This window comes from Sphingorhabdus sp. EL138 (assembly GCF_900258045.1).
In the GTDB taxonomy this organism is placed as follows: domain Bacteria; phylum Pseudomonadota; class Alphaproteobacteria; order Sphingomonadales; family Sphingomonadaceae; genus Parasphingorhabdus.
The window spans coordinates 1-461373 of record NZ_OGVD01000003.1 but is presented as its reverse complement, the minus strand read 5'-3'; the positions used below and the strand labels follow the sequence as shown (position 1 = coordinate 461373).

The 461373-nt window shown below is 52.9% G+C and carries 402 protein-coding genes, 7 tRNA genes and 1 pseudogene (1 of these 410 only partly in view); 208 read left to right on the top strand and 202 right to left on the bottom strand.

Annotated elements, in window-relative coordinates; translation table 11 throughout:
• Window positions 1–561 carry the 5' portion of an efflux RND transporter periplasmic adaptor subunit gene (locus DK507_RS08315; protein WP_109355903.1) on the bottom strand. It extends 552 nt beyond the left edge of the window, so only the first 561 of its 1113 coding nucleotides appear in the window; its start codon is at window positions 559–561; the stop codon falls past the left edge of the window.
• A gap of 276 nt (window positions 562–837) precedes the next feature.
• Between DK507_RS08315 and DK507_RS08310 the strand changes: the two genes are divergently transcribed.
• Complete coding sequence (locus DK507_RS08310; RefSeq protein ID WP_216822363.1) at window positions 838–1698, top strand: aminoglycoside phosphotransferase family protein; 861 nt, start codon at window positions 838–840, stop codon at window positions 1696–1698.
• 424 nt (window positions 1699–2122) lie between these two features.
• On the opposite strand, the gene DK507_RS08305 is transcribed toward DK507_RS08310, so the two are convergent.
• Window positions 2123–2542 (bottom strand): MucR family transcriptional regulator, encoded by a 420-nt coding sequence (locus DK507_RS08305; RefSeq protein WP_109355901.1) that lies wholly within the window; start codon window positions 2540–2542, stop codon window positions 2123–2125.
• 223 nt (window positions 2543–2765) lie between these two features.
• Window positions 2766–4145, bottom strand: coding sequence for an MATE family efflux transporter (locus DK507_RS08300; protein WP_109355900.1), 1380 nt, complete (start codon window positions 4143–4145; stop codon window positions 2766–2768).
• 176 nt (window positions 4146–4321) lie between these two features.
• Here DK507_RS08300 and DK507_RS08295 point away from each other — a divergent pair, with 176 nt between their 5' ends.
• The 8 genes from DK507_RS08295 (at window position 4322) to DK507_RS08260 (ending at window position 12760) form a co-directional block, all read left to right on the top strand.
• On the top strand, window positions 4322–5212 hold the full coding sequence (locus tag DK507_RS08295) for an acyl-CoA thioesterase II (RefSeq protein WP_109355899.1): 891 nt from the start codon (window positions 4322–4324) through the stop codon (window positions 5210–5212).
• 359 nt (window positions 5213–5571) lie between these two features.
• A complete protein-coding gene (locus DK507_RS08290) occupies window positions 5572–6153 on the top strand; it encodes a hypothetical protein (protein WP_162558971.1) in 582 nt (193 codons plus the stop codon).
• A gap of 60 nt (window positions 6154–6213) precedes the next feature.
• A complete protein-coding gene (locus DK507_RS08285; protein ID WP_367889553.1) occupies window positions 6214–6792 on the top strand; it encodes a TIGR00730 family Rossman fold protein in 579 nt (192 codons plus the stop codon).
• A gap of 77 nt (window positions 6793–6869) precedes the next feature.
• Entirely contained in the window at window positions 6870–8330 is a 1461-nt protein-coding gene (locus tag DK507_RS08280; protein WP_109355897.1) for a 4-hydroxyphenylacetate 3-hydroxylase family protein, read from the top strand.
• Entirely contained in the window at window positions 8323–8712 is a 390-nt protein-coding gene (locus DK507_RS18225) for an NUDIX domain-containing protein (protein ID WP_109355896.1), read from the top strand. Before DK507_RS08280 ends, DK507_RS18225 begins: the two co-directional genes overlap by 8 nt.
• Complete coding sequence (locus tag DK507_RS08270; RefSeq protein ID WP_109355895.1) at window positions 8713–9903, top strand: Xaa-Pro peptidase family protein; 1191 nt, start codon at window positions 8713–8715, stop codon at window positions 9901–9903.
• A gap of 27 nt (window positions 9904–9930) precedes the next feature.
• Window positions 9931–10956, top strand: a complete 1026-nt coding sequence (locus DK507_RS08265) for a pyridoxal-phosphate dependent enzyme (RefSeq protein ID WP_109355894.1) — start codon at window positions 9931–9933, stop codon at window positions 10954–10956.
• A gap of 4 nt (window positions 10957–10960) precedes the next feature.
• Complete coding sequence (locus tag DK507_RS08260; protein WP_162558970.1) at window positions 10961–12760, top strand: non-ribosomal peptide synthetase; 1800 nt, start codon at window positions 10961–10963, stop codon at window positions 12758–12760.
• 52 nt (window positions 12761–12812) lie between these two features.
• On the opposite strand, the gene DK507_RS08255 is transcribed toward DK507_RS08260, so the two are convergent.
• Window positions 12813–13856, bottom strand: a complete 1044-nt coding sequence (locus DK507_RS08255; protein ID WP_109355892.1) for a quinone-dependent dihydroorotate dehydrogenase — start codon at window positions 13854–13856, stop codon at window positions 12813–12815.
• A 333-nt stretch (window positions 13857–14189) separates the two neighbouring features.
• Between DK507_RS08255 and DK507_RS08250 the strand changes: the two genes are divergently transcribed.
• The 11 genes from DK507_RS08250 (at window position 14190) to DK507_RS08200 (ending at window position 23886) form a co-directional block, all read left to right on the top strand.
• Window positions 14190–14465, top strand: a complete 276-nt coding sequence (locus DK507_RS08250) for an acyl carrier protein (RefSeq protein ID WP_109355891.1) — start codon at window positions 14190–14192, stop codon at window positions 14463–14465.
• A 15-nt stretch (window positions 14466–14480) separates the two neighbouring features.
• Entirely contained in the window at window positions 14481–14972 is a 492-nt protein-coding gene (locus DK507_RS08245) for a 3-hydroxyacyl-ACP dehydratase FabZ family protein (protein ID WP_109355890.1), read from the top strand.
• Complete coding sequence (locus tag DK507_RS08240; protein WP_109355889.1) at window positions 14965–16041, top strand: beta-ketoacyl synthase N-terminal-like domain-containing protein; 1077 nt, start codon at window positions 14965–14967, stop codon at window positions 16039–16041. The genes DK507_RS08245 and DK507_RS08240 overlap by 8 nt, the downstream gene beginning before the upstream one ends.
• On the top strand, window positions 16034–17293 hold the full coding sequence (locus tag DK507_RS08235) for a beta-ketoacyl synthase N-terminal-like domain-containing protein (RefSeq protein ID WP_109355888.1): 1260 nt from the start codon (window positions 16034–16036) through the stop codon (window positions 17291–17293). Before DK507_RS08240 ends, DK507_RS08235 begins: the two co-directional genes overlap by 8 nt.
• Complete coding sequence (locus DK507_RS08230) at window positions 17290–18039, top strand: SDR family NAD(P)-dependent oxidoreductase (RefSeq protein ID WP_162558969.1); 750 nt, start codon at window positions 17290–17292, stop codon at window positions 18037–18039. The genes DK507_RS08235 and DK507_RS08230 overlap by 4 nt, the downstream gene beginning before the upstream one ends.
• A 100-nt stretch (window positions 18040–18139) precedes the next feature.
• Window positions 18140–18877 (top strand): 4'-phosphopantetheinyl transferase superfamily protein, encoded by a 738-nt coding sequence (locus tag DK507_RS08225; protein ID WP_109355886.1) that lies wholly within the window; start codon window positions 18140–18142, stop codon window positions 18875–18877.
• A 2-nt stretch (window positions 18878–18879) separates the two neighbouring features.
• A complete protein-coding gene (locus tag DK507_RS08220; protein ID WP_162558968.1) occupies window positions 18880–19674 on the top strand; it encodes an SDR family oxidoreductase in 795 nt (264 codons plus the stop codon).
• A 32-nt stretch (window positions 19675–19706) separates the two neighbouring features.
• The gene (locus DK507_RS08215) at window positions 19707–20468 is read left to right on the top strand and encodes an enoyl-CoA hydratase/isomerase family protein (RefSeq protein WP_109355884.1); all 762 of its coding nucleotides are present in this window, start codon (window positions 19707–19709) and stop codon (window positions 20466–20468) included.
• A 10-nt stretch (window positions 20469–20478) separates the two neighbouring features.
• Window positions 20479–20961 carry a hypothetical protein gene (locus tag DK507_RS08210; protein WP_162558967.1) on the top strand — a complete coding sequence of 161 codons (483 nt, stop codon included), beginning with the start codon at window positions 20479–20481 and terminating at the stop codon, window positions 20959–20961.
• A gap of 206 nt (window positions 20962–21167) precedes the next feature.
• Window positions 21168–22055 carry a hypothetical protein gene (locus DK507_RS08205; protein ID WP_162558966.1) on the top strand — a complete coding sequence of 296 codons (888 nt, stop codon included), beginning with the start codon at window positions 21168–21170 and terminating at the stop codon, window positions 22053–22055.
• Window positions 22056–22155: 100 nt separating this feature from the next.
• Window positions 22156–23886, top strand: coding sequence for a hypothetical protein (locus tag DK507_RS08200; RefSeq protein ID WP_162558965.1), 1731 nt, complete (start codon window positions 22156–22158; stop codon window positions 23884–23886).
• Here the strand turns inward: DK507_RS08200 and DK507_RS08195 are convergent.
• The 4 genes from DK507_RS08195 to DK507_RS08180 are packed head-to-tail and all read right to left on the bottom strand — an operon-like array spanning window position 23873 to window position 28170.
• Complete coding sequence (locus DK507_RS08195) at window positions 23873–24871, bottom strand: TniQ family protein (RefSeq protein ID WP_109355880.1); 999 nt, start codon at window positions 24869–24871, stop codon at window positions 23873–23875. The two genes, DK507_RS08200 and DK507_RS08195, sit on opposite strands and share 14 nt — an antisense overlap.
• Window positions 24871–25776, bottom strand: a complete 906-nt coding sequence (locus DK507_RS08190; RefSeq protein WP_109355879.1) for a TniB family NTP-binding protein — start codon at window positions 25774–25776, stop codon at window positions 24871–24873. Before DK507_RS08190 ends, DK507_RS08195 begins: the two co-directional genes overlap by 1 nt.
• Window positions 25773–27494 carry a Mu transposase C-terminal domain-containing protein gene (locus tag DK507_RS08185; RefSeq protein ID WP_109355878.1) on the bottom strand — a complete coding sequence of 574 codons (1722 nt, stop codon included), beginning with the start codon at window positions 27492–27494 and terminating at the stop codon, window positions 25773–25775. Before DK507_RS08185 ends, DK507_RS08190 begins: the two co-directional genes overlap by 4 nt.
• A complete protein-coding gene (locus DK507_RS08180) occupies window positions 27463–28170 on the bottom strand; it encodes a TnsA endonuclease N-terminal domain-containing protein (protein WP_162558964.1) in 708 nt (235 codons plus the stop codon). The genes DK507_RS08185 and DK507_RS08180 overlap by 32 nt, the downstream gene beginning before the upstream one ends.
• Before the next feature lie 113 nt (window positions 28171–28283).
• Between DK507_RS08180 and DK507_RS08175 the strand changes: the two are divergent.
• Window positions 28284–28955, top strand: a pseudogene (locus DK507_RS08175) (ATP-binding protein); the annotation flags it as partial.
• A 130-nt stretch (window positions 28956–29085) separates the two neighbouring features.
• On the opposite strand, the gene DK507_RS08170 reads toward DK507_RS08175, so the two are convergent.
• Both DK507_RS08170 and DK507_RS08165 read right to left on the bottom strand, forming a co-directional pair.
• Window positions 29086–29508, bottom strand: a complete 423-nt coding sequence (locus tag DK507_RS08170; protein ID WP_254054305.1) for a polymer-forming cytoskeletal protein — start codon at window positions 29506–29508, stop codon at window positions 29086–29088.
• Window positions 29501–30697, bottom strand: a complete 1197-nt coding sequence (locus DK507_RS08165) for a M23 family metallopeptidase (protein ID WP_109355875.1) — start codon at window positions 30695–30697, stop codon at window positions 29501–29503. Before DK507_RS08165 ends, DK507_RS08170 begins: the two co-directional genes overlap by 8 nt.
• A gap of 256 nt (window positions 30698–30953) precedes the next feature.
• Here DK507_RS08165 and DK507_RS08160 point away from each other — a divergent pair, with 256 nt between their 5' ends.
• The 10 genes from DK507_RS08160 to DK507_RS08115 all read left to right on the top strand — a co-directional run bounded on the left by DK507_RS08160 (window position 30954) and on the right by DK507_RS08115 (window position 38581).
• Entirely contained in the window at window positions 30954–32207 is a 1254-nt protein-coding gene (locus DK507_RS08160; protein WP_109355874.1) for a glutamate-5-semialdehyde dehydrogenase, read from the top strand.
• Window positions 32207–32650 (top strand): hypothetical protein, encoded by a 444-nt coding sequence (locus DK507_RS08155; protein ID WP_109355873.1) that lies wholly within the window; start codon window positions 32207–32209, stop codon window positions 32648–32650. Before DK507_RS08160 ends, DK507_RS08155 begins: the two co-directional genes overlap by 1 nt.
• On the top strand, window positions 32647–33288 hold the full coding sequence (locus tag DK507_RS08150; protein WP_109355872.1) for a nicotinate-nucleotide adenylyltransferase: 642 nt from the start codon (window positions 32647–32649) through the stop codon (window positions 33286–33288). Before DK507_RS08155 ends, DK507_RS08150 begins: the two co-directional genes overlap by 4 nt.
• A gap of 95 nt (window positions 33289–33383) precedes the next feature.
• Window positions 33384–33710 (top strand): ribosome silencing factor, encoded by a 327-nt coding sequence (gene rsfS / locus DK507_RS08145; RefSeq protein WP_109356228.1) that lies wholly within the window; start codon window positions 33384–33386, stop codon window positions 33708–33710.
• Between the two features lie 18 nt (window positions 33711–33728).
• The gene (locus DK507_RS08140) at window positions 33729–34151 is read left to right on the top strand and encodes a 23S rRNA (pseudouridine(1915)-N(3))-methyltransferase RlmH (protein WP_109355871.1); all 423 of its coding nucleotides are present in this window, start codon (window positions 33729–33731) and stop codon (window positions 34149–34151) included.
• A gap of 3 nt (window positions 34152–34154) precedes the next feature.
• Complete coding sequence (locus DK507_RS08135) at window positions 34155–35351, top strand: murein hydrolase activator EnvC (RefSeq protein ID WP_109355870.1); 1197 nt, start codon at window positions 34155–34157, stop codon at window positions 35349–35351.
• A gap of 117 nt (window positions 35352–35468) precedes the next feature.
• Entirely contained in the window at window positions 35469–36833 is a 1365-nt protein-coding gene (locus DK507_RS08130) for a S41 family peptidase (RefSeq protein ID WP_109355869.1), read from the top strand.
• Between the two features lie 10 nt (window positions 36834–36843).
• Entirely contained in the window at window positions 36844–37323 is a 480-nt protein-coding gene (locus DK507_RS08125; protein WP_109355868.1) for a disulfide bond formation protein B, read from the top strand.
• An 11-nt stretch (window positions 37324–37334) separates the two neighbouring features.
• Window positions 37335–37871, top strand: a complete 537-nt coding sequence (locus DK507_RS08120) for a demethoxyubiquinone hydroxylase family protein (protein WP_254054304.1) — start codon at window positions 37335–37337, stop codon at window positions 37869–37871.
• A gap of 53 nt (window positions 37872–37924) precedes the next feature.
• Window positions 37925–38581 (top strand): hypothetical protein, encoded by a 657-nt coding sequence (locus DK507_RS08115; protein WP_216822361.1) that lies wholly within the window; start codon window positions 37925–37927, stop codon window positions 38579–38581.
• Window positions 38582–38589: 8 nt separating this feature from the next.
• On the opposite strand, the gene DK507_RS08110 is transcribed toward DK507_RS08115, so the two are convergent.
• From DK507_RS08110 to DK507_RS08085, 6 genes are all read right to left on the bottom strand, one after another.
• Entirely contained in the window at window positions 38590–39057 is a 468-nt protein-coding gene (locus DK507_RS08110) for a hypothetical protein (RefSeq protein WP_109355867.1), read from the bottom strand.
• 1 nt (window position 39058) lies between these two features.
• Window positions 39059–40828 (bottom strand): DUF885 family protein, encoded by a 1770-nt coding sequence (locus tag DK507_RS08105; protein WP_109355866.1) that lies wholly within the window; start codon window positions 40826–40828, stop codon window positions 39059–39061.
• Window positions 40829–40911: 83 nt separating this feature from the next.
• Window positions 40912–42429: a PH domain-containing protein gene (locus tag DK507_RS08100; RefSeq protein WP_109355865.1), complete on the bottom strand. Its 1518-nt coding sequence runs from the start codon at window positions 42427–42429 to the stop codon at window positions 40912–40914.
• A complete protein-coding gene (locus DK507_RS08095) occupies window positions 42426–42962 on the bottom strand; it encodes a PH domain-containing protein (RefSeq protein WP_254054303.1) in 537 nt (178 codons plus the stop codon). Before DK507_RS08095 ends, DK507_RS08100 begins: the two co-directional genes overlap by 4 nt.
• Before the next feature lie 53 nt (window positions 42963–43015).
• A complete protein-coding gene (locus DK507_RS08090; RefSeq protein WP_109355864.1) occupies window positions 43016–44020 on the bottom strand; it encodes a nitronate monooxygenase family protein in 1005 nt (334 codons plus the stop codon).
• 3 nt (window positions 44021–44023) lie between these two features.
• On the bottom strand, window positions 44024–45292 hold the full coding sequence (locus tag DK507_RS08085; RefSeq protein ID WP_109355863.1) for an aspartate kinase: 1269 nt from the start codon (window positions 45290–45292) through the stop codon (window positions 44024–44026).
• A 72-nt stretch (window positions 45293–45364) separates the two neighbouring features.
• Between DK507_RS08085 and ubiG the strand changes: the two genes are divergently transcribed.
• Both ubiG and DK507_RS08075 read left to right on the top strand, forming a co-directional pair.
• Window positions 45365–46126 (top strand): bifunctional 2-polyprenyl-6-hydroxyphenol methylase/3-demethylubiquinol 3-O-methyltransferase UbiG, encoded by a 762-nt coding sequence (gene ubiG / locus DK507_RS08080; RefSeq protein ID WP_109355862.1) that lies wholly within the window; start codon window positions 45365–45367, stop codon window positions 46124–46126.
• A complete protein-coding gene (locus DK507_RS08075) occupies window positions 46123–46590 on the top strand; it encodes a GNAT family N-acetyltransferase (RefSeq protein ID WP_109355861.1) in 468 nt (155 codons plus the stop codon). The genes ubiG and DK507_RS08075 overlap by 4 nt, the downstream gene beginning before the upstream one ends.
• Here DK507_RS08075 and DK507_RS08070 read toward each other — a convergent pair.
• The 7 genes from DK507_RS08070 to DK507_RS08040 all read right to left on the bottom strand — a co-directional run bounded on the left by DK507_RS08070 (window position 46587) and on the right by DK507_RS08040 (window position 55868).
• Window positions 46587–47258 (bottom strand): glutathione S-transferase family protein, encoded by a 672-nt coding sequence (locus DK507_RS08070; RefSeq protein ID WP_109355860.1) that lies wholly within the window; start codon window positions 47256–47258, stop codon window positions 46587–46589. The two genes, DK507_RS08075 and DK507_RS08070, sit on opposite strands and share 4 nt — an antisense overlap.
• A gap of 100 nt (window positions 47259–47358) precedes the next feature.
• Complete coding sequence (locus tag DK507_RS08065) at window positions 47359–47796, bottom strand: hypothetical protein (RefSeq protein WP_109355859.1); 438 nt, start codon at window positions 47794–47796, stop codon at window positions 47359–47361.
• Between the two features lie 141 nt (window positions 47797–47937).
• Entirely contained in the window at window positions 47938–48273 is a 336-nt protein-coding gene (locus DK507_RS08060) for a VOC family protein (RefSeq protein ID WP_109355858.1), read from the bottom strand.
• A gap of 132 nt (window positions 48274–48405) precedes the next feature.
• Window positions 48406–48930, bottom strand: a complete 525-nt coding sequence (locus DK507_RS08055; RefSeq protein WP_109355857.1) for a GNAT family N-acetyltransferase — start codon at window positions 48928–48930, stop codon at window positions 48406–48408.
• 10 nt (window positions 48931–48940) lie between these two features.
• Window positions 48941–53467 carry a glutamate synthase large subunit gene (gene gltB / locus DK507_RS08050; RefSeq protein ID WP_109355856.1) on the bottom strand — a complete coding sequence of 1509 codons (4527 nt, stop codon included), beginning with the start codon at window positions 53465–53467 and terminating at the stop codon, window positions 48941–48943.
• Between the two features lie 48 nt (window positions 53468–53515).
• Window positions 53516–54403: a DUF2059 domain-containing protein gene (locus DK507_RS08045; RefSeq protein WP_109355855.1), complete on the bottom strand. Its 888-nt coding sequence runs from the start codon at window positions 54401–54403 to the stop codon at window positions 53516–53518.
• Window positions 54404–54440: 37 nt separating this feature from the next.
• Complete coding sequence (locus DK507_RS08040) at window positions 54441–55868, bottom strand: NAD(P)-dependent oxidoreductase (RefSeq protein ID WP_109356225.1); 1428 nt, start codon at window positions 55866–55868, stop codon at window positions 54441–54443.
• A gap of 300 nt (window positions 55869–56168) precedes the next feature.
• On the opposite strand from DK507_RS08040, the gene DK507_RS08035 reads away from it, so the two are divergent.
• Window positions 56169–56963, top strand: coding sequence for an undecaprenyl-diphosphate phosphatase (locus DK507_RS08035; protein ID WP_109355854.1), 795 nt, complete (start codon window positions 56169–56171; stop codon window positions 56961–56963).
• A gap of 10 nt (window positions 56964–56973) precedes the next feature.
• Here the strand turns inward: DK507_RS08035 and DK507_RS08030 are convergent, their stop codons facing one another.
• Window positions 56974–57921, bottom strand: a complete 948-nt coding sequence (locus DK507_RS08030) for a complex I NDUFA9 subunit family protein (RefSeq protein ID WP_109356224.1) — start codon at window positions 57919–57921, stop codon at window positions 56974–56976.
• A gap of 232 nt (window positions 57922–58153) precedes the next feature.
• Between DK507_RS08030 and DK507_RS08025 the strand changes: the two genes are divergently transcribed.
• Window positions 58154–58240, top strand: a tRNA-Leu gene (locus DK507_RS08025).
• A 158-nt stretch (window positions 58241–58398) separates the two neighbouring features.
• Window positions 58399–59634, top strand: coding sequence for an integrase arm-type DNA-binding domain-containing protein (locus DK507_RS08020; protein WP_109355853.1), 1236 nt, complete (start codon window positions 58399–58401; stop codon window positions 59632–59634).
• Window positions 59635–60485: 851 nt separating this feature from the next.
• On the opposite strand, the gene DK507_RS08015 is transcribed toward DK507_RS08020, so the two are convergent.
• The 10 genes from DK507_RS08015 to DK507_RS07975 all read right to left on the bottom strand — a co-directional run bounded on the left by DK507_RS08015 (window position 60486) and on the right by DK507_RS07975 (window position 71003).
• Window positions 60486–61709, bottom strand: a complete 1224-nt coding sequence (locus tag DK507_RS08015) for a PQQ-dependent sugar dehydrogenase (RefSeq protein WP_254054302.1) — start codon at window positions 61707–61709, stop codon at window positions 60486–60488.
• Between the two features lie 320 nt (window positions 61710–62029).
• Complete coding sequence (locus tag DK507_RS08010; RefSeq protein WP_109355852.1) at window positions 62030–62452, bottom strand: hypothetical protein; 423 nt, start codon at window positions 62450–62452, stop codon at window positions 62030–62032.
• Window positions 62453–62469: 17 nt separating this feature from the next.
• Entirely contained in the window at window positions 62470–63219 is a 750-nt protein-coding gene (locus DK507_RS08005) for an outer membrane protein (protein ID WP_109355851.1), read from the bottom strand.
• A gap of 686 nt (window positions 63220–63905) precedes the next feature.
• Window positions 63906–64127 carry a hypothetical protein gene (locus tag DK507_RS08000; RefSeq protein WP_162558963.1) on the bottom strand — a complete coding sequence of 74 codons (222 nt, stop codon included), beginning with the start codon at window positions 64125–64127 and terminating at the stop codon, window positions 63906–63908.
• Window positions 64128–64364: 237 nt separating this feature from the next.
• A complete protein-coding gene (locus tag DK507_RS07995; protein WP_162558962.1) occupies window positions 64365–65537 on the bottom strand; it encodes an ATP-binding protein in 1173 nt (390 codons plus the stop codon).
• 29 nt (window positions 65538–65566) lie between these two features.
• Window positions 65567–66253, bottom strand: coding sequence for a response regulator (locus DK507_RS07990; protein WP_109355848.1), 687 nt, complete (start codon window positions 66251–66253; stop codon window positions 65567–65569).
• 166 nt (window positions 66254–66419) lie between these two features.
• A complete protein-coding gene (locus DK507_RS17845) occupies window positions 66420–66974 on the bottom strand; it encodes a hypothetical protein (RefSeq protein ID WP_162558961.1) in 555 nt (184 codons plus the stop codon).
• A gap of 51 nt (window positions 66975–67025) precedes the next feature.
• On the bottom strand, window positions 67026–69476 hold the full coding sequence (locus DK507_RS07985; RefSeq protein WP_162558960.1) for a TonB-dependent receptor: 2451 nt from the start codon (window positions 69474–69476) through the stop codon (window positions 67026–67028).
• A gap of 10 nt (window positions 69477–69486) precedes the next feature.
• Window positions 69487–70446 (bottom strand): FecR domain-containing protein, encoded by a 960-nt coding sequence (locus DK507_RS07980; RefSeq protein ID WP_109355846.1) that lies wholly within the window; start codon window positions 70444–70446, stop codon window positions 69487–69489.
• A 20-nt stretch (window positions 70447–70466) separates the two neighbouring features.
• On the bottom strand, window positions 70467–71003 hold the full coding sequence (locus DK507_RS07975) for an RNA polymerase sigma factor (RefSeq protein ID WP_301950668.1): 537 nt from the start codon (window positions 71001–71003) through the stop codon (window positions 70467–70469).
• Between the two features lie 200 nt (window positions 71004–71203).
• Between DK507_RS07975 and DK507_RS17840 the strand changes: the two genes are divergently transcribed.
• Both DK507_RS17840 and DK507_RS07970 read left to right on the top strand, forming a co-directional pair.
• A complete protein-coding gene (locus DK507_RS17840) occupies window positions 71204–71494 on the top strand; it encodes a hypothetical protein (protein WP_162558959.1) in 291 nt (96 codons plus the stop codon).
• A 112-nt stretch (window positions 71495–71606) separates the two neighbouring features.
• Complete coding sequence (locus DK507_RS07970; RefSeq protein WP_216822360.1) at window positions 71607–72215, top strand: hypothetical protein; 609 nt, start codon at window positions 71607–71609, stop codon at window positions 72213–72215.
• Window positions 72216–72243: 28 nt separating this feature from the next.
• Here the strand turns inward: DK507_RS07970 and DK507_RS07965 are convergent, their stop codons facing one another.
• The 8 genes from DK507_RS07965 to DK507_RS07925 form a co-directional block, all read right to left on the bottom strand.
• Entirely contained in the window at window positions 72244–72630 is a 387-nt protein-coding gene (locus DK507_RS07965; protein WP_109355844.1) for a hypothetical protein, read from the bottom strand.
• Between the two features lie 49 nt (window positions 72631–72679).
• Complete coding sequence (locus tag DK507_RS07960; protein ID WP_109355843.1) at window positions 72680–73255, bottom strand: PadR family transcriptional regulator; 576 nt, start codon at window positions 73253–73255, stop codon at window positions 72680–72682.
• Window positions 73256–73407: 152 nt separating this feature from the next.
• Complete coding sequence (locus tag DK507_RS07955) at window positions 73408–73554, bottom strand: hypothetical protein (protein ID WP_216822359.1); 147 nt, start codon at window positions 73552–73554, stop codon at window positions 73408–73410.
• 411 nt (window positions 73555–73965) lie between these two features.
• Window positions 73966–74169 (bottom strand): helix-turn-helix domain-containing protein, encoded by a 204-nt coding sequence (locus tag DK507_RS07950; RefSeq protein WP_216822358.1) that lies wholly within the window; start codon window positions 74167–74169, stop codon window positions 73966–73968.
• Window positions 74169–74399 (bottom strand): DUF2274 domain-containing protein, encoded by a 231-nt coding sequence (locus DK507_RS07945; RefSeq protein ID WP_109355842.1) that lies wholly within the window; start codon window positions 74397–74399, stop codon window positions 74169–74171. The genes DK507_RS07950 and DK507_RS07945 overlap by 1 nt, the downstream gene beginning before the upstream one ends.
• A 1-nt stretch (window position 74400) precedes the next feature.
• The gene (locus tag DK507_RS07940) at window positions 74401–75645 is read right to left on the bottom strand and encodes a TrbI/VirB10 family protein (protein ID WP_109355841.1); all 1245 of its coding nucleotides are present in this window, start codon (window positions 75643–75645) and stop codon (window positions 74401–74403) included.
• The gene (gene trbG, locus DK507_RS07935) at window positions 75642–76181 is read right to left on the bottom strand and encodes a P-type conjugative transfer protein TrbG (protein WP_109355840.1); all 540 of its coding nucleotides are present in this window, start codon (window positions 76179–76181) and stop codon (window positions 75642–75644) included. The genes DK507_RS07940 and trbG overlap by 4 nt, the downstream gene beginning before the upstream one ends.
• An 888-nt stretch (window positions 76182–77069) precedes the next feature.
• Window positions 77070–78425, bottom strand: coding sequence for a hypothetical protein (locus DK507_RS07925; protein WP_109355838.1), 1356 nt, complete (start codon window positions 78423–78425; stop codon window positions 77070–77072).
• Between the two features lie 900 nt (window positions 78426–79325).
• Here DK507_RS07925 and DK507_RS07920 point away from each other — a divergent pair.
• From DK507_RS07920 to DK507_RS07880, 9 genes are all read left to right on the top strand, one after another.
• The gene (locus DK507_RS07920) at window positions 79326–93773 is read left to right on the top strand and encodes an Ig-like domain-containing protein (protein WP_109355837.1); all 14448 of its coding nucleotides are present in this window, start codon (window positions 79326–79328) and stop codon (window positions 93771–93773) included.
• Window positions 93774–93794: 21 nt separating this feature from the next.
• Entirely contained in the window at window positions 93795–95282 is a 1488-nt protein-coding gene (locus tag DK507_RS07915) for a TolC family protein (protein WP_254054299.1), read from the top strand.
• 9 nt (window positions 95283–95291) lie between these two features.
• Window positions 95292–96245, top strand: a complete 954-nt coding sequence (locus DK507_RS07910) for an efflux RND transporter periplasmic adaptor subunit (RefSeq protein WP_109355835.1) — start codon at window positions 95292–95294, stop codon at window positions 96243–96245.
• A 129-nt stretch (window positions 96246–96374) separates the two neighbouring features.
• Window positions 96375–97769, top strand: coding sequence for an efflux RND transporter periplasmic adaptor subunit (locus DK507_RS07905; protein ID WP_109355834.1), 1395 nt, complete (start codon window positions 96375–96377; stop codon window positions 97767–97769).
• A complete protein-coding gene (locus tag DK507_RS07900) occupies window positions 97766–99916 on the top strand; it encodes an HlyD family efflux transporter periplasmic adaptor subunit (protein ID WP_109355833.1) in 2151 nt (716 codons plus the stop codon). Before DK507_RS07905 ends, DK507_RS07900 begins: the two co-directional genes overlap by 4 nt.
• A 95-nt stretch (window positions 99917–100011) precedes the next feature.
• Window positions 100012–101547 (top strand): wax ester/triacylglycerol synthase family O-acyltransferase, encoded by a 1536-nt coding sequence (locus DK507_RS07895; RefSeq protein ID WP_109355832.1) that lies wholly within the window; start codon window positions 100012–100014, stop codon window positions 101545–101547.
• Window positions 101548–101662: 115 nt separating this feature from the next.
• Complete coding sequence (locus tag DK507_RS07890; RefSeq protein ID WP_109355831.1) at window positions 101663–102577, top strand: SDR family NAD(P)-dependent oxidoreductase; 915 nt, start codon at window positions 101663–101665, stop codon at window positions 102575–102577.
• A gap of 25 nt (window positions 102578–102602) precedes the next feature.
• Complete coding sequence (locus DK507_RS07885) at window positions 102603–103061, top strand: MaoC family dehydratase (RefSeq protein ID WP_109355830.1); 459 nt, start codon at window positions 102603–102605, stop codon at window positions 103059–103061.
• A 180-nt stretch (window positions 103062–103241) separates the two neighbouring features.
• Window positions 103242–104609: an alkaline phosphatase PhoX gene (locus DK507_RS07880; protein ID WP_216822357.1), complete on the top strand. Its 1368-nt coding sequence runs from the start codon at window positions 103242–103244 to the stop codon at window positions 104607–104609.
• Window positions 104610–104941: 332 nt separating this feature from the next.
• Here the strand turns inward: DK507_RS07880 and DK507_RS07875 are convergent, their stop codons facing one another.
• A complete protein-coding gene (locus DK507_RS07875) occupies window positions 104942–105706 on the bottom strand; it encodes an SDR family NAD(P)-dependent oxidoreductase (protein WP_109355829.1) in 765 nt (254 codons plus the stop codon).
• An 18-nt stretch (window positions 105707–105724) separates the two neighbouring features.
• A complete protein-coding gene (locus DK507_RS07870) occupies window positions 105725–107944 on the bottom strand; it encodes a molybdopterin-dependent oxidoreductase (RefSeq protein WP_109355828.1) in 2220 nt (739 codons plus the stop codon).
• Window positions 107945–108084: 140 nt separating this feature from the next.
• Between DK507_RS07870 and DK507_RS07865 the strand changes: the two genes are divergently transcribed.
• From DK507_RS07865 to DK507_RS07835, 7 genes are all read left to right on the top strand, one after another.
• Window positions 108085–109299, top strand: coding sequence for an acyl-CoA dehydrogenase family protein (locus tag DK507_RS07865; protein ID WP_109355827.1), 1215 nt, complete (start codon window positions 108085–108087; stop codon window positions 109297–109299).
• Between the two features lie 29 nt (window positions 109300–109328).
• A complete protein-coding gene (locus DK507_RS07860; RefSeq protein WP_109355826.1) occupies window positions 109329–110453 on the top strand; it encodes an acyl-CoA dehydrogenase family protein in 1125 nt (374 codons plus the stop codon).
• Window positions 110454–110473: 20 nt separating this feature from the next.
• On the top strand, window positions 110474–111232 hold the full coding sequence (locus tag DK507_RS07855) for a crotonase/enoyl-CoA hydratase family protein (protein WP_109355825.1): 759 nt from the start codon (window positions 110474–110476) through the stop codon (window positions 111230–111232).
• Window positions 111233–111234: 2 nt separating this feature from the next.
• Window positions 111235–111633: a RidA family protein gene (locus tag DK507_RS07850; RefSeq protein ID WP_216822356.1), complete on the top strand. Its 399-nt coding sequence runs from the start codon at window positions 111235–111237 to the stop codon at window positions 111631–111633.
• Window positions 111626–112594 carry an alpha/beta fold hydrolase gene (locus tag DK507_RS07845; RefSeq protein ID WP_109355823.1) on the top strand — a complete coding sequence of 323 codons (969 nt, stop codon included), beginning with the start codon at window positions 111626–111628 and terminating at the stop codon, window positions 112592–112594. The genes DK507_RS07850 and DK507_RS07845 overlap by 8 nt, the downstream gene beginning before the upstream one ends.
• Before the next feature lie 19 nt (window positions 112595–112613).
• Entirely contained in the window at window positions 112614–113561 is a 948-nt protein-coding gene (locus tag DK507_RS07840) for a carbon-nitrogen hydrolase family protein (RefSeq protein ID WP_216822355.1), read from the top strand.
• A gap of 77 nt (window positions 113562–113638) precedes the next feature.
• A complete protein-coding gene (locus tag DK507_RS07835) occupies window positions 113639–114313 on the top strand; it encodes a DUF899 domain-containing protein (RefSeq protein WP_109355821.1) in 675 nt (224 codons plus the stop codon).
• Between the two features lie 24 nt (window positions 114314–114337).
• Here DK507_RS07835 and DK507_RS07830 read toward each other — a convergent pair whose 3' ends face one another.
• The 6 genes from DK507_RS07830 to DK507_RS07805 all read right to left on the bottom strand — a co-directional run bounded on the left by DK507_RS07830 (window position 114338) and on the right by DK507_RS07805 (window position 121153).
• Window positions 114338–115123 carry an SDR family NAD(P)-dependent oxidoreductase gene (locus DK507_RS07830; protein ID WP_109355820.1) on the bottom strand — a complete coding sequence of 262 codons (786 nt, stop codon included), beginning with the start codon at window positions 115121–115123 and terminating at the stop codon, window positions 114338–114340.
• Window positions 115124–115125: 2 nt separating this feature from the next.
• Window positions 115126–116103 (bottom strand): nitronate monooxygenase family protein, encoded by a 978-nt coding sequence (locus tag DK507_RS07825; RefSeq protein WP_109355819.1) that lies wholly within the window; start codon window positions 116101–116103, stop codon window positions 115126–115128.
• Between the two features lie 73 nt (window positions 116104–116176).
• Window positions 116177–117202 (bottom strand): acyl-CoA dehydrogenase family protein, encoded by a 1026-nt coding sequence (locus tag DK507_RS07820; RefSeq protein ID WP_109355818.1) that lies wholly within the window; start codon window positions 117200–117202, stop codon window positions 116177–116179.
• 11 nt (window positions 117203–117213) lie between these two features.
• Complete coding sequence (locus tag DK507_RS07815) at window positions 117214–118368, bottom strand: acyl-CoA dehydrogenase family protein (protein WP_109355817.1); 1155 nt, start codon at window positions 118366–118368, stop codon at window positions 117214–117216.
• A 25-nt stretch (window positions 118369–118393) separates the two neighbouring features.
• The gene (locus DK507_RS07810) at window positions 118394–120340 is read right to left on the bottom strand and encodes an alkyl/aryl-sulfatase (protein ID WP_109355816.1); all 1947 of its coding nucleotides are present in this window, start codon (window positions 120338–120340) and stop codon (window positions 118394–118396) included.
• Between the two features lie 15 nt (window positions 120341–120355).
• The gene (locus tag DK507_RS07805) at window positions 120356–121153 is read right to left on the bottom strand and encodes an enoyl-CoA hydratase-related protein (protein ID WP_109355815.1); all 798 of its coding nucleotides are present in this window, start codon (window positions 121151–121153) and stop codon (window positions 120356–120358) included.
• Between the two features lie 108 nt (window positions 121154–121261).
• On the opposite strand from DK507_RS07805, the gene gspH reads away from it, so the two are divergent.
• Both gspH and gspI read left to right on the top strand, forming a co-directional pair.
• Window positions 121262–121750 (top strand): type II secretion system minor pseudopilin GspH, encoded by a 489-nt coding sequence (gspH, locus tag DK507_RS07800; protein WP_109355814.1) that lies wholly within the window; start codon window positions 121262–121264, stop codon window positions 121748–121750.
• The gene (gspI, locus tag DK507_RS07795) at window positions 121747–122166 is read left to right on the top strand and encodes a type II secretion system minor pseudopilin GspI (protein ID WP_109355813.1); all 420 of its coding nucleotides are present in this window, start codon (window positions 121747–121749) and stop codon (window positions 122164–122166) included. Before gspH ends, gspI begins: the two co-directional genes overlap by 4 nt.
• 2 nt (window positions 122167–122168) lie before the next feature.
• Here gspI and purU read toward each other — a convergent pair whose 3' ends face one another.
• The gene (gene purU, locus DK507_RS07790; protein WP_109355812.1) at window positions 122169–123029 is read right to left on the bottom strand and encodes a formyltetrahydrofolate deformylase; all 861 of its coding nucleotides are present in this window, start codon (window positions 123027–123029) and stop codon (window positions 122169–122171) included.
• A gap of 126 nt (window positions 123030–123155) precedes the next feature.
• Between purU and DK507_RS07785 the strand changes: the two genes are divergently transcribed.
• The 11 genes from DK507_RS07785 to DK507_RS07735 all read left to right on the top strand — a co-directional run bounded on the left by DK507_RS07785 (window position 123156) and on the right by DK507_RS07735 (window position 136494).
• Complete coding sequence (locus tag DK507_RS07785) at window positions 123156–123893, top strand: 6-phosphogluconolactonase (RefSeq protein ID WP_254054298.1); 738 nt, start codon at window positions 123156–123158, stop codon at window positions 123891–123893.
• Window positions 123894–124034: 141 nt separating this feature from the next.
• On the top strand, window positions 124035–125570 hold the full coding sequence (locus DK507_RS07780; protein WP_109355811.1) for an acyl-CoA synthetase: 1536 nt from the start codon (window positions 124035–124037) through the stop codon (window positions 125568–125570).
• Window positions 125571–125582: 12 nt separating this feature from the next.
• Complete coding sequence (locus DK507_RS07775; protein ID WP_109355810.1) at window positions 125583–126875, top strand: cytochrome P450; 1293 nt, start codon at window positions 125583–125585, stop codon at window positions 126873–126875.
• Between the two features lie 114 nt (window positions 126876–126989).
• Window positions 126990–128417, top strand: a complete 1428-nt coding sequence (locus DK507_RS07770; protein WP_109355809.1) for an aldehyde dehydrogenase family protein — start codon at window positions 126990–126992, stop codon at window positions 128415–128417.
• 134 nt (window positions 128418–128551) lie between these two features.
• Window positions 128552–129724: an acetyl-CoA C-acetyltransferase gene (locus DK507_RS07765; RefSeq protein WP_109355808.1), complete on the top strand. Its 1173-nt coding sequence runs from the start codon at window positions 128552–128554 to the stop codon at window positions 129722–129724.
• Window positions 129725–129746: 22 nt separating this feature from the next.
• Window positions 129747–130532: an SDR family NAD(P)-dependent oxidoreductase gene (locus DK507_RS07760; protein WP_109355807.1), complete on the top strand. Its 786-nt coding sequence runs from the start codon at window positions 129747–129749 to the stop codon at window positions 130530–130532.
• Between the two features lie 192 nt (window positions 130533–130724).
• Complete coding sequence (locus tag DK507_RS07755) at window positions 130725–131594, top strand: crotonase/enoyl-CoA hydratase family protein (protein ID WP_109355806.1); 870 nt, start codon at window positions 130725–130727, stop codon at window positions 131592–131594.
• A 51-nt stretch (window positions 131595–131645) separates the two neighbouring features.
• Entirely contained in the window at window positions 131646–132287 is a 642-nt protein-coding gene (locus tag DK507_RS07750; protein ID WP_109355805.1) for a TetR family transcriptional regulator, read from the top strand.
• A 111-nt stretch (window positions 132288–132398) separates the two neighbouring features.
• Window positions 132399–133574, top strand: a complete 1176-nt coding sequence (locus tag DK507_RS07745) for a DUF3667 domain-containing protein (protein WP_109355804.1) — start codon at window positions 132399–132401, stop codon at window positions 133572–133574.
• Between the two features lie 3 nt (window positions 133575–133577).
• A complete protein-coding gene (locus DK507_RS07740; RefSeq protein ID WP_109355803.1) occupies window positions 133578–135215 on the top strand; it encodes an alkaline phosphatase in 1638 nt (545 codons plus the stop codon).
• Between the two features lie 100 nt (window positions 135216–135315).
• Window positions 135316–136494, top strand: a complete 1179-nt coding sequence (locus DK507_RS07735; protein ID WP_109355802.1) for an LL-diaminopimelate aminotransferase — start codon at window positions 135316–135318, stop codon at window positions 136492–136494.
• Between the two features lie 41 nt (window positions 136495–136535).
• Here the strand turns inward: DK507_RS07735 and DK507_RS07730 are convergent, their stop codons facing one another.
• Genes DK507_RS07730 through ftsE form a run of 4 tightly spaced genes read right to left on the bottom strand, consistent with a single transcriptional unit; the run spans window position 136536 to window position 139413 of the window.
• Window positions 136536–137225: a 1-acyl-sn-glycerol-3-phosphate acyltransferase gene (locus DK507_RS07730; RefSeq protein WP_109355801.1), complete on the bottom strand. Its 690-nt coding sequence runs from the start codon at window positions 137223–137225 to the stop codon at window positions 136536–136538.
• Between the two features lie 2 nt (window positions 137226–137227).
• Window positions 137228–137761, bottom strand: a complete 534-nt coding sequence (locus DK507_RS07725) for a YdcF family protein (protein ID WP_109355800.1) — start codon at window positions 137759–137761, stop codon at window positions 137228–137230.
• A gap of 9 nt (window positions 137762–137770) precedes the next feature.
• The gene (locus DK507_RS07720; protein ID WP_109355799.1) at window positions 137771–138691 is read right to left on the bottom strand and encodes an ABC transporter permease; all 921 of its coding nucleotides are present in this window, start codon (window positions 138689–138691) and stop codon (window positions 137771–137773) included.
• A gap of 11 nt (window positions 138692–138702) precedes the next feature.
• Entirely contained in the window at window positions 138703–139413 is a 711-nt protein-coding gene (ftsE, locus tag DK507_RS07715) for a cell division ATP-binding protein FtsE (RefSeq protein ID WP_109355798.1), read from the bottom strand.
• Window positions 139414–139613: 200 nt separating this feature from the next.
• Here ftsE and DK507_RS07710 point away from each other — a divergent pair, with 200 nt between their 5' ends.
• The gene (locus DK507_RS07710) at window positions 139614–140366 is read left to right on the top strand and encodes a zinc-ribbon domain-containing protein (RefSeq protein WP_109355797.1); all 753 of its coding nucleotides are present in this window, start codon (window positions 139614–139616) and stop codon (window positions 140364–140366) included.
• A 20-nt stretch (window positions 140367–140386) separates the two neighbouring features.
• Here DK507_RS07710 and DK507_RS07705 read toward each other — a convergent pair whose 3' ends face one another.
• On the bottom strand, window positions 140387–140659 hold the full coding sequence (locus DK507_RS07705) for a hypothetical protein (RefSeq protein WP_162558958.1): 273 nt from the start codon (window positions 140657–140659) through the stop codon (window positions 140387–140389).
• 251 nt (window positions 140660–140910) lie between these two features.
• Here DK507_RS07705 and DK507_RS07700 point away from each other — a divergent pair.
• Window positions 140911–140999, top strand: a tRNA-Leu gene (locus tag DK507_RS07700).
• Between the two features lie 17 nt (window positions 141000–141016).
• Here DK507_RS07700 and DK507_RS07695 read toward each other — a convergent pair.
• From DK507_RS07695 to DK507_RS07685, 3 genes are read right to left on the bottom strand one after another with little or no spacing between them, the layout of a single operon-like run.
• Window positions 141017–141559, bottom strand: a complete 543-nt coding sequence (locus DK507_RS07695; RefSeq protein WP_109355795.1) for a histidine phosphatase family protein — start codon at window positions 141557–141559, stop codon at window positions 141017–141019.
• Window positions 141556–144342, bottom strand: coding sequence for an ATP-dependent DNA helicase (locus DK507_RS07690; protein ID WP_109355794.1), 2787 nt, complete (start codon window positions 144340–144342; stop codon window positions 141556–141558). The genes DK507_RS07695 and DK507_RS07690 overlap by 4 nt, the downstream gene beginning before the upstream one ends.
• Window positions 144343–144344: 2 nt before the next feature.
• The gene (locus DK507_RS07685; RefSeq protein ID WP_109355793.1) at window positions 144345–144932 is read right to left on the bottom strand and encodes an NnrU family protein; all 588 of its coding nucleotides are present in this window, start codon (window positions 144930–144932) and stop codon (window positions 144345–144347) included.
• A 109-nt stretch (window positions 144933–145041) separates the two neighbouring features.
• Between DK507_RS07685 and DK507_RS07680 the strand changes: the two genes are divergently transcribed.
• The 3 genes from DK507_RS07680 to DK507_RS07670 are packed head-to-tail and all read left to right on the top strand — an operon-like array spanning window position 145042 to window position 147616.
• Window positions 145042–146640 carry a lysine--tRNA ligase gene (locus DK507_RS07680; protein WP_109356218.1) on the top strand — a complete coding sequence of 533 codons (1599 nt, stop codon included), beginning with the start codon at window positions 145042–145044 and terminating at the stop codon, window positions 146638–146640.
• Complete coding sequence (locus tag DK507_RS07675) at window positions 146637–147137, top strand: DUF3291 domain-containing protein (protein WP_109355792.1); 501 nt, start codon at window positions 146637–146639, stop codon at window positions 147135–147137. The genes DK507_RS07680 and DK507_RS07675 overlap by 4 nt, the downstream gene beginning before the upstream one ends.
• Complete coding sequence (locus DK507_RS07670) at window positions 147137–147616, top strand: asparaginase domain-containing protein (RefSeq protein WP_109356217.1); 480 nt, start codon at window positions 147137–147139, stop codon at window positions 147614–147616. Before DK507_RS07675 ends, DK507_RS07670 begins: the two co-directional genes overlap by 1 nt.
• Here the strand turns inward: DK507_RS07670 and DK507_RS07665 are convergent.
• Complete coding sequence (locus DK507_RS07665; RefSeq protein WP_109355791.1) at window positions 147603–148559, bottom strand: YeeE/YedE thiosulfate transporter family protein; 957 nt, start codon at window positions 148557–148559, stop codon at window positions 147603–147605. The two genes, DK507_RS07670 and DK507_RS07665, sit on opposite strands and share 14 nt — an antisense overlap.
• Window positions 148560–149102 (bottom strand): TetR/AcrR family transcriptional regulator, encoded by a 543-nt coding sequence (locus DK507_RS07660; protein WP_109355790.1) that lies wholly within the window; start codon window positions 149100–149102, stop codon window positions 148560–148562. It abuts the gene before it with no gap.
• A gap of 107 nt (window positions 149103–149209) precedes the next feature.
• Between DK507_RS07660 and DK507_RS07655 the strand changes: the two genes are divergently transcribed.
• Both DK507_RS07655 and DK507_RS07650 read left to right on the top strand, forming a co-directional pair.
• Window positions 149210–149830 carry a glutathione S-transferase family protein gene (locus DK507_RS07655; RefSeq protein ID WP_109355789.1) on the top strand — a complete coding sequence of 207 codons (621 nt, stop codon included), beginning with the start codon at window positions 149210–149212 and terminating at the stop codon, window positions 149828–149830.
• Window positions 149831–149844: 14 nt separating this feature from the next.
• Entirely contained in the window at window positions 149845–150525 is a 681-nt protein-coding gene (locus tag DK507_RS07650; protein ID WP_109355788.1) for a cupin domain-containing protein, read from the top strand.
• Here the strand turns inward: DK507_RS07650 and DK507_RS07645 are convergent.
• The 3 genes from DK507_RS07645 to argE form a co-directional block, all read right to left on the bottom strand.
• Entirely contained in the window at window positions 150522–151583 is a 1062-nt protein-coding gene (locus DK507_RS07645; RefSeq protein WP_109355787.1) for a fatty acid desaturase family protein, read from the bottom strand. The genes DK507_RS07650 and DK507_RS07645 overlap by 4 nt on opposite strands.
• A 93-nt stretch (window positions 151584–151676) precedes the next feature.
• The gene (locus tag DK507_RS07640) at window positions 151677–152483 is read right to left on the bottom strand and encodes an SDR family oxidoreductase (protein WP_109355786.1); all 807 of its coding nucleotides are present in this window, start codon (window positions 152481–152483) and stop codon (window positions 151677–151679) included.
• Window positions 152484–152487: 4 nt separating this feature from the next.
• Entirely contained in the window at window positions 152488–153651 is a 1164-nt protein-coding gene (gene argE, locus DK507_RS07635) for an acetylornithine deacetylase (RefSeq protein WP_109355785.1), read from the bottom strand.
• A 202-nt stretch (window positions 153652–153853) separates the two neighbouring features.
• On the opposite strand from argE, the gene DK507_RS07630 reads away from it, so the two are divergent.
• Window positions 153854–154240 carry a GAF domain-containing protein gene (locus DK507_RS07630; RefSeq protein ID WP_162558957.1) on the top strand — a complete coding sequence of 129 codons (387 nt, stop codon included), beginning with the start codon at window positions 153854–153856 and terminating at the stop codon, window positions 154238–154240.
• Window positions 154241–154295: 55 nt separating this feature from the next.
• Here the strand turns inward: DK507_RS07630 and DK507_RS07625 are convergent, their stop codons facing one another.
• Window positions 154296–154589: a hypothetical protein gene (locus DK507_RS07625; protein ID WP_109355783.1), complete on the bottom strand. Its 294-nt coding sequence runs from the start codon at window positions 154587–154589 to the stop codon at window positions 154296–154298.
• 383 nt (window positions 154590–154972) lie between these two features.
• Here DK507_RS07625 and DK507_RS07620 point away from each other — a divergent pair, with 383 nt between their 5' ends.
• Window positions 154973–156136: a nitroreductase family protein gene (locus DK507_RS07620; RefSeq protein WP_109355782.1), complete on the top strand. Its 1164-nt coding sequence runs from the start codon at window positions 154973–154975 to the stop codon at window positions 156134–156136.
• A gap of 8 nt (window positions 156137–156144) precedes the next feature.
• On the top strand, window positions 156145–156618 hold the full coding sequence (locus DK507_RS07615; protein ID WP_162558956.1) for a MarR family winged helix-turn-helix transcriptional regulator: 474 nt from the start codon (window positions 156145–156147) through the stop codon (window positions 156616–156618).
• A gap of 104 nt (window positions 156619–156722) precedes the next feature.
• Here DK507_RS07615 and DK507_RS07610 read toward each other — a convergent pair whose 3' ends face one another.
• The 7 genes from DK507_RS07610 to aroQ form a co-directional block, all read right to left on the bottom strand.
• Entirely contained in the window at window positions 156723–158558 is a 1836-nt protein-coding gene (locus DK507_RS07610; RefSeq protein WP_109355780.1) for a DUF885 family protein, read from the bottom strand.
• Window positions 158559–158705: 147 nt separating this feature from the next.
• Window positions 158706–159425 (bottom strand): 2OG-Fe(II) oxygenase, encoded by a 720-nt coding sequence (locus DK507_RS07605; RefSeq protein WP_109355779.1) that lies wholly within the window; start codon window positions 159423–159425, stop codon window positions 158706–158708.
• 5 nt (window positions 159426–159430) lie between these two features.
• The gene (locus tag DK507_RS07600) at window positions 159431–160744 is read right to left on the bottom strand and encodes an amidohydrolase family protein (RefSeq protein ID WP_109355778.1); all 1314 of its coding nucleotides are present in this window, start codon (window positions 160742–160744) and stop codon (window positions 159431–159433) included.
• A 131-nt stretch (window positions 160745–160875) separates the two neighbouring features.
• Window positions 160876–161928 carry an RcnB family protein gene (locus DK507_RS07595; protein WP_109355777.1) on the bottom strand — a complete coding sequence of 351 codons (1053 nt, stop codon included), beginning with the start codon at window positions 161926–161928 and terminating at the stop codon, window positions 160876–160878.
• A 147-nt stretch (window positions 161929–162075) separates the two neighbouring features.
• Window positions 162076–163428, bottom strand: a complete 1353-nt coding sequence (gene accC / locus DK507_RS07590) for an acetyl-CoA carboxylase biotin carboxylase subunit (RefSeq protein ID WP_109355776.1) — start codon at window positions 163426–163428, stop codon at window positions 162076–162078.
• Between the two features lie 14 nt (window positions 163429–163442).
• Window positions 163443–163931: an acetyl-CoA carboxylase biotin carboxyl carrier protein gene (gene accB / locus DK507_RS07585; protein ID WP_254054297.1), complete on the bottom strand. Its 489-nt coding sequence runs from the start codon at window positions 163929–163931 to the stop codon at window positions 163443–163445.
• 32 nt (window positions 163932–163963) lie between these two features.
• Window positions 163964–164428, bottom strand: a complete 465-nt coding sequence (gene aroQ / locus DK507_RS07580) for a type II 3-dehydroquinate dehydratase (RefSeq protein WP_301950666.1) — start codon at window positions 164426–164428, stop codon at window positions 163964–163966.
• Between the two features lie 97 nt (window positions 164429–164525).
• Here aroQ and thiS point away from each other — a divergent pair, with 97 nt between their 5' ends.
• Both thiS and DK507_RS07570 read left to right on the top strand, forming a co-directional pair.
• The gene (gene thiS / locus DK507_RS07575; RefSeq protein ID WP_109355774.1) at window positions 164526–165539 is read left to right on the top strand and encodes a sulfur carrier protein ThiS; all 1014 of its coding nucleotides are present in this window, start codon (window positions 164526–164528) and stop codon (window positions 165537–165539) included.
• 359 nt (window positions 165540–165898) lie between these two features.
• A complete protein-coding gene (locus DK507_RS07570) occupies window positions 165899–166255 on the top strand; it encodes a UrcA family protein (RefSeq protein ID WP_109355773.1) in 357 nt (118 codons plus the stop codon).
• A gap of 156 nt (window positions 166256–166411) precedes the next feature.
• On the opposite strand, the gene DK507_RS07565 is transcribed toward DK507_RS07570, so the two are convergent.
• Both DK507_RS07565 and DK507_RS07560 read right to left on the bottom strand, forming a co-directional pair.
• A complete protein-coding gene (locus DK507_RS07565; RefSeq protein WP_109355772.1) occupies window positions 166412–167203 on the bottom strand; it encodes a LytTR family DNA-binding domain-containing protein in 792 nt (263 codons plus the stop codon).
• 2 nt (window positions 167204–167205) lie between these two features.
• Window positions 167206–168339 carry a sensor histidine kinase gene (locus DK507_RS07560; RefSeq protein ID WP_109355771.1) on the bottom strand — a complete coding sequence of 378 codons (1134 nt, stop codon included), beginning with the start codon at window positions 168337–168339 and terminating at the stop codon, window positions 167206–167208.
• Window positions 168340–168606: 267 nt separating this feature from the next.
• Here DK507_RS07560 and DK507_RS07555 point away from each other — a divergent pair, with 267 nt between their 5' ends.
• Together DK507_RS07555 and DK507_RS07550 are read left to right on the top strand one after the other, a co-directional pair.
• Complete coding sequence (locus DK507_RS07555; RefSeq protein ID WP_109355770.1) at window positions 168607–169158, top strand: hypothetical protein; 552 nt, start codon at window positions 168607–168609, stop codon at window positions 169156–169158.
• Between the two features lie 166 nt (window positions 169159–169324).
• On the top strand, window positions 169325–170293 hold the full coding sequence (locus tag DK507_RS07550) for a hypothetical protein (RefSeq protein ID WP_109355769.1): 969 nt from the start codon (window positions 169325–169327) through the stop codon (window positions 170291–170293).
• 58 nt (window positions 170294–170351) lie between these two features.
• On the opposite strand, the gene DK507_RS07545 is transcribed toward DK507_RS07550, so the two are convergent.
• The gene (locus DK507_RS07545; protein WP_109355768.1) at window positions 170352–171251 is read right to left on the bottom strand and encodes a metal-dependent hydrolase; all 900 of its coding nucleotides are present in this window, start codon (window positions 171249–171251) and stop codon (window positions 170352–170354) included.
• Window positions 171252–171316: 65 nt separating this feature from the next.
• Here DK507_RS07545 and DK507_RS07540 point away from each other — a divergent pair, with 65 nt between their 5' ends.
• A complete protein-coding gene (locus tag DK507_RS07540; RefSeq protein WP_109355767.1) occupies window positions 171317–171913 on the top strand; it encodes a TetR/AcrR family transcriptional regulator in 597 nt (198 codons plus the stop codon).
• 129 nt (window positions 171914–172042) lie between these two features.
• The gene (locus DK507_RS07535; RefSeq protein WP_109355766.1) at window positions 172043–173170 is read left to right on the top strand and encodes a sigma-54-dependent Fis family transcriptional regulator; all 1128 of its coding nucleotides are present in this window, start codon (window positions 172043–172045) and stop codon (window positions 173168–173170) included.
• Here the strand turns inward: DK507_RS07535 and DK507_RS07530 are convergent.
• Window positions 173153–173575 carry a VOC family protein gene (locus tag DK507_RS07530; RefSeq protein WP_109356215.1) on the bottom strand — a complete coding sequence of 141 codons (423 nt, stop codon included), beginning with the start codon at window positions 173573–173575 and terminating at the stop codon, window positions 173153–173155. The genes DK507_RS07535 and DK507_RS07530 overlap by 18 nt on opposite strands.
• Window positions 173571–174254: a hypothetical protein gene (locus DK507_RS07525; protein WP_109355765.1), complete on the bottom strand. Its 684-nt coding sequence runs from the start codon at window positions 174252–174254 to the stop codon at window positions 173571–173573. Before DK507_RS07525 ends, DK507_RS07530 begins: the two co-directional genes overlap by 5 nt.
• Window positions 174255–174412: 158 nt before the next feature.
• Here DK507_RS07525 and lnt point away from each other — a divergent pair, with 158 nt between their 5' ends.
• The 4 genes from lnt to DK507_RS07505 all read left to right on the top strand — a co-directional run bounded on the left by lnt (window position 174413) and on the right by DK507_RS07505 (window position 179196).
• Window positions 174413–176041 (top strand): apolipoprotein N-acyltransferase, encoded by a 1629-nt coding sequence (gene lnt, locus DK507_RS07520; protein ID WP_109355764.1) that lies wholly within the window; start codon window positions 174413–174415, stop codon window positions 176039–176041.
• A gap of 67 nt (window positions 176042–176108) precedes the next feature.
• Window positions 176109–177320, top strand: a complete 1212-nt coding sequence (metK, locus tag DK507_RS07515) for a methionine adenosyltransferase (RefSeq protein ID WP_109355763.1) — start codon at window positions 176109–176111, stop codon at window positions 177318–177320.
• Window positions 177321–177348: 28 nt separating this feature from the next.
• A complete protein-coding gene (locus DK507_RS07510; protein WP_109355762.1) occupies window positions 177349–178044 on the top strand; it encodes a tRNA (guanosine(46)-N(7))-methyltransferase TrmB in 696 nt (231 codons plus the stop codon).
• 189 nt (window positions 178045–178233) lie between these two features.
• The gene (locus DK507_RS07505; RefSeq protein WP_109355761.1) at window positions 178234–179196 is read left to right on the top strand and encodes a metal-dependent hydrolase; all 963 of its coding nucleotides are present in this window, start codon (window positions 178234–178236) and stop codon (window positions 179194–179196) included.
• A 5-nt stretch (window positions 179197–179201) separates the two neighbouring features.
• Here the strand turns inward: DK507_RS07505 and DK507_RS07500 are convergent, their stop codons facing one another.
• The 3 genes from DK507_RS07500 to rplU all read right to left on the bottom strand — a co-directional run bounded on the left by DK507_RS07500 (window position 179202) and on the right by rplU (window position 180793).
• The gene (locus tag DK507_RS07500; protein ID WP_109355760.1) at window positions 179202–179753 is read right to left on the bottom strand and encodes a GNAT family N-acetyltransferase; all 552 of its coding nucleotides are present in this window, start codon (window positions 179751–179753) and stop codon (window positions 179202–179204) included.
• Window positions 179754–179977: 224 nt separating this feature from the next.
• Complete coding sequence (rpmA, locus tag DK507_RS07495) at window positions 179978–180247, bottom strand: 50S ribosomal protein L27 (protein WP_108811240.1); 270 nt, start codon at window positions 180245–180247, stop codon at window positions 179978–179980.
• A 3-nt stretch (window positions 180248–180250) separates the two neighbouring features.
• A complete protein-coding gene (gene rplU / locus DK507_RS07490) occupies window positions 180251–180793 on the bottom strand; it encodes a 50S ribosomal protein L21 (protein WP_109355759.1) in 543 nt (180 codons plus the stop codon).
• A 92-nt stretch (window positions 180794–180885) separates the two neighbouring features.
• Here rplU and DK507_RS07485 point away from each other — a divergent pair, with 92 nt between their 5' ends.
• Window positions 180886–181554: a hypothetical protein gene (locus tag DK507_RS07485; protein WP_109355758.1), complete on the top strand. Its 669-nt coding sequence runs from the start codon at window positions 180886–180888 to the stop codon at window positions 181552–181554.
• Between the two features lie 5 nt (window positions 181555–181559).
• Here DK507_RS07485 and DK507_RS07480 read toward each other — a convergent pair whose 3' ends face one another.
• The 3 genes from DK507_RS07480 to hemB are packed head-to-tail and all read right to left on the bottom strand — an operon-like array spanning window position 181560 to window position 183665.
• Entirely contained in the window at window positions 181560–182117 is a 558-nt protein-coding gene (locus DK507_RS07480; RefSeq protein WP_109355757.1) for a gamma carbonic anhydrase family protein, read from the bottom strand.
• Complete coding sequence (locus tag DK507_RS07475) at window positions 182114–182671, bottom strand: GNAT family N-acetyltransferase (RefSeq protein ID WP_109355756.1); 558 nt, start codon at window positions 182669–182671, stop codon at window positions 182114–182116. Before DK507_RS07475 ends, DK507_RS07480 begins: the two co-directional genes overlap by 4 nt.
• Window positions 182664–183665 carry a porphobilinogen synthase gene (gene hemB / locus DK507_RS07470; protein ID WP_109355755.1) on the bottom strand — a complete coding sequence of 334 codons (1002 nt, stop codon included), beginning with the start codon at window positions 183663–183665 and terminating at the stop codon, window positions 182664–182666. Before hemB ends, DK507_RS07475 begins: the two co-directional genes overlap by 8 nt.
• Window positions 183666–183833: 168 nt before the next feature.
• Between hemB and DK507_RS07465 the strand changes: the two genes are divergently transcribed.
• On the top strand, window positions 183834–184151 hold the full coding sequence (locus DK507_RS07465) for a hypothetical protein (RefSeq protein ID WP_162558955.1): 318 nt from the start codon (window positions 183834–183836) through the stop codon (window positions 184149–184151).
• A 4-nt stretch (window positions 184152–184155) separates the two neighbouring features.
• Here the strand turns inward: DK507_RS07465 and DK507_RS07460 are convergent, their stop codons facing one another.
• On the bottom strand, window positions 184156–185736 hold the full coding sequence (locus tag DK507_RS07460; protein ID WP_254054296.1) for a M23 family metallopeptidase: 1581 nt from the start codon (window positions 185734–185736) through the stop codon (window positions 184156–184158).
• Window positions 185737–185971: 235 nt separating this feature from the next.
• Here DK507_RS07460 and DK507_RS07455 point away from each other — a divergent pair, with 235 nt between their 5' ends.
• The 10 genes from DK507_RS07455 to DK507_RS07410 all read left to right on the top strand — a co-directional run bounded on the left by DK507_RS07455 (window position 185972) and on the right by DK507_RS07410 (window position 197855).
• On the top strand, window positions 185972–188716 hold the full coding sequence (locus DK507_RS07455) for a helicase-related protein (protein WP_109355752.1): 2745 nt from the start codon (window positions 185972–185974) through the stop codon (window positions 188714–188716).
• Between the two features lie 9 nt (window positions 188717–188725).
• Window positions 188726–189028 (top strand): RNA-binding S4 domain-containing protein, encoded by a 303-nt coding sequence (locus DK507_RS07450; RefSeq protein WP_254054295.1) that lies wholly within the window; start codon window positions 188726–188728, stop codon window positions 189026–189028.
• Window positions 189029–189129: 101 nt separating this feature from the next.
• On the top strand, window positions 189130–189468 hold the full coding sequence (gene fdxA, locus DK507_RS07445) for a ferredoxin FdxA (RefSeq protein WP_109355751.1): 339 nt from the start codon (window positions 189130–189132) through the stop codon (window positions 189466–189468).
• Between the two features lie 452 nt (window positions 189469–189920).
• Complete coding sequence (locus tag DK507_RS07440; protein ID WP_109355750.1) at window positions 189921–190451, top strand: CarD family transcriptional regulator; 531 nt, start codon at window positions 189921–189923, stop codon at window positions 190449–190451.
• Between the two features lie 696 nt (window positions 190452–191147).
• Entirely contained in the window at window positions 191148–191687 is a 540-nt protein-coding gene (locus DK507_RS07435) for a hypothetical protein (RefSeq protein ID WP_109355749.1), read from the top strand.
• Between the two features lie 139 nt (window positions 191688–191826).
• Window positions 191827–192591, top strand: a complete 765-nt coding sequence (locus tag DK507_RS07430; RefSeq protein ID WP_254054294.1) for a hypothetical protein — start codon at window positions 191827–191829, stop codon at window positions 192589–192591.
• Between the two features lie 104 nt (window positions 192592–192695).
• Window positions 192696–193499 (top strand): molecular chaperone, encoded by an 804-nt coding sequence (locus DK507_RS07425; RefSeq protein ID WP_109355747.1) that lies wholly within the window; start codon window positions 192696–192698, stop codon window positions 193497–193499.
• A 104-nt stretch (window positions 193500–193603) separates the two neighbouring features.
• Window positions 193604–196216: a hypothetical protein gene (locus DK507_RS07420; protein WP_254054293.1), complete on the top strand. Its 2613-nt coding sequence runs from the start codon at window positions 193604–193606 to the stop codon at window positions 196214–196216.
• Window positions 196217–196225: 9 nt separating this feature from the next.
• The gene (locus DK507_RS18070) at window positions 196226–197137 is read left to right on the top strand and encodes a hypothetical protein (RefSeq protein ID WP_254054292.1); all 912 of its coding nucleotides are present in this window, start codon (window positions 196226–196228) and stop codon (window positions 197135–197137) included.
• A 304-nt stretch (window positions 197138–197441) separates the two neighbouring features.
• A complete protein-coding gene (locus tag DK507_RS07410) occupies window positions 197442–197855 on the top strand; it encodes a hypothetical protein (protein WP_109355746.1) in 414 nt (137 codons plus the stop codon).
• A 45-nt stretch (window positions 197856–197900) separates the two neighbouring features.
• On the opposite strand, the gene DK507_RS07405 is transcribed toward DK507_RS07410, so the two are convergent.
• The 6 genes from DK507_RS07405 to aroA all read right to left on the bottom strand — a co-directional run bounded on the left by DK507_RS07405 (window position 197901) and on the right by aroA (window position 202861).
• Window positions 197901–197987 (bottom strand) — tRNA-Leu (locus DK507_RS07405).
• A 139-nt stretch (window positions 197988–198126) separates the two neighbouring features.
• A complete protein-coding gene (locus DK507_RS07400) occupies window positions 198127–198408 on the bottom strand; it encodes an integration host factor subunit beta (protein ID WP_109356211.1) in 282 nt (93 codons plus the stop codon).
• Between the two features lie 273 nt (window positions 198409–198681).
• A complete protein-coding gene (rpsA, locus tag DK507_RS07395; protein ID WP_109355745.1) occupies window positions 198682–200385 on the bottom strand; it encodes a 30S ribosomal protein S1 in 1704 nt (567 codons plus the stop codon).
• Between the two features lie 207 nt (window positions 200386–200592).
• Window positions 200593–201237, bottom strand: coding sequence for a d(CMP) kinase (locus DK507_RS07390; RefSeq protein WP_109355744.1), 645 nt, complete (start codon window positions 201235–201237; stop codon window positions 200593–200595).
• Window positions 201234–201494: a hypothetical protein gene (locus tag DK507_RS07385; protein ID WP_109355743.1), complete on the bottom strand. Its 261-nt coding sequence runs from the start codon at window positions 201492–201494 to the stop codon at window positions 201234–201236. The genes DK507_RS07390 and DK507_RS07385 overlap by 4 nt, the downstream gene beginning before the upstream one ends.
• Window positions 201494–202861 carry a 3-phosphoshikimate 1-carboxyvinyltransferase gene (gene aroA / locus DK507_RS07380; protein WP_109355742.1) on the bottom strand — a complete coding sequence of 456 codons (1368 nt, stop codon included), beginning with the start codon at window positions 202859–202861 and terminating at the stop codon, window positions 201494–201496. The genes DK507_RS07385 and aroA overlap by 1 nt, the downstream gene beginning before the upstream one ends.
• 180 nt (window positions 202862–203041) lie before the next feature.
• Here aroA and DK507_RS07375 point away from each other — a divergent pair, with 180 nt between their 5' ends.
• The 5 genes from DK507_RS07375 to DK507_RS07355 all read left to right on the top strand — a co-directional run bounded on the left by DK507_RS07375 (window position 203042) and on the right by DK507_RS07355 (window position 207414).
• Complete coding sequence (locus DK507_RS07375; RefSeq protein WP_109356210.1) at window positions 203042–203368, top strand: TIGR02300 family protein; 327 nt, start codon at window positions 203042–203044, stop codon at window positions 203366–203368.
• 82 nt (window positions 203369–203450) lie between these two features.
• Window positions 203451–203526 (top strand) — tRNA-Ala (locus DK507_RS07370).
• A gap of 123 nt (window positions 203527–203649) precedes the next feature.
• Window positions 203650–204834: an NAD(P)/FAD-dependent oxidoreductase gene (locus DK507_RS07365; RefSeq protein WP_109355741.1), complete on the top strand. Its 1185-nt coding sequence runs from the start codon at window positions 203650–203652 to the stop codon at window positions 204832–204834.
• 100 nt (window positions 204835–204934) lie between these two features.
• Window positions 204935–206938: a DEAD/DEAH box helicase gene (locus DK507_RS07360; RefSeq protein WP_109355740.1), complete on the top strand. Its 2004-nt coding sequence runs from the start codon at window positions 204935–204937 to the stop codon at window positions 206936–206938.
• Window positions 206939–206946: 8 nt separating this feature from the next.
• Entirely contained in the window at window positions 206947–207414 is a 468-nt protein-coding gene (locus tag DK507_RS07355; protein ID WP_174209030.1) for a YaiI/YqxD family protein, read from the top strand.
• Here the strand turns inward: DK507_RS07355 and DK507_RS07350 are convergent.
• Both DK507_RS07350 and DK507_RS07345 read right to left on the bottom strand, forming a co-directional pair.
• Window positions 207411–209408: a proprotein convertase P-domain-containing protein gene (locus DK507_RS07350; protein WP_254054291.1), complete on the bottom strand. Its 1998-nt coding sequence runs from the start codon at window positions 209406–209408 to the stop codon at window positions 207411–207413. The genes DK507_RS07355 and DK507_RS07350 overlap by 4 nt on opposite strands.
• Before the next feature lie 131 nt (window positions 209409–209539).
• Complete coding sequence (locus DK507_RS07345; RefSeq protein ID WP_109355739.1) at window positions 209540–210298, bottom strand: 16S rRNA (uracil(1498)-N(3))-methyltransferase; 759 nt, start codon at window positions 210296–210298, stop codon at window positions 209540–209542.
• A gap of 135 nt (window positions 210299–210433) precedes the next feature.
• Between DK507_RS07345 and ubiA the strand changes: the two genes are divergently transcribed.
• The 4 genes from ubiA (at window position 210434) to DK507_RS07325 (ending at window position 214609) form a co-directional block, all read left to right on the top strand.
• Complete coding sequence (gene ubiA, locus DK507_RS07340; RefSeq protein ID WP_109355738.1) at window positions 210434–211348, top strand: 4-hydroxybenzoate octaprenyltransferase; 915 nt, start codon at window positions 210434–210436, stop codon at window positions 211346–211348.
• Window positions 211349–211452: 104 nt separating this feature from the next.
• Window positions 211453–212472 (top strand): aldo/keto reductase, encoded by a 1020-nt coding sequence (locus DK507_RS07335; protein ID WP_109355737.1) that lies wholly within the window; start codon window positions 211453–211455, stop codon window positions 212470–212472.
• Between the two features lie 33 nt (window positions 212473–212505).
• Window positions 212506–213441: a nitronate monooxygenase family protein gene (locus DK507_RS07330; protein ID WP_109356207.1), complete on the top strand. Its 936-nt coding sequence runs from the start codon at window positions 212506–212508 to the stop codon at window positions 213439–213441.
• A gap of 31 nt (window positions 213442–213472) precedes the next feature.
• Window positions 213473–214609 carry an NADH oxidase gene (locus DK507_RS07325; protein ID WP_109355736.1) on the top strand — a complete coding sequence of 379 codons (1137 nt, stop codon included), beginning with the start codon at window positions 213473–213475 and terminating at the stop codon, window positions 214607–214609.
• A gap of 114 nt (window positions 214610–214723) precedes the next feature.
• Here the strand turns inward: DK507_RS07325 and DK507_RS07320 are convergent, their stop codons facing one another.
• The 3 genes from DK507_RS07320 to DK507_RS07310 all read right to left on the bottom strand — a co-directional run bounded on the left by DK507_RS07320 (window position 214724) and on the right by DK507_RS07310 (window position 216208).
• Window positions 214724–215350, bottom strand: a complete 627-nt coding sequence (locus tag DK507_RS07320; RefSeq protein WP_109355735.1) for a pyridoxamine 5'-phosphate oxidase family protein — start codon at window positions 215348–215350, stop codon at window positions 214724–214726.
• A 79-nt stretch (window positions 215351–215429) separates the two neighbouring features.
• On the bottom strand, window positions 215430–215810 hold the full coding sequence (locus tag DK507_RS07315; RefSeq protein ID WP_109355734.1) for a VOC family protein: 381 nt from the start codon (window positions 215808–215810) through the stop codon (window positions 215430–215432).
• A complete protein-coding gene (locus tag DK507_RS07310; RefSeq protein WP_109355733.1) occupies window positions 215807–216208 on the bottom strand; it encodes a VOC family protein in 402 nt (133 codons plus the stop codon). The genes DK507_RS07315 and DK507_RS07310 overlap by 4 nt, the downstream gene beginning before the upstream one ends.
• A gap of 124 nt (window positions 216209–216332) precedes the next feature.
• Between DK507_RS07310 and soxR the strand changes: the two genes are divergently transcribed.
• The 5 genes from soxR (at window position 216333) to DK507_RS07285 (ending at window position 220764) form a co-directional block, all read left to right on the top strand.
• Window positions 216333–216776, top strand: a complete 444-nt coding sequence (soxR, locus tag DK507_RS07305; protein ID WP_109355732.1) for a redox-sensitive transcriptional activator SoxR — start codon at window positions 216333–216335, stop codon at window positions 216774–216776.
• Between the two features lie 128 nt (window positions 216777–216904).
• Window positions 216905–217912 (top strand): AraC family transcriptional regulator, encoded by a 1008-nt coding sequence (locus DK507_RS07300; RefSeq protein WP_109355731.1) that lies wholly within the window; start codon window positions 216905–216907, stop codon window positions 217910–217912.
• Window positions 217913–218014: 102 nt separating this feature from the next.
• On the top strand, window positions 218015–218860 hold the full coding sequence (locus tag DK507_RS07295) for an NAD(P)H-binding protein (protein ID WP_109355730.1): 846 nt from the start codon (window positions 218015–218017) through the stop codon (window positions 218858–218860).
• A 51-nt stretch (window positions 218861–218911) separates the two neighbouring features.
• Entirely contained in the window at window positions 218912–219415 is a 504-nt protein-coding gene (locus tag DK507_RS07290; protein WP_162558954.1) for a DUF1772 domain-containing protein, read from the top strand.
• A 44-nt stretch (window positions 219416–219459) separates the two neighbouring features.
• Window positions 219460–220764, top strand: coding sequence for a serine hydrolase (locus tag DK507_RS07285; RefSeq protein ID WP_109355728.1), 1305 nt, complete (start codon window positions 219460–219462; stop codon window positions 220762–220764).
• Window positions 220765–220808: 44 nt separating this feature from the next.
• Here DK507_RS07285 and smc read toward each other — a convergent pair whose 3' ends face one another.
• The 4 genes from smc to DK507_RS07265 form a co-directional block, all read right to left on the bottom strand.
• The gene (smc, locus tag DK507_RS07280; protein WP_109355727.1) at window positions 220809–224246 is read right to left on the bottom strand and encodes a chromosome segregation protein SMC; all 3438 of its coding nucleotides are present in this window, start codon (window positions 224244–224246) and stop codon (window positions 220809–220811) included.
• Between the two features lie 70 nt (window positions 224247–224316).
• Entirely contained in the window at window positions 224317–225063 is a 747-nt protein-coding gene (locus DK507_RS07275) for a thioredoxin domain-containing protein (RefSeq protein WP_109355726.1), read from the bottom strand.
• Window positions 225064–225099: 36 nt separating this feature from the next.
• Window positions 225100–225807 carry a thioredoxin domain-containing protein gene (locus tag DK507_RS07270; RefSeq protein ID WP_109355725.1) on the bottom strand — a complete coding sequence of 236 codons (708 nt, stop codon included), beginning with the start codon at window positions 225805–225807 and terminating at the stop codon, window positions 225100–225102.
• A complete protein-coding gene (locus DK507_RS07265; protein WP_109355724.1) occupies window positions 225807–226505 on the bottom strand; it encodes a DUF721 domain-containing protein in 699 nt (232 codons plus the stop codon). Before DK507_RS07265 ends, DK507_RS07270 begins: the two co-directional genes overlap by 1 nt.
• 27 nt (window positions 226506–226532) lie before the next feature.
• On the opposite strand from DK507_RS07265, the gene DK507_RS07260 reads away from it, so the two are divergent.
• From DK507_RS07260 to DK507_RS07240, 6 genes are all read left to right on the top strand, one after another.
• Window positions 226533–227669, top strand: a complete 1137-nt coding sequence (locus tag DK507_RS07260) for an A/G-specific adenine glycosylase (protein ID WP_109355723.1) — start codon at window positions 226533–226535, stop codon at window positions 227667–227669.
• A gap of 2 nt (window positions 227670–227671) precedes the next feature.
• Window positions 227672–229024, top strand: coding sequence for a serine hydrolase (locus DK507_RS07255; RefSeq protein WP_109355722.1), 1353 nt, complete (start codon window positions 227672–227674; stop codon window positions 229022–229024).
• Window positions 229025–229044: 20 nt separating this feature from the next.
• Window positions 229045–229953: an NAD(+) diphosphatase gene (gene nudC / locus DK507_RS07250; RefSeq protein ID WP_109356206.1), complete on the top strand. Its 909-nt coding sequence runs from the start codon at window positions 229045–229047 to the stop codon at window positions 229951–229953.
• A gap of 146 nt (window positions 229954–230099) precedes the next feature.
• Window positions 230100–230798 carry a hypothetical protein gene (locus DK507_RS07245; protein ID WP_109355553.1) on the top strand — a complete coding sequence of 233 codons (699 nt, stop codon included), beginning with the start codon at window positions 230100–230102 and terminating at the stop codon, window positions 230796–230798.
• 89 nt (window positions 230799–230887) lie between these two features.
• Window positions 230888–230989: transfer RNA gene (locus DK507_RS17835), tRNA-OTHER, on the top strand.
• A 116-nt stretch (window positions 230990–231105) separates the two neighbouring features.
• Window positions 231106–231879, top strand: coding sequence for a hypothetical protein (locus DK507_RS07240; protein WP_109355721.1), 774 nt, complete (start codon window positions 231106–231108; stop codon window positions 231877–231879).
• A 274-nt stretch (window positions 231880–232153) separates the two neighbouring features.
• On the opposite strand, the gene surE is transcribed toward DK507_RS07240, so the two are convergent.
• Window positions 232154–232921: a 5'/3'-nucleotidase SurE gene (surE, locus tag DK507_RS07235; RefSeq protein ID WP_109355720.1), complete on the bottom strand. Its 768-nt coding sequence runs from the start codon at window positions 232919–232921 to the stop codon at window positions 232154–232156.
• On the bottom strand, window positions 232921–234204 hold the full coding sequence (gene serS, locus DK507_RS07230; RefSeq protein ID WP_109355719.1) for a serine--tRNA ligase: 1284 nt from the start codon (window positions 234202–234204) through the stop codon (window positions 232921–232923). The genes surE and serS overlap by 1 nt, the downstream gene beginning before the upstream one ends.
• A gap of 133 nt (window positions 234205–234337) precedes the next feature.
• On the opposite strand from serS, the gene DK507_RS17955 reads away from it, so the two are divergent.
• The 5 genes from DK507_RS17955 (at window position 234338) to DK507_RS07205 (ending at window position 238332) form a co-directional block, all read left to right on the top strand.
• On the top strand, window positions 234338–235381 hold the full coding sequence (locus DK507_RS17955; protein ID WP_216822354.1) for a hypothetical protein: 1044 nt from the start codon (window positions 234338–234340) through the stop codon (window positions 235379–235381).
• Between the two features lie 457 nt (window positions 235382–235838).
• A complete protein-coding gene (locus tag DK507_RS17830) occupies window positions 235839–235997 on the top strand; it encodes a hypothetical protein (RefSeq protein WP_162558953.1) in 159 nt (52 codons plus the stop codon).
• 171 nt (window positions 235998–236168) lie between these two features.
• On the top strand, window positions 236169–236579 hold the full coding sequence (gene dksA, locus DK507_RS07215; protein ID WP_254054326.1) for an RNA polymerase-binding protein DksA: 411 nt from the start codon (window positions 236169–236171) through the stop codon (window positions 236577–236579).
• Between the two features lie 221 nt (window positions 236580–236800).
• Window positions 236801–237211: a PilZ domain-containing protein gene (locus DK507_RS07210; RefSeq protein ID WP_109355717.1), complete on the top strand. Its 411-nt coding sequence runs from the start codon at window positions 236801–236803 to the stop codon at window positions 237209–237211.
• Between the two features lie 80 nt (window positions 237212–237291).
• Entirely contained in the window at window positions 237292–238332 is a 1041-nt protein-coding gene (locus DK507_RS07205; protein WP_109355716.1) for a CaiB/BaiF CoA-transferase family protein, read from the top strand.
• Here the strand turns inward: DK507_RS07205 and DK507_RS07200 are convergent.
• From DK507_RS07200 to DK507_RS07190, 3 genes are read right to left on the bottom strand one after another with little or no spacing between them, the layout of a single operon-like run.
• Window positions 238329–239057 carry a LytTR family DNA-binding domain-containing protein gene (locus tag DK507_RS07200; protein WP_162558952.1) on the bottom strand — a complete coding sequence of 243 codons (729 nt, stop codon included), beginning with the start codon at window positions 239055–239057 and terminating at the stop codon, window positions 238329–238331. The two genes, DK507_RS07205 and DK507_RS07200, sit on opposite strands and share 4 nt — an antisense overlap.
• A 12-nt stretch (window positions 239058–239069) precedes the next feature.
• Window positions 239070–240230 carry a sensor histidine kinase gene (locus tag DK507_RS07195; protein WP_109355714.1) on the bottom strand — a complete coding sequence of 387 codons (1161 nt, stop codon included), beginning with the start codon at window positions 240228–240230 and terminating at the stop codon, window positions 239070–239072.
• Window positions 240231–240233: 3 nt separating this feature from the next.
• Window positions 240234–241499, bottom strand: a complete 1266-nt coding sequence (locus tag DK507_RS07190; protein WP_254054290.1) for a DUF2891 domain-containing protein — start codon at window positions 241497–241499, stop codon at window positions 240234–240236.
• Between the two features lie 47 nt (window positions 241500–241546).
• Between DK507_RS07190 and DK507_RS07185 the strand changes: the two genes are divergently transcribed.
• From DK507_RS07185 to DK507_RS07165, 5 genes are all read left to right on the top strand, one after another.
• Entirely contained in the window at window positions 241547–242974 is a 1428-nt protein-coding gene (locus DK507_RS07185; RefSeq protein WP_109355713.1) for an MATE family efflux transporter, read from the top strand.
• A gap of 206 nt (window positions 242975–243180) precedes the next feature.
• Window positions 243181–244572, top strand: coding sequence for a cell wall hydrolase (locus tag DK507_RS07180; RefSeq protein WP_254054289.1), 1392 nt, complete (start codon window positions 243181–243183; stop codon window positions 244570–244572).
• Between the two features lie 120 nt (window positions 244573–244692).
• Window positions 244693–246066 carry a class II 3-deoxy-7-phosphoheptulonate synthase gene (locus DK507_RS07175; RefSeq protein WP_109355712.1) on the top strand — a complete coding sequence of 458 codons (1374 nt, stop codon included), beginning with the start codon at window positions 244693–244695 and terminating at the stop codon, window positions 246064–246066.
• A gap of 3 nt (window positions 246067–246069) precedes the next feature.
• On the top strand, window positions 246070–246303 hold the full coding sequence (locus DK507_RS07170) for a hypothetical protein (protein WP_109355711.1): 234 nt from the start codon (window positions 246070–246072) through the stop codon (window positions 246301–246303).
• Window positions 246304–246403: 100 nt separating this feature from the next.
• Window positions 246404–246952: a DUF4136 domain-containing protein gene (locus tag DK507_RS07165; RefSeq protein WP_162558951.1), complete on the top strand. Its 549-nt coding sequence runs from the start codon at window positions 246404–246406 to the stop codon at window positions 246950–246952.
• A gap of 10 nt (window positions 246953–246962) precedes the next feature.
• On the opposite strand, the gene DK507_RS07160 is transcribed toward DK507_RS07165, so the two are convergent.
• From DK507_RS07160 to DK507_RS07140, 5 genes are all read right to left on the bottom strand, one after another.
• A complete protein-coding gene (locus DK507_RS07160) occupies window positions 246963–249248 on the bottom strand; it encodes a CHASE2 domain-containing protein (protein WP_109355709.1) in 2286 nt (761 codons plus the stop codon).
• A 75-nt stretch (window positions 249249–249323) separates the two neighbouring features.
• The gene (locus DK507_RS07155; protein WP_162558950.1) at window positions 249324–250691 is read right to left on the bottom strand and encodes a FecR domain-containing protein; all 1368 of its coding nucleotides are present in this window, start codon (window positions 250689–250691) and stop codon (window positions 249324–249326) included.
• A gap of 2 nt (window positions 250692–250693) precedes the next feature.
• Window positions 250694–251389 (bottom strand): response regulator transcription factor, encoded by a 696-nt coding sequence (locus tag DK507_RS07150; protein WP_109355707.1) that lies wholly within the window; start codon window positions 251387–251389, stop codon window positions 250694–250696.
• Between the two features lie 280 nt (window positions 251390–251669).
• Window positions 251670–251744: transfer RNA gene (locus DK507_RS07145), tRNA-Gln, on the bottom strand.
• Between the two features lie 92 nt (window positions 251745–251836).
• Entirely contained in the window at window positions 251837–252934 is a 1098-nt protein-coding gene (locus DK507_RS07140) for a branched-chain amino acid aminotransferase (RefSeq protein ID WP_109355706.1), read from the bottom strand.
• Window positions 252935–253026: 92 nt separating this feature from the next.
• Between DK507_RS07140 and DK507_RS07135 the strand changes: the two genes are divergently transcribed.
• On the top strand, window positions 253027–253539 hold the full coding sequence (locus DK507_RS07135; protein ID WP_254054288.1) for a MarR family winged helix-turn-helix transcriptional regulator: 513 nt from the start codon (window positions 253027–253029) through the stop codon (window positions 253537–253539).
• 208 nt (window positions 253540–253747) lie between these two features.
• On the opposite strand, the gene DK507_RS07130 is transcribed toward DK507_RS07135, so the two are convergent.
• From DK507_RS07130 to DK507_RS07115, 4 genes are all read right to left on the bottom strand, one after another.
• Complete coding sequence (locus DK507_RS07130; protein WP_254054287.1) at window positions 253748–254560, bottom strand: pyrroline-5-carboxylate reductase; 813 nt, start codon at window positions 254558–254560, stop codon at window positions 253748–253750.
• Window positions 254561–254570: 10 nt separating this feature from the next.
• Window positions 254571–255077, bottom strand: a complete 507-nt coding sequence (locus DK507_RS07125) for a YbjN domain-containing protein (protein ID WP_109355704.1) — start codon at window positions 255075–255077, stop codon at window positions 254571–254573.
• A gap of 171 nt (window positions 255078–255248) precedes the next feature.
• Entirely contained in the window at window positions 255249–255596 is a 348-nt protein-coding gene (locus DK507_RS07120; protein ID WP_109355703.1) for an accessory factor UbiK family protein, read from the bottom strand.
• 43 nt (window positions 255597–255639) lie between these two features.
• Window positions 255640–256188: a TspO/MBR family protein gene (locus DK507_RS07115; RefSeq protein WP_109355702.1), complete on the bottom strand. Its 549-nt coding sequence runs from the start codon at window positions 256186–256188 to the stop codon at window positions 255640–255642.
• Window positions 256189–256488: 300 nt separating this feature from the next.
• Between DK507_RS07115 and DK507_RS07110 the strand changes: the two genes are divergently transcribed.
• Window positions 256489–258318 carry an ABC transporter transmembrane domain-containing protein gene (locus DK507_RS07110; protein ID WP_109355701.1) on the top strand — a complete coding sequence of 610 codons (1830 nt, stop codon included), beginning with the start codon at window positions 256489–256491 and terminating at the stop codon, window positions 258316–258318.
• A 284-nt stretch (window positions 258319–258602) separates the two neighbouring features.
• Here DK507_RS07110 and DK507_RS07105 read toward each other — a convergent pair whose 3' ends face one another.
• The 4 genes from DK507_RS07105 to DK507_RS07090 all read right to left on the bottom strand — a co-directional run bounded on the left by DK507_RS07105 (window position 258603) and on the right by DK507_RS07090 (window position 261257).
• Window positions 258603–259055: a biopolymer transporter ExbD gene (locus tag DK507_RS07105; RefSeq protein ID WP_109355700.1), complete on the bottom strand. Its 453-nt coding sequence runs from the start codon at window positions 259053–259055 to the stop codon at window positions 258603–258605.
• A gap of 43 nt (window positions 259056–259098) precedes the next feature.
• Window positions 259099–259620, bottom strand: a complete 522-nt coding sequence (locus DK507_RS07100; protein WP_109355699.1) for a biopolymer transporter ExbD — start codon at window positions 259618–259620, stop codon at window positions 259099–259101.
• Window positions 259621–259746: 126 nt separating this feature from the next.
• Window positions 259747–260514, bottom strand: coding sequence for a MotA/TolQ/ExbB proton channel family protein (locus tag DK507_RS07095; protein WP_174209029.1), 768 nt, complete (start codon window positions 260512–260514; stop codon window positions 259747–259749).
• Window positions 260515–260597: 83 nt separating this feature from the next.
• Window positions 260598–261257 (bottom strand): energy transducer TonB, encoded by a 660-nt coding sequence (locus DK507_RS07090; protein WP_109355697.1) that lies wholly within the window; start codon window positions 261255–261257, stop codon window positions 260598–260600.
• A gap of 264 nt (window positions 261258–261521) precedes the next feature.
• Between DK507_RS07090 and DK507_RS07085 the strand changes: the two genes are divergently transcribed.
• Both DK507_RS07085 and DK507_RS07080 read left to right on the top strand, forming a co-directional pair.
• Window positions 261522–262373 carry a hypothetical protein gene (locus DK507_RS07085; protein ID WP_109355696.1) on the top strand — a complete coding sequence of 284 codons (852 nt, stop codon included), beginning with the start codon at window positions 261522–261524 and terminating at the stop codon, window positions 262371–262373.
• Window positions 262374–262511: 138 nt separating this feature from the next.
• Complete coding sequence (locus tag DK507_RS07080; protein WP_109356201.1) at window positions 262512–263810, top strand: homoserine dehydrogenase; 1299 nt, start codon at window positions 262512–262514, stop codon at window positions 263808–263810.
• A gap of 11 nt (window positions 263811–263821) precedes the next feature.
• On the opposite strand, the gene DK507_RS07075 is transcribed toward DK507_RS07080, so the two are convergent.
• Window positions 263822–264313: a hypothetical protein gene (locus tag DK507_RS07075; protein ID WP_109355695.1), complete on the bottom strand. Its 492-nt coding sequence runs from the start codon at window positions 264311–264313 to the stop codon at window positions 263822–263824.
• Window positions 264314–264370: 57 nt separating this feature from the next.
• On the opposite strand from DK507_RS07075, the gene glpX reads away from it, so the two are divergent.
• From glpX to DK507_RS07060, 3 genes are read left to right on the top strand one after another with little or no spacing between them, the layout of a single operon-like run.
• On the top strand, window positions 264371–265342 hold the full coding sequence (glpX, locus tag DK507_RS07070) for a class II fructose-bisphosphatase (protein ID WP_109355694.1): 972 nt from the start codon (window positions 264371–264373) through the stop codon (window positions 265340–265342).
• Window positions 265343–265345: 3 nt separating this feature from the next.
• A complete protein-coding gene (locus DK507_RS07065; protein WP_109355693.1) occupies window positions 265346–266617 on the top strand; it encodes an alpha/beta hydrolase in 1272 nt (423 codons plus the stop codon).
• Window positions 266618–267217, top strand: coding sequence for a uracil-DNA glycosylase family protein (locus DK507_RS07060; RefSeq protein WP_109355692.1), 600 nt, complete (start codon window positions 266618–266620; stop codon window positions 267215–267217). It begins immediately after the preceding gene.
• Here DK507_RS07060 and DK507_RS07055 read toward each other — a convergent pair.
• The gene (locus DK507_RS07055; RefSeq protein WP_109355691.1) at window positions 267201–267692 is read right to left on the bottom strand and encodes an NAD(P)H-dependent oxidoreductase; all 492 of its coding nucleotides are present in this window, start codon (window positions 267690–267692) and stop codon (window positions 267201–267203) included. The two genes, DK507_RS07060 and DK507_RS07055, sit on opposite strands and share 17 nt — an antisense overlap.
• A gap of 65 nt (window positions 267693–267757) precedes the next feature.
• On the opposite strand from DK507_RS07055, the gene recJ reads away from it, so the two are divergent.
• The 3 genes from recJ (at window position 267758) to DK507_RS07035 (ending at window position 271385) form a co-directional block, all read left to right on the top strand.
• On the top strand, window positions 267758–269524 hold the full coding sequence (gene recJ / locus DK507_RS07050; protein WP_109355690.1) for a single-stranded-DNA-specific exonuclease RecJ: 1767 nt from the start codon (window positions 267758–267760) through the stop codon (window positions 269522–269524).
• Window positions 269525–269657: 133 nt separating this feature from the next.
• Window positions 269658–269732: transfer RNA gene (locus DK507_RS07045), tRNA-Glu, on the top strand.
• Window positions 269733–270290: 558 nt separating this feature from the next.
• Window positions 270291–271385: a TIGR03032 family protein gene (locus DK507_RS07035; protein ID WP_109355688.1), complete on the top strand. Its 1095-nt coding sequence runs from the start codon at window positions 270291–270293 to the stop codon at window positions 271383–271385.
• A gap of 53 nt (window positions 271386–271438) precedes the next feature.
• On the opposite strand, the gene DK507_RS07030 is transcribed toward DK507_RS07035, so the two are convergent.
• Window positions 271439–273010 (bottom strand): winged helix-turn-helix domain-containing protein, encoded by a 1572-nt coding sequence (locus DK507_RS07030; protein WP_109355687.1) that lies wholly within the window; start codon window positions 273008–273010, stop codon window positions 271439–271441.
• 215 nt (window positions 273011–273225) lie between these two features.
• Between DK507_RS07030 and DK507_RS07025 the strand changes: the two genes are divergently transcribed.
• Window positions 273226–281229, top strand: a complete 8004-nt coding sequence (locus DK507_RS07025) for a hypothetical protein (protein WP_109355686.1) — start codon at window positions 273226–273228, stop codon at window positions 281227–281229.
• Between the two features lie 932 nt (window positions 281230–282161).
• Here the strand turns inward: DK507_RS07025 and DK507_RS07020 are convergent.
• The 3 genes from DK507_RS07020 to DK507_RS07010 all read right to left on the bottom strand — a co-directional run bounded on the left by DK507_RS07020 (window position 282162) and on the right by DK507_RS07010 (window position 287654).
• The gene (locus DK507_RS07020) at window positions 282162–285104 is read right to left on the bottom strand and encodes a TonB-dependent siderophore receptor (protein WP_254054286.1); all 2943 of its coding nucleotides are present in this window, start codon (window positions 285102–285104) and stop codon (window positions 282162–282164) included.
• Between the two features lie 194 nt (window positions 285105–285298).
• Window positions 285299–286624, bottom strand: a complete 1326-nt coding sequence (locus DK507_RS07015; RefSeq protein WP_109355685.1) for a dipeptidase — start codon at window positions 286622–286624, stop codon at window positions 285299–285301.
• Window positions 286625–286628: 4 nt separating this feature from the next.
• A complete protein-coding gene (locus DK507_RS07010; protein ID WP_109355684.1) occupies window positions 286629–287654 on the bottom strand; it encodes an alpha/beta fold hydrolase in 1026 nt (341 codons plus the stop codon).
• Between the two features lie 137 nt (window positions 287655–287791).
• Here DK507_RS07010 and DK507_RS07005 point away from each other — a divergent pair, with 137 nt between their 5' ends.
• From DK507_RS07005 to DK507_RS06995, 3 genes are all read left to right on the top strand, one after another.
• Window positions 287792–289654: a PQQ-binding-like beta-propeller repeat protein gene (locus DK507_RS07005; protein ID WP_109355683.1), complete on the top strand. Its 1863-nt coding sequence runs from the start codon at window positions 287792–287794 to the stop codon at window positions 289652–289654.
• 11 nt (window positions 289655–289665) lie between these two features.
• Window positions 289666–290766 carry a VOC family protein gene (locus tag DK507_RS07000; RefSeq protein ID WP_109355682.1) on the top strand — a complete coding sequence of 367 codons (1101 nt, stop codon included), beginning with the start codon at window positions 289666–289668 and terminating at the stop codon, window positions 290764–290766.
• A 67-nt stretch (window positions 290767–290833) separates the two neighbouring features.
• Window positions 290834–291469 (top strand): TetR/AcrR family transcriptional regulator, encoded by a 636-nt coding sequence (locus DK507_RS06995; protein WP_109356199.1) that lies wholly within the window; start codon window positions 290834–290836, stop codon window positions 291467–291469.
• Window positions 291470–291502: 33 nt separating this feature from the next.
• On the opposite strand, the gene DK507_RS06990 is transcribed toward DK507_RS06995, so the two are convergent.
• A complete protein-coding gene (locus DK507_RS06990; RefSeq protein WP_162558949.1) occupies window positions 291503–292258 on the bottom strand; it encodes an SDR family NAD(P)-dependent oxidoreductase in 756 nt (251 codons plus the stop codon).
• Window positions 292259–292654: 396 nt separating this feature from the next.
• Between DK507_RS06990 and DK507_RS06985 the strand changes: the two genes are divergently transcribed.
• Complete coding sequence (locus DK507_RS06985) at window positions 292655–293488, top strand: glutathione S-transferase family protein (protein WP_162558948.1); 834 nt, start codon at window positions 292655–292657, stop codon at window positions 293486–293488.
• A 334-nt stretch (window positions 293489–293822) separates the two neighbouring features.
• On the opposite strand, the gene DK507_RS06980 is transcribed toward DK507_RS06985, so the two are convergent.
• The gene (locus tag DK507_RS06980; RefSeq protein WP_162558947.1) at window positions 293823–294998 is read right to left on the bottom strand and encodes a sterol desaturase family protein; all 1176 of its coding nucleotides are present in this window, start codon (window positions 294996–294998) and stop codon (window positions 293823–293825) included.
• 127 nt (window positions 294999–295125) lie between these two features.
• On the opposite strand from DK507_RS06980, the gene DK507_RS06975 reads away from it, so the two are divergent.
• The 4 genes from DK507_RS06975 (at window position 295126) to DK507_RS06960 (ending at window position 299204) form a co-directional block, all read left to right on the top strand.
• Window positions 295126–296202, top strand: coding sequence for an SMP-30/gluconolactonase/LRE family protein (locus tag DK507_RS06975; protein ID WP_109355678.1), 1077 nt, complete (start codon window positions 295126–295128; stop codon window positions 296200–296202).
• A gap of 19 nt (window positions 296203–296221) precedes the next feature.
• A complete protein-coding gene (locus DK507_RS06970) occupies window positions 296222–296863 on the top strand; it encodes a TetR/AcrR family transcriptional regulator (protein ID WP_109355677.1) in 642 nt (213 codons plus the stop codon).
• Window positions 296864–297234: 371 nt separating this feature from the next.
• Complete coding sequence (locus tag DK507_RS06965) at window positions 297235–298212, top strand: phytanoyl-CoA dioxygenase family protein (RefSeq protein ID WP_162558946.1); 978 nt, start codon at window positions 297235–297237, stop codon at window positions 298210–298212.
• A gap of 26 nt (window positions 298213–298238) precedes the next feature.
• Complete coding sequence (locus DK507_RS06960; protein ID WP_109355675.1) at window positions 298239–299204, top strand: aldo/keto reductase; 966 nt, start codon at window positions 298239–298241, stop codon at window positions 299202–299204.
• A 12-nt stretch (window positions 299205–299216) separates the two neighbouring features.
• On the opposite strand, the gene DK507_RS06955 is transcribed toward DK507_RS06960, so the two are convergent.
• Window positions 299217–299570 (bottom strand): nuclear transport factor 2 family protein, encoded by a 354-nt coding sequence (locus DK507_RS06955; RefSeq protein ID WP_109355674.1) that lies wholly within the window; start codon window positions 299568–299570, stop codon window positions 299217–299219.
• Window positions 299571–299758: 188 nt separating this feature from the next.
• Between DK507_RS06955 and DK507_RS06950 the strand changes: the two genes are divergently transcribed.
• The gene (locus DK507_RS06950) at window positions 299759–301249 is read left to right on the top strand and encodes an MFS transporter (RefSeq protein ID WP_109355673.1); all 1491 of its coding nucleotides are present in this window, start codon (window positions 299759–299761) and stop codon (window positions 301247–301249) included.
• Complete coding sequence (locus DK507_RS06945; RefSeq protein WP_109355672.1) at window positions 301246–302247, top strand: NADP-dependent oxidoreductase; 1002 nt, start codon at window positions 301246–301248, stop codon at window positions 302245–302247. The genes DK507_RS06950 and DK507_RS06945 overlap by 4 nt, the downstream gene beginning before the upstream one ends.
• Window positions 302248–302249: 2 nt before the next feature.
• Here DK507_RS06945 and DK507_RS06940 read toward each other — a convergent pair whose 3' ends face one another.
• Both DK507_RS06940 and DK507_RS06935 read right to left on the bottom strand, forming a co-directional pair.
• The gene (locus tag DK507_RS06940; RefSeq protein ID WP_109355671.1) at window positions 302250–303194 is read right to left on the bottom strand and encodes a VOC family protein; all 945 of its coding nucleotides are present in this window, start codon (window positions 303192–303194) and stop codon (window positions 302250–302252) included.
• A gap of 90 nt (window positions 303195–303284) precedes the next feature.
• Complete coding sequence (locus DK507_RS06935; RefSeq protein WP_109355670.1) at window positions 303285–305579, bottom strand: TonB-dependent receptor; 2295 nt, start codon at window positions 305577–305579, stop codon at window positions 303285–303287.
• 240 nt (window positions 305580–305819) lie between these two features.
• On the opposite strand from DK507_RS06935, the gene DK507_RS06930 reads away from it, so the two are divergent.
• On the top strand, window positions 305820–306590 hold the full coding sequence (locus DK507_RS06930; protein WP_109355669.1) for an SDR family NAD(P)-dependent oxidoreductase: 771 nt from the start codon (window positions 305820–305822) through the stop codon (window positions 306588–306590).
• An 18-nt stretch (window positions 306591–306608) separates the two neighbouring features.
• Here DK507_RS06930 and DK507_RS06925 read toward each other — a convergent pair whose 3' ends face one another.
• Entirely contained in the window at window positions 306609–307259 is a 651-nt protein-coding gene (locus tag DK507_RS06925) for a TetR/AcrR family transcriptional regulator (protein ID WP_162558945.1), read from the bottom strand.
• Between the two features lie 121 nt (window positions 307260–307380).
• Complete coding sequence (locus DK507_RS06920) at window positions 307381–308118, bottom strand: Coq4 family protein (protein ID WP_109355667.1); 738 nt, start codon at window positions 308116–308118, stop codon at window positions 307381–307383.
• A 134-nt stretch (window positions 308119–308252) separates the two neighbouring features.
• Between DK507_RS06920 and DK507_RS06915 the strand changes: the two genes are divergently transcribed.
• The 3 genes from DK507_RS06915 to DK507_RS06905 are packed head-to-tail and all read left to right on the top strand — an operon-like array spanning window position 308253 to window position 311493.
• Window positions 308253–309593: a prolyl oligopeptidase family serine peptidase gene (locus DK507_RS06915; RefSeq protein WP_109355666.1), complete on the top strand. Its 1341-nt coding sequence runs from the start codon at window positions 308253–308255 to the stop codon at window positions 309591–309593.
• A gap of 15 nt (window positions 309594–309608) precedes the next feature.
• Entirely contained in the window at window positions 309609–310250 is a 642-nt protein-coding gene (locus DK507_RS06910; RefSeq protein WP_109355665.1) for a glutathione S-transferase family protein, read from the top strand.
• Window positions 310251–310263: 13 nt separating this feature from the next.
• The gene (locus DK507_RS06905; RefSeq protein WP_109355664.1) at window positions 310264–311493 is read left to right on the top strand and encodes an alpha/beta fold hydrolase; all 1230 of its coding nucleotides are present in this window, start codon (window positions 310264–310266) and stop codon (window positions 311491–311493) included.
• Window positions 311494–311518: 25 nt separating this feature from the next.
• Here DK507_RS06905 and DK507_RS06900 read toward each other — a convergent pair whose 3' ends face one another.
• Both DK507_RS06900 and DK507_RS06895 read right to left on the bottom strand, forming a co-directional pair.
• Window positions 311519–312118, bottom strand: a complete 600-nt coding sequence (locus DK507_RS06900) for a TetR/AcrR family transcriptional regulator (RefSeq protein WP_162558944.1) — start codon at window positions 312116–312118, stop codon at window positions 311519–311521.
• Between the two features lie 89 nt (window positions 312119–312207).
• Window positions 312208–313425, bottom strand: coding sequence for an amidohydrolase family protein (locus DK507_RS06895; RefSeq protein ID WP_216822353.1), 1218 nt, complete (start codon window positions 313423–313425; stop codon window positions 312208–312210).
• Between the two features lie 112 nt (window positions 313426–313537).
• Here DK507_RS06895 and DK507_RS17825 point away from each other — a divergent pair, with 112 nt between their 5' ends.
• Both DK507_RS17825 and DK507_RS06890 read left to right on the top strand, forming a co-directional pair.
• Window positions 313538–313681 (top strand): hypothetical protein, encoded by a 144-nt coding sequence (locus DK507_RS17825; protein ID WP_162558943.1) that lies wholly within the window; start codon window positions 313538–313540, stop codon window positions 313679–313681.
• Window positions 313682–313896: 215 nt separating this feature from the next.
• A complete protein-coding gene (locus DK507_RS06890) occupies window positions 313897–314964 on the top strand; it encodes a DUF3089 domain-containing protein (protein WP_109355662.1) in 1068 nt (355 codons plus the stop codon).
• Between the two features lie 437 nt (window positions 314965–315401).
• On the opposite strand, the gene DK507_RS06885 is transcribed toward DK507_RS06890, so the two are convergent.
• From DK507_RS06885 to DK507_RS06875, 3 genes are all read right to left on the bottom strand, one after another.
• Window positions 315402–316199: an alpha/beta hydrolase gene (locus DK507_RS06885; protein WP_162558942.1), complete on the bottom strand. Its 798-nt coding sequence runs from the start codon at window positions 316197–316199 to the stop codon at window positions 315402–315404.
• A gap of 113 nt (window positions 316200–316312) precedes the next feature.
• A complete protein-coding gene (locus DK507_RS06880) occupies window positions 316313–317530 on the bottom strand; it encodes a HAMP domain-containing sensor histidine kinase (protein WP_109355660.1) in 1218 nt (405 codons plus the stop codon).
• Entirely contained in the window at window positions 317523–318203 is a 681-nt protein-coding gene (locus DK507_RS06875; RefSeq protein ID WP_109355659.1) for a response regulator transcription factor, read from the bottom strand. The genes DK507_RS06880 and DK507_RS06875 overlap by 8 nt, the downstream gene beginning before the upstream one ends.
• Window positions 318204–318383: 180 nt before the next feature.
• On the opposite strand from DK507_RS06875, the gene DK507_RS06870 reads away from it, so the two are divergent.
• The 3 genes from DK507_RS06870 (at window position 318384) to DK507_RS06860 (ending at window position 322400) form a co-directional block, all read left to right on the top strand.
• On the top strand, window positions 318384–319043 hold the full coding sequence (locus DK507_RS06870) for an ABC transporter ATP-binding protein (RefSeq protein WP_109355658.1): 660 nt from the start codon (window positions 318384–318386) through the stop codon (window positions 319041–319043).
• Window positions 319040–321520: an ABC transporter permease gene (locus DK507_RS06865; protein WP_109355657.1), complete on the top strand. Its 2481-nt coding sequence runs from the start codon at window positions 319040–319042 to the stop codon at window positions 321518–321520. Before DK507_RS06870 ends, DK507_RS06865 begins: the two co-directional genes overlap by 4 nt.
• A gap of 250 nt (window positions 321521–321770) precedes the next feature.
• Window positions 321771–322400, top strand: a complete 630-nt coding sequence (locus DK507_RS06860; RefSeq protein WP_109355656.1) for a TetR/AcrR family transcriptional regulator — start codon at window positions 321771–321773, stop codon at window positions 322398–322400.
• Window positions 322401–322421: 21 nt separating this feature from the next.
• On the opposite strand, the gene DK507_RS06855 is transcribed toward DK507_RS06860, so the two are convergent.
• On the bottom strand, window positions 322422–323465 hold the full coding sequence (locus DK507_RS06855) for an alpha/beta fold hydrolase (RefSeq protein WP_162558941.1): 1044 nt from the start codon (window positions 323463–323465) through the stop codon (window positions 322422–322424).
• Window positions 323466–323572: 107 nt separating this feature from the next.
• Window positions 323573–325990 carry a TonB-dependent receptor gene (locus tag DK507_RS06850; RefSeq protein WP_162558940.1) on the bottom strand — a complete coding sequence of 806 codons (2418 nt, stop codon included), beginning with the start codon at window positions 325988–325990 and terminating at the stop codon, window positions 323573–323575.
• Window positions 325991–326222: 232 nt separating this feature from the next.
• Between DK507_RS06850 and DK507_RS06845 the strand changes: the two genes are divergently transcribed.
• The 3 genes from DK507_RS06845 to DK507_RS06835 are packed head-to-tail and all read left to right on the top strand — an operon-like array spanning window position 326223 to window position 330552.
• Window positions 326223–327272, top strand: coding sequence for a VOC family protein (locus DK507_RS06845; protein ID WP_109355653.1), 1050 nt, complete (start codon window positions 326223–326225; stop codon window positions 327270–327272).
• Between the two features lie 8 nt (window positions 327273–327280).
• Window positions 327281–328039, top strand: a complete 759-nt coding sequence (locus DK507_RS06840) for an SDR family NAD(P)-dependent oxidoreductase (protein WP_109355652.1) — start codon at window positions 327281–327283, stop codon at window positions 328037–328039.
• Window positions 328040–328083: 44 nt separating this feature from the next.
• Window positions 328084–330552, top strand: coding sequence for a PQQ-binding-like beta-propeller repeat protein (locus DK507_RS06835; protein ID WP_109355651.1), 2469 nt, complete (start codon window positions 328084–328086; stop codon window positions 330550–330552).
• A 61-nt stretch (window positions 330553–330613) separates the two neighbouring features.
• Here the strand turns inward: DK507_RS06835 and DK507_RS06830 are convergent, their stop codons facing one another.
• The 6 genes from DK507_RS06830 to DK507_RS06805 are packed head-to-tail and all read right to left on the bottom strand — an operon-like array spanning window position 330614 to window position 336613.
• On the bottom strand, window positions 330614–332332 hold the full coding sequence (locus tag DK507_RS06830; RefSeq protein WP_254054284.1) for an ABC transporter substrate-binding protein: 1719 nt from the start codon (window positions 332330–332332) through the stop codon (window positions 330614–330616).
• Between the two features lie 56 nt (window positions 332333–332388).
• Complete coding sequence (locus DK507_RS06825; protein ID WP_109355650.1) at window positions 332389–332661, bottom strand: DUF2160 domain-containing protein; 273 nt, start codon at window positions 332659–332661, stop codon at window positions 332389–332391.
• A 28-nt stretch (window positions 332662–332689) separates the two neighbouring features.
• Complete coding sequence (locus DK507_RS06820) at window positions 332690–333496, bottom strand: carbohydrate ABC transporter permease (protein ID WP_174209033.1); 807 nt, start codon at window positions 333494–333496, stop codon at window positions 332690–332692.
• A 41-nt stretch (window positions 333497–333537) separates the two neighbouring features.
• Window positions 333538–334413 (bottom strand): carbohydrate ABC transporter permease, encoded by an 876-nt coding sequence (locus DK507_RS06815; protein ID WP_109355648.1) that lies wholly within the window; start codon window positions 334411–334413, stop codon window positions 333538–333540.
• The gene (locus tag DK507_RS06810) at window positions 334413–335513 is read right to left on the bottom strand and encodes an ABC transporter ATP-binding protein (RefSeq protein ID WP_109355647.1); all 1101 of its coding nucleotides are present in this window, start codon (window positions 335511–335513) and stop codon (window positions 334413–334415) included. Before DK507_RS06810 ends, DK507_RS06815 begins: the two co-directional genes overlap by 1 nt.
• Window positions 335514–335515: 2 nt before the next feature.
• Window positions 335516–336613, bottom strand: a complete 1098-nt coding sequence (locus DK507_RS06805; RefSeq protein WP_109355646.1) for an ABC transporter ATP-binding protein — start codon at window positions 336611–336613, stop codon at window positions 335516–335518.
• Between the two features lie 260 nt (window positions 336614–336873).
• Here DK507_RS06805 and DK507_RS06800 point away from each other — a divergent pair, with 260 nt between their 5' ends.
• Window positions 336874–338064: a sialidase family protein gene (locus DK507_RS06800; RefSeq protein WP_162558939.1), complete on the top strand. Its 1191-nt coding sequence runs from the start codon at window positions 336874–336876 to the stop codon at window positions 338062–338064.
• A gap of 24 nt (window positions 338065–338088) precedes the next feature.
• Window positions 338089–338463: a hypothetical protein gene (locus tag DK507_RS06795; protein WP_109355644.1), complete on the top strand. Its 375-nt coding sequence runs from the start codon at window positions 338089–338091 to the stop codon at window positions 338461–338463.
• Between the two features lie 54 nt (window positions 338464–338517).
• On the opposite strand, the gene DK507_RS06790 is transcribed toward DK507_RS06795, so the two are convergent.
• A complete protein-coding gene (locus DK507_RS06790; protein ID WP_109355643.1) occupies window positions 338518–338913 on the bottom strand; it encodes a helix-turn-helix domain-containing protein in 396 nt (131 codons plus the stop codon).
• Between the two features lie 125 nt (window positions 338914–339038).
• Here DK507_RS06790 and DK507_RS06785 point away from each other — a divergent pair, with 125 nt between their 5' ends.
• The 4 genes from DK507_RS06785 (at window position 339039) to DK507_RS06770 (ending at window position 342574) form a co-directional block, all read left to right on the top strand.
• Window positions 339039–339680 carry a nitroreductase family protein gene (locus tag DK507_RS06785; RefSeq protein ID WP_109355642.1) on the top strand — a complete coding sequence of 214 codons (642 nt, stop codon included), beginning with the start codon at window positions 339039–339041 and terminating at the stop codon, window positions 339678–339680.
• Between the two features lie 72 nt (window positions 339681–339752).
• Complete coding sequence (locus DK507_RS06780; RefSeq protein WP_109355641.1) at window positions 339753–340616, top strand: cytochrome b; 864 nt, start codon at window positions 339753–339755, stop codon at window positions 340614–340616.
• 359 nt (window positions 340617–340975) lie between these two features.
• The gene (locus tag DK507_RS06775) at window positions 340976–341500 is read left to right on the top strand and encodes a class I SAM-dependent methyltransferase (RefSeq protein WP_162558938.1); all 525 of its coding nucleotides are present in this window, start codon (window positions 340976–340978) and stop codon (window positions 341498–341500) included.
• Window positions 341501–341623: 123 nt separating this feature from the next.
• Window positions 341624–342574 (top strand): DUF547 domain-containing protein, encoded by a 951-nt coding sequence (locus tag DK507_RS06770; RefSeq protein WP_109355639.1) that lies wholly within the window; start codon window positions 341624–341626, stop codon window positions 342572–342574.
• On the opposite strand, the gene DK507_RS17950 is transcribed toward DK507_RS06770, so the two are convergent.
• Window positions 342571–344592 carry a glycosyltransferase gene (locus DK507_RS17950; protein WP_216822351.1) on the bottom strand — a complete coding sequence of 674 codons (2022 nt, stop codon included), beginning with the start codon at window positions 344590–344592 and terminating at the stop codon, window positions 342571–342573. The genes DK507_RS06770 and DK507_RS17950 overlap by 4 nt on opposite strands.
• Window positions 344589–344924 carry a hypothetical protein gene (locus tag DK507_RS06760; protein WP_109355638.1) on the bottom strand — a complete coding sequence of 112 codons (336 nt, stop codon included), beginning with the start codon at window positions 344922–344924 and terminating at the stop codon, window positions 344589–344591. Before DK507_RS06760 ends, DK507_RS17950 begins: the two co-directional genes overlap by 4 nt.
• 193 nt (window positions 344925–345117) lie before the next feature.
• Between DK507_RS06760 and DK507_RS06755 the strand changes: the two genes are divergently transcribed.
• A complete protein-coding gene (locus DK507_RS06755) occupies window positions 345118–345702 on the top strand; it encodes a TIGR04282 family arsenosugar biosynthesis glycosyltransferase (RefSeq protein ID WP_109355637.1) in 585 nt (194 codons plus the stop codon).
• Window positions 345687–346427 carry a glycosyltransferase gene (locus tag DK507_RS06750; RefSeq protein WP_254054282.1) on the top strand — a complete coding sequence of 247 codons (741 nt, stop codon included), beginning with the start codon at window positions 345687–345689 and terminating at the stop codon, window positions 346425–346427. Before DK507_RS06755 ends, DK507_RS06750 begins: the two co-directional genes overlap by 16 nt.
• An 8-nt stretch (window positions 346428–346435) precedes the next feature.
• Here DK507_RS06750 and DK507_RS06745 read toward each other — a convergent pair whose 3' ends face one another.
• Window positions 346436–347506 carry an SDR family oxidoreductase gene (locus DK507_RS06745; RefSeq protein ID WP_162558937.1) on the bottom strand — a complete coding sequence of 357 codons (1071 nt, stop codon included), beginning with the start codon at window positions 347504–347506 and terminating at the stop codon, window positions 346436–346438.
• Between the two features lie 4 nt (window positions 347507–347510).
• Complete coding sequence (locus DK507_RS06740; protein WP_109355635.1) at window positions 347511–348566, bottom strand: methyltransferase domain-containing protein; 1056 nt, start codon at window positions 348564–348566, stop codon at window positions 347511–347513.
• 108 nt (window positions 348567–348674) lie between these two features.
• Between DK507_RS06740 and DK507_RS06735 the strand changes: the two genes are divergently transcribed.
• Window positions 348675–349634 (top strand): radical SAM protein, encoded by a 960-nt coding sequence (locus tag DK507_RS06735; protein ID WP_109355634.1) that lies wholly within the window; start codon window positions 348675–348677, stop codon window positions 349632–349634.
• On the opposite strand, the gene DK507_RS06730 is transcribed toward DK507_RS06735, so the two are convergent.
• The 4 genes from DK507_RS06730 to DK507_RS06715 all read right to left on the bottom strand — a co-directional run bounded on the left by DK507_RS06730 (window position 349631) and on the right by DK507_RS06715 (window position 353216).
• Window positions 349631–350500, bottom strand: coding sequence for an S-methyl-5'-thioadenosine phosphorylase (locus DK507_RS06730; protein ID WP_109355633.1), 870 nt, complete (start codon window positions 350498–350500; stop codon window positions 349631–349633). The genes DK507_RS06735 and DK507_RS06730 overlap by 4 nt on opposite strands.
• Window positions 350501–350555: 55 nt before the next feature.
• Window positions 350556–351641 carry an inorganic phosphate transporter gene (locus tag DK507_RS06725; RefSeq protein WP_109355632.1) on the bottom strand — a complete coding sequence of 362 codons (1086 nt, stop codon included), beginning with the start codon at window positions 351639–351641 and terminating at the stop codon, window positions 350556–350558.
• Between the two features lie 69 nt (window positions 351642–351710).
• On the bottom strand, window positions 351711–352259 hold the full coding sequence (locus DK507_RS06720; protein WP_109355631.1) for a rhodanese-like domain-containing protein: 549 nt from the start codon (window positions 352257–352259) through the stop codon (window positions 351711–351713).
• Between the two features lie 9 nt (window positions 352260–352268).
• Entirely contained in the window at window positions 352269–353216 is a 948-nt protein-coding gene (locus DK507_RS06715) for a sterol desaturase family protein (protein ID WP_109355630.1), read from the bottom strand.
• Window positions 353217–353639: 423 nt separating this feature from the next.
• Between DK507_RS06715 and DK507_RS06710 the strand changes: the two genes are divergently transcribed.
• The 9 genes from DK507_RS06710 (at window position 353640) to DK507_RS06670 (ending at window position 366351) form a co-directional block, all read left to right on the top strand.
• Window positions 353640–356756, top strand: a complete 3117-nt coding sequence (locus DK507_RS06710; protein ID WP_216822350.1) for a TonB-dependent receptor — start codon at window positions 353640–353642, stop codon at window positions 356754–356756.
• Window positions 356757–356906: 150 nt separating this feature from the next.
• Window positions 356907–357647, top strand: a complete 741-nt coding sequence (locus DK507_RS06705) for a FadR/GntR family transcriptional regulator (RefSeq protein WP_109355629.1) — start codon at window positions 356907–356909, stop codon at window positions 357645–357647.
• A 98-nt stretch (window positions 357648–357745) separates the two neighbouring features.
• Window positions 357746–359995 carry a polysaccharide lyase 6 family protein gene (locus tag DK507_RS06700; RefSeq protein WP_109355628.1) on the top strand — a complete coding sequence of 750 codons (2250 nt, stop codon included), beginning with the start codon at window positions 357746–357748 and terminating at the stop codon, window positions 359993–359995.
• Window positions 359992–362166: an alginate lyase family protein gene (locus tag DK507_RS06695; protein ID WP_109355627.1), complete on the top strand. Its 2175-nt coding sequence runs from the start codon at window positions 359992–359994 to the stop codon at window positions 362164–362166. The genes DK507_RS06700 and DK507_RS06695 overlap by 4 nt, the downstream gene beginning before the upstream one ends.
• Entirely contained in the window at window positions 362163–362531 is a 369-nt protein-coding gene (locus tag DK507_RS06690) for a cupin domain-containing protein (RefSeq protein ID WP_216822349.1), read from the top strand. The genes DK507_RS06695 and DK507_RS06690 overlap by 4 nt, the downstream gene beginning before the upstream one ends.
• Window positions 362528–363829: an MFS transporter gene (locus DK507_RS06685; protein WP_109355626.1), complete on the top strand. Its 1302-nt coding sequence runs from the start codon at window positions 362528–362530 to the stop codon at window positions 363827–363829. The genes DK507_RS06690 and DK507_RS06685 overlap by 4 nt, the downstream gene beginning before the upstream one ends.
• A 39-nt stretch (window positions 363830–363868) precedes the next feature.
• Window positions 363869–364624 carry an SDR family NAD(P)-dependent oxidoreductase gene (locus tag DK507_RS06680; RefSeq protein ID WP_109355625.1) on the top strand — a complete coding sequence of 252 codons (756 nt, stop codon included), beginning with the start codon at window positions 363869–363871 and terminating at the stop codon, window positions 364622–364624.
• Window positions 364625–364654: 30 nt separating this feature from the next.
• Window positions 364655–365308, top strand: a complete 654-nt coding sequence (locus DK507_RS06675) for a bifunctional 4-hydroxy-2-oxoglutarate aldolase/2-dehydro-3-deoxy-phosphogluconate aldolase (RefSeq protein WP_254054281.1) — start codon at window positions 364655–364657, stop codon at window positions 365306–365308.
• 11 nt (window positions 365309–365319) lie between these two features.
• The gene (locus tag DK507_RS06670) at window positions 365320–366351 is read left to right on the top strand and encodes a sugar kinase (protein WP_109355624.1); all 1032 of its coding nucleotides are present in this window, start codon (window positions 365320–365322) and stop codon (window positions 366349–366351) included.
• Between the two features lie 81 nt (window positions 366352–366432).
• Here DK507_RS06670 and DK507_RS06665 read toward each other — a convergent pair whose 3' ends face one another.
• From DK507_RS06665 to DK507_RS06640, 6 genes are all read right to left on the bottom strand, one after another.
• Complete coding sequence (locus DK507_RS06665; RefSeq protein WP_216822348.1) at window positions 366433–367683, bottom strand: DUF3526 domain-containing protein; 1251 nt, start codon at window positions 367681–367683, stop codon at window positions 366433–366435.
• The gene (locus DK507_RS06660; RefSeq protein WP_109355623.1) at window positions 367683–369119 is read right to left on the bottom strand and encodes a DUF3526 domain-containing protein; all 1437 of its coding nucleotides are present in this window, start codon (window positions 369117–369119) and stop codon (window positions 367683–367685) included. Before DK507_RS06660 ends, DK507_RS06665 begins: the two co-directional genes overlap by 1 nt.
• Window positions 369116–369835, bottom strand: a complete 720-nt coding sequence (locus DK507_RS06655; protein ID WP_109355622.1) for an ABC transporter ATP-binding protein — start codon at window positions 369833–369835, stop codon at window positions 369116–369118. Before DK507_RS06655 ends, DK507_RS06660 begins: the two co-directional genes overlap by 4 nt.
• 87 nt (window positions 369836–369922) lie before the next feature.
• On the bottom strand, window positions 369923–371083 hold the full coding sequence (locus DK507_RS06650) for a DUF1624 domain-containing protein (RefSeq protein WP_109355621.1): 1161 nt from the start codon (window positions 371081–371083) through the stop codon (window positions 369923–369925).
• 39 nt (window positions 371084–371122) lie between these two features.
• Window positions 371123–373315, bottom strand: a complete 2193-nt coding sequence (locus DK507_RS06645; RefSeq protein ID WP_254054280.1) for a TonB-dependent siderophore receptor — start codon at window positions 373313–373315, stop codon at window positions 371123–371125.
• A 25-nt stretch (window positions 373316–373340) separates the two neighbouring features.
• Window positions 373341–373691: a MerC domain-containing protein gene (locus tag DK507_RS06640; RefSeq protein ID WP_162558936.1), complete on the bottom strand. Its 351-nt coding sequence runs from the start codon at window positions 373689–373691 to the stop codon at window positions 373341–373343.
• 481 nt (window positions 373692–374172) lie between these two features.
• Here DK507_RS06640 and DK507_RS06635 point away from each other — a divergent pair, with 481 nt between their 5' ends.
• Window positions 374173–374760, top strand: a complete 588-nt coding sequence (locus DK507_RS06635; RefSeq protein WP_109355619.1) for a polysaccharide biosynthesis/export family protein — start codon at window positions 374173–374175, stop codon at window positions 374758–374760.
• Here the strand turns inward: DK507_RS06635 and DK507_RS06630 are convergent.
• On the bottom strand, window positions 374757–375347 hold the full coding sequence (locus DK507_RS06630; protein ID WP_254054279.1) for a serine O-acetyltransferase: 591 nt from the start codon (window positions 375345–375347) through the stop codon (window positions 374757–374759). The two genes, DK507_RS06635 and DK507_RS06630, sit on opposite strands and share 4 nt — an antisense overlap.
• Before the next feature lie 465 nt (window positions 375348–375812).
• Between DK507_RS06630 and DK507_RS18065 the strand changes: the two genes are divergently transcribed.
• A complete protein-coding gene (locus DK507_RS18065) occupies window positions 375813–377207 on the top strand; it encodes a sugar transferase (protein WP_109355618.1) in 1395 nt (464 codons plus the stop codon).
• Here DK507_RS18065 and DK507_RS06620 read toward each other — a convergent pair.
• Genes DK507_RS06620 through DK507_RS06605 form a run of 4 tightly spaced genes read right to left on the bottom strand, consistent with a single transcriptional unit; the run spans window position 377154 to window position 381575 of the window.
• The gene (locus DK507_RS06620) at window positions 377154–378305 is read right to left on the bottom strand and encodes a glycosyltransferase family 4 protein (RefSeq protein WP_109355617.1); all 1152 of its coding nucleotides are present in this window, start codon (window positions 378303–378305) and stop codon (window positions 377154–377156) included. The two genes, DK507_RS18065 and DK507_RS06620, sit on opposite strands and share 54 nt — an antisense overlap.
• Window positions 378302–379303 carry a polysaccharide pyruvyl transferase family protein gene (locus DK507_RS06615; protein WP_109355616.1) on the bottom strand — a complete coding sequence of 334 codons (1002 nt, stop codon included), beginning with the start codon at window positions 379301–379303 and terminating at the stop codon, window positions 378302–378304. The genes DK507_RS06620 and DK507_RS06615 overlap by 4 nt, the downstream gene beginning before the upstream one ends.
• Window positions 379296–380804: a lipopolysaccharide biosynthesis protein gene (locus DK507_RS06610; RefSeq protein WP_162558935.1), complete on the bottom strand. Its 1509-nt coding sequence runs from the start codon at window positions 380802–380804 to the stop codon at window positions 379296–379298. The genes DK507_RS06615 and DK507_RS06610 overlap by 8 nt, the downstream gene beginning before the upstream one ends.
• 18 nt (window positions 380805–380822) lie before the next feature.
• Complete coding sequence (locus DK507_RS06605) at window positions 380823–381575, bottom strand: glycosyltransferase family 25 protein (RefSeq protein ID WP_162558934.1); 753 nt, start codon at window positions 381573–381575, stop codon at window positions 380823–380825.
• Window positions 381576–381786: 211 nt separating this feature from the next.
• Between DK507_RS06605 and DK507_RS06600 the strand changes: the two genes are divergently transcribed.
• From DK507_RS06600 to DK507_RS06570, 7 genes are all read left to right on the top strand, one after another.
• On the top strand, window positions 381787–382734 hold the full coding sequence (locus tag DK507_RS06600; RefSeq protein ID WP_162558933.1) for a glycosyltransferase family 2 protein: 948 nt from the start codon (window positions 381787–381789) through the stop codon (window positions 382732–382734).
• A 95-nt stretch (window positions 382735–382829) separates the two neighbouring features.
• Complete coding sequence (locus tag DK507_RS06595) at window positions 382830–385019, top strand: AAA family ATPase (RefSeq protein WP_109355612.1); 2190 nt, start codon at window positions 382830–382832, stop codon at window positions 385017–385019.
• A gap of 59 nt (window positions 385020–385078) precedes the next feature.
• A complete protein-coding gene (locus DK507_RS06590; RefSeq protein ID WP_109355611.1) occupies window positions 385079–386422 on the top strand; it encodes an O-antigen ligase in 1344 nt (447 codons plus the stop codon).
• Between the two features lie 39 nt (window positions 386423–386461).
• Window positions 386462–386722 carry a hypothetical protein gene (locus DK507_RS06585; RefSeq protein ID WP_109355610.1) on the top strand — a complete coding sequence of 87 codons (261 nt, stop codon included), beginning with the start codon at window positions 386462–386464 and terminating at the stop codon, window positions 386720–386722.
• Window positions 386723–386839: 117 nt separating this feature from the next.
• Window positions 386840–387979, top strand: a complete 1140-nt coding sequence (locus DK507_RS06580) for a glycosyltransferase (protein ID WP_367889552.1) — start codon at window positions 386840–386842, stop codon at window positions 387977–387979.
• A 56-nt stretch (window positions 387980–388035) separates the two neighbouring features.
• Complete coding sequence (locus DK507_RS06575) at window positions 388036–389388, top strand: outer membrane beta-barrel protein (RefSeq protein WP_109355608.1); 1353 nt, start codon at window positions 388036–388038, stop codon at window positions 389386–389388.
• A gap of 4 nt (window positions 389389–389392) precedes the next feature.
• Window positions 389393–390391 carry a hypothetical protein gene (locus tag DK507_RS06570; RefSeq protein WP_162558932.1) on the top strand — a complete coding sequence of 333 codons (999 nt, stop codon included), beginning with the start codon at window positions 389393–389395 and terminating at the stop codon, window positions 390389–390391.
• Between the two features lie 752 nt (window positions 390392–391143).
• Here DK507_RS06570 and DK507_RS06565 read toward each other — a convergent pair.
• Window positions 391144–391785, bottom strand: a complete 642-nt coding sequence (locus DK507_RS06565) for a TetR/AcrR family transcriptional regulator (protein WP_109355606.1) — start codon at window positions 391783–391785, stop codon at window positions 391144–391146.
• Between the two features lie 89 nt (window positions 391786–391874).
• Between DK507_RS06565 and DK507_RS06560 the strand changes: the two genes are divergently transcribed.
• On the top strand, window positions 391875–392453 hold the full coding sequence (locus DK507_RS06560) for an HXXEE domain-containing protein (RefSeq protein WP_109355605.1): 579 nt from the start codon (window positions 391875–391877) through the stop codon (window positions 392451–392453).
• Window positions 392454–392573: 120 nt separating this feature from the next.
• Here the strand turns inward: DK507_RS06560 and DK507_RS06555 are convergent, their stop codons facing one another.
• Window positions 392574–392954 (bottom strand): DUF5360 family protein, encoded by a 381-nt coding sequence (locus tag DK507_RS06555; RefSeq protein ID WP_216822347.1) that lies wholly within the window; start codon window positions 392952–392954, stop codon window positions 392574–392576.
• 140 nt (window positions 392955–393094) lie between these two features.
• Window positions 393095–393727, bottom strand: coding sequence for a TetR/AcrR family transcriptional regulator (locus DK507_RS06550; protein ID WP_109355603.1), 633 nt, complete (start codon window positions 393725–393727; stop codon window positions 393095–393097).
• Between the two features lie 181 nt (window positions 393728–393908).
• Here DK507_RS06550 and DK507_RS06545 point away from each other — a divergent pair, with 181 nt between their 5' ends.
• The 3 genes from DK507_RS06545 (at window position 393909) to DK507_RS06535 (ending at window position 396613) form a co-directional block, all read left to right on the top strand.
• Window positions 393909–394625, top strand: coding sequence for a 2-hydroxychromene-2-carboxylate isomerase (locus tag DK507_RS06545; RefSeq protein ID WP_109355602.1), 717 nt, complete (start codon window positions 393909–393911; stop codon window positions 394623–394625).
• On the top strand, window positions 394609–395217 hold the full coding sequence (locus DK507_RS06540) for an SDR family NAD(P)-dependent oxidoreductase (protein ID WP_109355601.1): 609 nt from the start codon (window positions 394609–394611) through the stop codon (window positions 395215–395217). The genes DK507_RS06545 and DK507_RS06540 overlap by 17 nt, the downstream gene beginning before the upstream one ends.
• 44 nt (window positions 395218–395261) lie before the next feature.
• Window positions 395262–396613, top strand: a protein-coding gene (locus tag DK507_RS06535; RefSeq protein ID WP_109355600.1) for an IS3 family transposase whose coding sequence is annotated in 2 segments (ribosomal slippage) — window positions 395262–395598 and window positions 395598–396613 — 1353 coding nt in all. Because the reading frame shifts where the segments join, the coding sequence is not laid out codon by codon here.
• Between the two features lie 1027 nt (window positions 396614–397640).
• Here DK507_RS06535 and DK507_RS06525 read toward each other — a convergent pair.
• From DK507_RS06525 to DK507_RS06505, 5 genes are read right to left on the bottom strand one after another with little or no spacing between them, the layout of a single operon-like run.
• Window positions 397641–398711 (bottom strand): PfkB family carbohydrate kinase, encoded by a 1071-nt coding sequence (locus tag DK507_RS06525; RefSeq protein WP_162558930.1) that lies wholly within the window; start codon window positions 398709–398711, stop codon window positions 397641–397643.
• Window positions 398708–399847: a hypothetical protein gene (locus DK507_RS06520; RefSeq protein ID WP_162558929.1), complete on the bottom strand. Its 1140-nt coding sequence runs from the start codon at window positions 399845–399847 to the stop codon at window positions 398708–398710. Before DK507_RS06520 ends, DK507_RS06525 begins: the two co-directional genes overlap by 4 nt.
• Entirely contained in the window at window positions 399837–401735 is a 1899-nt protein-coding gene (locus DK507_RS06515) for a hypothetical protein (RefSeq protein WP_109355597.1), read from the bottom strand. The genes DK507_RS06520 and DK507_RS06515 overlap by 11 nt, the downstream gene beginning before the upstream one ends.
• Entirely contained in the window at window positions 401735–402853 is a 1119-nt protein-coding gene (locus DK507_RS06510; protein WP_109355596.1) for a hypothetical protein, read from the bottom strand. The genes DK507_RS06515 and DK507_RS06510 overlap by 1 nt, the downstream gene beginning before the upstream one ends.
• Window positions 402843–404768: an HAD family hydrolase gene (locus DK507_RS06505; RefSeq protein ID WP_162558928.1), complete on the bottom strand. Its 1926-nt coding sequence runs from the start codon at window positions 404766–404768 to the stop codon at window positions 402843–402845. Before DK507_RS06505 ends, DK507_RS06510 begins: the two co-directional genes overlap by 11 nt.
• A gap of 531 nt (window positions 404769–405299) precedes the next feature.
• On the opposite strand from DK507_RS06505, the gene DK507_RS06495 reads away from it, so the two are divergent.
• A complete protein-coding gene (locus DK507_RS06495; protein ID WP_109355593.1) occupies window positions 405300–405935 on the top strand; it encodes a S24 family peptidase in 636 nt (211 codons plus the stop codon).
• Window positions 405936–405958: 23 nt separating this feature from the next.
• Here the strand turns inward: DK507_RS06495 and mobF are convergent, their stop codons facing one another.
• From mobF to DK507_RS06475, 4 genes are all read right to left on the bottom strand, one after another.
• Complete coding sequence (gene mobF, locus DK507_RS06490; protein ID WP_109355592.1) at window positions 405959–408886, bottom strand: MobF family relaxase; 2928 nt, start codon at window positions 408884–408886, stop codon at window positions 405959–405961.
• 44 nt (window positions 408887–408930) lie between these two features.
• Window positions 408931–411186 (bottom strand): type IV secretion system DNA-binding domain-containing protein, encoded by a 2256-nt coding sequence (locus DK507_RS06485; protein ID WP_109355591.1) that lies wholly within the window; start codon window positions 411184–411186, stop codon window positions 408931–408933.
• The gene (locus tag DK507_RS06480; protein WP_109355590.1) at window positions 411176–411508 is read right to left on the bottom strand and encodes a hypothetical protein; all 333 of its coding nucleotides are present in this window, start codon (window positions 411506–411508) and stop codon (window positions 411176–411178) included. The genes DK507_RS06485 and DK507_RS06480 overlap by 11 nt, the downstream gene beginning before the upstream one ends.
• Before the next feature lie 649 nt (window positions 411509–412157).
• Entirely contained in the window at window positions 412158–412379 is a 222-nt protein-coding gene (locus DK507_RS06475; protein WP_109355589.1) for a hypothetical protein, read from the bottom strand.
• 333 nt (window positions 412380–412712) lie between these two features.
• Between DK507_RS06475 and DK507_RS06470 the strand changes: the two genes are divergently transcribed.
• Window positions 412713–412958 carry a DUF6437 family protein gene (locus DK507_RS06470; RefSeq protein ID WP_109355588.1) on the top strand — a complete coding sequence of 82 codons (246 nt, stop codon included), beginning with the start codon at window positions 412713–412715 and terminating at the stop codon, window positions 412956–412958.
• 85 nt (window positions 412959–413043) lie between these two features.
• On the opposite strand, the gene DK507_RS06465 is transcribed toward DK507_RS06470, so the two are convergent.
• The 3 genes from DK507_RS06465 to DK507_RS06455 all read right to left on the bottom strand — a co-directional run bounded on the left by DK507_RS06465 (window position 413044) and on the right by DK507_RS06455 (window position 416441).
• Complete coding sequence (locus tag DK507_RS06465; RefSeq protein WP_109356187.1) at window positions 413044–413433, bottom strand: single-stranded DNA-binding protein; 390 nt, start codon at window positions 413431–413433, stop codon at window positions 413044–413046.
• Window positions 413434–414025: 592 nt separating this feature from the next.
• A complete protein-coding gene (locus DK507_RS06460) occupies window positions 414026–415165 on the bottom strand; it encodes an Ldh family oxidoreductase (protein WP_109355587.1) in 1140 nt (379 codons plus the stop codon).
• Window positions 415166–415205: 40 nt separating this feature from the next.
• On the bottom strand, window positions 415206–416441 hold the full coding sequence (locus tag DK507_RS06455; protein ID WP_109355586.1) for a Zn-dependent hydrolase: 1236 nt from the start codon (window positions 416439–416441) through the stop codon (window positions 415206–415208).
• A 50-nt stretch (window positions 416442–416491) separates the two neighbouring features.
• Between DK507_RS06455 and DK507_RS06450 the strand changes: the two genes are divergently transcribed.
• Window positions 416492–418933 carry a TonB-dependent receptor gene (locus DK507_RS06450; protein ID WP_162558927.1) on the top strand — a complete coding sequence of 814 codons (2442 nt, stop codon included), beginning with the start codon at window positions 416492–416494 and terminating at the stop codon, window positions 418931–418933.
• A gap of 56 nt (window positions 418934–418989) precedes the next feature.
• On the opposite strand, the gene DK507_RS06445 is transcribed toward DK507_RS06450, so the two are convergent.
• The 5 genes from DK507_RS06445 to DK507_RS06425 are packed head-to-tail and all read right to left on the bottom strand — an operon-like array spanning window position 418990 to window position 424096.
• Window positions 418990–420063: an arginase family protein gene (locus tag DK507_RS06445; protein WP_109355584.1), complete on the bottom strand. Its 1074-nt coding sequence runs from the start codon at window positions 420061–420063 to the stop codon at window positions 418990–418992.
• Between the two features lie 24 nt (window positions 420064–420087).
• Entirely contained in the window at window positions 420088–421407 is a 1320-nt protein-coding gene (locus DK507_RS06440) for a pyridoxal-dependent decarboxylase (protein ID WP_109355583.1), read from the bottom strand.
• A gap of 13 nt (window positions 421408–421420) precedes the next feature.
• Window positions 421421–422818 carry an aminotransferase gene (locus DK507_RS06435; protein ID WP_216822346.1) on the bottom strand — a complete coding sequence of 466 codons (1398 nt, stop codon included), beginning with the start codon at window positions 422816–422818 and terminating at the stop codon, window positions 421421–421423.
• Between the two features lie 4 nt (window positions 422819–422822).
• Entirely contained in the window at window positions 422823–423578 is a 756-nt protein-coding gene (locus DK507_RS06430) for an SDR family NAD(P)-dependent oxidoreductase (protein WP_109355581.1), read from the bottom strand.
• A complete protein-coding gene (locus DK507_RS06425) occupies window positions 423575–424096 on the bottom strand; it encodes an SRPBCC family protein (protein ID WP_109355580.1) in 522 nt (173 codons plus the stop codon). The genes DK507_RS06430 and DK507_RS06425 overlap by 4 nt, the downstream gene beginning before the upstream one ends.
• Before the next feature lie 93 nt (window positions 424097–424189).
• Between DK507_RS06425 and DK507_RS06420 the strand changes: the two genes are divergently transcribed.
• The 3 genes from DK507_RS06420 to DK507_RS06410 are packed head-to-tail and all read left to right on the top strand — an operon-like array spanning window position 424190 to window position 427232.
• The gene (locus DK507_RS06420; protein WP_109355579.1) at window positions 424190–425314 is read left to right on the top strand and encodes an MFS transporter; all 1125 of its coding nucleotides are present in this window, start codon (window positions 424190–424192) and stop codon (window positions 425312–425314) included.
• Window positions 425315–425348: 34 nt separating this feature from the next.
• Entirely contained in the window at window positions 425349–426425 is a 1077-nt protein-coding gene (locus DK507_RS06415) for a zinc-binding dehydrogenase (RefSeq protein ID WP_109355578.1), read from the top strand.
• Window positions 426426–426437: 12 nt separating this feature from the next.
• Window positions 426438–427232, top strand: coding sequence for an SDR family NAD(P)-dependent oxidoreductase (locus DK507_RS06410; protein WP_109355577.1), 795 nt, complete (start codon window positions 426438–426440; stop codon window positions 427230–427232).
• On the opposite strand, the gene DK507_RS06405 is transcribed toward DK507_RS06410, so the two are convergent.
• Window positions 427233–428369 carry an MFS transporter gene (locus DK507_RS06405; RefSeq protein WP_109355576.1) on the bottom strand — a complete coding sequence of 379 codons (1137 nt, stop codon included), beginning with the start codon at window positions 428367–428369 and terminating at the stop codon, window positions 427233–427235.
• Window positions 428362–429030: a TetR/AcrR family transcriptional regulator gene (locus tag DK507_RS06400; RefSeq protein ID WP_109355575.1), complete on the bottom strand. Its 669-nt coding sequence runs from the start codon at window positions 429028–429030 to the stop codon at window positions 428362–428364. Before DK507_RS06400 ends, DK507_RS06405 begins: the two co-directional genes overlap by 8 nt.
• 204 nt (window positions 429031–429234) lie before the next feature.
• Between DK507_RS06400 and gabT the strand changes: the two genes are divergently transcribed.
• Window positions 429235–430518 carry a 4-aminobutyrate--2-oxoglutarate transaminase gene (gabT, locus tag DK507_RS06395; protein ID WP_109355574.1) on the top strand — a complete coding sequence of 428 codons (1284 nt, stop codon included), beginning with the start codon at window positions 429235–429237 and terminating at the stop codon, window positions 430516–430518.
• Here gabT and ald read toward each other — a convergent pair.
• Complete coding sequence (ald, locus tag DK507_RS06390; RefSeq protein WP_109355573.1) at window positions 430515–431606, bottom strand: alanine dehydrogenase; 1092 nt, start codon at window positions 431604–431606, stop codon at window positions 430515–430517. The genes gabT and ald overlap by 4 nt on opposite strands.
• A gap of 106 nt (window positions 431607–431712) precedes the next feature.
• Between ald and DK507_RS06385 the strand changes: the two genes are divergently transcribed.
• Complete coding sequence (locus tag DK507_RS06385; protein ID WP_109355572.1) at window positions 431713–432207, top strand: Lrp/AsnC family transcriptional regulator; 495 nt, start codon at window positions 431713–431715, stop codon at window positions 432205–432207.
• 117 nt (window positions 432208–432324) lie between these two features.
• Here DK507_RS06385 and DK507_RS06380 read toward each other — a convergent pair whose 3' ends face one another.
• From DK507_RS06380 to DK507_RS06365, 4 genes are all read right to left on the bottom strand, one after another.
• Window positions 432325–433287 carry a DUF2493 domain-containing protein gene (locus tag DK507_RS06380; RefSeq protein WP_109355571.1) on the bottom strand — a complete coding sequence of 321 codons (963 nt, stop codon included), beginning with the start codon at window positions 433285–433287 and terminating at the stop codon, window positions 432325–432327.
• 261 nt (window positions 433288–433548) lie between these two features.
• Entirely contained in the window at window positions 433549–434487 is a 939-nt protein-coding gene (locus DK507_RS06375) for an ArdC family protein (RefSeq protein WP_109355570.1), read from the bottom strand.
• A 154-nt stretch (window positions 434488–434641) separates the two neighbouring features.
• On the bottom strand, window positions 434642–436600 hold the full coding sequence (locus DK507_RS06370) for a ParB/RepB/Spo0J family partition protein (RefSeq protein ID WP_109355569.1): 1959 nt from the start codon (window positions 436598–436600) through the stop codon (window positions 434642–434644).
• A 174-nt stretch (window positions 436601–436774) separates the two neighbouring features.
• Entirely contained in the window at window positions 436775–437677 is a 903-nt protein-coding gene (locus DK507_RS06365) for a toprim domain-containing protein (protein ID WP_254054276.1), read from the bottom strand.
• 136 nt (window positions 437678–437813) lie between these two features.
• Between DK507_RS06365 and DK507_RS18055 the strand changes: the two genes are divergently transcribed.
• Window positions 437814–438479, top strand: coding sequence for a lytic transglycosylase domain-containing protein (locus DK507_RS18055; RefSeq protein ID WP_254054275.1), 666 nt, complete (start codon window positions 437814–437816; stop codon window positions 438477–438479).
• An 18-nt stretch (window positions 438480–438497) separates the two neighbouring features.
• Window positions 438498–438707, top strand: a complete 210-nt coding sequence (locus tag DK507_RS18220) for a DUF5818 domain-containing protein (protein WP_109355568.1) — start codon at window positions 438498–438500, stop codon at window positions 438705–438707.
• A 12-nt stretch (window positions 438708–438719) separates the two neighbouring features.
• Here the strand turns inward: DK507_RS18220 and DK507_RS06350 are convergent, their stop codons facing one another.
• The gene (locus DK507_RS06350; protein WP_162558926.1) at window positions 438720–439907 is read right to left on the bottom strand and encodes a site-specific integrase; all 1188 of its coding nucleotides are present in this window, start codon (window positions 439905–439907) and stop codon (window positions 438720–438722) included.
• Window positions 439908–440517: 610 nt separating this feature from the next.
• Here DK507_RS06350 and DK507_RS06345 point away from each other — a divergent pair.
• Window positions 440518–441393, top strand: coding sequence for an OmpA family protein (locus tag DK507_RS06345; protein ID WP_109355566.1), 876 nt, complete (start codon window positions 440518–440520; stop codon window positions 441391–441393).
• Between the two features lie 200 nt (window positions 441394–441593).
• Here DK507_RS06345 and DK507_RS06340 read toward each other — a convergent pair whose 3' ends face one another.
• The 6 genes from DK507_RS06340 to DK507_RS06315 all read right to left on the bottom strand — a co-directional run bounded on the left by DK507_RS06340 (window position 441594) and on the right by DK507_RS06315 (window position 453287).
• Window positions 441594–446165, bottom strand: coding sequence for an autotransporter domain-containing protein (locus tag DK507_RS06340; RefSeq protein WP_109355565.1), 4572 nt, complete (start codon window positions 446163–446165; stop codon window positions 441594–441596).
• A 242-nt stretch (window positions 446166–446407) separates the two neighbouring features.
• Entirely contained in the window at window positions 446408–447322 is a 915-nt protein-coding gene (locus DK507_RS06335) for a LysR substrate-binding domain-containing protein (RefSeq protein ID WP_109355564.1), read from the bottom strand.
• 111 nt (window positions 447323–447433) lie between these two features.
• Window positions 447434–448450 (bottom strand): glucokinase, encoded by a 1017-nt coding sequence (gene glk / locus DK507_RS06330; protein ID WP_109356184.1) that lies wholly within the window; start codon window positions 448448–448450, stop codon window positions 447434–447436.
• A 22-nt stretch (window positions 448451–448472) separates the two neighbouring features.
• Window positions 448473–451313, bottom strand: a complete 2841-nt coding sequence (polA, locus tag DK507_RS06325; RefSeq protein WP_109356183.1) for a DNA polymerase I — start codon at window positions 451311–451313, stop codon at window positions 448473–448475.
• Between the two features lie 79 nt (window positions 451314–451392).
• Window positions 451393–452232 (bottom strand): GGDEF domain-containing protein, encoded by an 840-nt coding sequence (locus DK507_RS06320; RefSeq protein ID WP_109355563.1) that lies wholly within the window; start codon window positions 452230–452232, stop codon window positions 451393–451395.
• Window positions 452233–452405: 173 nt separating this feature from the next.
• Window positions 452406–453287, bottom strand: coding sequence for a LysR family transcriptional regulator (locus DK507_RS06315; RefSeq protein ID WP_162558925.1), 882 nt, complete (start codon window positions 453285–453287; stop codon window positions 452406–452408).
• Window positions 453288–453452: 165 nt separating this feature from the next.
• Between DK507_RS06315 and DK507_RS06310 the strand changes: the two genes are divergently transcribed.
• Window positions 453453–453869, top strand: a complete 417-nt coding sequence (locus DK507_RS06310) for an MAPEG family protein (protein ID WP_109355561.1) — start codon at window positions 453453–453455, stop codon at window positions 453867–453869.
• Window positions 453870–453914: 45 nt separating this feature from the next.
• Window positions 453915–454430, top strand: coding sequence for a DUF1993 domain-containing protein (locus DK507_RS06305; RefSeq protein ID WP_109355560.1), 516 nt, complete (start codon window positions 453915–453917; stop codon window positions 454428–454430).
• 31 nt (window positions 454431–454461) lie between these two features.
• Here DK507_RS06305 and rimO read toward each other — a convergent pair whose 3' ends face one another.
• On the bottom strand, window positions 454462–455829 hold the full coding sequence (gene rimO, locus DK507_RS06300; RefSeq protein WP_109355559.1) for a 30S ribosomal protein S12 methylthiotransferase RimO: 1368 nt from the start codon (window positions 455827–455829) through the stop codon (window positions 454462–454464).
• Window positions 455830–455968: 139 nt separating this feature from the next.
• Between rimO and DK507_RS06295 the strand changes: the two genes are divergently transcribed.
• Window positions 455969–456379 carry a DUF1761 domain-containing protein gene (locus DK507_RS06295; protein WP_109355558.1) on the top strand — a complete coding sequence of 137 codons (411 nt, stop codon included), beginning with the start codon at window positions 455969–455971 and terminating at the stop codon, window positions 456377–456379.
• Between the two features lie 3 nt (window positions 456380–456382).
• Here DK507_RS06295 and DK507_RS06290 read toward each other — a convergent pair whose 3' ends face one another.
• The 4 genes from DK507_RS06290 to DK507_RS06275 all read right to left on the bottom strand — a co-directional run bounded on the left by DK507_RS06290 (window position 456383) and on the right by DK507_RS06275 (window position 460333).
• A complete protein-coding gene (locus DK507_RS06290; RefSeq protein WP_109355557.1) occupies window positions 456383–457279 on the bottom strand; it encodes a phytanoyl-CoA dioxygenase family protein in 897 nt (298 codons plus the stop codon).
• 59 nt (window positions 457280–457338) lie between these two features.
• Complete coding sequence (locus DK507_RS06285; RefSeq protein WP_109355556.1) at window positions 457339–458064, bottom strand: triacylglycerol lipase; 726 nt, start codon at window positions 458062–458064, stop codon at window positions 457339–457341.
• A 75-nt stretch (window positions 458065–458139) separates the two neighbouring features.
• Window positions 458140–459228, bottom strand: coding sequence for a TrkA family potassium uptake protein (locus DK507_RS06280; RefSeq protein WP_109355555.1), 1089 nt, complete (start codon window positions 459226–459228; stop codon window positions 458140–458142).
• Between the two features lie 7 nt (window positions 459229–459235).
• Window positions 459236–460333, bottom strand: coding sequence for a M23 family metallopeptidase (locus DK507_RS06275; protein ID WP_109355554.1), 1098 nt, complete (start codon window positions 460331–460333; stop codon window positions 459236–459238).
• 259 nt (window positions 460334–460592) lie between these two features.
• On the opposite strand from DK507_RS06275, the gene DK507_RS06270 reads away from it, so the two are divergent.
• Window positions 460593–461291, top strand: a complete 699-nt coding sequence (locus tag DK507_RS06270) for a hypothetical protein (RefSeq protein ID WP_109355553.1) — start codon at window positions 460593–460595, stop codon at window positions 461289–461291.
• The last annotated feature ends 82 nt before the right edge of the window (window positions 461292–461373 follow it).

Here is a 461373-nt window from a genome sequence, read left to right as displayed (position 1 = left end):
GATGTCGCTGATCGTGGCAATGGGACTGCCCGACGTTACGACTGTTCCAGGCGATACCGTTCGCAAGCTCAAAACGCCATCAAAGGGCGCACGGATAACGCGATCGGATATACGAGAGCGGATGGCGTTTGCATCAGCTCTGGCACCATCACGCAAAGCAGTCTGCTCGTCCACTGCGGCGTTGGTAGCAAAACCGCGTTTCTGAAGTGAGGTCAGCCGCTCAAGCTGTTTTTCTGCTTCACGCGCCCTTGCTTCTACTGAGCTGAGATCCGCTGATTCTTCACCCCGGGACAATTGCGCGATGATCGCGCCGCGCCGGACAATCGCACCGTCGGTAAAGCCAATCCGCTCGATTCTTTCGGTAACCGGTGAGGTAATTACGGTCTGCTCATTGGCAAATGCCGTGCCGACCGCTTCAATTTCACTGACAAATTCTGCTTGTGTCACGGTACCGCTGACAACCGTAGGCGAGCCGCCTCGCCCGCCGCCATTGCCACCGGCATCACTACAAGCGGTTAATGCGAGCACCAATCCCAGAAGCCATGAGCTGTGAAATGTCATCTGTCGATTACCTTAAAATCAGGAAAGTCGTTTCCAACTTTGTCTATTGGGAGATCAAAATTGTAGAGCATGGCCAAAATCATACCATCAGTAATTGTTTATGATAACAAAATTTGTGCCAAAGAGCATCTATGTTTGATACCCGAGTTATTTAAATTCACTGTCCGCTATGGGCGCAAAAGCGGACGCTTGGTATTGAACGCTTATCTGACAAATATTCCTTTGAATGCAGGTTTCATGTAAAATCGCCGAATGACCGTATGTCCCGATGTTTCTATGCAACTTGTTACCAAACTTGTTGCAGAACAATTTCCACAATGGGCAGGTTTGCCTGTATCGCCGGTCAAATTGAGTGGGTGGGACAATAGAACCTTTCATTTGGGTCGTAATATGACAGTGAGACTGCCAAGCGCCAAAAGATACGCAGAAAAAGTGCATATTGAGCAAGAGTGGTTGCCAAAATTGGCACCCAACTTACCTTTCCCGATTCCAGAGCCGGTCGCTATGGGGCATGCGTCCAAGGACTACCCTTGGAATTGGTCCATTTACCGATGGATAGAGGGCGAGAATGCAGATGTATTGGATCAAAGCGACCTACCGCAATTTGCTGAAGATTGTGCTCGATTTCTTAAAGAACTCCATCAAATCGACACAGCAAGAGGCCCGTTGGCCGGTGCGCATAACTTTTATCGAGGAGGCGCTCTCACAGTTTATAGTGAAGAGACAAACACGGCTATCTCGAAATTGGAGGGCATAATTGAAACTGAAACGGTTACTGCTATTTGGGAGCAAGCTGTAAGCTCTCAATGGGTTGATGAACCTGTGTGGGTTCATGGCGATTTCAGTGTTGGAAACATCATCGTAAGAGATGGGAAGTTAGCTGCCGTTATTGATTTCGGAGGAATGGGGGGCGGAGACCCTGCTTGCGACTTGGTTTTAGCTTGGACCTTTTTAACACGCGAGAGCCGTGCGATATTTAAATCTCGAATGGATATGGATAGCAATACATGGGCCCGTGCCCGTGGATGGGCCTTGTGGAAAGCTCTTATCACACTTGTTTCATTGGAGGGCAAAGATAGTCCAAATGCTAACCAGCAAATGCGGGTAATAGACTCAGTTTTATGCGACAATCTATGACGGTTTCGGAACAAAACAGTAACAATCCCAATGTCCGCTTTCGGATATTGAGGGCGCAAGTTTTTTGATCTCTAACTCACGGAAGTCGATTAATCATGGTTGTCGCCAAAGTTAAGTCCAATTCCAACGTTCAGGTAAGGCCCATCATAAGGTGGTGGGACCATAAATCTCAAAATCATTAAGAAACACTCCAGCGGGCGCGCGTTGTGTTGGAACGAGGGCTCTTCACGCCGCCCCTGCTTCCTTAGTGGCCGCAGCATTTAACGTTGAAAGATCAAAGCTGGTTTACAACTATGTTCATTTGCGATTGCCCTATCGTAGCAATTAAACTGCTCTCAACAAACTAATCGAAATATCACGCGAATTAGCGCTGTCATAGTGAATTGAAAGGATACGCAAGCAACTGAAAAGAATGGTCAAAAATCTAAGCGGCCATCTTTTTCTTCCGTGCTCGTCCCAAACCGTTCCTTTTGGCAAGATCACTTCTTTTTGCGGAGTATTGGGAGCAAACCATCGGATAATCAGAAGGCAATCCCCACTTTTTCTTATACTCTTCAGGAGTTAAGTTATGATGGGTCATAAGATGACGTTTCAACATTTTCATCTTTTCTCCATCCTCCAAGCAAACAATATAACTTGGCTTAACTGAGTCAACAATCGGGACGGCGGGTTCTTCCATTTGTTCCGAGATATCTCGATTTGCCAAGCCAACAAGTGAGCTATGAATTTTTTCAATAAAATTTGGTATGTCGGAAACTGCCATGTTGTTGTTTGCGACATGAGCCGAAACTATGTTCGAGGTCATCGAGATGAACATGTCATCTCGATCAGTATCTTTATTCATTGTCTGGTCCTGTTTTTGCGATTTTCTATCTTGATTTATGCTATATCAAGTTAGCTCAGAGATATACGATAACTCCGCGGCAATCAATTATTCAGAGCATGATTTTACAATCAAGGGCAATTGAAAAGATCAATTCTTGCTCGAATCCTGACAGCACCATTAGAAAATTTCTTAGGTGACGGCGGATTTGATTGCAATCAAAGCGTATGCCTTTTCAAGCCATTCAAGTTGTCTGAGGGTCACTAGATGACCAAAATGGCTTTGATAAAACCGCTGCCATCACAACATAAGATATTGCTATCGCTAATGCGACGATCCAAAACGGTTGAGCTGCTGTTACTGCAATCAATGCCCCCCCTGATGCTACAGCGAGTCGCAATAGGGTTCCTCTCCAAGACCATTTGAGCTTTCCAAGGCCCTGGCTTGCAAAAAATAAAACTGTGCCAATTCCTAGGAAACCGTATGCAGGACCAACAACGGTCAAATACAATGAACCAGCTTCTAGTACGTTTACATCGGAAGAGAATAGTCCAATCCAGAACCAAGGAAAAATGGCCGCTAGAACTCCAATTACACCTGTAGTGATAAATGCTAACATTGCCGAAATCCAAGTGGCGTGAATTGCCCTTTTGAACTGCGAGGCACCAATGTTGACCCCTGCCAACGTAGTTGCTGCTGAGCCTATTCCGAATAGAATTGGCAACAATGCTAAGTCCAATCTCGAACCGGCTCCGTAGCCGGCGAGCACTTGAGGCGCAAAATTTGCTCCAACAATTCCCGTGAGCATAATCGTATTGATGTTCAATATTCCTGTAATTGCGGACGATGGAATGCCTATCGATAGTATTGCTCTAAAATAAGATCCCGAGCCAAACCCAATGACCTGCCAGTTCATTCTGATTCCTAGCTTCCAAACTTCCCAACCAAGATAAATAGATCCAATCGCATAGTAAGAGATCAGAGCCACGATTCCACCAATCAGTCCGATACCGCCAAAAACCGAACCGCCTACAATTAATGTGGGCGTAACGAGCATAACGATTGGTGCACCAAACAGTGCAAAACGAGCCGGCGGTGCCACGCTCCCTATCCCTCTAAGTACAGACGCTAGTCCATTGAATGTCCAAATGAATATCGCACCACAGAAAGCTATATTTGAATAGCGTACAGCTGCATCCAAAACTGAATCACGGGCACCCATTAAATAAAACAAATGTTTGCCGAATGCTAAAAAAACTATTGCGATCAATATTCCAAAAAACAAAGATATAACCGCTCCACTTGAAACTATCTCGCTCAAATGGGTTTTTTTCTTTAATCCAATCGACCTCGCTACTGTCGCTGTTATCCCGGCGCCAATGCCTCCAGATGACATCGTGCTCACAAATAAGAAGAATGGATACACAAGAGATATGGCCGCGAGATAATCGACTCCGAGCCGACCAACATAAGAAAGTTCTACCAGGGACATCGATATCTGCATTAACATTACGAACGTCGTGGGCGCGGATAGGCGAACGATCACCTTCGCTATTGGGCCGCTTAACATCAATTCTCGTTTACTATCTATAACAGAAGCATGGCCCTTAATTTTGTCAGACATATACTAAGCACCTGTTTAATGGTAGAATTTTGCGCTGAATTCAAGATAAAGTGTAGTCAAATTAGTATAAGATGAAAGATATATTGAGAAAAATCAATAGATTGATTAATGAAAGATATAACAGCAATATTTCGTGATCAAGATTTTATATCAAATACAATGTATGCTTGGTTTCAATGTCAATTCTGGAAAACGGAGTAGAATTATCAATGTTTAATAAGCTTTCCGAACCCGTATTAGAAGACAAAGGGGATGGCTTTGCAAAACATACCATAAACTTTGAAAAATCTACCAAAATTATATCTGTCAATGGCGGATATATTGCGGCTGCAATGTTGCGAACTGTGAAGGCGATATGTGATGATACGCCTGCTAATATGTCCATACAGTTCATTAAGAGAGTAGCCGCCGGGGAGGCGAAGATTGAGACTGAGATGGTTCGGATATCATCATCGCAGGTAGCTCTTTTTCAGGTCTCTTTGTTTCAAAAGGGTTTTTTAGCCGCCATTAGTCAAATATGGACGTTCCAAGAGTGTGTTGCCCCAAGTGTGCATACCGGGTCGATGCCAGTGGTTCCACATCCAGATGAAATGCAGTCAATTGAGAGTATAATCGCAAAGCGAATGCCGAAAGCGCCGTTCTGGGAGGCATTTGAGCAAAGACATATTAACTTTCTAGACATGGGTAAGCGCAAAAATCCAACGCCTCGCTCTCTACGATGGATGCGACATAAAGACGGGGTGGGTGAAGACCGCTTCTCAAAGGCATCTGCAGTGTTGCCGATTGTCGATGTTCTCGGGGTGCCAGCTGCTCTCAATGTGTTGGGCCCAACTTCTAATATTGTCAAAGCCTCCACATTGAACCTCAATATCCAATATTTTGATATTTCTTCCATAGATGGTTGGCTCTTGGGTGACGCATATGCGGAATGTATCAACGGTCGTTTGTTGAGTTTTCGAGTGCAAGTGTGGTCAATATCAGGTTCGTTGGTGTGTCAGGGAATAGGTCAGATGTTCACCGGAGGACAAGCAGTGGATCAAACCATCAACGATCAGGTCGAGCAATGATCGATAGGTGCAGGTCAAAGACGTTTATCAGTGGATTGTCATACGAAGTAGGAGAGCCACAGCGTATAGATAGCTTGCGAAACTGTGTGGACAATGATCTTCTGGACATGTTCCGAAAGCAAGGGCTGCGAGATTTTTGCGCAAGCGGAGATTCAGCATCTTCGCTCGCGGCAAGGTCTCTGTCTAAAACAATTGCCTGTAGTAATCGGAGTTGTGGCGACATAGATTTGCTGCTGATTTGCTCAGAAACATTGGATCCGAGAGAGAAGGGAGGAATGGAGCTCTTATCTTATATGGAGGCAGCCGGTTTGGAGGCTGTGCCGACCGTTGCTTTGAGTATGAATTCGTGTGGAAACTTGATGCCAGCATTTAAGTTTGCCCGCAATGCGATTGAAAGCGAGGGCCTGCAGAATATAGCTATAGTTTCAACTGATTGTGCGTATGAAAGAACACGGGTTGCACACATGCAACTTGGAATATTGAGTGACGGAGCTGCCAGTTGTATCGTGTCAGGAGAAAGCGATGAGGCTCAGTTTGAGATATTAGGAGAAGGGCAAGCTACCAATCAAAAAGTCCTTCACCTTACTTGGCCAGATCAAAAAGCGGCAGGTTTGCAGTTCGTAGTGAATGGGGTGAGAAAAGCAGTTGAGAAAGCCTATCACGATGCCATGCTAACTCGCAATGATGTCGATTTTTTATTTTGCCCAAACATTCGCTCAGACTCAAATGAATTCCTATCGCGATTTTTGCGTATCGAACGAAAACGATCTTATCACGAAGGTTTGGCAACATACTCACATGTCTATTCATCAGATTGTTTGATTAATTTGGTGCATAGCAAGTTATGGCGGTCCAAGAACTCCCAAAATGATGGCCAGACGCTGCTGTGTTTAATGATGGGTTCGCATTCTTGGGGCGCAATGATCTTACGCTCTAAGTAATCTTGAGTGCAATATGCAAGGCGCCAAATCTCGGTTGCTGTCACTGCTGTCTAGGGAGGAATGATGATGCGAATTTGTATCTTTTGTGGGTCTGCCATGGGCAATGATGATTTGTATGCTGAAGCTGTTGACAATTTCGTGAAGGAAATTGCAACGATCGGAGGTAGCCTTGTCTATGGCGGCGGTAATGTTGGGTTGATGGGTGTTCTTGCTGATTCGGCATCGCAGTATGGCATAGAGATTTCAGGTGTGATCCCAGAACATCTGAAGTCTGCTGGTCTCTCACATCCTAAGCTTACTGAATTGCATATAGTTCAATCGATGCATGATCGAAAGCAATTGATGTCTGAGCTAAGCGATGCATTTGTTGCGCTTCCGGGAGGAGCGGGAACATTAGAGGAAATAGTAGAGCAGTGGACCTGGGCACAAATTGGATTGCACCAAAAGGCATGCGGTTTTCTGAACGTTTCAAGCTATTTTGACAAACTGTGTGAATTCATCGAGCACATGACAAGAGCTGGATTTGTGTCACGTGAACACACTGACATGCTTGTGTTCGAAGAACGGCCAAATGAGCTGCTATTGAAACTTGCTTTGTCCAACCCGGTAAATCCAAAATGGTCGAAAGAGATAATTTAGAACTCCAAAAAAAGGAAGTTGGATTTATTTCTAGAAAAATATAGACAAAATTCATAAAACTAAATACAAATTGTAGTATGTTAAATCAAATTGAGTCTAAAGATATGGACGTTGAGTCATATTCAAAGAGAATTGATGATAACAGAAAGGTTTATCTTGATGGGGAAATTGTTAAAAATGTAGCCACTGAGCCAGCCTTTTTGGGTGCTGTTAATGTCATCAATTCTTACTACAGACTTCAAGTTGAAAAGCCGGAAACCCACACAACATTAGATAGATCTGGCAACGCTATCGCCGCTAGCCTGTCAATTCCTGAAAGCGTGACTGATCTGCAGTCAAAGCGGCGGCATTACAAAGAAATCGCCGATTTGTCTTTCGGAATGCTTGGGCGTACACCTGATTTTATGAATGCGGCAATTATGTCTTGGGCTGTTCACTCAGAGTTTTTGGGAGATTCTTCGGCCACTTCGTACTCGCAGAACATGAAAGATTACTATCGGCTTTGCTGCGAACGCAATTTGTTCGTTGCTCACGGTGCTATTAATCCCAAAATAGATAGAAATGCTAGTCTTGGTTCGTCCGAGCATCCTTTTTGCGGTGTGAAAGTCATTCATACAAATGAAGAGGGTATAGTGGTTTCTGGCGCGAAAATGATCGTTACACTGGCGCCAATCGCGGATGAAATAATGGTTTTCAATATGCCTGGCTTGAAGCCGGGAGACGAAGACTTTGCTTTGGCATTTGCGCTCCCGATCGCGTCGCCGGGATTGCAGCTTGTTTGTCGGAAGCCACTATCAAGAGGGGGGGAGGCCAGCTTTGACTATCCGCTAGCAAATCTATTTGATGAAATAGACAGTTACATGATTCTGACAAATGTCTTTGTCCCTTGGGAAAGGGTTTTCGTTTTCAAAGATGTTATGAGATCGAATCAATTCTATGATCGTAGTTTCGCTCGTAATCACGCAGGTCATCAAGGGGCGGCCCGTGCCATTTCTAAAGGGGAATTTGTTGCCGGTGTAGCTTCAAAGATTGCCCAAGATCTAGAACTATCGCTATCCCCAAATGTTCAAGAACAGCTAGGAGAAATAGCGTCAGACTTGGAGGCTGCTAAGGCATTGGTTGAGAGAAGTGAAAATCAGTCACAAGCAGACGACTCTGGAACATTTAATCCTGACATTGCGGCGATCCATGCGCTAAGAATCAATTTTCCAAGAATGTATTCACGTGCTTTGGAAAAAATTCGTTCTTTGGCTCCCGGTTCTATGATGGCATTGCCTACAGAAGCAGATTTTAAGGGAAGCAATGGAAATCTTCTGCGAGAAGCTTTGGGTTCCACAAATCTAAATGCGATGGACCGTGTTAAGCTTCTTAATCTTGCTTGGGATTTGGTAGGGGAAGGTTTTGGGCAACGGCAGCTGACCTATGAAATCTATCACGCTGGTGACCCAACCATAATAGCGAGGAGTCAATTTAGGGGCTATGATTGGGAAAAACCCCGACAATCTGTTTCTCTGAGTTTGAGCAATATCGATGATTGAGTGTTCATGCCTAGTTGCTTTGAGTGGTCGGGCGATACTGCTTGTGCGAGTTAGGGATAACAAAAAATGGTATCTGCCCGGTGGAAAGGTCGAGGTTGGAGAGTCTCACCAGCAAGCACTCTGTAGAGAGCTAAGCGAAGAAATCTCGGTTGTTCTAAAAGCGGAAAATTTAGTTCATTTGATAACCGTTGAAGGACCGGCTTATCGTGAAGAGGGCAAAGTACGACTGGTCTGTTATCGGAGTGAGAACGAAATAGATGGCCAACCATCCGGCGAAGTATCAGAATTGGCTTGGCTTGATGGGGGATCGTATCACCTCTTCGCCCCGGCAGTCCAAATATTGTACGACGAGCTTGAAAAGCAGAAAATGTTGGGTGGTTGAATGTATAATTCAGATCGCCTGGTAGCTAAGCTTAAAGAGCATCAACTTGATGCTATTGTTTCTAGCACCAAAGAAAACACATTCTATTTATCTGGTTTCATGCCTGTTGTACGGACATTAAATCCGTACCATGGAATCTGCCTCGTGGTTGTCTTAGCAGACAGTCCGAACGAAATTCACGTGGTGCATTCGCATGGAGAAAGTGATCAGATTCTAGATGCTGATGTCGAGGTTGGAGAATGCGAATTCTATGGAACTTTCTATAGAGAAACAGGTGACGCGAATGATTTCACTTTAGAAGAAAAGACACTGCGCGAAATATCTTGCAAATCTCCGATGGGGCGTACCGCTGTTTTGGCTACTCAGCGCTTGTTTGAGAATCTGGGCCTAGAACAAGCGGCTCTAGGCTTCGACATTGATGGTGTACCTCGTGAATTCTTTGAACAGATAACGGCATGTTTTCCAAACTGCTCTATTGAGAATGGCTCAGAGATTTTGCGAGATATTCGTCGTGTTAAAACTTCCGAGGAAGTGCAGTTAATACAGTTAGCAGCCCAGTCTGCAGAAGAGGCAATACAAGCAGCTGTTTCGTCAATCGGGCCAAATTCTACGGAGGCTGATGTTGCATCCTCTTTCGAGCGAGCGCTCATTAACGAGGGCGCTCGTCCTGCATTGACAATGATAAAGGCCGGAAGGCACGCTGTAGGAGGGCAGCGTCGTCAGAGAAAAGACATATGCATAAAAGACACCGGTCTGATTTGGTTTGATTGTGACACAATACAAAACTATTATTGGGCTGATATAGCTCGAGTATTTGTAATTGGTGATGACCGTATTTATCGTGAAAAATTTGACGCTCTATATGCGGGACAACGCTATGCGATAGAACACATCCGACCTGGAATGACCGGTAATGACATATTCGAATTGACTATGTCATGTGTCCATAGAGCTGGGTTCCCGGAATATCGGCGACACCATGTGGGACATGGTATCGGATTGGAGCCATATGAGCGGCCAATATTGTCACCTGGAAGCAAAGACGTTGTCGAGTGTGGAATGACACTCTCAATCGAGACACCCTATTATGAATATGGATTGGGAGCGCTTCACGTCGAGGACCCCATTCATATTGGTGATGCTGCCAATACTATTCTCACAAAAACGAGCGGGACAATGTCCGTTCTTTAGCAGCATTTCGGATTCAAGGATCAATTTATGTCTAGAGAAATTGTAGACCGGATTAGTGACTGCGTTGGCGTCACACCCATTGTGAAAATTAAGCACGATTTGGTTCCAAATGATAAGCAACTGTTTGCCAAAATAGAATCGTTTAACCCCAACTTTAGTGTGAAAGATCGAACTGCGATTGGATTAGTCCATTCTGCATTGGCAAATGGAGCGCTAAAGAAGAACGGTTTGTTAATCGAATCCACTTCAGGGAATCTTGGTAAATCACTTGCGATGCTCGGAGCGATTTATGGATTCGAAGTTATTGTTGTTGTTGATCCGAAAGTTAGTCCAAAGGTCTTGAATTGGTATCGGGCATTTGGTGCGCAAGTCGATTTGGTAACTGAGCCACATATTGAAGGAGGATTTCAGAAGGCTAGGATCGCTAGAGTTCAGGAATTACTGGAGCTTCATCCGGGAGCTTATTGGCCGAATCAATATGACAATGTTTCCAATAAAGAGTACCACTACTATAAGATGGGCCCCGAAATACTTGAGGACGTTCGTTCCACATCTTCAGACTTAGTTGTGGGTAGTGTAAGCACTGGCGGTCATCTCTCAGGGATAGGAAGTTACATCAAAAGCCATTGTGAAGACGTAGGTGTAGTTGCCGCAGATATCGCAGGTTCCTCAATATTCGGTGGAAAGTTTACCCCTTACCTCATCAACGGTGTTGGATTGAGTTGGCGAAGTCAGAACACTGATTTTTCTGCCTTCGACAATATTGTGGTGGCGTCGGACCAAATGGCTATTTCAGTTTGCAGAGAAATTTCAAAAAGTCATGGCTTTTTGTTGGGAGGGTCGTCTGGGCTGGTTATATTTGCAGCGTTGTCATCGCTCCTTCATTCCGAGCACCGGAGCGCTCTAGCCATACTGCCTGATTCCGGAATAAACTACCTGGATCAGATTTATGATGATGATTGGCTCGATTCAAATGGCATCAGTCTAATGGGGTATGAGCAGCTTTGTGACTCTTTGCGAAGAACGCCTCCTTCGTCCGTGCCTGAGGAATAGCGAGATGGGAGAAGGCGTAGCGAAAACCTCAGTTGCAGAGTATGCCGGCGTCAGCCAAAAAGAGTATGAGGGTATTCTTGATCGTCTTAAGCGGATAGCCCGTGTCACACCGCAAAAGATTGCGATTTGCGACGAATCTGGCAATTCACAAACATATTCTCAACTCATTTCCCGAGTTGTCGACATCGAGAAACAACTGCGGGAAAAGGGTCTAAAGCCTGGGATTCGGGTGGCGTGTATTGTTCCACCAGGCGTGACAGGGGCTACTATTTCAATAAGCATGATGTGTTATCATGAATGTGTTGTTATCGATCCAAAGTTGCCAATATTGGATATCGTTCAACGAATTCAGAAGATGCGTGCTCAAGCTGTAGTGTGGGACCGGGACAAACTAACACAGGTCTATGGCGAGCTTACCAGATTATTGGTTGTTCCCCTTGAAGATATATCTATGGATTGTTCTGCAGAAGATTTTCAGGATTTGGAGTTCGTAACAGACGAAGGACGGCTAGCGCTTATAGTGGGTACTTCTGGCACAACGGCAACACCAAAAATTATTCCACTATCTGAAAAGCGATTGATCCTCGCAACAGAAAATATGCAGAACATCTTTGATCTGACTGCTGATGATATTTGTTTTTGTCCAATGCCGTTATATCATACACATGGTCTCGTTACAGGGCTGCTATCAGCATTATGTTCAGGTGGCAGCATTATGTGTGTAGCCAAGTTTGACCCGAGACAGATGCTTGATTTAGTTGCAGATATTAAGGCGACTTGGGTAACTGCAGCGCCAGCGATTTATCAATCAGTGTTAAAGGTTGCTGCGCAAAATAGCCAAATGCACGCAAAAACAGGATTGAGATTTGTGAGATCGTCTTCTGCAGCGCTTCCAGCGAGTGTTATGAAAACAATCGAAGCATTCTTCAGAGCTCCGGTGATCGAAACCTATGGTATTACAGAGGCTTCCGTGGTGGCATCTAACCCTCTGCCTCCAGCTGATCGCAAAGCCGGGTCAGTTGGCTTCCCCACAAATGTAGATATTAAAATTATGCGTTCGAAATCTGATTCGAAATCAGGTGAAATCTGCCTCAGAGGCCCGATCGTGATAGACGGATATGAATGTAATTCAGCCGCCAACGACGTTTCCTTTTCTGATGGATGGTTTCTCACGGGAGATCTCGGTTATTTTGATCAAAATGGTTATTTATTTCTTATCGGAAGAAAAGGTGATTCAATAAAGCGGGGCGCAAATTTGGTTGCTCTCGCGGACATCGATTCAGCTTTGATTGAGCTAGATGAATTGTCAGATGGTGCTGCTTACAAGGTCGCGCACCAAACTCTAGGTAATGATATACGGGCCGCAGTCGTCGTCACGGCGGGGTGTGAAATTGATGGGCCGGAGATACGATCTAAACTCTTGAAATCACTACCGGCATATAAAGTACCGAGTCATATTGATGTCGTAGATGAGATTCCTCGCTCGGCAACCGGTAAAATACTTAGAGGAATTCTGGCTGAGTTGCTGGCCGCTAACGTTGATGAACGGGCGACACCACCCAGCACAGAAATCCAAAAGGAAATTGCATCTATTTGGGAGGACATGTTGGAGGTGGAGAACGTGGGCCTGGAGGATGACTTTTTTAGTGCTGGTGGAGATTCGTTGAATCTGATTATCTTTTTGGAAACCGTATCAGAACGCTATGGTATCGAGTTGGGGCCTGAGGAATTTTTGGAGACGCCACAGCTTCTTGCGATTGCCGATCTCATTGATTGTTTGCAAAAATCGAAGACTGGGAATTAGCAATACTTACACTTGCTGCGCTTCGAATGCCCGAAGGTCACGAGCTTTAAGTCTATGAATCTACACCCACAGCTTGCATAATGTTTGAAAAGCCATCTTTTTGTAGTATATGAACCAATTCCGTGTTTATGTCGGTCGGCAAACTAGGTCCCTTGTAAATTAGTGCGGTATACAGCTGTACAGCATTTGCTCCGGCACGAATTCGTTCATATACGCTCTGTGCGTCATTGATCCCGCCGCTGCTAATTAATGGCATCGAATTACCAATTTTCTGTCTAAACGTTTTCAGCAAATTGATCGAATGAGTTGAGAGAGGTCGACCTGACAAACCCCCTACTTCAAGTGAATGTCGGCTCAGTAAAGCTTCTGGTCTGTTGATGGTTGTGTTTGCAACAATCAGTCCATCAATCCGACTTTTGACTGTTAGTCTTGCAATATGATCAATCTCTTGTTCTGAAAGATCGGGCGCAATCTTGATGAATATAGGGCCTCTAACCCTATCTCTTGCATCGCTTAGTCTTTCTAACAATTGTTCGAAATTATTTGCAAACTGCAATTCTCGAAGGGCAGGTGTGTTGGGAGAAGAGATGTTTATTACCAGATAGTCTGGGATCAGACCCAGCGTGTCGATAGACTTAATATAGTCGCCGATCCTATCTTCAGAATCTTTGTTAGCACCAATGTTCACTCCCAATATTTGTGCGCCTTTTTGATAACTCGTCAAATTTCGTAACGCAGAGCATATCCCGATATTATTAAAGCCCAGTCGGTTTATGAGGGCTTCATCTTCCTTGAGCCTGAACAAGCGGGGCTTTGGATTCCCAAGCTGCGGTTTTGGAGTTAAAGTTCCCACTTCTACGAATCCGAAACCTATTCGAAACAGGCCTGAGAAAGCGACGGCATTCTTATCGAAGCCGGCCGCCATACCTAAGGGCGAGGGTAAGTTCAGTCCCGCAAGGTTTGTGCGCAAAATAGTATCTGGTGGAGGCGCTTTTTTGACCAATCCATATTTCAACACATTGATTGCAAGATTATGCGCGCTTTCTTGTGGCAAAGAAAATAACAATGGTCTGATCAGCTTGTAAGACGAACTCATATACCCTCAATACCGATTACAATTCATCCGTGATTTGATCTCTGTTTGCAGATTTTAAAAATAGCTCAATTACTTTGTATATTATATTTTTCTAGATTTGTAAGCTTTATCATCATTTTTCCTGTGTTTATCTGAAGGTAAATAAATCAAAACCCATATGATATAATTATAAATCATTTATATGGCAAAAATCATTGACATTGATTGATAAATCTAAGTAAAATGAGAATCATATGAAATGCAGTTTCGATTTGGATTGTTATCACGGCGTTCATCCACATTGATTTTCCATGGTGCGATCTTTCATTTTGATTCAGGAGCAAGAAGGGCAATATGGAAAAAATAGTTTCAGAAGTTCGTGAAATAATATCATCTATTTGCGAGATAGATCAGGAAGATATTGGGTTAGATGTTAATCTCATAGAAGAACTGGAAATAGACAGTATCGATTTTATGGATGTAACTTACGAAATTGATCAAAAATATGGAATAAAGCTACCTGTTGAGGGTTGGATGGAGAAGGTAAACAATCAAGAAGCGAAAATATCTGACTATTTCATAATGAGCAAATTATGCAAAAGTATTGAAGTGCTGATTTCAGAAAAATAGATTGGGATAATTTGATTGAATCTTTCCAAGGTAATCTTGCTGGATGAATTAGTCGATGCTTCTCCGTCGATAGATGCAATGACTTTTCGATCAACTGTTCCCAAGAGTTCTACGATTTTTGAAGGCCATTTTCCTGGCTTCCCTATATTGCCGGGAGTCTTAATGATCGAGGCGATGGCGCAGGCGGCGGGCTTTATATCATTATCTCGATTGCAGGCCGCCAAAATGCCATTTTTGATAGCGGTTGATCACGCTAGATTTCGGAGCTTCTCGAATCCAGGTGATGAGTTGTTGGTTCGCGCCGAACTGTCTCACGAGGGATCTGGGTTTGATGTATTCAGGGGTACCTTGAAGCGCGCGAATGAGTTGTTAGCAAAAACAGAGCTGCGTTTGGCAATCAAGGATTTCCCAAGCGACATGTTGAAGGCTGACATTATCAAGCGACTGGAACGGGTGGGGGTAAAATTCGGTCCTAGCCCAATATCTGGGAGTAACATTCATGAATGAAGATGTAGTGGTAACCGGATATTCTTACCACACGGTGTACGCTAGCGAAGGATCTGGAATCGAGAATACGGATCCTCATTCGATAGATTATTCGGCCCAGATACCAAAGCGTTCAGACTTAAGATCGCAAGGACTGTCGCAACGATTAGCATGTTTTGCTGCTGGTCAAGCACTGGAAATGGCCGGAATTAAGGCGAAGAATGAAATTCTGGCTGATGCTGACGTGATGGTTTCCACACATTTTGGTGAACGAGATGAGCAGATTGATAGCAGAATTTTTGAAGCTTATCATGGTGACTCGGTTGATTACAAGACGCTGATTTCGGAACTGAGTAACCTGAGGCCGAGTCTGTTCTTAGCTCAACTTCAAAACCTATTTGCTGCAAATATTTCGATGGTGTTCGGAGTAACCGGGATGAGTGTGACATTTTTGGGCGAAATTCAAGCAGGAGTCAGTGCAGTCGAAGAGGCTCGCAACCGAATTGTATCGGGACGCAGTTCGGTGGCCTTAGTTGGAGGAATATTCAATGGAGCACGTCCTGATATGCAATCCTACTTTAATCCACCGTCAGGAACTGATTTTGAATCGACGTGTGGCGACAGTTCATTAGATTTGGGCTTTGGTTGCGGTTTCCTTGTATTGGAAAGAGCAAGTTTCGCAAAAGAACGAAAGGCCAAGGAAAAAGCGATTTTGGGAGAAGTTGTCCACAAAAATTCGGAAGAAAACCTCGTTGCTTTAAAACGTATGGGTGGGATTGATTATGTGCTCACTGACGTTGCGAGTTCTAACAAAAAGATATTTGATTTGACTAACGGCGTTTTGAACGAAAATGGACCAAAATATTTTGGAAACTTAGCTCAATCCACAGGCAGTTTGATGGAGGCGTCATTCCCCTTTTCTCTTTGTATAGCTTCAGATGTAATTTCGGGACGTTTGAAGTTTCCAATTACTCAATCGATCGACAGCCCCGCCGGTGGCAAAATCCCCCAACAAATTTGCGTTACGGCGGTTGGAAGCGAGCCCACAATTGCGTCGTGTGTGATCGAGCGAGGGCAACAAAATGTATAGGAAAGAACGTGTAGCGGTAACCGGTTTGGGTTTGATTACATCACTGGGACGCGACAAGGAAGAAAATTGGAGAAAGTTAGTTGAAGGTACTTCCGGAGTGAAGGAAATTGATCGTTTCCCAACCGAAGGAATGCGAACGAGAATTGCTGCTTCGGTAGATTTCTATCCTGAAGACAATAAGATCACGTCGTTTGAAAGAACAAGATTGATACTGAACGATGTCGTCGAAGAAGCTTTGGAGCAAGCAGGTGTTTGCAAAGACGGATCAGAACTAGCTTCCTCTGCTTCAGTATACTTAGCAATCCCTGGTGGAGAGGGCGACCTTAAAGACCGTGCTAACTACAGTCAGCGTGCTTTGGGAAATGACTGCGAAACAGATCTCCAATTGAAGCAAGCGATTCATAATCTTCACCGTGATGGAAGGGGAGCAACTCGATACGCCGAGTTGCAAAAGAAGTATGGTTTCTTGGTGCCGCCAGCGATAGTGAGTACTGCCTGTGCTTCTGGCGCGACGGCGATTCAACTTGGTGCCGATGCAATTAGGCGAGGTAGTACAAAAATTGCAATTGCTGCGGGAGCCGATTCCAGCGTGTATCCTGAGGGACTCATACGGTTTTCTCTTTTATCCGCACTATCAACTAAAAACGATGATCCACTCTATGCCTCTCGGCCTTTTGATCGTGACCGAGATGGTTTTGTGATGGGCGAAGGTGGTGCAGCATTAGTGTTAGAGCAAGAAGCTGCCGCTCGCGAACGTGGCGCATCGATATTGGGTTTTGTAGCCGGATGTGGAGATGCAACAGATAATTTCCATCGGACTCGAAGTAATCCTTCTGGAGAAAGAATAAAGTTATGTATTGAACGCGCACTTGCAGATGCGCGGGTAAAACCTGCGGATATCGGCTACGTCAATGCACACGGTACTAGCACCCCTGAAAATGATAAGATGGAAGCTCTTGGGTTGCGCCTTGTGTTTGGTTCTTCAATTTCCAGTGTTCCAGTTTCCTCGAGCAAATCTATGATTGGGCACACATTGGCCGCAGCGGGTGTAGTGGAAGCGGCAATATCTTTACTAGCTTTAGAGCACCGAACCTGTCCTCCGAGTATCAATATTGAGAACTTCGATGATGATCTGGGGATCAATGTTATTAAAAATTCCAATCACAATGAAAGTATGAATTTTGTTCTGTCGAATTCATTCGGATTCGGGGGGCAGAATGTATCGTTAGTGCTAGAGAGATACCGAAATTGAGCAAGAAAAGAGTCTTGGTAACAGGCGGTTCTGGTGGCATCGGAGCACAGATCGTTCAGCAACTAAGTGAGGCTGGCTACTTGGTTGATTTCACGTATTATCGGAGTAAGGAACAGGCTGAAGCGATTGTCAGCAAGTTAAGATTTGGTGGTGAATTGCAACCATCAATACACCAATGTGATTTGTCAGATCTCGGAGCAGTCGAAACACTTTGTGAACAACTAAGTGAGTTGGAGTATTACGGTTTCGTTCATGCCGCAGGGATTTCTAGCGATGCAATTGTGCCTTCCATTAAATTGGATATCGCTCAACAAACAATGGCAGTGAACTTTTGGGCATATATTCTAATATGTAAGCAACTTATTCGTAAGATGTCGAGAAGCAAAGACGGCCGAATTGTTGCTATTTCGTCCATCGCGGCTCACCGGGGCAATCGCGGTAACGCCGTATATGCGGCTTCTAAGGCAGCGATAGAAGCTTTTAATCGTGCATTCGTGCAAGAATATGCTTCTCGCGGCGTTTCTATAAACACTGTCGCTCCAGGCTTTGTGAACACAAAAATGATTTCTGATCTTAAGGGCCTCGGTGATCAATTATCTAAAGTTGTGCCCGCTAAGCGATCGGCTGAGCCGCCCGAAATTGGAGAGCTGATCGTGTATTTGCTTTCGGAGAAAGCGCAATACATGAATGGTGAAGTGATCAGATTGGATGGCGGACTAAGTTCGTCAATGGGCCTAACCATCTAATGTAGATCGATATGCCTAAACCAACAAAGACCTCTTTAACCGTTACCGCCAGCCAATCAATTACAGAGAAGCATAGTGGTTTCAATTGGGTTGAATTTAAATGACAGTTTGCTCGACTGGAAATAGCTATTGCAAAACTGATGGAACTGTTGTCTTTTTGGCATCGCTCGGGGAAGTCCAAGACAACCTACATCAACGCTGTTGGGCCATTCTGTCAAATAACGAGAAGTCCAAGATTGAGCAGGTAAAGCAGGACGCAAAAAGGGATCAAAAACTATACTCGCGAGCGCTGTTACGTAAGTTGTTAGGGCGGTTCTTAAAACAACATCCATCTGAAGTGGGTATTCATTCCCAATCCGGAAACAAACCAAAATTGGTTGAAGATAATGGCATACATTTCAACGTTAGCCATTCAAAGGAATTGATATTTATTGCAATATCTTCAGCCGACGTTGTCGGCGTGGACGTTGAGAGGGTTTCAAATAGATCTCTAGAAAGACTAGTGCCCAGATTGTTCTCAAACAAAGAGAAATTGGAATTTCTCAACGAAGCAGACAAGCTGGACTTTTTTTATAGATATTGGACGTTAAAAGAATCGATAATTAAGGCTGTCGGGAAAGGCCATCAATTAAAATTAAACGAAATTGATATCGCAAGAATAAGATCTACGGGTTTTTGCTACCAGGAATATGAATGCCAATTTTGGGGAAATAATTGGGAATCGCGGTCATATTGTTTTGGAGACTATCGCTGGTCTATTTCGATGCCTCATGGTTCGATGCCTGCCGTAATTGAGATCGAGCAGAACGAAATATCAAATTTTCTAGGGGAGATATGAACTTGGCTGAACGCGAAGGGTGTGCTCTCATAATCGGAGGTTCAAGAGGGATTGGAGCTGCGGTTGCGTCAAATCTCGATAAATTAGGTTGGCGCGTCGGTTTTACTTTTCACAAACACGCTCGACGTGCCGAGAAATTCCGGAAATCGTTAAGTAAGAATTGTCATGTGTTTCAAGTGGATATCTGCGATTTGAAGTCGATTGATCAATTGGAACAATATGTTGCTACTTCTTTAGGTCAAATAGATGTTCTGGTTTTGTCAGCCAGTGGTGGATTGGAGTGGGATAAATCATCGGACTATGCATTCGAAATCAATGTGAACGCACAGAAGCGCCTTTGCGAAAAGTTTTTGCCGTACTTGGTACAAGATGGACGCATTGTTTTTCTAACCAGCCATGAAGCCCATTTTTACAATCAAATTGAACCTTACGAGCCCTACGCACCGATCGCTATTACTAAGAAAGCCGGTGAAATGGCTTTGCGCCAGCTGCTTCCAAAGTTTGCAGCTTATGGCGTAAAATTAGAAATTGTTAGCGCGGATATCGTCGAAGGCACGGCAACAGCAAAACTGTTAGAGCGCAATGATCCAGCACATATCGCCAAACATCGTGCCCAGATCGGTCAATTACCTGATCCAGAAGACGTCGCAAAGCATATTGTGCAAACGTGCCTCTCCGACGTCGATAACAATGCTAATATTCGAACTACTTATGTTTGGTCCCCGCGCGGTCGTTATGCTGGCTTGGTAAATCCTTGTTCCAGTCCCGACGACGTCACTACAAATGCTACGAATTGAATACATCTTCCCGATAATCGGAGGCAAACAGCATGTCCATTGAATCAAAAGTGATCGATGATATAATTATAATTACCATCCGAGAGCCTGCTACAAAGAACGGTTTAGATCTTGTAACAATTCCGCTTCTGAAGGAAGCCATTGGAGCCGCCTCAACTCGCAAAGATGCCAAGTTCCTAGTCCTTCGAGGAGTGAAGGGTTGGTTCTGTATCGGGGGCTCCGGAGAATTCATGGAGCACACACTCGACCAAAAATTTGCGGAAAGAAAAAGACTGGTTGAGCAAGTCCAGTCAGTCATACTGGAATTGTTGCGTTCCCCTCTTTTAACGGTATCGATTGTTGACGGTCTTGCAGCAGGAGCGGGCGCGGATTTAGCACTGGCTTCCGATTTGGTACTTGTTACAGGAAACACAAGAGTTTCATTGCTTTATGCCCGCCTGGGCTTGGTCCCAGATACCGGTTTCAAATTGTTGGAGTGGCGCTTTGGATCGCGTGCACTCTTGACCTACGCTGAGAGCAAAACACTCGTTTCAGATGATTTGATTCGATACGAATGGGCCGAAATTGTTCAGGATATGGCAGAGGACAAACAATTGAAGAGATATTTGCATCGGCGATTCCGTCATAACTCTAACGCTTATGCATCGGCCAAACAAATTAGAAACTCGAACCAATTTGGAGATATAGATGAACAGCTTTCTCAAGTTGCCCATCGGCAAGCCGAAGCTTTGGGTCGCAAAGAAGTGAGAGATCGTTTGCTGCATTCAGCTTCTGCGCAGCGAGCGGTGAAATGAGTTGTGTATCTTGAGTTCAACTCAAAAAGTCGGACTGGAAGATGTAGCCGTGGGCTCCGAGTTTTCTGCTGGCCCGGAGATACTCGAAAAAGCCGAAGTCGAAGAATTTGCTAAAAAATTTGATGGACAGGATTTTCACAGCAGCGGTATTGGGCCCGCCGCTGCTTTGCTGAAGGGCCATGCTACCAGCGGATGGCATACTGCAGCTTTGACCATGCGGATGGTCTTAAATGGCGGTCTTCCGTTCGATGCAGACATGATCGGTCTGGACACCCACCTGCGATGGCACAAAGCAGCGTACGTAGGTGACGCATTGACTATAAAATGCAGGGTTCTGAGTGTTTCTCAACCCGCGCTATATAAACATGCGGTTTTAGTCAAAGCCAGCTGTAGGACCTATGCGAACGAAAATAGGTTAGTTCAAACTATGAAGGTCAGGGTCTTGTTAGTAGACAAGCAAACAAAAGCGATTGGTGATACTTTTTTTGCGTAATCCAGATTACAGCGAGCGGTATCTCGGCAAGTAGGGCCAAGATACCTTCACCGTCGTTGCTCCCATTTACTGGAATAGTTTGTACTACCCGGCCTCGCCGAGGCATCTTCCCGTAACAGGTTAGATCATCTGGCGACGTTGCATCTATTGGATTGGCAAAGTTCCCGATATGTTCTATCACTTCAAGGATGGGAGATCTAGCATACTTGGCACTCGGAAAGCTGGACGGCAGACTTAAGAACAGTCCGGTGGCAGATATTTGGGCGGTTCGTATGCGATTGCGCGCTATTTCCCAGTCAGCTTCCAATGCAGGTATAGGGGTTGATCTTTTGGAAGTTGAGAATTGGATTGCCGGTGCGGCACTCCCGCCCCGTTACAAGCAGGGGTTGAATGATCCCATTCATATTACGACGATCACCCATTTTGTAATCGCAACATTCAATCTTTCTCGTTGTTCCGTTCATAATGAAGCGTCCTCTATTTGGAATTCCGTATTCAACGCATCTCAAGAAATGAACCATTGGGACGGTGAGGCATATTCGATCTACACGCCAATATGGAGGGCGGTTCGTGAGATTTGTCAGGACCTTTCATTGTCGCCATCAGCTAGCAGCCTGGTTCATGCTAACCTGATGATATTAGATCATCTGGAAGCATCAATTGAGGCCCATATTCTTCAAATGAAAACTACAAATGGGGGCAGGTTGATTCCATCGGTCTGGATAGCTGGGTTGTTTATACCCTATTTGGTCTGGAAATCGGGGTTGACGGATACGTTGATGCCCAATCTGATTGGTTCAGTTCGTTTTTTTGATTTAACAGCTACTGAAATGCAAAATATGCTTATTTCAACCATTGAGAATGAGTCAGCTGATGGTTTGCGCGAACTGGATCAGCTAGAGGCCAACTTTGCAGCGTCCAATCGCATAAGAAAATTCACAAAGCGAAGCCGCTACCAGATAGCAAACAAGTTCATGCTCGCTTTTCCATCTCTTACCCAGCGTCGGTTGGGAAGCGTGCTTGGAACCACGCCGCAAGGAGCAGGATATCTCTGCCGTCAGTTGCAAAACGCGGCGGTGGAACAACGCAATTGAAATAGTTGGGAAGGCAAATTTAGGGATGCCACTGTTCAATTTCACGAGCTTCAAACAACCCGTCAGATTATCTTTTCTCGGCCCGGTCCGGCGTTCACCAATGTTCGATGATCTGATCGAAATCAGCGCAACTTTTTTGCCCACCCTCAATAACCAAAGCACCGTTCATAAGTGGCTTCCGTACAGCGCTATTGGTTTTTATCCGATCGGCACGCTTTTTGATGGGAAAAGCATAACTGTACCTAAAGTCAAAAACGCAAAACGCCTTTTCGAAATGGAATATGTTGAAACTACTGAGTTTGAAGATAACTCATTTTCGGAGGCATATGGACAGGCAATTCCGCACGGTTTGGAGGATTTCGCCAGCTTTCGTCGAAAGACCAGATTGGATGAGGAAGCTGGTAACAATTTCTATCTTACGCCTTACGCCGAACTGAGCAGATTTTATGGTGCTGCAGCCAGTTTGCTCATTGATGGCCTTTCTCGCACCGTCTCGACCGATTCCTATTTTGATGACGTCGTAGATGAAAGCCGCACTGGCTTTGTCGATGATAAAACGTTTCGTGTAGCTCCGCGTTTGGGTTTTGTATCACGGGCTTGCGCGCTACAAATGGCATTGATTATGTCTAATCGTGAGATCGCAAATTTTTGGCGCTTCCAGCGAGCGCATTGGCGAAATGCTCGGAAAGACAATAACATTGTCGATGCAGGAACTTTCAACATAATTGGGGACTTGAATATCGAGGCTGAATTGTCCGACCCTTGGGAGACAAAATTCCCAGAATTGCCAGATGACTCCATTGTCCGACAGGTAACACGGATTATTAGTGATTGTCGTATGCCCAAATTCGAAACATTGATTTTGGAGCTTCCGTTCGATTTAAGTGTTCGAGAATTCGAAGATGCGGAGAATAAGGCCAAGGAAGAAGAAAACCCTAAAGAAAATACCCGATACCATCACGGCGGAGTTATGGAAGTTGTGCGGGGACGCCGTCCGTCGATACGGCCTGTGATATTAGCGGCCGCAAAAACCAGTTTCTTGCGTTCATTTCCAAATTTCAGAGATGTCCGGTTCGAGACAGCCTCAAAAACAGGAATAACATATTTTCCGCAACGAGCCCGGCGAACAATTCATAAAATGATTGACCAAATGTCATTTCTTCCACCGGGAGGTGATGAAAAAATTGCTGGTGTCAGACATGCGGTCAAAGATTTTCGCAATCTTGCGGCATTACAGCCGGTCGTAAGTAGCGCTTATTTCCTCGACTATGGAGAATTTGAAACACCGCAATTGGTCCAGGTAAAAGATGTTGAGCTGAAATTCCCAATCGGCAATTTTTTAACCGCAGGAAAATACCTTCATGACGGGGGTGATCTGGATACATTTAACTCGTCTCTCCGCAGAGGTACGGAAATTCTTACATTCATCGAGCTTCCTGAGAGCTGGGGCTATTGGGCCTGGTTTAAGGATCATGGCCGTGGCCGCCGGATCGCTTTTCTTCCGGTGGCTGTTGAGGACCAAACTGTTTGGACGCTGGAGATTGAAAGAAAAACACCGAAAGAGGCTTATCCAGTTGGTATCGTGATGAATCACAGTCAGTTGGATGATCATGCGTTCTTGTTTTCTTTGTTGAAACGGATTTCCGACCGCAGGCAGGCCATGTATGCTGACGACGATGTAAGGGGGACTTGGCCGAGAGGCAGTTATCAGGATGTTACGATCGACAACATAGTCCACCACCGGACGCGAAACACACCTGGAAATCTAGGCGAAGTGCTTATGGAGCGATCCACCGAGATATGCGAAGGTGTAATTGTCACCGATCTTTAGCATTGGGGTCGATTTGGAGGAAAGCCTTTGTGGGCTGGAAAAATACATAAGGTGCATTTTGGGGCTTCAGGTCTTTCATTGCCCAGGACCAATAAACTTTTGCATCTAAGAATGTTGCAATGAATATCCATGGCCACCCGCGCAGCAAATAGGTTATACCGATCATAACATCATGCACCGACCGCGGGGACAGGGTCTTTGTATCTTTAGTTTTGCTAGTAAATTCGGTAATCCCTTCAATATCGCATCTCGCTTGGAGTATCTTTAGCAAGCGATCTCGCCTGGCCCCTGTTGAGAGCAAAAGCACAAGCCGGTTTATCAGTGCAAAAAACGCTATCGGGTAGGTTCCGTGAAACCCTGGCCAGCAGACCGGATTTCCAGCTAATACACCTTGAAGGTGATGCTGAAATTGGAGCACGTTCGAATTTGCAGGCTCGTGTTTTTGGCCTCTCAAATCAGAACCACAATGATGGCATATCAGAAAATCGCCCCGGTGCGGTGCTACTGGTGCATCACAACGCGGGCAGCTGCTCTTCAATATGACACCGTGGCGTGTGCAAGTCGATACTGGAAGGAGGCGCCATAGAGTTTTGAAATAGGGGATCTGATCTTCGGTTAGACAATGAGAACAATATTGCAGGCCATGCGTTTTGCGCTCCCTATGCCAGACACCAATAGGGCGGACCATTGCGGTAGAGCCATTTGGTACCACGCGAGGCACCAGCGTTCCTTCAAATGCATTTAAAGTGGTTGCTTGTACCTGATTAGTTGGTGTTCCCGTTCGCTTCGCCAGTGTTTCTAGAACAACTTCTGGTGCCAGATGATCAAGATCCCTGTTCCATAGATTCAGGCCGCGCCAATGATCGTCGCAAAACCCATGCAAACTGCGCCCCGTCATGGCTGCGATCCTTATCAGCCATGACGAGAGCAGTTCACCATCCTGCGGTTTGGGATGGATGAGCCAAAGACCGGCTCGAGTTTTCATTACGCTTCGTCCGCCTGAATCCCCAGTTCGCGGCTTGCATGAGCGGCTCTTTTTGAGGGGCGGATCCAGTCCAAGCTATCAATTAGCTTTAAATCGATTTTCTCTTTTCCAGAATTAATGGCTTCAATGGCTGCCATTTCCAAGAATTCCATTATCCAACACAAGGTTCCGTCCGTTTGGAGTAATATTCGCCGAGCAAGGGTATCATTCTCGGCGAGAAAGGATTTTTTCTGCAACTCGAAATGATCTTCCATAGCGCCTAGTAACGACCGGCTCTCATCATTAAACGTCCACTGAGGAAGTGCTAGCGGTTCAAATCGCCGGTTCAATTGCGGCTCACTTAAAATTATGTCGACTGCAGGCGGCATGCCAATACCGACTACCGATAAATTGCAATATTCGCCAATCTCTTTGACCGTATTTTGCAATGCCTCACGGTTGCGCCTCGTTCCTGTGTTTAACTGCTGGAACTCGTCAATGATCAAGATCTTGGTTCCCAGCGCCTTGAGCATCGAGCGGGCAATATGCATGCGTTCGGAATGATTGACATTTGCTTTCCTGCTTTCCCACAAATTTTCGAGAATACGGCCAGCAAATGAACCCACATTCGCGTCTTCAGGCAGCGAGACGTAGACTATTGGTGCAAAGTCGGCATCGCTATCGGGTTGGCTTATTGGAAGGTTGGCCTCCAGAAAATATTTGCCGATCGATGATTTCCCATTTCCCGATACTCCAGCAATCAGAATGTTCTTCCGATTTTCATCATTTGCCACCAACATTCTTTCCATCTTACCGAGATATTTAGCAAAACGTGGATAGTGGATAAATGGGCGATCTTTGATATGAGCAATGCGCTCTTCATTGACGCGGCCGTTTCCCGGCGCCGCTGCCGCGACCCCGCTCATCGTTTTTCCACCTTGAAAATCTGACGCACAAAAGGCTTGGTTTCAATTGGTTCGCTTACAGTCTCGTCTTCGCCCAGCATTTCCTTAGTGACATGTTTGGAATCGAGCTTGCGGGCACTGGCCTTGCGGACCCTTTTCGTTTCTGCTTTTGCGATACCAAGGAGCACTTCTTCTTGACGCATGCGCTCTGCAATCGCTTCGACCGTGCGTTTTGTGCCAGAGTTCTTTACAAGTTCTCGCGCCTTGTTCCATTCCCACAAAGTGTAACCTGAAAGGCCGGGGGTCGTGGCCCGTATCTGATAATATTTGTTATCTTTGGGGTTGAGCCAATATATTTTGGATATGTCATGCGGATTGCGTTTTACAAGATAGCGCTGGCCGAGCGACATATCGAGATGCGGCTGCAGTGAGTCATCGCAATATTCGATGTAATTCCAAACAAAGCCATAGCGTTGCAAAGTACGACGCTCGCCGGGCAAAAAGTCGATAAAGAACTTCTTCGGGTCTGAAACCAGCTCTGGTTCCCCAATGCCTGGTTGCTTGCCATATCCTTCAATGCCGCGGCGCCATTGCTCCATAGGTGAGATACCTAGACCCGCATGAGGGCGCGCATGATATTCTTGAACAAACCATGTCGCTAATACAGCCTCATATTCCCGCAACGTCATTGTTGCGGTTTTTTTGCCATTATGGCGGCCTTTTTTGACGGCGAGCTCGAAATTTCTAGCGGTAGCGCCAGGCAAAAGTTTAGTTTTCTTCATGACCGTACCGATGATGCGCTCAATCTGCCCACCATATTGCGGAGAGCCTTTGGGCCGTTTTTCTGGCCTCGGTATGAGCCACTCATCACAACCAAAGTTGATTGCTTTTGAGGTGAAATCACTGCCGTTGTCAGTGAATATGCGATGTGGTTTGCCGCGAAAGGGCCAGCTACCATTCACGCTGAGCGATGCGAGCCAGTCTTCTTTGGGCAACACCGCCCGGGTGAGGGCATAGGCAACCGTCGTCGCGGAAGGTGCTTCAAAGGTGAGAACGAAAGAAAGTACAGCCCTCGAATATTCGTCCATGACAATAGTAATCCATGGGCGTCCCACTTCCTCTCTGGTTACTGAGTCCAAAAGTTCAATATCACAAAGCGTATGGTCAATTTGCACGCGCTCCAACGGAAATGTACGCTCAGGATTAGTCCCCTTCTTACGGTCAAATTGTTCATATGCGTATTTAGCACCATATTTCATGCGCGCTTTATCTCTTGCCGATAGCGCGTGGTAATGCCTCCTTACCGTAGATTCAGAAGGGGCCTTCAGTCCTTCTTTAAGGCAGGCTCTGACAATATGCTCCCACAAATCCCTTAGTACGGCATTGCTCTTGTGCTTGCGAAAATAGCTTTTCATCACTTTTTCAATGATCTTCAAGACGTCTGGATCTAACCGAGATGTCTTTGCGCCGCCGCTGGATTTGTTCGCAACCAGACTGGAAATCCGTGGATCATTCCGGAATTTTCTCAATTTTCGAAAAAATGTTGGCCGGGAAATTTCTGCACTTTTGCATATGACATCGACCTGCTGGGGTGTCGTACGCCTTGTCAGATAAGGTCTGAGCTGCTTTCCCAGCTCCCGGGCTTTGCGGTAATTTTGTTTTTCAATTTCTTGACGAGTGTCATCAAGCGCAATTGCTGAGCTTGAGTTAGCGAAATATTCTTTTGCCTTGGCTTTCATAGATCTTCGTCTCCGTAGTTAGAGGCGAGCCTATGTCGAACCACAATGTTCGAGCGGCCATTAAGGCCATGATAGTTCCGAACGCGTTGTCACCTTCGGCACGACCTTGCTGGAGCCTCTGGGTTAAGGAGCCCAAGGATGTGCCGGGATGTTTAATTACTTGTTTACGAACGTACTGAACCGTTTTTTGAGGAACTTCGAGGTTGCGATGGGCGTTTATCAGCTGGATGTTCGAGAGACCTTTCTGGGTCATCCAACTATCTGTCGCAACACGGAATTTGCAATTCGGTTGCTCGTTCGCCCAGCGCTGTGCCGCAAAATATCTTGCGCGGTATTCGACAATGGTTTTGCGAAAATCATTCTCAGATTTCACCTCGACCAATAGCCTCTTGTGATTGCCGCGTTCATCAACATAGTCAACCAGATAATCCGGTGTGTATATGCAGAATCTATTCAGCTTGAGGTCGAAGTAGCGGACGTGGAAGGGTTCCCAAACCAGCCCTGAAACTTCCGACGCAAAAATACATATGGAAATGAAGTTTCTTTCCAGTTCAGATTGGAAAATTATTGGTTTATCTGAGAACGGAACGGCCAATTCTCCGCGCACCGCACTTGTTGCAGGCGGCAGTTTTGCACGATTTCTTGGCAAGATGGATATTTTATCAACGAATCTCACCGAGTTCGCCCTTTGCGAAAACAGTCTCGCAGAGTTTGGAGCACAGTATCTCTATGCATGACTATTGAGCCCAAAAAAGAGCCTTGGAGTATCATAGAGTTTGGCGTTTAACAGGCGGCCTGAAAGTGCGTCCTGGCGAGGTCAGCCTCGCTCATTTAGGCGTGTTGTTTCTTGATGAACTGCCGGAATTCCAACGCACCGTGCTGGATTCGCTGCGCCAACCGCTGGAAACCGGAGAGGTGAGCGTAGCGCGGGCGAACGCCCATGTTACTTTTCCAGCACGTGTGCAGATGGTGGCGGCGATGAATCCGTGCCGCTGCGGGCATCTTGGCGATGCGAGCCTTGCCTGTTCACGCGCGCCGAAATGTGCAGCTGATTATCAGGCCAAAGTTTCCGGACCCCTGCTCGACCGAATCGATTTGCACATTGAGGTGGAAGCCTTGTCAGCGGCCGATCTTACGATGCCGGCCCCTGCCGAAGGCTCGGCTGCGGTTGCGGCCAGAGTGACCAAGGCGCGGCGCGTGCAGAGTGAGCGCTATACTGATCTCGATGCTCGGACCAACGCTGAAATTAACGGCGATGCGCTGGAAAAACATGCGACACCGGATGAGGCCGGGCGGCAGTTGCTGGCACAAGCTGCAGAAGCCATGCGGCTATCCGCCCGCAGTTATACCCGGGTCCTTCGCGTGTCCAGGACGATAGCTGATCTGGCGGACGCCAAACAGATCGGGCGGATCCATGTTGCAGAAGCCCTCAGCTATCGTCGGCAAGCACCGGTTAGCTAGACAGTGGTGGCATGCGCGTGACCCGCCGCTTTCCTAAAGGCTGCGCACCAGATTTGATCAAATGCAAAAAGCGCAAAATGGCCGAAAGGACATCATGCGCTTTGCAAAGTTCACAAGAGAAGCTGTTTTCTTAAGCGGCCTTGTCGTCCGAAGTCAGCTCCAATGGTGGCGACTTTTTCGCCATGTCCACGGTTGTCTTGGCAAGGTTTGGCGATTTGGCGCTCTTATGTTTGAATTTGCCGTCGACATGTCCGCCTTGTTCAATGGTGACATTTTCATAAGACACATCACCGCCAATACGAGCGCTGGAGCTGATTACCAGATCGCCGGCTTCAATCGAGCCTTCGACTGAACCAGACAGGCTGGCATTCTGCGCAACAATTGCGCCTTGAATTTTGCTCGATGGGCCTTGGACCAGAGACAGGCATCTGATGTCGCCAATGACCTCGCCGTCAATATGCAAATCGACCTTGGCTTCAATATTGCCGGTAATTACAATGCCGTCGCCGATGATGGAGAAGCTTGATCCGTTGCTTGCACTGCTTCTAGCCACGGCTGGAGCCTGACTTTTCGGCACGCTTCTTTGGTGCGTTGGTTCGCTGTCTTGCGACGGCTTGGATTTTGAGAACATCTGTATTCGCCTCCAGAAATGGTCGGGGGTTCACCGCTTTGCCGTTCAGCCGCACTTCAAAATGAAGATGTGTGCCAGTTGATCGCCCAGTGCTTCCCATAGCCCCCACTTGTAATCCTTGTTTCACTTTTTGACCAGTGGTCACATGAACTTTGGAAAGATGTGCATAGCGCGTCATCAGGCCGTTGCCATGCGTAATTTCCACCGTTTTGCCATAGCCGGATTTCCATCCGGCATAGCTAACCGTGCCTCGTGCCGCAGATAATATCGGCTGGCCATACGGTCCCTTAAAATCAATGCCATTATGCATCGCGCCGCCGCCGGTAAATGGATCGCGGCGATAACCGTAATTGCTTGACATCATGGTAATATCTGCTGGCATCGCCGAAGGTATGGTCAGCAATGTCCGTTCCAGCTGATCCATTCGCAGCAAGGCGTTGTTTAACCGCTCGAGCGTGGGATGCAGTTCTTTTTCGCCATCGGCAAAAAACGGAATCAGCGGACCACCGACTGCTTCATTGGATGTGGCCGAGAGGGTTGCAGGATTAAGCCCAAATTCGCGAATCGCTGCTTCGGCGCGCGCGGTGCGCTTCATGGCGGCACGCGTTAGTTTGTGGGCAAAAGCAATTTGCCGGGCTTCAAGCCGGGCCAGTTCAGCGGCTTCTGGAAAAGCGGCGCTGATTTTCTTGGTATTTTCGGAGAGTTCTTTTTCCGTCTCGGTCAGGCTTTGGCTTTCTGCAGCCGTTTCTTCGCCAATAAATTGCTGGGTTATCTGCTCCATCGCATCCTGCCGCTGGATCAGGTCTTTGGCCACGCCGTCGATCGATTCCTTATATGCGGCAACCCGATTTTCGCTGCTGTTTACAGCGGCTTCTTTTTCCGCCAGCGCCATCCGCTCGCTGGTCACGGTCAGTTGATTGACCGTCATCGCCAAAGTGATCAACAGCCAAAGGCCAATGACTGAGGCTGCGGTTATAGCGACACGTTTTTGGAGCGTCCCTGAAATTGTAAGGAACCGGACCTGTCCGTTTGCGCGCATGAAAAACTCGCGATCGGTAAACAAATGATCCAGCCGGGCCAAAAGCCCTCCCTTGGTTTTGTGATTTTGCATGACCCGAAATTACTCTTACTAATCCCCGATCAGCGGTTAGCAGAGGGTCGTTAACGGGGCGAATCCTCTTCACACGACTCGTGACGAGTCGAAACAGGGATGCGGTGAGCTGCGAAATTAATGTAAAATTAACCGACAGTAATGGGTTTTTTCGATTCGTTTGTGCGATTTGTCACTTTCATGGTGACTTATTTTGACGTCAGATTGATTCTGATTTTTGCTTATCGGAAAGCAATAGCCATGCTAGCAGATGCGGATGAGTGAACATCAGCAACTTATGACCAATATGGGCCAGCGCGCACGTACCGCCTTTGCGGTCCTGTCCGGCGTGGCAAGCGCGCAGAAAGCGCGGGCTTTAACCGCGGCGGCAGCGCAATTACACGCCCATCAATCCGAGATTTTGGCCGCTAATATTCAGGATATGGATAACGGTCGCGCAAACGGTTTGAATGACGCCATGCTCGATCGACTTATGATCAATGAAGAGCGGCTTGACGCCATTGCGTCGGCGGTGGAGGAGGTCGCGGCACTGCCCGATCCTGTCGGAGCAGTTATTGACCGAAATGAGCGGCCCAACGGCCTGATCATGGAGCGGGTGCGGGTGCCGCTTGGCGTCATCGGTATCATCTACGAAAGCCGCCCCAATGTGACGGCAGACGCAGCGGCTTTGGGGCTGCGATCGGGTAATGCCGTCATCCTGCGCGGCGGATCAGAGGCGATTGAAAGCAATCGGGCAATTCACAAGGCAATGGTTGCAGGTTTGGTGGAAGAAGGGTTACCAGAAGATGCCATCCAGCTGGTCCAAACGACCGACCGCGCAGCCGTTGGGGCGATGCTGAAAGCCTCTGGCCTCATTGACATCATCATTCCGCGCGGTGGCAAATCTCTCGTGGCGCGAGTGCAGGAAGAGGCTCGCGTGCCAGTCCTCGCGCACCTCGATGGCATTTGTCACACTTATATCGGCAAGGCGGCCGACCAAGACAAAGCAATTGCCATCGCGGTCAACGCCAAGATGCGTCGCACCGGGGTTTGTGGAGCGATGGAAACATTGCTGATCGATCAGGACTATCCCGCTCCCGGGCCATTGTTAAGAGCGCTGCTTGACGAAGGATGCGAAATACGCGGCGACGATGCGATCATGGAACTTGATCCGCGCACTGTATCTGCGGATGCCCAAGACTGGGATACGGAATATCTGGCACCTATTGTGTCTGCAAGGATGATAGGCGGTGTGGACGAGGCGCTCGCTCATATTGCCGATCATGGTTCGCACCATACCGATGTGGTCGTGACCGAGGACGAAGCGGTGGCCAATCAGTTCATCCAACATGCGGACAGTGCGATCGTGATGTGGAATGCTTCCAGCCAATTTGCCGATGGTGGCGAATTCGGGCTCGGCGCAGAGATCGGCATTTCCACCGGCCGCCTGCATGCCCGCGGCCCCGTCGCACTGGAAGGACTGACGACCTATAAATGGGTCGTACGCGGAACGGGGCAGATACGGCCTTGATGTTTGCGACATTGGACTTCGGACAAAAGCTACTCGTTGTCGGCGGGATATTGAGTCTGATTGCCAGCCTTCTTCACGTTGGCGTAATTATTGGTGGCCCGGATTGGTATCGATTTTTCGGTGCGGGCGAAGACATGGCTCAATTGGCGGAAAGAGGATCGCTTTATCCGGTCCTGATAACCATGGGAATTGCATCGATTATAGCGATTTGGGCTTGGTTTGCATTCGCCGGAGCTGGGCTCGTTTGGAAGCCACCGCTGCTGCGAACCGGTTTGGTTGTCATAAGCGTGGTCTATCTGGCACGCGGCCTAATAATATTCCCTATGGCTTTATTTGTCCCCGAGAAGATCAATAGTTTCGCCGTTTGGAGTTCGCTGATTGTACTGATCTATGGACTTTTCTATGCGGTGGGTACCTGGAAAAGCTGGTCATCCCTGTCATGAAAACCACAGGCCTTCTGGGCGGTTCCTTTAACCCTGCCCATGGTGCGCATCGCTCGATCAGCCTGTTTGCGATGGAGGAACTGGCGCTCGACGAACTATGGTGGTTGGTATCGCCCGGTAATCCGCTGAAAGAAGGTTCCAAAGACATGGCGCCGCTTGGTGCGCGGTTGGCATCGGCCCGAAAAATGGCGAGACGTAGTGCCATTAAGCCAACGGCTATCGAACAGATGCTTGGCACCCGATACACTTATGATACTCTTCGTGCGTTGGTTCACCGCTATCCGAAACGGCAATTTGTGTGGATCATGGGAGCCGACAATTTGGCGCAATTTCACCGCTGGAAAGACTGGCGGAAAATAGCCCGTTTATTGCCGATTGCAGTTATTGCGCGGCCCGGCTATAATGATGATGCTCTTGCGGCACCCGCAATGGCATGGCTCCGGCGCTCCGTCCGGCCCGCGAGCCAGCGTATGAACTGGACTGAATGGAGTACGCCAGCGCTGACATTTTTGCGCTATCGTCCCGACCCTCGCTCGGCCACCGCGATCCGGATGGCCCGGCCCCATTGGCACCGGCAATATGCAAATCACTGCGTTCGCGACGCTGTGACGCGTAGATTGATTTGCCAGACAGATTGATAGGATTTGAATTGACGAAATCAAAAAGCAAAGCACTGAAATCCGCTGATTCCAAAGAAGGAAAAGCCGAATCAGATGCCCTTTATGCTCTCGTGATGAAATCGCTCGACGATGATCAGGCGCAGGATATTGTGACGATCGGACTTGAGGGCAAAAGCAATATTGCCGATCATATGGTGATCGCTGAAGGGCGTTCCACCCGGCAGGTCGCATCAATGGCCCAGAAACTGGTGGAGCGCATCAAGCAAGCTGGCGGAGAGGCACGTATCGAGGGTCTCGCCAATGCTGACTGGGTTTTGATTGATGCGGGTGATGTGATTGTTCACCTCTTCCGCCCCGAAGTGCGCAGTTTCTACAATCTGGAGCGCATGTGGGCGGTGGGTGAAGAAGATGCGCCAGAAGCCGAGGCTGCAGAAGTCTAACCAGGGCGGTTTTCAAACATGAGGCTTCATATCGTCGCTCGCGGAAAAATCGGCCGCAGTCCCGAACAGGAGCTGGTGGAACGTTATGTCAAGCGGATCAATTGGGATGTGAAGCTGAGTGAGTTGCCTGAAAAAGGTGGAAAAACGCCGAAAATAGGCGATCAGACGAAAATCATCGCACTTGATGAAACCGGAGAGAACTGGACCAGCAAGGCCTTTGCAAAGGTTTTGAATGGCTGGCGCGACAACGGGGTGCGCGAGGCGCGCTTCCTTATCGGAGCGGCGGACGGTTTGACTGAAGAAGAGCGCAGCAGCGCCGACCTTTTTTTCTCCTTTGGCAAGGCAACCTGGCCACATCTGATGGCCAGAGCCATGCTGGCCGAGCAGCTGTTTCGGGCGACTGCAATCATCGCCAATCATCCTTATCATCGAGAGGGCTAAGGAGTGCCGCGCTGGCTTTTCCTGCTGCTCGGCCTAGCCGCCATCGGTGCTTTTTTTGCAGGGACTCTGACTGCTCAAACCCCCGGACCGTCACTAGAAGAACAACAGCGATCCCTGGTTTCCGCTCGCGAACAATCGGATAAGGCCCGTCAACGCAGCGATGCTTTGCGCCGTCAGGCGGAGGCGTCAACCAATGAAGCAGACCGGATCGGGATCGAAGCGGCCGCGCTCGCCGCGCGCATACAGGCCGCAGAAGCCGATATCCGTGCGGCACGATCCCGTATTGCGATTGTTGAACGCTTGCAGCAGCGTCAGCGCGCCCGGTTGGCCGAGAAACAAGGGCCGGTGGTACGACTGACCGCCGCACTGCAGATGATGACCCGTAAACCCACCGCACTGGCTTTGGTCGAACCGCGGTCACTCGATGAACTCATCTACATCCGCTCCATCATGTCGACAGTGGTTCCCGAGATCGAACAGCGTACCGCCAATTTGCGCCGCGAAGTGCAGCAGGGCGAAAAGTTGCGAGCGCAGTCTGCCCGGGCAATAGCTTCGCTGAATGAAAGCCAGCAACGCCTGGCACAGCGGCGTAAACAGCTGGCCGGTTTGCAAGCCAATGAACGGATTGAGGCCCGGCAATTTTCGGATGATGCCGGTCTGGAACAGGATCGCGCTCTGGCCTTGGGCGAAGAAGCAAGGGATATACTCGACCTGATGGATCAAATTCGCGAAAGCGGCGCCGTTCGCGAATCGCTGTCCCGGCTGGATGGGCCGCTGTTGCGTCCCAACCAGAATGGCGATGGTCCTGTCCGCAACCGCGCGCGTCCGGCCGACGTTGCAAACGCCTATCGATTGCCGGTTGTTGGCGATATCGTGACGGGTTTGGGTGAAATATCAGATAGTGGTTATCGTTCCCGCGGTCTGACCATAGCGGTAGATCCAGGGGCTCAGATAGTCGCACCCGCGGCGGGGCGGGTCGCTTTTGCCGGGCGCTATCGCGACTACGGGAATATCCTTATCATCGAACATGACGAGAAATGGACCAGCCTGATCACCAATATGGCGACGACCAGTGCAACCGTGGGTGATGAAGTGGTTCAAGGAGCTCCAATTGGCCGATCAGGCCAAAATGACCCCGAAGTGACCGTGGAACTGCGGCGCAATGGGCGTCCGATCGATATTGCCGCTCTTGTGGGATGAAATGGCCAGTAAAATGACGTTCGTCGATGATTAACGTCATAGTTGGTTAAGGTCCTTGGCATTATCGCATTTTCAGGCCTATATTTATGGCATATCAAGACTCACAGGATTTTGACTATGAAAAAGCCCTTTCTGCAAGCAACCGCTCTGGTTCTGACCGTCGCGCTGTTGCCCGCAACCACGTCTGCCATTTCTGCTGTCGATGCGAATACCTATCGCGAGATGGAACAGTTTATGAGCGTGTTTGACCGGGTTCGGACGGATTATGTCGATCAGGTGGACGATGCGGACCTGATAAAAGGGGCGATCAACGGCATGCTCGGCAGCCTTGATCCGCACAGCAGTTTTTTGGATGCGCGTGATTTTGAAAATCTGCGGACGCAGACAGACGGTAATTATGGCGGTCTAGGCCTTTCTGTGACGATGGAAGATGGTGCTGTCAAAGTGATCGCACCGTTCAAGGACACACCAGCGGATAAAGCCGGTGTGAAGGCTGGCGACTATATTACCCACATTAACGGAGCGCTGATCTACGGCGGATCGCTTGATGAAGCGGTTGAGGAGATGCGCGGTAAGCCGGGTTCTCCTATCGAATTGACAATTGTACGCCCCGGCCGGGACAAACCGTTTGACGTTTCCATGAACCGTGCGGTTATTGACCTGAAACCTGTCACTTGGGAAGTCAAAGACAAGGTTGGTGTGATCAGTATCAACAGCTTCTCAAACGACACTGGTGCGGACGTGAAAGCTGCTATTGTCGGTATCGACAAGGCGCTTGGAAAAAAACCATTGGGTTATGTTCTCGACATGCGTTCCAATCCCGGCGGCCTGCTTGATGAAGCAGTCAACGTATCTGACGTGTTCCTGTCGCGCGGAGAAATTGTGTCGCAGCGCGGTCGCGGAAAATCCGACATTGAACGCTATTTTGCAAAAAGTGGTGATGCGGCCAATGGCTTGCCGGTTATCGTCCTGATCGATGCGGGTTCCGCCTCGGCTTCGGAGATTGTTGCCGGCGCCTTGCAGGACCATCATCGCGGTCTGGTCATGGGTGAACGCAGCTTTGGTAAGGGATCGGTGCAGACATTGCTGCCGCTCTCCAATACCTCTGCTCTGCGCCTGACCACGGCGCGCTATTACACGCCGTCTGGTAAATCGGTGCAGGAAGGCGGAATTGAACCGGATATCATGGTCCCGCAATTATCGGATCCTGATTACAAAACCCGTCCGCGTTTCCGTGAGTCCGATTTGCGCAGGCATCTTATCAACGAAGTGAAGCTGGAAGATGACGTGTTGGAAGAAGACGCCAAGGATGATCCCCGTTTCACGCAAACGGCCGAAGAGCTGGAAAAAGAAGGCATTGAAGATTTTCAGCTGCATTATGCTTTACAAACCATTGGTCGTTTGGGGCCAGAAGGTCTGAAAGTAGCTATGAACAAAGCTGCGGCAAAAAAGCCTGCGAAACCGGTAACTGCTAAAAACTAGGAAGCCGGATATGGCCCTTTCCCGTGCAGCCTTATGGCTGTCTTTGATCATCCCGTCATCTTTGCTCGGTGGGGCTTTGATCAGCGAGTATGGCTTTGGCCTTTATCCTTGCGAAATGTGTATGTGGCAGCGTTGGCCGCATCTCGCGGCAATAATTTTTGCAATGGGTGCACTGCTTTTGCGCAAGCAGACGGCTTCCTTGTTGCTCCTGCTTTTGGCCGCTGTGGGTATTTTGACCAGCGGCTTGATTGGTGGTTTCCACGCCGGAGTTGAATATGGCTGGTGGGAAGGGATCACGTCCTGCGCAACCAGCGTCCCAGCTGGCGGTGATATGCTCGATTCGATCATGAACGCGCCGTTGGTGCGCTGTGATGTTGCGCCATGGTCCCTGTTTGGAATTTCTCTGGCCGGATATAATTTCCTCTTGTCTGTTGGCGGCGCGATGCTCATCTTGGTGTTGATGGCAATGGGCCGGAAAGACGGGGCCTGAAAGGACACGCAATGGCTGAGACATTGGGAAAAGCAAAACCGGATATCGCCTCGATGATCCGGGTAAATCAGGCCGGTGAATATGGCGCGGCGCAAATTTACAAGGGCCAGCTTGCCGTAATGGGAGATGACGCGCCGGACAGCAGTGCAATCCACCATATGGCAGAGCAGGAACAGCGGCATCTGGATGCATTTGACCAAATGATTGTTGAACGCAACGTCCGGCCAACCGTGCTGCAACCCTTCTGGAAAGTGGCGGGTTATGCGCTTGGTGCAGGTACTGCTATCATGGGACCGCGCGCCGCTATGGCTTGTACCGCCGCAGTTGAGACGGAAATTGACCTGCATTACCAGGAACAGATGGAGCAGCTGGAATCGGAAAACGATCCGGAATTGCTCAGTAAGATTGCGGAGTTTCGCGAAGAGGAACTGGAGCATAAGCAGACAGCGATTGAGGCGGGCGCGGAAGATACCCCTGGCTATCCCGTACTAAGCGCTGCCATTCGGTTGGGGTGTAAGGTCGCGATCGGGCTTTCAAAACGGTTCTGACTGGATTATTGCCCTTCAGCACGGGTTCATTCAGTCGCTGGCAAAGGATGAATATGACAAAAATAGCTTCATTTTCGGCACCCCTGCTGTTTGCAGGTGTGATGTTGGCACCACCCGCCATGGCGCAGGATGCTGGCGGCGATCGGGTCAATCAACTGGTCATCTATGGTGATGACCCTTGCCCGCAAAGCACCGACGGCGAAATAGTTGTTTGCGCTCGCAAGGATGAATCGGAACGTTACCGGATTCCCGAAACACTTCGCGACAATCCCAATGATGCCAAAAACGAAGCCTGGTCACAGCGTGTACGGGCCTATGAATATGTCGGCAAAGACGGCACGCAAAGCTGTTCGCCTACCGGAGCTGGTGGTTTCACCGGTTGTACGCAGCGGTTGCTGCGTCAGGCCTATGCCGAAAAAGGGCAGGATGACACCGTCAATTGGGGTCGGTTGATCGAAGAGGAGCGTCAGAAGCGGCTGGCCCGGATTGATAGCGAAGCCGAAGCGGTCGAGGAGCGGTTGCGCGAGATTGAAGCACAACGTGAAGCACGTGAAGCCGGAGCCGCCGAAGCGCGCGCGCGGCTTGAAGCACAGGACGCCGCGGCTCTGGAAAAGCAGGAAGCCGGTACTCGAGCGGATAACGATCTGGCTGTACCACCCGGTGCCGATGAAACGCCGCCGCCTGTTCCTGTGGATGACGAAGGCCAATAGGCTGTTTGTTAGTTTTTAGCGGCTAGGCTTTCTAGGGACTTTTCCAAGTCTTCCATAAACTGAGCTTCAATTGGTTTGTCCAGTTTGTCGTTAAAGTTGAATGCGGTCAGGTTCCAGCCCTCTTTTCCTTGATAGAATTTAAGCTCTAAGGACATAGCGTATTTTTCTTGAAAGACGATATAGCTATGCTCGACATACCGGCTTGAAGCATGGCGCGAACCGACCAGCTCCCACCCCTCGACCCGTCCATAGCTGGAGAAAAGCGTGTTGAGGGTATTGATCAAATTGGTCTTTTCGGCAGGTCCCGTTGATATCAAGGGCGCTTTTGCCAAAATGTTTTCCACGACATTGGTTGCATCACCGGCCTTGAGGTCTGCCAATACAGTATTGGCTATGGTATCAGGAGTGGTCTGTGCAAGAGAAGGCGTAGCGATTGCAAGGCTAGCGATCGCCCATGATATGTGAAAAATACTCATCCTATTTCTTCCCTTCGATCCAGCGATTTACCTGGGCCTCCAGCATATCGAGCGGGACAGCGCCCTGGCCGAGGACAACATCATGAAATTCACGCAGATCAAATCTTGCGCCTAAAGTTTCAGTCGCTTTGGTCCGCAGCTCACGAATTTTGAGTTCGCCCATTTTATAGGCCAGCGCCTGTCCGGGCCAGCTGATATAGCGGTTCACTTCTGCCTCGATATTGGCGGTGCTCAGCGCAGTGTTGTCGGTCATGAAATCAATCGCCCGCTGCTTGCTCCAACCCTTTGAGTGTATACCGGTATCGACCACTAACCGCGTGGCGCGCCACATTTCGTAGGATAGCCGGCCCATATCTTTGGCTGGTGTATCATAAAGGCCCATTTCTATACCTAGGCGCTCGGAATAGAGGCCCCAGCCTTCAACAAATGCAGTGAAAAATGCGCCATACTTGCGGAAATCGGGCATGTCGAGTTCCTGCTGCAAGGCAATCTGCATATGATGGCCAGGCACCGCTTCATGAACGCTGAGCGCAGGGATTTCCCAGAATGGCCGCTGGTCCAGCTTGGACGTGTTGACATAGTAGAAACCGGCAATGCCGACATCGGGTGATCCCGGATTATAGTAAGCCGTGGTGGTGCCTTCGGCCGTTTCCGCCGGTATCTCTTTGATGCCGTAGGGCAAACGTGCAAGCTTGCCGATAATTGACGGCATTTTGCCATCGATGAGTTTCGTCACCCGCGCCACTTTTTCCATCAGCTCTTCGGGCGTCTTGGCATAATATTTGGGGTTGGTCCGCAGGTCCTGAATAAAGGCTTCGCGTGTCTCAAAACCGGCCTGTTTGGCAACCTCCACCATTTCGGTCCGGATGCGGGCGACTTCGGACAGGCCGATATTGTGAATCTCGTCGGCCGACTTGTTCGTGGTCGTCATCTGGCGAATGCGAAAATCATAATATTTGTCTCCGCCAGGCTGGGCAGATACGCCGGGCGCCTTTGCGCAATTGGGAGCATATTGGCTATTGTACCAGTTCAAATGCTCGGTCAGCGCAGGATTTATGACGGCGGTAATTGTGTTCGAGGCATCAGCTGCGATCTGGTCGAACGTCGCTTGATCAATTCCATCGGGTTTGGTCCGCTTGAACGGCTCAAAAAAGCGTGATTCTTTCGGATCTTCCTTGATGAGCCCGGAAATGCTGGTCTCATAGCCGACCATCGAGACACATGGCTGGACATAGCCGCCTTGCAGCGCCTGATTGGCAACAGATATCGATTGCCTGTGGACAATCCCGTATTTTTGCAGGCGGCTTACATAAGTTCGATAATCCGCCGCGGTGCGAAATGGCAGGTTGTTCTGCATGCTGGCAAAGCTTTGATGCCAGCCGCTGCGATTGGTGAAATTGATGGTACGTTGGCCATAGGTGCTCGCTTCAACCTGTTCGGCCAGGCTACGCCTGAGGATACCGAAGTTGGTTTTATCATCTTCGGACAGGCTGTTTTGATCGATTTTTTCGAGCCGTGCCAGCCAAGCCTTGGCTTTCTCAACCCGCTTGTCTTCAGCTTCCAAGCTTTGATCGGTAACGCGGCCATCGGAATCTGCAACGCCCAGGGAGGAAGCAAATTCGGGATATTGTCCAAGATTGTAGGTCCAGTAATCGTCGATAATCTGATGCAGTTCTGACGATTTGCTTTGACCATGCTCTTGTGCGCGAACCGGTGTGCTGATGGCCAGCGCGGTGAGAGAAACCAATGTGATGAAATGTGCCCGGCGCATGCTGTTCTCCTGCAAGAAATATCTCTTGCAACTATCGAGGATATTCAGCAGCCCCTGTCAAGCGCCATCATTTCAGATCCATGTCAAATCAGCTTTGTGCGCAACGCCATTGCTGATGTGATGGGAATATCATTGATCCTGAGCGGCGCCATGGGTGATCCGCCCGCAATCCCGACTGTAATGGTGGCAAGGTCAAGCGGATGATCCAGAGGAGACTGACTTATGTCAACTGTCTGGACCTTGCGGATGGGCACTATCGTCAATTTCCGCCGCCACCAGCTGGCGCGGACGAACAGCTGGGCCGGTGTCAGGGCATATTGATGATGCCGCCAGTTCAGAAACATCACAGCGATGACCGGAATAGCCAACAGTATCAGTGCATAAAAGCCGGGATGGATTGTGACACCAAGGCCGACGCTCACGGTCGCCAATATTACTGCCAGAATAAGCGCATCGCGCCACCATAATGCCGGATCGACACGTTGGAAAATAAGGTCGGACGACACATTGGCGATCTTGGTTTCAGCCAATATCGCGTCGACTTCGTCCATCTGCGCGCAGGGGGCAGCGCTATGGTCGCTTTCGCCGCTTCCATCACTTGCAAGCGATTGAAACTTCAGGTGATACCAGCCAAAGCGCTGACGGACCGGACCGGTTCTGAGAATGGCCGTCTGCACCCGGTGGATCGGCATGACCATGTCAGTAAGTGTGAACAGGCCGCGCCGACGCCGGAAACCAGGTTGACCTCGATCCACACGATCCAGACGGAAGCCATATTCACGGATGAACGTACGGATGATGCCGCTGCCCGAGCCAACCGCGATCAGGGAAACAAGCGCGCCAATGGCTCCTGCAACCTGTGCCGAAAAGCTGAGACCATTGACCACATCCTGCTCAGACAATTGTTCCAACCAGTATCTGGGATTGAAAAATTCATCTGGCAAAAGGAAATCGAGATTCTGGGCGATAGCCGCCAAAATCGCAAGCAGCACAAAGGAAAAATTGAAAAGCCCGGCGATAAATATTCTCCGGTTGTCCATGGCAAATACCGGCGCTCTCTCTGCTGTTTCCGGGATGTCAGCTTGGATTTGCTCTGCCGTGTTTTTTGCAACGCCCGATTTATAGTCTCGCACTGTATCTCGCAGCGTTTCGGCATCCGCGAGTGCCAGAGCATCAAGCTTGCCATCCTCACTACCACCGGCGCCAGTCTCCAGCTTCACTGTTGCCAATCCCAATATCCGGCTGACAAGCTTTTGCTCCAGACTCACATCCTGAATACGGTCAAACGGGATGGAGCGATTATTGCGGCTGAGCAGGCCGCTTTTGATCCGGATTTCCTTAGGCCCGACATGATAGGTGAAGCGCGACCAGATCAGCGCATTTATCCCGATTATAAAGGCCAATAGGGCTAGGGCCGCCAGACCGGCATAGACGATATTCTGATCAAAAACGCTGAAATAGAGCACACCCATAGCGATCAGATTTTGCCCGATAGCAGCGACGGATTTCAATATGATGCTGAGCGGGTGCAGGCGGCGGAAGGACGCGCTGTCGTTTGCAACCGACTCTTCGGTTGCTGTGGTCAGGGGCGTGTCATTCATATCATGTCTTGGCGAATATGGCCCTTTATCGTGTCGCGCATAACCTCCGCATCAGGGGTGCTCAGGCCTGGCAGGGTAACAATGCTGTTATACGTGCCTGCCGTGTGCACGATCAGGGTCGACAGCCCAAATGCCCGCTGGAAAGGGCCTTGAGCCACGTCGATATGCTGGATGCGGTTAAACGGCACGATCGTATCTGTCCGCCACATGAAGCCGCGCAAAACCCGCAGCTGTTCGTCACCCATGTTATAGCCCCAGCGGCGATAGATGCGGCCGGGCAGCAGGATAACCAGAAACAGCATGATGGTCGTCACCGGTCCGATGATCATGCCGCCAATGCCTGGCAGTTCGTTACGGATCGCAAATTCGACGACGATTGCGGCCACAATCAATATGGCGGCAAGAACAACAATATTCAGGCGGATCAGAGACTTTTGCGGTGGATGCAGCGGTGTCAGCCCTTGGTTATAGGCGCGGGCCTTATCCTGCTCCATTTCTGCAAGCGGGTCAGGAGAGGTAACAGCTTCGGTCATTCGGCAACTATGCCGAAGCTGTGTTATTTAGGCAAGACGGATAGATTTGTGCTCTAGCGCGCCAGCGCTGCCTCCGCTTCTTTCGTCAGCGTCTTTATTATATCCACCACACTTTCCTCGGCCTTGACCATGCCGACCGACTGCCCTGCCATGACGCTGCCATTTTCGACATCGCCGTCGATCACCGCTTTGCGTAGCGCTCCGGCCCAGAAATGTTCGATCTGCAATTGTGCCTCGCCCATTTCAATTTCGCCAGCATCGAGCAACTTGGCGACTTCAATCTGTTTGCGGGTGAATTCTTCGGTGCCTTTGTTTTTGAGAGCGCGCACAGGAATGACCGGCAGGCGCGGGTCGACCTGAACGCTGGTCACAGCATCGCGGGCATTGCCGCGCATGAAGGCTTTTTTGAAATCGGGATGGGCGATGGATTCATGTGCACAGACGAAACGGGTGCCCAGCTGAACACCGCTAGCGCCCATTTCAAGATAGGCGCCAATCATGTCGCCTGTGCCGATGCCGCCAGCCACAAAAACAGGGACCTGATCAGCAATTTGGGGTAGAATTTCCTGTGCCAGAACCGAAGTGGCAACCGGTCCAATGTGGCCGCCCGCTTCCATGCCTTCGATAACAATGGCGTCAACGCCGGAGCGGATGAATTTCTTTGCCAACGCCATCGCGGGGGCGAAACAGATGACCTTCGCGCCGATTTCCTTGATCGCTTCAAGACTACCCTTGGGCGGAAGACCACCGGCCAGCACGACATGGCTGACGTCATGATTGCCGCAGACTTCTATCAGCTTCATAAGGTCAGGATGCATGGTGATCAGATTGACGCCAAAGGGTTTGCTCGTCCGCTTCCGGGTTTCGGCAATTTCCGTATCGAGCAATTCCGGGGTCATCGCGCCGCAGGCAATGACGCCAAAGCCGCCAGCATTGGAAATGGCGCTGACCAGATTGCGCTCGGACACCCAGCTCATAGCTCCGCACATAATTGCAGTCTCGCTGCCAAGCAGATCGGTGCCGCGTTGCATCAACGCGGAGAGTTTGGATTGAGTCATTGGTTAAGCTGCATCCTCTGCATCCAGGCCATAGGCGGTGTGAAGCACTCTGAGTGCCAGTTCGGTATAGTCTTCTTCTATCAGTACGCTGACCTTGATTTCCGACGTTGTAATCGCCTGGATGTTTACACCGCGGTCTGCGAGCGACTTGAACATCGTCGAAGCGACACCGGCATGGCTTTTCATACCAACGCCGACAACCGATATTTTCGCTACGTTCGTGTCGGAAATTAGCCGGTTATAGCCGATACCTTCCTTGGCTTGCTCCAGCACCTGCATCGTCCGGTCGAGATCGCTCGTAGGCGCGGTGAAGGTCACGTCGGTTTCGCCTTTTTCGCGGCCGACGTTCTGAATGATCATATCGACATTGATCGCAGCCTCGGCGAGCGGCTCAAATATATTCGCCACAGCACCCGGTTTGTCCGGCACGCGGGTCAGGGTGATTTTGGATTCATTCTTGTCATGGGCGATGCCCGTGATCAGTTGGCGCTCCATATCCTGTTTCTCCATTTCGCTTTCGCTGACGATCATTGTCCCGGGCAGATCATCGGCAGTGTAGTTGACGCCTTCCTCGGTAAATGAGGAAAGCACCTGAATTTTGACATTTTCTTTCATCGCAAGACCCACTGATCGCGTCTGCAATACTTTTGCGCCGACACTGGCCAATTCCAGCATTTCCTCAAAAGTCACTGTTTTCAACTTGCGTGCCCGGGTCACAATGCGCGGGTCGGTCGTATAAACGCCGTCGACATCTGTATAGATATCGCAGCGATCCGCTTTGACAGCTGCGGCAATGGCCACGGCACTGGTGTCAGATCCGCCGCGGCCCAATGTAGTGATCCGGCCATCTTTGCTAATACCCTGAAAGCCAGGGATGATAGCTATTTCCCCACTTTTCATGGAGGCGGTCAGGTCATCAGCATCGATGGTTTCGATCCGGGCCTTGCTATGCGACTCGATGGTACGGATCGGCATTTGCCAACCCAGCCAACTGCGTGCTTTCGCGCCTAGGGATTGCAAAGCTATGGCGAGCAGGCCGGATGTGACTTGCTCGCCGCTTGCGACCACCACATCATATTCTGCAGCATCATATAACGAACTGGCTTCGCGGCAGAAATTAACCAGTCTGTCGGTGTCGCCGGCCATAGCCGAGACGACCACCGCGACTTCATGCCCGGCGTCGGATTGTTGTTTCACAATCTGCGCGACCCGGCGGATACGTTCGATCCCCGCCATAGACGTGCCACCAAATTTCATCACTATGCGTGCCATGATGCCTGTTATCTGTCTTTCTATTGAAAAAAGGGTCTGAACGAGACGCGCGGGCTGTGATAAAGAGACGTTATGACAAACGCAAGCATCAGCAACAGCCCGGTTTCAGGCGCAACCAAAAGCACGATAAACGCGCAAGAAGCCGCACATTTTGGCGCCTTGGCGGCCGACTGGTGGGATCCGAACGGGTCATCGGCCATGCTCCACCGGCTCAATCCGGTGCGGCTGGGCTACATCCGGGATGCAGTTAACTTGCATTTCGGTATAAAAGCCGATGATTTGAGACCGTTGGCAGGCAAGCGCGCGCTGGATGTCGGTTGCGGTGCCGGACTGGTTTGTGAGCCTATGGCACGCATGGGCGCGCATGTGACCGGGCTCGATGCCGCGCCGGAAAATATCGCGGCGGCAAAGGCGCATGCCGAACCCCAGCGACTGAACATCGATTATCGCAATGTCGGGATAGAAAAGTTCGGAGAAAGTGGTTTCGATCTGGTAACTTCGCTTGAAGTCATCGAGCATGTTGATGATACCGATAGTTTCGTGGCCGGATTGGCCAACGCGCTGGCCGATGATGGCTTGATGATCCTCTCAACCCCCAATCGTACAGCCATGTCGAAGCTAATGTTGGTCGATCTCGCCGAAATGACCGGGCGTATTCCCAAGGGGACACATCATCATGACCAGTTTTTTACGCCCGAAGAGCTAGAAAAACTGCTTGATTCGGCAGGTTTGAAAGTGATGGATACGACTGGCCTGTCGTATAGCCCATCACATGGTTTTTCACTTTCCGACAATCTGGCACTCAATTACCTGATGACCGTGGTGCGTGGATGAATGCCACCATCCGGCCGTTTGTCGCGACCGATAAAGACGCCTGCCTGGCGTTGTTTGACAGCAATGTGCCGCGCTATTTCGATGCAAGCGAGCGGGGTGATTTTTCCAAATTTCTGGATCGGCCGGACGGCGACTATTTTGTCGTTGAGCAGGCTACTGAAATATGCGGCTGCGGCGGCTTTGTGAAAGAAGATCGCGGACAGGCGCGATTTACCTGGGGTATGGTGGACAATGCCCGTCATGGGTCAGGTTTGGGCCGATTGCTGGCCGAATATCGCTTGCGAGCGATCAAAGCGTCAGGCCGCTTTCAAGAGGCGGAACTGTTCACAACCCCGAAGATTGCACCGTTTTTCGCAAAATTCGGTTTCGATATAGTGGATATTGAGAAAGATGGTTTCGCACCTGATATGGACAAGGTGCAGATGATTCTTCGCTTCGCCAGCGATGATTCCAAAGCGTCTTAAAAATCCACTTTCTCGTAATGCGCCGGTGGGGCAATCACTTCCATGCGCTCGGACAATAGAGGACGGAAAGACGGACGCGATTTGAACATCGCATACCAGGCTTTTGTTTGATCATGTCCGGTCCAGTCAATGCCGCCGAGATAATCTGCGACCGATATTTGTGCTGCGGCGGTCAGGTCAGCCAGACTCATCGTTGCACCGGCAAGCCAGCTGCGATGATCAATCAGATAATCGATATAGTCGAGATGGACATTGGCACGCCGCATGGCTTCGCGCAGCAGCTTTGCGTCTGGCGGTTGGCGGTGAACGATGCGCTTGTGCATGCGCTCATAGAGCAACGGCGCGGTGACATCGCCGTAAAATTGCTCGTCAAACCAGGCGACCAGTCGGCGAATTTCGGCACGATTGGTCGCCGTGCCGTTGATCATGGGAGTCTTTTCGACCGTTTCTTCAATATATTCGCAGATCGCTACACTATCGATGAGGATGATATCCCGCTGATCATGGCGCATAACCGGCGTACGGCCCGCCGGGTTCATATCCAGAAACTGATCCCGCTGTTCCCAGGGTGATTCGCGCACCAGTTCATAGCCGACAGATTTTTCGCCCATAAGCAGGCGGACTTTGCGCGAAAACGGACATAGAGGAAACTGGAATAACTGCCACATAACATTGCTGTTAATCGGGTTTTTGCTGCGGGGGAAGGGGCTTGATGCGCGAAACTGCGAATAGAGGGTCAGGCGTTACAAAACGACCTGCAAGACAAGCCTATTCCAGCGCATCCATACGCTGTTTCATCTTCTCACCCATGGCTTTGAGCTGTGGAAGCAAAGCTCCAAATTCGGTTGCCATAATGCCCATCATAGCGGTGCCTTTGCGCATTGTGTCTTCCATATCGGCGTTGAAATCAGGATTGTCGCGCGCGGCCAGCTCGCCCAATGTGGCATCGGGATCAATATCGGAAAATGTCTCGCCACCATCCAAGTCTTCGGGGACAGCTTTTTCCATCGCGGCCGCGAATTGACCAATGGGCAAGTCCATCATTGCCGCCATAAAGCCGGACATCATCGACACCATGCCATCCTGAAATTCCGGATCGTTGAGTTTTTCGATCATTTCGGATTCAGCGCCTTCATCCTGCGCCGCAGCGGGAACAGAAAGGCTCAGCGACACGGCCAATAAAGGGAGAGAGAAAAGTGATCGCATAGCTGAGCCTCCTAAACAGTCATCGTTGTTCGCCAACGACACTTGGCGTCTAGCAACTCACATCTGAGTCAAAGCTGAACCTGCGCAGAGTCATTCAGCAAGGATCGTAAATTACCGTAAAACAGGCACGGAAAGCCGAAATCAGGCGACCTGATAAATGGCCAGGCGATTGCCCGAAGGATCAAGGCATTCAAAGCGGCGACCGCCGGGATAGGCGAAAATCTCTTTGACGATTGCGCCGCCGGACGCTTTCACCTTCGCTAGCGCGGCTTCCAGATCATCACTTTCAAAGGTCGGCATGGGTGCGGGCGGTTCTTCTCCCGTCGCGAGCCCGATCTGTACTGGCCCGCCTTCGACAGCGGCATATTCCGGGCCGTAGTCGGTAAAGGCAAAGCCAAAGGCTTTTTTATAGAAGGCCTTGCTGGCACCGAGGTCAGTCGCTTTCATTTCCATGTAATTGGGCGTGATTTTGGACATCGCATAGGTTCCTCTTGATGACGGATCAGGCTGATTCATGGCACTATGTCGCACCGGCCTGCCATCTATCGAGCATAGCAGGAAATGAGATCAAAACAAGAACATACAGCGTGAAAAATGTTGTGTTTTACGCTAGTCAAATTTGGGGTGGTTGCTACGCCGTTCAAAAGACAAAACGTCTCGCCATTGGCCGGCCAACGGCCCAAAAGTCATTTTCCCAATCCGTTCCCGGCGACCCAGGGACTGAAAACCTGCCTTTTGGTGCAGCTTTATGCTGGCTTCATTCTCGGGAAAAATCCCTGCTGTAAGAGTCCAGATGCCTTCCTCTTCAGATCTCGTGATGATCGCCTGTAGAAGCTTGAGGCCAATTCCCAAACCTGTAAATTTTGTGCCTACATAAACGCTTTCTTCGGCAACCCCTGCATAGACGCATCGCGAAGATGTTGGACTAAGTGCGGCCCATCCGGCGAGCTCGGCATCCACAAAAGCGCCGAGGCGCGGTGTTTGCAGATGGCTGTGGTCCCAATCATCCCAACTAGGCGCATGCTCCTGAAACGTCGCGTGGCCGGTATCCATGCCCTGCTGATAAATATCAAGAATGGCGTCAGCATCGGCCGCCGTGAGGGTTTGGACAACAATATTTGCTGTCGTCGTCATTGCGACCGGTTCACTCCGCCGCCTCAATCGCTTCGCCATCCGACAGTGGATGTTCGATCCGCTCGACCATTTCTTTCGGACAAACCTGCCAGAAGCGTTCCCGCCAGCGGTCCCAGTCGCGCAAGATGGTCTCCGACCAATTGCTGTCTGTGGTCCGGTGATGCGCTTCGATCAGGGATTTGAGATGCTCTTCCCAATAGTCGCTGTCCAGCCGTTGCCAGATGATGCTCTCGGGATTGGCATGCTTTTCGAAATCCCGGTCGAGATCGAGGATAAACGCCATGCCACCAGTCATGCCAGCGCCGAAATTATTGCCAACTGCGCCAAGGATCACAGCGTTGCCACCGGTCATATATTCACAGCCATTGGCACCGCAGCCTTCGACGACGACATCAGCCCCACTATTGCGCACAGCGAAGCGTTCGCCAGCCTGCCCGGCGGCAAAAAGCTGACCGGATGTTGCACCGTACAGCACGGTGTTGCCGATAATCGTATTGTCCTTTGAATCCAGCGGTGAGCTGACCATCGGGCGAACGACAATCTTGCCGCCGGACAGACCCTTGCCGACATAGTCATTGGCATCACCAAAGACTTCCAGAGTGATACCCTGACACAGGAACGCACCCAGCGATTGCCCGGCACTGCCACGCAGCCGCACATGGACATGGTCCTCGTTCAGCGCAGTCATACCGTATTTGGCAGTCACCTCAGCCGAGAAACGCGTACCGACTGCGCGGTGGGTATTGCGCACCGTATAGGTTAGCTGCATTTTCTCGCGGCGTTCAAAGACCGGCTGCGCATCGGCAATCATCTGCGCATCGAGACTGTCGGGCACTTCATTGCGATGGGTGGGCAGGTTGAACGTACGCTCGGTATCCGGAGCGTCCACCTTGGCGAGGATCGGGTTCAGGTCGAGATCATCAAGATGCTCGGCCCCGCGGCTAACTTGCCGCAGCAATTCCGTGCGCCCGATAATTTCATCGAGCGACCGGAAGCCCAGCCGTGCCAATATCTCGCGCACTTCTTCGGCCATATAGGTCATCAGATTGATCACCTTCTCTGGCGTACCCGTGAATCTTTCGCGCAGCTTTTCATCCTGCACACAGACTCCGACGGGACAGGTGTTGCTGTGGCATTGCCGCACCATGATACAGCCCATGGCGACAAGGCTCAGCGTACCTAGGCCAAATTCTTCGGCACCCAGTATGGCGGCGATAACAATATCACGTCCGGTTTTCAGACCGCCATCGGTGCGCAATTTCACGCGGTGCCGCAGACCGTTAAGTGTAAGCACCTGATTGGCTTCGGTGAGGCCCATTTCCCAGGGCGTTCCAGCAAATTTGATCGACGTTTGCGGTGATGCACCCGTTCCGCCAGTATTGCCCGAAATCAGGATCACATCGGCATGCGCTTTGGCAACGCCTGCCGCGATCGTGCCGATACCGGCTGCGGAGACGAGCTTCACGCAAACGCGCGCTTTCGGGTTGATCTGCTTGAGATCATAAATCAGCTGCGCGAGATCCTCGATTGAATAGATATCATGATGCGGCGGCGGGCTGATCAGCGTGACACCCGGCGTCGAATGACGCAGCTTGGCGATAAATTCCGTAACCTTGAAGCCGGGCAACTGGCCGCCTTCACCTGGCTTCGCGCCTTGGGCAACCTTGATCTCGACCTCTTCACAGGCACCAAGATATTCTGCTGTTACGCCAAAACGGCCGGAGGCAACCTGCTTGATCGGACTCGATGCATTGTCGCCATTTTCAAACGGCTTGTAGCGGCGTTTCTCTTCCCCGCCTTCACCGGAAACCGATTTCGCACCAATGCGGTTCATGGCAATCGCCAGCGTTTCATGCGCTTCCGGGCTTAGTGCGCCCAAGGACATACCTGGCGTGTTAAAGCGTTTGCGAATTTCGGTAATCGCCTCAACCTCGTCGATCGGAATGGGCTCTGGCGCGTAGTTGAATTCCATCAGGTCGCGCAGATAAATCGGCTCCAGTTCTTTCACGCCCTGTGAAAACTGCAGGTAGGAGGAATAGCTGTCATGAGCGACGGCGCTCTGCAGCAAGTGCATCAGATGCGCGCCATAGGCATGTGGTTCACCGCCATCGCGCTGCTTGTAAAAGCCGCCAACGGGCAAGCGCACGACCGCCGCTTCAAACGCAGCTTCATGTTTTTCCTGCGCATTGATGAACAGCGACGCATAGCCTTCACCGGAAATCTTCGTCGGCATGCCCGGGAACAGATCGTTACACAAAGCGCGGGACAGTCCCACGGACTCAAAATTATAACCACCGCGATAGCTGGAGATAACGGCAATACCCATTTTGGACATGATCTTCAGCAAGCCTTCGTCGACCGCTTTCTTGTGGCGCCCAATGCACTCGTCAAGGGTGAGGCCGTCGAACAGGCCGCGCGCATGGCGGTCGGCAATCGCGGCTTCGGAGAGATAAGCATTCACGGTCGTCGCGCCGACGCCGATCAGTACCGCATAGCAATGGGTGTCGAGACATTCGGCGGCTCTTACGTTGACCGAGGCGTATGCGCGCAGTCCTTTGCGCACGAGATGCGTGTGGACCGCCGCGGTCGCGATGACCATGGAAATGGCCATATTGTCTTCATCAATATTTTCATCTGTCAGGAAAATCTCGGTCTTACCCTGACGCACCGCTTGCTCGGCCTCATCGCGGATCCGGGCCAGCGCGTCGCGCATGGTGATCGCGCCGCCTCTGGTCGACATGGTGCAGTCTATAACGGCGACGGCATCGCCGAAGCTACTCTTCAGTCGCTCCCAAGCCGCGCAGCTCAGGACCGGACTGTCAAGCACCAGCACATTCTCATTCTGGCTATCTTTTTCCAATATATTGGCAAGATTGGAAAAGCGCGTGCGCAGGCTCATCACATGGCGTTCGCGCAAACTGTCAATCGGCGGGTTGGTGACCTGCGAAAAATTCTGGCGGAAAAAATGGCTGACCTGACGCGGTTTCAGGCTGATAACCGCAAGCGGTGTATCATCGCCCATGGAGCCGATAGCTTCCTTGGCATCCTCGACCATTGGCGCAAGGATTACTTCCATATCTTCCAGCGTATGACCGGCTGCGGTCTGGCGGCGGATCAGCTCTTCCTTGGAGAAATTCATACCCGCATCAGTTGGTGCAGGCGGCAGATCATCCATGGTGCGGAAGCCTTTGACCCGTTCTGCATAAGGCTCTTCGGATGCAATCTGGTCCTTAATTTCCTTGTCGGTGAAAACAACGCCCTCATCCAGATCGACCGCGATCATTTGACCGGGGCCAAGACGGCCCTTATCGACAATCTGGCTTTCGGGCACGACAACCATGCCGGTTTCCGATCCGATGATCAGCAAATTGTCAGAAGTCTTGCTGTACCGCAGTGGCCGCAGTGCATTGCGGTCTACGCCGGCCACAGCCCAGCGGCCATCGGTCATCGCCAGTGCGGCAGGACCATCCCATGGTTCCATAACACTCGCCATATATTCATACATGGCCTTGTGTGCTGGATCGATATCGGCTTCATTCTGCCAGGCTTCCGGGACCAGCATCAGCTTGGCCGTCGGCGCATCGCGGCCTGAGCGACAGATGGTCTCAAACACCGCGTCGAGGGCAGCGGTATCGGATGCACCCGCCGGGATAACCGGTTTGATATCTTCCGAGTGATCACCAAAGGCGAGACTCGCCATTTTGATCTCGTGGCTTTTCATCCAGTTCTTGTTGCCGCGGATCGTATTGACCTCGCCATTATGGGCCAGCGTCCGAAACGGCTGAGCCAGCCACCATTGCGGGAAAGTGTTGGTCGAATAGCGTTGATGGAAAATCGCGACGCGGCTTTCAAACCGCTCGTCTGTCAGATCAGGATAAAATACCGACAGGGACTCCGCGAGGAACAGGCCCTTATAGATGATCGAGCGGCAGGACAGGCTGCAGATATAGAAGTCATGAATCTGGGCCGCGACAACTTTCTTCTCGATCCGGCGACGGATGAGGTAAAGATTTTTCTCAAACTCCGCCGCGCTTTGCCGGTCGGGCAGCGGCCCGGCAATCATGATTTGCTCAATTTCCGGCCGGGTATTTTGCGCCTTCACACCAATGACTGACACATCTACTGGCACCTGTCGCCAGCCGTAAATTTTATACCCCGCTTCGATGATTTCCGCTTCCACAATCGTCCGGCAGGTTTCTTGCGCGCTGAGATCCGTGCGCGGCAAAAATATCATACCGACAGCTAGCCGGTTAGGCATGACCTTATGACCGCTATCGGCAATCGCATCGTCGAAGAAACGTGCGGGCAAATCGACATGCAACCCGGCTCCATCACCCGTCATGCCATCTGCATCAACCGCGCCGCGATGCCACACGGCTTTCAGTGCATCGATAGCCGACGACACCACCCGCCGTGAGGCCTTGCCATCGGTGGCGGCAACCAGACCGACACCGCAGGCATCGGATTCAAATTCAGGTCGGTACATGCCGGTTTCGGCAAGGCGCTTATGTTCGGGCGTTGGATAGTGGTGTGTCATATCAATTTCATTTCAGTAGGTAAGAGCATCGATTTTGCGTGCTGCTGTCTATTTGCCGTTCGCCATTTTTGCTTTGGCGTTCTTCTGCGCTTTTTCGAGCGCTTCATAATATTTCTCAAACGCGGTGTCGGAATCGACGCTCAGTTTGTTGACGAGCTCTCGGTCTTCCGCTGACCAGTTGTCGGGGTCTTCCCAATCTGTCGTATCATCTGAATTTTCAACCTCGTCCATGATTTCCTCAACCGATGCAAAGGGATCATTGCCAGGTATTTTAACGGGCGGTAGATGGGCAGTAGCCTCTTCGACCTTTTTCATTATCTCTGGCATGGCCTGCATCATTTCCGGGACCATGTTCATCATCGATTGCATCATTTCCGGATCGACAAAGACCATCATATAGTCGCGTGCGAAGGCACTGCCGGTATCGGTCGCGAAAAAGCTGTTCATCTCGGTTAGTTGGCCAACCGTGAATTTGCGCGCATAAATATTGGTCAGTGCTTCGCGAACGGCTGGTTCCATCCCGATCATCAGGTTGACCATCTCGTCCATAATCACCTTGGTCGAAATTTTGGTCCGCTCTGCGTAATGCGGGTCCATTTCGGTCGCCATTTCGGCTAGTGTCTTCTCGCCCATACCTTCAGGCATGTCGCCCCTGGCCACGCCGCCTGCACCAGCCAGGTCACCCATGCGCATGTTGCCCATGCTCATCATCATCTGGTCCATCATCTGGTCCATCGTGCCCTTCATCATCCGCTCATAGGTGCCGAGCGGGAACAGATAATCGACCGTGCTTTTGGCGGCAGAGAGACGTGCCGGGTCGATCGCCGCCGTCTCGGTTGCGGCAGTCTTTGTGGTGTCATCGGTTTCTTGTGCTGCGGCTGGATTGCTGACAGCGAGGGCGATGGAACTCACAGTAATTGCGATGAACTTTTTCATGTATAACTCCGAAATAGGTGCCCAGATATGGGGGTATTCAGGCGGCCTGCTTTTCCGCCCGAGCTTTTTCGCGCAAGAATTTGTGCATATGCTCGGTCACATCGCGACCGTCACGGATGCCCCATACCACAAGGCTGGCTCCGCGAACAATATCACCAGCGGCGAAAACACCATCGAGATTGGTCATCATGCTCTTGTGATCGACCCGCAACGTGCCCCAGCGGGTAACGCTGAGGTCGGGGCAGTCGAACAGGCTGGGCAGCTCTTCGGCATCAAAACCCAAAGCCTTGATGACCAGATCTGCCTCCAACTTAAACTCGCTATCGGGCTGCACCTCTGGTGCGCGCCGGCCACTGGCATCAGGTGCGCCGAGACGCATCTTGGTGGCCTTCACCGCTGTGACGTGATCTGTACCCTCGACTGCTTTGGGGGCAGAGAGCCAAACAAAATCCACGCCCTCTTCCTCGGCATTTTTCACTTCATTCTGCGACCCTGGCATATTGGCACGATCACGGCGATAGAGGCATTTTACTGATTTCGCCCCCTGACGCACCGAGGTCCGCACGCAATCCATCGCGGTATCGCCGCCACCGATGACGACCACATTCTTGCCTTCGGCATTGAAACGGCCATTGTCGAAATCGGGCACATCATCGCCAAAGCTTTTACGGTTTGAGGCGGTCAGAAAATCCAATGCCTCTTCGACACCAGGTGCGCCCACGCCGGGCATTTTGATTTCGCGTGCCTTGTAGACGCCCGTCGCGATCAAGATCGCATCATGTTTAGTGCGCAGTTCATCCAATGTTGCATCTTTGCCAACTTCAAAATTCTCGTGAAAGTTGATGCCGCCATCTTTAAGACGCTGAATGCGCCGCATGATGACGTCTTTCTCAAGCTTGAAGCCAGGAATGCCGTAAGTCAGCAAACCACCGGCGCGATCATGGCGATCATAGATGTGAACGTCATAGCCAGCGACGCGCAGATATTCCCCGGCGGTCAGGCCAGCGGGACCGGCGCCGATAATGCCGACGGACTGGCCGCGCGATTTACCCGCAACCAGCGGTTCAACCCAGCCTTCTTCCCAGGCGGTATCAGTGATATATTTTTCTACCGCGCCGATGGTCACTGCGCCATGACCGGAAAATTCAATGACGCAATTGCCTTCACACAGACGATCCTGCGGACAGATGCGCCCGCAAATCTCCGGCATGGTCGAAGTCAGATTCGACATTTCATAGGCTTCACGGACTCTGCCCTCGGCGGTCAGACGCAACCAGTCCGGGATATGGTTATGCAACGGGCAATAGGTCGAGCAATAAGGCACGCCGCATTGCGAACAGCGCGCGGCCTGTTCCGCCGCCTTTTCGGGGGCATAACGGTCGGCAATTTCATGAAAATCCTCGGCGCGCAGCGTTGGCTCGCGCTTTTCCGGATAGTTTTGCCCAGTGTTGACAAATTTCAACATGTCTAATTTTTTCGTGCCTTTTGGCATGCAGATCGCTCGTTTCTTGTATTTTTCGATTAGGGTGACCTTGCCCTCCTGAGCGGGCGTTGGGCTCGCGATAGGCGAAACCATAGGCAGAGTCACGCAAAAACAACAAAATAGGACAGCTATTCTAACCTATATAACGTATTTCAGCGATTCTCTGGCTTAGGTCACAGCTATCCGCGCAATAAAAGTATCGAAACGGACCTAAATTCATCGACGACAAAATCGAATGTCGCTTCTATATGTTGATTTCCTTCACTTGTCCCGGGCCCCATCATGACATTTATTCAAATGCTGCTCCTCGCCGTTGTGCAAGGCGTAACCGAATTTTTGCCAATTTCCTCATCCGGTCACCTTATATTGCTTCCGGTTTTCACCGGCTATGCCGATCAGGGGCCGATGATAGACATTGCTGTGCATGTTGGGTCTTTGCTTGCGATCATCACTTATTTTTTCAAAGACGTGCTTTCTCTCGGCAAGGGCGGCTTGGCAACCATTGGTATTGGCAAGGCAGATGCCGAGCGCCGGCTGCTGTGGTGGATTATAATCGGCACTATTCCTGCTGTCATAGTGGGTTTGTTCCTGAAAACCGGCGGCTATCTGGAGGGGTTCCGCAGCACGACATTGGTGGGAATTAACTTGATTGTCTATGGCGTCCTTCTTGGCGTGGCCGACCGCGTTGGGCAGCAAGTGAAATCGTTTGAGGACATGACCTTGAAAGACGGACTGATTGTCGGCCTGGCGCAGGCTCTGGCGCTAATTCCCGGCACAAGCCGGTCGGGTGTCACGATGACCGCTGCCCGTTTTCTGGGCTATAGTCGTGTGGAGTCAGCCCGTTTTTCTTTCCTGTTGTCTATTCCCGCCGTTGCTGGCGCAGGGATTTTGATCGTGCCTGATCTCATGGATGCCAGTGGCGATCTGCTCAAAGAGGCATTGATCACCGGCGCGCTGACCTTCGTGGCCGCGTTTGCCACGATGACGTTCCTGATGCAGTTCCTGCGCAAGGCGTCGATGATGGTATTTGTGATCTACCGCGTAGCCATGGGCGCAGCGTTGCTGATCTGGTTTTAGCGCGGATGGCCTAACTGGCCTTAGCGCGCGCTCCAAAGCGGCCATAAGTCGTATATTTGTCCATCCAGCCCCGGGCAACGGTGGCAAGCGGTGTAGGGGTTACGTCAAAGGCTTCCAGTCCAGCTTGCCCATCAGCAACAACATTGTCCCTCTGCAGCATCTTATACTGATCGGACGTAATTGGTGCGCCGGGAAGAAAGCCGGTGCAAGTCGCCATCAGTTTCGCTGCAAAATCCGGAATCTCAAAAAAGCCGCGATCCCGCTTGGTCATCTTGGCGATCCGCCGATTGAGGTCTCCCATTGAGATAATTTCCGGCCCTCCCAGTTCAAAAGTCCGCCCTGCATAGCGGGCTGGTTTTTCCAGTGCCGCAGCCACGGCCTGCGCAACGTCCCCGACAAAAACCGGTTGGAACTTGGTGCCACCGCCGACTATCGGCACGATAGGCATCATCTGGATCATCGCAGCAAAGCGATTGATAAACTGATCTTCGCGGCCAAATACTATGGACGGGCGCATTATTACAGCGCTCGGAAATGCCTCCAGCACGGCGGCTTCGGCGTCGCCTTTGCTCTTCCCATAGCGGGATGGCGATTCGCTATCGGCACCGATGGCGGACATTTGAATCAACGCGCTGCACCCGGCTTCAGCCGCTGCCTCGGCTACATTGCGCGCGCCGGTTACGTGCACCGTTTCAAAATCGCCATCCAAAATGCCAACCAGATTGATAACCGCGTTACAACCATGAACCGCCCGTTTTACGCTGTCTTTCTTGGTCACATCGGCGCTGGCAAATTGGGTCTGGCCCAAATTACCAAGCGGTTTGATATGCATGGCATTCTTGACATTGCGTTCGGCCACTCGTACCCGGGCGCCGCGCGACAATAGCTGCTGCGATATATAGCGACCCAAAAAACCGCCACCGCCAAAAATGCAAACCAATTGTCCGTCAAGCGTCATAGTGTAATATCCATTTCTTTCGCGCAATGATGCCATTGTCTTCCCGCGCGCTTTTGCATGACCGGCGCGTGCACGCAATATCCGAATCCATATTATTGCTGCCGTTATATAGCATATTTCCCACGCTAGAGCTCTGTCAGACATAAGATCGCCATTATCGACAGATGAATCATTGACAATATCGCCCTCGTGGCGCTAATCGCCCGCTCCTGCACCGACAACATGTCGGTTGGCCCAGATGGCGGAATTGGTAGACGCGCTAGCTTCAGGTGCTAGTATTCGCAAGGATGTGGAGGTTCGAGTCCTCTTCTGGGCACCATTCCTTCTTCCGGACATATCCACAAACGTCCGTGAAAGTCCAGTAAATCAGCCATTTATAGCGAATAATTCGTCCATAGCGATCCAGCAAAATTCGTTGCAATTGACGGTACATTACAGTACATTTGACGGTATATTTTCCGCCAGATGAGGTGTCATATGTTGACCGACATGGCTGTCAGGAAAGCAGCAGCGAGAGAAAAGCCCTATAAAATGTCAGATGGCGGCGGCCTGTATCTGCTCGTCACAAAGGCTGGTCAGCGGTATTGGCGCATGGACTATCGCTTTGCCGGAAAGCGAAGTACCATCGCGCTGGGTGTCTATCCTGCTGTCTCGCTCGCCGAAGTGCGATTGAAGAGGCAAGAGATCAAACAACAGATAGCAGAAGGCTTTGACCCCGCTGCCAAACGAAAGATTGACAAGATCACCGGCCCACTCGCGAGCGCCAACACATTTGCGGCTGTGGCGGAAGAATGGCTGGAGAAGGTTGAGCGTGAAGGACGGGCTGAGGTTACGCTACGCAAACTGCGCTGGCTTCTGAATTTTGCGCATCCGATAATTGGTCTTCGCAAGATCAGCGATATCAAGGCCCCGGAATTGCTCGCTGTGCTGCGTACGGTTGAAAAGCGCGGACATTATGAAACTGCAAGGCGATTGCGCAGCACCTGCGGCCAGGTGTTCCGCTATGCCATCGCCACGGGAAGAGCTGACCGTGATGTATCTGCGGACCTTCGCGGTGCCATTACCGTCCCCAAGGTAACGCACAGGGCTGCAATTATCGATCCAAAGGAGGCAGGAGTATTGCTGCGAGCGATCGATGCCTATTCGGGCTATCCGATCACTCATTCGGCTTTGCGTATGGCTCCGCATGTTTTCGTGCGTCCTGGCGAACTGCGACAGGCCGAATGGAACGAGTTTGATTTTGATAAATCGATCTGGACCATTCCTGCGGAGAAGACCAAAATGCGCAAGCCGCACCGTGTCCCGTTAACGCGCCAGGTTTTGGCGATTGTCGAAGATCTACGAGAAGTTAGTGGTTTTGGGCGTTTTCTCTTTCCGGCCCAGGGGAAGCGAGATCGCCCGATGTGTGAGAATACCATCAACCTTGCGCTGCGCCGCATGGGTTTTGACGGCAAAACCATGACAGCGCACGGATTTCGCGCAATGGCCAGCACGCTGTTGAATGAGCAAGGCAGGTGGAATCCTGATGCCATTGAAAGGCAATTGGGGCATGCTGAAAGAGACGATGTGCGCCGAGCCTATGCACGCGGCAAACATTGGGACGAGCGTATTGAAATGATGCGAAGCTGGTCGGATTATCTGGACCAATTGCGATCGGGAGCAAAGATCCTGCACGGGCATTTTAGAAAGCCGCGATCTGCTTTGGTCAAATGACGTCTTCTGGCTTCTCTTAGAGGACCATACTAAGATCGACGTGCTTTTGGATTGTGGCTGTCCGCTAAATCCACTGGTTGAAATCGCGACCCTTTCTGGCCCCTATGCTCTGTTTTGTTGAATGTCAGCTTTCAGGCGATTCCGACCAGTCAAGCGTCGGCGAGTGACTGAAAGTGGCGAGGGAAGCTGCCGTTCGATTGAGTCGATTGCAACGGCAGGAATTGGGCCGATAGCGGTCAGTCGGCTTTGACGATAGACTTAGCATTAACAGTCTGAACGCTGACGACCCAAGGTGGGTGTTCCAGAGATGTTTCGCGGAACTTCGTAACAGTCTTAGGATGAAATCTGCCAGCGGGATCGTTAAGCAGACTTCGCCTTTGAGGAGTTCTAATGACGAGTTGGTCTAAGGCCATCAAAAGATGATACCATGGATCCTATTCTTCGAAACCAGAAGTCAACAGTCGGCTACCGATGCCAATCTCAGTCGTTGAGGCTTGTCTCAAACTGGACTGTGTGTGGACGGCGCTCCTCTGGCAAGGTTTTTTGGTGCTGAGCTCTCTTCTGGTTGGGCGGCCACGTATTCGGCCTTTTATTGCCGCCTTGTCATGCGCCGCTAGCCATGATGCCTTTCGCGCGAAGAGGTCCCAACCTATAGCACGCGATCGAAGCGCCACGGCCGAAAACGGGTTTTTCCGATCCGGCAGTTTCAACCTGCTTGGTGCATCAACTCCTCTTTACCCTTTCCAACATCGACGACGCAGAAGAAGCACGCCTATCCCCTAAGCAGTAGCCGGTAGTAGTCGATACCGCTTACCATTCGTCATCAACGCGCCTTTCGGTAACTGTGCAGGTTAACCTGGTGTCAACTTGAGTAATCGCCCATTGTCACCATCTTCGATCACATAAACATGTCCGTCGGGTCCCTGAGCAATGTCGCGCAGGCGATAGTCGAAAGCGAACCGCTTCGTTTCAGTCGCTGTATCACCGCTGAGTTTGACCTGGATGATGGCCTTGGACTTCAAGCCGGCAATCAGCGCATCTCCGCGCCAGGGATTGAAGGCAGTGCCCGTGTAGAAAATGAAATCGCCTGGGGCGATTGCCGGGGTCCAGCTCAATGTCGGAGCCTTGAGGTCAGAGCGCGAACTGTGTGAGGGTATTGGGCGGCCGTCATAATGCTCGCCCTCTGAAACAATCGGCCAGCCGTAATTGGCGCCGGATTCGATCCGGTTGAATTCGTCGCCCCCTCTCGGCCCGTGCTCTGCAGCCCACAAGCTGCCATTTGGCGCGAATTGCAGACCGAGGATATTGCGATGCCCGAAGGACCATATCTGGTTGGCGGGACCACCGCGATTGGCAAATGGGTTTCCTGTAGCCGGACTCCCATCAAGATTCAGACGCACAATGGTGCCGAGAGTGTTACCATTGTCTTGCGCCGGGGTCTGTTTCTGACGGTCGCCGCTACTTACGAACAGATATTTTCCATCCGGTGAGATAGCAATCTTGTGAGAATAATGACCGTCTCCGTCCACTTTGGGTTCTTGTCGCCAGATGACGGTGAGCGCTTCAATCTGGCAGGTCGTGGTTGGGTCGCAAATCAGAGTTCCTCGCCCGACTGCCGCGCCACGCGTGTCGCCGCTGCCAGCCTCAGCCCAGCTCAGATAGATCGTACGGCGGCCCAGCGAGCTCGCCGCCTCTGAGGGAAGAAAGGCGATATCACCCAGTCCACCTTGTCCACGGAAATCGACATCGGGTAACCCCGACACATTTCCAATTTGACCGTTCCTGATGTCGACGAACTTCATCGTGCCAGCCCTTTCACTGATGAAAGCGAACGAGGTGCCGGGGGCAAACGAGACGGCCCATGGGTTGGCGAAGGTTCCGATTGGGTCCTTTTGCAGAGCGAGGGGGACGTTGGGCTTCGGAGGTGTTGGTGCCGGTGTTGGTGTCGGACTGGGCGCAGGCGATTGGGTGGGCGGCAGAGTCACGCCGCCTGTCTGAGCACTCCCGTCGCTTCCAGAAGAACCACCGCCACACCCGGCTAAGCCAATGGCCAGAAACGAAGGGAGAGCGATCAATTGAAATTTCTTGGAAAACATCATCTTTCGACACCTCAATTTTGGGTCTGGTTGCAGACAGTTTGACCGACCAGTGACCGCTGGAACTCAAATCGTTACTTCCGGTCGAGATTGGATCGAGATTGTGCGGAGGATTTGTGGAGCCCCATATGCTCAACAATAGATGCATTCTCGTGATCAGGAGATTCGTAGTCTCGCTAGAACACAGCGATCATCTCGCAGTTAGCTCAGCTTAGGTTTTGGAGTAATCTAACCGTCTGCGAAACGACTATAATAGAGTGTCTTTACATCATAACAGCGACGCATGAAATAAGCTGAGATCAAAAACATAAATCGTAAACAACTTTGGCGAAAACAACCAAACCGAACCAAAGTGTCAAAGAGATGCCTCCGATTATCAATATACTGGTCCGCCTGCTAAACTTTTCCTGTGAACTGCGATTGGTCGACGATTGGTTTTTTGGCGTTTTAGCCTGATGCCTCTCTTCTGAATCCCGATTATCTTTCGCATCTAGGTGGAAATGGACAAACCAGAAAACATTACCATTTTGCGCGAAAACGGGTGTCGGAACGACGAGATTTGAAACGATATTTGAAAGGACAAAAAACCCCATACAAATTATCTTTACAAAATTCATTCCAAGCTCAACCAACGAAACGCTGGTCAACAAAGGATTAGAAGGCTTGGTAACTTGAAAAGGATCATCGCGCGCAACACCCCCAACGGAGGAAAGGAGCGTCACGCGCGATGCATTCTGCCTTAGAAGCTCACAGTTGCACCAACAGAAAACTTGTTCTGTTTAAAGTCCTTGCTAAAGTTGGTGCGGTTAAACTCACCACGAATTCTGAAATTTTCAGACACGGCAAATTCTAAACCACCGCCATAGGTAAATCCCTTTTCAGTCACTTTACCCGTGGTCGTGACGGTTTTGCCCGCCTTGGTGACACCACGTATTTGCTTGGTCTTCAGCCAGCGATAGCCACCACGGCCGTATATCAAAAAATTAGGCGATGGCAGGAAACCGATTCGCGCTGTCGCATCAGCGGTTAAGCCCGGATCTAGCCGATATTCGCCTGCAGCCAGCGCAATATCCTTCTTTTTGGTTTTCTTCTTCTTGCTGCCAGACGTCTTGGTCTTTTGCTTTTTCGGCGTCTTTTTCTTTTTGCCGTTGGCATCAAGTGTGAACGCGCCTGCCGACGTGCCGATACCAGCCTCGACACCGATCAGAAAACTGTCACCCAGCAAGACGTCATAACCGGCAAAAAGCCGGCCGCCAAAACCCTGATCATCGGGCAATTTGGCGCGATCCTTTTTCTTACCTGTCTTTTTTGCCGCCGTGGTTGGCGGCTTTTTGACAGGCGGTGTCGGTTTGCGCGCTTGATTAGAATCGAGAGAGCCTTCCAACCCCACGAATGGCCCGTTAAACGCCGACGTTTCGCTGCTTTGTGCAGCTGCCACAGAGGGGACAGCAAAGATGCAGGCTGCCGTCAATATTGTGAACGACTTCATATTTATATCCTTCTTGATTAATTCCGTCACAGTCCGGAAACCGCCGGCTGTTGAAGTTTCTTTTCACTGTTTACGTGGAGCGTCGGTCGACAAACTGTAGAGGAATTATGGAGACGCCAATCAATGCTGTTGGTTTTGGTAATTCAATGCTCGCGGCAGCTTCACTTATCCTACCTTGCCCCTTGTGCTCATCGATCGGTCCCTACTGATCCAACCGATTGAGCAACTAACATTTGCTCATGCTGAAGAAGTAAATCCTGCCTTTGAAATTTCCCGAGAAAAGGTCATGCAGAAAAATCTGACTACTGTCCTGAGAGGCGGTATATCGCGCTGCTAAAAAGAGGTTCTGGATAAAAACGGTATTTCGTACTTCACCGGTTCAGTGAAGACCGCCTGCGAACCTAGGTAAAATAATATCGTCAGGGTTTGATGGCGCGAAGCAAATGGTCGAAACGGGCTAAAAAGGTTTTGCTAGCTGTTGATTTTTAGGTTGCGCTGGCGGGCCTTGCGGATACCGACCTAACTTCTTACGTGACCCGCCCGGACAAAATTCTCGCTCATCGCTAAAAACTGGGACTGTTTGACTAAAACTACCTCTTGTTTAACGACCATTTGTAAAATCTGATTTGAATCGGATGTCAAAGTTCAAATGAATATGAGGGTTGGCACCTGCGCCAAAGCTGAATTTATCCGTAATTCGCCAACTCATGAAAAGTTAAAAACCCGTCATCATTGAAATCCATGTCGAGAAAGTCCCTGCGCGGCAGACCGCAGTCTAGTGCTTCGCCTTCGCTGATGACTTCGTCGCCGGAATAATCGCATTGTTCAATTGTTCGCCATGCGTAATTCTCGTCCGGCAGCGTCGCACAGCTAGCCAGAACTATCGAATATGCCAGCGGAAGTATCATGAGGCGGAGCATCTTGTTTGATTCCTTTCCTGTTACAGCAGGCCTTCGTCGCATCAGACGCTCGAAGCCAGTTGGCATTGCGCGCCATTATGGGTCTTGGAGTAAGGCGCGCAATGCCTTTCTGCTCAGATACGCAACAATACTCCGACAGAAATTTTGCTATGCGTAGTCGGCCTCGACCGACAAAAAGTCCCTGCACTGGTAATATGGAGCCTTCATCGGTATTTTGTGGAGAAATCATGGAGAAACAGATTTCGGAAGATACATTTCAAATACTGTTCCTCCCAGACTGTGATTTCTTAACTTCGCCCGCCCACCATGGGCCTCAACGATGGCACGAACGACGGCCAGGCCGAGTCCAGAACCACCGGTGTGCCTTGCTCGCGATTGTTCTGCTCGCCAGAACCGATCGAATGCGCATTCAGTCTGATCATGTGGCAGTCCCGGACCATAGTCGACAATTTCAAGCACCGATTCATCAACATCATCGCGAGTCCTGATTTCCAGAATGCCGCTATTGGCTGCATAACGTTGGCTGTTGGACAAGACCGCACTCACGACCTGCCTGATCCGACTACTATCGGCTATAAGAGTAGAGGGTTGCAGCTCGAGACAGGGCCGCAACCCTCTAGCCTCGAGATCCGGTGCCACCGTAACCAGGACATGCCCAACCTCTTCTGCAAGATCCACCGGCTTGAGATCCAGCTTCATCTGATTGGAGTTAATGAGACTCAAGGTTTGCAGATCATCGACAATCCGGCTCAGTCCTTCAACCTGCCGGATCAGTCCTGTAACTTCTTTTGAACCCGGCGAGAAAATACCATCGGATATCCCGTACAATCGCCCTCGCAATATGGTGAGCGGTGTTCGAAGTTCATGCGCTATAGCAGCTGTTCCATCAGCCAACTCCCGTTCAGCACGTTGCAATGATGCCGCCATGCAATTGAAGTCTCTGGCCAGTTTGACTTCTTCTTGTGACGCCAGAAACAAAGGTCGCGCCCGGGCCGACAGATCGCCCGCTGCGACGGACTGCGCCGCGCGGGCCACATTGATATATCCATGCCCCAATCGCCCGAGAAGTGCGTAGCTGAGGGCGAATGTCACTGCTGACCCGGTCAGAACGCAAATCAATATCCACAGGTTTACCTGTGTATCGGGGCTATTTTCGCTCTCTCTTAAAGCTTTGGATTCTACAATCAGCGCGGCGATATCATCGCGCTCAGGGATTTTGTCGCTGTTAAACGCATGATAAGCGCGCGCGGCGGATGGGGATAACTCATCAAGGATTTGGCGTTCTACAAAGGGTTGAACAAACTCGACCGCTCCTATGATCAGAGCCGCGTTTACGAGCAGGCAGACAGCGAGCACCGACGCCAGTTGTTGCGATAGTGGCCAATGTTTTGACCACAAAGGGCGATGATGTAAGGAGCTTCTGACTTTCACCCGGCCATCAATCTATATCCAACACCTCGAACGACCGCACATATGGTTCGTGCACCAGCCCTTTCGAGCTTATGCCGCAAATTGCTGATATGGCTATCGACTGTGCGTTCCAAAGCGTCGCCTTCTGGCAGACAGGCATCCACCAACTCAGCGCGAGAGAAAACCTTTTGCTTCGATGCCAGATGAGTGAGCAGGCGATATTCGGTCAATGTCAGATCAAGCGCAGACCGCTCGTCTCCCCGCAATATGTCCGCGCCATAGCTGCTCTTGTCAATTTCAATATCGCCGAAGCGGATCAATGAAGCTTCATGGTTGTTGTTCGTTCGCCGCAACACCGCCTTAACCCGGGCGACGACTTCCATTGGATTAAACGGTTTAACGATATAATCATCAGCGCCCAGTTCAAGTGCCAGTAGTTTATCGAGATTTTCGGCGCGCGCCGTGGCCATGATAACAGGTGTGTCACCAAGTTTTCTCATCTCCCTTAGTACGGATATACCGTCACGCTTGGGCAACTGGACATCGAGGAGAACCAGGTCAGGTTTGAGTGACAGATGATGTGTCAACGTGATGTCTCCATCCGCTGCAGTCACTGTGCGATATCCCTCGCGTTCGAGATAGGAGACCAGAATAGCCGAAATTTCACGCTCATCCTCAGCCACTAAGATCAATGAGTTTTCCATATTTCCACCCTGTTCAGATTTGTGGATCACCGGTCGGGCGCACCGATCGTGATATTATTGTGGAGGTTTTACCGAGAGTTCGTCGAGATTTGGGCAGCCCGTGGCAATGGTTCGCGATGTACTGGTCTATCACAATCGTTGAATTCATTAAGCTTTTCATCAGATTTCACCGAGAATGACGGCCACCCCAAATGATCAACCTCGCGAGCCAGTAAAAGCAGTAACAGGGATCTGTTTTGATATGCTCCAATGATGCTAATTTCTCGGCACCTGCAGAAACCGGCTGCGATTGAATATTTTGGTCTTTTGTTTCCAACCCGTCGACCGACCGTCCAGCCCTGCTCCAGGAAAAACCCTCTGATGATCTGTTGAGTGACGTAACGCAGTTCTTCCTTTTCTTGGCTTTTGAATAGGAAACGATGTGGCCAATCATGCCGATATGTCGCACGCCATATTTTGAGGCGCAGTGAGTGCTGGGGTCAGGAATGGTGGCTACTTCAAAAGAGCGGAAAGTTGCCAGTGGTGCCGAACTAAGATGATCCAACACCACTGGCGTTGCGACCCGGCTTGACCCTGGAAATCCCAAAACATGGTCAAGCAAGGCGCTCGCTTCATCCTCGAAACGCGGGCGTAGATCGGGGATGAGTGCGAGCTGTAAGGTACGACGCGAGTAGTTTCGGTTCGAAATTTCCGCGTCGAATTTAGATCTGTTGGTTGTCATACTAAGACAACGTCGCCCTGTCGGAGTACCCGCACCAAATGCAGATAATATTTAAAAGTCTGCTTTAAAGCCAATCGTGACAGTTAACGGCCGTATCGGTGTCACTTGTTGACGATCCACAACCGTGAACGGATTGCCTAAGGAAAAACTGTTCGCCTTGCTGTCGAAGGCGTTTGTTACATCTGCGAATATCGTCCATTTTTCGGAGCGCAGTGCGGTACCTAATCCGGCCGTTACATAATCGCCTTGCTCCAAAGGGACGAACGGGCTGATTCCAAGCTGAGAAGAACCAACGTAACGGATTTGAGAGTGAACAATCACTTCAAGTGTGTCGGATATGGGTTCTGTAATATGAAAACCAACATTTGCACCGACGTTCGCGATATTGGGAAGCCGACTGCCTTCGCTTTTCAAGAATTTTGTTTCTGCATTGGTGACCTCGCTGTCGTTCAGGAAAAACTTGCCGTTCACAGTCAATGATGGCGTCAGCTGCCAGTCAAATCCCATGGCAATTCCATAAACGCTGCCGTCGCCAATATTGACTGTTTCGGAAAACCCGAATGCATCAACGATATCAGCCTGTATATTCTTCCACCGGGAGTAAAAAATACTCGCACTCGCAGTGATCTGGTCAGAGCTTCCTATCTTCGATCGCATTCCGGCTTCAATCGTGTCAATGCTATCTGGACGGAAAACTTCAATTCCGGCGGAAAGGTCGTCGATCGATATCAGTCCGCTGTTCACAGCTTCATTGATGTTGCTGCTATCCCCATCATCGATGAAATCTTCGTTGATGCTAAAGCCGCCCGGGCGATACCCTCTCTGATAGCGTGCATATATCAATGCGCTCCGATCTGGCCGCCAGCCCAGTGCAACGGTTGGCAAATATCTGACATCTTCCCGATCCAGATCAACTTCAATGCCGCCTGGCGTGATATTGTTCACACTAAACTTTGTATAGACGACGCGGGCACCTACCGTTCCAGTGATGGTGCTGGTCAGCGGATGACTAAGTTCGCCGAAGATCGCAGCTTCTCTGGTTTTGCCCAGTACATCTGAAAATGGGTCGGGCGAATTTGCGAGGCCAAGACTGCTTGTTAGTTGGTCTTCATTGTCAATCAGGGTGATTCCTGCCACCCAGGAACGATTATTGGTTCCGCTACCTGAAAGCCGGGTTTCATGACTAATCAGCCGTATTTTACGCCGCTCGTCAAATGCCAGCGGCGTGCTGGGGCTGGACGGATCAAATTGCAGCAGAGCGGTAGCGTCATATCGCGTAAGTAAGCGGTTATTGACCAGACCCGTTGCTGATACCAAATTCAGATTGTCCCATTCTTTTTTAAGGGTCATCGAATAAGCGGCAAATTCAGATTCAAAAGGCTGGGCGATGACTGAACGCCTCGTTAATGCACGCTCTCCCAACTCTGCAAATTGGCCATCAAATGTGTGGATAGTCTGTAAGGCTGCGTCGGCTTCAATGGACCAGCTGTCTCCCGGCTTGAAAAGAAGAGACGCTCGGCCTCCCTTGATCCGGTCTCTGTTGATGTTTTTCAATTTGCGCTGCGCGTCGTCGATATAACCGCCGTCACTCTGCACATAGCCCAATGCGCGTATTGCCAAGTTATCATTAATGGGGGCGTTGATCATCGCCGCCAGAGCAGCGCTAGGTTCGCCATCATTTGTGAAAGACAGTTGTGCCCATCCCGTGCCATATAAAGCGCTTATGTCGGGTTTTTCAGCTATAGTCCTGATCGCGCCGCCCAAGGAACCGGCTCCATAGAGCGTGCCCTGCGGCCCTTCTAGAATTTCGACCCGCTTCACGTCATAGAGCCTGAGATCTGGACTGGGTGAATTGAAAGCAAGTCTGGTATCACCCAAATACATGGCCAATGTAGACTGTGACGGGCCGTTGAAGCTGCTGTCTGCGATACCCCGCAGGAATATCTTGTTACGGCCAGAACCCAGATTTGTCTCAGCCGCTGAAGGCAATTGCCTGATAATCGCATCAATGCCTTTCGCTGATGCCGACGACACATCTGCTCGCGGAGATATTACCGTAACCGAGCCAGGATAATCGGTCAGCGTGGTAGATTGTTTCGACGCGGTCACAACTATTGTTTCGGTCACGGGTTGGATAATCGGACGAACCGGTTTTGGAGCCTGTATACGCTTTGGTTTGACGTTTGGTCTGCTACGACCAGCGGGTTTGTTGAAAATACGGACAGTATGCTTATCGATAATTTCGAAGCTAAGATTTGTCCCGCGTAGCAACCTTCTCAGACCTTGACGCACTGTATATCTGCCGCGCACTGGCGAGGTTTTTTTGCTGGCCGTTTTTACATTGATGCCGCCCAGGGAAACGCCTGTTTGCCGAGAAAACTGGTTTAATGCTCTGTCTACTTTGGTCGCCGGAATATCGATGTCATGGCGTGGAGAGGCCGTCGCTGGCGCACTTACAAACAACGCACAAAGGATCGCGATTTTTAACAAACGAAGTTTCACCAACAACACCTTAAGGGACAAAATGCCAACCTTCATCGGTGTTTTCAGCCCTTACGCCAAGCAACTGCTCCAATTTTTGAGCCATTGCCTCGGATTCTTTGTCGACCAATATGACCCCAGTGAAACGTTGATCGGAGATTGAGTCGGCGACACTTATTTTCTTGCCACTCAGTCGCCCCAGATCAGCGGCAATAGCGCTCAGAGGTGCGTTGTCATAGTATAACCGTCCCTCGCGCCAGCCTGCTACGGCTTCCGGTTCAATAGCACGCAATACCGGATTTTTTCCGTCCGTTAGGGTTAGCGATTGCCCGGCTTTTACAAGCTGCTGTTCTTGTTCCGGATTAAAGCGAACAGAACCTTCCGATACCGACACGCTGAAAAGTTTCTCTGCATTTCTTACATTAAACACCGTGCCTTCATCCCGCAAAGTGAATGATCCACTTTCAACAACAAAGGGTTTCGATTCGTTGTGCTTCACAAAAAAGACCGCTTCACCCCGATCCAGTCGAGCGAAACGCGGGTTGGCCGGGTCTGTCGCGACTACTGTGTCGCCGTTCATTTCGATCCGTGTTTCAGGACCAAGAGCTATAACCCGCGTTTCCCCAGGTGCTGTCTGAAAGATATCCAGCTCAGGACTACCGCCTGATGGCCAGAACAGAAAAGCAATGAATAGTGAGGCGACCAGTCCGAGACCTACTTGCCATTTCCGATTGTCATTTGCTGGCACGGGCGTTGACGGTATCTCATCGGTTTCACCCTCAGCAGGATTTTCTTGCAACCCATCCAGCCCAAGGTCGTTTTCACAAACCTCATCATAGGCCAGCCGGTGCGCCTCGCCTTGGTCCAGCCATTTACCGAACGCCATCCAATCCGAAGGCGAAGCGTGAGGGTCGCTGACGCGAACATGCCACTCAATGGCTTCATCGAGCAGTTGTGGTTCGTCCCTGTTCAAGATGTGTTTATCATTCATGCCTTATCAATACGACGCTATCAGTCGTCTGAATCCACACCCTTTCTAAAATCAATAATTGCCCGATAAGCTTTTCGAAGATGCTTTTCCACGGCGCTTACACTGATATCGAGTTCCGCTGCTATATCCCGCTGCGCTCGGCTTTCCACTCGAAACGACCGGAAAATATAGGATGTTCTTTCTGGCAAGCCGTCCAGAACTTGCTCAACTTCTGCAAGCATTTCGCGGCTCAGCAAATGGCTGACCACATCAGGAGAATCGTCAACATATTCAGACCCGGCCGTGCTGGATTGTGTTTCAACCCATTGCTGTTCCCGGTCAGCCCGGCGCTTGGCAGAGCGGCGTCGATCATAGGCTGCATTTTGCGCCATCCGAAACAGATATGATAACGGATCATCGACCGGCCCGATTTTTAACCGGTCAATTTTCAACCAAAGATCTTGAAGCACATCTTCTGCGTCCGCAGCATTACCAAGACGGGAACTTAAAAAGCCTTTTATAACAGCGCGTTTAGCTAGGAAGACGCAAGCTATTTCGCTGTCATCCCTCCCACTCATAGCCATCAACCACCTTTATATCGAAAGAACCAAGTGGTACTCGCCGCGGAGCACCAGATCAATCATCAATCAGTGATGATATAGCATATCCAAATGGATCCTATTTTACTATCCCCAAGTGCGGATCGAGATATTCGTCGCCGTCGTTGCATTGAAGGCCCGATTTTTACGGGTCTGTAATTTACATCAGGTGAATAGAAATGAAACGAACGCTAACCCCCATTGATCTGCCTTTTTCTGCGGTAATCGCAATTATTCTTGTAGCAGTTGCGACTCCAGGCATTGGAAATATTCAGCCTGCCAGTGGAGAAAATCCTCTGTCATATGATGCCAAGGATATCTTAAGAGGTACCTCAATAGCAACCGAGACGCCAAGATCTTTTAACCGCCGTCGCCATTTAGAAACTAAGGCAACTGAAGTTCCCGTTGAAAGTCGGCAGTTTTCTCAATTGTTCTTCCGGCGATCAATAGTCCAACTGAAATCCTTTTAGTTGTTTATCGGCCGACCTGCGACCGAGAACAGAGGGTAAAAAAACAGGCCCAGCTTAAAATAGGACATAAAATTTTTGATCGGCGGCACCTACTTCACGCTAGGATTAGACATTGAAACGAACCAAATTCATAATTTTGATTTTCCTGACCGCGCTCGCCGGCTGTCAACATCAGCTTCATCATACACCTATGCAATTTTCTTTGGAACGCGATCGCATTACGGCGGTTGGTGAGGTTGACAGCAATAGCTTGAATTCCTTCGAAAATGTCTTGAAGAAAAACCCGAATATCAGAACGCTGGTGTTGAAAAATGTCGGCGGTTCAGTGGACGATGAGGCAAATATTGAATTCGGCCGAGTTGTTAGAGAATTAGGCTTTGTCACAATTGTTCCTTCCGATGGCCTCGTCGCCTCAGGTGGCACGGATTTGTTTCTCGCTGGAGTGCAGCGCATTCTCGAGGCTGGTGCCTGCGTTGGCGTCCATTCTTGGGCTGCTGAAAACTTTGTCGCCACTGATTTACCGCGCACCGATCCGGAGCATGAGCCTTACCTTGCATATTATGATGACATCGGGATCGATCAGAAGTTTTACTGGTTCACGCTCGAGGCTGCCCCGGCAGACAACATGCATTGGATGTCAGATGAAGAGGTCGCGGAATTCAAAGTCTCCACAAGCTCCACTTTATCGTTGGGATCAGCTACAACCTGTGACAACAGATGATCTTCTTCCGCATCGCGCTGCCGTGATGCTACGTTTCGGAGAATTGCTTTAACTTCAGCATTTTCCAGATGACCCACAGGCTGGCCCACGCGGGAATTTGGATCAGTAAAAGGTTGGTCGCTGACACATCGTCAAACAACATACCCCGGTGAAAGAAGATAGCGATATGATAGATCGCATGAAGAGCAGGCCAGATACAGGCGAACATTCCTACTGAAGCATCGCGAAATGCCCACAATATACCGCCGCCCATCACGCCGTAGGCAATGCCGATATCCCGGACAAAATGCTTATGATACAAACCCATCTGCGCGATCCCAGGCACGTTGTCATACCACCATTGCGGAGCGAACCACATCACCAATCCGTTGATGATGTAAGCGAGACCGACGGACCATAAAATTAGCTTATTCATTTGGCTTCTCCCTATTTCGCGATCCGTTTTGCAGTGCAATTTGCCCTAGTCATGACTCAGCTTGTTTGATGGGGAGCACTGAACTCAGTTCCCGGACGCGCTGTTCGCTCAATTCTTCCAAAGCATGGGCGCACCAACTGGCCCATTCCCGTTCATTTCTCATGCCAACTTCCAGAGCTAGTTTCCGACCCAAATCCGACAATGAACAAGCCTTGCCAATTTTGTTATGAATTGCCTCATATTGTTTTTGACGGTCTTTATGCCGATCCAGTCTCAAAAACAGGTTTTCGCGCAGTGCCTTTAGGTCAACAGACTCAATTCCATAGAGCTGAACCAGAAAGTCGTCTTTCATAGGTTGTGGTTCCGAAGGAGATTGAGACCAGTCGAAAAGACCGGAACGCCCCAAAGCTGTGATCTGAAAAACAATGCGATTGGGCTTGCCAGTCTGCTCAATCTCTTCAGATTGAACATAGCCTTTGTCTTTCAGCTTTCGCAGCTCGCGATAAATCTGAGAATGCTGAGCACGCCAAAACAATCCGGTCGACTCATCAAACTGCTTGGCCACGTCATAACCGGTTTTGGGTCCATCAGTTAGCGCAACCAATATCGCATATCGCAAGGACATAAAATCTCTCTCATATGATACTAATCATATATAGATATGGCATTTGTATCATATGAGTCAAGTTCCGATCTGGGATGCTTCATTGTGATATTCGCGCTTGAGATTGAAGTGCAGAGATATGACTAGTGTCTCCCCGGTCGCAAAAGCTGATCTCAACCAGCGGGCCATGTCATCCCGCCAATTCGATCGGCCAGAAAGTCGATGAACAAGCGCACCTTGGCCGTCAGCACATTGGACTTAGGGTAAATGAGCCACAGGGCCGCTCTATCGTCAACTTCATAGACTAGGAACACGCGCATTGGCGATCCCTCGGGACGAAAGCATACGGGTGGCAATGGTTGCCATCGTAGAAAATCTGCCGAGATCACCATTTTTCGAATTACATTTTGCGCCCATTGGAAGCACAAGAATAGGCCTGCGGAAGCTCCCAGCTTTGGTTTTTTGAATAAATTTGCTCACAAACTGACTTCAAGGCCAGTCCCACAAGCGGCCAGGCCAAGGATATGGGAGCTGCTGCGTGAAACCTTCTTTGGCGGCGGAACTAGAGAGATCGAAGTGGCTTCTGTCCGCTTTCGGACATCAGAGCTATGGCCTCCAATGTCCGAAATTGGGGCGCAAAGCTGACCTCACACCCAGCCAATTCGAATGTCCGCAGCTGGGGCGTTAGCTGAAAGTCTGCTTCTACCGGCCATGTCAAAAGACCAAACAGCCTATGTGCGGCGTCGGTCGATGAAATCCTGCAGGCTGCTGACCATGACCAATCGCGAACTTCCCACCTTGATCGTCTCGATTTCGCCGGCGCCGATCAACTCATATAGCTTGGACCGGCCAATGCCAGTCATCTTCACTGCAACCGGGATGCGGACGGTGATTGGATATATTTCAGGCTTGGATGGCATGTCTGTCGGTTCCATCACTGATTGCCTTTTTGCAGCCTTGCCCTGCAGCGTTTGAATTCCTTATCGCTCTCCAAAAAAGTGGTGAGCATCGCGGGTATCAGATCGATGACCTGGTCTGTTTGCCCATAGGTGTCGGTATAAATGGCCGCATAATCAGCGAGCGCATCGTTCAGCTCGGGCAGTACAGCAATCGTGAGCTTGACCGGCGTCCGATCGGGAAGTTTGTCGATGCGAAGACCTGCCATCTCAATATCCTCCGCCGGTCCAGGGCCTCAGGACGAGATCCTTGTGCACCACGATCCGCAGCGGAAATCCCGGACGTATCTTGATCGTGGGCTGTATGGCGAGGTTTTTGCCGACCAGTTGCTGTCCGGCCCGGTCCGCATTCTGCTGTGTGGATTCGCGCAGGGCGCGCACGAGATCGCTCTCGCTGTCTCCAAAGGAGAGTTCGGTGCCGACCCCGAGCAACGTCGAGAGCCCAATGCCCTTCAGCAGCTTCCAGCTGTGATTGTCGACCGTGTCGGCAAGCCCCGCATATCCCGACGTATCGCTTGCAGGCGCATTGTCGATTTGTAGCGACGAACCATCTGGAAATATGATGCGCTGCCACACCAGCAGAGCGCGGCTCTGACCAAAAGCGATAACGCTGTCATATTCGCCGATCAGGCGGGAGCCTTGCGGGATCAGAATGGTACGACCCGTCATACTGTCCATGATGTTCTCGGTCACCTGGGCAGTCACCAGTCCGGGCAGATCGGAATTGACGCCGGTAATCAGGCTGGCCGCAACTATGCTCCCGGCAGACAATGTCCACGGTGACGGCGATGGCTGCAATGGATGTGGATTGATAGTATCGCTGCTGCCCGCGGTTTTTAGAAAATCGATCTTGCGCCCCTGGGCATTGGGATCACGCGCCGGATCGAGCCCCTGCGGTTTTGTGCCAGCTGGCAAACCCGCTTCATTAGCCGTCAATGGTGCTGGAACGGTGGCGCTCGCAGTCACGGATGCGGCCCGCTGCAATGGCAATATCACGCCTGCTTCGCGCACCTTGCGCAGCTCCGCTTCTCGCCGTTGTCGTTCAGCTTCCGCTGCCTGCGCTGCATTCAGCGCGTCCTGATCCGCCATCGACGATGACCCGTCCTCGCTTGCCATTTTGCGCTGCGCGTCCAATATCGGTTTTCCCAAATCACCGGGCAGCGGCGATCCAAGCTTCGGGACATCGGCATAGCTTTTGGGGCCGCCTGCCAATGCGTCCGGCGGGCGTTTATTCTCCGCATGGATTTGCGTTTCGGTGTCGGCGATCAGCTTGAACGTAGCCGGTTTGAGCGCAATCCAGGTCACACCGACAATGGCAAGCGCGCCCATAGCAGCAATGCCGATGATCACCCCGCGTTTGAAACGGATGATACGCGGTGCCTTGCCGCGCAGCGCCAGGGTTTCCGGATCGACCTTGGGTGGCGGGGTACTCGGTTGCTCTTCTACCGGACTCATGAGCGCTTCTCCCGCCGCCTGGATTTTCTGTCCGCTGTCCTCTTTATCCGCACAACGCTTTGCGGTTTGCTGCCCAGTCTGAGTTCAGCGGCTTCGAACAGTCGGTCGACAATATAATAATTTCCGCGCATCCGGTAATTGACCAGCTGCGCCTCGCCCTTTGCGCCAGTTACAAAGAGAGGCGGAGCCTCATCATGGGCGATGGTCTTTGGAAAGGCGATAAACACCTGAGCGCCATCATCAAATACACGAACCGGGCGCCAGGACGGATTGTCGCCGGAAATGGCATAACCGAAATGGAGCCGGCTAATATCCAGACCTTCTGCAATCGGCGTGCGCGCCCGCGCCGCAACGCTTGCGCGCTTGATGGCGATGAGTTCGTCCGCCGGATAGGTCCATGACAGCGCGGCCATCGCTGTGCGCTGGGTGGATTCCAGTTGAAGATGATAGCTTCGGCGATCCGTCGTAATGATGAGATTGGTTTTGATACCCGCCGCGGTCGGCTTGACCAGGATACGCGCCGTTGCGTGATGCAGCGTTGATCACAAAAGTTCGATAGTCGTCATTGTCAATAGCCTGCATCTCTGGAAGGGCAGCGCTAGGGTCGCCGAACGTCGCACCCAACACAAATGCGCCTGAGCTGTGAGACAGGATCTTTAGATCTACGTCTTGGCTTTTTCTCGCAGCAATTTCATCGGATAACGAATTTAGTAGGCTCCTTAAATGGAAGCCCACCAAGGGTCCGGAGGCTTGCGCTTTGCCCCAGGCTCCTAGGCCAATCGGTGAACGAAATCCGTCCCAATAGATTTCAACGAACCGCAGGGTCCTCCCTGGATTGGCATGTCGACTTAAAGCGTTGCGAGCTTTGACGTAGGATTGGCTAGAATTACCGTGAGTATTGTTAAATCCATGAACCAAAAATACGAGATCCAGCGGTACGTTCGGGTCACCAGCTTTCGCGATAATTTCTCTCGCAAGGCCATCCCAGACTTTCCTCTGCCCCGCTCTCCAATTGACCAAACTGTCTGTGGACGAACAAAGGGCGGCAGTTTGAGAGCCGGGATGTTGAATGCTGCATTCGCTCCCAACATTTTCTTTGAAATAGCGGTAAAGACTACCGCTTGGGAGCTTCCCCGGGACTTTGCTTAGCACCTCCATCGGGTATGCACTCCCAAACGCGTCAACAAATACACGTGTCTCATTTGTCACTGGCTGAGTTGATTGTGCTTCGAAAAAGAAAACATTCTTCCCACAAGCGCTAGTCACCATTGCGATTGCAAAGATAGCGAAAAAACTTCGAACTTTCATATCTTACACCCCCGATGTGAATCGGACATTGGTTGATATTCTAAAACAAGTCAAAGACTAGAGAAGTTTGTGAAATTTGGAATACAATATTCAACCTCCTTCTGATTGAATAAGTGTCACGTCCAGCAGTAACTTCGCTCTTTTTGCCATAAAACTGCGCCGACGCCCTGCGACAACGCATAAGCTGCTGCAAGGGCAACAGCATGTTCGTGAAAAATGCGCGCATCTTCGACAAGGGGCCGAATTATCGGCTCGCCATGCGGTCTTTCCCTGACTACTGCAATGTCTGAGACATCGTTCTCACAGTCTTGACCAATTTCCTCTGTTACGGCGAGAATGTAAGAGCTAAGCACCAGAGAGTTCGATGTGCGTTCGCGAGCTCGCGAGATAATGCTGTTCATGGGATCAACGAACTTCTCATGCGCATAACTCAACAAGCTAGATCGTGACGATTCCAATTTTTGGGAGCGGCACCAACTCAACCACTCTTGAGCATCCACCGGGATAGCGACCAGAGGTTGCATTTCTGAAGCCTCCTCTCTCGCCTCTTCGATAAACTCAAGCCAAGCTTCATAGGTGGAAAGAGGCCCGAACTTCTCACCGCTAATCTCTCGTACGGCGTTGTGCTCGGAGCGAGACAGATCGGGAACAATCAGGGCAACAGGAGGGCATTTTTCGAACCCAGTAGAATTTCTGCGCGGGCGACCATTTACATAAAAGTCCGATGGTTTTCCCAAGTGTGGGGCGGGACGCACATAACGCTTTCCCCCAAGATCAAATGTGACATCTGAGACGGCCAACTTCTCACCTATCGGCGTGTCCAGATTGATTAGCGTCGACATAAACTTCTCTGCAAAACCCTGAAACGCTACTTGGAGTTTTTCAAATTCAGGGAAACCAAAGGCAAGGTTTATGGGAATATAGGTGCAAGGCCAAAGAAACACGCTATCGAATCCGTCACTATGGTAATAGCAGCCAGCGACAATCACCCCGTCGATGCTAGTTGTATCATTCCTGACACGATGCGAAACTAATTCCTCCAGGTCTTCGTGGTCAATGGAAGTATACCCGTTGTTGACAATCCAAAGCACCGAACCAGTCGCGTCAACAATTTCCTCTCTCGATTGCGCCAGTTGAACTCGTGCTTTTGCGATAGCTGTCTTGACCGGTCCCTCAACAATTCGCTGATACTTATGTTGTTTTTCTGATGAAAGAGCTTCCGGGTCGAGAACGACAACTGGTCGATTGGGCTGTTCTGTCGAAAAAAGTTTCGCTAGCTTTTCTTGGCGTGGAGCCTTGGTCAATCCTTCATCGTCCAAGATCTTCAACTCGATCAACGTTCCATCGATCAGGTAATCTGCCCCCTTACGCTCGCGTCGGTCGGCATCCAGATGCGCGCGCATTCCGCCAATAGAATCAATAATTCCATCGAAATCCTCTTCGGTCAGCGCTTTAATGGGGAATGGGTTCATTAGATATCTTAGAGTTAGTATTGCTGGTGCGAATCTCTAGACAGATATGACACATACAACTTATCTAGTCATGGATATGCTCCAAGGCAGGTGCATCATCATGCCAGCGATGATTTACCAGGTAACTGGCGCTGAATATGTTGGTCTTGTTTTAGCGGAAGGGTGATTAGCCCGTAAGTGAGGCACCCAAAGAGATGCGTTGCTGGATTTATCTGTCAGGCCGAGAAAAAGCCTGGATGGTTCGAGTCCCGATTTCCTACCGCAGACAAATGACGGTATAATTGTCGGTATATAGGCACCAAACAAGGGGCATTTATGTCTATATTACAATGCACTAGCTATAAGTCACGGTCCCTCTTCTGCACCAGCAGGCGATCATGCCTGCCAGTTGTGCTCGAAATTTTGGGTGCGCCAGTTCTATCCGTAACTCACTTCGGCATTTGGGCACGATGATTCGTGCAATTGTCAATCTTTTCACTTTTTTCGAGGCTTACAAGAAGAAGAGGCAGTTCTTCCAATAAGCAAACTTCAGTGAGCGGCCTGAAGCGTATGTTGAGGCGCGCGGTAAATTTGCTCGGTTGGAACATAATGAATCGGTGTGAGTTGAATGGCCGATTATGTCAAAATATGTATAAGTAAAATAAGCCCTTATAGGCTTAACGATGAAGTAAAAAAGTCGAATTTCATCTTGTTTGCAATGAGCCGTTTACAATGCACGACAGGTTGTAAACTCTGGCTAGTGTATGAAAAACAAAGATTTTTGGGGTTGCGACCCCTTGCGTTTTTCTGTTACTTGTCAAAAACAGCAGATGATCCTGGGGCATTGGATATTTGTGTTGCGCCACATTGTTTCGGCGCATTTACAATAGAATTTCAATCGTGCCTGTCCGGGAGATCTAGATGACCAAACAAACCAGGATTCCGCAAGCTCATCTGATTGCTTTGGAACCGCGGATGATGTTTGACGGGGCTGCGGTGGTAACGGCGGCCACAACTGTATCGACCGTCGATGTGCTGGAAAGCACTCCACTTGCTTCTGGTATTACTTTTAATGACAATAATAACCTTTCTGATGCGGCGGTGCCAAATATCGGCTTGGCTCCGTTGGCGGTTGCTGTTCGGGACTTCGGGACCCCCGATGCAGGGCGAGTCGATTTAGCCACTGTAAATGTTTCTCTGGCGGATGATCCAGGGGCCTTTTCTGCAGGTTTCGTCTCTGCTTCTGATGATAGCGACAACAGGGCCGTAGTGATGCTTGACGGCGAAACACCAGTCCAATTAGAGGCCATATCTTTTGCTGAAGCCGATCGCAGCGCGGATCTGCCGGTAGCGCAAGCTTCGCTCATGGCTCCTGTACATGATGATCCTGCAGCCGTACCGATCTACCCGGTTTATCCGGCGGCCGATGTTTCCAGCACTGTCGTCGCCAAGGAAGCGATTGTTGTGCAGGAAGCTCTGGGCGCTGCTCCTTTCAAGAATGCGGAGATTTCGGACTCTGTAGCCGGAACAGGCGCGGGCGGCGGTCTGTATCCCGACGCACTGCGGCCAGAGCGGGTAACCTATGACATCCGGGAGTCCGGAGTTAGGCCTGCCGATTTCCGGGACTATTTTATCATAGACGACAATGATTCCAGATCAGCCGTGCGGCCTATGTTCTTTGGCTTTGAGTCCTTCGTGGCGGAGAATGATCCGGTTGAACCGGGCGCAGCGACCATTGGGCAGGACTATATCTTCATCGATACCAATGTCGAAAACTACCAGGAACTGGCCGAGACCTGGGCGGGCAAAGGTATCATTGTTTTCATTGACGGTAATAGTGACGGGGTCGACCAGATCATGACCGCGCTCGCGGGTGCTGATAATATTGGCGCGATCCATCTGGTAAGCCATGGTGATGAAGGTGTATTCTGGCTCGGCACGACGCGGATTGATAGCGCGTCGGTATCTGGCGCACTGGCTTCATCCTTGGCGTCCATAGGGGCAAAGCTATCAGCTGATGGCGACATCCTGATCTACGGCTGTGAGGTCGGCGGTGATGCTGCGGGACAACAGCTTATGAATGCATTGGCCGCCGCAACCGGTGCCGATATTGCAGCTTCCATCGACGATACCGGCAGCATATTGCGCGGCGGTGACTGGACGCTGGAAAACCGGTTGGGCAGTGTCGAGGCGGCTTCACTGGTGGCGCGCGATTGGGATGGGTTGCTTGCACCTACATCTATATCAGCGCCGGCCAATTCACTGACCGTGCGCGATGCGGCGGGCAACATCATATCGACAGGTACGTTTAATTTTCCCGGCGGGCGGTCACCCGGGCAGACTACGGGTGCAACAGCAACCTGGGATGGCGTCGGCACGGTCGCTGGTCAATCCATTTCCATCCGCGCAACCATTGTTTCCATCACTGCTGGCGATACCATAAGATTTGACCGGCCGTTCAGCGGCAATGACGATCCGGGTTTCTTGTTGGTTAGCAATGGCGGACCGCTTGCCACAGCCGAAGTGCGCTGGGACATTTTCTTCACAGCCAGCGGTGCACCGGTTGAGATTGATGTATCGTACACAGTTGCTGATATCGACGGTGTCGCAGGACAACCCCGATCACGCGAATTTGTTACAGTCAGCACAGACACGTTGTCTTCTTTCCAGAATGCCGGCACGTCCAATATCGAATTTGATACGTCGGTTGCCGGAGAGGTAACCGCATCTGGCACACAGAGCCAGAACTCCAATCCGCCACAGTCACCATCTGCGGCACGCTTTAACTGGCTCGACACGAGCAATTTCACAATTACTTACAATATCGATCCTGCGTCCGGCGTTCCGCAAGCAGGCTTTAGCCATGATGGTGATCTCGATTTTAATCTCGGTAGTGGTGGGACAACCGTGTCCATCCCGCGGCTGGATCTGGATCGCAATGACAGCACGGCGAGTGGTTCGGCCTATGCCGGAACCTATGTCGAAAACGGGAATAGCGTTGGCATTGTCGACCGCGATGTTCGGATTACCAATCCTGATGGTCAAGTGGAAAGTGCCAGCATAACCCTCACCAATGCGCAGGCAGGCGACCGGTTGCTGGTGAATGGCTCCGATGCAGCATCGGGAACCGTGAGAGGCATCAGCTACACACGGACCGATACTGGTGTGGAGTTGACAGGCGCAGACAGTGCTAGAGACTATCGCCTTGCACTGCGCGCGATCACCTTTGAAAATACCACAGAACGGCCGTCTGAGGTGGACCGGAATATAACGATCAGTTTCTCTAATGCGGTGCTGAGCTCCAATGTGGCGACCTCCACCATCAGTGTCGTTGAGATTAATGACCCGCCAACGGCAGTCGATGATGCCACTCAGACGACCGATGAAAGTACAGCGATTAACAATATCAATGTGCTGGCCAATGATTTTGATGGGGATGGCGATACGCTGTCCGTTGTGTCCGCAAGTGCGCCCAATGGTACGTTGGTGATAAATGGTGATGGCACACTAAATTATGCACCGAATAACGGATTTTCTGGCACCGATACGGTCACTTACACGATCAGCGATGGACGTGGCGGCACTTCGACCGCGACGTTTGATGTGACCGTGGCATCAGTGAATGATCCACCAGTGCCGGTGGGCAGCCTGCCTTCACAATCCAATGTCGATGCGGCTCAGGGTATTTTTGTGAGCACCTCGCAAGGGTTTAGCGATCCGGACAATGGCTTTGGCGAACTCACCTACTCGGCAACCGGTTTGCCACCTGGCCTGTCAATCAATGCCGGTACCGGTGCGATTACCGGCACGATCGACAACAGCGCCAGCCAGGGCGGTTCCGGCGGTGTCTATAATATTGTCGTGACGGCAACCGATCCGGACGGAGAATCGGCAAACCAGAGCTTTGCCTGGACGATTACCAATCCGCCGCCGCAAGCCAATAATGATGGCGGCTCGACCAATGAAGATACGCCGGTTACCGTCAACGTACTGGCCAATGATCAGGATCCAGATGGCGATGCACCGCTCACGGTCATCGCGGCGAGCGCGTCCAATGGCACTGTAGTGATCAATGCAGATGGCACGCTGACCTACACACCTGACCCTGATTTTAATGGCAATGATGTGATCACTTATACGATCAGCGATGGTGAAGGCGGCACGGATAGCGCGATCTTCAACATGACCGTGGTCGCGGTGAATGACGGGCCGATCGCGGTTGGCACCTTGCCACCACAGACCAATGTGGATGCCGATGCGGGTGTGAGCGTTGCTACGGCCAGCGGCTTCACCGATATTGACGGTCCTTCGATCAGCTATAGCGCGACCGGTCTGCCGCCGGGACTGTCAATCAATGCCAATACCGGAGAGATTACCGGCACGATTGACAATAGCGCCAGCCAGGGCGGCACCAATGGCGTCTATATGGTCACGATCACAGCGACCGATTTTCAAGGCACGCCCGCAACCCAGACATTTGCATGGACTGTAACTAATCCAGGGCCGACAGCGGTAGATGACACGGCGTCTACCGATGAGGATACGGCGGTTACCGTCAATGTGCTTGCCAATGACAATGATCCCGATGGAGACGATCTGAGCGTTACGGCAGCAAGTGCGGCTAGTGGAACGGTGGTGGTCAATCCGAATGGCACCATCACCTATACGCCCAATGCAGGCTTTAACGGCACTGATACCATCACCTATACAATTAGCGACGGCGAGGGCGGCACGTCCACGGCGACCGTTGAAGTTACGGTTGCACCAGTCAATGATGCCCCAAAACCGGTGGGTGCCTTGCCGCCACAGGTCAATGTAGATGCCGATAGCGGGATCAGCGTGGAAACCGCAGGTGGTTTTACCGACAGCGATGATGCGACTCTTACCTACAGCGTGTCCGGTCTTCCGGCAGGGCTGGGTATTGATTCTGCCACTGGAGAGATTACCGGAACCATCGACCGTTCGGCCAGTCAGGGCGGCTCCAATGGTGTGTATATGGTGACCGTGACCGCGACGGATGCCGGCGGCCTGAGCGCTACACAGGAGTTCAGCTGGACCGTTATCAACCCCGCACCGGTTGCGGTTGATGACACCGCCACGACCAATGAAGACACGCCGGTGCTTATTGACGTTCTGCCCAATGACAGCGACCCGGATGGCGATCCGATCACTTTGATCGCAGCCGCAGCTTCGGTCGGACAAGCGACCGTCGTTGGCAATCAGGTCAACTATGTTCCGCCCGCCAATTTCAATGGCACTGCGACCATCACTTACACGATCAGCGACGGTGAAGGTGGCACGGCGATGGCAACCATTGAAGTCACGGTTGCGCCCGTCAACGACGCTCCAGTTGGTACGGCATTGCCGCCGCAGGATACCGAAGACGGGGCTGTCATTTCGGTTCCTGTCGCCGGGAATTTCTCTGATGTGGATGGTGATATGCTGACCTTCTCGGCGGCGGATCTGCCGCCCGGTCTGTCGATTGATCCGGATAGCGGATTGATTTCGGGAACGATCGATAACAGCGCTAGCCAGACCAATAGCGGCGTCTATACGGCAACCATCACAGTGTCTGATGGCAATGGAGGTACGACATCGCAGATGATCACCTTCAATGTCAGCAATCCCGGACCAATCGCGATCGATGATAGCGCATCGACCGACGAAGATGTGCCGGTCGTGATTTCGCCTCTGGCCAATGACAGCGACCCTGATGGAGATGACCTCACGATCACCGCCGCCAGCGCCCTGAATGGCAGCGTGGTGGTCAATGCCGACGGCACCGTCACCTACACGCCTAACCCGGGCTTTAATGGTACGGATACAATCACTTACGAGATTTCGGATGGTGAGGGTGGAAACTCGACGGCCGAGATCACGGTTACGGTCGCAGATGTCAACGACACACCGGTTACAAGTGGCAGCATTGGTGATCAGACTAATCTCGATAGTCAGGTGATCAGCTTGCCGGTCGCGGAGGCCTTTAGTGATCCCGATGGCGATACATTATCTTATACTGCAACCGGTCTGCCAGCCGGACTAACTATTGATCCTGCTACAGGGGTCATTTCCGGCACCATTGATCGCAGCGCCAGCCAGGTGAACGGCGGTGTCTATTCCATCACCGTAACCGCGGATGATGGTCGCGGCGGGACTGTGTCGACCTCATTTGAATGGACCGTCACCAACCCGGCACCCGTGGCGAGCAATGACAGCGTAACGACGGATGAGGATACAGACGTCAATATTGCCGTTCTGGCCAATGATGTTGATGATGATGGTGACCCGTTGACGATTACCGAGGCTGAGGCTGGTAACGGGACGGTGACGATAAATCCGGATGGCACATTGGCCTATTCGCCCAACGCCAATTTCAATGGTGAAGACACGATTATCTATACGATCAGCGATGGTGAGGGTGGATTCTCTACCGCGACCGTTACTGTCACGGTCACGCCGGTCAATGATGGTCCGACCACAGTGGGTCTGGCCAATCAAAATGGTGAAGATGGAGCATCTGTTTCCATTCCGACGGCACAGGGCTTTGACGATATTGATGGTGATGACTTGACCTTCACTGCTTCGGGCCTGCCACCATCGCTGACTATTGATGCAGATACCGGACTGATCACCGGCACGCTCGATTCCGACAGTTCGGTCAACGGGCCTTTTATTGTGACGGTTACGGCGACCGATCCATCGGGTGAATCGGTTTCGACAACTTTCGTCTATTCGATCCAGAATATCCCGCCCATTGCCGTCGATGATACAGCGACAACACCTGAAGACACACCGGTCACGGTTGCAGTGTTGGCCAATGACAGCGATCCCGATGGCGATCCTTTGACCATCACCGCGGCGAGCAGTCAGGATGGTACGGTCGTGGTCAATCCCGACGGCACATTGACCTTTACACCGGCAGAGAATTTCAATGGCGAAGCGCTTGTCACCTATACCGTTTCAGATGGTCAGGGCGGCGTTGCGACAGCGACGCTCACGGTAGATGTCGTTGCGGTCAATGATGCACCGGAATCCCTGCCCATTCCGGATGTCACCAATGAGGATAACCAGTCCGTTTCAGTCGACACCGGCAGCTTCTTCAGCGATCTGGATGGCGATACACTGACATTTGATGTCACTGGTCTGCCGACTGGCCTCAGTATTGATCCGGCGACCGGTATTATCAGCGGTACGATTGATCGTGATGCCAGCCAGCCCAATGGCGGTGTCTACTCGGTCACCGTCACGGGCACCGACCCCGACGGCCTGACCACCAGCCAGACTTTTACCTGGACGGTGACCAACCCTGCACCAACGGCGGTCAATGACAGTGCGACCACCGACGAAGACACGCCGGTTGATATTACGGTACTGACCAATGACACGGATCCGGATGGTGATCCTCTGACTGTGACCACGGCAACGGCGCTTAATGGTACGGTGACGATCAACCCTGATGGCACACTCACCTATGTACCGGATGCCAACTTTAACGGGACCGATACGATTACCTATGTGATCAGCGACGGCAATGGTGGCACGTCCACGGCAGCGGTCGCGGTGACCGTCAATGCGGTCAATGACGGACCGGTGGCTGTCGATGATGTCGCGACCACCAATGAAGATACACCTGTCACAATCGGCGTGCTCGGTAATGATACGGATATTGATGGCGATCCGCTGACAGTAACTGACGCGACATCACCGGATGGCACCGTGGTGATTAATCCGGATGGAACGATCACTTTCACGCCCAATCCGGATTTCAATGGGCCGACCACGATTTCCTATACCATCAGCGATGGCAATGGCGGCACGTCGACGGCAACGGTTGCGGTCACGGTTGACGCGGTCAATGATCCACCGGTGGCCAATATGGACAGCGCGACCACCGATGAAGATACGCCGGTGGATATTGCTGTGCTTGCCAATGACACGGATGTTGACGGCGATCCGCTTACGGTAACGGCGGCAGATGCGCCCAATGGCACGGTGACGATCAATCCGGACGGCACGGTAACTTATACTCCCGATCCTGATTTCAACGGAACGGATACGATCACTTATACGATCAGCGACGGACAGGGTGGCTTTGCTACATCAACGGTTGAAGTGACTGTCAATGCGGTGAACGACGCACCTGTTGCCACACCGATTGCACCTCAAAATGACAATGATGCGGATGTGATCAATGTCTCCGTCGCCAGCAATTTTACCGATGTGGATGGTGATACGCTGACCTTCGCCGCCACTGGCCTGCCACCCGGTCTTTCGATTGACGCGGCTGGCAATATTACTGGAACAATTGCCGCTGATGCGTCCCAAGGCGGCCCCGGTTCCGATGGCATCTACAGCGTGACGGTCACTGCGGATGACGGCAATGGCGGCACGGTGGATCAGATTTTTGTCTGGGAAGTCAATAACCCGGCACCGGTAGCTGCGGATGATACGGCGGCCACCGATGAAGACACGCCGGTGATCATCGATGTGCTGGCCAATGACAATGATCCCGATGGCGATGCGTTGAGCGTTACTTCGGCAACCGCATCCAATGGTCTGGTGACGATCAATCCGGACGGCACCATTACCTACACGCCTAATCAGGATTTCAACGGCACCGATACGATCATTTACACCATCAGTGATGGCAATGGTGGCACCTCGACAGCGACAGTCGAAGTCACGGTGGCCCCTGTCAACGATGCGCCAGTAGTCGATAGCCCGCTGCCCAATGTGACGGGCGTTGATGACGAAACGGTCTCTGTCCCAACCGCCGGCAATTTCAGTGATGTCGACGGCGATACACTCACCTTTGCCGCCACTGGTTTGCCAGCGGGGCTGAGTATCGATCCCGATACCGGCCTGATCACCGGCACGATTGATAATCAGGCCAGCCAGGTGAATGGCGGTGTTTATACGGTCACCGTCACGGCCGATGACGGCAATGGTGGCACGGTGTCCACGACCTTCACCTACACCGTGACCAATCCGGCGCCGACAGCAACCGATGACACGGCAGCCACCGACGAAGACACGCCGGTGATCATCGATGTTCTGGCCAATGATAATGACCCCGATGGAGATGATCTCACGGTTACAGTGGCAAGCGCGCCCAATGGTACGGTTGTGATCAACCCTGACGGCACGGTCACCTATACGCCCAATCAGGATTTCAACGGCACCGACACGATCACCTATACGATCAGCGATGGCAATGGTGGCACCTCTACCGCGACGGTTGAAGTGACTGTTGCGCCGGTCAATGATGCGCCGGAAGTTGATATTCCGATTGCAGACCTCAATAACGAAGATGCCGATGTCATCTCGGTCGATATCAGCGACAAGTTCAGCGATCTTGATGGTGATACACTGACCTTCACTGCAACCGGTCTGCCTGCTGGATTGTCGATTGATGCCAATGGGGTGGTCACCGGCACGATTGATAACCAGGCCAGCCAGGTCAATGGCGGCGTCTATACGGTCACGATCACCGCGGATGATGGCAATGGCGGCACTGTCGAAGGCAGTTTCACCTGGACGATCACCAACCCGGCTCCGACAGCTGTGAACGACGCAGCCACCACCGATGAAGATACGCCGAGCGCGCCGATTGCGGTGCTGGCCAATGACAATGATCCCGATGGCGATAGCCTGACTGTCGTCAGCGCGACCGCGCCCAATGGCACGGTCGTGATCAATCCGGATGGCACATTGATTTATACGCCGGCGACCAATTTCAACGGCACGGATATCATCACCTATCAGATTAGCGACGGCAATGGCGGCACCTCCACCGCAACGGTCGAAGTGACGGTAACGCCAGTGAATGACGCACCGACAGCGGACCCGCCGCTCAACAACCAGACCAATGACGATGCCGATATGGTGTCGGTTGATGTCAGCGGTAGCTTTGAAGATCTTGACGGTGATACACTAACCTTCACCGCGACCGGCTTGCCCGCAGGCCTGTCGATTGACGCCAACGGTCTGATCACGGGTACGATTGATCCGGATGCCAGTCAGGTGAATGGCGGCGTCTATACGGTCACCGTTACCGCGGACGATGGCAACGGCGGCACGGTGGATTCCGTCTTCACCTGGACCGTGAACAACCCGCCGCCCGTTGCCACCAATGACACAGCAACCACCCCCGAAGATACATCGGTCAACATAGCGGTGCTGACCAATGATAGCGATCCTGATGGTGATGCACTGACCGTCATTTCGGCCGACAGCAGCAATGGCACTATCGTGATCGAAGCCGATGGCACGCTCACTTACCAGCCTGATCCGGATTTCAATGGCACCGATACCATTGTCTATACGATCAGCGACGGCAATGGTGGCACGGCTACCGCAACCGTTGAAGTGACCGTGACACCGGTGAATGATGCACCGGAAACAGTCGGTCTGCCCGACCTGTTTGATTCGAACAACGAAGCAATCACGGTCCCCTTGGGATCGGCCTTTAGCGATGCCGATGATGCAACGCTGACTTACAATGTCACCGGCTTGCCGACCGGCCTGAGTTTTGACCCGGCAACCGGTCTGGTGACGGGAACGACCGGTGCGACAGCCTCTTCGGATGTGCCGAACGGGGAATATACGGTTACCGTGACCGCAACGGATGCGGCCGGGCTGAATGTCAGCACGACCTTCACATGGACCATCACCAACGAACCGCCCCGGGCGATAAATGACAACTTTGTCGGCACGGAAGACACGCTGATCAATCTCGATGTGCTGGCTAATGATACTGATCCGGATGGCGATCCCGGTACGCCAATTGTGATTGTCTCGGCCATTGCAACCAACGGCACGGCGGTTATATTGGCGGACGGCACAATCGACTTTACGCCTGACCCGGATTTTAACGGCACTGCGACCGTCACCTATACGATTGAGGATGCCAATGGTGAGTTTGCAACGGCCGTTGCGACTATCGTCATTGATCCGGTCAATGATGCGCCGGATGGTACGATCATTCCGGACCGTGACAGTCAGGATGGCGATGCCGTCAGCGTCGATTTCGGGTCACTGTTCAGCGACCCTGAAGGCGACACGCTGACCTTCAGCGCGTCCAATCTGCCCGCCGGCCTGTCTATCGACATGATGACCGGAGAGATTACGGGCACAATCGATCCGAACGCCAGTCAGGTGAATGGCGGTGTCTATCAGGTGGAAGTGACCGCCTCCGACGGCGATCTGGAAACGACACAAAGCTTTATCTGGACGATAACCAACCCCGGACCAACGGCCAATACGGACACGGCTTCAACGACCGAAGACACGCCGACCGCGCCGATTGATGTTCTGGCCAATGACAATGATCCGGATGGCGACACGCTGACTGTGACGACGGCCAGCGCGGACAATGGCGCAGTGGTGATCAATGCGGACGGCACACTGACCTACACGCCGGACGCTAATTTCAATGGCACCGATACTATCACCTATGTGATCAGTGATGGTCAGGGCGGAAGCTCCACTTCCACCGTGACGGTGACAGTGGGTGCCGAAAATGATGATCCGACGGTGACGCCGCTGGCGGCATTGGGCAATGCCGATGCAGATGTGATCGCGATTGATGTCAGTGGCAGCTTTGATGATCTCGACGGCGATATGCTGACCTTTACCGAGACCGGCCTGCCGCCCGGCCTGTCCATTGACGCCGCGGGCAACATAACCGGTACGATTGATCCCTCGGCTTCGCAGGGTGGCCCCAATGGCGACGGTATTTATAGCGTCACCATCACGGCCGATGACAGCAATGGCGGCACAGTCTCCAGCACCTTCAGCTGGACGGTCACCAACCCACCGCCAGTGGCCAGTGATGATGGCCCGATCGCGGTGACCGAAGACACGCCGCTGGATATTGACGTACTCTCCAATGATAATGATCCCGATGGCGATACGCTGACCGTGACTCTGGCCACGGCCGGCAATGGAACAGTGACCATCAATCCCGATGGCACACTGAACTATGCGCCCGATGCGGATTATAACGGCCCTGATACGATCACTTATACAATCAGTGACGGCAATGGCGGAACATCCACGGCGACGGTCGAAATCAATGTTGGTGCGGTCAATGACGACCCGGTCGCAAGCCCGATTGCACCCCGGAACGATGTCGATAGTGCAATAATATCCACATCGGTGGCAGCCAACTTCTCTGATGTTGACGGTGATGGTCTGACCTTTACCGCCAGCGGCCTGCCTGCCGGTTTGTCGATTGACGCCAATGGTCTGATCACCGGCACAATCGATAGCAGCGCGAGCCAGGCAAATGGCGGTGTCTATACCGTCACGATTACCGCCGATGATGGCAATGGCGGTACGGTCGATCAGGACTTCACCTGGACGATCACCAACCCGCCGCCCGTGGCTGTGAATGACAGTGCCTCAACGTCTGAAGACTTGCCGGTGAACATTCCGGTCCTTGCCAATGACAATGATCCCGATGGCGATATGCTGACCGTCACCACGGCGAGCGCGGCCAATGGCGTGGTCGTGATTCAGCCTGACGGTACAATTGACTATACCCCTGATCAGGATTTCAACGGCACCGACACGATCACCTATACGATCAGCGACGGCAATGGCGGCACCTCGACCGCGACGGTGACTGTCACCGTGAGCGCGGTCAATGATCCACCGGTTGCGGTTGATGATGCAACAGTGACCGATGAAGAGGTGCCGGTTACGATTCCGGTGCTCGCCAATGACAGCGATGTGGACGGTGATCCGCTGATCGTTGCCAGCGCAAGCGCGCCCAACGGTACTGTCGTGATCAACGCCGATGGTACGGTAACCTATACGCCTGATCCGGACTTTAACGGCAACGATACCATCACCTATGTGATCAGCGATGGTCAGGGCGGCACGGACACCGCAATTGTCAACGTGACCGTCAATCCGGTCAATGACGCGCCGGTCGCTGTCGATGATGTGGCGACGACGCCGGAAGACACGCCAATCACGCTCAACGTGCTCAGCAATGACAGTGATGTCGATGGCGATCCGCTGATCGTGACCGGTGCGACCTCGCCTGATGGTCAGGTGACGATCAATCCCGATGGCACGGTGACCTTCACGCCTGATCCGGATTTCAATGGCACCACGACGGTGACCTATACAATCAGTGACGGCAATGGCGGCACCGCGACGGCCACTGTGACGCTGACCGTTGATCCGGTCAATGATCCGCCGGTTGCAACACCGGATGTTGCCCAGACGAACGAAGACACGCCGGTGACTGTTTCCGTCCTCGGCAATGACAATGATGTTGATGGCGATCCTTTGACCGTTACAGCGGCCAGCGCGCCTAACGGCACAGTGGTGATCAATGCCGATGGCACGGTCACCTATACTCCGGACCCGAATTTCAACGGTGTCGATACGATCACCTACACTATCTCTGACGGCAATGGCGGTTTTGCCACGACCACCGCAACCGTCACCGTCAATCCGGTCAATGATATTCCGGTTGCTGTTGATGATACGGTTTCAACGCCGGAAGATGCGCCGGTTACGATACCGGTTCTGGGTAATGATACCGATGCTGACGGCGATCCTTTAACCGTGACCGAAGCAACCTCGCCCAATGGTACGGTGGTTATCAATCCAGACGGTACGGTTACCTTTACGCCCGATCCCGATTTCAATGGGCCGACAACGATCACCTATACAGTCAGTGACGGCAATGGCGGAACATCGACCGCCACGGTGACGGTCGATGTAACACCCATCAACGATCCGCCTGCAGTGACACCGGATGTTGCCGCCACGCCGGAAGACACGCCGATCAATTTGTCGCCGCTGGATAATGCGACGGATGTTGATGGCGATCCGCTGGTCATCTCCAGTGCAAACGCGCCCAATGGTACGGTAACGATCAATCCCGACGGCACAATCACCTATACGCCCGATCCGAATTTCAACGGCACCGATGTGATCACCTATCAGGTCAGTGACGGCAATGGCGGCTTTACCACTGCGACAATTACCGTCACGGTCAGCCCGGTCAACGATCCACCGGTGGCGGCCAATGATATTGCCGATACCGATGAAGAGCGGCCTGTGGTTATTCCGGTGCTGGCCAATGATGTTGATCTGGACGGCGATCCGCTGACAATAACCAATGTCAGCGCCGCTAACGGTGCCGTAGTGATCAACCCGGACGGTACGATCACTTATACACCAAATCTCGACTTTTTTGGTACGGACACAATCACTTATACGATCAGTGATGGCAACGGCGGTACGTCCACGGCAACCGTCGCGGTCACCGTCCGCAACGTCAATGAAGTGCCGGTCGATGGCGATGAAGAAGTCTTCGGCATTGGTGGCGCAGAAACGATTATCGATGTGCTGGCTAATGGCAGCGATCCTGATGGTGATCCACTGAGCGTTTTCACCGCCAAGGTCGATATCGGAACCGTTGTGATCAACGCGGATGGCACAATTTCCCATTTTGCTGACCCAGAATTTCAAGGTGTCGCCACGATCACTTATATTGTCAGCGATGGGCAGGGCGGATTTGTGGAATCCACTGCGACCGTTATCGTCACGCAGGCCAATGCCAATGTGAATGAATTGCTCGGCAATCCCGGCATCGGTTTTCCCGATAGCGAACAGCTTAATACAAGTCTGGATCCGATCACCGAATTTATCACGACGCCGCTGATCATCGACGACACGGTGAACAGTTTCCGGTCGCTTAATAACACGCCAGACTTGGGTGGCGATCGGCCGCTTCTCACTGCAGTCAACGGCCTGCGCTGGTTGAATGGAATGGGCGAGCTGGATGTCGATGGTAATCCGATTAATGATCTTGTCCGCCAGCTTGACCATATCCGAGACCTGCGTTTTGGCACCGACCGCCTGTTCGATCCGCGCTTTGGCGATTTCCTTGTCGAAGGCCTGACCGGCTTCTCGGTGCGCCAGCTATCGACCGGCAGCGACCAGGTGATGATTGAATCGATTGTTCGTGACCGGGTCATCTACATGGAAGTCCGCGATATCGGGGCCGAGAGCGATCCGCGCATCGTCGAATATCAGCTACGCACCCGCGACGGCAGCCCGCTGCCTGGCTGGATCCGTATGGATGCCCGCGGTCTTGCGATTATCGAACGACCAGTGGACGCGGAAACCGTTCGCCTGATCGTGCGGGCGATCCGCGCAGATGGTCAGGTCATTGAAATTCCGGTTATCGTTCAAGGGGCGACCGGTGAAATCCAGATTGATGAGGAGCGCGAGCTTTCTCGGAACATGAACGGTGCTGCTCCCCTGGGCAGTGCCATGGCAATGGCAGACGCCAGTGTCGCAGATGAAACAGCGCAGCTTCTCGCTGCGTTCAAGGCCTAGATAGGGAAGCAGAATATGCACATGAAACACACTCTGAGTATTTCGGCACTGGCCTTGCTGGCTGGTTGCGCGGTGAATCCCAAACCGCTCACACCATCACAAATTGATACCACGGCGCGGGAAAATATCGTTGCGGTGGATGCTGATCAGGAACCGGTGACCGCACCGATCAATCTTTATGAGGCGATGGCCCGGGCGCTCAAATATAATCTCGATTACAAGGTCGAGCTGATGGAAGCGGCGCTCAAGATGCGGGAGCTGAATGTGTCACGCTATGACATGTTGCCGCAACTGGTCGCCAATGCGGGCTATGCCGGACGGAATAATTTTTCTGGTGCCAGTTCGCTCTCGCTGATTACCCGGCGGCAATCGCTGGAACCCTCCACCTCGGCCGAGCGCGATATTTTTACCGCTGATCTGTCGCTGAGCTGGGACGTGCTCGACTTTGGCCTATCCTATGTTCGTGCGCAGCAAAAGGCAGATGGATTCCTGATTTCGCAGGAACGTCGGCGCAAGGTGGCCAACCGGATTATCGAGGATGTCCGCACGTCTTATTGGCGTGCTGTCAGTGCCGAGCGACTTTTGACCAAGCTGAAAGAGCTGGAAGGCAATGTCAGCACCACGCTCGACAATAGCGAAAGACTGGCCGAACGCCGCCTGTCGGCGCCGCTCACCGCGCTGACCTACCAGCGGGAACTGGTCCAGATTCAGGCGGAAATCCGCAAACTGCAGCGCGAACTGGTGGTCGCGAAAGCACAGCTTGCTGCGCTGATGAACCTGCGCCCCGGCACTGAATTTGCGCTGGTCCTGCCCGACCGGACAGAGACTTTGCCTGCGGTCCAATATTCGGGCGAGGACATGATGATGACCGCGCTGAAAAACCGCGCCGAGCTACGCGAAGTCAGCTATCGTCAACGGATCAATGCCAAGGAACTGGACGCGACACTCTTATCGGCTCTCCCCAGTTTCCGCGGCATATTGGGCGTGAATGTCGATTCCAATGACTTCCTGTTCAACAATAACTGGTTCCAATATGGCGCGCAGGCGAGCTGGAACGTGCTTAACCTGTTCAAACTCGGCCCCAAGAAAAAGGCGGTGCGGGCGCAGGATGACCTGCTCCGGCAACGCGAGCTGGCGCTGACCATGGCGGTGATGACACAGGTCCACGTATCGCGGGCGCGCTTTGGCCATTTGCAGGAAGAATTGCAGACCGCCGAACATCAGCACCGGGTGCAGGACAAGATCCTCTACCAGATCCGCGCTGGCCACAAGGCGGGTGCGATGAGCCAGCAAACCTTGCTACGCGAAGAAATGAACACTCTCGTGGCCGAGGTGAAATATGATATAGCCTATGCGGAGGCGCAAAATGCCTACGCCAATCTCTTTGCATCCATGGGCATAGATGATTTCGCGCCGGACCTGACCGGGCGAGAAGATGTCGGAACCTTGACCACATCCTTGACCAGCCTGTGGCAGGAACGTGAAGCGGCGATGAAGCTGGATCAATAGGAAGCCCTGATGAGCGACGAAACCGGAGACGGGATTCCGGACATAGAGGAAAAATCCAAGGCTCCATGGCTATGGGGTGGCGGTATTGCGCTGGCCGCGATCATAGGTGTGGGCATTGCCAGCAGCGGTGATGGCCCCAATTGGTCAAGCAATGAAGCGGCAATGAGCGCCGCGGAAGAAAAAGCGACAGAAACGACGGAGGCACAGGCGCAAAAGCCGGAACCGAAGTCTGACCCCGACGTGCGCGGGGTGATCAAGCCCAAGCAAGAATCAACCGTTGCATCGCGAATGACCGCGCGGATTACGTCCATGCCCTTTGGCAAGGGACAAAGTTTCCGCAAAGGCGCTCTGCTCGCGCAATTTGATTGTTCGGCGATCCGGGCAGAGCTGAGAGCCGCGCAGGCAGCGGCCAATGCCTATAATGTGACGTATAAAACCAACGTCGAGCTCGACCAATATGAAGCGATCGGTAAGAATGAAGTCGCCGTAGCCAAAGCCAATCTGGGCAAGGCCAATGCCGAGGCCAATGCGATCAAGGCCAATCTGACCGACTGCGCAGTCTATGCGCCCTTTTCCGGCACCGTTGTTGAAGAAATTGCAGGTCGCGGTGAGATTGCGGCGAGCGGGCAGCCGCTGCTAACGATCCAGAGCGGCGGTGATTTAGAGGTTGAGCTGATCGTACCGAGCAACTGGCTGACATGGCTGCGGCCCGGAGCCGACTTCACGTTCAAGATTGACGAAACCGGCGCTGACGTGACCGGCCAGATTACGCGGCTGGGAGCATCGGTCGATCCGGTGAGCAAGACTATCCGTGTGACAGGCAATGTCGACAAAACCGAAAGCCTTGTCCTGCCGGGGATGAGCGGTACTGGCGTGTTTGTGAAGCCGGATGCTAAGGTTGCTTCGAATGCTACCAGACAAACAGCGCCGCAAAAAACATCGAAACAACAGATTGAGGAATAGAGCAACGTGCTCCGCACTTGATGCGGAGCCCAGGTTAGACGGGCGTGACAGCCACCCTAGGCTCCGCATCAAGTGCGGAGCACCAAATTTGAAAATGGGAGCATAAAATGCTGAAGGACAGGAAAACCGATGGCCGCCAGCCCTCCTGATTCCGACCCTGCACCGATTGCGATATTACCCGTAGCCACGGGAGCAGCACCGCTGTCCGGCGATGCAAACATGCTCGCCAGCCTGCTGCAGTTTGAAGCAGAAGTGCGTCGCCAGCCGGGCGTGGCGGAGCTGCATTATCATGTCGCCAATGAAATGCGGCGGATCTTGCCTTATGAGCAGATGTTCATTGCCCGCCAGCCGCGCATTGGTGACGATTTCCATATCGTCTGCGCCTCCAGCATATCATCGGTCGATCGCAACGCGCCGCTGATTCAGGCGATGGAAAAGCTGATTGCGAAACTGGCGAAAAATGATGGGCTGGACCGGCCACATGATTTCACCCTGGGTGCGATGAGTGATGACGCCGCGTTGACGGAATATCCTTATAACGAATGCCGCTGGCAACCCCTGTTGGACAGCGAGGAAAAGGTGTTTGGCGGACTATTGGTCATGCGCGAAGCGCCGTTTCGCGAAGGCGAGGGTTATCGGTTGACGCGATTGTCTGAGACGGTGTCGCATAGCTGGCGGGCATTGACCGGAGACAAGCCGGTCAAACGCATCGGCCGCTTTGGCCGCAAGGAGAAAATCGGCATATTGGTCGCGCTGTTGGTCATTGCGCTCTTTCCGGTCCGGATGACGGCGCTTGCACCCGTGGAGGTCGTTGCCGAGCGTCCATTCATGGTTGCGGCTCCCTTTTCAGGCGTGATTTCACGTATCCATGTGGCGCCCAATGCGGCGGTGGAAGAAGGCGCGCTGCTCGTGTCCTTTGATGATGTGAAGCTGTCCAACGAACTGAAACTGGCGCAGGAAAAACTGGCCGTGGCCAAGGCGCGGGTGGACCGGTCCACCAGCACCGCCTTTGGCGAGGATGACGAGACCCGCGAGATTGCCACCCTGCGCGCAGAATATGAACTGGCCCAGGCGGACTATAATTTCGCCAATGATATCATGGGGTTGTCGCAGATCAAGGCTCCACGTGGCGGGATGGCAATCTATAGTGACCGCCGCGACTGGGAAGGGCGGGCCGTCAATGTCGGCGATCCGATATTGCAGGTCGCCGATCCGGGTCAGATCGCGCTGCGCATCGATTTGCCCGCGGCCGAGCAGATGGCGCTGGAACGCGGATCGCGCGTGAAAGTCTGGCTCGATGCGCAGCCGCTCTGGGCGATTGAAGGCAAGGTGGAACATGCCAGCTATCAGGCGCGGCAGACGGCGGAAGGCATATTGGCTTTCGCCGTGACGGCCAAGCCGACGTCGGGCAATCCGCGCATCGGCTCGCGCGGCACGGCCAAGCTTTATGGCGAGTGGGTGCCGCTCATCTATTCGCTGCTCAAGCGTCCGATAGCGAGCTTCAGACAAACTATCGGCCTATGACTGCTGCTGCGCCTGTCGAACCGGAACGGCCCTTGTTGCCTCCACTGCGGCAAGAACTGCGGATTGAGCCGGGCGCAGCCCTAGTTACAGGCGCACCCAGCTGGACCCTGTTTGATCCGGTGCGGCACCTGTTCTTTCAACTGGGCCAGATTGAATATCGCATCCTTTCCCGCTGGGCATCCGGCGATCTGGCGAAGGTCAATGATGATCTGGTCGCAGAAGGGCTGGACGAGGAAGAAATCAACACCGCCTTTGGTCAAGTGGTCGACTTTTCCCTGTCGAACAGCCTCACCGTAACGCCAATGGGCGACGCCGTTGCCAGCTTCACGGAACAGCGGGAAACGGCCAAAAAGGCGTGGTGGAAATGGACGCTGGACAATTATCTCTTTATCCGCATCCCGATCGTCAAGCCGGCGGCTTTTCTGGAACGGACGATCGACAAGGTTGCGCCACTCTGGTCCTATCCGGCCCTGACCTTCTTTGCTTTGCTGGCGCTCACCGGTCTGTTTCTTGTTTCGCGGCAATGGGACAGCTTCCTCGCATCCTTCCTCTATTTCTTCAGCTGGCAAGGGCTGATCGCTTATGGTCTCGGCCTGTTTGTCATCAAGATCCTCCATGAGCTGGGCCATGCCTATACGGCCACGCGCTTTGGCTGCCGTGTGCCGAGCATGGGCGTCAGCTTTCTGGTGATGATGCCGGTCCTCTATACCGATACATCCGGCGCCTGGCGGCTGACCTCGCGCAAGCAGCGGCTGATGATTGATTGTGCCGGTGTCACGGTCGAGCTAATGATCGCCGGGCTTGCGACCATGGCCTGGGTGCTGTTGCCAGATGGCATGCTGCGCAGTGTCGCCTTCATTCTTGCGACCACCAGCTGGGTGATGAGTCTGGCGATCAATCTCAATCCGTTCATGCGCTTTGACGGCTATTATGTCCTGTCCGACTGGCTCGGTGTGCCCAATCTGCAACCGCGCGCCTTCGCACTGGGCCGCTGGCGGCTGCGTGAGATGCTATTCGCTTTGGGTGATGACGCACCCGAACAGGTACCCGGCCGATTGCGCCGCGGGATGATCGTTTATGCGTGGATGACCTGGATCTACCGCCTGTTCCTGTTCATCGGTATCGCGCTGTTGGTCTACACGCTGTTTTTTAAATTGCTCGGGGTAATCCTGTTTGTTGTTGAGATTGCCGTGTTCATAGCCCGGCCTGTGGTCTCGGAATTCAAGGTCTGGGCAAGTATGAAGGACCGGATTTTGGCCACGTCGCGGACGCGGTTGCTGTTGATTGGCGGCGGCGTCGCCCTGCTGCTTTGCCTGTTGCCACTCGATCGCCATATCAGCGCGCCAGCCGTGCTCACCCCGATTGGGGCGTCTCCGATTGTCGCTGGTGACCCGGGCAAGGTGGAAAAGCTGTTTGTCGAGAATGGCCAGAGAGTTGCGGCCGGCGCGCCACTGGTTCAACTCTCGGCTCCCGAGCTGGAACAATCCATCGCGGCCACCAAGGTGAGAATAGCCAATCTGCAACTGCAATTTGGTCGCGGTGCGGCGGACGAGATTGATCTGTCCAACCGCATGGTTCTCGAACGGGAACTCAAGCAGGAACAGGATCAGCTCAGCGGCCTCGAACTGCGCAGCGAACGGCTCGTCCTGCGCGCACCAATTGCCGGGATTGTGACCGACCTGTCGCCGGATATTCACAGCGGGCGCTGGCTCGGCGGGGCGGAAGCCATTGCCTATGTCGTCACATCCGATGACTATGATATTCAGGCCTATGTTAGCGAAGACGATATCTGGCGCATTTCCAAGGACGCGCGCGGCCGCTTTGTTCCGGATGATCCGGTACAGGCATCCCGGGCGGCCAAGCTGGTCGAAAAATCAACAAACGCGGTTGAAAGGATCGATCAACCGATATTGGCCTCCGTCAATGGCGGTCCCATCGCATCCGACAAGGACGAGAATATCTTGCGCCCGCGAACGGCGCTTTACCGCGTTCGCCTGATCGCCTCGAAAAAAACCTATGAGGATGGTGAGGCGTTGCAGCTGACCCCGGGTAGTGTTGAAATTGCTGCGACCGGTCGATCGGTCGCCGGCGGCTTGCTCGATAAAGTGACACGCCTGTTCAGAAGTGAAGCCTCCCTGACCAATTAGCCTGGTCTTGCGCTTCTCCCGATTGCTTAACCGATTCGCTTCTTTAACCAATCTGATTTATGCTTGTCCCAGCAAGAATCACGAGGGGGATGTCCATGGAACAATTAGGCGCACTTGATGCGATGTTTGCCTATACGGAAACACGCAATACGCCGATGCATATCGGCCAGCTGCTTATCTATGACCCCTCCACCGCTCCCGGCGGCAAGGTCGGGTTCAAGGACATTTTGCGCTATATTGAAGGTCGCCTGGATGGCGCGCGGATTTTCCGTCAGAAACTGGTGCGAGTGCCGCTCGATCTGGATCATCCCTACTGGATTGAGGATGACAATTTCGATCTCGAATATCATGTCCGTCATATTGCCTTGCCGCAACCGGGCGACTGGCGACAGCTTTGTATTCAGGCGGCACGGATTTATGCGCGCCCGTTGGATATGGATCGCCCTTTATGGGAGTTCACCGTCATTGAAGGTCTCGACAATGTAGAGGGCATTCCCAAGGGCAGCTTCGCCCTAGTGCACAAATTCCACCATGCGGCGGTGGACGGGCAATCCGGACTGCAAATGACTTTGGCGTTGCATGATCTTGATGCCAAAATGAAACCGCGCAAATGGGACAGGCAATGGCGACCAGAAACGAAGCCGAATGATCTGAACCTGCTGGTGCGGGCGCAGGTCAATAATATCGCGAATCCGGTGCGCGGTTTGCAAAATCTAGGCAAGCTTCTTCCCGTACCGAAGCGGATGTTTGATTTCGCGAGAGAGAATAAGCAGCAAAAGGACGCCGCAACCGGCATTCCCAAGACCCGCTTTGGTGACCGATTGACACCGCACCGTGTATTTGACGGTAAGATATTTCCGCTCTCTGATATCAAGGCAATCCGCGCCGCCTTTCCCGGTGTAACGGTCAATGATGTTATGTTGACCGTGGTTGGCGGCACGATGCGCGCCTATCTGGAAAGCAAAGGCGAGCTGCCGGATAATACCTTAAAAGCGGGCGCGCCAATTTCGGTGCGCGATGACAATGGCGAAGCGGCTGGCGGGAACCAGGTGTCGATGATGACGGTCGGTCTCGGCACTCATATTGCTGACGCTGCAAAACGGTTGGAATTCGTTGCGAAGGAGACAAACCGTTCCAAGCATATGGTCGAGGCGGTCGGTGCGCGGACGTTGATGGAGTTAAGCGGTGCAATGCCAGCGGGCCTGACAGCAGCGGCTACGAAGCTGGCTGCGCGCATGGGGCTGGGGCAGACCGTTGCGCCTCAGATGAATACGGTTGTTACCAATGTACCGGGACCGCCGGTCTCGATGTATTTTGCCGGGGCCGAGCTGAAACGCAGCTTTGGCATGGGATTGCCGACGGACGGTATGGGTGTTTTCCATATCGTCACCAGCTATCATGGAGAGGTCATGCTGACGATTACAGCGGACCGTGAGATGCTTCCGGACCCTGCAGCCTATGTTGATTTCGCTGAGAAGAGCTTCAAGGCTTTGTTGGCGGCGGCGAAGAAAGCGAGTGCGGCCGCGCCCAAAAAACCCAAAGCGAAAAAGGCTGCAGCAAAAAAACCGAAAAAGCGCCTGACTTCGCGTGCCGCTACGGCAGGCAAGGGTCGCAGGAAAACCGCCAAATAATCGTCCGGTAATTGGGGGCGTGAATCTGCACGCCTTCGCTTGACTCCCCTGGATTGATTGCGCATCCATCGGCGCCAACATCCATTCCTATGAAAAAGCGAGAGGCGAAACTCCCATGAGCACAGTAGAATTTAATGACCGCGTAGCCATAGTGACCGGCGCCGGTGCCGGGCTTGGCAAGCAGCATGCGATGGAACTCGCACGGCGCGGCGTAAAGGTTGTCGTCAATGATTTCGGCGGCGCGCGTGACGGTACCGGCGGTTCCGCCACCGTGGCGGAGCAGGTTGTTGCAGAGATCGAAGCCGAAGGCGGTGAAGCCATGGCAGCCGGGTGCAGCGTTACCGATATGCCGGCGGTCGAGAAAATGGTTGCCGATGCGATCGCCAAATGGGGCCATGTTGATATTCTCGTCAACAATGCCGGCGTGCTGCGCGACAAGAGTTTCCACAAAATGGGTATGGAAGATTTCCAGTTTGTGATGGATGTCCATCTCACCGGAAGTGCCAATTGCACCAAGGCGGTCTGGGACCACATGCGCGAGCGTCAATATGGCCGCATCGTGATGACCACGTCTTCCACCGGACTGTACGGGAATTTCGGGCAGGTCAATTATGGTGCCGCGAAACTCGCTTTGGTCGGCATGATGAACAGCCTGCATCAGGAAGGCGCGGGCAAGGGTATTCACACCAACTGTATCTCTCCGGTCGCGGCTACCCGCATGACCGAAGACATAATGCCGGAAGAAGCCTTGAAATTGCTGGTCCCCGAAGCGGTGACGCCAGCGGTGGTCTATCTGTGCAGCGATGGCGCGCCATCCAAGACGATATTGACGGCCGGTGCCGGCGGTTTCGCAGCCGCAAAAATCCTCGAGACCGAGGGTATCTGGCTTCCCGAAGCTGATCGAAACGCTGAAGCCATTGCCGCAAATATCGACCAGATTCTCGATGAAACCGGGATGCAGGAATATGCCAATGGCGGCGGTCAGGGCGGAAAATTCTTCCGCCGGATGCAGGAAGTCATGAAGGGTTAAAAGACCCCCAATCAGGAGAAAGAACATGCCAGTAATTAATGCAAGCGAACTCGACGACTGGAAAGGCAAGGAAGTCGGCGTGTCCGAATGGTTTGAAGCCAGTCAGGACCGGATCAACAAATTTGCCGATTGCACCGAAGATCACCAGTTCATCCATATTGACGAGGAAAAAGCAAAGGCCACGCCTTTTGGCGGTACCATCGCTCACGGCTTGCTGACGCTCTCGCTGTTGCCAGCCATGTCCTATGGCTGCACCCTGGGTCTCGAAGGCACGGTCATGGGTATCAACTATGGCTATGACAAAGTCCGCTTCCTCAACCCCGTCCGCGCCGGATCAAAAGTCCGCGCGCGCCATGTGCTGGTAGATGCGGTCGAAAAACAACCGGGCCGCTGGTTGATGACCTACGATGTCACGGTGGAAATCGATGGTATTGAAACACCTGCACTCATTGCACGATCACTGGCGATGATTGTGGTGGGCTAAGCGCAGCAGTCTGTTATTTCATGAAGGGCTCCGGGGTTATCTCCGGGGTCCTTTTTTCTGATAGCGGCCTCCGTTCCGGGAACCATCGCCGATAGAATATTTGCAAGCTCGTGCCGCACATCCTATCTGTTACACAGATATCTGGACAGCTAGGGTTTTTTTTGAAGGAGTAGGGCCGATATGATTTTTACCCGTCGTCAGTTTGGAGCAACCATGCTCGGTGCGGCCTTTGTCGGCCTTGCAACACGTGCTTATGCAAACCTGCCTTTCACAGGAAAGAATGAAGTTGCCGGATATGGTGAGCTGCTTCCTGATCCGGGCCGTCTGCTCGATTTGCCGGAAGGCTTTTCTTACAAAGTGATTTCCCGGATGGGCAATCTGATGAGTGATGGAATGGTTGTACCCAATGCTGCAGATGGAATGGGCTGCATCGATATGGGGGATGGCAAGGTTGCCCTGATCCGCAATCACGAACTGGACCACCGGCAATTGCGCGAAGGCCCTTTTCGCAGCAAGGTTGGTGAAGATTTTAAAGCCTATGACAGGCTGAGCAACGAGTCGAAAATGCCCATTCCTGGCGGTACCACCACGCTGATCTATGATATGAAAAAGGGTATTGTCGTTGATGAATATCTTAGCCTGGCGGGCACGGTTCGTAACTGTTCGGGCGGGATCACCCCCTGGGGTAGCTGGCTGACTTGTGAAGAAAGCGCGCTGGAAGCGGGTGAAGGTGTTGATAAAAATCATGGCTATATTTTTGAAGTTCCGGCGGATCACAAAGGTCTTGTCGACCCCGTACCGCTGAAAGCCATGGGCTGCTTCGTCCATGAAGCTGTCTGCATCGATCCGCGTACAGGCATTGCCTATATGACCGAAGATCGCGGTGACGGCCTCTTTTATCGTTTTATTCCCCATGTAAAAGGCAAGTTGGCCGAAGGCGGCATACTCCAGGCTCTCGCGCTTGAAGACATTTCAGATACGCGTAACTGGGATGGCAAGCAGATTGATTTAGGGGATAGTCACCGCGCGAGCTGGATAACTCTTGGCAATCCAGAGAGAAGCGCCGGAGAATTGCGCGAGCGCGGAGCAAAACTGGGTGCGACCCTATTTGCGCGGGGAGAGGGGATTTTCTGGGACGAAAAGGAAGAGCAGCTTTTCTTTACTTCGACCAGCGGCGGCGCAAAGAAATTTGGTCAGATTTTCCGTTACAAACCGAGCAGGGCGGAAGGGCGCAAAGGCAAACAGGGCAAGCTTTCTCTTTTTCTGGAAAGCGAAGATCCCACAATCTATAATTTGGGCGACAATATTTGCGTCATGCCGTCGGGTCATCTGATGGTGTCGGAAGATCAATATACCGATATCACCAATAATCACCTGCGCGGGGTCACACCGGATGGCAAAACCTACATGTTTGGCAGAACCCGTATCCAAACTGAATTTGCAGGTGCATGCTTCTCTCCAGATGGATCGACGATGTTTGTAAATCTCTATTCACCATCAACAACCTTCGCGATCACCGGCCCTTGGGACAAGGTGATCAGCACTTAACAAAAGCGAGCCTGCCAGAAATCATCGAGAGAGTTTGGCTGACATGTTTTATCATATAGAGCCGTCCGCTTTCGTGATGAAGCGGTTGACCCATCGCTTTCCTACAGTCCCTTTCATGGGTTATGTTTACGCCGGCTCTTTGACATTCGAAAATATGCGATGATGTGACGCTCAGGCGAGATCGCCGCCGAAAGGTCACACTCGCTGGCGTCAAATTGTCGTTAGTGGACTGATACTAAATGTTTTTCATTGACCAATACCAAAAACAAGCCCGGCTTTGGGTGTGAATGATGGAAGCAGGCCGAACCGCCTTTTCGCAACTGAGTGACCGGTCAAGGCGTCCCGGCAATCCGGATACACTGCCCGGTTACCCATTCCGATGCGGGTGCGCACAGGTAAAGTGTTAGCGCACCGATATCCTGCGGTGTGCCCAACCGGCCAGCGGGGAGGCCGAGTGTATCTTCGAAGCCGATAAAATCCTCGTCCTTCATGCTGAGCGCTTTTTTGACCGTCTCGGTGGGGACAAAGCCGGGCAGGATCGCGTTCACCCGTGTTTTGGGACCAAGTTCGTGGGCGAGCGTTTTTGTCAGCATCAGCACGCCTGCCTTGGCGGCGCTATAATGACCACTTCCGGGAAAGGGGTCCTGGCCAGCCATCGAGCTGGTGTTGACGATCCGGCTGCCTTCGCCAAAATGTTTGCACGCGGCGCGCACGCCGTGAAAGACCGAGGTCAGGTTGACCGCCATGGTCTTGTCCCATTCGGCTTCATCAAGCTCGGTCAGCGGCGCGGAAACCAGCGAACCGCCCGCATTATTGACCCAGATGTCGAGCCTGCCAAATTCATCGACCGCACGCTGCGCAAGCGCCTCCATATCTTTGCGGCTGGTGACATCGGTGACCTGCGCAATGGCGCGCCCGCCCGAATTGCTGGCGTTGATCTCGTCAGCGACGGACTGGATTTCGTCCATGCTGCGTGAGGCGCAAACCACGTTGCAACCGGCGTCAGCGAGTGTCTTTGCCATGCCTTCGCCAATGCCGCGACCGGCGCCAGTGATGACGGCGACTTCGCCGGTGAGATCGAATAGCGGATTGGTCATGAAGGTTCCTTTATGGGATTATTCGGCGGCTTCTAGTGCTTCTTGCTTCGCCCGCACGCGGATCGGAATGCTGCTCATCAGCGGAATGCCTGTGCGCTTGTCATAATCGCGGTCGTTGAACGACAGGCGTCCGGTATTTCCGCCTTCGCCCAAGGGGTCTTCTTTCTCATCCGGATTGGTGCCCCAGCTATGGGGGAGCGACACACAGCCCGGTTTGACCGTCTTGTCCGCCTTGGCCACGCAGCTGATAAAGGCCCGTGCGGATTCCACTTCTACCGGTTGATTTTCGCTTAGGCCCAGTGCCTCCATGTCTTCCGGATTCATAAAGGCTGGATGATGCGGCACGCGTTTGCGTTGCACCGGGTCTTCATGCCAGTTGCTGTTGTGAATTTCGGTCATCCGCCGACCAATCATTCGCATCGGGAAGGCAGTTTCTTCCACTGGCTGGCCGAGACGCCGCGCATAACCCGCCAGTTCTTCCATCATCGCCGCATTGCCGACTGACAGTTTTCCTTCCCAATCGGCAGGCTTGGGCTGCACCATCAGCGCCTGCGCGTCCATGATCTTGCCCTTGTGCGCATCCGGGTCGGCATAGACATCGGCGACCGGCACCGGCGATCCATTGAGTGCGGCACTCCATGCAGTAATCGGATCAGGGGTTTCGCCGGGCTCAAAGGTCGTGGCTTTTTCCTCCCGCTCATCGGGATGGGAAACCAGCGCCCAGGATTTGATTGTCAGCGGCTTGTCCATTTCACTGGCAAGCGTGTGGAGAAATTCATATTCCTCACACAGGTCGGACCCTTCCGGAGATTCCATGATCGGCGGGCTCGCCTGCGCATAATTATTCTCAAAACCCCAGCCTGCGCCAAAGCCTCCATACAGCTCCGGCGCAGCGGTATTGCCGTGCACTTCATAATGGAGTTTGGGCGCAATCACATAGTCCGCCAGCTCTGCCGTCTTCGACATGCGCGGGTCCAGGCAGACGAGCAGGTCGAGCGCTTTCATCGCTTCAAAAGTCTTGAGCTGATCCGGCCAAGCGAGCATCGGATTACCGCCGAGACAGATGAGGGCTTTGACCTGCTTGTCACCAGGCGTCAGGATTTCATCGGGCAGCGCCGCGGTTGGCATACCGGAAATACTTTGCTCGAGATCGCGGCTATGCAGCTTGCGGCCAAAGCCCCAGGCGTCCATCGGTCCAGGCGAGGCAGCAACGGGCGGGGCGGGTTTCATAAACACACCGCTGCGCCGGTTAATATCGCCTTCGCGGAGCCAGTGCCCCATAATCGAGGTCAGCGACAGGTTGAGATATTCGGTAATATTGCCACCGCCCGCCATATTGGGTCCGGTGCCGACGCTGATGCTGCCCTTATTCCAGCTGCCATACATCCGCGCGGCCTGAACTATCTCCTCCGCCGTCACATCGGCGCGCTGGGCGGTCAGAGCCGGGTCAAATGGGGCAACGGCTTTTTTCAGGGCTTCGAACCCATCAACATCGTTGGCGACGAATTGCTCGTCATAAAGCTTTTCTTCAATCACCACTTTGGCAATCGCGCCGAGGATGATCGGGTCTTCACCGGGGCGGCATTGCAGGTGCAGGTCGGCCTGACGCGCGCTGTCGGTTTTGCGCGGATCGATGACGATCAGCTGCATCCCGCGCTTTTTGGCATCATGCAGTTTTTTGGCCGGATTCATGCCAAGCCCGCCGTTCATCGAGACAATCGGATTGGTGCCGACCAGCATCAGCCCGTCCCAATCACCGACACGCGGCGCACCGGCCAGCCATGGACCGACCAGCGCCCGGGCAATGCCCTTGCCAGGCTGGTCAATCGTGACACTGTCGTAAACCGACGTTGATCCAATCGCATCCATCAGCGCGAGGATGAACGCATGGCCGTTGAGATTATTATAGCCGAACGTGCCAACATAGGATGCCACGCTGTCGGGACCATGTTCGGTAACTATTGCTTCTATACGCTCGGCTATCTCCTCTGCGGCGGTGCGCCAGCTTATCGCTTCTTTCTGGCCGTGTTTCATGCCCTTATAGCTGGTCAGCAGACGCGTATCGAAATTGTGATAATTGGCAAGCTGACGCCCCTTGATACAGCTATAACCTTCAAATTCCGGATTATCCTTGTCGCCATGGGTCTTGATTGGGACACCGTCTTCAAAATCGACAATCAGGCCGCAATGGGCATGACAGGCCCGGCACATCACATGTTTCTGTTCAATTGCCATCATCGCTCTCCCGACTGATATTTCAGACCATTGCTTTTTTAAATTTAATCGTTCAATTAATCAGCAACGATTCCAAAAATAGGGCATGGCGGTCCTTGCTGCCACTGACCGTATTGATAAGATAATCTCAGGAGCAAAGCGCCATGGCCGACAAGCCCGATGCAGCCGAACTAAAGGAATATACCGAAGCCGCCGATGCGTGGTTCAAGGAGAACACGGTTCGTGATCCCGGCTTCATGTTGCCGCTGACTTTCATGGAAGTGTCAACGGACGAGCAGTTTGATTTCCTGCGCGAGTGGCAGCGCAAGGTTTATGAAGCGGGCTATCTCGGCGCGGCCTGGCCAAAAGAATATGGCGGCGGCGGCCTGCACACGGATTTTCAGCGCGCGGCAACACGGGCGATGAAAAAATATGACGCGCCGATCATGCTCAATGCGATTGGCAATGGCTGGGCCGGACCGCTGATCCTCGATCTCGGATCGGAGGAACAGAAGCAAAAATATATCAAGGGCATGCTCAATGCCGAGGATATCTGGTGCCAGGGTTTTTCCGAGCCGGAACATGGCAGCGACCTTGGCAATGCGCAGCTGAAAGCGGTCAAGGACGGCGATGAATATGTCCTCAACGGGTCGAAGATATGGACCTCGCTTGGCGACCGGGCGAAATATATGATCCTGCTCGCGCGGACCGATTTTGAAGCGGAAAACAAATATAAGGGCCTCAGCTTCTTCCTCAATCCAATGAAGATTGACGGGATCAGCACCAGCCGGATCAAGAAACTGACCGGGGAATATGGTTTTGTGCAGACCTTTTTCACAGACGCGCGGATTTCGGCTGACTGCCTGTTTGGCGGGGAAGGCAATGGCTGGTCGATGGCGATGAAGACGCTGGAATATGAACGCGGTGCGAAGGTCAAACCGGTGGGCGGCTATTTCGTCAAGGAACTGGATGTCATGCAGATTGTCGAGCTCGCGAAAAACTCCATGCGCAATGGCAAGCCCCTGCTCGACGATCCGGTGATGCGTGACAAGATGACGCAATATATGATCGATATCCAGGCGCTCAATCTCAACAATACGCGCCGCCGGATGCCACAGCTCATGCAGGACAAGCCCATGGGACTGCCGCTGATGAACAAGCTGGCCCGGACCGAATTGATCCGCGAGCTGACCGAATTCTCGCTAGGCTTTCAGGGGACCAAGGCGGGCTATTATGTTGGCGACGAAAATGCGGTGGATGATGGTTATTGGCACCGCAGCTATCTCAACAGCTTCTCCGCAACAATTGGTGGTGGAACTTCCGAAATTCAGCGCAATATTGTCGCCGAGCATGCCCTTGGTCTGCCAAAGACACGCTAAGCCTAAACAAGACAAATCAGGACGGATAAATGAATAACCTAGGCGATATCGGCACGACCGAAGAGCAAATTGAATTGATGGATGTGGCAACCAACTTCTGCCGCGACAAATCTCCTATAGATAAGGTTCGCGCGTTGATGGAGGATGATCTCGGCTATGATCCGGACGTCTGGAGAGAAATTGGCGACCTGGGTTGGCTGGCTATAGCCATACCCGAATCACATGATGGTGTTGGCCTTTCCATGGCGGAAGTGGTTCCCATTGCCGAGCAAATGGGGCGCAATCTTCTGAGCACACCTTTTGGTTCAACGACCATAGCAGCGCAGGCTCTGCTTGCGGGCGGGAGCGAAGCACAGCAAGCCGCCTGGCTGCCTAAAATTACTGCGGGCACTGCGGCAACGCTGGCCCTTCGGGAAGATCATGGTGACTGGAATCTCGGTCATGTTGCCAGTACCGGTAAAGAAACAGCAGGCGGCATTGCCTTGTCCGGCAAAAAGCAATTGGTGTGCTGGGCCGACAGTGCGGAACTGATTATCGCTTCAATAGAGATGGACGGGAATGTCCGCTTTGCCATGATCGAGCGCAGCGCATTGCCGGACGGGGCATTGCGGCGCGAGGCCATTATCGATGAAACCGCGCGCAGTTATGAACTGACGCTTGATGGCGTAACGGTAGCGGCTGATGCCCTGTTTGATGGCAACCGGACACGTGAAACGATTGAAAAGATTGAACTTGCCGCAGGCTTGATTCATGCGGCCGAGATGACAGGCGGATCGCAGGCGGTGATCGACTACACGCTCGAATATCTCAAGACACGTAAGCAGTTTGACAAGATTATCGGTAGCTATCAGGCATTGAAACATCCGACGGTCGACAATTATGTTGAATATGAAAAGGCGCGCACGCATCTCTACAGCGCTGCCCATAGTTGGGGCGAACAGGGGCGTGGCGAAGTGGCGGTTCGCATGGCAGCTGCTCAGGCGCATTCGAGCTATAGCCGAGCAGCCGACCGCTCCATCCAGTTCCATGGCGGTTTTGGTTTTACCCATGATTGCGATGCACAACTGCATCGCCGCAAAGCGATTTTTGACGGCGCGCTTATTGGCGACGCTGCTTACCAACGGTCGAAACTGGCCGGCTTGCTATTTGATTAGGATTTAAAGGAGAGATCAACATGTCAGAAGTGCTCACAGATATTCAAGACGGTTTTATCATCGTCACCATCAACCGGCCCGATGCGAAGAACGCCATGACCAAGGCAGCGGCGGAAGGCATCCGTGCTGCGATGGAGCAGCTTGACAATGACAACAGCCTCAACGCCGGGATCATTACCGGCGCAGGCGGCACATTCTGTTCTGGCATGGATCTGAAAGGCTTCCTTCGCGGTGAAACGCCGGCGGTTAAGGGATACGGCTTTGGCGGTATTACCGAAAAAGGACCGGAAAAGCCGATCATCGCTGCGGTGGAAGGCTATGCGCTGGCTGGCGGTCTGGAATTGGCGCTGGCTTGCGACCTTTGTGTCGCCAACAGCAATGCGAAGTTCGGCATTCCGGAAGTAAAACGCTCCCTCGTTGCGGCAGCGGGCGGCGTGATCAAGCTCCAGCAACTGGTCGGCAAACGCATAGCCATGGAAATGGCATTGACCGGTGATTTCTTCTCTGCCCAGCGTGCCTATGACGTCGGCTTCGTAAATCGCCTGACCGATGGTCCTGCTCTCGATGCGGCGATCGAGCTCGCCGCCACCGTTGCCGCAAATGGTCCGCTGGCATTGAAAGCGACCAAGAAAATCATAAATGAAAGCTATGACTGGACCAGCGAGGAAGCCTGGAAAAAGCAGGCGGAAATTACCGGCCCGGTATTCATGTCCAAAGACGCACAGGAAGGCTCACGTGCCTTTGCCGAGAAACGCAAACCCGATTGGAAAGGTGAATAATCATGTCTGATATCGAGCGGATCAACCCCGATACGTTGCCGGATGCCGGTTCGATGGGCTATTCGCAGGTCACGACGTGTAAGCCGGGGAAGATGATTTTTATCTCTGGCCAGGTGGCCTGGACTCCGGGCGGCGATCCGGCCCCCGATAATCTGGCCGAACAGGCGAAGATGGCGAGCAGCAACCTCGGTAAGGCATTGGCTTCGGCTGGAGCCGGGCCGGAGAATATCGTTTCTGCCCGCGCCTTTATCGTTGACTATACCGAAGGAAAAGGCGCGGAAGCCTTTCCTGAGATACTCGCGTTTCTTGATGGAAATCAGGTCGCTTTCACCTTGATCGGCTGCGCGGCGCTGGCGTCGCCTGATCTGATGATAGAGATTGAGGCGATCGCGGTTGTCTGACCCTATAGAGACGGGCAGCGGAGATATTGTTGATCTCTGGTCTGCCGACCAAGATCTGCCATCCTGGTTTACCGAAGCCTTGGACGTTCCGCGTGAGGAAGCCTTTATCGAAGTGGGCGGACAAAAGGTCCACTATTTCCGCTGGGGCAAACGTGGCAATCCGCCGCTATTGCTGACACACGGATTTCTTGCCCATGCCCGCTGTTTCGCGTTTATCGCTCCGTTTCTTGCCGAGGACTATGATATTATCGTCTATGATCTGGCCGGCATGGGGGAAAGCGAAATTGGAGCAGTGTTTGAAGGAACACGGCGCGCCGAAGACATGGTCGCGCTCGCCGATGCGCTGGATCTTTTTTCCGGTCCGGTGAAACCCAAAATCATTGCGCACAGCTTTGGATCAGGCGTTGCGCTCACGGCGATGGAGTTGGCCGGGGAGCGGTTTGGCGGTCTGATTATCTGCGACCTGATGATCATGCGGCCTGAAAAACTCGCTGCCCATTTCAAAGGCGGAGGAGGGCCTCCGGGTTCCGGCAAGTCGGATCGGCCAACTAATGTCTATCCCGACTATGAAACGGCGCGCGGACGTTTTGTGTTGGCCCCTCCGCAGGATGTGCAGACACCGTTTCTGCTGGAATATATGGCTTATCACAGCATGCGCCGGGTTAAAGGCGGCTGGACCTGGAAATTCAATCCGAAAGTATTCCATCGTAGCGAGAATGATCAAGAAAAGTGGCGGCAGGCTCCGCAACGGATAGTTGATCTGTCGCACCGGTTGGCGATTATCTATGGCGAGAATAGCAGATTGTTCGATGCCGATAGCGCGACCTATTTGCGTGAGTTGGGAGGTGCCCATATTCCGATGATCGCGGTGCCCAAGGCGGAACATCACTTGATGCTCGATCAGCCGCTTGCATTTGTGGCCGCGCTGCGCTCTGTTCTGGCTTTGTGGGATGTTCCATAAACCAGAAAGAGGTCCAGTGGTGAGCAGCAATTCCAAGGCTCGTATCGTTTCGGTGGTTCAAGCCGGATCCGATCCCTTTGATACACCGACGACGCTGCGCAAATTTGCACATCTTTTGTCGGAGGCCAAAGCTGCGAACAGTGATCTGGCTGTGTTCCCGGAGGCCTTTGTTGGCGGCTATCCCAAAGGTGTTGATTTTGGTGTCCGTGTAGGGTCGCGTGACGATGCTGGGCGGGAGCTGTTCCGCCTCTATTCAGATAATGCCGTGCAATTGGGTTCACCTGAATTTGAAGAAATGCGCGAAGCCGTTGCCGCTAACGACCTGGCGGTCGTCGTCGGGGCCATCGAGCGCAAGGGCGCTACGCTCTATTGCTCGACCTTCAGTTTTGAACGAGACGGATCGCTGCTCGGCGTACATCGTAAACTGGTTCCCACCGCGATGGAGCGGCTGATCTGGGGACAAGGCGACGGCAGCGACTTACCGGTGATGGACAGCAGCGTCGGGCGACTGGTCAGCGCGATCTGCTGGGAAAATTACATGCCGCTGCTGCGAAGTTACTATTATGACGCCCAGCCCGATTTTTATTGCGTATCGACCGTCGATGACCGGCCGGTATGGGTACCAACGATGCAGACCATTGCGCTGGAAAGCCGTGCCTTTGTATTGTCGGCCTGCCAATATCTCGAGCGTGGGATGATCGAATTGAACAGCGATCAATTTGATGCGGTTCAAGGCAATGGTCCTGACACTGTCCTGATCAATGGTGGCAGCTGCATCATTGCCCCATCGGGAGAAGTGATCGCAGGACCAATATTCGGTCAAGAAACAATCCTGACCGCGGAAATTGATCTCGATGACCGGACGCGGGGCAAATTCGATATGGATGTCGCCGGCCACTATGCGCGACCTGATATTTTTGAATTGCGGACCCATTTGGCACCGCAGAAGAATGTCCGCGAGGACTAAAACGACCCGGAATCGCCTGGATCCTCCAAACGTGCTATTATTGGCACCTTAAATGATCGATTCATTGGGAGGAATTGATGAGAGAGGAAGCGCAACCGAAAATTGTCAGCCATGAAGAATGGCAGTCAGCAATCGAAAAGCTACGCGAGAAAGAAAAAGAACTGACCCGGGCGCATGATGCTCTAAATGCCATGCGCCGCCGGTTGCCGATGGTGAAAATAGAGAAAAGCTACGAATTCGACGGCGAAGATGGCAAGGTCAGCTTGTTGGACCTGTTTGAAGGCCGAAAACAGCTTATCGTCTATCATTTCATGTTCGCCCCGGATGCAGATGCTGGTTGTCCAGGCTGTTCATGGGTGACGGACGCCATGTCTCATCCTGCCCATTTGCATGCCCGGGATACGTCTATCGTGCTCGTATCGCGCGCGCCTTTGGAAAAGCTCATGCAATATAAGCAGCGCATGGGTTGGAATCTGCCGTGGGTTTCATCCTTTGGCAGCGACTTTAATTATGATTTCAACGCGACCAATGAAGACGGCGAAAACCATGTCGCCAGTGTTTTCTTGCGCGATGGTGATCAGATTTACCGCACTTATTATACCGACCAGCGGGGTGTCGAGCATTTGGGTAGCCACTGGACCTGGATCGATTTGACGCCTTATGGGCGCCAGGAACCGTGGGAAGAGACACCGGAAGGCTGGCCCAAGGGGGAGATGTACTGGGACAAGCGGCACGATGAATATCGCCAATAACCTTTTTGGCAGATTGCCGAATCGTTAAGCGTTCTTGATCGTGAGGCCACCATCGACCGGGATGACTGCGCCGGTCAGGAAACTCGCTGATGGCAGCACGCAGGACAAGGTCATGTGCGCGACCTCTTCCGGGATGGCATAGCGGCGCAGCGCTACGCGCCGTTTCGCGTAGATGGTTTTATGCTCCTCCGAAATTGCATCGGTAATGCCCGTGCGGATCGGTCCGGGGCAGATGCAATTGACGGTGATGCCTTCGCGGCCGAGATCAACGGCCAAGCCTTTCGTCAGACCGATCACACCATGTTTGGCTGCAACATAGGGGCTGTTGCCCGGCGATGCGCCCAAGCCCTCAGTTGATGCGATATTGACGATGCGGGGATGTTCGGCCTCTCTCAAATGGGGCAAGGCGGCGCGGATCATCCGCTGGTGGGCCGCCAGCATCACTGCAAGAGTCGGCTCCCAACTGTCCTCGTAGCTTTCCTCGGCAATATCCGCAGGAATTGCGAAGCCAGCATTATTGACGAGAATGTCGATACCGCCAAATGCTTGCGCAATATCGGCGACAACCGCCTTGATTATATCAGGATTGCTGACATCTAGGGACCAGGCTTCGGCAGAGCCGTCATATCCGGCTGCTGCAATTTCCTCGACAACAGCATCGCATGCGCCCTGATCAAGATCGGTCACTGCAACCTGCGCGCCTTCGGAGGCGAACAAATGTGCTGTGGCCCGGCCCATGCCACTGGCTGCGCCGGTTATGATTGCTTTCTTGCCCGCGATGGAGCGGCGGAGCGGTTGATACGCTTCCACGATCAGGCGGCCAGAAAACCTTCCAGGCGTCCACGAATAATTGCGTCGGCTTCATTCATGATGCCGTCGATCAATTCCTTACAAGTTGGAATGTCATTGATCAGGCCGGCGACCATGCCGCAGCTCCATGCGCCCGCATCCATCGTGCCTTCCATCATGATCTGTGGATAGACGCCTGCAACCTGTTCGATAATATCTGTAAATTGCAGATCACCGCCTTTTTCCTTTTCAATCTCGAGCAGCCGTTCAACCGCCGCGTTGTTCAGCACACGCTCGGTATTGCGCAGCGGGCGCATGACGAGACGGGTGTCGAGTTCGCTGGCGGCGACGATTGCATCCTTAACATTCTGATGCACGGGCGCTTCCTTCGTGGCGATGAAGCGCGTGCCCATGTTCATGCCTTCCGCGCCCATGGCGAGCGATGCAACCAATGACCGCGCATCGGCCTGTCCGCCGGAGCTGACGAATGGAATATCGAGTTCATCTGCTGCGCGTGGCAACAGAATCATGTTGGGGATATCGTCCTCACCGGGATGGCCGCCACATTCAAAGCCATCGACCGATACGGCATCACAGCCAATGCTCTGGGCTTTCAAAGCGTGACGCACCGCGGTGCATTTGTGAATGACCTTAACGCCAGCTTCTTTCAGGGCCGGGAGATATTGTGCCGGATTGTTGCCTGCAGTTTCCACTGCCTTGATGTCATTGTCGATAATCGCCTTGATATAGCCAGGATAGTCAGGCGTGTTGACGATTGGCAGGAAGGTGAGGTTCACGCCAATAGGCTTGTCGGTCAGCGCTTTGGCTTTCTTGATTTCCTTGTCGAGATCTTCGGGTGTTTTCTGGGTCAATCCGGTGATGATGCCGAGGCCACCAGCTTCGGACACAGCGGCTGCCAGTTCGGCAAATCCCACATAGTGCATCCCGCCCTGAATGATCGGATGTTCGATGCCGAAAAGTTCTGTGATGCGTGTTTTCATGGGATTTGGTCCTCTTGCATTGGAGTGATTGGAGGCAGTAAGCGTTGCCTCAAGAATCGGTTTAATCGGGCAGTTAACTAGCAATCCAGGCGCCGGTTGTCACGCCTTTCCAAATCTGGTCCGGTGACGTTACGGCAAGCTCAGCGCCGAGCAATTTGGACCAGTGATGCTCATTACCCAGCGTGTCGCGCCAGGCCCATAAACGACGGGTATAATGATGCAGATCATATTCCTGCGTGTAGCCCATGGCCCCGTGCACCTGATGGAATGGCACGGTCACGGCTTCGACGCTGTGACCAATCTGAACCTTGGCAACAACCGCTTCATGCCATGCCTTTTCCGGATCATCGGCGTGGCGGGCCAGCGCGCTGGCAGCCTGTGTCGCGGCCATGGTTGCGGCGGCGCTTTCTGATGCAGCAACGGCCAGTTGATGTTGGATCGCTTGAAATTTCGATAATGGCCGGCCGAACTGCTCGCGGTCCGAGACATATTCGATAGACAGGTTCAGCGCGGCTTCGATAGCCGAGGCCATTTGCACCGCACGGACAGTGAGGATCAGCGCCTCGACTGCGCGGCGCGACAGGTTGGTCGCGGCGCTCGCAACGGGCGTCGCGCCTGAGAAGTCCAGACGCGTATCGCTGTCGGGTGACAAGGCTTGCCCATCAGCCGCCGATGCGTCGGCGGTTTTGTAGAGAGCAATTTCGTTCTTGCTGGCGTCATAGACGGCCACATGACCGGCTGTGCCGGCGAACGGGACGCTGGCGGCATTACCTTCCACAAGCGCAAAAGTGGCAGCGCCGTCGGGAATGGCGACGCCAGCCCGGTCGAGCAACCAGTTGGCGATCAATGTTTCTGCAAAGGGCACCGGCGAGGCTGCCTCTGCGGACACCCAGATGGCGCCGAAAACCTCGTCATAATCGGCACCAAAGCCGCCATTATCTTCGCTCACCCAAGCGAGTGGCAACCCGTTTTCGGCGAGCGCGTCCCATAGGGCTTGCGGATATTGGCCAGCTTCGGCTTCATGCGGCACTTCGCGCCCGCACAGATCGGTGTAAATCTTCGCTGCGGTTTCAGCGACCATGCCTTCTGTATTTATCATCAGCGCTACCCTTATCTCAGGCCCAATTGCCGCGCGGTAATGCCGCGCATGACTTCGGTTGTACCGCCTCGCAAAGTGTTCGGCGGGGACCGCAATATGCCGATATTAAGGATGCGCCGCATTTCATCGCTCCATTCTTCTTCTGGCAGATCGTTAAGCAAGGCGCGTACTTGAAGGGTCAGGTCATTTTCCAAACGATTGCCGAGATCCTTGACCAAAGCAGCCTCGGTTTCCGGTGATACGCCTTGATGGAGCAGATTGGCGATGCCCCAGGACATGCCGCGCAAGGTGCGCAGATTGGCAATCAGCTTGCCGAGACGGCTATGGGAATCCGATCCCAGCTTGCCCCGTAATTGATAGAGCGCCGTTTCAAGCGTGATGTAGCTCGACAAAAACCGCTCCGGCCCAGAGCGTTCCATGGCCAGCTCGCCAGTCACCTGCTTCCAGCCGCCACCTTCTTCACCGAGAAGACAGTCATCCGGTACAATCACATCTTCAAAATAGACTTCGTTGAAATGCGCATCGCCGGACAGGTCGGTTATCGGCTTTATGGTTACGCCGGGCAGGCTGAGATCGATCATGATTTGCGAGAGACCAACATGCCGGTTGCGGCCATCGGCCGGTGAGGTGCGCAAGATGGCGACCATATAATGCGAAATATGCGCACCCGATGACCAGATTTTCTGGCCATTGATTTTCCAGCCACCTTCGACTTTTTCGGCCTTTGTTTTGACGTTGGCGAGATCCGATCCCGCGCCAGGCTCCGAAAGACCGATGGCGAAATAGCATTCTCCAGCAGCAATCCGCGGCAGGATATCGAGTTTCTGTTCCTCGGTTCCATATTGCAGCAGCATGGGCGCATGTTGCCGATCGGCGATCCAATGTGCGCCCACCGGAGCCCCTGCGCGCAGGGTTTCTTCTGTCACAATGTAACGTTCAAGCGCCGTCTTGTCGTGGCCGCCATATTGGCTCGACCAGGTCAGGCCTATCCAGCCGCGCTTTCCCATTTTCTTGGAAAATTCCGTGTCGGAAGACGCCATCCAGCATTCCGGTTCAGGGCGAAAGTTACCTGCCTCTCGCTCCTCTTTAAGGAATGCCTGCAATTCAGAACGCAATTCTTCAAGCGCCGGATCAGGCTGGACCACAGGAAAATTGAAACGCTGCATTAAAATGCCTTTGAGTTGATTGGGATCAAGGTGTCACGACGTTGAATTGCGGGTCTACCGGGTCGAGTGCGCCAAACATAGCTGCCATAAGGGCGGTATCCCCGCTGACCGTCATTGCGCCCGATTGGATTAGTTCCAACGGGTTGGCCTGCCGCAGCAACAGCCGTGTGAAGTCGGTCCGGTTGATCCCGATCTGGGCAGTAGCCGCCTCAGCCTTGCCGGCACGCGGGAACATAACGCTTTTGCCGAAATCAACATTAATCGCTTCCTTGCGATCGGCAAAAGTAAACTGAATTATACCGCCTCCCCCCTGCATTTTTGCCGGATTGAAACGGGTGGCAATGGCGTCGAACAAGTCGATAGCCGCTATGCTGTTGAGCACTTTGGCGTTGGAGCTGGTGACGGTACCAGAGCCCTTGTTGCCTTCCCGCAATTCCTTGGCGCCGACAAGATAGATATTGCGCCACGTGCCTGCTTCCGCCTGAAAGCCGAGTTGCTCATAGCTGGAGGCTAGCCACTTTTTAGCGGTTTCATTGGCTGGATCAGCAAAGACAATATGATTGAACACAGTTGCCGCCCAACGATATTCACCGGCATCAAACGCTTTTTCGCCTACGGCAAGCGCTTTTTCCGCGCCGCCCATGGCCGCTACATATTTCTCCGAAGCCTCCGCAGGCGGCAGTTGATGATAGGTTGCCGGAACCGCATCCCACCAGCCGAAATAGCGCTGATAGACGGCCTTACTATTGTGATTAAGGGTGCCATAATAATCGCGCACGCCAAAATCGCTTTTGGCAAAATCAGGCTCGCCGATATTTTCCGCCAATTCATGCATGGTTGCACCCTGATTGGCCTGACGTATCGTCTGGTCATGGACATAGCGGTACAGACCCCGCTGGTTTCTCAGGGCTGTTTGCACATTTTCACTGCCCCAGGTTGGCCAGTGATGGGAGGCCAATAATATTTCCGCCTTCGCGCCATATTTTTCATACATGGCATCGATAACCTTGCTCCACTTTAGCGTATCACGCACCAATGCTCCGCGCGGTGTCAGCACATTATGGAAGGTTCGCGTTGCCACTTCGGCGCTATGCAAAGCCTTAAATTGTGGCAGGTAGAAAACAAACTCGGCCGGCGCTTCGGTTTCACTGGCATCCATAAATTCGAATGTAATGCCATCAATGACCAGCTTTTCACCATCTTCGCCAATAGTCTTCGTTGGCGGCACCAGCGCCACATCGCCGCGCGACAGCGCTTGTCCCAGACCACCGCCGATATGACCTGTTTTCCCTGCTGGTAAAGTGGTACCAAATTGAAACTGCACCCGCCTGCTCATCGCTGTGCCGGCGATAACTGCTTCGCCGATGGATTCTCTGACAAATCCGTGCGGCGCGATGATCTGGACATCGTCATAGGCAAGATCAAGCTTGCCCAAGACACCGTTGACACCGCCATAGTGATCACCGTGACTATGGGTAAACAAGACTGCACTGACGGGTCGTTTCCCGAGCGTTTTATTGGCCAGAGCCAAGCCAGCCTTGGCCGGTGCGGGTGTGGTCAGCGGGTCTACTATGATCCAGCCTTTTTCACCTGCGATCAACGTCATCTGCGCCAGATCATAGCCGCGAATTTGATATATGCCGGGAACAACTTCAAACAGGCCGTGGATGCTGTTGAGCTTGCCTTGCCGCCAAAGCGAAGGATTTACCGTGTCCGGCGCATCACCTTTTACAAAATCAAACTGGCTCGAGTCCCACGCAACCGATCCATCTTCATTGAGAATCGGTTTTTCGATTTTGGCAAGGAAACCACGATTGGCATTTTCGAAATCATTTTGGTCTGCAATGGGAAGGCGGGCACCAAAGTCCGCATTGGCTTTTTTGGTGGCCTCAGTTGCGACACCCTCAGGCGGCGCGGCATAGGCGGTCGTTGCGATGGCCAATGTTAAAAGCGGAACAACAAATTTTCTCATGATCACTGCCCTCTCTTATTGGCCCTTGAATACCGGCTTGCGCTTCTCCAGGATTGCATCAATCGCTTCCTGATGATCGTCCAGCTGTTGCAGGACCCCCTGGAACAGCGCCGCCTGATCGAGATTTTCTTTCAGCGTCACACTTTGGGCGGTGCGGACCAGTTCCTTGGTTTTGCGGATCGCCAGCGGGGGCAGGGCAACCACTTGCTCGGCCAGTTCGTAAGCGCGTTTGAGCAACTCGTCATTGGCCACAACTTCGGACACCAGACCGTAATCAAGCGCCTTGTGCGCATCAATAAACTCACCGGTGAACAGCATCTGATTAGCGCGGGCCTGCCCGATGATGCGTGGCAGCAGCCATGCCCCACCGTCTCCCGGAATGATACCAACGCGCAGGAAGCTCTCAGCAAAAATCGCATCTTCACTGGCAATGCGAATATCACACATCGTGGTGAGATCGTTGCCCGCACCAATGGCATGGCCGTTTACCGCGGCTATGACTGGAACCGAAATCTCTGCCATGGCGAGCGGAATCTGCTGGATGCCGGTTTTATACCAGTTTTCGATTTCCAGTGGAGACATGTTCTGCTCCTTGGTCATCGCCTTGATTTCATGCAGATTGCCGCCGGAGGAGAAGCTTTTGCCATTGGCGGCCAGAACGACGCAGCTGACACTCGCGTCGGCATCTGCCTTTTTCATCGCTGCAACCAGCGCTTCACAGAGATCGGTGGACAGCGCGTTGCGTGTCTCCGGTTTGTTCAGCGTAATGGTTACCACGCGATCCTGTTTGTCATAGAGAACGACGTCGCTCATAATTTCCCCACCTGCATATTGGTTTGAATCACTTTGTTGTGGCCTCTATCCATTGCAGGCCCGCCCGGCTTCTGCAAGAGAGGGATCGGACCGAACCGATAAGCAGCCATGATGACACCTCGCCAAAACACCTTGCGCAATGCTCATGAAACCGGCTTCACGCTGGTGGAACTCATGATTGTACTAGTGATTTTGGGCTTGATGGCATCGATTGTGGTTTTGTCTTTTCCCGACGGTAGCAACGATCTGGAACAGGATGCGCAAATATTCGCAGCCCGAACGGCCGCGCTGCGCGACAATGCGATTTTGCAATCCCGCCCGATGGCAGTTCAGGTCACGCCTTCCGGCTATAGCTTTCTGGAGCGGCGCAAAGGTGCCTGGTCGGTGATGGAGGACAAACCCTTTCGGTCCACCGACTGGTCGAGTGGGGTGACCGCCTCTGTAGGTGAAACGGGACCGTTGCTGATCAGCTTTGAAAGTACGGGATTGCCCAGCGATCGCGCCGAGGTGCGGCTCAACTATAAGGATTTTGCACGCAATATCATCATTGCACCAATGGGAGACGTCGAATTGGCCGGCGGTGAGGAAGCGCCATGACGGTCTTCAGCAACACCACTGGCGAACGCGGCTTCACGCTGATTGAAATGCTGGTTGCGCTTTCGGTCTTCAGCCTGGCGGCGCTCGCGTTGGTCAGACTGCAGGGCTTTACGACGCGCAATGCAGCCGAACTGGAATTGCGGGTCGTGGCCCAATCTGTTGTCCGCAACCGGGCGGTGGAAATATTGACCGATCCGCGCCCTCCCAGCCTCGGCGAAAGCAGCGGCGAGGAAGAAAATGGCGGGCTCGGCTGGACATGGACGCAAAGCGCGAGGCTGACGGAAGAGGGTAATTTCATCCAGGTTGATATTACCGCACAGGAAAAGATCAACGGCGCACCAGCGACTCTGACCATATTGCGTCCGGCGAATATTGTGCTCGATGCACTTCAGCCGGTATCACCTGCCGAAAACTAGACTTACCGGAACACAACCGTACGATTACCGTTCAGTAATATCCGGTGTTCACCAGCCCATTTGACGGCTTTGGCCAGAACCTGTGCCTCAATATCACGGCCAATGCGGATCATCTCCTCGACGCTCGCCCGGTGGTCAACACGTTCTACCGCTTGTTCGATAATCGGCCCTTCATCAAGATCGGCGCTCACAAAATGCGCGGTGGCACCGATAAGCTTGACCCCGCGCTCATGTGCGCGGTGATAGGGTCTGGCGCCTTTGAAACCGGGCAAAAAACTGTGATGGATGTTGATGCAGCGACCGGCCAGTTTGGTACTCAGATCGTCGGACAATATCTGCATGTAGCGCGCAAGAATCAGATAATCGGCCTGCTGCTCGCTCATGATATCCAATATCGCCTGTTCCTGCTCCGCCCGATTGTCATTGGTTACAGGGAGATGGTGGAAGGCGACATCATGCCATTCGGTTAGATCCCGCAAGCTGTCATGATTGCTGACCACGCCCGCAATATTGACCGGCAGTCCGCCGGTTTTCCAGCGGTGCAGCAGGTCATTGAGGCAATGACTGCCTTTTGAGACAGCGATAACGATATTGGGTTTTTCGGTGCCGCTGACGAGCGTCCAATCCAGCGCATAGCGCGTGCCGACCGCCGAAAATTTCTCGGTGAGAGTATCGAGACTGACCGGAAACTTGTCGCCTGCGCCCTTGAACTCGACGCGCATGAAAAAACGTTCCAGCTCCAGATCGGCATATTGCTGGCTGTCGAGAATGAAGCCGTCATGCTCTGCGAGAAAGCCGGTCACGGCTGCCACCAGACCAACCCGGTCTTCCGCTGTCAGGGTGAGAATATAGTTTTCCGTCATACGCATATCGCCTCTTCGGCTTCCAATTGGCCGAAACTTGGCATTTTGAAAAGCGGGATTTACCCTTGTGCTGATTTCTGCAGGGATTAGAAGCCTCCAAAAGACATCCGAAGGACAGGACGCAATATGAGTGAAGACGAATCTTGGGATATGGATGATTTGCCGGAAGGCGAGGATTCACAGCTCGAATGGTGGGATTTTGATGACCGCGCGGAAATGATCGACGCGGTTGTTGGTGATATCAAATTCATCATCGAAAGCGCGCTCGACGCCCGCGGTGAAGCTTTGCTGGCGCTTCCGGTCAGCGAAGAAGCCATGCCGGTGCTTGAGGCGCTCGCCGAAAAGCAGATTAAATGGAAATATGTCACGATCATTCCGACCGATGATTATCTGGTCCCGGTCGATGATCCGCGCAGCCATGTGAAAGCACTGGCGCAGCTATTTATGACCCGCGGCGCCCGGGTCCTGCCGATCGCTACAGAGAATGAGGACTATCATCTCGCGGGCGGTGCCGCCGATGCGCGGTTGCAGGACACCAAATGGCCACCGGATTTGATCTGGCTCGGCATGGGCGAAGATGGCAGCACCGCCGGTCTGGTCGAAAGCGCCGACCTCGAAGAGGCGCTGGACGGTCCCAAGGAAAAACGGGCCGCCGGGATCATGCCCGACAATGGCGACACACCGCTGGTGACCATTACCAAGGCCGCCATTTGTGAAGCGCGGACGGTTCTGGTGCTGCTGAACGGTGCGGGATCACAAATGTTTCTGGAACAGGCCATTGGCGAAGGCGCTGGCAGCATGGCTTCCATTGGCCGCGTGTTTGCGGATCTCACGGTGCCTGTGGATATATATGTGGAGAATTAGTGAGTTATTGTCTTTGTCTATGACTAGTGGCTGAGACAATCCATTGATTTAACTGCGCGCTTAAACCATGATGGGGAAAACGCGAATCGCGAAGCTCGAACAGGGCAAAGGCGGTCGCCCCCAAATGGAGAGAAGCCACCAATGCATCCTTATCTGCATGCTCAGGAAAATCCCGATAAGCCAGCGGTCATCATGGCCAGCACCGGAGCCGTTGAAACATATGCTGAGCTTGACAAGGCATCGAACCGCCTGGCGCATCTCTTCCGTAAAGAGGGTCTGCAAATCGGCGATACGGTGGCGGTACTGCTCGACAACCATCCGAACTTTTTCGACTTTGCCTGGGCTGCACAGCGCGCGGGCCTCTATTATGTTGCGATCCCGAGCCGCCTGACCGCTGCTGAGGTATCCTATATTTTAAGCGATAGCGGTGCGACGCTGTTGATCAGCTCTGATAGCAAGCAGGGCGTTGTTGATGAGCTGGACAAGCTGAACCCCGGTGTGAAACAATTTCTCTATGGCGTGGAAGACAACCGCGCGATCGAACCAGTACTGGCTGCATTGCCGGACGGGCCGATTGATGATGAGCGCCATGGCACCGATATGCTTTACAGTTCAGGCACAACGGGTCGGCCCAAGGGTGTGCGAATCCCGTTTCCTGAGGATGAAAATATAGCCGCACCCAATGCGCTGGTGATGATGGCGCAAGGCGCTTTCGGGATTCAACCCGGCTGCACCTATCTATCGCCGGCACCGCTTTACCACGCTGCCCCACTGCGATGGTGCATGGCCGTCCACAAGATGGGTGGCACAGTGATCGTGATGGAAAAATTCGATCCCGAGCAGGCGCTGGCGCTGATTGAAAAATACAAGGTCGATGCCAGTCAATGGGTGCCGACACATTTCAGCCGGATGCTCAAGCTTCCGGATGAAACAAGGGCGAAATACGATGTATCCAGCCTGACATGTGCCGTTCATGCAGCTGCGCCTTGCCCTATTCCGGTGAAGGAGAAGATGATCGAATGGTGGGGGCCCATAATTCGCGAATATTATGCAGGCTCAGAAGGCAATGGATTTACCTTCATCAACTCGGAAGATTGGTTGGAGCATAAAGGCTCGGTAGGCAAAGCGCTTCTGGGCATTGTGCATATTTGCGATGAGAATGATGACGAAGTTCCCGTCGGTGAAGAAGGGCAGATTTATTTCGAAGGTGGTGCCCCGGTAAAATATCATAATGACCCTGAGAAAACCAAGGCCGCACATAACAAACATGGCTGGACCTCGCTGGGAGATGTTGGGAAAGTCGATGAGGATGGCTTTCTGTATCTCACTGATCGCAAAAGCTTCATGATCATTTCCGGCGGTGTGAATATCTATCCGCAGGAGATTGAAAACCTGCTCGTCACCCACCCGAAAGTAATCGATGCCGCCGTGATCGGCGCGCCCGACGAGGATATGGGGGAGAAGGTAGTCGCCGTGGTTCAGCCGATGGATATGGCTGACGCCAATGATGATTTTGCACAACAGCTGGAAGCCTATTTGCGGCAATCGCTGTCCGGTGTGAAAGTACCGCGCCAGATAGATTTCCGCGCGGAATTGCCACGCGTGCCGACTGGCAAACTCTACAAACGCCTGCTCCGCGATGAATATTGGGGCAAGACCGGCAGCCGGATCGTTTAAACGGAGGATGATATGAGCGCAGCACCACAAGCACCGGCCTCCGTAGCGTCAACAGTGATCGACCCTGTCGCCTATGCGGAATGGGACGGTCTGCTCGATACATTTGACTGGCTGCGTGAAAATATGCCGGTTACGCGGGTGGAGAATGGCGATCTGCATGATCCATTCTGGCTGGTCACCGGCTATGATGATGTCATGCGGATCAGCAAGGATAACAAGACGTTCCTTAACAGTCCGCGCGGCGTGGTATTCGGATTTCGCGAAGGCGAGGACATCGTCAAAGCCGTGACCGGCGGCAGTCCGCATCTGGTCAATTCGCTGGTCGCGCTGGACGCGCCGATTCATCCCAAATATCGCCGTCTGACCCAGGAATGGTTCATGCCGAAAAACCTCAAGCAGCTGGAAGGGGAGATTAGCGCGCTGGCAAAGACCACGGTTGACCGGTTGGTTGAGGCAGGGCCGGAAGCGGATTTTGTTCCGCTGGTTGCGTCGCCCTACCCGCTCCATGTGATCATGCAGATTCTGGGCGTCCCAGAGGCGGATGAGCAGCGCATGCTGTTCCTTACCCAGCAGATGTTTGGCGGCCAGGATGAGGATCTGAACAAAACCGGCATGGCGAATATGACGGCGGAACAGATCACGCAGTTGGTGATTGGAGCGGTCGCCGATTTCGAAACCTATTTCGCCAAAATAACTGAAGAAAAGCGCGCCAATCCGACCGATGATGTCGCCAGTGTGATAGCCAATGCCAAGGTCGATGGCGAATATCTCAGCGACCGCGACATGGCGGGCTATTATATCATCGTCGCATCAGCGGGCCATGATACGACATCGGCTTCAACATCGGGTGCGATGATGGCACTGGCCCAGGATCCCGAACAGTTTGCGCGGCTGAAAGCTGATCGCGAGTTACTGCCGGGCATTGTCGAGGAAGCCATCCGCTGGACCTCGCCAGTACAGCATTTCATGCGCACGGCGGCTGAGGATGTCGAAGTTGGCGGGGTGTCGGTCAAAAAAGGCGACTGGTTGATGATCAACTATGTCGCGGCCAATCACGATGATCGGGTGTTTGAAAATCCCCGCAAATTTGATGCAGCCCGTTCGCCGAACCGTCATCTGGCCTTTGGTGCCGGTGCGCATCAATGTCTTGGCCTGCATATGGCGCGGTTGGAGATGAAGATATTGTTCAATGAACTGCTCGACCGGATCGAAACGGTCGAACTGGCGGGAGAACCCAAACGGGCGAAATCGAGTTTTGTCGGCGGATTGAAAACGCTACCACTTAGATACACGCTTTCTGAATGAAGGATATGGGCGAAATGATGGTTATGCGCAAAATGACAGGCGCAGTTAGTCTTGTAATAGTTTAGAAGAAACCAAAATAGAAACGAACGGGCAGAAATTCCAAAGGAGAGCGACATGATTACCCAATATAAGAATCTCATCAACGGTCAGATGATCAGCACAGACACCATGCTGGACGTGGTCAATCCCGCCAATGAAGAAGTGATTGGTCAGGTGCCGTCATGCGGCGAGGCAGAGCTGAACGAGGCGGTCGCCGCAGCGCGCGCCGCTTTCCCGGCGTGGAGCAAGAAATCGATCGATGAACGCCGCGCTGTGGTGCAGGCGATTTCCGCCACCATCAAGGAAAATAGTGACGAGCTGTTCCGTCTGCTGACCGCAGAGCAGGGCAAGCCGCATGCACAGGCACAGGGCGAAATTATCGGCGCGTCAATGATGGCCGGCGCGCAGTCCACACTCGACCTCGATGACGAAATCAACGAAGATAGCGAAGAACGCCTCAGCCGCACCCGGCGGGTTCCGGTTGGTGTGGTTGGCGGCATCGTGCCGTGGAATTTCCCGGTCATGATGGCGGTACAGAAGATCGCGCCTGCGCTTTTGTCCGGTTGCACCATCGTTCTGAAACCATCACCGTTCACGCCGCTGACCACCTTGCGGCTGGCGGAACTGATTAAAGATGTCGCGCCGGCTGGCGTGGTCAACATTCTGACCGGCGAAGATAGCCTTGGTCCGCTCATTACCGGCCATCCCGATATCGACAAGATCACCTTCACCGGCTCCACCGCGACCGGCAAGAAGATCATGGAAGGCGCTTCCAAGGATCTCAAACGGATCACTTTGGAGCTGGGCGGCAATGATGCGTCCATCGTTCTGCCTGATGCCAATGTCGAGAAAGTCGCAGAGCAGTTATTCTGGTCAAGCTTCACCAATGCCGGCCAGATTTGTGTTGCGGCGAAGCGCATATATATCCACGAAGATATTTATGACGAGCTAAGCGCGGCAATTGCCGAATATGCCAAACATGTGAAAGTTGGCGACGGCGCGCAGCAGGGTACAGCGGTCGGACCAATTCAGAACAAGAAGCAATATGATCGGGTTCTGGAACTGGTTCAGGATGCCAAGGATAATGGCTATAAATTCCTCGTCGGCGGGGACCATGATCCCGATGTGCCGGGCTATTATATGCCGATTACGATCCTCGATAATCCGCCGGAAGATGCGCGGATCGTGGCCGAAGAACAATTTGGTCCGGTCATGCCACTGATGAAATTCAGCACCGAGGAAGAAGCCATCCAGCGTGCGAATGATAGCGAATATGGTCTGGCTGGCGCGGTCTGGACCGCTGATCCTGACAAGGGTGTTGAAGTGGCCGAGCAGTTGGAAACCGGCACTGTTTGGGTCAACGAATTCCTGCACCTGTCGCCCTTCGCTCCCTTTGGCGGGCACAAGCAATCCGGCTTTGGTGCGGAATATGGCAAGGAAGGCCTTCTGGAATTCACCTATCCACAGGTGATCACGGTCAAGAAAGATAACGTGCCTGCTTAAAAACACAGGTTGCGATTGAAAGAGGCCGGTTATCACTATTGTGATGATCGGCTTTTTCATTTGACGCTAGGGTGACGCAGGTTTAATCGTTCAGTTAAATTTCGGATTCTCAAACAGTTTTAAGGAGCAGGAAGATGGCAGAAGCTTATATTGTAGATGCAGTACGGACCGCAGGTGGGCGCCGTGGCGGCCGGTTGGCGGGCGTACACCCGGTTGATCTTGGCGCGGCAACACTCGACGCAATCGCCGACCGCAATGATTTTGATGCAGCGGCTATCGAGGACGTGATCACCGGCTGCGTGATGCAGGGCGGCGAGCAATCCGGCGATGTTGGCCGCAACAGCGTCTTGGCATCGAAGCTGCCTGACAGTATTCCTTCCGTTTCGATTGACCGTCAGTGCGGGTCATCGCAGCAGTCGATCCAGTTCGCTGCACAGGGCATCATGTCCGGCACACAGGATATGGTGCTGGCGCATGGTATTGAAAGCATGACGCGCGTGCCAATGGGTTCGACCTTTAAGCTGTTCAAGGACGCAGGCTTGGGCACCAACAAGAGTGAACGGCTTGAAGAAGCCTATCCCGGCGTTCAGTTCAGCCAGTTCATGGGCGCGGAAATGCTGGTCAAAAAACATGGCTTTAACCGAGATGATCTCGACGCCTTTGCGTTGGAGAGCCATCAGAAGGCGATTGCTGCGACCGAATCCGGTGCGTTTGAAAATGAAATCGTCGCCGTGAAAGTGGAAACACCAGAAGGCGAAGAAATGCACAAGGTCGACGAAGGCATTCGCTTCGACGCCAGCATGGAAAGCATCGGCGGCGTAAAAGTCCTGCAGGAAGGCGGCGCGATTACCGCAGCCAATGCCAGTCAGATTTGTGATGGTTCCAGTGCCGTTCTGGTCTGTTCGGAACAGGCCCTCAAAGACCACGGCCTGACGCCCCGTGCGAAGATTGTGAATCTTACCGTGACCGCCGGTGATCCGGTGATCATGCTCGAGGAGCCGTTATTTGCCACGGATCGTGCGTTGCAGCGTGCAGGCATGAATATTGGCGATATTGATCTTTATGAGGTTAACGAAGCATTCGCGCCCGTGCCGCTCGCATGGCTGAAGCATACCGGTGCAGACCGCAGCAAGATCAACGTCCATGGCGGTGCGATCGCCTTGGGCCACCCGCTTGGCGCATCTGGCACGAAGCTGATGGCGACCTTGCTCAACGCGATGGAAAACCGCGGTTCCAAATATGGTCTGCAGACCATGTGCGAAGGCGGCGGTCAGGCCAATGTCACCATCATCGAACGTTTGAATTAAGTTTAAAACAGAAAGAAAACTCATGGAACTCAACAACACAATGTCGGCCGTCGTAACGGGCGGTGCCTCTGGTCTCGGTGCAGCGACTGCGCGGCGCTTGGCTGAAAAAGGTGTGAAAGTCGCCTTGTTCGACCTGAACGAAGAAAAAGGCGAGGCGCTGGCCGCTGAGCTTGGCGGCGTTTTCTGCAAGGTCAATGTGACCGAAGAAGAGAGCGTCGATGCCGGCTTTGAAAAAGCGCGCGCGGCCATTGGTCAGGAGCGCATCTTGGTCAACTGTGCCGGTATCGGCAACGCGATCAAGACCGCGAAACGCAGCCGTGAAGATGGCTCGATCAGCCATTTCCCCTTGGATGCGTTTAACTTTGTGATTCAGGTCAATCTGGTCGGCACATTCCGCTGCATCGCGAAATCTGCAGCTGGCATGCTGACGCTTGATCCGCTTGACGACAATGGCGAACGCGGCGCGATGGTCAACACCGCTTCGGTTGCCGCTGAAGATGGCCAAATGGGCCAGGCCGCCTATTCCGCTTCCAAAGGCGGCGTGGTTGGCATGACCCTGCCCATCGCGCGCGATCTGATGGCCGAAGGCATTCGAGTCAATACGATCTTGCCAGGCATTTTCGACACGCCGTTGCTCGCTGGCGCGCCTGATAAAGTGCGCGATGCATTGTCTGCATCCGTACCTTTCCCGAAACGTCTCGGTCAGCCTGACGAATATGCGAAGCTTGCGCTGTGCATGATCGAAACCGGTTATTTCAACGGTGAAGATGTGCGGCTCGACGGTGCGATCCGTATGGCGCCACGGTAATATATAATCTCCTCTCCCCTTGAGGGAGAGGACAGATTTGCTTGTGAGCTTGCTCGCTAGAAAATCTTGGAGAGGGGTGAGAGGAAGCGCCAAGCCAGCCCCCTCTCCAACTTCGCTAGGCAGGCAAGCTGCCAAGCTTTCGTTTCCTCTCCCTCAAAGGGGAGAGGAGTTTTGAAGGAGAGGATCCTCCCCATGACCTACACCCAGATCAAATACGATGTTGCCGACAATATCGCGACCATCACCATCAACCGCCCGGAAAAAATGAATGCCTTCACGAACACCATGTTGAAGGAAATGTGCGACGCATTTGATCAAATTGATGCGGATGACGATGTCCGCGCAGTGGTCGTGACCGGGTCGGGAGATCGCGCCTTTTGCGCCGGTGCCGACCTGACACCCGAAGGCGGGGCAAAGCCCTTTGCCAGCAGCGACCCGGTGGACGATTATTCCGATCCGCGGGTCCGCGACGGCGGCGGCAAGCTGACTTTGCGTATCTATCAATGCCTGAAACCCGTGATTGCGGCGGTTAATGGCGCAGCGGTTGGGGTTGGCGCTACCTTACAATTGCCGATGGATTTTCGTCTGGCCAGCGAGACGGCTCGTTTTGGATTTGTCTTCGCCCGGCGCGGCATTGCCCCCGATGGTGCGGCGAGCTGGTTTCTGCCGCATATTGTCGGGCGGCCGCAGGCGATCGAATGGTGCATGACCGGGCGCGTGTTCAAGGCGCAGGAAGCCCTCGACGGCGGACTGATCCGCTCGATCCACAAGCCCGATGAATTGCTACCGGCAGCCTATGCCTTGGCACGGGAAATTGTCGACAACACGGCCCCGGTTTCGATTGCCCTCACCCGGCAGATGCTGTGGCAAATACCTTGCGCGGATCATCCGATGGAAGCGCACAAAATTGACAGCCGGATCATCTATAATCGCGCAAAATCCGGTGACGCGGCAGAGGGTATTGCCAGTTTCCTCGAAAAGCGCGATCCGGTCTATCCTGACAAAGTGTCGACAGATATGCCAGACACCTTCCCTTGGTGGGAAGAACCTGTTTATAAGTAATCACTTGAGTTGGGGCCATGGAGTAAGGCCCGCCGAGTGAGGGGAAGAGTTATGAGTGCCGACAAACAGGCCGAAAAAAACGGGGAAATCGATGGGGCAAGCGCGCGCGGCAAGCTGATTGAAACAGCCAGCCAGATCATGCGCGAGGGCGATACCATCGATATTTCCTTCAGCGAGCTATCGGTGCGTTCCGGCCTGAACAGCGCGCTGGTCAAATATTATTTCGGCAACAAGGATGGCTTGCTTGAGGCGATTCTAGAACGTGACATGACCAAGATTGTCGAGGATGTCGGGCTTTTGATCGCAAAAGATATGCCGCCGGAGGACAAGCTGCGCCACCATATCGGCGCGGTGATCGATACCTATTATCAATATCCCTATATCCACCGCCTGACCATGCGCCTGATCCGCGATCTGCCACCCGAAGGCGCGCGGGATATTGCCGAGAAATATCTCAAGCCCCTGTCCGAGGCCTATAGCATTTTTGTCGGTGACGGCATCAAGACCGGCGTTTTCCGTGATCTTGACCCGCAGCTATTTTATTCCGCGGTGACGGGCGCAGCGGACCGGTTCTTTACCGGCAAACTGGTATGGAAATATTGTTATGGCCGCGATGATTTCCACGAGAAGATGCGCGATGCCTATCGCGAGCAGACAGTCGACCTGATCATGGCCGGGATTTTGGCGCGATAGCGGCTATGGCCGCGGTTTCATGGTCGCGGCATTGCTGGAAAGTGATTTGGTCAATCGGCTGTTGCTGAAAAGCTACTTGCCTTATTGATCAAATTGGCGAAAACTTGATATATGTCAGGGGAATTTGAAGCAGCCGGAACAGCCATTGAAGGCGCCTTGATTGCGAAAGCGGTTGAGAGCGAGAGTGGCGATGCGACTGGAGGTAATTCCGGCAAGTGCCTGAATTGCGACGCGCCGGTTACTGGCAATTATTGCAACAATTGCGGACAGCCGCTGCATATTCACCGTTCGATCGGTGCGTTTTGGCATGATATCTTGCATGGGGTTCTACATTTCGAAGGGAAATTCTGGCGAACCCTGCCGCTCTTGGCCTGGAAACCGGGAGACCTGACCCGGCGTTATATTCACGGTCAGCGCGCTCGGTTTATCTCTCCCATGGCGTTGTTTTTGTTTTCCGTGTTCATGATGTTCGCGGTCTTTTCCTTCCTTGGCGGTCCTTTTTCGGGAGGTAGTGCGGTCGAGACCGACGAAGACGTCAACATGGGCGTTGTGATGCAAACTGCCGATATCGAAAGACAGATTGCAGAGAAGGAAGCCAAACTGGAGGCGGGTGACACCGTAGATCAGGCGAAATTGCGTCAGGAAGTCCTGGATCTGAAGAAAGGCCGAAATCTCTTGGCGACGATGACCGGGGAAAAAACACCCTATCCTGAGGTCAAGTTGGGCGACGGTGATGTTAAACTGGGCAATTTCACCGATGAAGATATCGACCAATTGCAAACCGGGTTGGAAGATATTCAAGAGGGTAACGTGCTGAACGACGATAGCAGTGTGACCACGGGATCAAAGGAACTCGACAAGACGATCATGGACGGGTTCAGGAAAGTGAACGAAAATCCGGACCTGTTGCTCTACAAACTTAAGGCCAATGGCTATAAATTTGCATGGTTGTTGATCCCGATCTCGCTGCCATTCGTTTGGCTGACTCTCATCGGTCGTCGTGGTTATCATTTCTATGATCACGCCGTTTTTACGACCTATTCGATCAGCTTCATGTCGTTGCTGTTTATTACTTGTGCAGCGCTGGCGGCACTCGGTGTTTCGCAAGAAATATGGGTTATTTTGCTTGTCTTCTATCCCCCATTTCACATGTACCGACAGTTGCGGCATGCCTATAAGCTCTCCAGGATCGAAGCGCTGCTTAGACTTTCTGCCTTGCTTCTCTTCACTGTCATCAGCATGACATTGTTTTTCGCCATTCTGTTTGCAGTTGGGATTCTGGGATAAATTATGACCATAAAAATTGATCGTCGCCAGTTAATGGCTCTGGGCACATTTGGCCTCGGTGCAATGTCTGCACCTGCATATGCTGCTATGGCCAAGGCGCGCGGATTTACTCATGGTGTGGCAAGTGGCGAGCCGTCGCAAAATTCGGTATTGCTGTGGACCCGTTTTGTCGGCGGAGGCGACAGCAAGCTGACCGTTGAAATGGCGCAAGATGTCGATTTTTCCGGTGCGAAAATGGTTGGCGAAGTGACTGCGTCTGCGAGCCGGGATCATATTGCAAAATTTGTCGTTTCGGATCTGGTGCCGGGCCAATGGTATTTCTATCGCTTTGTTGCGCCTGATGGGACCAAGTCGATGGCCGGTCGCACCCGGACGTTGCCACAGGGACCGACCCAGAAATTCAACCTAGGCGTATTCGGCTGCTCCAATCTGCCATTCGGCTATTTTAACGCTTATGCCCATGCCGCTCAGCGCAGCGATCTCGATATGGTGATGCATAGCGGTGATTATCTTTATGAGTATCCGGTCGGCACTTACCCCTCCGAAAAGCAAATGCTGGAAGGTCGGGCGATTGATCCGGGGCATGAGATTGTTCAGTTGGCGGATTACCGGCTGCGCTACGCCGCCTATCGCAGCGACCCCGATTTGCAGCGAATCCATCAGCTTTATCCGATGGTCGCCATGTGGGACGATCATGAATTCACCAATGATGCCCATATGAACGGCGCGCAAAACCACCAGCCCAAAACGGAAGGCGACTGGCAAGTGCGCAAGCGTATCGCTGAACAGGTTTATCGGGAATGGATGCCGGTGCGTGACCGTGATGAGGGCGGACCTCTCTGGAGCGAGTACCAGATTGGCGATCTTGCGACCTTGTTCATGACAGAAAGCCGGATTGGCGGGCGCAGTGAACCGGCAGATTTGGCAGCTGCTTTGCAGGGGCAGGAGAATATCCAGACGGCTCTCGAGACATTTCGCGACACCACCTGGCAAGATTCCGAACGGCAGATGCTGGGGGCCGTGCAAGAGGCGTGGCTCGCCGAAGCAATGGGCAAATCGCGGACATCCGGCACCAAGTGGCAGGTTTGGGGTCAACAATGCGTGATGGGCGAATTGCGCCTGCCGCAAGAGGCCGTGAACTGGCTTGCCGATGATGCGCCGGCTTTCGCGAAAGCGCGGGTGGCGATTGGCGCACTTGCATCCAAAGTTGGCCTGCCGATTAATCTCGACAGTTGGGATGGTTATCCCAAAGCGCGGGAACGCGCGTTGATGGGTGCGCAGGAGGCTGATGCTGATCTGATCGTATTGTCGGGTGACAGTCATAATGGCTGGGCGTTTAATCTGGAAACCAGCGGCGGCGCGGCGGGTGTTGAATTTGGCGGCCATAGCGTGACCTCACCCGGACTGGAATCCTATCTTTCCGGTGCAGACCCACTGACGGCAGCACGTGCGGTTCGGGAAACCAATGATCAACTGCAATGGTGTGATACATCCAATCGCGGATATATGACCGTTTCGCTGACGCCGGAAAAAGCAACTTCTACCTGGCATTTCCTTGATACCATCCGGGCCAAGTCTACCACGATGAAGGGCAGCGAAAGCCGCTCCGTTATGCGGGGGCAGCGGAGTTTGGCGGTTTAGGTGCGGCTCAACAACAATTTGTCCTGACCCCCTCGACATTCCTATCAAAGTTGCGCAAAGCAGCGGCTGCGTAAAATGAAACACCGGAATTAGAGAAACCATGTCTGAAGAATTCTACCGCATCAAACGTCTGCCGCCTTATGTGTTCGCTGAAGTGAACGCGATGAAGGCGGAAGCGCGCGCCCGCGGTGAGGATATTATCGACCTCGGAATGGGCAATCCTGATGGTGCGCCGGCGCAGCATGTAATCGACAAGCTGTGCGATACGGCCAACGATCCGACCGCGCACCGCTATAGCGCGTCGAAAGGCATCAAGGGTCTGCGTCTGGCCCAGTCCAACTATTACAAGCGCCGCTTTGATGTGGATCTGGATCCGGAAAGCGAAGTGATCGTGACCCTGGGTTCCAAGGAAGGCCTTGCCAATCTGGCGCAGGCGATCACGGCTCCTGGTGATGTGGTGCTCGCGCCCAACCCTTCCTATCCGATTCACACTTTCGGTTTCATCATTGCCGGCGCGGCGATCCGCTCTATTCCTGCAGCACCCGGTCCGGATTTCTTCACCCGGCTTGAATATGCGATGAGCTACAGCGTGCCGAAACCATCAGTGCTGGTGATGGGCTATCCGTCCAACCCGACCGCCTATGTCGCCGATCTCGATTTTTACCAAAAGGTCGTCGATTTTGCGCGTGAGCATAAGCTGTGGGTGATCAGTGATCTTGCCTATGCTGAAATTTATTATGGCGACGTACCAACACCATCCATGTTGCAGATTGATGGCGCGAAGGATTGTGTGGTTGAATTTACCAGCATGTCCAAAACCTATTCGATGCCGGGCTGGCGCATGGGCTTTGCGGTTGGCAATCAAAAGCTGATCGGTGCGCTGACAAGGGTCAAATCCTATCTCGACTATGGTGCCTTTACACCGATACAGGTTGCGGCCACCGCAGCGCTCAACGGCCCGCAAGACATTATTGATGAAAACCGTGCACTTTATAAAAAGCGCCGCGACGTGATGGTCGAAAGCTTTGGCCGCGCCGGCTGGGACATTCCGCCACCAGAAGCCAGCATGTTCGCCTGGGCGCCGGTCCCGGAGCAGTTTCGCGAACTCGGCTCGATGGAATTTGCCAAACGGCTGCTCGCCGAAGCGGGTGTTGCCGTGGCTCCGGGTACGGGCTTTGGCGACGAGGGCGAGGGCTATGTTCGTCTTGCGCTAGTCGAAAATGAGCAGCGCATCCGGCAAGCTGCACGGAATATGAAGAAGTTTCTCAGCCAAGGGTGATTTGCTTCAGGTTAGAAGCGGGCGCGCTCACGATATGACGGTCAATCGTTCAGCACGTTAATTGCGGCATGGACCCGGTCACGAATATCATCGCGATCGAGCCCTGGTTCAATCTCGTCCTGCACAGCATAAGTTATCACGCCGCTTTTCTGCACGAATGTATCGCGCGGCGAGATGATACCGCTGTCGAGCGCTACCGGTACCAAAGGCAGCCCCATCAGTTTGTAGATACCGGCAAAGCCCGTTTGCAATTCCGGTCGCTCGCCATGATGGGCACGGCTTCCTTCTGCAAAAATGACAATCGGGCGACCTTCGGTGACCGCTTTTTTGGCTTGTTTGATAATTTGGCGCATCGCCGCGCCCCCGCCGTTCCGATCTATGCCCAACAGTCCGTGTTTTTTGGCGATCCAGCCCCAGAGCGGGATGACGAGCAGTTCCTTTTTGGCGATCACCACCGGCTTGTCAAAAATACGTAGCAGATCAATCGTTTCAAACATGCTTTCATGTTTGAAGACGTAGAGCAGGGGTTCGTTGCGAATTTCGCCCTTTATCTCGACCCGGATGCCGAGAATGATCCGGGCGCATAGATAATGATAACGGCTCCATAGCTGAGCCATATAGTGTGTGCCGGGCACCGAAAATAGCGCGACGATAAACGATAAAATGATGATCGGTGTTGATCCGCCATAGAATAGCGGGATGAACAGGAGTGATCGGACTTTTGCCAACATATCTAGATACCCGCCAAGGCCGCGGTGCGGCGCATCAGGAATTTATTATACTCTTTGAATAAAGTGCCCAGGGACGGTGCGGTCGCAACTGCATCGGATATGATTGCGATATCCGATGGTACGGCGCGTTCCAGTTCCAGCCGTGCCCGCCGCATATGCCAGTCAGACGTCACCAGCCGGATCGATGTGTCTTTTCGTCCCGCGGCCCAGCGTGCTGTTTCCAAAGCATTTGAACGCGTGTCCACCGCTTGAAAACCCAGATCAATACAACAGTTAAACAGTGTCTCGTCACGATTATAAGCCGCGGCCAGTTCCCCCGGTTTCACATCCCGGTCCACACCGGATATCAGCAGATTTTTCGCTTTATTTGCCTCCAGCAGTTGCAAAGCATGTTCAATACGCTGCGGGCCGCCTGTCAGGACCACAATGGAATCCGTCTGCACATCATCCGCCGCAGTACGCGGCAAATCTATCGCAAACCAGGCGAACCCGATCATCCAGAGAAGCAGCAGAAAACAGAAGAAACGTAAGATCATGAAAGGTGACTACAATATTTTCTTGAGCGCGCCCATGACCGTCATTCGCGCAGTCACCATCGCAAGGATCATTCCCAATATCGGAATGGCCCCGATAATCAACCAGCTATACCAGGAGAGGTCTAGCGATTGCACCAATCCCGAACCAAGAGCGGAAAGCTGCATGCCCAGCAGGAGGATGATTGCGGCGCCGCAGATCAAACCCAGTACCCCGCCCAACAGCGCATCGAGCGCGATCCGCCTTTGAAACAGGCGGCTGATCTGCCGATCGGTCCCGCCGAGCAAATGAATGACGCCGATCGTTTCCTTGTGTGTATTGAGCGCGGCCCGGGCGGAGATGATCACTGCTGCAGCCGTCGCGATTGCAAGCAATATCACCAGACCAAAAGCAATCCATTGCAGCGACCGGACCAAGGCGATCACTGGCGCTATCAGGGCGCTGCTGGGTTCAATGCGGGCACTGGCGGCTAATGGTCTGATACCGGTGCGCAAAGCTTCGAGCTCTTTCTCACTAATGGGCTGCGCCAATTTCAAGTCGATAAGAGCCGGCAGAGGAATATCTTCCAGCAGGCCACCGGTGTCCTGTCCCCCGTCTGCGGACTGGCCCAGCCATGGCGCGATTAGGTCTTCAATTTCCTTGGAGGGCAGGATTCTTACCTCTTCTACCAGTTCCATGCCGCGCAAGCGGGCTGCGGCGTCACTTGTCTGTTGGGCTTTTAGATCGGGATTGGCTTCGATAATTTGAACCGTCGCTCGGCTGGAGAGTTGATCCGACACATTTTGTCCGGCTTCGGTAAAGGCAAGACCTATGGCCGTCGCCAGCACCATTAAAAAAATCATGATCGCAATGACCCAGGGCATCGGCCCTGACAGGCGCCCTTCGGGTATCAGTCGGCGGTCATGGCCGGGAATGACAAACAGACTGAGCATCAGACCGCTACCTATGCTCTGTCACGCGGCAAGGGGGGATTGCGCAAAGAACCGGTTGGATCAGATAGTCCACCCTTTTCGAGCTTCATCATTTGCGCACCGGGCACTTTGCTGAGCAAATGAATATCATGGGTGGCGACGACGATTGTAGTGCCCAGGGTATTAAGCGCCTCGAACAGCTGCAGCAAACGTATGGCCATTTCCGGGTCGACATTTCCGGTCGGCTCATCCGCCACCAATATTTCCGGACGACCAATCACAGCACGGGCAATGGCAACGCGTTGCTGTTCTCCGCCCGACAAGGTTGCCGGTCTGGCCTCGGCGCGGTCGCCAAGACCAACCCAGTCGAGCATCTCGGTCACCGGTGTTGTCAAATCTTTTTCTTTTACGCCCGCGACGCGCAGCGGCAGCGCGATATTGTCAAAAGCCGAGAGATGCGGCACCAACCTGAAATCCTGAAACACGACGCCGATGCGCCGGCGGAAGCCGGGCAGGCGTTCTCGGGGCATGGTAACAGCATCTTCGCCAAACAACCGGATCAAACCGCGACTGGGCCGCTGAGCAAGATAGAGTAGTTTCAGAAGCGAGGTCTTGCCGGCGCCTGATGCGCCCGTCAGGAAATAGAAACTGCCTGGATACAGCGTAAATGTAAGGTCAGATAGCGTCTCAATGCCAGCACCATAGCGCAGGCCAACATTTTCAAATTGAACAATTTCATTCATCTGGATTTTCAAATCGCTTGATCAGGTTGGGACGCTATACAACTGACCGCATCAATAGGACGTTACGTCCTCTGAAATCAACTGCTGCGTGCCCGTCCGCTCGCGGGATGGACGTGAAAACGTTGAAAAAAAGGCACTTGTCTCAAAAGCATGAACCGCAGACTTGCAGTTTCATGGAATGGCGTGTTTAGAAGAATGTCATGATATTGAATTGCCCGGCCTGCAAGACACGTTATCTCGTCCCCGACAGTGCAATCGGCCCTACCGGCCGGTCCGTGCGCTGTGCATCATGCCGCCATAACTGGTTTCAGGAGCCAGCTCCGCCAGAACCTGCCAAAACGGCAGAACAAGCAGGGCAGCCGACGCCTGATGCGCCGTCGGCGCCGCCAACAAAGCGGTCGGATCCTGAACCGGATGGTGCGGCAATGGCGGCAGCGCCACCGGCAGCATCCGCATCAGCGGTTACGCCGCCTTTTGTATCCGAAACCAGCAGCTTTGCCCACGAGCCGCCATTTAAGCCGCGCCGGAATCCTGCAAAGCTATGGACCATTGCCGCGATTGCTTTTGCCAGCCTGATCATCTTGATTGGCGGTGCGCTCTATGCGTTCGGTACGCCAAACTGGTTACAGAGCTATCAGATGGCATCGGTTGATGACACGCCATTGCTGATTGAACTCAGCCAGAAACAGGATCGCCGGACATTGCCGGACGGTACTGAATATTTTGCGGCGAGCGGGACCATAATCAATCCGACCGATAGCGAACAATCCGTGCCGCCAATGCTGGTGATCCTGCGGGATGCCAGCGGCCGGATTGTCTATAGCTGGAAAATGAAGGCACCTACAAAAGAGCTGGCCCCCGGTGCGAGAATCAACTTCAACGAAGCCAAGCTCGACGTGCCCCGCGCCGCAAGTCAGCTAGAGGTCGGCTGGGCTGATATAACACGCCAATAGCTGCTATTTCTATCCTGCCATTAGTGGAATTCGGTGAGCCGCACATTTTGGCGACCATCCCGCATGATCATTCCGCGTGTTCGAACCAGAGGTGCTTGTGCCTTATTCAATCGCGGTGACGAGCCGTATGATGTGATTCCCGAATCAAGACGGACGGTTTCCCCGCTAACAATATGCGCAGAAACACGAACCTGTACCCGCGTACCTGACTGTGCCGTCTGTTCAGCCATGACGGGTGCGTTAGCCGTCATGGCCAGGGTCATCACCATCAAGAGATACAAAATGTCTCGCATAAGCATAGAAAAGCCCGCAAAACCGGCGACTGACAAGGTAAATAAAAGGTTAACAGCCAGATTATCCGGTCTCTTCACCTATAAAACGGACGAAGCGAGCCAAACTGTATGAGATGGGGACATGTTTCGCGGTCGCGTTAACGGCGGGCTGGGTAAGGTCCAGGCAAATCACAATATCTGTTGCGAGCCTATCCACCCTTTGCTAAGGGCACGCGCCTACCAAGGGCTTATGGCCTGGTTCGGATGACAGTGCGGTCGTGGCGGAATTGGTAGACGCGCAGCGTTGAGGTCGCTGTGGGATTAATCTCCCGTGGAAGTTCGAGTCTTCTCGACCGCACCAGTTTCTTTATAAAGCAGTTAGTTATAGTCAGGACCCAGTTCCGGATCGAGATCGCGTGGACGCGTGAAGCGATCCAGAGTTGCGCAATTGTCTTCGATATCGGCCCAGCTTTTTATGTTCAGGCTGAGCTCGGCCAATGCTGCTGTTGGATATTTTATTTCCACTGCGCCCCGAGCTTCGGATGAACCATCGTCAGGAACCAGATCAAAAATAAGGTCTTCCAGGCCAGGATTATGCCCGACCATCAGCACATGATCGGCATCCGCACTGGCACCGCGCAAAACGTCCATCAATGTGACCGAGGATGCCAGATAGATTTTGCGGTCCCATTTCGGCTCAAAAGACAAGCCGCTGGCGGGTTCGACATGTTCCAGTGTTTCGATGACCCGCACTGCAGGAGAGGCGAGGATTTGATCGAAGACGAGATTATTCCGCTTGATAAACTTGCCCATGATCGCAGCGGCGCGTTTGCCCTTGTCATTTAGCGGTCGGTCGAAATCTCTGGCTACGGGGTCATCCCAGCTGGATTTGGCGTGCCGCAAAAGTGTCAGTCTTTTCATATACCGCCCGATTTATTCCCCGGAATATCCGTTTGCCCAGCGTCATGCCCGAAAGATATGTCAGGGGAAAGACTGGATTGCACAGTTTTGGATTTAGCCGCTTTTATTTCCGCCAATGCCTGTGTGAGCGGCATGCGTTCAATCGGTGTTCCTTCCGGAAAAGCGGTCAACAGGCGGGACGGGAAAGCGGATGACAGGATTACAAAATGTCCATGATCATCGGCGCGGCGGATGATCCGGCCAAAGGCTTGTGCCAAACGCGCGCGGATGATCCGGTCATCATAGGCGCTGCCGCCGCCCGCCAGACGCCGGGCTTTGTGTAATATGTCCGGGCGCGGCCATGGCACGGATTCCATGACGACAAGGCGCAGGCTGCGACCGGGTACGTCCACGCCGTCACGCAAGGCATCGGTACCAAGCAGGCTGGCTTTGGGATCGTCGCGGAAAATGTCCACCAACGTACCGGTATCGATGGGATCAACATGTTGCGCGTAGATCGGTAATCCGCTTTGCGCCATGCGGTCGGCAATGCGTGCGTAAACGGTGCGGAGCCGCCGGATCGCCGTGAACAGGCCCAATGTGCCGCCTCCGGACGCCTCGATCAGCTGCGCATAAGCACCGGCTAGTCCTGCCATGTCACCGCGCTTCACATCGGTGACAATGATGACCTTGGCTTGTTCTGCATAGTTGAACGGGCTCGGCACCTCAAATTCCTGTACTGCCTGATCCAGATGCACCGCGCCGCTGCGCGCACGGGCTGTTTCCCAGTCGCCTCCGCCTTTCAGTGTCGCCGATGTGATCATCAGGCCGTGGGCGGGCTTCGTGACCACCTCGGTTACCGGAATCGTCGGGTCGAGCCAGTGGCGGCAGATGCCGATATCATATTCGCGGCCTTCAAACCGGTCGATCATCAGCCAGTCGACAAAATCGGGATCAGCCGGACCGCCGATGCGCGACAACAAGGCGAGCCATCCGGACAGGGTGTCACAACGCCAACCAAGGCTTGATAACGCCCCTTCCATCCGGGCCCTTGCCGGGGCATCCATCCAGTCCGGGCCTTCCTCGATCAGATGCTCGATCCGCTGACCAAGCCGGACCAGAGGTTTGAGCAAAGCATCAATCGCTTCGGCGGCATTGGCGACCGCATCGATCATCGGGCCTTCGACATCGGTAAGCTCGGTTTCCAGACCATAGCCGGCATCCGCGCTCTGGCTCTCGTCACGGGCAAAGACCATGTGACGGACTTCGCCGAGCAGCGCTTCGACCGGCCCGAACGGTTCGCTTTCCGACAAGCGTTGCAGCCAGCCGTCGCTTGGCAAGGCTTCGGCGGCATGGCGGGCGCTTTCAATCGCGCGGCCGCCCTCGTCGTCATAGGAAGCAAGGTCAGCAAGCCGCGCTGCAAGGCCCCGGCGGCGTCCGCGGTTCTTGCTTTCCGGACCGATGACCCAGCGGCGTATCTCGATCGCTTCCTGCCCCGAGAGGCGTGCCGCAAACATCGAATCAGCCGCGTCAAACAGATGATGGCCCTCGTCGAAAATCAGCCGCGTCGGCGCATTTTTCTGCTCCCGACCACGCGCAGCGTTGACCATGACCAGCGCGTGATTGGCGATAACGATATCGGCCTGCTGGCTCGCGCGCGCGGCTTTTTCGATGAAGCATTTGCGGTAGTGGGGGCAACCGGCATAAACGCATTCTCCGCGCCGGTCGGTCAATGCCGTGGACCCGTTGCGCCGGAACAATGTTGCTAGCCAGCCTGGCAAGTCACCGCCGACCATATCGCCGTCCTTGCTATAGGCGGCCCAGCGCGCCACGAGATGGGCGAGTATCGCGGCCCGTCCGGCAAAACCGCCTTGCAGAGCATCTTCCAGATTGAGCAGGCAGAGATAGTTTTCGCGACCTTTGCGGACGACGACTTTTTTGCGAAAAACCTCTTCGTCCGGATAGATACGCCGGGTTTCACGGTCGAGTTGGCGTTGCAGAGCCTTGGTAAAGGTCGAAATCCAGACCGCGCCACCTGCCTCTGCTGACCACAGCGATGCCGGTGCCAGATAGCCGAGGGTTTTGCCGATGCCGGTGCCTGCCTCGGCGAGCAGCATGTTGGGCGCTCCTTTGACGCGGCGGGGATTGAAAATTTTTGCAACAGCGGCAGCATAGCTTTTCTGACCTTCACGTTCCTCTGATCCCTTGCCGGTCAAGGTACCGAGTTGAGTCAACGTAGCATCTTCGTCCATCGTTACTGCACGTGGGGCCGGGCGCGGTGTCTCTTCTTCCCATTCTTCGAGTTTCGAAAAAAGCCAGCGCTCTCCGTCGGCGGGCTTGGTCAGCCGTTTGGACACTTCGCCTGCCCAGGGCCAGCGCAGTCGATAGAGAGCCTGCGCGCTGCTCCACGCGCCTTCGCGTTCCCTCCAATAGGGCGCTTCCAGTCCCGCCAACAAGTGGCTGGCGGCCTCCCGGTATAAGGACGCGATATCGGCTTCCTGATCGGGCGGTTCGAGACCAAGGGTCTTGGCCAAACCGGCTGGCGTGGGAACGACAAATTGCGCCGGGTGGATGAAGGCGAACAGTTCCAGCAAATCGAGACCCGACAGATCGGGATAGCCCAATCGCTGACCCATAAGCGGCGCGTTGAGCAGGATATGCGGGGTTTCCGCAACACAGCCAATCGCCTCACCCTTGCCAATTGCGCGGGAGACACCATCGCTGCCGCAAATCCAGATGCCGCTATGACTGGCATGGAGCGCGGGATAGGCCAGCGGAGGATAGGGGGATGTGCCGTCAGTCAAATTTACGAAAATCCGGGCGCGTTTGGACCGGCCAGGGCGACACCTGCATAGAAGCGATGCATGCCGAACAATATGGCGTAGAGCACCAGCGCGATGACAAAGCCCAATATCTCACGGCGGACCGTGGCTGTTTCGGTTGGCTTCTCCCAGGCACCTTCATTGCGGGAAACAGTAAAGATTGAAATCAAGGCCCATAGCCCCAGCCCGCCGAACAATACGACCGACCGACTGTCACCATTGGCGAGCAAATGCCCGGCGGCCCAGATGAGCATGCCGGTCAGCATCGGATGGCGGATAAACTGTTTGATCTGTGACTTGCCTTGCGCGGCCCCGAACAGGAAAATCGCAAAGACCATCAGTAACATGTTCAAATGCCGGCCCCATGTCGGGGGATCATAGACGAATTCATATTGTGCGGTTCGCCAGCCATAAACCATCAATGCTATAGCCGCGATGATCAGTAAGGCCACTAACCCCTGATGCGGCCCTTCGCCGATCTTCGCTCTTATGTTGGTTCTAAGACCCGGAGCCACCGATTTGACGAGATGAACGATGCTCCAGAGCAACACGCCCGCGATCAATGCACCCATTTGAAATCTCCTGCTTTTGTGCTGTTCTAACTTGCTATAGACGGTAATGCTACTATTGGCGCAGAACCAAGAAAAATAAACGACCTAATTGATTGAACAGGACTATCTCATCGTGACCGATTATCGTGAAGCCGCACAGCAATCCAAAGCATGGCCTTTTGAAGAGGCCCGCAAATTGCTCAAACGCTATCGCGGCGAGCGCGGCGCGCCTGCGCCGAAAACCGGCCCAGATGGTGAGATAGAGCCGATGTTGTTCGAAACCGGCTATGGTCCATCCGGCCTGCCGCATATTGGCACCTTTAACGAAGTGCTGCGCACGACCATGGTACGGCGCGCTTATGAGACGCTAACCGGCAACCCGACGCGGCTGATTGCCTTTTCCGACGATATGGACGGCTTTCGCAAAGTGCCGACCAATGTGCCCAATCAGGATATGTTGGCCGAGCATCTGCACAAGCCATTGACGCAGGTGCCCAACCCCTTTGACACCGAATATGAAAGCTTTGCGGCGCATAATAATGCGATGCTGCGTGAATTTCTCGATCGCTTTGGTTTTGATTATGAGTTTATGTCCTCAACCGAGCAATATACATCCGGCGCCTTTGACGAGACGCTGAAGCTGGTGCTCGCGCGCAATCAGCAGATATTGGACATCATGCTGCCGACGCTCGGCAAGGAACGGCAGGCGACCTATTCACCCATCTTGCCGATCAGTCCGAAAACCGGCCACGTCCTGCAGGTTCCGGTCGAGATTGTCGATGCGGAAGCCGGCATTGTCCGCTTTGAAGATGATGGGGAAATGATTGAACATAATGCGCTCACCGGCGGTGCCAAGCTGCAGTGGAAAGTTGACTGGGCGATGCGCTGGGTCGCTTTGGGTGTCGACTATGAAATGTATGGCAAGGATTTGACCGACAGCGGTGTGCAGTCCGGCAAGATTGCCAAGGTGCTGGGTGCACGCAAGCCGGATGGCCTGATCTATGAAATGTTCCTCGATGAAAAAGGCGAGAAGATTTCAAAATCCAAAGGCAATGGCCTGAGCCTCGACGAGTGGTTACGCTATGGCTCGGAAAACAGTCTCGCTTTCTACATCTACCGCGAACCCAAATCAGCCAAGCAGCTGCACATGGGCGTGATCCCCAAAGCCGTGGACGAATATTTTCAGTTCCGCGCCAATTGGCATGAGCAGGCTGCTGACAAGCAGCTGGGCAACGCTGTGCATCATGTCCATGGCGGTGACGTCCCATCCGATACGATTCCGGTGACCTTTGGATTGCTGCTTAATCTGGTTGGCGTGATGGGCGATGCGGACCGCGAACAAATCTGGGGCTATTTGCGCCAATATGCACCGGATGCCACGCCGGAGAAATATCCTGATCTGGATGAGCTGATCGGCAATGCGATGGCTTATCACAAGGATTTTATCGCACCGACATTGTACCGTCGTAAACCGGAAGGCGTGGAAGTGGCCGCGCTGGAACGACTGGACAGCGAGCTGAGTGCTTTACCCAATGATGCAGCCGCCGAAGATATCCAGACGATTGTTTATTCCATCGGTAAAGAAGGCGGTTTCGATAATCTGCGCGACTGGTTCAAGGCTCTGTACGAGACCTTGCTGGGCAGCCCGCAAGGACCGCGCATGGGTAGCTTCATTGCGCTCTATGGTATCGACAACACGCGCAAACTGATCGTGGAGGCCCTGTCATGAATAGCGGTGTGAGTGGTTACCATCTCGCGCAGATTAATATACTGCGCTTTAAAAGGCCGAAAGATGATCCCGCCAATGGTGACTTTATGGATGCTCTCGACCCGGTAAATGCACTGGCCGACAAGGCGCCGGGATTTGTCTGGCGGTTAGTAGGCGAGGGCAATGACGCTGTCGATATTGACCCGGTTCCGGACGACCCGCGGCTGGCCGTGAACATGTCGGTTTGGGAAGATGTCCAATCACTGGGAGACTTTGTTTACAAAAATCCCGAACATCTGGCGATCATGCGCCGCCGCAAGGAATGGGCGGAGCACATGGAGGTTTATCAAGCATTATGGTGGATTCCGATTGGCCATATTCCTTCGGTGGAAGAAGGTTTGGGGAAAATTGACATGCTTGAGCAACAAGGTGTTTCGGCTGACGTCTTCACTTTCCGCCAGCCATTTGATGCGCCTGATGGGACGCCTGCCATACCCGTACTGGATGAATGCGCCTGATGATCGATATTTTCACGACCGGCGGGACGATCGACAAGATCTATTTTGATGCCCTATCGGAATATCATATCGGCCCGACCCCTTTGCCCGATATATTGGCGGAAAATAATGTCTATGTTCCCCACCGCGTGACACAGTTGATGCGCAAGGACAGCCTCGAACTGACTGACGATGATCGGCAGATGATCCATGACGCCGTGGCGGCTAGCGATGCCGACAAGATACTCGTGACCCATGGCACCGATACGATGGTGCAAACCGGCAAGGTTCTGGCAGACATAACGGACAAAACCATTGTACTAACCGGTGCAATGCAGCCGGCAACTTTGCGCAATAGCGATGCCGAATTTAATGTCGGCTTTGCTCTAGCCGCGACTCAGACATTGCCGCACGGGGTGTATATCGCGATGAACGGTGAAGTGTTCGATCCGGCGACTGCCAGGAAGGATCGTGATGCGCACCGCTTCATTCGTGCGTAGGTTTTTTGAACCACTGACTCTGAGTAACAGCTTTTGTGGCATAGGGCATAGCTACCAGCATGACCGCAATGGTTGCGATCATCACCAGATAAGCCACGGCGCCATAAAGCGTTAATCCCGGTGCGGTCCACATTAGCAAGACATCATTTCCGCCCGGCACGGTCGCAGCGCCAATACCCATTAGGAACCCCCCGGACAGATTGGCGACGGCCAGCTTCCACGTACCGAATTGAGGATGAAATTTGTTTTTGAGCCAGCTGCTGAAAACTGCACCGGCGAATAAAGCGATGACGGCTATCTCCACGGTCATCCCAACGGAAAGGCCTTGCCCAGCCAGCAAACTGTTGAGTACTGCGGCATAGGACCATTCCGGTCGCGTGCCATAGATCAGAGCCGCGGTGATCCCGATGGTGAGCAAGGCCAGCATCGCCATGTTACGCTTAACGATGATCAGCCAGAGACTGAGCAGAGACAGGCCCGCAAAACCGAGTAGCACGCCCTGTTTAATGATATCATCTTCGATTGCGGTTCGCCCGGTCACAACCACTGGACCAAAGGGGTTGAGCGCGTCGATGCGCAGCAGCAGCATCGCGAGGGCCAAGCCGACAAAGGTCAGCAGATAGCTGAACTTTCCTGCCCCAATATAACCAACTGTGCCAACAAAACAGCCGCGATTGATGAGTGCGCCAACCCCCATGATCGCCGCCCCGAAAAACAGCTGCCAACCGATTTCGATATCGACCGGAATATGGGCGCGTCCGGAATATTGCAGCAGCAAGAACAGCACCAGTCCGGCCCAGGAAGCAACTATAAGCAAGCCGAATAACCAGTCCATTTTACCCTGATTCACCCAGCGCATCGTGGCGGCAACTGTACATGTCGCGACGCGAACGAGAGCAAAGCCCAGAATGAAGGCAAGCGGAATGATCAGGAAGGACGTCATTTAAATGCCACTCTTCACGGCGAGATCCTCTGCAACCTGATCGAGATAGCGCGCATCTCCCATGGCGACAGAAAGGATCATCGCACCTTGCAATGCGGAAATGATGTGAGAGGCGTTGAGATTGGCGGACGGTCCAGCTTCCGCCAAAGCTGTTTCTGTCCATGTCATCAGCCGCGTGAAATAGCTGTTCACCGCCTCTTGCACAGCGGGAGGTAGTTGCGGACTGACCGACCCCAGGACTGCGCACAGGCAGCTGCTTTCTCCTTCAGCATAGGCCGCACGATAAGCCTCCACCAGCCGAGCGAGACGAATCTTTACCGAATCATCCGCAGCATCTGGCGCACCCAGATTATCCAGCAGATTGTCCGTATATCGTTCGACCACGGCCTTGCCGAGATCTTCCTTGTGCGGGAAATGATAGTGCACGGACGCGCTTTTCATATCCAGCGTAGCGGCAATATCGCGAAAGCTAAGTCCCGCAAAACCGCCCTGTCGATAGCCGCGTTCGGCAATATCCAATATCTGATCGCGCTTGCTGATCATGTTTGCTCCAACTGAATTTACTTACCTATCACAAGATAGGGGTTGATCAAGTGAGATTCCAGTGATACCTACCTATCGATAGGTAATTAACAAGAAGGACCCTGACTATGAAGGTTTATGATTTTGAAGGTTTCCCCAATCCGGCACGTGTTCGTATTGCGCTGAAAGAAAAAGGCCTGTTTGATCAGGTCGAGTTTATTTCCGTCAACGTGCCCGAAGGCGAGCATCGGAAACCTGAATTTGTTGAAAAGAATCCATCAGCGGCCGTACCGGTGCTGGAACTGGATGACGGAACCACCATTTCTGAATGTAGCGCGATCACGGAATATATTGATAATTTGACGGGTGAGCAGGAATTGACAGGCAAATCGCCGAAAGAGCGCGGTGTGATCGCGATGATGCAGCGCCGCGCCGAGGCGGGACTACTTGACGCGGTGGGAACTTATTTTCACCATGCTACGCCGGGACTGGGTGAGGCGATAGAAACCTATCAATGTGCGGAATGGGGCCATCATCAAAAGGAACGCGCCGTGTCCACCATGCGATATCTTGATACTGTGTTGGCGCAGCAGCCCTATCTAGCAGGAGACGGTTTTTCTGTCGCTGACATTACGGCTTTTGCCGGCCTTGGTTTTGCCGATTTCGCTGGCGTCGAAACCCCTGCAGATTGTAAAAGTCTTGCGCAGTGGCGCGCAAAGGTGGAAGCTCGCCCGAGCATTGCTGGTTGAATGGAGACTCGCAAATGAGGATCAATGCCGATTTTGATAAGCCCGTGGTTCTTCGCCCGGAGGATATGAAATGGGTTCCTTCTCCGCTACCCGGTGTCGAACGCAAGATGCTCGACCGGGTGGGCGGAGAGGTTGCGCGTGCAACGTCGCTGGTGCGCTATGCCCCTGGCAGCTATTTTGATCCGCATGTCCATAGCGGCGGTGAAGAGTTTCTGGTTGTCGAAGGCGTGTTCTCTGACGAGCATGGTGATTTTCCCGCCGGCACCTATGTGCGCAACCCGATCGGCACGAAGCATAAGCCGCATAGTCAGGATGGCTGCATCATCCTGGTGAAACTCCACCAGATTGATCCGGCGGATACGGCCCATTTTTCGCTGGATATCAATGCACTGGAATTTGAAGACAGCGGCACGCCAGGTGTTGAGTTCGCGTGGCTCCATCGCTTTGAAGGCGAGGAGGTCAAAATCGTCAGATGGGAACCGGGAAGCAGCTATCCAGAGCATATCCATGATGGCGGCAGTGAAACCTTGATACTGGAAGGCAGCCTGTCCGATGAGCATGGCGATTACCCGACCGGGACGTGGGACCGCACGCCACTGGGATGGTCGCATACGCCCTACAGCAAAGAAGGTTGTCTAGCCTGGACAAAAACGGGCCATTTGACACCTGAAAAACTTGGGAAATTTGCCGCCTAGGCTGCGACGGGTCGGGTGACCTGCTTCAGCACATCCCGATAGCTTTTGGCAATCGTCATCCGCTTGTCCATGCCTTCAGCCAATAGCAGCGCATGCGCCTTTGGCAGATTGTAGCATGGCACGCCCATGAACAGGTGATGCTCGCTATGATAGTTCACCCAATAGGGCGCTACCGTCGTGCGTTCCCATAGGTTCGCGTAGGTAGTTCTGGCATGAGTGAACGGATCTTCGCTGCCGGTTGTGGTGCAGGCATGTTCAGCAATATTGCGGATGCGCAGGACCAGCTGGAAGGTTGTAGCAAGCGCGATGATCCAGACCAGAAATGGAATGATGCCCAATGTGAGCAGGCTGGCGGCCAGCACAATAAGCTGGATCAGCAGAAAGCGCCCGACCGTCTTTGTGGTACGCACTGCTCCGTCCAAATTTGTTACCGGGGCCGAGACACCGGCGGCACCGCCGCGATTGAACGCCGTGCCTGCTGATGTGTCTCGCTCGCCATTACCGTCGGTTAACGGCGAGCCTTGCAGCACTGCCTTCAAGCCCAACCATGCCGCGACCATCTGACCGCTGCGCTGTTTCAAGAAAGTTTGCCCGGTCAAATCGCGGAAGGCTTTACGCCTCATGCTCGCGGGCGTTGTCGGAAACGGTTTTGACAGAGCAAGATCGGGGTCTTCCGGCTGCTGTGTGAACTTGTGGTGGGTCAGGTGATAGGCCCTGTAACTGTGCAGGTCGCTTCCCGTTGCTGCACCAGTCAGCCATTGACCGGCGAAATTATTGATCTTGCGATTGGGGTGAAGCAGGCCATGGGCGCCCTCATGCATCAAAATGGAAAGGCCCAATTGCCGCCCACCGACGATGGCAATGGCAAAGGGGAAGGCGGCAAGACCCGCTAGCCAGTACCAATCCCACAATAATGCTGTGCCCGCCAAAACTGCTGCCGTTGTGAGCCAGCCATGCAGGATCAACCAAAGGCCCCGGGATGAGGATACACGCGTCAAACGCGCCCAATCATCGCGGGAGAAAACATCTGTAGGTCGGGCGGCTTTAACAGCTGGCATGGCCCCTATAATAGGCTAATTTCTGCCAAAAATCCAGTTTTTCCGGGAAAAGCGACAAGCCTTGCGTTCCGTAACGGAAAATCAGCCCGCACGCTAAATTTCGATCAGTCCGTTCTCGATAGCGTCTATACGCTGCCGCATCGCGACGCGGGTCTCGCCGGCATCTGTTGCACAGACCAATGTGCCGCCGCCTGCTGCCATAACGCGTTCTATGTCCGGCCACATCGCATCAGGGGTTTTGGCCTCTCGCCACATGCCGGCAATTTTGGGATCCATATGGCGTTCACCGCCGAAGCGTTCGGGGCGGGCTTTGGCGCCATCCCAGATTTCGGTATTGAGCAGGCCGGGGCACAATATGGTGGTCTCAATATCCTTAACTGCCAGCTCGCCCCGTAGCGCCTCGGCCACGGCCATCGTACCATGCTTGGTTGCGGCGTAGAGTGGAAAGTCGCCCTCAGGTGCCCGCAGCGCAGCGGTCGAGGCTGTAATCCCGACATGACGGGGATCGCCTTTGAGCAGCGGCGCAAAACATTGCGCCGTCCAGATAGCGCCCAGCACATTTACATCATAGGCCCAGCGCACCTGATCTGGCTTGCCCTCCAGCAAGGTCACGCCGACGCCCACGCCAGCGTTGATCCATAGCATGGCGAGATCGCCATGATCGGCGGCAAAACGCTCGGCCGCCAAAGCAACAGCATTGCGGTCGCTAATATCGAAAGCCATAGAAAACGCACCACTGCCGATTTCCAGGGCCACTGTTGCGGCCGCTTCTTCGCGGATATCTTGAACGCAGACAGTCATCCCGGCTTCTGCGAGTTTGACGGCCAGCATCTTGCCAATGCCGTCGCCCGCGCCGGTCACCATGGCGGTGCGTCCAGCGTAGCTGCCGAGTTTTGTCATGCGTTTACTCCTGCCGCAATTCTTCTGACAGTCTTAGCATAAAATCTGCGCCGCGACTGAATTGATCGAGGCTGATATATTCATTGGGTTGATGGGCTTGCTCAATCGACCCCGGCCCGCAAACCACGGTGGGAAAACCGGCCTGCTGGAACTGCCCGGCCTCCGCGGCATAAGAGACAACACCAGCCGGTGTATTATCCCCGGTCAGTTTTCGCACAAAGGCTTCCGCTTCCTGTGAACCGGATTGCCCAAGCGGTGGTGCATTGGACAGCTGTTCAACGCGTACCCCTGTTTCAGGGAAGGCTTCTTTCAATTGTGTGTCGAGAGCGGCGGCTTTTTCCTTGAACGGTGCCAGAACTGCTTCGGGGTCGACGGAAGGCGGGCATCGCAGATCAAATATGAAATGCGCACGCCGGGCCAATATGTTGGCCGCAGTGCCTCCATCCATCTTGCCAATGGTAAGCGTTGCGTGCGGCGGCGTGAACGGCGAATTCGGGTCGGCCGTCTCCCAAAGCCCTCGTGCCAGTTCGGCCAGGTCATGCATTAGCTCGATAGCCACCATATTGGCGGAGATACCAAGATGAGTGAGGCTGCTATGAGCCTCATGGCCAAGTACCTCGACTTCATGGACACAAATGCCTTTATGCCCGGTGATCGTCTTCATCATTGTCGGTTCGCCGATGATCGCCAGGGCTGGGGCGGGAAGGGTTGCGGCCATCTCTTCAATCATGGCCGGCGCGCCAAGACAGCCAACCTCCTCATCATAGCTGATCGCGAGATGGACCGGACGCTTGCCGTCTTTCAGCATCGGGGCGGCGGCCAAGGCCAGCGCGATGAAGCCTTTCATGTCGCAGGTTCCGCGTCCATGCAGCAGGCTATCGCGCTCTGTCACCGCAAACGGATCGCTCGACCAGTCTTGTCCATCTACCGGTACGACATCGCTGTGGCCTGACAGGATGACCCCGCCTGCGACATCCGGACCAATGGTGGCATAGAGATTGGCCTTGGACCCATCAGCATTAATCACCCGCGTGGTGCCGATGTCATATTGCGCGAGATATTCCTCAACCCAGCTGATCAGTTGCAGGTTGCTATTTCGCGACGTCGTATCGAAAGAAATCAGCGAATCGAGGATGGATAATGCCGGTTTAATTAACAGATTTGTCATGAAGCCAATATAAACGTAGCATTAACAAAAAGGAATCAGTTTAAAAAAATCTTTATCTTTCAATTGCTTTACGGTATGTTACAAATAGGCATTTGGAGGCTGAGGAGATTCCCGTTAGGGCGTGTTCATCTATGGTTAATAAAGTTTTTAAGTTTTTACCGTAAATCGATCTGAGATCGGGGGCTCCAAATCGAATATGAATATGAATAATTCAGTTGAACAGGATCTGGACCTGCTTGCCAATCTGACAGCAAGACTGCTTGGTACACCTGTTGCCTCCATCACTTTATACGAAGCTGATCATGACGAAGGAGGGTGTGCAGTACAGTCCGTCGCCCATGCTGCTATTTCCTGTGATGAAAGCTGGGCGGCCAGCAATCCTGCCGTCGATGTAAAGCAACTGGGCAGTCCCCGCAGCGCGATGACCCAGCATCTTGGACTTTATGCGTCTGTGCCGATGCGTAACGGTGATGGTTCAACCATTGGTATGGTCGCCTGCGCCGGTGATGAAGCCAGAGAGTTAAGCGACCAGGAACTGGACGTGCTGAAAAATATTACAGCCATAGCCTCTGCGGTCATCCACGCCTGATTTGTTAACTTTTTTGTTTAATTTTGCACGCCGCCAAATTAACGGTTCGGTGGCCTCACGCGTCGATATCGGTGGATTGCAGGGCGGCCTTGCCGCGTGCCGTGATCATTGTATCGAGAAAGCGCGGTCCGGAAGCATGGCCCGTCAGAAATGCCTCATATAAAATCATACCATTGTCGCTTAATGTTTGAACCGCATCGACGAACATCGCAGGATTGCTGCTAGCTTCCTGTGACTCGATCACATCCGGAGTCATGGTAGCAGCCGATGGCCAAGCTTGATTGAGCGATCCAAGAACATAGCGTTCCGTCTCGGACAAATGTGCTTCGGGGGAGTAAGCAGGTGTCATTTTCTATCGCAGACCAGATCAAATTAAGTATGCCCCACTCGCTTTGATTGCGTTAACCTTTATTAAACTAAAAAGTTAAAAAAGTGTTAACAGCCGGTCACCACTCGTTCCACTTTTCGACCCGTTTCAAGCCGTTTGAATATAGCCTAAAGCCAGGTTAAAGCTGGTCTTAAAGGGTGTCTGTGCTTTAAAGATTTCCGGTGTCCTGATGATAGCAAAGACAGTTGTTCTGCCCTTAACACCAGACGAGTTGAATCACGCGATCTGCCCTATGGGTAATTTGCCCAGAGAAATATAACCATGGTTTTCCGTTGCGTTGGCGTTGACATTCACACTGTATATACATAGATATCTATATATTAGATGAATATGGAGATTCGGATATGGTTTCGCGCAGACGGGTTCTGGTAACCGGTGGTGCATCGCTTGTGCTGCTCGGTGGAGGTTTTGGTGCTTATGTCGGCACACGCTCAATTGCCAAGGCGCAGGAGCCCTGGATACAGGCAACAACGGGTTTTGGAGATCCGCGGCTTGATGCACTGGCTTATGCTATTCTCGCACCCAATCCCCACAATCGTCAGCCCTGGCAAGTACGGCTGATGGGGAATGACAGCTTCACGGTCTATTGCGATCTCGACAAACGTCTGCCCCATACCGACCCGCCCAATCGTCAGATCACCATCGGCTTCGGTACATTTCTGGAATTGTTTCGGCAGGCGGCGGCCGAAAAAGGCTATCGAGCAGAAATCATGCCTTTCCCTGAAGGCGAACCTGAACCGGTTCTCGACAGCCGTCCCATAGCATCGGTAAAAATGATCAAGGATCCATCGGTTCCGCGCGATCCGCTATTCGGCACAATACTGAACCGCCGTAGCACCAAGGAAGCCTTTACGCCGCGCAGTGTTGACGACGCGACATTCGCCAAGCTGCAGGATATGGCCTTTGCGGGGCAATCGGAACCGCTGATATCACTCGAAGCGACCAGCGATGCGGAGCGGGTCGCCAGATTGCGGAAGCTTAACTGGCAGGCCTGGTCGGTGGAATATGATGTGGCACGCACCCAAAAAGAGAGCGTTGATCTGATGCGGATTGGCGCGGGCGAGGTAAATGCCAACCCGGATGGCATTGATATGAGCGGACCGATGATGGAGGCCTTGCGGCTGGGCGGAATTGTCTCGCGCAAAGAGCTCGCGACAAAAGGGTCTACCGCTTATGAATCCGGAATTTCCATGTACAGGGAGATACTGGACAATACGAGCAGCTTCGGCTGGCTGATCTCGCCGGATAACCGCCGGATAACGCAATTGCAGTCCGGTGCAGTCTGGGTGCGGATCAATCAGGCCGCGACTGCCTTGGGGCTGGCCATGCACCCGGTCAGCCAGATTTTGCAGGAATTTCCGGAAATGGCGCACCTTTATGATCAATATCACAAATATCTTGGGATAGCCGCGCCCGCTCGGGTTCAGGGCTTTTTCCGTTTCGGCTATGCCGCTTCGCCTGAACCGTCACCCAGATGGCCGGTGGAATCGTTCATCCTGAACGTCTAAGGGAAGTTATGACCGAAGATGCTCAAGCCAAGCCAGCGGGACTGAAAGGTGATCCGATTGAATTTGCGGTGATGACCGAAATCGGCATCATCAACCAGCTTGCCGATAACCTGTTTCAGACGTATTTGCCCAAAGGCATGACTGTGGCGCAATTTTCGGTGCTCAACCACCTATTGCGTCTGGACGTGCAGGAAACCATCAGCGAGCTCGCCAGCGCAATGCAGGTCGCCCAGCCAACCATGTCATCAACCGTCCGCAAATTGGAGGACAAAGGCTTGGTGGAGCTCGCTCATGAACCAGATGACCGCAGGATCAGGCGGGTGGTCGTGACAACTGCCGGCGCGCAGCTGAGAAATGATGCGGTAGCGGCGCTCGCGCCCATGGCGGAGATATTACGGCAGAATATTCCCGAAACAGACTGGGAGGCGTTGTTACCACCCCTAAACCGGATCAGAGTGTTTCTGGATCAGTTGCGAAATTGATCCATGATGTCAGACCGGTAAGCGTCTGGGAAAACGCGCGACAATGGTCGTAACCTTGTCGCGCATCCGATGTCCCGACGATACGAAGGGTGCGAGATCAAGCGCTAGCCTTGCGTTTCAATCCAGTCGTCGATTTTCTTCTCGAGCACTGTCATCGGCAATGAGCCAGTATTCAGCACCTGATCATGAAATTCGCGCGGGTCGAATTTCTCGCCGAGACTGTCCTCGGCCTTTTTCTTCAGCCGCTGGATGGTCAGCGCGCCGATCTTGTAAGCCAAAGCCTGTGACGGGATTGCGATATAGCGTTCGACTTCGGCTGTGGCATCGGTTTCGCCCATGCTGCTATTGTCTAGCATATATTGGATAGCCTGTTCGCGCGTCCATTCCTTGCTGTGCAGACCAGTATCAACGACCAGCCGCATGGCGCGGAGCATCTCGTCGTCCAGATGACCGAAACGCTGATAGGGATCATCGAACATGCCCATCGGGAAGCCGAGTTTTTCGGAATAAAGTGCCCAACCTTCGACAAAAGCAGTATTGCCGCCAAACCGCATGAAATTGGGCAGATCTTCATTTTCCTGCGCCAGTGAAATCTGGAAATGGTGACCGGGTGCGCCTTCATGCAGGTACAGGGTCGTCATGCCGGATGTGTTGCGTGATGGCAGGTCATAGGCGTTGAAATAGAAGACGCCGGGACGTGAACCGTCGGGAGTACCGCTCTGATAAGAACCGCCGGCCTGGAATTTTTCAATCGACTCGTCATAGGGACGAATTTCCAGTGGTGATTTTGGCAGTACCTTGAACTGGGTCGAGATAACCTTGTCGACTTCCTTGCCAAGGTCATAATATCCCTGAGTCAGCGCTTCGCGGGATTCCGGATGAAATTTGGGATCCGTGCGCAGATGGGTGAAAAATTCTGACAATGTACCCTCAAAGCCGACTTCGTCCTTGATCGCTTCCATTTCTGTCTTGATCCGCGCGACTTCGCTGACGCCAAGATTATGGATATAATCGGCCTCAAGGGGCAGGGTGGTCGTGTTCTCGATCAGATGCTTGTACATCACATCGCCGCCCTTCATGTAGGACAGGCCGACACCTTCGCGCGCGACCGGCAGATATTCGTTTTTCAGGAAATCATGCAAGGCCTGATAGGAGGCGAAGATCTTTGTGGTCACCGCTTCATATTCTGCGGTCAAGCGGGTTTTGTCAGCTTCGCTGAAATCTTCGGGAAAAGCCTTGGTCGGTGCCATGAACGGGCTGCCGTCGAGGCCCAAGCCGATTTGGGTTGCGAGCTGCTCGATTACATTGCCAACGGTCAGCTTGGTTTCAACCACGCCGCTGTCCATGCCCTGACGGAACCGGCCAACTGAACGGTCGATCAGTGTAATAAATTCTGCATGGCGTTTCAGATTGTCTTCATAATTTTTGACAGTCTTGAAGGGAGCCGCACCCTTGCCCGATGCAAAGGTCGGATAGAAAGTGTGAAAGCCGCTAAAATGGTTAAGCGGGCGGACAACGCTCAGGTCCATAATTTCCTTGGACATGCCTTTGATCGCCTGTTTCTTGTCCCGCATGAACACGTCATAAGCAATCTTGTCGGTGACATTCAGCTTGCTGCGGTCAATAGCCATGAGTGCAGCGAGTTCGCTTTCTTCGGCCGCCAGTTCGGCAGCAAAATATTCGTCGCTGAGATAATCACCAAGGCGGTCGGCATAGCGTTCATCGCCGCGGAATAGGGCACCGATCGGATTGCGCCGCAAACTGTCTTCATCACTCTTGGCGAACAGGGCCTTTAGAGTTTCGCTCTCGCTCATCGCCGGTTTGGCGGCTTCCTCTTGGACCGCGGCGGCGCTGGTTGCGGACAGGCTGTTTGCATGGGCTGCCGAAGCGGCGGCGATCAGGCTGGCACTGGCCAGCAGCGCGAGAGTTTTATGGATCATGATATTTCCCTAGTTTGTGCTGTTGTGCACGGCTAACACAGCTTGGTTTCACCTGCAACGATTGCTGATGTCGTTCGTCGAAGGGAGTCGGTCGTTGGTCAGCGAAAATCGGCTCGCTATCGCCGTGATATTTGGTGATATATCCCTTTAGTGTTTCCAGCGACCCTTCCACCGGTTGAGACGAAACCATTTGGTGATGATATATTTGGTGCCCTTGATCACGGGCGCGCCTGCATGCAGCGTGTTGAGATTGGGTCGTCCGTCCAATCCCATATTGTTCCAGACAAGCAGCATCCCTTTGCGCGGCTCAACCTGATATTCGAGCTGGGGAAAAGCGGTCGCGCCGCCTTCTTCGGGTTCATTGAGATAGGCCATGGCGGTCCAGCTGCGCTGACCCCCGTTATTTGCCTCCACCTTGGTCCAGTAATCCTCGGTCTCATGGAAGAAGTCGTGATGATCCTTGAATTCCTGACCAACCTCGTAACGCTGTCCCTGCAAGATTTCGCTATGCGAATTCTCCAAGCCCATCAGGTCGCAGATGGATTGCTCAATGCGCTGAATATCCTGGTCATGGGCGCTGACATTGCAACTGTAACTGGTCCGGTATCCATCTCGCTCGGTGCCGGTATAGAGGCTGGAGGGAACGGTCTGGGCATCGATCATTTTGATCAGCAGATCACAATCCTTGTCGGTGAGAAAATTCTGACATACGAATAGTTGCGCGTGGGGACTTTCCAGCCACTGTACATGCGGATGGGCGTTCAACCGGTCTGTTACCGAACGCGTAATTTCGGCGAGGCGCTTGGGACTGTTGTTCCGGTTTGCTTTGGTCCTGGTAGCGGAAACTTTGGAGACGGACGCGTTCATGTGTTTCAGTCAATCACTCTGCCGCGAACCATCACCCAGTCAATCTTTTCCAGCACCGTAACTTCCTCAAGTGGGTTGCCGTCAAAGGCGATCAGGTCAGCAGAATATCCCGGTGCGATCCGACCAATTTGTCCCTCCATACCCAGTACTTCGGCAGCCAACGTGGTCGCGCTTATGACGGCCTCGCGCGGTGTGAGGCCGTGACGAACCATCAGGGCAAATTCCTCAGCATTGCGGCCATGATCAAAGACTCCGGCATCCGTGCCAAAGGCCACAGGCACGCCCATGTCTTTCGCCATAGTCACGGCTTTGCCGACGCTGCCCAAAGTTTCGCGAATCTTGTTCTCGACAACCGGCGTATAAATGCCTTTGCCGAGCCCTTCGCTCACTCCCTGAAAGGCCATCAGGGTCGGGACCAGCGCGGAACCGCTGGCTTTCATGGCCTTGAGCGCAGCCTCATCTGCAAAAGTGCCATGGTCGATCGTATCAATACCGGCACGGGCCGCGGCCTCAATACCGCGCGCTCCGTGCGCATGGGCCATAACTTTCAGTCCAAGTGAATGGGCGGTATCGGCAATGGAAGTCATCTCAGCATCGGTAAAATGCGCTTCCAGGCCGCGGCCCTGCTGAGACAGCACACCTCCGGTGGCCGTAATCTTGATAATATCGGAACCGGCGCGGGAGGCCTTGCGGACTTTCTCCGCGCACTCCACCGGTCCCGTGCAACTATAGCCGCTGGCCAGGGCATCGTTGATATCTTCCTTGAAGCCCGTGGTGTCGCCATGGCCGCCGACAATGGCCAGTGCCGGTCCTGCGGCAATGATGCGTGGCCCCGGTATTACACCCTCGGCTGTCCCCTTGCGCAGGGAGAAAGCGGAATATTGCGATGAGCCTGCCTCGCGAACGGTTGTGAAGCCGGCTTTGGCAGTCAAAAGGGCATTTTTGGCACCAACAACTACGCCCCATTCAGTAGGTTCAGTGGCCTGTTTCCAAAAATCGCCGCCGGGATCACCGGTAAGATGGACATGCAGGTCAATCAGGCCCGGCATGACGGTCTTGTCCGACATATCGATGATCGTGACAATATCCGTCGCTGCATAAGGTATGGTGGATCCTGCGTCGACTTTGGTAATTTTGCCTTCGCGCACGGTGATGATGGCCGGACCGGTTGCGCCTTTTGCCGGATCAGCGATAAGGTTGCCGACCTGGATGATTGTGACATGATCCTCCGTCGGCACGTTTTCATCAGCAGGCGCATTAACGGCAAAAGCGGGGGCCGCGAGGCCCAATGCCAGCATTGCAAGCAGGTACCGGATCATATCTCAATTTTCCTCAACTATCTTTTAGCTTGTGTGCGCCGGACAGCAGACTGTTTCAAGAGGGAAAATGGAACAAGGCCCGCAATCATTGCTGATCACGGGCCTCGCCTAAGGAATATGATTTTTATGACTTAGTAGAAGAAGTCGTAAATTACATCGACGACACGGCCATCATAGGTATCGACCAAGAGGACGTCGTCATAATAACGGATCCAGCGATAGCCACCATATGCCGGTGGCAAACGGTAACGCCACGGGTCGTTTATCCAGTAGCGCGATCCGAAGAAGGATGAGCCCAGATAGATGCCGATGTTCCAGCGGCGGTAGCTATGCCCGCGATAGGGTGCATAATAACGGCCTACGCGATAATAGTTGCGGTTATATTTGCGGTAATTCCGCCAGTTATAACGGCGGTCATTGCGCCAGCCGCGATTCCATTTGCGATAGTCCCGCCGTGCATCGCGATAGCCTTTGCGATAACCCCGACGGTTGTCGCGGTAGCCATAGCGACGGTTATCCCGATAGCGGCGGTCAACACGGCCATCGCGGTTGCGATCCCAGCGCCGATCAACGCGGCCATTATTGTTGCGGTCGAAGCGGCGATCTATGCGTCCGTCGCGGTTACGATCCCAGCGGCGGTCCACCCGGCCGTCCCGGTTGCGATCGCCGCGCGCTATGGCACGGCGATTTTCTCGATAACGGCGATCGACGCGACCGTCTCTGTTGCGGTCTTGGCGAATATTGGCCCTGCGATCAGAACGGCGTTCGTTTGTCTGCGCAATGTCTCGGCGATCAGCCCGACGCTGCTGCCTCATTTCGGCCCGTCGACTTGCGGCAGGCACATTAGCGCGCCCGCGATTGTTCCGGTTTTCGGCGCGCGCTGCCCTGCGAGCATCACGGTTGCCGCGATTGGCGCGCCGCGCTTCGCGGTTTGCTCGATTGGCTTGCCGGGCTTCCCGATTACCTCGGTTGGCTCGCCGCGCCTCACGATTGCCATTGCCACGATTACCGCGATTGGCACGGCGTTCACTGCGACCGTCGCGTTGCAAAGCGACCTTGCCGGTCAAGTCCGGGGTCATGACAACGCCGGTTCTGTCTATAGTGGGTGCTAAATCTGCGGCAGAGGCGGTTGCAGGCGTCAACATGGTGGCTGCCATCAGGCCGGTTACAAAAAATAGTCGCATAGGCTTACTCCTCACTACGCGACTCCGTTTGCCGCATCTGTGGAACAAGTCATAGCCTGTTAACCCTGTCAGATAGCTGAACTTTACTGTAATATTCAGGAAAGAATCGACTTATATGAACAAAAATTACCCAGTTGTGGCAGCAAACTAGGCGTTTTCATCCTGATCAAGCCACTCTTCGAGCCATTTGATAGTATATTCGCCGGATTGAAAACCTTCATCATAAACCAGCTTTTGATGCAGAGGAATGGTGGTTTCGACGCCTTCGACGACAAATTCGTCGAGTGCGCGGGCGAGTCGCATCATGCAGCCGTCCCGGGTCCGGCCATAAACAATCAACTTCGCGATCATGCTGTCATAATAAGGCGGGATCGAATATCCGGCGTAAAGTCCACTATCGACACGAACATGCATGCCGCCGGGGGCGTGATAGCTGGTCACCTTGCCCGGAGAAGGTGCAAAAGTTTTCGGATTTTCGGCATTGATCCGGCATTCAATCGCATGACCGGCAAATTCAAGTTCTTCCTGTTTGACCGAAAGATCGCGGCCATCGGCAATACGGATCTGTTCGCGAACCAGGTCAAAGCCGGTAATCATTTCGGTGACGGGATGCTCAACCTGCAAACGCGTGTTCATCTCGATAAAGTAGAACTCACCATTCTCGTACAGAAACTCTATTGTGCCCGCGCCGCGATAGCCCATGCCCTTCATGGCATCTACACAGACCTTGCCCATTTCTTCGCGCTGCTCTTCACTGATTACCGGTGAAGGTGCCTCCTCGAGCACTTTCTGGTGACGACGCTGCAGGGAACAGTCGCGCTCACCCAGATGAATGGCGTTGCCGCGTCCGTCGCCAAAGACCTGAAATTCAATATGTCGCGGATCGCCGAGATATTTTTCAATATAGACCGTCGCGTCACCAAAGGCCGCTTTGGCTTCGGTGCCGGCTTGCTGCATCTGGGTTTCCAGCTCGGTCTCGTCGTTCACAACTTTCATGCCGCGTCCGCCGCCGCCAGAGGCTGCCTTGATGATAACCGGATAACCGACCTCAGCCGCCACCTGTTTGGCCACTTCAATGTCGCTAACTGCGCCATCGGAACCGGGAACCAGCGGAATGCCAAGATCGCCGGCTGTCTTTTTAGCAGCAACTTTGTCGCCCATGACCTTGATATGTTCCGGCTTGGGGCCGATCCATTTAATGTCATGCGCTTCGACTACTTCGGCGAAATGCGCGTTTTCCGACAGGAAGCCATAGCCTGGGTGTATCGCATCTGCGCCGCTGATTTCGGCTGCGGAGATAATCGCGGGAATGCTCAGATAGCTGTCGGTTGCCGAAGGCGGTCCAATGCAAATGGCTTCATGTGCCAGCCGCACGTGCATCGCATCTTCATCCGCTGTGCTGTGTACAGCGACCGTGTCAATGCCGAGTTCCCGGGCTGCACGCAAAATGCGAAGTGCAATCTCGCCGCGATTGGCGATCAGGATTTTGTTGATGGTCATGCGCCGGGTCTCATCTAAGCAATCACAACGAGCGGCTGGTCAAATTCGACCGGCTGGCCGTTTTCCACCAGTATCGCTTTCACCGTGCCTGCGCTTTCCGCCGCAATCGGGTTCATCACTTTCATCGCTTCCACGATCAGCAAAGTGTCACCCTCGGCGACTTTGTCGCCGACGCTGACAAAATTCGCGGCGTCCGGGTCGGGTGCCAGATAGGCGGTGCCGACCATTGGTGACTTCTGTGCACCGGCGTGATCATCTGCCGGAGCTGACGCTGTCGCCACTTCGGTTGTGGGAGCCGCGGCAGGGGCTGGCATGGGAGCCGGTGCAGCTACAGCATGGACAGGGGCGGACGCTCCGCCACCACCACGAGAAACACGGATCTTCCGGTCGCCATCTTCGACTTCAATCTCGCTGAGGCCAGCGCCATCCAATATCCCGGCAAGCTCCCGGACCACTTCGAGGTCCACATTCATGCTGCCATCACTGTCTTTTTTTGCGGCCATTTCTGGTTCCCATTTTGAAGTTAAAACTAGTTCTAGAATTTTTGTGCGGCGTCGAGCGCCAACTGATAACCCAAAGCACCAAAGCCGCAAATAGTTCCTTTTGCAACCGGTGCAATCAAACTCTTGTGTCGAAATTCTTCGCGCGCGGCAGGATTGGACAGATGCACCTCTAACACCGGCACGTCTATCGCCTTCACCGCGTCATGCAGAGCGATGGATGTATGGGTCAACGCGCCAGCGTTCAAGATTACTGCCTGTGCCTCATCAGCAGCGGCCTCGTGCAGCCAGTCGACCAGATGACCTTCATGATTGCTCTGACGGATATCAACTTCAAGGCTTAGCTCGTGCGCCTGATCCTCCAGCCGCCCGGCAATATCATCCAGCGTATCGGAACCATAAATTTCCGGCTCCCGCATGCCCAGCAGATTTAGGTTGGGGCCGTTCAGGACAAAGACGGTCTTGTTGGTGCTCTTTCCCGCGCTTACATTTTTCGGCAATATAATGTCCCCCATATGGCGCTTTTGGTTGCGGCACTGCTTAGCTGTTTATATGGCCTCTTTATAGGGCTCGATTCCGAAAAGCGAGATCAAACAAATGGAAACATTGGTAATGCCGGAAATTTCAATTCAGCTGAATGGCGATAGCAGGCGCATAGAAGGCGGCATGTCTGTTGCCGATTTGGTGCGGTCGCTGGATCTGGAGCCAGAGAAAGTGGCAGTGGAGCGCAACCGCGAAATCGTGACACGTTCGACTTTGGGCGATGTTACGGTTGAAGACGGCGATCAGCTTGAGATTGTTCATTTTGTCGGCGGCGGTGATCATGCTGGCGATGTCACCACCAATGACGGCTGGAGTGTAACCGGTCAGAAATTCAAATCGCGCCTGATCGTTGGAACCGGCAAATATAAGGATTTTGAAGAAAATGCCGCGGCGGTAGAGGCTGCGGGAGCAGAGATTGTTACCGTAGCAGTTCGGCGTGTGAATGTAATGGATCGCAATCAGCCGATGCTGACCGATTTTATTGATCCCAAGAAAACCACCTATCTGCCCAACACCGCTGGCTGCTTTAATGCCGATGACGCGATCCGCACTTTACGACTAGCGCGTGAGGCAGGCGGCTGGGATCTGGTGAAGCTGGAAGTGCTGGGCGAAGCGAAAACGCTCTACCCTAACATGCGCGAAACTTTGGAAGCGACCGAAGTGCTCGCCAAGGAAGGTTTCAAGCCGATGGTCTATTGCGTCGATGATCCGATTGCCGCGAAACAGCTGGAAGATGCGGGCGCGGTTGCGATCATGCCTTTGGGCGCGCCGATCGGCTCCGGCCTGGGTATCCAGAACCGTGTTACCATACGTTTGATCGTTGAGGGCGCGAACGTCCCCGTGCTGGTTGATGCCGGCGTCGGTACCGCTAGCGACGCAGCAGTCGCGATGGAACTGGGCTGTGACGGCGTGCTGATGAACACAGCCATCGCGGAGGCCAAGGAACCTGTGCGGATGGCCCGCGCAATGAAGCTTGCCGTCGAAGCTGGGCGCGAAGCTTATCTGTCTGGTCGGATGGGACGGCGGATGTATGCTGACCCTTCGAGTCCGCTTTCCGGGTTGATCTAGTCGAATCGGAGCTGATTTAGCCTCATAATACAGCATGATTCGGTGCCATCTGTAACTAATTGAATAGTAACAAAAGTTACATAGCTTTACTTTGATCGACGTTCCGATGTCGTTGGTCGAAGCCTTTTGCCGTTCACCGATCAAAATGGTGGTTTATCGAACATCGGATGCTCGTCGATACCGCTTCCCGTATCTAAGAATACGAGGCGGGAGCAAAGCATAAGTCAAAAGCTCTTCCCCGAGCTGGTCGAAACAAACCGCTCTCGTCTCGTCAACCCCCTCCCTGTGTCGGGCAGGGACAACGGGAGCAGACCTGACCCCCTTTTCGGGTCTGCCAGCTAATTTTGAGGAGTAAACACATGAAAAGTTCTATTTTGAGCAAAACTCTTTTTGCCGCCGCCGCGATTGCGGTAACCGCCACGGGTTTTTCCGCCAGTGCGAGTGCGCAGGGTCGCATCACAAAGTCTGTTGAAGTCAGCTATGCCGATCTGGATCTGACCAGCGCAGAAGGTCAGTCAACTTTGGATGGCCGTATTAGAGGCGCCGTCCGTCAAGTTTGCGGCACCTATGATCCTAGAGATCTTTACGAAATGGCCGACCACGGTGACTGTGTTGAGGAAGCCAATCTGTCTGCCAAACGCGCCAAGGTGTCGCTGATTGCCAGAGCTGAAGCGGGAACTCTTGGCAGCAGCACCGTTGTTATCGGCGGTAACTAAAAAGCATTCCAAGAGCCGCGAATCCCAATTAAGCGGCCCCAATTTTGGCCAAACCAACTATGGACCCCGGTGCCCTTACACCGGGGTTTATTTTTGGGTTCTGCACATTGTGAGGGCGATGCCAGTCAATATGGCGATTGCGCATCAGAAACTGGCTTATCGTCCTGCCAGCTTCTTGGCTTCTGCCAAATGGGTGCGCCCGATGCGGATTTCGGTCCCGCATTTCAGGCATGCGATCCAGATGCCGCCGCCATCGTGGCGCAGGCCGGCAATCCAGTCCCGGCGGACCAGATGGGATCGATGCAGACGAATGAAATGTTCAGGATTGAGCCGCTCCTCTAGTCCGGTGATTGTTTGATGGAGCAAATAGCTGGTCCCGCCTTGCTCGTTTCCTTTTTCACCTGCTGTTTCTCTGGAAACATGCAGCCGCATATAGTCACGCTCTGCCTCTATCCGGTTGATTTCCGAGGCTGTGATACGGCGCAGCTCTGATTTATAGGGTACCCAGAACTCTTCCGCCCAGGGAGAATCCTCGGTCGTCATTGATGTTTGCTCAATCTTTCGCTCCAGCACCCGGGCTATGGCAATTGACAGCCGTTCGGTTTCAACGGGTTTGAGCACATAATCGATCGCCGCCACGCCAAAGGCTTCCACTGCAAATTTATCAAAGGCGGTCACAAAAATAATTGCCGGCTTTTTTTGAAGGCCGGACAAGTTCTGCGCAACCTCCAGCCCGGTCATGCCAGGCATCGCGATGTCAAGCAGCAACAGGTCCGGTTCCAGCTGTTCAGTCAACCGGATTGCAGCTTCGCCATCACTGGCGGTGCCGACCAAGTTGATATGCTCTTGCCGCGCGCACAAGAGTTGTAAACGTTCAATCGCTAGCGGTTCGTCATCGACGATCAGTGTATTAAGCTGTGATGGTGTCAGAGTGTCATCGTCTGCCATAATCAGATATCCGCTAAGAGAGGCATGGTTAGTTCTGCAACAAAGCCGCCGGTTTCAGGAGAACGGGTTTTCAACTTGGCCTGAGAACCAAATCTGGTCTCTAGCCGGTCACGAACATTGGCAAGCCCGATGCCGCTATTCTGGTCACTGGATCTGGCTTGTGTGGCTGGCCGTGCTTCGCCATCATCAGCTACAGTGAGTTTCAGGAAATCACCTTCCTCCACCGCGCTGATAGTGATTGTCACCGGGCGCTTGGAATGCGCGACCCCGTGTTTGATCGCGTTTTCGACAAGCGGTTGCAGGATCAACCCCGGCACCAGCACATCCATCAGCGCATCGGGAATATGAGTTTCTGTTTTCAGCCGTTTGGGAAAACGCACTGCCTCAATATCAAGGTAAAGATTTTGCAGATGCACTTCTTCGGACAGCGCGACATCCTCCAGCGGATCTCCAGACAGGCTGGTGCGATAGAATTTCGACAGATTGAGGATCATCTTTTCCGCTTCCTCAGGCTGGCTGCGCATGACCAGAGTGCTCAGACTGTTGAGTGTATTGAAAAGGAAATGCGGGTTCACCTGATAGCGCAAACTGCGTAGCTCCGCATCCTGCGCCGCCTGGGCGAAACGTGCGGCCTTGCGCTCGACGGTGCGTACTGCGCTCGCATAGCTGAGTGTCAGATATAGCGAGGCCCAACTGATGATGAAGAAAAACCGAGAAACACTGTCTTCGACAATCGCCTGCAGGGCATAGTTTTCTTTCTCCATATATTCGCGCATCTTTTCCATATGCGCTTCATCAAACAGGCTTTGGGGATCGTAGACGTTGAACATGTAATAGTTGAAGGCGCCAATCGCGATTGCGCAAGGAATCGCGCCTGCAAAAGCCGTAATAATCCGGGTGGACAGGGCCTTGTCTTCAAATAGCAGCAGCAGCCGGTATAGCAGATAGGTGATGGCGATTCCCAACACGGTTACGACCACACGGCGCAGCGCCAGTTCGTCTTGCGCCGGCCAGTCGCTGACCGCAGCTCGAATGGTAATGATAATCACGTAAAATAACCAAAAGCCGAGGATCGACAGGATGGCGACCTGTTGCCCGACCGATGTTTTGTGATGTCCGATGTCGAATTTTCTCATTGAGCGCCCAGTTTTCTTATTGCCATACAGCTTAGGACGAAATGGTATCAATTGTCTCTATCTCAATTGTACCCGGTCGAAACATAGTTGCGGTTGGTCGAAACCTTTGTTCGTGACCCGCCAAATTACGCCGATATTTTAACATCATAAGCGGCTTTGCGTCGCGATCTTTGAATGAATCTGGCTGCGTTTAACCAAATACTAACCATGTTTTGGTCCAATGGCTCTCGTGGATAAAGGACCGCGTGTTGCAGAGTAGGAGTTACCATGGCCAAAGATATGCAAGTGATACCCGGCGCGATGACGCTGGCGGAAATGAAAGAATTTGCGGGCTTTGGTTCGGCCACCCAGCGTTATATTCGCCGCTCTCTTGATATTGGTCTTGATCGTGCGGATGCCGTGCAAACCTGGTCTCGCGATGCGGTTGAGGAAGCCGGTATCAAAGTGCAGATGAAACTCTACCAGCGGCTTGCCGAAATCCGTAAAGCCATTCCCCAGGATTGTGCCATTGACGGCATTGAAAAATTCATGCCTGCCCTGATTGCACTTTCCGCCTATGATCTGGGGCAAGGGCGGATAAACAGCTTTCCCGCTTACCGTTTTCTTTATGAACGCCTGCTTGGCCCCGATGCGCGGCCTTGGCTCCCCGGCAGCTTTTGTGCCGCGGCGTCCCTCCCGCATTTGCACCCGAAGACACGCAAGGGCTTGCTGCAATCGATTAGCGAAGCGGCGGCGACTGCCCCCGGCTGGTCAACTCGCGAGCCCAGCTTTTTCCCCGAATGGGTCGAGAAAGTGGATATCAACAAGGCGGCGCACTAAGCGGTTTCTATTCTCCCCTCCTTGGGCGCGATATCAATTGAGAATCGGTGACGCAGGTCGTCTGATCACATGATCCTCGCGCCAAATAACGCTTGCTCTGGTTGGGCTACTCCATAACAGTGGAACAGCGGCCCGGTACAAACCTCGCTGAGGAGAGCAAAAGGATATGTATCGTTTTTTGACATTCATGGCGGCTTGCCTGTCTCTGGGCTTGCCCGGACCGGTACTGGCCAGCGATGCGATTTTCCCCGTAGGTGGCACCGTAGGCCTTGCACCACCGGGCGCCATGACAAGGGCAGATAGCTTTGCCGGTTTTCAGGATAGCGCAGAAAGTGCATCGATACTGATCGTCGAATTTCCAGCGGAAGCTTATGTTGAACTGGCCTCTATGTTCGGTTCCGAGAAACTCGCTGCAGTGGTGACGATCGACGGACCTGTAAAACCGTTGAAGCTTGCGGGCGACATTGATGCGTTGCTGGCGGCAGGTTCGCAGACACAGCAGGGCATTGAATACCGTAAATGGGTGATGATTGCAGGCGGTGCTGAAACCGCGGCCATGGTGACCGTGCAGATACCATCGACCAGCAAGGCTTATCCTGACGCGCAAGTCCTGGAGGCTCTGCAATCCGTACGTTTCCAGCCGCGCGGATCGCTGGAAGACGAAATAGCAGGGTTGCCATTCACGCTGGTGGAGCGGGCTGATTTTCGGGCCATACGCACTTTGGCCGGCAGCGGTTTGATTATGACCGATGGCCCCAAAGACGTGGTGGCTGACGCATCTCAGCCGCTGGTGATCGTTGCCTCCAGCCTGGGCTCCAATCCGGTGATTGGCACGCTGGATGAGGATCAGCGCATGCAATTGGCCCTTAACGCCATGCAAGGCCTGAATTTCAAGGATTTCCAAGCCGACGCCACTGATATTGAAGAGGATGGCGATGTGGTTATCACAGGAAGTGGTACGAACCCGGACGGCCAGAAAATGAAGCTCCACCAAATCATGCGTTTCGCAAACAGCGGCCATGTCCGCACAGTTTGCATTTTTACGGTTGAGCAGGATGTGTCGGGACGCTGTGACGAGGTCGGGCAGGCGGTAGTCTTAAAGGGTGATAGCGAAAGCGCAGCGCCGGAAGAATAGCGGCAGCGTCGCCGACGCAGCCAGGCTGATAACAATTTTAAGACCGGTGAGCAGCGCGTCAGGCGGCCTGGATGCTGTCGGGTAGTGCCGCCTCGAACTCGCTTTCCGCAAGATCGATCAGATGCCGGTCATCCTCGTTCCATGGATGAAAGCCGGGCAGGAAAAATTTGATCCAAGGCACGATGATCTTTCGCGCCACGCCGGGTTTTGCGAGCAAAAAGCCGAAAAGCTTCATCTTGGTGCGAAAGCCTGTAAATCCGTCTTGTGCCAGCAGGTCGAGCGTGTCGGTATAGCGGTTGGTCCAGAAATTTCGGGTGATTACGAGCATCAGCAGCGATTTGACTTTCCACCGCTGCCAGCGGGACCAGTCACGGGTCGCATAGAGCCAGGTATCATAGGCAACGCCCTTATGCTCAATCTCTTCGAGTGCATGCCAGCGCCACAGGTCGGCCGTTTCCTTGTCGGCATTGTCGAAATGCTGCGGATTGGCGATAAATTGCTGCGCCATGATCGCGGTAAAATGTTCGAGGATCATCGTCGCGCCAAGATTGGCAATGGCAGGACGGTCTTTGGTCATTTCGAGCGACTCGATGACGCGTTTTTCGATTTTGCCGGTATCATAACCGGCTTCTTCCACGCGGCGGTTAAGCGCAACATGCTCACGGGTATGGATGATTTCCTGTTTGACGAAGGCGCGAATTTCTTTTTGCAGTTTTTCCGGGGTGACATCGCGAAACGCCTTCACGCTTTCAATAAAAAACGCCTCACCACGTGGAAAAGTAAGGGAAAGCGCGTTATAAAAAGCCGTCGCAACGGGATCGTCATTCAGCCACCAGCGACCCGGTTGATGCGCGGCATCGCGGCCAAAGCGGCGATCGCGCGGCGTGATCTGATGATCTTTCGGCGTTGGCGTATCAATCGTTTCCGGCCCGGCTTGCAAGTTGCTATGCATATTCATAAGGGGTTCGCTTTTTCACAAAATGGGGGTAGTCTACATTTTGGATATTAGGGTTACTTACATAGATGTCAATAGCTAAACGACGCCTCTCGCCGGAAGAAAGCCGCAGCATGGCGCTGGCGGCTGCCCGCGATTTGTTAATCGAAGCAGGACCGCAAGCGGTCACGCTCAAAGCCGTCGCTTCACGGATCGGGCGGACACATGCCAATCTGCTGCACCATTTCGGGTCTGCATCGGGGCTGCAAAAATCGCTCGCGCAATATCTGACCGACCAGGTTTGCGGTTCTATTGCCGAGGCGGTGCTGAAATCGCGTACCGGGGAGGGTTCGGTACGCGACATTGTCGATCTGACCTTTGATGCTTTTGACAAGCAGGGGGCCGGCGCCTTGTCTTCATGGATGTTGCTTACCGGCAATGAAGATGCACTCGACCCGATTGTCGATGCGATTCATGCGCTGGTCGACGAAGTTGGTGAAGGCGGTCATGAAGATCGCGAGATGCATGAGGATACGCTGACGCTGGTGCTGATGGCTCTGGGTGACGCTCTGATCGGGGAGCGGCTGGCAGACTCGCTTGGCCTGACACGCCATAGCGCGCGTGATCTGGCGGAACGGCATCTGGAAAGCGCGCTGGACCGCTGGAAATGCGAGCATGAGAATTAGGCCGCCAATATTTTGACGGCCATTTCCTCTGAAATGGACCAAATTACCGACTATTTTACGCAGCTTTACATATAATGTTTCCACAGCGCTCATCGAAGACGCCCAGTTTGTAACAGCGGGGGAAATGCTATGGAATATCGTCCCGAAATCTCGGGATCACAGCGGACATTGCACCCTGATGATCCGGCCGTGCATCTTGTGGGGGACAGCGCAGCGATTGAAGAGGTACGCAGCCTGATCCGCTATGCGGCGGCGACCACAATACCTGTGATGATAACCGGGCCTTCCGGTTGCGGCAAGGAGGTGGTGGCAAAATCATTGCATCGCTGCTCCGAGCGGGCGGGGGAGAAATTTGTCGGGGTGAATTGTGGGGCAATACCCAGAGATTTGCTTGAATCCGAACTGTTCGGGCATGAAAAAGGCAGTTTTACCGGTGCGATAGCGCAGCGCATCGGACAGTTTGAAGATGCCAGCAAGGGGACGTTATTTCTCGATGAAATAGGCGATATGCCTTTTGATATGCAGGTCAAATTGCTTCGCGTGCTGGAAGAAAAACAGATCGAGCGGGTCGGCAGCACAGGAGCCATCCCGATTGATACGCGGATCATTTCGGCCACCCACCAGAATCTGGATCAGGCCATTACCGAAAAGCGGTTCCGCGAGGATCTTTTCTACCGGCTTTCGGTCTTTCCCATCGACATCCCCGCGCTAAAGGAACGCCGGGATGATATCGCGCCGCTGATCCACCACTTCATTCAGCAGATTGGCAGCGAAGACATATATTTTACCGCCGAAGCGATGGACATATTGGAAAATTATGCCTGGCCCGGCAATGCTCGTGAACTGCGCAATATTATCGAACGGGCGGTCCTTTTATTTCCCGGCATGATGATATCGGCAAGCCAGGTATCCACACTGTTTCGCCGCCGGGCGTCCAATGCGCCCACCTATCAGGCAGATTCCCTGCCATCCCGTTTTCCCGGTGCACCGGAAGCGCGTCCATTCATGGATCAGTCGGATGGTCGCGGGACGCTGGGCGGCGGCTTTGATCTCAAGAAACATCTCATGCAGGAGGAGCGCAAATATCTGCTTTCCGCGCTGAGAATGGCGGAGGGTGTGGTCGCGGAAGCGGCGCATCTGGTTAGCCTGCGCCGGACAACCTTTGTCGAGAAAATGCGGCGCCACAAGATTGAACGCAGGATGGCGCTGGGCGACCCGCGTTCGGGACTGGTGGCCGGATCAATCCGTAGCGAATAGCTGATCATCATCGGCAAAGGCCTTGAACTCAAGGGCATTGCCGCTGGGGTCGCGGAAAAACATCGTTGCCTGTTCCCCGGTCTCACCGCGGAAGCGGACGGTCGGTGGGATCACGAATTCTGTTTCGTGCTGTTTCAATCGCTCTGCCAGTGCTTCCCATTGGGGCATCGTCAGAACCACACCAAAATGCGGCACAGGTACATTTTCGCGGTCTACTGGCTTGGTAACTGCACTTGGCTTGGCGTCGGTATCAAGATGGGTGACTATCTGATGACCGTAGAGGTTGAAATCAATCCAGTGATCGTTGCTTCTACCTTCTTCGCAGCTCAGCAAATCGCCATAGAAATGACGGGCGGCTGCCAGATCATTGACAGGGAAGGCGAGGTGAAAGGGGCGGTGTTCAATGTTCAAAATTCTGCTCCTTTTTCTTGGGCGCGGCGAGCGCGAAGCAATGATCAATATCCAGCTCGGTCTGGTTTTTCTGCCGAACGCTCATTTCCTCGCGAGTCTGTGTGAGAATCACATCGCTCTCATTACCACTTTTGCCCTCCCCCCGCATCGTTTCACGCGCCCGGTTGTCGAGAACAAAGGCCAAAGTCTTCAAATCTTGCGCCATTTTGGACAGTTTTTCCCGTCGATAGACCTCTTCATACGCAAGCTGCATCATCGCTGCGCATTGATTCAGGGTTGGTTTAGGTTTGGCGGGAATCTCTGTATCCAGCAGCGGCAGACATTTTCCCATTTCTTCGGCAACCACTTCCTGCGGCTCGCCGACATTTTTGACCTTCGCCTGCTGATCGGCAACCGCCGCCAAAATGGCGTCGCGCACCTGCTCCCGGGATTGACCGGTTTCGACCATGACTCTTTCACCGACCTGCCCGGCATAGATCCGGCCCCGTTCGGTGAGCAGAGGATAGGAAAGTGCGCTTTCAATTCCGCGTTCCTGTTCCGATGCGACGATCGCAAAAGCGGCAACGCAGGACAAGTCACGCTTGTGAACTTCGGTCAGCGGTGTTGCTTGGGGCCTCGTATCGGCTGGCATGGGTTGAGCAAGCGCCATCAATATCAACAATATTTTTTCCATGACACTCCTATAGCGGCGCACGGGCGCTGCCAGCAAACTGCAAATTGCGAGACAGTCTTTTCCTGCAGTTCTGCCGAAATGATATTCCAGAATGGCGTTGTATGAAATCGTTCATATAAACCCCTTTTGGAATGAACGGGTGACGAGATCAGCAATTAATGTTTGAACCGGCCCGTCGAAAACGGCACAAGCCGCCGGTGCATATTGTCATCGATCTCCTCCGCAAATATCCGTTCTGGCTGTCACTAATTGCAGGGGCGCTATCGGCAACCGGGTTTGCGCCGCTGGGTTTCTGGCCGGTCAGCCTGCTTGCGCTGGCCCTCTGGATCGCGATTATTGATCGTGCAGAAAGCCGAAAAGCCGCGTTCTGGGCCGGCTGGCTATTCGGCCTGGGACATTTTGCTGTCGGACTGAACTGGATCGCCAAAGCCTTCACCTTTCAGGCGGCAATGCCCGAATGGCTGGGCTATATAGCGGTGGTTCTGCTCTCGCTTTATCTGGCCGTCTACCCCGCCCTAACGGCGTTGGGTGCATGGTTGCTGGGCAGGGGGCGACCAGTCGTTTTTGTTCTCGCCCTCGCTGGCTTGTGGATCATAACCGAATGGCTTCGCAGCTGGGTTTTCAGCGGCTTTATCTGGAATCCCCTCGGCGTGATAGCGGTCGATGCCAGGCACGCTTTGAGTGCGCGCTCCATTGGAACTTACGGCCTGTCGGGTGTGATCATTGGCATTGCCGGTCTTGTCGGTTCGGCGGTTGGCGGAATGATTGCCCTGAAATGGAGGATCATCGTTCGCAGGATCTTTGATCTCGCTATAGTCGCATTGGGGGCCGGAATATTGGCACTGATCGGCAGTGGCAACGATCTTCCCGGTTCACCGGAGCAGCCCAACATCACGGTCGTCCAACCCAATATCGGACAGCAGGACAAATGGCAGGCCGGATATGAGGAGCAGAATCTTGGCAAGCTTGCAGGCCTGACCAGACGCAAAGATGAAGAGCCGCGCATATTGTTCTGGCCGGAAGCGGCGATCCCCGATTATCTCGAGGCCGGTTATCCGCAGCGCTATTATTACGGGCGTGAGCCGCGGATGGTGCGCGCGCAGCTCGCAAGCCTGATGAAACCGGGCGACGTGCTCGTTCTTGGTGCGCTGAAGCTGGAATTTGACGATGCCGCCGCACCGGATGAAAGACGGGCGATAGGGGCACGAAACAGTGTGTTTGCGATGGATGCGGACCGCGAATTGCTGGGCCGCTATGACAAGAGCCATCTTGTGCCCTATGGCGAGTATCTGCCCATGCGGCCGCTTCTTTCGGCTATTGGATTGTCGCGTCTGGCGCCTGGAGATTTTGACTTTTGGCCGGGTCCGGGGCCGCGCTCGCTGGATCTGGGGGCATTTGGCAAAGTCGGCCTTCAGGTTTGCTACGAAGTTATCTTTTCCGGACAGGTCGTGCACCGGGAGGATCGGCCCGACTTTATTTTCAATCCCTCGAACGATGCCTGGTTCGGCGCGTGGGGGCCACCGCAACATCTCGCCCAGGCACGGCTGCGTGCGATCGAAGAGGGGCTTCCAGTCATCCGCTCCACACCGACCGGTATATCGGCGGTTATTACCAGCAGGGGAGATGTGGTTGAAAGCATTCCCATGGGACAGGCTGGCCGGATTGATACCAAATTACCCCTGCCGGAAAGCCCCACAGTTTTCGCGCAATATGGCAATATTCTGTCGCTGGGTTTCGCGCTGATTTTACTCATCTGTGCCATTGCCATACGGCTTCGTGCGCGCTAAGGAGCGCATATAAACCTTTCTTTATATCCGAACCCGCGCCCCCAGGCGGCAAATACTAGGAAAAACCATGCGTTCTGAATTTATCTTCACCTCCGAATCTGTATCCGAAGGCCATCCCGACAAGGTGTCGGACCAGATTTCCGATGCGATCGTCGATCTTTTTCTGTCCAAGGATCCGGAAGCGCGGGTTGCTTGTGAAACCCTGACGACGACGGACCGGGTCATTCTGGCCGGTGAAGTGCGCGGTCAAGGGATGATCGATACCGATGGCAATTGGGCGCCCGGCGCTCAGGAAGAAATCCAGACGGTTGTTCGCGAGACGGTCAAGAAAATTGGCTATGAGCAAGAAGGCTTTCACTGGCAGAACCTGACCTTTGAAAACCATCTTCACCCGCAGTCCGCCCATATCGCACAGGGTGTGGATGAGAGCGGCAACAAGGATGAAGGCGCGGGCGACCAAGGCATCATGTTTGGCTATGCCAGCGATGAAACGCCTGACCTGATGCCGGCAACCCTGCAATATTCGCATCAGATACTGAAACAGATGGCGGCGGATCGCCATAGCGGCAAAGCGCCTTTTCTCGAGCCGGACAGTAAGAGCCAGGTGACCCTGCGCTATGTCAATGAAGTGCCGGTGGAAGCGACCGCCCTTGTTGTCTCGACTCAACATGCGCCCGGCTATTACAAGGACAGCGACAACCCGGCGCTGTACGAAGAACTGCGCGAATATGTCATGGGTGTGTTCCATTCGGTCCTGCCGGACGGTTTCATCACCGACAATACGGTCATTCACGTGAACCCCACCGGACGTTTTGAAATTGGTGGCCCGGATGGTGACGCTGGTCTGACGGGACGGAAGATCATTGTCGATACTTATGGCGGTGCGAGCCCTCATGGCGGCGGCGCTTTTTCCGGCAAAGACCCCACGAAAGTGGACCGCTCAGCGGCCTATATCACCCGATATCTGGCGAAAAATATCGTTGCAGCCGGCTTTGCCAAACGCTGCGCGATCCAGCTTTCCTACGCCATTGGCGTGGCAGAACCACTGTCTATTAACGTAGACCTGCATGGCACCGGCACGGTCAGCGAAGAAAAGCTGGAAGAAATCCTGCCGAAACTGGTGCGCTTGACGCCAAAAGGTATTCGCACCCATCTCGGCCTCAACAAGCCGATATACAGTCCCACCGCTGCCTATGGACATTTCGGGCGCAAGGCCGACGGCGATCTTTTCACTTGGGAAAAAACCGATTTAGTGGATGCGCTGAAAGCGGCTGTTTAAATCTCGTAATGGGTGCTAACCGCACCTCATGACTAGCAAGCAGAATCAAGACCCCACCACTATCCGCCAGCTTTATGGCCGCAGGCAGGGCCATGCCCTGCGCGAGGGTCAGGTGGAACTCGTCGAAAAGCTGCTACCGCAAATAAGTGTGCCGACAGAGGGCCCGGTGTCCTCTGCGACACTATTTGGCGATGACCGGCCGCTGCACTTTGAGATTGGTTTTGGTGCGGGTGAGCATATGGCCGCGCGCGCGGACATGCTGCCGGATCACGGTTTCATCGGTTGCGAACCCTATCTGAACGGCGTTGTCGGCGCGTTGCAGCATGTTCGTGAAGGAATATTGCCCAATATTCGGCTGCATATGGGCAATGCGCTCGACGTTCTGGAACGTATACCGGACGGTGCATTGAGCTTTGTCTATTTGTTGCACCCAGACCCCTGGCCAAAAGCACGTCACGCCAAACGGCGGTTTATGAACCACGGCCCGGTCGATATGATTGCGGCCAAGCTGAAGTCCGGCGGAGAGTTTCGTTTTGGTACCGATCATCCGGTCTATCTGGAATGGGCGATGATGATCATGAACCAGCGCAGCGAGTTTAACTGGCTTAGCGAAGGGCCAAAAAGCTGGCTGATCCGTCCGGGTGGATGGCCCGAAACACGTTATGAGGCCAAGGCGCGGCGGCAAGGGCATGAAGTCTGGTATTTCCGCTATCAACGGAAATGAGACCTTAGTGCGGTTTCACGTTAACGGCGTTTTACTGCAATCTATATTTGAATCGCCTTGTAAACAGCGGGTTAACCGTGATTTTGTTGGTCGCTGTGGGTATTTTGTTAACCCTCCCAATCTATAAATTGCTTAACCAAAAAGACTGGTCGCACAGCTATTAGATTTTGTAGGAGGCCACACATAGAAATGGGCGGCATTTCATCAAATACTGACGTGGCAGATGTCGCACCCGCAATCGCGGGTAGCGCCACCCCGGCTGATCTGAATATCCAGTCCCGCAACCGGCACTTTGCCAATGCGGCGATGGAGCGTCGGCACTGGGTTGGCGGCGACCCCTATGCGACAGCATTTTTTAACGCCTTGTCGATCACTTTTCCAAAAGGCGAGACCTTCTTCATGAAGGTTCTCAAGCAATATCGCGACGAAGTACCGGAAAAACTCGCCCGGGAAATTCGTGGTTTCGTCCAGCAAGAGGCAGTCCACAGCCGCGAGCATCTGTTTTTTAACAAGCATATCGAAGAATCAGATTTTGACATCTCGCGGTTGGAGCAGACGCTTACCGATGTCATCGACAATATCGCGAGCAAGTCGCTTATCATGCAACTGGTTGCCACAACTTGTCTCGAACATCTGACTGCAATCATGGCTGCCGAATTTATTGCCAATCCAAAGCATTTTCAGGATGCCGACGAAGAGCAACGCAAAATGTGGCTTTGGCATGCTTCTGAAGAGGTTGAGCATAAGGGCGTGGCTTACGACACCTGGCTGTATGCGACGAGAGACTGGAGCCGGGCACGGCGTTGGGCAACCAAGTCGCTATTCATGGTTCGCATTTCCATGGGCTTCGCCAAAAACCGCACCAAAGGTGTCATGGACCTCCTGCGGCAGGACGGTATCTCCGGTCCGCGCGCGTGGTTTGGCTTCTTGCGCTATGCGCTGGTCAGTCCCGCTCCGTTCCGCCGGACCCTGCTGCCATGGTTCCAGTTTTTCCTTCCCGGCTTCCACCCTTGGAACAAGGATGACCGCGACCTGATCCAGCTGGCCGAAAGCGAATATGAAGCCGCAATCATGGACCAACCGGACCAGGACGATACTATTGCCACCTTGGGCAAGCGTAAGGCCGAGAAGCGTTTAAACAGGGTTGCATAACAGCCTTACGCGGCGAGCGGTCGTATGACATCGCTTTCCATGTCGCCCTCCAGGGACAGCTGAAACTCAACGGCTGCAACGGAACTGTTGCGCCCCTTGCTAAACCGGGGTGCCGTCCGGCCTGTCCGACGAAAGCCCAGCTTGGTAAGGACATTTCCTGACGCCGGATTATCGACGAAGTGGCTTGCCACAATTTCGCGATGGCCAAGAGCCTTCGCCGTGCTGAGTGCAGCGCGTCCGGCTTCTGTGGCATAACCCAGACCCCAATGGTCGCGGCCAATCCAGTAGCCGAGCTCAACGCCACCATCGGCCATAAGGTCGATACCGCAAGTGCCGACCAGGCAGGGTGAACCCGCCGTCCGCCGATAGATCAACCAGCGCGGGCTTTTGGGGTTTTGTGGCAGCGACAGGAAATGATCTGCATCATCGCGGCTATAGGGCCATGGTGCACTGGCCAGATTACGGACAATTGCTTCGTCATTAATCGCTTGATACAGCGCATTCGCGTCTTCGGGCCAACCCGGTCTTAACAATAATCTTGGCGTTCTAGCAAACATCGGGACTCTCCGTTTTTTGGCTAACCTTGGCCAAAGTCCAAAAATTTAACCGCCCCTGTGTTGGTTTGACCGCTCCCTACAATGGAGCGATGACAACGCAGTGACATTTTCGACAGGGAGAGACAAAAAAAGGGAGAGGGGGTGACCCTCTCCCTGAAATCTGGTGGTTCTTTTTGAACCATCCGGGTCATCCCTCAAAGGACAACCCGTTATCGATTGTCCGGTTATTCGGCGGCTTCCGCCATGGCATCGACTGACACATATTTGCGGCCGAGTTTGCCCTTGTGGAATTCCACTTTGCCATCAATGAGCGCAAATAGGGTGTGGTCTTTGCCCATACCGACATTGCGACCCGGATGGGTCTTGGTTCCGCGTTGGCGGATAATAATATTGCCAGCTACAACAGCTTCGCTGCCATATTTTTTGACGCCTAAACGGCGGCCTTCTGAATCACGGCCGTTACGCGACGAACCGCCTGCTTTCTTATGTGCCATGGTTTAGTCCTTCTTCTTCGCAGCCGGTTTTTTGGCAGCTGGCTTTTTCGCTGGAGCTTTTTTGGCTGCAGCCGGTTTTGCTTCTGTTTTAGCAGCGGCCTTTTTTGGCGCTGGCTTAGCAGCAGCTTTCTTTGCAGGTGCAGCCTTCTTGGCCGGTGCTGCTTTTTTAGCGGGTGCCGCTTTCTTCTCAGCAGCGGGTTTGTCTTCCGCCGGTTTTGCCGCTGCTTTTTTAGGAGCCGCTTTCTTGGCAGAACCGATAGCACTGATCTTCAGCACGGTATGCTGCTGACGATGGCCGTTTTTACGGCGATAGTTATGCCGGCGGCGTTTCTTGAAGATAATGACCTTCTCGCCTTTTTCCTGCGCAACAATTTCAGCCGCGACGGTCAGTCCTTTGACGTCTTTCATTTCACCGCCGTCACCGGCCAGCAAAACGTCATCAAGGGTTACCGAATCACCTGCTTCACCAGCAAGTTTTTCGACTGCGATTATATCTCCTGCGGCAACACGATATTGTTTACCGCCGGTGCGCACTATAGCGAACATGGCATTTTTCCGTTTCAATCTTGTGGTTCCAGCGCATGGGCAAGGAGACGCGAGTCTCTCGGCTCACGCTGGAAAGAGTGCGCAGCTACTAGATGGGCATGGCTGTGTCAACCGGTATTGGCCGATTTTTAGGCAAGTTTCTGCTTTCATCTGGTCTGGCCTTCACGGCGGAGCTACCGCTCCCTTCCATGCCCGTGCAAAGGCCATTGCAGCAGCAATCACCGCAGCCTAAAGGTGCCTCTATGAAATTATCGGTGTTTTTGGTTCCGGCCCTTGGCCTGTCTTTGTCCGCCTGTGCTATGCAAGGCAGTGATTTTCCTTCTCTTGCGAAGCGACCCTATGAGGATGGACCAGCAATAACGGATACAGCGGCACCAACACCAGAGGTGATGGCTACATTGCCTACGGCGCTTGGAAATGCTGTCGATGCGGCGGTTCGTCAGAGCAACACCGCCCATCAGGCTTTTCTGGCTGATCTGCCGAAAGTGAAGCAAAGCGTATCGGCAGCGCGCGGCGCTGAACCATCCAGCGAATCATGGGTGGTAGCGCAGGTGCAGCTTTCCTCATTGGAAATGGATCGCAGTCCTTCGATATCTGCGCTGGCGGATCTCGATACACTTTACATGGAGCGGCTTGATCAGGAATTTTCTGGTGAAGAAAAAGGAGCCGCTGCAATTATCGCGCAGTTTCGGGAAAAAATTGAGGCACAGGTTTCCTCCCAGCAACAGGAAATCGAAAAACTGAAATCGAGCATGCGTTAAAGGGCTTATTTTTGAGCGGCTTCCACTGCCGCTTTATGGGCCTTTGCATTTTCGACATAATGCGCCACGCCCATACGCATGCCTGCAATGGCCGGTTCGGGCAGATCGCGCATATATTTGGCGGGTGATCCGGCCCAAAGCTGCCCCGTCGGAATCCGTTTATTGGGCGTGAGCGTAGCGCCTGCGGCAAGCATCCCGTCGCCTTCAATCACGCAGCCATCCATTACCGTGGTGCTAAGGCCTACAAAAGCTCGATCTTCCAGCGTCGCTCCGTGGAGCATGACCATATGACCGACCAGCACGTCATCCCCGATAATTGTCGGGTGCCCATTTGGTGTGGCCGGTGTGGCACTGTCGCAGTGGATGGTAGTGCCATCCTGAATATTGCTGCGTGCGCCGATTTTAATGTAATTGACGTCCGCGCGGATCACACAATTATACCAGATGCTCGATTCCGGACCGATTTCCACATCGCCAATGATTTTGCAGCCCGGCGCAATAAATGCCGTTTCATGAATTTTCGGCGTTTTGCCATTAAAGGGCAGGATGAGTGGATCGGTCATGCGTCTGGTTTCCAGTCTTTGGCTTCGATACGATAAACAATGGTCGGATTCAGGTCTTCATCATAATTGGGGTCATGAAAATCCAAATCCGGTCGATGGGTCATGCCGAGACGTTTCATCAGACCCCAGGATGGTTCGTTTCCCGGGACGGTAAGGGCCACTACAAAGGGAGCTTTATGTCTTGTAAACGCCGCATCCATCGTCGCGGATGCGGCCTCTTTCGCATAGCCTTGACCCCAGACATCTTCCCGCAAACGCCAGCCGATTTCGAAGGCGCCGGTAAGCTTGGGTTGCGGGGCATTTACGCGTTTCAATCCACAGAATCCAAGTAAAGCATTGTCTGATTTTCGTTCTACAATCCAGAATGTGTGCCCGAAATCGCGGTCATAGCCCCTGATTCGCTCAACGGCTTCCAGAAATTTCTCGCGGGTTTGCACACCGCCAAGCCAGCGCGTGACTTTGGGCGTGTTGAGATAGGTCATGAAAGGATCAATATCTTCATCACGCCAACCACGCAGGCGCAGCCGTTCGGTTTCCAATATAACGTCACTCATGGAGCAGCCGGGCTGCATCGGCAGCGAAATAGGTCAATATACCAGAACAGCCGGCGCGTTTGAACGCGATCAGCTTTTCCATCATCAAGGCATCGCGGTCGCCAATGCCGGCGGCGGCCCCAGCGGCGACCAATGCATATTCACCAGATACCTGATAGGCGAAGACCGGTACGTTAAATTCGCTTTTGGCGCGATAGATGATGTCGAGATAGGCGAGGCCGGGTTTGACCATCACGCTGTCTGCGCCTTCGGCAATGTCGAGAGCGATTTCACGCATCGCCTCATCACTATTGGCGGGATCCATCTGATAGCTTTTCTTGTCGCCTTTCAGAGTGCCGCTCGAGCCCACAGCATCCCGGAACGGTCCGTAAAAGGCACTGGCATATTTGGCGGCATAAGCCATGATCTGTACATTGTGATAGTGCGCCAGTTCCAGCGTATCGCGAATGGCACCAACCCTGCCGTCCATCATATCGGACGGTGCGATGATATCCGCACCGGCATTGGCCTGGTTCAGTGCCTGCTTGGTCAGCATGTCGAGTGTGCGGTCATTCTCAACATAGCCATTGGAGTCAATCAGCCCATCCTGCCCGTGGGTAGTATAGGGATCGAGCGCGACATCTGTAAGTACGCCGATATCATCCCCCAGAGCATCTTTGATGGCTTTGGTGGCGCGGCACATGAGATTATCGATGTTGAGCGCCTCCATACCCTCGTCACTCCGTTTGTCTGCCGGCGTGTTCGGGAATAAAGCAACACAGGCGATCCCAAGATCGCGGGCCTCTTTGGCGCGCTCCACAATCAAGTCCACAGACCAGCGCGACACGCCGGGGAGCGAGGTAATCGGTTCTTCGATATTTTCCCCATCCGAAATGAAGAGCGGCCAGATCAGATCAGCCGGGGTCAGATGGTTTTCGCGAACCATTGCGCGGCTCCATGCAGAAGCGCGGGTGCGGCGCAGACGGGTTCGGGGGAAGGCAGGATTTTGGCTCATGTTGATCTAATATAGAGAGGCGGCTCCGTAGGGCAATTGAAATAGCATTGTGTACAGCTTGCAGACACCGCCCGCATCTTTTACGCTGTTGCGAAGATTTGCGGGATGCAGCCTGTCAAAACATCATTTCCACTATTCATCCAGTCTCCATTCAAGAAGGAAGATTTTATGCCTGTGAGATCCCGTTTGGTTGTTCCACTATTATTGGCTGCCACTTTCGCTTTGTCAGCCTGTGGCAGTGCGGATGATGAAAATAGCCTTGCTGGTGCTTTCAACAAAAGCTTTGATGAAAGCTGGAATACAGAATTTGTCGCTGGATGCGTTACAGAATCCAAAAAGGCCGGTGCACCGGAATCTCAGGCAACACCTATATGTAATTGTCTGGCGGAAGAACTGGGCAAGACTCTTGACGGGATCAGCGAAAAAATGAATCCGCCCGAGGCAAAGCTGGAAGCGGCAACCGATATTTGCCTTGGCAATTTCTGAAGCTTTAGCTGATCGATGCTTTGCTCAGCCGACTGATTTCTCGCTGTTTTTTCGGGCCGGTTGATGCGCTTTTCAACGTGCCAAGAGCGGCACCTGGCTCGACTTGTTGCAAACGCTTCAACTCGTTCTTGAACTTCCTGAGTTCCTTGCCGCCCAGTTCGGCACGCTGGACGAATTTAACCGAATTGGGGTTGATCGTCCTGCCATTACGATAGAGCTCATAGTGCAGATGGGGGCCAGTCGACAGACCGGTGGAACCGATATAGCCGATAATCTGGCCCTTTCGGACTTTGCGACCATTGCTAACGGCGATCCGGCTCATATGGGCATAGCCGGAAGCAAGACCGCCGCTATGTTTGATTTTGACAAACTTGCCGTAGCCACCTTTCCGGCCAGCAAAAGTCACTCTGCCATCGGTTACGGCATAAATCGGAGCGCCATAGCCTCCGCCAAAATCAATGCCGCTATGCATACGTTTATAACGCAGGATCGGATGTCGGCGCATGCCATAACCAGAAGTTCTTCGGCCGTTTGTTGGGCGAACCAGCTGGCCACTGGATTGTCCGACGCCGGATGCTTCAAACCAGTTGGAGCGTCCGCCGCTGGTCCATTTCAGCATCTGTGCCTTGGCCTTGCCGTCGCGTTCTATGCCTGCATAAAGCAAATCACCAACCTCTACCTCTCCCGTTTCCGCACGGCGATATCCGAGGATGATGTCAAATTCATCGGTTGAACGTATGTCTCGCGACACCGACATTTTCTTGCCGATAACCTGAAGATATTTTTGCACCGCATCAGCCGGTGCGCCGGCCGCCCTTGCCGAGCGATACAGGCTGGATCCTACGGTTCCCTTGATCCTGAGCGGAGTGTCATCGACCATGATCGGCTTGCGATTGAGTTCCAGTTGATCGCCATTGCGCAGGATTTCCAGATTGAGATCGAAGCGTGCCCGGAAAGCCAACTGGTCCAGCGGACGCGGTTGGTTCTTTGCTGGACGGCGGCCGAGTACTACATCGATTTTCGTGCCGGGCTTTATCTCATCGAGACTCACCGCACCAGCAACCAGCTCATTGACTTCGCCAGCTTCGGCATTGGCCACACCGGCGCGCTGTAAAACGCGGCGGAGGCTGTCACCACGGCCCAAAGTTGCGACCAGTTCAATGGAGGGGCGCTCGGGGCTTTGTGCGAGCGGACGAACCGCATCGGTGGCGGCCATACGGATGCCGGTATCTGATCCGTAAGCCAGCGGAGCAATGGTTTGCGAACGGGCTTGATCGGCTCTAAAACCGGTCAGAGCAGCATTTTGATGGCCTTTGATCGGCCCAAAATCGGGCAGACAGGAAATCGCGATGCCGCAGAGTAATACCAAAGTTGCCAGACCGCGAAGCCACGTGAGGCTGCCAATATCTCTGCCAAGGTCCGGCACCCAATCGGTCTGGGCAAATCGGTCTTGCCACCGGTCCAGAACATCGTTGAAATTTTCCGGTAGGGCAAAGGGCAAGGTAAAGGAAGGCGCAGCGGGCTCTGCTGCGATAGCCGCAGCCCCATTTCCTTGATCGGCAAGCATGTCGATACTCTTGAACAAATGCACCCCTTGGCGATGCTGTTTTTTTTAAACCCAAAAAACAGATATGCATCGCAATAATATTTCTGTCTCTGTGAAGGAATAGAGTTAATGTCAAATTAAGATCGGGCTTCCATGACATGCTATGCGGTAAAACGTGTAAATTCGCGGGTATCCGGTCGAAATGCCAAGAATCTTGCCGATTTTACAAGGATTCTGCTTGCCAGTTTGATGCAGATGCGGTGAGGTAAGGCAAATGTCCGACTTCTCCCAGTCCCCTGTTATTGCCGTTCTCGGCCCCACCAATACCGGTAAAACCCATTTGGCGGTCGAGCGGATGTGCGCGCATTCCAGCGGTATGATCGGATTTCCGCTGCGATTGCTCGCGCGCGAAGTCTATGACCGGGTGGTGGCGCTGAAAGGGGCCAATCGGGTTGCTTTAGTGACCGGGGAAGAAAAAATTGTTCCGCCCGATGCGCGCTGGTTCCTATGTACCGCGGAAGCAATGCCGATTGACCGGGATTTCAGCTTCGTCGCCATTGATGAAGCGCAGCTTGGCATAAACCCGGAACGGGGGCATATTTTTACCGACCGGATGCTGAACATACGCGGCCGGGATGAAACCATGATCCTGGGGTCGGACAGCCTTCGTCCCTTGGTGGAAAAGTTGATACCAGATGCCGAGATTATCTCCCGTCCGCGCTTTTCGACACTAAGCTATGCCGGGCCAAGAAAACTGTCGCGATTACCGCGGCGTTCGGCGATTGTCGCGTTTTCCGTCGAGGATGTTTATGCGATTGCAGAAATGCTGCGCCGACAACATGGTGGCGCTGCCATAGTGATGGGATCACTGTCGCCGCAAACCCGCAATGCGCAGGTTAAAATGTATCAGGATGGCGAAGTCGATTATCTGGTCGCCACCGATGCCATTGGAATGGGTTTGAACCTGGATGTTTCTCACGTGGCTTTTGCGGCTCTCAAGAAATTTGATGGTCGCCGACGTCGCCGCCTGACGCTTGCGGAAATCGGACAGATTGCCGGCCGCGCCGGCCGTCACCAAAAAGACGGAAGTTTTGGCGTGCTTTCAGGACTGGCCTCTTCCGATGAGCTGGAGCCTGAGGAGATCCAGCGGCTGGAGGATCATGATTTTCCGCGATTGGAATGGCTGTATTGGCGCAATGCAGATCCGGATGTAACCAGCGTCACCAGTCTCATTCAATCTCTGGAAGACAAGCCAAAGGATCGGTTGTTGCAAGCTGCACCGGAAGCGATCGATTTGGCGGTATTGAAACGGCTTGCAAAAGATCCCGCTGTTAGCCGCTTGGCCATCGGCCGCGCCGAAGTGCGTTTGCTCTGGGAAGCGGCTTGCATTCCCGATTTCCGCAAAGTCGGTGCGGATCATCAGGCGCGATTTGTCGCTTCGCTCTGGCCCTATCTTGTGCAGGGCAATGGCCGCATCCCCCATGCGCGGATGGCACAGGAAATTGCCCGGCTGGAAAATGTTCAGGGCGATATTTCGACTCTTGCCGCGCGCATATCTGCCGCCCGCAGCTGGAGCTATATTGCGCAAAAATCGCGTTGGGTGGAGCAGGCAGAAGTGATGGTGGAGCGCACCCGCTTGCTGGAACGGCGGCTCAGCGATGCCATGCATAATCAGTTGACCCAGAGATTTGTCGACAAACGCACGCGTGTGCTTATGCGCGGCCTTTTGAAAGACGCCTTGCCGCAAGACGTTGCATTGGAAACAGACGGTGCTGTATTGGTGGACGGACTTGAAATTGGAACGCTGAAAGGCTTTCAATTTATCGTGCCTTCGGATAGCCGGAGGGAAGACCGCAAGATGCTGCTTGCCGCAGCGGAAAGATATTTGGGACCGATTATGACCGATAAAGCTGACGCGCTGGCAAAAGCACCTGATAGCGAACTGGCTCTGGCTGCGGATGAAGCCGGTCAGCCGGTGGTCTATTGGCAAGAGGCGAAACTGGCGGTGCTCGCCAAGGGAAAAGACTTGCTGCATCCCGAAATCAAATTTGATCGCGCGCTGAAAGACATTTCACCCGAAAACAGCAAAAAGGCCGAAGAACGGATCAAGCAATGGGTCGAAACGATGAAGGCGAAGCACCTGGAAGGGCTCGTCAAAATTGATGGGCTGGCCAATGACCCGACCACACCGGCTTCGGTTCGTGCGCTGTTTGCCCAGATCGTCGAAGCGGGTGGCATTATCATGCGCCGACAGATTGATCAGGCAGTTCGGGCACTAGATAACGATATGCGCGGGGTCGCCCGGCGCGGCGGACTGGTTTTCGGAGCACTGGATATTTTCCACCATGCGTTGATGAAGCCTGGTGCCGTGCTCTGGCGCAACGCCCTTTTCGCGGCGCTGGACGAGCAACCGATGATTGCGCTTCCCGGCGACAATGCGGTCCACCTGAAGGACTGGAAATTTGCTGCTCCCGAACATGCCAGCCGATTGGGATTTCGCAAGATTGGCAACGAATATGTCCGGGTCGATATGGCGGAACGCCTGGTCAAACAGGCGCATGAAGCGCGGCAGCAGGGGCCTATTTTTGCTGTGGACCCTGCACTGGCAACGTCTCTGGGACTATCGAGCGAAGTGCATGAAGCACTGCTCGAAATAGCCGGTTTTGCAAAAACGGATGATCATCCGCCTGTCGTCGAATCAGATAAAACCGAAGCCGTTGAACCCGATGCAAAAGCGGATGCCCAAGCCGAAATGGCGCAGCCCGCTGAAGATAAAGCTACGGAAGATAAAGCTGCCGATGATAGCTCTCAACCCGAGACACCAAAGAAATATTGGCGCTGGAAAGGCATGGGCAAAGCCCGATCAACCAATCACCGCAAGCATCAAGGCAAGAAATCAGCGCATCGGAAAAAATCGAACAAATCCGGCTCCCACTCCCGGAAGGCGGAGCCGGTATTGGCTTCTGCCGGCGGTGCCTTTGCCGAACTGGCCGCTCTTAAGGAAGCGATGAAAAAATAGGATGCGGATTTGAGCGCCAGGAAAATTCGTGAACCGGGCCATGATCCATCGGCCCTCAGGATTGACAAGCTGCTCTGGTTTCTTCGTTTCGCCCGCAACCGCACGATGGCTAAAAAACTGGCGAACAAGGGCCACGTTCGCCTCAATGGGCGCCGGGTGGACCGGGCGCACATGATGGTCCGGCAGGGAGATATCTTAACGATTCCGCAAGGACGCGAGGTGCATGTCATCCGTATATCGGCGCTTCCCTTGCGGCGAGGCAGCGCTCCCGATGTGCAAAGTTGTTTTGAAAGGTTGCGCACTGGCGAATGAATTAGGACCGAAAACCAACTGTTGACGTTCCCAATTTTGCGCAATAGCAGAGATTTCGTGGCCGAAAAAATCCCGGTCTGTATGATGGAGTAGACGACCCGATGACCTATGTTGTTACCGACGCATGTATCAAATGCAAATATATGGACTGCGTTGAAGTCTGCCCCGTCGATTGTTTCTATGAAGGCGAGAACATGCTCGTCATCAACCCCAGTGAATGTATTGACTGCGGCGTATGTGAACCAGAATGTCCTGCAGAGGCTATCTTGCCGGATACCGAAGATGGTCTGGAAAAATGGCTGGAAGTGAATACAAAATATTCGGAAAGCTGGCCCAACATCACTGTCGCCCGGGACGCACCGGCCGACGCCGACGACTTTAAAGGCGTCGAAGGCAAGTTTGAGGCCCATTTCTCAGAGAAGCCTGGCGAAGGCGATTAAGAGGGATTTTTAGATCCCAAGCGCCGGGAGGAGTTTTTTATTGGACTTCAGGCGCCGGGCGCGGGCATCCGCCCGCTTGGCTTTCCTCGCATAAGCTCGGGCGCGCGGGCGCGCTTGCCGACGCGGTGCGTCGGTCTGGTGGCAGACATAGGTGGGAAACCTAAGGAGCTTCGTCCGAGCGCAGCGAGGCAAGGCCGAACGGCCGCCGCGCCTTTATGGCGCGTAGCCAAGCGGGCGGATGCCCGCGCCCGGCGCTTGAGGTTCAAAAAGTTGTGCGTTGCAACGAGAAATTGCTTTTTTGTGACGAATCTGTTAACACTAGTGTCGGTTAGCGGCTGGGCACGGGGGGTGTTTGGTCGTTATATATATGAACAAAAGGGTTTTTTCGTCGGGGTTTTTGAGAAATTTGACCGAAATCATCCTTCTTTTCCATAGAGAAAGAAAGGTTTTTTATGGCTGCGAATACGCTGTCCTTTGATGTGGGCGATTATGTTGTTTATCCAAAACACGGTGTTGGGCGTGTAATTGAACTGCAAAATGAAGAAATTGCAGGCATGCAACTGGAACTATACGTTCTTCGCTTTGAAAAAGAACGCATGACATTGCGTGTACCAATGAACAAGGCAGAAGGCGTTGGCATGCGCAAACTGTCCTCTGACAAGACGCTGAAAGAGGCGCTTGAGACCCTGAAAGACAAGCCGAAAGTCAAACGCTCCATGTGGTCGCGCCGCGCCCAGGAATATGAAGCGAAAATCAATTCCGGTGATCTTGTCTCTATTGCCGAAGTGACCCGCGATCTCTTCCGCGCTGACGATCAGCCAGAGCAAAGCTATTCCGAACGCCAGATTTTTGAAGCGGCGTCCAGCCGTCTGGCCCGCGAACTGGCTGCGATGGAAGAAACGGATGAGCCAACGGCGCTCACGAAAATTCTGGAAATCCTGAATATTGCAGCACCGCAATATTATGAGGTCAAGGAAGACTGATCTCAAAAGAGCAGGTTTTGAAACCAATCATCAAAGGGCCGTCTCAGAAATGGGGCGGCCTTTTTCGTGGACTTGTAAATGGCGCGTTCTCTGCGGCGTCCACTAGAGTTTATGGCTCTATCAACAGCACCCTGAGATCATTGACATTCGTGCCTGAGGGATCTGTGCTCATGAGAGCATCCGGGAGAGCAAGAGCTTCATAGCTATGGTTATTGACGTGCATCTTTTCTGCTTTGGATCGGCCGCCCATCAACCTTCAAATATCGGGCCCCAGAAAAACCCCGGCATGATCTTGCGCTATCTCTATCGCGCTACTTTCAGATCATCGCCCAATATTGCGGCTTCATATACGTTCCGTTCAACTGCCTGCGCCGTAATTTTCGAATGAGATCGACTTAAGCTTTGACATGCTTTTGTCCCGATTCTGGACAGCTGGATCATCTGCCATAGTGGCTAGTTTACACCTATTTACCATTAGAACTGGCGCAGAATAAGAGCTGTAACGCATTGGTTTAGCGGCCTGTGTGCGATCTTTTTGTAACAGCTGTGACTTTCAGGGTGGAAAAATCGCTCAATCCCTGTATTAACGTCTTATTAACGATACAGGGGTGAGTCGGGTCGTGACTCCCAGGGGCATTAGCCAAGACTTTACGCTCACAAAAGTCTTTGGCGAAGTAGTATAGTTGAGGGGCAGTCATGCGAATCTTATTTCCGGCGGTAGCCGGTGCGGCAGCAGCCATGATGGCGTTTGTCACGCCTGCCAGCGCAAATGAAATTGACAATGTCCGTTCACTGGACATTGCCGTGAGTGGTTCGATCAGTCAGCAATGCGCCATGGGCGGTATCGCGGATATGGATTTCGGCAATCTGGAGCGCCGGGGCCTTAACCGTCAGGTGCCGGTGGCCTTTAACTGCAACATGCCATTCACAATGACCATTAACGGGGAAAGAGGTGCGTTGACGCACTCGACCATGCCTAATGGCCAAGGGCCTTTTGGTGGCCAGTTACCCTATTCTTTGTCGATTGAAATGCCTGTGCGCCATCCGGCAACGCAGGTGATTAATCGATCCTTTAACAGTCGCCAGCTTCAGGGTGGTGGCGTGATTTCCAGCAATGGCGGTATCGCGACAGACGGGATGATCCTTAGCGTTGAGCTGGGCTTGCCATCTGGCGAAGCCGGGCTGCTGGCCGGAGAATATTCTGAGATGATCACTATTACGGTCTCTCCGATCTGAGATTCGTTTGCGGGGCATTCCACAAACGGAAATACGCCGAAGGGGTAGGCATCGATGCTCTTCCGGCTTGCGACCCAACCGATGCAAATTACAGGCCAAGCCCCATTGACGGGTGCGGTCAAATAGAAGGAAGAATGTTATGAAAAAGATCCTTTGCGGCGCTGTTGCCGCTCTTGCTGTCGTCGCCGCTTCTGCGCCGGCCGCTGCTCAAACCAATGAACGTCACTATGCTGGCACCAGAACGCTATTTTCTGGTAACGACTACACCATCACCAATCCTGGTTTTTTTGGGACTCTTCTTGGTGAAGCACGCGTAGCACTTGACTTCGGTACGCGCTACCGCGCACGTGCTAATGCGCCAGACGACACCGAAACAGCCACACCGACTGTAAATGTTGTGTTCAGCCTGTCTGGAACCGTTAACAAAGATTGCTCCTTCTATTCGGGCAACAATGCAGGTGCGCGGAACATAGATTTCGGTACCATCGGTATTCGCACTGGCGACAACGAAAATGTTGCCAATGCATTCGAAATGGTCGGTCCTGCGACTGCCAACATCGATACGCTGACCGCTGGTTGTAACTTCAACAACGAAGTTGAGATCACGAAAAGTGATGTAAACGGCCTCGTCAATGCTGCTGCTGGCGGTTATGATGTGGATGAGTTCCAAGCGAACATCCCTTACAGCGTACGTGCAACATGGACTGGTGTTGCGCTTAACGCCGTGACATCAGGGTCAGGCCAGTCACTGGACGTATCGACCACTGACGTGACCGGATTGAGGCAGCAAGGTGCATGGCGTTCGCGCATGGACATCGACATTGTCGCGCCTGTGATTAATGGCAAGGGCCTAGTCGCTGGTAGCTACGAAGGTACCACGACGCTGACGCTTCGCGCGCTCTAAGTCTTGTTGTGAAAATAGAGAAAAGGGGGAGGACTGTTCTTTCCCCTTTTCTTAACACTTAAATGAAATAGTAGATTCCGAAAATTCTGTTAGGGGCAGAGTATATGCCGATTTTGACAATGATGAAGCGGCGCTTTTATGCGCTCATAGCTGTATTTTCTGCCTTCATAGTGCTGACCACGCCTGCTTTGGCCATGCGTGTTTCGCCGATGGTGATCGAGATGGAATCACGCGGTACAAATGCTACGGCCCGCATCGAGGTTCAGAACATAAACCCCGGCAATCTTGCTTTCGAGACCCGCATCTTTCGGATGCAGATTGACGCGGACGGAAAAATTACCGAGACGGCCGCAGACGAGGAATTCCTGGTTTTCCCACCACAAGGCATATTGCCGGCAGGCGGACGCCAGGTGGTCCGCTTGCAATGGCTGGGCGCAGGAGAGCCCGATACTTCACAGGCTTATTACGTATCCATAGAACAACTGCCCGTGGCATTGGAGCCAGGAGCAGTTGATGCAGTCGGTGCGCAAGTTCAGATACTTTACAATATGCGTGCCCTGGTCGTGGTTGCCCCTCCTAATGCAAAACCTGATGTAAAGGCGACCACAGTGAAGCAAGCGTTGTTCCAACCACCTGCATTGCCGGGTGCAACAGAACCCGCGCCGATGCAGGATGGTGTCGAAGTTACTCTGACCAACGAAGGCCGTCGTCACGCGATGATGGCAAACTTCTCATGGCAATTGGTGGGAACCGGCGCCGATGGCGAATGGCTAAGGGTTGACATCTCGCCCGAAGAACTGACGCGCGCTATAGGAACTGGCTTTGTGCCTGCCCAGGGAGAACGAGTCTTCCGTCTCCCGGTCGCCGGATTTGGCCCTGGACCAATTAAGTTGTCGTTCAAACAGTGAGAGCGCAATCCACTCTATTTTCTGTCGCTTCCCTGGCACTATGTGCAGGCAATGCGAACGCTCATGTGATGGTCCCGCTATGGTCCGCAGGCGCGCTCGCGCAAGTGTCAGTCCCGCTGCCACAGGCATCTGCTCCAGCACCCTCTTCTACGCCAGTACCCGCAAGTCAAAGCGCGCCGACAGATGCACCTGTAACAATCCCCCTTCCCGATGATCCGTCAGGGCCGGTAACTTTACCGCTTCCAGACGGTCAAGAACCAACACCAACTCCGGCGCCAACGGTTCAATACCCTATCGGTGCCCATGGACGACCCGATATCAACCCTTATGATCGCGATATCGATATGACGGTACCGCTGACCTTCCAGAACCGTACTTTGGGCGAAATTCCGTTGCGCCTGACGGCTGATGATCGGTTTCTGCTCGAATCAGAGACTTTTATCCGCTTGATGAAATCGATTCTTAACGATCCGGCCCATGTGGAGCTCACGAACAAATTGAGTTCGTTGACCCAATTCGGAGAAGAAGATCTGGATCAAACGGGTGTTCGGCTCACTTACGATCCCAGTACGCTAGCAGTGGTGGTCGTTGAAGTTTCGCCCGAGCAGCGTGCGATAAGCAATCTATTTGCACCGCCGCGCGATGACACCAACGATATCTCATTGGAGCCAGCCAGCCTATCTGGCTATCTCAACCTAAGTGTGCTGGGCACCTATATTTGGGAAGGCAGTCAACTTGACCCGCCGACCATTAATTTCGACGGCGCCGTGCGGTTGGGGCCCGTTGTTTTCGAGGGAGATGCGCAACTTGGTCAGGAGTTCGGCCTGACAGGGGATTCTTATAGGTTTTCGCGCAACTTTGCGCGACTGGTTTATGATGAACCTAAAGAATATCGCCGTTGGTTTCTGGGGGATCTTGATCCCGAAATCCGCGGCCAGCAATCTTTTGTCTCGATGGGCGGCATCGGTGTTGTGCGGCAGAAACGGCGGTTCAATAGTTTTCGATCAGCAATACTGCAGGCCAATCGCCAACTCATTATCCAACGTGATTCGACCGTCCGCTTTCTGCGCAATGGTTCACTCTATAGGGAGGTCCGTCTCCAGCCCGGGCGATATGACTTCAGTTCCCTGCCTTTGATTGCTGGTAGCAACGATATCGATATTCAAGTCACCGATAATAGCGGCGCGGTTCAGAATCTGTCCTATCAGCAATATCTCGATCCCATTGATCTTGACCCAGGTGATCATGAATATGGAGCCTATTTAGGACCAACGAGCAGGACATTTGGACGCGCTCCTGATTATCGCGGACCGGTCGCCTTTAGCGGCTTCTATCGCAAAGCATTTTTTAACGCCCCGGCCATTGGCGTCGGTCTTCAGGCAAGCGAGGACGTACAGACACTCACCGGCCAGACCCAGTTCGTTCTCGGCAACGGTGGACGGCTTCTCCTGGATGGCGGTGCCAGTAATTCGAAGGCTGCTGGGCAAGGATTTGCGGGCGGTGTTGGCTATGAGCATTTCATCGATCGAGGTGGATTGTCCGACAGTCTCACGGTTAGGGCTGATTATATTTCGCCCAAATTTGCGACTTTGAACAATTTGGAAGCTATCAATACCACGTCCGTAACGGTTTCAGCCCAATATACGCGTCAATTTAGTCTGAAATTCTTGACCACTTCGACAGCATCCTATCTGAAAGGTCGCAATGGATTGCGAGACAGCTACCGTTTAGGAACCACCGGCTACTATCGCTTAAATCGCAAATGGACCTTCAGGGCCGGGGTTGACTATGCCAGATTTCCGACAGCGGGTTCCCGAGGTAGTGGTTTCAGCGTTAGTGTCGGGTTAGTATTTCAGCCTGATTATCGCCGCCGGGCCGAAGCGCGATATGAGAGCCGCGATGACCTTAAAGAACTTTCCTATAATCAAAGCGGCCTGAACCAGCTCAATAGTGTTGGCTTCGGCGGGATTATCGCGCATGAAAACAACAACGCGCGGGCAAATGGTTTTGCCTCTTATTCGGCGAACCGTTTTGATGCCTCGATTAGCCATGCCAGCTTCGGGCCCAGCATCTCCGATTTCGGTGCAGTCAATGCTACATCTGTCCGTGTAGGCACAACCTTGGCTTTTGCCGACGGTCAATTTGGTATCGGGCGTCGTATTAACGACAGTTTCATGCTGCTGGCTCCGCATGAAAATCTGGGTAAGCGCAGCGTGGTTGCCGGACAATCGATTGCAGAGAATAACTATATCAGTCGTAGTGGAGCACTAGGATCAGCTCTCAATAACTTCTTGGGGTCCTATGCGACTCAATCCGTCCAGTATGATGTTGAAGATCCGCCAACCGGCTATGACACTGGTCCTGGTATATTCCGTGTATATCCATCCTACAAGAGCGGTTATGCAGCGCGCATCGGTACCGACGCCTTCGTTAGCGCAATGGGTACGCTTATCTTGGCCCCAGATCAGCCAGTTTCGCTGATCGGTGGACGGGTGACCCTGCTCGACGTGGAAGAAGGGGAGAATCCGAAACCGCTTCCGTTCTTCACCAATTCGGTTGGACGTTTCGCGATTGCGAACCTGCTGCCCGGCCGCCGCTATCTTGTCGAAACTTATGGGCCCAATGGTTCGATCGACAAAAGTTTTGAATTTACAGTTCCAGCCGACACAGACGGTCTGGTACGTCTCGGTACCGTTCGGCCGGGCATGAAAAAATAGGAGACACCAATGCTTCGATCCATACTGACTCTCTTCGCCGCATCTTTGGCTGCTCCAGTTTTGGCTCAAGCTCCTGTGGCTTCAGGCCAGACAACAGATTGCCTTGTTCGTGTCAATCCGGCGCCGGCGAGCTGGATCATTCAGGGTTATGATCCTTTTGCAAGTTCCATTCCCGAAGGCACATATGGTGTGACCTTCGTCAATGACGGTGGAGCAGAGTGCCGTTTCAGACCAACTTTCGTATTGAGACAGCCGCCATTCGGGTTATCAAAAGGTACAGAAAAACCAGTTCGATACGCGCTTTTGAACCTGACTGATACGCAAGATGTAACCCCGCGTGCGGGTCGGTCTCAGCCACGGTTATCGCAGCGTGAAATCGTACTTGCACCGGGAGAATCGCGATCCCTGACCTTTAGGCTGGTCGCTGAACCCAATGACGTACGCAGTTCTGGAACGTTCACGCAGGACGTTACGCTGGAAGCGCAGGACAGCAACTTTCGGTCTCTCGGTGGAGCACCACTGGTTTTCGGGATAAATGTCCTGCCATCGGCACGTGTCGGTCTCACCGGTGCCTACAGGAGGAACGATGGCCAAGCGGTTGTTGACCTGGGTGAATTGAAAGAAGGCGTTGCGCCCGTTCCATTGCAGCTTCGGGTTAGCAGTACCGGCGATTATGATATTGTTGTGTCTTCGGCAAATTCTGGTCAACTCCGCCTGGGCTCGAGCCAATGGTTCATTCCTTATTCGGTTGCTATCGGCGGCAATACAGTCAATCTTGCCGGTGCCAGTACTGTTACGGGGTCCAAAAGGTCCGGTCTGTTGAAAGATTCCCTGCCTTTTCAGTTTGTCATCGGTGACGTGTCGAACAGACGTGCTGGTGTTTACAGCGATGTGATCTCGGTGTCGATAACGGCACGATAAAGCCCGTCAAACACCGATTTTAACGGTATTTTATAACCATATACGATCGGTAGACCACCTCTAAGGCGCCGTTCGAAAAATAAGCTATTGGTTGATTGTTTCCGGTTAAGTAACTGAGATATAGATAATTATAATGCTCTATGGCGATGTGTTTAATGCAAGTCAGCTTGAGCGAGCCAAGTGGATATTAGACCATCCAATAAAAGTCCTAAAAAGTAAACGACGCGTTAACCTTCGCCGTTGACGTTACTTTCAACGCCTTCTGCCAAATTGCTGCCATCAGAAAAGAATTGAAGGCAGAGACATGGTGAAGAAACTAATCAGTGTGGTCGCGGTGGTGGCTGCGGCTACGACAGCTACCAGTGCAATTGCAACCAACTCTATGAGTTTCCGTTTGAAAGCAGTCGTTCCGGTGACTTGCGGTGTTCAGTATAGCTCGGCCGGTGCGGCTTTTGCCGAGAATGTTGTTCGTTTGGGCGAGCTCCGCGAATATTGTAATGCTCCTGGCGGATATAATCTGCAGGTGAGCTACAGCCCGAACAGTTTGCGCGGCGTGCGACTGAACTTCGGTAACGAGAGTGTCACACTAGACGGTTCCGGTTTTGCAACAATTCCGGGAGCCAGGGGTCCCAAGATCCAGACCCGAGCCCTATCGGCGCAAATTGGCGAAAACGGCTTTGACGCGCGCGAGTTTCAGGTGGCTGCGATAGCGAACTGATCTTCGATTATTCCGATGATCAGGCATTATATAATGCCATTTAGCTGGTGCGGACGGCGGGACTCGAACCCGCACACCCATTTCGGATAGCAGATTTTAAGTCTGCTGCGTCTACCATTTCGCCACGTCCGCACCGGTAGCTCCAACTTTGATTGGAGCATGCGACAAGCATCATTGCGCGCAGCAGGTCAAGCCCTGAGATGGGCTAATTTCAAGTTTTTCGATTGGTTGGCAGATATTTGACAGTTTCGGCCGATGTGCGGCCTTCCGATCATCCCTTATTGAGACGCTCGCGAATTTCTTTGCCAGGTTTAAAATAGGGCACGCGCTTGGCCGGGACCTGTACTGATTCGCCAGTACGGGGATTGCGCCCGATGCGTGGTTTGCGCTGGCGGGTTGAGAAGGCACCAAAGCCTCGTAATTCAACACGGCCGCCTTCGGCTAGCTTTTGACTTATCTGATTGAAAAACAAGTCAACAATCTTCTCAATCTCGTCCGGTTTCAGCTCGGGATTTTCTTCGGCCAGTTTTTCAAGCAATTCAGAACGTATCATGCGCATGCCTTTCCGCTTGTGGGGCAACCACGGAATTTGAGCTATTCGCGTCATGCATCTGCATTTGCTCTGCATCGCGATTATGGGATGATACTGACAGAAAATTTACATGTTTTCAATGGGCTTTGGATTTTACATTGTAATACGTCTTGAACTGGGACGGGTTGGCCGCATTGCTTTTTGGCATGGAAATTGGATCTGCCGACAAAAAAGCCCGCCTCCTTTCGGAGAACGGGCTTTTTCGAATAAACTTTCGGGCAGTGCCCGGCTGGCTTAGTCGTCCTTTTTCTTGAGCGCTTCGCCAAGAATGTCGCCAAGGCTGGCACCGGAGTCGGTAGAACCAAACTGTTCGACTGCCTGTTTCTCTTCGGCCAGCTGATGGGCTTTGATTGAGAAATTCGGCTTCTTGGAACGGTCGAAACCGGTAACCATCGCGTCGACCTTCTGGCCAACCTGGAAACGGTCAGGACGCTGCTCATCACGATCACGGCCAAGGTCGGTCCGTTTGATGAAGCCGGTGACGCCATCGTCGCCAACCTGTACTTCAAGACCGCCATCGCGAACTTCAAGCACGGTAACGGTGGTGACCGAACCTTTCTTGAGACCGCCCGTGTCGGTTCCGCCAACCGCAGGTGCACCTTTTTCAAGCTGCTTCATGCCGAGTGAAATACGCTCTTTCTCAACATCAATGTCCAGAACGATGGCTTTCACTTCTTCACCCTTATGGTGCAGGTTCAAAGCGTCTTCGCCAGAAATGCCCCATGCGATGTCGGACATGTGGACCATGCCGTCCACGTCGCCTTCGAGGCCGATGAACAGACCGAATTCGGTGGCGTTCTTGACTTCGCCTTCAACCGTGCTGCCGACAGGATGCGCATCCGCAAAGTCGGTCCACGGGTTGGATTGAGCCTGTTTCAGACCCAGTGAAATGCGGCGTTTCTCGGTATCGACTTCCAGAACGATCACATCCACTTCCTGAGAGGTGGAGACGATTTTGCCAGGATGTACGTTTTTCTTGGTCCAGCTCATTTCGGAAACGTGGACAAGACCTTCGATGCCGGCTTCCAGCTCAACAAACGCACCATATTCGGTGATGTTGGTAACCGAACCGGTCAGCTTCGTGCCAACGGCATATTTCTCGGAAGCGGCATCCCAAGGATCGCTTTCAAGCTGTTTCATGCCAAGCGAGATACGCTGCGTGTCTTTGTTGATCTTGATGATCTGGACTTTCAGCGTATCGCCGATGTTGATCATCTCGTTCGGGTGATTGACCCGCTTGTAGCTGAGATCGGTGACGTGAAGCAGGCCGTCGATGCCGCCCAGGTCAACAAAGGCACCATAGTCGGTGATGTTCTTCACAACGCCTTCGGTAACCTGACCTTCAGCCAGAGACTCAATAAGTCCGCTGCGCTGTTCTGCGCGGGTCTCTTCGAGGATCGCGCGGCGCGAAACAACGATATTGCCCCGCTTGCGGTCCATCTTCAGGATCTGGAAAGGCTGTGAAATGTCCATCAGCGGGGTCACGTCGCGCACGGGGCGGACATCAACCTGGCTGCCGGGCAGGAAGGCTACGGCGCCGTCAAGATCTACCGTGAAGCCACCTTTGACGCGTCCGAAGATAATACCGTCAACGCGGTTGCCTTCGTCATATTCTTTTTCAAGCTTGTCCCAGCTGGCTTCGCGGCGAGCGCGATCGCGGGACAGCATGGCTTCGCCGTTCACATTTTCGATGCGATCGACATAGACCTCGACTTCATCGCCAACATTCAGGTCAGCTTTTTGACCGGGAGCGGCGAATTCGCGCAGCGCCACACGGCCTTCTGATTTCAAGCCCACATCGATGACGGCCATGTCATTTTCGATGCCGACAACGGTGCCTTTGACCACGCGGCCTTCAAAGCCTTGATCTTCACCGCCAATTGATTCGTTTAAAAGTGCCGCGAAATCGTCGCGACTGGGAAATGCCGTAGAGGCCATATAAGAGTTCCTTAACAGATATTTTTTCGGGCCAAGCGGTTGGTTCCGCTGGTCTTGGACCAAAACATGGCCGCCACCGCATGTGACAGCCATATCCCCCAGAAAACTGCCATAAACTGGTAACGCAAAGATTGAAGCGCAAATAGCAAAAGCTGCGCCATAGCCGGAGCGGTGCTTTACCGTTCCGTCTGGCACATCATCTTTTTGCTATGCCGGATCTTTGTCGCGCCGGCGGCTTATCTTCGCGTCCACCAAGGCAATTGCCTGTTGAACGGCGTCGCCTATAGTCAAATCGGTCGTATCAAGCAAGTCCGCATCTTCCGCGGGCTTGAGCGGCGCCGTGACACGGCTGCGGTCCCGTTCGTCGCGTTTCAGGATATCGGCGAGGATATCATCAAAGTTCACCTTCTCGCCGCGGCGCTTCATTTCTTCGAAACGGCGAACGGCGCGCGCTTCCGATGAGGCGGTCACAAACAGCTTCACATCGGCATCCGGCGCGATGACCGTACCGATATCGCGGCCATCCAGAACGGCGCCCGCCGGTTGATAGGCAAAATCTTTCTGCCGCTTGTCCAGCGCACGGCGGACCTCGGGGTGGACCGAGACACGGCTGGCGAGGCCACCGACGGCTTCGCTGCGCAGGCCCGGCTCATTGAGCAGTGCGCCATCAAACATACATGCCTTGAGCGCATGATCCGGATTATCGGCATTTCCGCGCTGTTCCCGCAGGGTCCAGCCGACCGCGCGATAGAGCAGGCCGGTGTCGAGAAAGGGCAGGGCAAAATGCTTCGCCAGCTCTTTGGAGATCGTGCCTTTACCCGAGGCAGTAGGGCCATCGACCGCGATGATCATGGCCGTTGCTCCGTTCGCCCCTGATAGGCTTTCCACAGGCCGCCCAAGGCAATACCGATCCAGACAATTTCGAGCAATAAGGATGCGAGATTGAAATGCACCATCAGTGACAGGGTGAGCAGAAGCGCGCCGATCAGGTTCGTGCCATTATAGATGAATGCGTTCACGTTTCGGGCGTAGACGTTGTAGGCATAAGCCGAGACAATCAATATGCTGCCCAATATGCCGATCACGTTGGCGGAAAAATCACCGAGCATCAGGATGCCAATGCCTTCATAAGATCGGCAAAGCCGGGAAAGCTCGTTTCAGCCGGTGTGATATCATCTATCGTCAGTCCTGAAGCGGTGACCAGACCGGCCACTGCGAAACTCATTGCGATCCGGTGATCAAGAGCCGTCTCGATCGCGGACATGTTGCTGCCGCCAGATAGTGGTTCACCGCCGCTTCCGGTGATAATCAGGCCATCTTCTTTTTCCGTTAGCTCGACGCCAAGGACGCGCAGGCCTTCTGCCATCTGGCTGAGGCGATCGGATTCCTTGATACGCAGTTCATGAAGACCGCTGGTCGTCGTTGTTCCTTCGGCCAGTGCAGCGGCGATAAACAGGACCGGAAATTCATCAATCATGCTGGGCGCGACCTCTGCCGGGACATCAATGCCGGTCAGCTTGCTGTGTTTCACATGAATATCCGCGACCGGCTCGCCGCCAACGGTGCGTTTCTTCTTGAAGCTGATATCGCCGCCCATCTGCTGCAATATGGTGAACAGGCCAGCGCGGGTTGGATTGATACCGACATTCTCGACCACGATATCCGAGCCCGGCACCAGCAAAGCAGCCACGACCGGGAAAGCCGCAGAGGATGGATCGCCGGGTACCTTGATCTTTTGCGGTGACAATTCGGCTTCACCGGTCAACGAGATGATCCGGCTGTCCTCCTTGTCCGTTTCAACCGTCAGGTCTGCGCCAAAGCCTTTCAGCATGGTTTCGCTATGATCCCGGGTGGGAACCGGTTCGATCACGCGCGTAACACCCGGTGTATTTAATCCTGCGAGCAGGATTGCCGATTTGACTTGAGCTGATGCCACCGGCAGGCGGTATTCGATCGGCACCGCCGGGCACAGACCGCGCACGGCAAGCGGCAGACACGCTTTACCGTCAGATGACATCCGCGCGGTAAATTCTGCGCCCATGTCGGACAGGGGATCAATCACCCGGCCCATCGGCCGCCTGGAAAGGCTGGCATCACCGGTGAAGGTCACGCTGATATCATGAGAGGCAACCAGACCCATCAGCAGGCGCACGGAGGTTCCGCTATTGCCGAGGTCGATGGCGGTATCTGGCTGCATCAGACCGCCAACACCGACACCGTGCACTGTCCAGATGTCGCCCTTTTTCTCGATGGTGGCGCCCATGGCTCGCAATGCGGCGGCGGTCGCCAGAACATCTTCCCCCTCCAGCAGACCGGCAATCTGGCTCTTGCCGACGGCAAGTGCGGAGAGAATCAGCGAGCGGTGGGAAATGGATTTATCGCCAGGCACCGTTGTGCGGCCCGTTAAAGCGCCACCGGGAGCGAATGAAGCCGGTTTGGCTTCCACTATGATCTGATTTGTCGGTTTGCTGGTCATTTACGGGCTTTTTATGCGGTCATACGCGGTTGAACTGCGGATGATTCGTTTCAGGATGTGAAACGGCTTTTGACAGCGCGGCTCAGCTATGGCAAGGCGCGGCCAAATTGATTGATCGATTCCGTAAATCTTGCGAGCGGTCATAATATATTACTGACAAATAAGGATTTGGAACCAGCCATGGTGAAGCCAGAATGGGGCACGAAGAGAACTTGCCCGAAATGCGGAACACGTTTTTACGATTTGGGTAAAGAAGACCCGGTCAATTGCATCGAATGTGGTGAGACATGGACGCCGGAACCCGGCCTGAAATCCAAACAGCCCATGCCGTTTGAAGAAGCGCCGAAGAAAGACGCCAAAAAAGAAGACGAAGTGGCCGATGATGATCTGGACATCAACATCGATGATGATGAGCCTTCACCGGATAATGAGGTTGATCTGGGCGGCGATGATGACCTGGGTGTCACCAAAGGCAAGGGTGACGACGACGACAACGCCGAAACCTGATCGGGAAACTTGATTTTGATGCGTGCAGGCACCATTTGGGGCTTGCAATAAGCGGCGCGCTTGGATTAAACGCGCCGCATAAGGGGCCTTAGCTCAGCTGGGAGAGCGCTTCGCTGGCAGCGAAGAGGTCAGCGGTTCGATCCCGCTAGGCTCCACCAATTTTCAGGAGCAGAGCCGATCCGGGGGATCGGCGGCCTGAAAATTCCCGCAGCGTAAGCAAGGGCCCGGAGCGGGCGGCACTCGCAACCTTTTTCCAGCTGTAGCGAGTATACACCCATCCAATGACCAAATCCCCAACCTCCTATGACGCGATCATCCTTGGTGCCGGCGGTGCTGGCCTGATGTGCGCGGCTGTTGCTGGCCAACGGGGCCGCAAGGTGCTGCTGATTGATCATGCAGACCAGCCGGGCAAGAAAATCCTGATTTCAGGCGGCGGGCGTTGCAATTTTACCAATATTCATACCGCACCTGACCGTTATCTTTCGGCCAACAGGCATTTCGCCAAGTCGGCGCTTAGCCGTTATACCGCGCAAGATTTCATCGCCTTGGTAAACGGCTATGATATCGCCTGGCATGAGAAAACTCTGGGACAATTATTTTGTGACGGTTCAGCAAAGCAGATCGTAGCGATGCTGATGGACGAATGTCCTGATGACAGGGTGACTTTGTCACTGGGACAATCAGTATCGGATATCCGCCACAGCGATGGCACCTATCAGGTCGACTATGGCAGTGAAGCGGCGACCGCGCCTGCGCTGGTCATTGCAACCGGCGGGCCTTCGATCCCGAAAATGGGGGCGACCAGCTTCGCTTATGACATTGCGCGGCAGTTCGGCCTGAAAGTCGTTGAACCGCGCCCCGCTCTCGTTCCGCTCACTCTTGGCGGTGAAGAAACCCTGTTCCGTTCGCTATCCGGTGTCTCGGCGCCCATTGTTGCAAGTTGCGGCAAGACCACCTTTCGCGAAGCCGCGTTGTTCACGCACAAAGGACTATCCGGTCCAGCGATATTGCAAATTTCATCCTATTGGCGGCACGGCGATCCGGTTGGCGTTGACTTTCTGCCTGACCTAAAGCCTGACTGGTTGACGAAATTGAAGCGGGAAGCGCCCCGTCTTACTCTAAGCAGGGCTGTAAACGCGCATTTGCCAGCCCGTCTTTCCGAAACCCTTTTGGAGCGGATCGCACTGTCAGGCGACCTGGGCAATCTTGCTGATCGCAAATTGGAAGAAGCGTCTCGGCGATTGTCGAACTGGCGCTTCATGCCCAATGGCACCGAGGGCTATGCCAAGGCGGAAGTCACCGCCGGGGGCATCAGCACCGGCGAATTATCGTCCAAAAATATGGAAGCTAGGCAAATGCCGGGACTCTATGCTATTGGCGAGGCCGTAGATGTCACCGGCTGGCTTGGTGGCTATAATTTTCAATGGGCTTGGGCAAGTGGCCATGCTGCCGGTGAGGCAATATGATCCTGCAGCACAAAGCCTCTAAACAAACGATATATTATCACCGACCGCAGGCGATTGGCATTTCCGCGCGGCTTTCAATCTTTGCCACGGACATTTGAACATGCCTTTTTCCTCAGTATCTCCGCTTCTCGCTGAAGCGCTTGCAAACCGCGAATATGCCAAACCCACGGCCGTTCAAGCCGCCGTGCTGGAACCGGAAACCGAAGGCCGGGACCTTATTGTGTCTGCCCAGACCGGTTCGGGGAAAACGGTTGCCTTTGGTCTGGCCATGGCACCGCAGCTTCTGGACGATAATGGCCGGTTCCCCTTTCTGGTGGAGCCGCTGGCTCTCGTGATCGCACCGACGCGCGAGCTGGCCTTGCAGGTCAGCCGGGAACTCAAATGGCTTTACGAGCCCGCCGGTGTGCAGATTGCGACCTGTGTGGGCGGGATGGATGCTTCCAAAGAAAGGCGTACGCTGCGCCGCGGTGCCCACGTGATTGTCGGAACGCCAGGCCGTCTGCGCGACCATCTCGAACGCGGTGCGCTTGACCTCGGCAAGTTGCGCGCGGCGGTGCTGGACGAGGCGGATGAAATGCTCGACATGGGCTTTCGCGAAGATCTGGAAGAAATTCTCGACGCAACCAGCGAAGACCGCCGGACTTTGCTATTTTCTGCAACCATGCCGAAACCGATTGTCGCGCTGGCAAAAAGGTACCAACAGGATGCGCTGCGCATCTCCACTGTCGGTGAAGATCGTGGCCATGGTGATATTGCTTATCAGGCGATTACCGTTGCGCCTGCCGATACCGAAAATGCGGTGGTGAATCTGCTGCGTTTTTACGAGGCGGAATCAGCCATGCTGTTTTGCGCCACCCGGGAAAGCGTTCGCCGCCTGCACGCCAGCCTGGTGGATCGTGGATTTAGCGCCGTGGCGCTTTCCGGCGAGCATACACAAAGCGAACGTAATCAGGCGATGCAGGCCCTGCGGGACAAACGTGCGCGGGTATGTGTGGCAACCGATGTTGCCGCACGCGGCCTTGACTTGCCGACGCTTAGCCTGGTGATCCATGTTGAGATCCCCCGCGATGCAGAGACGTTGCAGCACCGCTCCGGACGGACGGGCCGGGCAGGCAAGAAAGGGACAGCGGTATTGGTGGTGCCCTATCAGCGGCGCAAGCGGATTGAATCGATGTTACGCGGTGCCAAGATCAATGCAGAATGGAAAGACGCGCCGACGCGCGCGGAAATTCGCAAGAATGATGCTGAACGGTTGATGGAGAAACTGCTCGAACCGGTTGAAATTGATGAGGATGATCAGGAACTGGCGAAGCGCCTGATGGCGGAGAAAACGCCGGAAGAAATCGCGGCCATGCTGGTCCAGTCACATCGCGCAAAAATGCCGGCGCCGGAACAGATGCTCGACCGCGGTGCGCAGTCCAAGCCCGCGCCCGGTGGTCCGCGTCCCGGATTTGAGGATACCGTCTGGTTCAAGATGGATGTCGGCCACAACCAACGTGCTGATGCCCGCTGGATATTGCCCGTTCTGTGCCGTCGTGGCCACATTACCAAGAACGAAATCGGCGCGATCCGGATCAATGGCGATGATACGCTTTTCGAGATACCGCGCCGGGTGGTTGAAAAGTTTACCAAAGCGATTGCAGAGAAACGCTCCAACGGTGATGACACGGATGATATCACCATCACGCAATTTGAAGGGACCCCGCGCGAAGCCGCCAAACGCAATCGCAAGGGCGGGCGCCGTGACAATGCCGGTGGCGGCCGTGACTACAGCAACGCCAAGAAAAAGTTCGGGGGCAAGAAATTCGGTGCAAAAAAATTCGGTGACCGTAAATCAGGCGGTGGAAAGTCCGACGCCCGGGATTTCGGCGGCAAGAAAAAATATGGCAACAAGTCGGATGATGGCGGTAAACCCTATGTGAAGCGTAAATCCGCTGTTAGCCGCGATGCCAAGGGTGAAGGTGATGGCTTTAAGAAAAAGTCCGAGTTCAAAGGCGACCGCAAATCCGGGCCCAAAGGGAATTTCGGCGGCAAAACAAAAAAGCCCCATCGCGGCAAGCGGCCGTTTGAAGGCAAAAAAGACGGCGGGGCCAGAAACGGCTAAACCGTCTTATGGCCAACGCAATCCCGATATATGTTGATGCAGATGCCTGTCCGGTAAAGGATGAAATCTACCGGGTGGCTTATCGGCACGAAGTGCCCGTAATCATCGTCAGCAACAGCCATTTCCGGATTCCGGTGCATCCGCTGGTCAGCCGCGTGGTGGTGAGCGATGCTTTTGATGCGGCTGATGATTATATTGCCGAGCGAGCATCTGAGGGGACGGTCATAGTCACCGCTGATATCCTGCTGGCCGACCGCTGTATCAAGGCAGGATCGGAAGTACTTGCGCCCAATGGCAAGCCATTTACCGCAGACTCCATCGGTGCGGCGGTTGCGACGCGGGCGATCATGGCCGACCTGCGCTCCGGTATGGGGACAGAGAATATTGGCGGTCCGCCACCTTTCACGAAAGCTGACCGGTCGAAATTTTTGTCATCTCTGGATCAGATATTGGTGCGTTTGAAACGTGATGCCTAGTCTACGGTGACCTGAAAAGTCAGAGCGTAACCTTCTGCGGGCCCCAGGCTTGCGGCTGTCGCAGTAAGGACCGATCCGCTGATCGATGCGCCAAAGGGATCATTCTCGTCTGCGCCCGTATTGTCATCATCTTCTGCGGTTGAAGCCGAACCACAATTGGCCCCGCTTTGCATTGATGCAGCTGTATAGGTCAGATTTCCCGGAATAGTATCGGTGGCGCTGATCGACGTAGCGGTGGCGCTGCCGGCGTTGGAGATCAATATGCAATATTGGATGGTCGCACCGGGAATGGATTTCGGGTCGGTGGTACCGTTGACGGGATCGCTGATAACGCTGCTGATCTTGGTGACGCTGAGCGTCGTTTGTGGCGCACAAAAATTAATGTCATGAATGGCGATCGCCTGACCATCGGGAACGGCTGGTGCCGTGGTATGATTACCATAGATGATCGTGATTGTATCTACCGGAGCAAGGAACGTAACAACAACATTGCCGTCTCCCGACGTGCCGCCAGAGCCGGCATCGCCGATCGCGACATTACCAACAACATAATTGGCGACTCCGTTGGTGAGGGTCGGCAAGACGGTGGTTCCATTCAGGCTGCCGACGACCGTCAGTTTATCGGCAAAGTCATTGGCGGCAAAATCGATATCGAACACGGTGAATTGCAACCCCGGAACTGCGGTTGGCAGAGTGAGGACTGTCGTTGCCGTCTGCGACTGGTTGGCGAAATCCAGAAACTGGTGCAGCGAAAGCTGCGTACCAGCAAAGCCGCCATTATTGGCATTGGCCAGGCTGGGGCTTTGTCCCCCGAAACCGGCATCGTTCACAAAAACGCCGGGTGAGCTGACTGCCCAGTTGATCGTTCCGATTCCTGTCAGGCTGTAACTGTTGTTCAATGAACCTGCTGCCCAGGCATTGCTGTCCCAGTCAAAAACTATCTGGTTTGCAATCGGACATATGCCGGCCAGATTGGGCGGCGTACCTGCAGTTCTGGTACCCGAAACCGTGATAGTGGCTTCATCATAGTCATCTTCCCCGATGCTGCCGTTATTGGGAGTGGAATCCGAATCCAGGATGGATGATGCGGTTACCTCGGCCGCGTTGACTACGCTGGCTCCCGATGTTGCCGTAACATTCGCTACGATGTTCAACGTGCGGGTTTGGCCAATTGGAACAGAGCCAACCGACCAAATGCCCGTGGCGCTATCATAGCTGCCAAATCCTGATGCGCTCACAAAAGTGACGCCAAGCGGCAATGTATCCTGCACGACGACCCCGGTCGCATTGTCGGTCGACCCTGCGGCATTGGTAACGGAGACAGTATAGGTGATGTTGGTCGCATTGGCGGGCGTCGCGTTGCTTACCGTCTTATTGACCGACAAGTCTGCAAAACTGGCCGGTTGCTCGGTCAGATATAGCTCGGCATGCTGGAATGTGCCATCGTCCTGCGTCGGGAAAAGATCACAAATTTCCAGTCGCCAGGTACCAAGGCTATTTTCCCCGTTAAAGGCAGACAGCGGATTGTTGGGAATGAAATCATTGTCAAAAGGCGGTGGTGCAGTTGTGGAATGGGTGACCGTATTGCCGTCGGTATTGACGGTCTGGGTACCGCTGTCATTCAGCAGAACGTTAAAATTATTACCGTTGATATTATTGGTATCGCCGTTGACAAGCTGCACGCGCGTACCCGCTGGCGATTGGAGGGTCAGGCGGATATCACCGCGCCATGTATGGGTTGCAAAAACGCCGATATCTACATCTGAAACGGTAAAGCTCGTACCGACAGAGAAATTTCTGACCAGCGGTGCTGCGCAGGTGGTTGTGCCGTTGATCGTACCGTTAGTCGGGTTTACGAAAGTGTTGACCGTCTGGGCCCGGGCGGCTCCGGCAAGGAGCATGAACACAGCAAGGCAAAGCAACAGGCGCAATAGATTTATTGCCCATGCGCTGCGGTCCAACCTTTCTGGCCCAAGGTCTGTTCCCAGATACATAGTGTGGGTCTATGCGAACATGCTGAATATTTGGTAAAAATATCCTGCGGTTAAGCCCTGCTAACGAGATTTTACATTTGGTCAAATAAGTCTTAAGCCGCTGAATAGAAGCCATATTCAATATTTCGACTTCAATTCCAGTCACCACGTCCCGCCATCCACAGGCTTATGGCAGCAACGGCCGCGGTGTCGGCCCTTAAGATGCGAGGGCCAAGGGATACGGGGACGGATTGGGGCAGGGCGCGGATAAGTTCGTTCTCGGCATCGGAAAATCCGCCTTCCGGGCCGATCAGGATGGCAGCGGGGCCGTCATGAGCGACAAGTGCCTTGCGGAAGCTGCCTTCTCCGCTTTCATATATACGTTCGTCGGCGAAAAACAGATGCCGGTCTGCGGGCCAATCCTGAAGCAACGCATCCAGTTTGATCAATCCGTCCAGCACCGGCAGTGCGGTCCGTTCGCATTGTTCGGCAGCTTCGACCATGTGAGCTTTTAACTTATCGGATTTAATCTGCACATTCTGCGTTCGTTCGGTCTGCACCGGGATCATTTTGGCGACGCCCAATTCCGTGGCCTTTTCGGCAATCCAGTTATAGCGATCCTTCTTGATCGGGGCGGCCAGCAACCAGAGGTCCGGCACATTTTCTCGTTCCCGCGTTTTACCGTCGATCAACAATATCAGGTCACGTTTGCCGAGCATGGTGACATGCGCGAGATATTCACCCGTTCGATTGTCGAAAAGCTTTACGGGCTGACCTTCTTTTATGCGCATGACTTTCAGCAGATAATGCGCGTGGCCGCCGTCCAGCCGGATTTCCGCACCTTCGCTAAGCTCGGTATCGACATAAAGACGCGGGGAGCTGCGTGGTGGATAGGCAGGTGTGGCGGGCATATGGTTTTCTATACATATAACAAGAGCTTCGTCATGCTGAATTTATTTCAGCATCTGGATATCACTTCGGTTTTAAGCGAGATCCTGAATCAAGTTCAGGATGACGAGTTTCAACCGATGTTCTAAGGCCGAGATATGTCAACCCAACCGGAAACCGTTCCCGACACCGAATATCGCGGCCTGATGGGCTTGTTACCCGCTGTCGCGCGCCCTTATGCGCTGCTTGCCCGTCTCGACCGCCCGATTGGCTGGTGGCTGCTCTTTTGGCCTTGCGCGTGGGGCGTGGCCTTGGCCGGTGGCGCGGTGCAGCGGTGGGATTTGCTGCTCTGGCTGCTCTTGGGCTCTATTGCGATGCGCGGCGCGGGTTGTGTCTATAATGATATTGTCGATCGCGACCTCGACAAGCAGGTGGAGCGCACCCGCTCACGGCCATTGGCGAGCGGCGCGGTGTCACTGAAAGCGGCGTGGATATGGCTGGGAATCTTGTGCCTGATCGGATTGGCAACCTGGCTTCAGCTGAACCTGACGGCCAAGCTCGTGGCGCTGGGAAGCCTCGCCCTGGTGGCAGGCTATCCCTTTATGAAACGGATTACCTGGTGGCCACAGGCCTGGCTCGGCATGGTTTTTTCCTGGGGCGCGCTGGTTGGCTGGCTGGCGATAGAACCCGGTTTTTCATGGGCGATGCTTTTGCTCTATTCCGGATCGATATTCTGGGTGATCGGTTTCGATACTGTCTATGCGCTACAGGACCGGGAGGATGATGCGCTGGTCGGTATCCGCTCCAGCGCGCTGCGCCTTGGTGATAATGTGCGTTTCGGTGTGCTGGTTTTCTATGCACTGGCATTGGCCAGTTGGGCGGGTGCGTTCTGGATCGTGCGACCGCAATTTTTGGGTCTGGTCGCCCTGATCCCGCTGGCGCTGCATCTATTGTGGCAGATCGGCACGCTGAACAGCAGTGATGGCGACGATGCGCTCGCCAAGTTCCGGTCCAATCGCTTTGCCGGTTTCCTGATGTTTCTCGCATGTCTGGTGCTCGGGCAGGCCGGATAGAGCAATAGTCTTTCCGGTTTGGTTACATTGCCTCTTGCAACCTATGTAGATTCTGGCATCTTTAACCGTATAGTTAAAACCACAAATCATCCCGGAGAGCCTGAATGAAACGATGCCGTCTTGGCAAGAGTGCCTTGCATGTTTCCGATATATGCATGGGCACGATGACTTTTGGTACCGGCGCCGATGAAGCCATGTCGCACAGGATCATGGACCAGTCGCTGGATGCCGGGATCAATTTTTTCGATACGGCTGAAATCTATCCGGTGCCGCCCAAGCTTGAATATTCTGGCCGCACCGAAGAAATTGTCGGCCGCTGGCTGAAAGATAAAGACCGCGATTCGATTATATTGGCGACCAAGGTGGCGGGGCCCAGCGGCGGCTGGTTCCAGGCTGCGGTGCGTCAAGGTAATACCGCGCTGGACCGCCACAATATCGTCAAGGCGCTGGATGACAGTCTCAAGCGTCTGGGGACCGACTATATCGATCTATACCAGACCCACTGGCCCGATCACGGCACCGCTTATGACGAGACCATGGAAGTGCTCGATGATCAAATCCGCGCCGGCAAAATTCGGGCCATCGGCTGTTCGAATGAAACCAGCTGGGGCTTGATGAAATCGCTGGAGGCTTCCGAACGCCTCGGCGTTACGCGATATTGCACGATCCAGAATAATTTCAGCATGAACAACCGCCGGTTCGAGGATGAACTGGCGCAGGTGTGCAAGAAAGAGGGCGTGAGCCTGATCCCTTATTCACCGCTTGCCGGCGGGGTGCTGTCCGGCAAATATAATGATGGTGCGAAACCGGAAGGTGCCCGTTTTTCCGCCTATCTCGCAATGGAAGGCAAGCGCCAGTTTAAAATGGCGCAGCGCTTTGTGAACGACAAAAGCATCGCGTCGACCAAGCGGTTTATGGCGATAGCCGAAGAAGCCGGCATCGCGCCCGTCACGCTCGCCACCGCCTGGTCCAAGCAGCATGATTTTGTCGCATCCACGATCGTCGGCGCGACACATACCGACCAGCTGCCCGACATATTTGCCGCCAGCGAACTGGTGCTCAGCGACGAGGTTATGAAGGCGGTCGACAAGGTGACGAAAGATATTCTCTATCCGATGGGCTGATCGGGCAAAATCCACGAAATGAAAGATCAATATATGAACCGTTTTCTCGAACATACCGGAGCGAAATATCCGATTGTGCAGGCGCCCATGGGCTGGATCGCCCGTTCGCAGCTTGCCTCTGCGGTCTGCAACGCCGGTGGCCTCGGCATTATCGAAACCTCATCGGGAGAGACCGAAAACTGCATGGCCGAGATCGCCAAGATGAGCGACCTGACCGATGCGCCTTTTGGTGTGAACCTGCCGATCATGTTTCTCAAAGATCCGGCCATTCTGGACCATATCTGTGGCTCGGGCGTGAAATTTGTGACGACGTCTGCGGGCAGTCCGGCGAAATTTATCGGTCCGCTCAAAGAAGCCGGGATTACGGTTTATCATGCTGTACCGACCGTCGATGCCGCGATGAAATGTGTAGAGGCCGGCATTGATGGCCTGGTGGTGGAAGGCGCGGAAGGCGGCGGTTTCAAAAATCCGGAGGAAGTCTCGACGCTCGTCCTCCTCCAAGCCATTCGTCGGCAAACAGATGTACCAATGGTGGCAGCGGGCGGCATTGCCGACGGCAAAGGTATGGCAGCGGCCTTTGCTCTGGGCGCGGAGGCCATACAGATGGGCACGCGTTTTGTGTCCAGCGCGGAAAGCCCGGTGCATCACAACTATAAACAAGCGATACTGGATGCCAAGGAAACCGGCACCTATGTCCTGAACAAGAAAGCAACGCCCTGCATTCGCGCTTTGAAGACAGAGCGCACCGCAAAAATCTACGAAGATGGCCTGATGCCGCCCGATACGTTCAAGGGCATATTGGACGTCTATTTTGGCGGCGATATGGAGGCGGCCGTCGGTCTTGCCGGGCAATCATCCGGTTTGATTGACGAGGTGAAAACTGTCAAACAGATTATCGACGAAACGGTGGAAGAGTTTTTCACTATTACCGAGCGCATGAGCGCCCTGAACGCATCCAAAAGTTTTTAAACCCAACCCTAAATAAACAAGGAATTTCCCAATGAGCATCGACAACGCAAAGCAACTCTTCACCACGGTAACCGATGATGGCAAGCTGGTGCTGTCCGTAGAGCCCTATGATGTGCCGGAGCCGGCAGACCATGAAGTGGTTGTGCAAATGGAAGCCGTGCCGATCAACCCGTCCGATCTGGGATTGCTGACCGCGCCTGCGGACATGAATACAGTACGCAGCGAGGAAGTGGACGGTCATCCGGCTCTGGTTGCCGATATCGATCCTTCCATGATGCGCATTTTTGCCGGTCGTAAAGGCAAGAAGCTTGCGGCGGGCAATGAAGGGGCTGGCAAAGTGGTTGCAGCTGGCGCTTCCGATGCAGCGCAGGCTTTGCTCGGCAAGACCGTTACGATTGTCGGCGGTGAAATGTATCGCACCCACCGCGTGATGCCAGCGATGATGTGCGTGCCGCTGCCAGAAGGCGCACCTGCAAAAGAAGGCGCCAGCCTGTTCGTCAATCCGATGACGGCACAGGGTTTCGTCAACACCATGCGTGCGGAAGGCCATGAGGCGCTGGTCCATACCGCCGCCGCTTCCAATCTCGGCCAGATGCTTGCGAAACTCTGCCTGAAGGAAAATATCCCGTTGGTCGCGATTGTCCGTTCGGATGCGCAGAAGAAAATCCTTACCGATATTGGCCTGCCAGAGGGCCATGTGCTCGACAGCAGCAAGGATGATTTCATGCCGAAGCTGGTTGATGCACTCGCCGAAACCGGTGCAACCCTGGGCTTTGATGCCATTGGCGGCGGCAAGATGGCCAACTACATCCTGACCGCGATGGAACAGGCTGCGGCCAAACGCGGCGCGGAGTTCAGCGTCTATGGCTCAACCGTCAACAAACAGGTTTATATCTATGGCCGTCTCGACACGGGCGACACGATCCTGGGCGCGGGCTATGGTCTCTATTGGGGCGTTGGTGGCTGGCTGCTCACCCCGCATCTCGAAGAAGTTGGCATGGAACGCATGATGGAAATGCGCATGTTCACCGTCGCCGAGCGCAATGGCATTTTCCACAGCGATTATTCGAGCGAGATCAGCCTGATGGACATGATCGATCCGGACATTGCCAAGGCCTATGAGAAGAAAGCTACCGGTGAGAAGGTTCTGGTGAACCCATCGCTTTGATAGCGGTCGATCGTTTCTGATCTGTAATTCGTCATCCTGAACTTGTTTCAGGATCTCCTTCATCAAGCGCCTTGTCGTGGGAGATCCCGGATCAAGTCCGGGATGACGGTGATGTTAGCCGTTTTGGCTTCCCAGTTTTTCCCGCAGTTCTTCATTCTCGGCCGTCAGGCGGGCAATCTCGTCCTGCAAAGGCTTGGCCGCTAGATCGACCATGTCTTTCGTGAAGCGCGGGATAATATGTTGCGGGCAGTTCCAGTCATATGATTCTAGCGACAATGTCATCAGTCGCTCTACCTGACCGGGATAGTCGGCATCGATGATCCGCGCCGCCAGTTCCGGGTTCTCGTTCACGTCATGCACGGTCATATGGGCGAGTAATTTCAATCGCTTGCGCCGGGGATAATCGACCATGAACAGGGCGACGCGATCGTCAGCCCGGACATTGCCCAGGCTGATATATTGCCGGTTGCCGCGAAAATCGGCAAAGCCCAGCGTCTTGTCATCCAGCACTTTCAGAAAGCCGGGCGGACCACCGCGATGCTGGACATAGGGCCAGCCATTTTCGGAAACGCTCGCCATATAGAAGCTATCGCGCGCGGCAATGAAGGCCGCCGCCCGTTCGTCGAAATGATCAAAGCGGCGGTCGCCGGGGAAGTCTTCCCACTGCTCGCGTGCACCATTTTCCGTCTGGGCGGCGCGAACGCTGTCGGTCGTCAGCATGTCGAGAAATTTATAGCTCATGATCAGTCTCCGCCGCCCGGTTCGATCTTATGCCACTACAGGTTACAGCAAAAGACGGGCGGCGGATATGGACTATGCGTCAGTTATAATTGACAATCTCATATTCGATCCCGTTCCAGTCGAAGAAATAGAACCGCCGGCCCGGTTCGTAGTCATCATGGCCAAATGGCTCAAGGCCTGCAGCCTTCACCTTATCCTCGACGGCGTTGAGATCATCAACGGTCATCGCGACATGATTCATCGGTTCGCCTTTGCGGAACTGGGGATCGGCTGCTTTCACATTCTCATTCGTGTAGAGCGCGAGATATTGATCATCACTCCCCACATGGATCGTGTGGCCACCCGACATTGATGGCCCCTCCCACCGGATATGCCACCCAAAAAGGTCGCGCATCAGGTCGGCGGACCGCTGCGGGTCGCTCACGGTCAGGTTCACATGTTCCAATATTGCTTTTGTCATTTTTCATATCCTTTTCCTTGGTTGCTGTTTGAAATTCGCCATGGCGGGAAGCGGCGATTATCGCCGCCGTAAAAGAGGCACAGTGCATTGCCGGCCGGATCGCGCAGACGCGCCTCGCGCCAGCCCCAGCTTTGATTCTTGGGCTGTGTATCAAAGGCGACGCCCTTGGCCTCCAGAGCTGCGACGTCGGTGTCGAGACTGTCGGTTTCGAAATAGATCATCCCGGTCGGCTCGTGGACCTTATCCACCTTGTGAATGGAGAAAGTCTCGCCACTATCCGTCTCAAAGCGTGCATAGTTGGGCGGGGCATCGACAATCTGGACAAGGCCCAGCGTCTGATAAAATTGGACGGAGGTGTCGTAATCGAGACATCCGACGGTTACCTGGTTCAGTTTCATATTTCAGTGCTTCCTTGAAAACAGAATTTTTTCAGGACTTTTCATCCTCACTTGCGATTCGTACAACCTCAAGTTAAGTTGAGGTCAAGAGATTATTTTAACGACTGTTTTGAAAGAGAAGTTCATGCCGGAAACTAAAGCCCTGACCATCGGTGCCCTCGCCGCGCGGACCGGCCTGTCGGTCTCGGCCATCCGTTTCTACGAGGAAAAAGGGCTGGTCGAACCCTTCCGCTCCAGCGGCGGCCAGCGGCGGTTTCTGCGCTCGGACATAAGGCGGCTATCATTCGTCCTGATCGCGCAGCAACTGGGGCTGAGTATCGGTGAGATTGAACGCCAGCTGGCGAACCTCCCGCATGGCCGCACACCGACGCAAGCCGACTGGACCCGGATCAGCAAGGCGATGCGCAAGGTGATTAATGACCGGATAGCGGAACTGGAGCGGACGCGCGACCGGCTCGACGGATGCATCGGTTGCGGTTGTCTGAGCCTGAAGAAATGCCAGCTCTATAATCCGGAGGATCGGGTGGGATTAAAAGGGCCGGGGCCGCGGTTGGTTTTGGAGGATTAGTGGATGTTCGTGGTCTTTCTAGTGCCCGCTTCATCCCGAAAGCGGACATTAGTTGATCGCATTGATTGACCTTTTCTGTTCGAGATTGCCCTTCCCGCGAACTGGAAAGATATTATATAGTCGGCACTATGAGCCAGATTACGTCGCTATATGTGTACAAGGTCGTCGGGCAGGCAAGCGACGGAGTCGTGACGCGGGACTTGGTTGAAGGATTGGGGCTGGCGGCCGATGGTCCGATCGATCCCGCTCAGATGGTGCCTTCCACGGACTATTATGAATTCTTCGCCGCATTGGCTGAACGGGATCCGGGCGGACTTCGATTGCCCCTGCGGATTGGCGCCGCCATGCGCAGTGACGAGTTCGGGGCGTTCGGATTGGCATGGAAATCCGCGCCGAACCTTCATGGTTCATACCTTAGATCAGAGCGCTATGGCCGTGTATTGGGCAACGCTGAGTCCTACTCGCTTGAACAGAGCGCAGAAGGAGTGTTTTACAATCTTGAGAAAGCTGGCGACGGGAGCCTTGGTATGCTGCTCTCTAATGAGGCGAGTCTTTCAGCGGTTGTAGCCATCAGCCAGGAAGTCAGCACAGCCCCCTTCATCCCGCAAACGGTTTTCTTTAAACACAGCCCAAGAGGCGATCCTTCGGTCTATGCCGCCCATTTTGGATGTCCGGTACATTTTGAATCGGGTCGCGACGCTCTGCTGGTTAGCGAAGAGAGTCTGGGCGCTCCCAACAAACTGGGTGACGAAACCATCGCGAAGTTCTTTGACCACCATCTGGAGCAAGAACTAGCAAGGCTAGCAGACGTGAACAGCTTGGAGAAGCGCGTTCGGCTCGCCGTGGCACAGTTGCTCAGTGAAGGCGTACCGACACTTTCACTCATCGCGTCAAAGCTGGGTATGAGCGCTCGAACGCTGCAGAGACGGCTTTCAGATCGAGGGCAGTCCTTTCAGAAGCTCGTTGATCTGGCCAGGCAGGAACTCGCCCAGCAGCTGCTTCGCGATACGGAATACAGCCTTGCGGAGATTGCATTTTTGACCGGCTTCTCCGAGCAAAGCGGATTCACGCGGGCCTTCAAGCGGTGGGCCGGGCAAACGCCGCGCTCATATCGTTTAAGAGTGGCTGCCAACTGACATTTTGGCGCGAAGTGCCAAAAGACTGGCATCATTGGGCAAGAGTCAAAATCGCTCCCTCCTTATTCATCGACTTGCAAAAACCAAACAAGGAGCAAGTCCATGCACGTCCAACGCCAAAAGAAAAACATCACCCTTGTTTTGGGTGGTACGGGAAAAACAGGTCGACGCGTGGCTGAACGCTTACAACAGAAAGGCCATGCTGTCCGGATCGGATCCCGTTCAGCCCGTCCACCGTTCGATTGGGACAATGAAACGAGCTGGGAGGCTTGCCTCAAAGATGTGACCGCCGCCTATATTACCTATGTGCCGGATCTGGCCATGCCCGGTGCGACCGATGCAATAGAGGCTTTCGTCAGCCAGGCCAAACAGGCGGGCATCAAGCGGCTTGTGCTCTTGTCGGGTCGCGGGGAACCGGAAGCCCAAGCCTGTGAGCGCATAGTTGAGGGATCAGGCCTTGAATGGACGGTTATCAGGGCTGCCTGGTTTAATCAGAACTTCTCCGAAGGCGCCTTTATTGACATGGTGCTGGACGGCAGGATCACCTTGCCTGGAGGCGACACGCCTGAACCCTATATCGACGCTGATGATATCGCCGATGTCGCCGTTGCGGCGCTGACTGAAGCGGGCCATGGTGGGCAAATCTATGAGGTCACCGGACCAAGGCTGATGACCATGGCGGATGTGGCTACTGATCTGTCCCGGGCGACGGGACGCCAGATCGACTATATCGATGTTCCGCATGAAGATTTTATCGCAGAGATCGCCAGTTCCGGCGCGCCGAGAGATGTGGTCTGGATACTGGATTATCTCTTCTCGACCATTCTCGACGGACGAAATGCGCATCTGACAGAAGACGTAGAGCGCGCACTTGGCCGCCCACCTAAGGATTTTGCCGATTATGCAAGAAAGATTGCCGCATCCGGGATCTGGAGAACAGCGGCTTGAGCCGGATGGTTGCAAGTTTCCCATGTAATTCAACCCAAAGGTATCAATCCCATGACCTACGAATGGCCTCTCTATTTCTGTCTTTTCCTGGCGCTTTGGAGCGCAGTGGTCGGTGGTGTGTTTTCTGCCTTTTCCGAATTCATCATGTCGGGGCTTCTCCGCACGCACCCGGCTGGCGGAATGGAAGCGATGCAGCAGATCAATCGCACCGTCATCAAAACCCAGTTTGTTGCCGGCATAATGACCATTCCGGTCTTTTCAATCGCTTTCGGTGTCTATTCAATATTTGTCTTTTCGGGTCCCGCATTGGTGGCGATGATTCTGGCGCCGACGGTGTTTGTCCCGTCGGTCTTGTTGATGACGATGTTTGGCAATGTGCCGATGAACAACAAACTCGACAGCTTGGATTACAAGGCAGCTGAATCGCTTGCCTATTGGCAAGAATATGGAAGGGCCTGGACCAGGCTCAATCATTTTCGCTCGCTCGGTAGCATATTGACTGCCGGTCTCTACATCATTGCAGCGGTAACTCTGATCACCAGTGGCCAAGTCTGACGACGCGCCCTTGTTTATATATGAAAGTGAAAGGAACAATACCAATGACCAGAATTCTCATCACTGTTTTGGCCACAGTTCTGGCCATGGCCTTGTGGACAGGAACTGTCTTTATCGGCACCAGCCAAGGATGGTGGAAGACACCGATCACGGATTCGGCCGCCTCCAAAGATTTTGTTGTGCCTGTTCGCGATAAAATCGCTGCCGAACATCGCGGCAATCTCGGGTTCGCTCTGATCGAAAAAGGAAAGGTGATCGATCAATTCTCAGTCTCATCTGGCGAACCTGTCGATGAAAATTCGATTTACCAGGTCGCTTCGCTGGGCAAGTGGCTCACGGCCTGGGGCGTGATGGTGCTGGTGGAGGATGGTCTGGTTGAGCTCAATGCACCCGTTTCGAAATATCTGACACGCTGGAATTTGCCCGACAGCGATTTTGATCATTCGGGTGTCACGATTGGCCGATTACTTAGTCATACCGGGGGTCTTGATGACAGGCTCGGTTATGACGGGTTCGATACGCCTAAGGATGTGCAGACGCTTGAGGAATCTCTCACCCATGCCGAAGACGCCTCACCAGGCAAGAACGGCATCGTCAAAGTCGGCGGTGAACCGGGGGCGGAGTGGAAATATTCCGGCGGCGGTTACACTATGCTGCAACTCGTCATCGAGGAAGTCTCAGGCCTGTCGTTCGCAGATCATATGAAACAGCGCATATTCGAACCGCTGGGCATGACGCGAACAACATTCGACCATGACGAGGCGATCGCATGGGGACTCGCGGAAAATTTCACCACGACCGGCAAGACCGAGCCATTTCGTTGGTATACCGCCCTAGGCGCGACTTCGCTGTTCACATCCCCGGCCGACATGGCAAGATTTGTGGCAGTTCAATCACCCAGCGGTTCCCAATCGGTGTTGTCTCAAGAAACGCTGACCGCAATGGCATCATCTCACGCCACATCGATGGGAGCTGATGTCTGGGGATTGGGCGTGATGCTATACGCGCCCAATAATCAGGACGGCTTCATCATCGGTCATGACGGAAATAATGAACCGGCGATCAATACGGCTGCTCGTTTTGATCCGGCGACTGGCGATGGCATTGTGGTCCTGGAAACGGGCAGTCCACTGCTTGCAACCGAAATTGCCAGTGAATGGGTGTTTTGGAAGACGGGCAATGTCGACAATCTTGCTTTTGCGATGGCGCTGGAGAGCATGTTCCTTCGGATTCTGGTTGGTTGCGTGATCATTTTTCTTATCGGACTGGTCATCGGTTGGCGGCAGTGGCGAAGCAGTCGTATCCGAACCGGATTGTCGAACAAAGCCAGTGGAGAATCATCCTTTTAGAGCTAACGTCCGCTTTTGTGCCCAAAGCGGAAACCGGCCCGCTATCACTCCGCCGCCAGTAACTCTTCCGCCGCATCCAGATCCACCGATACCAGCTGCGATATGCCGCGCTCGATCATGGTAACGCCGAATAGCCGGTGCATGCGGCTCATTGTCACCGCATTATGGGTCACGATTAAATAACGCGTGTTGGTCTCCGCGACCATTTTGTCGAGCAGGTCGCAAAAGCGTTCGATATTCGCGTCATCCAGCGGGGCATCGACCTCGTCGAGGACGCAGATCGGGGCGGGGTTGGTCAGGAACAGGCCAAAGATCAACGCCACGGCGGTGAGAGCCTGCTCGCCGCCCGATAGCAGGGTTAGCGATGTCAGCTTCTTGCCCGGGGGTTGCGCCATGATTTCCAGACCGGCTTCCAGCGGATCATCACTATCCACCAGCTCCAGATGCGCCTTGCCGCCGTCGAAAAGCGTGGTGAATAGCCGCTGGAAATGCTGGTCCACTTCTTCAAATGCTGCGAGCAGCCGTTGCCGCCCTTCACGGTTGAGGCTACCGATGGAACCGCGCAGCTGGTTAATCGCCTCGTTCAGCTCTTCGCTTTCCCTGGTCGATTTCTCCCATTCGGTTTCCAGCTCTTCCAGCTCATCCGCGGCGACCAGATTGACCGGGCCGATCCGCTCCCGGCTCAGCGTCAATCGTTCCAGTTCTGCCGATTCCAGTTCAGCACCGCCGACCGTCGCTTCATCAAATTCGCATTTTTCGGAGAGCATCTGCGGCGGACATTCGAATTTCTCTCCGGAAATCCGGCCCATTTCAACACGGCGCAGGTCCTGGTTCTCGGCACGCGCCTTTGCACCTGCGCGTTCCTCACGCGCCTGGCTGAGCGCCTCGCTGGTGGCGTTTAACCGGTCTTCATGGTCGCGCTGCGCCAGTTCGGCTGTCTGCTGCGCGGCATCTTTCTCCGCGACGACGGCGTTCAGGGCATCCTGCTGTTCCTGCAGCTTGGCCAATTCCACTTCGATGACGCGCGGGCGGTCTGCCAGCTTTTCGACTTCCGCCTCAATTGTGTGTGCGCGCTTGGCCATTTCCGCCATCCGGGTCGCGGCCTCGCTGGAGCGATCCTGCCAGGACTTGATCTGAGCAGCGGCGACGGCCTTTTGTTCCTTCACCTGCGCGAGCTTCTGATCCAGGCTCGACAAGGCGGCCTGTGAAGACATGACCTGCTGCCGCGCGGCATCGCGTTGATCCTGAAGGGCTGCACGCGCGCTTTCCTGTGCGGCACCATCCGGCTGGCTGGTGCGTTCCTGCCGCGCTGTTTCCAGTTCCGTCTTCGCGGTTGCCGCCTCTGCTTTCAGGGCTGTTTCCCGCTCCGACAGGCTGGCCGTGCGCTTTTGCAGCCAGCTGAGCGCTTCTTCCGCCTGATCGGCTTCGCGCAGCGCTTGGCGCAGCAAATCCTCTGCCTCACGCCGGGCAACCCGCGCTTCGGCAAGCTGCTCTTCGGCGGTGGCAATGGCTTCCTGCCTGCTGTGCAATGCCGTTTCGCCTGCTGCAACTTTCGCTTCGGCCGGTTCCAGCAAGCCTGCCAGTTCGGTCAGGCGATTGGCGCGCACCAGTCGCTCGGCGCTCGCATTGCCATCATCACGGGCGACAAAACCGTCCCAACGGCGCAAGGCTCCTGATTTGGTAACCAGTCTCTGACCGACGGCAAGCGACTGGTTGGCGTCGCTGTCGGCAACGAAAATTTGTGAAAGGCGGCTGTGCAGTTCTTTGGGACCCTGGACATGATCCAGCAGCGTCTCCGTTCCGGTGGGATTTTCTCCGGCAACAGGAGCATTCCCGCCGCTCCAGAACCGGTCGCCGTCTTCACCTATGGACGCCAGCAAATCGTCTCCCAGAGCCGCGGCCAATGCGCGCTCATAGCCCGGCGCTGCCTTCACCTGATCAATGGCCTTGTGGTCACTCTCGCCCTTGGACAGTTCCCGTTCCAAAGCGCTATGTTCGGATGATAGGCCGGCCAGCTCCGCTTTCATAGTCGCCAGCGCCGATTCCGCCTCATCGCGCGCTTCGCTGGCGGTCAGCCGCTGGGCCTCGCGCTCTGCAATTTGCGACCCGCTGCCGTCCGCTTTTTTCTGGGCCGCTTCTCGCGCCGCCACAGCGTCGGCAAGAGCCTTTTCCAGTTCGGCCTTGTCCCCCATTTCGGCACGCTCTTCCGCCAGCCGGTCGAGCTCCACAGCCAACCGGTTATGACGGGTCTCGGCGGCTTCCAGTGCGGCATTGGCGACTTTGATCTCGGCCTGTATCCGGGCTTCTTCGGCCACTGCCTTGGCGAGCTCGACCTCGCTGTCACTTGCAGCACGCTCGGCTCTTTCGGCCTGCTTTTCAAGCTTGGGGCGTTCTGCTTCCAATGTGACGAGTTCGGCGGACAGCTGTTTTTCGTCCTGTTCCAGCCGCGACAAGGCCTCCATCGCATCGCGGGTCAATTGATCCTCGCGCGCGTTGTCATCCTTGATCCGCTGAGCCTGTGCCTGCAGGTCGAGCAGCCGTGATTTCAGATTGTCCCGCTCGTTGGTCAGCGAGAGCAGGCGGTGGCTGGACTCGCTCGCTTCTTCGCGCGCCTTGGTAAGATCGGCGCGCAGCAAGCCCAGTGTCCTCGCGCTTTCATTTTGCGCCTGCACCGCCGATTGCTGTGCGTTCTGCGCCGTATTGACCTTGGCTTCCGCGGCTTCCGCTTCTGCTTTGGCGGCATCGGCTGCTGCTGCTGCTTCTTTCCAGCGCGCGAAGATCAGGCGCGCTTCAACAGTGGTAATCTGACCGCTCAGTTTCTTGTAGCGTTCTGCCTGTTTGGCCTGTCGGCGCAGGGCAGAGGCGCGCTGTTCCATATCGCCCAATATGTCGTCGAGGCGTGCCAGATTTTTCTCGGCGGCCCGCAATTTCTGCTCGGCATCCTTACGCCGGACATGCAGTCCGGAAATACCGGCCGCCTCTTCCAGCATTTCGCGCCGGTCGGTGGGTTTTGAGGAGATCACATTGCTGATCTTGCCTTGACTGACCAGGGCAGGACTATGCGCGCCGGTTGCGGCATCTGCAAAAATCAGCGCGACATCCTTGGCCCGGACGTCAACACCGTTCGCCCGATAGGCAGAGCCGGCACCGCGTTCAATACGGCGGACAATTTCCAGCTCGCTATCATTGTCGCCGACGTGAAGCGATGACACGTCATTCGTTTCACGTTCCGCATGCAAAGCAACTTCGGCAAATTGGCGCTGTGGCCGCTGATCCGTACCGGCAAAGATAACATCTTCCATGCCGCCGCCGCGCATTGACTTGGGCGAGTTTTCACCCATGACCCAGCGGATCGCTTCCAGAAGGTTGGATTTGCCGCAGCCATTGGGGCCGACCACACCGGTCAGCCCTTTTTCAACGCGCAGCTCGGTGGGATCGACAAAGCTTTTAAAGCCCGAAAGTTTGAGCTTCTTTATTTGCACGCAGGTTGCCCCGCTTGGCTGTTATCATTCACTCGCATTAAACTCGCTTCCCCCAAGCGATAACAGGCGCTTACCGGGCGCCTGCTTCTTTCAATCTTGTTTCCACCATATTCCAGCTCGTGCCATCGATCTTCTGACCGTTGATCAGGAAGGTCGGTGTACCCTGGATGTCAAAATCCTGTACCGCTGTCTGTGTGTCCGCCATAAGTTTTTCAGCGGTCGCCGTTTCGCTGAGGCAGGCTTTGGCCTGATCCGCAGAAACCCCGCGCTGTTGGAAATAGCTGATCAGATCGAGCTGCTCGGCCAAGCTGACAAAACGCACATTCGGTTCCTGAGACAATACACTTTGATACGTCGCGTCACCCATGGCCTGAGCCTTTTCAAACATTGGACCCTGGTTGCTTAGCGCTTGTTTGGTCAATGCGAAAAACGGACCTTCACCGCCGCAACGGGACAGGATCGCGGCGGTCAGATCCAGCGGATCGCGAACGAAATTGCGGATTTCGAAGCTTACCCGTCCTGACTCAACATATTCATCGCGGATCGTATTAAACGCTTCTTCGCCAAAAGTGGCGCAATGCGAACAGGTGATCGACATATATTCGACCAGTTTAATGGGCGCATCAGGATTGCCCATCACATAACCGCCAGCTTCAGTCTGTGCGACGGTTTCCGACCATTTTTGGCCGTTCGGTGCAGCGACGGCCGCAATGGCTTCGCCAGATGTTGCTCCGCCCTCGGCGGTTTCCGCAGCGCCGCCGCATCCGGTAAGCGCAAGTGCGAGAGCAATAGGAGCCAGATAGAGTGATTTAGACATTATGGATATTCCTGTTGTTTCAATAAGATGTTTCATTCATTCAGATAGGGCGAGTAGAGCGGGCCGTAAGCGCCCCCAGCTATGAACCTTGTCGATAGGTTCGTCATTCACCGTAAAGCTGGGCGTTCCCGTCAGCTTTAGTGTCCCTGTCGCATATTTGGTCATGGCCAGAATTTTATCCTGCTCTTGTTTGTCGGCAAGGCAGCTATTGACCTGATCTTTCGAATAACCGCGTTTCTGCATAAGGCCGTAAAAGTCGGCCGCCTTGGCAATTTTCTTGAGCCGCTCGGGAATGGTGCCTTCGCTCAATGATTTCATGACGGCGGGAGAAGAAGACTGAAAGGTCTGCATCCAGCTGGCCTGGGCCGTCAGTATCGCCCGGTGATTGCCAAAAAACTTCGTGCGCCCGCCGCAGCGCGCCAGCATCGCCGCCGTCAGATCAATCGGGTTGAGGACCAGATTGCGGACTTCAAAGCTGATATGGCCTTTTTGGATGAAACCGGATTTCAGCGGATCGTGAGATTGCGCTTCGAAATTCGCGCAATGATTGCAGGTATAGCTCATATATTCGGCCAGCCGGTGCTTGGCGAGCGGATTGCCCATGATATGACCGCCTTTGTCGGACATTGTGATCCGCTGGGTCCAGTCCGTCTGCGTTGTCTGTGACTGGGCGGCTACAGGCGTAGCGGCCAGAGCTGATGCTGCGAGGGTTGCAAAAGCAAGATACGCGCTTGCGAATTTCATTACTCGTCCTTTTTTCCTTCTGGCCTTTTTTCTGCCGGCCCGTCTTCATTCGGTTGGCGCTTCACTCCGCCGCCGATTTTTCCCACGATGGCAATAGGCTGTGGTTCCTCTATTTGCGGAGCGCCTTCCGACTTGGCAATAGCTGTGGCCAATGATTCCAGCACCCTGTTCAATTCCGGGTCACCAATATCGCGCAAACTGTCGCCCAATTCTATCGGTGCCGGCTTTAGTGATGGCGGTGGTGCTACGCGCCTTTCTCTTTGTTTTTCAATATCTTTAGGTGGATTTACCGGTCCCTGCCTGAATCGCACCTGACTAATCGCGCCATAGCCGAAAAAGCGGTTCACCCGCTCGATAATCTCGGGTGTAATATGTTGCATCAAGGTCGAATGGGCACCGGAAACCAGCAAATGAAGCGTGCCGCTTTCTTTTTCGCCGTGGGGAAAGCGGATTGATTCGGGCAAGGAGACGTCCGCATAACGCTCTCCGACTATCTCTGGCCAGCGGCTCACCACTGAACTTTGGATGAAACCATAGCGGCGAAAGGCAGCGCGGCCGATTTCCGGCATCAGATCGGAAATGCTGCGCGCTTCACCGCCGCGCGGGCGCTGATACTTGCTGAATTTCCTGGCGCCAGCCGTGCGCTTGACGCTCTTGCGCTTCGGCTTCTCGCTGTTCGGATTATTTTCCTTCGCCATCACAAGCCATCATGGCATAGGCACCCTATGGGCGTCGACAAAATAACCGGTAAAGCGCAGAATATCACCGCCAAAATCAGTGCACATTATGTGGATAACGCCCGCAATCTGCCCTGGCGGGTGCCGCCTGAGCTGTCGGCGGCGGGTCGCTTGCCGGAACCTTATCATGTCTGGTTGTCTGAAGTGATGTTGCAGCAGACCACCGTCGCAGCCGTTATCGCCTATTTTCAGAAGTTTACCAAGCGCTGGCCAACGGTTGCAGATTTGGCAAAGGCGGACGAGGCAGACGTGCTCGCCGCATGGGCCGGGCTTGGCTATTATGCGCGGGCGCGGAACCTGCACAAATGTGCCCGCTATGTGTGTAATAATTTGAGCGGCATATTTCCTTCCGAGGAAAAGGAATTGCTCAAGCTACCCGGAATCGGCGCCTATACTGCGGCGGCGATCGCCGCGATTGCCTTTGGTCAGCGGGCAGTGGTTGTCGATGCCAATATCGAACGACTCGTCGCACGGCTTTTTGCAATCGACACGCCGCTGCCAAAGGGCAAGGCGGATATTCGAATTGCCATGGATGCCCTGACGCCGGATGCCCGGACACCACGTGATAGTGCCGGAGATTTTGCGCAGGCCTGTATGGATATCGGCGCGAGCATCTGCTCGGCCAAGGCACCAAAATGCGAAATCTGTCCGGTGCAGGCCCATTGCGCCGCCTATGCGAAGGGTGATCAGGAGCGTTATCCCGTCAAGCCGCCCAAAAAGGCCAAGCCGCTGCGCAAAGGACGATTTTTCTGGATAGAACAGGATGAAAAGCTGCTGCTCGTCACCCGCCCGGCGAAGGGAATGCTGGGTTCTATGCGCGCTCTACCCGATGATGGTTGGGCGGCGGGAAAAGACGGCCATGGCCAGCCGCCACTGGACGGCAATTGGCAGCTTCACGAGAATGTTGTTCAGCACAGCTTCACCCATTTTTCGCTTGAGGTTGATTTGGCGGTTTATCAAACCGAGAAAATCGTTATTAACAAGGGTGATAATAGAAAAGCTGAACCTGGCCCCCAACTCGATGATGCGATCTGGTGGCCGGTAAACGGGATAGAGGATGCAGGCCTGCCAACCTTATTTGCCAAAGCGGTGGACTGGGCTGTGAAACGGAAACTGAAGGAATGACTATGACAATTGAAAAGACGGCGGACAAAACCACAGTTGCAGCCTTTAACCGCCGATCAGTTCTGGGGGCCATTGGCGCCGGTGCCTTTTTGGCTGGCGCACCCGGTGCAGCTATTGCACGTTCGCTGGCCCGGCCCGCCGCGCCTTTCCCCGGCCTGACCAAGATTATCAATGACTATGTCGCGGAAAAGAAAGTGGCCGGTATGCTTGCCGCCATCGGCATGGGCCAGTCTGACCCGATGATGATTTCCGCCGGGACCCACAAATTGGGCGGTGAAAAGCCGGTTGATATGAACACCTTGTGGCGGCTCTATTCGCAGACCAAGCCCGTAACCGGCATGGCGATCATGATGCTTATCGAGGATGGTCAGCTCAAACTTGACCAGCCGGTCGCCGATATTCTGCCGGAATTTGCAGATATGCGGGTTCTGCAGAATCCCGAGGGATCGCTTGACGAGACCGTCCCGGCGCGAACACAGATCACCATTCGCCATTTGCTGACCCATACTGCTGGTCTGGGGTATAACATCATCAGCAAAGGTCCAATCCGGAAAGCCTATTTCGCCGAGGGCATAACGCCCGGTGTGGTCAGCCGGATGCCGCTTCCCGGAACGGAGCCCGGACCACCAACGCCGGATATCGCGACCTTTTCAAAAAATCTCGCTTCCTTGCCGCTGGTCTATGAGCCCGGCACAAAATGGAGCTATTCGGTTAGTATCGACCTGCTTGGCTATGTCGTTCAAGTCGCGTCTGGCATGCCACTGGAAGAATTTTTGCAGAAACGCATGTTCGATCCACTGGGCATGAAGGATACGTTCTTTCAGCTTCCCGCTGACCGGGTGGCTGACTTTACCGACAATTATGCGCCCCTTGGCGGCACCCTGATCCCGATCGATCCGGCCGCAAACAGCATTTATCTCGACAAGCCGGCTTTTGCCTTTGGCGGTGCCGGGCTGGTCGGGTCAGCGGCGGACTATGACAAGTTTCTCGCCATGTTGCTGGGCTTTGGCACCTATAAGGGCACCGCGATCATGCAGCCCGAGACAGCCAAGCTTGGCATGTCCAACCTGCTGCCGGAAGGCGCCGACATGAAAGGCACATGGGTTGCCAATCATGGCTTTGGCGCAGGCGGGCGCGCTGGTCTGGGGACGGCGGCAAGTCCGGCAGGAACCTTTGGCTGGGGCGGCGCTGCTGGCACATCGGCCTTTGTCGACACCGGCAATGGCTTCCGCGCGGGCGGATATACGCAATATATGCCGTCCAATACCTATCCGTTCCAGTCGAATTTCCCCAAATATGTCTATGCCGATCTGATGCAGCAAATGTCTGCAGGTGAAGGAAAAACCAGCCCGTGAGCAATACGGTCAGCCCGACCATGACGACCGACCTCAGCGCCATCATTCCCACCTTTGCTGGCGGAACCATGGACCGTGCGGATCAGGTCCGGGTCAATCCGGAGCGGCTGAAAGAAGCGATGATGCGCCCCAATGCGCGCTTGCTGAAGCTTGACGGTTTGAGCCCCGTTTTCGACGCCATGGGCGATCTCGCCTGGGGACCGCTTTACGAAGCCTCGCCGGACAATGATCTGCTGCTCCTTGGCATGGACGGAGACACACCCTGTTTTGCGGAGCTTAATGGCGCCGGGAGCGCCATGCCCACTGCTGACCCGCGATTGTGGCAGTCATTGGGCGTCTTGCCACCCGAGCAGGCCGCCATTTATGCAACGGCGCGCAGCCTGGTGGACTGGCACGCCCGTCACCGGTTTTGCGCCAATTGCGGGCGGCCGACTGAATCCCGCAAAGGCGGCTGGGCACGCCAATGCGACAAGGAAAAGGACGGCTGCGGCGCGGAACATTTTCCGCGCACCGATCCTGTGGCGATCATGCTGGCGGAATGTGAAGGCAAAATCCTGCTTGGCCGGCAGCCCCGATTCCCGCCCAAACGCTTTTCGGCGCTCGCCGGTTTTATCGAACCGGGCGAGAGTATCGAAGGCGGTGTCGCTCGGGAATTATGGGAAGAAGCGGGCATCAAGGTCCGCAATGTCCGCTACATAGCCAGCCAGCCCTGGCCCTTTCCCTCGTCATTGATGATGGCCTGCACCAGTGTCACCGATGATCCGACATTGACGCTGGACGAGGAAGAAATTGAGGAAGCCGCATGGTTCTCGCTCGATGAAGTGAAAGCTGCGATGAACGGTGATCCCGATGCTCCGTTTATTGCGCCGCCACCGTTTGCGATAGCGTATAATCTGCTCAAGAACTGGGTCGATGAACAGGAACGGTAACGTCCGCCGCGTAAGTACCGCATTGGACAATGCGCCGTGCAAAATGGTAAGTTGGCTTCAACTGAAGAGAATGCCATCAGCGCATCGGTAAATCGAAAGGGGGGAATTCATTGCGTCCAAGGCGATCCTACCTGTTTTTCGCAATCATGGGCCTATTGTTCCTGGCAGTATCGGTAGCGGGATTCGGTCCATCTTTTCTCTTTCCGCTTTTGGGTGGAAATTTTGATTTCCCTCTCGCCGTTTTCGTTCATGCTGTCATTATGTTTGGCTGGCTTGGGTTGTTTATAACGCAGGCCATGCTTGCCAGGGGTGGGCCGAGCCGGTGGCACAAATATTTCGGGACCGCATCCCTCCTATTGTTCCTGTTGATTATGGCGTCCGGCGTTACGCTTTCCATTGCCAACTTTCTGGAAGACTTGCCACAGCCGATTGAGGCGCGTCTGGACAGCATCTTTTTCCTGCAGTTGTGGACGTTCGTTTTGATACCATTATTCTATTGGCTCGGTTACCGGGAACGGAGGCGCTCTCCAGAGAAGCATATGCGCTATATGCTGCTGCTTACGTTTTTTCTTATCGAAGCAGCGGCCAGCCGGATAACTTTCCTGCCGGGAATGGCGGACGATGCGACCTTTATCTATGCGCAATATTTATATCTTGATGCGATGTTGATCCCGCTTTTTATTTATGACTGGAAGCAATTGGGGAGAATATCTCCAGCCACCCTTATCGGGTGCGGTATTTTATTATTCTATCAATTCACTGCCTTGATAATGTGGGACAATGAGCAATGGCTCAAACTGGCCGATGCTCTGGATAGCTGGCTTAGCGCTTACTGGCCGATATAGCCCCATCGCTTGGAGTTCGATGAAGCGGCACCGCAGCCGCTAAAAGTCAATTTGATGATTTATTGTTGGCACTGTGTTAGGCGAGCAGCCGAGACGTGGCAGAGTGGCTGATTGCGGGTGCCCCGTTTAATGGGAGCACTCCGGAACTTGTAACATTGGGTTCCACGCGGGTTCGAATCCCGTCGTCTCTCTAATGTTTGCTTACAGGATAAAGCAGACATTTTCGGCCACCTTCTGTCGCTCTCTTTCCTACAACTAACCAGATAGGTTATATCGATGCTTTTCTCCCTCAATAAGGAAAGAGCATATGACACAGCACCCTTCACGCGCCGACTTCACCGACATCCCTGACCCCGCTGATCTCGCCCAGCCCCGGGCGCGCCATGATGGCTGGTCGCCGGATAAGCAGGTGGTGTTCCTGGAGGCCCTGGCGCGGACCGGTAATGTAAAGGCAGCGGCGCGCTATGCGGGATTGTCCCGGGAGGGCGCTTACAAGCTCAGGCGGCGGCCGGATGCACGGGCTTTTGCCCGGGCGTGGGATGCGGCGATTATCCATGCGCGGGATGTGTTTCAGGATGAGCTGATGGACAAGGGTCTTAATGGCTGGCGGGAAGCCGTCTGGCATCAGGGCGAGGAAGTGGGAACAAGGGAACGCTGGAGCGCGCCCCTGTTTCTGGCGGCACTTTCCCGGCTCGACAAGATGGCCGATGGTCTGGACGTGGCCGGCAAGCCAGCACGGGTGGCGGCAGAGAAGTTTGATGATTTACTGGAGGGCATCGGCAAGGGTGATGATTGTGCCGCGCTGGTCGACGAGATTGACGGGGCGGGCCGGACGGCGGGCGAGAGAGCCCGCACGGACGGCGACGGCCTGACCAATGCGCAGCTCATGAACGCCCTGCGCCTGCAGCACGGTCGCGACCAGATCATGGCGATGGCGCCGGAGGATATTGATGTGTCCGACCTTGATTTGGCGGACTGCGAAGAGTGGGGCGAGCTTGACTGGGAGCGGGCTGATCGCAGCGGGTTTCTGGAACGTAGTGGTTTTTATGAGCAGGAAGAGAGCGAAGCCGAAGCGGTGTGATTTGTGTGAACTTTGGAGGGGAGAGGAGTCTTTGTTGATTCCCTCAGGCGCCGGGCGCGGGCATCCGCCCGCTTGGCTTTCCTCGCATAAGCTCGGGCGCGCGGTCGCGCTTGCCTCCGCTTCGCGTCGGATCAGCGCGACCTCCTGCGCAACGTTCAAGAGCATCGTCCGAGCGTAGCGAGGCAAGGCCGACTGGCCGCCGCGCCTTATTGGCGCGATAGCCAAGCGGGCGGATGCCCGCGCCCGGCGCCTGAGGTTAAATAAAGAATCCCACCTAATTATCGTATAGCTTACCCAAAGCATCCATCGACTCATAATGCGTCAGGTCGAGATGCAGCGGTGTGATCGAGACATAGCCGTCTTCGATGGCTTCCAGATCAGTGCTGTGCGCAGGCGTTTCTACCATCGGGCCGAGGCCGAACCAGTGATATTCAAAGCCGCGCGGGTCGCGGTTGCTGACGATTTGCAGGCGGCCATAGTCACGGATGCCTTGCGATACCACGCGGATGCCCTTCACTTCGCTGGCGGGCAGCGCCGGGAAGTTGATATTGACCAGCGTGCGATGATCCATGCTCTGCTTGATCAATGGCCGCAGCACACGCTCACCCCATTGCAGTGCGGCTTCGAAAGGCACATCATCGCCCATTTCGCCGCGCGCATAGCTTTGGCTGAGCGCGATCGAGGGAATACCGGCGAGCGCGCCTTCCATCGCGGCAGAGACGGTGCCCGAATAGGTCACGTCTTCGCCAAGATTGGCCCCGCGATTGACGCCGGAGAGGATCAGGTCGGGCGGTCCGTCTTTCATGATCTTCGCGACCGCCATCATCACGCTGTCAGTGGGCGTGCCATCGACCGAATATTGCTGGTCCCCGCGCTTGCGGATGCGCAAGGGGCGGGTCAGAGTAAGCGAATGGCCCGCACCGCTATTCTCGTCTGATGGTGCAACAATCCAGATATCGTTCGAAAAATGCTGCGCAATGTCGAGCAATATCTTCATGCCCGGGGCGTCAAATCCATCGTCATTGGTCAGCAATATGCGCATCAGCTTGCAGGCTCCAGTTTTTCGATACCACCCATATAAGGCTTTAACGCGTCCGGAATTATGACACTACCGTCTTCCTGTTGATAATTTTCAACAACCGCGACCAAAGTCCGACCAACCGCAAGGCCAGAGCCGTTGAGTGTATGGACAAATTGCGTGCCCTTTGTCTCGCCTTCGGCCCGGAATCGCGCATTCATCCGCCGCGCCTGATATTCGCCGCAGGTCGAGATACTTGAAATCTCGCGATACGTGTCCTGCCCCGGCAGCCAGACCTCCAGATCATAGGTTTTGCGCGCGGTAGCCCCCATATCGCCGGTGCAGAGCAGTACTTTGCGATAGGGCAGTTCCAGCGCCTTGAGGATCGACTCCGCCGCTTCGGTCATCCGCAGATGTTCGGCATCGCTATGGTCGGGATGGACAATCGCGACCATTTCGACTTTTTCGAACTGATGCTGGCGGATCAGCCCTTTGGTATCCTTGCCGGCCGAGCCTGCCTCACTACGGAAACAGGGGGTCAGGGCGGTCAACCGGATCGGCAATTGTGCCGCGTTCAAAATCTGTCCGCGCACGCTGTTGGTCAGGCTTACTTCCGCTGTCGGGATCAGCCAGCGGCCATCGGTGGTCTGGAACGAATCTTCGGAAAATTTGGGCAGCTGACCGGTGCCAAACATGGCCTCATCACGCACCAGCACCGGTGGCGCGCATTCCTGAAAGCCGTTTTCCATGGTCTGCTGATCGAGCATATATTGGCCGATCGCGCGTTGCAGCCGCGCCATTTGACCGCGCAGAAACGCAAAGCGTGCCCCCGACATTTCGGCGGCCGTTTCAAAGTCCAGCCCCAGCGCTACGCCGATATCGCTATGTTCACGCGGCTTGAAATCAAAGCTGCGCGGCGTGCCCCAGCGTTCGACCTCGACATTATCTTCTTCATCCGCGCCTTCGGGCACATCGGCGGCGGGAAGGTTGGGCAGCACGGCCAGAGCATCGCGCAACTTGCCGGAAACCTCGCGGCCCTGCTCTTCCAGCGCCGGCAGGCTCGCCTTCAGTTCAGACACTTCGGCCATCAGCGCCTGTGCGGTTTCCTCATCGCCCTGCCCTTTTGCCTTGCCAATGGCCTTGGACGCTTCATTGCGCCGTGCCTGGCCTTCCTGAAGCCTGGTTGCAATGCTGCGATTTTCTTCATCCAGCGCCAAAATAGTCGCTGCAACGGGTTCGACGCCGCGCCGCGCCAAAGCGGCATCAAAATCGGCCGCGTTTTCTCTGATGGTTTTTAGATCATGCATGGAAAAAGCCTATGCCGAGACAGTGGCGCCGGTTCAAGTGCCGAGCGCGGCCCGGCCAACAAAAAAGCGGCCGGATCGCTCCAGCCGCTTTGTGAATTCGGTTTTTCAGCTTGCCGTTTAAGCGGCTGCTTTTTTGGCTTTGCGGCTGCGCGCAAACAGGGCAGCTGCCGCTGCGCCAAAGAGCAGCACCACTGGTGGTGCCGGGACCGGCGTTCCGCCAGTGGAGCCACCGGTTGATCCGCCGCTGCTGGCACCGGAAGAGGTGCTGGAGCTGGACGAACTGCTCGAAGAAGAGCTCGAACTGCTGGACGAGCCGCTGCTGCCAAAGCTGGACGATCCGCCGGTCGCACCAGAGGACGTCGAACTTGACGATCCGGATGATCCGCTGCTGCCCGAAGAGCCGGAGCTGCCACCCGAACCACCACTGCTGGAAGAACTCGAACTGCTTGACGAACTACTACTCGAACTACTCGAACTGCTGCCTGATGATCCGCTGCTACCGGATGATCCTGAACTTCCGGACGAGCCCGAGCTGCCCGAAGAACCGGTACTGCCCGTGCTGGTATTTCCGCTGCTGGTCGACGTGCCGGGATGGCCGCTGGATGTCATGCCGCTCGATGTCATACCACTGCTGGTCATGCCGCTTGAGGTGTTACCGCTCGAACTGGAACTGCTGCTGGATGAGCTGCTCGACGACGAGCTGGAGCTGCTGGAAGAGCTAGATGAGCTGCTGCCACCGGTCGAGGTGCTTACACCGCCAGTCGATGTGCTGACGCCGCCTGTTGATGTACTGACACCGCCGGTTGACGTGCTCACGCCGCCTGTCGAAGTGCTGATGCTCCCTGAAGAGGTGCTGGTCGAGCCTCCGGTAGAAGTACTGGAAAAACCACCTGTTGATGTACTGGTGGAACCGCCGGTGCTGGAGAACCCGCCTGTTGACGTGCTGGTGGAACCGCCACTGGTCGAGCTTCCGCCCGAAGACGTACTGGTCGAGCCGCCACTGCTGGTCGAAGAGATAACAACGGAACCGCCGCCCGAGCTACCACCAAAGAAGCCGCCAAAGAAACCGCCACCAAAACCACCGCCGAAGCCGCCGCTGCTGCCGCCGATGACGACAGGGACAGAACCGCCGCCGCTTTCAAGCACGGGAATTTCCGGCAATGGAGCAGGAATATAGGGCGGAGGAGGTAGTGGAATGGGCTGCGGTGCCTGGGCAATTGTTACCACGGTTGGTTTGCAAGCCGTCACTGTCTTGGTAACCGTTCGCCGGGTGCGTTTAACCTTGCGCGCAGACTGGCCACGCTTCAGGACGCGGGCGCGCACCTTCTTTTTCTTGTCGACCTTCTTGATATAAGGTGCTGTCGGCGCTTCCGATACATGCACCGCGCCGCCGCCAATCAAAGCACCGCCGCATGTACATGCGCATAATTTTGCTAAAGCCATTCTTACCGACATAGTCTTCACTCTCTTCCGCTTTGGAACCGATGGGCAGTCAGGCAACGATATGCTTGCCGCTCTGTAGATTCCGATATCAATCAAAAGCGCAGAAGAAAGGAGTGACCACAATTGCGTTAACCTTGTTTCCGCTGCAAAAACTGGAAAAATCCCTATCAGACTCTCTCCAGGAACAGTTAATGTCCCGAATTGATACCATTTGCGGAGAATATCTTTCGCTGGGCTCAGAAAAAGCCATAAACTTTGGTGATTTACCGATGATGCCGAGTCGCGAAATCTTGGTGCTCAGGGCCGTTATTCAGACGATTTCAGAGACCATTTGCGGCATAACCGGATAAATTGCACTGCTACGACAGATTGCACCTTGTCTAAGGCGAAAGCCGAGTTTATAGGCCCGCCTCATAGCCTGTCGTACGCTGGCCCATCAGGCTGGTGATAGTTGTTGGAGAGTATATTTGGCGTCCTCAGCGAAAAATTCATCCGCTTCAGATAGTGGCAAACAAGGCGATATCGTCCTGGACGATGATTATCGGCCCAGTCCCGACGAAGAGTTCATGAACGAGCGACAGCTAGCCTATTTCAAGCGTGCTTTGGAACAGTGGAAGCATGACATAATCGAAGAATCGAAGGAAACTCTCGCTCATTTGCAGGACGGACCAATCCAGGAAGCCGATCTCAACGATCGCGCGTCAAGTGAAACCGATTGGGGCCTGGAACTGCGAACACGCGACCGTCAACGCAAGCTGACGTCGAAAATTGATGCGGCACTGCGCCGGATCGAAGAAGGTGAATATGGTTATTGCCAGGTTACCGGCGAGCCGATTTCACTGGAACGGCTGGAAGCCCGGCCCATCGCGACCATGAGTGTCGAGGCCCAGGAAGCGCATGAGCGCAACGAGAAAATCTCTCGCGATCAATAGCTTACTGGCGTTCTGATCACCAAAATCGCATTATGATACCGTTACTGGCTCAACAGCGTTAACGCGCTGGTCCAAGACACTTGCCGATCAGAAACCCTTTGTTTCTTTTTGGGATCACATTTCATTTGATCGCCGACCGGAACATTAACCAATCTTCCACCTTTTCGAGCCTATTATCCGCGGCAAGCAACATTATTTTACATTTAACTTGCGGGAAGCACATGAGAGAACCATTTGACGATAATTTGGGGAAAAACAGCCAGACCAGTGGCCAGCCCAAACGCGAGCTTGACCGGGACAGCCTGTTCCTGAAAGCAACATTGCGTTTCGTAGATGGCGACGACTGCGGTGAAGTGCGGATTCGCAACCTGTCTGCCGGCGGCTTGATGGCCGAAGCTCCGGTGATCGCAAAACGCGGCGACAAGGTGGAACTGGAGCTGCGCAATATCGGCCGGGTCACAGGCTATGTGGCCTGGGTGGCGCAGGGTCGTTTGGGCATCGCTTTCGATCATTCGATTGACCCGAAACTGGCGCGCAAACCAGTGGGCCAGAGCAAAGTGGAATTACCCCACTATCTCAAGAAACACGGCAATCAGAGCAAGCCGCTCGCCCATGGACAACGTCCACGTTAACCGGCGCTCACAATCTGCTTGATTAGAATCCGGTGCCTGCATTAGGGCTGTTTAATCATTTGATTAAACAGGAGTAGGATATGGCCGGACCGCTTGCAGGAATCAACATCATTGAATTTGCAGGCATCGGTCCTGGACCGTTCTGCGGTATGATGCTGGCAGATCAGGGTGCAACCGTCACTGTTCTGCACCGTCCTGGCGGAGCGCCTGATGGCCGCCTCGCATTATCCCGCTCTCGCAAACTGGTCGAAGTGGACCTGAAATCCGAAGCGGGAATCCAGCAGGCGCGTGATCTGGTCAAACAATCTGACGGCCTGATCGAAGGTTTTCGCCCGGGTGTTATGGAACGGCTCGGCCTCGGCCCGGATGTCCTGTTGCAGGATAATCCGAAACTGGTCTACGGTCGTATGACTGGCTGGGGTCAATATGGGCCGCTCGCCCATGCCGCCGGCCACGATATCAACTATATCTCTATCTCTGGCGCGCTTCACGCTTTTGGCCGGGCCGGTGATAAACCTACACCGCCAATCAACATGGTTGGTGATTTCGGAGGCGGCGGAATGATGCTTGCACTGGGTATGGTCTCGGCCTTGCTCCACGCAAAAACCGGCGGCGAAGGTCAGGTCGTGGATTGTGCCATGACCGACGGATCAGCCGCCCTGATGGCCATGATTTTTGACTTTCACAATGTCGGTCAATGGCAGGACCAGCGCGGCGTCAACCTGCTCGATACCGGCGCGCATTTCTATGACAGCTATGAAACGGCGGACGGCAAATATATCTCGATCGGATCAATTGAGCCGCAATTTTATGCGCAACTGCGAAAGGTCGCGGGGCTTGAAGATGACAGCGATTTCGATGCCCAGATGAATCCCAAATCCTGGGGTCCGCTGAAAGAAAAACTCACTGCCCTGTTCCAGACCAAAACGCGTGAAGAGTGGAGCGGATTGATGGAAGGCACTGATATTTGCTTCGCCCCGGTTCTGTCGCTAGCAGAGGCCAAACAGCACCCGCATAATGTCGAGCGTGAGACATTTGTCGATGTTGGCGGTCATTTGCAGCCTGCACCGGCACCACGTTATTCGGTGACGGTTTCCGATAAACCAAAACCGCCAGCCTAGTCGGCAAAAACGGCCAGCACATCCTTTAGATGGCTTGGTCCGATGGTAAGCTCGGTATCATCGCCCAGCACAATGAATTTACGGCGACCCTTGCGGCGAATGTCACGGACAAAATCCCGGCGTACGGCAGTGGAGCGATGGACGCGCATAAACATGCCATCCGGCAGCCGCTTCAATAAAGATCCCATCGATTCGTGCACGAGATAGTTATGCCCCGGCAGGCATAGACGCATATAGTCGCGGTCAGCGGAGATCCAGCCGATATCTGCGCTTCTGATCTGCACCGCGCCATTACCATCCTGCACCCACAGCCGATGATCGGCAGGTTGCTGCAGATGATTCATGTCTCTTTGCCGTTTTTGCAATACCCGACCGAGAGCTTCTTTCAACAGATCCTCTTTGACCGGCTTCAACAGATAGTCCGTCGCATCGAACCGGAAGGCAGCCACGGCATATCGGCTATGTGCCGTGGTGAAGATAATCTCCGGTGCATTTTCCAGATATTGGCAACGTTCTGCAACATCCATACCGGTTATGTCGGGCATATCAATGTCAAGCAGGACTATTTCCGGAGGATCTTCGACCATCATGTCCAGCGCTTCCTGACCACCGCTGGCGACAGTAATCCGGTCAATATCTCTCATCCGGTCACATAGCGACTTGATCCGCCGGCGGGCCAAGGGCTCATCATCAACAATCAATATGTGCAGTTTCTTATCCGTCATCAAAAAACGCACTTACAAACAATAGTCGCGGAATATTTGTTGCTCGTCGGGAATGATGATCGTTGCCACCACCAGATCATCTGAGTCATTGCCCGTGAATAATGCAGCGGCGGGACCATAAAGTGCGGCTAATCGCTCCCGTATGTTGGCAAGCCCCGTCCCGGTTCCCTTGATTTTTGAACTGGTGGCTCGCATCCGGCCATTGTTGGAGACCACCAGCTTAAGCCGGTCCGCATCTTTCGTTGCGCTGATCGATATTCGAACCGGCACGCACGACTGGGCCACCCCGTGTTTAATGGCGTTTTCAACTAGCGGCTGGACGATCAGGGCGGGAATTTTCCAACCACGAACGCCATCATCTATCTGCACATCAAAGCTGAGCCGGTTAGGGAAACGTACCTGTTCAATCTCCAAATAGCGGATTTGCTGAGTCAGCTCCTGTTCGACGGGGATCATGTCTTCGCCATCATCATCCAAAACCGACCGCATGTAGTCCGCCAGACCATCAACCAAATTTTCGGCCGGCCCGTTCTTCTTGTCGATGATCAAACTGCTGACCGAATTCAGCGCGTTAAAAACAAAATGGGGGTTCAGCTGATAGCGGAGCGCCCGCATTTCGCTTTCACGGGTAGCACGCTCCAAATTGCGGCTGTGAGTCAACGCGACCTGACTGTTGCGGCTATTGGCCATGGACAAATAGAGTCCACCCCATCCGACCAATATCAGATAATTGATAAAGGCTGTGTCGAAAAAATGTGAAAGAGCATCCTCCAGAGGAATCAAGTGCTCTGCGCTGATATGTTCCAGCACCGATATGGGATAGGCCAATATCAAGTTCGTCAGATAGACAGTGCCTATGGCCAGGAAAATCGTCGGAATCGTAAGTATGAAAACCGCAAGTGCGCTGCGATCACCAACCCGGGTGAGCAGGCGATACAAAACCCAAGTGACGGCCACCGAAAGTATCGTCGTCACCAGATAGTCCGTTAGTGTATGACTGTGATCCGGCGCGCCCCATAAGATCGTGCGCAATGCATTGACGACAAGATACGCGGCCCAGACACCAAAGATACTCTTCATAGCGAGATCAATATTGACCGGAAATATGCGGCGCCAGAACGGCGATACCTTTGGTGAAAGACTATCTGGAACTGGCATGAAACGCATGGACATATGTTATTCCGGCGGAGTTGCTAATTGCTGTGGCTGACTGCCTTTCTGGGCATCTCCGGTTTCCGGAACGGCTTTTGATTGTGGCGCCCTGTCCAGCCCGCGTTCGGTCCGCCAGTAGGTCGCAAAGCTCGCCAGCCAATGACTGCCGGCATAATGGGGGGTGCGCACTGACTCCTCGCCGGCATCGCCATGCAATTTCGCCGCAGCCAGCAATGCTGCTTTACGACTGTCACCTTCCGGCAACGCAGTCGCGATCCCTTCAAGCGCCCATGCACGGGATAGGTTGACGCCATCCAAATGGACCAGCTTTCCATCGGTCGGATCATTGACAATACCGACGGACAGCCAGTCGCCGCTGCCGTCCAACGGAATATCTGGCAGAAAACCAGTCAGCCAATCCGCAAAGTCCGTATCGGATAACACCCGCCGCATCAGGTCTGCCTCCATCAGGCATGGAGAAAGAAAGTCCTCACCCGACGGTTCGTAAGCGATCGGGCAATTGCGATCATCGCCGTGAAAAGCCTGGCTTTTGTCAGTGATCAGGCTTTCCATTTGGCTATCGTCACTTGTTCGCGCCCAATCCAGAAACAGGCCAAAGGCAAAGGCGGACTGATTATGTGTACCCAGCCGGATCGGATAGGCAAGCTTTGGAACCCAAGTCTTGATCCGGTCGGTAATGACCGATTCGAGCGGTGTCAGACGATCGAGCCATATTTGCGCCTGCTGTGCCTTGGGTCCTTCTCCCGCGGCGATTTCCTTAAGTTCCGCTGTCAGCTGCAGAAACCAGGCAAGTCCGTAAGGCCGCTCAAAGGAGGCTCGGCCTTCACTATTGAAATAAGCCACTTCGCCAGCAATTTTGTCTTCCGTAAAATTGGTCGACAATGCCGCGGCAATTTCTTCTTCCATTTCGGGGATCGAGCCATTGCCCCACAGCCGCGTCAGCAACCAATGGCCATGGACGGCGCTGTGCCAGTCAAAACAGCCATAAAAAACCGGGGTCAACTGCACCGGCTGTTGCACATCATTGGCGCTGTTCATAACATGGCTGATTTTATTGGGATATTGCTTGTTTATGCAGTCCAGCGCGATCCGTGCGTAGGCATGTTCGGGCTTTCGCGGCGACCGGCTATTGTCTGCCGGATCCGGCGCAACATTCTTGCGCTCGAAATAGCCCTGCTCGGACGTGCCCCGCTGACCGTCATCTTCATTTACCGAACAGGCTGAAACAAAGGCGACTGCCACAAACAGCATAATCAAACGCACTAGCATAAATTGCTCCCCAGAAACTTTTTCTCACATAGAGATGAATTGACCGGATGGCAAAACGCTATAGGGCAAAGATGCGATGGAATTTGTCGATTCCAGCCAACATATTCATTTTTCAGGATCATATTATCGCCAGCCAGACCGCCATATTCCTAACCGGTAGTCCGATGCGGCATATTACCGTGATGACATTAACGGCAAGCATCGGTTTGCTGACGATGTTCATCGTCGATTTTGTCGATCTGCTCTACATTGCCCAACTGGGTGACAGCGCACTGACCGCAGCAATGGGCTTTGCTGCGACCATCCTGTTTTTCGGTACAGCTTTCAATATCGGACTGATGATAGCTGCGAGCGCCCTGGCGGCACGGAAAATCGGTCAAGGAGATACCGAATATGCGCGCCGCTATCTGACCAACATATTGGCGCTGAGCATGATGCTGATAATCCCGCTGGCGATCATTTTCTTTGTCTTTGCACCGCAAATACTGGATCTTGCCGGCGCCACGGGGACCGCGAAAGAAGCCGCAACCGGCTATATCCGTATTGTTGCCCCGTTCATGCCGTTCAGTGTCACAGCCATGGTATGTTCCGGCTTTCTGCGCGCACACGGGGCGGCCCGGCGCGCGATGAACGTTACGCTGAGCATGGGCATTGCCAATGCCATACTCGATCCGATTTTCATCTTTGGTTTCGGGCTGGGCGTAAACGGCGCAGCCATGGCCACAGCTTGTGCGGCCATCGTGTCCTCTGTCTTGGCCGTAGGGCCTATTATCAAGCATTATGGCGGTTTCCAGAAATTCTCTTCCGTCTTGTTCAAGGAGGATCTGAAACCGGTCATGGCGATACTGGTGCCCGCCATCATGACCAATGTGGCAACCCCTGTAGGCGGCTTCATTTCCTACCGTTTCATCGCCAGCTATCCCGATGAGGTGATTGCCGGGTTTGCCGTTATGGGCCGTGTTGTACCCGTCGCTTTCTGTCTGCTTTTCTCACTGTCGGGAGCAGTTGGACCGATAATCGGTCAGAATTTCGGTGCGCTGCAATTTGACCGCATCCGGCTGACCATCAAGCAGGCAATGGGCTTTGCGCTGGGCTATACGCTGCTTGTCTGGCCGCTCCTCTTCTTTCTCCAGGGACCGATCGGTGATCTGTTCAATTTACGGGGCGAGGGCCGCGAGGTCTTTTGGCTTTTCGCGGTCTTTCTGACCCCGTTATTCTTTTTCAACGGCATGTTGTTCATAGCAAATGCCGCTTGTAACAATCTGGAGCGTCCAGCCTGGTCAACAATAATGAACTGGGCACGCAACACTTTGGGTATATTGCCGTTTCTCTGGATTGGCGGGGCGCTTTACGGGCTGCCGGGCATCGTTATCGGACCGGCCGTTGGTGGCGTCATGTTTGGCGTTATCGGCTATGCCATTGCCCGTCATCTGGTGAATATGCAGGAAGCGAATCACGCTTCGGACAAGGACTGAGAAAGAGATTCGCTCTGCCAAGGCAGTCCGATTTCCTCAGACACCCAGGCATTTCTAATAGCTGTCCCGCGGAATTGCTGGGTTAACCATTTAACGCCTGCCAGCGCCTCGTCCCATCTTGAAACACCCGGTTTTTGGAAGGCGATAGCATTGGGGAAAGGCTGTAATTGCAGTGCTTTCAGCCCGTTTGGGCCTTTGCAGGTGTTTTGAAAATTACAGTGCGCGTTCCTCCTCCCTATGTGCCGCAACTAGGCAGCGGCAGTTCGGTGATTGCCGGACCGGCTGGGTACGTCTACGCCCCTTCATCTGCAACAGCGCCTGCTCCTGCCGTTGCAGCTGATCCAGCCCCGCCGAAAAGGACCCAAGAACCTTCAACACCAACTGCCGTCACCGATATCGGAAAGCCGGAACCGCAGGTCGAAAAGCCTTGGCGTCTGCCGCGCTGGTTGATGCTCAATGTTCGGGAACGGATATTGCTGGGTCTGCTGATTTTCAGCCTGATCATGGTACCCGCGACCATGCCGCGGGCTTCCCTTGACGCGCAGCAATATAATCCCAGTGATCCCAGTCTTCAGCCAGTCGAGCGGGCCGAGGAAAATTTCGCGGGCTCTGCTTTTTACTTCATCGACCCTGGCTATGCGATCCCGCAAAATTACGAGGAGCTGGCGATTGATCCACTGGCCGAGCCTGGGGGAACCGAGATTGGCGACCTGCTAACCAGCAATGGTAGCATTGGAGCTGCCAGCCGAGATCAGACCGCGTCAGCTCATCTGATTCGCCCGGTCGCGTTCCGCGCCTCGCTGATCGACAATAGACGCGCGCTGCAGTGCCTGACTTCGGCCATTTATTACGAAGCAGGACTGGAGCCTGATGCCGGACAACGCGCGGTCGCGCAGGTCGTTCTGAACCGCGTTCGCCATCCCAGCTATCCGCGCACCGTTTGCGGCGTGATTTTTCAGGGTAGCGAACGCAGCACGGGATGCCAGTTTTCTTATACTTGTGACGGGTCCCTGCGCCGCACGCCGTCGAAATATCACTGGAACCGGGCTAAGAAGGTCGCTGCTTTAGCGCTGGGCGGAAAGATCGCATCTCCAGTTGGCACAGCGACGCACTATCACACCACGGAAATTTATCCTTACTGGGCACCCAGCCTCAGGTTCCTTGGCACCATCGGTGCGCACCGCTTCTACAGCTGGAAGGGCACTGCTGGAAGAGCCAGCGCCTTCAGTCAGAACTATCGCGGTGGAGAGCCCCTGCCCGCGCCGAAACCGCGCAAATATGATCCGAATCAGGCTCCGTCACTCGATCCCATCGCGCTCGAAAAAGCCTATGAAGCCGGGCGCCGCAAAGCACAGGAAGAGGCAGCGAAATCAGAGAAAGCGGCGGCTATCGCAGCGGACAACGCACGGCGTCACAGCTTGCCAGTACCTGCTATCGCCGCTGGGAAGCCTATAACCTATCAAGCGCCCAGCTATAGCAAGGAAGCCTTGAAAAAAGGCGGAGAAGAAGCCTTTGCTGGCCAGAAATTGCCAAATGTCAGCCAGGTCAAACCAGAATATCGTAATGCCGGCACTTGGAAAACCAGACCGGGTAGTTAGGTCATCGGACAAGGCCATTTGTTAGTTTCGGCCGCAACCAAACGGCGCTTTTGCTTGCCATTGCCCTTGAAACGCGCCTAAAGCCACCCGATTTTAAGTGAAAGACATTGGAGTGTGCTCATGGCGACGAACTGGACGCCGAACGGTTGGAGAAATTTTGAAGGGCTGCAAATGCCTGACTATCCCGATGCTGCGAAGCTCGCGGATACAGAAAAGCTGCTCGGCACCTATCCACCGCTGGTCTTTGCCGGAGAGGCGCGCAGCCTGAAACAAGATCTGGCTGAAGTCGCGGAGGGTAAGGCTTTCTTGCTGCAAGGCGGCGACTGTGCCGAGAGCTTCGCCGAGTTCCATCCCAACAATATCCGCGACACATTTCGGGTCATCCTGCAAATGGCCGTGGTACTGACCTACGCTTCGAAAATGCCGATAGTGAAGCTGGGCCGGATGGCAGGGCAGTTTGCCAAGCCGCGTTCCGCCCCGACCGAGACGCAAGATGGTATCGAAATGCCTAGCTATCGCGGTGATATTATCAATGGCATCGAGTTTGAAGAAGGCCGCCGGGACCCCGATCCGGAGCGCATGATCCGCGCCTATAATCAGGCAGCGGCGACGCTCAACCTGCTGCGTGCCTTTTCAACTGGCGGCTATGCCAACCTGCAGCAGGTTCATGGCTGGACCCACGATTTCATGAGCCGCAGCCCCTGGGCCAAGAAATTCGAAGAAATGGCTGACCGTATCGGTGAAGCCCTGTCTTTCATGGAAGCGTGCGGACTTAACCCTGATACCGTGCCGCAACTGAAAGGAACATCTTTCTACACCAGCCACGAAGCCTTGCTGCTGCCCTATGAAGAAGCCTTGACGCGGCAGGACAGCCTGACCGGCGAATGGTATGACACCAGTGCCCATTTCCTGTGGATTGGTGACCGGACACGTTTTGAAGGCTCTGCCCATGTCGAGTTTCTACGCGGTATCGGCAATCCGATCGGCATGAAATGCGGTCCATCACTGCAGGCTGATGATCTGCTGAAAATGCTCGATACTTTGAATCCTGCCCGTGAGGCCGGCCGGATCACGCTGATCTCGCGTTTCGGACATGACAAGGTGGAAAGCGGCCTCGCGCCGTTGGTCCGCGCTGTCAAACAGGAAGGCCATCCGGTCATCTGGTCCTGCGATCCGATGCATGGCAATGTCATCAAGGCGGATAACGGTTATAAAACCCGGCCGTTCGAGCGCATACTCGCCGAGGTTCGCGGCTTCTTTGCCGTACACCGCGCCGAAGGTACTCTGGCCGGCGGGATCCATTGCGAGATGACCGGTCAGAATGTAACAGAGTGCACCGGCGGTGCCGTTGCGATTACCGAAGCGGCACTGGGTGATCGCTATCATACCCATTGTGATCCCCGACTAAATGCAGCCCAATCGCTGGAACTGGCATTCCTTTTGGCAGAAATGCTCAATCAGGAGCTTTCTGATCGCGCTCGCGAAGCGGCATAAGCAATGGCGGATAGAATTAAGCCGGAACGAATGCGACCAGAAGATTATGCAGATGGAGGATCACCAATGAGCCGTGGCGCGACCTATGTTCGTAAAGAAATTGTCAGCAAGGGCGTTGGCTTTGGCAGCGCGCTTGCTATTGCGATCAGCTTCACCACGCATCAGTCAGTTCTTTGGGCGATTATCCACGGCTTTTTTTCGTGGTTTTACGTGATTTATTACGTGCTGACCCGCTAAGGAGCAAACGACGATATCCGGCATCGATCGCCTATTGTCGTGACATTTCTGGCCCATGGCATTATTGACCATAGCCGTCACTAACAAGCCGAGGACAGCTATGCGCCGCCTTGCCATCCTTATGATACCGCTCGTCGCCATGACAACGAGCTGCGGCGGCCCGATTGAAACTCGGATTCAGACAAAGGCGGGATCATCTTTGCCCGCCCAGAAGCAATATAGTTTCACGGCCAAACCGGAACAGAATAGCGCAGCTTATCAAATAGCGCGCAAGATGGTTGCTGAAGCGCTGGTAGCAAGAAACTTTGCTGCGGCAGACGAGGCGCCGATACTGGTTCACATCGCCTTGGCAGATCGGCCGGCATCCATAGCTATGACGACCGGTGAAAAGGATGATGTGGCTACCATTGCCGGGCAGAAGGAGCGCAAACCGTTGCAATCCTGTGATGATGTCGAGCATCGCCTGACCATCAATATGGTCAACACCTCCGACGGATCGACTGTCTATTCCGGCACGGCCGCAGAATATCATTGCAAGGGGTCGATGGAACAGTCTCTCCCCTATCTGATTGACGCCGCTCTTTTCGGTCTTGGGAATTCCGGCCAGACAACGAATAATACAGTACGCACTCGAACCGGTATTGAATAGAACATCTATATCAATCTGCGGTTGCCGGCTCCGGTGCCAGCGGCAATAATATTGTAAATTGTGCACCGCCATCCCGGACATTCCCTGCGCGGATGGTGCCGCCATGGCGCTCGATCACTGCCGCCACGAAATTGAGCCCCAGACCGGCGCCTTTGACGGCTCCCTTGGACGCTGCATCATTGCTCGCGAAGCGCTCGAACAGATTGCCCAGCATGTCTTCCGCTATACCTTTGCCCTGATCGGTAATTGTAACGGACACAAAGGGTTTCTTGTCGAGGCTGATATTGCGAAGCAGGATAGAAATCTGGCTGTTGTCAGGGCTGTATTTGATCGCATTGTCGATCAGGTTAGCGAAAGACCGGTAAAGGCTGGATGGCTCGCCGACGATGAACGCACCGTCCGTTTGATCGTCGACCGTTGATTTAATTCCCCGCTGTTTAGCAAGCGGCCACATGCTGTCATTGGCTTCAATCACCAGGTCAGACAGCAGAATATCTTCGCCGGAAAATTCACTCGACTTTATTCGCGCCAGACCGACAAAATTATCGGCCAGCGCTAAAGTCCGGCGAGCATGGCTTTCGATCCGCTTGTTGTCATCCGTTGCATCCTGACCATCCAGCAGCGCCAATATCGCCGCCTGAGGGGACCGCATGTCATGAGACAAAAGCTGCAAGACTTCTTCACGTTCCTGCGCCGCATTGGCGACTTCAGTGATGTCCGCAAGATAATGGATGTGCCCGCGCAATTCTCCCTCATTGGATAATACCCGGGCCCGGCGCATCGCGAAAACCTCATCATTCAGCGAGGTGAAATCGATATAATCATGTTCGCGCGCTTGTTGGTCCAGCGCCAGGTAATTTTTAACATCGCCCAGATCTTCAGGCGCAACAAAGCGATCCAGCATGTCATCAAGTGCCAGATCCTGAGCACCATCCTCGACCCCGGTTTGCGCCAGTTTGTTGACAAATTTGACCTTGCCATCGAGGTCGGTGATGAACATCGGGTCGGGTAAATTGGTCAGTGCATCGGTAATGAACCGGCGCAGGTCACGAACATGCTTGATGGCATGGGCTAACTCTTCGGCTTGTTCGGTTACCAGATCCACAGGACCCAGCGAGCTTTGCAGAACAGGAATATCGGGTGTTTCGGAGCGATAATTTTTCAACTCACCGCCCATGAAGTCACTGGTCGCCTGCAGTCGGCGCCATCCCCAGACCGGGTAGACCAGCCCCAGTCCGACCAGCGCCGCACCGGGCGCAAACCATATCTGAAAGGACAACAGAACGGCGCTGGCGACCAATATGACGGCTACCAACCCGATCGAGACAAAGATCGTTGTTCGGGGCCGCCAGCGCCAGAAACCGATCAGCAATATCCAGGTCGGGATCAGCGACAACAGGATTTGCGTGCCTGTCGAAACGGGCGCGATAAAATTGTCGGCCATGATATCATTCAGCATATTGGCCATAATCTCGACACCGGCGACAGTACCACCATCGCCAAGCGGCGCAGGATGCTGGTCACCCAACCCTTGGGCGGTTGCGCCTATCAATATGATCTTGTCATTCAGAAATGCTGCCGGAATTTCGCCATTTACGACTGCAGCATATGGGACCTGGGAAAAGGCCCCGCGGTTCGCATAGGGCATGAGCAAAGGTTTCTGACAATTTTCAAGACTGTCAAAGGCCGATGAACTACCACCACTCACACTGCGATAAACCTGTTCCATGAGATGCGGCCAGACCGTCCTGGCGCTGTCCACAGGGTCGGTGATTCCGCCAAAACACAATGATGTCCGGCGTACTACGCTGTCACGATCGAACAGAAGATTGACGTGCCCGATTCCGGTAACAGCCTCCTTCAGGGGTGTAATTGGCTCTTTGACATCAAAATCTGCCCCATTGCTCCCCGGGAAGACAAAGTGCAGCGGCAGAAACAGATTATCATTTTGCCCGGCCGCCTGTGCCATCAACTGGTCTTCATCAGTGTCACCGGGTTCGCTTAGCAATATATCAAATGCAATCGCCTTTGGCTTTGCATCCGCCAATATGCTGAACAAATTTGCATGTCGATCGCGCGGCCATGGCCATTTGCCAAATGCGGCCAGACTGTCTTCATCGACGGCGACAATCAAAATTTCTTCGGATGCCTCCGGACGATCATATTCAGAAAGCTGGTCATAAAGTAGGTTGTCAAAGCCGGAGAGACTGTTCCAATAGATCAGTGCAGTGACTATCAGCGATGCCCCAAGCGCCACACCGGCCCATTCAATTCCGAGGCGGCGACGCAGTTTCATGGACAATCAATTCTCCACATAGAGACAAAAGGCGACCCGGTACATCTTTGGCAGTCCGGCCGCTAACCAGCGGCCCTAGCCAGCTACCGTCAATTTTTCGAAATCGGTCCATTTCTGAAACACGTCGGTATCTTCCGGGTCCGCAGAATATTGTGTGACCCCCACGCGCCAGTAATATTCGCCATCGGGCAAATCGGACAAAGTGATGATTTCGCGGGTCAGACCAGCTTCATCGACAATCGGAACGGCATTCGTGTCGCCGAGCAGCAATTGAAAACGATAAATGCGCTTACCCTTGCCGGCACCAGCCCATTTGAACCGGTAGCCAAAATCGCCCGTGCCAGCGCTGCCGCTGAGGGTGCTTAACTGTCGCTTGAAGGAATAGGACGCAGGCATCCCTTCAAAACCATCTCGTCCAAAGGCGGTTGCCTTGGCAAAATATCGTCCGTCTTCAATGCCGGGCAGACTTATAGTTGTCCCGTCACTTAGTTGCTCTGTCACTATGTCCACAAACCCGGCGTCCGTTGAAACAAGGATGCGGTGGGCAGCGGCCGCTTCTCGCGGCGCCACGACAAATTCCAGCGCCTCTTCGGATTGCACCTTGGCCGGATCGACAAGTTCAGGCGGTGTCAGCAAATCTGCTTTTGCAAGATCACCGGTAACAGTCGCAGCGGCGCCAGTGCCCGCCGGAACCGACACTATGTTTGCGCTGTCCAGGCTCTCTCCCGCAGCAACCTCAACTGCGCCTTCAACTGTCTCCGAATAGGCAGTGCCAGTCGCTTCATCCACGCGGGTCCGGTAATCTGTGCCCCGAACAGCGGAAACTGCCACCGGTGTGCGAACCCGGTACCGATCCGCCTTCTTGTCGAAAGGGGTGACTTTCGAACGTATCCGGCCGCTGTCCACTGCCAGTTCATAGTCCACGCTGTCGGTAAGAAGAATATGCCGCAGGCGCGTAATCCGCATCTTGCTGTTGGATGGCATGGAAATACGCGATCCATCTTCTAATTCCAGCGTTAAAAAACTGCCTGCAGCGGTCGCCAGCCTGCTACCCTCCGCGATATCGAGGCCTGTCACTGGGGCGATGGTCTGACCATCACGTGCGATGGAAACATTGCCGCGAAAAGCACTCAAACTGGCCTCACTCGGCCGGTACTTCAGCAGGCGGAACGGGATCGATATGGTTTTTCCGACAGGAATGAATCGCGGATTTGCTATACGGTTAAGCCGCTGCACCGTCACATAATCGGAGCGCTTGCGCATATATTTTCCAGCGAGTTCGATCAGGGTATCACCGCGCTTGAACACATATTCAACACGTTCATTATTGGCAGAAGACTGGGCCTGCGCGATATGCGGTGAGACAGAAACCGAAGCCAGTAAAAGCAGGGATGAAAGCTGCAAGCATTTGAGATATTTTCGCTTACGTCTTTCAAAGGTCATGGTCATACCCCGTTGCTTAATGTCTCCAGTCTGTAGCCATAACCGAAAACGGTGAAAATCCGAAACCCGTTCTCAGGCGTCAGCGATAATTTGGACCGCACCCGCGACACATGCATATCCAGCGTCCGCGTCGCCAGATGCGCGTTCGTCCGCCAGACCGTTTCCATAATATAGCGCCGTGACAAAGTCCGGTCGCGATTACGGAACATCAAATCGGTCAATTCAAATTCCTTGGCGGTCAAAGCCACTTCCGTTTTGTTATGCCGAACCTTCTGTTCGATGCGGTCCAGAATATAGTCACCATATTGCGCTGTTGTTTCCATCGCTGTGGAGCCGTTGCCGCGCCGAAGGATCGCATTGATCCGGGCAGCGATTACATTCGGGTCTTCCGGTTTCGTGATATAATCATCAGCACCAGCATTTAGTGCATCGCTGATATCCTGTTTTGCCGTGCGGCTTGTCATCATCATAACCGGTGGACGATCATCGACCGCACCTTCCATCCATTCCAGGATCTGCATGCCGGTCTTGCCAGGCATGTTCCAATCCAGGATTACCAGATCGAAAGTGTCACGCAGCAAGGCATTGGCCAAAGCGTCGCCATCTGCAAAACCCACGAAAACATGGCCTTGCTCTTCAACAATTTTACCCAAAAAATCTACGACTTCTCTATCGTCGTCTGCAATTGCTATGCGCATACGTGTTTTCCCCGGTAGCGAAAGCAAACATCCCATTGCTTTCGCCTCATATAAATTCCCAACCCGGATTTTGTTTACATCTATGTTCGTGGATTTTACCAGAGCCACGACACCTAATTTACATAGCTTTACATAATAAATGGGGATTTTACCAAAACGGCCATCGATTTCTTCGTCTGGAAGGCATGTTTCATCCAAATCGGTGCGAATTTACAGGTCGTTGTGGAGATAATGAGCAGCAGTGATTCGATTTGTCATATTGCAAGGACAACATATCGAATGGTTGGGGTGGCAGGATTCGAACCTGCGCATGGCGGCATCAAAAGCCGCTGCCTTACCACTTGGCGACACCCCAATATTAGCCGCTTCATTCGTCAGCGAAGGGGCCTAATATCCAACTTACCCGAAAGGGGCAAGGGGCAGTTACAGCTATTTTAGCACATTGTTTCAGAACAGGCGTTTGACCCAGCCATGCTTGTCTTCGGCAAGGCCCCGTTGAATATCCACCAGCCGCATCCGCAGTTTCTCGGTCAACTGGCCCGGGCCGCCGCTGCCGATGGTAAACTCACCATCCTCGGACCGGACGGTCCCCACTGCTGTTACCACGGCGGCGGTGCCGCAAGCGAAGGTTTCTCGCAATTTTCCGCTGGCCGCATCCGTGCGCCATTGGTCGATGGAATAGAGCTCTTCGCTAACTGAAAGCCCTTCTTCACGCGCCAGGGTCATGATCGATTCCCTCGTAATTCCGGGCAGGATTGTTCCAGTTAGCGGCGGTGTGACCAGCCGCCCGTCATCCATTACGAAGAACAGGTTCATACCGCCAAGCTCTTCCACCCAGCGTTGCTCGGCGGCATCGAGAAACACCACCTGATCGCAGTTCTGACCAATCGCTTCGGCTTGCGCGACCAGACTGGCGGCATAATTGCCGCCGCATTTGGCAGCTCCGGTGCCGCCAGGAGCGGCACGGGTATAATCCTTAGATACCCAGATTGTAATCGCTGACGCGCCGGCCTTGAAATAGGCACCGACTGGCGATGCGATCACCATATAGAGATATTCCTTCGCAGGACGAACCCCCAGAAACACTTCACTGGCGAACATGAACGGCCGCAAATAAAGGGACCCGCCTTCGGTAGACGGAAACCAGTCGCGGTCAATATCAACCAGTGCTTCAACAGACTTCAGAAAAACCGACTCCGGCAGTTCGGGCATCGCCATCCGCTGTGCCGATGACTGGAAACGCCGGGCATTCTGTTCAGGGCGAAACAGGGCGGTGGTGCCGTCTGCCAGACGATAGGCCTTCATCCCTTCAAATATTTCCTGAGCATAGTGCAATACCGATGAGGCGGGATCCATCGGGATAGGCGCGCGTGCTGTTATTTTGGCATCATGCCAGCCCTGCCCCTCTGTGTAACGGATGACCGCCATGTGGTCCGTGAACAGATTTCCAAAGCCGGGATTTTCGAGCAGCTTCGCCCGGTCTGCATCCGATACGGGTGCTTCATTCCGTTCAACAAGGATTTCCAGACTATCGTCATGCGCCATATTCTGTCACTTTCGCTGAACTGATGGAAGGAATTGCAACCTTAACCAGATTATCTTGCAATCCCCAAAGCAGCATGTCAAGATACGTCAACATGGCTGACATATCTCGCCCTTCTGCCTCCCCGGGAGCATCGCCGCTCTTCCTTCGCGAAGACGAAATCAGACGCGGTGTGGAACTGCTCTATTTTGGCTACACCCGGCTGACCAATGCAATCGATCAGGAGCTTGCCAAACAGGGCCTTGGCCGGGCACATCACCGGGCGCTTTATTTCATTGCGCGCCAGCCGGATTTGACGGTTGGTGAGTTGCTGCGGTTGCTTGCGATTACCAAACAGTCTTTGGGCCGGGTTCTGAAGGAATTGCATGATCGTGATCTCGTGGTGACAAAAACCGGCGCCCTGGATCGCCGCCAGAAATTACTTCGATTGACCGATAAAGGTGCTGCTTTGGAAGCAGAGCTGTTCGCGCAGTTACGGGAAAAGCTGTCCGCCGCCTATGTGACTGCGGGACAGGAATCCGTAACGGGTTTCTGGCATGTGCTAGAGGGGCTGGTCCCCGAAAGCGACCGACAGATGGTATTTGACCTGCGCAAGGACAAAACCTGAAAGAACAAGGCCTGAACAGCTACGAAGTTTACAAAGTGTACAGGCCTCTTTTGGGCTTTTTTGGCACGCAACAAGAATCCAAAGTTCACACAATTCTCACTGGCCTTGCCATTCGCTCGGCCAGGTCATCCAGCTGGTAAAGGGGTCGATATTCAAAGCTGAGAAAGAGCACTGTTTCACTATCACAGCGCCCGTTCTGTAGGAAAGATCAGGCTTTCGCTTCCTCGGCCATTTCCCGGTTGCGTTCCATCGCCGCTTTCAGGACGTCATGAAGCAGCGCGTTCACCCGGCCGTCGGCATCCAGTACATCCAACCCTTTTCGGGTGACGCCATTCGGGCTGGCCACCCGGTCGGCCAGCACGCCCGGATTTACATCTGATCCAGCAGCCAGTGTCGCGGCACCATCGACCATCGCCAAAGCAAGGCGCTCGGCTTGCGCTTTGTTCATACCCAACCCGGCCGCCGACACGGCCAACGCATCGATAAACCGGAACAGAAAGGCAGGGCCAGAACCCGAAAGTGCAGTTGCGAGATGCATCTGCCCTTCATTCTCAAGCCATTCAGGTGGTCCCAGCGGGGCAAATAATTCATTCATCTGCGCCTTGAGCTCCGCATTCTCCACTTCGCTGATCAGGATCATCGGTGATTTGGCGACCGTCACAGCCATGTTGGGCATCAACCGGATAATTTTACCTGCATCCGGAAAAGCTGACCGCAAGATATCAGTTTCGGTCCCCGCCAACACAGACACGATATGAGTGTTTTCGTGCACCAGCGGTGCGAGTTTTACCGCGACATCGTCCAGCTGATAAGGCTTCATCGCCAGCATCACCAGATCAGGAGATGAACCTTCAGGATAATCCGGCTGCGATTGTAACCCGCCCGGCAGCGCCGATGCATTCGGTTTGACTATAGTGACCTTGTTACCGTCCAGGCCCTGATCAAGCCATGCCTGCAGGATCGCTCCACCCATATTGCCGCAACCGACAAACCAGATGTTCTCAAACCCGTCTCCGATCACGTTCACTCCTTCAGGCTTCACCCTGCGTATCGATCATGGCATGGGCAATCGCGTCCTGCGGACTTTTGTCGCTCCACAAGACAAACTGGAACACGGGGTAAAAACGCTCCCATTCGTCTATCGCCATATCAACAATTGTCTGCGCCTGATCGAGGCCAAGCAGGCCGCTGCCGCCCAGCATGATTGCATGCCGGAACAACAGGATATTTTCGTTTGACCAGAGATCAAAATGGCCCAGCCAAAGCTGCTCATTCACCAACCCAAGCGTTTCGTAAATGGCGATTTTCTTATCATCGGGGACCCGAAGCTCCGGCAGAAGCAGCAGTTGCAAAACGTGGTCCTCATTGCGCCAGATCGCCCGCAACTGATAGCTGGTCCAGTTGCCTTTAATCTCGACCGAGATTTCTTCTTCACTGACATGATTGACCGACCAGCCTCGTGCCTCGAAAAAAGCGACCAGCATATCTACCGGCGGCGCTTCTTCCTGATCAAGCTCAGACCATATATCGTCAAGCATTACGGTTCCACATCATTTGCATCTTTGCCCCTGCATCAGAGCCTTAGTGGCCTAGCTCAACATGCAGGGCAAGGCGGCGTAATCCCTTGGCCGATATTGTTTGTGGGAAGACTGTGGATAATCAGCGCGGATATTCTGTGGCGAAAAAGTCGACCAGATTCGTGACGAAAACTAGCTGCCTGATTTTGGCGGTGTGGTTTTCTTCGGTGCTGGCTTGCGCGCCGCCGGCTTACGGGCCGCGGGTTTTTTCGCGGCTGCAGGTCTTGCTGCTGCTTTCGGTGCAGATTTCTCCAGAGCATCAAGCCGTTTTTTCAAAGCGTCGGCCTCAGCGCGTGCCTTGGACGCCATTTCCTTGACCGCCTCAAATTCTTCCCGCGACACAAAATCCATGCCGCCGACCCATTCCTTCGCCCGCTCCCGCGCACCCGCCTCGGCTTCGCGGCCAACACCGGCCACCGTTCCGGCCAACCCGTTCAGTACTTTGGAAAGGTCATCAAAAAATCTGTTCTGGCTTTGCATGTCAATTACTCCGTCTGGGGGTCAGGGTCAGGTTATTACGCTCTTATATCTGGGTACTCGCGGCAGGCACAACAAGAGTTTCTGCACCCGGATTGAGATCAACAATCTGCTTGTTCAAAATCGCAGCGAAACAGAGCCAAGCCAGATAGGGAACCATTAACCAGGCAGCAGCCTTTCGTACCCGGCCGAAAACCAGCGTTGTGACAAAAGCCGTCGCAAAAATCGTGATCAGCAACCAGAAGGCGGCAGATATCTGATGCATGCCGAAAAAAAGCGGCGACCAGAAAAGGTTGAGTGCATATTGCACCAGAAATAATATAATGCCGAGGCCGCGCAGCGGCGCGCCGCGGGCGTGCATTATCATTGCCAGCGCTATTCCCATCATGGTGTACAGGATCGTCCAGGCAACTCCGAACATCCAGCCGGGCGGTTGTGCCTCCGGCTTGACCAGCGCCTGAAACCAGCGATTTTCCTCGCCTGAACCCGCAACCTGTCCTGATATGAAACCCAATAGAACAATCAGCGGGACGATGAATAAAACCCAGCGCAACAGCGACATGCGCAATTGGCCTTTAGATGCGATCTGGTTCACGGTTTACTTCCCTTAGCCCAATATGCTCCAGCTTGCCGTCCGGCCTTCAGAGCGAATCATACAGCAGAAAACCGCTATAATATCATCGTTTCTTAGGCAATGTTGCGGCGGTTTTCCAGTGAGTTGCCCGAAGCAGCGGCAACGATCCCAATATGGGTCGTTCTGTTGATCTGATCCTTGGCATCGGACAATTTAATCCTATCTAGGAAAGACCGGTCTGATTGCGCATGGGATTTTCCATCCCTATCTGATGGCCAACAGGATTGTGGCGCAAAGGTCCGGCTGCTAGGGGCTTCGTTTATGAGTGAAAATACCAATGACAATGCCCCTGAACAGGAGCCGTCAAAGACAGAAAAGCCTGCGATCAAAAGAATAGGTAATTTGCGGATGGTCTGGGATCGGGCCATTCGCTATCCGAGACAGATCGCTTTTGCCGCAATTGCCTTGCTAGTCGCGGCCTTGGCGACTTTGGCGATTCCGTGGGGTTTCAAGTCGATCGTCGATGAAGGCTTTGCTTCCGGCGGCGAAGAAATCGCTCCCTATTTTCAGATCCTGCTGGTGATTGTTGCCATATTGGCGGTCGCCACAGCACTTCGCTTCTATTTTGTCAGCTGGCTCGGCGAACGGGTTGTCGCCGATATCAGACTTGCGGTTCAGCGCAATTTGCTGCGCCTTGCCCCCGGTTTCTTCGAAGAAAACCGTCCATCGGAAATCGCATCGCGAATGACATCCGATACCGCAATTATCGAACAGACCGTGGGCACCACCGTATCGGTGGCCCTGCGCAACACCATTGTCGGTCTGGGCGGGATCATATTTCTATTCACACTGGCACCAGCCCTGACAGCGGGATTGTTACTGGGCATCCCGATTGTCATTCTGCCGATCGTTTTCATTGGCCGCAAACTGAGCAGCGTGTCGCGGTTCAGTCAGGACCGGGTTGCCGATGTCGGCGCCATGGTTTCTGAAACACTAGGCGCTATGAAAATTGTCCAGGCCTTTGGTCAGGAAAACCGCGAGCATGAAAGATTTGGCGGTGCGGTAGAAACCACGTTTGAAACCGCAAAGCGGCGGATAAGGCTGCGAGCGGCTTTAACGGCGGTGGTTATCGCGCTGGTATTTACCGGCATTACGTTATTGATGTGGCGCGGTGCTATCGGCGTTGCCGATGGAACCATTTCCGGCGGTACGATTGCTGCATTCGTCCTGACCGGCGGACTCGTAGCCGGTGCTTTTGGTGCACTGACAGAGGTATACGGCGATCTTTTGCGTGCAGCGGGCGCTGCCGGCCGTCTGGCTGAATTGCTTTCCGAAGAGCCGGGCATTGCGGCCCCGGCCTCGCCGATAGCCCTACCGGAACCACCGCGGGGACAAATCTCGTTTGACAACATCACCTTCGCCTATCCGACCCGCCAGGACGCCAACGCTCTCAAGAACTTCTCCCTGAAAGTGACGCCCGGCGAAACCGTTGCGGTTGTCGGACCTTCCGGTGCCGGCAAATCAACCCTGTTTCAGCTCGCACAGCGCTTTTATGACCCGCAAGGCGGCAGCGTCCGGATTGACGGTGTGGCCCTGCCCTCCGCCGACCCGGCCGACATTCGTGAGCGAATGGCGCTGGTGCCTCAGGATACGGTGCTATTTGCTGCATCCGCCCGCGACAATCTGCGCTATGGCAAGTGGGATGCGACCGACGAGGAAATCTGGGCAGCAGCCCGGGCCGCCAATGCGGAAAAATTCCTGCTGGAGCTGCCAGACGGGCTGGACAGTTTCATGGGAGAGGCAGGGACGCGTTTGTCTGGTGGCCAGCGTCAGCGAGTGGCAATTGCCCGGGCGTTGCTGCGTCAAACACCGATCCTTCTCTTGGACGAGGCAACATCAGCGCTGGATGCAGAGAGCGAAAAGCTGGTGCAGGACGCATTGGACAATTTGATGAAAAACCGGACAACGATCGTCATTGCCCACCGGCTGGCGACCGTTCGTTCCGCCGACCGGATCATCGTCATGGATGAGGGTCAGATTGTAGAGCAAGGCGATCACGACAGCCTGATTGCGAAAAACGGTCTTTATTCGAAGCTGGCAGAGTTGCAGTTTAATGGCGGTGAACAGTCGAAGACTGCCTTGGCGGTCTGAAGCAGAACGGCGGACCACATTTAGCTCAGAATTGGTTCTCAGTAGACAGACGATTCCACGTTGTTTGCGTCATGCCTCACCCTGTGAAGACCAGAGGGTGACAACAACAAGCCCACTGCGGTTTGGCGCGACCCAACCAACCTGCTTGAAACAGATCGCCCCCTAACCCACTATCTCGTTCAAAGTCTTGATGCCAAAGCCGCACACGAAACGCCCGGAACCGGGAATAAAAAAGGGGCAGTGGATCGCTCCACTGCCCCTTTTAAAGCGTTATCGCAAACATTTTAGTTCGGCAAACGTGATGCCTTGCTAAAGCTGCTATATTGTTCGTTGCCGACAAAACCAAATTTGCTGACACCGCTAGACTTGATCTCCGCCAATACACGGTCAACGGTCAGATAAGCACTAACAGCATCAGGTTGGAACTGTAATTCCGGCTCTGGGACCATGGATTTGGTTCGAACCAGATAATCTTTCACCTGATTCAGCGTTACGGGAACTTCGTTCCACAATATCTGATTGGTAGCCGTAATACCCAGACGATTTTTGTCAGGCTCTATCGGTGGTGGTGGTGGTGGATTTGGATCATCTACAGGCAGGTCCAGTTTAACCGCATGGGTCTGGACCGGGATTGTAATGATGAACATGATGAGCAAAACGAGCAGGACGTCGATCAACGGCGTCGTGTTCATTTCCATCATCGGCTCACCATCATCTTTGCCGCCGCTCATGGCCATTAGTGCGTCTCCTTAAATACTCTAAACTTCATGCCGTTTCGGGCTATTCGATTGCAACTGGTGTCGAGAGAAATCCGACTTTCGCGAAACCCGCGCGCTGCATGGCAAAAATTGCCCCGCCAATGCACCGATAGGGTGTGTTAATGTCACCGCGAATATGCACTTCCGGCATATCTTCCGGCGTCATATTTTCCACACCGCCAAAAGCTTCAATCTGGTTTTCCAGCTGCGTCACGGCTCTTTGCACCAATTCATTCGAATCGATCGGAGTCGTGTTCCAATAGACCCGGCAGTTACCGCCTGGATTGGCGCCGGAATATTCCGGATCGCCAGGATCACGTCCGGCAGAGTCAGTCGTGGTAACAGCAAGCAAAACATTTTCAGGTTTCGTTGTTGTCACTTCAAATTCCATAACCGGTAATTCCAACTCCACCGTCTGGATCACAACAGGAACGGCGATCAAGAAAATGATCAGCAAAACGAGCATGACGTCCACCAGCGGGGTCGTGTTAATGTCCGATAGGGGAGTTTCCGCTCCGCCTCCGCCGCCAACATTCATCGCCATAAGATTCTATCCTCTTATAATTATACTTACCGAAATTGCAGGATGACCCTGCGCATTCGAAAATCAGGACCAGCCAAAGCCGTTTGCAGAAACATTGATGTCCGGCAAACGGCTTTGGCTAGCGCCTTACTTTTTCGGAGCCGGCTTTGCTGCAGCTGCGGTTGCTGGCTTCGCTGGAGCCCCACCTTTCATTGCAGATGGTTTCACCGCACCGTCGGACGAAATGTAACCAAGAACATCATTTGCAAAATCGCTGAGATCTTCGGCGATACGCTTGTTACGGCCCTGCAGCCAGTTATAGGCAAGAACGGCAGGAACAGCCACACCAAGACCCAGTGCGGTCATGATCAGAGCTTCACCAACCGGACCAGCAACAGCATCAATTGATGCTTGGCCAGCAATACCAATTTTGATCAGTGCGCGGTAAATACCGATAACCGTACCGAACAGACCGATAAACGGAGACGTTGCACCAACCGTTGCAAGCCATGGAAGACCCGTAGCAAGTTTGGAGTTGATCAAACCTTGTGAACGATCCAGCGAACCGTGCAACCAGTCATGCGCTTCCACAGGGTCGGTCAAACGGGCGTGATCTTCTTCGGCCTTGATACCGTCGTCAACGATCTGACGATACGCACTGTTCTTGTCGAGCTTGGCAGCGCCTTCTTTCAGGCTGTTTGCTTTCCAGAACGAAGAGCGAGCTGCTTGTCCCTGCTTCATAACTTTGTTCTGCTCGAACAGTTTTGAAAACAGAATGTAGAAAGATGATACGGACATAATCGCCAGTACGGCCAATGTGAACCAAGCGATAACGCCGCCCTGCTCCATTGCTTCCCAAAAGCCAAACTGGTTTTGTGGAGCCGTTGCACCGGCCGCTAAGATTTCAATAAACATTATATATTCCCCTCAAGGATAGATTTAATTTCAAAACAGTTTTTGCAGCGGACCGACGGCAGTCAGCCCGCTGCGATTCATTATTATTTCGGTATCTGCCAACGAACCCGGCTAGACCATGTTCCAGCCATCTTGTTGCCCTGACTATCAAGTGCTGGACGGAACCGTGCACGACGCTTGATATTTTTACAGGTGGCTGCATCCAGATCGCTGTGGCCGCTTGACCCGGTGATCTGACAATCAGAAACACGGCCATTCGCTCCAACGGTAACACGGAAGCTAGTCGTACCTTCGCGTTCCTCACGCAGTGCACGTGATGGATAGTCGTTCGCGTTCGCCCAGTTACCTGGATTGCCGCGAGGCTCCGGATTCGCCCGCTGCGGTGGAGGCGGCGGTGGAGGTGGAGGCGGTGCAGCAACAACAGGCGCGACTACAGGAGGCGCTACAGGTTGCGTGGATATCACCGGTCTTGGCGCCGCTGGCGGTGCCACGATTGGTGGAGGCGTTACCACTGGTGGCGGCTCAATCGGCTGATCCGGCGGTGGTGGTGGTGGCTCTTCAATCTCTTCGGGCGGTTCTTCTTCTTGGATATCGATCATATCGAGCTCTGATGCCACTTTCTTTACGGCACTATAAGCCAGTCCGGTCACCAAAGCATATCCAAACAGCGCGTGAATAAGAACGACAAGAATAATGGAAATTATCTTGCTCGAACTCATTTGTTGTTGGTCAGCATAAGCCATTCAGAAACATAACTCCTTTTCTTCCCTCGGGAATCGAAACCTCGCAACAAGGTTTTTGTTGAGAACTGTTGGAGTTTTACCCACAGCGATCCCTAGATTCCCCATGACAGCTTTTCGTTGCTTTGAAAGCCGTCTTAAAAATGTTTTAACGCGGTAGATGGAGACAGGCAATCGCTTTGTTAGTTCAGCATTGATTAAGCTGTCGAAAACTCAGAATGACAATTGTTGACAGGTGTCTGCAAAGCGAAATTTCACAGGAAAATCATGCAAAAACTATCGATGACAATCATCACCTTGCTATGGGCAATAACAGCGGATTCTCTTGCTTTTTCCCAATCAAATACCGCTGCTGATCCATTGCAATATGCCGATCTTGCCGATCTGAGCACCGGCGCACCGATCATTGCCCATGTTACAATTAAGGAAGCGATTAAAGTCGATCCCGAACGCGCACCAAATGCGCCGCCGGGAACCCAAAGATACTATATTGTGGCAGCAACCAACGCGCTGATTCGGGGTCAAGGCGGGATACCGGAAACGATTCGCTACATTATCGACTTGCCGCTCAATGAACGCGGGAAAGCACCCAAGATAAAGAAAAAGCCATTCATTATTTTCGCACGCAATCTTTCGGCCGCCAATGGCGACGTGCAGCTTTCCGCGCCGGATGCGCAGATTGGCTGGACTCCCGTCAGAGATCAGCGCGTCCGATCCATTGTGCGTGAAATCGTCGCCCGCAACGCGCCGCCCGCCATTGCCAGTATCGGCAGCGCTTTTCATGTTCCTGGAACAATTATCGGCGAAGGCGAAACGCAGATATTCCTGGAAACCGTGTCGCGCGATCCTGTTTCCATCACCATATTGAGCCGCGAAGGTCAGAAAAAAGTCTGGGCAGTATCGCTCAGCGAGATTGTTGATGAGGCAGCACGCGCGCCGGTGCGCAACAGCCTGCTATGGTATCGTCTGGCCTGTTTCTTGCCCCAATCTCTACCCGAGGAGGCTCTAACGGGCGATTCGGGTAGCAACGCCAATCAGGCTCGGCGGGATTATAATCTGGTAATACAGGATCTGGGCAACTGCCCCCGATCCCGTCCACCAGAATATCGACCTCAATAAGCTTCTTTGCATGCCTGCTATAGGCTCTTTTATTTAGGCACAGCAAAAGACGGGCTGGCAATATGATGCCGTGACGCTATTAGTCGGCGTCGAACGCCCGATCACTTGGCTTATCAGCCCGAATTCAAGGTCTCCATCATGACAAAACCTCTCCGCATCGCTTTAGCAGGTCTCGGCACTGTCGGCTCCGGCGTCATTCGGTTGATCAATGAAAATGGCTCCATGATTGCGCAGAATGCCGGACGCCCCATTTCTGTTGTGGCGATCTCCGCACGTGACCGCAATCGCGATCGAGGCGTTGATCTCAGCCCATATAAATGGGTCGATGATATGGATGAGTTCGCCGCCGATCCGGAGATCGATTGTGTCGTTGAAGTGATTGGCGGGTCTGATGGCCCCGCACTCAACCTTGCCCGCAACAGCCTGAAACAAGGAAAATCCTTCGTAACCGCCAACAAGGCGATGATCGCCCATCATGGTATGGAGCTGGCCGGACTGGCCGAAAGCAAAGACGTTGCACTAAAATATGAAGCCGCCGTTGCGGGCGGAATTCCTGTCATCAAAGGCCTGCGTGACGGCGCATCCGCCAATCGCATTGAGCGGGTCTACGGCATACTGAACGGCACCTGTAACTATATACTTGCAACCATGGAAAAGCATGGCAGCGATTTTGATGCAGTTTTGAAAGACGCTCAGGACCTGGGCTATGCGGAAGCCGATCCCAGTTTTGATATTGATGGTGTCGATGCCGCTCACAAGCTGGCAATTCTCGCGGCGCTTTCCTTTGGCACGGCGATTGATTTTGACGGTGTCGAAATTTCGGGAATTCGCAATATCATGGCCGCAGATATCGGACAGGCTAAAGCTTTGGGATATCGCATCCGCCTGCTTGGCATGGCGCGCATTGACGGCGAGAAACTATTTCAGCGGGTCAATCCTTACCTCGTTCCGGAAAATCATCCTCTCGCGCATATTGAAGGGTCAACCAATGCTGTTGTTGCCGAAGGCAATTTCTCCGGAAGGTTGATGTTTCAGGGCGCCGGCGCCGGTGATGGCCCAACCGCATCGGCCGTAGTCGCCGACCTTATCGATATTGCCCGCGGCGATTGCGGCAGCGTTTTCACCATGTCAGCAGATCAAATGACCGAACGCGAACGCGCGGAAAGCGGCAATCGTACCGGCAAAAGTTATATTCGTTTCGTAGTGACCGATAAACCTGGTGTGCTGGCAGAAATCACAGCCGCGATGCGTGATGCAGAAGTCTCTATCGAGAGTCTGATACAAACCGAAAAGACCGATGAAGGCTCTGTGCTGATTTCTATGGTAACCCATCAAAGCAAGGAACGCGACGTTATCCAAAGTCTTCAAAAGCTATCCGATTCCAGCAGTCTGCAGGGCGCGCCGGTCGTCATGCACCTGTTAAGCGACGAAGATTAGGAATCTTCCGGTCACTCGGCCGGATCATTTGCTTTGATCTGCACCTGTTTCACATAGTCTTCATCCGGCACGGTCGGCTCAATGATGCGCCACAGCTTTCCAGCAGGGCCGCCAACCCCGCCACCTGATCCGCCAAAGGATATGCTCATTATCGGTAGCCCTTTGAAACATTTGCGTTCGCTGGCATCAATATAACAGCGGCCGGTATTTACATATTCCGCATTTCCTGTTGGAATCGGCTCTCTGATCCTTTGATCCCGCTCAATCAGTTCGGGAAAAGGAAGACGGTATTTGCGGTTGGCATCAAATCTGGCGCAAACGACGATTTCGTCGGGATCGCTATTCTTCAGACAGCCATCGGCATCGACCGCTACCAATTGATGGGCTGTTTCGATCAACTGGAGCGTGCGGTCATCTGCCTCTATCTGGGCATGAGCCGTCTCGAAAAACGTGCTGGAAGTCAGGATTACAGACAAGGTTATAAGGCTTCTCGACATTGTCATATCGCTCCCCTATCGAGAGTTCAAAATCTGCCCCTTAAAGAAGGACTAGACATTCAAATGCCCAAATCAAGTGATATTCTCGAACGCATTCTCGTATTGGAAATGGTGCGGGTCACCGAGGCGGCAGCTGTATCTGCTTCAAAACTCATTGGTCGAGGTGATGAAAAGGCAGCCGATGCTGCGGCGGTCGAGGCAATGCGGGCCGCGTTGAACGGACTGGATGTTTGCGGAACCGTGGTCATTGGTGAAGGCGAACGCGACGAAGCACCAATGCTGTTTATCGGCGAAAAAGTCGGGCGCGGCTGCGCTGGCGAATCGCCAGAAATTGATATTGCCCTCGATCCGCTGGAAGGCACTACAATCACCGCCAAAGCAGGTGCAAACGCCCTCGCGGTTCTCGCCATTGCCGAGAAAGGCAACCTGCTGAATGCGCCGGACGTCTATATGGATAAACTCGCCGTTGGCCCTGGCTATTCCGACAATATTATCGATCTCAATAAATCTGTTACCGAGAATGTGACAGCCGTTGCCAATGAAAAAGGCGTGGCGCCGGCCGACATCATTGTCTGCGTCCTTGATCGTCCTCGTCATGAGAAGATTATTTCCGAATTGCGCGAAATCGGCTGCGGTATCATGCTCATCCCGGACGGCGATGTCGCGGGCGTCATTGCCACCACCGATGAAGAAACCACTGTCGATATGTATATGGGCAGCGGTGGGGCGCCTGAAGGCGTATTGGCCGCCGCGGCGCTGCGCTGTGTCGGTGGGCAGTTCAAGGGCCGCCTGACCTTCCGTAATGATGACGAGCGTAAACGGGCTCACAAATGGGGCATTGAAGATCTCGATAAAGTCTATGACCTGAAAGAACTCGCCAAAGGTGATGTTATTTTTGCTGCAACCGGAGTCACGGATGGCTCTTTGTTGGAAGGCGTCAAGAAACTCCGCAACGGCATCATGACAACCGAAAGTGTAGTGATGCGCGCGTCGTCCGGCACCGTTCGCTGGGTCAAGAGCGAGCATCGCGGCTGAACCATGGTCAGCGGTACGCTCAAGGCATTATTGGGTGGTTTGAGGCCGCTGGCATTGGGCCTGACGTTTATAGCTGCTGGCTGTATCTCACCGGTTGACTATGGCGATATCCGCCACGCAGACTATGTCGCCAACGGGCGATGCGATCCAGCGGCCACGGATATTTCATCCGCCCATTCAACCAATGGTACGAATGGTGAAACAGCGCTGGCCGACAAGCCCTTTTTTGTCGTCACCAGTCGATTGCCCGATTGCCGCAACGAAACCGTCAAATTGCTCAAGCATCGCGGAGATAAAGTTCGCTATGGCCGCTTCGGCGCCCCACAGGACGTCTTGAATGACAAAGGCAAGGTCGATGATCGCCGCATCCCGCTGGCCATGTCCAACGAGACACAGTGGTGGACGGATCTGTCCAGAACCATGGGCAATCGTGACGGCCGGGTCTTGCTCTATGTCCATGGCTATCGCGAAACATTTTTAACAAGCTCTCGCGATGCCGCCCAAATTTCACGCCTCACGGGTTTTACCGGTCCGGTCATTCAGTATAGCTGGCCCTCGCAGGGGCAGTTGCTGAAATATGCCGTTGATGAAACCAATATGTATTGGGACGAACGCAACTTTCGGCGGTTCCTGACCAAGCTTGCCCAGCAAGAATGGACCAAGGAAATTGTACTGGTCTCCCACTCACTGGGTGCGCGTTTGGTTTTGCCAGCAGTCGAATTTGTTGACCGGACCGCGTCCAATGGCGATTCGAGCGTCATTTCTAACATCATTCTGGCTTCTCCAGACGTTGACCGACAGGATTTCGAGCGCGATATTGCCGAGGAAATACTGTCTGCCCGGCGGGTCAACAATGATCGCCGGATAACTGTCTATGCTTCGGCAAAAGACTCAGCGCTATCTCTTTCCCATGATGTCCATGGCTATCCGCGATTGGGAAATCCGCGCTGCTTTGACCCGTTCAAAGCGGCGGAACTGAAAGAAAAAGGACTGCCGGAACGCTGCTATGCCGCAAAGTCGCAATATGATGCGCCACCAGAAAAAAGCGGTTTGACCATCGTTGATACCACCGCCGTCAGTCAGGGCCGCGTGGGACATGGCGACTATCTGCGCAGTGCGGTCGCATGCAAAGACTTTGCCGCCGTGGTGAACGGGGGGCGCGGTGCAATGAATGCGCGCGAGCAAACTCATCTATCTTATGTCTTTGCACTCGCCGCTCCGGCGAAGGACGAAGAACCAAATCATCTGACGATATGCCGCCGCGATGATGAATAAATGACAGACAACGCAAACAAACTTGGCAAACTGCTGACAGACGTTCGCGCCTGCAAGATTTGCGATGGCCTGCCGCTCGGCCCAAGCCCATTATTGCAAGCAGGAACGACCTCCAAAATCCTGATTGCCGGGCAAGCACCCGGCAGCAAAACCCATGAAAAAGGGCGTCCCTTTGACGATCAAAGCGGAAAGCGCCTTCGTAAATGGCTCGGCGTGACCGAAGATCAATTTTATGATCCAGCATTATTCGCGATCATACCGATGGGCTTTTGCTTTCCCGGAACAGGTAAAGGAGGAGACCTTCCGCCCCGCTCCGAATGTGCACCGCAATGGCGGCGGCCTTTGCTTGATCACTTGCCGAATATCGAGCTGACACTGATTCTGGGTCAATATGCCCTCGACTGGCATCTCGGAGACGCCAAGTCCAAAACGCTCACCGGGACGGTGGAGCGGTGGGAAGAATTTTGGCCGAGTGCCCTGCCCCTGCCCCATCCCAGTCCCCGCAATATCCGGTGGTTCAAGGCAAATCCCTGGTTTGAAGCGGATGTCATTCCGGTGCTGCAAAAACGTGTCGCCGGGTTGATCAAAAAACGCCCATAGCGAGACCGGCGGCCAAGGTCGCGCCAATTTCAGCACATTGCGCTTTATCCGTCTCGCCTATCGCCTTGGGTGCCAGTATCGCCTCTTCGGTCTGCGCATGGGTAAAGATGATCGGCGTATCGATTACTTTCTTGAGCCGCCATCCGGTGGCAATTCGTTCCAATTGTTTCCGGGCATTTTCTCCATCCGATCCTGCACAAATCATCGCGGCATAGGGCCGCCCTTCAATCTCCCCCAATAGCGGATAGTAGCAGCGATCAAAAAAGGCCTTCATCACCCCGGCAATCGCTGCCAAATTTTCAGGTGTCGCAAAAATATAGCCATCGGCGTCCAGCATATCGGCCGGTTCGCAATCTTCGGCCCGCATCAGCGTGATTTTCATATCCTTTTCGCCGCCCGCTGCCGCTGCAGCGGCCTCCGCCATCTGCTGGGTGCCACCGGTATAGCTGTGATAGACGATAAGCAGGTTTTTCATCCGCCCTGCCCTAACAGCGATCAAAGCAATTGTCAGCGGACCATGGTTCGCGCATAGCTAATGACATGAATGCAGTACTTAATGTCACCCAATCGCTATCCGGCCAGTCTTGGCAATGGCGCAGCACCAGTGCCGATGCTCGCGACCCCGGTTTTCAACCCGATGACCTGGTGACACAGCTGCTGCTAGCCCGCGGCGCAACACGCGAAACACTGGATATCAACAAGGAACCCACTATCCGGGGCTTCATGCCCGATCCGTCGGTTTTTCAGGATATGGACGTAGCGGCGGAACGGCTGGCGCAGGCCGTCCTGAAAAATGAGAATATTACGGTTTTCGGGGACTATGACGTTGACGGCGCGACCAGTGCTGCCCTGCTCATCCGCCTGTTCCGTGATCTTGGCCTGGAGGCCGGCTACTACATCCCGGACCGCCTGATGGAAGGTTATGGCCCCTCAGGTGAGGCTTTGGTCAAGCTGGGCCAGCAAGGCTCCGATCTCGTCGTTACAGTCGATTGCGGCGCAATGGCCTTTGATGCCCTCGACATGGCACATGCAGCAGGCGTTGAGGTCATCGTTGTTGATCATCATAAATGCGCTGCCGAGCTGCCCAAAGCCAGCGCACTCGTAAATCCCAATCGCCTGGATGAAAGCGATGCCGGGGCCGAGCATGGGCATCTCGCCGCAGTCGGCATGGCTTTTCTGTTGAGCGCAGCGCTGGTCCGCAATCTGCGCGGAAAAAGCTTTTTCAAAGACCGCGCCGAGCCGAAATTACTGGAACTGCTGGATATTGTTGCGCTTGGTACCGTTGCCGATGTTGCGCAACTGCGCGGGCTTAATCGAGCGTTTGTGGCGCAGGGACTGAAAATTCTCGCAAAACGCAAAAATGTCGGCCTGTCTGCCCTGATTGATGCCAGTCGCCTGAAACGCGCACCAATATGTTCTGACCTCGGCTTTGCTCTGGGACCAAGGATTAATGCTGGCGGCAGGGTCGGTAAATCCGATCTGGGTGTCCGCCTGCTGACCACGCAAGACCCGGAAGAAGCGCAAAAAATTTCTGCCGAGCTGGATCATTTCAATCAGGAACGGCGGGCGATCGAGGCTCATGTGCTGGAAGAAGCCGAGGCCATGTGCTCCTCTCAACAGAATCAAGCCGTTGCGGTTTTATCGGCAAAAGGTTGGCATCCGGGCGTAATCGGTATTGTCGCCGGGCGTATCAAGGAGAAACTGGGCCGCCCTGCAATCATCATTGCCGAGGATGATGAAGGCATCGGAAAAGGATCTGGGCGCTCAATTTCGGGCGTTGATCTGGGCGCCGCCATAATTGCCGCAAAGGAACAAGGCCTGCTGATCGCTGGCGGCGGTCACGCAATGGCGGCAGGCGTTACCATCGATGCACAGAAGATTGACGCATTCAGCGAATTCCTGAACGACCGTTTGGCGGTAAATGTGAGCACCGCGCAAGCCGGAAAAGCCCTTCTGCTCGATGCCGTATTGTCACCCAAGGGAGTCAATCCGCTCTTCGTAGAAGCGATGGATGGTGCAGGACCCTATGGCATGGGTTGGCCAGCGCCGCGGATCGCAGCCGGGCCGGTACGGATCATCAAATGCGATATTGTTGGCAAAGATCATGTCCGGATGATTGTGGCGGGCGACGATGGCGGCTCGATCAAAACCATCGCTTTTCGCGCCGCCGAGAGCGATCTTGGCCAAGCCCTTCTCAGCGCGCCGAAGAATCGGAAGTTGTGGATAGCCGGCCGTGCTAAAATAGACGATTGGGGCAGCCGTCCCGCCGCCGAAATCCATCTGGAAGATGCCGCGTGGGCCGATTAATCCCACGCACTCTGGGGTTCACAATAAATATCGGTAAATATGCCCGCAAACCGCCAATAAGGGGTTGACCAAAGCGCCCGATATCCCTAATCGCCCAATTTCGCTGTTCAGTGATGCTTTCGAGCATTGGTACGGCCCCTTCGTCTAGCGGTTAGGACGCGGCCCTTTCACGGCTGAAACACGGGTTCGATTCCCGTAGGGGTCACCACGCAGTTTTCCAAATCATATCAATGCCTTAGTGCGTTCTAGTGTGCGATTTTCTCGCGTCTTTTCGGGGGCTTGCAGCCGTGAGCAACCGTGTTTCGAATACAGAGACTGGACTGGGCGAGACTTTAACCGGAAGCTACTGCCCCAGTCTCTAACCGGCAGAAAAGTGTTTTCAAAACGAATGGCAGCTTTGCGCCCCATTCGAGACATTAACTCCCAATATTTTAGTTCTCGAAAGCCGACATTCTCTGCGGCCATTCCGGCCTCCAAGAATGAAGATGATATATTCACAACTTGATCCTGCAGCTGAAAACCGCGTGCCATGGAACTTCAACGCCAAGATCGGCCCCAACATCCCTTCAACCAGAAGCAGATTTGGCAATCCGGTTCCTTCTCGATCGCCAGCAATGCATTCGCGCTCGTGCACTCTTCGAAACGGGGCGGTTTTATGGAACCGGTATTTTGAACGCCAACACAGCCCGTCTTTACAGCACTAAATTTATCGGCCAGTTATCGCTGCGACTACCAATTGACCACTATATATACAGGGCGGAATTGAATGACGAGCCAAGGACAACAGGTCGCAGCAAGCCAGGTTGGTGCGGCACCGCCCAAGGTTTCCTACTCGCTGTCAGGCGGGATTATTGCGCGGCTGGCTGAGCTCAAGGCCGCTCTCGCTTTCACTTCTTATCAGTCCGGCTTTCTCTACATGCTGGGCAGCGGGCCTCAAGGTAATCCGCAGCTGCACCAGTCGGGCATGCCTAAGCCGATGGGACTATGTGCAGATGGGCCGGGGCGCCTGGTGCTGACAGCGGGCGCGCAGGTGATGCGGCTGGAAAATGTGCTGGATGCGGACCAGCGGATCAATCAGACCTATGACGCCTGCTTCATGCCGCGGACCATCTACACCACTGGTCAGCTCGATGCGCATGATGTCGGCGTGCAGAAGGATGGCGAGCTGGTGTTCGTCAACACGCGCTACAATTGCTTGGCCACCGTCTCGCAGCGGCATTCGTTCAAGCCTGTTTGGCGACCACCTTTCATCAGTGACATTGTGGATGAGGATCGCTGCCACTTAAACGGTCTGGCGATGCGCGATGGCAAGCCCGCCTATGTCACCGCCGTTTCCAAGTCCGACACAATCGATGGTTGGCGCGATCGCCGCGGCGATGGCGGCGTGGTGATCGATATCGAGAAGAAGGCCGTTATCTGCGAAGGACTATCCATGCCGCATTCGCCGCGCTGGCATGATGGCAAGCTGTGGGTGCTGAATTCGGGCACGGGCGAACTGGGCCATGTCGAGCTGCCGAACGGCAAGGCTAAGATGGGCAGTTTCAAACCGCTCACCTTCTGTCCTGGCTTTTTGCGCGGTCTCTCGTTCCATGGCGGGTTCGCCTTCGTTGGTTTATCTCGCCCGCGATATCAGAGGTTTGAAGGCTTAGAGCTCGATCAACGCTTGAAAGATGCCGATAGCGAGCCGTGGTGCGGGGTCCAGGTGATTGATCTGCAAACCGGCACCTGCGTCGATTGGTTCCGGATTGATGGCGATATTGGCGAGCTGTATGATGTCGAGCTGATCGAAGGGTTCAGCTGTCCGATGACCGTCTCACCAAGCTCGACCGATGCCGGGACACTTATCACTATCGAGCAGTAGGCTGACCTAAGCGATCGAATGCAACGGTCAACGCACAGGCCGATTAGGACGGCCTAGTGAAATCCATTTGCGCTGAGGATTGCCTGGACGACCGGGCGCACCTGATCGCCCATGGCAGGGTTTGAGCGTTCAATCCCCGAGATGGTGACGGTCGGAAAGACACTGCGAATCTTGCCAGCGATCTGTGCTGCTTCCTGCTTGTCTCCGGCCAAAAACACCGCGCAAAGCGCAGTGACCATTATCATCAAATCTTCATGTGGTACGCTTTGTGCGCGACGCCCCCACTCTGCCGCTGCTTGAATATCGCCGAGATTGAACTGCGCAATCGCGTGCGCGGCATATGTGCTGTAGCGCATCGGATCACGCGGGCTCAGCTTAAGCGCCAAAGCGCCATGCTCCATCGCGTCCTGATACGGCCCGGCAAAGGCATGATAGGCCGCTACCTGCGTGTGGCCCATGGCATAGCTGGGTGAAAGATCAATCGCGCGTTCCAGCCATTCCGGTGCCTGGTCGGGTTGGGTGCCGAGCGAAAGCGCCTTGCCCATTGCCAAGTTTGCGGACGGGTCATCCGGATCGGCATCGACTGCTGCCTCAGCCGACTGGCGCATTAACTGCGGCGCATCGCCCGGATCATGCAATGTCCGCTGGAGCAGCAGCCACCAATAGGTGTGCGACAATGCCGCGTGCGCCCGAGCGAAATCCGGATCGATGGATACAGCGCGAGTAAAATAAGCCTGCGCGCGCTCGATATTGCTTATCCCTCGGCGGTAAATCAGCGATGAACCCATGTGAAAGGCCTGCCACGCGGTCAGATCCTTCGATGCTGAAATCCGTAATCGTTCTGCTTCATTGCGCGGGATTTGCCGCTCAACCTCATGCACCACACGCCCGACTGCATGCTCCCTGATTTCGTGGACAGCACGCGGATCAAATTCAAACCGCTCAGACCAGACGACACTGTCATCACGTGTATCAGCGAGTTCGATCAGAACGACAAGACTATCTCCGCCCAGTTCGATCGCGCCGCTGACGCAATAATCGACGCCAAGCGCCGTGCGCAGCTTTGACGGGGCGATATTGCCGTTGCCAAACTGGAAGCTGGTACCGCGTGCAATCACGCGCAGCATATGCAGACGCGCCAACGCGGAAATGATGTCATCTGGCAGGGCTTCGGCAAAAGATGCGTTGGGCGAACGTGCGTCGCCGATGATCCGGAACGGTAGCACGGCAATTGATGGCTTCTCTCCAACCAGCTCGGAGCTGGGTGCATCCACACCAGCAACAGGCGTTGTAGCCACCGAGCGTTCGCGCACCATTTCCACCTCAGGGATGAGCCGCCAACCCTTGGCATGGACTGTGGCGATGATCTGGCGAGGCTTTTCGGTATCGTTCAGCGCCGCACGTAAAGTCTTGATCTGACTGAGCAGCGCGGCGTTTGAAACCTGCCGACCTTGCCATAGCTGCTCAATGATTGTGCCCTTGGTCAGAAGCTGTCCCACGCCCGCTTGAAGGAACAGGTATAACAGTTCCTTCGTCATCGGCTGCAGGGGGACTTCCTCGCCGCTCGAGTCGATCAGTTCAAACCGGTCGCTATCATAGGCGAACACACTAAATTTATAGATCAAGCTGCTTCCCTCCTGAAGCAATTCGGCTGGTTATTATCTCGGCTGTCGAAAGGCCAAACTCTCATACTGCCCCTGCGTAAACGAACCAATACCCGGTGTAACCTGTAGGGGAAAGGTCAAAACGGGGTTTTTTGGGGGCAAGCTTGAGGCAAGGCGGCTCCACACATATCGACAGGCTAATTTAAATTGCGACCCGGCGGGGTCTTAGGGGCAATATGACTGATCTTGTGCGTAAAACTGACGGAGAAGTAATCACTGATATTCTCGGTGAAAATGAACGGGTCCGGCGCAGCTGGTTCGGCTTCGGCATGGTGCGCGGTGGGCGCATTACGAAGGTTAGCGGCCAAGCGGTGAGCTACTCGCCCGAGCTTGGCCTGGTTGAAGTTGGCAGCAAGCTTGCACTAGCTGATACCGATGCAGCGCCCCGCGCATCGCTCGCCAGCCTTGCCAAATCCGCGCTGCGCTGGTCCGCCGCACCGCTCGCCATCCTTGCCGGGGCAAGTCCAGCGATGGCGCAGGATGCCTGTGTTGAAACCATACCAGCTTCAGGCGAATTTTTCTGCCAGAATTCGGGCGGCGATGCGACCACCACGCAAACCATCACCAGTGGCACGGTTTCGATTGAGATCGAAGATGGATTTGCCGTTGATACCAGCGGCACTGCAACTGATGGCTTCGACATTGATGCATTGGGCCGCGTCACTCTCACGCAATATGCCGCGACAGGGACGAGCTCGATCATCGGCGGCGCTGATGGCATTAATGTCTACACCGCGTCCGGTGGCCAAACGCTAGATACCAGTTCGATAACTATCAGCGGCGGACAGGATGGAATCGAATCCCGCAATCGAACTTCTGGGACGCTCTCACTTACAACAGGCGATGTCTCGGGTGCGACAGGTGACGGCATCACAATCTCTACCGATGGCGTTGCTAATTTGGACACCAGCGGAGGTGTTATCTCGGGCGGCACAAACGGAATTTCAATCGGTCAAACTGGTAATTCGAACCTTAATTTGACGGTCGGCACCGTGATCGGAAGTGGCGGGGCTGGCATTGAGTTGTCTGGATTGGGCAATGGATCATCCACCGTCCGAGGCTCATCGGGCGATGTCGTGGGCGCGACCGATGGCATGTATGTGCGCTCGGCTGGCGGTGACATTACCGTTGATACGCTCGACAGCGTAACCGGCCAGAACGGCGACGGTCTGGACCTTGGTTCTGTTGGCGGCGCGATCACAGTCAATGCAGTTGATGCCGTGCTCGGCACCGGCGGCAGAGGCATTTTGGCTGACAGCGATGGCGGGGACATCACTATCACCGGCAACGGTCTGGTCGGCGGCATTGAAGGCACGGCGGGTGATGGCATCAATGCCGACAGCGATGGCGGCGATATTGCGATTACCGGCAATGGCGATGTCAGCGGCAGTAACTATGGCATTTTTGCGCGCTCGGCCTTTGCGGGGTCGATCACAATCGACACCAGCACGGGCAGCGTCACCAGCGGAATCCGCAACGGCATTCGTGCACAGACCCTTGGCAGTGGGGCGCTCTCTATCACAACTGCGGATGTGACGACTAATAGCGCCGATGGCATTTTTGCGGACAATAGTGGCACAGATCTGACGATCAACACCAGCGCGGGTAGAGTGACGGGCGTCCGTGGCATCTTTGCGTCCAACATCGGATCGGGCGCGCTTTTGCTCACCACGGCGGATGTGACCGGGAACAATGATGCCGGAATCGTTGCTTTGAACTCTGGCACGAGTTTGACGATCGACAGTAGCGCCGGAAGCGTCAGCGGCGAAATCAGAGGTATTGATACGCGCAATTTTGGATCGGGCGTGCTTTCGCTGACTACGGCGGATGTGACTGGTGTCAGCTCTAATGGCATTTATGCGGTCAACGCTGGCACGGACGCCGACCTGATAATTGACAGCAGCGCGGGCAGCGTCAGCGGCGCAACGGGGAAGGACTCTTTAAACCGTCGTCTTTCGGGTCTCTTTGTTGATCAGCTAAGCGCTGGCACGCTCAACATTACGGTCGATCAGGTCCGTGGCGGCATTGGCATTGATGTTGATGCGGCAACGGGCGATACCACGATCACGCTGGCTTCGACCGCTGTTGTCACCGGTCTGGTTGAAGCTGGGATCGATGCGCGGTCCACCGGCGGTGCGATTACCGTTCAAGGCAGCTCTGGCGATGTCGTTGGCGCAACCGATGGCATGTATGTTCGCTCAGCAGGCGGCGAAATCACCGTTGATACGCTCGACAGTGTAACCGGCAATGCGGGCGATGGTCTGGACCTCGCCTCCGCTGGCGGTGCGATCAATGTGAATGCGGTTGATGCCGTGCTCGGTACCGGCGGCAGAGGCATTTTGGCTGACAGCGATGGCGGGGACATCACTATCACCGGCAACGGTCTGGTCGGCGGCATTGAAGGCGCGGCGGGTGATGGCATCCGCGCTGATGCCAGAGGCGGCGCAGGCGGTGTGATCACCATCACCGGCAATGGCAATATCGCTGGCAATAGCAATATCGCTGGCAATGGATATGGCATTGTTGCTTTCACTGATGGTGCGGGTTCGATCACAATTGACACCAGCGCAGGCCGCGTCAGCGCCAACAACGGTGGTATTATTGCAGGCAATGACGGTTCGGGCGCTTTGTCGATTACTACGGCGGATGTCACTGGTCGTAGTGGCATTTCGGCAGGCAATTCTGGCACAGACCTGACGATTGATAGCAGTGCGGGCAGCGTCAGCGGCACCAGCGGCAGAGGTATTGCTGCGAACAACAGCGGATCAGGGGCGCTTTCGCTGACCACGGCGGATGTGACAGCTACAAGCGATACTGGCATTTATACTCGCAACTCGGGCACAGACCTGACGATTGATAGCAGTGCTGGCAGCGTGGGCGGCGGCATCAGAGGTATCACGGTGCGTAACTCTGGGTCGGGCGCGATTTCGGTGACTACGGCGGATGTGACAGGTGCCACCTATGATGGCATTTTCGTTGCTAATTCTGGCGCGGGCGCGGACCTAGTTATCGACAGCAGTGCTGGCAGCGTCAGCGGCGCAATGGGGGTGGACTTTTTAGGCCGTAGTCATGCGGGTATTTACGCGAGTCAGCAACGCGCAGGCGCGCTCAACATTACGGTTGATCAGGTTAGTGGCGGCGCAGGCATTGATGCAAACGCGACGACGGGTGCAACGACGATCACGCTGGCTTCAACCGCAGTTGTCACTGGCCTTACAGGAATCGGGATCGATGCGCGGTCCACCGGCGGCGCGATTACCGTTCAAGGTTCCTCCGGCGATGTCGTTGGCGCAACCGATGGCATGTTTGTGCGCAGCGGCGGCGAAATCACCGTTGATACGCTCGACAGTGTAACCGGCAATGCGGGCGATGGTCTGGACCTCGCGTCCGCTGGCGGCGCCATCAATGTCAATGCGGTGGATACGGTGCTTGGCACGGGCGGCTTTGGCATTCTGGCCGATAGTGACGGCGGCGACATTTCCATCACCGGCAGCGGGTTGGTCGGCGCGATTGAGGGCACGGCAGGTAGCGCCATTTACGCCAATGCTACTGGCGGCGTAGGCGGCGCGATCACTATCACTGGCAATGGCGATGTCAGTGGCAGTAACTACGGCATTAGTGCTCGCACCGATGGCGCGGGTTCGATTTTAGTCGACAGCAGCGCTGGCAGCGTGACTGGCAGTTCCCGCGGTATTGGCGTATTTAATAGCGGCAGCGGCGCGCTTTCGATCACCACGGCGGATGTGACCGGGAGCAATGACACCGGAATCCTTGCGTTCAACTTTGGCACGAGTTTGACGATCGACAGCAGCGCGGGCGGTGTCAGCGGTAACTCCTTTGGCATTACGGCGACCAATAGAGGCCCCGGCGCGCTTTCGCTGACCACAGCGGACGTTACAGGCACGACATACGATGCGATCTATGCCAACAATTACGGTACGGACACCGACCTGACGATAGACAGCAGCGCGGGCAGCGTCAGCGGGGGAACAGGGACGGACCTCTCGGGTCGCCGTATTTCGGGCATCCGCGCTAATCAGCGAACCACTGGAAGCCTCAATATCACAGTCGATGAAGTCAGCGGCGGTGTTGGTATCGATGCCAATGCAACCACAGGCGCGACGACGATTACGCTGGCCTCAACCGCTGTTGTGACCGGCTTGGTTGAGGCCGGGATTGAAGCGCGGTCCATGGGCGGTGCGATCACCGTGCAGGGGAGCTCCGGCGATGTCGTTGGCGCGACCGATGGGATGTATGTGCGCAGCGGCGGCGGCGACATTGCAGTCGACACTCTCGATAGCGTTACCGGCAATGCGGGCGATGGCCTTGATCTTGGTTCAGCGGGCGGCGCGATAACGGTCAATGCAGTTGATGCCGTGCTCGGCACCGGCGGCTTTGGCATTCGGGCCGATAGCGATGGCGGCGACATTACCGTCACCGGCAATGGTCTGGTCGGGGGGGTTGAGGGCACGGCGGGCTCTGGCATCTTGGCGCAGGCGAATGGTGGACCCGGCGGGAACATCCTTATCGCTGGCAATGGCGACATTCGCGGCGCTGGCATCACTGCCAGCACCGATGGTGCAGGTTCGATCACTATCGACACCAGCACCGGGAGCGTTGCCGGCGACATCAATGCGAACAACCGGGGTTCTGGCGGCCTTTCGGTTACTACGGCTGATGTAACGGGCAACTTTACGAACGGCGTTCGTGCGCGCACCTTTGGCACTGGCCTTACGATCCACAGCAGCGCCGGCAGCGTAAGCGGACGCGAACGAGGTATTGAAGCGAGCAATTATGGGTCAGGCGCGCTTTCGATAACGACGGCGGCCGTAGCGGGGAGCAATTTTGAGGCTATTCTCGCGATCAACGGGGCCTCGGCCACTGATTTGACAATCGACACCAGCGCGGGAGATGTCAGCGGCGGTAGTAGGGGCATTTTGGCAAACAGTCAGGGGACCGGCGCGTTTTCGCTGACAACAGCTGATGTGACGGGTTCCGTGTCTGATGGCATCTATGCGGTCAATTCTGTCGCAGGCGCGGACATGCTGATCGACACCAGCGCCGGTATCGTCTCGGGCCAAGCTGGAGCAAACTTTTCCGGTCGTCTTTTTGCGGGCGTTTTCGCTAATCAACAAAGCGCTGGCGCGCTTAATATTACGGTGAATCAGGTTAGTGGCGGCGCAGGCATTGATGCCAATGCAACCACGGGCGCCACGACAATTACGCTGGCTTCGACCGCGGTTGTCACTGGCCTGACAGGCGCTGGGATTGATGCGCAATCTATTGGTGGATCAATCACCGTACAGGGCAGCTCTGGCGACGTAGTGGGCGCAACCGATGGCATGTTTGTACGGTCAATGGGTGGCGATATCACAGTTGATGCGCTTGACAGTGTGACCGGCAATGCTGGCGATGCTCTCGATCTCGCCTCCGCTGGCGGCGGGATCACCGTCAATGCGGTCGATGCGATCCTTGGCACCGGCCGCGATGGCATTCTGGCCGATAGCGATGGCGGCGATATTGCGATCACCGGCAATGGTCTGACCGGTGATATTAGCGGCACGAGTGGTAATGGTATCACCGCATATGCGGGCGGGGGTACTGGCGGAGCGATTACCATCACCGGCAACGGCGATATCACCGCCAGCGACGATGGAATTTTCGCTTACACCAATGGTTCGGGTTCGATCACGATCGACACCAGTTTGGGCAGCGTTAGCGGCGGCGGCAAAGGCATTTTTGCGGACAACTTCGGATCAGGGGCGCTTTCGATCACCACAGCGGATGTGACGGGTGCCAGCTCTGAAGGTATCATGGCGCTTAACATCGGTACGAGCCTGACAATAGATAACACTGCAGGCAGTGTTAGTGGTGCCACACACGGCATTATTGCGATTAATGGCGGATCGGGCGCGCTTTCGCTGACCACGGCAGATGTGACGGGGGCCACCTATGATGGCATTTTTGCGATCAACGGCAGTGGCACAGACGTGATTGTCGACAGCAGTGCCGGCAGCGTCACCGGCGGAACAGGGTTAGGCACATTCGGCCGTCTTGTTTCGGGTATCTATGCTAATCAGCAAAATGCTGGCACGCTCAACATTACGGTCGACCAGGTCAGTGGCGGCATAGGCATTGATGCCAATGCGACCACGGGCGCGACCACGATTACTCTGGACTCAACTGCCGTCGTCACCGGTCTGGTTGAAGCCGGGATCGATGCGCGGTCCACGGGCGGTGCGATTACGGTTCAGGGCAGTTCTGGCGACGTAGTGGGCGCAACCGACGGCATGTATGTGCGATCAATGGGCGGTGTTATCACCGTCGATAATCTCGACAGCGTGACCGGCCAGATGGGCGACGGTTTGGACCTTGCCTCCAGCGGCGGCGCAATCACTGTGCGCGATGTTGACGCAATCACCGGAATTGGCGGCAATGGCATTCTGGCCGATGCTACTGGTGGTGCGGGTGGTGATGTTCTGATCACCGGTGTTGGCGACGTAATGGGTTCGCTCGCCGGGATTGTAGCTAGCGTGGATGGCGATGGAACCGTCACCGCAGGTCTCACCGGTATGACGTTTGGCGCGGCCAATGGTTTCGACGTTTCGACCGAGGGCGGAGCGGTTTCGGTCAACAATAGTGGCGCCTTGTCTGGCGGAACCTTCGCCTTTATCGCGAGCGGGGCAAACACCGGCCCGATAACGCTTGCAAACAGCGGTACGGTTACGGGCCCTGTTCAGTTTGCTGGTGGTGATGACAGCTTTACAAACTCTGGCCTGTTCCAAGTGCGCGGCACCAGCGACTTTGGCGCGGGCGCGGATATGTTTGAAAACCTTGCTGGCGGCACGGTTTCTGCCGAGGCGGCGACATCACTAATTGGTATTGAAACGTTCAGGAGCGCTGGGCTTATCACCCTGGTCGGTCAGGCTGCTTCGGGCAGCCTCAGCATTGATGGCGACTTTGTCGGCGCGGATGGCACGCTGGAGCTCGATGTCGACTTTGCCGGCACGGCAGATCAGCTGATCATTGGCGGCGCGGCAAGCGGCACCACCAGCATTCTCGTCAATGATGTTTCTGCAGGAGCAGGTCTGGGCGACGCGATCACTCTGGTCGATGCGGCTGGGGGCAGCCTTGAGGGCGCATTTGAGCTTGCGACCCAGTCGCTCAGTTTCACGCCGTTTGTGGCACTTGATTTGACCTTTGATGCGGGGAACAATGACTATCTCATCTCACGCCGCTTCACATCGTCCGTGGCGGAAGGGGTCAAGCTCGCTGAAGGCGCGCAATCGCTGTGGTATCGCAGCACCGATGCCTGGGCTCAGCACCGTGCGAGCACCAGACTCGACGCCGAGAACGTCTCGCCGCACTGGCTCACCTTCTATGGCAATGTCGCCAATCGCGAAGATGATACCATGGGCACTGGCTTGATGTTGCCGACCGCAAATGATCTCGATTACAGCCAAGACTTCTTCGGCCTCCAAGCTGGCTATGATCTGGCGTCTGAAGCGGGTGACGGCTTCGCGGCTGGCGTTACCACCGGCTATCTCAGCTCGAACATCCGCTTTACCTCGCGCGGCAACAGCGCACGGTTTGAAGTGTTCAATATCGGTCTGTCAGCATCATATAGTTCAGGCGGCTTCTATGCCGACGGACTGATCAAATATGATATAATCAACGGCAATTTGAATGATCCCCGCGCTGGTGGTTTCCGGGGTGACGCCGATGGTGATGCGTTGGGTATTCGCGCCCAGGTCGGATACCGGTTTGGCAATGATGGCTTCTTTATCGAGCCGCAGGTGAGCCTTGATTATCAGGAAACCAGTCTCGATGACATAGTGATAGAGGATATCCGCTTTGACTTTGGCAGTATTGACGGTCTGCGCGGCATTGCTGGCCTGCGCCTGGGAGGCAAGAGCCAGCGCGCCAATGGCACGGGGATTGGCTATTACCTTGGCGCCAGCGTAGTCCATGAATTCAAAGATGGCGCTCCGGTTAACTTCTCCTTCGGCCCAGATGCCATTGCGCTGACGAACAATGAGATTGGCACATATGGCAGGATCGAGACGGGCATGACATTGTTCGGCAACGGCCCGCTCAGCGGCTTTATCGAAGCGCAGGCCGACGTCTCAGGCGGTTATATGAGCTACGGTGGACAGGCCGGGGTGCGAATCAAGTTTTAATGGCGCTACCTCAAGGCTGCTGTCAGAGCGAATGCTCCTGATTTAAATTCTATGGGCTGGGTAAGGCAGCGCTAGCCGACCCGGATAAGCTAAGCCGCCAATCTGTTCCTGTATCTCATTTTGTCGCCCTGTCTCACTAGCCTCGCTGATCGAGCGGTTTTGCGAAAGTCAGCAAGTAAGAATGCATAACCTACTTTCCGCGCTGGCAATCCTATCGACTCAAAACCCGCTGATCAGTTAAGCGCTCCAATTTCGATCATTCTCATGGAGGCTGCAATATCCCGATAGCGGACATTAGGTTTGACATACAAAGCTATGCGTTTCTCGATTTCTTTATAAAAAGGGTAATCAAAACCAGCATCGTCAACAGCCAAAAACCGACAGTTATATTTTCAATGGGCTTCCAGCAAGTTTTATTGGTCCAGCAAATAAGAAGGCCTAAAAAATAGCCAGCGAAGAACTCTATCAACGAAACAATCACAAGTGATATTAAGAAGCTAATAGTTCGCAACATAAACCCAGTCATTAGTAACAAATTTGGCGGAAGCAATACCAATGGCCGCTTTTGCGCCCAAAGCGGACGTTAGAGGGCGCTCTTCGAGCCTCGAAACAAGCATCGCTTTCGCTCTTGTATTAGAAAGAAAGTGTTCTGTGCAGCCGACCCTCATGCATTCCGCCCGACGGCATCGCCAGCAGAAGCCCGTGCGATTTTTTGTTCAAATTTTAAGTTGATCGCCTTGCGCAACGCTACATCCCCCTCATGGAACCATGAAAGAAAACCGGTTGTTGATAGTGATCGACAGGCGATACTCCTCTTGAGCCGCGGACAAGCTATAAAAAAAGGGGTAAGCACTGCTGCTTACCCCTGATTTTCTAGTCAGAATCGAGAGAGAATGAACTGACTAGCGGGCTATCCAGCCTGTCCCCACAGACTAGAAACCAACTTTGGCGCCAAGCCTCCAGACCCGTCCAAGCGGGTTGCCGGTGAATGGGTTGTAACCCAACTGCGTTCTGGCAGAAGGTGGATCTTCATTCGTAAAGTTTTCTACCGAGAATTGGAGCTGGGCATCAAAGGCAGAAATCGGCAGATCATAAGCCAGATGAACGTCATGTTGTGTGAAGCTCGAAATATTCCGGCCAAAATCCGTGGGACCAAAACTGGTGGTCGCACATGGGTCGGGCAGAGCTGGACAACGCTCATCGCGAACACCATCAACATATTTTACACCATAGCGCGCATTGAACCCGCTAATATTGAAATTGACATAGGCATTGCCCCGCCACGGCGCGATAGTGCCGGGATTGCGATCGAGATTGGCTAAACCAACCGCACTGAACCCGGGACGGAGCAGCGTGCCATTAAGATCAAAATCACCGACTTTGTATGTTAGAATATGACTGGCATTCGCGCCGATGGTCAAAACACCGGTTCCGATTTCTGTGGTATAGCTTGCCGCGAAATCCAGACCTGTAGTCTTTGTTGTCGGCCCATTGACCCACTGGGTGAAGACACGAGAGATATCATCACCCACCGTGACACCTTGAACACAGGCACCGCCAGCGAACGTGATCAAGCCGACAAAGGGGCTTGAACAATCGGCAAGACCATCGGGTATCGGCACCACATTACTCGCAATGGCTTGACCATCGGTTGTGGTGATTTCGTCTTCGAAATCAAAACTCCAATAGTCCACAGAGAAGTTGAAGCCGCCAAAGTCGACAATAGCTCCGACATTGTAAGTGAATGCTGTTTCGGGGCCCAAATCCGTTGGATTTCCGGCAATATCCACCGCTTTAAAGTCACCGCCTGCCGCCGCTAGACCGGCAAGTGACGTGATAGCATTGGTGGATACTTGAGCCGCCAAAGGCGCACGGAAGGTCGTGCCGACCGAGCCGCGAAGCACCAACCAATCAGTCGGTTCCCAGCGAACAGAGCCTTTTGGATTAAAGGTTGATCCAATGGAACCGCCATATGCCTCGAAACGGGCTGCCGCGGTGAATTCAAGTGTGTCGCTAATCGGAACAGCAACTTCGGCAAAGGCAGCTATCACATCCTGGGTCAAATCTGCATTGCGTTGACCGCCAAGGAAGATAAAAGAGCCCGCTCCCTCAAGCGCGCCACCGACACAAGATTGATCGCCCAATACCGGACATGGATTGAGATCCAAATTGCCAAATTCGTTGAGCGGCTTGTTGTTGAACCGTGTCTTGCGGTACTGCGCGCCGGCTGCCCAACCAATGGCGCCGCCGCCAAAATCAAGGCCCAGTTCGCCGGAGAAAATCAAATCCGCAACAACTGTATCCTCGCTTTGGTCGTTACCGTTTGGAACAGCGAGCCAATTGGCCAATTCTGCTGTGTTCTCAGCACCGGGAACGTAAAATGGATTATCTAGGCCCAGAGTAGGGTTACCGGGACCGGCATTGGTAAATGGATTGAACCACAAGCAGCCATTGAGACCCGGAGTATTGCCGTTACAATTTGGCCCACCAAGACCATTTAACGCAGCCTGCAATCTCGATCCGATGATACCCGGTGAACCACCGCGGCGATCATAGTTCATCATTGTAAGCGAAAATTGCCCCCGGAATGATTCTGAAAAATCCTTCTCGAAGGTACCGGAAAATCTATAGGCCTTACTGTTAACAAATTGGCGGCCCGACCCTCTTTCGTCGTTCGGAACGCCCAGCCAGCCATAGGGACGCCAGAAGAAAGGAAATAGGCGGCCACCTAGTGGTGATGTCGCCCCGGTCTGCGCCAGGAAAGGAGCAACACCAGGATTATCAACGGGAACGCTGAACCCCCCGAAAGGAGGTCCGCCACCTAAACCGGCGCCTCCGGGGCCTTGCAATGGAGGATATCCCGGCGAAGTTCCGATCGAATCCAGGTCGGTTTGCGCATAGGTAAACTCACCCCGAAAACGGAAAGTATCAGAGAGATCAACATCTGCTTGAATATAGCCTTGATAGCGATCTGTGTCCTCGACAAGGTTATCAAAGGGAACAAAGCTAAACCGACAAATCGGGAAAGCTCCGACAGCGTCTTCAACCCCGCCCAGATCGTTACAGCCTACGTCGCGTACACTGCCAAGGAAACCAGGGTTTCCGGGCACGAAGAAATGACCAGGCGTACCCAGTGAAGACCAAGCCGCCGGATTCACTTCATATGGTTGGGATGCATAGTCGCGTTCAGTCGTAGGTAATTCCGAACGATGCTGCCAACCGAAGCCCGCTAGGATATTCACATCGCCAAAAGTTTTACCGACCAATATTGATGCAGTATAGTTATCGTCTGAGCCATTGACGAACTCATAGTCGCTTTTTATTTCGACACCTTCAAAACCCTTTTTGGTGATGAAGTTGGCCACACCAGCAATAGCGTCGGAACCATAAGTCGCCGCCGCGCCATCTTTTAGAATTTCAATCCGTTCAAGCGCGAAAAGAGGAACAGCATTTGTATCACCAAAACCGCCACCGACGGCGCCCGGTGCGGTAAATGTCCTTCTGCCGTTGAACAGCACCAAAGTACGTTGCGGACCTAAACCGCGCAGGTTGATGGAGCCTAGGCCCTGATTGCCTTGAGCGGTCGTAGAAAATTGATTGGTATCGCCAAGTACGCTGCCGACTTGAGGCAGATCCTTGATAAATTCAAGCGGAGAAGAAACACCTGCGGTATCCAAATCCGCCGCAGAGAACACATCCACCGGTTGCGCTGCATCTTCAGGCGTACCGCGAATGAAGCTGCCTGTTACGACGATGATGTTTTCGTCATTATCCGCTTCTTGCACGTCCTGTGCATGAGCCATATTCGGTGCGACCGTGGCCGAAAATACGACCGCGCTAAGCGCACTTGTGCAACGCAAGAGTGTTTTATTCATGATGTTTCCCTCCCAAAAATTCCGGAAATCAAACCATGATAATTTGATTCCAGCGCCCTCTTTGAGGCGATAAATTTTCTCTCCAAGACGAAGAGTTAATGTAATTAGACCATTAGTCAATAGTAATTGACGAAGCATCAAATTAGATATCTGGCTGAGAAATTCGGAATCGCGGCCTCAGCCGGTGACGGTCTTCAATTTCTTTTGTCAGCTATATTTTGTGCTGCGCGGAACACCCGGAGAAAATTTTCGCCCCAAATTTTTCTAATCTGCTCAGCTGAATAACCGCGTTTTACCAGGGCGATGGTGACGTTCTCCGCCTCACTTGCATCCACAAATCCGGCAACGCCGCCGCCATGATTGAAGTCGCTGCCAATTCCGACATGATCGATACCCACACGGTTTACGATATAGTCAATATGATCAACCAATCGATCAACAGAACCCGGACCGATCGCCCTCCGCATCGCAATCAGAAACGACTGACGTTTTTCGGGATCAGGGATCTCCCAATAGAGTTCGTAAGGGTAAGAATAGGCATCGGGCAATCCGGCATCGCGTCGGACTTTCAGAATGGCGGTCAATAATTTGGGATCCGAAAGATCGACAAGATAGGCACCAAATGCCGCGAGATGGATAACGCCGCCGGTTTTCGCAATGAGATCGATTTCTTCATCGGACAGATTGCGCGACACATTGGATAATTTGCGCGCGTTAGAGTGGCTGGCGATGACGGGAGATCGAGATAATTTTGTCGCCTGCAAAGTCGCTGCCTTCGACATTTGCGAAACGTCGATTATTCCCCCAAGCGCATTGATACGCCGTACCGCCGCCACCCCCAAAAGTGACAAGCCGCCATGCTCTTCGGCGATTTCATAAGACCGCCTCTCGGCAATATATAGAGGACGCGAACTGTCTGAAAAATCATTATGTCCCAAATGGTTGAGGCCGAATAGACGAACTCCGGCGGCGTAATATTGATCTAGGGCATCAACCTGACCATCGAGTGATCGGGCATTCTGGAAGCCCAGTAAAATAACGGTCTTTCCGCTGGCGCTCAGACTTTTGATCTCAGCTGGCGATGTCGCTAGGCCCAGATTCGGATCTTGTTGCACCATGTTGGAAACCGCTGCCAGTTTTTCATCGGCCTCGGCTCTCGCCAAGGCGCGACCGTCTGTTGTTCTGGAGCCGGGGCCCACGGCGACCGACATGATGACAGCATCTACGCCCCCCGCTCGCAACTTGGCTGGAGCGACTTTGGATAGTCCATCGACCCCCAGATAGGTTTTAGAGGTGGAAGGTAGGGCAATATCCGCATGGGCATCCAGCACCAGACTCTGTTGATGAATTTCTCTCGCTCTTTCGACAAGAGCGGCCTCGATTTCTGGAGCAGCAGACGCAGTGACTGATTCTGTTTGAGCAGCTGCACAAGCCGATAGCAATACAGCTGAAACGAAAAACATCGTGCCGCGAAGCACAGGTTGAAAGTGACTTGAGAGTTTCGCCGACAGTTTTTGCATTGGTCTATTCTCCAAGAAAATCGATGATCGCTTTAGTCGCACGCTCCGGCCGTTCCATCGACGTCCAATGATTGATTCCTTTTAACCGAACTGTTCGCATGTCCGGCCCGGCATCGTCGACTTGATCAATAAGTTCAGGCACGAAAACCTGATCCTCTTCACCCCAGATAAACAGAGCGGGCATGGTGATTTTCGCTTCGGGTCCAGGCCAGAGATCGGAATCTGAAACATTGTCAAACGGTGGAATATTGGCCCGGTACCAATTCATCGCCGCATAAAGCATTTCGTTGCTCGACAAGGCGTTTTGGAACAATTCCAATTCTTCCCGGGACAGGTCACCGCGTTCGCCGAGTTTCCCGTAGGCTGAAACCCGCGCTGACTCGATCGCATTGCCGGACTTGAGCATTTCCAAAGTCGTGCCCCGAAATCTCTGCATATATTGGTTTCGGCGTTGTTGCTCTTTGTTATTCGCCGCATATTTGAGGAACAGGTTAAGCGGAGGGGCGCTCATGCCCACGACTTTATGCAGGCGATCAGGATAAGCTTGTGCATAGGATAGGGCGAGAACCGAGCCCCAGTCATGGCCGATCAATATATATTTCTCGTCACCGCCGAGATGGCGGGACAGCGCATCCAATTGGGACGCCAGTTTGGCTATGTCATAAGGTTCCAATTGATGCGGCTTAGCGGACAAGCCGGAACCTAGAGCGTCCAACGCTACAACCCGGTACTGGCCTTTCAGTGCCTCCATCTGATCAAACCAACTATACCAGAAAGATGGAAATCCATGGTAAAAAATGATCAATGGTCCTTCGCCTGCCTCAACATAATGCAGGCGGGTATCGCCGGAACCGAAATAGCCTTCCTTATATTTCACATCGCTTGAACCGTTGGCATTGGCGAAGACCACTGCTGGATCAGCGGGAACGGGGTTCGTCGCCTTGGGGGTTTCGACAGCGGGATTAGCTGACATACAGCTTGGCAGCGTGAGCAGGCCTGCAAGCAAGGTCACGCTCTTCAGAAATGCCATTGTCTCTCCTTCGCCTGTGTCTTGACCATTGCTTTATAAGGAAGGCTTGTTATTGTACTAATAGTCAACAACAATAGGCAGCACCTGTCAAACCTTTCTTACAGGATGCTCCAGAACCAAAAGGATGCAGAAATATAATGCGTCTATTTTTGTCATTAGCGGCAACGCTGACATTGGCATCCGTTGGCTTATCTGGCTGTCAGCAGAAAGATGCCGAACCTGAGATCGCGGACTCCGCGCAGGCTCTGGGGAAAGGCAATCCTGGCGAAGGACTTTACCAGAAACATTGCGCAGCATGCCATGATGGCGGCACTGCAGAAGCGCCAACCAAAGCTGCTATCCAGTTAAATAGCGTTGAATCGATCAGGGCCTCGCTTTCTACCGGTACAATGAAAGAACAGGCGTCGATGATGACGCCGATCGAAATACGGATCATTGCCGACTATCTGGCCAGTCCAAGCAGCGAGAGCGCATTAGCCAATGCAAAAAAGCACCAGTGCAAAGGCCAGTTAAAACTCTCCAAGCCGCTTTGGAACCGTTGGGGAAACAGCAAACGCAATGTCCGTTTCCAGCCCGCTGTCAATGCCGGTATCACAGCAGCAGAAGCGCCAAATCTGAAATTGAAATGGGCCTTTGGTTTCCCCGGTTCAGCGCGCGCGCGCTCCCAGCCCGCGGTCACCGCGGAAGCCATATTTACAGGGAGCCAGAGCGGACTATTTTATGCGCTGGATACCAAGACAGGCTGTGTCTGGTGGACATTTGAAGCCAAGGCAGAGGTTCGTAACGCACCGACCATATCGACCGATAAAAATGGTTATGCGAAGACGCTCTATTTCGGGGATGTCGATGCCAATGTCTATGCTGTCGATGCCAAAAATGGAGAGTTGATTTGGACACGCTCTGTCCAAGACCATCCGGTTGGAACAATAACGGGTTCGATCACGCTCCATAAAGGACGTCTCTATGTTCCGATGTCTTCGCTTGAGATTATCAACGCCTATCTTCCAGACTATGAATGTTGCACCTTTCGAGGTGGCGTGATGGCAATGGAAGCGAAATCGGGTGAACCAGTTTGGCGTTTTCACACGGTTCCCGAGCCTAAAAAGACGACAAAGAATAAAGCGGGTGCTCAAAATTACGGACCATCGGGCGCGCCAATCTGGTCCACTCCAACTGTCGATGCCAAGCGCGGGTTGCTCTATGTCGGGACAGGAGAGAATTATTCCTCGCCCGCCAATGACAAAAGCGATGCTATCATTGCATTGGGGCTTGATACAGGAGCGGTTGAGTGGATCCAGCAGACCATTTCGGGTGATGCCTGGAACGCTGCTTGTGGGCGAAACGGATCGCAGGTCAATTGCCCGCAGGAAGACGGCCCAGACTTTGATTTTGGCGCACCTCCGATTTTAACGACTCTGGCCAATGGCAAGGACATTATTCTGGCAGGCCAGAAATCAGGAATGCTCTTCGGTATGGACCCGGATGCAGGCGGCAAAATCCTTTGGGAAACACGTGCTGGAATGGGCGGTTTTAATGGCGGCGTCCATTGGGGGATGGCAACCGACAGCAAGACGCTGTTTGTTGGTATTGCCGATACTCCCGGCAACCGGTTTGCCACGGGCCCTTCACGTCAAGGCTTGCACGGATATGACCCCGCAACGGGTAAAGCTTTGTGGAGCAAATTTGAACCCAATGTCTGTGAAGAAAAAGCGCATAAATGCATGACCGCATTGTCTGCCCCGCCAACCATCACGTCAGACGTCGTTTTCGCTGGCGCACTCAATGGCATATTGCGTGCCTATAGTGCCGATGGTGGCGAGATATTGTGGAGCACCGACACACGCAGGGAATATAAAACTCTGAATGACGTTAGCGCGCGTGGTGGCTCGATAGATTCCGCAGGCCCTGTCGTCGCAGGCGGCCTGCTTATCGTCAACAGCGGCTATGACAAATTCGGACAGATACCCGGCAATGTGATGCTAGTTTACAGCGCTGATTGAGGAAAAGACCAATGTTCAGATCAAATATTGCTAGTCTTTGTATAGGCCTGACCGTCAGCCTTTGTCTGACATCTTGTATGCAAACCGCTGCCACTGAGTCGGCCGACACGACCACCAGTCCACCGCGCATAGTGCAAACGCCGTTTTTCCGTCCAGCAAGTCTGGGCAATACCAAAATCAAGGGCGTGCGGTTCATTGGCAAGGCGGTGTCAGACATTGATCAGAGCATCGCTTTTTATCAGCAGGCCGTACCGTTTGAATTGGTCAGTCGATATCGTGTCGCCGCCAGCGACATCTATCTTCCCGGGATGACTTCCAAACAGCATGGAAATGTAGAAGTTGCACTGATTAGAACCCCAACGGTTTTTGTTAAACTGGTTGATTTTGATCCGGACGCGAAAGCGCCGGCTTATGCCAAACCGGTCATTGGCCCTGGATATACGCATATTTGTTTCCAGTCCCCGGCGACCGATCCCGCCCTGCCAAAATTCCAAAAAAAGGGACTGGAAATGGTGTCACGAAATGCGCCTGTCGACTTAGGTGGCTATGGTGTCACCTACGCATATGGCCGAGATCCCGACGGCACAATCATTGAAAATGAAACCGTCGACAGGCCCCGCCGTCAAGATAGTGCGTGGATTACCCATATTGGTGGAGCGACGTCGGATGCAGACCGAATGGCAGATTTCTACACCAGATTTATCGGTTATGGAGCAAGGCGGCGCGGTGAATATTCAAACTTTCCAAATATGGATAATATCGTCGCGATTGATGGCGTTGTCCTTCGCAGTGCATGGTTTGCTGTCCGCAATCTTGAACTTGAATTTTGGGAGTTTGTTCAGCCAGCCACACCGGTCCGTGATAAACCTGCCAAAGTCGACCAAATCGGTTACAATATGACGGCATTTGAGGTAACCGATGCAGATGCGGAGCGCGAAAGGCTGGCAAAGTTGGGCATAAAAATGGTTGGTCCGGCAAAAACCAGTAAAGGCTGGAAAATTTACTACACGTACGATCCAGACGGAAATGTGATTTCAATTCAGGAAAATGTCTCTGCACCAAAATCTGAATCGATTGACGATATGATGTGGATCGATCCAACGACCTATTAGGAGCAGTAATTTTGTCGGCCGCCTTCGCGGTTCATCAACAAAAGATTATATGGTAGCAATTGAAACAATGAACAAAGAAACTCCCATCAAAAGGCGGCGCCTCAGTCCAGAAAAGCGCAAGTCGTTGATCCTAGATCATACGGCAGAGATTGTTGCACGCGATGGTGTGGCAGTTTTAAGTATGGAACTCATTGGCAAAGAAGCGGGAATTAGTAAGTCGCTCGTCTACACTTATTTTGACAGCCTGACGGAACTGCTCCGCGCGCTCCTAAATCGCGAACTAAAGCGCTTGCGGCGATTGCAGGTACGCGAGGCGGAGAAAGCGAAGACTTTCGAAGAACTGGTCCGCGGCATCACACATCAATATCTAAAATATATTGAGGAACGCGGGCTAATCATTGAACGCCTCCAAACCGAACCCAGCGTATCGGGCGGCCATGATCCTACAGACTATAGCCGCGATGATGCGGTTGATTATATTGCCGATATTGTGGCCAATAATTTTGATATTCCAAAGGATGCAGCCAGGGCGGCAAGTGATATATCCTTTGGCCTTCCGGCCACTGCGGGGGCCTATTATCTGCACAGCGATATGAGCAGGGAAGAGATCGAAAACATCACCGTTACAATGATATTGGGTTCTTTAAATGCCGTTCAGAGTGACTATAACATGCGGCAGCAACCTTTGAAGCGAAAGCCCTGAGATCTTTGCTAATGCCGGGATCCGACGGACGGACTATAGCGGGTGGATGGAATGACCTCCATCGATGACCAGTGATTGACCAGTCATGAAGTTACTTTGCTGGGACGCCAGATAGACGGCGATACCCTCCATGTCTTCCAATTCCCCAACCTTTCCGGAAGCAGATCGGCGCTTACAAGCATCCCGGAATATTTGCGGCGTATTTAACGACATGTCCGTTTCAATATATCCTGGCAGGATCGCGTTAACTTGAATATTTGCCTGCCCTAGTTCGATTGCCAGAGCACGCGTTAAACCGGTGACTGCCGCCTTGGTGGTTGAATAACCACTCCCCATTGGCATGCCCATTATCGCAGCAGCAGAAGAGGTTACGATCAACTTTCCGCCCTGCCCACGTTCCAGAAGATGAGCGATGACCGGTTTATAGGTGTTCACTACGCTGGTAAGGTTCATATCCACCGTCGCCGTCCACGCTTCCCCGCTCGTCTTGTGCAACATGCCCGCAGACCCGCCGCCTGCATTGGCAAAACAGCTATCCACTTTTTGAAAGCGTTGCAGCGTTGCACCAAAGGCGGCATCGACTTGCTCGGCATCAGTGACATCACAAGAAAACACCGCTGCATCGCCGCCCATATCGTGCAGTTCCTTCAATGCTGCTTCGTTTTTTTCCGGATTGCGACCCCAGATTGCAACGGCGGCACGGGCTTTGACCAATCCTTTGGCCATCGCCAAACCCAGGCCGCCATTGCCGCCCGTCACCAAAGCGACATGGCCGGTTAAATCGAACATAAAATCTATCCTTACGATGAATTGGCAGAACACCTGATCGTCTCGTGAGCGAGTGCCCAACAAAACGAAGTATTGCGTCACTTCATAGTTATTGGAAATAAAGTCAATAGTGATATTACTGATCGATAGATAGGGCATGCCTCGTCGAGATACCCAAGTGCACAAAACCATGCCCCCAAACCATATCTTCTCAACACGGATACGGACGGCGTATCGTTAAAAGCTGGAACCGCCTGAGTCTATGCAAACCAAGAATCAAAAGATCGAGGCACCCGGATGCGCGGTGGCTGGAACGCTGGCTGATCTTCAAGATAGTCCATGCCCAATCCAACAAGATTATTGACTATATTTTCAATAGAAGCTTAAATAATGGCAGCTTTAGGATGGGGGCATAGGATGTTTGGTTTAGAGACGAAAACTGTTCGTTCGATAGGTGCAAGCTTGCTGGCAATTGGCCTGGCCGCTAGCCAGACTGGGGCAAGTGCTTCAACGCCTTCAGAAAATGAGGGCGAAATAGCCACAGCTACCCCGGCACCAGATATTACAATCTATCATCTTGAAGGCCGTCGATCAGAGCGGATCATATGGTTGATGGAAGAATTGGGCCTGCCTTATGAGCTAAAATATGTTCGCGGTGACCTGATGGCATCTATGATGCAGATTCGCGCCCTCGGTCACGGCATGCCGATGGCACCAACGGTCGTCTATGGCGATGATATCATCGTAGAGTCGGGTGCTATTATTGATACAATCCTATCCCGGCATGCGCCTGGTAAACTCGTTCCTCCAATCGATAGCCGGGCTTATCCGCACCACATCAAATGGATGCATTATGCTGAAGGGTCACTGGCCGCTCGTTTGTTCAGTGATTATCGCGCTTGGCGTGTCAATCCGCCCACGCAGCGATCTATGTTGGTCGACAGTGAAAATGTTGTGCAATATTCCGAGGATTATCTGAAAGAAAATCCATGGTTTGGTGGTCCCGAATTTTCAGCCGCCGATATCATGATGGATTGGCCACTTAACGTCGCGTTTAAGCTGAATTTGGTTGATTCAGCACAGTTCCCCAATATTCAGGCATGGCAAAAGCGAATTCAAGCCCGCCCAGCCTATGTCCGGATGCGCGCAATAGCGACGCCCGATGGAGTGATAGGCGCGTTGCCACCCGTGAAACACCCGCCATCAAACAGCCGAGCGACTTCGCTACCTGGCGCCAAGCCAAAAGAATAATCGCTGCTTGTTTATTGCGACTGAGGCGCTGTCAAATTGCACATCGCTTATGATCAACACTTTGTAAGTGACTCTCATCCGTAGACTGGCCAACGAGCTGTTCGGCTTTTGGAATGCCCTTCTGCTTCTGAGTCCAAAACGAGCTCCGGCTTTATGTTTACTTCATCGCAAAACGAGGTTGTGCTGCAAGAACACAATGTAGCGGCTCGAAAACCCGTGAATCCGTTGTTTTGCGATGCGCTCAGTCTATACGCTTGGGGCAGCCTCACTATTCGCGATATAGTCGACCAGCGAATATAACAGCTTGCCCGCTTTATCCAAAAAAAAGTGTATATTAGACGTCCGCCACCAAGTTGTTTCTAGGATTGTCTGTATCCACAGTTTGTTCGGCATTCTCGGATGCCCAAATCTTCTGGTCGGGCAGGAACGGTGCAATATAGAGCCCCGCCATGGTCATCGGATAATTGGGCGCGGTGCCGATACCGATATTGTCGTGCGGACGCTCGCCTTTCACTTTGTGGAAAGTGCCGAAAAGGATGTCGAAGAGGATGAATTCACCGCCATAATTGCTGTCGCCAACCCCTTTGTCGGGATAATGGTGGTAGCGGTGATTGTCGCCAATCGAGAAGATATACTCCCAAAAACCCAGCTTCAGGTCGATATTGGCGTGCTGGAATATTCCGATAGTGAGCTGCATGAGAATGGCGACCATGGCGACTTCGGCCGTGGGCTGCAGCAGGGCGTACGGAACCGCGAACAGGACCGCCTGCCCCACCACTTCCACCGGATGGCTGCGGATGCCATTGAGCCAGTAGAGCCGCTTGACCGAGTGATGCGCCGCGTGGAAACGCCAGAGGAAGGGTACTTCATGAAGCGCACGGTGCAGCCAGTAGCGGAAGAAATCTTTGATCAGGATGAACAAAAACACTTGGACCAGGGCTGGCCAGTGGGACGGCCAGAGACCATGTCCATATACCTCCATCGCTTCCACCAGCCCAACCAGGAACAGAGTCTGGATTAGATATTTGGCAAAGCCATTCCAGAACGCACCCGAGATAAACATCATCAGGTCGACCGAGGTGTCGTTACCGCCCTCCAGCCAGTTGCGGCTATAGGGCATGAGGCGTTCCAGCGGAGCAACGATCAGGCCGATGACCACTGGAATGAGCGCGAGCGTGGTGATCGATTGCAGCGAAGCACCGGCGTCGGTGGCGGCGAAACCGATGAACATCCCGGCAATCATGATCAGCGGGAACAGGACATGCTGCAAAATGACCTTCAGCCGTGTGCCCTCCAATTTGTACGACAGGCCATCCAGATGCCTGAGCGCCCAGTTCATCGGGCGAACGAGCAGATAGGAAATCAACGTCTCAATGAGGTTGAGCGGAATACCGATCCATTTTTCGAGCATCCAGCCGATCCGGCTATGGGAACGCAGGTTGCGATTCTGGTAGCGGATATGAAATTCATCACTTGTGGCATGGGATGCGGACAGGGGTTTTGCGGTCACGATTCTGGTCCTCAATAGCCCAAATATCGACGGTTCTGAACGAAAAATATAGATATAACGAACATGTTCATTATTCTCATTCGCACGATTAGTCAACCGGCCAACATATTTTTCGAGGAAAAACAAAATGTCCAGTAAACTGATTGTTGTCTCAATCTTGCTCGGCCTGATCGTGTTTCAGGCTTTTCGCATTTCCACGGATGCAGGCGCGTTCGTTGAGATCAAGCCAGTTGACTATGGCCGCTGCGAAAAACTGTATGGCCCCCCGGGTTCGGAAGATATCAATGTGGACCGTATCAATCGTGTTGCCTATATCTCGTCGGGTAATGGCCGCGAGGCATTTGAAAGTTATCGCAGCGGCAAGCCTGGGCAGGTGGCAGATGGCGACATTTGGGTTCTTGATCTGTCCGTGGCCGATAGCCTGCCGCGGCCACTCAAAGTCGATGCCGGCAGTAAGTTTCATCCCCATGGTATCGATCTGCTCACCCTGCCCAGTGGCGCGCGGGAACTTTATGTCGTCAATCATCCGGCCCGCGACCAGCACGAAATCCTGATCTTCACGGTAGGCGCGAATCATGGTTTGACGCTTAAGCGGCGAACCCATTATCCCGAGCTCATCTCTCCGAACGACATCAAAGCGATCGACACTGACCGTTTTTTTGTAACCAACGACCATGGGAGTCCGCAGTCCTCATTCATGGCCCGCGTTGAGGAGTATCTCGGACTATCCTGGTCATCGGTCTCCTATTTTGACGGAAACAAGGGATCATTTTTGTTGCAGGGTCTGAAAAGCGCCAACGGCATCACTGTGTCCGACGATCGGCAAACACTATATGTCGCTGAAGCGCTGGGTCGATCCGTCAAGCGCTACCGCCGGGGAAAATCCAACCGGCAGTGGAAGTTTGCTGACAAGATTTCCGTTGATACCGCTGTCGATAATTTGGAATGGAGCGATGATGGCCGGCTATTATCGGGAACGCATCCCAAGATATTTCCCTTGTTAGAGCATTTTGATGATCCGGCCGCGATTTCCCCGTCACCAGTTATCGCGATAAATGTCCAAAAACCGGAAATGACGGTCGAGACTTTGTATATGAACAACGGATCGGAACTGTCAGGATCAAGCGTTGCTACTTTGCTTGACGGCGAGCTGCTAATTGGCGCAGTTGCGGAGACGCATTTTCTGCGTTGCCGGAATGAATAGTTTGAAAGTCTGATTTTTTATGGCTCGACCCTCAATCTCTCCCGAAAAACGTGCTGAAATGCGCAGCTCTATACGCGATGCCGTCGTCAGGATAGCGCGACAAAGAGCGATCACTCCCAATGATGTTCGGGGATGGAGTGAAATCACCATCAGGGATGTCATCAAAGAGGCCGGTATCTCGATCGGGACATTTTACAAATATTTTGAGGACCGCGCCGACCTCGCGCAAACGCTGTGGTCGATCCCGGTCGATCGCCTTCGCGCAGAGATGCAAACTGACTATGATGCTGCCGGCAGTTCAGAACGGAAAGTCCGCATACTGCTGGAACGCTACGCAGAGTTTGCGATCGCAGATCAAAACCTGTTCACGCACATTTTCCTGTCGGTCCCGGGAGGAAAATATCGGCAACCCAAACAAGTCGAGCTCTGCGATGAACCATTCTACAGCAATCTGAAAGCTGCATTCCTTGAAGGCCAAGAGCGGGGAGATTTCCGGGAATTTGATCCGCATAAGATGGCCCAGATATTCTGGGCGGCCATCCACGGTTGCCTGGCCCTTCCAATCAATCTTGATCGCTTCAAATTCGACAATGCAGAGGAATTTTCGTCAGATATGATTGAAGAGTTGATGGCGATGATCCTGGACGTGTCCCGTCCATAGATTTGCTACAAAAAACCGCTGAAACAGGCTGAAAACAGAACGGCTGTCGGATGGCCAGGACCGCACAGCATTAATGAACTCTTCAGAGTCCGCTTTTGCGCCCAAACCGACACTAGCACTGTGTCCCCTTTATCCCGAAAGCGAACGTTAGCGGGAGTAACCGGGAGCGCTAATCTGCGGTATGATTTCGATCTCGCTCAAACTTTCATAACCAGAGGATCGGGGCTACCAATAACGATTTCTGAACTGCCTTAATTGACGGTATATATAATAAGTGCTAGAAGCGTTTGAGCCGATAAAGGGCTATGTGGATCGACTCCAATACCATTGTGCTTTGCACAATTTTATGACCAAAAAAACAGGACGCAAAAGTGACGGAAACGATGAATGATGAAATTGCGATACGCCCATCCCCGGAAACAGCTCCTGAGAACAACCCCGAGACCGCTGAAAACCAGAGATATCTGGAGGCAAATAACGGGATTCGCAATCTGGAGATAAAGAAGCCCACTGATGTCGAAGGGATTGTCGCGTCATTCCGTCGCGATGGCTTCGTTCTGGTTTCAGACATTCTGAATCCGGAGCAGATTCAGCTGCTGGCAAACGGTTGCAGCGAAGTTATTGACGAGATTTTGAATCTGGACCCCGACAATCTGGGCAATCGCGGTTCCGGCCGTTATTCCTTTGGTGGATCGAGTCTGACCCGCAGCCAGTTGCACCGTCCTGCGTGGCAGATGATGCTCGAAATTCCGCAAGTTTGGACACTGCTGGATGCGCTTTTTGAATCACCTAATTATATCTTGCGCGCCGCAAGTGGCGATTTCTGCCTCCCGGGTACGACGGAGTACCAGCCGCTGCATTCGGACGTGAGCGAATGGAAAGTATCAGGAAAATCATTGTTCAGTTCCTACCACGATCCACGCGGTCAAATCAGCCTGCGTGATTTGCCTTGTCCCTATATTTGCGTGAATTTTCTTCCGCAGGATGTGACGCGGCTGAACGGGCCAACCCGTCAGATACCGGGCACGCAGAATTCTCGGGCACCGATACCAAGTCTCGAACAAGAGCCCGAATGGATGCGCCTTAGCACCGTTTGTCCTGCGCCGGCGGGCAGCATCATGATCCGCGATGTCCGCGCCTGGCATGGTGGTACACCAAACCTATCTGGAAAAGTCCGTTCCATTCCGAATCTGGAATTTTATGCACCGTGGTTTCGGGAGCCTATGGTGCCAGGAATCGGTTACAATGATTTCCAGAAACTCTCCGAACGGGCGCAAGGTTTTACGAGGCATCTGGTTGCGGATTCTGGCGAGGAACTGGTCACCGGCTCAACCCTGCGTGCCCCCTGAACCGTGACGGCGGAAATGGCTCATAAATGAAATATCATACTCTTGGACATTCGGATCTTCGGATCAGCAATCTGTGCCTAGGTACCATGAATTTCGGTCCCCGAACGTCCGAAAAGGAATCGTTCGGCATTCTCAATCAAGCACTCTATTCCGGAATTAATTTTGTAGACACAGCAAACCAATATGGCGGCCATCTGGGCGTGGGCACGACCGAGAAAATTCTGGGTAAATGGTTTGCTGAAGACAAGGCGCGGCGGGAAAAGGTCGTGTTGGCTACAAAAGTATATGAACCGATGTCGGATGATCCAAAAGACCGCGGCCTGTCCGAGCGGCATATATTGGAAGCCTGCGATGCGAGTCTGCAGCGGATGGGGGTAGATCATATCGATCTCTATCAGATGCATCATATCGATCGCTCGGTTCCTCTGGAAGAAACCTGGGGTGCTATGGAGAAACTGATCTCCCAAGGAAAAGTTCGATATATCGGCACAAGTAATTTCCCCGGCTGGGCCATCGCCAAAGCCAATGAGCAAGCCCTGTCACGCGATCAGTTTCAGCTGGTTTCGGAGCAAAGCTTGTACAATTTGATCGAGCGCCGAGCGGAACTGGAGGTGCTTCCCGCATGCCGTAACTATAATGTGGGAGTAATTCCCTGGAGTCCCCTTGCAGGCGGCTTGCTTGCAGGGAAAGACCACAGCACTGGAGGTCGTCGCCAAAGTACAGAAGCACAAATGGCATTCGCGAAACATGCCGATCAACTGACAGACTATCAGGATTTATGTACCGGTCTTGGATTTTCACCCAGTTCCGTCGCCTTGGCTTGGCTGCTTCATCAACCGGGAGTCGCCGCGACCATTATTGGACCCGCCACCGGCAATCAGCTCGCCTCTAACCTTGATGTACCGGATATCATATTAAGCAAGGAAGTGCTGGCAAGGATTGACGAGATATTTCCAGCACAGGGTGAAGCACCGGAGGCATATGCTTGGTAAGCAGCCTGCGGGCTATCCTGCATCGGCATCGACAATATCGCATCTGATAATTTTCTGGTCTTTGACCTTATAATCATGTCCGACAGGACCATCGAACAACAGTTCCTTTTCGGGCGTCCAGACTTTTTCCTGCACAACAACAAAAAAGCCCCCCTCTTTGGGTGTGACGCTTGTTACGTCAAAATGCACAATCGCAATGCCCTTTTGCTTCACCCATGATTCTCGCAAATTTTCCAATCCTTGAACATGGATTTCCTTGGGTTCATTGACCCATTCGACTTGCGGATGCAAAAATCCGGCGACGGCATCGACGTCGCGTGCATTGAACTTCTTATAGAGATTGTGAGCCAATTTTTCATAATCCACGATATTTTCTCCATCCCACTTTCTGTGTCGGCAAGATTTCCGAAACTCGGGTTTGACAGCTGCTGCCAACGCCTCTACCCATAGTTTACGGTTTATATAATAAGTGATGCTGCTATCCAAGCCAATTCTCGGCAAAAGATGCAAAGTCAGGGGACCGGATATATTCTGGGGAGGGAAGTGGCATCGACATGAGTGTGGCGCAAACCAGATTGCCGATGGGGATCAAACTGGCTTACGGCGTCGGTGCCGTTGGCGAGCAAATCTTCTTCGGGATGTTCAACACTTTCATCACGATCTACTATAATCAGGCACTGGGTCTTTCCAACAGTCTGATCGGTGTCGCAATCATGATCGCATTGCTTGGGGATGCGGTCTCTGATCCGGCGGTTGGCATGCTATCGGATCGCTGGCGCTCGCGTCTTGGCAGACGACATCCTTTCCTTTTTGCTGCACCGGTCCCGGTTGCGATATCCGTCTATTCCGTTTTCTCCCCGCCTGAATTTCTGGTCAACAGCGTAGGCGATGGAACGGCATGGCAATTTGCCCTTTTTGCATGGCTTTGCGTCTGGACGATTTTGGCCAGATTGTTTCTGACGCTTTACACGATTCCGCATTTTGCCCTTGGTGGAGAGCTGACCAAGGACGCCAATGATCGCTCGCGACTGTTCAGCATCAATTCGGTATTTGGCTATATGACGGGTGCCTTGTTTGCGTTCACCGCCTGGGGCTATTTTTTGGCAGGCGAGACGCTCAATGCAAACGGAGATTCCATTCCGAAGCATCTCGATGCAACAGCATATGGACCTTTGGTCTTCACGGCTTCCGGGATTATATTGGTTGTAATATTGCTCAGTGCCTGGGGTACATATGGGCGGGTTTCTACATTGAGCGCACCACCCGAGCCAAAAGGCAAGCTCAGCCTGAGAACTTATTATCGCGACTTGAAAAATGCGGCAGAGAACAGAAACTATCTGTTTCTGATCGTCGGCTTTTTCTTCTTCATGCTCTCGGTCGGATTGAACGAAGTCTTTATTATTTTTGTAAACACCTACGTCTGGGAACTAGGCACGGAAGATATGCGTTGGTTTGGACTGGCAGCCGTGCCAGCAATCATTGTCGGTGCGCTGATGGCACCTTCTTTGATGCGGCGATTTGACCGCCGGCCGGTCTTGCTCGTCGCCATTACTGGTGTTGTGGTTGCCGCCCAATTGCCTCTCAATCTGCGGATATTGGGATTATTCCCTGAAAATGATTCTAGCATCCTGTTGCCGTTGTTGCTGTTTCATATGGCTGTAACTGCCGGAAGCGTGGCCGTCGCCGCGGTTTCTGTTCTATCCATGCTGGGCGATATTTCGGATCAGATTGAGCTTGAAAAAGGATTGCGGCAAGAAGGCTTGATCTATTCTGCCCGAACCTTTTTCGCCAAAGCTTCGAATTCGGCCGGGCATTTTCTGGCTGGCATTTTGCTGGATCTGTTCGTGCGGATTCCATTTAATGCGGTGCCAGGTCAATTGGATGACGGTGTGGTTTTCCGATTGGCACTCGTGGGTGGTCCGATCATGGGATTGGCCGCGATTTTGGCGATCCCTGTATATTCCCAATATCGTCTTCCGCGATCGGAGCACATACAGATACTGGAAAAACTGGCTGCCAGAAAAAGACAAGAAGGAGGCGGGTGACCGTGGAGAATACCACTGTAAGATTGGCGGTGCGTCCCGAGGGCGAAATTAATGACCGCACCTTCGTTATAGCAAGCGAGCCAGTTCCTTCCTTAAGCGAAGGAGATATCCGCGTGGCGCTGGAATATTGCTCGGTCGATCCGGCGATGCGCACATGGCTGTCGGAAATCACAAGCTATGTGCCGCCAATGGCGATCGGTGAGTTGATGCGATCTGGTGGCATCGGGGAAATTGTCGAAACAAAATCAGCTGACTTTCAAGTCGGTGACAAGGTGATGGGACGGTTTGGCATCCAGTCCGTTTATTCAGGTTCAACTTTGGACGTGATCAAGCTCGAGTCCACCAATATCGATATCCGCCACTATCTTGGAGGGCTGGGTGGAACGGGTCTTGCGGCCTATTTTGGATTGCTGGATGTTGGTGCGCTTAAGAACGGAGAAACGGTCGTCGTTTCGGCCGCGGCCGGCGCCGTCGGTCATATCGTCGTCCAGATAGCGAGACTGAAAGGATGTAAGGTTATCGGCATCGCTGGCGGAGCAGAAAAATGCAGCCGCGTTATCGAAGAATATGGTGCGGATGCCTGTATCGACTATAAATCGGAACCCCTTGCTGAGAGAATGAAAAACTTATGCCCGGACGGGATTGATGTCTATTTCGATAATGTCGGAGGCGAGACGCTGGAGGCCGCCCTGGATAATATTGCGCTGGGTGCGCGCATCGTCATTTGCGGGGCCATAGGCGAATATGACAATCTGGATAGCGTGAACGGGCCGCGCAATTATCTTAACCTGATCGGCAAGGCCGCTCGTATGCAAGGATATGTGAACTTTCATTTTGCCGAGCATTATGAAACAGCACGGGCAGATTTAATAAAATGGAACCAGGAAGGTAAATTGCAATTCCGCGATCAGACCGAACAGGGGATAGAAAACTTCCCGGCAATCTTGAAGATGTTGTTTGCCGGAAAGAATAACGGCAAATTATTGCTGAAAATCTGATATTATTGTCTCAATGCATCCGTGCGACTGCATATCCCGATATCATCTAAATATTTGATTGTCTGGGAAAAACTTTCCTGAGGTTCCAATAACTGAATGATGTTCCCGTCAGGATCACGCGCAAACTGGACGCGAGCATTGCAGGTCTCGACAGGTTCGCTTATCGCCGTGGCACCGGCCTCAATCATTTGCTCGAAGTCATGGTCCAGATCATCGGTCTCAAGACAGATATGTGTGTAACCCAGGTCGAGCATGGTCGTGCACCTATGCTTGGATGGCGATAGCGGCGAATGAAACTGCCAAAACTCGAGCAACATATTGTCAGTTGGCAACCACGCGCCTTCAAGCTGCGTGTCCCTTAAACCGCCCATCTTATCTGACTGTGGACCCGGTCCCACCATCGAGCGACCCTGCAGGTCCGTTCCCAAAATCTTGCGGTAGAAGTTTATCAATCGATCAAGCTTCGGCGTTACAAAAGCAATATGACCGATCCAGGTGGATTGCTCTACGGGCGCAAAGGGAAGACCTTCGATTTCGATTATATTGCCTTCGCTATCTCGCGCATAGGCATATTGATTGCCGGTGCCCAGATCCAGCGGGTCGGCAATCAGGCTGCCACTGGCGTCCCTGACGCCATCAGCCAACATATCACAATCCCGATTCTGGAGGCAGAAATGTCGAATACCGGATGTGTTGATGGGCGGAACGGTATCTCCCTTGCGATCAGTTACCGAACCTGTTGCTGTGCACTGGATATATCCATTGGGGCCCGCGATTAGCGCGACTTCTATGGGTATGCCTCCCTTGTTCAGGACATCTTGCAAGGGATTATCCGCATCCAGCGTATACCGTGACACAACTGAAAAGCTGGCAACATTTTCAAAGAAAGCGGTGGCGTTGTCCAAATCTGCTACGCCCAATCCAATATGATGCAGCCCAGCAATCATATTGGATCGCTTTCAAAAATCGTGACGCTGCAACCGGCTATCCTGGGAGAGTATATACCGGTTTGCAGCGTCACATACGCCTCCCAGCGATCAGAATTTGGTTCTCAGAGTCACATTCCAGGTGCGTTCTTCGCCCAGGAACTGCGATCGCGTTGTGCCGTCCAGAGCGTTGAATGTAGAACCAAAAATGAAATGCTCATAATCTTTGTCGAAAACATTCTCGACCGAGAAAGTGATACCATAGCGACTGTCCGGACCATCCAAGCCGACACGAAGATTTAACAATCCATATGAGTCAACAAAGGTCGTCGGATCCCGGGCCAGGCTTGTGTTTTTTGAAGATTGCCAGGTCCATTCACCACGCAGGAACCCTTCCAAGTCGGAATTGCCGAGACTCGTCCGATAGTCTCCTACGACTGAATAGAAGAACCGGGGGTTGTCCCGATAACGGATCCCGACCAGATCAGGCCGAGCGGCAAACTCGTTAATCTCGATGTCATTATAAGTGAAGCTCCCAGAAAGTGTGAAGCCCGGCAATGCCGCGGGTTTCAGAAAAAAATCCGCTTCAATGCCCTTGGCTCTGATCTTGTCGATCGAGAGGTTGAGGGTGACTCCGTTGGCATCGGTTGCAATCCCCTGGACATCCCGAACATCCTGATGATAGAGCGCAACATTCACAGCAAGCGCATCATCAAACAGGTTAGCCCGGATGCCGGCTTCCCAAAGTGTGGGAATTTCCGGGGGCAATACCGGCAGGCCGCCTGGAGTGGTTATGGCGGCCACATTGACGCTTTCTGCAACGTCAATACCAGGACCTTTATATCCGCGCGACCAAGACAAATAGGTCATCACCTGATCGGACCAGATATAGCGAGCAATAACCCGACCGGAAAGATTTTCGTCCGTCACTCTTTGGCTGCCGGTCACGTCCGCACCGAAAAAGGCGCCAAAAGGTGCGCCCTGAAGGATCGGACTCGCTACACGTGTATAGGTAGCATCGAGCTTCTCGTTCGTATAGCGACCGCCCAGCACCAGGGATAATTTATCTGTAACATCCACCGTCGTTTCGCCGAAAATTGCAAAACTGTCGGTTTCAACCGTACGATCGGCATTTGTGCGCACGTTGAAAAATGGCGGAAAGGGAAGCGCAAGCTCAATGTCAACCTGACCCTGTGCGTCCAGATCTTGATGGAAATAGAACAGGCCTGCAACAATCGAAACATTGTCGGTGACTTTTCCGTCCAGCCGCAGTTCCTGGCTGTACTGGTCGGTAGAAGAAACGGTGCCATTGCGATTATTAACATTAGAATTGGAAACGCCATCCGCTTCATTAAACTCATCAATCTCCCAGTGCCGCCATGACGAGATGGACGTCAGAGTTAGATCGCCCAACTCCTGTTCGACCGTAAGTGCGAGACCATAGGCTTCCGATTCCTGAAGGATATTCTCGTCGAAAACGGGCACCGATCGATTTTCGGGTCCCGGAACGACGCCAAATTCTGCAAGCGCATCCTGTAACTGGACCGCACCGGGGTTCAGCGCAAAGAGGATGGCCGGTGAAGGATCACCCGCGACCCGATAGGTCGGAAGGCAGCAGTTGTTCTCTTCTGTGACATAGTCTCCTGCCAGCGTGATGTTCAAATCTTCATTGGGCTTGAAAAGCAGTTTTGCGCGCAAGGACAATTGTTCCTTGTCGTTCAGATCAGCTTCTCCCGGAATGGGGTTGTCGTAAACACCATCCCTTGTATTGTAAGTTCCGCTGATGCGGGCAGCGAGTTTGTCCTCGACCAGCGGGCCGGTGACCGTACCGCGGATTTTGATTTCGTCGAAGGTCCCATAGGAAATGTCGGCTTTGCCGCCAAATTCAAATTCCGGTGCTTTGGTCCTGATGTTGATCACGCCAGCAGATGCGTTCTTGCCGAACAGCGTGCCCTGCGGCCCCTTGATGACTTCGATCGACTCGACATCAACAAAATCAAAAAAGCCTTGCGCTTCGCGGCCAAGGACAACGCCATCGATCACGGTTGCTACACTGGATTCAAATCCGTCACTGAAACTGAATGTTGAAATACCGCGAATCTTGGAGCCGGTTGCCCGCGTCGTGTTGAGCGGGGTCAAGTCAAACCCGGGGACAAACCGAACGATATCGCCAACTTCTACAAAGCCGGTCCGCTCCAAAAATTCTTCTGAGATCACGGATACTGCGACTGGCGTTTCGAAGAGGGATTCTGCCGTCTTCCGTGCAGTAACAACAATGACACTTGAATCGGCGGACTGATCTGCTCCAGCCTGCCCATCCCCGCCGATTTGAGCCATTAGCGGCGTCACGGGCAATGAGGTGGTGGCTAGCACCGCCGCCAATATTTTCTTCCTGGTAAGTTTCATATTTTCCTCCCCTGCAACTTTTATCGACAGCGATCTTGGTCTGCTGACGGCTTTGATGGACTTAGATTTCTATTATACGAATTCTCACTAGTCAATTTAATTATATAGACCGTCAGTTAAAAATGGCGGATATGTGACATATTCGTCATATGTAAGCTCCGGACAACCGAGTCTTAATTGACGGGTGCTATAATAATATGCGACAGCGACAAAGGATCTGAAGGGAAAGCGCATTGAGCTATGGCAACGCAATTTAGAGACAAAACAGTTCTCGTAACCGGCGCAGCACAAGGTATTGGTCTGGCGACAGTCAAGAAGTTCGCGGCTGAAGGTGCGAATATTTTTTTATTGGATATCGATTCTTCTTTGCTTCGAGATGCTGCGTCGAAGATTGAAGGCAACGGAACAATTGCAGTTCCCGTCACCGGAGATGTTGCCAATAAAGACACATGGGACAAGGTCAGGAGATTGATTGGAGAGATGTCGGGATCGCTCGATATCGTCATCAACAATGCAGGAATATCCGGACCAAGAAGCCTGCTTACGGATTATCCCGATGATGACTTCGACAATGTCATGCGCGTGAACTGTCGCGGTGTGTTTCTAGGAATGAAATATGGGGTGAACATGATGAACGATGGAGGTTCAATTGTGAATATATCATCCGTTTCAGGGATAGGCGGCGGACAAAAGCTGTTCGCATATAACGCAAGCAAACATGCCGTTATTGGTATGACGAAGGTTGGCGCTTCAGAGCTTGCTTCGCGGAATATTCGCGTCAATGCAATCTGCCCCGCGATGACCGAAACGCAAATGATGCAGAGCCTCGAAATAGAAAAAACCCAAGCAGAGATCAGGGAAATACGTGGGCATTTTACTGATATGATACCGTTGGGGCGTTATGCAGATCCTTCGGAAATCGCCGACGTGATCGCCTTTCTGGCCAGCGACAATTCTTCGTTTGTGAACGGTGCGGTCATACCGGTAGATGGCGGATTGAAGGCACAGTAACCGGTCGAAACATGTTCATCAGGCAGATCTGTCAGATTTCTTTCTGGCTTTCCGACTGTAGTTGTCTTTCATGGCTCCTATGCTGCCCATTGCGAGATTGAGCGTTATTTCCTCAATGCGCTTTCGACTGGCGACACCCCGCGCGATCATGTCGCCAGCTGCCCCTGTCATGCCCATTGCAATTTCCGTAGCTAGCGCCGCTGTTTTCGGAGGAATGTCGAAAGTTTTTGACACTTTCTTTGAAAGCGTTTCGACCACTCGCTGTCTATCCTTGCGATCAAACTCTTCAAACACCTCGGCGACCGATGGTTCGCGCATCAGTCGCTGTATATGGTCACCCGTCTCATCAACATGCCTCAGATATGTGTGGGTGGTCCGGCGGATATAATCCTCAAAGTCCGAAGCCTCGGCCACTGCCTGCGCTTGCAGATCGATGAGCTTGTTCTGTTCGCGGATCAGCAATGCCCCGAGCAGTTTTGTCTGGTTAGGGAAATAGACATAGATTAAAGGCTTGCTGACACCGACCTCTCTTGAAACGCGCTCCATGGACACGGCCGATACGCCTTCCTTGGCGATCAACTCGGCGGTCTTGTCCAAAATAATATTTTTGCGAACTTCCGGACTGAGTCTGCGGTTTTTCTGTTTTTTGTTTTTTGCGGCGACTGACAATTGAAACTCCAACCTGTCATTCAATTATAATTGTGGTCGTATTATTACAATAAGCGCATCGGCGGTACAATTATTTTCAACAGTTTTGCCCCGCAATTTTGCTGAGGCGTCAGCTTCGAGATTATGCAGCAACAAGGCCTGCGTCAGTGTTGCTGTTGCCCAAACGCAAACAGCGTGGGTAGAGGCCATATTCGATCTGGATTTCTTTTAGTGGACGATCAAACTGATGCTCAAAATGCACAAACTGGAGGTTTTTGGCCTCCCGGCCAAAAGTCCAACCATCGGAAATCGCATCCATTGCCGGCTTCATAAGGTCGGGTTCCAAATAGGTCATATGAGCCGTGACCACAGCGATCCACATACCCGCATACGGGTAACTCATTTGCGCCAATCCGAAAGCCTGAAGCGCGATTTCTCCAACCGGATCAGGGTCATAGCCAGTCAACACATGGTGCATGTCATGTGTCTGATATCCCCGCAGCACTTTGTACTGGATCACATCAGGCATTCGCTGCAACCTGCCATCGCTCTTTATCTCTTCATGCAACTCGCGATAGCCAGCGGCTAATTGTTCTTCCAGTTCATTGTCGACTATGAACTTGTAATAGGCTTCACCGAGAGTGGCGGGACCGCAGCTTGCCAGTCTTTCCATGTCAACCGGGGGTGCCAGCCAGCGTTGCTTTGCAAGCGGCCCTTGATCAGGATGTTCTTCTATGGCCGCGACATATTTTTCTATAGCATCCTGGGGGGCTTTCTCCCACCAATCATTAAAGAGCAGGTGCACGCCATAGGCATCGTAATCGTCCACGGAGGTCAGGAATTTTTCCGCAAATTCGCGATCCAATTTCACCTTTTTCATTCCTTTCCAATCTGCGATTGCTTGATTTTAATTTACGGTTTATATAATAATGGTATTCCAGTTGTGTCAATAGACAGCCTGCCGGAACCGAAATAAGGTCCCATGATACGGACTACGAACAAAGGAAATAACATATGAAGAAGCGGCATATTTTCGTCGGTTTTGTGGCCCTTTTGGCCATTGGGGTGGGGGCAACCGCTTACGTTATCTCCCCAACTGTCCACCCGGGACAGCTTGGCGAGGCTCCCGAACTTGGCCGCACCGGTGATTACCCTATTGGTACCGTAGAAAAGGAATATGTGCTTGCTGACCGGACAAAGATAACCGGTTGGGGGGCATTGACCGGGAATCTGGAATCAACGGAGCGCAAACTTGCCGTCCGGATCTGGTATCCCGCCCGGGAAAAAACCGAAGCTCAGTCAGCCCAATATGTGCATCAGATGAAGCTTGCCGGCAAAGAACCGTTTGAAATTGTCAGCAACGGCATTGCTGTTTCTGGTGCAGCGCCCCTCACAGGTGAGAAATTTCCGTTCGTGCTGATGTCGCATGGCTATGGCGGCTGGAGCACCCAATTCAGTAATTTGGGAGAACATATAGCATCACAAGGTTATGTGGTTGCATCAATCGATCATGGTGATGCGATGGCAGACGATATCACTTCTGCCATTCTGTCATTTGGCAATGTGCTGGTCGACCGCACACTGGACCAACGACAGATTATGGACCTGATTGTAAAAGAAGCGAACGGAGCCGCTGAGGGATATGCCTCTTTGATAGACTCTGAAAAACTGGGCCTGATCGGATATTCAATGGGAGGATATGGGGCGATCGCCTCCGCTGGCGCGCCTTATGTTTTTGACAGCGACCTGATGTCCAACATCCCTGAGACAGCGCGGGATAGTCTGAAACGTGCTAATACTGCGCCGCTCCCCATTCAAGCCCTGGTTGCTTTTGCTCCTTGGGGCGGTCAGCCGGACAATCGGGCCTGGAGCGCGGAAACGATGAGCAATATCAATGTTCCTGCATTGATCATTTCAGGCAATCAGGACGATATCGTAAACTATGACGAAGGCGTGACTTGGCTTTTTGACAATATGAAAAACAGCGACCGCTATCTGCTGGCCTACCGGGAAGCGCGCCATAATATTGTCGGCAATGAATTCGAAGTCAGTGACGACATGATTTTCAGTGCGCTGGAATTCTTGAAAGAGCCAGTGTGGCGGAGTGACCGTCTGAACGTCATCAACCAACATTTCGTGACTGCATTTCTGGACTGGAAGCTGAAGGGCGATGAAGACAAAGCCAGTTATCTGAACGTTCCCACAGTTGATTCAAACCAGGCAGACTGGCCTGTCGACTTTGGTGAGCAGCTTAACGGCAAGCTCGCCGGGCCGGAAGAAGAAGGATATTGGCGCGGGTTTCAACGCCGCTGGGCAGCTGGCCTAGAATTGCGCCAAGCCGATGCTGCGGAATGACAAGGAGTATTTGCAATGAAATTATATGACTATTCCGGCGCTCCAAATCCCCGGCGCGTGAAAATATTTGCCGCGGAAAAGGGAATTGATCTGGAACTGGTGCATTGCGATCTGACCAAAAGGGAGCACAAGGCTCCTGACTTTCTCCGGAAAAATCCAAGTGGGAAAATCCCCGTATTGGAATTGGATGATGGCCGATGCATCCCGGAATCGGTTGCCATTTGTCGCTATCTCGAGGTCATTGAGCCCGAACCAAATCTGTTCGGTCGGGATGCTTTCGAACAGGGCCATATCGAGGCGCGAAATCGGCAGATGGAGTTTGAGTTTTGGCGCGAAATTTCAATCTCCTGGATCAACGGTCCAATCGTCGCGGCCATGGGGCTGATAGAGCCCATTCCTGAGGCAAAGGCTCAAAGTGATGAACGAACGCATCAATATTTTGATCGCCTCGACAAGGAATTTGCCGATCAAGAATTTGTCGCCGGTGAACGATTCACGATCGCCGATATCACATTGCTGACAGGCGTCGATTTCGCCGCATCATTGGTGGGCCTGAAACCAGCGGAAGGCCTCGACAACCTCGCCCGCTGGTACAAGCAAGTGTCATCCCGACCCAGTTGTCAGTCGACAAATTCCGCTCCAGGCGCCAGATCATAGGGAAACCTCAACCATGCCCACCAGAATTTTTACAGGATTTGGCGGGCTGAAAATCGTCGCCGATATTTATGGGGATGAGAATGATCCATCGGTATTGTTGTTGCCCGGTGGCATGCAAACACGGCATGTTTGGAAACAAGCCGCGCGATTGATGGCCCAGGCCGGTCGATTTGTGATCTGCCCGGACTTGCGCGGTCATGGCGACAGCGACATATCCGAAGATGGCAATTACACGCTGGATAGCTTTATAGCTGATCTGATCGCAATATTGGCGCAATTGTCATCCCGACCGGTAATTGTGGGATCTACACTTGGCGGCTGGATTGCCCTCACTGCGCTAGGAGAGGCGGAAGTGCCTCTGGCAACGGGCCTGGTTTTAACCAATCCGCCACCGGAAATCAGTTCCGACAATGCAAAAGCTCTTACCCGGGCCGTCGGGAAGAGGGTTGACGAACAGTCTGAAAATGACACTTTTGACCAGAAAATCCTGGATGGTGGTTTTGATTTTGTGGATCTGGAAACCCGGCTTCACAATGCTGCAAAGTATCTGAAATGCCCGACCCTGATAGTCCGGGGTACAGATGACCAAACAAGCTTGCCACAGTCGACAAATGTCCTGGCGGATTTGGTCGCCGATTGTGAAGTGGCCGAAATCGAAGGTGGCGGCCATTATGTAGCTTTTGACAATGCCGACGATTTCAATGCGGTACTTCTGGAATTCGTTGAAAGGCATATTCCGCGAGAACCTCCGGAATATATTTCCGGATCTGATGCGCGAACACTTCGGGATGCCATGGGATGCTTCGCCACCGGCATCACGGTCATCACGACCATCGACCCTCAAGGAAAACCGGTTGGATTGACCGTCAATTCCTTCTCCTCCGTTTCTCTCGACCCGGCACTGGTGCTGGTTTGCCTGGATCAGGGTGCCAATACATTGTCGGCGTTTCAGAATGCCACAGCCTTTGCGGTGAACATATTGCACATCGGTCAGCAACCCATATCCAACTTGTTTGCAACCAAAGATGCGGATCGCTTTTCCAACATAGATTGGGAGAAATGGGATCAAGGCGTTCCGGTAATCGCCAACTCTCTCGCAAATTTCGAATGCATTACCCGTAGTATGATCGAGCAAGGCGATCATATTATATTTGTCGGCGAAGTGGTTCGCGCCAAGTTCGAGCAGCGGCGTGACCCACTGCTATATTATTCGGGCAAATACAGGCGGTTACATTTTAATTAAACTTGGTTTTATCCAGACCCAACCATCACTTGGAAATGAGCGTTTCAATCCCGCCATTGATAAATTTGATGACGTCATTGATCATCTTTGTTCGATCTCCGCCATATTGCCGCCAATGCATCGCGGCCGCCTGGGAAGCCCCGGCACTAAAAACCACGATTTTGGCGGCCTGTCCTCGGCTTACCGAATAGGCTTCCATCGTTCGCTGGACTAAAATGGGGGCCACATCTATCTTTTTTCGCAGCTTGGCCTTGTCGATTCCGTTCTCGATATCAGGCTGATTACGCAGAATGGACAGAATATTTCCATTGGCCACTTCATCAAAATTTGTTCTTACGGAAATGCGCAACAGATGCTGAAAATCTTTGTCAACGTCCAATTCCTCAAGAACCTCGGTATAATAGCGCACGATCTCCCGCTCGGTCAGTTCCTGCAAGAGTGCGAGGCGAGTATCGAAATATTTGTAAATCAACGGGTTACTTACTTTGGCTTCTTTGGCGACAGCTTCCATCGTCAGGGAGGCGAAACCTCTTTTCAGGATGATTTCCTTGGCGCAATCGAGCAACTGCATACGTCGGTCTTGAGGTGACATACGCGAACGTTTCGGTTTGGTCAGACTGTTCATAGACCGAAGCATAGGCCAACCTTGGGCGGACTCAATGTCAATTTTCCTTTCGGAACGTCCCGAACCAATGGAGACTCAGGTTTTCGAACCTAAAGTCCCATCAGATCTTCAAAATTCTTGCTGTAGAAACGATCCAGTTCCTCCGATGTTGCATCAACCGCATCCAGGCTCCGTTCAAAATCACCGAATGGATCACTACCGCCTTCTGGGTGCGGATAATCCGTGTTGAACATCAGGATATCCTTGCCAACATTACGCAATACCCAGCCGGTATCTTCCATATGGAACGGGGTCACCCGAACCTGGCGCCGGACATAATCGGACGGTTTGATTGACAGATCGCGAAGGGCAACATCAAATTTTCCCAGTTCCTTCACGCCCATATCGAGATTCATCATCATTGCAGGAATCCAGTTTGATCCCAGCTCGATCAGGCCGATTTTCAGCTTTGGAAACCGCTCCAATACACCGTCATAGATCATGCAGGTCATCCAGCGTTCAATCGAATGATGCAGGACATTTAGATCCTTCGGCTTGGTGGTTTCGATGTTGAAAGCACTACCTTCCAGATTCCGCTTCACACCCGTATTCATATATTCATCGGTCATGTTTGCGCCGCTGCCAATATGCAGAACAATCGGCACGCCAGCCTCTTCCATCATCACCCAAAGCGGATCATAGGAGCGATGTGATGGTGCGCGACCATCAACGGCATCGGACAATAACCAGATCGCCTTGATACCGAAATCAATCGCCTGCTTCAGGCTGACCAACGCTTTTTCGGGATCAGCGAGGGATATGAACCCCACCGGCAAAAGGCGATCATCATCGCAACAGAAGTCCGCCATGCCCCGGTTTAGTGCTTCCGAACCTTCATAGACCAGGCGCAGATCCTTCGATTTGGCAAAGCGGGAAAGCCCGGCCAACGGGAAAACCAGCTGTGACTGAATGCCCATGATGTCGAGAGCTTCGCTGCGTTCTTTTTTATCGACGGCGCCATAGGCTGCAAATTGGTTCAGTTTAACCTTGTGGCCGAAAATATTGGACTTCAGTTCTTCAGTCAGGTCTGGCGTGTTGCCAGCCAGTCTTTCATCCGCGGCTTTCAGCAGCGGTTGCAATCCCGGCAATGTCTTCGGAATCAGGCCTTCCGACATATTCTCCTTCACATAATCGCTGCCATAACCGGCAAGCCAGTCAAAAGCGTCCGTGATGTGACTGTCCGCATCATGAACGATCCGCCCCACCCGGTGAGAGCTCTGTGGTTTTTCATGTGTCATCGTCGTGGCCATCGGTTTCGTCTCCGTCATTGATATTGCCTTTACCGGCTTTGCTAGTTAGCTATTATATGATATCTATAATAAGAGTCAACCGTATTTTGAGTCCAGAGGTAGCAGCCGGCGTGCTTCTAAAAAGGAACCGTTGGACGCTCGGCAAGCAAATCCCGTCGCTGGCCAGAATGTCCGGCTGCCCTATTCGTTGACCGATGGCCTTGATGGCAAAGCGCTATTGCCTGTTTCCGGCGCCCTGTTTTGGCCCGAGGGCACGGCACCACAGCGCGGTTGACCGCTCATAGCATGGACATAAGGATAGCGGATGCAAACATCTTGGCTGCAAAATCCCGAACGCCAACTCTAGCTTAATTTTGTCATGGCTAAAGGCTTGATTGGCCCCTTCCTCAAATGAACCGTCTCAAGTTGGACTAGACTGTCTGTCAGTGTTGCAATTTTATATGCATGCACTTAGCCTCGTATTTCTGCAGAATGTAGGAGGAGGCATATATGTTGAAATGGGGCGTCCGAATTGGGTTGGTTCTTCTGCTGGTGCTTGGCACGTCCTATTTGTTTCGCGAACAAATCATATTTGCAGTGATGAAATCACAAATGGAACCAGCAAACGCATTCGATCCAGCACAAGTTCCCGCTGAGTTAAATTATGCTGACAAAGACGCGTGGGCTGCATTACCCAGTAAAAAGGATGGCGCAGATTTCATTCCTGATCAACTCAACGGACAACAGCAGCCTTCTGATGTCGCGGTATTTTTCCTGCATCCAACGACCTACCTATCGGACGCGGGCTGGAATGCGCCGACAGATGACCCGGAATCGAGCGAATTCCGGGATGACCTGGTGATGCGCGCTCAGGCAAGCGCATTCAATGGTTGCTGCGAGGTTTATGCACCCAAATATCGCCAGGCAACGCTTTGGTCATTCATGGATGAGACCGGCTCCGGCGATAAAGCGCGGGCATTTGCCTTTGCGGATGTTGAGCGAGCGTTTGATGCATTTCTCAAACGTATTGGTGATCGGCCTTTCATTGTTGCTGGGCATAGCCAGGGCGCGGATCATGTGGTTCGGCTGCTGAAGGCCAAAATTACGGGAACATCGTTGAAGGATCGCATGGTCGCTGCCTATCCGATTGGGTTTGGCATCAATCCTTCCGATATGAAAGCGGCTGTGGCTGACATTCCTGTTTGTGATACGCCTCAGCAGGCGGCATGCTATGTCACCTGGAATTCGCTCGGCCCAAAGGCGAAGCCCTTTCCCGATTATATCGGCGCTGTTTGCGTCAATCCGCTCAGCTGGACAACCGATGGAAAGTCCGTAGCTGCAGAACAGAATATCGGCTCCCTGTCAGTCGGGGATAAGGTTCGTTACGAGGCTGGCGTAACCGGTGCTCAATGCCAAAGTGACCGGCTTCTTGTTGGTGATTTCCAATCCGATATGTTCGACAATTTGCCAGTAAACATGGGAGAGGATAACTATCACCTGATAGATTTTTCACTGTTCTACGGCAGCATCAGGAAAAATGCGCAGGACAGAGTCAAAGCGTTTCTTTCCGCAGAGTAATCAGCAGCCCGTCCGTAATATCCCGAAAGCGCACGTTACAGGTCATATCTCATATTAAACGTCTCCCGTTCATCGACGAAATCCGAAATGACTTGGAACAGTGTCTCTGGATTTTCCAGTTCTGCAAAATGGCCGAGTTCGTCGAATGAAACGGCGGACTTTAGAAGAAACCCGGAGACGCTGTAACCAGTTTTCTGTACTTTGAATGATCTCCAACATAAGGTTAGAGACGGCCAGCTAGCTAGAATGAGTAATATGCAAACATACGAAACGGTAGCAGACGTAAATGCGTTCGACACTTTTTTGCGTAACATTCGCATCCAGGTCGATGGGACTGCTTAGATTGTAGATTTGATCCCGTCTCGAGTGTTGATAGCTTGCCTGTATTTCATTCTATGCATCGGACTTACGGGTTCTATTGCAGAAACTCAATTTGTCTAATTTCTTGGCTCTACGGTTGCAATCCAATCAATCACAGCATCGACATAGCCACGCGGCAATCTGTGTTTGCTATCAAACTCCACTCTAGTCAGTTGTTCGCCACCGGCTTTTTCCAATGCATCGTTGTCGGCCGGGCTGGCGAACTGGTCCTGGCTTGCGGTGATCAAGAGCCATTGGGCCTGCACCTTGCTGGCATGAGTGATGGGCGCAACAATCTTTGCACTTTGCGCTGCGGGCGGCACCATAGTGACAATATGCGTCACTTCCTTATGTTTCGCCGCAAATAGCACCGCCATTTGCGCACCCATGCTGTACCCCGCTGCCAATATGTGTTTGGGTGGTCCGAAATTTTTGTTCACTTTCGCAAGCAATACATCATAGTCGCTCAAAGTACCTTCAATCATTGCCAGATAAGGCTCCGGCTTTCCTGAGCGCAGGTTTTTGAGCCGCTCAAGCGGTTTCATATCATCTTTTCGGGCACCATGGGATCGCGCGTCCAATGCCACAACCCGATATCCCTTGCTGATCAAATCTTTGGTGATCAGGTCGGTATAGGCACCGTGATTATCGGCAAGCCAACCCAGACTAGAACCGGTCATGCCGTGCATCAATATGGCTAGAGGCGCGTCTTTTTCTGTCTTTATATTTTGATAAATGAAACCAGTAATCCGGTTCCCATCAGGTGCCTCCAAAGCAAGCTGTTGAACATTGGTTTGTGCAAATGCACCGGCGCTGCCCAAGAATGTCGCCGGGACTACCAAGGCAACCATTATTGCTATCAATATTTTTTTCATTGGAATCTCCATCATGTTTGGAGACCTGTTAGCGCTGCCAACGTCAAACCAGTGTCAAACAAAACGCAAGGAGATATGCGGACGACCGTAGCCGTCCTTCTGACACTGCCATCCTACCAGGAAACGGTCGCCATGGTGCCGCCTTCTTCTCGCGCAGCAACAGCGATCTTCATACCAAAATGCGAAGACAGCCTTTTCACCAACGAAAGGCCTATCCCAAAGCCAGAATTGTCATTCTGTGATTCATCGAACCCAATGCCAGTGTCTTTAACGCTCAAGCTTCTTTCGGATATCGAGAGCGAGACCGTCCCTTCGCTTGTATAGCTGATCGCATTGCGGATCAGGTTGCCGACAATGACCTGAGCGACAGCTTCAGGGACCGGCATGTCGATATCTCTACTCCCAAAGATACTGGTTTCGACTTCGTCACTGCGCAACAGATGTTTGTTTGTTTCAATGGCATATTCGCCTGCTTTCCAGGCATTGCAACTTATGCTGTCCGGTTCTCGGGCGAGCCACAATATTCCCTCAGTTAGAAGCCTCATGTTGCCAAGCGCTGATTCCAATCTTGTGAAGGCAGAGCTTTTATAACCATCTTTTTCGATGATCTCGGCAGCGCCAACCGCAACGGCTAGCGGCGTGCGCAGTTCGTGACTGACATCCCGGTTAAACTGCCGCTCACGTTGCATCAGATCTTCGATATGTCGGTCCTTGTCGGCGATTGCTTTTGCCAATATATCGATTTCGACCGGCCCGTTTCCTAAACCCAATGTTGCGGGTTCGAGCGAGCTGTGAGAGGTCACAGCTGCCGCCATTTTTTCGATAGGCATAGTCAGTTTTCTGGTCATACGCCGCATGAAGAATATGGACACAAGCAGCATCAACCCGCCCAGAAAAGCTATCAATATCACAAAGCCCCAAACCTGACTTGTTGATCGGACATAAGACCGCGCATTGAATATCAGATATTGTTTTACTCCATCGTTTTCGCGGACGGCTAGGTGGTAGTGTCCGTGCTCACCGCCAAAAACTTCATATTCCCCTGCTTTCCAATCCGGCTTTATCTGACTGGTGAGCCACTCGGGCATCGCCTTGGTCCCTTGAAAATACTCCATTTCCAATCCGGAAACGGTTTGTCTAGTTCCAGATTCCGGTTGCACAGATTCGGAAAGTTGATCTGCCTTCGTGCTAACCTGGTTTTCAAAAATCTGATCTTCAAGGTCGAAGCCAAACATTACCGCCATAAACACCGTAATCGCAAAACACATGCCGATTGACGTGATAAAATTGCGCAGCACCAGATCATTTACTTTTATCGGTCTTCTATTCATCGGATGATCTTTCTTTGAGGCGATAGCCGCGAGAGCGATCAGTTTCGATCTCGCAGCGGGTTTTCAGCGATGACAATATCTTGCGTAAATTATATATATGCGTTCTGAGGGCGCCGGAATTTGGCGGTTCTTCGCCCCAAATGCGATAGGAAATCGTCTCGCCGGAAATTGCATTGGGGGCGGCCTCCATCAGAAGCCTCAAAATGACTCCCTCTTTATTGTTGAGCGGCTTTGAAGAGGATCCAAGGTTTACGACATTATCGGCAGGATCAAATGTCAGGTCACCGCAATTCAGCGATGAAGCATTTTTGATTTTTGGACGTTTGGCAAGAGCATCGATCCGTATTCTCAATTCTCGCAATGCGAAGGGCTTGGTCAGATAATCATCCGCACCAGCGGCAAACCCGACTTCTTTATCTTCCAATGTATCACGAGCGGTCAGCATCAATATTGGTGCTTGTAGATTGGCTTGGCTCTTATAGGCTTTGCAGAGATCGATACCGTCACGTCTTGGAAGCATCAGGTCGAGGACAATCACATCATAATCATTGGCGAGTGCCAGTTCTAGTCCGTGATCGCCGTTATAGGCGAAATCCAAGACATAGTCGGGTTCCAAAAAATCAGCGATATTGGCCTGAATATCCAAATTATCTTCAATTACCAAAACTCGCATCAGTGTGCCTATCTCCAGATCTCGTTGCGCAAACTAACACAAGCCAACGCATTATTCGCCCGGCCTTTTGTTTGACGAAATCAATGTCAAAAAACTGTCAAAACCCACTTCACATCGATTTGACACAGGACAGCCTATCCAAATGTTCACGATAAAAATTCAAGGACTGCCGAGGACTGCATGGATCATCAAATAAAACTAGAAGATGTTGGCCATTATTTTGATACGCCGCATGGCCGTATCTCTCTATTCGACACACTTTCGCTCACATTTTCAGGGGGAAGTACGCACGCCATTGTTGGCCCGTCGGGCGTGGGCAAATCCAGTCTGTTGTCTCTGGCTGCGGGTCTCGAGCTGCCTCGTTTGGGTGAAATAACATTTACTTGTGATGGTGAACAAGTGTCACCTGTCAAACTGCGCCAGAGATCAGGTTTCGTTTTCCAACAATTTCACCTCATGCAGGAATTGGATGCGCTCGGAAATATTGCACTGCCGCTGCGGTTGAACGGCAACAAACAAGCATATGATATCGCCAGAGAATGGCTGAAGAAGATCAATCTGGATGATCGTGCCAATCACAAACCGACACAGCTTAGTGGCGGTGAACAGCAGCGAGTGGCAATTGCCAGGGCTTTTGTCTCCAGTCCCGCCTTTATCTTCGCCGATGAGCCGACCGGAAACCTTGATGAAGCTACTTCGAGCTATGTTACGGATCTTATGTTTGATTTCGCGAAGGACACAGGTTCGGCACTGATCATTGTGACACACAGTGCTACCCTTGCGGAACGCGCTGAGAATATTTTCGCGCTTTCCGAAGCGCATCTCGAGAGAATCAAATGAGCTGGATTACACTCGCCTTCGATAATTTCCTGAACGACAGCAAGTCCAGTGATGGCCGTCTGGTGCTACTGGCCCAGATCACATTGATATTGTTCCTCGCCACCCTGTCGCTAACCAGCGCTTCTGTGCAGCAGTATCTGGACGACAATCTCAACAATATGTTGGGTGCAGATATTTCCGTTTCCGGACCTCGCCCGTTATCAAGCAGCGATGAAAACCTGCTCTTGGACAAGGCAGCAGACTTCGCCAAAATACAGTTGACCCCGTTGGCAATTTCTTTGCGCGGGGAAACTATTCCGGTGCAACTGAAAATCACCGATGACAACTACCCGCTGCAAGGCAGTCTCAAAATTGGGATGACCCAAGGTCAACCAATCCAGAAGACAATCGAACATGGACCACCACCTGGGGAAATATGGTTGGACCCCAGAGCAAGCAGCAAGATCGATGCAAATATTGGTGACCGGATAGCAATTGGCGAGGAAACATACCGTTTTGGCGCGATCATATACCACGAGCCTGATCGGCTAATGGAAGGTCATTCCGTTTCCATGCGGGCGCTGATCAACAGTAAATCTCTTTCCATTGACGATGTTAGGAGTAGCAAAACTCTGTATCGTTATTTGCTAACCGCAACATCTGGGCAGCAGGGAAGCATTGAAAGTTGGGCTTCTGATAAGCTCAGTGATTTTACCCTCTTAACCAAAGCGAGCGGTAGTCATCCATTGGCGTTATTCTGGCAACGAACGGAGAATTTTCTCGGTCTTGCTTCGGTCATCCTCTTCTTCCTTGCTGCGATCACAATTGATATGGCTAATCGCCGTTATCTGGAACGACAAAAGCAACGTTTGGCTGTGTATCTCAGCTTTGGACAGACATTGGCGGCGTGCCTCCGGCTTTCTCTGCTGCAGTGGCTTTCGGGTTTTCTGCTCTCTTTCATGATCGCAATTGGCCTCGCTTATGTTGCGCAATATTTCCTGATTGGCCAACTCGCCGATCAATTTCCGGGCATCACATCGGGCTGGCATCCAGCTACAATTGCCAAGACTACTGGTCTGATATTTTTACTATTGCTCGCTTTTCAAATTCCTATGTTGTGGCAACTTAGTCGCACATCATTGGTTAGCCTGATCCGCGCTGTGGAATACCCGTCCGCGCAGTTGCTGAGGTTATTCTGCGGTTTTGCAAGCATCTCGCTGCTCGCCGCATATTATTCAGACAACTTTCTACTGACTGGATTAACGTTGGGTGCGCTGGGCGCTGCTCTCTTGCTAATGGCAATTTTGAGTTGGATTATTCTAACGGCAGGTGAATTTTGGGGGCGACGATATCCCGGATTATTGTCCTTCAATTTCTTCATCATGAAACACCGGATACTGAGTAAATCATCGCAGATACTGGGACTGGGACTGTGCAGCCTGCTGCTGCTTTTTACGCTGATGTTAATGAAAGATATCGGCTCAACCATGGAGGGTTACACGCGCGCAAATAACGGCAATTTGATGGTCGCAGAACTGCAGGCACAAGATAAGTCTGCGCTTGAGGTTTGGGCGCGAGAGAATCAGAGTGAAATCCGGCAACTGCGGCCATATGCCGCCGCGAAATTATCTGAAATTAATGGCCTGCCCATTGACGAGGCAATTTCCACACCGAGCGAGACTTTAGCCACCGTCAAAAACTCGATCCGACTCCACTGGTCAAATACCATCCCATCGAACAACCAATTGGTTGGTGGGAATTGGTGGTCTGAAAAAGAATCGAACTGGAATCAGATATCTGCTGAAGATGAAGTGATGACGGATTTAGGCCTGGACTATGGAGATCGGTTGACCTTCATGATCGATGGGAAAGCGACACAGTTCAAATTGGTCGCCAGCCATGCCTTTAAACCAGGAGGCGGTTCGGTAACATTCTGGTTCCAGATACCCGAGCGAGCGATTGAAGCGATCAAACCTGACGTCTTCTATATGGGAAGCATAGAACTCCCGGACGCAGCATGGAATGAACTTGGTTCGCTTTGGCAAAAGCATCCCTCTTTGTCGCTGGTACCATTGAAAGAACTAACCCAACGCTTTGATAATACACTGGCAATGGTCACCAAGCTGGTGGTTGGTTACGCAACCATGGTGTTGATAATGACCGCGCTGGTCATAGCAGCGTGTATGAAAGGCTTTGAGGCCGAAGACCGGCAAAAAAACGGTCTTCTGATGAGCATGGGTGTAGCAAAAAAATCATGTGTGAAACTGGCTCTCTATGATTGGCTAACCGTTTCGTTGATCGCCGGTATCGGCGCAATATCCGGGACCTGGCTCGCCGGTTTGCTGATCTATCAATCGCAATTCTCTATGATCTATGAGCCCGATCCCATCTGGCTTGTCGGCACCATGCTTGCTATCGGCGTTACCGTTTGCGGGATCGGAGTCATCTATAATCGCAAAAGCCTCTCTACATCCATCAAAGACCTTTTGAGTGAGTAATTTGGGCATATTTGTTGCCGCACCTGACGCTCTTGAGGATTGGAAGAAAGCGTGGTGTCCAATGTCGGCTTTAGTCTCAAACCGGTAGAAAAGTGTTTTCAGAACAAAAGCCCGTTATGGGTGCAAAAGTGGACTCACTTTTTTTCAACCTATCTACCAAAAATCTGGAAGTGCTTTTAGAAGCAATACTGTGCAAGGCTTGATGATGTGATATCGTTGCGATCAGAGTTTTTAGGGAATAGTTATTTGAATGGAACAATTAGCACAGAAAACAAAACGGAGATTTAGCCCGGAAGTCCGGCGTTCCATGATACTTGACAGCGCAGCAGAGCTGATTTCCACAAGCGGGATGTCCAAAGTTTCGATGGAAGCCATTGGCCAGAAAGCGGATGTCAGCAAATCGTTGATGTACAAGTATTTTGATAGCCTCTCTCACCTTTTGAAAGAGCTGCTGAAACGTGAACTAACGATCCGGTGGAAACGTCAAGTCGCTGTGGCGGAAAAAGCCACTACTTTTGAAGAACTGGTTCGTGGCACAACGCATGTCTATCTCAGCTTTATCGCGGAGCGCGGACTTATCATAGAGCCTCTGCTTGCTGACCCTTCCATTGCAAAACTTTATCATCCGGCTCGTTACAATCGCGAAGTTGCGGTAAAATATTTTTCAGACTTGGTGGTCAAAAATTTTGATATGCCGCCAGAGATTGCCCGAGCGGTGACCGATATATCCCTGGGTATACCTGCCGCAGCCGGGGAATTTCTGCTGCGCAGTGATATGGATCTGCAGGAATTGGAAGACGTAACGGTTTCCATGATGATCGGAACTTACACGATGGCCCGCTTCGACTATTTCACACGAAAGAAAAAACTCGAGAGATAGGCCCAGTTATTGCAAAGCTGGCTATTTTTGGTGCCTTTCAGATATCAATTTCTTTATCGCCCGAGTAACTGTCTCGGTTCTTTCTACATGAGGCCAATGTCCGACATCTGTTAGCGAAAGTATCTGCATATCATCTGAGCTAGCTTTTGTTGCCTCAGCATATTCTTTGGCAAAGACACGATCATCCTGCCCCCAGATAATTTGCGCTGGCACGGTCACGCGCGTCTTTTGATCAGGCCAGAAATCGGCATCCTCAATGGCGCCGAAAGATGGAATATTGGCTCGGTACCAGTTGATATGCGCATCTATCCGTTTGGGATTGCCGGTGGCTTCACGGAACAGTTCTCCCTCTTCCGGGGTGAGAAAGCCCTTTTTGACCAAGGGTTCATAGGCACCCGTCCAAACCCTTTTGTCACCGCCCAATGCCTTGATGAGCAATGGATTGGCCTGCTTCAAACGATCAATATAGGCTGAGGTCTGCCTGAGTGAGCTATCGCGCTGCATCAGCCCTAGCAGTACATTTTGCGGTGGTGCACTCAATCCCGTTACGCTGGCCACGCGATCCGGATAGCGTTGGGCAAAACCAAACGCGAAAGTCGAGCCCCAGTCGTGACCGACAATATGCACTTTTTCAGCATCCAGATGATCAATCAGGGCATTGAGATGAGCCGCCATATTTTCCAGCCTATATGCATCTACATCATGAGGCGCATCCGATTTGCCTGCGCCCAGCCCATCAATAGCAACAACGTGATAATCCTGCTTCAATGCATCCATTTGCCGGATGAAAGAAAACCAATAGGACGGGAATCCATGTAAAAAGAGGATAAGCTCCCCCTCGCCGGCCTCGACATAGTGCAATGTGTGATCACCATACGCGAAATAGGAACTGGAATAAGGGACGCCTGTGCCAGTCATATTGCTGTGCATAACCGCCTGGTCCGGTTCGGAAACATCGACAGAGACCGGTATCTTCATCCATATCACAGCGAAGAAGGCCAGCACCAAAAAACCAGCGATCAGGAAAAGGGCCACCCGCCTGAGCTTTTGTGCAGTTCGTCCCAAAATCACCCTCCCGGGAACTCAATCATGTTGGCTATTCCACCAGAGCAAAAAATAGCCTGGCACAGACTGTACCAGGCTATCCTTGGAGAGAAGCTAATGTCTAGTCATCAAAAGCGGATAGTAGCTTCGACACCATAGGTGCGCGGCTCCAATATCACTACTTCTCTAAAACGCCCAACGAGGCGACCGGCAGGCAAAACACGTGTGATATCATCATTGTTGAACAGGTTTTTCACATAGCCGCGAATTTCCCAATCGCCGCCGTCAGGAGCTAGCAAAAGTTTGAGATCGGTCTGGCTATAGCCATCAAATATATCGATCGGTTTGCTGAAGATAGAACTTGCAAACTCACTCTGCAGATAATGATCAATCCGCGGGGTGAGTGTCCAGTCACCCACAGGAATTTCATACTGAGCGCCAATTGCGATCTTGATGTCGGGCGAGAAAGGCAGAGAATTGCCATCTACGTCCTTCACCACACCTGCGGCTGTTACCTCTGAAACCACAGTTCCCGGCGCGATGCCAAAAGGATCAGTCTCGTCAATGGAGGCGAAGTCATTCACCTGGGTGTTGAGATAAGAAAAGCTGCCATCGACCTGAAAACGGTTGCTCGGCCGAAGACCGAATTCCGCTTCCACGCCCCAGATCGTAGCATCTGTATTGATAGTCAAAGACGCTGTTGCAGTCGTCTGGCCAATTTGCAGATCTTTATAATCATAATAGAAGGCTGAGACATTGCCGGTGAAGCTGCCATCTGCTGAAGAGCCTTTCAGGCCGATTTCAAAAGCATTCAGGAATTCGGGATCAAAACCTTGTGTCTCGACACCGACCTCGCCGGGATTGATACCGCCCGCTTTGTAACCGCGAGAAGCGCTGACATAGCCGAGCAGGTCTGGCGTAATTTGGTGGTCCAAAACAATACGTCCGGTCACCACGCCTTTTTCAAACTCACCAAAAGTGAAATCGGGCAGGCTGCCATCGGCCTGGGGGTTCAGGAATATCTGACGAGTCTGGATGGTTTTATCGTCGCGAGAATAACGCAGACCACCGGTCAGACGGGTGTCATCAGACAAATCGAAATAGACCTCACCGAAAATGCCGAAACTCTTTGTCTTCACGGGATTGGATTCGGTTATCAATGAAGCGAACGCATCCGGGAACCCGAGCTGCTGCTGACGGGCTGCGATTGTGACGTGGGTAAAATTGGCTGAACCTGAACTGCGGCGATTATAATAATTGCCGCCGACAATGAAGTTGATCGGTCCGGCAAAGTCGGATGCCAGTCGCAGTTCCTGATAATATTCGCGTGCTTCGCTTCGATCGCGGCGACCGGTCAGGATCATCTCCGTGGTAATCGGATTGCCGTTGGCAAAGAAGTCAAAGGTTATCGGGCGCGTCAACCCTTGCGACGGAACGAAGCGATCAAAATCCTTGAACAAGCCGCGCTCGATTTCCTGATAGCCGCTAAGTGACGTTAGTGTCAGGTCGCCAAAATCATGCGTGATTTCGAGTGAAGCGCTCCATTCCTCTACAAAATAGGTTGGGTCAACATCTTCGTTGATCAGCCGAGTGTCCGCCGGATTGACGCTGTTCGCATAATAGTCGACCGCCGCTGGTCCAAAGCCGGTGGCAATCACCCCGGTAACCGCGCCCAATGTGTTGAAGAGTGTGCCTCTGGAGTCCGGTGTTCCAAAGCCGACCTGAAGAGGGGAGCAGCCTAGCACGGCATCCTTTTCACACAGGACCTTGGTCCGTGTCAGACGCCGGTCATCTTCCTTGAAGTAGGAAACAACCAAGTCTGCGCGTGTGTCTCCAAACTCAAGCTTGGTACTGCTGCGCAGCCCGAACATCTCGCGATCATCGACATCGTTACCTGTGAAGAGGTTGGTAGCATAGCCATCCCGGTCGAGGAAAAAACCCGCGACCCGGGTCGACAGGTTATCACTTATAGGCAAATTTATCGCGCCGCGCAGCTTTATGGAGTTGAAATTGCCATAGCCAGCCGTGACATAGCCTTCGAATTCATCAGTGGCCTTTTGCGTAATTACATTCAGCACGCCGGCGGTCGTATTGCGTCCATAGAGTGTGCCTTGCGGGCCGCGCAAAACTTCGATCCGTTCCAGATCATAATATTCCGCTTCGGTTGCAGCGGAACCCAGATATACTCCGTTTACGTGATAGCCGAGACCGGATTCAGAGGTTGCCGAAATCGCAAGATCGCCAACCCCGCGGAGCGAGGCGCCGAATATATCAACCGTCAGATTGGGGACGGAAAAGCTCAGATCAATCGCATCATCAACAACTTTGTCTTCAAGAACCCCGCTATCGAAAGCAGAAATGGCGATTGGGACGTTTTGAATATCCTGGGATCTCTTCTGCGCAGTCACGATGATGACATTGTCGTCTCCACCTTGTGAATCCTGTTCCTGCGCGAAGGCGGCGCTGGCCGTGCCGGCAAGTGCGATAGCAGCAATAGATGCTGCAAGCCTGTTTTGGATGGGCATATTGGAACGAGCTTTCGGCATATTATCCTCCCTTGAATATCGTTTTAGTTGGACACTTAGTCCATTTATCTTTCCGATATACCTAAATTTTGCGATTTGAAAACCTTTAATTTGACTAATAATGCATTTAAGGTTTAGAGCGGTGAGAGAATCGTGCATCCCATTTTTGGTCTACAGCACGTTAGGATGCTAAAAAGCCGAGACAATCTGACAGGACTGGTTTTCCAGATGCCGTCGCAGCGAGAGGTTCAATATGAATAAAAGTGTAATAAGCTTGAGCGTGATATTCCTGCTGACCGCATGTGGTGGCAGATCAGCAGGCGAGCCGGTACCTCCCGATTCGATCATTACCGGCGTCAACTATGTTGGTGCATCCGTTAATGATATAGAGAAGGCGGCCGGACTATATGGCAGCTCGGTCGATCTTCAGCCTGTCGACCAGTCTGAAATTTCAGAGAATCCGGTCTTTGATAAGTTGGCAGGCCGAACAGGGGTTTCGGCGTCGACACAGATGATGCGCAGTGTGAATGCACAAATTCGTTTCATGCAATTTGCCAATCCATCTGCCGACGCCCAGGCGACCAAACCAATGGACGTACAGGGCCCAGGTATTGCCCATGTCTGTTATCAGGTTGATAGGAAAACAAAGGCGTATCAGAAGTTTTTGGCTGGCGGTGCCAAACATATCGGTGCCAAGGACATGGTTCATCTCAATCCACAGAACCCCGTCTATTATGCCTATGCGCGCGATTCCGATGGACTGATTTCCGAGATTGAGCATGTGGATATTGCAAAACTGGACTTGCCGACTCCGCCCAAAAACCAATATCGCGTACGGCATGTCTCGCTCGCTACTCCGGATATTGACCGGCTGGTTGACTTTTACACAGCATTTCTAAACCAGCCCGGTCCGCGCCGTGTTGGCAGGTTGATGTCTGTTTCAGGGGAAAAGGTAGACCAGGTATCTGGCCTGTCCGGCAGCGAGCTGGAAATGGCCTGGTTCCAGATACGTAATCTCGAACTGGAAATGTTCCAGTATCACAGCCATCCCACCAAAGATTTGAAAGATCCACGACCGGTTGATGCGCTTGGCTACAACATGATTGTCTTTGATGTATCCGATATGGATGCGGCGCGCAAACGGCTGGTCGATGCCGGCGGTAAGATCGTGTCGGAACCTGCGCCGATGGATGGCGGGCAGATCATGTTTGGCCGCGATCCTGACGGTAATCTTCTTGGACTGCAGGCGGTCGCCAAAACCAGTGTTTTTTCTTCGCGGAATTTCAAGAATAACGGAACTTAGGAGTTTTTATGTTCGATTTATCCGGCGAGGTAGCTGTAGTCACCGGCGGTAACGGTGGCCTTGGCCTCGCTTTTTGTCGCGGTCTTGTAAAGCAAGGCTCCAAGGTTGCCATTTGGGGCAGAAACGAAGAAAAAAATGCTGCTGCAGTTTCCGAATTGCAAGGCATGGGCGGCGATGTTGAAGCCTTTGCCTGCGATGTGACCGATCAAAGCCAGATCGATGAAGCCTTTGCTCAGACACTGGCGCGATTTGAAAAGGTCGACAGCTGTTTTGCCAATGCAGGCGGCGGCGGGTATCGGGGCCCTTCCCATATGACGGACCGGCAGGTTTGGCTCAATACGATTGATCTGAACCTGATGAGCGTGGTGCAAACCTGGAAGCCTGTGACCGCACATCTTATGGAACGCCAGGCACCGGGACGACTGATCGTCACATCATCGGTAGCCGGTCTGGTTGGCACAGGCGGTGCCGCGGGATATTCCACAACCAAAGCAGCCGTTTTGGGTCTGGTGCGCGCATTGGCTGTTGAACTTGGACAGGCGGGCATCAGGGTCAACGCCATCCTGCCCGGCTATATCGAAACGGAAATGTCACTGGACACGCCGCAGTCGTTTAAAGACGGCGCAAAAAGACGCGCTGCGATTGGACGGATTGGCAAACTGGAAGACATGGAAGGCGTTGCGGCTTTTCTCGCTTCCAAGGAAAGTGACTTTATGACCGGTCAAAATATCGTCCTGGATGGGGGTCATTCCATCTTCCCACTATGAGTGCTGAATATCTTTCGAACAGCAGAACCGACAGGAATACTCAAATGAACTTCTCTAAAATCATGCATTGGGTTTTTATCGTTCTGCTTTGGTTGATTGGTCTGACCCTTAGTTTATTGGGCGGATTTCTTGTCTATCTGGGCGGCAGCTTCTATTACATACTGGCTGGTATCGCTACGATTGCGGTCGCGATATTGGCGCAAAAACGGAGCAATAAAGCACCGAAAATATATGCGGCCATATTGCTCGTCACGCTCATCTGGTCACTCTTTGAGGCAGAGCTGCACTTCCTGGCACTCTTGCCACGACTGGCCGCTTGGCTGGTCGTTGGACTATGGTTTCTGACGCCTTGGTACCGTCGTTCGCTCAAAGCTGACGCCGAGGACGACGGGCCGGCACCTTCAAACCGCTGGTGGGTTGGTGGTCCAAGCCTGGCGGCAGTTGCCGCTCTGCTGCTTGCTTCGATGCAAGGTTATATCCAAAATGGTACCGGAACGGTTCGGGAAGCGAACGCCAATGATGCCGTTTCCGACTGGCGTCACTATGGTAATGATGCCGGCGGTACCCGTTTTGCCCAACTGACCGATATTAATGCTGAAACGGTTAGCGGGCTGAAAGAAGTATGGCGTTACCGTACCGGAGTAGAAGAGGATTTCAAAGCCACGCCGCTTAATGTCAACGGCATGCTATATATCTGTGCGGCGCTGAATGTTGTTATCGCTATCGACGACAGCACCGGTAAAGAAATTTGGCGTTATGAGCCCGGCCTTGAGCCACCAGCGACCCATCAATATGCCAAAACCTGTCGCGGCCTCGGTTATTATGAATCGAGCGAGGAATATGAAGGCCAGTGCCCGAGCCGGATCGTGACAGCGACTGTCAATGCCAGTCTGATTGCCATAGATGCCATCACCGGAAAGCCCTGCAGCGATTTTGGCGACAACGGCATTGTCGACTTGCGACAGGGCATGGGCGACCATCCGGTTGGCGACTATTATCATACATCGCCGCCACTGGTCGCCGGCGACAATCTGGTCGTTGGTGGTTTGGTAAACGATTCCCAGAATCTAGGGCTGCCATCCGGCGTGGTCAGGGCCTTTAACGCGATCAGCGGTGAATTTTCCTGGGCATGGGATTTGGGCAATGCCGGCCAGCACGGCGAACCAGCGGCAGGTGAGACTTACACGCCCGGGACTCCCAACGTCTGGTCGCTCATGAGCTACGATCCAGAGTTGAACCTGATCTACGCACCCACAGGCAATGCGGCGCCGGACTATTTTGGCGGGGAGCGCCGCGAATTTGACGATGAATGGTCATCCGCTGTGGTGGCCATTGATGCCGCGACCGGTGAGCCGCGCTGGAAATATCAAACCGTCCATCATGATGTCTGGGACTATGATGTACCCGCACAGCCGGTGCTGGTGGATGTGACCAAGGATGGCAAGAAAGTGCCATCTGTCGCCGTACCAACCAAAATGGGTGATATCTTCTTACTTGATCGGCGCAATGGCGAGCCTGTGCATCCCATTCCTGAAAAACCGGCACCGCAGGGCGCGGTTGATGGAGAATATCTCTCCGCCACCCAGCCTGCTTCCCCGCTCCCCAATTTTCATCCCTATCGGTATGAGAAAGACATGTGGGGTCTGACGCCGATTGATCAGTTGGTGTGCCGGATCGAATATCGCACCATGCGCTATGAGGGCATGTACACGCCGCCAACCGTTCCAACCGGCATCACGAACACGGGAACCATGCTCTACCCTGGCAATTTTGGTGGATTTAATTGGGGCAGTGTCTCGGTCGATGCCGATAACGGTCTGTTGATCGCAGCACCGATGATGTTGGCCCATCGATTGATTTTGGTGACTCCAGAACAAGTTGCAGAAGCCGGTCCGCTTGGAGGCCTTTTGTTGGGCAAAGATCATCCAGCCGTTCGCATGGACCCGGATGGTCCGATGCCGAAAATGGGAGAGCCTGATGCGGATAACCCCTTTGACCACCGGCGGATCAAGTTTTTTGGTCTGCCCATGCCTTTCATGTCGCGGCTTGGTACGCAGGTCCCCTGCTTCGAACCGCCATGGTCGCGCATTGCAGTCATGGATCTGAATAGCAAGGAATTGCTGTGGAGCAGGCCCGCTGGTGACATGAGCAGTTCCGGCCCGTTTAACTTGCGCTCAGGCATTCCGTATGATGTCGGAACGGCAATACGCGCAGGCACATTGACAACGCGCGGGGGATTGACATTCTTGAGCTCGACCATGGACAGCAAGGTTCGTGCTTTTGATATCCGTAGCGGAGAAGAAAAATGGAAAGCAGATTTGCCTGGCAACGGACAATCTACACCGATGTCCTACCGGTCAAAAAAAGACGGTAAGCAATATCTTATCGTGACGGTCCCGAATCCAACCTGGCGCTATCCGCGGGACCCAGTCACAAACCAATATCTGGACTCACAAGATGTTCGAGACGGCAACGGTGGCTACGTGATTGCTTATGCATTGGACAATGACTGAATCACGGTCCAGTTTTAGCAAACTCTATTGTCCGATGCGATAAGTTTGAAGATGGACTACCTTACTGCCAGGCGGCGATTAGCTTATCATATTCGATTGTCACCGGCTTGGGCTTCTCATTCGCTAGCTTGGCTTTGGGTGATCCGGGTTGGTTCAACCAATAAGCATTGTCTCGTTCTTCATTCAGTCTGGGACCGAGATCGCCTTGCAATCCAGATCGCTCGAGCCGGCTGAGGACACGTTCTTGCTGTTCGCATAGGGCATTGAGGGCTGCTTGCGGTGTTTTGGTGCCTGACGAAGCATCGCCAATATTTTGCCACCAAAGCTGCGCCAAGCGGGGATAGTCAGGTACATTGGTCCCGGTCGGCGACCACTGCGTGCGAGCCGGTGAGCGGTAAAACTCCACCAGTCCGCCCAGTTTTGGGGCACGCTCCGTGAAGGATTCATGTTGGATGGTCGACTCTCGAATGAATGTCAGTCCGACATGGGCTTTTTTGACGTCTACGGTTTTCGAGGTCACGAACTGTGCGTACAGCCATGCCGCTTTGGCTCGTTTTATCGGTGTGGATTTCATGAGCGTCCAGGCACCGGCATCCTGATACCCCACTTTCATGCCGTCTTCCCAATAAGCACCGTGGGGACTGGGTGCCATGCGCCATCGCGGTGTTCCGTCTTCGTAGAGGACCGCAGATGCCTCCTCACCGACCATATTGGCGGTGAACGTGGTGTACCAAAACATTTGCTGCGCAATGGCACCTTGTGACGGCACCGGCCCAGCCTCTGAAAATGTCATGCCAGCTGCTGATGGCGGTGCATAATCGGAAAGCCATTTGGAATATTTGGCTACTGCATAGACCGCAGCGGGTGAATTGGTGGCCCCGCCCCTCGCAACACAGGACCCGACCGGTTGCGATTTATTGTTTACTCGTATGCCCCATTCGTCAACTGGCAGTCCATTGGGTTCACCAACCGATCCCATGCCGGCCATCGACATCCAGGCATCGGTAAAACGCCATCCCAATGATGGGTCTTTCTTGCCATAGTCCATGTTGCCATAGACTTTTTTGCCATCAATCTCTCGGCCGGTGAAGAATTCAGCAATATCTTCATAGGCCGACCAGTTGACCGGCACGCCCAGGTCATATCCATATTGTGCTTTGAATTCGGCTTTGATCTTGGGATCGGTGAACCAATCATATCGGAACCAATAAAGATTCGCGAATTGCTGGTCGGGCAATTGGTATAATTTTTTATCTGGACCGGTGGTGAAGTCGGTTCCGATAAAATCGGCAAGATCCAATCCCGGACTGGTGACATCACTGCCCTCGCCGGCCATCCAATCCGTAAGATTGCGAACCTGTTGATAGCGCCAATGCGTCCCAATCAGGTCTGAGTCATTGACGTAGGCATCATAGATATTCTCGTTCGACTGCATCTGCGTTTGCAGTTTCTCAACCACATCACCTTCACCGATAAGGTCATGGGTGACCCTGATTCCCGTAATGGCTGTAAAGGCGGGTGCCAGTACTTTGGATTCATATTCATGAGTGGCAATCGTTTCCGATACTACCGAGATTTCCATACCCCTGAACGGTTTTGCGGCCTCCGTGAACCAGGCCAATTCGGCTTCTTGCTCTTCCCGGTTGAGACTGGAGAGTTCGCCAATCTCTTCATCCAGAAATTTGCTCGCTGCGCCTGCCGGATCGGATATGTCGATGTCATTCCGCGCACCGTTGTCTGTTTCTGTGGAATCTGAACAGGATAGCGCAGCCATGCTCATGCAAAGGATTGCTGCTGTTCGAAAATTTCTCATTTCATTAATCCGATCTTTTGATTTTATACCCAGCGAAATACGAATATTGCAAATAAGCCACAAATGATTAGCGCACCATATTGCGGTGCGTCCAGCAGGCCAATCCACGCAAGATTGATAAAGGCAGAGCCCAGGAGGGAGATGAATAGCCTGTCACCGCGCATTGTTTCTATTCCGAGTACGCCGACTCTGGGGGTACTGGGATATTTTATGTGCAATAATCCCATGCCAATCAGCATAGCGCCGATAGATAGAAAGAATATGGCAGTAGGTAGCGTCCAGGCCATCCATTCCATTAAAATGTCCCTCCCATGTTGCGCTTATCTAAACCCGGCCAAGGGCGAAACCCTTGGCGATGTGATTGCGGACAAAATAGATCACAATCGCACCCGGTATGATTGTCAAAACGCCTGCCGCGGCAAGCACACCCCAATCAAGACCGGATGCAGAAACAGTCCGGGTCATGATCGCGGTAATCGGTTTTGCATCCACACTGGTCAGCGTGCGGCTCAGCAATAGTTCGACCCAGCTAAACATGAAACAGAAGAAGGCGGTGACGCCAATTCCCGGCGCGATCATGGGAATAAAGATTTTTGTGAAGAATCTCGTAAATCCGTAGCCATCAATGAAGGCTGTTTCGTCAATTTCCCTTGGAACTCCGCGCATAAAGCCTTCCAATATCCAAACAGCGAGCGGAACATTGAACAGGCAATGCGCCAAGGCAACGGCAATATGGGTATCGAACAAAGACACGCTGGAATAGAGTTGAAAGAACGGCAAAGCAAACACTGCTGGCGGTGCCATGCGATTTGTGAGGAGCCAGAAAAACAGATGATTGTCGCCGAAAAATCGATAGCGACTAAAGGCATAAGCTGCCGGCAATGCGACAAGAAGAGAAATTACTGTATTGAGCGAAACATATATGAAGCTGTTCACATAGCCCATATACCAAGATGGATCAGTGAGGATGGTGCCATAATTTTTCAGAGTGAAATTGTCGGGAAAAAGCGTGAACGTGCTCAATATTTCAGAGTTTGATTTGAAACTCATGATGATCAACCAATAGATCGGGACCAGCAGGAAAACCAAATATAAGGTCATCACGAGAGCCCCTATGCGGGCTCTTGGCATCGCCACTGAGCCGCGCTTTTTCGTTGGATGCCGGTTCTCGCTCATTGCTTCGCCTCATCTTTATCGATGGTTATCATGACGGTGTAGAACACATAGGAAATCAGCAGAATGACGAGAAAATACATCAATGAGAATGCGGCCGCGGGACCCAAATCAAATTGTCCAAGTGCCATTTTCACCAAATCTATCGATAAGAATGTCGTAGCATTTCCCGGGCCACCGCCGGTGAGAACAAATGGCTCCGTATAGATCATGAAGCTGTCCATGAACCGCAGCAAGATCGCGATCATCAAGACGCCTCGCATTTTCGGCAGTTCGATATATCGAAAAACGCTCCACCGGCTTGCCTGATCGATCATAGCGGCTTGATAGTAAGCCTTCGGGATAGAGCGAAGTCCGGCATAGGCCAGAAGCGCAACCAATGATGTCCAGTGCCAGACGTCCATAATTATCACGGTGACCCAAGCGTCAAAAGCATTTTGGGAATAATTGTAAGAGATGCCCAAATCAGACAAAACACGGCCGAGCAGTCCGATATCTGCACGCCCGAATACCTGCCAGATCGTCCCAACAACATTGTAAGGGATTAGCAATGGCAAAGACATGAGAACCAGGCAGATCGAGGCTGAGATTCCCTTTTTCGGCATGCTTAGTGCCACCAGGATGCCCAAAGGAATTTCGATCATGAGAATGGTGAAAGAGAAGAGCAGCTGGCGGCCCAACGCATCCCACAATCGTTCCGATCGGAGCAGTTCCTGATACCATTCCAGTCCGACCCAGAAAAATATATTCTCTCCAAAACTATCCTGGAAAGAATAATTGACCACCGTCATCATCGGGATGATTGATGAAAATGCGACGAGGACCAATACCGGCAGCACCAGAAGCCAAGCACGCTGATTAACGGTCTTTTCCACTAAACCGTGCCCCCGTTGCCTTGATCAATCGCTTTGCCATTCAAGCGCCAATCATCGCAGAATATGCCGACGTTGGTCGGATCAAATGCTATCTTGGCCATGTCCGATTCAATTTCGAAACCCTCGTCGGCAGAGATGTTGATTTCAACATCAAACAATGTTGCATTGATGAATTTATGTCTACCAACATCCCGAATACGGTTTATTTGAACCGGCAATCCATCGCTTTTACTCAACCGAACGAACTCAGGACGTATCCCTAAAAGAATATCACCCTGCGGGTTTCCATAATCATGATGGAGATGGATCGTTTCGCCATTTATGTGGGCTTTGTTTTCTATGACAGAAACAGGAATGAAGTTCATTCCGGGAGAACCAATAAAATAACCCACGAAGACATGCGCCGGTGTTTCGAAAAGCTCTTTCGGGGTTCCGATTTGCACCACCCGGCCCTCATGCATCACCACCACTTTCTCTGCGAAGGTCAGGGCTTCCGTTTGATCATGGGTCACATAAATCATTGTGTGCCCAAATTCCCGGTGCAGCGACTTGAGCTGAGTCCGCAATTCCCATTTCAGATGGGGATCGATGACTGTCAAAGGTTCATCGAAAAGGATCGCGTTCACGTCGCCCCGAACCATACCGCGTCCCAGCGAGATTTTCTGTTTCAGGTCGGAGGTTAGCCCTCGCGCTTTTCTATGAAGATCTGCTTCCAGGCCGATCATCTGCGCGATCCGCTCTACACGCTCGGAGACATAGTCGGCCTCCATGCCCCGATTGCGCAATGGGAATGCCAAATTTTGCCTAACCGTCATTGTGTCATAGACAACTGGAAACTGAAAAACCTGCGCAATATTGCGTTCTGCTGTTGATGATCCGGTAACATCTTTGTCGCCAAATAAAACGCGCCCGCTCGTTGGTGTGAGCAAGCCGGAAATTATATTGAGTAACGTTGTCTTACCGCATCCGCTGGGGCCCAATAATGCATAGGCTCGCCCATCCTCCCATATATGATTGACTTCCTTGAGAGCGAAATCATGATCCCCACCCGGATCGGGGAGGTAGCTATGCGCCAGATTTTCGAGGGTTATGGAGGCCAAATCTATGCTCCCGGCTTTTCAGGTTCATGATTTGGTGACGCAACCAGCTTCTTGTCCTTATCAAAAAAGAAGATATTTTTAGGGTCTAGGGAAACTTTCAGCACTTGCCCAACTTCAAAAGTCTGAAGCCCGGGGATCAAGCCGATCCACCTTTCATCCATTGCATTGACGTGAATATATGTGTCTGACCCGGTAAGTTCTGTGACGATGAGTTTCGCGGTAAATTCAATGGCCCCAGACTGGCCATCACTCATTTCGAGATGATGGGCACGAAATCCGGCCCGATATTCGCCATTGGGCAAGCATGCCAAATCATCGTTCAGTTTTGTCGATTGCCCATTTGGAAAATGAACAACTGCGTCATCCTTCTGGACCGACACAAAATTCATCGGCGGGTCGGAGTAAACGCGAGCGGTCGTCTCATCCACGGGATTGCGATAGACATCCATAGCCTTCCCATATTGTGTTACCCGGCCGTTCCAGAGGGTCGCGGTGTTTCCACCAAGCAAAAGCGCCTCTTCCGGCTCTGTCGTTGCGTAAACAAAAATACTTCCGGACGCATCAAAAAGCCGCGGAATTTCTACGCGCAGCTCTTCCCGCAATTTATAGTCCAGATTTGCAAGCGGCTCATCCATGAGGACCAGACCGACATCTTTCGCCAATGCTCGCGCCATCGCGCATCGCTGCTGTTGTCCGCCCGATATTTCATTGGGTTTGCTATCAAGAATAGAAGTCAGTTTGAGCAGTTCAGCCATTTCCTGCACTTTTGCATCAATTTCCGCCGCGGACTTCTTCTGCAACTTCAGCGGTGACGCAATATTGTCATAGACCGTCATCGAGGGGTAATTGACGAATTGCTGGTACACCATCGCAATATCGCGATTCTGCACGCGCTTTTTCGTCACATCCACATTGTCCCAAAAGACTTTGCCAGTATCTGGCCTGTCGAGCCCAGCCATGAGACGCATCAAGGAAGTCTTGCCGGATGATGTTGGTCCGAGCAGAACGTTCATCGTTCCTTTCTGCAATTCCAGATCGGTGGCATAGATATGCGTCTCACCATTGGATATTTTGGAGATCCCATGAAGTCGCAAACTCATGAACCATTCCCAATGCACGCGTTTGATGGTTGGCCTATTTTGGATTTCGCCAGATAGGCCGCGATTCTGAGCATCTTTTCTCCCAATGACAATATGCAGCGCCCTTTCGAATGAAGGGTTGCCACTACGCTATGGCATCAATTGATGCCCAAAGCATATAGAAAATGCATTGCAATTGGGCCAATGGTTCGTAGACCCGAAATATGCAAATTTCCCGCAATGGTATGATGTTAGCTTTACTTGCGTGTCTCGCCGTTATCATGACTTTCTATTTTACACGCGGTTCTGTTGCCAATCCTTCGTCGGACAGTGCAGGACAAGAAACCAAGAAATTACGGCTGGATGTCATCGCGCAAGTTGGTCCTTGGCCAGTTGCATCCCGGCTGATCGGATATCGGGGCAAATTATGGTTCGCTAACTCGGTCAAGGGTCGCAATCACAATTCGGCCGATATCTGGAGTTTCGATCCCGACACGCGCGAAACGAGATATGAACGGCATTTATACAGTCAGGATGCTGGGCATCCACTGGTCTACAAGGGATTACTTTACTGGCCGTTCGAGGATGCACTGCAATCTGCCGGTGAAGGCGTTGTCGAGGTTACCGATGGTGTAACTTGGAGCCCTTTGATCATTCCCAATTCGCCAATTTATCACACCAGCCAGTTGCTGGAATGGAACGATGGATTGCTGGCAATTACCGGAACGCGTAACGCTGGTCTGCAACGATCAAGGGATGCGGGGCGCAGTTGGGAAGAATTTTATATCCACCCGACGCCGTCTACGCATGTCAGCCGGATCAAGGAGATGCTCCTATTTAATGACGAAACTTATGCTTCGCTGAAAGACACCAAGGTTAAACGTCTTGTCAGGTGGACTGGCTCTGGTTTCCAGACCGTCAGCAGTTGGCCGCCTAATCGTTATTTTAACGGCCTGAGGGTGCACAGAGAGGGGCTCTTTGGAATTGTCGGACGTGGCCGTGAGAGGGAAATCTGGCGCTTTGACGGGAGAAGGTCCATCCGCGTTGGCTTTAAGGGAGCATTCGTCGATTTGGCCAGTGATGGTGATCAACTCTGGGTCGTTTCCAATGATGGGCGGCTATGGTCGAGCCAGACTGGCGATAGCTGGACGCGGCATGGCGATCTTGAAAACGGTCGCCCGGTATCCATTCAGGCAATTGCAGGAGGAATCTATGTCGCCGGAGCAGGAGACGATGGACGAGGCATTGTCTGGGGTCCTAGTGAGCATGTCATTCCCTTGGACAACAAGCCGCCCAAACTCATCTCGCAACTCCCGGCGAAAAAAACAGCAATGGATTGGGCGGCTGCAGGCCAGAAAATCGACGCGCTATTATCCGACCCGTCTACCTATATCGATGCCGGCAGAAGTGAAGTTCGCAGACTAATAGTTCAAGCTTCCACCAATGGCGCGCCCTCGGGTTTTTTTGCCTAGCGTTTGAAAGTAGAAATACCGCCTGTGACGGTACGCGCATTCGGCGGCAATATGGAGCTCAGAGCTAGAGATATTGCGCGTGCAGTCCTTTTATCGGGTATGGAGAGAGCCGGTCATGCAAATGTACCGATTTCATATCTGAAGGACCCCTGGACCTCTCCGCCGAACAGTTACGAAAAATATTTTGAGATAGAGCTGAGCGCACTAAGAGCCGTCGCAGCTTCCGGACAGGATGATCGAGAAACAATAGAGGCGTTGTTGGCAAGACTGGATTTCGCCAATGATCCTCCATGGCTCAGGTCACAAGTGATCGGTACGCTGACCGCCGTCAGCGGCGAGCATTTCGGTTATGATGTTGCTGCGTGGAAAAAATGGGCAAAGTCAAAAGTTGATGGATAGAGCATCCTGTATTGACTAACTATCCAATGTCCGTACTGGGCGCGTAGACAAACGCTAAGCGGACGCCGCGTTTTGCATCTCTTTTGCAATATCGAAACTCTCACGAGCTGCGTCGATTCTGGAGAGGTTCTTCAGTGCCCAATGTCCCAACGCGTTAACGGGTTCACAAAATGACTCGCCCATTGCTGTCAGGTTATATTCTACCTTGGGCGGAATGGTCGGATGGTAGGTGCGATTGACAAGACCGTCCCGCTCCAGCTCGCGCAAGGTACGACTGAGCATCCGTTGCGAGATTCCCAGATTGCGTTTCAGTTCATTGAACCGCAGCGTCCCATACTGGGAAAGCGATATGATCACCAGTACGCTCCAGCGGTCGCCAACGCGGGTCAGAACCTCGTTTATGCGTTTGCAATCAGGGCATTGCTGCGAAACGGATTCTGATTCTGACATACTAGTTCCTTCCATGTAACCAAGGCTCAAAAATGTGCCTTCTTGCGGGAAGATCCAGTTCCCAATATATCGTCGGTTACAAAAGTATACTGGCTAACAAGAGCTCTGACAAGAGGAACTACTAGATGACCGATAAAACCCTGATCGAATTGTTGAACTGGCGCTATGCCACCAAGAAGATGGATCCTGCCAAAAAGGTACCGCAGGAAAAGGTGGACGCCATTCTTGAGGCTATTCGCCTGGCACCTACGTCAAGTGGTACACAGCCGTTTGAGATTATACTGGTTACCAATCCGAAAGTTCTGGCCAAAATTCGCATGGCCGCTGGCGACCAGACACCTATTACCGACGGCTCTCATCTTCTGATTTTTGCGGCTTGGGACAATTATACCAATGAACGTATCGACGAAGTGACCACACTGAATATCAAAGCACGAGGCGAGATACCGCTGATACACGACTATTATGGCAACCTGAAGGCCAATTATGTGCCTCGCGAAGCCGAGGTCAACTACGCCCATACGGCACGTCAAGCCTATATTGCCTTGGGGGTAGCCTTGGTCGCCGCCGCAGAGCAGGAAGTCGACAGCACACCGATGGAAGGGTTTGATCCCGCCGCGGTGGACAAAATTCTGGGCCTGAAAGAACGCGGCCTGCGATCCGTTGTGCTTTTGCCGTTGGGATATCGTGATCCGACGGGCGATTGGCTCTTGCCGATGCCAAAGGTACGCAAATCAAGCGAAACCATGATTACGCAAGTCGACTAAAGTGCTGCCATTGCCCGATACAGAACATTGATGACGCAACAACTATAACTTCCAGATACAAAGGGAAACCCAATGGCCATATCAAATGGTGAAAGCTGGATTGCACTGGCGATCATTATCTCATCGGTTTTGACCGCGTGGTTCATGAATTATCGCACGCCCCGGGTCCGTGCATTCGGCACGTTACTTGCTGCAATGGGGTGTTTGGCGATCGTCATATGGTTCGTGATAATATTGGGAACAGGCATACTGGAAAACCCGAAGCCAAATCAGACCCCGATGGATTCCGCAAAGCCGATCATGTTGTGGTTGCAGACAGCCGTTGCGCTTGGAGCTGCGTTAATGCTTTTGCTGGCTGCCTATAGGCAAGCCAAAACCAGCAACGCGCTGGAATTACGCCTGGAAAACGAATCTGATCGCTACGGATTTGTTTCGCGCATGCTTCACTGGACGACAGCGATATTGTTCATTATTCTTATTCCCATAGGTATTTTTGCATCGATGATCCCGGAGGATACGTGGTTCCGAAATCACTATTATGTCGTGCATAAAACAATAGGAGTGCTGGTTTTCGTTCTGCTTGTAGCTCGGTTACTTTGGAACCAAAAATCAAGACGTCCCGCGCTCGATGCATCACTCAAACCGGTGGAGCATAGATGGGCGCACCGGGCACATATCATGTTGTACCTGATGATGTTGGCTGTGCCCGTGACTGGATATGTGATGACCAGTTTTCATGGATATCCAACCTATATCTTTGCGCTGGAAGTGGAGCCGTTCTGGGGAGAGAGCGACGCATATATAATTTGGGGAACATTCCATAAATATATTCTACCTTATCTACTCTATATCATACTGGGCGCGCATATCCTCGGCGCGCTGAAGCATCATTTTGTCGATAAGCATGAAGGTGCTTTGAAAAGAATGGTAGGATAAAGCCTTTGCCCTCCAGTGTCCCCTTTCGTGGAATAGCGGACATTGGGTCACCCAGCCTGAACATCCTTAAATACCGATACTCAATAAGCCAAAATCCCTAAAACAGACATATGTTGCATCGAGCACATCAGCTTGGCGACGTCGGTCGATCCGGTAAATACGACCTCGCATGATCCTATGCACAGCTGGGTTCGGACATAGAAAGCCTATTGTTCAAAGGGTTTTGGCATGGAGTTTTACTAGCCCTATAGATATTGCTGGCAGTACCAATATTGGATGTTACCGTTACCGGGCGAAACTAAATGCAGCTTTTTTGGAAAACTCCTCTTCTGGGCCCGGCCGTATTCACTATTTGGAAAATGGATGCTCAGAGAAAGTACAGGCTCACAAAAGACTGGATAGAGCGTGGAGACCATCTGCTGGAAGTTGGTTCTGGTCCGGGTAGCGTTGTAAAGGTTTTCCGCGAACACGGACTGTGCGTGATGGCACTGGATATCGCGGACAATAGCATCTCTGAAGACCTGAAACCCACAATATATGATGGCGATACCATGCCATTCGCAGACCAATCATTTGACGCCGCGTTGCTCCTTACCGTGTTGCACCATATAGCTAACCCTGACAAAATCCTGCAGGAAGCTGCGCGCGTGTCAAAAAGATTGATCATTGTGGAAGATGTCTATGACACTCCATTTCAGGCCGCTTACACCAAGCTGACTGACAAGATTACCAACATGGAATTTATTGGTCATCCCCATAGCAACAGGTCACATGACGAATGGCTGGAAACTTTTGATCGGATGGGCTTCACCCTTCGTCACAGCGAAATCCATAGATTGGCAAAATTCTATCAGCAGGCTGTTTATATCGTTGACACAAAATGAATAAGCACGGCGGGCATATTCGCATCTGGTCATTTTTTGCTGCCTTGTAACGCTTGTCGGTTTTGGGACGAATATTGGTCATACACTAGGGACAGACCACATATTCATTCTGCAAGGTTCGACATGAAACATCGTTATATCGCCATATTGTCACTTCTGGCATCTGCACCCGTACAGGCGGCAGATTTTGACCATTCCAGCTGGGATGCTCTTTTGACCGATAATGTCGAGATGGTGCCCGATGGCAGTTCCTCAACCGTAAACTATGCGAAGTTTGAAGAGGATCGCGCTGCTCTGAAATCCTATCTGGATGCGATGGCAAAAGTCAGCCGCGAGGAGTTTGATGGCTGGTCGAAACCGCATCAGCTCGCGTTTTTGATCAATGCCTATAACGCTTGGACGGTTGAGCTAATTCTCACCCAATATCCCGATCTGGTGTCGATCAAGGAGCTGGGATCGTTGACCGAGTCACCATGGCAAATGGCCTTTATTCCGCTTTTGGGAGAGACATTATCTCTGGATAACATCGAGCATGATATTATCCGCGGCAGCGGACTATATAATGACCCACGCATCCATTTTGGTGTGAACTGTGCAAGCATTGGTTGCCCGGCCTTGCTCAACGAAGCCTTTGTTGGCAGCAAGCTGGACCAGCAATTGGATATGATGACCAAGGGGTTCTTGAGCGACCGCACCCGCAACCGGCTTGAGGACGGAAATCTCGCCGTGTCGAGCATCTTCAACTGGTATGGCGATGATTTTGAACAGGGTTGGCGCGGCGCTGAAACGCTGGACGAATTTTTCGCGCTCTATGCAGACAGTCTTGGTCTGTCTGCTGACGACATTGAAGCGCTCGATAGCGGTGATATGGAAATCACATTTCTGGAATATGACTGGCGGCTCAATGACAGCAAAGGACCGGGTTCGGCCGAGAACTCCAACTTTATCTCGCCCCTATGGCTCATAAGGTCAAACCCCATTCTCGGCGTTGCAGCTGGCGGCGTTCTGTTGGTGCTAGTTGGCGGGATCATATTTTTCATCCGGCGGCGGCGCGCGAAAGCAGCCCAAGCTTAACGGAAGAACGCTTCCCGTCCGATCACATATAATATCTTGTTCCCTGCGAGCAGCACGCCGCGGACCGTACCGGATATTTTTGATATACCGACACGGCGGCGGTAATTGGCCGGGCGTTCGGTTATGCGCATATTCTGTTGTACAGCTTTTACCTGCATCTCAACGGTCCAGCCAAAATCCCTGTCCGCCATATTCAGGCGATCAAGCACATCAGCCCGAATAGCGCGAAATGGCCCGAGATCAGTCATTCTCGTGCCCCAAATCAGCCAAACCAATTGGGTCGCAAGCCAATTCCCAAACTGTTGCGGGAAGGTCATGGCCCCGGTCTGCTTCTGCCCCAGTGCCCGTGATCCGATGACCAGATCAGCCGCGCCGTCTGTCAGCGGCTTAATCAAAGGAGGCCCTTCCTCCGGCACATCTGCACCATCACCGTCCATGAACAGAAATATATTCGTAGCTGGTGGGGCGGCGGATATGCCTGCCAAACATGCAGCGCCATAGCCACGCTTTGGTTCGCGTACAATTATCGCTCCGGCGGCCAAGGCCTGTTCGACCGTCCTGTCCGTAGAGCCATTATCGGCGACAATGATGCAAGGTGGCTCAGACCAGTTCTGCGATCCAATATCGCGAACGACCTCTCCGATAGAATTTTCCTCGTTCATTGCCGGGATGATAACCGCAACTTGGGCCCGCGCTATTGGTGTGCACAAAACCTCTGCAGAATCACTGGCTTTCTTTTCTCTTTGAAAACGCCGATAATCCCAGCAGACAGCGGCCAGCAATATGATGATCTGAGCCGCCCAAGCCATCCAGTGCACCTCGAAATCCCTCAACGCCGGGTTTTCAAGGTTAAGTCCTGTCAGATAGCTAAGCGGCAATGCAACCGCCGCCGCGAAAGGCCAGACCATGCGGCTTTTTGTCGCAAACGGCAATATCCACAACAAATACCAGGCATTCACCGCCGGTGCGAATAGCAATATGGCACCGAAGATCATTGCTATCGGCGCGACTTCCAAACTGCGCGTACGCGCATGCAGAACCATGATGATGCCAATACCGATCAATGCGGCGCTCAGCCTTGCTATTGATGAAGGCAACAGCACATCAAGCAACGCAAAGCCCATGGGATTATAATACCAGTCCGCCGCAAAAACGCCGGTTGAATCGAAACCGGCACCCTGCCCCTGGACCAGAAAAATACCATAGATAAGCGCCAGTGTTGCGATAGCGGATGCCACGGCCCGCCACCCCATGCGCAAAAGCAGGGGCCAAAGAGCGAGCGCCACAATCTTGGCACCGGCCGCAAGTCCGAAGAACAGACCAGCCAACAGCGGATAGTGCTTCGCCAATAATATGCCCGCGAGCAACAGCATCGCCATTATCCCATCGGGATGGATGTGGATGATTGTTTCCGCCAGTACCAGAGGGCACCAAGCATATAAGGCCGCCTTTTCAGGACTGGTCCATCGCAGCAGCAAAAACACCAGGATCAGGTTGATTACCGCAAAAAATATCCGCAACCCTGCCGGATCTGTACCGGCGAACAGATAGGCAAGCGAGAATATGAATTGCAGCGTCGGGCCATAAATTGTCGGCAAATGCGGATTATTTACCCCGTCCAAGGTCAGTGCAAGACCGTTGTCGGGGAGCGACTTTCCAAAAAAGTCGGCAGGCGCGATACCATAGGGAGAGCCGGAGATTATCAGTCGCCAGCCATCCCAAATAAACCGGAAATAGTCATCTTCAAAGGCCGCAAAGCCAAAAATCGCTACAACATGAAGAATCAGCGCAACGCCAAAAACCATTCTGGCCGTCAGTGCCGTTGATCGCCAGATACCAATGAATACGGTTAAGCTACCAAGGCTTAGCAACGCAACATAGGGAAGGACCGCGCCGTCATCACTGTGCGACAACAACAGAAGTCCAGTGGTAACGGCAATTGCCGCTACCACTGTCAATATTGTGGAAAAGCCGGTCACCACGCCGTTGGGACGGGCGACAGATGATTGTTGAATCAAGGCGCGATGCTATAGCGTTCCGACATATAGTAGAGCACGGCCTGTCGCTGTTTGGCCTTCAGATCAAATTCGCCAGCTTTCACCCTGGCAGCAACTTCACGCGCCGTTTTACCATCGGTAAAGCCGCCCTTATACTCACACTTCTTGCAAGTAATTCGCTTTTTGAAAGCTCTTTTGCCCTTACTATAAGCTGCAGCGCGGGGGTCACGTGGTTGAGACGCGCCAAAACCGCCTCCACTATAACCGCCACCACCGCCACCACCGCCTGACGCCAACGCCGGTGCCGCGATCATCACAGATAGTGCTGCTACAGATAAGCTCAGCATTTTCATATCATACTCCTAAATTTTTGGTCCGGGTTTTGAACCCTCAATACAATTTCGGAGAAAAATGGTTTTTTGTTACAGGTCGGTTTGAAAATACTGCAATTTATGTAACGAAATAGCCGTCTCAATCGAACCATCTGCTACTCAGCGGCCATCATAAGGACTATTAAAGCATGCTTTTTTTGGCTGGAACCGGCTCATGAACACTGTTCGGTTAGTGCTCTTCACCCGCTATCCGGTGCCGGGATCTGCAAAAACACGCCTGATCCCGGCATTGGGCGCAGACGGGGCGGCCGCCGTACATATGCAGCTGACCGAGCGGACCGTAGAGATACTGAAGCAAATCAGTCAGCCGATTGAAATCCAGTATAGCGGCGGCGATGCGAATACCATTGCCAGATGGTTGGGTAGCGACCTGTCCTATGTGCCGCAGGTAGAAGGCGATCTGACCAGCCGTCTGTTGGCCGCGATGGACCCCGCACCGGTCATATTCTTGGGCTCCGATACACCTGATCTATCCGCCCACCATGTGAACGCGGCAATCAATGCTTTGCAAAAATCCGATGTAGTTATTGGACCAGCAGATGACGGCGGCTACTATCTTATTGGTTTAGCAAAACCCTATCCTTTTCTATTCCAGAATATGCGCTGGAGCACAGAACATGTTATGCCCGATACGCTTGATCGTTTGAGACAGCATGACATTGGCTTTGAGTTATTGGAGACATTACATGACTGCGACCGGCCAGAGGATCTGGAGCGATGGCCATGGCTGAATCCATGAACCGGGTTACCATTCTAATCCCGATGCTTAATGAAGAGCGGGCATTGCCTAACACTTTGGATTGCGTCAAATCACTGGATCCACCGGCGGATGAGATTCTGATTGTGGATGGTGGCAGTTCCGATACATCTGTAGCACTCGCTCAGACTGCGGGACTGCAAGTCATCGCAGCGCCCAAAAAAGGTCGCGGCGCACAAATTAATTTCGGAGTGCATGAAGCGGAGGGCGAGATTGTCTGTGTGCTTCATGCCGATAGTATACTGCCTGCGGACGCCGTGGCGGTGATGCGCGCCGCCATGGCCGATGGTAAAACCGGTCTGGCCAGCTTCACACCGCGTATTGCCGGGCCGCGGGGAACACGCTGGGGTTCGACGCTGCATAATTGGATAAAGACATGGTATGCGCCACTCATTACTCGGCCGCATCTGTTCCTTCGCGGTGTGCGACTGTTATTCGGTGATCATGCGATGTTTTTCAGGCGAGAACAGTTTCTGGCCATTGGTGGCTGCGATGAACGGGTGGCGGTGATGGAAGAAGCCGATCTTTGCATCAAACTGTCGCGCTATGGCAAAATCCGGATGATACCGCGCTGGGTCTGGACATCGGACAGACGGATCACGGCATGGGGCCGTTGGCGGGCCAACTGGATATATCTGAAAGTCGGATTGATGTGGGCTATGGGCGCTCGTGAGCGGCTGGCCGATGAATATCCAGATATCCGCTAGTCCGGCGTTTATTGGGCCATCGTGCTGGATGGCCTTACATCGCGGATAAAGTTGCTTTTGATGCAATGTTCGATCATTCTTTCCAAAGCTGCAAGATCAACCGGGGGGCAGGTCCGCCCACTAATCCGGCGCAGGTTTTCGGTCCCGAAATCGGGGCAGCGTTGAAAATAGCTGGCGTAGAACGCAGCAACATGTGTGTATAAACGGCGTTCCAATTCTGGTAGTCCTTGAACACCGAACATCTCTGGAGCCAGGAATTTAGGCGGATCCAGCTGGTCAAACAGGCCTATGGCTTCCGCAAGCATGGTGGGAGAGATAGCAGCCCCTGACGTCAGGTGAATGATCTTTCCCTCTGCCTTGTCCCAATGACCGACAATGTCGGTCAACCCTCCCACAACATGGTCAATGGGAACAAAATCGAGCGTCGCTTCGGGCGCTGCAGGCAACCGCGTAATATGACCTTCGGCGATCAGCCGGAATAACTGATAGAAGCTATCGAAGTGATGAAAACTGCCATCATCATGCGCGCCTACAACAATGCTGGGCCGTGCAATGACAGCGCGCCTTCCGGCAGCGAGCACCAAAGCCTCTCCTGCTGCCTTTGATTGCTCATAACCATTGGCGAAACTCTGATCGGCTACACATGGCGCTTCGGCAATCCGTCCGTCTTTCAGGCCGCAAACATAGGCTGTGCTTACATGAAGGAAGCGGGCTCTCGGTACCGTCTCCAGAACATTGAAGACACCGCGAACATTGACGTTTCGATACACTGCTCCGCTGGCATTGAAATCGGTCGTTGCGGCACAATGAATGACCAGATCAATCTGACGCCCGAGCAAAGCAATAGTGGTCTCATCCAGACCAAGGCCGCGTAACGTCACATCTCCGGTCAGTTTAGACGCACAACCGGCGTCGGGCATGACATTTGCGAAATCACCAGCTGGCAGCAACCGCCCGTCATTTGCATATATGTCACGGGTTTTCCGGATCAACGCGACGACCGCATGGCCAGCAGCAAGCAACCGCGCAGTAAGCTCACCGCCGATAGTTCCTGTTGCACCTGTGAGCAGTATATTCACGGTTTCAACAGCAAGACGCTGACTCGGCTTCTGCACCGCTGGTATCGGACGTATAGGGCATATCGCTGCCACACCCTTCAAACACACCATAGTGGCGAGAAAAATCACCGATGAAATCGAAATAAGGCGCGAAGCGTGTGTCCGCCAGCATGCGCCATGAATTGCCGCAAATGGGGAACACCCGGCCAACCTCGATAGCGTGTCCCTTATCCAGCTCGAACAGGCGTTCCTGTCCTTCTATGCCGCCTTTGTACATAACGGCCTGGCCATAGTCTTCGCACTCGGGCTCCAACTCCTCCAGTTTGAAAAGTCGATAGGTTGCCGAGTAGAAATTGATACCATCCAGCATCTTGGCAATATTCGCGTCACCAATGCCAAGCGGACGATCCTTTACCAGACGCGGGTCGCCGAAGCCGGCGCTCTTCGCCTGCTCCATGAAATCGCCCCAATAAAGCGCACCGGAAAGGCATTCGCCGTGAAGGACCGGATCATTCAACAAATGCGCCGGGACGCGGCGGTCGGCATAGACATCGGAAAAATACAGCTCACCGCCCGGTTTCAACAAGTTAAACGCCGCTCGGAAAACTGCAGCTTTGTCCGCCACCAGATTGATGACACAGTTTGAGACGATGATATCGAAACTGTTCGGTTCCAGTTCCAGTTCTTCAAGCTTTTCAATATCACCCTCGATAAAGCGGACATTGCTTTGCGCATAGCCAAAGCGTTCCCGGTGCCATTCGATATGCCGATTGGCGACTTCAAGCTGCGCGGGCGTGGCATCGACACCCACAACGGCGCCGTCTTCTCCGACAAGTTGCGCCAGCAGATAGGCGTCTTGCCCGGATCCGGAACCCAGATCGAGTATGTGCGCTCCATCAATCAATTGCGGCGTTACAAGGCCGCAACCATAGTAACGGCCCTTCACTTCTTCATGCACGTTATCCAATGCCGTTCTGACGCGGGCATCTGGCGCATCGGCCATGGTGCAAGCGTCGGTCAGCAGATCAGATGATCCGGCAAGGATTTCCCCATAATATTTTTGGCTATTTTCAAGATTCATTCAGTGGCTCCGCAATTTTACACCACTGGTTCGAGAAAAATAGCCAAGGGGTTACAGTTACATGCCACTGCATGTAACGAATGGCCTACATGTCGCGAATAGGACTATATGTCAGAGACTTCGCCATTTTCCGTTATCAATGCAACCCCACTTGATCCGAAAAAATTCCTTGATCAGGATCTAACCGCCAAGGGTGAAACGCGCGCGCGCGTCGCCATGACCGGTCTTGATACTTTGTGGATCAACACCGGCACCTTGTGCAATCTGGCGTGCGAAAACTGCTATATCGAAAGTTCCCCTACCAATGACGCGTTGGTCTATATCACGCTGGCCGAGGTCCAGGCGTTTCTAGATGAGATTGTGGCGGAGAACCTCTCAACACGCGAAATCGCGTTTACCGGCGGTGAGCCGTTTATGAACAAGGATATGATGGCGATATTGCGTCTTTGCCTGTCACGCGGGTTTGATGTGCTGGTGCTAACCAATGCCATGCGGCCCATGCGGCGTTTTGAAAGCGACTTGCTGGCATTGGAAGGCCGCAGCCGCTTGACGTTCCGGGTCAGCCTGGACCATTTCACCAAAGCCATTCATGAGGCAGAGCGTGGCCCCAATAGCTGGGACAAAGCGCTGGACGGAATTGATTGGCTTTCGGCGAACGGATTCAACATCTCGGTTGCCGGACGGCATTTAGCCGGAGAAAACGAGACACAGGCACGTGCCGGATATCGCGCGTTATTTGCCGATCGAAACTGGGCCATCGAAGTGGGTGCCCCCTCGCAATTGATGCTGTTTCCCGAAATGGATGCGCAGGCCGATATCGCCGAAATTACGGACGCTTGCTGGAGCATCCTGAATGTCGATCCGTCCAGTATCATGTGCGCATCCAGCCGCATGGTTGTGAAACGCAAGGGAGAGTCCACTCCCCGCGTCGCTGCCTGTACGTTGCTGCCCTATGATCCACAATTTGATATGGGCGGAACGTTGAAGGAAGCCAGCCAAAGCGTAGCACTAAACCATCCGCATTGTGCACGGTTTTGTGTTCTGGGCGGTGCCAGTTGCTCGGCTTAAATCGCTAAAACCCGTCCGGCCACGGCATCCAGTTTCGCCTTTAACACGGGATCTTGGACCGACGGGTCTGTAATCAACGCATAGTCGAGCACCGTATCAATCGGACTTGCCTCTCGTTTCTCTGGCAATGATCTCACCAGGTGTTCAACAAGCGCACGGCCTCTTGCTGCATTGTCGCTCAACTGAGCAATAATGGCCTCCACTTCAACGGGAGCTTCATTTTCGCGCCAGCAGTCATAATCGGTGACCATGCCAATCAACGCATAAGGGAGCTCCGCCTCCCGCGCCAATTTTGCCTCTGGCATAGCGGTCATGCCAATGACGTGAGCACCCCAGCCGCGATACATATGGCTTTCGGCGCGGGTCGAAAATTGCGGTCCCTCCATCGCCAGATAGGTGCCGCCATCCTGCACGGTTGCTCCGGCCTTTCGCGCAGCGCCAGCTGCATATGAAGATAGCCGCGGACAGACGGGATCAGCCATTGATACATGAGCAACAAGGCCGTCACCAAAGAAGCTTTTCTCCCGAGCGAACGTGCGGTCAATAAACTGGTCCACCACCGCAAAATGTCCGGGAACCAAATCTTCGGCGAGTGAACCAACCGCCGAAATGGAAACAAGATCCGTCACACCCACTCGTTTCATGGCATCGATATTGGCCCGAAAATTCAACTGACTCGGTCCAAGACTGTGTCCACGCCCATGACGTGGTAAAAATACACATTTTACGCCGGCAATATGCCCGGTCAGCAGTTCGTCGGACGGCGCTCCCCAAGGTGTTTCAACCGATATCCAACGGGCATCCTCCAGAGCATCCAGCTGATACAACCCTGATCCGCCGATAATGCCCAATGTCCATTCACTCATAGTTGAAGCTCCGCCCCGATTGAAATGTTGTTAGCCGGATATGACCGGAGGTTTCCTATGCTGCAAGTGTCATTACGATCCACGCGATCGCACCTGCCAACGGTAATGTGCCAACCCATGAAAGCAGGATGGTTCGCACGGTTGAACCGGACAATGTCTGCGCACCTGCACCTACGCCGGTAATGGCACCCACACTGACGTGGGTGGTGGATACAGGTAAGCTCTTGAAGCTTGCAGCAAGGACGAGCGCAGCTGTTGTCAGATTGGCCGTCAATCCCTGTGTTGGGGTCAGAGTAGTGATTTTTTGGCTCATCGTTTCGGCAACGCGGCGTGACAACAATAAACCGCCCAAGGCCACGGCAATGGCAATCGCGATCAATGACAAATTTGTGTTGCCAACATTCACCACCACCATCAAACCCGCCAACTTTGGCGTGTCGTTGACCGAGCGGGCAAAGCAGATCGTTGCAGCTGAGGCGATATGGGCAGAATTGAGTGTCTTGCTGACCGAAGCGCGAGTAGCTTCAGACCCGTGAACAGCGCATGCTTCATCCGTGTCGATGATAACAGCGGGCATAGCCAGGGCGCGTTTCATTGTGCCGTCAACGGTTGCTTGCGGTGCTGTTTTCACCACACAAATACAGTCCTTATTGATGTTTCTCTCTGGCAAAAACCTATAAACCAAATAACCGATGAACGCTGAAACGAACGGACTGACCAGCAAAGGCAGAATGAATGCCGAACCCAAATTGCCAACGTCGACCGCGCCTGCGCTGCTCGCAAGTCCGGCACCAATCAGGCCGCCAACCAGCGCATGGGTCGTTGAAATTGGTAGCCCCACCCGTGTCGCAATCATCACCGCCGCAGCCGCGCCGCTCGCTACCGCAAGCGCAAAGGAAGGCAAGGCGACAATTTCATCCGGGACCAGACCCTTGCCTGAAAACTGTTTTACCAGACCATGGGCAAGTAATATCGAAAGCAGGCTACCAGCCAGCGCCGCAAGTGTCGCGATTATCAACGCCTTGCGATAATCCAGCGTTGCCGAACCCCATACGGTTGCGAAGCCTTTAAAATTGTCATTTGCGCCATTTGCGAAGGCAAGGAACAGTGCTGCGACTATGACCAATGTTATTATCATCATCTACCCTTTGTCTGTTGGCAAAGGTTCGGTCCGGTAGAAGAGATAGTTACATGCCGCCGGCTTCAAACACTAATATCGGGTGTTTTTCTGGTCTTTGACCATACGGCCCCAAACCGGGTTATAGGGATGCACATATGAAGTTGATTTAGTTCCGCTAGCGTAAAGTGGGCGGTTTTCGTTGTGCCATTTGAAGATCCCACCCTCCAGATTGTGAACCGCTTTTGCACCCGACGATATCAAAGCATCTTGCACCCGATTGGCCAGATCGGATGACCGCTGCCCAACCGAACAATAGAATATGGCCGTCTTTCCTTTGGAGAGATCAGAAAATTGCGTGATGAACTCCTGTGTTGACATCCCTGGATCGACCCGAAAGGCACCCTTCAAATGGCTGACAGAAAATTCCGACGCCTCCCGCACGTCAAAAAGCACGGTGCTCTCCTGGCTCAGGGCTGATAGGCTATCACCATCAATATGACTCACCTCAACGAATTCGCTTTCTATTCCTTTGTGGACTTTGGCTAGACCGCCATCATCGCTCGCGAATAGCAGATAACCGGCCGCAATTAACGAACCGCACAGCGCAAACGCGATTGCACTTTTGGCTTTCCACTTCATTCCACCTTCCTAACCTTTGGGTCCAAAAGGGCGCAAGATATAGTCGCGTAGCGACGCAACTGGCGGATATCCATCAATGCCGGTCTTCGGAAACTCTCCATCCTTCGGCATATATTGCGTGCCGAATATGCGGTCAAAAAAAGAAAAGAAGGATGCGTAATTTTTGCCGATATGACGGATATCCCGTGTGTGATGGTGATGATGGTAGACATTGTCGGCAACGATATGGCGAAATGGAGCAGGAAATGACAGCGCCGGGGCATCAGAATGCATGTAGTAATTGGATATGAGATAAAATGTCGTCACCAGCATGATATGTTGCTGTGGAGCGTCGATCAAAAGTACCAGCGGCGTGGTAATCAGCAGTATGTAGATTACATCCTGCCCGAAATGGGAATAACTGCGTGCCGCATTTAGATGTTCGATTTGATGATGGATCGCGTGAAAGCGCCACAGGAAGTCAAAGTGATGTAGCGCACGATGCAGCCAATATTCCATCAGGCCCAGCAACAGCAGGTAAATCAGCGGAAAGACGACAAGCACGGGGCCTAGATCATCGGCGGCAAATAGCGGTTCCACGCCCAATGACCGAAGCAAGCCAAATTCTGCCGCTTGAACCAATATAGAAATCGCTAGCGCCACCACGCTATAGATCATGCCATCGCGATATCGGGTCCGAAAATCGGAAAAGCGCAGTTGCCGCCATTCGATGACGACAAAAAGCCCAGCAACCGTCAAAAAAGTGAATATCCCATTGGCCAGAGCTACAAATATATCGGCAGCTACTGGTCTGATTTCGATATCCTGAAAGAAAAACCCCAGTCGATATTGCATCCATCCAGCAGCATAGAGCAAAGATTCCGCAACGATCAACAAAACCGCAAAAGTCAGAATGAAGTTCCCGTAGCCTATTGGCTCCGACTGCTTGCTGGCAATGTTGGGATTATTATTTATCACGCCACCACCGATCTGCTTTCAAATTAAAATTATACGGTAGGTGTTCGATCGAAAGCCCTACGACGTTACAATTGGGGCAGTTTTGATTGGCGGTCCAACTTGTTTTGCCCGTATCCAGAAGACAGACCAGCTGAAGCCCGCCATGGGCGTCAAGAACAGTGTGTCCTTAGAATCCCCTCTGCCGATTTTCGCGATAAACGCGATCCCTTTTCATCAAGTACGAAAACCGCATTCGGCAGAAGCCCCAAAATCTGCTCATTGGGCTAATTGTAATTGCCAAATTTCCAACAACGAAAACGGTGTAGATTTTTTGGTATTACAGATTGGTATGCATTAATTATCTTTATGGTATGCATATTAGGTTGACAAAAATGTCTGACCTCGTCAGTTTCAAAAAAAACACAAAATATTCAGGGAGGATCCATGATGCGCTTTCACGCTCTAGCTGCACGTTCACAGAATCAACATAATCAGATAATCAAGGCTTTACTGGCCACAACAGCGATAACCGCGATGGCAGTGCCGGCGGCTGCACAAGATACGACAGCAAACGACTCGGATGAAAATACGATTGTCGTCTCTGGTATTCGAGCGACTATTCAGGATTCGATTGCAACGAAGAAAGAAGCAACCACCATTGTGGATGCGCTGTCTTCAGAGGAAATTGGTGATCTGCCGGCGTTATCCATTGGTGAGGCACTCGAAACACTGACCGGCGCGGCCTCACATCGTGAGCAGGGCGGCGCAACAGAGATCTCCATTCGTGGCTTGGGCCCTTTCTTGGGCTCTACCGTTCTGAATGGCAGGGAGGCGACGAACGGTAGTGGCGATCGCTCCGTGAATTTCAGCCAGTTCCCGTCAGAGCTTTTCAACAAAGTTGCGATCTACAAGACACAGGAAGCGAGCTTCATCGAAGGCGGTGTTTCCGGGCAAATCAGGCTCGAGACCGTCCGCCCGATTGACTATGGGAAGCGCCGTTTACAGGGTGATTTTAAGCTGAACTACAATCCCGACAACAGCGACCTGAACATTCGTGAGCGCAACCTGGGTTATCGCGGCACGGTCAGCTACATCGACCAGTTTAATGTCGGCGACGGCGAGGTCGGTATTTCGCTCGGCTACTCACGCAATGTGACTACCAACCCAGAGCAGGAAGTACGTTCAAGCAGTGGTTTTCGGGACTGCCGACTGGCTGGGATTGCCTCTGCGCCCAACACTTTCAATGAAGGTGTCTTTGAAGATGATAACTGTGATGACGGAGGCAGCGACGACGGTGATTTGATTCTTGAGATAGATCCTGCGACTGGTACCGCGCCAGATGCAGATACGCCGTTTCTTTTTACGTCGAGCTCCCGGTCATTCCGCCAGAATATTACCGATGATGAGCGTGATTCCTTCTTCGCAGCTGTGCAGCTAAAGCCTACTCCGGATGTGGATATCAATTTTGATTTTCAATATTCAAATCGCGAGTTCTCCGAAATTCGTAATGACCTGGTTTTTGCCGAAAACCGGCGTGTTGATGCACCTGATGTCGATTTATCGCGGCGCTTGCCATTTGACCTTATTGTCACGCCGGCCGGATCTTTGTTGCAGTTCACCAACGAACAGCGGATTGAAACCAACAGTCAATTTGTTGAGCGGCTGGAAGAATATTATGGTGGCGGTATTTCCATTGAAGTGCAGGCTTCTGATCGCCTGAAACTGTCCTTTGATGCTTCCTATTCCGATACTAGTCGCCGCGAGAATATCATTCAGACCCGGCTGCAATCGGACCGTGAGGACATTTTCGGTAATACCGTTCCCGGTACAAACAGCGCCCTTGAGAGGGGTAGTGATTCTATCCAGCGAGATCGCGTAGAAACTGCTACTTTCATTGGCCAGAACGGTTCGCAGGGCTATAATTTTATCGTCCAAAACTTCGACGTTACCAACCCGGATCTTTTTGCTGACGATGCCCGGACCCGAGTCGATCTCAACCAGTTCCGCAACAACGATATTCTGGGAATCCGAGGTGATCTCGAATATGAATTCGATGGCTTCTTGTCGAGCATTATAGGTGGTGTTCGCTATTCGGAACTGGGCTTTGACAGCGTGCCACGATCGCGGGACCAATTCACTTTTTCCGACGACGCGCTGACCATTGCCAATCAGGCCTGCCGGAATGATGTATTCCCGGAAAATAATTTTCTGTCATCAATTAGTGGTGGCAATGCTCTGGTGACGAATGTGGATGATGCCGGCAATGTCATCACCCAGGGCACGGGCAACAGCTACGCAACTTTCGATCCGCTTTGTTTGGTGCAGCAGCTGAATGCGGCTGACCCGCAGGGCATTGTTTTTGATGACGACGGGCGCCCGGTGATTCCCGGACCGCAAGAGACCATCCAGAATGTTAATGTCACCGAAAAGACCTGGGCCGGTTATTTGCAGGCCAATTTCGACGGGGAGCTGGGCAATACCCCGATCCGTGGCAATATCGGCTTGCGGGTTATAAATACGAAAGTGCGCTCGACCGGTCTTCGCGGTGCATTGATCACGGTCACTGATCCTGCCGATGGTACGATTGATATCGTTCCTGATCCGGCAGCCGGTTCCCTATTGGCGGTCACAGGAGGTGGCTCTTACACAGAATTTTTACCTAGCTTTAATGTGGTGGCTGAGGTCGCACCGAATGTTCAGGCGCGTGCTGCGGTATATCGTGCGCTGTCACGGCCCGATCCCTCCTCTCTAGGCTTTGGTCGCAGCTTTAGTGGACTCCAGGACGACACAGTAACATCAATTGCCGATGCGATCGGCAATGCCAACGCCAATGGTAATCCGTTCACTGAGCCGCTTCTGTCATGGAACTTCGATGCAGCGGTGGAATGGTATCCCAATGCCGATACAATCCTGGCTGCTGGTGTTTATTACAAACGCTTCAATGGCGGTTTCGAGAACACAACCCAAACCGAAGAGTTTATCGTTGACGGGCAAGCGCTGCAAACGTTGGTTACGACCCAGAACACCGTTGGTGAGTCCAGCACGATCTATGGCTTCGAGGTTACCGCTTCGCATCGTCTCAGCTACCTGCCTAAACCGCTAGATGGTCTTGGCTTCAAACTGAGCTACAACTATGCCAGCTCTAATTTCGAGTTTGAAGATGCGCAGTTTGGCGCGTCTCAGGTCTTTGGCAATAATGGTACACTTGTCGATCGTGTCGGGATCGTCCCACCAGCAGAAATATTTGGGCTTTCCAAGCATGTACTGTCTGCGCAGGCTTACTATCAGATTGGCGGTTTCGACTTCCAGGGTGTCTACAAATATCGGAGCAACTATTTCCAGCAGTTTATTTCGACACCCGGTAACCTCAGATATATTGGCAATACCGGCGTGTTCGAAGCGCGGATTTCATACAAGCTGACCGACAATATCAAGTTCACCATCGAAGGTATTAACCTGTTCAACGAACCGCGGAACCAGTTTAATCCGACGCTGGAAAATATATCGGAAGTGAACGTTTACGGACCCCGCTACTTCGCAGGCGTGAAATTCAAATTCTAAGCTCCCAAAGAGGGGCGGCGTGGCGGAAGCTTGAACCCGCCACGCCGGTTCTTAGGGCTTTGGTTTGGTAATTTGGTCGACAAATGGGGTATTTTTGCGTTAGATGTCTGAATTAACCGGACTAATTTAAACTGGAGGATGTGCGCCATAATGTCAGAGAAAAGACTCTTTCACAGCGTTGCAGAACAAATCTCTGATCTTATTGACGAGGGCGTTTTTCCTTTAGGTACCCGGCTTCCCGGAGAACGCGAGCTTGCGGAACGTTTTGGTGTTAGCCGTGTAACGATCAGGGAAGCAGAAATTGCTTTGCAGGCGGTCGGAAAAATCCAGATCAAAACGGGTTCCGGTGTCTATGTTTCTGAGGAATTACCAAAAGATCCAGCGCAATTACCCGATGTTAGTGCATTCGAACTGACCGAAGCGCGGTCCATGATCGAGTCTGAAGCGGCGGCACTTGCGGCGAAGGTTATTTCGGACGAGGCGTTGGATGATTTGCAGGAACTGGTTAGCCAGATGTCCGCTGCCAATGATGATGCTGCAACCAGTGCGGATCACGCCTTCCATATGACCATCGCCAAAGCCTCTGGCAACAAGGCGATTGTACATACGATTGAGACATTGTGGCGGATGCGAGAGGAGTTGCCCAAGGTCAAAAAGACCTATGGCTCGGTTTGTGAGGAAGATGCCGAATCTCGTATGAGAGAGCATCAGCTTATCCTTGATGCTCTAAAGGCACACAATCCTGATGACGCACGCAACGCCATGCGTGCCCATTTCTTCCGGTTGATCAGCGCGATGCTGGACGCGACGGAACAGGAGGCACTACGTGAAGTGCAGCAGCGTGCGAGTGAAAGTCGAGAGCGCTTCCTTACCAATGCCAATCTCGGCTAAATTGGTATAAACAAAAATCACTTTTGGTAGTACAAATTGGTTGACGTAAATTCGCGTCAGTGTTAGCCCGTGATCATAGTAAAAAGGATGATCAGGAGATGGTGTTCAGGTTTGCCCTGATAGTTGGGATTTTCATTGCCTGGGCATCGCCCGCGCAGTCCGCTCATTATTTCGTCAAAAACCAGAGTGAGTATTTCGAAGCCGCCAAAAAGGTCGAGGCTGGCGATATCATCATTCTGGCCAATGGCGAATGGCGTGATTTTGAGATCGTACTGACAGGTCAGGGTACCAAAACCAAGCCTATCACCCTCATCTCCGAAGAGCCGGGAAAAGTCCTTATCACTGGGCAATCTAATCTGCGCATTGGGGGCAAGCATATTCTGGTCACAGGTCTTGTATTCCGCAACGGTTATAGTCCAACCGGAGAAGTCATCTCTTTTCGCTGGACGAAAAAGGATTTGGCATATGACAGCCGGGTGACCGAGGTAGTCATCGATCATTTCAACAAGCCGGACCGGTTCGAAAGTGACTACTGGGTCGGCATGTATGGCAAGCGCAACCGCTTTGATCACAATCATCTGGTCGGTAAAAGCAATAAGGGTGTGACCTTCGCTGTCCGGCTCGACAGCAAGGATAGTCAGAAAAACTACCACCGAATCGATCACAATTATTTCGGACCGCGCCCTGTGCTCGGCTCCAACGGCGGAGAAACTCTTCGCATCGGCACTAGTAAATATTCGATGTTCAATTCGCATACGCTGGTCGAGAATAATTTTTTTGATCGTTGCGACGGAGAGGTCGAGATCATCTCCTCCAAATCCGGTGCAAACACCTATCGCGGCAATGTTTTCTTTGAATCGAGCGGGACATTGACCTTGCGCCACGGTGATGGCAATTTCGTCGAGAACAACGTCTTCATGGGTAATGGCAAAGATCATACGGGTGGTATCCGGGTGATCAACCGCGATCAGACAATCCGGAACAATTATATGGAAGGGCTTCGCGGCACAGGCTTTTCAAGCGCGCTGACCGTGATGAACGGTGTGCCCAATTCACCGGTCAATCGCTATGTCCAGGTCGACAATGCAGTTATTGAGAATAACAGTGTTGTTGATAGCAGGCGGATTACCTTTGCGGCCGGCGCAGACAAGGAGCGATCCGCACCGCCGGTAAACAGCAAATTCTCCGGTAACCTGCTAAATGGCTTTGGCGATGGCACCTTCATCAAGGTGCAGGACGACATTAACGGTATCCGCTTTACTGATAACCAACTTACCGCCGGCAATATGGAGAAGCCCGTTGCAGGTATCACGGCCATGCCCGCAACGCTGAGCCGCGCTGACAATGGTTTGCTGTATCCGGAAGGCTTGACCGTCGGGGCGTCCCGTGATCTGAAACCCGTGACCCGGGATCAGGTGGGGGTTACCTGGTATGCTAAGCCGGCAACCGGTGATCGTTTCGGCAAGGGCAAGGATATTGCTGTCGCACCGGGCGAAGACAGTTTGACCGAAACGCTGGCCGCGGCCGAAGAGGGCGACCGGTTGGTGTTGAGCGTCGGCGATTATGTGGTCAACAAGCTGCTACCGCTGGACAAAGCGATTTCCATTGCCGGGCCGGCGGAAGGCGGTGCCAAGATCATCTTTGCGCGACCGTCTTTGTTTGAAATCAGAGAACGCGGAAGCCTGAGTCTATCCAATCTGCTGATTGACGGGGCATTGGCTCCGGACTCGGTCGGCAATGCGGTTATCCGGACAACCAGCTATCCGATACAATCCAATTTCGTAATTTCGCTGGATCGCGTGAATATTGCCAATCTCGACGTCAACAAATCCTTTCATGTTATTGCGCTGGGAAAGAGCAGTTTCGCGGATCGGGTGACAATCAAGAACAGCAATTTCCTCAACATCTCCGGATCGATAATACAGGCGGCGGCAGAAACGGAGGATTACGGCCAGTATAACGCAGAATATGTCAGTATCTCTGAATCCAATTTCAAAGATATTGGCGGTTCGGTATTCAACATTTATCGCGGTGGACGGGATGAAAGTACTTTTGGTCCGCATTTTTCCCTATCTGAATCCAATTTCCTGAATGTCGGAAAAAGCGGCAATAATGCATCGGGCGCAGCGATGGTGTTGCATGGGGTGCAGCACAGTGACATCCGTAAATCAAACTTTGCCGATAGTGCGCCGATAAAGATCGTTCACACGGTCGGTCGTCCGCAAACTCGGGTTGCCCAGAACATATTTTCAAACACACCGGCACCAATTGTCGAAGAGCTGATCTGGACCGGCGCGCCGCGTGCAAAAATGTCCGATAACGTTGTCACGGACGGAACTGAGAAATGAAGTGGTTCATCCTGCCTCTGACGTTACTGAGCTGTTCTACTGCCTGTGCTGCCGGGGCGGCAGAAGGGTCGCAGCTCCGGTCAGCAGCGGCACCGCAAGCAGCTGCGCCATTATTTGATAACGAAGTCGTCCGTTCGCGCGCTTTTCTGAAAATGATGATGGATGCCGGTGTGGTGGTCCCGACGCCAAAAGATCCCGGCGGTGGTTACACGCATGAGCAGCACAAGCGCAACTATAAGGCAGTCTATTACGCGGGCATGCTCTATCGGATCACTGGCGAGCAACGCTATGCCGATTATGCCCGAGATATCCTGCTAGCCTATGCTGACCTTTATCCGACTTTGGGGGCGCATCCAGCACGCAAGAAGCAGAATTACGGCAAGATTTTCTGGCAGGTTTTGAACGATGCCGTGTGGCTCGTGCAGAGCGTCCAAGGTTATGAACAGTTTCGTGACCAGTTGCCACAAGCACAGCGCGACCGGATCGACAATCAAGTCTTTCGTGAAGCAGCCGATTTCCTATCGGTGGAGTCTGCACAGACATTCAATCTGATCCACAATCATGCAACCTGGGCCACAGCTGGTGTCGGGATGACCGGCTATATGCTGGGTGACCAGGATATGGTTGAGCGCGCACTACTAGGCTCTGCAAAGGACGGAAAATCTGGCTTTCTGCGTCAGACCGACCTGCTTTTCTCCCCAGATGGCTATTACTCGGAAGGCCCTTACTATCAGCGTTATGCGCTGATGCCTTTCTTGGTTTTTGCAGACGCGATTGAAAAAAATGATCCTGCACGCAAGATTTTCGAACGCCGTGACGGGATATTGCTCAAAGCACTGCGAACAACGGCCCAGCTGACCTATGGCGGTTTCTTCTTCCCGTTTAACGACGCGATCAAGGACAAGAGTCTCAATACCGAAGAATTATATCACGGCGTCGCCATTGCCTATACCAAGACCCGTGATCCGCAGCTTCTGTCGATTGCCGAGTGGCAAGGTCGAACCGTGTTGACCAGCGACGGCCAGCAGCTTGCAAAAGACCTTGCAGCTGGAAAAGCCGTGCCGTTTGACTATAAATCTTTACTGCTGCGCGACGGGCCGGACGGCAAAAAAGGAGCAGTGGCCATATTGCGCAATGGCACTGGTCCGCATCATCAGGCACTAGTGACCAAAAATAGCTCACAAGGCATGGGGCACGGCCATTTCGACAAACTGAGCTGGCAATATTATGACAATGGTCGCGAGTTGATTTCGGATTATGGAGCCGCCCGCTTCCTGAATATCGAAGCCAAAGAAGGCGGTCGGTATCTTCCAGAGAACAAAAGCTGGGCGAAGCAGAGCATCGCCCACAACACGCTGGTTGTTGACGAGCAAAGTCATTTTCGCGGTAATACCAAGGCAGGCGAGGCGCAGTCGCCAAAGCAGCTTTATTTTTCCGACAAACCCAGAAGCCAGATAAGTGCAGCGAGCATGACTGGCGCCTATCCTGATGTTGCGTTCACGCGCACGATGGCGTTGCTGGATGTCGCAGGGCTCGGCCAGCCGCTGGCAGTCGACATTATGCGCGTGCAATCGGACACAGCGCATCGCTATGACTTGCCGCTTCACTATAACGGTCAGATCATGCGCATCGGTTTCGATGTCGCATCCAATCCGCAAAACCGTCCGGTACTTGGTGACAAAAACGGTTATCAGCATATCTGGGTAGATGCAGAAGGCACACCGACTGCCGACAATAGCTTTGTCACTTGGTTGCTTGATGATCGTTTCTATACATGGCGTTTTGTTCCACATGCGGGTGCGCAGATGATCCTGGCCGAAAGCGGAGCCAATGATCCCAATTTCAATTTGCGCCGCGAACCGATGCTGATCCAGCGTGTCGACAATGCCAAAAACACCAGCTTTGCCGGAATATTGGAAGCCCATGGCCGTTATGACGGGGCGGCCGAACAAACCGTGGCGAGCGATAGCCAGATCAGGCAAATGGCTTTTGAAACCGTGGACGGCAAGGACATATTATTTCTGGAGACAACAGCCGGAACAAAGCTGGCTTTTGCAGTCTCTTATGATCCGGACAATGCCACCAAGCACACAGTGAAATTTCGGGGACAGACGCTTAGCTGGAAAGGCTTTGCCGCCCGAATTGACTTGGGAATTGGGAGAGAAAAATGAGTGCAATCATGGACGAATGTAGCCCGAGCGCGGTGCGCGCATCGGATGTTCCCATCGAGGATGTTGATCCCGGTATCAAGCGGCAAATGCTGGGCTATGGTCCGGGCATCATGATTTGCCGAGTGTGGTTTGAGAAAGACGCAGTTGGTACGGTGCACAGCCATTTCCACAGCCAGTCGAGTTATGTCGAATCTGGTCGGTTTCTGGTTCATGTCGATGGCGAGGATTTTGAGCTGAATGCCGGCGACTGTTTCTACGTCGCGCCCCATCAGGATCACGGGGCGGTCTGTCTGGAGTCCGGCGTGCTGATCGACACGTTCAGTCCCGCCCGGGAAGACTTTCTGAACGCGGGTGACCCGTCATGAGCACCGCTGCAAAAGAGAGTGTTGCCAAGATCGGAAAGTTTCGCTGGGCGATCGTGACACTCGTCGCATTGGCGACAATCATCAACTATATTGACCGCGGAGCGCTTGGTTTCCTGTGGCCGGAAATCTCCGACGAGCTTGGCCTCACGAAAGTGGACTATGCGATCATATTGAACGTGTTCACTTTCGCCTATGCCTTTGGCCAGACGCTGTTCGGGAAAATTTTCGACTGGATCGGCACGAGAATGGGCTTCGTACTTTCGATTGTCGTCTGGTCCGCAGCCACCATGTTACACGCCGTGGCTACGGGGCTTATGAGCTTTGCGCTTTTTCGAGGATTGCTGGGTGTTTCGGAGGCTGGTAACTGGCCAGGTGCGACCAAGGCAAATGCCGAGTGGTTCCCGATTAACGAACGCGCGCTGGCTCAGGGTATCTTTAACTCCGGTGCAGCCATTGGCGGCATCGTCTCGGCACCGATTATCGCTTATCTGTTTGTCTTCCTCGGTACATGGCAAGCGACCTTCATTGCGATTGGCGCGCTGGGGTTCCTGTGGCTGGTGCCATGGCTGATCATGTACAAGTCCGGCCCGGAAGATCATCCCTGGCTGTCAGAAGGCGAACGGCAATATATCCTGACCGGTCAGAAAAATGTCGAGACCAATGAGGTTGCAAGTTATGCACCCAGCTCCGCAGAAATCCTTTCGCGCAAGGAAAGCTGGGGCGTAATTATGGCGTCCTTTTTCCTCGACCCGATCTGGTGGTTATTCGTCGGATGGCTTCCGCTGTACCTCTCTGAAACCTATGGCTTCGGCGTTGCTGAAATCGGTCTTTATGCATGGGTGCCTTATGTCGGTGCCATGTTCGGTGCCTGGTTTGGCGGGCTGCTCGCGCAAAACCGGATCAAGTCCGGTTGGACGGTGAACAAGTCTCGCAAATTTGTTATCGCGCTGGGTGGGTTGATCATGCTGGTCTCGCTGCTGATGACAATCACGGCCGCAACACCCCTTATGGCGGTGCTGCTGATGGCGGCTATATTGTTCGGTTTCCAGACTGCCGTCGGTAATATTCAGACGTTACCCAGTGATTTCTACAGCGGAAAATCGGTCGGCTCCCTGGCTGGATTCGCCGGAACAGCGGCCAAACTTGCAGTGGTAGGACTCAATTTCCTCATCCCTGTGATTACGGTGAATAGCTACGCACCGGCCTTTGCGGTTGGCGCTGCCCTTGCAATTCTCACCGTATTGTCGGTCTTCATTTTATGCCCAGAGATCAAACCTCTCAAACCAAATTCTCCCTAAAACAACCTAAACTTCAATGTTCTAAAAACAGGAAAAAAAATGGCTAAATTAAACGGTAAAACAGCAATTATAACCGGCGGAAGCAGAGACATTGGCCGGGCGATATCCGTCAAACTGGCGTCAGAAGGCGCAAATGTTGTCGTCAACTATTGTAACAACAAAGACGATGGCGATGCCACCATTGCGGAAATCGAAGCCGCTGGCGGCAAGGCGTTGCTGGTACAGGGCGATATGACCAAGCAAGCCGACGTGACCAATTTGGTTGATCAGGCACGCAATTCTTTTGGCAATGCGATTGACATCGTCATCAATGTTACAGGCGGCATGGTTGAACGCAAAACGCTGGACCAGATGGACGAAGAATTTTTCAACCATGTCATGCAGCTCAACGCGACATCGACCTTCCTAGTCACCAAAGCAACTGTACCTTATATGCCCGAAGGCAGCGCGATCGTGAACCTTGCATCACAGGCTGGCCGTGATGGCGGCGGACCGGGCGCATCTGCTTATGCCACTTCGAAGGGTGCGGTAATGACGTTTACACGCAGTATGGCCAAGGAACTGGGGCCCAAAGGTATCCGAGTAAACTCTCTCTGCCCCGGCATGATTGCTACGACTTTCCACGACAAGTTCACAAAAGACGCTGTGCGCGAAAATGTTGCCAATTCGACACCGTTACGCCGTCAGGGCCGCGCGGAAGAAACCGCCGATGCGGTCGCCTATCTCGCATCCGGTGAGGCCTCTTTCATCACCGGAACGAATATTGATATCAACGGCGGCCTCTTGTTCTCATAACAACGGGCTCATGAAACAAGCGAGTAAGATATGAGTGAAATGACGGCAAATTCATTGGAAGACAAATTCCAAGCCGCTCCTATCGTTCCGTTGATAGAGGCTGATGACCCGGGTGTCGCTGTACACACTGCAAAGGCGCTTCAGGCTGGCGGTTTGGACGTTGTCGAAGTCGTTCTCAGAACCGACGCAGCGCTGGATTGTATGGAAGCGATTGTCAAGGAAGCCTATGGCATAATCGTTGGCGCGGGCACTGTGCTCACCGTTGATCAGGCTGAACAGGTCTTGTCACGAGGTGTGCAGTTTGTGGTTTCACCCGGTCTGGTAGATTCGGTAGCGCGATATTGCCTTGATCGATCAACGCCGATGTTTGCCGGCACGATGACGGCGGGCGAAGTGCAGCGGGCTTATGCTTTGGGTCTGCGCACCGTGAAATTTTTCCCGGCGAAGCTCGCAGGGGGTGTTCCGATGCTAAAGGCATTATCATCGGTATTTCGCGAAATGCGTTTCATGCCAACGGGCGGCGTTTCCGCGAAAAACCTCTCCGAATTTCTGGCTGTTCCATCAGTGATTGCCTGCGGCGGCAGCTGGCTGACCCCTAAAGGATCGATTGAGGCCGGCGACTATAATGCAATTACAAAATTGGCGATTGAGGCTGTCGCGCTCGCTAAAGCGGCGAGGCCATAAGGAGTTTTAACATGGCGGAATATTTATCTTTCGGCGAAATCATGCTGCGGCTGAAAACACCGGGCCATGAACGGTTTTTTCAGTCACCGGCATTTGAAGCCACATTTGGCGGCGGTGAAGCCAATGTCGCGGTCGCACTTAGCAACTATGGTCTGTCAGCCGGATTCGTCACCGCATTGCCCGATAATGATATTGGAGCATCAGCGATTGGAGAGTTACGGCGTTTTGGTGTTGATACGACCCAAATTCGAAGATCAGGAGATCGTGTCGGGATATATTATCTGGAGGCAGGGGCTAACCAGAGACCCTCCAAAGTTGTTTATGATCGTAAGCATTCGGCAATCAGCGAATGCCGACCTGGTGATTTCGACTGGAAAACTATATTTGATGGCAAAAAATGGTTGCACATAACCGGCATTACACCGGCACTGAGTCAGTCCGCAGCTGATCTGAGTATTGAATGCGTGCAGCAAGCAAAAAAGGCTGGCGTTGCCGTTTCCTGCGACTTCAACTACCGCGGCAAGCTCTGGAAATATGGCAAGTCCGCACCGGAAGTCATGTCCGAACTGGTCAAACATGTAGATGTTGGCATCGCGAATGAAGAAGACTGCCAAAAATCTCTTGGGATCAGCGCCGATGTTGATGTTGAAACCGGAGAACTAGATACTGGAAAATATGAAGCACTGTCGGAAAAGGTGTTGGAACTTTATCCGGACATGTCGACAATAGCGATCACCCTTCGTGAGAGTCATAGTGCGGACCGCAACGGCTGGTCCGCTTGCCTGCGAACGCGAGACAAGGGATTTATGTTGTCCCGCCACTATGAGATTACGAACATTGTTGATCGCGTCGGCGGTGGGGATAGCTTCGCTTCAGCGTTGATATACGGTCTCAATGCCTATGATGATCCGCAGCAATCCCTGGAATTTGCGGTCGCGGGAAGCTGCCTTAAACATTCCATCTTGGGTGATTTTAACCGGGTGAGCGTAACGGAAGTCGAGAAACTGATGGGCGGAGACGGCTCGGGCCGGGTTCAACGATAGTCTTTTTACAGTCAAGATCATCAAAACCCTATTCCCGATAGCTAGTCGGCGCGTAGCGATGGTCTCACGACAAGAACTCTCCTAAGATGACGGATCGTAAGCTGGCAATCGTCCCAGCAGGTCCCGGTCAAATGGTTCATCCTTGAAAAGCTTGGGGTAATGGAAGGCTCTGAGTTGCGCGTGAAAGTCACGCACCGATTCCTCATAGGCGATCATGGAGGCTGCATCCGTACCCGCCAATTTTTCAAACGACCGCTCGACAAAAGAGGTTGGGGAGAGAAAGGCAAACACACCTGCCTCATGATCGCGCGCCAGTCTTGCAGAGCGATATTGGGTAACCAGGGGCGCTGCTTTCATGTCACCTAGTTGTTGAAAGGCATAATACCATTTCCATTCGAAAGGCTGCTCAATCGTTGCGTGGGCGTTCCATTCAGGATGCTCTTCTAGAAATGCAGACATTGTCGCTTCCTTGGGCATATCCCACGCATCGTTCACCGTTTCTCTTTGAAGCAGCAAGATTTCTCCGCTGTTCGGTAGCGGCTGACGAGTTTCAATTGCAGTTTTGGAAAGTGCCGGGATTACAATTGCCAAGGCAAGCCAAAGTCCAACTAATGCAGTGAGCAAGACAGATGAAGAGGCGTCCATCCGGCTGATTAGTTCGATAATCAACCACCAAATCAACAGAGTGCCTAGGAGAACGACGCTTGCCTGGATCATCATGCCGAGTGATGCACCTTCCACTACCGACGCGGCCCATAGCGGTATCAACAATAAAAAGAACAATGCCATCACCCGGATCAGCGCTCTCGGCAACCAGAGGCTTTTGGACGATCCGGCTGTCGCTAATAGCAGATCATGACGCCTTGCTGTTCGTTCGGCCGCGCGTAAATCATAGAGCAGCAATATGAGAAGCAGTGGCGCGACCGATGCGGCAAGAAAGGCGAAATCAAACCGCCCGACCAAACCGAAATCGGCATTTTTCGTGTCCGCCTCATGAATCTGCCCCTCCAGTGCCAGCATGCGTATGCGATGTTTCCATGGGCTGCTGTCGCGTTGCCCCAAGGCGGCAAAAGCAAATTCGGACGGCGGGGCATAGGTCAGATGAAAAGCATAATAGGCAGCGCCGCCCCAGTCTTCCTGTCCTTCAAGTGCATTGGCCCGGTCGGCTCGATCTTCCTCGACAAGTTCTGCAATAGTCCTTTGCTGGTCCCGGACTTCTGCAACGCCAAACGCGACGGAAATGATGGACAGTATAAATGCCAGAAGAAGCCAGAATAGCGCACCACGGTCCTTGGCAAGGAAACGTGACTCTCGAAGCATATCTCTAACCATCAGACCCGCACCCTCCGAGCTGCAAAAAATGCGACAGCGCAAGCCAGTATCAACCATGTGAAAAGCATCCCAAAGGCAAACGAAGCCCGATCGACTCTGTCTGAAGCACTATCTGGCGTGAAACGAAATTCGTCGAGCGCGCGCCATGCTTCTGAATTAACCCTTGTTCGGCGTTCGGCCTCCGGATCGCTGCTGCGGTTAAGGTCATCCTCATAAGCCAGTTCAGTGGCATGAACCTCGTTGAGTGATTGAACAAAATCAAAGCGAAGAGCCTCGCTCTCGCGCAAAAAACGATGGTGCGTAGACAGATCAGTTCCGGCAAGGGTGCGCGATACGGAGCCGATTGCAATAGTCGGTGAGGCAAGACCAAATAGATCGAAAAGCCCTGACTGGTTCGCCTCCTGCTCCATGCGATTTTCAGCATAGCCGTTGAGCAAATCGGTCAGTTCAGCTTCGGAATAGGATGCCACAACCCCGCGCCAGTTGATCGGCAGATCCTCGACCTTTTCCACTTCATATTGCTCCAGCACCTCTTTTTGCAGGCGCTGAAAAGCCGGGTCTGCAGCGTTGTGGCCGTCGCCCAGTTTGCGTTGTTCCGCAAGCATGACGAGGTCGCTTTCAATCTTGCCCGGGGCGTCAATGGTCGCACTACTGGCATTGATTGCGAATCGGGGCACGATCAGCGCCGCGAAAAGCCATATGAAAATCAGAGCGCCGAGCGAAACGGCACGGTGTTTTAGAATAATCGATGCGGCCAGAACGATAGCGCCCCACACGCAGAGGTATAGAAAATAGCCGCCGACAAGCGAGACGGCCGCAAGCCCATTCTCTCCCCGGACAACCGAATGGATTGTGACGGCAACTAGCGGCAACATGAATATCGCGATTACAGCGAGCAACGCTAATGCTTTACCCATCGCTAGCGAAACACCTGACTGGCCCTGCGCCAGCATCACGGCCAAAGTGCCGCTTTCACGTTCGCGCAGCAACAACGCGTGACCCAGCACGATCAGCAGCAATGGCAGGAGCAACTGATACAGGTTTGCCGGATTCAGGGAGGCAAAACCGCCTAGATCGGCGGCCGCCTTGGTATCTGCAAACATAGGGGTATTTTGCTGGTGTCCCTCTAGGAAGATCGATTGGCCGGTTACCGCATCGACACCGGGTTCGAAGGCCGCCAGCGGCGGCGGGGGACGAAAAGCGTAGTGGCCATAATGGACCATGCGGTGCGGATGGCGATCCGGCTGTGCAAAGAAAGTTGCTTCGGCCGCAACCTGCTGCGCAAGACGTTGCGACTGTTCGCTGGCGATGCGGTTGACCGTCAGCACACTGGTTACCGCTAGCAAAACCGCGACAATCAATGTCGCCACCACGATCACTTTCGAACGCAGCCAGAGCCGCCATTCTTCTTTGGCAATCCTCAGCATCATGTTCATGCGGTTTCTCGCTCGGCAAAGGCCGCATGCACGGTTTCCGTATCAATCCGCTCACCATTCTCTGCGGCAAAGCTACCGACCAATTGACCGCGCCTAAGCAATCCGACCCGATCGGCGACCTGGCAGGCGCCGTAAACATCATGTGTGACCATCAATATTGTCTGGCCGGCGCCAGCCAGATCTTTCACCAGATCATGGAATTCATCGATCGCGACCGGATCCAGGCCAGAGGTCGGTTCATCAAGCAACAGGATCGGAGTTTTGCGCAATAGCGCAAGCGCGATCGCCATTTTTTGCCGCATGCCTTTTGAGTAGGATTGCAACCGTCGCGAACGGGCCTCTCCAGGAAGTGCAACCCGATTCAGTGCGTCGTCACAGTCCGCCTCGCTGGCTGATTTGCCTGCCAAATCGAGAAAGTAATTGAGATTCTCATAAGCAGTCATATGGCCGTACAACGCTGCTGCCTCAGGCAAATATGCAATTGCTGATCGCGCGGCAGCAATATCATTGGCGACGCTTTTTCCGTTGACCAGTATCTCTCCGCCGGAAGGTTCCAGAAAACCCAGAAAGGCGAGGAGTGTGCTCGATTTTCCTGCACCATTGCCGCCAAGCAAGGCGAAAACCTCCCCTTCCGCAACCGCGAAAGAAACACCGTTTAGTACAGCATTTCCTTCGCGATTCAGTGAGAGGGAACGAGCTTCAAGTGGCGAGGTCATAATACTGTTTTCCCTGACTTAAAGATTGAGGACACGAAACGGGTATGGCGCGCGTTTGGGGGCATGCTGGCTGGAGGGAGAGCGCCATTAGAAATAGCTGAGCCATGGCTTGTTGCGCTTTTCACGGTGCTTGTAGTCAGCAAAGACCTTTGCGATCGGGTAGTGCACCGCGACTAGCAGGAACATACCAACCCAGATCCACAGAACGCTGTCCAGACCATAGCGCTCACCTTGCGTTGCGCCGAATATCGCATAGAGGATCCAATAGGCGGCCAGTAAAACATAGAGATGCAGAACATAGATGAACATCGGAATGGACCCGAATGTCTGCATCAGGTCCAGCAACCAGTTTTGCTTTTTCACCATCTCAAGCCAGGCGAGCATCAGCAGGCCTAGGCCCAGCGTGAGCAATATGTAGTCGAGCGACGGCGGATATTTGGTGAAGTTGATGAACGACATCACTGTCTCAATTCCCGTCTCTTGTCTCGTCCAGGGGATCGTCTCCCCGTAGATGTTGAACCCGCGCAGGACCAACAGAAGAGCAAGACACGATGCGCCGAGGCCGATGAGCCATTGCCGCCGCCTCACGACAGACATGGACTTTGCGAAGAGCGGACCGGCAAAATAGCCCAAAAGAATAACACCAAACCATGGCAGGCTGGGATAAGACAAGTTTATCGTCAGAGGGCCGATCTTCCCCAGTTCACCGCCATCGTGCAGAATGGCCCATGGGATATATCCTAATTCACCGGGCTCGAAGTTGATCGGCACCAGAATATTGTGGCCCAGCACGATGAGGAACCCCAAGGCACCGATGACCCAGTAATTCAATCGGCTGGCGATGGATAGCGCAACCATGCAAAGCCCAATCGCCCAAAGCACTTGCAGAAAAAGAAAGTTTGGAAAGCTGTCTGCCCAGACAAGGTAGTAAAGCACTATTTCGATCGCAATAATGACAAGACCGCGCTTGAACAGGAACATGGACGGCGACCGATATTCTCCGTCTCGCGGATGGGCGTAAAGCCAAGCGGACATGCCGGCGAGGAAAATGAAAACCGGCGCGCACAAATGCGTGAGCATGCGCGTGAAGAACAGATCCGGCTCTATCGTGTCAGCGATCGGGTCACCTGTGCGGACATGCATGAAAAACCGCTCGCGCACATGATCGAGCATCATCAGCATGATAACGAGGCCCCGCATGGTATCGATAGAGGCAATGCGTGATGCTGGCATGTTTTCGTTGGTCATGGTTCTCTATGCTAAACGACTCTCGTCTGGTCCTCCGGACTAAAATGAATAGGATGCCGTGAAACGGAACCGGCGCGGTGCGCCCGGTTGGACCCAAACATCGGCAAAGGAGTTGGTGTAGAACGTCTCATTGAACAGGTTATCGACATCGAAACGAAGCGCGAGACCCTCGACAGGCTCCACTTTCCCGAACAAGCGGACGGTAGTGTAGTCAGGCAAGAAGAAATCAAAACCTGTCCAGCCAAGCCGTTCACCGACATGCAACACACCGCCGCCCAATTGTGCTGGGACATCGGCTATGTTGAAGGACTGACTGACCAGAAGGCTCAGCTGATGGTCCGGCGAGTTGATCAGCGGGTCGCCATCTTCGATCAGCGCGCCAAAGTCCGCATCGGGGTTGCTATTGGTAAACTCCGCGTCGGTATGAGCGTAAGAGAACCAAATACTCAGACCGCTGTCAAAAGCCAGATTGGCATCGAACTCAATGCCGCGGCTGCGTGCCTCACCGGCCGGGATAGAGAAGAATCCCGCCGCCACTGCCTCCGGCCGATCATCATTCACCAGAATATTGCTTTGATCGACCTGAAAGGCGGTGAGCGTGACGGCGCCATTAACCCCGTTGAAATAGGTTCCCAGGTCCGCCTTGATCCCGATTTCAGCAGATTCGGTGATGTTCGGGTCGAACTGGTTGCCCAGGAAGTCGGAACCGGTTTGTTGGCGGAAGCCTTCACCATAGGACGCGTAGATGCTGATCCCGTCATCAACCTGGTACACTGCCCCGACCTGCGGAGAAAAACGGGTATCCGAGGTCGTTATGGTGGTCGCTGGTGTGGCGCGCAAATTGGTCAGGTCCTGTTTGAAATCATCAAACCGCCCACCCAAACGGATTTGCAGACGATCGGTGATATCCATCTGGTCCTGGAAGTAAAAACCGAACCCTTTGAGCACCTCTTCGCGATCGGTATTCGGTCCCGGCACAGGTTGTGGGAACTGTCCATAGATCGGATCAAACACGTCAAGGAACAGATATTCGGCAGGGTCCAGCGTGCTGATGTCGGTACCTGTAGGGAAAAACCCGGGGCGAAAGCGCTGGATAAACAGGCTGTTGTCGAAACGGTCGTAATCCGCACCGACCAATATCCGGTGGCGCAGGGAACCGGTGTTAAATTCGCCCGCGATCTCTGCACGAAGGACAAGATATTCGGAATCGAAGTCGCGAAAACGGAAGAACCGGGAAAGGGTACGTCCGTCCTCGAACAAGGTCTGACGACCCTCGAAATTTGTTTCTGATGCGTTGCCGACCAGCGAGGTCTCCCGGAAACCAATACCGGTAAGCAGGCTCCAATTGTCCGAGAAATCGTGCTGGATTTCGAATTGATGGCCAAGAACCTCCGTCTCGATCGGTCCATCGCCGGGTTCGCCCACAAATGTCCTGCGAGGTGTAAAACCAAATTCTTCAGTAAAAGCGACACCGCGATCGAACGGGATATCTTGCCTTGTATATTCCAGCTCATAGGTCGCGCGGGTATACTCGCCGATCTTCCAGGTTAGAGAAGGATAAAGGCCAAAGCGCTCTGTTTCGACCGTTTCGCGAAAGCTTTCAGCATCTTCAAAAAAACCGACCAGACGGATTCCCAGTTGGTCATTCGAACCAAGCGTTGTCTGGACATCGCCTTCAATACGATATTGCTCCCAGCTTCCGATCGTACCGCGGATATAACCCGTGGTTACAAATTCAGGACGCTTGGTGACTATGTTGACTGTGCCCCCCGGCTCACCTCGTCCAAAAAGGGCTGACCGGGGTCCCTTTAGAACTTCAACGGACTCGATGCCGGCAATATCACGAGGACCACCAAAGCCGCGCCCGGCATTGAAACCGTTGACGAGAAAGCCGCTCGGTAGATTGATGTCACCGGAAAAACCGCGGACCGAAAACGCATTCCACAGTCCGCCAAAATTATTTTGCCGAGCGACTGAGGCAGACAGGTCCAGCGCACTCACCAGATCTTCGGCACCGAAGTCGACAAGCGTTTCATTGTCGATAATTTGTTCAGCTTGCGGCGTTTCAAGCACTTCAAAATCCCCGCGATAGGCCTGCCGAAGCCCGGTCACAACAATAGGCGAGGAATCTTCTACGCCGCTTTCATTATCGCCTTGGGCATGGGATGGCGTTGCCATAGCCAAGGTTAGCGCCATTGCCGAAGCCGATGCCGAAATTTTCAAAACTGTCATTACAGGATCCCCGTATGCATTATCATTATTTGTAAATTCGGTAGATATGAGCAGAGGCCAAAAGCCCGCCCCCGATGATGGTTGGTAGTGTCTCTGAGAAACCGAAATGCTCTGCAAAAAGCGCACTTGTGATCAAAACAGCTCCAGATCCTGCTGGAACTAGAAACACTGGAACACGCGCCGATGGCGAAGAAAGCGCAACACTCATGGTGGTAAGAAGGGCAAGTGAAGTCATCATCCAATGGAGCCATTCTGCCTGCGCAACCGCAGCTAACACGGGAGATGATATCGCTATGACCGGCAAAACAACGCAATGCACAACACAAGCAACACTAAGCGCGATGGCCGCGCCATCTTTGTAGAAAGCAGATTGCATTGAGAAATCCATGTTATGTTATAATATTACATTATTAATTTGACCTTCTTGAGTCAACCGGGTTTTCACTTCGACCTCAGAAGAAGCGTCGGAAAGTGAAAGTGATGTCACGAAACGTCTGCTTTCTAGATAAAGGAGCTTAAGCGGCCGGCGACCATCTTGGGGTAAATGCGGTTATTGCGGAGTGTAATCTATCGTCCGTTGTTCAACCGATGCTGATCACACTATTTCCAAACGCACCGGCATGGAGCGGGAAACTGAAACGACTGATTCCGATATCATTCTCATCGATCGGGCAATCCATCCCGTGACATGCTGTCTTGGAAGTCTTTAAAAGATGCCTCGCGAAGCTCTATGACAACGTCCACTGAGCTAATTTGTCTGTCAGATTGTCGCTTCATGCTTGAGCCATTGGTGGAGCGAGCTAGTCGAAACACTGTGCGGGGCAAGTGACTTATTGCGGAATTACAGGTGACATTGGATGAAACGTCGTTTTCTACACATGGCCTTTAAAAATATCGGGATCATTATTGTTGCACCGCTTTTGGTTGCAGGCTGCACGTCATCAGGCGCCTTTCCGGTGGAGACCGCTGAACAACCCGATATCGATGTGTCCTATCCTTTGCGGGCTGGCGAAACAATCCAGGTCGTCACTTATGGAGAGGAAACACTGACCGGGGAGTTTAATATCGGCGCAAATGGGGTTCTGTCCTTTCCGCTAGTCGGGGACATCAAAGCAGCAGGTCTGACGCCGGCCGCACTCGGCAAAAGTATAGCGGCAGCGCTCGCTGACGGCTATGTGTTAAATCCCCAGGTCAACGTTGAAGTCAAAAATTATCGACCCATCTACATATTGGGCGAAGTGAACAAACCCGGCGAATATCCCTACGTTCCTGACATGACCATATTGGCAGCGATCGCTAAAGCGGATGGCTTCACCTATCGAGCACAGCAAAAGCAGATATTTTTAAAGCGTTCGGACCAGCCCCGGGAGGTGAAAATCAGGCTAGGCAGCAATACGCGCATTTACCCTGGTGACACTATTCGGATTGCGGAGCGCTTCTTTTAGCGGTTGGACAGCCCATCCGGCTGATATCCGGTGCGGCAATCGCTATCGACCCGGCGGTTGATGTAACCTTCAGATCCGTTCATCGACAATATCTTCGCCGGAATACCGCCGACTGCGGCGTCATCAGGGACGTCTTTGGTAACAACGGCATTAGCCCCGACAGCAGCGCGATTACCGATATATATTCTGCCGATAACCTTGCATCCCGCCGCCAGAAACACGCCATCTCCCAATATGGGCGAGCCTTGTTTCGGCCCCCGGTTCATTTGCCCAAGCATAGCTCCATGGGTGATATTGCAATTGGCACCGATGATCGCATCGCCGTTGACCATGATATTGCCAAACCGATTGATGAAAAATCCGGGACCGATCCTGGTATATTCTGGAATAGCGATGCCATATTTGTAACGATATCGCAGCAACAGCAGTTTGAAAGGAGGATATAAAGTATATTGCATCACAGCCCGCTTTTTCATGCAACCGCAGAGACGCATGATCACAGAATATTTAAACCCAGGTGTGAAGAAATAGTGGCGGAGGAAAGAGCGTGCACGCTTGTTCCCGGCATAGCGATATAGGTCTGACAATATAAGCGCCCAAGTATGGCGAAGGCTCCGACTGTTGGTCGTTCGATTGCTTGCAATATTGGTATTTCGCGTCAGTACTTCACTCAAAACCTTTGTTCCTTTGCGACGTTTTATTGCGATGCAGCATCAGCTTCGATTGATCTAAAGTCGGGGTAAATGCGAGTCGGAGCAACTGCCATTAGACCATATGGTATCTAATCGTGTTGAATACACACCCCGTCTCTCACGCCATCAACATAGCGTGACAAGCCAGTTTGGGGATGGCACATATTGTTCAGGAAGAATTCTCAGGGGAATATTTTCAACCCGTTTCAGTATATTAAATACCATCAAACGCGTTCCGAGTGGCATTGTAGAGATGTGATGATGATATTTGTTGTTGCGGTGCAGCATGATTTTGAACCTTATAGTTTCAAATATACTGGCCGCACCGCATTGCTGAAATGATCGCGAAAGGGTTCTCGGATGACAGCCAATCTACGCGCTCTTCAAAATGCGTCTTTCACAACCACAAAAATAGCAGCGCGGAAAAACCCGATCCTGACCAAGCGGTCACGGCGGATAGGAATTTACTCGGTCATGTTTTTTACTGATGCATTGGCGGTTTTCATCGGTTTTCTGATCAGCAATGCCTTGTTGTTAGACCAGCCGTTCGCATCGCCCGGGCTAAAACTTGGTATTTTGTCGATCCCCATTTTTCTTGCCATAGCGCTGAATAATAAAGCCTATGGCAGAAGGGCTCTATACCGGAACACAAGCGCGACCATCCGCAGCATAGCTTCGCTATTTGCCACATTGACTCTTATCTTGTTCGTTCTTTTTGGATTGTCGATACTCAAGTCCCATCATCCGTCCTTTGTGGCTTTCGGATTTCTGATTTCATCGGCGCTGATCACCGGCGGCCGCTACGTATGCTATGCCTTCGCCAAGCGGATGCTAGGCACAAATCCGGTCAGCGAGCTGGTTATCATAGACGGCGTTCCCCACGGCCCGATCAGAGATAAGCAAGTGATCCACGCCAAGGATATTGGTTTGAACCCGGATGTTTCCGATCCCGTCATGCTGAACCGGTTGGGAAATCTATTCCAGTCAATCGATCGCGTGATAGTCGCTTGCCCCGGTGAGCGGCATTGCGATTGGGCTCTGGTCCTGAAAAGCACAGGCGTGACGGGCGAAGTCCATCGCCATTACCGGTTTGCACCGGTGGCCAAATACAGTGAGTTACCGCTTAATCCTTCGCAGGTGAAGCCACTGACCCGTACGCAACTATGGTTGAAACGTGGAATGGATCTGGTTCTGGTATCATTGGCTATTCTCTTCCTCGCGCCATTGATGATAATTACAGCCATCGCGATCAAACTCGAAAGCCCCGGCCCGATATTATTCAAACAGAAACGATTGGGCCACGGCAACCGACTGTTTCACATCTACAAATTTCGTAGCATGCGTGATGATTTGTGTGATTTGAACGGTGACCGATCAACGGACCGCGATGATGACCGGATCACCCGCGTCGGCCGTTTCATTCGTGCCACCAGCATTGATGAACTGCCACAGTTGTTCAATGTGCTGGTCGGAACGATGAGCCTTGTCGGACCACGGCCTCATGCTTTGGGTTCCAAAGCCGACAGCAAACTGTTCTGGGAAATCGACCGCAATTACTGGCTGCGTCACGCGACGGTACCCGGCCTCACCGGTTTGGCGCAGGTGCGTGGTTTTCGGGGAGCGACCATGACGCAAGAGGATCTGGAAAACCGGCTTGCATCAGATCTGGAATATATCCAGCGTTGGTCGCCGGGTTTCGATCTACTGATCTTGGCTCGCACCTTTGGTGTGATTGTCCATCGCAACAGCTTTTGAACCACCCTGCCCTCCCATGATTTTTTGGTAGACGGATGACGTTTGCATTGCGATCTGGTCCCAATCAAATTTCCGCCGAAATTCCGCTGCATCAACCTGATACAGATAGGTCGGTCGGCTCAACGCTTTTGCCAGGGCACCGGTATTGCCGACCGGGAAATAATCGCTTTCAGGTAAACCGATATCAAGATTGGGTTGAATGTCGCTGAGCAGCATTGGTGTGGAACAGGATCCTGCCTCCAGCGCAGCGATGGGTAGCCCCTCATGATAGGAGGGCATTACAAAAAGATCGGCATTTTCATAAAGCTCCCGCAATGTGCCGCGATCCTGTAAGCCGGTGAATATGATGTTTTCATCGGCAAGTTTGAGCAACGACGCTGAATAATTGCTGGCATGATCGGCACCACCGACGATTACCAGTTTTCGACCGTCATCTATTTGAGCATGTGCGTTAACAAGGTCATGCAACCCTTTTTCCGGCACCAGCCGCGCAACCGCGAGGACATATTTGCCCCGCTCCAGTGAGAAACGCGACAGAGCATCACCGGGCACCTCGGGAAGTTCTGGGGCTCCGTTGGGAATGTAGGAAATACGGTTACTCGCGCCTGGGAAAGACTGTTGCAGCCGCTTTGTAAGCGAAGGGGATACGGCGATCACATGATTGGCAAACCATAGACCGAACCGTTCACCCGTCTTAAGCGCAAAGCGTGGAAATCGGCCCCATTTAGCGCGCTTATAGTCTTCACCATGATGAGTCACGACTACCTTCAGGCCCAGTAACCGCGCCAGTGGAGTGAGCAGAGCTGGCCCTATCGCATGAATGTGAATCACATCCATACCATCCCGCCGCGCTGCCATGATGGCGTTGAAGGTGGAAACTATCGCCTCCTGCCAAACCGACACAGGAGACGAAACGCTGACAACGGAGACACCCCGAAAATCATATTCGGGATTTCTGACATAAGGCGCTCGCGCAAAGACCGTGATGTCGAGGTTCGGGTGAATGGCTTTGACGCGCGGTAACATTTCTTCGCAATGCGTTTCCACTCCACCCATGACATCTGGAATGCCACGGAGCCCGGTAACCGCCACCTTCATGACAATAGCCCTTCCGCCAGGTCCTGTGCTTCTTCAAGCGTGTCCGCGGTCCGCATGAAGGGAATGTCCGAGGTCCAGGCCTGGACAAAATTCTGAAGCTTGCCGTAGCTGTTGTCGAGCGTGACATGCGGGATCGCAAGCAAAGTGGACATGATATGCCCATGCAAGCGATCAGTCACAACAACACGGCCAGAAGACAAAAGACCAATGCCGCGTTTTAACCGATTCTGCGCCAAACGATCATATTTCATGGCTCGGGCGGTATCAGGGCTTTGGCCAAAATCCATTAATTTGGAAGCCGCCGAGGCCATCTTCATCTGCAGCTTGTCTTCGGTCAGCCAATCGCCAATTTCGACTGAGTGATCTGGATGACTGGCCTTACCCATGACTGATCGTTCAAAATCGGTGCGCATCAGGTAGTAGAAGTCATGGACAGGATCTTGCCGCTCCAACGGCTCCATATAAAACGCCATATCGGGGCATAGAGAGACTTCACACTGGAAATGACACCGCGCAAATTCATAGGATCTTTGATCCCGCACAAGCAGTGTGAAACTACCGTGTTTTTCGATGGCACGTGCTGTTTCATCCACGGCATCATAGTTATCAAAGTAGATAGACTGCGGCAGCTGTATGATTTTCTGGCCCGGGAAGCGGCCCATTAGATCTATCCGGAAATCCTGATGTGATTTCCAGATGGTGCCAAAATTCCCGCCACCATGCAGGAAGATGGTCCCACCACCAATTGCCTGCTCCATCTGATTGGACACATGGGACTTCAAACTACTGACATAAGATGGTGATTGGGCATGCTTCTCAAAAAAGCGCTTTTCACCCAGCCAGATGGCAGAGTCACCGACGTTGGAATGATCCGGGAAGTCGAGCAACGCATAAGGCAGTTCATCAATCATCGGCTCGATCTTATCCGATATTTCCTGTCGGAGGTGATCCAGAGTAGCTGTAGCCGGATCGTTTGAAAGTGTGAGTTGTTCAGGCATGGGGGGAAAGCTCCTTCAGAGGCAGAAAATCTGAGACCAAACGACGATAAGTTGCGGAAATCATGAGCAGGCCTGCAGTGTAAAACAGAGCGGCACCAGCTATGGTGATAAACAGCCCTTTCCATGAGAGAGGCTGTCCAGCTGAGAAAAGTTGCAAGCCGGTCCAAAGCAACAGCCCCATTATGGTCGACACAAAAAAAGGCGCCTTAATCGCATCAAAACTGGCCTTGGCGCCAATACCGGAGGCTTCTTTCAGGAAATGCATCTGAAGTGGCAAAGTCAGATAAGAACGAACAACATAGGCTATGGCAACTGCGGTCAATCCATAAGGCAAGGCCAAGAGAGTAAGGACCAACGTTGATACCAGCTGAATAATCGCCAGTGTTCGCTGACGATGTGTATTCCCCACTGCAGAGAGGACCGGGGATGCAAAGAAGTTCAGCGTATAGGGTATCGCCATGAAAGCGAATATCTGGGCAAGATTGCCGGACGCCTGCCATTTGCTGCCAAATACGAGCGGCACCAGATCAGGCGCGATAACACCAAAACCGACCAAGGCTGGAAAGGACAACGCGGAACAGATGCCGAGCATTGCCTTATAGGCTTTTTGCATCGCGGCCGGATTATCCTGCAGCCGGGAATAGGTTTGTAAACCAACCTGCGAGAATGGCTGTATCGCGGCATTGGCAAACATTTCGGTGGATCGCCATGCCACGCGGTAAACACCAACGGCAGCCGCACCTAGACTGGCTCCAATCAGCAAATCCTGTATCCGCACAAGCATAAGAAAAATCAGCTGTGCAATCGTCAGGTTACTGGAAAAGGCAAAATTCCGTTTCGCTTGTACCCAGTCAAACTTCAGTCCCGGTACCCAGCGATAAGAAGCCCAGGCAAGAACGGTACTCACGGTCTCCGCCACGCAGCGTTGCAGCACCAGCGACCAGATACCCCAGCCCGACAACGCGGCCACCACAGCGGCACTGCCACCAATGATTCCGGCCAGAATTGAGCGCATCGCCACAGTTTTATGCCCAAACTCGCGCAGGCGCAGCGCAAAATGTGATGCGCCCAGCGCATTAATCGGCAGTGCCAGCGACAATATTTGCAGTGGCCATACCAATCCTGGTTGGTCCAGCAAATCCGCCAACAGCGGCGCGCAAATCCAGATCAGCGCTACATAAGCGAACGCGATGCCCATATTCGTCCAGAAAATCGTGTTAATCTGAAGGTTATCGATCTTTTTCGCCCGCGCGATAAGCTGCATCAGACCACTAGTCGCAATGATCCTGCCGATTTCCGAAAAGACATAAACCATAGCGAAGATGCCTATCTCTTCCTTGGTCAGCAACCGGGCCAGCAGGATGAATATCACCAGCGAGAAGACCTGATCGCTTAGCGCCTTGATCACGGTCCAACCCAGAGATTTCTTTGTTTTCTGGCGTAGTGAATCATCAAACAATGCCGAAGCATTGTCAGAAAAATCACTGCTCTTTTCCGTCATGCGCTGATCACCCATTGGCTAGAGCTGAAATCGGAAAGGGTGGCGGCCCCGCAATTGATAGCTGGCGCGCTCGCGGTTCCGCGATATGAAGCGCTTGAGCCTCAATCGTTCCGGAATTTTATAGGCATCGAAACGGGACATTCCGATCTCACTGGGGACCGACCGTTCCAGTACGGGAAACGGGAAAACCGAGAGATTAGCTATGCCATGTATCCATGACCGATCCATCTGATCGTCAATCGGTCGGACCACATCGCGGGTTTGGGCGAGGAACCGGTTGGCTCCGTTTTTAGTGAGCAAGTAAGCCTGGGTCCCAAAGCAATATCCGGATATCTCAATTAGCCGTGTGGTCCGGCAAATGAAATCTTTCTCCAATATCCGGGCAGGCGCAGGTTTTTTGTAATAGAGCCGGATGTAATCACGACCAGTTTCCGCATGATCTTCAACAATCAGCGGCCTGATAAAACTCCAGTCAGCAAGAATATCATCTTCCAGAATGACATATTGATCCACGTCATCGTCCGCCAATTGCTTCCACAGTGCATAGTGACTCGAATAGCAGCCACGCTCACCAGTGGTCAGCGGTCGACCCTTGGCAATGATTGCCTGGTCTTCATTGTAATGAAGGTCGGGATGCAACACTTCGAGGGCATCGAAAAACGCCCAGTCTATCGAATCCGGTATCTCGCTTTCCGCAAATATCCGCCGCCTTTCACCGGCGTTGCGCATACTTATGACGAAAATCTTGGTCCGTACCGAGCCACGCGCCATTAAAGTTCCTTTGTCCGGCATTTGAAGATGCGGATTAAAAAGTCGTCCGGGTTCGGTCGTTCGAATCCCCAGACCGAACGATCTTTACTGCATTGCACAACGAAGGAGCTAGGTTCTATAAATGCCTGTATCGCGCTGCTGGCAAGGCGAAAAATCCATTCGTCGATGTCAAGCAACACATTATCTTCGGCACTGCAAAAAACGGGATAGAATGATTGATCCAAGATTCTCTGTTGTCATTCCGGTCCACAACAAGGCCAGGCATGTCACCGCAAGCGTAGCCAGCGCGTTGCAACAGACACGGCCACCGAGCGAGATCATCCTCATCGATGATGCATCCACCGATGGCAGCGCCGCAATCCTTTCAAAGATGACTGACCCTTGTATTCGCCTACTGTTTCGGGACACACCGGGACCGGGTGGATATGCAGCGCGTAATTTGGGAATGGCCGAAGCCAACGGCAATTGGATCGCTTTCCTTGATGCAGACGATATCTGGCATCCGTCTCATCTTGCAGACATGGCAGCCGCGATTGAAGCAGCACCGGAGGCTGGATGTGTTGCAACACGCTATGATCATGTTTTTACTGACCATCGAAAACCTTCCAAAATGACGGATGCCCTTGCCAGCGTTGCAGGGCGCAGCGCCGATTTTCGAGAGGCTCTTGATATCTGGGTGCAAAGTGGAGAGTGCCCGATCTGGACCAGCGCAGCCGCGTTTCGTCATGATCTGCTTCACCGGGCAGGATCGTTTCCAGCCGGAAAAGCAGTACGCGGCGGTGACAAGGACATGTGGCTACGCGCTCTATCCCATGCGCCTTTTACCTATGTACCAAAGGTCAGTGCTGAATTTCATCGCGATACCGATAACAAGGTTAGCAAAACCACCAATCCCGACAGCATCCCCATATTGGTCAACACGGCCCGGGCAATGATGGCAACGGCAAGTGAGGAAGAAAGGACATTGCTGCGCAAGCTGATCAACCAGCAAATCGGCCTCTATGCGCGCTTTTCTTTCAAGGGCGGCGAAATCTCGTCGCAATTCTCGCGCAATTTATGCTTGCCGGAAGGTTTTGGACTTTTCCTGATGATCGAGGCCGCACGGTTAATGCCGCCAACATTGCGCCACAAGATTTACCGCGCAATCAAGGGAACATGATGATTTAGACTGGGGGATTTAGACTGGGGGATTTAGACTGGGGGAAAAGTTACGGGCATAAATGCAGGGGGCTGTTTTGTTTGGAGCTGACGGCCATGAATAAAATGTCGGAAACACCGCTTCCGCTCGACAGGTTTGTTGTCGAAGAAGGTAATGAGCTCATAGATTTACGTGCTATCGGCCGCGCTTTTCGCAAGCATATCATTCCCGTCATCCTAGTGTCGGCATTGGCTATGATCGTAACGGCCGCCGCCTATTTCCTGACCACACCCAGCTATATTGCCACAGCGACCATGGTTGTCGAGCGACAGACCCAGGAAGTGGTTCCTGTGAATAGCGATATACCGGCGCTTACAACCGACTCTTCCACAGTCGATACCACCGTGGAGATATTGCAATCCCCTTTTATTGCTGGACGGGTGGTCGATGCATTAAAACTCACAGAAGAGCCTGAGTTTAACCCTGCACTTTTGAAGACAAATGGCCAAGGACCACAGACATCAGAGCAGCAACAGGCAGCACGCGACCGGGCCATTCGTATCTTGGGCGGCTCGCTAACTGTCCAGCGAGAAGGTGTTTCTTACGCAATTGCCGTTCGTTATGAGTCCGAAAACCCAAAGATGGCCGCGAACATCGCCAATGCTACGATCGATGAATATCTGCTAACCCGGGTTGAGGGGGAGCAAGGCTCCACCCAACGGAGCGCAGACCTGCTCGAAACAAGGCTGGAAGAATTGCGCGGGGAAGTATTGGCTGCCGAAGCGCAGGTCGCAAGATACCGTTCTGACGAAGGGCTATTCGCCGCCACGGATGTCAGCTCAATTACACAGCAAGAACTATCGGTTCTCAATACACAGCTGGCCGAAGCGCGAGCCGCCGAAGCCGCAGCCAATGCACGTTTGTCGACCGCTAGGGCGCAAATGTCTCAAGGCTTGTCCGGAGAAAGCCTGGGAGCCGCGCTCGAGTCCGAAGTAGTAGGCGCTTTGCGGGCTCAGCGCTCGGTCGCTAGCGCCGAAGTTGCGAACCTGTCGACGCGCTATGGACAGCGTCACCCCAGCCTGATCAAGGCGCAAAGCCAGCTCGCTGACATCGACACCCAAATCACCGCCGAGGTCGGGAGGATTGTATCGAGTCTGAAAACCGAAGCCAGTGCCGCAAGTGGACGCACCTCGTCCATTGCATCGTCTATAGCAGGGCTGCAAAATCGTTTGGCGGTGGACAGCGATGCCTCTGTGCGGCTCAGTGAGCTGGAACGCAATGCTGCGTCTGCTAGGGAATTGTATCAGGGCTTTCTGGATCGCTACAAAGAATCTGTGGCGCGTCAAGGCACGGAAAGCAGCGGGGCTAAAGAGGTATCACGAGCTGCTATTCCAGTTCTTCCGGTCTCCCCGAACCCGTTATTATATATAACCATTGCATTGGTGGCCGCGGGCGCGTCCTCGACCGCTGTTGTCGCAGGTCGGGAGTTTCTTGAGAATGGTCTAAGGACCGCCGAAGCCGTCGAGAAGCGTCTGAAAATCAATGCTTTAGGGTCTATCCCGGAAATCGGCTCACTTCCGGAAGTCAAAAAATCCGGTGATCCAAAGCCATGGCCGCCGCAGTTTTTGATCGATCATCCCAAATCGGCTTTTGCAGAAGCTTTTCGGGCGCTGAAAACCACGTTGGCAATGGCGCCAGGTCGCCATAAGACAAAAATCATCTCGGTGACATCGGCGCTCCCCGGGGAAGGCAAGACGAGTTCCGCCATATGCCTGGCCGGTGCCGCTGCCCGATCCGGCATCCGCACACTTTTGGTGGACTGCGATTCCCGCAGACAGGCATCATCCCGTTCCCTGGCCAAATCGATAACCTACGGACTTACGGATGTTTTGAACGGCGAAGCCGCGCTGAGTCAGGCCGTCGTCCATGATAAAGATAGCGGTGTGTATTTCCTTGGCCAAAAACCTGATGAAGACACGCCGTTTGACCTCATGGGTTCCGAGGCGATGTCCGACCTGCTCAAGGAATTGCGAGGTCAGTTCCAATTTGTCGTTCTGGATACAGCGCCGGTTCTGCCGGTGGCAGAATCCCGCATGCTGGCAGCACTCGCAGACATGGTGGTCTTTCTGGTCCAGTGGAAGAAAACTCCGGCCAAGGCGGCGGAAATTGCCCTGCATCAGCTGGATGATGTCGGTGCCAACGTGTCTGGAGCCGTTTTAAGCCGGGTAGATGTGATTGAACAGGCGCGGACGGGCTTTGGCGACGCAGGCCTCTATTTCAAGCGCTACAAGGAATATTACGCTTAGGCGGCTTGGGGACACATAGTCTTGGTCATATTTTCCTCATATATCCAAAGGAATAGTCTATGATCGGCGACGACCTGGGAGGAGCGCCATCTTTACCTTTACCAATATTGGTGCTGGTTACGCTCCTCATGGCCATTCCAATGGTATTGGCACTCAAGAAAGTGCGCGGCTATCCAGCGCGCTTTGTGATTCTTGCCATTTGGCTCCGCTATATCATGAGCGCTTTTCATGAAATCACTTTTTCGCCAGCTATTGCCGGGCTGAGCTGGAATGCCATTGGCTCTGTGGCGATTGCCGGTACGGGCCTTCTGCTGGTAACCCCGCGCCATTATCTTCTGAAGCCGTTAATGCCCGTCTATGCGCTAATCCTGCTGTCGTTGATTAGTGCCGCCGCCAATGACGGCATATTCACGGCGCTCGATTCCGCAGTGAAACATATATATTTCATGGTGCTGATGATCGCTATATATCGTGCGCTTTTGGAAAATGGCGGCGCCCGGTTTTTTACGCCCCTGCTCTGGGCCTTTGCGCCTTTGGCTGTTCTCCAATTGCTGTCGATCGGTCTGGGCGCAGTAAAAGCATCTGAATTCGATGGTTCCAGCAGTTATATCGGCGGCTATAACCATGAGGCCACCTTCTCCATTGCTATGGCCACGTTTTTCGTGGTCTTGTGTTTTGCGAGTTCATTAACGCGCGTGCTAAAGGGCCTTCTATCCATCGGATTGCTTGGCGGGATCGTGCTGGCCAACTACCGGACAACCATGCTTGCGGTTTTGCCGGTTGCAGTGATACAGTTGGTGAGCAGCACCATGTTCTCTTTCGTGCGGGAACAGCGAGTCATGTTGGCCGTCATCATATCGGTAATCACGGTAGCCGGAGTTTTCATGCTGGCCGGTTTCTCAGCAGAACGCTTCAATGACCTCGCGGTGTTTTTCGGCGACCCCGGCCAATATATCAAACCACAAGCAGAATTTTCGTTTGACGAGCGGCGTTTGTTGTCGGGTCGGCTCTATATATGGTCAGGATATATATACGCTTGGCTTGATGGGTCGACGCTCAATCATCTGATTGGCTTCGGTCCGGACAGTTGGGAGGAGATATTCAAAGTCTACCCCCATAATACAATTGTCGCCTATCTCTACGAACTGGGCTGGGCCGGCGTTTTCCTACTGTTGTTTTTCTGGGTTACCATGATCAAATTGGCCATGCGAGCGCCCACTGAAGACCGCGTGATATTGTTGTTCGCGCATTTGTCATTCCTTTTCATGAACTTGGCAACCATGGCCCTGTGGCAAATAGAAGGTGTAATTTTTTATGCCATTATTTGTGGTTTTTCGCTATTTAGGAAGGTGGAATCAGGGGCAATCAGAAGCCATTTCAAAGCGCAATTGCACCCTGCTTGACTTTTTGGTTCCAGATAGGCTGGAACAGGGGAGGCGTAATTGGACAAGAAAGGCGGCGATACAGCTGGATCCAGTCGATCCAATTTGTCAGGCGATACGGTTAGTGCGCGGATACTTTCTGACTCTCCTTCGACATTGGATGGCAATGCTGCAGAACAGCTTGATGATCCTGGTGCTTTCCAGCCGTCTTCCGCATCCGAAAAGGCAGCACAGCTGCCGCAAAGGACACGGATCATCGTTGTTGCCGGACTGTTCATTTGGATCATCATCGCGATTGGATTGCTGATCTTTTTCTTCTGAATGGATTTTCTTTTATTGGGGTTCCTTCCCGTCAACGCGAAATCTGTGCGTTATATCGCCGAACAATTTTGCTGCCGTTCGGGCTTTGATATTTAGAAGTAGATTGTCCCCCTGAGGTTGAATTTTTTGCGACCAACAATTCTCTTCATCATCAACAGTTTGACAGGCGGAGGTGCAGAGCGGGTTATGGCTGCCTTGCTTCGACACTCGACTCCTTATCGCGATCAATATGATATATCGCTGGCTTTGCTGGACGATGAACCAGCCGCCTATGAAGTGCCGGACTGGATCACTGTCCATCAGCTGGATTGCCGTGGCAGCCTGTTGCAATCCATTCGGCAATTACGTGCGCTGGAACGATCCCTGCGCCCTGCTGCAACGCTGAGTTTTCTAACCCGCTCAAACGTGGCGAACTGGGCCAGCAGAGCAGGCAAAGGTTGCCCCTGGATTATCAGTGAACGGGTTAATACCAGCGCGCATCTTGGCAAAGGGCTATCCGGGCGCCTTAGTCGCATGCTCGTGCAGCTTTCCTATCGCCATGCTACACATATCATTGCCGTATCACAGGGCGTAGCGGATGATCTGTCGGATGCGTTTGCCATTCCGGACGATATCATCAGCGTGATTTCCAATCCGGTTGATACCGTCCGCATCGCCCGGCAGGCACTTGAAAAATATCCTGTCCATCCGGATGAACCTTACATTGTCGCAATAGGCCGGTTGGTAGAGAACAAGAATTTTAGCCTATTGATTGATGCTTTTGCTGCCGCATCAATGCCGGGAAAGCTAATCATCATCGGCGATGGGCCGCTCCGCGCCACTCTTGAACAGAAAATTGCTGATCATGGGCTAGAGCCACAGATCATCCTGACCGGCTTCATCCAAAACCCTTTCCCCCTTCTCGCCGGAGCACAATTTTTTGTGCTGCCATCCAATGCCGAAGGCTTCCCCAACGGACTGGTCGAAGCGATGAGTACCGGCACTGCGGTAGTTTCCACCAATTGCAAATCCGGCCCCTCAGAAATTCTCGCTAACAAGAACAATCTGGCAATTGAAGAGATGACTCCGGTTGATTTTGGCGTCCTGGTTCCGTGCAACGATGTTACCGCAATGGCCGATTCTTTGCTCTATTTTCAGGATGATGAGACCCGCAAACGCTTCGCTGATCTCGCTTTGACCCGCACGAAAGACTATACACCGGAAAAGGCGGCACGCCGTTACTGGCATGTGATACAGAATAGCATGAATGCCGTGTAGCTGACGCTCTCGGGCAATTGTTCAACCTTGGGGCAAGACAAGGAATTGAAGCGGATATGCGTCAATTTGGCCCCATGCGTGCTGTCGGAAAACGAACCGCCAGCGACAAAGTTTTTACGTCTTATCAGGCTCTTATTTTGCCGCTGATCATTGCGGCTATGCTGCCAAGCCGCGCCTATGCTCAACAGTCCGACCTACTGGAGGATTTTCGTGAGGAGAGCCTGCAGTTCGAGAGGAACGATCAGCTTGGCGTTCTTGATCGGCCCCAGCCTGAATATGACCCGGTCCCGTACCGCGTTGATGGAGTGGAGATCATGCCAAGCATCAATGTAGAAACGCTTTACGACAGCAATATCTTTGCAGTGCGCGATGCGAGTGATGACCTGATCGTGCGGGTCAGGCCCAAAGTTACTGCGTCTACGCAGCTTGGCAGTTTCAATATCGCGACGGCTGCAGAGGCAGACCGTCGGCAATATTTAAGCGCCGATGGTCAGAGCACCACGGACTATACATTGGGTCTCCGCGGAAGGTTTGACGCCAGCCGGGATGGCCAGATCTATATCGGAACCCGCAACGGACAAGCCACGGAGGACAGAACCGATCCCGCCTCCCCCCTGAATCTGCAAGAGCCAGTACAATATCGCTATGCTTCTGCATTTCTCGGCGCAGCACAAAGTTTCAATCGGCTGCGTATTGCCGGTCGCGTCGGGGTTGAAACCCGTGATTATAAGGACGGACGAGACGGTCTGGACGCGCCGGTGGATCAGGACTTTCGCAACCGAACACTGTTTACGTCAGATATGGCTGCCGAATTCGCGATCAGCCCCGACACTTCTGTATTTATCAACGGAAGCGTCAATCGGCGGGACTATACGACACAACCGGCGCTTTCTCCATCCAGAGACTCCAAAGGCTATGAAATTACCGCCGGGACCAGTTTTCAACTCAGCAAACTGATCCGCTCGGAAATCGGGGTTGGCTATTTCAAGCAAAATTTCGAGGATCCTGGCTTTGAAGATGTCGATGGTTTTGCCGTCAGGGCCAAGGCGGAATATTTTGTAACACCCCTGGTGACGCTGACGGCGCGAGCCAATCGCGGGGTTGAAGAGTCCTCAACACTGGGGTCAGGCGCTTTTGTTGCAACATCTTTCTCGCTGACGGCGGACTATGAATTGTTACGCAATCTTGTCATCAGTGCGAGCGCTGGTTACGAGCGCGACCGCTTCCAGGATATCGACCGGCGCTATAATATCATCAGCACAAAGATGCGCGCCGAATGGCGTCTGGCGCCGCGCTTTGCGCTCCACGCCCAATATGATTTTCGCGAACAGGATGCTTCGGGCACATTTCCGGGGCGTGAATTCTCCCGGCATCGTTTCCTGGCGGGCATAACCATTGCAGGAATGTGACATCATGGACCACCCAGACCGCCGAACTGTTATCTCCGCCTTCATTTTGGCGTCTCTGTTAGGAAGATCTCATTCTGCCCACGCAGCCACCATAGATGGCCGCACATTCAAAGGCGATGGCTCAGGAGAAGGGCTAAGAGCCCAATCGGGATTAGTGATCAAAAACTCGGGTTTTTTCAATTTGGGCAATGGTGCCATTCGGGTGAATGTCGCGACGGACAGTCTGGTTGTTGAAGATGTCGAGGGGCGCGATTTATATCGGTTTCTTGAAAATACCGCTTCAGACCGATCTACGCCGGCGTCATTGACCAATTTCACATTGCGCCGGATTACAGGAGACGACATCAGCAGAGCCATGACCCGTATTCGTTATGGATCGCGAGACGGTCTCATTGAAGATGTGATTGCGCGGGCCGGGACGGAGACAGAACGATACTGCGCCGGCTTCGTTCTCGACGATGAAGCACGGTCCATCATCTATCGTCGCTGTGAGGCACATGGTTTTGCCGAGCGGGGCAGGTCTGGCAGCGATTACTGGAACGGAGACGGTTTTACTGACGAGCGAGGCAATAAGGCGATCCAATATCTGAATTGCGTTGCCACAGGCAGCACGGACGGAGGGTTTGATTTGAAATCAACCGATGTCAGACTGTCCGATTGCGTGGCCAAAGATAACAAACGCAATTTCCGCTTTTGGGGCAGCGGTGAGGTGGAAAGATGCCGTAGTGAAGATCCACGGTCACGTGGCGGGTCCGGCCGAGCTTCCCATTTCTCCTTCCATGGGGGCAGCGCAAAATACGTAATCGACCGGCCCGTCGTGCGCGCCGCAGAAGATAATGATGCGCCGGTTTTTCTTTTTGATAATGATGCGCCAGCCAATATCGAAATTCGCAATGCTGATATTAGCGCTCCTGGGGCTCCTTTGGTCCTTGCTGAAAATAGCAAGCCAAATATCACCTGGGTGCCCGCGCGAGAAGAGCAAAGCATTAGGACGAAGGAATAGAGGCCTGAGACTTCCCCTTTGCGCCAGACACAAAAAAGCCGCCAACCCATTAGGTCAGCGGCTTTTTTTTGGTTGCGGGAGTAGGATTTGAACCTACGACCTTCAGGTTATGAGACGGAACGCTATGATTTTATAATATTGTTATATATTGTTTTTTATCGACATATTCGATGTTTGTGTTAAATTATGTGCTTAATATTCTACTATTTTTGGGCCGAGTTATGGATTTATGTGTTAGCCTATTAGCACAAAACCCTGTGATGCTAGATAATCAAGGGTTCCAGCTTTGGAAGCGAGAAGTACCAAACATCTGTGTCATTCCGAATAGCAAGCCTGCACGATAGAATAACAGGATTTTGAGTGAAGCAACTCTATTGTAAATCACTGTTAAAAAACAATAATTATTTTGGTAAGCAGGAACTATGTAAGGTTTTGTGTAAGTCCGCCGCAAAAAGAAAGCGGACACCTGTTGCATAAAAGGAGCTGATGCTGGCCACGACGCAGCCCCTGCCCGCTTTTGTCGGCAAACTGAAAAGCAGCTATTCGAGATATGCGATCTAAGGAGCACTTTTGGGCAGGCAGCAGAATGACGAGTTTTGGTTAGTTAGCCTTCAGCGCAGGCATTGAATCATTTGACGATGGTATTGTACTCTAATGTCTGCTTAGGGCGCAAAAGCGGACATAAGATAACTCGTCTATCCGATACAATCCCATTAGCAGAATTAAGAGAATTGCGAACCAACTGAATGCTCTCAGACTTTTTTTGGTGAGAAATACTCCAAGGTCGCTACTCCAGCTATTCGCTCCGCTTCTTCTCGTTCGAGGCCAAGTCCCAAAAGCGTATGCCTGATGAGATTTCGGACGAAAGTGTCGTTCTTCCCGGATTGATTTTGCTGCATGATATATCGCATCCCTGCAGACACGGTCCCCAGGATAAATGCAAGAACACTGGTGATCTCTTCAAACTGAAATCTCCCATCCGATTGTCCTCTTTCAAGATTCTTTCGGATAGGAGCGTTCATGGATGCGTCTGAATCAGCAATACCAACAAGCAGTGTAATCAGGATTTTCGCACGTTGGGGTCGTTGAACCGACATGCTCAGGAAAACAGACATCGCAATCGCAAGATGCATTGCAGGATCAGCGCTTTTGGTTTTTGCTTCGGCAATCCTTCCACGCAAATCGTGTCTTATCCGCCGGGCAAGGTGATTGCCGATATCTCGTTTGTCGACAAAGTGATTATAGAAGGTTCCTTTGGCTACCCCTGCGCGATCAACAATCTCATCAATGGAAACGGCTGCAAAAGATTCAGAACCGATCAATATTTCCGCAGCATCAAGCAGGGCATCCCGGCTTAGAGTGCGTCGAATGCCTTGATATCCGGGCTTGCTCATAACCTAAACCGGATAGACGATCCTTAAGTGACTGGAAAGTCAATTTAGAGGGAGTTATCACTTCGCTATCATTTATTGCGGAGACCGACATGCCTCGCTTATCATTTCAAACCTCGCTGCTATTTGCTCCCCTTGCTTATGCCATCCATCATGGCGAAGAAAATCTGCTTCTCGATTTCCGAGCTTGGCGTTTATCCTACTTTCCCGACAATAACGCTTTGACAACAGAAGCGATGCTTACAATCCTGATGGGAGTAACATTTGTCTATTTGATACTGAATTCCATCTTTCGAAATCGGGTAAGCACCGCACTTACAATTGGCTTTCTGATGGGAAGCCAAGTCGCCAACGCAATTTTCCATGTTGTCACCACAATCATCTATCAAGACTATAGCCCTGGAATGATTACATCTGTGTTGCTCTATTTACCGGTGAATTTTCTTATCTGGCGGGTTGCATTGAAGGAAGAGCTGACAACCCCCTTAATCTTGTTTTTTGTGTTCATTATGGGCGGTGTTGTCTTTCTTGTATTTGAAGCGTTCGGACCGATTGTCTTGCTCATTGCAACACTTGTCGCCTGGATACTGATGATTGTGTTCGGCCTCATGAACAAAAGCGCTGATGGCGAATCTGCTCAACAAGCGCCTTCGGAAAATTTGCAGCGCTGAACGGCCAGCTAATAAACGGCTGCAGAGAATATAAATTTGAGATTTGCATCAGGATTGATCTAAGGTCGCCCTCTTTCACAAAGAATTGGCCACGACCGCTTAGGGCGCAAAAGCGGATATTCAATTTTCGTTGTTTGCTAGTCCAAAAAGAAATGGAATCGGCCAGAGCATAAGGAAGAGATTTGGTATCCACCAAGCAGGATCATAGTCTCCGACAACAATCCAATAGCTGATTGCCATAAGGCCTGCACATACCGTCAGGCTTAGTGATACAGCTGTCCACACCTTCCATCTCGGATCTCCAATACGCTCCAGTCTGAGCGCCCAAAGTCCGCATATTGCAAAAATGACATCGAGGGGCATGAATGACCAATTCCAGGCCACTACACGCGGATCATGATAATCCTTGAATAGATACTCTCCTGGTACGGATATGATCGATAATGCCATCAGTGCAGTCACCGCCCAGTAGAGCAGCATTCCTACATCCGTAATCCGCATCAGCCATCTTCTAGCCATTTCAGGACGTTAGAGCCAAGTTGAGGAAATGTCACCTCTGGACGCAAAAGCGGACGTTAGAGATCAATGCACAACAGCCTTAAATCAAGACAATTCGGATCACTCCAACAGTTCGCACTCTTCTATATTTGTTGCTTGTCCAATGCTGCTTTGAACTCACGTCTCGCAGAGGCTTTCAGGTATGGGAACAGAACGGCAAGATGATGTTCAATACCGCGTTCTTGGTCGGCCCAACTTACCTGCTCAAGCCCTTCGAGTTCTCGTAGGTAGTCAACCCAATAGCGACTGACTATCCAGAGCGACCGGCCCAGGACATCAATGTTCTGCGCATTGTCCCCTACAAAGAGACCTTCGTTATCAATTCTCTTGAGTAAGGCGACAAGCCCTTCATAATCTGCTGTCAGTTCGGAATCCGGTCGCTGACCTACGGGTTCGCCTGCATAATGCATACGATCACGCAAGAGGAAGCGATAGCGCCACGTCAACTCCATCCCGAATAGCAAATGGTCGATATAGTCGTCGGCCAATGTCCCATTTTTCTTGGCTGCGCGATGGTCTTTCATCAGCGATAGTACATCGTCTTCCAGAGCTTTCGCCAAGTCGCGCTTCGCAGGAAAGTGATAGGTTAAATTGCCTTGGGACATGTGCAGGGAAGCCGCAATTTCGGTGACTGACGTTGCCGCATAGCCCTTGGCATTAAAGGCACGTCTGCTGACATCCAAAATTCGAGAAGCGGTGGCTGAGCGCTTTTTCATCAGTTCAAATGTCCTCGTGGTTTAGTCCGTTATGTAAAAGAAAGTTGTAATTTAGTACATAATACCTAATAATAGGTTTTACTACCTATTTTATGATTCGGGTAGCACCTATTTTCGAAACTAAGGCGCCGCACTTTCCAGCTTGGATGGTCCAGCGGATTGAAACTTGGAAGGAAAAATAATGTCGAAATGTGTCGATGTCTTCTGGTCGTTCAGAAGTCCTTATTCCTATCTTGTTACTCCTGACCTGCTGCAAATACGCGAGGACTATGCGGTCAGTGTCACACTGCGCCCGGTTTTACCGATTGCTTTGCGCGCCAAATCTACCGTGTTCGATGCTGCCGACAAGAAGCGTCCAAAGTATATAGTGATGGACTCCAAGCGCCGCGCGGCGTTTCTGGGCTTGCCTTTTTTCTGGCCAAAGCCGGATCCAGTTGTCCAAGATATGGAAACCTATGAAGTGCCAGAAGAACAACCTTATATCTGGCGATTGTCGATGCTCGGCGTTGAGGCGGAGCGCCGCGGTAGGGGTATCGATTTCGCACATCATGCGGCAGCTTTACTATGGGGTGGAACTAAAGATTGGGACCAAGGTGACCATCTCGCGCTTGTCGCAGAGCGAGCGGGTCTCAATCTGTCCGAGATGGAAAGCGCGTTCGCGCATTATGATGCAAAGGCAGAGATAGACAAAAACCATCGATTGCTTGAGCAATCAGGTCATTGGGGCGTGCCGACAATGGTCTTCAAAGACGAGCCTTTCTTTGGTCAGGACCGGATCGATACACTGCGTTGGCGTCTCGACGAGTCGGGATTGAAACGTAGTCCATCCGGCCAATCAACGCATGAATTGAATGAAATCGACCGACTAAAGGAGTTAGAAAATGGATCTGAAGATTAAAGGTAAGAAGGCCATTATGGCCGGTGGAAGTGCTGGTATGGGGCGAGCAACGGCTGAACGTCTGGCGGAGGCAGGAGCCGAGCTAGTCATCACCGCTCGCGGTGAAGAACGCTTACAAAAGGCGGCCGAGGAAATCGCTGGAAAATTTGACGTGCCAGTTACTCCGGTTGTTGCAGACTCCTCCACCGAGGAAGGCCGTGCAGTCTTATTCGCCGCTTGTCCTGATCCCGATATTCTTGCCATCACAATCAAACCCCCTGATCCGAACGGAGATTTCCTAAAGGTAACGCCTGAGATGTGGCGTGATTCCGTGGACACAGCCTTGATCGGACCGATTGAAATCATGCGCAATTACATTCCGGTGATGAAAGAGAAAGGTTGGGGCCGGATTGTTAATATCGCGACCTTTTCCGCGAAAAACCCTATGATCTGGCGGTTGATGTCCGGCCCGGCGCGGTCCGCACTGCTCAATTATACCGCAAGTGTCTCGCGGGAAATCGCTCCGCATGGCGTAATCCTGAACAACCTTTTGCCCGGTATGTTTGCGACCTGTTCCCCGTCAGCATTCGATAGACAGATTGCGGTTCATTAACATGTGAGTGTTTTGGTATCATCGTAGTGACGTAAGGAACGAAGATGAGATCAAAACAGAAAAATTCCAAGGCGCCCGCTGACCAGGTGGTGAAGGATATTCGCCGTGCTACCCGCAAGCAATATAGCGCAGAAGAGAAGATAAGGATCGTACTGGAGGGTTTGCGCGGTGACGATACGATAGCCGAGCTATGTCGCCGAGAAGGCATTGCCCAAGGCGTCTATTACAAATGGTCGAAGGACTTCATGGAGGCTGGCAAGAAGCGTCTTGCAGGTGACACAGCGCGTGCTGCCAACAATGAAGAAGTGAGTGAACTTCGCCGTGAAGGCCGCGACCTGAAAGAAGTTGTTGCAGAACTGACTTTGGAGAACCGACTTCTCAAAAAAAGCATGATCGGGGATGGGGACGAAGACGAATGAGGTATCCTGCATCCGAGAAGCTGGAGATCATCAGGCTGGTGGAACGATCACACCTGCCAGCTAAGCAAACACTGGATAGGCTGGGCATCGCCCGGCCTACCTTCTACCGCTGGTATGACCTCTATCAGCGTTTTGGTGAAGATGCGTTGGAAGATAAGCGCCCTGGTCCCAGACGTGCGTGGAACCGGATACCAGATGAGATCCACGAACAGATACTGGAGATGGCGCTGGAACGCTCTGAGTTATCGCCCAGAGAGCTGGCAGTGACGTTCACCGACACCAAAGGCTACTTCGTATCTGAGGCCAGTGTTTACCGGCTCCTCAAGGCCCATGATCTGATCACCAGTCCGGCCTTTATCGTAATGAAAGCAGCGAGCGAGTTTAAGGACAGGACGACTGCACCTAACCAGCTCTGGCAGACCGACTTTACATACCTCAAGATCATAGGCTGGGGCTGGTATTATCTCTCCACCATCCTCGATGACTTCTCCCGCTACATTATCAGCTGGAAACTGTGCGCAACGATGAAAGCAGAAGATGTAACGGATACACTGGAGATGGCATTGACGGCATCTGGCTGCGATCAAGCACATGTGCTGCATAAACCGCGTCTGCTCAGCGACAATGGTCCCAGCTATGTTGCAGGAGAACTGGCCGACTGGCTCAAGGATCGAAAGATGCGCCATGTTCGCGGTGCACCGTTCCATCCCCAGACACAGGGCAAGATCGAGCGCTGGCACCAGACCTTGAAGAACCGCATCCTGCTGGAAAACTATTATCTACCCGGTGATCTGGAAAAGCAGGTCGAGGCGTTCGTCGAGCATTACAATCACGAGCGTTATCATGAGAGCCTCAATAACGTAACACCTGCAGATGCCTACTTCGGCAGAGCTCAATCCATCATCAAACAAAGAGAAAGGATCAAACAACTCACATTTAGAAAACGACGCTTGCTTCACAGCAAGCTGGCAGCTTAATATCGACCAACCAGATGGTGCCAAACTCTCACCAAAGTGAATGACACATCTGTCTCATTTTATCTGACGACTGACAGTCAACCTCTGACAAGCCAGGCCAGTTTTGTTGATTGTCAGATTGTGTGTTTTTATCCTCGGTCATTATTTGTCTCCAAGTCCTTGGTTCACCCGGAACCAAGCCCCCTCTTCTCTTCGACTATAGCGAAAATGTCACCCATCGTCATTTTGAAATTAACTGGTCAAATTCGGCCAATCCAATGTTCCAACTTGAGTTTGCAGCCAATGCCGTCATTATTCCAATTTAGGAAGTTCAAATATTTGTGGGTGAGACATGGGTTTGATTGAATTGCTATTAATGGGTTCTACCATTGTTGGCGCAGGGCAATCGTTCGAATGCACGCCAACTCGTGTCTGGGATGGTGATGGTCCCATCTGGTGCGCCGAAGGTCCAAGAGTCAGACTATCAGGCATTGCCGCACGGGAAATGGATGGGACTTGTTCAACTGGTCATCCCTGTCCGAAGGCAAGTGCAAAAGAAGCACGCGACGCTCTAGTGAAATTGGTTGGCAAACCTTCTGGACGGTCAAGGGAGGGTCATGTTCTGGTGTATGGGCCTACATTGAAGTGCCGATCCGATGGCGGGGCGGGCGGCAAGCGCACTGCGGCATGGTGTGTGTCACCAATATCCGGAGATCTTTCGTGCGCGATGGTAAAAGGTGGTTGGGCACTCAAATGGAGCAAATATTGGAAGACGCACCGCTGTGTTGGATAATCTACGTCCTTTGAAAGTTAGAATGGCAAATTTGGTGTTTGGCGCGGAAGTTTGCTTTTTTGCTTGGATGATTATTGGGTGGCCGCTCTGGAATCTGATTTCATATTCGATGCAACATTAAAGTTACGGCGAGTTACCTCGTCATTGCATTCTAGAACTCATACTTGATCAGAAAACCATCCGAAGACTCCATATGCACACAAGGCTATTATTCCATTACTTTTGAATGACGATGTTATGCCTACATGGCCACGATCAAGCCCTTCGCTTTTTACTTTCTGGTTCCTCAGGCTGCGCGCACAGATCACAGAGCCGCGCAGGCAAGATTCGCTTCTCTTTTTCAGAAAATTCCCATTTATCAGGATGCTCAGCGGATACTAAAACCCTAAGTGCGCTATTTAGAGCATCATGGTCCATATAAGTCATGAGCCCGCGTGCACCTTCAAATCCACAATTAATTGCCGCTATCGCCTGACCAAATCTAATTGCTCGTTCCAAATCGGATTTTTTAAGATTTTGGAAAAGAGAACTTCCATTGTTACCCAGTCTATGGAGGATACCTGCCGTACACCAATCGCCTGAACCTGCTGCATCCTCAAATACAGGTGCCTCAAAGGCATTGATTCGACTCCAACGATTTCGCCAACGCATTTGGAGCCCTGCTTCGCCGAGCGTTTTGATGATTACTTTTGGATTTTGTGTTTCTTCAAGATCGGGAATGTGCCCAAGACGCTCATCTGAATATTTCAGTATATGGCACAAATCGACCGCCTTTTGGAATGCTCGCTCGTCGTTGATAGAAGCAGGTTCAAACATCACCAAGGCTCCTCGATCCTTAGCCCATTTAGCGAGCTTTAACGAAGCTGGCGTTACCCTATCAAAATAAAATGTGGCTGGTCGCAAATCTGATTCTACGATTGGATCAGCTTGCTTTAGAGTCATCGCCCTAAATCGTGGCAACCAACCTTTACAATCAGGACAAGTCAGAGAAAATCTGTGGGACCGTCCACCATCTTTAGATTCAACAAATTTTTGAATGACGATTGGTGTGGAAATCGAATTATCTTGAATTAGATGATCCGTATTGACGCCAATGGCGTCAAACTCTTCTACAATAAATTCACTTGCTTGATCAGTTCCTAAACGTCCGGTTTGGATTGCTCTCCACCCCATCCACGACAGAATTGACATCACGTTACCACAGGACCCTCCCGCCGCCGCAAAAGTATTTTTTTGACCCTCAACAATATCTAGAGCCACGAAGCCCGCCCCCATTGCAGATTGTGTCCCGCGCATTTTTTCGAATCTTAGATCTATACGGGTCATCGCTCCCATTCTCCTCTTATCCACATTGAATACAATTCTGTTTTGTCCGCAGCCTTTTGTTCCGGTTCGCCGTAAGTCGCTGTTTCTACATATGGCATACCAACATGGAGGTTTGCACTTTCTAGCCTTCGAGATCGATGATCATAACACGCCAAGAGCGAACCGATGGATAGCAATTTTGAGGATAGTGGCGATACAAAAGCTTTACACCCTCCCAACTCGTGCAGTGCATTGCGGTATCTCTCAATCGCGCCATACAACTGCCGGTATGCCTCAAATGGATTGTATTCACTAGCCTGCAGAATATTTTTCGGTTCAACTTGGAACTCGTCGAACAAAATTTGACGATATGCGCCAATAATTTCGTCACCGCGGCGAGCATTTCTAGAAGGGAACGGTATTACAGGGCAAATTTCATCAGGCCGGAGTTCTTCTCGAATCAGAGTTAATCGAGCATCTTGGTCTTCCCCCAAAACCGGAAACCAAACGCGCGGTATGTGCTCATCAACCTCCCCGTTGAGTTGTCCAGAAAAGCCCACCACATTTGTGACCGTATCACTTAATGATGCCGACGAAGCTGCACGATCAGAGCTAACACTTTCCGACGTGGTCACATGTAGATTCACTTCAATCTCATGGTCCTCAAAGAGACGGTCCAACAAATGGATCAGTTGTGAAACAACCGTCATTGCTATCATTCGGGGCATAGCGCTTATATCAACGACGATATCAGAATAATTTTTGAGTAAATCAGGTTTCCTAATTTCGCGCTGTACGCTTCTAGATGTTGCCGTTTGACGCCCCGAGGTAGATAGTGTCACTGGCAATTCGGTAACTGTCCCGTTGACAAATATTTTGCGGCAAGCGTCCACGTTCTCTTTGGTCAATGCGATGCGGTTTTCCGAATCTGGAAGGCCATTGTCGAATGCTATTAGCCAACAATCCCGTTGACCGCCGCCACCGGAGCCTAATATCCTAGCACATGACTCAGTCGCTCTCACATCGAATCCACGCCCCATTATAAACAATACATCTCGCGAGCGCGTGCCCAAATGGTCTTTCCAAAAGGCGTCGAACTGATCATCGGGAGCCAAGACATATGGGTCCCAACGCATCCGTGAATCGTCATTCGACAAGTCGTGCCTCCTTAACAGCTGGCTTCCCGAGTTCAATCCACTGAGATAGTTCCGACAACGGTTTTTCTCGCCAGCCCCCATAGCCTAAAGGGAGGTCAAAATGCACACAAACGAGCCGATTAATGTAGAAAACTACATATTCCCGGTTCTTGTTTTTATGATCCAATCGAGGAGCAACAAGATTGTGGGCAACGAGTGAAGTTAGTACATCTCTTAGCTTCCGATAGTAGTCAGGGCCTGAATCAGCCTGATCAATAAGTCGGGCACGGTCTTCCATGGATATTGCGAAACCAGTAACGCCTGGCGCATATGGTGCAGTCGCACGGAAGGTCTGCGTCCGACAAAACGTTCCTGCCGCTTCAAGCAGACGACGCGCTTCATAGCCATGGGGAAGTCTCCGGGGCATAGCCTCCCAACGCTTTCGAGCAGACTCTTTTATAATCCGGTGTTGGTTAGTTGTACTCAAGGTGGTGGGAGCTGATCTTGGTCCGGTAATTTTAGCCGAAATTTCTTCGAATATATCGCCCGCTACCTCAACGTATTGGTCAACATTCGTTGATGACACGGCCGCAAGAGTTTCTTTGCCGAAATAAAGTGGTGCCTTGAACTCTGATCTGAGAAAATGTTCCGCTGCTTTGCGCATACCGGAACTGTCTTTCGCCGCGAACTCATCATCAGACAGAATGTCGAAACCGAATGACACTTGTGTTTTAGCCATATCCCGTTCAATCAAAACACGCGTTGATCGCCATCGTTTTGCGCGATCAAAGGGTGTCCCTTCAAAATCTTCAGCAGCCTTGATCCAATCGTTATAGCGCGTATTGGATTTTACTCTTTCCTGAATTTCTTTCTCAATAATTTGACATGCTTCTTCATACCTATCGTTCCAAACAGCAGCATCATCAATCTCTGCTATAGAGGCAAAGAGATCACGATCTTCGAAGCCATCAGCCTGATGCGCCCGAAGCTCTGCAATTTGCGAGACAAATTTTGAATATGATTTTAAGCGACCAGCCCAACGATTTTCTAATTGCACTACGCCGTTGAAATCCCTTCCACGCAAGACACCCTCACTTAAGATTTCCTGATGGTTTAGCGCTTCCATTCTTTCGGCTACCCATATACCGCAATCCGCGCGCGCACTTGTGAGTAAATCTGTAAGAGATTGACGCTGGCCAACAGACAGATATTGCAGGTCATCCAGTAACAATAACCTTTTGTCACCGATAATCCCGTGAGCATCTTTGAATTCAGCAGTTGCAAACCAGGAAAGAGCATCGAGCTTCACATGTCCACCGGTACTGTCCTCGATATCATCAAAGTCGTCGAGCCTATCATAGAAGGTTCGTTCAATCTCAGCCGCCCAGTCGTATAGTTGCCGCCCGGTCGCAGAGGCTGGAATTGTAACATCTACGTCAGGACTCCAAGTCGCTGAGATTGTGTCTAGATCGTCGGGGTAACTTCGATCGCTGCGCTCGAGGATCGCTCGCATAGTTGCAATCACGATCCTTGCATTCAACAGAGATCGGAAGAGTCCTCCACCACGATCAATCTCCTCCATATCTCTGTATTCTGGAGTGAACGTCGCCATTACTCCCAATAAACAAGGACCATTTTCATCAATGGCACCTCGTTTCCGAAGTGCGTCATATGTTGGACGTGAGCTTGCATCATCAGTTAATAGAGAAGCGAGCTTCAGTGGCCTTGGTGTCAGAAGCCGAAGAAATGATGTTTTACCGCCGCCTGGAGCACTACGTAGAAAAACAAGGCCACCCCAAGGATCTTCCAATTCATCAATGAGTTCCAACGCGCCAGCACCGAAAAGCTTAACGAATTGGTCGTCACTTACAGAGCGCTGTGCGGCCCTTAAACGAAACGGATTACGCATTATTCAAACTTCCTATGGCGACTCACGCGTGGGAACAAACCAAGAACATTACTAATGTCTTCAGCCCACAAAAGAAAGATCGAATTATTTGGCGTATTATGTCCAAGGATCACGGGAAGTTTACAATCAGCATATCCATTTCTGAACGACTTTCCCCCTACTTTCGCATGGTCATCATCGGCGTTCTCATCCCAATATTTGTCGTTGCCAACCAGGTTAAGTATATCAGCATCGTATTCAAGACTCAGCTTCGTATCGGATCCCAATTTATGAGCGATTCGAAACTCTATATTACCACGCGCGAACCCGCGTTTTTCCAACAATGGCAAAATGTGATCAATTGCTTGAGGTGCAGCGACGTAAAGGACAATGATGACTGATACTTCTTGCTTTGCGACGAGTGAGCCTAGGCTAGCATCATTGTCCAACATATCTAAAATTTTATGGATTTTGCCATCCCAGTCGCCGCTTTCTGCCTTACGCAAGTAGCTCGTTCCGCTAGCTGTAAAATCATCCAACAATATTATAGTCTGGAAGGTTGGATCTGCGGTACCTCCTTCCGAATCATTGAGTTTGGCTACATCTATCTCCAGCTTTTTTTTTAGATTTCCTACTTTCCCGGTGGAAATATCATAAGCATGCCAAATCTGTTCATTCGAAATATCTAAGGGATTAGCCCTTCTGAACCGGTCAGTTTGTGCTCCATCGCTCAACCCCAGAAAAAGCGTCCGTCTCAGATTGGTTCGGTAATTCACCGTGTTGGTTATCAACTTAACTCGATGCGGTGAAATACCTAATTGTCTTGCGGTCATCTCAATTAAGTGGGGGCGGACAAAAGATGGGAAAGACAAACTTACTAGGTAGTTGATCTCAGCATTTGAGATAAATACTAACCGTTCTCGAACAAATTTATATGCAATTTGACGTTCTTCAATAGTTTCAAATTGGCGCAGCCATAATGCTAAACTTTCGAGAAATCGCCTGCCCGGCGCATATTGTTGATATTCATCATACTTATAATCGGCGAATGCTTCCAACGCGGCACGCTCGGCTGCTTTCACATCCGTTTCCCAGTTCATAATTCTAGCTAAAAGTTTTTCGGCAAGCTCACGTTGCATAAACGTTTCCCTTATCGCCCGGTTTAATCACCAGACGCGCTTCGCCGGAAACAATGTGAAGATTATTGAGATAATATAAAGTTGCCTGAACGCCCGTTACTCCGGCTGGAGCCAACGCCCAACAATGTTCAGAATGGCGGCTGACTTCATCCACAGACAACCCAAACGGACTATCCAAAAACTCAGCATCGTTGCCAGGCCACACCCCTTTGTCTCCCAAACGCATTACGATCCCATTTCCACTAATAGCTGAATCTAACCTATCAACAACCGCAGCTTTTGATGACCTTAGGAACTGAATATCAACAGAATGGCTTGATGCGGTGACAGGCACGTTTAGATGGTTTCCCGAAAGCACAGAATTAACGGCCGATATTGCCTCTTCTACAATCAGATGCCCTGGCAACCGTAATGCGATTTGAGCCTCATTAGCTCGAAAATGGCAATCCTTCAAAACTGAATGGGACTTTAGTTGGTCTAGAATCTCGAGGTTTTTACATTCGCCAATCAGCGGATCGCGAATGTCATCGAGTCTCGTGATGATTGCGCCGTTATAATAACCAACGATTATACTAGCCCAGAACTTTTCTGGGATGCAATTGCGCAATGCAATTCCGGCCGAAGGACCCCGACCAGTTGCGATTCCTATAGCCAAGCCTTCTTCTAACAATCGAGACAGCGAAACCGCCACTTCCTCCGACAGGGGATCAAATCTTTTTCTCGGATCACATAATGTTCCATCATAATCAAAGGCAACACCTGCAATTTTCGCTTCGGACCAGACCTTAATCGCTCTTGCGTATGACGCTTCCCACACTAATTTTGCAGGCTCGTTAGTTAGCGCATCAATTGCTTTACGGCGAATAGCGGCTGTTCGATTAATTTCTGAGGTCTTTTGCCTAATTCTGCCTGGTCCAAGTCGGTAAAGTTTGCGTCCAAACAACGGCACACCCGGCTTTCCCGGGTCTATTCCTTCCGAACGACCGGCTGCCGCACTTAGGTAAAGACCAATAAACAATCCGGCTATGGCCTGTTCATCAGTTCTACCTGCGACTTCAACTCGCCATTTCTTGATGCTGTCTGGCAACAAATCCAAAGTCCGCGTGGCCAACACAGAATCTTCGTTGCCAACTAATGCAACAATGCCCGTGTCATTTCCTCGCTTAGCAATCCAATGATGACGGCCGTGACCAAAATTTCGATAGTCCGCGGTATGGATCGGTCCCAATGCGGCCTCTACAAAACGTGATTCAAGATCAATTGCCGTCGACGACATTGAGGTACTGTAAAGAAGGCTTAAATAAGGCTGATCAACTGCATCAAAAGAAGCATTTGAAATAAAATCAAAGGACTTTTCGGAGATAGACTGAAGTGCGAAGTCCTTCAGCGTTGGCGGTAGATGGCGGACTTCCCCAAAAACCGAATCATATGCTCGCTTCAGTAGCATGGCCGATGTGATCATAGAGGCTACGGCCAGAAACCCATCTTTAAAAATTTTTCCTGATCCTCCGACAACATCGGTATAACTATAACGGGTCTGAAGCGCATGTAGCGGAGTGTCGTTGCACAACACCAATGCTCCAACCGGGCCTTGTTCCTCCTGAGCAGCAGCCTGAAATGCAGCACCAATATCCCGATTCCTTCCGCTAGCAGAAAAACATATGGTGCCAGCTTTGCGTGGCGCAGAAGATAGGACATCCAGCGGCGTAACAGCACGGGCTAACTGGCCAGTTCGGTATTCGTGCAATGTTGCAGCAAAACTAGCTGTTGAAAAAGAACCGCCGGAACCTACTGCCAAAAGAGGGAGTCCAGAAATTCTCTCAATCAGATTTGAGATATGTGAAATATCTAGTGCGAAGGCAGCGTTATAAACATCTTCCAATTTATCTAGTTCGCATTGATATCGATTTTTCAAGCGAACCCCTATTTCACTTATACACTTCTGTTTCATTTTGGAATAACAAACGAATCCCAGCGTCGATTCTATTGCACATTAGACGGGCCTTTGTCGTCAATTAACTCCACCATAATATTCATCGGTGCAAATTGCTGCACGACATAGCTGCTACGAGGCACAGCTGATCAGTATCGAGCACATAAGCCTAAATGCGTATTCTATGTTTGACGAATGCTAACGCTGAATCGGAAGTATCTCTGTCGCCTTATCTTTAGCGGCCTGTAAATAACCTTCCACCTTCCGCAACGTCCTCAGCCGTGGCCTTCGCCCTGCCCTCAAATCCAGAACAAACCTCGGATCACCCACCGCCCGCCTACCAAAGCGCGACGGCGCCATGTGGGTTTCCTTCAGGTGCATTTCGATACGATCCAACAATTTCACATGACGCCTCCTCGAATCATAAACTACTTGTGTTCTTTTTATGTTCCTAGTAGGAAGATTGCATATTGTCTAGGATAAATCCTATTGAGGGGTCGAAAGGCACGAAACATGGATGATGTACGAGAAACTCTGGACCGACTGATCCGCGATAACCGCGATGATTATTCCGGTCTTTCAAAAATGCTCGGCCGTAACGCCGCCTATATCCAGCAGTTCATCAAGCGCGGCACACCTCGCAAGCTCGATCCTGATGACAGACGAAGGCTAGCCAGCTTCTACGGCGTTGATGAACAGGTCTTGGGTGGCCCTCCCTCTACTGACACCGATGGAATGATCGAAGTGCCAGTCCTTGACGTGAATGTCTCTGCCGGACATGGCGCACTGGCAACAAGCGAGGATAAGGAAACGCGTTTCTCGTTCGATGAGCGCTGGCTGCGCAGGTTGACACCGGCCAAAGGCGCCAGTCTGTCGGTCGTCCGTGTAATCGGCGATTCGATGGAACCAACGCTTTCTGATGGCGATGATGTACTGGTAGATGCATCCGATCATGGTGCGCGTCTGCGCGACGGTATCTATGTGATCCGGGTTGATGACACGCTGATGGTCAAACGCGTCGCGCTACGTCCCGATAACAGGTTTGTAACCATTGCCAGCGATAATCCGGCTCACCCGACATGGAATGATGTTGACCGCAGCACAATCCATATTGCTGGCCGGGTACTCTGGTTTGGTCGCGCGCTCTAATCAACTATTTGCGCTGAAACTATTTAAATCCCCATATCCAGCGGCTTGCTGTGTTCTTTCTCAAGTTCTCGCTGGTTCTTTTGTGGTTCTGTGGACGCAATGTCCTGACCTTTCGCAAGTCCAGTGGCAGCAGCTTTGCCCAGACGTGCGGTCACTTCGAGCGCTGATGTCTTTACGCCATCGTTTTTCTCAACCACCGCTTCCAGTTTCTCGCGGTTATCAACAATCAAAGTCAAACCATCGCGAAGACGGGTGATCGTGACCAGAAATGTCTGCTTGTTGGAAAGATTGCGCTCGCGGCTATCCATCACGGCAATTCCGCGATCAGAGGTCAGCCCTTGGGCCATATGAGCATTGAGTGCATAGGCCAGATCAACGCGTTTGAGCATTGGATCATCATGGCGCAGCCGGTGTTCGACACCCGAAGATGATTGCAAGTTCACATGCTTGTCATCGATGGCTGTAATATTTGCCTGGTCGGCATTAAATAGTCCGCGCTTATGATCGCTGTCTGTCCAGCGGATTTTATCACCTGCAAAAATACCAAGCTGCTTCTTTTCATATAAGGCGATCTGATCCTCGGCAGCATTTGCGCGCAGTTTGCCCACCTGAAAGCTTCGCTCCCTGCCCTTTCGATCCTTCAGGACAAGCTGCTTTGTACGCTCATTGACCGAAACGACATCATATTGTCCTTTGCCAAGGCGCTGAGCGCGATCAGCTGTTTTGAGTTCAATCATCATGCCAGGTTTGTAGCTGTGAACATAGCGCAGTTCCTCGCGGGTGCTGTTAACGCGGCTATAGGTCTGCAGTTTCAACTCCCGCTTTCCCAGTTCGTTGTTTGCCCTCAATCCGGATTGCACCGCTTCATTGACCGCTGTGCGCAGTGCCCGTCCCGATGCATAAATAGCCGTCGATTGCCGCTCCTCAGGTGCCAGCGCTAACCAGCGTTCAGCGGCAATAAGCGCGCTACCTTCTTTGGTTTCGACAATATGGTCTTTCAAATAGGACATGGCCTCGCCAATATTGCCAGCCTGGGCTGAATATTGCGCGCGGCGCAGTGTTTTGTCGCGCGCACGCAAATTGGTGATCATCTTGGCGGTATCAATGCCAGCAGACTGCACCAGCGCAAACGGCTTTCCGGCATCAACAGCGCCAAGTTGTTTTTTGTCACCGATCATCACCAGACGGTCCACCTCCAGCAGGTTGGCAAGCCGGACCAGTTTTTCTTTTTCGACATTGGAGACCATCGAGGCTTCGTCGAGCACCAGCACATGATTTTTCATGGCGGCTTTGGCTTCGAGAATGTCTTTCTTGCTAGCGCCTTCTTCGAGGATTTTTTTATGATTTCCAATGAAGCGCGCCAAGGTCATCGATGCAATTCCGGTATCGCGCTCGAGCATTTGCACCAGCGTATTCTGGACCGCGAGACCCAGAACCGTTTTGCCATTCTCGCCCAAAAGCTGCGAGACGGGTTTAAGAAGACTGCTCTTGCCAGCCCCTGCAATGCCCTGGACCGCAAGGGTGCGATTGGACGATGACAAGATCATCCGTCCAGCGGATTCCTGACCTTTATTGAGTGTCATGCCAAAATTGAGGCCCGCGACAGCCTGCAACTGCTCGCCTGCCATCTGTGAAGACAAAACCGGCTCAGTCTTACCCCTGCCCGCTTCTACCTGACCAATTATGCGCTGTTCGATCTGCAAGGCATCACGGGTGGTAAGAAAATCGCGGTCGCGTCCTTTGCCCCGGACGAGTTCACCTTCCCTGACAAGAGCCCTCACGCGGCGTTCGACATGGGCAATGGATGTCGGGAGGCCAAAATCGAGAGCGGTTTTATAGATATCGTGGATTCCAAATGCAGCTTCGCGCTGCGCCAGATGACGAATGGCCGAAGCGGCCGCCTGCGCTGCAGCGATCTCCTCGCGGGGTTTGTTTAAAATATGCGCCTGTACCAAAGGATCAGAAGCTGGTTTTGCAGTATATCCGTGGAGCCTTTCGGCGAATGCGCGCAGGAAAATCATTCCTTTTTGTGCCAGCGACAGATTGGGGTTTTGATCAAGCTCCAGGCCTGCTGCCCGAATATTTGCTTTTTCAATTAGGCCGCCAAGATCCAGTTCCATCGCCTGTGCTGCTTCCCGCCATGTCGCGGACAAGGCATCCCTGTCCTTGATGGCTTCTTTGGGCGCGCGGGTTGCAAGAGCGGCAATCTTGCCAGCTTCCATTCCCGGACCCCGGCGAGCATCAAGCACCTCCTGGCGGCGCGTAGAAAAGGCCATTACCGCTTCGCGCGAAATACCTGCTGCTTCAAAATTGCCATGCTTGCCTTGCCGGCCGGGCGCATATCCCAGTTTTTCGATTTCAAGGCGAAATCGCGCCATAGCGATGCTGTTGAGAAGCGTATTATTGGACCATAGCTTGTCGTTGTGAAGCGCCCGCCATTTTGCATCGGGTCCCTGCGTCACATTGGCAACAACCGCATGAAAATGAACATTGGGTTCCTGATTGCGATTGGTATCGTGCTGAAACAGACCGATCGCGAGATTGCCCGTGCCAACGGCCTTGATCTTGCCGCCGGAAAAAACCCGTGTCTCTGCGATATTTTTTTCGGCCCATTGCAGGGTTTCTGTCACCGCAGTCCGATAGGCATCAATGATCCGTTTATCGCCGCCAACCAGAGCGAGCAGCGACCAGCTTTTTGGTAGCGAGAAAGTAAGATCGGTTCCCGCCCGGTGATATTGTTTGTCGCTGCCCACACGCTCGCCATTTGGCAATTCGCCGCGCAGCAGGGCCTCAAAGGCGGGCGCTTCCACCTGACCTCGAAGCCCTAGCCGCTCCGCCCCATCACCAATCCACTGGCCAGAACGATCCGCATCGGATTTGGTATAATAATTATCCGCTGCGAAATAGTTCGCGGCACCGCCCGCAGACCGGACATTGGAGGCGGAGAGCATAGGTCAGTTCCTATCATTTGGGCGCGCCCTCCACCGCGCAGGTTTCACATATCATATTCGCCGATATCGCGGTCTGGTTCATCGCGTACCGCACCTTCGCGCAGATCGCGGCCAGCATCGCGGCGTGCATTGCTGATCATACGGGTGTTATTTGCCGGGTCAGACGGATCAGGCAGATCCGAGCGCTGCAACTTGTCGTCCTTGGTATCAAGCGATTGCGCCAACTCATCTTCATCCCTTGGGTTTTGGGATGCATCAATAACCGGATCCACAGCGTTGCCTTTGAGCAATTCCGGTGCGAGTTCGCTCGATGGTTGAGCACCCCCGATCTCCAAGTTTTCATCAAACGCCAACTCTTGCTGGGTTGATGTAGACGGTTTCACGCCGTCTTCATTATCATCACCGTCGGCTCCGCACTGCGCCTCAGCGGCAGCGGCGCTATCACCTCCCTGATCAGGCTTGGAAGGAGACGGGGTTTCGTCTGCCGGTTCGTGCGGTTCATCAAATGCCCGCGCGATAAATCCTTCGGCCTTACTGGGCCAGGATTGCGGGATCAGTTTGACCGGAGCAGCAGGAAAACCATCGGGGAACTTGATGTAGCCGTTAAGGCGCGGCAAGTTCATAAACTGGTCGGGCAGCAGCAGCGGTTCGACCTGCCTTTTGGGGGTCAGGCTAACCGCATCGCGGGCGTTATTATAACCATAGCTATAGCCTTCTTCCATGTCGCGTATTTGCCGGTGACCGATAAAATCGGAACACCATGTTGCCGTTTCCCGGTCAGCAGTTGCGAGGATCAATTTGGTGCGCGCCAATGACGACAATGTCATTGCCATATTTTCCCCGTACACCTCCTTGAGTTTGGCAAAGGCATGGATGCCAGTGACGATGGCACCGCCAAAATTACGGGCCGTTTGCAGTCCTTTTTCCAGCGCCGGCAAACGGTGCAATGCGCCGAGCTCATCGATCATGAACCACACGCGCAATTCGGAGGTCCGGTTCATCGACATAAGCGTATTCATCGCGGTGTTCATCCACAATGTCAGCAGCTTGGAACAGATGCTCATATCCACATAGCGCGCGGATATAAAAATGATCCCGCCGGGTTCGCATTCACCCGTTACCCAATCGCGGATTGAGAACTCAGGGCCGCGCTTGGGAAGTAGCATCAACGCCTCCGCATTTGCATTGAGTACAGCCCGGATCGATGTTGCCATGCGCGCCGCCTTTGGCGCGGTCAATTGTTCAGCAACAGTACCTTTCAAAAGCTTATGTACATCGGTTAGGTCGGCGGTAATGAGCTTTTGGGCGAGTGCCTCATTGGTCGGCGTACCCGCCTTCAAAAGCTGCATGCAGGATTGCACAAATACCGAGCGCGCACCGATAACCCAGAACTGGTCATCGCCCCCGCCATCTTGCGGCACAAGCGCTTCAGCCGCGCTATGAAATTCAGCAATACCGCTACAATCATTGAACACACTCCATTGCGGACAGCGGGCATCGAGCGGGTTCAATATGACATCGCGCGAAGGATCATAAAAATGCTCGATAAAGGCGCCGGTTAAATCAAATATCACGGCGCGCTGTCCCTTTCTGCGGGCTTCGTCGATCATCTCCAATAGCGCTACGGTTTTACCCGTCCCGGTGGTCCCGATCAGCATCGCGTGACTTTGTTCAAGCCGCCAAGGGTAGCTGACAGATGCAAGTTTGGAGGGTTTGTAAAAGCCCGCTGCCGCAAGCTGCTTCTGACCGGCGAGCCGCCAACGCCAACCCAGTTCTGTTTTCATTTCTTTCGCTTGTTCTGCCATATTATGGCGCGTGATTTCTGCTTCAAGTACGGGCAATGTTGCAAGCTGCGCGCCGCGTTCATGTTTGCTTTCTTTCGACCGGCCGCCAAAATATTCTGCAACCCAGTAGAACAGGGCGAACGCAGGTAAGAACAACAAAGCTGAGATGGCCAAGGCCGTACGGAACGATGTCCATAATGCCTCCATTGCGCGAACAACCGGAGGGAAATTCTGGACCGTAGAAATTGCCATTTCAATACTGCCGCCGCCCGCAAGATCGAGATTAATCGGTTTGGTAGGATCGAACTCCATAAACCCGTAAAGTGAGGCATAAAGGTTCATGCCGACGAGATATTGCTGGTTGTCGCTAAGACCGGATGTCACTTGCCAATAGGACATGCCTACCAGGAGAATGGCGGCGATGATGAGCGGTGCTTTGAGACCGCTTGCGAACATGAAACCAAAGTGACCAAGCAGCTGGCTGCCGCGCGTGAAATTGACGAGATTACGCTTCATCACGGCCTCCATTTAAAGAGGCTGGTACCAGTCCCAATCGTTCCAGACGACGGGCATATGCTGCATGGGCTTTTTGCCGAAGTGAACCGTCTGGATGTGCAGTTAAAATGGCATCAAGCGCGACGGAAGAAAATATAATTTCGCGGGCATGATCGAGATCGTTTAACGCGCCGCTGCCAGCTTCCTCCTGCGCGATATATGCCGCCATGACAAGATCGCGAATGAAGACGCTGACACATTCTCCGTGGTCATCAGCTTCCGATCTTACCCACTGCGCAAGCGGATAAGAAAGATAGGTTTGTAAGCAAATATGTTTGGTCATACTCAGGTTCCTTGACGTTCAAGAACCTGGTTCACTCTTCGAAAAGCCCAACAAGAATAAATCGTGAACAAATCTAAGTCAATGAACAATATTTTATTATTTATCAGTAACTTGCGGCGATGTGATTGGGGTAAGACTTGGCAAAAAGCCATCAAGTCTTAGAGGATTTGTCTATTACATTGGTCGATTTCGGGACTTAAATAATTGATATAAAAGGATATATCCAAGGCAGCAAGCTGCGTCCGGTGTACTCTCTTTTGTTCCCAGCTCGGCAGCAGTTATCCAGATGATTTTCTCGATACTTTCATGAGGCGTTATGACTCATGGATAGACCATAAAAACGCGCGCTGATGATTGTCATCAGCGCTCATCTAAAGCAAAGAAAGAAAGAACACGTCGCTAGGCAAGCAACAAAAAAGGGCAACGGATGGGAGGATCCATTGCCCTGTTACACCCGGTCTTGGTGTGTCCCGTATCAATACCGGCCCGGGTCGCAAAATGGTCGAGATCGATACGGAAAACTGAATTTGTTTGCCCGAATCTCCTACGCCTTGTCGGGTCTGTATGATTGTATAGAATCGCCTCGATAGCTAGTTAATCATGCGAACAAAAAAATAGGCAGAGACCGCCACCGGCCCCTGCCTAGCGTTCAAAATTCATCGAGAAGCGCGCCATGCACGGTGTGCACCACGCGGTTTAGCGCCCATGCTGGCAGCGCGTTATAATCCCCTTCATCCAGTGCCACATATCCCTGCTCGTCATCCTCGATTACATGCTGATCAAAGAAGCTGTGCAATGCCCGCTTCTCGGCTGTTTCAACCGCTGCAAAATAGCTTTGTGTATCGTAATTGCTTTCCAAAACCTGAGTCATAACTACCTCCTGAAATTTGCCAAAATTGACAGGAAGTCAAAAGATGCGTGGGAGGTTGTCGGGTCAGGGATCGCCTTGCAAAGGCGACCGCACCAGCGGCGATGGGGGAAACGATTTTATTGGTGCGGAGGCGCAGCCGCAGCGCCAATAAAATGGTGGGGCCCCGTCGTCCTTGACGCGGTAGCATCCCGCGCATCATCCTCAGACTCACAAGTGAGCAAGACCCTCCCATCCGCAGATACGACTGGTACGGACTGCGCAAATATGCGCTTTCCTACAGGCATATTCTTATGTCAGCACAGCGGCGCAGGGAGATCGTTAAAGACAGTTCACATGACACGCAAAACAGGCGCAATAGCCGCACTCAAGAAACTCGAAGCCGACCGCGAAAAACTCAATCAAAGACAGCGCGAACTGGAAACGAAAGCAGCAACCGAACTCGGCCGGGTACTGTTGGGAACGGGCGTGGAAAGCTTCGGCGCGAAGCATCTCAAACAGATTGGGTTGGCGCTGGGCAAAATGGGCGAAGAACAGGCGCTAGAACAGCTTGGAATTTCAAATCATCTGGCAACCAAGTAGACTTCTTTTACGCATCTCAGAAACAGAAAAAAGGCCCCGCCGGGAAACCGGCGAGGCCTGAATGGTTGGCGATGAAGATTGCTAATCACTCATCAATGTCGGGTGCATCCTTGTTATCCTGAGACACACCGCGGGTGAGAAAATCCACTTTGTCAGCAAGGATTTCGCAGCCATAGCGTTTGATGCCTTCACCATCTTCCCACTGGGTGTAATGGATACGTCCTTCGATCGAAACCATCTGGCCTTTGGTGCAATATTGGGCGACGTTTTTGCCAAGCCCGTTGAAGCAGGTGACGCGGTGGAATTCTGAATCCTTGACCGTATAGCCATTGTCGTCCTTGTAGGTCTTGCCTTCGCTGTTGCGGGCCGGACGATCGGTGACAACCGAGAGATTAGTAACCGTTGTTCCGCCGTTGGTGTCGCGGCTTTCCGGTTCGCGGATAACACGTCCAACCAAAAGTGTAATGTTCGTCATGATATTTCTCCTGATATTCTCAAACCGGACCATTCCGGCTTGCGAACTGACGATGAGAAACAGGAGAAGCAGCATTGCACCGCAGGCGCTTTAACGCCGGAGGGAAACCGGCTTTGTCCGGGTGGTGCGGGCAGCACCTGAAAGGTGCAACACGGCCGGTAACAAAGCCGGTTGCTATGCTGCTGACCTGGTTCAGGAAGGTTCGCGAAAAAGCCGAATTGGCTCTCGGTTGATTGCCATTTCAGGAGAACTGACGAGTTCGTGCTTTGGTGCTGTTATTCGCATGCCTCATAAAGCCACCAGACTGCGGGCCAATTGACCATCGGCGGATACTTCACCCGCTACGTGGGCAAGTTATACGGATGAAAATGCTACGAGGTTTCTTTCAGTTGCGCTGCTGTTCCCTTCGCGGGAAACAAATTTGATGGCCCTTTCACAATCCCGACTGACGGTTAGAACAGCAATCGATCTGCTCACCACAGGCAGGTACCTGACAGCTTTCGCCGGTATGTCCGCATTGCGCCCCAATATCGGACGCCCCAATGGTTTCCCCTTTATCCCGATAGCGGTCATTTTGGAGGAGACAATTGGTCTAATCGAGCGCCCCGAATTCATCGCGCAACCGACTTTCATTCAACCCATAGCGGCCAGCGATATTGACGAAAAAGGAGTCCCAATGGTTCGTCAATACTTGAACCGTCTGCGAACCTTTTTGCAAAAACTCATATCCGGCCGAGCCAGGAACACGAACATCGTGCCCTGGCCTGGGTGGACAGTTCTCGATCTCCGAAACGTAAGAATCAGACCGTTCCTTGACCTTATCTATCGATCCGAATTTTGCAGGGTTGATGCATAGATAATAGCTTCCTCCAACAGTCGGTATCTTGTCGTCACCATCAGCATTCACGACCTCTTCAATTGATGGCATTGATGTAGAAGGTATTCCAATCGGATTGATGATTGCAGTCATAGCCTCATTCCACATATTCAATGCATACGTTCGCGGCTCTTCCAACTGCCCTGCAGCCGTGCAATCATAGACGCGGCCATAGCCCTCCAAGGGCCTTGCATAGTTGGTAACGTCATCTGTCAACTCACCTGTCTCGGGATCAATGAGCCACTTCCCATTTAGCGGTTTATTATGGATCGCAGCTTCCGCCACATCCGCATCGTAAAATTCAGCCAACGCTACGCTGGTCCATACCGGAGCTTTGTCTCCCGCCGGAGCAATCGCATCAAAAGGCGGGCAGGATAATTTGTTAAACATGCCCCCAAAAGGCGCGGCCAAAGGAACAGTATTATTGGAAGAAAAGGCCATCATATCTTCTTCGAAAGCCTTGTAAACATAGCGAGCAAAGCTACCAGCATCGTTGTGATTGCCACCGAATACGATGGCAATACCATATTCACGAGCCTTTTCTATCGCTAGATCAGCCATGATATTTAGACACCAATAGCCGGTCGACCGGTTGCCATTTACTGTGGCCCAGGTTGGCCCATCGTCGATTACTTTGGGCGTTGCCTTGATATCCAGAACATCCATTTGGAGAGCAATGTCAATCGCCTCATAGACGCCTAGACCCTGATTTAGTTTTCCCTGTTTGTGAGCAAAGCATATCGCATCGGCGACATAATGTGCGTGCTCGCCGCTCGCTCCTGCTGCTTCCCAGACTCTCTTGATTGCAAAATAGAGGAAGGCAATATCTTCGCTGCGAGTTAATCCTTCTGCCATTTGATCAGTCCTTTGCAAACTTGATGGGATAGGGTCTTGTCTACAGAGCGCGCTCTAATATCGCATGAAGCAGAACATTGGTCCCGGCTTCCAGATGTTCTGGCTGTGCATCTTCGGCCTCGTTATGACTAATCCCATCCCTGCAGGGAACGAATATCATCGACGTGGGGGCCACCCGCGAAAGATAAACAGAATCATGGCCAGCGCCTGAAACCATTTCAATCGCATCGATGCCGAGCGTCTCAACACCTGTGCGTACTGCATTGATACAATCATCATTGAAATTCACGGCTGGTGAGCGCCATATTGTGTCAACAGAACAAGCCACACCAGCATCACTAGCTGCCTTTTCAATAGCCGCCATCATTTGCTCTTCCATCTGGTCTAGCTTGTCATCGTCCGGATTTCTAATATCTACGGCCAGTGTGACATTTTCCGGAACAGTATTCCGTGAACCGGGCGTTAGGTTCAAATCACCGAATGTCGCTCGGCTTTGTGGTGCAAATCTATCCGCAATTTTATAAACCTCGCCAATGATCACCTGCAATGCGCGTATGGGATCCTTACGCATCTCCATCGGAGTGGGACCTGCATGAACCGGTTCGCCGACGAGGTTGATATCAAACCACCGCATTCCCTGTACACCGGTGACGACGCCGATGGTCTTATCCTGTGCCTCCAATATTGGACCTTGTTCAATATGAGCTTCAAAAGCAGCTTGAACTGCGGATGGGGCGCAAGGATTATCTCCCGCATATCCGATACGCTGAAGTTCTCCACCAAGCGTCAAACCTGACTTGTCCTGAATATCATGCGCAAATTCCAATTCGAACTCACCAGAATAAACGCCAGACCCAATCATCGCCGGGGCAAAACGTGCGCCCTCCTCATTGGTCCAAACAATGGCTTCGACAGGATGTTGGGTTTCAACATCATTGTCGTTAAGTGTTTCAATCACTTCCAAAGCGGCCAGAACTCCATAAACGCCGTCGAACTTGCCGCCAGTTGGCTGCGTGTCAAGATGTGATCCAGCAATCACCGGCGACGCATCAAAATCGCTACCGGCTCTTCTCGCAAAAATATTGCCCATCTGGTCAAAGCGAATGGAACAACCCGCATTGCGCGACCATTCACAAAAAAGATCACGCCCCATTTTATCTTCGTCGGTGAGTGCCTGGCGATTGCAACCGCCTTTCGCAGTGGCACCGATTTCAGCCATGCTCATCAAACGGTCCCATAACCTCGCGCCATCGATTCTCAATTGATCATGTTGCATATTTACCCCATCTAACCGGATAAATCTCGAGTCATTAGACATTATGGTGATTGAAAAAGAGCTATTTTTCAATAACTTCGAAATCCATTCCCGAGATAACTTGTGTTTTGATATATATTCCCTATTATGAACAAAAATCAAGAGGATTATCCAGGGAGACTATCATGCGCTATCTTCGGCAGCTGCTCGTAGGCACGACTGCACTGACAATTTCACTTGCTGGTGCACCAGCATTTGCACAAAATGAGGCCGGTCAAGAGGCATCGTCTGATGATGGCGGCGGTAATGTAATCGTCGTTACTGCGCAGCGGCGCGAACAGTCGGTTCAGGACGTCTCGGCAACAATTAGCGCATTTGGCGGCGAGCAACTGGAAAAATTGCGGTTCGATGATGTGAATGATGTTGCAAACATTGTTCCCAACGTAGATATCAAAAAGGCCGTGGCCGGGAATAACTCCGTTATTACAATTCGCGGTGTAGGACTGAACGATTTTTCTTCTAACAATACAGGTTCTGTAGCAGTCTACGTTGACGACGTATTCCTTTCCACAACAGCCTCTCTCGAATTTTCTACCTTTGATACCGAACGACTTGAGGTTCTAAAAGGTCCACAGGGAACGCTTTACGGCCGCAATTCAACTGGTGGTGCTGTGAATATCATTAGCCGCAAACCAGAGTTTGACTTTGGCGGATATGCCACTCTTACCGGAGGTAATTTCGGCGTAATCCAAGGCGAAGCTGCTATCACAGGTCCCCTTTCTGATGTGGTTGCGTTTCGTTTGAGCGGACGCGTCAACCATCAAGGACAATCATTTTTTGACAATCAGTTGACTGGTGACGACTATGGAGATCGGACAGCATTTGGTATCCGCGGCCAGCTTGGTTATGAGAGTGATGCTTTCAAAGCTAATTTGAAAGTTCAATATTCGGACGATGAAGGTCCGGCTACTCCCTATAAACTATTTGGCGCGCAGACGCCTCAGTCTTCGGTTGATGCAGCCGGAGTAGCTGCTTTTCTAATGTTTCCTCCGCTCGCACCGATTCTCGCCACCGATCCTTCGGTCGGCTTAGGCGGTGTAGGAGCATTTTGTGCTCCTGTTGTGGCGGGTAATGTTAGTCCGACGGCTTGTGCGGACCTTAATGGATTTCAAGATATAAATTCAGACCCACGCGCCGGAACTTCGAATTTTGCGGGCGGAAATCTTTCGGAAATAGAAACTTTTGATGCAACGCTAACAATGTCTGCCGAATTCGGCGATGCGACGCTTACATCGGTTACGGGATATCGCACGCTCGACAGAAGTTTTGGGGAAGATATTGATGCTTCGCCCGCAACCTTGTTTGAATATTTGCAAGTTACCGATGTTAAACAGTTCAGCCAAGAGCTTAGACTCAACGTGACGAAAGATGATTTCGATGTCGTGCTTGGAGGCTTCTATTCCTATGATAAAGTCGATCATAGCTTCAACAATTTCTCCGATGATTTGTTCCTGACAAGATTGCTAATCGCGTATGAGCAAACGAATGATGCGTTCGCAGGCTTCGTTGACGCCAGCTACATCGTCAGTGATTTAATTACCCTGCGCGGTGGACTTCGGTTAACATATGAGAAGAAATCATATGTTGGCGGCACCACCGATACGAATCCGTTTGGAACCAGCCTTCTTTTACAGGACCCTGTAACAGGAGCCTTCTTCCCAGGGCCGTTGGCGATTACGGCCACCGATGTAACATTTAGTGAGACAGATTTATCCGGTCGCGCTGTCGTCGAAGTCACACCGAATGATGATGTCTTGCTCTATGCCTCGTTCAGTCGCGGCTTTAAATCTGGCGGTGTCATTGGTGATATTACATTTGCCAATGAAGAATTGGTACCCTTCAGACCAGAGGTTGTATACGCCTACGAGCTTGGTCTTAAAACCGAACCAACAGGAACGCTTCGTTTCAATGCGTCGGCCTTCTACTACGACTATAAAGATATCCAAACTTTTGTGGCCGGAACACTCGGCCCGGTTTTGGGTAATGCCGACAGTGCAAAGGTGTATGGCGCAGATGTGGAAGTATTCTGGAATCCGATCGATCCATTCACTCTAAATTTGGGGCTTGGCCTTTTGGACACGGAACTGGGCGCTCCGTTTAATGGAAATAAACTACCGAATGCACCAAGCTTTACGTTTACAGCACTCGCGTCTTATGATGTTCCCGTCTCTGACAATCTCGATTTCAACATGCAGGTAGGATTGAAACATTCTAGCAGTGTTGAGCGTGATGCGGCGAATACGCCTGTAACCTCAACCGGATCCTATACTATTCTCAATGCTCGAATTGGTCTTGCAACCGCTGATAGTGGTTGGGAGTTTTCAATCTTTGGAGAAAACTTAACCGGAGAAGACTATTCTCAGCAAACGTTCTTGTTACCTACAATCGGGAATGTGATCCAACAATATAACGCGCCTTTCACATTTGGTGGTTCTGTCACAAAGCGTTTTTAAGAAACGATCAACCAAAGACTAGTGGGGGAAAAGGGCGGTCGGTTGAGCCGCCCTTTTTATGTCCAGTTTGTAGGGTTACCGCCACCGGTTTGTTTTACACGGCAGCAAACAAGTAGCGTCAGCAATTCCCAAAGGAGAGCTGCTGCGAGATGTGATGAATATCCATCGGGATCGCGGTTTGGATTGAGCTCTACCAGATCGGCACCGACGAAATTCAGATCGCGGACATTCTGGATTAACTCGCGCACCTGACGCGGCGACAAGCCAAAGGGTTCTGGTCCAGTTGTGCCCATTACATAGGCGCTATCAATCCCGTCTATGTCGAGAGAGAGATAGGCTTTTTCTTTGCCGATAATCTCTTTAGCCTTGTCGATCACATAGGTCATGCCTTTTTCGAAAACTTCATCGGCGGTGATAATTGTCATCCCGGAATCTTCGGAGAATTCCCATAGGAAATTGGATCGTCCGCGAATTCCGATTTGCACCGTGCGCTCCGGATCAACAAAGCCATTGAGGACGGCCTGACGGAAAACCGAGCCATCATTAATTTCATCTCCTCCCCACACTGCCATCGTATCGCAATGGGCGTCGATATGGAGCAAACCAAAGGCCTCATGGCCTTGGCCTTCCGATAATCCTTTCAGCGCACCAAATGCGGTTGTATGCTCACCGCCGCAGTTCAGCGTATAAAGACCGGCCTGCGAAAGCTCGCGGAATGTATCGGCAATATCCTGCTTCACTCGTTGATCCAGCCGGGTTCCTGACCATTCTACATCGCCAAAATCGACGATCGAACACTGCTCAAAGGGTATATTGCCGGATATTTCGTCAATGGGACCATAATTCTTGCTCGCCTCCCGTGCAGCCTGAGGACCATGACGCGCACCGGCGAGCCCAATAGCCCCCAAATCCAGTGGCGAACCAACAATGGCAATATCTACACCGTCCAGTTCCTTTTTATGAGGTGCCTGGAAGAATCCAGGATGAGCCAGAAAGCCCGTGGTATCGAGATTATACCCCTGCTCCATTGCACGCATGAAAAAATCTGTGATTTTTGAGTCAGCAAAATCAAATGCCGGCCGATCAAGACCCCGGAGCCGTTCGAGCTTTTCTTCAGACATTTTGGGCATAGCAAATTTCCTTGTTAAAACCGGTCAATGTGCACCATCAAATGCTTCCACGGCATTGAGCAGCCATTTTGGTGCTGTTTCAGAGGCTCCCACACCGCCGTAAGATAGTAGTCCTTCCTCATCCTGTTCACCCGAAAGAACCTGTTTTGCAACCGTCGACAAATCACTAACGAATTTGTCCAGTGACTCTGGTCGCATGATATCGACGGTTAGATGGATTGCTGGTGGATCATTTACGCCCAATAGTCGCCATCCGAATTTCTCCATGCCGCCAACTATCAACTGCACATCGAGGCCATCGCCTGCGATTTGTAACAATGGCCCGTGTGTAGGCCAGGTTTTCAATCCATCAATTCCCGCCACCGCGTCGATGATCCGGTTGCGCGTTTCGAGGACTTTGCGAGCGTTCTCCAGGTAACCTTCGCGCCCAAATCTTTGGAACAAAGCCCAGCATGCAGCAATCGGGGCCAAGGGACGGGAACCGACAAAACTCTGTGAAATATAGAGACCGCAAGGCCAATCGGTAATGGGGAGGAAATGATATTTCTGTTCTTCCTTCGAACTCCATAGGACCGATGATAGCGGCTTTGGTGCATAACCATATTTGTGCAGATCTCCAGACATGGATCGCACGCCGGGCACAGACAGGTCATAGGGGGGAATTTCTTCGCCCAGTTCCCGAAAAAACGGCAAGATGTAAGCGCCGACACAGGCATCGACGTGCAGCCACAGATCATGTTCAACGGCCACCGCACCCAGCTCTTCCACCGGATCAATTTGGGCATAAGGCCAATTGGGCGCAGAGCAAGCTATCCCGATCGTGTTTTCGCCAATTGCTGCTATCATACCTTCCAGATCAGCGGACAGATTATCGCGCTGCGCGACCGTGACCACTTTCAAATCGAGTAACTGTGCCGATTTATGTAACGTTGCGTGAATAGAGTAAGGCGCAACAATCTCGGGATTCTTGATGTGCGGTCTATGCTCACGCGCCCATGCCCGCATTGCCTGTAATGCACAAAAAATACTTTCCGTTCCGCCCGATGTTAAATTGCCGCAGGCATCACTCCCACCGCCAGCGAGTCCAACGCAAATGTCCATCACCTCATTTTCCATGCGCGCTGCTGCTGCTTCCTGAAAAGTAAAAAGCGCATTCCAACCGTGAAACCGGTCATAGGCCGCGGAAACGGTATCCTTCATATCCGCATCGCCCCAAAAGGCTGTACTGGCGAGCTTACCCTGCTCGCCGTCGGTCATTTGGTCATTTAATAGGTCTAGCTCAGCTTCGACTTCGGATAAGGAAAGGCCGATTTCAGGAAATGTATATCGATCATTGTTGGACATGTTCAATTCCTTGTCACGCGGCAGCCAATAGGCCTTCTGAAACCAATTCCACTTTCGTTTCCTCAATACTGGCTTTCAAGGCGTCCACCATCTCACGACAGTTTTCCTCGGTTACAATAAGTGGCGGCGAAAATACCAGTAAGTCGCCAATAGGCCGGACCATCACGCCTTTTTCCAGGCATTTTTTATATACGCGCGTTGCGGAACCTATATCTGCATCAAAACCCGCTTTGGTTTCCTTATCGGAGACCAGTTCCACGCCCTGCATCAAATGATAACCGCGCACGTCGCCGACTATTGATATGGACATTAGTTCCTGCATCATTTCAGCAAATTTGGGGCCGATATTTTTGACATGGCCGTAAATATCTTCGCGTTCCAATATCTCTAAATTCTTGAGTGCGGCTGCACAGGCCACCGGATGACCGGAATAAGTATAACCCATGGTGAGACTACCACCATCTGGATCGGGCGCGCTGATCACGTCATAGATTTCATCGGAAAGCAGCGTCGCACTGTGAGGAATATAGCCTGATGTAATTCCTTTCGCTGTGTTGATAACATCCGGCTCAACGTCAAAAACAGATTTCGAGGCAAAGGGTACCCCAAGCCGTCCAAATGCCGTCACAACCTCATCGGAAATATAGAACATGTCATACTTCTTACATACAGCATGCATGCGCTTGTGATAGCCTTCGGGTGCGACCAAAACGCCTCCAGCACCCATCACAGGTTCAGCGATAAAGGCAGCAACACTATCCGGCCCTAGTTGCAAAATCCGGTCTTCAAATTCGCGGACCAAATAGTCACAAAACTGCCCCTCATCCATCCCATCGGGCCGCCGGTACATATTAGCCGCTGAAACATGCTCGATGAAATCCGGGATATGATCAAAGTGATTTTTTGTACCATGAATGCCGGTCAGGCTAGCAGCCAGATAGGTTGCGCCGTGATAACCATCAATGCGTGAAATAATCTTCTTTTTGCGCGTCTGCCCGAGCCGATTGAAATAGTAGTGGATCAGGCGCACGGACAGATCATTGGCGGCGGATCCTGAACTGGCGTAAAAGACATGATTGAGACTACCGGGTGCCAAGTCCGCTAGCTTGGCAGCAAGAACCGCAGCGGGCGCGTTGGTTGTGTGGCCGAACGGATTGTAATATTCCATCTCCAATACTTGATTGGCGATGGCGTTGGCCATTTCTTCGCGGCCATGGCCGATGTTCACGCACCAAAGACCGCCGATCCCATCAATAATCTGTTTGCCGTCGGAATCGGTAATATATGCTCCCTTAGCACGCGAAATTATGTGGCTGCCTTCCTCTTTGAAGGTGCTGAAATCGGTATAGGGATGAATGAAGTGATCCCGGTCCTTGCGCCAGATATCCTGCGCATCCAATTCGTTCATCATGATCCTATTCTCCAAGTTTTTCCCAGAGGGCATCGCTTAAACCGGCGGTTAGCCCGCCGCATAAATTGATTGATTGCCCCGTCACATAGCCACAATCCGGCGCGACGAGAAAATGCGTCATCGCCGCAACCTCTTCTGGCTCACAAATTCTTCCTAGCGGTGTAGCTAGTGCTTCCACAGCCAATAGATCTTCACCGCCGTCCGCTAGAGCCATTGGCGTTCGAACTGAGCCAGGACAGATTGCATTGACCCTTATGTTTCGCGGAGCAAGTTCGACCGCACTAGTTTGCGTGAGCGCCAATACCGCCGCCTTTGATGCTGCATAGGGCGACAGGCCGGACACGCCGAGAACGGCAGATGCCGATGACATATTCACGATAGCCCCGCCATCGGCCATTAGCTTTGCAGCATGTTTAAGCCCGTGCGCCACACCCTTGGTGTTGACATTCAAACATTTTTCTAGCGCCGACGCTTCCAATTCTTCAATGCGATTGTAGTCGGTATGAATTCCGGCATTATTGACCAGAATGTCGAGTGTACCATGAGTTTTGACCGCCGTCGCCAGCAAATTTTCAACGTCATCTTCGCTGGCAACATTAGTTTTAACGAAAGTGAAAGCCAAACTATCTGGCTCGTTAAGATCTCCAACCACGATATTGGCACCAGCAGCGGAAAGTCTTTCCGCAATGGCTGCCCCGATACCCTGTGAACCACCTGTGATAACGGCGGTTTTGTCCTTAAGAGAAAATTGACTGGTCATACCGCAATGCCGTCAAAATTGGATTGGAATAGGGTAACCTGACCGCCCAGCATTGGAGCAAGGCGTTTTACCGATTCTTCGGTAATGGGCGGCAACATGACGGGTAGCGCCTTTTGTTGATCCATCCCTTCCACATCATCAAAATGCATTGCCCAGCGCATTGTACCGCTGTCATCACCAGTCATGGTCACTTCTATGACCGCGACATAGTCTTTGATCGGAAACTGATCTCCGGTAGCCTTGTAAACATAACGCCTGGGCGGATCCCAATCCAGAATTTCTTCGAACACATCGCCAAAATATATAAACTCAACGTTGAAATTATCTTCACCGCCGGGTCCGGGAGGGTGCATGTGCACTGATTTGGCGAGCAGATACCAATCGGTGATTCGTTTGGGGTCGCCCATGATATCAAAAATCTCCTCTCCGCTATGGCCGGAGAACTCGATTTCCGTCTCAATTCGTACAGGAGCGCTGGTATACGCGGTAATTGGCTTTGGTTTTGCAATGTCATTCATGGCTTCAATTCCATCTGATTCCCTATTGCTTTACTTTGCATCAACATCGGTCTAAAATCAAGCTAACTCGAATTTGAGGAAAAATGTGACTGCATGAAGAGAGCATTGGCAGCATACGCATCGGTGTTCGGTATCGGTTATCTCGGCTATATGCTCTTGCCTGCAACATTAAGTGCCGCCGCTGATCGATTTGCTCTTGGCGAAACGGAAATAGGTCTCGCAGCCACCCTCCAGCTCACTGGACTGGCTATTGCGCTTTTTGTTGTCGCACCAAGGTTGGTATCGATCGGAGGAAGGAGAGCGGCATTAGCCGGAGGCGCCCTTGCGATAGCAGGATATGTTGTCGCTTCATTGGCCGGTATTTTTCCCGTTTTCCTGCTGGGTTTGTTCATTGCAGGACTAGGCTCCGGATCTGCAATTGCAGGAGGTGATGCCTTTGTGTCTGGTGCTCCCAATCCCGGCCGGTTATTTGCTTTTTTGTTTGCGTTCGGACAGCTTACCGCGATCATCATGTTGATTGCCATATTGCCTGCGTTGGTTGAGCAATATGGAAATGCATCGGCCTACGGCGCCCTAGCCGTCCTGAGCACAGCGATGGTTGTTGTTGTTATTTTCTGTCCTGTCTCTCCATCATTAGCTGACGCATCGGAACCCATCCCGGAGCTGTCCCTCTATTTGGCAGCTCCAGTTGTCGCGATGTTTTTCTTAGGGATTGCGGACGCAGCGGTTTGGCCATTCTCTGGAGAAATTGGCAAGTCGCTTGGATTGAACAGCGGTGATGGTGAACTTGTCTTGGCTGGGGCGCTCGCAGCGGGTGTACTGGGCGCGGGAGCGGCCGGATTCTTTTCCGAAACTAAATCCAAAATACCTGCGATCTTCGTGATATTCTGCCTGGCGGCCTGTTATGCCGGAGTGCTTACCGCTCCCAACATCGCTGTATATTCTAGCGCACAGATTCTTGCCCTATTCATGTACGGCTTTCTGACGCCCTTCTTGCTTGGACTTTGCGGTTTGCTTGATAGAACCGGCGGGATGATGGCGGCAGCTGCGGGCTCGCAAATGATAGGATTGGCGATTTCTCCATGGCTGGCTGGAACGATTATGGGCGGCTTCGGAACCGCCGCGCTGGCTGGGTTAGTCGCTATATCAGTACTCATCATTTGGCCTCTTTATATGTCGGGGCGCAAGCAGCTGCCTGAGGTGCCTAACATAATTTAGCAAATTCCAGATTTGATTCCAGACGAGGCAAGAAATGCGAAACAGAGTTTTGAAGATCGACAAGGGGTTTGCTCAAGTAGTGGAGGCCCCCATGCCAACACCGATGAACGATTTCATCGTGGTCAAACAGCATTACGCTCCCAATTGCATCGAGCACCGTGTTTACCAGACTGGTTATTTTGAATTTCATGAATCTCCGGTTCATTGTGGTCATGAAGGCGTCGGCGAAGTTTGGGATGTTGGCCCAATGGCCAAGGGTTTTGAAAAAGGTGACAGGGTTATTGTCTTTCAAGGTTGGCCGTGTGGACATTGCCACGTCTGTGAAGGCGGCCTTAGTCCGACGCATTGTGTTGATCTCAAATACCCAAAACATGTAGAAGCAGCCAATAAATCCGCTTCGGGCGGCAATGGATTTTGCGAATATCGATTGGTTCCAGCGGCCATGCTCCATAAAATACCAGACGATCTGTCGTTCAAACATGCCGCAGCCGGAAATTGCCTTATTGGATGTACATATTCTGCTATGCGTGACCATCATATTGGTCCGGAACATGTCTGCTTAATCGGCGGCGTAGGATTTGTCGGCCACGCCACGTTGGTCAATCTAAAACACCGAGGTGCAACGATCATTGCGCTTGGTCGGCACGAGGGCCGGATGAAAACAGCAACAGAATTAGGTGTCGATCATATTGTAAACCCTGAGGCCAATGATTGGCTCGATCAGATAAAGGACTTCACGCCCAACGGACGCGGGGTTGATTACGCGTTCGAATGTTCCGGTTATCCATATTACCAACAAAAATGTTTGGAAGCGGTCAAACATTATGGAACGTTGATTTTGCTCGGCTATGCCGCAAATGAGGGTAGCGATCTAAAATGGGCTCTAAATACTGAATATGGTTTATGTTGGGGTCACAAGACGATCACATCTCATTTCGACGTAAACAGCAATCACCGGACCGATCTGATTCAGACACTGAGGGATCCGTGGATTCAAAAGATGGTCGATCAATTGGTGACACATGACCTTCCCATGTCCAGAGCACCGGAAGCCTTTGAGTTGTTGAACCAGAAAGAGGCCGGGAAAGTCTATTTTCGGCCAGGTGAATAAAGGAACTTAAGCATGTCCATGACTGGAAAAACGGTAATTGTTACTGGTGCGGGAAAGCCCGATGGAATTGGCCGTGCATGTGCTGATCGTTTCCTGCAACTGGGTGCCAATGTCGTAATCTGTGATCTTCCGGATTCCGATGGCATCAGTGCCGCCATAGAAGACTATGCGGGCGAACAAGACCGAGTTTCCTGTATCGGAGCCGATGTTGGAAACCCCGCCGATGCCAAAACTGCTGTTGCCGAAGCAATTCAGAAATTTGGCGGCATAGATATCCTGGTGAATAATGCAGGAGTTGGTGCTGGTTCTCACGATTTCATGGAGCTGACTGCCAAGGATTGGGAACTTTCATTGACGGTGAACCTCATGGGTCAGGTAAATTTCTGCGAGGCTGTCATCCCGGAATTCCTGAGGCGCGGCAGTGGTGTAATTGTAAATATCTCCTCGCTTTCCGGCGTCGGTGCCATATCATCCATCCCGGCCTGCTACACCGCCTCCAAATTTGCGGCTGTCGGCTTAACCAAACAACTAGCACTGCAATATGCACCGAATAACATTCGCGTAAATGCGGTTTGCCCCGGGTCAGTACGAACCGATATGATGCGCGGCGCGATGGAACTGATGGCCGAGCAGGAAAATATCAGTATTGACGAAGCCGAAGCGCTCGAGGCTAGCACCATTCCGATGGGACGCGCGGCAACGCCAGTAGAAATAGCCACGAGCGTCAGCTTTCTTGCAGGGTCTGACGCTGGCTATCTGACTGGCGTGGCTTTGCCTGTCGCCGGGGGCATGCCGCCGGGTGTTTGACTAGTCGGCCGCGCGCGAAAGATTTGCGCTTAGCATCAATGCCCCGATCGCAATAATGGCAGTAACTGTCAGCAACGGAATGAAAGTCGCATTTCCGGCCAATAGGAATCCAGCGCCTAACGGGCCCAATGTTGCACCGCCTGCTACCGTTGGAGAGAGCCAGCCAACATAGCGATTGGCGGGATCAAGATTGCTTGCGATAGCCAGCTGATAAGCCATCGTAAAATTCCACAGTAGCGGAAAAGCCAATGCTCCTCCGATCACTGGAATCGCCGAAACTGTTGCTAGCCCAATGATTATGAAAACCAATATGATCGCAGAAAAAATCAGGGGCTTGCCGTTGCCGAATCTATCACCCAACAACCCAGCAGCCATTCCGCCACCGCCGCCTAATATAAGGCTGGCAAAACCGATATATCCAAATGCCTGCACGCTGACACCAGCCTCGGTTGAAAATTGTTCCAAAAACGCCCAGATCCCTGAAAGCGCCCCCATGAAAATACCAACTGCGGCCAGAGCTAAGAGAAACCGCCAGCCATGTTCGAAAGCGGAGGATTTCGTTGCCGCTTTCTCGATGATTTTTTCATAAGGCGCAAAAACCAAGATCGTTCCGGCGAGAAAACAGAAAGCTGCCAATACGGCCATCATTCCCGCAAAAGATAAAGCCAGGCCCGACAATAGTAGAAAGCCGGATGCTCCCAGCGCTTGTTCGGCGGTCAATTTCCAACCAAATCCATTGCCGGCATTTTTACTAGCCGCAACAAGATTGAAACTAACCGAGTAAAGCGCGCCCGCGCCGATTCCAGCCAGTGCATGACCCAGCATCACCATATTGAGATTCTGCGACTGCAGGGCGGCTATCCCAAACCCGCCACCAAGAAAAAAGCATGGCAATGCCCGAATCAACTTTGCTCGAAATATAGCGTTGAACCCGGCGCTAGCGGCTCCTGCCACTGTAAAAAAAAGCAAATAGGCTGATGCTATCGAGCCTAGTTCGGTTTCGTCCCAATTTCCCGTCCGTCCAGCAGCGCCCAGAACAACGGGGAGAACTAGGAAATAGAGCGAGGAAACAGCCGAGACCGCACTTCCAAAAACGATAAATCTGGAACCTTCACTGGTGCGCAAGGTGTCACGCATCAGTGTCTGATGCCACTTTTCGGCGCGGTATTATGCTTGGTAAATAGGTCCCGAGATAGCCGATAGCAACACGTTTAGCTTCCTCAACTATCTCATTGGTTATGGCCCTTTTTTCACGATGCTCGACCGTGAAGAGTGTGTCGGTGATTTCAATGAAATAATAGAGCTTCTGCTCAAAATCCGGAATGTTGGGCATGTCGAATATATCGGCAAAACGCTCGGCCATGATCGCCGCGATCCGACGATTATTTTCCCGGTCGATCTGTTTGATTTCAGGAGGCGTGGTGGAACCAATAAGAAGCCGCCGAGCCACAGGGTTGCGTTTGTAGACATTCGCGCCGCGTTCTACCAATACGCCAACAATATCGTGCCAGTTTTCAACTTTATCGGGATCAATTGGCTTGGACTGCGCCTCTTGAAAAAGCTCGCTCATTTCTCCCGCGACATCCGCAAAAAGATCATATTTGTTGGCGTAGAAGTGATATGCCGAACCCTCAGGCACATTCGCTTTGTCAGCTATTGCCTTGAATGCCAGTTCTTGAGGTGTTTGATCATTCAGCATTTCAATGGCTGCAGCGACCAGCGCCTCTCTCCGGGCAACACCTCGCGATTGCATGGATGAGATTGATCTGCGCTTTCCGATTACCTGTCTGGTCGACATTCCATTCCCCTATGTTGGTCAACTAACATAGCATCCTCGAGTTATCCAACAAAATATCGAACATATCGCACAAGATAGTCAAATTAACCCAAGTTATCTTGTGTTTTACCCTAAACCCTGCCAAAGCGAATCAGGATAGATGATTGTGCATTTTGGAATAATCCAAACACTTTCAAGACCGGAAGAAGTTGGGGAGACTATATAATGTCCAAGTCAAATCAGGCGCTTTTGGAAAGTCGGCAGGAAGCAATCCCGCGCGGTGTCGGCAGTATGCACGGTGTGTTTGCAGAATCAGCAAAAAATGCTGAGATTTGGGATGTAGAAGGCAAACGCTATCTGGACCTTGCCTCCGGAATTGCTGTGACGAATACCGGTCATAATCATCCGGAAATCACACGCGCAGTGGAGGAACAGATTCACGCTTTTTCTCATGTCTGTTTTCAGGTTACGCCTTACGAGAAATATGTGGAACTGGCTCAGCGACTCAATGAAAGAGCGCCGGGGACAAGCAAAAAGAAAACGATCTTTCTAACCACTGGTGCTGAAGCGGTCGAAAATGCTGTGAAAATAGCCCGCGCACATACCGATCGCCCCAATATCATATCTTTCTCTGGCGGATTTCACGGTCGAACTATGATGGGCATGGCACTTACCGGGAAGGTTGCGCCATATAAGACCGGCTTTGGCCCGATGCCCGGTGGTGTCTATCATGTGCCATTCCCAACCGATATGCTTGGCATTTCTGAATCATCCGCACTTGAAGCGATTGAGCGTATCTTCAAAGCAGATGCTGCGCCTGAAACAGTTGCAGCAATAATTATTGAACCGGTTCAAGGAGAAGGCGGATTTTACATCGCTTCTTCAGCATTCATGCAATCACTGCGAGATATTTGCGACAAACATGACATCTTGTTGATCGCTGATGAGATTCAAACCGGATTTGCGCGCACAGGCAAGATGTTCGCGATTGAACATGCGAATGTTGAACCGGACTTAATGACCGTCGCCAAGGCGATGGCGGGCGGCTACCCGATTTCGGGCGTCATCGGGAAAGCTGAAATTATGGATGCACCCATTCCCGGCGGTCTAGGTGGGACCTATGGCGGATCAGCGCTCGGTTGTGCGGCCGGATTGGCCGTTCTTGATATTATCGACGAAGAGAAATTGTGCGAACGCGCTGACGAGATAGGGTCGCGGCTGCGCGGTCAGTTGGAAGCGTTCAGGCAATCGGATCAAGGTATTGGCGAAGTTCGCGGTCTGGGTGCGATGATTGCAATCGAAATGGTTGACCCCAAAAATCCGGATCAACCCGATGCAGAACGCACGAAGACAATTGTCGCCAGCGCAAGGGACAAGGGCTTGATAATCTTGTCCTGCGGTGTTCGGGGAAATGTCATTCGGTTTCTGCCCGCACTGACTATTGGTTTCGACCATCTAGGAGAAGCCATTGCCATCTTGAAAACTGTGCTCGAAGAAACGACGGACTAAGATAACCTGTCAAGCGATTCTACAACATCGGGATGAACGATTTCTCCGGCCTGCACGTTCAGTCCGGCGGCCAGATGAGGATTGTCCGCCATCGCTGTTTCGGGGCCCTTATTGGCTAACGCCAGCATGAAAGGCAGGGTCGCATTTGTGAGAGCGTCTGTCGAAGTACGTGCAACGGATGCGGGCATATTGGTGACGCAATAGTGCACGACTTCATCGACCAGATAAACCGGAGCATCATGCGAGGTTGGTTTACTTGTCTCAAAGCACCCGCCTTGATCAATGGCCACATCCACAACCACTGATCCAGGCTTCATTTTTGCAACCTGGTCCGCGCTAACAACTTTTGGTGCCGCTGCACCGGGTAGTAACACCGCGCCCACCACAAGGTCAGCGGACTGCACGGCTTCATCAACCGCGTTGGCGGTTGAGAACAAAGTTCTGGCGCGGCCATCAAACAACCCATTTAACTCCCGCAGGCGATCCGTAGAGCGATCCAGTACCGTAACGGTGGCGCCAAGACCAATCGCCATCTGAGCCGCGTTCAGACCAGCGACACCGCCGCCAATCACGGTGACATTGGCAGGGGCTACGCCGGTTACGCCGCCTAAAAGAACACCGGAACCGCCATTGGCAATTTCCAGATATTTCGCGCCCGCCTGGACCGAAAGCCGTCCCGCAACCTCACTCATCGGCGTCAGCAGTGGAAGCTTTCCTGCAATGTCGGTGACAGTTTCATAGGCGATACAGGTCGCGCCCGATTTAGCCAATCCGTTTGCCTGATCTGGGTCAGGGGCCAGATGCAGATAGGTGAATAGTGTATGACGTGCTTCGAGGCGCGAAATTTCTTCAGGCTGTGGTTCCTTGACCTTCACGACCATATCAGCAGAAGCGAACAACTCATCGGCATTTGCTGCTATCTTGCATCCCTGACTAGCATAGTTTTCGTCGGCAAACCCAATTGCCGCGCCTGCCTGTGTCTCAATGACAACTTCATGACCTGCAGCGATAAGCTCACGGGCACCGCTAGGCGTGATCCCAACTCTAAATTCCCTATTTTTTATTTCCTTTGGTGATCCGACACGCATGGCAATTTCCTCTCACTTGATGGTGAACTCATTTACCAATGATAAGGAAAAAGGTGCTTCGTATATTCTTTCAAAATGATCAGATATATGTATAATATTTTTCTGTATGGCTATTTCACAAAATATAATTGATGAATCATCAATAGACCGCATGGATCGTAAACTTTTAAATGTTCTGCAGAAGGATGGCCGAATAACCAATGCGAACCTCTCGGATTGTGTTGGCCTTTCACCTGCGGCCTGTCATCAACGGGTCAAGCGACTACAAAATGATGGAATAATCCAAATCTACACCGCTATCCTGGATCGCCGAATATCCGGATGTAGTCAAAGCGCTTTTGTCCATATCACACTCAGCAGTCAGGACCATGACACAATCGAAGCTTTCGAAGCTGAAGTCGTGAAATGCGCCAACATTATCGAATGCCATCTGATGACTGGAGATTATGATTATCTACTCCATGTCATCGTCCGCGACGCCACGGAGTATGAACAGCTACACCGTAATGTGCTGACCAGTTTGCCCGGTGTCGATCATTTAACCTCAAGCTTTGCATTGCGCGCGGTATGCAGAACAACGGAGATTCCGTTGAAGATGTAGATTGGTTGGGCTGTTTTTGCACCCAAAGCAACCATAAGCAGACCGTCTGCAATCGGCCCAAAGGCAGCCGCAATTGACTCTAAGCGGCCTGTCAGGAGACAAATGAATCCGTTTTGGTTAGTTTGCCGCACAGTCGATAGAAGATTTAGTCTTTGGGAAAGTACCGAGCGGACCACGCCGATCCACAACCGTGATCCGGCGTGATTTGGCTTCGATTACCAAACGTTCCAGTACGCCGTTACCTGGAAATGCAATAACATAGCGCGGCCGTAGATTCAGCATCTGCTGGTTACGCTTGAAGCCCGCTCTCGCGCCCAGTTTGCGATCCAATGGAAATGTAAGCTGCGCAACACTGCGCCGCTCGGCCCAGGATGCTGCCAGACCATCAGCGCCTTTCCCGTCGCCACCGTGCACTAGAACCATGTCAGGAACAGCGTCATAGACTTTGTCCAGCGTCGCCCAGATGTTGTTCGCAAACGTCTTGGCATCTTCGGTATCAGCCTGCTTTGTGCGGCCGCCGGCAAAGATAATGGGCGTGCCCTCGGGCATCAATGCCTTGCGCTTGCTTTCGCTGCGCGCACGCAGGAAATCGCGGCCATGGATGACAGCTGATGTGAGCATCGCGCCGTGATTGGCGCGCGAACTAGAGACAGGCTTCCACGAGGAGCGAGTTTCCTGCAGGTAGAGCGATGCAGCAACCTCGCGCATTTCTTCAAAGGCGATCATCGAAGCTTCTGCAGCCTGTGCGCGTTCGATCTGCTCTTCAAGATTGGATGTATGCACTTCAGAGCCATCGGCGGATGCGACCAGCGCGCGCACTTCATCCGATGCTCGGTCAAGCTGCTTCGCCTTTTGGCAAGCAGAGCGGTGGAAGAGATTGACGAAACCCCACGCGAGAATTTCAGCATCGGCTTCAAGGGCTGTATCGGTGAACAGCGCAAACAGGTCACACCAGACCGCAGCAATGGTTTGCGAGATCGCTTCGTGTTTTGGGAAGTCTGATGGTTCAAAGGGCGATTGTTTTATCGTCAATCCGGAAAGATCGAGCCCGGAAAGGGATTGGGTGAAATTATTGTCCATGATTTTTCTCCTGATAAGCGGCATCTAAGCGACGATCCGCTTTCCGCGAGGAGTCCGACAGGACCGGTAGGACGCCAAGCGCACCGCCAAAGGCGGGAAACTTGCGGGGCAAGGCTGGCGCGGGCCACACGGGCCGCAGCCCGCGCGGGTTGCGCTTGTCGGACCTGCTGGTCCAAGGCACCTCCGAACAAAAAGAAAGCGGAAGTTGCGGCGACTATTCAGGAGATGTTGTGGAATTACGCCTAGACAGCTGCCCGCTAGCTAAGCGGCTTCTGCGAAGCTCTCACCGGCCTTATCGGCCAATGCGGTCTTATGATCGCCCAGTTCAAGAAGCAGACTGGCCGCATCCTCGGCACGCGCCGCAGCAGCCAACATCGCGCGGTCATCATTTTTGAGCAATTTCAGCCAGCTGGCGATATAACTGGCATGATTGTCGAGATGACTGACTGGCAGGCCAAGCTCCGCGCCCAAAATAGCGCTTGATAGCTCTGCAACCAGTTCTTCGGCTGCATATGCTGCACTTCTGAAACGGCTTTTGAGATTACGATCCAATCGCGATCCATGGCCAGTCCAGTGCGAGCATTCATGTGCGAGCGTCGAGTAATAATGATCATAGCTCTCAAACAGATGCGCCGGCGGCATGGTGATCCGGTCGAGCACCGGTTCATAGTAGGCCGCACTTCCGTACTCTCGGATTTTGGCACCGACCGACACAAAAAACCTATCAAGCGCCTCCTCCCTGCCTTCCGGTTCATTTTCTTGCACTTCAGTTTTGGGGGAATAGCGTTGGGGCAGATTGTCGCATTGAACAGCGTTGAAAACGGCATAGGATTTGAGAACGCGGCGTGTTTCGGATTCCGGATCATTGTCCTCATTGGATTCGATCTCTTTGGAATAAGTTTTATAAAAGATGGCGATGGTGGATTTCTCGCCCTTGCGCACCTGGCCCCCCAGAGCGGCGCATTGCCGGTAGGTCATCCAGTAAGGTGATTGGAAACCGCCTGCCTCTGCTACCATCCAGAGCCAGAAAGTATTGATGCCGCGATAGGGAGTTCCGCAGTGCCTCAGTGGCCGCGAAACGGGAAGACCTCGCCATGGTTGCACCCAGGGTTTTGTTCCGGTTTCGAGTTTTTCGATAATGGCTGCCGTGATGCGCGCTGCGGGTGATGTCTTTTGTGAACGGCTTGATTTGCGGGACATTGTTTTCTCCTGATTGGCACCAGCAAAAGCGCTGGATCAATCAGCAAGACCGCCCTCTCCTCTCTCAATTTGGGCGCTAGGGAGAATATAGAAAAGAGCGGCCTGCCCATGGGGCAAGCCGCTCTAGCCGGCAGACTACCTGTCAGGAGGATGGTCAGGCGGCCTGATCGGCTATTTCTTCGCTCTGCTGGGCTGGCTCTTCCTGAGCTTCGCTTCCTGCGGTTTGCGCAAATTGCATTGCCTCGGGTGTCCATTGAGCAGCGCACGACTTAACCTCGGCTTCGGCGATGAAGTTGCCAGAAAAGACGCGCTCTGCTGTCGTCGCCAAGTCCGCTTTCTTCGAAGCTGCATAGCGATTGGACAGCTCCTGGCCGCCGACAGCCTCAAAGCTGGATAGAATTTTGGATTTCGTTACCCGGTCAAAGTAATTGATTGCAGTGGGACGCCACCAGGCTGCCATATCAATATCCAGTTTGTTTCCAAGATGATCATGAAGCGGAACCCGGCGTTCACCTTCAATATTGAGACTGGCTACCAGGGTTCGAGCAATGACATAACCAAGCCAGGCGCTGCGCGTTTCATCATCAAGAGCGCGGAATAGTTCAAAGCGCTCGACCTGACATTCTGCCGCCTTCCAACTTTCATCAAGCGATGATCTGAGCTCGGCCAGGGCAACTGTTGCAGGTGCATCGGCGGCTTCAAAATCCGAAGCTGGACCGTGGGCAACTGGTCCCCTGAGCGTAGTGGCTTCCTTAGCGTTCCAGTCATGACCGTCTGCATCAGCGAGCGTGAAGATGGCAAAATCAAGTGCGAGTGTTGGATCGCTTGCAACATGAAGCGCCAAAATATCCCGGCGCTGCATTGCTAGTTCATCGACCAGGCGTTTTGACAAGGCTGCGCGCCTGCGCGGTGCTTTCTTGCCATCATCGACTAGCTCAATACCTTCATCGTCAGCACCTTCAGCCGATTTTTCTGAATAATATTGCGGCACAAGTGTTGGAACGCCCTCGCGGCTCAAAACCAGGAAAGTGCCTGCTTCGGCGCGAAGGTCGTTTGCAAGAACAGGTTTGCGTTCATTAAGCTCGCGCATTTCCTGTTCGATTTCCGCCAGACGGTTTTCAGCTGCGATGGTATCTTCTTCGCTGGTGTCTTCGTTTTCCAATATTGCTGCTTGCTCGTCATACTGGATTTCGAGATCAGATAACCGCGCCAAAGCTTCATCGCTGAGCGGTTCAAATTCTACCGGGAGCTTAGTCAGTCCCTCTACAAGCTCATGGGAGACATAGCAGTCAAGCGTCGGTCTCACCCAGGCAAGGCCCTGCTCGTCTTTCACTTCATCGGCCTGCCATTCCATTTTTTCCGTGGCAAGGCGCTCAAGAAGCGCAATATTGGCCCAGCTTTCGCTTTCATCGTCATCGAACAATTCGCGTTCGATTGCGCCGCCTGCCTCAAGATAAGCATCGCGGCCAACCAGAACCGCTCGTGGATCCTTTGCGGTCACGCTGGCCTCCAGCATCATTCGCCGAACACTGTCAGGTGTGATTTGATAATAGGCCCCAGACACTTCTTCAAAAACCTGCGTCTGCCGCTCAATATTCGCTGTTGCGCCGTAGGCTTTGGCAAGATCAAGCGTGATTTCCCCGCTGGCAAGCGCTTCGAATACGGCCGGAGAAAGCTTCGCGAGCCGCAGCCGGCCTTCTACAAAGCGAACGGTTTTACCGTAACGTTTGGCAACGCCCTCGACATCAGAGCCTGCATCGATAATCGACTGAAAGGCCTCGGCTTCGTCAGCTGGATTAAGCGGGGCGCGCTGAAAGTTTTCAGAAAGACTGATTTCGAGAATCTCATTGTTTTCACCGTTCTTGACCAAACAGATAACGGGTTCGGTCTTCTTAATCGCCTTTTCCTTGGCGAGCGCTTTCAAGGCTTTGAGGCGCCTGCCACCTGCATCAACCTCGAACTTGCCGCGCGCTATGCTGCGAACAACGAGATTTTGCAGAAGCCCCCGCGCCTTGATGTCAGCCTTCAGTTCGGCATCTGCGGCCGGATCACTATGCTTGCGAACATTCTTTTTGCTGTAGACAAGTTTGTTGAGTGGAATGGATTTGAACATGATTTTAACTCCTGATTGTTCGAACCATCAATTGCAGCGACCATCGCGGCAATCAGGCTCAGCAAGGTCCAAACCGCCTCCACTCTCTATTCAAAGATCGGCGTTCGTATTTTCAGGGAAAGATTGAGTGCTGAAGACCGAATAAACTGGCAACTTGCAGCAGCGGTAATCTCATCAAGCGGCGAACCTAGCCGCCAGTTCATCATTCCAGTCATCGCCCGGGTTGCGCGGACTTAAGCGATATATGCTGCGGCCCGGCATCGCGAAATGCATCCGAGCCTTCTGCTCCGCAAGGTCGCCGCCTGCATCATTATCGACAAACAGATACAATTCTCTGACGCTCTCCGGGATGGTCACAATCCCGAACCGTTCGTTGCCAAGCGTCGCCCAGCAGGGGATGTCTATGAGGATAGTAGCAGACAATGCGCTTTCCGATCCCTCTGCCAGTCCCAATATGCCGTTTTTCGGAGGAAAGAGCCGAACAGTTCCAATTCCGGGAGTGCCCAGCGCGCGTTTCGGATTTTTGAAACTCGCCTGCATTGCGGTGCGGGCGTCAAGAAACGTGCGCTGGATTCCGATGATTCCGACATCCGTGCGCACGGCAGCGAGCATGGCGGGCAGGAACCGCACATGGCCTTTAGGGCCGAAGGGCGTGCGCTCCAGATAGCGTAGTTCGGACGAGACAATATCAATATGGCGATGCCTGAGATAACTTTCCGCCACACTGCCTGATATTGGCAAAGCCATCTTCCAAAGCCGCAGCGCGTTGGCACTGGGCTTGTCGATGGTTGGTGATTTTGGCGGAATGGAGAGAGAGCTTCCGTTAAACAGTGCAGCCGGTGGAATACCCTGGCGCGCGAGGGCTTCGAGAACCTGAACCTGCGAGCAACCTGCAAAGCAATGAAAAAGAACAGCGCGGGTACCAATGCTGACACCAAGTGACGGCGTGCTGTCATCATGAGCGGGACAGCAGCACATGCCTTTGCCCGATTTCCAGTAACCGGAAAACCGTTCGCAAATCTGGCGCGCGGTAGATTCGAGAGATGATGCGGGATCTTGAGAGATATCGAGGGACACTGAAAATTTCCTTGGCAACTGACCGGCTCAATGGGTCCGGCGTTCCTCCCCTCTTTTCTCTGCAAGAAAACACTTTCCTACAGATATATGTTCATCTTATGTTCTCATTCGATTCGATGCAAGTTGGAGATCTAACGTGATACTAAAATCATTTTTTTTTGCTGTTTTTCTGGCACTTCCGGGAACCGTAGCAGCCCAAGATTCTGCTGCCGGAGGACTGGGCGGCTCTGAATCGCAGGATTTGGAGATTACGGATCAATCGGCCGAGACAGGCGACTTCAAATTGTTTCAGCACGGAATTTGGCCTCGTGCGGAAGCTCCAGGCAATATCTCAGAGCAACCATTGGCCACGGCAATTCCAAAGCCAGTGTCCAAGAAACCCAAACCAAAAGGTATCAGCCGAAAGACGGCGGCCCGGCGTATGACATATCTACCATCCATCCGTGAAGCTGAACGGCGGCATAGACTGCCTTATGGGCTGCTTGATGCGCTAATCTGGGCAGAATCGCGTTATAATCCGATGGCGCTCAGCCATGCCGGAGCAGCTGGTCTCACGCAGTTGATGCCCGGCACAGCGTCTGATCTTGGTGTGAGCAATCGATATGATCCCGCCGCCAATATAGACGGCGGTGCACGTTATCTGAGGCAGATGCTCGACCGATTCGGCCTCGTTCACTTGGCGCTCGCAGCATATAATGCCGGGCCGAATGCGGTGCACAAAGCCAAAGGCATTCCGAGATACCGGGAAACGCAGAATTATGTGAAATCTGTTCTGGCGCGCTGGACAGAATCAGGGCTGTAGGACAGAAGACGCTCAATTATGTACCGTTCAAATTCAAACAGGCTTCGGCTCACTGGAAAACTCATTAAAGGTGATCGACGCTACGTCCTTCAATGCGATGATCAAAGCGTGTGGAAATTGGATTTTCTGGATATTGAAGTTCCAAAAGATAATGACATTGTATTGGTTGAGGGAGTAAAAACCGGAATTGACTCCATAGCAGTTGATTGGATTGGAGAATCCCAATAACTTTTGCCAAACTCAGTCACAGATACGAACAAGATCATCAGACCAAAGTTGCAACGCCTCGCGCTTTTCATCCATCCAGTCATATCGTTGGTAAACCTTGACGATTCCAGCCTGAGAACCGCTGACGTGGTTGAGAATTGCTTCAGTCACTTCGAGCCTCACTCCTAACCGCTGCAAATTTGTCGCAACTGTGCGCCGGATGTCATGTAACGTCCAATGCGGAACCGGTCTTTGCAAGTCGGCTTCAACGTCGGCCCTTAACCTTCGTAACAACTTAGATATACCTGATGCACTGGTTTTTGGATTTGTAGCCGAAGGAAAAAGCTTACTGCATCCATCAGATGGGGAGCAATCTGAAACGATACGACAAGCGGCATCGGTCAGCGGAATGATAACAGCGTTGTTATTTTTTGCGCTCGATGCAGGTAGGTTCCAGACTTTTTCTTCTAAATCAAACTCCGCTCGTTCAGCGCCAAATACCTCGCTTCGACGGGCAGCGGTAAACAACATGAGTTTCAAGCTGTGCTGCCACGGAAATGGCTGATTTTCAGCAGCTTTCCATAGGCTTTTCAATTCTTCGTTCGACAAGACCCGATCACGAGGCTTCGGTGCTGGTGGCCTGCTTGCTGCAGTTACCGGATTGTACGCTAGTGTTTCTACTCGCGGTAAAACCCAATTAAAAAACACTGACATTTGCGCAGCGACAAGACGTGCCATCACCGGCGCAGGACGTTCGCCATAAGCTATGCCGTCAATTAACCGGGTAACGTCCGTACGGGTTACAGCGTCTACCGGGCGACTACCAATTTCCGGCAAAACATATTTATTGAATATCCGTCTTATTTCCTTTGCAGATCGCTTGTTTTCAACACGCTGTTGGTCATAAATGTTCCACAACGCAGACACCGTTTTGTTAGATCGTTTGTCGGGTTTTGCCAGCTTCCGGCCATTTTCGATATCCGCGCAGGCCTGAAGTGCCTTCTGTCTGGCTTTTGAAAGGCCAATACCAGGATAATCTCCTAGGGTAATTTTTCTGAATTTTCCTGCAACGCGCTTTCGAACGATCCAACGACTTTTGCCTGTCGATCCTTTTACAAAACGCAATCCCACACAATCATTATCTGCCAGTTCCACCTGTCCTTTAGATGGAGTCTTTACTGCTTTCAATTTGGCATCGGTTAGCTTCGTGTGGGTTGTCATAGTGTCCTCAAAAGACGTGCTACCCAGGTAGCATTTCGCTCGGATACTATCGGACAAATACGAACAAATCAAGAACATTGTTTTTGATAAATCTATGTATTACAGACTGTTACGGAATAATACGGATTCTCAAATTTCGACTTTTAAAACTTTTAATCAGTAGGTCGCTGGTTCGAACCCAGCAGGGCTCACCACCTTTTTCCCGGATGTTCAGAGGTTTTCGAGCAATCTCATTCCGACATCCTGTTCCGACACCATTTCTGCAAATCAAAACGATTTAAAGGATACTGAGCGACACCCAACAAAATAAGCGGTGAGTATGCCAGAGAAGATGTTCGTCACGAGTCCACCAACACGTGATTGCGGCTCGCACAACACCGCTTGCAACTGTTCGCCGCAAGATAGGCTCGGACCACCTGTAAAACCAACGGCGTTTTCGTCAGCGTTCATGTGCCAGAAAGGATGATCTGAACAGTGAGGTAATCCAAGTTGCACATCTCGCATCACGAGATGAGGGGATTCTGACAGTCAAATAAGCCATTACGGGTTCGGTCAGACGAAGAGCAATCAACATGCGGGGCGAGATGCTATTGTTTGAAGGAGTAGAACAATGAAAAAGATTTCCAGAAATTCGAGAATTACATTCCTGCTTGCCACGGCTGCCATTATGGCACCGAGCAGCGTGTCTGCGCAGCAGCAGGACCTAGATGACGTTGATATTACCGTAACCGGTCTGCCACCGGCTGACCTGTCCGGGCTGCCTGAGGGACCAGAGATCGAAGGCTTTATTTCCGCGCGCAAAGCCGACAGGATGCAGGTAACCAGCGAAAATGGCGCCAACACGGCAATCATTGTTGCTGAGGCCACCGAAATCAAGGCGAGCAAGGGCTTTTTGGGCCTCGGCCGCAGTAAACTTGCTTCCGACTCGCTGCTCAACGGCCTTCCGGTTACCGTCCGGACCGTGGAATGGGGCGAAGGCTTGGTGGCCAGCCAAATCCGTCTACGCGACAAAGACCTTAAAACTGCCAGTATGATCCGTAATGGCACGGCCCAGGGTTTTGCAGAACAGACGGCGGCGACCGAGGCTCTGCGCGGCCGTGTTGGCGATATCGACAAGTATAATATCAGAGGTACGACCAACGTGTATTTCGACACCGGCAAGTGGAGACTGTCTTCGCAGGCCGAGCAGGAACTTTGCGACACCGCGGCTCAAGCCGAAGCGATGGAAAACGCGCTCCTGCTGGTTGTCGGTTACACCGATTCGGTCGGAAGCCAGGAGTATAACCAGGTACTGAGCGAGCGGCGAGCCGGCCGTGTCGTCAATCATATTCAGCAAGCTTGCGGCTGGAAGCCCTATCGCATGCTGACCCCAACCGGAATGGCCGAAGCAGATCCGCTGGCCGATAACAGCACCCGGGAAGGCAAGGCACAAAACCGCCGCGTTGCGGTGAATATCATGGTCAGTAAAAGTGTTGAGGGCCTGTGACCCCTTGCGGGGTGGGCATTGCCCACCCCGATATTTTTGACCGACTAGTATCACAATAATTTGCGCAGAGGCGGGTAAAGTCTGACTTTCCCGCCTTTGTTTATGCCTGAAAAATAGTCCGGGGCGATATCTGCACAGTCAAAAAAGCCGGCTGATGTTTCCACCAGCCGGCTTTCCCGGACGAAAGGTCAACTTTCTACTCAGAACGCAAAGCGAACCTTTATTCCGCCCGAATGGGACTGGTAATCGGATGCAAAACGCCCCCGATATTCCGCTCCGATACTCAACCCGTTCTTGTTGACCAGGTCGAGACCAGCACCGAGGTCAAAGCGGGACTGAGAAGATTCTCCCGCCGTTAGTCGGAAGCTGTCCAGTCCGCCATTGAAGCTGCTGTTCACGCCGACGCCATCACCGATCAGATCATAGCTGTAGCCAATGTTGGCAAATGGCACGATCGACAGATCTTTCGTTTCATCAACCTTGCCGGCCAGTTGCAAGCCCACCGTCGCTTCCAGAAACTCTGTGCGATCGATATCGAGGGTCAGACCCAGACCGCCGGTTTCAGCGAAGCTGTCCTGAGACAGGCTGGCATAACGCAGCCCTGCTGATGGTGTCAGGGTGAAGCTACCTGTCTCCAGCCGATAACCGGTCGACAGGCTGGCTATCACGCCATCTGCATCGGATTCACCGGTGATCAGTGCACCCACAGCCGTGCGGCTGCTTTCAACATCGTTGAAAGAATAGCCCAGCTCTGCATTGACGAAGGCCGCTCCGAAATCGAGGCCTGCATAAGCAGATATCTGATAGCTGTTCACATCAGTTTGCGCACCGGCCAGACCGTTGGCATCAATGTCGATATCAGCATAGTTCAGCAGAACGCCCACTTTGGCAGTTTCACCAATGCTCTTGTCGAGACCGAGAGTGAAGCCGATGGTATCGGCATCGTAGCCCAGGGCGCTCAGACTATCGGCATCGCGGTCTGCGTTGTGATAGAATATCTGACCCCAGATACCGGTCTCATCACCTGACAAACGATTGGTCAGCAAGCTACTGGCAAAACGCTGTGTCTCGAAAATCTCTCTGGCCACACCGTCATTAATCGCGGGCAGAAGAGTGAGAGCCGTTGCCTCGAATTCCGCTGTGCTGGTGGCGGCATTCAATCCGTCAAATACAGCATCAGGCAGGCGGCCGTTGGATACAGCCGACGTGATGGCCGATCCAAAGCCCGAGATATTCGCATCAGCAGACACATTACCAAGCTCTGCGGCGGTTGGTGTCACCGTTATTGATCCCAGATCGACCTGATAGTCGATCAAAAAATCATCATCGATGACATTCACTGTAACGCCATTGTCCGTGAACGTTCCGGTTTCGGTCAGAACATTGATCGGAGCATCCAGTGTCAGCCCTGCAGAGGTCTGATTGGTGGAGATATTTACGACGCTACCTGCAGCAAAGCTGGTATCGCCATCTACCGCAAGACTGTCAGTGCCCAGGTCGAAGGCCAATGTACCTTCAACAGAAAGGGAACCTTCCAGGCTTCTTGCGCCTGAAATCGTCACCGTGCTTGGTGCCGCCACATCAACCGCAACATTTCCGGTAATATCACCGGCCAAAACGCTGGTTCCACCGGCAAAGGACAGGCTATCCGCTTGCGCCGAGCCGATGAAGTCGCCCGTGATGGCGCCGCCATTCTGAACAAAGTTCAAACCAGACAGCGCAGACGATGCATCAACAGCAACCGGACCTGTCAGGCTGCCATTATTGATGAAGCTCCCGGTAAAGGCGATATTCTCAATGAGCAATGCAGGACCGGTTTCAGAAGAGATAGCACCGTTATTCACGATATCATCTGCCACTGTTACCGTGGTTCCTGCGCCGGCACCGTTGAACAGACGCAGTCCGGCAGAGGCCCCTGAAGGCTGCGCATCGCCGCGACCGGCAATCGTGCCGTCATTGATCAGCGTAAAGCTGCGTACGTCACCGTCCGCTGTTCCAAGCTGGAAAGACACGCCGGAGCCGGCCACACCGGCATCAATCGTACCGCTATTGTTCAGCGCAAAATTATTGGCCGTTCCGTCTGCATATACAGTACCGTTACGCTGCGCTCCGGTACCGATGATGGTGCCCGTGTTGTTGACCACCAGTCCAGTGCCATCAATATTCAGCGCGCGGCTTCCTGACGAAATGGTTCCGGCATTGTTGACCACAGCGCCGGTGAAATCACCGCCACCTGCCGGTGTGGCATTGCCGAAATACAGTCCATTTTGAACGCCGGAAATAGTCGCACCAGCAGCATTTGTGATGGTACCATTGAAGCTGACACCATTCACAAAGCGGATACCAGCGGTCGTTCCGCTGTCACCTTCACTATCGATCAGACCGCTATTGGCGATATTGCCGGTAAACAGACCCGTTGACGTGCCGTCCAGAACGCCCGCATTACGCACCCGTTCAAAACGAAGGCCATCACCTGCGGCAGCCAGACCGGCTGCGGCCGTGCCGCGACCTTGAATGGTTCCGCTATTGTCAATCTCGAACGCGTTTCCAGCGGCAGACAATTCTACCGAGAAACCCGCGCCCTGATTGGCGGCGCCCGCATCAATCAGACCGTCATTGTTCAGGACAAAATCCTGCGCCGTGCTATCTGCATAGACGGTACCGTTGCGCTGATTGGCTGTACCCAGGATCGAGCCGGTGTTGTTGACGACCAGACCGCTGCCATCGATGTTGAGAGCCCGGCTGTTGGACGAGATGATTCCGGCATTGTTGACCACAGCACCGGTGAAATTACCACCGCCCGCTGGGGTCGCATTGCCGAAATAGAGGCCGTTTTGCACACCGGAGATGGTACCACCCGCCTGGTTGTCGATGGTGCCTGAAAACGACACACCGTTCACGAAACGGATACCGGCCGCCGTGCCTTGCGTGCTTTCGGAGTTGATCAGACCAGAGTTCACAATATCACCGGTAAAGAGACCAGTTGTCGAACCGTCGAGCAGTCCGGCAACCCGTGCACGTTCAAAGCGCAGGCCGTCACCGGCAGCCGCTGCACCGGCAGATGCCTGGCCACGGCCTTGCACGGTGCCAGCATTATTGATGGCAAAGGCATTGCCAGCTTCGCTGAGTTCAACTGAAAAACCAGCGCCTTCATTGCCTGATCCGGCATCGATTGTGCCGTCGTTATTCAGGACAAAATTCTGCGCCGTGCTGTCCGCATAGACGGTGCCATTGCGCTGATTGCCTGTGCCGAGGATTTCACCGCCGGAAAGGTTGTTGACCACCAAGCCGGTGCCATCAATGTTCAGCGCCCGGCTATCAGATGAAATGATGCCCGCGTTGTTCACAACAGCGCCAGTAAAGTCACCACCGCCGGCTGGCGTCGCATTGCCGAAGTAGAGGCCGTTTTGCACACCGGAGATGGTGCCACCGGCCTGATTTTCGATCGTGCCTGAGAAGGACACACCGTTCACAAAACGGATGCCACCGACTGTGCCGTTGGCGGCTTCACTGTTGATGGTGCCGCTATTGGTAATATTACCCGTAAACAGACCCGTTGACGTACCATCCAGCACACCCGCATTGCGCGTGCGCTCAAAGCGCAGCCCGTCGCCTGCGGCCGCAAGACCAGCGCCAGCATTGCCGCGGCCCTGCACGGTGCCGGTGTTATTGATCGCGAAGGCATTGCCAGCCTCGCTAAGTTCTACTGAGAAGCCGGCGCCTTGATTGGCTGCGCCTGCATCGATTGTACCGTCATTGTTGAGGACGAAGTCTTGCGCAGTGCTGTCCGCATAGACCGTACCATTGCGCTGATTACCGGTGCCTAGAATAGAGCCCGTATTGTTGATGACCAGCCCGGTGCCATCAATGTTCAACGCGCGGCTGTCGGAAGAGATCGTCCCGGCATTGTTGACCACACCGCCGCTATGATCGGCGTCATTGCCGAAATAGAGGCCATTTTGTGCACCAGAGATGGTGCCCCCAGCCTGATTTTCCAGAACACCCTGAAATCCGATCCGGTTGGCAAAGCGAATGCCTGCAACCGTGCCTTGTGTGGATTCGGACGCGATTGTACCACTATTGGTGATATTGCCATTATAGATATAGGCAGGGGCCAATCCGGGTCCAAAGAAACGCAGGCCATCACCGGCGGTGCCGCCTGTTGGGGCCGCCTGTCCTCGCCCTTGAACCGTACCGGCATTGACTATGGAACCGCCGCGGGGAGCACCGCCGCCGCCAACTTCAATTGCGATTCCGGCACCTTCAACACCAGCGTCGATCAACCCGGTTGCACTGTTATTGATCGCGATATTGTTGGATGTCCGGTTGCCATAAACTGCGCCGTTGCGCTGACTGCCAGTACCGCGAATGATACCATCGTTGTTCAGCACTGCATCTGTGCCGTCAAAATTGACAACGCGCGAATCAGCTTCAAGCACGCCTGTCGCAGTATTGTTTATAATGGCACCGGTTGTGCCTGCATTCACCTGAACCGTCTGAGTCACACCGGTGGTGCGCAAGGTGCCGGCATTATCCAGGGTCACGTCATTATTGTTGACGACTACAACGGGGGCACCATCAACGGTGCTGGTGACACCGGTGGCCGCGCTGATAGTCTCGCCATCTGCCGCACTGGTGACAGTGATATTATCACCATCATTGATGATTTGCTGTGCATGCGCCTGCGCAGATGCCAGCATGGCAATTGTGGACGAAGCCACAAGCAGTTTCTTCGACACCAAGCGAGTCGAACCAAGGGGGAAATTAGTCATTATTCTTACACCTTCCTGTTTGCGGGAAACATTCCCGCGGCACGGCAAGTTCTGAGCGCCGTACCTTCTGGAGCGGTGTGATATGCGGATGAATTGAGCTTGTATAATATAAGCTATTGATGACCATCATAAGCAAATATTATCGTCTAAATATCTGATTAAATTAGATAAATAAGAAAAGCCCATCCGGAATCCGGACAGGCTGAAACAGCGTTTTTTGCAGTCATGGATCGGCTGTCATTTTACATGACTGGCGCCACTCCGGGAGGTGGGTCAGTACGAATCTTGTCACATAATGCAAAAAGAATATGCTCGCGCGGACATCCTTTCCGGGACAGGAAACCGATGGTCCGGCCATAGCCCGGATCATCAATCGCCACCATGTTCACATCCGGGTTGGCCGCACTCAAGAAGTTTCTCGCCAGCGCCGGGACCAACGTCGATCCAAATCCCTGGGTTATATAATGTGTCGCCGTCAGCAGGCTTGTCGCGGCGAGATCCTCGGGCATATCAATGCCGACATTCTTGCTGTCGCACAGTCGCAAAGTATCTTCGCGCAAGCAGTGATCTTCATCCAGCAATACCAGTTCTTCAACCGGTATCTCATTGGCAGAAATCTGGTCACGGTTGCCCAGACGATGGTTATTGGATACGGCCAGCAGCAGGTCCTCCCGAAATACCGGTGTGAAATTGGCTGAGGGATGGTCCACGGGACCACTGACCATTGCGATATCGATGCGGCGGTTTTCCAACTCGGATATCAACTGTTTGGTTGGCGCTTCCCGGAAAATCATCTTCATTTCTTTGCTGAGATTTCTCACGGTTCCCGCCACATAAGGAACGATAAAAGGGGCCAATGTGGGAAAGATACCGATTTTCAACGGAACAGATATCGGGTCCCTATATTCCGCTGCATAGTCTCTGATCTGACGCGCGGATTTCAGCATGTCTCTGGCTGTTTCAATAATCCGGTGACCCGCTTCCGTCGCCATCACCTTATGATTGGTGCGCGCAAAAATCTCCACGCCCAACCGCTCTTCAAGCTTTTTGACCTGCGCTGACAGTGCCGGCTGAGACACATTGCAGGCTTCCGCAGCTCTGCCGAAATTGAGGTGCCTGTCAATCGCGGTAATATATTCCAGATCTCGTAGCTTCATTTGACCTCTCCCAAGATATTCTGGTTTCGCTCGGAGCGGCCACTAAGTTACAATCAGCAAAAATCTTTTGTTCAGGCTTGAGAACCGACCGGACGGAGATAAGGCCCAGGACTAAGAAACTGATGGCGCATGCTCCTTCAGGAATGCTGCAGCAGCACCATATAATCCGGGCTCTTCATTGAAAAACTGCTTCACCGAAATTTGTTCCATCAGAGACTGAAAACGCCCTTTTACGGTAAACCGGTCGCGAAAGCCCGATGCGAGCAATTGATCCGCAATCCGGTTGCCCAGGCCGCCTGAAATCACAACAGCGCCTGACCCGTGGACCAGTGCCATGTCTCCCGCAAAAGAACCCAGACACAGACAGAACCGGTCAAAAGCAGCGGCCGCCAGACGGTCTTCCCCGCCAAGGGCCAATTGCCACAAGTCCTTGTCATCAAGCTGCTTTGGCGTTTGTCCCTCGACCTCTGCCAGCACGCGATAAATGGCCTGCAGGCCCGGGCCGGCTGCTATTCGTTCTACCGAAACCCGCCCGTGCTGTTTGCGCAGGTTGTGCAGCAAGCGGTCTTCCAGTTCATCATGCGGCGCGAAATCGATATGGCCGCCTTCTGTTTCGGATATATGATATGTGTTGCCTGTCCTTAAAACATGCGCGACGCCGAGGCCGGTACCCGGTCCAATGACTGTAATGGAATGTTCCTCGCTGATCATACTATCGGGCCCGCAAATATGTCCGAACTGATCATCGTCAAGCAGAGCAACGGCATGGCCAACCGCACCGAAATCGTTGACCAGACTGATCCGGTTCATCTTCAGTTTCTCACGGATCAAACGAGGGCGGATCACCCAGCTGTTATTGGTAAGATGAAGGGCATCCCCGTTTACGGGAGCGGCAACAGCTATCGCTCCGTCTTGGGGTAGTTCACGGCTGATCTCTCCGCCATATGCCTGCCATGCCATCTCCAGACTGGCATGGTCAGCGCTTTTCATTATAATCTGGTTTTCGACCCGGATTATCTGGCCTCTCTGGAGCGTGGCAATCGCGAAGCGCGCATGGGTGCCGCCAATATCGGCAACGACAATCTCCTCAGGCGTAACCGGCCAGTTTCCGTGGTTTTCCGGTAACATCACCGGCATTGCCCGGCATCAATCAATGCGCCTCGTCCCAGGACTGGCCGGTTCCGATATCCACATCAAGCGGCACCGACAGTTTGACGGCTGGTTCTGCAGCCCCTGCCATCACCTTGCGAATGACTTCTGATGCTGCCTCCACATCACCGGCCGGAAGCTCGAACACCAGTTCATCGTGCACCTGCATGAGCATTTGAACATTACCCAGCCCGGCCTCAGCCAGCGCAGGGATCATCCGTGCCATCGCGCGTTTGATAATGTCGGCGCTTGTGCCCTGGATCGGAGCGTTAATCGCCGCACGCTCGCTGCCCTGACGTTCTGCCTGGTTGGCGGATTTCAAGCGCTCAAAATGGGTTTTGCGGCCGAACAGCGTTTCCGTATAGCCGCTTTCCCGCGCCGCCTGTAGCGTTTCGGAAATATAACGATTGATGCCGGGGAAGCGTTCAAAATAGGTGTCGATCATATCCTGCGCCTCGTCGGGATCGACCTCCAGCCGCTTGCCGAGACCCCAGCGTGAGATGCCGTAAAGAATGGCGAAGTTGATCGTTTTCGCCCGCGCGCGTGTGTCGCGATCGACCGCCCCGAACAGTTCTTGCGCCGTCCGGTTGTGAATATCTTCGCCGGCGGCAAAGGCAGCCTTCAGTGTATCGACATCGGCAATATGCGCGGCGAGACGCAGCTCAATCTGGCTATAGTCGGCCGCGAGGATGACATTGCCGGGTGCCGCAACAAAGGCCTGCCGAATTTGCCGTCCGATTTCTGTACGGATCGGAATGTTCTGCAGGTTTGGTTCGGTGGAAGACAGCCGGCCTGTCTGTGCGCCGCTAAGGGAATAGCTTGTATGCACCCTGCCCGTCTTGGCATTAATCTGTTCCTGGAGTGCATCAGTATAGGTGGATTTGAGCTTCGATAGTTGCCGCCAGTCGACAACCTTTTGCGCTATCGGTTCGCCATCTCCGGCGAGTCTCTCCAGCACGGTCACATCTGTTGAATATTGGCCGCTCTTGCCTTTCTTACCGCCCTTCAGACCGAGTTTGCCGAACAGGATTTCGCCCAGCTGTTTTGGGCTGCCGATCGAAAATGGCTCTCCGGCAAGGTCATGAATTTCCTTCTCAAGGCTTTCCATGTTTTCGGCAAAGCTCTGCGACAACCGCGCCAGCTCTTCGCGATCGACCAGCACGCCGGTTTCTTCCATCTTGGCAATGACCGGAACCAGCGGACGGTCGACCATCTGATAGATGCGCGTCGCGCCTTCCGGGGCCATGCGCAGGCGCAAAATCTCCCACAGGCGAAGAGTGACGTCGGCATCCTCGGCCGCGTATTCCGTCGCCTTGTCGAGCGGGACTTCGGCGAAGGTGATCGCTTTCTTGCCCGTGCCGGTCAGCGATTTGAAACTGATACACTCATGGCCAAGATGCAGCTTGCTGAGTTCATCCATGCCGTGCCCGTGCAGGCCGGCATCGAGATTGAAACTCATCACCAATGTGTCGTCAAACGGGATGATCTGAATGTCATGTTGGGCCAGCACGGTCATGTCATATTTCAGGTTCTGCCCGACCTTCAGCACCGCATCGTCCTCGAGCAGCGGCTTCAGTCGCGACAGCGCTTCCTCGGTCGAAATCTGCTTCGGCGATTCTGCAAACATATCCCCGCTGCCATGGCCAAGCGGGATGTAGCAGGCCTCATTGGGGCCAGTCGCCATGCAGACACCCACAACCCGCGCGGTGACGCTTTCCAGGCTATCCGTCTCGACATCAACCGCCATCACGCCCTTGGCGCGCGCGCGGTCAATCCATTTGTCGAGCGTATCGATATCCTGCACACATTCATATGCACTGCGGTCAATTGCCGGTGCTTCAACCGGTTTGGCTGCCGCCGCCGGAGCACTATCGCCGATACCGCCGTCTACATCGGGATTTTGCGGTTCCGCCTGCCCGCCGCCCAGTTTCTTGAGCAATGAGTTAAACCCGTGATGCGTCAAAAATTCCCGCAAGGGGCCATCGGGAATATCCTGCAGCAGAAAACTGTCCAGGCTATCGGGCAGCGGGCAATCGTCTTTCAACGTCACCAGCACCCGCGAAAGGCGCGCCTGCTCGATATTCTCGAGAATATTCTCTTTCATCTTGGACTTTTTCATATCCGGCGCAGCGGCCAGCACGGCTTCGATATCGCCATATTCGTTGATCAGCTTTGACGCGGTTTTCGGACCAATGCCGGGGACACCAGGAATATTGTCTGCGCTATCACCCATCAGGCCGAGCACATCGCCCAGTTTTTCTGGACCGACGCCGAATTTCTCTTCGACCGTCGCCTTGCCCATGCGGACATTTTTCATGGTATCCAGCATGTCGACGCGGCTATCGTCAAATGGCTCGATCAACTGCATCAGATCCTTGTCGGATGAAACAATCGTGACCTTCCACCCTTCGGCCACCGCCGCCTTGGTGTAGCTGGCGATCATATCATCCGCCTCGACATTTTCTTCCTCGATCAGCGGCAGCGAAAAGGCCCGCGTCGCATCGCGAATCATGGGAAATTGCGGGCGCAGGTCCTCCGGCGGTTCGGGGCGGTGCGCCTTATATTCGCTGTAAAGTTCGTTACGGAAGCTCTGGGACGACTTGTCGAGCACAACCGCCATATGGGTCGGACCATCGGACTTGTGCAGCTCATCCGCCAGTTTCCAGAGCATGGTTGTATAACCATAGACGGCACCGACAGGTTCACCGTGAATATTGGTGAGCGGCGGCAAGCGGTGATAGGCCCTGAAAATATAGGCCGAACCGTCGACCAGATAGAGATGTTTTTGTTTATCGGCGCTATTGGCGGACGGCGAAGAGCCGGAAGAATCTGTATCTGTCATGGCGATAATCACTAGCAGCGCAGACAGTGCCCGTCATCGCTAATTTGCAAAGCGGATTGTAGAAACCTTCAAGCCCGGATCAGACCGATATTTGTATCCTGCCAGAGTTGTTGCCCGCTTCGTAAAAAGGCCGCGGCTTTGCCCGCATACCGTGCGTGTAGAGCACGCATTGATTGCGGCCGCGCCGTTTGGCTTCAAACAGGGCGCTATCGGCATTGCGCATTGGCAAGGCGCGCTCCTCGTAGGAAGACACACCGGTCAGGCCTATACTCACCGTAATGCGGTGCGGAATACCTTCCTGCGGTTCAAATAATGTGGTTTCAATTTCATGCCGGATCATCTCGCCAATAATCTCGCCTTCGGTTTCGCATGTGTCGGGCAGCAACACGCCAAACTCCTCGCCACCGATCCGGCCGACCAGATCATTCTTGCGCAAAATGCGCCTGAACACCGAAGCCATCAGGATCAGTGCCTTGTCCCCGACCGGATGGCCATAGCCGTCGTTGATATTCTTGAAATGATCGGCATCGATAATCATCAGGACATTGTTGACGGACTTCATGCGCCGCTCATCAAACAGCTTTATGAAATATTCCCGGTTGGCAAGACCGGTCAGGCCGTCAATATTGGCCTTGCGCTGTAAATCCTTGTTCACCTGCTGCAGCTTTTCCTGTGTCACTTTCAGCTGGTCCGCCATATCGATTAGCTGTTTACGCTGATTGATAAAATAGAAATTGGCCGGAAGACAGATCACCCATGGTATCAGGAAAGCCATGGTCATGACGTTCCAGAAATTGCTATCAACGCCGAAGATCAGCAGATAGGCAATTGCGGTCACCGCAAAGGCCGACAACACTTCTGTTGCCGACAGCATGCCGACCTGCCGCGCCGGAGATAATTTCGAGATGGCTTCGTTCATTCTTCACAGGATAAAGCCCATAGATTGCGAGCCTGTGCAGTTTCATAGTTAAAGGCCTGCCGCAAAAATGGCGGACTTCCTGCCCAATTGCTCCAAAACTGGTTAACAGGCAGATATCAGTTTACCTTATCTGGTAACTGCCCGATCAGATTTGGCCGGTCACAGCTAGCCAATCAAAGCTGACCGGTCAGTGCTGCCTTGTTGTCGCGCAGCACCATTTCGGCAAAGTCCATAAATGCCTTCACCCGGGCCGTACGTCTCAAATCATCATGGGTGAGTATCCAAATATCGCGTGATGGTGTCGGGTCACGCCGGGTCGCCCGGACCAGATCCGGCGTATTGTCACCGGCAATACAGGGAATCATGACCAATCCCATCGCTGCCCTCGCCATTTCGATCTGCAGCCCTATGCTGCCGAAATTCCCCCAGACCGGCACGCGGGCAAATTCGGTGTCCCGCGTCCAGTCGGGGAACCGGCTTTCCCGGTCCGTCCAGCCGAGCCAGCGGGCCTGTTCCGGCGCATTCACAAAATCATGCCGGGCGAGATAATCGGGATGGGCATAGATCGATGTCGTGTAGGCGAACAGGCGCTTGCCAACCAGCGTATCGGGCGGATTATTATCCATGCGGATGGCAATATCCGCCTCCCGCCGGGCAACATCAAGCAGGTCATAGCTTGTCAGTATTTCCAGCTCCAGACCGGGATAGGCATCGCAAAATTCGGGCAGGCGGGACGCAAACATAGACGTCGCAAACGGCTCCGCCATGGTTACCCGAATGGTCCCTGTTAACTCATTGTCGCGCCCGGCAATATGGCGCTCAACCGTCAACAGATTGTCCGCAAATAGCCCTGCTGCCTGCGCCAGATCTTCCCCGGCAGATGTCGGAAAATAGCCCTCCGGGCGTCTTTCGAATAAAGTGACGCCCAGCGATTTTTCCAACTGCTCAATCCGCCGGCTAACCGTGCTATGATGAACGCCCAGATTTTTCGCGGCAGCACGGACCGTTCCGCCGTTCTTCACTTCGCGAAAGGTCTTGATGTCTTCCCAATCCATATCGCCCTCCATCCCTGCGCCCGTTTCCACGGATGAATGCTAGCGCAAAGCAACGGCAAATGCATGGCTCATTTTTGCACAGCAAAGGTGCAAATACTCTTTTGGACTTTGTATTTTTGAGCCGGTAACGAACGAAGATATAACAAGACCATTGGGAGAAGCCGTATGACTGTACCGATTATTTCCGCTTATGCTGGCGGCCTGTTGATCATCCTGCAAGCCGTACTCATGGTTTTGACCGGATTGCACCGTGCCAAAGCCGGTATCAATCTGGGCGTTGGCGATGATCCGGTTATGGAGCGAAAAATCCGGCGCCATGGCAATCTGGCGGAAAATGCGGGTCTGTTTGTTGCGGTCCTGGCCATCGCAGAGATGACTGTAGTACCCTCTTCGACAATCATGATCATCGCGATCGCCTTTGTGGTTGCGCGCTTTTCGCATGCCATCGCGCTATCCACCGAAGCCGGATCACATGGTGCAGAAGGCGGAAAAATCTTCGTTCTGGCGCGCGTCATCGGTGCATTTGGTACATTGCTTTGCTTTGTCGCACTTGGCGGATTTCTGATTTTAAATCTTATGTAGGTACGCATTACCAATCGGCATCATCACTTTCATCAAGGATATCAAATGACTGTTCAACTTTCCCACATCTTCAAATCCTCCACCGCGCAGGCTTTTCGCGGACTGACCAACATTTTGGAAAAAGCCAAGGCTCATGCAGAAGCGACGGAGGCATCCGAAGAAGCCTTCATGGAAAACCGCCTGTTCCCCGACATGCATGAAATGAAATGGCAGGTGCAGATGATCACCGAATTTGCCGTCCGCGGTGCAGCGCGCATGCAAGGTGTCGCCACCGACGATCTGCCCAACCTGCCGATGGAAGGCGAGACGTTTGACGCCCTGATCGCCCGCGTTGCGGAATGTGGAGCGACTGTGGCCAAGGCCGATGACGCGACCATCGATGGCAATGAAACCATGACGATTTCGATGCCGATCGGCCCGGATCAAACCATGGATCTCGACGGCAAAACCTACGTCCTGAGCTTTTACCTCCCCAACCTGTTGTTCCATGTCACCACCACCTACAACCTGCTGCGCATGCAGGGCGTGCCTGTAGGCAAGAAGGATTACATGGGAATCTAAATGGCTTGGCGGGCCTTGATCCGCCCAGATGTCAGCCTGACACCGGCGCTCCGAACAGATCGTGGGCGTCGGCGTCTTCGATCTCGACATCTATAATATCACCAACCGCAACCTCAGCGCTGACGTTGCGCAGGAAGACATTGCCGTCAATTTCCGGGGCATCGGCCTGTGACCGGGCAGTTGCACCAATGTCGCCATCTTCATCCGGCTCACCGATTTCGTCGATGATGACGGGCAGCGTACGGCCGACTTTGGCTTGCAGCCGTGCAGCGCTGATCGCAGCGGTTTTTTCCATCAGGCGCTGATAGCGTTCTTCTTTGACTTCCTCGGGTACGGCACCATCCAGGGCATTGGCCGCGGCACCCTCCACCGGTTCAAAGCGAAAGCCGCCGACCCGGTCGAGCTGCGCTTCTTCCAGCCAGTCGAGCAGATATTGGAAATCTTCTTCCGTCTCACCGGGGAAACCAACCACGAAGGTAGAGCGGATCGTGAGGTCCGGGCAGATATCGCGCCAGCTTTTCACCCGCTGCAAGACTTTCGCCTCGTTGGCCGGGCGCTTCATGCGTTTCAGCACATTGGGCGCGGCATGTTGAAAAGGAATATCAAGATAAGGCGTGATCTTGCCCTCGGCCATGAGCGGGATGACCTTGTCGACATGCGGATAGGGATAGACATAGTGCAGCCGCGTCCAAACGCCCAGTTCGCCCAGCGCCACCGCCAGATCGGTCATATGCGCGCGCACTTCGCGGCCCTGCCCGATCGGGCCGTTCCAGATTTGCGGCTTGTGCCGGATATCGACGCCATAAGCCGATGTATCCTGACTGATCACCAGCAATTCCTTGGTCCCGTTAGCGACAAGCTTTTCCGCTTCACGCAGGATCGCGTCGGGTCGCCGAGAAACCAGATCGCCGCGCAAGGACGGGATGATACAGAAGGAACAGCGATGGTTGCAGCCTTCGGATATCTTCAAATAGCTGTAATGGCGCGGTGTCAGTTTCAGGCCGGCATCGGGGACCAGATCAACAAACGCGCCGCGCGCCGCCGGAGCCGCCGCATGCACCGCCGTAACGACATCCTCATATTGATGCGCGCCGGTTACCGCCAGCACTTCGGGGAAGCGCGCACGGATCGCATCGGCTTCATTGCCCATGCAGCCGGTGACGATCACCCGGCCATTTTCCGCCATCGCTTCGCCGATCGCTTCAAGCGACTCTTCCTTGGCGCTGTCGAGAAACCCGCAGGTATTGACCAGCACCACATCTGCGCCCGCATAGTCCGCCGACATCTGATAACCATCAGAGCGCAGCTGTGTCAGAATGCGTTCGCTATCGACCAGCGCCTTGGGACAGCCAAGGGACACCATGCCGACTTTGGGCGGAGAAGGAATTGCGGTTGCCATGATGGCAGCGCCCTTACCCGCTATTTTCCGATGAGTCACGCCTCCAATGGCCCGGTACCCTGGTCCAACCTGCCGTTAGCTGGTTTTTTCGGCGATTTCGGTGTAAAAACAATCTGTTCATAAAATCAGGGAGGATGGAATGAATATTTTCGATGTAAACTGGATCGCTGTGGTCGTTGCAGCCTTGGCCGGCTTTCTGGTCGGAGGCATCTGGTATGGGCCGATCATGGGCAAGAAATGGATGGGCGCGGTCGGCTTGACCGAAGAAGAAATAAAGGAAGGTAATATGGGCGCCATCTATGGCGGCGCCTTTGCTTTCAGCCTGGTCGCCTCATGGACTTTGGCGCATACGTTCGCGACCTATGGCACGGACTTTTCCCTTACCATTAAAGTGCTGACCGCCTTTGGCGTTGCGCTGGGCTTCATCGTTCCAGCCATCGGCACCAACTATCTGTTCTCACAAAAGAGCAAGACCCTGTTCTTCATTGATGCTGGCTATTGGCTGCTTTTCTACACGGCCATGGGCGTTGTTCACGCCTTGCTGGGATAGGCCCTAGACCGTTTCGCTGGAGCGCCGACTGACGCTTTCATACAGATCGTCACCGTCGCTCCAGTCGGTTACCTTGCCGGAGAAAAGAAATTCTGGCGGCACCACTTCGGGGCTTTCCCCCGGACCGGTAGGCGGCGTGTAATAGCCGAGCGCATAGCTGCCCATGCAATAGCCGAGCAGGTCCCGCAGCGCCGGATCGAAATCCTTGGCAATATGTGGCGGGCAAGACAGATACTGGTTCTCTTCCTGCCGCAACCAGCCTAGCGCATAGGTAATGTTCAATCCCATCCGGTCATGATCGGCGTTATTTGCGCCGCCGCTGTGGATCACCGAACCGGAATAGACGAGCACAGAACCGGCTTTCATCTCCGCATATTGGATCTCATCTGGCCCAGCTTCACGCCCCGCTTCCCAGTTGTTCGAACCGGGAATGACCTGCGTCGCGCCATTTTCCTGTGTGAAATCGGTAACCGCCCAGATCGTGTTAAATTGCGGTTCGATACTGTCCTGCAGAAAGCCGCCCCAAGCCAAACGGTCGCGGTGGAGTGGTTGTTTAACCTGTCCCGGCTGGATGCGAATCAGCTGTGTCAGGTGAAGCTGCACCCGCTCGCAAAAAGGTTTCAGAAAGCTGTTGGCACCGCCCAAAATCAAGTCATCCATGACAAGATCGCGGCACGCCTCGGACCGCGCAACCAGCGCGCCAGTGCGCGTCGTCTTGCGTCCGGTGAAATCATCCCGGCCGGGCTCGGTCGCCTCAACATAAGGCATGATTTCGGATTTCAGTCTTTCCAAGGCAGCAGCGTCGAGGACATCTTCGACAATCGCGGCGCCATCATCACGCAGAACCTGTGCTAGTTTTTCCGGATCACTGGCGGCGGACAGTCTTTGTAATTGCGGCATGTTTTCTCTCCTGCTCAGGAGGATATGCCGAATATTCTCCGGTTACAAGGTGCAGCCGTTCACGCCCGTCCCGCCAGCGTATCAGCGATAATTCGCCAGACTTTCGGATTGAAACCCAGACCCAGATGTCCGCCATCGACTCTGATATTGCGCGCCTGCGGATTATAGATATCCTTGGCGATATCCGGCCCGACAATTCCGTCGCGATTGGAATAGAGCACCGTCAATGGCTGGCTGAAGCCGATACTATTGCGCGCATGCACTTCTTTCTCAAAGCGATCGAGATTAATCTGTGCCGATTTCGCATAACGCTGCCCCGGTGTCGTATATTTCGGCCCGCCAATGATCGGAGTACCCATTGTGATGACTTCACGAACCAGATCGGGTGAGAGCCGCGCAACCTCGCGTGCGATAATCCCGCCAAGTGACCAGCCGATTAGCGTCAATGGCTGCCGGTCATTGCTGTTATATTGTGCTTCCGCAATAGTGGTAAACCGGTCGATATCGCGATTAACCGAACCCTGGTTCCTGCCCAATCCCCAATCAGAGACACCATAGTCCAGACCGGTCAAGAAGGCTTTTAAAGGCCCCATAGATAATTCGCTGCCACCATAGCCCGGTATCAGGAAGATCGGACGTCCGTCACCTTTGGGAGCTGTTACAATGCGCGGCCATTGCAAACCAAATCTCACAAAGTCGAGCGGCAGCGCCAGTTCACTAAATTGTGCCAGCCGGTTCGGCGGACGCAGGCCGGTCGGCATCGGTATCGGATCGGCCTGTGTCATTATATTTCTCCCGGAGAACGCCAGCTATCAGTATCTCTGCATAGCATGTTTGTTCGCAGGTGCAACATGGACAGGCTAGTCGGCTTTTGCTTCTTCCCCGGCAGCCCGGCTCCCAGAACCACCATTCCCAGCGCCATTACCCGGCATAATCTCGACAATGATATCGCCGGCCTCAAGTTTCTTGGCTTCTTCTTCCCAAAATCCGTACATGTTATTGTCACGGTAGATACGGACGCCGAGCCCCTCTTTCACAATATCTTTCATCGCCATACCGACTTCGTCATCTTCAACCGGGCGCTGGACCAGTTTGACCCGGCCGGTGGCCGAAGCAAGATCGCTAAGATAGTCGGATATTTTTGCGCCTTCACAGCTGCCTGCCAGCAGCAATCCGGCAAAGCTGACAGGATTAATCACCGTCGTTGCGCCTGCCTGCCGTGCAAGCAGTTCATTGTCCGCAGCCCGGACCGATACACTGATCGGCAGGTGATAGGCGAGGTGCCGCGCGGTCAGCACGATCAGGATGCTGGTATCGTCACGCCCCGCCGAAACGATCATAGATCGCGCCCGCGATATCTTGACGTTCATCAACGTCACATCGCGCGTGGCATCGCCATTAATCACCGCACAGCCCAGTTTCTCGGCCTGTGCCAGCGCTTCGTCAAACGGATCGACGACAACGATTTCCGCCGGATTGGTGCCGCGGGCGATCAGTTCCTGCACCGCTTCCTTGCCGCTGGTTCCGAAACCGGCGATCACGATATGATCGTGCAAATTATTCTGGATGATTTTCATGCGCCAATTGTCCCAGGTTCTTTTGAATACAAAATTATAGGCCGTGCCGACAAATATAAGCACAACGAAGATGCGAATGGGAGTCACGACCAGGGCGTCAAACATACGCGCCCGCTCTGTCACCGGGGCGATATCCCCATAGCCAGTCGTCGTAATTGAGATCATCGTGAAATAGACGACATCAAGAAAACTGACATCGCCATCGTAGCTGTCTTGCAGGCCATTACGGTCAAACCAGTGGACCGCCACAGCCATCGCGATGAGCCCTAATACAAATGCGACGCGCCAGGCAATATCGAGCCATACTGGCAGGCTCGACTGGCGCCGCAGCGTCAGATAGTCGGAGATGTTGCGGGAATAGCGCCGGGCCATAGGGTCATCAGGTCCGCTTCGGCAGATGGGAGACGGGGTTTACCGGCTTTCGATCTTTACGGATTTCAAAATGCAATTGCGGTTCCTGTACATAGCCGCTGTCTCCAGCCAGGCCGATGATATCACCAGCCTTGATCTTTTGTCCACGCGTAACATTTAATTTGTCCGCATGGCCATAAGCGGTGACCCAGCCATCGCCATGGTTGAGCAGGATCAGGCCGCCGAAAACCCCGATTTCATCGCCGCTATAGGCCACCACGCCATCGGCTGATGCCCTTATCGGGGTCCCTTTGGCCACAGCGATGTTCAGACCGTCATTGACCTTGCCGCCGCCCTTGCTGCCGAAACTGGAGAGCAGCTTACCTTCCACCGGCCAGTTGAACCGGCCGGAAAAAGCACTCGGTGTGATGATTGCAGCCGGTTTTTTTGTCGCTGTTTTCGCCGGTTTTTCCTTTTGTGCAATTGCCTTGCGCCAATCAGATGGCTCATCCGCAGTCGTCGCGCTGGCCAGCGCCGGTTGGCTGCCGGTCACGATATCATCGATATCCAGATCAAAGGCGGCCGCCCGCTGTTCAATCGTCATGCGCTGCGGGTCCATCGGCGTGGCTGCTGGCAGCAATAGCCTTTGCCCTACCCGCAGGATAAACGGCTCTTCCAGACCGTTGAGCGCCACCACATCCCGCCACGGAACGCCATAGGCCCGGGCAATGGCAATCCCGGTCTCACCGCCACTCACGCCGTGATAACGGCCGCCGGTGATTTGCAATTTCTGACCCGGCCTGATGATATAAGGCGCGGTCAAATTGTTGGTTGCTGCAATAAGCTCAGAACTTGCGCCGGTCCGATTGGCTATGCCGCGAAGTGTGTCACCGGGTTTCACTATATATGTGCTGTCTTCAACTTTCACCGCATTGGGCGTCACAGCCTGCGCGGTCCAGGTTGGTGGCGGTGCTTCATCCGGGCTCTGGCTGAAAACCGAAGCATCCGTTTGTAATATCGGTTCAGAACCATCTGCTGCCCGGTTCTGCGGCCAGCCATAATCGCGGCCCGGCGGAATGCAGGCCGATACGGAAAATACCAGAAAAAGGAATAGAATCTTACGCATAGAACGCCCCCGTTCACTCGCTCTCACCCCTATGAGAGGGTCCTTTCTAGCATTAAATCCGTTGGTGACCAGCCCTGCTGACTACAACAATTGTAAAACAGTCTGTTTTTACGGCAGGTCATGCAGGAGACCGCAGTAGACAACGCTCAGTGCACGATGATAGGTTGGTACCTAGCGAAACGAATGCCATCAGCGCATCGGTAAATCGAAAGGGGGGAATTCATTGCGTCCAAGGCGATCCTACCTGTTTTTCGCAATCATGGGCCTATTGTTCCTGGCAGTATCGGTAGCGGGATTCGGTCCATCTTTTCTCTTTCCGCTTTTGGGTGGAAATTTTGATTTCCCTCTCGCCGTTTTCGTTCATGCTGTCATTATGTTTGGCTGGCTTGGGTTGTTTATAACGCAGGCCATGCTTGCCAGGGGTGGGCCGAGCCGGTGGCACAAATATTTCGGGACCGCATCCCTCCTATTGTTCCTGTTGATTATGGCGTCCGGCGTTACGCTTTCCATTGCCAACTTTCTGGAAGACTTGCCACAGCCGATTGAGGCGCGTCTGGACAGCATCTTTTTCCTGCAGTTGTGGACGTTCGTTTTGATACCATTATTCTATTGGCTCGGTTACCGGGAACGGAGGCGCTCTCCAGAGAAGCATATGCGCTATATGCTGCTGCTTACGTTTTTTCTTATCGAAGCAGCGGCCAGCCGGATAACTTTCCTGCCGGGAATGGCGGACGATGCGACCTTTATCTATGCGCAATATTTATATCTTGATGCGATGTTGATCCCGCTTTTTATTTATGACTGGAAGCAATTGGGGAGAATATCTCCAGCCACCCTTATCGGGTGCGGTATTTTATTATTCTATCAATTCACTGCCTTGATAATGTGGGACAATGAGCAATGGCTCAAACTGGCCGATGCTCTGGATAGCTGGCTTAGCGCTTACTGGCCGATATAGCCCCATCGCTTGGAGTTCGATGAAGCGGCACCGCAGCCGCTAAAAGTCAATTTGATGATTTATTGTTGGCACTGTGTTAGGC

Excerpts from the sequence above, each read along its gene's own strand:
- DK507_RS07655 (WP_109355789.1), top strand. The coding sequence starts at position 149,210 with ATGAAGGTTTATGATTTTGAAGGTTTCCCCAATCCGGCACGTGTTCGT.
- DK507_RS06680 (WP_109355625.1), top strand. The coding sequence starts at position 363,869 with ATGGCTAAATTAAACGGTAAAACAGCAATTATAACCGGCGGAAGCAGA.
- DK507_RS08255 (WP_109355892.1), bottom strand. The coding sequence starts at position 13,856 with ATGAGTTCGTCTTACAAGCTGATCAGACCATTGTTATTTTCTTTGCCA.
- DK507_RS07085 (WP_109355696.1), top strand. The coding sequence starts at position 261,522 with ATGCAAAAACTATCGATGACAATCATCACCTTGCTATGGGCAATAACA.
- DK507_RS07160 (WP_109355709.1), bottom strand. The coding sequence starts at position 249,248 with ATGAAACTGCGTCGCCGCCTCGGAATTGAATGGGCCGGTGTGGCGCTT.
- DK507_RS07200 (WP_162558952.1), bottom strand. The coding sequence starts at position 239,057 with ATGACGGATAAGAAACTGCACATATTGATTGTTGATGATGAGCCCTTG.
- DK507_RS18225 (WP_109355896.1), top strand. The coding sequence starts at position 8,323 with ATGATTGAGTGTTCATGCCTAGTTGCTTTGAGTGGTCGGGCGATACTG.
- DK507_RS07825 (WP_109355819.1), bottom strand. The coding sequence starts at position 116,103 with ATGAAAACACGCATCACAGAACTTTTCGGCATCGAACATCCGATCATT.
- DK507_RS08045 (WP_109355855.1), bottom strand. The coding sequence starts at position 54,403 with ATGAAAAAGTTCATCGCAATTACTGTGAGTTCCATCGCCCTCGCTGTC.
- DK507_RS07620 (WP_109355782.1), top strand. The coding sequence starts at position 154,973 with ATGGTTTCGCGCAGACGGGTTCTGGTAACCGGTGGTGCATCGCTTGTG.
- DK507_RS06840 (WP_109355652.1), top strand. The coding sequence starts at position 327,281 with ATGTTCGATTTATCCGGCGAGGTAGCTGTAGTCACCGGCGGTAACGGT.
- DK507_RS07275 (WP_109355726.1), bottom strand. The coding sequence starts at position 225,063 with ATGTCTAAATCACTCTATCTGGCTCCTATTGCTCTCGCACTTGCGCTT.
- DK507_RS08060 (WP_109355858.1), bottom strand. The coding sequence starts at position 48,273 with ATGTCCAAAATCACGCCCAATTACATGGAAATGAAAGCGACTGACCTC.
- DK507_RS07300 (WP_109355731.1), top strand. The coding sequence starts at position 216,905 with ATGAGCCAGATTACGTCGCTATATGTGTACAAGGTCGTCGGGCAGGCA.
- DK507_RS07015 (WP_109355685.1), bottom strand. The coding sequence starts at position 286,624 with ATGCAAAAACTGTCGGCGAAACTCTCAAGTCACTTTCAACCTGTGCTT.
- DK507_RS07290 (WP_162558954.1), top strand. The coding sequence starts at position 218,912 with ATGACCTACGAATGGCCTCTCTATTTCTGTCTTTTCCTGGCGCTTTGG.
- DK507_RS06470 (WP_109355588.1), top strand. The coding sequence starts at position 412,713 with ATGACACGCAAAACAGGCGCAATAGCCGCACTCAAGAAACTCGAAGCC.
- DK507_RS06975 (WP_109355678.1), top strand. The coding sequence starts at position 295,126 with ATGTCCAGTAAACTGATTGTTGTCTCAATCTTGCTCGGCCTGATCGTG.
- DK507_RS07730 (WP_109355801.1), bottom strand. The coding sequence starts at position 137,225 with ATGTTGGCAAAAGTCCGATCACTCCTGTTCATCCCGCTATTCTATGGC.
- DK507_RS07595 (WP_109355777.1), bottom strand. The coding sequence starts at position 161,928 with ATGCGACTATTTTTTGTAACCGGCCTGATGGCAGCCACCATGTTGACG.
- DK507_RS07555 (WP_109355770.1), top strand. The coding sequence starts at position 168,607 with ATGGCCAAAGATATGCAAGTGATACCCGGCGCGATGACGCTGGCGGAA.
- DK507_RS07500 (WP_109355760.1), bottom strand. The coding sequence starts at position 179,753 with ATGTTTGCTAGAACGCCAAGATTATTGTTAAGACCGGGTTGGCCCGAA.
- DK507_RS07135 (WP_254054288.1), top strand. The coding sequence starts at position 253,027 with ATGGCTGACATATCTCGCCCTTCTGCCTCCCCGGGAGCATCGCCGCTC.
- DK507_RS07670 (WP_109356217.1), top strand. The coding sequence starts at position 147,137 with ATGATCGATATTTTCACGACCGGCGGGACGATCGACAAGATCTATTTT.
- DK507_RS07890 (WP_109355831.1), top strand. The coding sequence starts at position 101,663 with ATGAGCACAGTAGAATTTAATGACCGCGTAGCCATAGTGACCGGCGCC.
- DK507_RS07425 (WP_109355747.1), top strand. The coding sequence starts at position 192,696 with ATGCCGATTTTGACAATGATGAAGCGGCGCTTTTATGCGCTCATAGCT.
- DK507_RS06605 (WP_162558934.1), bottom strand. The coding sequence starts at position 381,575 with ATGGCGCGTGGCTCGGTACGGACCAAGATTTTCGTCATAAGTATGCGC.
- DK507_RS06990 (WP_162558949.1), bottom strand. The coding sequence starts at position 292,258 with ATGTTCGATTTAACCGGCCATGTCGCTTTGGTGACGGGCGGCAATGGC.
- ftsE (WP_109355798.1), bottom strand. The coding sequence starts at position 139,413 with ATGAATGAAATTGTTCAATTTGAAAATGTTGGCCTGCGCTATGGTGCT.
- DK507_RS08270 (WP_109355895.1), top strand. The coding sequence starts at position 8,713 with ATGTATAATTCAGATCGCCTGGTAGCTAAGCTTAAAGAGCATCAACTT.
- DK507_RS07725 (WP_109355800.1), bottom strand. The coding sequence starts at position 137,761 with ATGATCTTACGTTTCTTCTGTTTTCTGCTGCTTCTCTGGATGATCGGG.
- DK507_RS07010 (WP_109355684.1), bottom strand. The coding sequence starts at position 287,654 with ATGGCATTTCTGAAGAGCGTGACCTTGCTTGCAGGCCTGCTCACGCTG.
- DK507_RS07140 (WP_109355706.1), bottom strand. The coding sequence starts at position 252,934 with ATGGCGCATGACGATAGTCTGGAAATCCTTGTTGAACGGAATGAAGCA.
- DK507_RS07775 (WP_109355810.1), top strand. The coding sequence starts at position 125,583 with ATGAGCGCAGCACCACAAGCACCGGCCTCCGTAGCGTCAACAGTGATC.
- DK507_RS08200 (WP_162558965.1), top strand. The coding sequence starts at position 22,156 with ATGTTCGATGATCTGATCGAAATCAGCGCAACTTTTTTGCCCACCCTC.
- DK507_RS06415 (WP_109355578.1), top strand. The coding sequence starts at position 425,349 with ATGCGAAACAGAGTTTTGAAGATCGACAAGGGGTTTGCTCAAGTAGTG.
- argE (WP_109355785.1), bottom strand. The coding sequence starts at position 153,651 with ATGACAAATCTGTTAATTAAACCGGCATTATCCATCCTCGATTCGCTG.
- DK507_RS08110 (WP_109355867.1), bottom strand. The coding sequence starts at position 39,057 with ATGAGTATTTTTCACATATCATGGGCGATCGCTAGCCTTGCAATCGCT.
- DK507_RS08185 (WP_109355878.1), bottom strand. The coding sequence starts at position 27,494 with ATGAAAGCCAAGGCAAAAGAATATTTCGCTAACTCAAGCTCAGCAATT.
- DK507_RS17845 (WP_162558961.1), bottom strand. The coding sequence starts at position 66,974 with ATGACAACCAACAGATCTAAATTCGACGCGGAAATTTCGAACCGAAAC.
- soxR (WP_109355732.1), top strand. The coding sequence starts at position 216,333 with ATGCCGGAAACTAAAGCCCTGACCATCGGTGCCCTCGCCGCGCGGACC.
- DK507_RS06430 (WP_109355581.1), bottom strand. The coding sequence starts at position 423,578 with ATGACCAGTCAATTTTCTCTTAAGGACAAAACCGCCGTTATCACAGGT.
- DK507_RS08075 (WP_109355861.1), top strand. The coding sequence starts at position 46,123 with ATGAATGCCACCATCCGGCCGTTTGTCGCGACCGATAAAGACGCCTGC.
- DK507_RS08150 (WP_109355872.1), top strand. The coding sequence starts at position 32,647 with ATGAAAACCACAGGCCTTCTGGGCGGTTCCTTTAACCCTGCCCATGGT.
- DK507_RS07900 (WP_109355833.1), top strand. The coding sequence starts at position 97,766 with ATGACTGCTGCTGCGCCTGTCGAACCGGAACGGCCCTTGTTGCCTCCA.
- DK507_RS07660 (WP_109355790.1), bottom strand. The coding sequence starts at position 149,102 with ATGATCAGCAAGCGCGATCAGATATTGGATATTGCCGAACGCGGCTAT.
- DK507_RS06445 (WP_109355584.1), bottom strand. The coding sequence starts at position 420,063 with ATGCCCAAAATGTCTGAAGAAAAGCTCGAACGGCTCCGGGGTCTTGAT.
- DK507_RS07765 (WP_109355808.1), top strand. The coding sequence starts at position 128,552 with ATGGCAGAAGCTTATATTGTAGATGCAGTACGGACCGCAGGTGGGCGC.
- DK507_RS08140 (WP_109355871.1), top strand. The coding sequence starts at position 33,729 with ATGAGGCTTCATATCGTCGCTCGCGGAAAAATCGGCCGCAGTCCCGAA.
- DK507_RS06775 (WP_162558938.1), top strand. The coding sequence starts at position 340,976 with ATGGATGCTCAGAGAAAGTACAGGCTCACAAAAGACTGGATAGAGCGT.
- DK507_RS06710 (WP_216822350.1), top strand. The coding sequence starts at position 353,640 with ATGATGCGCTTTCACGCTCTAGCTGCACGTTCACAGAATCAACATAAT.
- DK507_RS06685 (WP_109355626.1), top strand. The coding sequence starts at position 362,528 with ATGAGCACCGCTGCAAAAGAGAGTGTTGCCAAGATCGGAAAGTTTCGC.
- DK507_RS08035 (WP_109355854.1), top strand. The coding sequence starts at position 56,169 with ATGACATTTATTCAAATGCTGCTCCTCGCCGTTGTGCAAGGCGTAACC.
- DK507_RS07485 (WP_109355758.1), top strand. The coding sequence starts at position 180,886 with ATGGGCATGGCTGTGTCAACCGGTATTGGCCGATTTTTAGGCAAGTTT.
- DK507_RS08030 (WP_109356224.1), bottom strand. The coding sequence starts at position 57,921 with ATGACGCTTGACGGACAATTGGTTTGCATTTTTGGCGGTGGCGGTTTT.
- DK507_RS07990 (WP_109355848.1), bottom strand. The coding sequence starts at position 66,253 with ATGGAAAACTCATTGATCTTAGTGGCTGAGGATGAGCGTGAAATTTCG.
- DK507_RS07850 (WP_216822356.1), top strand. The coding sequence starts at position 111,235 with ATGTCTGATATCGAGCGGATCAACCCCGATACGTTGCCGGATGCCGGT.
- DK507_RS07695 (WP_109355795.1), bottom strand. The coding sequence starts at position 141,559 with ATGAAAAGACTGACACTTTTGCGGCACGCCAAATCCAGCTGGGATGAC.
- DK507_RS07065 (WP_109355693.1), top strand. The coding sequence starts at position 265,346 with ATGGTCAGCGGTACGCTCAAGGCATTATTGGGTGGTTTGAGGCCGCTG.
- gabT (WP_109355574.1), top strand. The coding sequence starts at position 429,235 with ATGTCCAAGTCAAATCAGGCGCTTTTGGAAAGTCGGCAGGAAGCAATC.
- DK507_RS06570 (WP_162558932.1), top strand. The coding sequence starts at position 389,393 with ATGGACCACCCAGACCGCCGAACTGTTATCTCCGCCTTCATTTTGGCG.
- DK507_RS07605 (WP_109355779.1), bottom strand. The coding sequence starts at position 159,425 with ATGAACGCGTCCGTCTCCAAAGTTTCCGCTACCAGGACCAAAGCAAAC.
- DK507_RS06640 (WP_162558936.1), bottom strand. The coding sequence starts at position 373,691 with ATGCAATCTGCTTTCTACAAAGATGGCGCGGCCATCGCGCTTAGTGTT.
- DK507_RS07950 (WP_216822358.1), bottom strand. The coding sequence starts at position 74,169 with ATGGAACCGACAGACATGCCATCCAAGCCTGAAATATATCCAATCACC.
- gltB (WP_109355856.1), bottom strand. The coding sequence starts at position 53,467 with ATGACACACCACTATCCAACGCCCGAACATAAGCGCCTTGCCGAAACC.
- DK507_RS07875 (WP_109355829.1), bottom strand. The coding sequence starts at position 105,706 with ATGACCAATCCGCTATTCGATCTCACCGGCGAAGTCGCCGTCATCACT.
- DK507_RS07895 (WP_109355832.1), top strand. The coding sequence starts at position 100,012 with ATGGAACAATTAGGCGCACTTGATGCGATGTTTGCCTATACGGAAACA.
- DK507_RS08095 (WP_254054303.1), bottom strand. The coding sequence starts at position 42,962 with ATGACCGAAGCTGTTACCTCTCCTGACCCGCTTGCAGAAATGGAGCAG.
- glpX (WP_109355694.1), top strand. The coding sequence starts at position 264,371 with ATGCCCAAATCAAGTGATATTCTCGAACGCATTCTCGTATTGGAAATG.
- DK507_RS06525 (WP_162558930.1), bottom strand. The coding sequence starts at position 398,711 with ATGACCCGTATAGATCTAAGATTCGAAAAAATGCGCGGGACACAATCT.
- DK507_RS06410 (WP_109355577.1), top strand. The coding sequence starts at position 426,438 with ATGTCCATGACTGGAAAAACGGTAATTGTTACTGGTGCGGGAAAGCCC.
- DK507_RS06420 (WP_109355579.1), top strand. The coding sequence starts at position 424,190 with ATGAAGAGAGCATTGGCAGCATACGCATCGGTGTTCGGTATCGGTTAT.
- DK507_RS08085 (WP_109355863.1), bottom strand. The coding sequence starts at position 45,292 with ATGGCACGCATAGTGATGAAATTTGGTGGCACGTCTATGGCGGGGATC.
- DK507_RS07125 (WP_109355704.1), bottom strand. The coding sequence starts at position 255,077 with ATGCTTGACGATATATGGTCTGAGCTTGATCAGGAAGAAGCGCCGCCG.
- DK507_RS06380 (WP_109355571.1), bottom strand. The coding sequence starts at position 433,287 with ATGGACAATAATTTCACCCAATCCCTTTCCGGGCTCGATCTTTCCGGA.
- DK507_RS07820 (WP_109355818.1), bottom strand. The coding sequence starts at position 117,202 with ATGATAAATACAGAAGGCATGGTCGCTGAAACCGCAGCGAAGATTTAC.
- DK507_RS06705 (WP_109355629.1), top strand. The coding sequence starts at position 356,907 with ATGTCAGAGAAAAGACTCTTTCACAGCGTTGCAGAACAAATCTCTGAT.
- DK507_RS06565 (WP_109355606.1), bottom strand. The coding sequence starts at position 391,785 with ATGAGCAAGCCCGGATATCAAGGCATTCGACGCACTCTAAGCCGGGAT.
- DK507_RS06645 (WP_254054280.1), bottom strand. The coding sequence starts at position 373,315 with ATGACAGTTTTGAAAATTTCGGCATCGGCTTCGGCAATGGCGCTAACC.
- serS (WP_109355719.1), bottom strand. The coding sequence starts at position 234,204 with ATGCATGATCTAAAAACCATCAGAGAAAACGCGGCCGATTTTGATGCC.
- DK507_RS06720 (WP_109355631.1), bottom strand. The coding sequence starts at position 352,259 with ATGAAGTGGAAAGCCAAAAGTGCAATCGCGTTTGCGCTGTGCGGTTCG.
- DK507_RS07310 (WP_109355733.1), bottom strand. The coding sequence starts at position 216,208 with ATGAAACTGAACCAGGTAACCGTCGGATGTCTCGATTACGACACCTCC.
- DK507_RS18220 (WP_109355568.1), top strand. The coding sequence starts at position 438,498 with ATGTACCGTTCAAATTCAAACAGGCTTCGGCTCACTGGAAAACTCATT.
- DK507_RS07910 (WP_109355835.1), top strand. The coding sequence starts at position 95,292 with ATGAGCGACGAAACCGGAGACGGGATTCCGGACATAGAGGAAAAATCC.
- DK507_RS07885 (WP_109355830.1), top strand. The coding sequence starts at position 102,603 with ATGCCAGTAATTAATGCAAGCGAACTCGACGACTGGAAAGGCAAGGAA.
- DK507_RS07880 (WP_216822357.1), top strand. The coding sequence starts at position 103,242 with ATGATTTTTACCCGTCGTCAGTTTGGAGCAACCATGCTCGGTGCGGCC.
- DK507_RS06935 (WP_109355670.1), bottom strand. The coding sequence starts at position 305,579 with ATGAAACTTACCAGGAAGAAAATATTGGCGGCGGTGCTAGCCACCACC.
- DK507_RS07705 (WP_162558958.1), bottom strand. The coding sequence starts at position 140,659 with ATGCGAGACATTTTGTATCTCTTGATGGTGATGACCCTGGCCATGACG.
- DK507_RS06480 (WP_109355590.1), bottom strand. The coding sequence starts at position 411,508 with ATGACCAAACATATTTGCTTACAAACCTATCTTTCTTATCCGCTTGCG.
- DK507_RS07005 (WP_109355683.1), top strand. The coding sequence starts at position 287,792 with ATGCGTCTATTTTTGTCATTAGCGGCAACGCTGACATTGGCATCCGTT.
- DK507_RS06970 (WP_109355677.1), top strand. The coding sequence starts at position 296,222 with ATGGCTCGACCCTCAATCTCTCCCGAAAAACGTGCTGAAATGCGCAGC.
- DK507_RS08240 (WP_109355889.1), top strand. The coding sequence starts at position 14,965 with ATGAATGAAGATGTAGTGGTAACCGGATATTCTTACCACACGGTGTAC.
- DK507_RS06285 (WP_109355556.1), bottom strand. The coding sequence starts at position 458,064 with ATGACACAGGCCGATCCGATACCGATGCCGACCGGCCTGCGTCCGCCG.
- DK507_RS07375 (WP_109356210.1), top strand. The coding sequence starts at position 203,042 with ATGGTGAAGCCAGAATGGGGCACGAAGAGAACTTGCCCGAAATGCGGA.
- DK507_RS07630 (WP_162558957.1), top strand. The coding sequence starts at position 153,854 with ATGAATAATTCAGTTGAACAGGATCTGGACCTGCTTGCCAATCTGACA.
- DK507_RS07245 (WP_109355553.1), top strand. The coding sequence starts at position 230,100 with ATGGGCCTATTGTTCCTGGCAGTATCGGTAGCGGGATTCGGTCCATCT.
- DK507_RS06550 (WP_109355603.1), bottom strand. The coding sequence starts at position 393,727 with ATGAAAAAGCGCTCAGCCACCGCTTCTCGAATTTTGGATGTCAGCAGA.
- accB (WP_254054297.1), bottom strand. The coding sequence starts at position 163,931 with ATGGCCGCAAAAAAAGACAGTGATGGCAGCATGAATGTGGACCTCGAA.
- DK507_RS06785 (WP_109355642.1), top strand. The coding sequence starts at position 339,039 with ATGACCGATAAAACCCTGATCGAATTGTTGAACTGGCGCTATGCCACC.
- DK507_RS07105 (WP_109355700.1), bottom strand. The coding sequence starts at position 259,055 with ATGGCCATGAGCGGCGGCAAAGATGATGGTGAGCCGATGATGGAAATG.
- DK507_RS06820 (WP_174209033.1), bottom strand. The coding sequence starts at position 333,496 with ATGCCAAGAGCCCGCATAGGGGCTCTCGTGATGACCTTATATTTGGTT.
- DK507_RS06695 (WP_109355627.1), top strand. The coding sequence starts at position 359,992 with ATGAAGTGGTTCATCCTGCCTCTGACGTTACTGAGCTGTTCTACTGCC.
- DK507_RS06660 (WP_109355623.1), bottom strand. The coding sequence starts at position 369,119 with ATGAACATGATGCTGAGGATTGCCAAAGAAGAATGGCGGCTCTGGCTG.
- DK507_RS06555 (WP_216822347.1), bottom strand. The coding sequence starts at position 392,954 with ATGCGGATTACGGATGTAGGAATGCTGCTCTACTGGGCGGTGACTGCA.
- DK507_RS08125 (WP_109355868.1), top strand. The coding sequence starts at position 36,844 with ATGGCCCTTTCCCGTGCAGCCTTATGGCTGTCTTTGATCATCCCGTCA.
- DK507_RS07710 (WP_109355797.1), top strand. The coding sequence starts at position 139,614 with ATGATATTGAATTGCCCGGCCTGCAAGACACGTTATCTCGTCCCCGAC.
- DK507_RS07980 (WP_109355846.1), bottom strand. The coding sequence starts at position 70,446 with ATGAATGATAAACACATCTTGAACAGGGACGAACCACAACTGCTCGAT.
- DK507_RS06635 (WP_109355619.1), top strand. The coding sequence starts at position 374,173 with ATGAAACGTCGTTTTCTACACATGGCCTTTAAAAATATCGGGATCATT.
- DK507_RS07645 (WP_109355787.1), bottom strand. The coding sequence starts at position 151,583 with ATGCCAGCTGTTAAAGCCGCCCGACCTACAGATGTTTTCTCCCGCGAT.
- DK507_RS06340 (WP_109355565.1), bottom strand. The coding sequence starts at position 446,165 with ATGACTAATTTCCCCCTTGGTTCGACTCGCTTGGTGTCGAAGAAACTG.
- DK507_RS08100 (WP_109355865.1), bottom strand. The coding sequence starts at position 42,429 with ATGAATGACACGCCCCTGACCACAGCAACCGAAGAGTCGGTTGCAAAC.
- DK507_RS06750 (WP_254054282.1), top strand. The coding sequence starts at position 345,687 with ATGGCTGAATCCATGAACCGGGTTACCATTCTAATCCCGATGCTTAAT.
- DK507_RS06370 (WP_109355569.1), bottom strand. The coding sequence starts at position 436,600 with ATGTTCAAATCCATTCCACTCAACAAACTTGTCTACAGCAAAAAGAAT.
- DK507_RS08065 (WP_109355859.1), bottom strand. The coding sequence starts at position 47,796 with ATGCGATCACTTTTCTCTCTCCCTTTATTGGCCGTGTCGCTGAGCCTT.
- DK507_RS06655 (WP_109355622.1), bottom strand. The coding sequence starts at position 369,835 with ATGACCTCGCCACTTGAAGCTCGTTCCCTCTCACTGAATCGCGAAGGA.
- DK507_RS07465 (WP_162558955.1), top strand. The coding sequence starts at position 183,834 with ATGCCTGTGAGATCCCGTTTGGTTGTTCCACTATTATTGGCTGCCACT.
- DK507_RS07600 (WP_109355778.1), bottom strand. The coding sequence starts at position 160,744 with ATGATCCGGTACCTGCTTGCAATGCTGGCATTGGGCCTCGCGGCCCCC.
- DK507_RS06515 (WP_109355597.1), bottom strand. The coding sequence starts at position 401,735 with ATGCGTAATCCGTTTCGTTTAAGGGCCGCACAGCGCTCTGTAAGTGAC.
- ubiA (WP_109355738.1), top strand. The coding sequence starts at position 210,434 with ATGTCAACCCAACCGGAAACCGTTCCCGACACCGAATATCGCGGCCTG.
- DK507_RS08215 (WP_109355884.1), top strand. The coding sequence starts at position 19,707 with ATGTCCATTGAATCAAAAGTGATCGATGATATAATTATAATTACCATC.
- DK507_RS07870 (WP_109355828.1), bottom strand. The coding sequence starts at position 107,944 with ATGATGGCAATTGAACAGAAACATGTGATGTGCCGGGCCTGTCATGCC.
- aroA (WP_109355742.1), bottom strand. The coding sequence starts at position 202,861 with ATGACCAGCAAACCGACAAATCAGATCATAGTGGAAGCCAAACCGGCT.
- DK507_RS07480 (WP_109355757.1), bottom strand. The coding sequence starts at position 182,117 with ATGACCGATCCACTCATCCTGCCCTTTAATGGCAAAACGCCGAAAATT.
- DK507_RS17840 (WP_162558959.1), top strand. The coding sequence starts at position 71,204 with ATGAAACGAACGCTAACCCCCATTGATCTGCCTTTTTCTGCGGTAATC.
- DK507_RS07855 (WP_109355825.1), top strand. The coding sequence starts at position 110,474 with ATGTCAGAAGTGCTCACAGATATTCAAGACGGTTTTATCATCGTCACC.
- DK507_RS07535 (WP_109355766.1), top strand. The coding sequence starts at position 172,043 with ATGGAATATCGTCCCGAAATCTCGGGATCACAGCGGACATTGCACCCT.
- DK507_RS07195 (WP_109355714.1), bottom strand. The coding sequence starts at position 240,230 with ATGTCCATGCGTTTCATGCCAGTTCCAGATAGTCTTTCACCAAAGGTA.
- DK507_RS08295 (WP_109355899.1), top strand. The coding sequence starts at position 4,322 with ATGTCAATTCTGGAAAACGGAGTAGAATTATCAATGTTTAATAAGCTT.
- DK507_RS07170 (WP_109355711.1), top strand. The coding sequence starts at position 246,070 with ATGGCGGATAGAATTAAGCCGGAACGAATGCGACCAGAAGATTATGCA.
- DK507_RS06845 (WP_109355653.1), top strand. The coding sequence starts at position 326,223 with ATGAATAAAAGTGTAATAAGCTTGAGCGTGATATTCCTGCTGACCGCA.
- DK507_RS07020 (WP_254054286.1), bottom strand. The coding sequence starts at position 285,104 with ATGAATAAAACACTCTTGCGTTGCACAAGTGCGCTTAGCGCGGTCGTA.
- DK507_RS06345 (WP_109355566.1), top strand. The coding sequence starts at position 440,518 with ATGAAAAAGATTTCCAGAAATTCGAGAATTACATTCCTGCTTGCCACG.
- DK507_RS08005 (WP_109355851.1), bottom strand. The coding sequence starts at position 63,219 with ATGAAGTCGTTCACAATATTGACGGCAGCCTGCATCTTTGCTGTCCCC.
- DK507_RS07550 (WP_109355769.1), top strand. The coding sequence starts at position 169,325 with ATGTATCGTTTTTTGACATTCATGGCGGCTTGCCTGTCTCTGGGCTTG.
- DK507_RS07075 (WP_109355695.1), bottom strand. The coding sequence starts at position 264,313 with ATGACAATGTCGAGAAGCCTTATAACCTTGTCTGTAATCCTGACTTCC.
- DK507_RS07610 (WP_109355780.1), bottom strand. The coding sequence starts at position 158,558 with ATGATCCATAAAACTCTCGCGCTGCTGGCCAGTGCCAGCCTGATCGCC.
- DK507_RS06780 (WP_109355641.1), top strand. The coding sequence starts at position 339,753 with ATGGCCATATCAAATGGTGAAAGCTGGATTGCACTGGCGATCATTATC.
- DK507_RS06455 (WP_109355586.1), bottom strand. The coding sequence starts at position 416,441 with ATGCAACATGATCAATTGAGAATCGATGGCGCGAGGTTATGGGACCGT.
- DK507_RS06610 (WP_162558935.1), bottom strand. The coding sequence starts at position 380,804 with ATGACGGAAAAGAGCAGTGATTTTTCTGACAATGCTTCGGCATTGTTT.
- DK507_RS06350 (WP_162558926.1), bottom strand. The coding sequence starts at position 439,907 with ATGACAACCCACACGAAGCTAACCGATGCCAAATTGAAAGCAGTAAAG.
- DK507_RS06290 (WP_109355557.1), bottom strand. The coding sequence starts at position 457,279 with ATGCCGCAATTACAAAGACTGTCCGCCGCCAGTGATCCGGAAAAACTA.
- DK507_RS07805 (WP_109355815.1), bottom strand. The coding sequence starts at position 121,153 with ATGAGCGACGTCGTTCTCTATGACAAACAGGATCGCGTGGTAACCATT.
- DK507_RS08195 (WP_109355880.1), bottom strand. The coding sequence starts at position 24,871 with ATGAAAACTCGAGCCGGTCTTTGGCTCATCCATCCCAAACCGCAGGAT.
- DK507_RS07740 (WP_109355803.1), top strand. The coding sequence starts at position 133,578 with ATGACCATAAAAATTGATCGTCGCCAGTTAATGGCTCTGGGCACATTT.
- DK507_RS07330 (WP_109356207.1), top strand. The coding sequence starts at position 212,506 with ATGAACCGTTTTCTCGAACATACCGGAGCGAAATATCCGATTGTGCAG.
- DK507_RS07835 (WP_109355821.1), top strand. The coding sequence starts at position 113,639 with ATGAGAGAGGAAGCGCAACCGAAAATTGTCAGCCATGAAGAATGGCAG.
- DK507_RS07210 (WP_109355717.1), top strand. The coding sequence starts at position 236,801 with ATGAGAGAACCATTTGACGATAATTTGGGGAAAAACAGCCAGACCAGT.
- DK507_RS06310 (WP_109355561.1), top strand. The coding sequence starts at position 453,453 with ATGACTGTACCGATTATTTCCGCTTATGCTGGCGGCCTGTTGATCATC.
- DK507_RS07940 (WP_109355841.1), bottom strand. The coding sequence starts at position 75,645 with ATGAGTCCGGTAGAAGAGCAACCGAGTACCCCGCCACCCAAGGTCGAT.
- DK507_RS06675 (WP_254054281.1), top strand. The coding sequence starts at position 364,655 with ATGAGTGAAATGACGGCAAATTCATTGGAAGACAAATTCCAAGCCGCT.
- rimO (WP_109355559.1), bottom strand. The coding sequence starts at position 455,829 with ATGGCAACCGCAATTCCTTCTCCGCCCAAAGTCGGCATGGTGTCCCTT.
- DK507_RS07320 (WP_109355735.1), bottom strand. The coding sequence starts at position 215,350 with ATGAGCTATAAATTTCTCGACATGCTGACGACCGACAGCGTTCGCGCC.
- DK507_RS06875 (WP_109355659.1), bottom strand. The coding sequence starts at position 318,203 with ATGCGAGTTTTGGTAATTGAAGATAATTTGGATATTCAGGCCAATATC.
- DK507_RS06805 (WP_109355646.1), bottom strand. The coding sequence starts at position 336,613 with ATGAGTTTGCGACTTCATGGGATCTCCAAAATATCCAATGGTGAGACG.
- DK507_RS06830 (WP_254054284.1), bottom strand. The coding sequence starts at position 332,332 with ATGAGCATGGCTGCGCTATCCTGTTCAGATTCCACAGAAACAGACAAC.
- DK507_RS06950 (WP_109355673.1), top strand. The coding sequence starts at position 299,759 with ATGAGTGTGGCGCAAACCAGATTGCCGATGGGGATCAAACTGGCTTAC.
- DK507_RS06930 (WP_109355669.1), top strand. The coding sequence starts at position 305,820 with ATGGCAACGCAATTTAGAGACAAAACAGTTCTCGTAACCGGCGCAGCA.
- DK507_RS06385 (WP_109355572.1), top strand. The coding sequence starts at position 431,713 with ATGGCTATTTCACAAAATATAATTGATGAATCATCAATAGACCGCATG.
- DK507_RS08250 (WP_109355891.1), top strand. The coding sequence starts at position 14,190 with ATGGAAAAAATAGTTTCAGAAGTTCGTGAAATAATATCATCTATTTGC.
- DK507_RS07785 (WP_254054298.1), top strand. The coding sequence starts at position 123,156 with ATGAGTGAAGACGAATCTTGGGATATGGATGATTTGCCGGAAGGCGAG.
- DK507_RS06335 (WP_109355564.1), bottom strand. The coding sequence starts at position 447,322 with ATGAAGCTACGAGATCTGGAATATATTACCGCGATTGACAGGCACCTC.
- DK507_RS07410 (WP_109355746.1), top strand. The coding sequence starts at position 197,442 with ATGGTGAAGAAACTAATCAGTGTGGTCGCGGTGGTGGCTGCGGCTACG.
- hemB (WP_109355755.1), bottom strand. The coding sequence starts at position 183,665 with ATGAGCCAAAATCCTGCCTTCCCCCGAACCCGTCTGCGCCGCACCCGC.
- DK507_RS07205 (WP_109355716.1), top strand. The coding sequence starts at position 237,292 with ATGGCCGGACCGCTTGCAGGAATCAACATCATTGAATTTGCAGGCATC.
- DK507_RS06620 (WP_109355617.1), bottom strand. The coding sequence starts at position 378,305 with ATGAAGGTGGCGGTTACCGGGCTCCGTGGCATTCCAGATGTCATGGGT.
- DK507_RS07570 (WP_109355773.1), top strand. The coding sequence starts at position 165,899 with ATGAAAAGTTCTATTTTGAGCAAAACTCTTTTTGCCGCCGCCGCGATT.
- DK507_RS07640 (WP_109355786.1), bottom strand. The coding sequence starts at position 152,483 with ATGACAAAACTCGGCAGCTACGCTGGACGCACCGCCATGGTGACCGGC.
- DK507_RS07615 (WP_162558956.1), top strand. The coding sequence starts at position 156,145 with ATGACCGAAGATGCTCAAGCCAAGCCAGCGGGACTGAAAGGTGATCCG.
- DK507_RS07505 (WP_109355761.1), top strand. The coding sequence starts at position 178,234 with ATGGGCGGCATTTCATCAAATACTGACGTGGCAGATGTCGCACCCGCA.
- DK507_RS07150 (WP_109355707.1), bottom strand. The coding sequence starts at position 251,389 with ATGCGCATAGCAATTGCAGACGACGATAGAGAAGTCGTAGATTTTTTG.
- DK507_RS07090 (WP_109355697.1), bottom strand. The coding sequence starts at position 261,257 with ATGGCTTATGCTGACCAACAACAAATGAGTTCGAGCAAGATAATTTCC.
- DK507_RS07945 (WP_109355842.1), bottom strand. The coding sequence starts at position 74,399 with ATGGCAGGTCTTCGCATCGACAAACTTCCCGATCGGACGCCGGTCAAG.
- DK507_RS06725 (WP_109355632.1), bottom strand. The coding sequence starts at position 351,641 with ATGATGATAATAACATTGGTCATAGTCGCAGCACTGTTCCTTGCCTTC.
- DK507_RS08260 (WP_162558970.1), top strand. The coding sequence starts at position 10,961 with ATGGGAGAAGGCGTAGCGAAAACCTCAGTTGCAGAGTATGCCGGCGTC.
- DK507_RS06915 (WP_109355666.1), top strand. The coding sequence starts at position 308,253 with ATGAAGAAGCGGCATATTTTCGTCGGTTTTGTGGCCCTTTTGGCCATT.
- DK507_RS06920 (WP_109355667.1), bottom strand. The coding sequence starts at position 308,118 with ATGAAAAAGGTGAAATTGGATCGCGAATTTGCGGAAAAATTCCTGACC.
- DK507_RS07955 (WP_216822359.1), bottom strand. The coding sequence starts at position 73,554 with ATGCGCGTGTTCCTAGTCTATGAAGTTGACGATAGAGCGGCCCTGTGG.
- DK507_RS07000 (WP_109355682.1), top strand. The coding sequence starts at position 289,666 with ATGTTCAGATCAAATATTGCTAGTCTTTGTATAGGCCTGACCGTCAGC.
- DK507_RS08300 (WP_109355900.1), bottom strand. The coding sequence starts at position 4,145 with ATGTCTGACAAAATTAAGGGCCATGCTTCTGTTATAGATAGTAAACGA.
- DK507_RS06650 (WP_109355621.1), bottom strand. The coding sequence starts at position 371,083 with ATGACCAACGAAAACATGCCAGCATCACGCATTGCCTCTATCGATACC.
- lnt (WP_109355764.1), top strand. The coding sequence starts at position 174,413 with ATGTTTGAACCGGCCCGTCGAAAACGGCACAAGCCGCCGGTGCATATT.
- DK507_RS07100 (WP_109355699.1), bottom strand. The coding sequence starts at position 259,620 with ATGGCGATGAATGTTGGCGGCGGAGGCGGAGCGGAAACTCCCCTATCG.
- DK507_RS06510 (WP_109355596.1), bottom strand. The coding sequence starts at position 402,853 with ATGCAACGTGAGCTTGCCGAAAAACTTTTAGCTAGAATTATGAACTGG.
- DK507_RS07165 (WP_162558951.1), top strand. The coding sequence starts at position 246,404 with ATGCGCCGCCTTGCCATCCTTATGATACCGCTCGTCGCCATGACAACG.
- DK507_RS08265 (WP_109355894.1), top strand. The coding sequence starts at position 9,931 with ATGTCTAGAGAAATTGTAGACCGGATTAGTGACTGCGTTGGCGTCACA.
- rpsA (WP_109355745.1), bottom strand. The coding sequence starts at position 200,385 with ATGGCCTCTACGGCATTTCCCAGTCGCGACGATTTCGCGGCACTTTTA.
- DK507_RS07325 (WP_109355736.1), top strand. The coding sequence starts at position 213,473 with ATGAGCATCGACAACGCAAAGCAACTCTTCACCACGGTAACCGATGAT.
- DK507_RS07265 (WP_109355724.1), bottom strand. The coding sequence starts at position 226,505 with ATGGCGAAGGAAAATAATCCGAACAGCGAGAAGCCGAAGCGCAAGAGC.
- nudC (WP_109356206.1), top strand. The coding sequence starts at position 229,045 with ATGACGACCGACCTCAGCGCCATCATTCCCACCTTTGCTGGCGGAACC.
- DK507_RS06960 (WP_109355675.1), top strand. The coding sequence starts at position 298,239 with ATGAAATATCATACTCTTGGACATTCGGATCTTCGGATCAGCAATCTG.
- DK507_RS08105 (WP_109355866.1), bottom strand. The coding sequence starts at position 40,828 with ATGCGCCGGGCACATTTCATCACATTGGTTTCTCTCACCGCGCTGGCC.
- rplU (WP_109355759.1), bottom strand. The coding sequence starts at position 180,793 with ATGTTCGCTATAGTGCGCACCGGCGGTAAACAATATCGTGTTGCCGCA.
- DK507_RS08285 (WP_367889553.1), top strand. The coding sequence starts at position 6,214 with ATGATGATGCGAATTTGTATCTTTTGTGGGTCTGCCATGGGCAATGAT.
- DK507_RS07975 (WP_301950668.1), bottom strand. The coding sequence starts at position 71,003 with ATGAGTGGGAGGGATGACAGCGAAATAGCTTGCGTCTTCCTAGCTAAA.
- DK507_RS06615 (WP_109355616.1), bottom strand. The coding sequence starts at position 379,303 with ATGCCTGAACAACTCACACTTTCAAACGATCCGGCTACAGCTACTCTG.
- DK507_RS08000 (WP_162558963.1), bottom strand. The coding sequence starts at position 64,127 with ATGATACTTCCGCTGGCATATTCGATAGTTCTGGCTAGCTGTGCGACG.
- DK507_RS08290 (WP_162558971.1), top strand. The coding sequence starts at position 5,572 with ATGCCAGCATTTAAGTTTGCCCGCAATGCGATTGAAAGCGAGGGCCTG.
- DK507_RS08040 (WP_109356225.1), bottom strand. The coding sequence starts at position 55,868 with ATGTTGAAATTTGTCAACACTGGGCAAAACTATCCGGAAAAGCGCGAG.
- DK507_RS07815 (WP_109355817.1), bottom strand. The coding sequence starts at position 118,368 with ATGCAGCGTTTCAATTTTCCTGTGGTCCAGCCTGATCCGGCGCTTGAA.
- DK507_RS08280 (WP_109355897.1), top strand. The coding sequence starts at position 6,870 with ATGTTAAATCAAATTGAGTCTAAAGATATGGACGTTGAGTCATATTCA.
- DK507_RS08070 (WP_109355860.1), bottom strand. The coding sequence starts at position 47,258 with ATGTGGCAGTTATTCCAGTTTCCTCTATGTCCGTTTTCGCGCAAAGTC.
- DK507_RS06700 (WP_109355628.1), top strand. The coding sequence starts at position 357,746 with ATGGTGTTCAGGTTTGCCCTGATAGTTGGGATTTTCATTGCCTGGGCA.
- DK507_RS07865 (WP_109355827.1), top strand. The coding sequence starts at position 108,085 with ATGGCCGACAAGCCCGATGCAGCCGAACTAAAGGAATATACCGAAGCC.
- DK507_RS07435 (WP_109355749.1), top strand. The coding sequence starts at position 191,148 with ATGCGAATCTTATTTCCGGCGGTAGCCGGTGCGGCAGCAGCCATGATG.
- DK507_RS06595 (WP_109355612.1), top strand. The coding sequence starts at position 382,830 with ATGAATAAAATGTCGGAAACACCGCTTCCGCTCGACAGGTTTGTTGTC.
- DK507_RS07260 (WP_109355723.1), top strand. The coding sequence starts at position 226,533 with ATGGGCGTCGACAAAATAACCGGTAAAGCGCAGAATATCACCGCCAAA.
- DK507_RS07315 (WP_109355734.1), bottom strand. The coding sequence starts at position 215,810 with ATGACAAAAGCAATATTGGAACATGTGAACCTGACCGTGAGCGACCCG.
- purU (WP_109355812.1), bottom strand. The coding sequence starts at position 123,029 with ATGACGGAAAACTATATTCTCACCCTGACAGCGGAAGACCGGGTTGGT.
- DK507_RS07295 (WP_109355730.1), top strand. The coding sequence starts at position 218,015 with ATGCACGTCCAACGCCAAAAGAAAAACATCACCCTTGTTTTGGGTGGT.
- mobF (WP_109355592.1), bottom strand. The coding sequence starts at position 408,886 with ATGCTCTCCGCCTCCAATGTCCGGTCTGCGGGCGGTGCCGCGAACTAT.
- DK507_RS08310 (WP_216822363.1), top strand. The coding sequence starts at position 838 with ATGCAACTTGTTACCAAACTTGTTGCAGAACAATTTCCACAATGGGCA.
- gspH (WP_109355814.1), top strand. The coding sequence starts at position 121,262 with ATGATGACACCTCGCCAAAACACCTTGCGCAATGCTCATGAAACCGGC.
- DK507_RS08055 (WP_109355857.1), bottom strand. The coding sequence starts at position 48,930 with ATGACGACGACAGCAAATATTGTTGTCCAAACCCTCACGGCGGCCGAT.
- DK507_RS06485 (WP_109355591.1), bottom strand. The coding sequence starts at position 411,186 with ATGAAGCGTAATCTCGTCAATTTCACGCGCGGCAGCCAGCTGCTTGGT.
- DK507_RS07760 (WP_109355807.1), top strand. The coding sequence starts at position 129,747 with ATGGAACTCAACAACACAATGTCGGCCGTCGTAACGGGCGGTGCCTCT.
- DK507_RS06905 (WP_109355664.1), top strand. The coding sequence starts at position 310,264 with ATGCCCACCAGAATTTTTACAGGATTTGGCGGGCTGAAAATCGTCGCC.
- DK507_RS06590 (WP_109355611.1), top strand. The coding sequence starts at position 385,079 with ATGATCGGCGACGACCTGGGAGGAGCGCCATCTTTACCTTTACCAATA.
- DK507_RS07780 (WP_109355811.1), top strand. The coding sequence starts at position 124,035 with ATGCATCCTTATCTGCATGCTCAGGAAAATCCCGATAAGCCAGCGGTC.
- DK507_RS06400 (WP_109355575.1), bottom strand. The coding sequence starts at position 429,030 with ATGTCGACCAGACAGGTAATCGGAAAGCGCAGATCAATCTCATCCATG.
- DK507_RS07345 (WP_109355739.1), bottom strand. The coding sequence starts at position 210,298 with ATGCCCGCCACACCTGCCTATCCACCACGCAGCTCCCCGCGTCTTTAT.
- DK507_RS07185 (WP_109355713.1), top strand. The coding sequence starts at position 241,547 with ATGGCAAAACGCTATAGGGCAAAGATGCGATGGAATTTGTCGATTCCA.
- DK507_RS07365 (WP_109355741.1), top strand. The coding sequence starts at position 203,650 with ATGACCAAATCCCCAACCTCCTATGACGCGATCATCCTTGGTGCCGGC.
- DK507_RS06305 (WP_109355560.1), top strand. The coding sequence starts at position 453,915 with ATGACTGTTCAACTTTCCCACATCTTCAAATCCTCCACCGCGCAGGCT.
- DK507_RS06465 (WP_109356187.1), bottom strand. The coding sequence starts at position 413,433 with ATGACGAACATTACACTTTTGGTTGGACGTGTTATCCGCGAACCGGAA.
- DK507_RS08115 (WP_216822361.1), top strand. The coding sequence starts at position 37,925 with ATGACAAAAATAGCTTCATTTTCGGCACCCCTGCTGTTTGCAGGTGTG.
- DK507_RS07770 (WP_109355809.1), top strand. The coding sequence starts at position 126,990 with ATGATTACCCAATATAAGAATCTCATCAACGGTCAGATGATCAGCACA.
- DK507_RS08190 (WP_109355879.1), bottom strand. The coding sequence starts at position 25,776 with ATGAGCGGGGTCGCGGCAGCGGCGCCGGGAAACGGCCGCGTCAATGAA.
- recJ (WP_109355690.1), top strand. The coding sequence starts at position 267,758 with ATGAATGCAGTACTTAATGTCACCCAATCGCTATCCGGCCAGTCTTGG.
- DK507_RS07035 (WP_109355688.1), top strand. The coding sequence starts at position 270,291 with ATGACGAGCCAAGGACAACAGGTCGCAGCAAGCCAGGTTGGTGCGGCA.
- DK507_RS07810 (WP_109355816.1), bottom strand. The coding sequence starts at position 120,340 with ATGAGAAAATTTGTTGTTCCGCTTTTAACATTGGCCATCGCAACGACC.
- DK507_RS06600 (WP_162558933.1), top strand. The coding sequence starts at position 381,787 with ATGATTGATCCAAGATTCTCTGTTGTCATTCCGGTCCACAACAAGGCC.
- DK507_RS06665 (WP_216822348.1), bottom strand. The coding sequence starts at position 367,683 with ATGGTTAGAGATATGCTTCGAGAGTCACGTTTCCTTGCCAAGGACCGT.
- DK507_RS07510 (WP_109355762.1), top strand. The coding sequence starts at position 177,349 with ATGACTAGCAAGCAGAATCAAGACCCCACCACTATCCGCCAGCTTTAT.
- DK507_RS07350 (WP_254054291.1), bottom strand. The coding sequence starts at position 209,408 with ATGTATCTGGGAACAGACCTTGGGCCAGAAAGGTTGGACCGCAGCGCA.
- DK507_RS07400 (WP_109356211.1), bottom strand. The coding sequence starts at position 198,408 with ATGATACGTTCTGAATTGCTTGAAAAACTGGCCGAAGAAAATCCCGAG.
- DK507_RS07240 (WP_109355721.1), top strand. The coding sequence starts at position 231,106 with ATGACACAGCACCCTTCACGCGCCGACTTCACCGACATCCCTGACCCC.
- DK507_RS07110 (WP_109355701.1), top strand. The coding sequence starts at position 256,489 with ATGAGTGAAAATACCAATGACAATGCCCCTGAACAGGAGCCGTCAAAG.
- rpmA (WP_108811240.1), bottom strand. The coding sequence starts at position 180,247 with ATGGCACATAAGAAAGCAGGCGGTTCGTCGCGTAACGGCCGTGATTCA.
- ald (WP_109355573.1), bottom strand. The coding sequence starts at position 431,606 with ATGCGTGTCGGATCACCAAAGGAAATAAAAAATAGGGAATTTAGAGTT.
- DK507_RS07455 (WP_109355752.1), top strand. The coding sequence starts at position 185,972 with ATGTCCGACTTCTCCCAGTCCCCTGTTATTGCCGTTCTCGGCCCCACC.
- DK507_RS07965 (WP_109355844.1), bottom strand. The coding sequence starts at position 72,630 with ATGAATAAGCTAATTTTATGGTCCGTCGGTCTCGCTTACATCATCAAC.
- DK507_RS07860 (WP_109355826.1), top strand. The coding sequence starts at position 109,329 with ATGAATAACCTAGGCGATATCGGCACGACCGAAGAGCAAATTGAATTG.
- DK507_RS06885 (WP_162558942.1), bottom strand. The coding sequence starts at position 316,199 with ATGAAAAAAATATTGATAGCAATAATGGTTGCCTTGGTAGTCCCGGCG.
- DK507_RS18065 (WP_109355618.1), top strand. The coding sequence starts at position 375,813 with ATGACAGCCAATCTACGCGCTCTTCAAAATGCGTCTTTCACAACCACA.
- DK507_RS08305 (WP_109355901.1), bottom strand. The coding sequence starts at position 2,542 with ATGAATAAAGATACTGATCGAGATGACATGTTCATCTCGATGACCTCG.
- DK507_RS06790 (WP_109355643.1), bottom strand. The coding sequence starts at position 338,913 with ATGTCAGAATCAGAATCCGTTTCGCAGCAATGCCCTGATTGCAAACGC.
- DK507_RS06295 (WP_109355558.1), top strand. The coding sequence starts at position 455,969 with ATGAATATTTTCGATGTAAACTGGATCGCTGTGGTCGTTGCAGCCTTG.
- DK507_RS06320 (WP_109355563.1), bottom strand. The coding sequence starts at position 452,232 with ATGAACGAAGCCATCTCGAAATTATCTCCGGCGCGGCAGGTCGGCATG.
- DK507_RS07360 (WP_109355740.1), top strand. The coding sequence starts at position 204,935 with ATGCCTTTTTCCTCAGTATCTCCGCTTCTCGCTGAAGCGCTTGCAAAC.
- DK507_RS06375 (WP_109355570.1), bottom strand. The coding sequence starts at position 434,487 with ATGTCCCGCAAATCAAGCCGTTCACAAAAGACATCACCCGCAGCGCGC.
- fdxA (WP_109355751.1), top strand. The coding sequence starts at position 189,130 with ATGACCTATGTTGTTACCGACGCATGTATCAAATGCAAATATATGGAC.
- DK507_RS07335 (WP_109355737.1), top strand. The coding sequence starts at position 211,453 with ATGAAACGATGCCGTCTTGGCAAGAGTGCCTTGCATGTTTCCGATATA.
- DK507_RS06575 (WP_109355608.1), top strand. The coding sequence starts at position 388,036 with ATGCGTCAATTTGGCCCCATGCGTGCTGTCGGAAAACGAACCGCCAGC.
- DK507_RS07475 (WP_109355756.1), bottom strand. The coding sequence starts at position 182,671 with ATGAGTGACGTTATATTGGAAACCGAACGGCTGCGCCTGCGTGGTTGG.
- DK507_RS06425 (WP_109355580.1), bottom strand. The coding sequence starts at position 424,096 with ATGAATGACATTGCAAAACCAAAGCCAATTACCGCGTATACCAGCGCT.
- DK507_RS06890 (WP_109355662.1), top strand. The coding sequence starts at position 313,897 with ATGTTGAAATGGGGCGTCCGAATTGGGTTGGTTCTTCTGCTGGTGCTT.
- DK507_RS06800 (WP_162558939.1), top strand. The coding sequence starts at position 336,874 with ATGACTTTCTATTTTACACGCGGTTCTGTTGCCAATCCTTCGTCGGAC.
- DK507_RS06275 (WP_109355554.1), bottom strand. The coding sequence starts at position 460,333 with ATGCGTAAGATTCTATTCCTTTTTCTGGTATTTTCCGTATCGGCCTGC.
- DK507_RS07565 (WP_109355772.1), bottom strand. The coding sequence starts at position 167,203 with ATGGCAGACGATGACACTCTGACACCATCACAGCTTAATACACTGATC.
- DK507_RS06405 (WP_109355576.1), bottom strand. The coding sequence starts at position 428,369 with ATGCGTGACACCTTGCGCACCAGTGAAGGTTCCAGATTTATCGTTTTT.
- DK507_RS06540 (WP_109355601.1), top strand. The coding sequence starts at position 394,609 with ATGGATCTGAAGATTAAAGGTAAGAAGGCCATTATGGCCGGTGGAAGT.
- DK507_RS06770 (WP_109355639.1), top strand. The coding sequence starts at position 341,624 with ATGAAACATCGTTATATCGCCATATTGTCACTTCTGGCATCTGCACCC.
- DK507_RS07080 (WP_109356201.1), top strand. The coding sequence starts at position 262,512 with ATGACAAAACCTCTCCGCATCGCTTTAGCAGGTCTCGGCACTGTCGGC.
- DK507_RS07385 (WP_109355743.1), bottom strand. The coding sequence starts at position 201,494 with ATGCTCGGTGATTTTTCCGCCAACGTGATCGGCATATTGGGCAGCATA.
- DK507_RS18070 (WP_254054292.1), top strand. The coding sequence starts at position 196,226 with ATGCTTCGATCCATACTGACTCTCTTCGCCGCATCTTTGGCTGCTCCA.
- DK507_RS07060 (WP_109355692.1), top strand. The coding sequence starts at position 266,618 with ATGACAGACAACGCAAACAAACTTGGCAAACTGCTGACAGACGTTCGC.
- DK507_RS06475 (WP_109355589.1), bottom strand. The coding sequence starts at position 412,379 with ATGACTCAGGTTTTGGAAAGCAATTACGATACACAAAGCTATTTTGCA.
- DK507_RS07665 (WP_109355791.1), bottom strand. The coding sequence starts at position 148,559 with ATGACGTCCTTCCTGATCATTCCGCTTGCCTTCATTCTGGGCTTTGCT.
- DK507_RS06495 (WP_109355593.1), top strand. The coding sequence starts at position 405,300 with ATGGATGATGTACGAGAAACTCTGGACCGACTGATCCGCGATAACCGC.
- DK507_RS08165 (WP_109355875.1), bottom strand. The coding sequence starts at position 30,697 with ATGCAAAATCACAAAACCAAGGGAGGGCTTTTGGCCCGGCTGGATCAT.
- DK507_RS07735 (WP_109355802.1), top strand. The coding sequence starts at position 135,316 with ATGTCTGAAGAATTCTACCGCATCAAACGTCTGCCGCCTTATGTGTTC.
- DK507_RS06545 (WP_109355602.1), top strand. The coding sequence starts at position 393,909 with ATGTCGAAATGTGTCGATGTCTTCTGGTCGTTCAGAAGTCCTTATTCC.
- DK507_RS06440 (WP_109355583.1), bottom strand. The coding sequence starts at position 421,407 with ATGTCCAACAATGATCGATATACATTTCCTGAAATCGGCCTTTCCTTA.
- DK507_RS08090 (WP_109355864.1), bottom strand. The coding sequence starts at position 44,020 with ATGACTCAATCCAAACTCTCCGCGTTGATGCAACGCGGCACCGATCTG.
- DK507_RS06760 (WP_109355638.1), bottom strand. The coding sequence starts at position 344,924 with ATGAAAATGCTGAGCTTATCTGTAGCAGCACTATCTGTGATGATCGCG.
- DK507_RS06280 (WP_109355555.1), bottom strand. The coding sequence starts at position 459,228 with ATGGCCCGGCGCTATTCCCGCAACATCTCCGACTATCTGACGCTGCGG.
- DK507_RS06730 (WP_109355633.1), bottom strand. The coding sequence starts at position 350,500 with ATGAGTGAATGGACATTGGGCATTATCGGCGGATCAGGGTTGTATCAG.
- metK (WP_109355763.1), top strand. The coding sequence starts at position 176,109 with ATGCGTTCTGAATTTATCTTCACCTCCGAATCTGTATCCGAAGGCCAT.
- DK507_RS08120 (WP_254054304.1), top strand. The coding sequence starts at position 37,335 with ATGGCTGAGACATTGGGAAAAGCAAAACCGGATATCGCCTCGATGATC.
- DK507_RS07055 (WP_109355691.1), bottom strand. The coding sequence starts at position 267,692 with ATGAAAAACCTGCTTATCGTCTATCACAGCTATACCGGTGGCACCCAG.
- DK507_RS08155 (WP_109355873.1), top strand. The coding sequence starts at position 32,207 with ATGTTTGCGACATTGGACTTCGGACAAAAGCTACTCGTTGTCGGCGGG.
- DK507_RS06850 (WP_162558940.1), bottom strand. The coding sequence starts at position 325,990 with ATGCCGAAAGCTCGTTCCAATATGCCCATCCAAAACAGGCTTGCAGCA.
- DK507_RS06740 (WP_109355635.1), bottom strand. The coding sequence starts at position 348,566 with ATGAATCTTGAAAATAGCCAAAAATATTATGGGGAAATCCTTGCCGGA.
- DK507_RS06865 (WP_109355657.1), top strand. The coding sequence starts at position 319,040 with ATGAGCTGGATTACACTCGCCTTCGATAATTTCCTGAACGACAGCAAG.
- DK507_RS08130 (WP_109355869.1), top strand. The coding sequence starts at position 35,469 with ATGAAAAAGCCCTTTCTGCAAGCAACCGCTCTGGTTCTGACCGTCGCG.
- DK507_RS06940 (WP_109355671.1), bottom strand. The coding sequence starts at position 303,194 with ATGATTGCTGGGCTGCATCATATTGGATTGGGCGTAGCAGATTTGGAC.
- DK507_RS07390 (WP_109355744.1), bottom strand. The coding sequence starts at position 201,237 with ATGATCATCGCGGTCGATGGCCCTACTGCCTCGGGTAAAGGCACGATC.
- DK507_RS07540 (WP_109355767.1), top strand. The coding sequence starts at position 171,317 with ATGTCAATAGCTAAACGACGCCTCTCGCCGGAAGAAAGCCGCAGCATG.
- DK507_RS07560 (WP_109355771.1), bottom strand. The coding sequence starts at position 168,339 with ATGAGAAAATTCGACATCGGACATCACAAAACATCGGTCGGGCAACAG.
- DK507_RS06825 (WP_109355650.1), bottom strand. The coding sequence starts at position 332,661 with ATGGAATGGATGGCCTGGACGCTACCTACTGCCATATTCTTTCTATCT.
- DK507_RS07545 (WP_109355768.1), bottom strand. The coding sequence starts at position 171,251 with ATGAATATGCATAGCAACTTGCAAGCCGGGCCGGAAACGATTGATACG.
- DK507_RS07440 (WP_109355750.1), top strand. The coding sequence starts at position 189,921 with ATGGCTGCGAATACGCTGTCCTTTGATGTGGGCGATTATGTTGTTTAT.
- DK507_RS07755 (WP_109355806.1), top strand. The coding sequence starts at position 130,725 with ATGACCTACACCCAGATCAAATACGATGTTGCCGACAATATCGCGACC.
- DK507_RS07925 (WP_109355838.1), bottom strand. The coding sequence starts at position 78,425 with ATGAACCCATTCCCCATTAAAGCGCTGACCGAAGAGGATTTCGATGGA.
- DK507_RS06860 (WP_109355656.1), top strand. The coding sequence starts at position 321,771 with ATGGAACAATTAGCACAGAAAACAAAACGGAGATTTAGCCCGGAAGTC.
- DK507_RS06315 (WP_162558925.1), bottom strand. The coding sequence starts at position 453,287 with ATGGATTGGGAAGACATCAAGACCTTTCGCGAAGTGAAGAACGGCGGA.
- rsfS (WP_109356228.1), top strand. The coding sequence starts at position 33,384 with ATGAAATCGCTCGACGATGATCAGGCGCAGGATATTGTGACGATCGGA.
- DK507_RS06690 (WP_216822349.1), top strand. The coding sequence starts at position 362,163 with ATGAGTGCAATCATGGACGAATGTAGCCCGAGCGCGGTGCGCGCATCG.
- DK507_RS07625 (WP_109355783.1), bottom strand. The coding sequence starts at position 154,589 with ATGACACCTGCTTACTCCCCCGAAGCACATTTGTCCGAGACGGAACGC.
- DK507_RS06735 (WP_109355634.1), top strand. The coding sequence starts at position 348,675 with ATGTCAGAGACTTCGCCATTTTCCGTTATCAATGCAACCCCACTTGAT.
- DK507_RS07025 (WP_109355686.1), top strand. The coding sequence starts at position 273,226 with ATGACTGATCTTGTGCGTAAAACTGACGGAGAAGTAATCACTGATATT.
- DK507_RS07905 (WP_109355834.1), top strand. The coding sequence starts at position 96,375 with ATGGCCGCCAGCCCTCCTGATTCCGACCCTGCACCGATTGCGATATTA.
- DK507_RS06880 (WP_109355660.1), bottom strand. The coding sequence starts at position 317,530 with ATGAATAGAAGACCGATAAAAGTAAATGATCTGGTGCTGCGCAATTTT.
- DK507_RS07675 (WP_109355792.1), top strand. The coding sequence starts at position 146,637 with ATGAATAGCGGTGTGAGTGGTTACCATCTCGCGCAGATTAATATACTG.
- DK507_RS07430 (WP_254054294.1), top strand. The coding sequence starts at position 191,827 with ATGAAAAAGATCCTTTGCGGCGCTGTTGCCGCTCTTGCTGTCGTCGCC.
- DK507_RS07685 (WP_109355793.1), bottom strand. The coding sequence starts at position 144,932 with ATGGGTGCATTGATCGCGGGCGTGTTGCTCTGGAGCATCGTTCATCTC.
- DK507_RS06895 (WP_216822353.1), bottom strand. The coding sequence starts at position 313,425 with ATGACGGAGACGAAACCGATGGCCACGACGATGACACATGAAAAACCA.
- DK507_RS07155 (WP_162558950.1), bottom strand. The coding sequence starts at position 250,691 with ATGACCTTTGAAAGACGTAAGCGAAAATATCTCAAATGCTTGCAGCTT.
- DK507_RS06270 (WP_109355553.1), top strand. The coding sequence starts at position 460,593 with ATGGGCCTATTGTTCCTGGCAGTATCGGTAGCGGGATTCGGTCCATCT.
- DK507_RS07920 (WP_109355837.1), top strand. The coding sequence starts at position 79,326 with ATGACCAAACAAACCAGGATTCCGCAAGCTCATCTGATTGCTTTGGAA.
- DK507_RS06835 (WP_109355651.1), top strand. The coding sequence starts at position 328,084 with ATGAACTTCTCTAAAATCATGCATTGGGTTTTTATCGTTCTGCTTTGG.
- DK507_RS07355 (WP_174209030.1), top strand. The coding sequence starts at position 206,947 with ATGGCCAACGCAATCCCGATATATGTTGATGCAGATGCCTGTCCGGTA.
- DK507_RS06900 (WP_162558944.1), bottom strand. The coding sequence starts at position 312,118 with ATGAACAGTCTGACCAAACCGAAACGTTCGCGTATGTCACCTCAAGAC.
- DK507_RS07285 (WP_109355728.1), top strand. The coding sequence starts at position 219,460 with ATGACCAGAATTCTCATCACTGTTTTGGCCACAGTTCTGGCCATGGCC.
- polA (WP_109356183.1), bottom strand. The coding sequence starts at position 451,313 with ATGACAGATACAGATTCTTCCGGCTCTTCGCCGTCCGCCAATAGCGCC.
- DK507_RS06560 (WP_109355605.1), top strand. The coding sequence starts at position 391,875 with ATGCCTCGCTTATCATTTCAAACCTCGCTGCTATTTGCTCCCCTTGCT.
- DK507_RS06985 (WP_162558948.1), top strand. The coding sequence starts at position 292,655 with ATGTTTGGTTTAGAGACGAAAACTGTTCGTTCGATAGGTGCAAGCTTG.
- DK507_RS07525 (WP_109355765.1), bottom strand. The coding sequence starts at position 174,254 with ATGGAAAAAATATTGTTGATATTGATGGCGCTTGCTCAACCCATGCCA.
- DK507_RS07095 (WP_174209029.1), bottom strand. The coding sequence starts at position 260,514 with ATGTTTATTGAAATCTTAGCGGCCGGTGCAACGGCTCCACAAAACCAG.
- DK507_RS07745 (WP_109355804.1), top strand. The coding sequence starts at position 132,399 with ATGTCAGGGGAATTTGAAGCAGCCGGAACAGCCATTGAAGGCGCCTTG.
- DK507_RS08225 (WP_109355886.1), top strand. The coding sequence starts at position 18,140 with ATGACAGTTTGCTCGACTGGAAATAGCTATTGCAAAACTGATGGAACT.
- DK507_RS07750 (WP_109355805.1), top strand. The coding sequence starts at position 131,646 with ATGAGTGCCGACAAACAGGCCGAAAAAAACGGGGAAATCGATGGGGCA.
- DK507_RS07960 (WP_109355843.1), bottom strand. The coding sequence starts at position 73,255 with ATGTCCTTGCGATATGCGATATTGGTTGCGCTAACTGATGGACCCAAA.
- DK507_RS17830 (WP_162558953.1), top strand. The coding sequence starts at position 235,839 with ATGTCCCGAATTGATACCATTTGCGGAGAATATCTTTCGCTGGGCTCA.
- DK507_RS07720 (WP_109355799.1), bottom strand. The coding sequence starts at position 138,691 with ATGCTCAGTCTGTTTGTCATTCCCGGCCATGACCGCCGACTGATACCC.
- DK507_RS06755 (WP_109355637.1), top strand. The coding sequence starts at position 345,118 with ATGAACACTGTTCGGTTAGTGCTCTTCACCCGCTATCCGGTGCCGGGA.
- surE (WP_109355720.1), bottom strand. The coding sequence starts at position 232,921 with ATGCGCATATTGCTGACCAATGACGATGGATTTGACGCCCCGGGCATG.
- DK507_RS06870 (WP_109355658.1), top strand. The coding sequence starts at position 318,384 with ATGGATCATCAAATAAAACTAGAAGATGTTGGCCATTATTTTGATACG.
- ubiG (WP_109355862.1), top strand. The coding sequence starts at position 45,365 with ATGACAAACGCAAGCATCAGCAACAGCCCGGTTTCAGGCGCAACCAAA.
- glk (WP_109356184.1), bottom strand. The coding sequence starts at position 448,450 with ATGTTACCGGAAAACCACGGAAACTGGCCGGTTACGCCTGAGGAGATT.
- DK507_RS06435 (WP_216822346.1), bottom strand. The coding sequence starts at position 422,818 with ATGATGAACGAATTGGATGCGCAGGATATCTGGCGCAAGGACCGGGAT.
- DK507_RS06995 (WP_109356199.1), top strand. The coding sequence starts at position 290,834 with ATGAACAAAGAAACTCCCATCAAAAGGCGGCGCCTCAGTCCAGAAAAG.
- DK507_RS08160 (WP_109355874.1), top strand. The coding sequence starts at position 30,954 with ATGAGTGAACATCAGCAACTTATGACCAATATGGGCCAGCGCGCACGT.
- thiS (WP_109355774.1), top strand. The coding sequence starts at position 164,526 with ATGGAAACATTGGTAATGCCGGAAATTTCAATTCAGCTGAATGGCGAT.
- DK507_RS07915 (WP_254054299.1), top strand. The coding sequence starts at position 93,795 with ATGAAACACACTCTGAGTATTTCGGCACTGGCCTTGCTGGCTGGTTGC.
- DK507_RS08235 (WP_109355888.1), top strand. The coding sequence starts at position 16,034 with ATGTATAGGAAAGAACGTGTAGCGGTAACCGGTTTGGGTTTGATTACA.
- DK507_RS07190 (WP_254054290.1), bottom strand. The coding sequence starts at position 241,499 with ATGCTAGTGCGTTTGATTATGCTGTTTGTGGCAGTCGCCTTTGTTTCA.
- DK507_RS06910 (WP_109355665.1), top strand. The coding sequence starts at position 309,609 with ATGAAATTATATGACTATTCCGGCGCTCCAAATCCCCGGCGCGTGAAA.
- DK507_RS07120 (WP_109355703.1), bottom strand. The coding sequence starts at position 255,596 with ATGCAAAGCCAGAACAGATTTTTTGATGACCTTTCCAAAGTACTGAAC.
- DK507_RS07270 (WP_109355725.1), bottom strand. The coding sequence starts at position 225,807 with ATGAAATTCGCAAGCGCGTATCTTGCTTTTGCAACCCTCGCAGCATCA.
- DK507_RS08020 (WP_109355853.1), top strand. The coding sequence starts at position 58,399 with ATGTTGACCGACATGGCTGTCAGGAAAGCAGCAGCGAGAGAAAAGCCC.
- accC (WP_109355776.1), bottom strand. The coding sequence starts at position 163,428 with ATGACCATCAACAAAATCCTGATCGCCAATCGCGGCGAGATTGCACTT.
- gspI (WP_109355813.1), top strand. The coding sequence starts at position 121,747 with ATGACGGTCTTCAGCAACACCACTGGCGAACGCGGCTTCACGCTGATT.
- DK507_RS07175 (WP_109355712.1), top strand. The coding sequence starts at position 244,693 with ATGGCGACGAACTGGACGCCGAACGGTTGGAGAAATTTTGAAGGGCTG.
- DK507_RS07255 (WP_109355722.1), top strand. The coding sequence starts at position 227,672 with ATGACAATTGAAAAGACGGCGGACAAAACCACAGTTGCAGCCTTTAAC.
- DK507_RS06670 (WP_109355624.1), top strand. The coding sequence starts at position 365,320 with ATGGCGGAATATTTATCTTTCGGCGAAATCATGCTGCGGCTGAAAACA.
- DK507_RS06460 (WP_109355587.1), bottom strand. The coding sequence starts at position 415,165 with ATGGCAGAAGGATTAACTCGCAGCGAAGATATTGCCTTCCTCTATTTT.
- DK507_RS07650 (WP_109355788.1), top strand. The coding sequence starts at position 149,845 with ATGAGGATCAATGCCGATTTTGATAAGCCCGTGGTTCTTCGCCCGGAG.